The organism is Campylobacter jejuni (assembly GCF_001457695.1).
Classification (GTDB): domain Bacteria; phylum Campylobacterota; class Campylobacteria; order Campylobacterales; family Campylobacteraceae; genus Campylobacter_D; species Campylobacter_D jejuni.
In genome coordinates, this window is sequence record NZ_LN831025.1 from 115,344 (window position 1) to 576,716 (window position 461,373).

A 461,373-nucleotide genomic window follows, 5' to 3' on the forward strand; every position below is an offset into this window, starting at 1 on the left:
TATTTTGAGTATAATATGTACTATGCATTAATCGATTCTTTGGCGGCAGAGCATAGTGCAAGAATGCAAGCTATGGATAATGCAACTAATAACGCAAAGGCAAGGGTGAAACAACTAAATTTAGCTTATAACAAAGCAAGACAAGAATCCATTACCACTGAGCTTATAGAAATTATCAGTGGTGTTGAATCAATGAAATAGTAAATTTTAAGGAGAAGATAAATAATGCAAGGATTTATTTCACAGGTATTAGGTCCGGTTGTTGATGTAGATTTTAACGACTATTTACCTCAAATTAATGAAGCAATTGTTGTAAATTTTGAAAGCGAAGGAAAAAAACATAAACTTGTTTTAGAAGTAGCAGCTCATTTAGGAGATAATAGAGTTAGAACTATTGCTATGGATATGACAGATGGTTTGGTAAGGGGCTTAAAAGCTGAGGCTTTAGGTGCTCCTATTAGTGTTCCTGTTGGTGAGAAAGTTTTAGGAAGAATTTTCAATGTTACTGGAGATTTGATCGATGAAGGTGAAGAAATTTCTTTTGATAAAAAATGGGCAATTCATAGAGATCCGCCAGCTTTTGAAGATCAAAGCACAAAAAGTGAGATTTTTGAAACAGGGATTAAAGTTGTAGATTTGCTTGCTCCTTATGCAAAAGGTGGTAAAGTAGGTCTTTTTGGTGGTGCAGGTGTTGGTAAAACTGTTATTATTATGGAGCTTATTCACAATGTTGCATTTAAGCATAGCGGCTATTCTGTATTTGCAGGTGTGGGTGAGAGAACTCGTGAAGGAAATGACCTTTATAATGAAATGAAAGAAAGTAATGTTTTAGACAAAGTTGCTCTATGTTATGGACAAATGAATGAACCACCAGGAGCAAGAAATCGTATTGCTTTAACAGGTTTAACAATGGCTGAGTATTTTAGAGATGAAATGGGTCTTGATGTGCTTATGTTTATTGATAATATCTTTAGATTTTCACAATCAGGTTCTGAAATGTCAGCACTTTTAGGAAGAATTCCATCAGCTGTGGGTTATCAACCAACCCTAGCAAGTGAAATGGGTAAATTCCAAGAAAGAATTACTTCAACTAAAAAAGGCTCAATCACTTCAGTTCAAGCTGTTTATGTTCCAGCTGATGACTTAACCGACCCAGCTCCAGCAACTGTTTTTGCTCACTTAGATGCTACAACAGTTTTAAATAGAGCTATTGCTGAAAAGGGTATTTATCCTGCAGTTGACCCACTTGATTCAACTTCAAGAATGCTTGATCCAAATATCATTGGAGAAGAACATTATAAAGTTGCTCGTGGTGTTCAATCAGTACTTCAAAAATACAAAGATTTACAAGATATCATTGCCATTTTAGGTATGGATGAGCTTAGTGAAGAGGATAAACTTGTAGTTGAAAGAGCAAGAAAGATTGAAAAATTCTTATCACAACCATTTTTCGTTGCAGAAGTTTTCACAGGTAGCCCAGGAAAATATATAAGCCTTGAAGATACAATAGCAGGATTTAAAGGAATTTTAGAAGGTAAATATGATCATTTGCCAGAAAATGCTTTCTATATGGTTGGAAATATAGATGAAGCTATTGCAAAAGCGGATAAATTAAAAGGTTAATTTATGAACGATTTGATTAATTTCGAGATAGTTACGCCTTTGGGTGTAATCTATCAAGGAGAAGTAAAATCTGTTACTTTACCAGGTAGTGAAGGAGAATTTGGCGTGCTTAAAGGACATGCTGCTTTGGTTTCTTCTTTAAAATCTGGAGTAATTGATATTGAAAAAGCTGATTTAAACCATGAATTAATTGCTATTGATGCTGGACACGCAAAGGTAGATGAAGATAAGATTTGCGTGTTAGCAAAGGGTGCGGTTTGGGTTTGTGGAAGTGATGAAAGTGAGATTGAAAAAAATCTTGCTCAAGCAAAAGATTTGATTAAATCTATGAGTTCTGATAATGCAGCTTTAGCAGCAACTTTTTCAAAACTTGATAATGCAAGGATGCATTAATGAATTTTGAAGCTATATTTCATTTTTTCAATAGTTCAAGTATTATTACTTATATAGTTTTATTATGGCTTTCTTTATATTTTATTTTAGCATTTAGTATTTTGTTTGCTAGATTGACTTATTTGGCTACATGGAGAAATAAGGAAAAAGAAAGTTTAGAAACTTTGCTCTTGGGTGAGAAGGATTTAAGTCGTACTGATTCGATTTTAAGAAAATGCAATGATACAACTTCAAATCATTTAGAAATCTATAAAAATTTAGCAAGTCGCCGCGCTTCTGCTGGACTTACTTGGCTTAGTATTATTGCTTCAACTTCACCTTTTATAGGTCTTTTTGGGACGGTTATTTCTATACTTGAAACTTTTGGTGGGCTTGGAACTCAAAATTCTTTAAGTATCATAGCTCCTAAAATCAGCGAGGCTTTAGTTGCTACAGGTTGTGGTATTTTAGTAGCAATTCCTGCTTATACATTTCATCTCATCATTAAAAGAAAAGCTTTCGAACTTTTAAGCATTATTGATAGCGAGATTAAAGTTATAAGTTCGAGTAAATAAGGTTAAAAATGCCATTTGATGATGAAAAACCTGAGCTTAATATCACACCTTTAGTAGATATTATGCTTGTATTGCTTGCGATTTTAATGGTAACAGCTCCAAGCATTACTTATGAAGAAAAAATTAATCTTCCACAAGGTAGTCAAAAAAATACTAGCGCTCCAACTGTTAAGAGTTTAATTATTAGTATTAATGCAAAAAAAGAAATTTTTTTAAATCAAGAAAAATACGATTTTATAAGTTTTGCTGACAATCTTGCTCAAAGAAAAGCACAATTTAATACCGAAGATCCGGTTTTTATACGCGCTGATAAAAGCTTAAAATATGACGATGTTATTTCAGTCTTAAGAAGTGTAAAAAATTTAGGATTTAATAAAGTTGCTTTACAGACTGAATAATCATGAAAAATTATGGTTTGAGTAATTTAAATTCGTTTTTACTTGCTTTAGCAATATATATTAGTATAGTAATTCTTGTTTTTTTTAGACTTGTAAGCGAGGTTGAACCTGCTATACAATATACCGATATAAAAGATAGTTTTGTAGATATTGAACTTGCTGAACCATCAAAACAAGTTATTACTCAAAGTAACACTCCTAAAGAAATACAAAAACCAACAGAGCAAATTGATATAGAAAAGCTTTTTGCTCAGACTACAAATAAAACAGTTAAAACTGAAGATATTGACCAAAAGGCAAGTAATTTTAATGAGCTTTTTGGAAATATTAAAGAAATACAAGAAGAAAAGACTACAAAAATTCAATCAAGTGCTAAATCAGGAATTTCTAGTGCCCCAAAACCTCAAACTTCCGAACTTGTAAAACAACTTAATGATAGTTTACTTCAAGAAGAAAGTTCAACGCAAGGCGAAAGCACAAAGGCGCAAAAGATTGGAATTTATGATGAATTTTTAGGGAAAGTTGTGCGTATTATCACTCAAAGATGGACTCAGTATTATCCAAATAGTGAAAAAATTTCTGTTAAGGTAAAAATTTTTATTGATGAAAATGGAAAATTTGGCTATACTTCAGTTGAAAAAAGTGGGAATCCTTTATATGATGCTAAAGTGGCTGAATTTTTAGAAAGTCAAAAAGGTAAATTTATTACTTATCCTCCGCAAAATAAAAATATAAGCATTACCATGAATTTAAGAGATGAAGCAAAAGTTAAAAATGATTAGGAGAAAAAAATGAAAAAAATTGTAGCAATTTTTTTAGTCTTTTTAGGAAGTCTTTGGGCAGAAGATCCAGTGATTGATGTTGTTAATTCTGGTGTAGTTTTACCAAAGATTATTGTTAAAGACAATTCAAATTTAAGTGATGAGAATTTAAAGAAAAGCTTTTATAATATCATTGTGAACGATTTGAAAGTAAGTTCAAACTTTGAAGTTGTTGCTAATGCAACTGAGACAAGTAATTATACTTTTGAATACGCTTTAAATAAAAATGGTAACACTTTGAGTTTAAATGTAAAAATAAAAGCTGGCGGTTCTGATAAGTCAGAGCAAACTTATACTTTAAATGGTTTAGAGCAATATCCATTTTTGGCACATAAAAGCGTCAAAGCTTCTGTAAATGCGTTAGGACTTGCACCTGTTGATTGGATGGATCATAAAATTTTGATCGCGAGAAATTCTAGCTCTAAAAAAAGTCAAATTATTATGGCTGATTATACTTTAACTTATCAAAAAGTTATTGTTGATGGCGGGCTTAATTTATTTCCAAAATGGGGAAATAAAGAACAAACTCTATTTTATTATACAGCTTATGATCATGATAAGCCAACTTTATACCGTTATGATTTAAATACCAATAAAGCTAGTAAAATTTTATCAAGCGGCGGTATGGTTGTAGCAAGTGATGTGAGTGTAGATGGAAGTAAACTACTTGTTACCATGGCTCCAAAAGATCAGCCTGATGTTTATTTATATGACTTAAATACTAAAAATCTAACACAATTAACTAATTATTCTGGTATTGATGTTAATGGAAATTTTATTGGCTTAGATGATAGTAAAGTGGTATTTGTAAGCGATCGTTTAGGATATCCTAATATTTTTATGCAAGATTTAAATAGTAATAGTGCTGAACAAGTTGTTTTTCATGGTAGAAACAATTCGGCTGTTTCGACTTATAAAGATTTTTTGGTTTATTCAAGTCGTGAACCAAATCAAGCAGGTGTTTTTAATATTTATTTGATGTCAATTAATAGTGATTATATTCGTCAACTTACAGCAAATGGAAAAAATTTATTTCCAAGATTTTCTAGTGACGGTGGAAGTATAGTATTTATCAAATATTTAGGTGCGCAAAGTGCTTTAGGTGTTATTCGTGTAAATGCAAATAAGACTTTTTATTTTCCTCTTAGGGTTGGAAAAATTCAATCAATTGATTGGTAAAAATTTCAATTTTAGGTTAAAATTAATTAAAAATTAGGTATAATAGTAAGAATTTATTAACTTTGAAAGGTCATAAATGAAAAAAATTCTTTTTACTTCAATTGCAGCTCTTGCAGTTGTTATTAGTGGTTGTAGCACAAAAAGCACTAGTGTAAGCGGTGATAGTAGCGTTGATTCAAATCGTGGTTCAGGTGGAAGTGATGGTTGGGATATTGATTCAAAAATTTCTCAACTTAATGATACTTTAAATAAAGTATATTTTGATTTTGATAAATTCAACATTCGTCCTGATATGCAAAATGTTGTAAGCACAAATGCTAATATCTTTAACACTGAAGTAAGCGGTGTAAGTATTACTGTTGAAGGAAACTGCGATGAGTGGGGAACCGATGAATATAACCAAGCTCTAGGTTTAAAAAGAGCAAAAGCTGTAAAAGAAGCTTTAATTGCTAAAGGTGTAAATGCTGATAGAATTGCTGTTAAAAGCTATGGAGAAACAAATCCTGTGTGTACTGAAAAAACTAAAGCTTGCGATGCGCAAAACAGACGTGCTGAATTTAAATTATCAAGATAATTAATGAAAAAAATATTCACAGTAGCTCTTCTTGGAGCTACTTTACTTTATGCAGAAAGCTCAGCTTTTGGTGCAGGAGATATAACAAGCGATTCTTCTTATGGTTTAACTTCAAATGAAAAATTATTTAAAGAAAAGTTAGATAATTTAAATAATGAAAATATACAAACAAATGCTAGAATTAATGAAATTAACGAAAGAATCGAGGGTTTACAAAGCACTTTAGAAGGTATAAATTCTCAATATGCTAAATCAAATTCTAGATTAAGTCAAGTTGAAGAGAATAATCAAAATATTGAAAATAATTTTACTAGTGAAATTCAAAAATTAAAGGCTTATGTTGAAGAAAGTAGAAAAATTCAAGAAGCTAATAATAAGCAAGTAAAAAAAGTTTTAGCCGAACTTAGTTCTTTAGTAGATGCTATTAATGCAAATTATGTTTCTAAAAACGAATTAAATGATGCAAATTTAAGCGTTAAAACTATTACACCTAGTGTTGTTGTTTCAACTACAGATTCAAATAGTACCATTGAAAACAATAATACTCAAAATACCCAAGATGATAAAGCAAAACAAATTGATGAATCTTGGAAAAAGAAAAAAAATAATGAAATTTTAGAATTAGCGATAAAAGATGTTGATAAAAATGCTTTTGAAGATTCCAAAGCAAAATTAAATTTTCTCATAACAAAGCAGTATAAACCTGCAAGAGCAAATTTTTGGTTAGGGGAGATCGAGTATAAACAAAAAAATTATAACAATGCTATTGTTTATTATAAAAAAAGTTCTTCTTTGAGTACAAAAGGAGATTATTTCCCAAAACTTTTATATCATACTGCTATTTCATTGGATAAAACAGGTGATACAAAAACAGCAAATGGTTTTTATAAAGCTTTAAAAACTAATTATCCAAATTCACCCGAAGCAAAAGCTTCACCTAATAGAAAATAAATTAAGGAGATAAAATGGCTATAGAAAAAAATAGTGTAGTTTCAATGTTTTATGAGTTAAAAGATGCAAATACAAATGAAGTTTTAGAATCAAATTTATATTCTCAACCTATTTCTTTTATTTTAGGCAAAGGTCAGATTTTAGAAAGCTTAGAAGAAGAAGTGATGAAGCTTGATTGCCCTAGCAATGCCGATGTGGTAATTAAAAAAGAAAAAGGTTTAGGCGAATACGATGAAAATGCGGTTCAAACTTTGCCAAAAGAGCAATTTGCAGGTATTGATTTAAAAGTAGGCATGGAGCTTTTTGGCGAAGGTGAAAATGGTGAAACCGTTCGTGTAACTGTAAAAGAAATCGGTGAAAATGATGTGACAATTGATTATAATCACCCTTATGCGGGTCGCGATTTGCTTTTTTCTTTAAATATTATAGATGCTAGAGCTGCGAGCGAAGACGAAATTCTTACAGGTATTATCGCAGGAAGTCATAGTTGTGGTTGTGGAAGCGGGCATGGACACGATCATCATCACGGACATGGACACGGCGGTGGCGGTTGCTGTGGCGGTGGCGGTGGCGGTGGTTGTCATTAATGAATGTTGCGTTTATATTTCCAGGTCAAGGCTCGCAAAGTCTTGGCATGGGAAAAGATTTTTATGAAAACTCTATAAAAGCTAAAGAACTCCTTCAAAACGCAAGTGATTTTTGTAAGATTGATTTTAAACATTTGCTTTTTGAAGAAAACGAAAAACTCAATCAAAGTGAATTTACTCAACCCGCCATCGTTTTAAATTCTTTAATGGCTTATAGTGTTTTACTTGAAAAAAAACCTGATTTAAGTTCGAAATTTGCTTTAGGGCATTCTTTGGGAGAATTTTCAGCCTTAGCTGTCAATGGTGCTTTTGATTTTTTAGAGGCTCTTTCTTTGGTCAATAAAAGAGGGCTTTTTATGCAAGAAGATTGTGCAAAAGTTGAAGCGGGTATGATGGTGGTTTTAGGGCTTGATGATGAAAAGGTTGAAGAGCTTTGCCAAAAAGCACAAAAAGAAAACAAGCAAATTTTCGCTGCAAATTATAACTGCAATGGACAAATCGTTGTAGCAGGTTTAAAACCTGATTTAGCAAGTTATGAAAGTGTATTTAAAGAAGCAGGAGCTAAAAGAGCTATGCTTTTAAATATGAGCGTGGCAAGTCATTGTCCTCTTTTGGAAAATGCTTCAGCTAAGCTTTGTGTGGAGCTTGAAAAGGTATTAAAACCAAATTTTAAAGCCGTAATTTCTAATGTAAATGCTAAAATTTATACAAGCAAAGAAGAAGCCCTTGAACTTTTAAAAGCACAACTTATCTCTCCTGTGCTTTATAAACAAAGCATTAAGGCATGTGAAAATGAAGTAGATTATTTCATAGAATTTGGCGCAAGTGTGCTTAAGGGTTTAAATAAAAAAATCACTTCAAAAGAAACTTATGCTTTAACAAATATGAATGATATTGATGAATTTTTAAAGGTTGTATGATGAAAATAGCAATTTTAGGAGCCATGAGTGAAGAAATCACTCCTTTACTTGAAACACTTAAAGATTATACGAAAATAGAACACGCTAACAATACTTATTATTTTGCAAAGTATAAAAACCATGAACTTGTTTTAGCGTATTCTAAAATCGGCAAGGTAAATTCTACTCTTAGTGCCAGCGTGATGATAGAAAAATTTGGCGCACAAGTGTTGCTTTTTACGGGCGTTGCAGGTGCTTTTAATCCTGAACTTGAAATTGGCGATTTGCTTTATGCAACAAAATTAGCCCAATACGATCTTGATATTACTGCTTTTGGGCATCCTTTGGGTTTTGTTCCAGGTAATGAAATTTTTATCAAAACCGATGAGAAATTAAACAATCTTGCTTTAGAAGTTGCTAAGGAATTAAATATCAAACTGCGTGCAGGTATTATTGCAACGGGTGATGAGTTTATTTGCGATGAAGCAAAAAAAGCAAAAATTAGAGAAATTTTCAATGCGGATGCTTGTGAAATGGAAGGCGCAAGTGTGGCTTTGGTTTGTGATGCTTTAAAGGTGCCTTGTTTTATCTTAAGAGCTATGAGTGATAAAGCAGGGGAAAAGGCTGAATTTGATTTTGATGAGTTTGTGATCAATTCAGCTAAAATTTCAGCCAATTTTGTGCTTAAAATGTGCGAGAAATTATGATAAATCTTAGCAAAAAACTCATACGCCAAGTTGCACAAGCTAATGCTAAATTTGGACTTATTAAAGATGGAGATAGGGTTCTTTTAGGGCTTAGCGGCGGGAAAGATTCTTTGGCTTTAGCCCATCTTTTAAATCGTATGCAAGCTCACGCTCCTTTTAAATTTGAATTTGAAGCGGTAACTTTGAGTTATGGTATGGGCGAGGATTATTCAGGGCTTCATGCACATTGTGAAGAACACGGCATTAAACATAGCGTGCTTGATTCAAATATTTATGAAGTTTCAGGCGATACCATAAGAGAAAATTCAAGTTTTTGTAGTTATTTTTCGAGAATGCGTCGTGGAGCTTTATATACTTACGCTCTTGAAAAAGGTTTTAACAAGCTTGCTATAGCCCATCATTTAGATGATGCAGCAGAAAGCTTTTTTATGAATTTTATTCATAATGGAGCTTTAAGAACCTTAGTGCCTATTTATCAAAGCAAACGCGGTATAACTGTGATACGCCCTTTGATTTTTGTGCGTGAAAGACAGCTTAGAGATAATGCTACGCAAAATGAACTTAGCGTGATAGGAAATGAATTTTGTCCTGGTATGAAACTCAGTGAAAAAAATGTAAAATTTCCACACGCTAGAGAAGAAGCTAAACAGCTTTTAGCAAATTTAGAAAAAGATCATCCTAAGCTTTTTACAAGTTTAAAAACCGCTTTTGCCAATTTACACACGGAGAGTTTTTGGCTTCAAAAGGCATAAAAGCATGAAAAAAGCTTTTGTTTTAGTGGATTATCAAAATGATTTTATTGATGGAAGTTTAGGTTTTGATAAGGCTTTAAAGATCAAAGAAAATATTCTTAAAGCCTTAAATCAAATCGATTTTAATAACACGCATTTGCTTTTAACCTATGATACGCATGATGAGCATTATCTACAAAGTAAAGAAGGTTTAAATTTACCTGTAAAACATTGCATTAAAGAGAGTTTGGGTTGGCAAATGCCAAAGGAATTTGAACCTTTTTTACAAAAAGCTCATAAAATTTTTTATAAAAATACTTTTGGTAGCTTAGAATTAGCTAATTTCATACAAAAAAGTGATTATGAAGAACTTCATTTTGCAGGGCTTGTTTCTCATATTTGTGTGTTTTGTAATATCATTTTAGCTTTTGGTGCTAAGCCTAATGCAAGGATAATTTTACACCAAAATTTAAGTGCAAGTTTTGATAAAAATTTAGAAAAATCTGCTTTTGATCTACTTAGAGCTTATGGTATTGAAATTGTTTAATGCAAGGCTTTATACTCCATACTCAAAAAGTTAAAGATGAGGATTTGATCGTTTATATTTTAAGTCCTAAAATGCTTATTAAGGTTTATCGTTTTTATGGACTTAGACATTCTAGTATTTTAAGCGGTTATAAAATCGATTTTGCTTTAGAAGAAAATCCTAGTTTTTTGCCAAGACTTAAAGATGTGTTGCATTTAGGATTTTTATGGATCATGCAAAGGGATAAAATGCTTATTTGGCAAGAATTTATCCGTCTTTTATATAGACACTTAAAAGATGTAGAAGAGCTTGATAGTTTTTATTTTGATTTACTTCAAGAGTGTGTGAAAAGATTTGAAAAACAAAATCCAAAGCGTGTCATTGTCGATGCTTATTTAAAAATTTTGGAATTTGAAGGAAGATTGCATAAAGATTTTTTTTGTTTTGCCTGTGATGAGAAAATTCAAAATTCCATTACACTGTTAAGGGCTTTTTTACCTTCGCATTCTCAATGCGCTTTAGGATTTGAGTTTGAAGAGAAAAAACTAAAACAATTTTATAGCAGTAAAAATTGTGCGATTTTTGATGATGAAGAAATAGAAAATTTATACCATTTGATTAAGGAAGGTTTATGATATTAAGTGATGAAAAATGTGATTTTTTAGAACCTATAGCAAGTTTTTTAAGCTCTAAGCATGTGGAGCTTGTTTTTGTAGAAAGTAAGGAAATGCAAGAAATTAACTTAGAGCAAAGAAAGCAAGATAAAACCACTGACGTGCTTTCTTTTCCGCTTGAAAATATCGATGAGAGTTTGCCTTTGGGTTCTGTTGTGATCAATGTGGATTTGGCAAAAGAAAAGGCTAAAGAATTAGGGCATAGCTATGAAGAAGAAATAAGCTTGCTTTTTATACATGCTATGCTTCATTTACTAGGCTTTGATCATGAAAATGATAATGGAGAAATGAGAGAAAAAGAGAAAGAACTTATAGAGCATTTTAATTTGCCCAAAAGTTTGATTGTAAGGACTTTAGAAGGTTGAACTAAAATAATAATTTCGGCGTCCAAATCATAGAAATTGGCTCTAAAAAGAAGGATTAGAATAATTAAGATAAAAAGTTTAGCTCTCTAATCAAAAATAATAAATATAGATTTAAATAAAATTAAAATCAAAACAAACTAAAAGGGCTGAAATCAAAATGTAAAGATTTTGGAGTATTTACTTGAAAGGTCTTAGTTCTTTTTTAATTAAAGAATAACCACCTTTATTATATCTATCCAAATAAAAAAAATTGATTTTAATATATAATTTATGATATTATTCAAATAAAGAGTAAAATAGTTAAGAAAAGGAGAATTATATGTTAAAAAATTAACAAGCTCATTGATTTTAGGCTCTTTATTGGCAAGTTCTGCTTTTGCTGGGGATTTTTTAGCTAAAGTTAGTAATGGTGCTTTAAGTGATAATTCTCAAGGGGTTAAAGCTCTTAATTTAGATGAGATGAAGCAAGTTAAGGGTGGAGCTATTTCTCAAGATGGTAGGATAGCACCTCTTTTAGTTTATGGTGGCAGACAACTTGCGATGTGGGGTATAAGATACGCAGCTTGGGGTGCATATCAAGAAAGACATCCTATAAATAGTGGCATTGGAATTCATGGTTGGCGTCCATAAGCTTATGTTAGAAAATCTTTTTGCTCAAATAATAGAAAATTTTATTTACTGCAAGGATAAGGGTTATTTTTGCCTCATTTTTCTTATTATTGGTGCTTTTATTTTGTTTTTTATTTTTTCAAAGCTTTATGGATATTTTTAGGAGCAAATTTAAATCTTTAATTATGAATTTTTCCACACTAGAACTTTGCATAAATATTTTGATAATCTTGCTTTTTCTCTATGTTTTATGCAACCGTTTTTTTATGAGCAAAATAGGATTTTTCTTTTTTATAATTTTATATTTATTGCTACATTTTGTGAATATCGAAAATATATTTTTGTGGCTATTTTTTTCTTTAACCTATTGCATTATTTTATTCATAGTGGTTTTAAAAATATATCACAAAAAGAAACAAAATAAATATTAAGCTACTGGGTTACTTTGCCGATATGATTTGCAAGGAATAAAAATGATAAATAGTCTAAACTCAAATTTAAACTATGATTACAACACTTCAAATTTTAAACAAGATAAAAATATTGACTTTAAAATCAACAAACACGGAGTAGCCGTTATAACAGGAGAAGGTGCTTTGCCTTATCGTGGAAAAAAATTTGAGTATAATCCCAAAATATTCGGACTTGATGAAAGTATTAGCAAAAAAGATATGCAAGAATTTAACAACTTTATGAAGTCAAATGCTTTAAAAGACCCCAATAAAATAGAAAAATCTCCTTTAAAAGATTTTAATCCTGCTTATACAAAATGGGACCCAACTACGGAGAAAATGATGTTAGGTTTTTTTGTTTCTTATTCTAAGATGTTTCATTTGGGCTACGACATCATCAAAAAAGCCGATGAATTTTATAAAGAATTTGACGCACTTATAAGTAAAGATTTAAGCTTAGATGAGTTTAAAACTAAATACATAGATTTTAAGCAAAGACACGATGAATTTGTGAAAGAATACGAAATGGCTATGGGCGATAAAATGTTGCTTTCTAGTGATAATGAAATTATCACTCAACAAAGTGAAAAACCCTTCAAAGCCATTCAAGGCGAAAGCAAAAACAAAGAAACTTACAAAGATGATAGTACAAGAAACGAACTTGTAAAAAAACTATTAGAAGGTAAATTTAGCACTAGTGAAGAATTAGAACTTCTTTTTGGTATGAAATTTAGTGATGATGCAGGAGAATTTAATAAAATCCTTTCTTTAAATTCTGCACCAAAAATTATAGATATTAAGGCTTAAGATTTTTTAAATTATAAAAATCAATCAAGTTAAACTAAAAAATTCTTCTATTTTTTTTCGCATTTCTTCGACATTGTCGATACGATTAACGCTATCTCTAAAGGCTGAAGCGTCTTTATGCCCTTTAGAATACTCGTGTAAATGCTTGCGAAATATACTTATGCCTTGATCTTTGTAGTGTTTTATCATTTCATCAAAATGAGTGAGTATGATTTCTTTTTTGAATTTTTCATCTACACTTTTACCACTTTTGATTTCATGAAATATCCAAGGATTTCCTACGCTTGCACGCCCTATCATGAGTCCATCGCATTTTGTGATTTTATAAACTTCTTTAGCGTTTTGTGCGTTGATATCGCCATTTGCAATCACAGGAATTTTCACGCTCGCTTTAGCGCTGGCAATGGATTCATAATCGGCTTTTCCGCTATAAAGCTGTTTTCTTGTGCGTCCATGAATACTTACAAAATCCACCCCCAAGCTTTCACAAATTTTAGCCATTTTTTCAGGATATTTTTCATTAAATCCTAGTCGAAATTTCACACTTGTAAGGCTTTTTTTATTGTTTTCTTTAATCACTCCTACAAGATTTTTAAAAAGCTCTAAATTTTCTAGCAAAGCACTTCCTGCACATTGTTTAACAACTTTATTGACAGGGCAACCGCAATTAAAATCGATCCCATCTACAAAATCCATTTCATTTAGCATTTGTACTGCTTTTTTTAGCACTTCTTTATCTCCACCTGCAATTTGGACTATATAAGGATTTTCTAATTTAGCTCTTTCTAGCATATGTAGAGTTTTAGAACTTTCATAAACTAAGGCATTAGAACTTATCATTTCACTTATGGTAATATCAGCACCAAATTTTTTTACTACATTACGAAAAGGCAGATCTGAAAAACCTGCCATAGGGGCTAAAAACAAGGGTTTTTTGCTAAAATCTATCATTGTATGAGTTGGTTTAGATCGATTTTGATATTTTTTTCACGCAGGGTTAAAAAGGCTTTAAAATCATTAAATTTCTTATCATCATTGTGAATTTGCTCTCTTAGCTCATCTAAAAGTCCAAATTCAGCTAAAAGATATAAATACGCTCTTAAAGCTTCACTTTTTTCATTTTTAATTTTATTGAAAATTCCTAAAATAGCATCAGGATTTAAAAGTTTGATACTTAGTTTTGCTGCGTTAAGATAGTCTTTTTCGCTTAGTATATTGTGTGAAAGTAAAACTTCATATTCTGCTACACTAAGTTCTAAATTTCCTTCTTTAAAACGCTTGATAAGTGTGAGAATTTCAGAAGGCTTTTTAGGGATTTTTACATTTTTAATTTGCTCATAACTAGCTTTTTCTATAAGAGTGTTAAAAGCAATTTCTTCAAATTCATCTTTGATTTCATTAAGGTTTTTAAGTTTGCTATAGGCGTAATTTGCATCGTTTTTGAGATGATTTTTTTCATTTTGCAAATATAAAGCATTGTTATTTTCAAGTTTAAATTTGCTAAGGTTAAAAAATTCGTTTTTATTTAAACCATCAATAAGATCTAAAATTTCATTGATTTTATTTGAGTGTGGAATTTTTTCATGTGTTTTTATGGTTTTAAAAAGTTGTGCCACAGCTCTAAATTCTTTCGTTTGAAAAGTGGTTTTAAGATCCTTTTCAAGGAGTAAATCTTGAGTATAAGTTTCAAATTTAGCTGCATCTTTAAAAAAATGCTTAAATTTTAAATAACGCAAAAATCCATAAAATGCTATGTGTAAAACGGCTAAAATCATATAAATAAATAAAGGAATAACAAGCCATATCATAATAGGTAGTTCAAAGGTATAAGTGCTGATATTTAGAGTATAGCTTCCTAATTCTAGATGCCAAGCAAAGGCAAAAATAAGTGCTATATAAATAAAACTTGCAAGTAAGAAGAGTTTAATTTTCATGTTTTTTTCCTTGTTCTGCAATTTGACGGCAAGTGATACAATATCTTGCGTGAGGTTTGACTTTTAGTCTTTGAGAGTCGATTTCATCATCGCAAGATTCGCAAATTCCATAAGTGCCGTTTTTGATTTTATCTAAAGAATTTTCGATTTCTATAAGTTCTTCTTTGAGATTGGTGCTGATAGTAAAGTCAATTTGAGAGCCTGTTTCTATGACAGAAAAATCTACACTATCGCTTGGGACGCTATTGTGAAGAGCTTCGATTTCATTTGAATTGCTTTGCAAATTTTCTAAGATGGTTTTTTTTCTTTCTTCTAAAATATTTTTGAAATTTTGTATTTCATTTTTTTTCATTTTAAAACTTTCTATTTGTGATAAGGGTGATTGTTGTTGATGCAAAATGCGCGATAAATTTGTTCTAAAAGTAAGGTTTTAACAAATTGATGTGCTAAAGTAAGTTTGCTTAATGATAGTCTAAAATCCAAACTTTGATTAAATTCTTCTCTTAAACCATAAGCACCGCCTATAAAAAAACTTAATTCATTTTTATCTTGGATGAGTTTTGCAAATTCTAGACTTGTAAGATCTTTCCCTTTTTCATCAAGAGCGATACAATAGCCTTTTTTATAAGGCATAAAAGCTTCTTCATAGCTTTTTTTTGCTTCTATGGCATTTAAATTTTGAGCTAAGGCTATTTTTTTATTAAAAACATTTATTTCTTTTAAAGTGGCGTATTTAGAAATAAGTTTAGAGTATTTCTCGCTCCAAGTTTTAAATTCATCACTTTTTTGAATACAAAAGATATTAACTTGCAAATTATTTTCCACTAAAAAATTTTAGTACATCGCTAAGATATTGTTTTTGTTCTCCTCTTTCAACTATGGCATCTATAAGTCCATGTTCTAACAAGAACTCTGCTTTTTGAAAGCCTTCAGGTAAATCTGCTCCTATGGTTTGTTTGATAACTCTTGCACCAGCAAAACCTACTAAAGCTTCAGGTTCAGCGATGATTAAATCTCCAAGCCAAGCAAAAGAAGCACTTACCCCACCCATAGTAGGATCAGTTAAAATGCTAATATAAGGAAGTTTTTCTTTGCTAAGAAGTTTAAGTGCAGCGCTAGTTTTGCTCATTTGCATTAAAGAATAAGTACTTTCTTGCATTCTAGCTCCACCGCTTGCACTTACGATGACAAGAGGGGTTTTGCTTGTGATGGCTCTTTGTATAGCTCTAACGATTTTTTCTCCTTCAACAGAACCTAAAGATCCGCCCATAAAAGAAAAATCAAATACAACAAGTTGGGTTTTTAAACCATTGATTTCACATTCTCCGCTGATAACAGAACTTTTTCTACCTGTTTTACTTTCACCTTCGCTAAGGCGTTTTTTATAGGATTTGCTATCAACAAATTTTAAAGGATCTATAGCTTCTAAATTTGCATCATACTCAATAAAACTGCCTTCATCGCTTAAAAGTTTAATACGTTCATCAGCTGAAATTCTCATGTGATAATTACATTTAGGACAAACATTAAAACAAGATTCTATTTCTTTATAATACATCAAAGCATGACAACTTTGGCATTTTACCCAGTGATTTGGAGCTTCTTTAATACTAGGTTGTTGTCTTCTTATTTTTGAAAAAATATCTGCAAAATTCATATATTCACCTAATTATTTTTTAAAAATTCCAAGATTATATCAAAAATTTTCTTGTCTTGGCTTAGGAGAAGGAAATTTTCATTTTTTTCTATATATAAATTTTGATGAATTGTTAAAGCAGCTGCTGTATCAAAAATTCGTGTTTTTCCAAGAATTAATACAAAACTAAAATACGAAGCATAAGCGAGACTTAAGGCTGTTGCACCCAAAGAGCGAAATTTTAATTGATTTTTTGTTAAAAAATCGAGAAGTTCTGGATAAAGTGAAATTTTTTCAACTATACCTATTTTAGGAAATAGATTGGGTGTTAAGGGTGAGTATTTTGGATCGGAAAGATTGGATTTAAAAGCTTGATTGTTATTAAAAGCAAAAATTTCTTGACTGACAAGATTGCAAACAAAAGCGCTTTTTGCCTGATCTTTTTCCATAAGAGCTATAGAAGTTCCATAAAATGGTATTTTAGAAACAAAATTTGAACTTCCATCCAAAGGAACAAGAATCATTTGTTTTGGCCTAGCTTTTCCGATCAATCCGCTTTCTTCAGAAAAAATTTGTCCAAAACAACTAAGATATTTTATGAAAATTTGTTCACATTTTAAGTCAAGCTCATAGCCTTGATTTTCATCATAGCCTAATTTAGAGCAAAGTTTAAGATCATTTTGTGGGATATTATTTAGATACTTGTGTATTTGCAAATTTGCATTTAAGCAAGCATCTAAAAATTCTTTCATTAAAAGCGTGTTCCAAGATTAAATTCAAAACTATTAGTATTATCACCTTTTTTATCATTAAGAGGTTTGGCAAATACAAGCTGTAAAGGTCCAATTGGTGTAATCCATTCAATGCCTATACCTGTACTCATTCTTTTTATTTCATCTAAATTTTTACGTCCTATCATACCATAATCAAAAAACACGCTACCACGAAGTTTGATTCTATCAATCAAAGGAAAACTAAGTTCTACAGAATTGGCAAAAGCTATGGTTCCACCTACTTCATCTCCCCATTGATTTTTAGGACTTACCGTTCTGCTTTCAAAACCGCGTATCGATCTAATACCACCTAAATAAATTCTTTGGTTAATTGGTAAATAACCTTCATTCCATACTTTATAAAAACTCGCTTTATAGCGATAAATAAGATCATATCCTATATAGTCTTGCAAACCTTGATAAAAGTTAAATTTAGAGCTTGATGAAATAAATTCTTGATCTCCGCCAAGTCCAGCGTATTCTAAACTAGTTGAAGCAATGATACCTGATCGTGGCAGATAATAATCATCTGTATTGTTAAAGGTGATTGCTGGAGTTATAGAGCTTTTAATACTTTTGCCAAGTTCATATCCTGTTCTTAAAAGAGTTGGACTTAAGTGATATATATCGCTTTGTTCAAGATTATAAGTTAAGCTTACATTATAGTATCTTGCAAATTGGCGTCCAACTGTTATATCAAAGCCGTAATTTTTTTCTGAATAATTATCCCATTCATAGTCATTTGAATAAAGTGTTCCGCCTAGACTATATTGACTATCAAGAACGCGTGGATTTATGAGACTAATCCTTCCTGATAAGGTATCATCGCTTTTATCCACGCTTACAGAGCTTTTTATTCCTGAACCAAAGATATTTGTATCTGATAAAGAAGCATTAAGTAAAATACCATCGCTTGATCCATAGCCAATGCCTCCAGAAATAGCTCCTGTAGAAGCTTCTTTAACATCAACAATCAAATCAATATGTGTATCATCAACTTTTTCTTCTTTGATATTTACATCGTCAAAATAAGAAGTTCTTTTTAAAGCATTTTTTGACTCGCTTAAGTCTGTTCTATTGTATAAATTACCTTCTGTTATATATAATTCTCGGCGTATGACGCGATCTACAGTGCGTGAATTTCCTGAAATAATAACATTTCTTATATAAACTTTATCGTGAGGGATTACTTTAAATACAACGGTGGCTTCTTGAGTTTGATCATTTTTTTGAATATCAGGATAGACTTCTACAAACGCATAACCCAAATCAGCACTTTGTGTTTCTATGGTTTTAACATCTTTTCTAATGTCTTCGATATTGATAGTTTTGCCAGTGCTTGATCTTAAATCTTTTACGGTTTGTGTATTTTGTTTATCATCAAATAAAGGATTTTCTATGCTTATACTTTTAATTTTATAAGGCTTTCCTTCTTTGATAAAATAAGTCAAATTTGCTTGATAAGTATCTGTGTAGGTTTTAAGATAAGGGGAGGATACTTGAACATCTAAATATCCTTTTTTCATATATTCATCAGCAATTCTTGAACTATCGTTACTAAGTTCAAAAACTTTTAATTTTCCATCATTGCGTCCCCACATCCATCCCATAAATTCTTTTTCTTTGTTAACAACAGCAGGTTCTATATCAGAATATGAAAATTTCTTGGCTCCACTTAAATGAACATTATCAATAATGATATTTTCGCCACGATTTACTATAAATTCAAGCTCTAGTCCATCAGTATTTTCTAAAGTCTTTTTTTTGTATTCTATAATAGTATCAAAATAACTTTTTGCTTCATAATAAGCTTTAATGCGTTCAATAGCTTCTTTTATACTTCCTTCATCAAGTAGTGTGCCTCTTTTAATCCCTAAAATACTTTCAACTTGTTTTCTATCATTTGAAGCTATACCTGTGATAGTAATCTTTGCTATAGTTGGTTTTTCGGTAACTATAATTTCCAAAATTCCATTGTTGTTTTCTACCGCGATATTTTCGAAATAATTTTGTTTATAAAGATTAAGAATAGCAGTGTTGATTTTTGCAGGATTTATTTCCTCGCCTATTTTAAGCCCTGTAATATTCATGGCACTTGTATTTGATAAGTGGTTTAATCCGATAAATTTAATATCTTTAATGGTTGCTGCATTGGCTATAGCAACTAAAGCACAAATACTAATAAGATGTTTTTTCATTGATTTTTTTACCTAAAGCTTTATTAAAAGCTGTATAATAGCAAAAAAAATTTAACAAAAAAACTAAGGTAGAAAGTATGAAAATAGCAATTATAGGGCTTGGGCTTATGGGTGGATCTTTAGGGCTTTGTTTGAAAGAAAATAAGCTTATTTCTTGTGTTTATGGTATGGATTTAAGCAAAGAAAATGAAAAAGATGCCCTGCAATTAGGTCTTATTCATGAGCTTATAGAATTTAAAGATTTAGCTTTATGTGATATGATTTTTATCGCAACTCCTGTTAATGCTATTATAGAAATTTTGCAAAAGTTAGTTGATTTGCCTTCTAATGTAACAATTATAGAGCTTGGAAGTACAAAAAGAAAAATTATAGAAAGTTTGCCTAAGAATTTAATCAAACAAACTCTTTTTGCTCATCCTATGACAGGAACTGAAAATTCAGGTCCAAAAGCGGCTTTTAAAGAGCTTTATAAAGATGCAGTTTGTGTTCTTTGTGATAGTGAAATAGCTGATGACTTGCATCAAAAAAGAGCGGTAGAAATTTTTTCTCATTTAGGGATGAAAATTGTTTTTATGGATAGTAAAGCCCATGATCATCATGCTGCTATTATTTCTCATTTGCCTCATGTTATAAGTTTTTCTTTGGCAAATTTTGTAATGAAGGAAGAAGATAAAAGAAATATTGTTCATTTAGCTGGAGGATCTTTTAAAGGTATGAGCAGAATTGCCAAATCATCGCCACAAATGTGGGAAAGTATTTTTTTACAAAATAAAGATAACGTATTAAGTTCTATTGATTTTTTTCAACAAGAATTAGAGAGATGTAAACAAATGATACAATTAGACAAAAATGATGAATTAAGAGAATGGATGAAACAGGCTAATACTCTAAGAGAAATTTTATAAATTTGCTAGATATTTACTGAAAATATAATAGAATTTATACTAAAAACAACAAAAACATTAAAAATTTTTAAGGAAGGTTATGGCAAAAAGAAAAGGCAAAACTTATTTATCTGTTTTAATTTTAGTTTTAATAGCAATTTTGATTTTTTTTATTTCAAGATTAAGTATTTTTGAAAAAAATCCTCCTCAAATTTTAATGCCAGATGTTGTATATACTGATCTTAAAAAACCTATTTTAGTGCATGTTAAAGATGATGAAAGTTCTATCAAAAATGTACAAATTATATTGCATAAAGACGACAATACTAGTACAATGGTTATAGCAGATGAAAAGATTTCTAATTTAAAAGATATTACCTTACAAGTTGCTTTGCCAAAATTTGGTTACAAAGAAAATGTAAAATCTTTTGTTTTGGAGGTGATAGCTAAAGATTCTAGTTTTTGGAATTTTTTTAGTGGTAATGAAGCAAGAAAACAAATTGCGGTATTGGTAGATAATACGGCTCCAAAAATCAATATCATAAGCAATTCTTACCAAATCGAGCAAGGCGGTGCCGGGGCAGTTGTTTTTAAGGCCGATGATGCTAATTTAGATAAGGTGTATATAGAAACAAATAAAGGTAAAATCTTTAAAGTCACACCTTATGTAAAAGAAGGATATTATGCGGCTTTGATTGCTTGGGATGCAAGAGATGAGGAATTTCGTGCATTTGTTATCGCTACGGATAAAGCGGGAAATATTTCAAAAGAATGTATAAGGTATTATTTTGTTAATCGTAAATATCGTGTTTCAAATATCAATCTAACGGATAAATTTTTAGATGGAAAGATTGAGAATTTAGCAAATCAATATGCTCCAAAAGATAATAATCTCAATCGTTATGAAAAATTTAAGTTTGTCAATGAAACTTTAAGAAATAGCAATGAAGAACTTATCCATGAAATCACTTCAAAAGTACCTGAGGAAAAAATTGATAATTTTGATTTGAATTTATTTTTACCTCTTAAAAATGGTATGAAAGTAGCGGATTTTGCTGATCATAGGTATTATTCTTATAATGGGCAATTTGTGAGTGATTCTTATCATATGGGGCTTGATCTAGCAAGCGTAGCACAAGCTCCTATCATAAGCAATAACGCAGGCAAGGTTGTTTTTGCTGCTGAAAATGGAATTTATGGTTTAAATTTAATTATTTATCATGGTTTTGGAGTATATAGTCTTTATGGGCACTGTTTTTCTAAAAATGTTGATTTAGATGAAATGATTAATAAACAAAGCATTATAGGCAAAACAGGAACAAGTGGTTTAGCCTTAGGTGATCATTTGCATTTTGGAGTTTTGGTTCAAGGAGTTGAAACGCGTCCTGAACAATGGCAAGATAAAAAATGGATAGAAAATAATATTTACAATGTTTTAAATGATGGTAAAAAGATAATTTTAGGAAAAAATTAATGAAACAATTAACTTTAGCAAAAACTGTCAAAGGCGTAGGTATAGGACTTCATAAGGGTGAGCCCATAGAAATTACTTTAGAGCCTTTAGAAGCAAATAGTGGTATAGTATTTTTTAGAAGCGATCTTAATGCAAGCTATAAGGCAAGTCCTGAAAATGTGATCAATACTCAAATGGCAACTGTTTTAGGAGATGATCGTGGATTTATTTCTACAATAGAGCATTTAATGAGTGCGATTAATGCTTATGGAATCGATAATGTACGCATAGTTTTAAATGCAAATGAAGCTCCTGTTATGGATGGATCAAGTATTAGTTTTTGTATGATGCTTGATGAAGCAGGGGTAAAAGAACTTGATGTGCCTAAAAAAATTATGGTAATTAAAAAGCCTATAGAAGTAAGAGATGGTAATAAATTTGTGCGTTTAACTCCTACTAAAGAACCCCGTATTAATTACACAATTAAATTTGACAATGCTGTTATAGGTGAACAAAGTTACAATTTTGAATTCAGCAAAAAAAATTATATAGAAAACATAGCAAGGGCTAGAACTTTTGGTTTTTTAAAAGATGTTCAAGCTCTTAGGAGTATGAATTTAGCACTAGGTGGAAGTTTAGAAAATACTATAGTGGTAGATGAAAATCGTATTTTAAATCCTGAGGGTTTGCGTTTCAAAGATGAGTTTGTAAGACATAAAATTTTAGATGCAATTGGAGATTTAACCTTACTTGGATATCGTGTTTTTGGAGATTATACTTCATATGCTGGGAGTCATCATTTAAATCATTTGCTCACTAAAGAAGTTTTAAAAGATAAAGATGCTTATGAAATTGTAAGCCTTGAAAAAACAACCCAAAAAGCTTATGAAAAGGTATTTGCATAAAAACCTCTCTTTTGCTTAATGCTTTATCTAAGCCTTTAATGATCGGAATTTATCAAGATGATAAACTTATAAAAACTTATAAAAGTGAAGAAAAAGCAAGCGAATTTTTACCAAAAATTTTAGATGAATTGCTTAAAGAATATGATTTTACAAGTTTAATCTATGCTAATGGTCCAGGTTCTTATATGGGGATTAAAATTTCTTATGTAAGTTTGAGTACTTTAAGTATAGTAAAAAATATTCCTTTATTTGCGGTGAGTGCTTTTGAATTAAATGGCTATAAACCCATAAGTGCAAATAAAAATTTTTGTTTTGTATATAAAGAAGGTGAAATTTGTTTAGAGCAAAATATCCCAGCAGAGTTTTTTTTACCAAAAAATTTACAAGAGCTTAAACTAAATAATGATAATCTTCCTTTTTATTTTTTAGATGCAATTTAGGATGAAATTTGAAAATTTTAGTTCCCGCTACGAGTGCGAATTTAGGGCCAGGTTTTGATTGTTTAGGACTTAGTTTAAAGCTTTTTAATGAAACTCAAATCCAAAAATCAGGTGTTTTTAGCATTAGTATTGGAGGTGAGGGCAGTGATAATATTTTTCTTAAAAAAAACAATATATTTGTAAATATTTTTTATGAAATTTATGAAAAACTAAGCGGAAAAAAAGATAATTTTCGTTTTATTTTTCAAAATAACATTCCTCTTTCAAGAGGGTTAGGAAGCTCTTCAGCTGTGATTGTTGGAGCTATTGCCAGTGCTTATTATATGAGTGGATTTAAGGTAGAAAAAGAACGTATTTTAGATGAGGCTTTAATTTATGAAAACCATCCAGATAATATCGCTCCAGCTACTCTTGGTGGTTTTGTGTGTTCTTTGGTTGAAAAAAATAAAGTTTATAGTATCAAAAAAGAGATTGATAAAGATTTAGCTGCTGTGGTTGTGATCCCAAATTTGGCAATGAGCACGGAACAATCACGCCAAGCTTTGGCCAAAAATTTAAGTTTTAATGATGCGGTTTTCAACCTTTCTCATGCTTCATTTTTAACCGCTTGTTTTTTGGAGAAAAAATATGAATTTTTAAAATTTGCAAGTCAAGATAAGCTTCATGAAATCAATCGTATGAAAAACTTACCCGAGCTTTTTGAAGTGCAAAAATTTGCCTTAGAAAATAAAGCTTTAATGAGCACACTTTCAGGCTCAGGATCGAGCTTTTTTTCTTTAGCTTTTAAAGATGATGCTTTAGCTTTAGCAAAGAAAATGCAAACAAAATTTAAAGATTTTCGTGTGCAATATTTAGAATTTGATGATAATGGCTTTGAAATTTGCTAAAAAATATAAAAAAAAGATATAATTTTGAAAAAACATATACCAATTAGAATGTGCATAGTGTGTAAAAACCGCTTTGAGCAAAATATGTTATTTAGATTTAAAGTTGTTTTAGGAGATATTGCACCTAAAGCAGAACATGGAAGAAGCGGATATTTATGTCAAAATTGTATTGAGAAAGAAGATAAAATCTTACAAAAAGCATTTTCTAAAATATGTAAAAATTTAAATACTAAAATTACTCAGCAAGGACTTAAGGAGATATTTTTAAATGGCAAAGATTAGAATTCATGAAATCGCAAAAGAATTAGGTTATGATAGTAAGGAAATTATTGAAAAGGCAAATGAATTAGGACTTGGAATTAAAACAGCATCAAATGCTGTAGAACCCGAGATTGCGGCAGCTATTTATGAGTATATACAAACAAGAGAAATTCCAGAAGCTTTTAAGAAAAATATCAAAACTCCTACGGCAAAAAAGCCTAAAAAAGAAAATATAAAAGAACAAGAAAAGCTAAATGAATCTGAAAAAAAAGAACCTAAAAAAGAAGAAAAGCTTAAACAAGAAGTTAAAAAAGAAGAATTAAAAGTTGAAAAAGAAAATGCAAAAGAGGAAGAAAAACAAGAAATTATTGATGCTCATAAGCCACAAAGCCTTGCTAGTGCAACTTTAGCCAAAAGACGCGGACTTGTCATTGTTAAAAAGAAAAAAGACGAAGAAGAAATTCAAGTTAAAAAAGAAGAAGTAAAAAATTCAAATGATATATCTATCAATAATGAAGAGCGCTTAAGTTTAAAAACTATGTTTTCAAATGCTGATGAGAGTTTAAAGAAAAAGAAAAAAGAAAAAAAATCTATTGCTGCGAGTAAAAAAGAAAGTACCGAAAAAATGAATTTTTTAGATGAACATGATTTTGGTGATATTTCTTTAGATGATGAAGATGAGGTAGTGTTACCTGATTTTAGTGTAAAAGAACAAGAAAAACCACAAAATATCAATAAAAAACAACCTAATTTTATAAGACAAGCTGTTGGAAATTCTGCGGGTTTTGGACTTGAAGGTGGAATTCAAAGAAGAAGTCGTAAAAAACCACCTAAAAAGATTGAAAAAAAGGAAGTAGAAGAAGTAAGTAGCGTTGCTATTTCTAAAGAAATTCGTGTGTATGAATTCGCTGATAAGATAGGAAAAAGCACTAGTGAAGTGATTTCAAAACTTTTCATGCTTGGAATGATGACAACAAAAAATGATTTCTTAGATGAAGATGCGATTGAAATTTTGGCTGCTGAATTTGGTATAGAGATCAATATCATTAACGAGGCTGATGAGTTTGATTATGTAAAAGACTATGAAGAAGAGATTGATGAAAAAGATTTAGTGACTAGAGCACCTGTGATTACTATCATGGGGCATGTTGATCATGGTAAAACTTCTTTGTTAGATTATATCAGAAAATCACGCGTTGCAAGTGGAGAAGCAGGGGGTATTACCCAACACGTGGGTGCTTATATGGTAGAAAAAAACGGGCGCAAAATTACTTTTATTGATACTCCAGGTCACGAAGCTTTTACTGCTATGCGTGCAAGGGGTGCAAGTATCACTGATATTGTAATCATCGTTGTAGCTGCAGATGATGGAGTAAAACCACAAACTAAAGAAGCGATAAATCATGCTAAGGCAGCAGGTGTGCCTATTATTATCGCTATTAACAAAATGGATAAAGAAGCGGCAAATCCTGATATGGTAAAAACTCAACTCGCAGAAATGGAAATTATGCCAGTAGAATGGGGCGGATCTTATGAATTTGCAGGAGTTTCGGCTAAAACAGGAATGGGGATTGAAGATTTACTTGAAATTGTGCTTTTACAAGCTGATATTTTAGAACTTAAAGCCAATCCAAAAAGTTTTGCTAAAGCAAGCATTATAGAAAGTTCTGTGCAAAAAGGGCGTGGCGCGGTAGCTACTATCATCGTGCAAAATGGAACACTTACTGTAGGAAGTACTGTGGTTGCAGGCGAGGCTTATGGAAAAGTGCGTGCGATGAGCGATGATCAAGGTAAAGCCTTAAAAGAAATCAAACCAGGTGAATGTGGGGTTATCGTAGGACTTAGTGAAGTAGCAGATGCAGGTGAAATTTTAATCGCAGTAAAAACAGATAAAGAAGCAAGAGAATACGCTAATAAACGCCACGAATACAACCGCCAAAAAGAACTTAGCAAATCCACTAAAGTTAGCATTGATGAGCTTGGAGCTAAGATCAAAGAAGGCAATCTAAAAGCCTTGCCTGTTATTTTAAAAGCTGATGTGCAAGGATCTTTAGAAGCCTTAAAAGCAAGTTTAGAAAAACTTAGAAATGATGAGATTAAAGTGAATATCATTCATAGCGGGGTAGGAGGGATCACACAAAGTGATATAGAGCTTGCAAGTGCGAGTGAAAACTCTATAGTACTAGGTTTTAACATACGCCCAACAGGGGAAGTTAAAGAGCGTGCTAAGGATAAAGGCGTAGAAATTAAAACCTATAATGTGATTTATAATCTTTTAGACGATGTAAAAGCCTTACTTGGTGGTATGATGAGCCCGATTATTTCTGAAGAGCAATTAGGACAAGCAGAGATTAGACAAGTGATCAATGTGCCAAAAATCGGACAAATCGCAGGTTGTATGGTAACTGAAGGGGTGATTAACCGTGGAGCTAAAATTCGCCTTATCCGTGATGGAGTTGTGGTTTATGAAGGAAATGTAAGCTCGCTTAAACGTTTTAAAGATGATGCTAAAGAAGTGGCAAAAGGCTATGAGTGTGGCGTAGGTATAGAAGGGTGTGATGATATGAGAGTGGGTGATTATATAGAAAGCTATAAAGAAGTAGAGGAACAAGCAAGTCTATGAACCCAAGTGAGATTAAAAAACTACGCACTGAAAGTATCTTAAAAGAGCTGATCCCTGAAGCTTTAGCAAATTTAGATGATGAAAATTTGAAAAATTTGTGTGTAGTGGATGTAGAGTGTAAAAAAGGCAGATACGATGCTTTTGTGTATCTTGATAAAATGTTTTTTAATGTTCATGAGCAAGAAAAAATTTTATCTTCTTTAAAAAAGGCAAGTAGAGCTTTGCAAAATTATTGCATGAGCGAGCAGGGCTGGTATAGGTGTCCGAATTTTCATTTTAAATTTGATGATAGGCTTGAGTATCAAAACCATATGGACGCACTTTTTGAAAAAATAAAAAAGGATAAAAATGAATCTTGAAGCCCTTTGCAAAGAAGCAGAACTTAGCTTTTATGATGATGAGCTAGTAAGTGAAAATGGTAAAAAAATTTATAGAATTTATGTGCAAAAAGAAGGCGGGGTAAATCTTGATGATTGTGCAAAGCTTAGTGAAATTTTATCGCCTATTTTTGATGTAGAACCACCTGTAAATGGGGAGTATTTTTTAGAAGTATCTTCACCAGGACTTGAAAGAAAACTTAGCAAGATAGAACATTTTGCAAAAAGTATAGGTGAACTTGTGAAGATCACAACCAATGAAAAAGAAAAATTCGAAGCAAAAATCATTGCTGTAGATGATGAAAATATCACTTTAGAAAATTTAGAAAATAAAGAAAAAACTACTATAAATTTTAATGATATAAAAAAAGCTAGAACTTTCATACAGTGGTAAAAATTTAGATTTTTTTTATATAATTAAAATAAAAACAAAAAATCAAAAGGCATGCAATGTTAGAAAATAAATGTGATTGGAAAATAAGTAAGGCAGATCAAAATGGTAATGTGTATTATTATTTTCCAAAAGATGAAGATGAATTTAAAGAAGCAGTTGTAAAAAATGGCGGTATGAGTGTGTATGTTTATCAAGAAGGTAAATTTATAGATGAATTTCACACAAAAAGTCAAGGTGATAAATGGACTTCTTCTATTCTTAATTATTTAAAAACTATGAGTAAAGATGGAGAAATATTTTATAGATATTATAAAAATTGCAAATTTTTTGCTATACCAAAAAATACATTTTCTAAAGATGATTTTAAAATTATAAAGGATAATATAAATAATAATATATCCTTAAACCAAATTCTTTATGGGTCTCCAGGGACAGGAAAAACTTATCATACTATAGATAAAGCTTTAGAGATTATATCAAAAGAAGAAAAAATACAAATTCCAAGTGAAGATGATAGAATAAATAGAAAAAAAATATTTGATGAGTATGTAAAAAATGGACAAATAGTATTTACTACTTTTCATCAAAGCTATGGATATGAAGAATTTGTAGAAGGTATAAAGCCTATAATAGACAATGATGAAAATTCTCAAGAAGTAAAATATGATGTAAAAGATGGAATTTTTAAAGAACTTTGCGAAAAAGCTTTAGAAAATAGGGATAGTATAAAAAATTTTAATTTTTATATAGATAAATTAAAAGAAAAAGTAAAAATAGATGATAATAATCCAGAAAAATATTTTGAATTACCAAATACTAAATATTCTATTCAATATAGAAATGGAAAAACATTTAGAATTAAATTTGATGATATGAGTAAAAATCATAAAGATTATCCAGTAAGTATAGATAATATAGAAAAATTATATAAAACTTCTAATATAGATGAAATATATAATTCAGCATATGTTAGAGCTATATTAAATTATTTAAAATTGCAGGGTTTAGAAGATTACAAAGAAAAAGATGAAAAAGTAAATTTACCTTATATAATCATCATCGATGAAATCAATCGTGGTAATGTAAGTAAGATTTTTGGTGAGCTTATAACCTTGATAGAAGCTAGCAAAAGGATAGGTGAAAAAGAAGAGTTAAAAGTGACTTTGCCTTATAGTGGCAAAGAATTTGGAGTACCTAAAAATGTTTATATCATAGGTACTATGAATACAGCCGATAGAAGCATAACTTCTCTTGATACAGCTTTAAGAAGAAGATTTGAATTTATTGAGATGATGCCTGATGTGAGCAAATTATCTATAGATTGTGAAGGTATTAATTTACAAGAATTATTAAAAGCTATAAACACTCGTATAGAATATTTACTAGATAGAGAAAAAACCATAGGTCATGCATTTTTTATAAGTGTTGAAAATTTAGAAGATTTAAAAAAGGTTTTTAAAAATAAAATCATCCCACTTTTGCAAGAGTATTTTTACAATGACTATGCTTTGATTGACGCAGTTTTAAATAAAAATGGTATGTTGGAAATTAGTGTTGAAAATAAAGATTATTTAAAAAATATGACAGAATTTATAGAAAGCGATAAGATTGTTTATAAATTTAGTGATAGTAATAATTGGAGTAAAGATACTTTTATAAAAATATATGAATAATGAAAACAAGTAATACTTTTTCCATCATCGAATACCAAGCTTTTTCTAAAGAAGATTTAAAAGAAATTTTCAAAGAAAAGGCCGAAGGGTTTTATAAAGAGCTAGAAGACTTTGCAAAAAATAATGAAAATCTTCTAGGCTTTAAAAACAAAAATTCCTTAAAAGCTAAAAATTATGTCGGCATTATACAGACTAAAAGCGGGGTTTTGGAGATTTTGCCAAAATGCACGAATTTAGATAGTTATAAAAAAGAAGATAGTTCTTCAAATCATGACAAAGAAAAACTAAGAAGATGTTATGAATTAGACAATATTTCTAAAAATAATGATTTTTATGAAAAAGATTTTAAATTTAATCCTAAAAATCTTTTGATAAATATGCTAAAAACCTTAAAAAACTCTCCCTTTAAAAAATCGCAAATTTCATCTTTGCAAAGTTCTAAAATTCCTTTATTTGAAGTGTTTATCACTATGTTTTTAGATGAATTTGATAGCGTGTATAAAAAAGGCTTGATGAGATCTTATCTAAGTTGCGAAGAAAATAGGGCTTTTTTAAAGGGAAAATTACTATTTAACGAGCATATCAAGCAAAATTTGATACACAAAGAAAGATTTTTTACAAGTAGTGATGAATTTGTGTTAGACATAGCACCCAATCGTTTGATAAAATCAACATTAAATTTTTTAAAATCAAAAACAAGTTTGAATAAATTTAGACTTATAAAAGCCATGCAAATGCTTGATGAGGTAGAATTTTCTAAAAATTATGAAAAAGATTTTAGCTATAAAATTTCAAGACATTTTGATTATTATGAAAACTTGCTTTTGTGGTGTAAAATTTTCTTAAAAAATGAAAGTTTTATGCCTTATCATGGTAAAAATGAAGCTTTTACCTTGCTTTTTCCTATGGAGAAAATTTTTGAAGATTATGTAGCTTATATGCTAAAAAAAGTAAATTCAACTCAAGATATTAAAATCCAAAGCAGTGGAAAGTATCTAATCTCAAAAAATGATGAAAATTGTTTCATGTTAAAGCCTGATTTATATATAGAAAATAAAATGATCCTAGATACCAAATGGAAAATTCCAAATGATAGTGAAGATGAGAAAAAACAGGGTATAGCACAAAGCGATTTGTATCAAATGTTTGCTTATGCTTGCAAATTTAAAATTTATGATATTAAACTTGTGTATCCTTTATGTGAGAAAACTCAAGATTTACAAAGAAAAATCGCAGAAAAATTTTTTGTTTTTAAGGCAAGCGAGCATTTGTATTTTAAAGAACAAAGGCAAAAAGATATAAAAGTGCAAGTGTTTTTTGCACCTTTACCTTTTTAAAAATTTCCCTATCAAATGCATTAAAAAACCAAAGCAAGCTACAGCTATGATGCAAGCACCGCTTGAGAGATTAAGATAATAGCTAAGTATAAGTCCTAAAACACAAAAAATCATACTTAAAAAACTTGCCAAAATCATGATAAAGCCAAGTCTTTTAGTAAAATTTTCAGCAATAAAGCTTGGGATACTAAGTAAAGCCATAACCAAAATAAGCCCTACAAGGCGTATAGAAATAACTATACAAAAAGCCATAAGGGCGATTAAAAGATAATGAAAAAAACTTGTATTGATACCACGAACTTTTGCAAATTCCGCATCAAAGCTTAATGCTTCAAATTGTCTATAAAATAAAAAGATCAAAAGTATCACCACGCTATCAACCAAAGCCATAAGCCATAAATCTTGTGTTCCTACAGCCAAAATGCTCCCAAAAAGATAAGCCATTAAATCTGTGTTATAACTAGGGCTTAAATCGATTAAAATAATCCCAACAGCCATTCCAAAAGCCCAGATTACAGCGATAATACTATCACTTCTGTGTTCATAGCGTTTAGCTAAAAAAGCTACTAAAAAAGCCAAAAATAAAGTAAATATTCCCGTGCTTAATAAAATGGGCAAAGAGAAATAAAAAGCTATACCTATACCACCAAAAGCCCCATGTGTTATACCTCCAGCCATAGAAAAAAGGCGATTTATCATCACCAAAGTGCCTATGATCCCACAAGCTATACTGACTAAAATCGCTCCTAGTAAAGCATTTTGAAAAAAGGTGAAATTTAAAATTTCAAGCATTATTTTCCTTTGAAAATTTTAAACAAAAATTTTCTTTTTTAAATTCTGTTTTTTTCAAATTTCTTCTTGTAAATTCTTGTTCGCATAGTTTTTTACTATCGCAATTTTCTTCATCGCAAAAACAAGTATTTAAACTCATTTCTACATCACAAAAATGAGAGTGGTTTTCGTATAAATGTTTTAAAAATGAACTTTTTTCTTTTTCTTTAGTGTTGGTATGTAAGAAAAGTTCTTTGTTTAAATGTGCAATTTTATCGCTATAAGCTAATACAAGGTTGATATCGTGACAAATGAGTAAAATTCCCATGCCTTTTTGGTGCAAAGAGCTTAGAAGTTCAAAAATTTGTATAGCAGACTTGTTATCAACGCTTGCGGTAGGTTCATCTAAAATAAGCATCTTACATTCACTAGCTAAGGCTCTTGCGATAAAAACACGTTGTCTTTGTCCTCCGCTTAGAGAATCAATTGTTTTGTTCCAAAATTTTTCCATTCCTACACTTTTTAAAGCTTGCATAGCTTTTTCTTTATCTTTTTTCCCATAAAAACCAAAAATTTTTTTACTTACAAGTCCCATAAGAACGATTTCAAGTACTCTTGGACAAAAATTAGGATTGGCTAGAGTGTGTTGAGGAACATAGCCTATTTCTTTTCTTTGAAGAGCTTTGAAATGGATTTCATTTTTGGATTTTAAAAGTCCTAAGATAAGTTTTACGAGTGTTGATTTTCCTGCACCATTTGGACCTATGATAGAGAGAAAGTCTTTATTGTCATAGTTAAGATTGATGTTTTTTAAGATGATTTCATTATCATAAGCGTAGTTTAGATTAGAAATTTCAAAAAAAAGCATCAAAAAACCTGATTATAAATTATGAGAAAAGGCATCAGCAGTTTTTAAAAGCTCATTTTCCCAATCATAAGATAAATGATCTATTTTGTAAATTTTTGCATCACATTCTTTAGCAAGTGTTTTTGCTGCATTTTCAGGGAAACCATTTTGAACAAAAATGACTTTTAAATTTTTATCTTTCATTAGAGTGATAAGTTTTTGCAAATCTTTGCTTTTTGGTTCCTTGCCTAAAATTTCTACAGGAATTTGTGTAAGATTATAGCGTTTTGCAAAATATGTCCAAGAAGGATGATAAACTACAAATTCTCTATTTTTTAATTTTTCTAATTTTGAGGCAATTTGTAAATTTAAACTATTTAATTCTGCTAAAAATTTATCTAAATTTTCTTTATATAAATTTTCATTTTGTGGATATTTTTGAATTAAGGTGTCATAAATATTTAAAGCCATAGTTTGGACTAAAATAGGATCTAGCCAAGTATGAGGATCAAAATGCTCATGTTCGTGGTGTTCATGCTCATGAGAGTGTTCGTGTGTATCATGAGTTTGAATCAAAGCTATGTTTTTTTGCATATTTACAACTTGAAGTTTTGGAAAATTTTGTTTAAATTTATCCGTAAAAACTTTTTCAAATTCTAAGCCTATAGTGAAATAAATATCACTTTTTTCAAGTTTTTTCATAGTACTTGGTTTAAATTCAAAATTATGCTCATTGCTATTTGGGGGCAAAATAACATTGACATCTAGAGTATTTGCAGCTATTTTTTTAACAAAAAATGCTTGAGGTGCTATACTGACACTAACTAAATTGCTACTAGTATTTTGTTCTTGCTCTAAATTTTTAGCTTGTGTGAAAGTGTAAAATATCCCTAAAGATAAGATAAATAATATAATTTTTTTCAAAATATTTCCTTTGATATAAATTTTTTTAAATTATAACTTAAATTATAACGATATTAAGCTTAATATTTATAGAATTTTCGAAGCGATATTTATTTAAATAAAAATAATAAATATAAATTAATTTAAATATTTATTAAATTAATTTTTTATAACTTTTAAATTTAAGTAAAAATTTATTTTTTTTTTTTTATAATTCTAAAACTTTATGTAGATATCTCTATAAAATAATATTTAGAAAGGAGCGCTTAAATTATGAAAAGCGTAAAATTGAAGGTTACACTGATTGCAAATTTAATCACGGTAGTGTGTTTGGTAATTTTAGGTGTTATAACATTTATGTTTGTAAAGCAAGAAATTTTTCATGAAGTTGTGAATGCTGAAATAAATTATGTTAAAACGGCTAAAAATTCTATAGAGTCTTTTAAGGCAAGAAATTCTTTAGCTCTTGAAAGTTTGGCTAAAAGCATTTTAAAGCATCCCGTAGAACAGTTGGATAACCAAGATGCTTTAATGCATTATGTTGGAAAAGATTTAAAGAAATTTAGAGATGCTGGAAGATTCTTAGCAGTTTATATCGCTCAACCAAATGGCGAACTTGTTGTAAGCGATCCAGACTCTGATGCTAAAAATTTAGATTTTGGAACTTATGGAAAAGCTGATAATTATGATGCTAGAACAAGAGAATATTATATAGAAGCAGTTAAAACAAATAAACTTTATATTACCCCATCTTATATTGATGTAACTACAAATTTACCTTGCTTTACATATTCTATTCCGCTTTATAAAGATGGTAAATTTATAGGAGTTTTGGCTATAGATGTTCTTGCAGCAGATTTGCAAGCTGAATTTGAAAATTTACCAGGTAGAATTTTTGTATTTGATGAAGAAAATAAAGTATTTGTTTCTACAGATAAAACTCTTTTGCAACAAGGTTATGATATTAGTACTATTGCAAATCTTGCAAAAACCAAGAAAGATTTTGAACCTTTTGAGTATACTAGACTAAAAGATGGTGGTGAAAGATTTGCTGTGTGTGTAAAAGTTTCTGGAATTTATACTGCTTGCGGTGCAAAGCCAATAGAACAAATAGAGGCTCCAGTTATAAAAGCTGCATTTATTCAAGCCATTGTTGTCATTATTGTAGTAGTATTTAGCGTCATCCTCCTTTATTTCATCGTATCAAAATACCTCTCCCCACTTGCAGCTATCCAAACAGGTTTAACTTCATTCTTTGACTTTATCAACCATAAAACAAAAAATGTTTCTACTATAGAAGTAAAAAGCAATGATGAATTTGGACAAATCTCAAATGCTATCAATGAAAACATTCTTGCTACTAAAAGAGGTTTAGAACAAGACAATCAAGCCGTTAAAGAATCAGTTGAAACTGTTCATGTAGTAGAAGGTGGTAATTTAACAGCAAGAATTACTGCTAATCCAAGAAACCCACAATTAATAGAATTAAAAAATGTTCTAAATAGACTTCTTGATGCTTTACAAGCTAGAGTAGGTTCTGATATGAATGAAATTCAAAGAGTATTTAATAGTTATAAATCTCTTGACTTTACCACTGAAGTAAAAGATGCCAATGGAGCTGTAGAGGTAACTACTAATGCACTAGGACAAGAAATCATTAAAATGCTAAAACAAAGTTCAGACTTTGCTAATGCTTTAGCTAATGAAAGTGGAAAATTACAAACTGCTGTTCAAAGCTTAACTACTTCTTCAAATTCTCAAGCAGCTTCTTTAGAAGAAACTGCAGCAGCTTTAGAAGAGATCACTTCTTCTATGCAAAATGTTTCAGTTAAAACTAGTGATGTTATCGCTCAATCTGAAGAGATTAAAAATGTTACAGGTATTATAGGTGATATTGCAGATCAAATCAATCTTTTAGCTTTAAATGCAGCTATTGAAGCAGCTCGTGCTGGAGAACATGGTAGAGGCTTTGCGGTTGTGGCTGATGAAGTTAGAAAACTAGCTGAAAGAACTCAAAAGTCTTTATCAGAAATTGAAGCTAATACTAATTTACTTGTTCAATCTATCAATGATATGGCAGAAAGTATTAAAGAACAAACTGCAGGTATCACTCAAATCAATGATAGTGTAGCTCAAATTGATCAAACTACTAAAGATAATGTTGAAATTGCTAATGAATCAGCTATTATTTCTAGTACAGTAAGTGATATAGCTAATAATATCTTAGAAGATGTTAAGAAGAAGAGGTTTTAAAACTTCAATTTATACCTAGTGAAAAACTAGGTATAAATTTTTCCTTCAATTTAAATTTTTCATCAAAGTTTCTAAAAAGTTTCCAAATATTTTTATACTTCCATTGTTTTAAATTTTAATATGGAGTAAAAACAAATGGAAAGAAGATTGTTTTTAAAAGGTTCAGCTTTAGGTTCTATGGTGGCTTTTTTTGCAAGTTCAAATTTAAGTGCTGCTATGCTTAAGGATAAGGATTTGCTAGGTTTTAAAGCTGTTAGTGCAAGCACGCAAGATAAAGTTATAGTACCACAAGGTTATGAAGCAAAGGTTTTAATTTCTTGGGGTGATCCACTTTTTAGTAAAGCAAAACCTTATGATGAAAGTAAAATCATCGATATGAATGCAGTTAAAAATGCTCATTTGGTTTTTGGAGATAACGATGATGGTATGAGTTTTTTTCCACTTTCAAAAAACAGAGGAATTTTAGCCGTTAATAATGAATATATAAATCCTGAAATCATGTTTAATCATCATGGTAAAAATTTAAGCAAAGAAGATGTTTTATACGAGCAAGCTAGTGTGGGTGTGAGTATCTTAGAAATCGAAAAAAAGGGTGATGATTGGATCGTGGTTTTAGACTCTAAGTATAACCGCAGAATCGATGCAAACACTAAAATGCAAGTAAGTGGAGCAGCTAAAAAAGAAGTTTTAAAAAATGAAAAATTTGTTCATGGAACTTTTGCAAATTGTGCAAATGGACAAACACCTTGGGGAACTTATATCACCTGTGAAGAAAATTTTGACGATTTTTTTGGAAGTTCAGATGAAAATCTAGAATTTAATGATGCCTTTAAGCGCTATGGATTTAACAAAACTAGTCTTTATGGATGGGAAAAATTTGATGAAAGATTCGATTTAGCTAAAAATATCGATGAAGCCAATCGTTTTGGTTGGATAGTGGAAATCAATCCTTTTGATGCAAAAAGCACACCTGTTAAAAGAACTTCTTTAGGGCGTTTTAAACATGAAAATGCAGAAATTATCGTAGAAAAAGATGGTTCTGTTATAGTTTATATGGGTGATGATGAGATGAATGAATTTATTTATAAATTTGTTAGCAAACACAAATACAAAAAAGGTGCTGATACAAGTAAAATTTTAGATGAAGGCACTTTGTATGTAGGACAGTTTAACGGCAATGTGGGAGATTTTAAAGGACAGGGAAAATGGATAGCCTTAGAATATGGCAAAAACGGCCTAGATGAAAAAAATGGTTTTAAGTCTCAAGCTCAAGTACTCATCAATACGCGTCTTGCCGCAAGCATTGTAGGTGCAACTCCCATGGATAGATGTGAATGGATAGCAAGCCATAGACAAAGTGGTTCTAAAGAAGTATTTGCAACACTAACGAACAACAAAAATTGCCAAAAACCTAATGCAGCAAATCCAAGAACTAAAAATGTTTATGGACAAATTTTAAAATGGATGCCAAAAAATTCTCATAAAGACGATGATTTTACTTGGGAAATTTTTGCTCTTGCTGGAAATCCTGATAACCAACAAGGCTTATATAAAGGCTCAAATAATATTACAAGTGAAAATAAATTTAATTCTCCTGATGGACTTAAATTTGATAGAGATGGAAGACTTTGGATACAAACAGATGGATCTTATTCTAATAAAGATGAATACGAAGGCATGGGAAATAACTGCATGCTAGCAGCAAATCCAAAAACAGGGGAAATCAGACGCTTTTTAACAGGACCTATTGCTTGTGAATTAACAGGGATTGCTTTTAGTGAGGATTATACTACAATGTTTGTAGGCATACAACATCCAGGAGAAGGTTTAAAAGGTAGTACTTTTCCTTATGGAAAAACGCCAAGATCGAGTGTAATGATGATAAGAAAACTTGATGGTGGAGTGATAGGAAGCTAAATAAAAATAAAGTTGCTTTTAGCAACTTTATAAAATCTTAATGCAAGCTTTCTATATAAGCCATAGCACTTAATGCAGCTACAGCTCCATCACCTGCAGCACAAATCACTTGCTTAGGTGCATCTTTTCTAAGATCTCCTGCGGCAAAAAGTCCAGCAACACTAGTTTGCATTTTAAGATCAACACTTACTTGCCCACCTTCTTCCATATTGCATAAAAACTTACCATCGTCTTGTTTTAAAATTTCATTTCTTACATTAAGACCAACAAAAGTAAAAATTCCTGGAACATTTAAATCTCTAATACTACCATCTTTTAATTTTACTTTTACCCCAGTAACACCCATTTTATCACCATATACTTCATCTACACTTGCACTAGTAATAAGTTCTATTTTTTCATTTTTCTTAACTTTTTCTACTGTAGATGGAGCCGCTCTAAACTCATCTCTGCGGTGGATAAGATAAACCTTAGAACAAATATTTGCTAGATACAAGGCTTCTTCTAAAGCCGTATCTCCACCACCTAAAACTGCAACTTCTTTATTTTTATAAAAAAATCCATCACAAGTTGCACAAGTACTTACACCTTTTCCAAAAAATTCATCTTCGCCCTTAAAACCTGCTCTTTTTGGAGCTGAGCCTGTGCAAACTATCACAGCTTTAGTAAGTTCTGTTTTACCACCTTCTAATTTGATGGTAAAACTTCCATCACTATTTTTTAAAATTTGTTCTACTCCAACCATTTCATGTTTTAAACCAAAACGCATACATTGTTCATTCCAAGGAGCCATAAAAGAAATTCCATCCATAACTTGGGCTACACCTGGATAATTCTCTATTTCAGAACTTGAGGTAATTTGTCCACCAGGCATACCTTTTTCAAACATTACTACATTCTTAAGACCACCTCTAGTTGCATAAAGTCCGGCACTAAGTCCAGCAGGACCTCCACCTATGATTGCTACATCTAACATTTATATTTCCTTTATATTGAATTTTATTATTAATAATGATATAAAAATTATTCTTAATAGTAGTTAATAAAAATTATTATTTAGTATAAATTTGAAATTTTTAAGAAGAAGGCTAGTTATACTAGCCTTTAGTTTATAGTAAAGAGTTTAGTTTATCACTAATTGCTTGTTTAGATTGTGCACCAACTAGTTGATCTACAACTTCACCATTTTTAAAGAAAATAAGCGTAGGAATAGAGCGAACACCAAATTCAGCTGCTAAATCACCTTGTTCATCTGTATTTACTTTGCAAATTTTAGCTTTACCATCGAAGTCATTTGCAAGTTCATCAATAACCGGAGCAAGCATTCTACAAGGTCCGCACCATGGAGCCCAAAAATCAACTAAAGCTACACCTTCTTTTGCTTGAGCAAAATTATCACTTGTTAATTCAATATATTTTCCCATAATTTTTCCTTTCTTTAATTTTTGTCTAATTGTATTTTATTTTTTTAAATATCAGCTTAAAAACTTATATTTTCGCAAAATTGTATCACATCATTTTTAATGCAAATCAGATCAATCTGAAAATCCGATGAAATTCCATTTTTAAGATGATAAAATTCTATAGTTTTTAAAATTTTTTCAAGTTTTTTTCTATCCAAACGCTCGGAAACTTCATAATCATTTTGAGTAAATTTAACCTCTATAAAATGTAAAATTTCATCTTTTTTGGCTATTATATCGATTTCTCCAAATTTAGAATGGAAATTTCTTTTTAAAATTTCAAAGCCCTGTTTTTTTAAAAATTTACAAGCCTTATCTTCACCTAAAATTCCATCTAAATAAGCTTTTAAACCCATTATTCTATACGCATCATAAAAGGTTTGGTTTTTATAAAATCTTGTTTGCGTAAAATTTCAAGCAAATTTTGTATGCTTTTTTCATAAGTTAAATGCGTAGTAAAAAACAAAGTACTGTAATTTTCATCATTTTTTTTAGGTTTTTGTAAGAAACTATCGATAGAAATATTATTTTCACTCATCAATTGTGTGATTTTAGATAAAACCCCTATTTTATCTTCAACTTTCACCCTTAAATAATATTTTGTATAAATTTCATCTTTGCTTAAAAGCTCGTATTCTAAAGTGTTCACAAAACCAAGCATTGGTGCTTTTACCTGATCTCTTGCTATATCCATAAGATCTGAAATCACAGCACTTGCAGTGGCCTCTCCTCCTGCTCCTGCTCCATAATACAAACTTTCACCCAACAAATCTCCATTAATGCTTATAGCATTCATCACTCCATCAACTTTTGCAAGCATTTTTTCTTTATCTATCATAGTAGGATGCACTCTTAATTCTACTTTATTTTCACGCACCTTAGCTATACCTAAAAGTTTTATAGTAAATTCAAACTCATTAGCAAAATACATATCTTCAGGCGCAATTTCGCTAATACCCTCGATCAAAATATCTTCAGGTTTAGCTTTAAGATTATAAGCGATACTTGATAAAACAAGCAGTTTATGTGCTGCATCTTGCCCTTCTATATCAAAAGTTGGATCAGCTTCTGCATAACCTAAATTTTGAGCTATTTGCAAAGCTTGTTCAAAACTCATATTTTTTTGACTCATAGAACTTAAAATATAATTACTCGTACCATTTAAAATCCCTTTTATAGCCAAAATATTATTTGCACTTAAACCTTCTTTTAAAACCTTTATAATAGGAATTCCTCCAGCCACACTTGCTTCATAACCAAAGGCTAAATTTTTAGCCAAATTTTCAAGTTCATAACGATGATAAGCAAGCATAGCTTTATTTGCAGTAACAACAGCTTTTTTCTTTTTTAAAATTTCACTCACTATTTTAAAAGCTTCATCCACCCCACCCATTAATTCTACAAAAACATCTACATCAGCATTTAAAATTTCTGCAACGCTATGAGTAATTGGAATTAAAGCATTTTTTTTAGGACTTCTAGCAAGAGCGATCACAGGAGTTATGCTTTGACCGCACCTTGCACGAATGAGTTTATTATTTTCTAAAAGAAATTTAACCACAGCACTTCCAACAGTGCCATAACCAAGAATCGCTACTTTCATAACTTACTCTTTTAAATATTTTTTGATATTGCGTGCAGCTTGGCGTATGCGATTTTCATTTTCAATTAAAGCAATTCTTACATACTCATCACCTGCTTCGCCAAAACCTACCCCAGGACTTACTGCAACACTGGCACGCTGTAAAAGTTGCTTTGAAAATTCTAAACTTTTTAAATGTCTTTTGCTTTCAGGGAGTTTTGCCCAAACAAACATACTTGCTCTTGGTTTTTGAAGTTTCCAGCCTGCATTTTCAAAAGCTTCAAGTAAAATGTGCATTCTTTTATCATAAGTTGCACGGATTTCATCCACACAAGTTTGATCTCCATCTAAAGCTATGGTAGCTGCTACTTGAATAGGTGTGTACATACCATAATCAAACCAAGATTTTATTTTTTTAAGCGCACTGACTAAGCGTTTATTTCCTACTACAAAACCCACACGCCAGCCTGCCATATTGTAAGATTTTGAAAGAGTGTAAGTTTCTACCGCTACATCTTTTGCGCCTTCAATTTCCAAAATAGAAGGAGTTTTATAGTCATCATAAGTTAAATCTGCATAAGCAATATCTGAAATAATATAAAATCTTTCTTTTTTTGCCATTGTTATCAATCTTTCATAAAAACTTTTCTCACAAGTTACTGTTGTTGGATTATGCGGGAAATTAACAACGATATATTTTGGACGCGGGATGCTTTCATTTAAAGTTTTATGTAAATTTTCAAAAAATTGATTTTCATCAAGCTCAAATTTTTCATTATAAGCTAAAGACATTTTTGCTACATTACCTCCTGCTATAATAAAAGCTTGAGTATGTATAGGATAAGCAGGAGTTGGCACAATAGCAACATCTCCAGGATTTATAATTGCTCTTGCAAGATTTACAAAACCCTCTTTTGAACCCATGGTAGCTACAACTTCATTTTCAGGATCTAAATTGACATTATATTTTCTTTTATACCAATTGCAAATTGCTAAGCGAAGTTTATAAATCCCCATGGATGTAGAATATCCCGAGGTTTTATCTTTGTTAGCACTTTCACAAAGTTTATCTATAATGTGTTGTGGAGTTTTACCATCGGGATTTCCCATTGAAAAGTCGATGATATCCTCTCCAGCACGTCTTGCTGCCATTTTTATCGCATTTACTTCTGCGAAAACATAATTTGGAAGTCTTTCTATGGTATTAAAACGGATTTCATCAAACATATTTCTTAATCCTTTATTTTTTAAGTGTGATTTTTAAACCCCTGCGTATATTATCTAAACTATACATATCGCTTACAATAGCATATATAGCACCATTTGGAATAAGTTCTGAAAAATGATTATTTTTATTTTCGCTTTTTACTGCTTTAATTAGATTCAGATTTTTATCTAAAAAGAAGATTTTAGGAAACCAATTGTCTAAATCATTTGCATCAATAATCAAATTTGTAGCATTTTTTAAATCAAGCACATAGTCTTTAAGGGGTTTTTCTAATGATTTTGGAGTATTTAAATTAACATTTGTATTGGTTTTTAATACAGCATTGGAAAAATTTAAATCATATTCATAGTCATATGCCCCAATGCGCTTAATATTATCTATATAGACAGAATTTTCTTTTAAGAGATTGTAAAGCGTTCCAGGATCTAAAACATATTGAGATTCTACTTGTATGGTATAGTCAATATTTCCTTCTCTTAAAATCAAATCTGTAGGGATAAAATATATATATCCGGCATCTGTTAAAACATCGGATAAAATTTTAAAAAACATAATTTCATCAGCTTTTGCTTTAAAATTTAGTTTTAGACTTTGAGGATTTGATAGTGTTAAGGCAATTAAAGAATTGGTTTTTAATATTTGAGATATTTTTGCAATATCACAATTTCCATTATTATCTATGTAAGAATTATTTGAGAATAATAATTCTAGTTGAGAATTTTTACTAGGATTGTTTACTAAATTTTTTGCTAATTCAAGACTTGAGATTGCAAAAGATATATTAACCCAAAAAGTAAGAATAATAATTTTTTTTACCATTCTTTACCTTTATTTAATTTTACAAATTCAGCAGCTGAAATACTTGTAATTTTTCCATCTTTAATCAAGAAACGTTTTGAAATTCCTGCAGGAAATTTTTGTTCTTTATTTTCTTGATCAAACATTGTTAAAGCTGCAGCCCCTGTTAAAATTAACTGATCTTTATCTAAAGAAATATTAAAATCTTTTTCTTTAACAAAGCTTGTTTTTTTAAGACTTTTTAAATCTATTAAACCTATCCAAATCTTGGTAGAGGTTTTAAAATGTGCTTCTTTTAAAGAATCAGTTTTTGGTGTATTTGTGTCTTCTTGGATTTGGGTATTTTTTTCTTCATCGAGTAGGGTTGTGTTATTTTCACTGATATTATTTTCTATGCTTATGTTTTTATCATTTTCTTGTAATGAGATGTTTTGGCTTGGTAAAACGCTCTCTGTTTGATTTGTTTCTTGTGCTTTATTGTTGTCTATAACAACAACATTGTTTCCACCTAAAGATTTTAAATTTTCTTGTGCTTGTCCTATGATATCTATAACTGTTGCACTAGTATTATTTTGTTCATCTTTGAAAAAAGTTTTAAGTGTATCAAAATAATAAATTCCACTTCCTATAATCACTAAAACAATAAGAACAATCAAAAAAGGCCAAGTGTTAAAGGATTTTTGACTATAAGCATCTAGTTTTGGGGTTATCATTTTTGATTTTGTTTGTGGAGTAGGATTGTTTTCGTTAAGATAAGCTTCATACTCTTCGTTAAAATCACTAAAGTCGAGTTCGTATTCTCTGCTCAAAATTTTAACAAAACCTTTAACATTAAAACGACTTAAAACAGCAAAATTCTTTTCTACTAAAGCTTCAAGAAAATCAAGTTCAATTTGCGTTTTTGCTGCAACTTCTTTTAAATTTAATTCTTGTATTTTTTTCCAATTAAGCATTTAACATCCTATCACAAAGTATTGCAAAAGCAGCGCTGACATTAAGACTATCAAAATTATTTTTCATCGCAATGCCCACACATTCATCGCATTTTTTTACAATTTTAGAGCTTAAACCAAAACCCTCACTACCCAAAACTAAAACTTTTTTACCATTGCTTATTTTTACACTGTGAATTTCTTTTCCCGAGCCATCACTCGCATAAAAATAAAAACCTACTTGTTTTAGTTCATTTATTACACTTAAAGCATCGTTGCTTATCACAATAGGTAAATCAAGAGCCGCTCCGCTGCTTGTGCGAATTACTCCTTCCATGGCTAATTTTTCACCAATAAAAATTAAAGCCCCAACCCCTAAAGCATAAGCTGTACGCGTGATAGCCCCTATATTTCCTACATCGCTAATTCCATAAAGCATAACAATAAAATCATTTTTTTTGATCTCATTTAAATTCGCAAAAGAACTTTCTTTAATATCTAGCAAAAAACCTTGATGATTTCCACCTTTCGCATAAGCTTGAGCAGTTTTAAAATCAAGTTTTTTGATTTTAAAACCTGATTTTGCGATTTTGGAAAAAGTAGTTTTATCACATTCTTTTGCTAAATAAAGCTCATTGATACAGTCTTTATGATATTCTAAAATATAAAAAAATATTTGCTTCCCATAAACTATCATACTTAAAATTTTACCTAATCTTGACTTAAAAGCAGTTTTTGATAAATTTCTTTTGCATTTTTTCCATTGATCTTTGATAATAATTTTGCTTTTGCTTTTAAAGACAGCTCTAAATCCATAATATCTTTTTCACAAAGAGTATTTTGCAAAAAATTTTGCTCTTTTGATTGCAGTACTACAACCCATTCACCGTTTAAATTAGACTTTTTTAAAATTTCAAAAAGCTCTTTAGCATTGCCTTTAAATTTTTTTTCAAATTTTTTACTGATTTCTTTAATCAAAAAAATTTCTCTTTGGCTATCTAGAATCATAATTTGTTCTACTAAAGATAAAATACGCTTAGGGGATTCGTAAATAATACTTGGATAAGGAAGGTTTAAAATTTTTTCTATGTCTTTTTGTCTTTCTTTACCTTTATTTGCTAAAAAACCAATAAAGATAAATTCTTTTTGACAAAATGCTGAGCTTACAAGAGCAACTAAGGCTGCATTTGCACCTGGTAAAATTTCATAGGTGATATTATTTTCTTGTGCAAATTCTACCAAAGCCTTGCCAGGATCACTAATCCCTGGCATTCCTGCATCGCTTAAATAAGCTACATTTTTTTCAAATATCTTTAAATCAATACTTGCTAAAACTTCTTTTTCATTATGGGAGTGTAAGGCTATAAATTTAGAAATATGTATATCAGTGTGAAATTTGGTATTTAATAACGAAATCAAAGACTTACTTACTCTTGTATCTTCGCAAAACACAAGATCGCAAGTCTTTAAAAGTTCTAAGGCTCTAAAAGAAATATCGCTTAAATTTCCTATGGGAGTAGGAATAAAATAAAGCATAATTATTGCATTGCGTATTTTTTCTTAAATTTTTCTACACGACCTGCAGCATCTACAATTTTTTCACTGCCTGTAAAAAAAGGATGGCAATTTGAACAAATATCTACTCTTAATTCTGCTTTGTTTGACTTTGTTGTAAAAGTATTTCCACAAGCACAACTTACTTTGCATTCTACGTATTCTGGGTGAATTTCTTTTTTCATTAGTTTTCCTTAAAAATTAAAACAATAAACTGTGATTATAAATTATTTAACATAAAAAAGAGATTAATTTAAGAAAAATTAAAGCAAAATTTTTGAAGCTATAGCTATAATAGCTGTTTGACTTTTTAGAATATTAGAGCTTTTAAGAGAGATTTTCCGGTTAAACAATAATCTCTCATCATTGTTAAATCCACCTTCAGGACCTATAAAATATAATTCTTTTTCATCGAAATGACTTTGTTGTTCTCCTTGAAAATCAACCATAATTGCATTTGGAAATTTTTGAACAAATTCTTGAGTGCTTTGGTGGATAATTAAATCCATTTTAGTATTTCTACCGCATTGTTCACAAGAAGAAATAATGATTTTTTCAAATCTTTCTAAATCGATTTTAAAATTTCTTTGTGAAAAATTTGTAAAAACCAAATGTAACTTTTTTACTCCAAGTTCATTTAAGAAAGGTAGAGTTTTTTCTAAAATTTTAATATCTATAATGGCTAAGGCTAAGTTTAATTCACTTTGTTTTATATTTTGTGATTTTTTGTTTAAAAATTTTAAAGTGCAAGAATTTCTTGTTAAATTTGTGATTGTATAGTTGTAAAGAAAATTATCTTGTAAATTTCTAAGATTTAGCTCCGAATTTTCCTTTACTCTTCTTACTTTTAAATGGTTAAAGTTTTCACCTTGAAGTTGTATAAACTCTTCTCCAGCTTGCTTGTTATACAAAAATTGCATTTTATAGATATCTTTCTATTAAAAAAGGCAAAAACAATAAAAAAATTTCAAAAGGTAAAATCAAACAACTAATCCATCTAAAAGTGGCATATTTTCTAAATCTTCTTGCTTTTTTAAAACAAACAAAGTGAAAAATTGCTAAGGCAAAAATTAAGATCCAAGAAAAAATCATTACCCAGATATTGACATTCATTTGAAATTGTTTCATTGCTGATAACAAACAACCTGTAAAAATAATCAAAGCTAAAAATAAATAATAAATTGGTAAAAACAATCGTATTCTGCGAATAAAAATGAATTCGGTTTTAAAATTTCCTTGTGTTAATATAAGATAAAAAAGCATTAAAAAACCGCTCGCATAAAGACTATAAAGATGTAAAGCTAAAAAGAATTCGTAACTTTGATCCATTATTTTCCTTTGTTTATAAAATCAGCTAAATTTTGAATTTGTTCATCGCTTAAAAAACTATGGTTTTTATCTTTTATCGTTTTTATTTTTTGTATAAAAATTTTATTGCCCAAGGTTTTAATGGCTGTGCTGTTTTTGGGTTTTAATTCTCCTTTTTCTCCATGACAAGTGGCGCATTTTTGTTTATATAAAGAGTTGATAATAGTAGGATTGGCTTCATGTTCATCATCTGAACTTTGTGCTTCATCATCTACAGGTAAAGGCAGGTTGGAGTCACTTAATTCTGTTTTTTCATCGTTTTGTTCTATTTGAACTACTTCTTGATCTGTATTTTGAGTCTTGGAAATATTTTTTTCATCATTAGAACAGGCAGATAAAACTAATAAAAAAAAACTTAAGGCAATTAAAATTTTAGCTTTTTGCATTAAATCTCCTTTGGATTTATAAAAATTTCTTCATTTTTTAATTTGTTATAAAAATCTATATCATTCCATTCTGCTTTAATGCCATTGGAAAATTCTATGTCTTGAAGTGAAATTTTTGGCATTAGCTCACTATAGGCATCTTCTCTAAAGCCTTGTGCATAGCCTGTTCTTGTTTCATGAACAATGATGCTTTGTAAAGTCACTCCTTGTTCTCCATTTATCATTTTTGTTTGTTGTAATAAAGCATCTATAAGTATGAAAAATACACGACAAAAATTTTCAGCACTTACATTAACAGGCAGGCAAATCCAACGACTTGAATATTTTTTCATTTCTTCTAAATATTTTGCGTCATCATATTTAAAAAGAGTGATAGCATGATCAAAACTATCAATAATTTGGCGTATATAGGTTTTTAAAAGTCCAAAATCATAGACCATTCCAGCATTATCTAAATATTTGCTTTCAAGTAAAACTTCAACTTTGTAAGAATGTCCATGAATGCTACTTTTACAACGTTTAGAAGAACAAAATCTAACAATGTGTGCGTTTTCAAATTCAAATAATTTTCTTATAATCATACACCCTCTTTATCGTTCCAAAGACGAATATGAATTCTATCAGAATAATTATAACCATTCTTAATACAAAATTCAGCAATTTTTTGAGCATTTTTTTTAAGGTTTTGCTCATTTTCACCCATAGGCATACAAAAAATTTGATTTGGAGCTTCTTTTAGAATTCCATTGATTTCTAAAAATGAATTATCAAGGGTATTAGCATCTAAAACAAATTTATAAAAACTATCTTTTGCGTAATTTTTAAATGCTTTTAAAGCTTTAAAATTTAATCGTTTATCTTTTTTTATCCCACTATTTTGGAGTTTAACGCTTAAAGCAAAAATACATTCTTTGTAAAAAGGATATCTATCAAAATCAATTTCTATACTTCCATTGCTTTCAAAGTGTATTTCAAATTTATTTTTTAATAACATTTGGATAAATTTTATAAATTCAGGATTTTCATAATGGATTAATGGCTCTCCACCTGTGATAACAACTATAGGATTAAAGTCTTGTTTTAATTTTATCACTCTTTTTAAAAGTTCATTAGCATTTAAAGTTTCATAACTTTCTTTAAAATCTTTTGTGAAAACAGCTCTTATCGTGTCACATCCAATGAGAGTTTTATCGTTTTTTGATATTTTTACATTAAAACCTAAACAGTTGAAATTACAACCAGCAAAACGCATAAAAATAGCTAATTTTCCATTATATTTGCCTTCTCCTTGAATGCTTAAGAAACTTTCGACAAGTTGCAAAATTAACCTCCAGTTTGATAAAAAGCACGAGATGAGGTTTCATTATCAACAACACTCCATTTATTTTTTTCTGGTTTATTTCTTAATACTTCTTGTAATATTTCTACAGCGGCTTTAATATCACCTTTTCGAACCGCTTCTTTTATGCTTAATGCTTCATCAAAATAAAGGCAAGGTATTAACAAGCCTTCAGCACTTAAGCGTATGCGATTGCAAGAATCGCAAAATTCATGGCTATGAGGATCTATAATTCCAAATTCATAATCATCTGCCTTGTAAATACTCACAGGTGCTTTTTCATCTTTTTTTATAAGTTGAATTTGATATTTTTGACTCAAAATTTGTATAATTTCATCTCTTTTTAATCCTTGTAATTTACCATAAGCATGAGTATTTTCCATAAATTCTATAAAGCGAATTTGAGCTTTTTTTGATTTTGCAAATTCCAAAAGAGATATCAGTTCATCATCGTTTAAATTTTTAAGAGCTACAGTATTAAGTTTTACTTTCAAATCTAGATTTAAAGCTTCATCAATTCCAGATAAAACACTATCTAATACATCTTTTTGCGCAAGAGTTTTTGCTTTTTTGTGATCTAGGGTATCAAGTGAAATATTAAGTCGTTTAAGTCCAGCATTTTTTAGGTCTTTAGCAAAGTCTTTTAGTAAAAATCCATTTGTAGTTATAGCAAGGTCAATATCGCTTTTATAATCGCTAATCATTTTTATAAAAATACTTAAATCTTTTCTTAATAAAGGTTCTCCACCTGTTATACGGATTTTTTCAATTCCTTCGTCTATAGCTGCTTTAACAAATAAAAAAAGTTCTTCGAAGCTTAATAAATTTTCTTTTGGCTGATAATCGAAAGGAATTTTTGGCATACAATAAAGGCAGCGAAAGTTACATCTTTGTGTAACTGAAATTCTAAGATAATTTATCTTTCTACCGAATTGATCTATAAGCATTTATTTTCCATTCTATTTTATTAATTTCTTAAATTTTAAGACAAGTTCTACATTTCCAATGCCAATGCGTAAATCTTTAGCGATTTGTTCTATGCTTTTTCCTTCTTTGAAAAGATTTTCTATTTTTTGTTCTTCTGTATCGTAATTTGGAGTAAGTTTAGCCATGCTTTGTGCTTTTTGTTCCAAATTTAAAAGACGATTTTGTTGTTCATTTTGAAAATCTTCTATGATATGTTCCATAGTTTTTAGTGTTCTTAAAACAGGAGTGATTTTTGAACTGATTTGTTTATCAAGTTCAATCATAATTTCTTCTTTTAAAAGAGAGGTTTTATAGTCTTCATCCTCTTCGCTATCATCTTTAACTCCTAATTCTTTACGAAAATAATGAAGTTCTTTGGTAATATCTTCTATCACATTTTGAAGTTTTGCTATTTTTGCATTATTTTCTCTTTCTTTGATATTCATATAGGCTAGCATTGCAATTAAAAGCACAATTATAAAAACTAAATAAAGTACATCATCACTCATTCTTGGCCTTTCTTATTTCTTATCATATTTCTTTGAATTTCAACAACAAAAGCATCAAAAGCCATTTTGTCTTCAGGCTTAATTTTGATAATTTTTGCCAATGTTTGACTTTGAGCTTTGATAAAAATAGCTATTTTTTGATTATTTAAATCAAATCTTAAATAATATTCTTTATCTTCTTCTAAAATAGTATCCAAAAAATTTAGATATTCAAAATTTAAAGATTCTATTACCCCTTTTTGCTTAAGTGGTATAAGTTCTTTATTTTTATCTAAAGAATTTTCAAGCCTTAAAATATCTTCTTTTAGACTTAAAAGAAGATCAAAAATAATTTTTTCACCCTCATCAAAATCAATGCGTAAAGCAAGTTTTTTCCATTTTAAAATTTGAGAAATTGCTCCAAGTTTTAGGTATTCTCCAAGAAAACGGTTATTTTCTATTTCACAACATTCTAAATGAGCTTCAAATCCTGCTTTAAAAAGTGTTAATTCCATAATAAATCAATCCAAATAAAAATAAAAAAGATAATACTTAAATAACCATTTAGAGTAAAAAATACTCTATCAATATGAGCAAAATTCTTGTGAACAATTTTATGTTCCAAGGCTAAAATAATACCGCTTATAATTACCCCAATAAGTGCTATTTTTCCAAGTGCTATACCCCAAACTTCCCATACAAAAAGAAGCCAAAATAATACCGCTAAAATATGACAAAAAGCTGATATAAATAAAGTAGCCTTTGAGCCAAATTTAGCAGGAATAGAGTGAAGTCCTACTTTTTTATCATACTCCATATCTTGCAAAGAATAAAGCAGATCAAACCCAGCTGTCCAAAAAGTTACACCTAAACATAAAATAACGCTATAAATGTGAATTTCACCCATAATTATAACACTTCCTGCAATAGGCGCAAGTCCTAAACAAAATCCCAAAACTAAATGCGCTAAAGAACTAAAGCGCTTAAAAGCTGAATAAATAGCCAATACAAAAAGCACAGGAAAAGACAAATAAAAGGCCAAGGTATTAATAAAATAAGAACATGATATAAAAATAAGTGCATTAATAATAATAAAAATCCATACACTTTTTCTACCTATTTTTCCACTGACATTAGGGCGATTTGCACAACGAGGATTATCCTTATCTATATCTTCATCCATTAAACGATTTGTAGCCATGGCAAAATTTCTTGCACTTACCGCACAAATAATACCTAAAATCAATGCCTTAAAACCAAACCAAGCAGTGTCATTTGCAAGTTTTGATGCTACAATCATAGAGGAAAATAAAAAAGGCAAAGCAAAAATAGAATGTTTAAATACTACAAGTTCTAAAATATCTTTAAATTTTATCCAGAATGTGTTCATTTTTCTACTTTAAAATATTTTTTGCTATGATTTTACTAAAATTTTTATAAATTTTAGGATAAATATTAAAATGTTTTTTGAAATAGCATTAATAGGAACAACCGCGAGTGGAAAAACATACATAGCCAATACTTTAGCAAGAGAATTTAATGCTGTTGTTTTAAGTCTTGATAGTCTTTGTGTTTATAAAGAGATTAATATAGCAAGTGCCAAGCCTTCACAAGATGATCTTGCGAGTATAAAATACTTTGGGGTAAATTTATTGAGCGTGAATGAACATTTTAATGTTGAGTTATTCATAAGAGAATATCAAAAAGCAAAAGAATTTGCTTTAGCTAGAAATTTACCTCTAATTATAGTAGGTGGAACTGGATTTTATTTAAAAACTATGATAGATGGTTTAAGTGAAAAAACCTTAGAGTCAAAGAGTTCTTTAAATAACGATGAAATTTATGCTCTTTTATTAAATATTGATCCAAACTATAAAATAGAAAAAAATGATACTTATAGATTAAAAAAATGGCTGGGTATTTATGAACAAACAAGAGAAATTCCTAGTGAATTTTTAAAAAGAACACAAAAAACTGGGGTGCTTAAAGATATAGAAATTTATGAGCTTGCGTGGGATAAAGAAATTTTAAAAAAACGTATTAAAACTAGAACAAAAGAAATGCTTGATAATGGACTTTTAGATGAAGCAAAAATTCTTTTTTCTAAATTTGATCATAAACTTAAAGCATTAAATTCTATAGGTTTGAAAGAGTGTAAAGAATATTTAGATGGAGAAATTTCCTTTAAAGAGCTTGAAAATTTAATCACGATACATACTACACAACTTGCCAAAAGACAAAGAACTTTTAATAAAAAATTTCAAAGTAAAGCCTTGGAATTTGATAAAGCTTTAGCTACTTTAAGAATGAAATTTTCAATCGAAAAATAAATGTTCTATTAGAATTTTTACTCCTAGTATAATTAAAACCAATCCGCCTAAAAGTTCAGCTTTATTTTTAAGATAAATTCCAAATTTATTCCCTATTTTTAGAGCAATGATACATAAAATGAAGGTGATAATACCTATTAAAAATATAGCTAATAATAAATTTACATTTAAAAATGCAAAACTCACACCAACTGCTAGTGCATCGATACTCGTAGCAATTGCTAAAGCTAGCATGGTTTTAAAGCCAAATTGATTGGCATTACTATCGCAATTTTCATTTTCCAATGACTCTTTGATCATTTTTAATCCTATTAAAGAAAGTAAAATAAAAGCTATCCAATGATCAATACTCGCAATAAAAGATGCAAAAGTTATGCCTATAAAATAACCAATAGTTGGCATCAAAGCTTGAAATCCACCAAAATAAATTCCAACAATAAGATAATGTTTTAAATGTAGTTTTTTAACACTAAAACCTTTGCATAGTGATACAGCAAAAGCATCCATTCCTAAAGCACAGGATAAAAAAATAAGACTATAAAAATCCATAATAAATCCTAAAATTTTATAAAAAATTGAAGATGAAATTATAATCAAACAAAGATAAAAATCACATAATTTTGATATATTTAATTAAATTTTAAGAAATAAATATATATAATTCAATTTCATTTTTATTTTTTACTCCTTAAAAGTGGCCCATTCGTCTAGCGGTTAGGACATCGCCCTTTCACGGCGGTAACACGAGTTCGAGTCTCGTATGGGTCACCACTTTTTAATTTTTCTTTTAAAATAACAATTTTTTCATTTTTTCTATTGAAATTTAATAAATATTAATAATTTATTTTGTAGAATACGAATAGCTTTTGATATAAGTCTATTATAGACTTATATCAAGGCTGGGCATTATTGAGCTGGTGTTTGCTCTTTTGTTTTTTTGTGAGTTTTAGCTTCATGTTTTTTATCAGCTTTAGCTTTTGAATGATGAGCTTTTGTATGTGTTTGATTTACATCGCTTGGAGTATTAGCTGCAAAAACATTAGCTGCGAAAGCACCTAGTAATGCTGAGATTAGTACAACTTTTTTCATATTTTCCTCCTTATGAATAATTTTTAGTTGCAAATTAATTGTAATTATTAAAAATCAACAAATAGATATTTTTTGTAAAAATATTTCAAAAAAATATAATTTTTTATATATATTTAAATTATTATTAAAATATATTATAAATGTATCTTATTTTATTTAGGTTAAATAAATAGAAATTTTACCCACTAAGCTTTTAAGATATTTTTACTCTTTTTAATATTATTATGGTAATATTTTCAATATCAAACTAAAAATAAAGGAGAAATTATGTTTGAATTAAGAAAATTACCTTATGATACCAATGCTTTTGGTGATTTTTTGAGTGCTGAAACTTTTAGCTATCATCATGGAAAACATCACAATACTTATGTTACAAATCTAAATAATCTTATTAAAGATACTGAATTTGCAGGTAAAGATCTTGTAAGTATTATCAAAACTTCAAATGGGGGCGTATTTAATAACGCAGCTCAAGTTTATAATCATGATTTTTATTTTGATTGCATTAAGCCAAGTACAGGCTGTGGCTGTGGCGGTTCATGTCAAAGTATAGATGCTAATTTACAAGCGGCACTAGAAAAAGAATTTGGATCTTTAGAAAATTTCAAAGCTGAATTCATCAAAGGTGCTACAGGAGTTTTTGGTTCAGGATGGTTTTGGTTAGTTTATAATACTAAAAATCAAAAACTAGAATTTGTAGGTACTTCAAACGCAGCTACACCAATTACTGAAGATAAAGTTCCTTTACTTGTTGTAGATGTTTGGGAACATGCTTATTATGTAGATCATCGTAATGCACGCCCTGCTTATTTAGAAAAATTCTATGCTCATATTAACTGGGAATTTGTTGCAAAAGCTTACGAATGGGCTTTAAAAGAAGGCATGGGATCAGTTAGCTTTTATGCAAATGAACTTCACTCTGTAAAATAACTTTAATCTTTTTTGTGCTAGAATGGATTTTGACATTAAGTCAACATTCTACACAAAAAGGGACAAAAATGGATAATTCTTTATCTGCATATACTCAAAAATATGACAAAGAAGGTTATGGACTTCAATATCCTGATGGTCATGTTATAAGATTTTACGAGAGAATCTTAAAATACAAACTAAGCAAAACAAGTGGAAAATTACTTGATTTTGGTTGCGGAAATGGAGTGCATTCTAAGTATTTTAAAAATATAACCGGGGGGGGGTATAGAGCCTTATGGCATTGATATAGTTCCTAGTTTAAAAAAAGTTTGGGAAAAAGATCCTTGCTTAGATTCTAAAAATTTTCACATCATATCTCCTAATTCTAGCTTTAAAAAACTCTTCAATACAAAAATGGATTTTATATTTGCAAATCAAAGCTTATATTATCTTACAAAACAAGCTTTTAAAGAAGCTGTGCAAGAATTTTATGAACTATGCAATGAAGGAGCTATTATATTTGCAACCATGATGAGCGATAAAGGCTATAGTATGTATGAAAGAGGAGAACTTATGGATAATGGCTTGCGTGAAGTAAAAGGATGTCCAAGTGGTAGATTGAGTGGTTCTTCATATATACGCTTTACTAAAGACATAGAAGAATTAAAAGAAGATTTTAAACCTTTTAAACCTTTATTTTGGGGAGATTATGAATTAATTAATCTGTATAATTTTGAAGGCAGTGTGGAGCACTTTATTTATATAGGACAAAAGTAAGTGCTCTAGCACTTACTCTCCTAAGCTTGGAGTCATTTCGATAATCTTCCAAGGAAGTCCTTGAGAATTCAGTTCTTCCATAAAAGGCTTAGCGTCAAATTCTTCCATATTAAACACGCCTTTTCCTTGCCAAATCCCTTTAGCGATTAATTTCGTACCTATCATAGCAGGAACACCTGTAGTATAGCTCACAGCTTGTGCACCAGTTTCTTTATAACATTCTTCATGATTGCAAACATTATAAATATAAACTTGCTTGTCTTTTCCATCTTTTTTACCACGAATCACACAACCTATATTGGTATAACCTTTAGTGCGTGGTCCCAAACTTGCAGGATCAGGAAGTAAGGTTTTTAGAAATTCTATAGGAATGATTTCTTTTCCTTGGTGCATCACAGGTTTAATCCCTAACATTCCAACATTTTCAAGACATTTCATATGAGTTAAATAACTTTGTCCAAAGGTCATAAAAAAGCGTATTCTTTTTAAACCTTTGATATTTTTTACCAAACTCTCAAGTTCTTCGTGATAAAGCAAATAGCTATCTTTCACACCTACTTCTGGATAATCCCACTCCATTTTTATTTCCATAGGCTGCGTTTCTATCCACTTGCCATTTTCCCAATAACGCCCTTTAGCAGAAACCTCACGCAGGTTGATTTCAGGGTTAAAATTGGTCGCAAAAGCATAGCCATGATCACCTGCATTGCAGTCTAAAATATCTATATAAGAAATTTCATCAAATAAATTTTGCTGTGCATAAGCACAAAAAACATTAGTTACACCAGGATCAAATCCACTTCCTAAAAGTCCTAAAATTCCTGCTTGTTTAAACTCATCATTTCTCGCCCATTGCTCTTTGTATTCAAATTTAGCTAAATCAGGATGTTCATAATTTGCCGTATCTACATAATCAATTCTTGCTTTTATACAAGCATCCATTAAACTCAAATCTTGATAAGGCAAAGCCACATTGAGTAAAATTTGTGCTTCTGTTTTCTTGATAAGTTCTACAACTGCATTGCTATCATCAGCATCAATTTGTGCCGTTTCAATTTGAACCCCTAAACGCTCTTTGATAAAAGCAGCGATTTCATCACATTTGCTTTTTGTTCTACTAGCTAAAGTGATTTTACTAAAAGTATCAGAATTCATTGCACATTTTACAGTAGTCACACGACTTACCCCACCTGCGCCTATGATTAAAAGATTTTTCATTCCTATCCTTCAAAAATTTTTTTGATTTTATCAAATTTAAACTAAAAATTGATAATATCAAAACTTATTTTCTCTTCTAAATCATAACTTGAACTCACCAAAATAAAAAAAATTATATTTTTATAAAGTAATTTTAGCCTACAAAAAGCCCCTAAAAATTCTTTTTGTAAAATTTTAGCCTCAAAGCGATTTCCTATTTTAAGCTCTGCATAACCAAAAATATAATTTTTTGAAGCTATCCAAGCAAAAAATTCATCTTCTAAATCAAGTTTTTCTTCTATGATATTTAAATCAGGTAAAATTTGCGCACTTTTAAAATCGGGCTTAAAATAAAGCTCTTTAGGATTTGCATGAGCTAAAATTTTTCCTTTTTCTAAAAAAGCGATTTGATCAGACATACAATAAGCATCTTCAATATCATGAGTTACCATAATAGCCGTAATGCCTTGATTTTCTATCATTTTTTTCAATTCTCTTCTTAAATCCTGTTTTAAATTTTGATCCAAATTAGAAAAAGGTTCATCTAAAAGCAAAAGCTGACATCCTCTTGCTATAGCTCTAGCAAAAGCCACTCTTTGCGCTTGCCCTCCTGAAATTTCATCGATTTTTTTATATCTTAAATCTTCAATTTCAAAAGTTTTAAGCAAATGATTTAAAATTTGATTTTTATCTTTTTTATCGTAAAGTGCAAAAAGTATGTTTTTCTCAACATTTAAATGAGGAAATAAAGCATAATTTTGAAACATCAAAGCCACTTCACCTTTGCAAGAAAACAAATCATAAGAACTAGCTTGTTCAAGCTTAGCAATAATCCTTAAAAGCGTGCTTTTTCCACTTCCACTACCTCCTAAAATGCTTAAAAATTCTCCTTCTTTGACATGAAGATTGATATTTTCTAAAGCTTGTATTTTTTCAAAATTTTTAGATAAATTTTTAATTTCTAACATCATCTTTCCTTGTGATTTTATCCATCCAAACAACAACCATTAAAGAAAGAAAAACGATAAACAAGGAAGGCAAAGCTGCATCATAAATTCTTTCATCACTTGCAAACCAGAAAGCTTTAACACTTAAAGTTTCAAAGCCAAAAGGCGCTAAAATTCTACTTAAAGGAAGTTCTTTAATCGTATCAATAAAAACAATAATAAAAGCCAAAAATAAAAAATGTTTCATTAAAGGTGTGTGAATTTTAAAAAATAAAATAAAATAACTCGCTCTTAAATTTAAACTTGCCTCATCAATATTTAGATGAATTTTACTATATCCTCCTTCTAAAGAATAAATTGCACTCGCTAAAAAACGAATTATATAAGCAAAAATAAGAACAAGTAAAGAATTTCCCAATAAACTCATGTGAAAAATTTTATCCAAAAATACAAAAAGCACTATAATGCTAATCCCTAAAGCAGCAGCAGGTATAGAATAACCCAAAGAACTTATTTTTAAAATAAATAAATTAAAAAAATGATTTTTAACTATCCTAGAACTAAACATCAAAAAATAAGCTAAAAAAGTGGTAATTAAAGCAGTGACTAAAGCTAAGATTATAGTTTGAAAACTGATAATATAAAATTGTGATTCAAAAAGCTTATGATCTTTTAACCCCCAATAAACTAGCCAAATAAAAGGTAAAATAAAACCTACAAAAGCAATCATAAAACAATAAATACAGGATAGAATTTGTTTAATAGGATTTAATTTTCTTTTTTTGATAAAAAGAGTTAAATTTTGATTAAAACTATAATGATGTTTATTTTTATAATAATAATCCACATACATAATCAAAAATACAAAAAGCATTAAAATACCCGATAAAACACTAGAAGAATAAGAATCATTCAAATCATACCAGAGTTTAAAAATTCCAGCCGAAAAAGTATCCACTCCCAAATAAGCACTTGCGCCATAATCACTTAAAGTTTCCATTAAAACCAATAAAGCTCCAGAAAAAATGGCAGGCCTTGCGCTCAAAAGTGCCACGCGTGTAAAAATTCTAAATTCAGAATATTTCATGATTTTAGCTACTTCATAAGCCTCTTTGGCTTCACTTTTAAAAGCTGTTTTAGCAAATAAATAAATATAAGGATATAAAGAAATAGCCAAAACAAAAATAACACCATAATGATTGAAAAAATCCATCCTAAAGCCAAAATTTTCATGAAAAAATCCTTGAAAATCCATAATTCCAACATAAACAAAGGCTAAAATATAAGCAGGTATGGCCAAGGGTAAAATGAGTAATTTTTCTAAAATTTTACAGAAATAAAAATCATAATTTGCGATCAAATAAGCAGAACTCACACCCAAAATCAAGCTTAAACACAATACTCCCACGCTAATTATAAAAGTATCTTTGATGAATTTTAAAAATAAATAATCAAAAAAATGACTCAAATTTTCTTTAATAGATGAAAATTGGGTTAAATCACTTGTATTAAAATTTTGAAATAAAATATAAAAAAGTTCAGCAAAAATACCAAAAATAGGCAAAGCAAGAAAAAGGGCAAGTAAAATTGCCCCGAGTTTATAGTATTTTAGGGTTTTATACATTATCTAAAACCGACTTCATCGTAAATTTTAACCGCTTCTTTAATATTTTCTGCTATCTTACTCACAGGGATTTGATCTTCTTTGAAAGTTCCAAAATCTTTTACCGTTTGGCTTAATTCTACATCATTTCTTATAGGAAATTCATAATTACTATCAGTAAGAATTTTTTGAATTTCAGGACTTAACATAAATTCCATAAATTTTTTAGCCGCATCTTGATTTTTACTTGATTTTGTCATAGCAATACCGCTAATGTTAATATGCGTTCCTCTATTGTCTTGATTAGGAAAAATAATACCCAAAGAATTGCCCACTTCTACATCTTTTGGATTTTTAGAATTCTTTAAAAGCCCTATATAATAAGTATTCATAACTGCAAATTTAGCTTCGCCTGCAAATACTTGTCTGGCTTGATCTCTATCTCCACCCTTTGGATTTGTCGCAAGATTTTCAAGCACACCTTTAGCCCATGCTTTAGCCTCTTTATTTCCGTCATTAGCTATAATAGATGCTAAAAGAGTTTTGCTATAAGGAGCTGTAGCACTTCTCATAACAATTTCTCCTTTAAATTCAGCTTTTGCTAAATCTTCATAATTTTTCATTTTGCTAATATCGATATTTGCGTTTTTGTTGTAAGCAATAATTCTTGCTCTTTTTGTAATCGCAAACCACTCTTTATCCTTATCTCTTAAATGAGCAGGTATAAATTCTTCTAAATATTTTGATGAAACAGGGGATAAAAGTCCTAAATTTTTAGCTTCTGTAAGATTTGAAATATCAGCTGTGATGAAAATATCAGCAGGAGAATTACTTCCTTCAAGAGAAAGTCTTTTAATAAGTTCTGAAGCTTTAGCTTGAGTATGATTGACCTTAATACCTGTTTTTTCTTCGAATTTTTTTATGATTTCAAAATCAGCATCATAATGTCTTGCTGAGTAAATATTAAGCTCACTAGCACCTAAAAATGAAACAGCCGTTAAGAACATAAAGAAGATTTTTTTCATATTTTATCCTTTAATTGAGAATTATACTCGGTTTTATTAAGATCTTTAAAATCGGTATGAGAATGTTCAGAGCAAGCAAAAGCAAAGCCAACGCATAGTAAAAATAAAATTATTTTTTTCATAGACATTAATTCCTTTTAGATATTTTGATAAGAAATATTAATATTAAAAAGTAAATATGACGTAATCTTTATATTGTTATATTTCTTTAAAGAATAAAGAGGTTTATTTTTGACACATGTGTTGATAAATTTATGATTTTTAATAAACTCTTGATTAAATAAAGTTGATTAAAATTTTTCTTTTAAAAGGTGGTAGCATGTTTTCTTCATTTTTTGCAAGTAAAAAATGGGTCTTATGGGCTTATTTGGGACTTTTTTTACTGTTATTTTTCTTATATATACAAACAAGCTTAAATGTTGCGATCAATTCATGGTATAGTGATTTTTACAATGTTTTACAAAAGCCAAAAATAGAATTTTTGGATTCTAATTCTACGCAAAAAATAGAAGAAAATCTTGAAAATAATGCCACTTTAATCCAAGAGGCTAATCAAAGAGCTGAGCAAAATTTCCAAAAAGCTAATTTTATCAATAAAGGCGCATTGTATTATTATCAAAATTTATTAGAATATTTTTTCAACTCTAGGGCTATGATTGAAAAGCCAAATTATTCAGCAAATGATTTTTATGCTTTGATTTTAGTTTTTTTAGCTATTGCTATTCCTTATGTTTTAATCGCTACGATTAATATCTATTTTGCTAGTGTCTATGCTTTTAAGTGGCGTGAGGCTATGACTTTTTCTTATTTAAAATTTTGGAAAAATAAAGATGACAATATAGAAGGAAGTTCGCAAAGAATTCAAGAAGATACTTATAATTTTTCTAAAATCGTAGAGAGTTTAGGGCTTAGTTTTATAAAAGCTTTGATGACCCTTGTAGCATTTATTCCGATTTTATGGAGTTTAAGTGATGTTGTGAGTAAAGCTTTATTTGCAAATTTAAGCGAAAATTCTTCTTTTTATTTTTTAAAAAACATTGATGGTTTGCTTGTTTATATTGCACTTTTGATTTCTTTAGGAGGCTTGGTTGTGTCATGGTTTGTAGGTATTAAGCTTCCTGGACTTGAATATAACAATCAAAAAGCTGAAGCAGCTTTTAGAAAAGAGCTTGTTTATGCTGAGGATAATCGCAAAGAATACGCTAAAAATGAGACTATGATAGAGCTTTTTACAGGGCTTAAATTTAACTATAAAAGACTTTTTTTACATTATGGATATTTTAATATTTGGCTCATTTTATTTGAGCAAATGATAGTTATAGTGCCATTTTTAATCATGGCACCAGGGCTTTTTGCTGGAGCTATAGGACTTGGTATTGTAATGCAGATTAACAATGCTTTTGATCAAGTACGAAGCTCTTTTAGTGTTTTTATCAAAAACTGGACAACTGTCACTCAACTTAGAAGTATATATAAGCGTTTAAAAGAATTTGAGAAAAATATTTCTTATAAGTCTTAGTTTTTTCTTATAAAATACAAGAAAAAATTCAAATATTAAATTTACTTTTAATTGTGTATAATAAGGTTTAATAATATTTTATTTCTTAAGGAGCTTCATTGGACCCCAGTCAGGTTTTGGATTTAAACCAAACTTCTACAGCATCTTTTGATGCAGGATATTCTATACTTATGGTTATTGTTGCACTTGCTCTAGTGTTTTTAAATGGTTTTTTTGTTTTGTCTGAATTTAGTATTGTTAAAGTACGTCGTTCCAAGCTTGAAGAGATGGTAAAAGAAAAAAAAGCTGGTGCCAAGAAAGCTTTGGAGGTTACTTCAAGACTTGATACTTATCTTAGTGCTTGTCAATTAGGAATCACTTTAAGTTCTCTAGCTCTTGGTTGGATAGGTGAGCCTGCTATTGCAAAAATGCTAGAAATTCCGCTTATTAATCTTGGTTTTAGCACTGTTATTATCCATACTATAGCTTTTATTATTGCTTTTAGTATTATTACTCTTTTACATGTGGTTTTAGGAGAACTTGTGCCAAAAAGTATAGCTATTGCAGTTGCAGATAAAGCGGTTTTATTTATAGCTAGACCTCTTCATTGGTTTTGGATACTCTTTTTGCCTTGTATTAAAATTTTCGATTTTTTAGCAGCTATAAGTTTGAAACTTTTTGGAATAAAACCTGCTAAAGAAAGCGAGCTAACTCATAGCGAAGAAGAAATTAAAATCATAGCAAGTGAGAGTCAAAAAGGTGGAGTTTTAGATGAATTTGAAACAGAGATCATACGCAATGCTGTTGATTTTTCAGATACTGTTGCTAAAGAGATTATGACTCCTAGAAAAGATATGATTTGTCTAAATAAACAAAAAAGTTACGAAGAAAATATGCAAATCATTTGTGAACATAAACATACTCGCTTTCCTTATATTGACGGTTCTAAAGATACTATTTTAGGGATGATACACATACGAGATATAATACAAAATGAATTAAGCCATAAAAGTCAAAATTTAGATACTTTTGTTAAACCTTTGATTTTGGTTCCTGAAAATATCAGCATTTCAAAAGTACTTGTAATGATGAATAAAGAACGCTCTCATACTGCATTAGTAGTTGATGAGTATGGTGGAACTGCTGGAATTTTAACCATGGAAGATATCATGGAAGAAATTATTGGCGAAATTAAAAGCGAGCATGAAGAAGACAGCTATAAAAAACTTGCTGAAAATATCTATGAATTTCAAGGACGATGCGATATAGAAACTGTTGAAGAAATGCTTGTAATAAACTATGATGAAGACTTAGAACAAGTTACTATAGGTGGATATGTATTTAATCTTTTAGGACGCTTGCCTATAGTAGGAGATCGCATTGAAGATGAACTTTGTTACTATGAAGTTAAAAAAATGGACGGGAATTCTATAGAGCGTGTTAAGGTGGTTAAAAAAACAAATAAAGATGAAGAATAAGCCTCTTTAGGCTTATTTCTTTTTGTAAATTTGGTTTTTAATTTCTATACACTCAAAACCTTTTTTATCTAGTGTAACTATGCGTAAATATCCACCATCATCTATTTTACCCTCGCATAAAAATACTCTTTTGGCTATTTTCATAGGAAGTTTTTCTTTATTTCTGTGTCCAAAGATTTGATAAAGATTGTCCGAGGTGAAATTACAAAATTGATTTGCTATTTTTTGACTGTCTTCATATCCACCTACACCATAAATAAAATCATGGCTTGGTATAAAACTTATTTTTTCAGGTTTGGAGGGTATAAAATTTACTCCTCCATGTGAACAAAATATGAATTTATTTTGGAATTTGTAGTATAAACATTCTTTTAGATGAGGATAGAGTTTTCTAGCATCTCTTGGAGTAAGTTTTTCTTTTCTAAAATCCTTTAAAGTATTTTCATTAAATTCTTTGGAATTTGACAATTCTCCATTAGCCCATTTTATAAGATGTCTTTCGTGATTTCCTTCTAATAAGCATACATTTTCTTTTTCGCAAATTTTTAAAAGAAATTTTATTACTTTGCCATTTTCTATACCTCTGTTGATATAATCTCCCAAAAATATATAAAATTCATCTTCTTTGATTGTTTTAATGTATTCTTTTAAAACACTATAACAACCTTGTAAATCTCCTATATGATGAATTTTTTTATATTTGCTTAAATTTGGCATTTGGTAAAGACATTTTTTCCAGTCGCTCGAGTCTAAAATTGGGTATTTTTTTGGATTTTTTTTGAGTAAATCTTGAGTTTTTTCCAAAAGAGCATAAGGGATGATATATCCATTTTTTTTAGCTTCTAAAAGATTTTTTTCTTGACATTGTTTTAAAGAGCTATCAAAAACAATAACATACATTTTATAGCGATATTGTTTAGCTAAGTCTTTGTAAATTTTTAATGTTTCATTGTAAGCGTTTATGATGCAAAACTCACCTTTTTGCATACGTATTTCTAGAAGTTTGAGTAAAATTTTACTCAAATCTTCATCATTTTTAACATTTAAAATTTTATATTCACTGACTATATTTTTAACGCTTCCTGATAAAAGACGCAAAGCATTTAAATCAAGTGTATAATTTTGAAGTTTATTATTTTTGATAAATTCTTTTTGTCCTGCGTAATAATTCCCTCTTAAAACAAGTAAGATTCGCACATTCTTTGCCTAGATTTTCTTTAAAAATTCAGTTTTTAAAACAATAACGCCAAATTTATCTACTCTAGCCTCAATTTCACCTTCTTTAGAAGTGAGCTTAATATTTTTTATAGTAGTTCCACGTTTTAAAGTTGTACTTGCACCTTTAACCTTAAGATCTTTTATTACACTCACGCTATCACCTGCGTTAAGTTCTGTTCCATTAGCATCTTTAGCCATTTTTTTCCTTTCTTTGATCTAAAATATTTAAAATTTGCACCACTAAAGCAAAAGCCATAGCAGTATAAATATATGCCTTATCAATATGAATATCAAAACTTTCAGCAACTAAAACTACGCCTATTAACACCAAAAAAGCTAAGGCTAAAATTTTAATGCTTGGATATTTTTCAACAAAATCTGCTATAGGTTTAGAAGCAAAAAGCATCACAGCTACTGCGATAATAACAGCGATAATCATGATGGTTACATCTTGAGCAATTCCTACTGCGGTAATAACACTATCAAGCGAAAACACTATGTCAATCACAGCAATTTCAGCTACAACTATCCAAAGTTTATTGCTTGCTTTAAAATGACTTTGACTTTCTTCTTGATGAGAAATTTGCTCTTTAATTTCTTTAATAGACTTTACAATCAAGAAAAGCCCACCTAGTAAAAGAACTAGATCTCTTCCTGAAATTTCATTGCCCAATACACTAAACAAAGGTGTTACAAGTTTCATCACCCAAAAAAGAGATAAAAGAAGTAAAATTCTTGTAATCATTGCAAAAGCTAAACCTAAGATACGTCCTTTATCACGATGTTCAGGGGGTAGTTTGCTTACTAAAATAGCTAAAAAAATGATATTATCTATCCCTAGTACAATTTCAAGAGCACTTAAAGTAGCTAAAGTAATCCAAGCATCAATACTAAATATCCATTCAAACATAAATTTCCTTGAAAATTTTAAAATTTTTTAAAGCGATATTTTATAGTTTTAAAGCAAATACCTTTAATTCTTTAAGAAAAAATTTCAATCACACTTAAGGGTAAAATTTCATGTTCTAGGCTATGAATTTTTTCTTCAAATTCTTCAAAACTCAAATTTCTTTTTTCAAAAGCTTTTTGAGCTATAATCATTCCACCATCAAGTTCTTCACTGACCCAATGCACACTCACACCAGCCACTTTCATATCACTTTCATAACTTTCTTTAATTGCATGTGCTCCTTTAAAAAGGGGTAATAAAGAAGGATGAAGGTTAATTGCCTTAATATTTTTTGTAAAAACAGGACTTAAAATTCTCATAAAACCTGCCAATACAGTAAGATTTGCTCCACTTTCTTTGATTTTTTGTACCAAAATCGTATCAAATTCTTCACGAGTATTATAAGCCTTATGATCAACAATGACAGTATCAAGACCAAATTTTTTTGCCCTTTGTATACCAAAAGCATCTTTTTTGTTACAAAGGCAAAGTACTACTTCATAGGTATTTTCCCCTATGGTTTTTTTATGAAGTTTTTCTAAAATATTTTCTAAATTACCTCCATTTCCACTAAAAAGTACAGCTAATTTTACAAGCATTTTAATCCTTTGATAAGTTTTAAAGCGTCAAAGCTATTTTTATTAAATTTATATTTTTTTGCAACAAGTCCATGAGCTAAAGTAGCATTTTTTGCTGCTTCTAAAGCGCTAAAACCAAAACCTAAATGTGCAGCAATCATTCCACTTAAAACATCTCCACTCCCACCTTTAGCTAAGGCTTGATTTCCTAAATTTACAACAAATAATTTTTCTTTTTGTGCAATAATAGGATTTGCTCCTTTTAAAACAAGAACACAATCATAATTTTGTGAAAATTTTCTAGCATAGAAAAAGCGATTTTTTTGCAATGTTTCTATATCTAAATTCTCATCAAAGCACATTTTATAAAGTTTTATAAATTCTTTTGGATGAGGGGTTATAACAATATCTTTTCTGTTTAAATACCAAAGCAAAGCTTCACTTAAAAAGCAGTTTGCATCCAAGATCAAAGGAGTGTTTTGCAAAATTTCATCTTTTAGAAAATCCAAATTTTCAAGCCCCATACCTAAAGCAATAGCACTTGCATTATTTTCAATTTTTTCTTTTAACATCAAAAGAGGCGAGAAACTTTTTTGTGCTACTAAAGAAACAAGACCTGCTCCAAAATTTAAGGCTCCAAGTCCTGCTAAAGTTCCAGCACTTGCATTGGCAACTATATAAATATGGCCAAAATTTCCTTTATTGGCGTTGATTTTTCTATCTATAGTTTTTAAATCTTTTTTTTCAAGCAAAAAAGCTTGAGAATTAGGGTAAAATTTCTTAGAGCTAATGCCTAAATTGGCTATTTTAATCCTTCCTACAAATTCCTTAGCAAAATCTTCAAGTAAAATTTCCTTTAAAGCTCCCATACAAAATGTAATATCAGCTTTAAAACAAGGATAAAATCCCAAATTTGTAGGTATATCACAAGCTATTTTTAAAGCTTTGCTTTGATTAACTTTTTGAATAATTAAACTTGTTTTTTCATCTAAACAACGATTTGAACCTGTACCTAAAATACAATCAACAATAATATGAAATTTTTTAAAATTGGGTTCTTTTTTACAAAATTTAAAAGCATAATTTTGTAAAATTTGCTCTTGTTTTTTAAAAAGCGTATTTTCTTTAAAGCCTATTTTATAAGCTTTAGCGTGTTTTAAATTTCTTAAAGCCACCAAGCCATCTGAAGCGTTGTTACCCCCGCCTAATAAAAAAAGTGTTTTTACTTTTCTAATCTTGCGTTGAATGCGAATTTTTTTAGCTTCTTTTTTAATCAGCTTAGCTAAATTTAATCCCGCATTTTCCATTAAAATAAGCTCATCTAAGCCTTTATTTATAGCATTTTGTTCTAAAATTTTTATATTATCAATAATAGCTTTCATAATCTTTTTTCACCAAAAAATATATATTTTTTTCTCTTTCTTCTTCAAATTTTTTCATTTTAGGTAAAAATTTCTGGATCAAAGCACGAAAATTCTTAAAACCATAATTTTGCGGATGAAAATCCGAGTATTTGCGGTTCATATTAGTGCGGATTTGTGCATATTCGGCACGCCCTTTTTCATCGATAAGCTGTTCGGTGATATTGATTAAAGCTCTTAAATAATCCTTACTTAAAATATCTTCTTTTTTACTCTCATCTTTATCTAAATAAAAAAATTCACTAAAAGCATTTACATAGGATTTTATAGACTTTTCAAGCCCCATTCCTATAACTTGTTTTTTATTTTCTCTTAATTTTTGAATGAGTGAAGTATAATCACTATCGCTTGAAACAATAACAAAAATATCTATATTTTTTTCATAAAATATGGACATGATTTCAGTGATTAAATACATATCGCTTGAGTTTTTGTTGGCTGCAAAATTAAATTGTTGCATAGCGATTAAAGAATATTCAGCAATTTGCTCTCTCCAACCTTGTATATTTTTTTGAGTCCAATCCCCATAAATGCGTTTAATGATAACCTCTCCATAATCTGAAGCGATATCAAAAATACTTTTAGCGTATTTTGCAGGGATATTTTCTGCATCTATAAAGATAGCTATACTTTTATTTTCCATTTTAATTCCTTGCTCTAAAGCTTAAAGCTTCTAAAATATGGGTTTTGTTAATATTAAGACTTTGTTCTAAATCCGCTATACTTCTTGAAACTTTTAAAATTTTATTAAGCGATCGCAAAGAAAGATTATAACGTGAAATTGCTAAATCTAGCGTATCTTTGGCATCTTTTTCCAATACACAAAAACGACTTAAATCTTCATCTTTTAATTTCCCATTAAATTCTTTTTGCCCCCGTTTTTTACTAAAAATAAAAGCTTGTAAAATTTTTTCACTCATTTCTTTAGAACTTATACTCGTTTTATCATCCTTGCTGATCTCATCCATAGCTACATAAAGATCAATCCTATCCATAATAGGAGCTGAAATGTGATTTTTGTATTTTTTAATCTCATTTTCACTACAAACACAAGAAAGATTTTTAGAAAATAAATTTCCACAAGGACAAGGATTTTGGGCAGCTATAAAGCTAAATTTTGTTTCATAAGTGATTTTAGAATTTACTCTTGAAATATGAATTTTATGATCCTCCAAAGGTTCTCTTAAACTCTCTATGATTTGCTTGTTAAAATGTGGAAATTCATCAAAAAACAATACTCCACCATTTGCAAGTGCGACTTCTCCAATTCTAGCATTTTTTGTTCCTCCGCCAAAAATACTTGCTCTTGTAGAAGTATGATGAGGATGACGAAAAGCACGAATTTTAGTAAATTCACAATCTTTTGAATCTAAAGACATATAAGCATTTTGCGTTAAAATTTCACTTAAACTTTGAGGAGGCATGATATAAACAAGGCGTTTAGCACACATACTTTTACCACTTCCTGGACTTCCTTCAAGTAAGATATTATGCATACCTAAAGCAGCTATCATACAAGCTCTTTTAGCTTTTTCCTGCCCTTTGATATCTTTAAAATCAAGTTTAAAATCCATATTTTGTAAAAAAATTTCATTTTCTATTTGTAAAGGACTTGCGAATAAAGGATGATTGTGAGAAAAACGAAAATTTTCATAATTTTTTTCTTTAAAAAACTCTATTGCTTCATTTAAATTTTCAAGTCCATAAACCTCTAAATTTGGTATCATGGAAGCTTTTTGTGCTATACTTTTTGGAACAACGATTTTAGCTTTTTTAATTTTAGCAGAAAGAAACAAAAGCAAAGAAAAAAGCTCATTTGTGCTTTTAATACTTCCATCAAGTCCTAATTCTCCTACTACAAAAAAGTCATCTAATTCTTCATTTTGCAAAAGGATTAATAAAGCGATAGCCAAATCAAAATGCGACCCCTTTTTTGGGATGCCTGAAGGACTAAGATTAATAGTAATTTTTTTAGCAGGAAAAGCAAAATCACAACTTAAAAGCGTGGCTTTGATGCGTTCGACACTTTCCTTAATCGCTACACTTGCAAGTCCTACTATGCTTAAATTTGGCAAACCTCTTGTAAAAGTGGATTCTACCTCTATAATGTCTAAGCCTTCATGAAAGCTTATGCACTTTAGTTTTTTCATTTCTCTTTTTTATGATTTTTCTTCTTTTTCTTAAATTCTTTATCGAATTTTTGACGCTTAGCAAAAGAAATTTTTTCTATAAATAAATGTCCATTCAAATGATCATTTTCGTGTTGAATAGCCACAGCTAAAAAACCTTTTGCTTCAAGTTTTTTAAATTCTCCAAAGCGATCTTGATATTTAAGCAAGATATGATTATAGCGTTTTACTTCTTCGAAAAAATCTGGCACACTCAAACATCCTTCTGTGCAAGTGATCATTTCTTCATCTAAAGGAATAATTTCAGGATTAATAATCTCTAGTAAATCTTCTTTTTTTTGTTCATCATTTTCATCAAAAATATTTACAAGTAAAACACGCAAAGGAATATCCACTTGAATAGCTGCTAAACCTACTCCATTACTTGCTATCATAGTTTCATACATATCATCAAGCAAGGTGTGAAGTTCTGTATCAAATTTATTTACAATTTCAGAGTTTAAAAAAAGTCTAGGATTAGGATAAGTGATAATTTTTCTAACCATTAAAAAACCTTTGTTTTAAATGATCTTCAAAGAAATCATTTAAAACTTTTTTCCAAAACCTTATCAATCAGCCCATATTCTTTAGCTTCTTGTGCTGACATGAAAAAATCTCTTTCTGTATCTTTTGCTATTTTTGCAACTTTTTGCTTAGTATTTTTTGCCAAAATATCATTAAGTATAGTTTTAAGTCTTAAAATTTCTTTGGCTTGAATTTCAATATCTGTGGCTTGACCTCTAGCTCCACCTAAAGGTTGATGAATCATAATACGTGAATTAGGCAAAGCAAAGCGTTTTCCTTCTGCGCCACAACTAAGCAAAAATGCTCCCATAGAAGCAGCTTGTCCTATACAAATCGTACAAACATCAGGTTTGATATAGTTCATAGTATCATAAATACTAAAACCACTTGTAATTACACCACCTGGAGAATTAATATAAAGATAAATATCTTTTGTAGGATCTTCAGCTTCTAAAAAAAGAAGTTGTGCTACGATAGAAGCAGCAAGTTCATCATGAATTTCGCCACTTAACATAATAATTCTATCTTTTAAAAGACGTGAATAAATATCATAACTTCTTTCACCACGACTAGATTTTTCAATAACATAAGGAATAAACATTATTTATCTTCTTTCTCTTTTTTGCTCGCTTTTTCCGATTTTTCTGTTTTTGGCATAAAAATATCATTAAAAAGTTTTTCTTCAATCAAAGCCATTTTCACAGCAGGTAAAGCTCCTTGTTTTTTATAGCTTTCTAAATGCTCTTTTGGATTCATACCATAGCGATATGCTTCAAAATAAATCGCTTGAATCAATTCTTGATCATTTACCTCAATCTTACGCAATTTTGCAAGCTCATCAATAATAAAAGTAAGTTTTACACTTTTTTGCGCTTCTTCTTTAAAAGAATCACGTTTTTCTTGGTATTTTTCTTTACTTGCTTTAAGCTCTTCAATTTCTTTTTCGCTAAAAGTATTAAAAGCCGCACGCATTTGCATATCAGTTTCTTGTTCTACTATGCCTTTAGGTAAATCAAAATTATATTTTTCAATCAAAGCATCTGCAAATTTACCTTTTAATTCGTCATTTACAAGTTTAAAAAGTTTTTCATTTTTGATTTGCTCTTTTAATTTTTCATCTAAAACTTCAACGCTAGCTTTTTCTTCTCCTGGTAAAAGTTTTTTAAGCATTTCATCATCAAGTTCTGGAATTTTAAGCTCTTGAATCTCATGTAGTTTTACTTTAAATACCGCATCTTTACCCGCTAAATGCGCCGCACCGTATTCTTTAGGGAAAGTTACTTTGATATCTTTTTCTTCACCTATTTTCATTCCCACCATACCATCTTCAAAACCTGGAATAAATTGCTTAGAACCAATTTCTAAAACATAATTTTCAGCTTTACCACCTTCAAAAGCTTTATCATCTACAAAACCTTCAAAATCAAATTTTGCAAAATCACCTTCTTTTAAAGCTCTTTTTGTTTTTATAGCTTCAGGAGTAGTAAAACGCTTTAAAAGTTCATCTTTTTTCTCATCAATTTCTTTTTTACTTACTTTTGGAGTTTGATATTCAGGGATGAGTTTTTCATAACCCTCAAGTTTAATTTCAGGTTTAAAAGAAAGTATTAACTCAGCAATAATTTCTCCATCTTTACGATCAAATTTTTCAAAATATGGCTCACCTACAAGCTCTTTACTTTCTTTTTTAAGTTCTTGTAAAGCATTATTTACAGCGGATTTAAAAAGATTTTGTTCTGCATCTTGAGTGAGTTCTCTTTCATATCTTTTAAGTACAGCACTTACAGGAACTTTTCCTGGTCTAAAACCGTCCATTTTTACACTTTTAGAAGCTTTTTTTGCTAAATTTTCTACTTCACTTTTGATCATTCCTGAAGGAATTTTTACACTAGCAGTCGCATTAACAGAATCTAGTTGCTTTGCCTTTACTTCCATAGTTTTTTTCCTTATAAAATAAAATTTGCTTTCAATGATAGCAAATTTTTCCTTATTGCTTGCATAAAATTTTAAAGTAATTTATGATAAAATTGCAATATTACATTATTATTAAAATATAAAAATATTTTTGGAGAAAAATTTGCAAAAAAAATTTGAAGATTGTGTTAAAACTATGCTTGAAATTATAGGAGAAAATCCAAATCGTGAAGGACTGATTAAAACACCAAATCGTGTTTTTAAAGCTTATGAATTTCTTACTAGTGGTTATACGCAAAATGTCAAAGAAATTTTAAATGACGCTTTATTTGAAAGCTCTAATAATGAAATGGTTTTAGTGCGTGATATGGAATTTTATAGTCTTTGCGAACATCATCTTTTACCTTTTTTTGGGCGTGCTCATGTAGCCTATATTCCTAATAAAAAAGTAGTAGGTTTAAGCAAAATTCCACGCCTTGTAGAGGTGTTTGCAAGAAGACTTCAAATTCAAGAACAACTTACCGAACAAATCGCACAAGCTTTAATGGAAAATGTCGATGCTAAAGGTGTTGGCGTAGTCATAGAAGCAAGACATATGTGTGTTGAAATGCGTGGAGTGCAAAAAGCTAATTCCACCACTACAACTTCAGCTTTGCGTGGAATTTTCTTGAAAAATGAAAAAACTAGAGAAGAATTTTTTTCTCTCATAAACTCTGCTAAACAGGTAAGATTTTAATGAATCTTGAAAAACTACGCTCCAAACTTGGTAAAGAAAATTTAAGTGCTATCTTTGGAGAGATTACAAAAATTTCTGCTACAAGTATAGAAATTCGTGGGCTTAAAACAGGGGTTGGAGATATAGTGAAGTTAGTTTCCAATGAAAATGAAAATTTAAACACTCTAGCTATGGTTGTAGAAATCAAAGAACAATTTAGCTATTTAAGCCCATTTTCTTTTATAGAAGGTTTTAAAATAGGCGATCGTGCTTTTATAAGTGATGCAGGTATGCAAATAGGCGTTAGCGATGAACTTTTAGGCAGGGTAGTAGATCCTTTTATGCGTCCAAAAGATGGTAAAGGAGCTATAGAAGTAAGTAAATATATGCCTATAATGCGTGCACCTATTGATGCGATGAAAAGAGGGCTTATAGAAGAAGTTTTTCCCGTGGGTGTTAAAACCATAGACGCGCTTTTAACTTGTGGTGTAGGACAAAAACTTGGTATTTTTGCAGGAAGTGGGGTAGGAAAATCCACTCTTATGGGAATGATAGTTAAAAATTCCAAAGCTCCTATAAAAGTAGTGGCACTCATAGGAGAAAGGGGGCGTGAAATTCCTGAATTTATACAAAAAAATTTAGGTGGAAAGCTCGATGATACAGTGATTATTGTTGCTACAAGTGATGATAGTGCTTTAATGCGTAAATACGGTGCTTTTTGCGCAATGAGTGTGGCAGAATACTTTAAAGAACAAGGTAAAGATGTACTTTTTATCATGGATAGTGTAACACGTTTTGCTATGGCGCAAAGAGAAATAGGACTAGCTCTTGGAGAACCTCCTACAACCAAAGGTTATCCACCAAGTGTTTTAAGTCTTTTGCCTCAACTCATGGAAAGAACAGGTAAAGAAGAAGGTAAAGGCACTATAACAGCCTTTTTTACCGTTTTAGTAGATGGAGATGATATGAGCGATCCAATCGCCGATCAAAGTCGTTCTATCTTAGATGGACACATTGTTTTAAGTCGTGAATTAACAGACTTTGGAATTTATCCTCCTATTAATATACAAAACTCTGCTTCAAGGGTGATGAGTGACATTATAAGTCCTGAACACAAACTTTGGGCAAGAAAATTTAAGCGTTTAAACTCGCTTTTAAAAGAAAATGAAGTATTGCTTCGCATTGGCGCTTATCAAAAAGGAAGTGATAAAGAACTTGATGAAGCTATTTCTAAAAAAGAATTTATGCAAAAATTCTTAGGACAAAATCCTGAAGAAAGCTTCGAATTTAATCAAACTTTAGAGTTTTTAAGTCAAATTGATACACCAAATACTCCTTTGCCACCAACTCAAAATATAAATGTAGGAAGTGCAAGTGCAACCTTGCCTAATCCTAATTTAAAATAAAATTATTTAATAAAATAATCTCCATCAAAACTGATTAAAGAATATTTCCTTTCATTGCCTATACTTTGAGTTAATTCTTCTATACTTAAAAAACTTAGCGTATCGGCTTCTACATATTCACGCACTTCTTCAGCATTTTTATTTGCACTGATAAGTTCTTCAAAAGTTGGAGTATCTATACCATAAGTATCAGGAAATTTGATCTCAGGACAAGCTATGGCAAGATGGATTTTGCTTGCTCCTGCAGTACGAAGTAAGGAAATTATTTTTTTAGAAGTAGTACCACGCACCAAGCTATCATCAATGACTACGATTTCTTTACTTTCTAAAACTTTACGCATAGGGTTAAGCTTTAATTTTACTTTTAAATTTCTAAGCTCTTGAGTTGGCTCTATAAAAGTTCTTCCTACATAATGATTTCTTACTATTGCCATTTCAAGAGGGATTTGTAAATATTGAGCAAAACCTATAGCTGCACTTACTCCACTATCTGGCACAGGCACGACAAAGTCTGCTTTATAAGCAAATTTTTTAGCTAAAGCTTCGCCCATTTTTTTACGCACTTCATACACGCTTTTGCCTTCTACTATGCTATCAGGTCTAGCAAAATAAATGTATTCAAAAGCACAAATTCTAGGAGTTTGAGAAAAAAGTTCTATGCTTTCAAATTTATCATTTCCTTGAGTAAAAATAAGCATTTCCCCTGGTTTAACATCACGAATAAATTCAGCCTCTATAAGATCAAAAGCACAAGTTTCACTAGCAACTATATAGCCTCCATCTTTTAAACGCCCTAAAGACAAAGGACGCACCCCATGAGGATCTCTTACAACATAAAGTTTATCTTTGCTTGCTAAAACAAAACAATAAGCTCCTATACATTCTTTTAAACTCTCAATAAATCTATCTTTTAGACTTTCTTGCTTGCTTCTTGCGATAAGATGGACAACATTTTCTGTGTCCATATTGGTTTGAAAAATAGCCCCATCTTGAATAAGTCTTGATCTTACCTCTTCTTTATTGACTAAATTTCCATTATGTGCTAAAGCAATATCACCTAAAACTGAAGTAGCTACTATGGGTTGGGCATCGTTTAAACTTGAATTTCCTGCTGTAGAATAGCGATTATGCCCTATAGCGATTTCACCTTCTAAAGTTTTTAGATTATCAGGATTAAAAATTTGACTCACTTCACCTTTAGCTTTAATAGTCTTAATATTTTTACCATTACTCACACTAATACCACTTGCCTCTTGCCCACGGTGTTGCATAGCAAAAAGCGCATAATACGCATAAGTACTAGCATTTTTTGAATTAATAACTCCTACAACTGCACACATTTTAAATTCCTAAAAAATCATTGATTGAATACATTTTTGCTTCTTGCTTACTAAGCCAAATAGCGATTTTAATCGCACCTTTAGCAAAAGTCGCCCTTGAAGTAGCGGTATGATTAAGTTCTAAAAATTCTCCATCTTCATAAAAACCTACTGTATGACGTCCTACTATATCGCCACCCCTTAAACTCATCACGGTAATCTCATCTTTGCTTCTTTCACCTATAATGCCATCTCTTCCACTTACTCTTACTTTTTCAAGTTCTAAATTTCTAGCTTTTGCTACACTTTGAGCTAAAGTCATAGCTGTACCACTTGGTGCATCTTTTTTATGGCGATGATGCATTTCTAAAATTTCTATATCAAAATTTTTTAACATTTGACTAGCTTTACTAGCAAGATAGTTTAAAACCGCAACACCTAAAGACATATTGGTCGCATAAAAAATCGGCATCACTTCACTAGCACTTTGCATCAAATGTAAAATTTTCTCATCAAGCCCTGTTGTACCTATTACCAAAGGTTTAGGCATAGTTCTTGCATAATTTAAAAGCTTATGAGTTCCACTTGGGGAAGAAAAATCAATAATCACATCGCTTTTTTCAAAAAGCTCTTCTAAATTTCCACCCTTATCATAAAGTATCGAAATTTGTGCTTGTGTTTCGCTTTTTAAACATTCTTTAATCTGTTTTCCCATTCGTCCTTTAGCGCCATAAATTCCTATTTTAATCATCTTTTTCCTTGAAAATAAAATATTGATTTTAGCATTTATTTTGTAAATTTTAAATAATAAAATTAAGCTTTATGGTTTTTTAATTTATATAAATTATCTAACAATTTTACTTCTTCTCCTAAGCCCTTGCTATGATAAAATTTTAAATTTTTACTAAGATATTTTTGCTCTACCCAGCCACCAAAATCATGTGGATAAAGATAGTTTTGTTTTTCTTGATGATTGTTGTTAAGATAATTAGGTATTTCTAAAGCTTCATTATTTTTTACATAGTTTAAAGCTTCATTGATAGCTTTGTAGCTTGCATTAGATTTGATTGTGCTTGCTAAATAAACTACGCATTGGGCTAGGATAATTCTTGCTTCAGGATAACCTATATTTTTAACAGCTTCTAGAGTCGAAACCGCTAAATTTAAAGCATTTGGATCGGCATTTCCGATATCTTCACTTGAAAAAATCACCAAACGCCTAGCGATAAAATCCGCACTTTCTCCTGCATCAATAAGTCTTGCAAGATAATAAATAGCTGCATCAACGTCACTTCCGCGTAAACTTTTTATCATTGCACTTGTTAAAATATAATGTGTATCTTTTGAGCTAACACCTTCACTATTTATGGTGTTGCGAAGTTTTTTAAGATTTTCAAGACTGATATGTTTTTCATCTAAAACCAAGACAAATTCAAGCAAATTTAGCATAGCTCTTGCATCAGCACTTTTAAGTAGAAAATCTTTAGCTTCTTTATCAATACTAAATTTCATTTTTTCTTGTACACGCAAGAGTAAAGTTTCAAGTTCCTTTACCCCTAAAGATTTAAATTCAAAAAGCATGGAACGACTTCTTATACCAGAACTTAAAACAAAATAGGGATTTTCAGTGCTTGCGCCGATTAAAATTAAACGGTAATTTTCCATAGGAATTAAAAGCATTTCTTGTTGGGTTTTGCTAAGGCGGTGAATTTCATCAATAAAAATTAAAGGCTTATAAAGACTATTTTTATAATTATCTAAAATTTTTCTTAGTTCTTCGAGTTTAAAATTTCCTCCATCAAATTCATAAAAATCTAAGCCAAATTCTTTGGCTACAACTCTAGCAAAAGTTGTTTTTCCAGAACCTGCTGTTCCAAAAAAAATACTATGAGGAAGTTTTTGTAAAGCAGTAAATTTTTTGAAAATTTCTATAAGCTCATATTGTCCTAAAATATCATCAAAATTTTCAGGGCGAAAGGTCAAAGCTAGGCTCATTAATTTAAATCCATATTTGAAAATTCACTACCATTAATTTTTAGCTGAGGATTGGCTAAGTTATCATAAGATAAATTTAGAAAAAAGTTATTATTTTCTTTTAAAAAATATTGATTTAAACCTCCATAATCTTTTGTCCAAGGAAAAATTTCATCAGGCTCATCTGAACTGATAACTTGTAATTTTGCTTGATAAGAGTTGTTAATATTTAAATTGCCTTGTAGACTGATATTTTGTTTATTTTTTTCAAGAACTAAATTTTGTATTTCTAGATCAAGATTTTTTTGAATAAAATGAGAGATATTGAAATTTGAGTAAAGAAATTTATTTATGGTTATATTAAATTTTGTTTTGTCAAAATTTAAATTCTGACCCAATAAAGATTTAAGATCAATATCAATTTCATTGGATTTTCCTTGTATGTTTAAGTTTATTGTTGAATTTTCTTCATTAAAATTTACTTGATTTTTGCTATAAAAAGAATTGATTTTATTGTTATCTAACATAAGATAATTAAAGTTGATCTCTTGTTGGCTATTGCTAAATAAATTTAACTCATAAAATTGTACAGGATTGTTAAAAAATTGTTCATAATTTAAATTTTGCAATACAAATTTAGTATAAAATTGAGAAAAATTAATCATATCAAAATGTATTTTAATGTTTTTAATTTCTAAATTTTTATTCATTAAAGCTTCAATATATCCGCCGTTTATGATGGTATCTCCGCCTTCATTGCTTAAATTTATATCTTTAATATTTAGAAATATTTTAGAGTTGTTATCGTGTAATTTGAGAGTAAAAGTTCCTAATTTATTGTTTTTTAACACTTCATCTAAAAAATCAAAAGGATTTGTAAAATTTCCTTTTATAATTTTATTTAAGAAAAAATAATTATTAAATTTAAGGTTGATTTTGGTTGAAAGCTGTGTATGAGAGTGATTTAAAGTAAAACTTCCTTTAGAGGTTAAAAAACCTTTTTTGAAGTAAATATCTGTAATTGTATAATCAGGATTGCTGTTTTTAATAAATTTATTAAATAAAAGTTCGTTAGTGTATCCTATATAAAATATATGAATAATAAAACCCAATATAAAACAAAAAACAATAAAAATCCATTTTTTCATTATTTGCCTTAGATGAAAATATAAGTGTTATTTTATAAATTGCTTGTTAAAAAAGAGTTTAAATTTTTATTTAAGAGTGATGAAGTAGTTTGGCAAAGAATGATTTTTATAAATCCCTTGTTAAGGGATTTATATTAATAAGCTTTTTTATAACATTGAATTTCAATTTTTCTAGCTACTGGAATAGCCTGAGTATTTGGTGTAGCAGGTGTTCCATAAGAAATTTTACTTTCTAAAAAATTTCCAACCTGTAAATCTTTAAAAGTTCCATATTTATCTGTTCCAAAAATACCACAATCATCCATTTCTATTTCGGTATTTGGTAGAACTTTTATAGCCATTTGTCCGCCATAAGTAGAGTCAATAAGCAAGGTTTTATTGTTATCATAAATTTGTGCAATAGTACCTTCAAGTTTTAGACTATCTGCAAAAAGCATTGAGCTAGCTAAAAGTGCTGATGCGAATAAAATACTTTTTTTCATAATTATTTCTCCTTAATGTAAAGTGATGACATTATAAAATTTTTAAGTGAAGTGAATGTGAAATTAAAAATTTTGACTTTCATAAATTAATACGCTTTGATTATTTTCAAAAAAAGTTTGTGGAAAAAGATATAAACCTTCGTTAAAAGGAGCTTTGATTAGAGTATATTGAAGATGAAATGGGGTAATGGAGTTAATAGATTGTTCTAAAAAAGTAGTGCAGTAAAAAGCATCTTTATCTGTACTTATGATAAATTTTCTGCCTAAATGTTCCAAAGCTTTAGTAACTATTTTTTGTTTGGTTTTTTCATCAAATTTTAATCTTTTAATAGCAATTTTATGACTCAGTTTTAAAAAATCATCCATAGAGCTTAAGATAACTTGGTTTTTAGCATTTTTGTCATCATCTGTTGTAGCATGTATGAGTATAGTTGGAGAAGTTTTAACTACCATAGCGATATGAGAATAAGGGTTTTGACTTAAATTTTCTATTAAAAAACTTTCACTTCCTATTCCTGCACGAAAGACAAGATCGCCTATTTCAAGAAAAGGTAGATAGGGTTTTTGATGATTTGATTTGAAGGATTGGAATTTATAAAGAAACCCAAAATTCCAATCAATAAAAATAAAATTAAGAAAAAATATAAAATTTTATTTAAGTAAAACAAGCCATTTTCCATCTTTTTTAGCAAGAAAAACATTGCTGCTTTGATTATTATCATTGTTAAATAACACCAAAACTCTGATTTTAGCAGAATCTTCATTGATTGTTTTTTCTTCAATTTGAATATCTTTAACACCACCCATTCTTTTTGCTTTGGCTGCATTTTCAGCAACAACTTGAGTGATTTTACCACTAACAAATGTTTTTTCTTCATCACTTTTAGCTTCGCTAAGATCAATGTAACTCATAACAGATTTAGTATCACCACTGTAAAGATCTTTTGTAAAATTTTTAGCTAAATCTTCAGGATTTGAAGAACCGCAAGCCACTAAAAAAAGGCAACTAAAGCCAAGAAAGAAAGTTTAAAAAATTTCATTTTTTCCTTTGATAGTATAAATTAAAATATTCATAATTATAGCAAAATAATTCAAAATTATTTTTTTATTCTTGTTTATAATGGTTACATTAGAAAATATATTTTTTTCAAAAAGCTATAAATTTAAACACATATAAGTTGGACTTAAAATATCCTATTTTATTATCGAATAAAAATGATACAAAAGGATAGGATATGGAAATTTTTTTAGCTTTATTGGGTTTTTTCTCGTTAGGATTGATAGTTTGGCTTTTGCTAAAAGATTATACTACTCCAGCATTAGCTTTTATAAGTGTAAGTATTAGTGTAGCTTGTATTTTACTTATTCTTGAACGGCTTGGTTTTGGCGTGGGTGTAGCTTTAGGGGTTAAAGGAGGTGTTTTTGATATTAAAACATTGGTCGCTTTTATTAAAGATGGAGTCAAAAGTGTAACGGATACGGCAGCTTTGTTTGTTTTTTCTATACTCTTTTTTTAGTGTTTTAAATGCAAGTGGTTTTTTTACTAAAATTTTAAATGCATTTTTATCAAAAATGAAAGCTAATGTATATCAAGTTTGCATTCTTACTGTTTTTATTGCTGCTGCTGTGCATTTAGATGGTTCAGGTGCTTCTACTTTTCTTATTGTAATACCTGCATTATTACCTATTTATGAGCGTTTAGGTATAAGAAAGACTTCAATGTTATTGATTATTACTTCGGCTATGGGGGTTGTGAATGTTATTCCTTGGGGTGGTCCTACTTTAAGAGCGGCTACTAATATAGGAATGGATGCAAATTTGCTTTGGCACCATATTATACCTATTCAGATTGTAGGTTTGGTATTATCCCTTCTTTTGGCAATTTGGATTGCTAAGATAGAAATAAAAAGAGGTGTAGGTGCAGGTAACTTGTCTGGAATAAATTTAAATATAGAAAAAAGCGAACACCATAATGAAAAATGGTTTTGGTTAAATTTACTTGTAGCTATTGGGGTTATTGGGCTTTTAATTAGCGGTATTATTCCTAGTTATATTTGCTTTATGATAGGACTTGTAATAATTTTACCGCTTAATTATCCTAATTTAAAAACAGCTAAAAAAGTTTTAGATCGTGCAAGTGGTGGTGCAATGCTTATGTATATTACTTTAATTGGTGCTGGGATATTAATAGGCGTATTTGATAAAAGTGGTATTATGGAGAAAATGGGTGTTTTGATTTTAAATTTTGTTCCAGATTATTTAGGTGCTTATATTCCTTTAATGGTAGGGATATTGGCTGTTCCAATGGCAATTATTTTTTGTACAGATTCTTATTTTTATGGAGTGATGCCTATAGTTTTGAGTGTAACTAAGGCTTTTGGCGCTGAACCTTTGACTATAGCTATTATCATGGTGATAGCAAGAAATTGTGCGACATTTATTTCTCCTGTTGTGCCTGCAACTTTGCTAGGTTGTGGTTTAGCAGAGGTTAATATTAAAGATCATATCAAAAGAAGCTTTTTTTATATATGGGGTATAAGTATTATTTGTTTGATTTTTGCTGAGGTAGCTGGGATAATATAATTAAAATAAAAGAACTTTTGATTTTTCAATGATTGGTTCATTGTTTTATGATATTTTTGAGTCAAAAATTTATAAAAATATAAGCGTTTTTTTGTATTATTTTATTTTGCTTTAGAGAAAAATTATAAATTTAAACTTATAAGAATATTTTTTAAGTTGAAAGTAAATTTTAAAACGGAGAAATGATGTACAAAAAACAAAATTTACCAGAACTTACCTTAAGGGGTTTGATTTTGGGAAGTATTTTAACTATTATTTTTACAGCTTCAAATGTATATTTGGGGTTAAAAGTGGGACTTACTTTTTCATCATCAATTCCAGCTGTGGTCATCTCCATGGCGGTTTTGAGTCTTTTTAAGACTTCAAATATTTTAGAAAATAATATGGTTCAAACTCAAGCTTCAGCAGCAGGAACTTTATCATCAGTTATTTTTGTTATCCCAGGGCTTTTTATGTGTGGGTATTGGAGTGAATTTCCACTTTGGCAAACTTTTATGATATGTCTTTGTGGTGGCGGACTTGGAGTGCTTTTTACTATACCATTAAGAAGGACTATGGTGGTTGAAAGTAAACTTGCTTATCCTGAAGGTAGAGCCGCAGCTGAAATTTTAAAAGTAGCCAATAAAGATCAGAGTAATAAAAAAGGAAAACAAGGCATTAAAGAAATAGCATTAGGCTCTTTTATAGCTGCTATTTTTAGTTTATTAAGCAATGGTTTTAAACTCGCTGCAAGTGAGAGTAATTTTGCTTTTATTTGGAATAAAATGGCTTTTGGTTTTTCTATGGGATATTCTTTGGCACTTTTAGGAGCAGGTTATTTAGTTGGTTTAGCAGGTGCTATAGCTCTTTTTGTAGGTATGTTTTTAGCTTGGGGTATTTTTACTCCCTATCTTTCAAATTTTGAATTCGATAGTGTAAAAAATGCCGTAGATTTAGCTTCTAGTGTATGGAGTTCTAAAGTAAGGCTTATAGGAACAGGAGCTATTGCTATAGCAGCGCTTTGGACTTTAATAGAACTTTTAAAACCCGTTATTGAAGGTATTAAAGAAATTGTTAAAAATGTTAAAATTACTAATCAAGAAAAAAATGAAAGAACAAATATAGACCTTTCTTTAAAAAGTATTTTTATACTTTTTGTTTTAATGGTTGTGGGTTTATTTATTACTTTTTATAGTTTTGTTGAAGATGCTAACTTAAGTATTTATTATCAAATGCTATTTTCATTTGTTGGAACTTTAGTTTCTGTTTTAATAGGTTTTTTTGTTGCAGCAGCTTGCGGATATATGGCAGGACTTGTAGGATCTTCTTCTAGTCCTATTTCTGGAATCGGACTTATTGGTGTTATTATTTCTTCTATTGTTTTTTTGGTTTTAGGTGTGGAACTTTTTCAAGATCCTATGCTTTCTAAATTTGCAGTAGCATTAGCTATTTTTACTACTAGTGTTATTTTGGCTACAGCTGCTATTTCGAATGATAATTTACAAGATTTAAAGACAGGACATTTAGTCGGAGCTACTCCTTGGAAGCAACAAGTTGCTTTACTTGTAGGTTGTGTTTTTGGCGCTTTGGCTATAGTTCCTGTTTTAAATTTGCTTTATCAAGCTTATGGTTTTGTCGGAGCAATGCCAAGAGAAGGTATGGATGCTTCATCGGCTTTAGCAGCACCGCAAGCGAATTTAATGAGTACTATCGCTCAAGGAATTTTTCATCACAATATAGAGTGGGGTTATATGGCTTTTGGTGTATTTGTAGGAATTTTAATGATTATTATAGATAAAATTTTAAGAAGAACACAGAAAATGTCTTTGCCGCCTTTAGCCGTTGGAATAGGTATTTACCTTCCGCCTGCTGTAAATATACCTTTAGTTATAGGCGGAATTTTAAAATATATTGTAATGCAATACTTGACTAAAAAATATGCAAAAAATTCTCATAAAGAAGAAAAACTTGCAAGTTGTGAGCAAAGAGGCACGCTTTTTGCTTCAGGGCTTATAGTGGGTGAAAGTATTTTTGGGGTAATTATCGCAGGAATTACTGTATTTTCAGTAAGTATGGGTGGTAGTGAAAATCCTTTAGCTTTAAATTTAGCAAATTTTCATGATAGCGAGCTTTTCGCACTTATCTTTTTTGTGGGAGTTGTATTATATTTTATTAAGCGTATTGTTAAAAAAGATGCTTAATTTTTGGGGTTAAAACCCCATTTAATCCATTCTGATATAATTTTTCTTTTGCAATTATCATTCAAGGATTAAAATGGAAAATTTATATGCTTTAATACTTGGAATTATAGAAGGTCTGACTGAGTTTTTACCTGTTTCTTCAACAGGACATATGATTTTAGGTACGACTATTTTAGGTATTGATATAGATGAGTTTTGGAAAAGTTTTTTGATTATCATCCAGCTTGGTTCTATTTTGGCGGTAATTTTTGTATTTTGGCGTAAATTGTTTCAAGGGCTTGATATTTGGTTAAAACTTGCAGTGGGATTTTTTCCTACTGGAGTTATAGGGCTTTTTGTGGCAAAATACTTAAATGCTTTATTTAATGGTTGGGTTGTGGTTGGAATGCTCATTTTTGGTGGTGTTGTGCTTATTCTTATAGAACTTGCGCACAAAAATAAACAATATCGTATCAATTTCTTAGAAGAAATAAGTTTTAAACAAGCTTTTTGTATAGGTATTTTTCAATCTTTAGCCATGATTCCTGGCACTTCAAGAAGTGGAGCAAGTATTATTGGTGGGCTTTTGTTAGGATTTAATAGAAAAGTGGCTGCTGAATTTAGTTTTTTGCTTGCTATTCCAACGATGATTATTGCTACAGCTTATAGTATTTATAAAGAGCTTGAATTACTGAGTAATGCAAATTCTTTAATTCCTTTAGGCATAGGTTTTATCACTGCTTTTGTTGTTGCGGTTTTAGTTATAAAATTTTTCTTAAAATTTATTTCTAAATTTGACTTTATCCCTTTTGGAATTTATCGCATTATTTTAGGATTTATTTTCTTTTATTTGTATTATAGTGGGATTTTAAATACTGGAAGTGAATTTAAGCTATAAATAAATATTAAATTTATTCTAAGATTTTTTTAAAAATAAGCTGAATTTCAAAAATAATTAAGTCTTAGAAAGTTAAAATTAGAACTTTATAAACACTCACAGGGTAAGTGAGCGACAAAGGGTTAAAAATATGGAAAAAGAAGTTATTGCGTATTTGGACAATGAGACAATAATTGACTCTCAAAGTGTGAAAAATACAAATTTAAAAGAAATTTATTTTGATAATTCTAAAGAAAGTTTAGAGGTAATCCGTCATTCTTGTGCGCATTTAATGGCACAGGCGATTAAGAGTTTGTATCCTGAAGCTAAATTTTTCGTTGGTCCTGTTATAGAAGATGGATTTTATTATGATTTTCGTGTGGAAAGTAAGATTGGCGAAGAAGATTTAGTAAAAATTGAAAAAAAGATGAAAGAACTTGCTGAAGCAAAGATTGAAATTTTAAAATATGAAATCACAAAAAACGAAGCTTTGGCTAAATTTCAAAATGATGATTTAAAACAAGAAGTTTTATTGCGTATTCCTGATGGAGCTGTAAGTATTTATAAACAAGGTGAATTTGAAGATTTGTGTCGTGGTCCTCATGTGCCAAATACGAAATTTTTACGCTTTTTTAAACTCACTCGTGTTGCAGGAGCGTATTTGGGTGGCGATGAAAAAAGAGAAATGCTTACTCGAATTTATGGTACCGCTTTTGCAGATAAGGAAAGTTTAAAAGAGTATTTAACCATTATTGAAGAAGCTAAAAAACGTGATCATAGAAAGCTTGGAACAGAGCTTAAGCTTTTTACTTTTGATGATGAGATCGGAGGAGGTCTTCCTATTTGGTTGAGTAACGGTGCAAGACTTAGATCTAAACTTGAACATATGCTTTATAAGATCCATCGTTTACGTGGTTATGAGCCTGTGCGTGGGCCTGAACTTTTAAAAGCAGATGCATGGAAAATCAGTGGGCATTATGCAAACTATAAAGAAAATATGTATTTTACACAAATTGATGAACAAGAATATGGCATTAAGCCTATGAACTGTGTGGGACATATTAAAATTTATCAAAGTGATGTAAGAAGTTATCGTGATTTGCCTTTGAAATTTTTTGAATACGGCGTGGTACATCGTCATGAAAAAAGTGGGGTTTTGCATGGACTTTTTAGAGTGAGAGAATTCACTCAAGATGATGCACATATTTTTTGTATGCCAAGTCAGATTAAAGAGCAGGTTTTAGAAATTTTAGCTTTTGTGGATAATTTGATGAAATTATTTGATTTTAGCTATGAAATGGAAATTTCAACTAAACCTGAAAAAGCCATAGGTGATGATGAAATTTGGGAAATAGCGACTAAGGCTTTAAAAGAAGCTTTAGATGAACAAGGTTTAAAATACGGCATCGATGAAGGTGGCGGGGCTTTTTATGGGCCAAAGATTGATATTAAAATCACCGATGCTTTAAAAAGAAAGTGGCAATGTGGAACCATACAAGTAGATTTTAACCTGCCAAGTCGTTTTAAACTTGAATACACTGATAGTGATAATGAAAAAAAACAACCTGTAATGTTGCATCGTGCGATTTTAGGTTCTTTTGAAAGATTTATAGGAATTTTAACCGAGCATTGTGCGGGTGAGTTTCCATTTTTTATCGCACCAACTGCGGTGGGTATAGTGCCAATAGGCGAAGCACATATTGCTTACGCAAAAGAAATTCAAAAAGAATTATTAGAGCTTAATATCGATAGCGAGGTGTATGAAAAAAATGAGAGCTTAAGTAAAAAAATTCGTATCGCTGAAAAGCAAAAATTACCTATGATTTTAGTTTTAGGCGATGATGAGGTGGCAAAGCGTAGCGTTGCTTTAAGAGATAGAAGAGCTAAAGAACAAAAAAATCTTAGCTTGGACGAATTTATTAAATTAGTTAAGGAGAAAATGAGTGAGGTACACTTTTGAGTAAAGAAAAAGAAGTATTGCTCAATGAAGAAATAAGAGCGGATGAAATCAGATGTGTTGGCGATGATGGCAAAGTTTATGGTATTATCAGTAGTGATGAAGCTTTAGAAATTGCAAATCGTTTAGGACTTGATCTTGTAATGATAGCTGCAGATGCTAAGCCACCTGTTTGCAAGATCATGGACTATGGTAAATTCCGTTATCAACAAGAGAAAAAACAAAAAGAAGCAAAGAAAAAACAAAAAGTGATTGATATAAAAGAAATCAAACTTTCTGTAAAAATTGCTCAAAATGATATTAATTACAAGGTAAAACATGCTTTAGAATTTTTAGAACAAGGTAAGCATGTGAGATTTCGTGTGTTCTTAAAAGGACGTGAAATGGCAACTCCTGAAGCAGGTGTAGCTTTGCTTGAAAAAATTTGGACTATGATAGAAAATGAAGCTAATCGTGACAAAGAGCCAAATTTTGAAGGTCGTTATGTAAATATGCTTGTAACTCCAAAAAAAGCTTAATCCACTTTTGTGGATAAGGCTTTTAAAGGTTTTAAATTTTGAAAGAAAATCCTTCTTTTTTAAAAGAGCAAATTATAACTTATCTTGGAAATAAAAGAGCGCTTTTAAGTTTTTTAAATAAGGGCTTTAAGGTAGCTAAAAAAGAACTTGGTAAAGATAAATTTAGTTTTTGTGATATATTTAGTGGCTCAGGTGTTGTAAGTCGTTTTGCAAAAGCGCACTCAAATTATATTTTAGCCAATGATTTAGAGGATTATTCAAAACTCATCAATGAGTGTTATCTTGCTAATAAAGACAAAGATTTACTTCAAAATATAAAAAAGTATTATAAAAATTTAATCCAAAATTTAGATTTTCAAAAAGGTTTTATCAGTGAGCTTTATGCTCCAAAAGATGATGATGATATTAAAAAAAATGAAAGGGTTTTTTATACTTTTAAAAATGCTTTATATCTTGATACTATAAGGCAAAAAATCGAAAATGAAATTCCAAAAGAATTGAGGCATTTCTTTATAGCTCCTTTGATTTATGAAGCCAGTGTTCATTCAAATACTAGCGGAGTTTTTAAAGGTTTTTATAAGGGTAAGGATGGCATCGGAAAATTTGGTGGCGAAGGACAAAATGCACTTAAACGCATTAAAGGAGAAATAGAGCTTAAAATGCCTATTTTTTCAAATTTTTCTTGTGAATTTGAAGTGATGCAAAAGGATGCAAACATGCTTGCAAAAGAACTTGATTTTTTTGATGTAGTGTATCTTGACCCCCCTTATAATCAGCACCCTTATAGTTCTAATTATTTTATGCTAAATTTAATTGCAAATTATAAAAAACCTGAAGAAATTTCTAAAATCAGTGGCATTCCAAAGGATTGGAACCGCAGTACTTTTAATAAGTCAAAATTTGCCCAAGATGCTTTATTTGAACTTATTAATGATTTAAAAGCAAGAGTGATTTTACTTTCTTATAATTGTGAAGGTTTTGTAAAAAAAGAAATTTTTTTAAAGCGCTTAAGCACTCTTGGAAAATGCCGGATTTTAGAGCAAAAATATAATACTTTTAGAGCTTCTCGCAATCTTAAAAATCGCAATATCCATCTTCATGAGCAACTTTATATTTTAGTTAAAAATTAGTTTTTCGTGCTAAAATTGCACTTAAAAATGAGGAGGGATTTATGAAACTAAAATTATCTTTTTGTACATTAATGGCATTTGGTTTTTCTAACTATCTTTTTGCTTCAGCTATTGATCCAAAGTTATTTTCAAGAATATCTTGATTTTGCCAGTAATAAAGGCAAATTTCAAGTAGGTCAAATTGGCTTTTAAATTTTAGCAAAAAATCCTAGTCAAAATATCTCTTTTAATGTGCCTATGATTGATTTTTCTACTTCAAATCGTGGAGGAAAATTCCAAGGAGAATTTACCAATATAGGATAATCTTATATAGTCAGTGCTTCTCATATGAGTACAAGTTTAAATACTGGGAAGTAAATAAAGGCTATGTGAAACAAGGTAGTGTTTTACACTTTGGAGGGGTAGCAAATAGAATCGTAAATTTTACTTATAAAAAAGAAAATGTGGATTTTGCTGTTTTAAAAATGAGTAAGATTAGTCTCAATAAAAGTGCAAATTTGAGTAAAGATTTAAATCTTATTGAAAAAAATTCTGGCGATGGTGGAGATATTTATGAATACAAGGATCCATTTTGGGATAGTTGTCAAAGTGGAAAATGTGATTATTCAAAAGGCAAAGGCAAGCTTTTTGATAGTTCGCGTTATGAGTATTTTGTAAGAGAGGGAAGTGGTATTGTAGCTTTAGGTTTTGAAGATACAAATAAAGTACCCATTAAGATTTTTGATTCTAATGAAATCAATTTAGGAGGTTTTGTCAGTTTAGCTCCTAAAAATACTGAAGATAAGCGTTTTAAGTTGCAATTTCTTAATTATACCAATGATAAAAGAAATCCTTTTACAAGTTCTTCAACACCTGGGGATTCTGGAAGTGGAGTTTATGTTTATGATAAGATTGATAAAAAATGGTATTTAGTAGGTGTAGTAAGTACGAGTAATTGTAATGCCCATTTTACTGATGGATATACTTGTTCACAGGTTGATTATGCTTTGATCAATCAAGTAAAGATCCATGAATTTCAAAATACTCATAAAATAGCCATAGGATCTGGAACTTATACACTTAGTAGCGAAGGTTTGATGAAAGATGATAAAAAAATAGAAAATGTAAGTTTGATTTCTGGGACTAATGCGGGTTATGTAAGTTATGAAAATGTTTTTGGTGATAAGGCTAAATATGATGATAGAATCAAAGAAATGCAAAATAGCAAGGATTTGTATTTTTCTCAAAATGGAAGTATAAATTTAAATAGCGATGTGGATTTAGGTGCTAGTGTTTTAAATTTTGAACAAAATTCACACTGGAAAATAACAGGCGATAAATGGCTTATACATGGCGGAATTTACGCTGATAAAGGTTCAAGTGTAGAATATAATGTTAAAACCAAAAAAGATGATTTTCTTTATAAAATGGGCGAAGGAGAGCTTGTTGTCAAAAGTCAAAGTGTGGATGCAGGACTTAGAATGGGTGAAGGCAAGGTAAGTCTTGAGGGTGAAGGTTTGAGTTTTGGTGAAATTTATATGAATGGTGGAACTTTGGATCTATCGGGCTTAACATTAAAATTTGATCAAATTAAAGCTAACTCTAATAATGTTTTTATCACAAGCTCTAAAGCAGGGGCAAATTTAAATTTAGAAAACAAGCAAAATTATCTTTATCATGGCAATATTTTTTCAGATGAGGCCATAACAATTAGTGCTAATACAGATAAAGCTTTGATTTTTGATGGCAATATTTACAATAAAGAAGGTGTTTTTAAGGCAGAAAACGCCAAGTTAAATTTTCAAGGACATCCTAGCATACACGCTTATGTGAGCGAAAAACAAGCTAAAAAACTTCAAGAGCAAGGTTTAAGCGCTTTAACCAAACCTGTAAGTTTTGCACAAGAAGATTGGGAAGATAGGGTTTTTGTTTTAAAAGAGCTTAATTTAGATCAAAGCGAGTTTTATTTAGGGCGTAATGCAAGCTTAAAAGTAGAAAATCTTAATGCTAAAAATTCCAAAATAGAGCTTGGAAGTAAAAATTTGTGGATCGATGAAAAAGATGGGGAAAATATCACTGATAAAGTTCAAGATAGTTTTTATGGAGACGCTGCACAAACAGGAGTTGGTAAAGAAATGGGATTTGAGCAAAATCTTAAAAATACCCAAAATGCTAAGATAGAAAAGGTTTATTTTAGTGGAAATTTAAATCTTGATCATTCTGATGCTACTTTACAAAACATAGTTTTTAGCGGTAATATTAAAGGTGTTGATGATGCACAAAAAAATCTTGTAATCAAAGATTCTTTGTTTGAGTCTAATATACAAATGAGTAATATTCAAGCAGAAAAAAGTGCTATTTATGGGAAAGTTGATACAAACAGATTAAATGCAAATAATACAATATTTAAAATCAATGTGGATTTTGAAAATTCTAAAGCAGATTATATTAATTCTAAGGAAAGCACGCAAGGAGTAAATAATACTTTAGTATTAAATTTTCTTAATAATCCTAGTAAAAAAGAGGGTTTAAATATATTACTAGCTAAAATAAACATTTAACAAAGGAATTTTTTACTATACCAAATGTGGAGCAAGGTTTTAGTACATATACTCCAAATGTTGTTTTTTCTTATAATGAAGAAAATTTTGCCCAGTGGAATTTAGAAAAAATTGATTCTAAAATTAAAGATGAGTATTTTTTTACTAATGATAATACTCAAGCTATTGCAAAAGCTAAATCTATACTTACTCAAGCTACTTTAGGCTCCATGATAGAATGGAATAATATGCATAAAAGAATGGGAGAATTACGCAATAATCCTTATGAAAGTGGTGTATGGTTAAGAACTTTTGGAGGCGGTACGAGCGATGAGTATAATAGTGGAAAATACTTTGAAATTCAAAGCGGATATGATAAATTAAACGAGTATTCGAATTTCGAGCTTTACAGTGGAGTAATGATCAATTATACAAATATGAATTTAAGTGCTACTGATTTGAGTGCGAAATTAAATGGTTATGGAATAGGACAGTATTTTAGCTTCTTGTTTATGAAGGTTTTTATAGTGATTTTGTTTTAAGATATATTTATTATCAAAATGAAGTAAATGCAAATTTTATTCCAGGAAATCAAGGTAGATTAGATGATAATGATGGTTCGCATAATATTATCTTAAGTGCTGAGTTAGGTTATAGAAAAACTTATGATAAAATTTATCTTGAGCCGAGTTTGGAATTTATCAGTGGTTATGTAGAAGCTATGGATCTAAAAGGAGATATTGCTAGTTTAAAACGATCTTTTTATATTCCTTTAGTCGCAAAAACAGCATTTTTCATAGGAAGTCAAAATCAAAATTTAAATTTTAGAACAGGACTTGGTTTATATGCAGATCTGATTAAAACAGGAGATCAAATTTTAGAGGATCAAGCAAGTCAGAGAAGATATGAAGGAAAAAAGATCAAAGAATGTTTATAAATTTAGGAAGTGATTATAAGCTTAATGATAAAACACGCTTTAGTTTCGAATTTGAAAAGACATTTTTTGGCGATTTAAATGTGGATTGGAATGTAAATGCTAATTTAAGATATAGTTTTTAAATAAAAAATAATTTAAAAATTGTATTTTTATTTTAAGTTTTTTTGTTTATAATACTTACTTTTACATTTAAAGGATAAAGATGAAAATAAAAGTTGGGATTTTAGGAGCGAGTGGTTATGCGGGCAATGAGCTTGTACGCATTTTGCTTAATCATCTCAAAGTTGAAATTTCTTATTTAGGTTCGAGTTCTAGCACGGGACAAAATTATCAAGATCTTTATCCGAATACCCCTTTAAATTTATGTTTTGAAAATAAAAATTTAGATGAACTTGAGCTTGATCTTTTGTTTTTGGCTACTCCGCATGAATTTAGTGCTAAGCTTTTAAATAAGAATTTGTTAAAAAAGATGAAAATCATTGATTTAAGTGCGGATTTTCGTCTTAAAAATCCTAAAGATTACGAGCTTTGGTATAAATTCACTCATCCTAATCAAGAGCTTTTGCAAAATGCAGTTTATGGACTTTGCGAGCTTTATAAAGAAGAGATAAAAAAAGCAAGTTTGGTGGCAAATCCAGGTTGCTATACCACCTGTTCTATCTTAAGTCTTTATCCGCTTTTTAAAGAAAAGATTATTGATTTTAACTCAGTTATTATTGATGCAAAAAGCGGAGTAAGTGGAGCAGGAAGAAGTGCAAAGGTGGAAAATCTTTTTTGTGAAGTTAATGAAAATATCAAAGCTTATAATTTAGCTTCGCACCGCCATACTCCTGAAATTGAAGAGCATTTAAGCTATGCGGCCAAAGAGAAAATCACTCTACAATTTACCCCTCATCTTGTGCCTATGCAAAGAGGAATTTTAATCAGTGCTTATGCAAATTTAAAAGAGGACTTGCAAGAACAAGATATACGCGATATTTATACAAAATACTATCAAAACAATAAATTCATAAGGCTTTTACCGCCGCAGTCGCTTCCGCAGACTCGGTGGGTTAAATCAAGCAATTTTGCGGATATAAATTTTAGTATAGATCAACGTACAAAGCGTGTTATTGTGCTTGGTGCTATTGATAATTTAATCAAAGGTGCAGCAGGACAAGCTGTTCAAAATATGAATTTAATGTTTGATTTTGATGAAGATGAAGGACTTAAATTCTTTGCAAATTTGTAAAGGATAGAAATGTTAATACGAGCTATGCAAAAAAGCGATTATGAAGCCGTTTATAAGCTTTGGTGTGAGATAAAAGGCTTTGGGATAAGAAGCATTGATGATAGCAAAGAAAATATAGAAAATTTTTTAGATAGAAACCCAAATCTTAGCGTTGTAGCAGTGATTGATGAAGAAATTGTAGGAAGCATACTTTGCGGGCATGATGGACGCACAGGGGGATTTTATCATGTATGTGTGCATAAAGATCATAGAAAAAAGGGTATAGCACACGAGATGACTAAATTTTGTCTTGAGGCTTTAAAAGCTCAAAAGATTAATAAAATCGCCTTAATCGCTTTTAAAAACAATGATTTAGGCAATGAGTTTTGGAAACATTATGGTTTTACTTTAAGAGAGGATGCGAATTATTACGATCTTTCTTTAAATGAGTATAATCAAACCAGCTTTAATGCTTAAGGAATGATCATGCAAAAATATTTAGAAAAAGCCAATGTCTTAATCGAAGCTTTGCCTTATATACGCAAATTTAATTCCAAGATTATACTTATAAAATACGGCGGATCAGCTATGGAAAATGAAGAGCTAAAGCATTGCGTGATGCAAGATATAGCTCTTTTAAAACTTGTGGGTTTAAATCCTATCATCGTACATGGTGGGGGAAAAGATATTTCTGCTATGTGTGAAAGATTGGGCGTAAAGAGTGAGTTTAAAAACGGTCTTAGGGTTAGTGATAAAGCCACTACTGAAGTAGCCAGTATGGTTTTAAATCATATCAATAAAAATTTAGTCCATAGTTTGCAAAATTTAGGAGTTAAAGCCATAGGGCTTTGTGGTAAAGATGGCGCGCTTTTAGAATGTGTGAAAAAAGATGAAAATTTAGCTTTTGTTGGCACGATACAAAAGGTAAATTCGAAAATTTTAGAAGAGCTTTTGGAAAAAGATTTTTTACCTATCATTGCTCCTATTGGCATGGATGAGAATTTTAATACTTATAATATCAACGCTGATGACGCAGCTTGTGCGATCGCTAAGGCTTTAAGGGCTGAAAAACTTGCTTTTTTAACTGATACTGCAGGGCTTTATGAGGATTTTAATGATAAAAATTCTTTAATTTCTAAAATCAGCCTTGAACAGGCTAAAATTTTAGCTCCTAAAATAGAAGGTGGTATGCATGTAAAATTAAAATCTTGCATTGATGCTTGTGAAAATGGAGTCAAAAAGGTACATATTTTAGATGGGCGTGTGAAACATTCTTTGTTGCTTGAGTTTTTTACCGATGAAGGTATAGGCACTTTGGTGGGTTAAAGGATGAAAATGGATTATAAAGAACAAAGTCATATTATCCCTACCTATAAGCGTTTTGATATAGTTTTAGAAAAAGGGCAGGGGGTTTATCTTTTTGACGATAAGGCTAAAAAATATCTTGATTTTTCAAGTGGCATAGGTGTTTGTGCTTTAGGATATAATCATGCTAAATTTAATGCCAAAATCAAAGCGCAAGTGGATAAGCTTTTGCATACTAGCAATTTATATTATAATGAAAATATAGCTGCTGCAGCTAAAAATTTAGCCAAAGCTAGTGCTTTAGAGCGTGTTTTTTTTACAAATTCTGGTACAGAAAGTATAGAAGGAGCGATGAAAACAGCTAGAAAATACGCCTTTAACAAAGGCATTAAGAGTGGACAATTTATCGCTTTTAAGCATTCTTTTCATGGGCGTACTTTAGGGGCTTTATCGCTTACTGCTAATGAAAAATATCAAAAGCCTTTTAAGCCTTTAATTTCACGGGTTAAATTTGCAAAATATAATGATATTTCAAGCGTTGAAAAACTGGTAAATGAAAAAACTTGTGCCATTATCTTAGAAAGCGTGCAAGGAGAAGGTGGGATAAATCCTGCAAATAAAGATTTTTACAAAGCCTTAAGAAAGCTTTGCGATGAAAAAGATATATTATTAATCGCTGATGAAATTCAATGTGGTATGGGTAGAAGTGGAAAATTTTTTGCCTATGAGCACGCACAAATTTTGCCTGATATCATGACTTCAGCGAAGGCCTTGGGTTGTGGGCTTAGTGTGGGTGCTTTTGTAATAAATCAAAAGGTAGCAAGCAATTCTTTAGAAGCGGGCGATCATGGTAGCACTTATGGGGGAAATCCTTTGGTTTGTGCAGGAGTGAATACAGTTTTTGAAATTTTTAAAGAAGAAAAAATTTTAGAAAATGTCAATAAACTCACGCCTTATTTAGAGCAAAGTTTAGATGAGTTGATCAAAGAATTTGATTTTTGTAAAAAACGCAAAGGTTTAGGGTTTATGCAAGGGCTGAGTCTTGATAAAAGTGTAAAAGTATTCAAGGTCATTCAAAAATGCCAAGAAAATGCACTTTTACTGATAAGTTGTGGAGAGAATGATTTGAGATTTTTACCTCCTTTAATTTTGCAAAAAGAACATATTGATGAAATGAGCGAAAAGTTAAGAAAGGCTCTAAAGAGTTTTTAATAAATTTTGTAAAAAAGTTTATTCTTTTCCATCTACTATAGGCACAAATAAACATTCTTCTAAAATTTCTTTTTGTAAATTTGTGCCATTTTTTCTAAGGCGTGTGATGAATTGTTTGCCATTGTGTAAAATAGGAGCGACTAAAATCCCGTCATCGCTTAATTGATCGAGTAAAATTTCAGGAATTTGTGTCGCATAAGCAGAAAATAAAATCCTATCATAAGGAGCATAATTTTTCCAGCCATTTTGCCCATCATCAAATTTTACATTGATATTAAAAAGTTCTAATTCTCTGAAAGTTTGAGCGGCTTTTTTGGCTAAATTTTCTATGCGTTCTATGGTAAAAACACGCCTTATGACTTTGCTTAAAATCGCAGCTTGATAGCCACTTCCACAACCTATCTCTAAAATACTATCAGCATTTTTAAAATCTAAGGCCATAGTCATTTTAGCTACAGTTAAAGGTGAACTAATCCATTGAGAATTTGCCAAAGGCAAAGCATCAAGGCGATAAGCATGGGCTTTTAAAGGAGAAAAAATTTCACGCGGAATTTGACAAAAAGCATTAAAAAGTTCTTCATTGATAAAAACTTTTTGTGCAATTTCTTCAGCCATATTTTGACATCTTTTTTGTTCAAATGCGTTCATTACTTCTCCTATAAATTTAAATAAAAATTGTAACTAAAAAAGTTGAAATAGAGTTAAACTTAGCTATACTTAAATAAAAAGGAAAAAAATGCTTATAAAATTTAAAAATCATAGTCCCAAACTAGGTCAAAATGTTTTTGTTGCAGAGGGTGCTAAAATCATAGGAGAAATAGAAATAGGAGATGAAAGTGGTATTTGGTTTAATTGTGTTTTAAGAGCCGATTTTAATTTTATAAAAATTGGCAAAAGAACCAATATTCAAGATCTTAGCACGGTGCATGTTTGGCATAGGGAATTTGATGAAAAAGGAAAGTTAAAAGACGCTGGTTTTCCTACGATAATAGGAGATGATGTAACCATAGGACATAATTGCGTTATCCATGCTTGTGTGATAAAAAATCGTGTTTTAGTCGGAATGAATGCTGTTATCATGGACAATGCTTTGATAGAAGAAGATAGCATAGTGGGTGCTGGAAGCGTTGTAACAAAGGGTAAAAAATTTCCGCCACGCTCTTTGATACTTGGAAATCCTGCAAAATTTGTGCGTGAATTAAACGATGAAGAAATAAGCTTTCTAAAACAATCCGCTTTAAATTATGTGGATTTTAAAAACGAGTTTTTAAAAGATCTTCAGTGATATTTTGAAGTTTAGGTGAGAGTTTTACTTCAAATTTCACAAAACGATCAAGATCTAAAAAACTCTCATCGAGTTTTGAAATTTGCTCTTTTGTATAATCTTGAATAGTATTTAAAGATGACTTTTTAAGAAGTCTTTTTTCTTTGTAGACTAATTCTAAAAGTTCTTTGCGTTCTAAATTTTCATCTTGATTTGGGTTTTCGTCAAAAACATAAAGCTCATCAAAAAGGATTTTTTGCGTGTTTTTATCATAAACCCTAAAAAGCTTTTTAAAATGAGGTAGGGTTGATTTTTCGTTATTTTCGCTGATTTTGATTTTAGGTTTTATGTCTTGATCTTCTAAGGCTGCGAGTTTATAAACGCAACTAAAAATAGGGTCACTTGAAGCAGTGATCAATCTTTCGCCTACACCAAAGATATCAATAGGTGCATTTTGTTCTTTGAGTTTTTTAATACTCCATTCATCAAGGGCGTTAGAAACTATGATTTTACATTTTTGAAGTCCTGCTTGATCAAGTTCTTGTCTGATTTTCAAACTCAACTCAAGTAAATTTCCAGAATCTATTCTCACACCGCCTTCTTGAATATCAAATTCTTTAAAAACTTTAATCGCATTTTTAAGTCCGCTATTTAGACAATCATAAGTATCGATCAAAAAAACAGGATTTTTTGGATAAATTTTCACATAAGCTTTAAAAGCTTCAAGTTCATTTTCAAACATTTGCACCCAAGAATGTGCCATAGTTCCATTGATAGGGATATTATAAATTTTTCCTGCTAAAGTACAAGCACTTCCTATGCAACCTCCTATAAAAGCTGCTCTTGCTCCTTTTAAGGCTGCTTCACTTCCTTGTGCTCTGCGTGAACCAAATTCTAAAATTTTACTGTCTTTAGCTGCACGCACGATACGATTGGTTTTGGTAGCAATAAGGCTTTGGTGGTTTAAACTTAAAAGTAAAAAAGTTTCTAAAAGCTGTGCTTCTATAGTTGTAGCTTTAACGCAAAGTAAAGGTTCGTTTGGAAAAATCACTTCTCCTTCACGCATGGCATAAATTTCACCTTTAAATTTAAAGCTGGCTAAAAAATCTAAAAATTCTGTATCAAAAATACCTTGTTTTCTTAAAAATTCTATATCTTCTGCATCAAAACTCAAATTTTCAACAAAGTCTAAAATATCTTCAAGACCTGCAAAAATAGCAAAAGAACCTGAATCTGGAATTTTTCTAAAAAATATATCAAAATAACAAATTTGATCTTTTTTATTGTTTTTGAAATAGCCTTGAGACATTGTAAATTCATAAAAATCACAAAGCAAGGCTAAAGAAGTTTTAGAAGTCATCAAAGCTTATACTACCCTTAGAATAATTCGTTACTTTACTTTCAAAGAAATTGCTCTTTTGATCGTTAAATTTTGAAAAATCATCTACCCATTTAATGGGATGTTTTGCATTGTATAATTTATCTAAATTGATCGCGCTTAATCTTTGATCTACAAGATAATGGATATATTCTTCTATGATATCATCAGTAAAGCCCATGATTTGATTTTGAGTGATGTATTTACCCCATTTGATCTCAAGGTCTCCAGCTTTTTTAAACATATCATAAATTTTATTGATATTTTCATCATGGAACAAATCAGGTCTTTCTTTGCGTACTGAATTGATCATATTTTGAAATAATAAAAGATGTGTGATTTCATCTCTTTGGATAAAGCGGATCATTTGTGCTGAACCTAGCATTTTTCCTGCACGTGCAAGTGCGTAAATAGCAGTAAAACCACTATAAAAATATACTCCTTCTAAAATTTGATTTGCCACCATAGCTAAAAGAAGTTTATTATCATCTACATCGCCTGCTAATTCTTCATAAATGCTTGAAATAAAGTCATTTTTTTCACGCAAAGTTTCATCATGCTTTTCCATTTCATAAATCAAATCTGTATTATCGCAAATCGCTTCTACCATAACAGCGTAAGATTTTGAATGGTTTGCCTCTTCATAAGCTTGGCGTGCTAAAACTGCATTGATTTCAGGAGCTGTGATGTAAGGGTTGATATTGTCTGCTAAATTATTGGTTTGAAAACTATCCATAGAAATAAGCTGACTCCAAACCAAATCATACATTCTTTTTTCACCTGCAGTTAAATTACAGCGATAATCAAGTGCATCTTTAGTTGTATCCACTTCTTTTGGAAACCAAGTATTTGCCTCCATTAAATCCCAAAGTTTTAAAGCCCAAGTATATTTTGCCTTAGTAAAATTTAAAATTCCATGTGGGTTACCATCAAAAACTTTACGATCTCCTAAGGTTTCGTTTGAACTTGGATTGTAAATTCTTTTTCTTTGCATTTTTAACCTTTCTTTATGCTTTAGTAGCTATACAACTTTGAGTTAAAATATCGTGTAAATTTAAACGATCTTTTCTTACAAAACTGACAAATAAACCAAAGAGTAAGCCAAAACTTATAATAAATATCACATATCTTAGTAAAATTCTAAGAAAACTTAGTTTCTTTCCCGTTTTTATATCAATAAGATATAAATCATATGCTTTAAGACCTGGGCTTTGTGCCTTTTTTGTTAAAAAAATAGCTTGAATCAAACCAAATAAAAAAGTACATAAAGTTGTGATAAAATGGTTGTTTAAAAAAGATTCTTTAGAGCCTAATAGAAAATAAAATAAATACAAAATAGGAACATAAATAAGAAAAATATCTATAAGCAAAGCTCTAAATCTTAGCCATCTAGAGCTAATTTTTGCTTTAGTTTTCATTTAATTTCCACGGCTTCCTGGTTTTATAGCTTTACTCCCTTTTTTACAAAGTGGACAATTTGTTTCATCATAAATTTCAAATTCAAAATTTCCTAGAGTAAAGAGTGGTAAATTTTCAGGTAATTTCGCATTATCTTTTCTTGGAGATTTTAAATTTTCTACTGCACAAAAACCACGATTTGCCAATGCTGCAAAACCTACAACAATGCCACCTAAACTTTCAATGATTTTTGCACTCTCTAAAGCACTACCACCTGTAGTAATGATATCTTCACAAATTATAAATTTTTCACCCTTTTTCACCTCAAAACCACGTCTTAAAGTCATTTCTTTATTTACTCTTTCAGTGAAGATAAAACGTTTACTACAAGCTCTCGCAAGCTCATAACCTGCTAAAATTCCACCTAAAGCAGGAGAACAAATGCTATCAAATTCTATCTTATAGCTTGCAATAATCTTTGCAAGTTCGTCACAAAGTTTTGCTGCTAATTTTGGATTCTCTAAAACTTTTGCACTTTGAAGATAAAATTGCGAATGTTTACCTGAACTTAGTAAAAAATGGTCTTCTAAATAAGCACCACAATCTTTATAAATTTGCCCTAAATTCATCGTTAAACCTTTAAAAGTTCACTTTCTTTACTTTTTACACTCTCATCAATTTTTATTGTGTAGGCGTCGGTAAGTTTTTGCACTTCATCATAAGCTTTTTTTGCTTCATCTTCGCTTATTGCCTTATCTTTTTCTAGTTTTTTAACTGCATCGTTGGCATCTTTGCGTATATTTCTTATAGAAACTTTTGCCTTTTCACCCATAGCTTTAGCTTGCTTTACGTTTTCTTCTCTTTGCTCTCTAGTCATCGGAGGGAAAAATAATTTTACACTTTCGCCGTCATTGTTTGGATTTACACCGATATTTGCAGCTGCAATAGCACTTTCTATGGTTTTTAGTAAAGGTTTTTCCCAAGGAGTGATGCTAATAGTTGAAGCATCGCTTGCTAAAACAGTTGCTACTTGATTTAAAGGAGTTTGAGTTCCGTAATAATCCACTGTAATATGATCTAAAATATGGGTATTAACTTTTCCAGTTCTTAAAGTGGTGAAGTCTTTTTTTAAGGCTTCTAAAGATTTTTCACTTTGGGTTTTTTGTTTGTTAAAAATTTCACTTAGCATTATCATTTCCTTTAATTATTTACTTGAATTAACATCGCTTGGAAGTTGTGCTGCACTTGGAGCGATAGAATTTGTGTTTGGGGTAGCAGGCACAATAGGAGCGCTTGGAATAGTAGTGTTGTTGTTTTCTACTTTAATTTTCTCTGCTAGTGAGTCCTTGCTAGCTTTATTGTATAAATAACCAAGACCAATAGTATTTGCAATAAGTAAAATTCCCATGACAAAGGTAAATTTTGCCAAAAATCCAGCCGGTCCTTTGGCACCAAATAAACTTTCATTGCTTCCACTATAAGCTCCAAGTCCTATACTTGAACTTTTTTGAAGTAAAACTGCTATACAAATAACTACAACGATGATAAATTGTAAAATGATTAAAAGAGTGATCATTGAAAATTCCTAAAAGTTAATTTTTAAATGATTATTTTAACTAAATAAAACTTGAAAAGTTTTGAAACTTGAAAAGTTTTTGTGAGAAAAATCCCACAAAAACTTATCTGCTATTGAAGCTTCTTAAGATATTAAGTAAAGATACGAAAAGATTAACAAAATCAAGATAAAGTGCTACTGCACCTTCGATTGGAGTTTCATAATTTCCGCGGATAATATTTTGCGTATCATAAAGAATGTAAAATGAAAATAATATTGCAGCTACTGCTGAAATAGCTAGATTAACTATACTGCTTTGGAAGAAAAGGTTTAGTAAAGATGCTGCTACAATAACGATTAATACTATAAATAAAGCTTTGCCTATAACAGTAAAATCTTTTTTTGTATTCATAGCAAATACGCTAAGTCCTGCAAAAGCAACTGTTGTTAAAGCAAAAGCTTGAGCGATGATAATTCCTCCAGCTGGTAGAGCTAAAACTGAAATAAGCAAAGGTGTAAGTGTTAAACCTGAGCAGAAAGTAAAACCAAAAAGTAAAACAAGATTTAATGGAGCTTCTCTTTTTTTCCATTGCAAAGCAAATAAAAGTCCGATTTCAACAGCAAAAAGGATCCAAAAAGTTACTTGTGATTGTATAAAAAATGATGCTAAAGCAAAAATTCCTACATACGCACCTACTGTTGCAGCTAATAATGAAGCAGCAAAAAGTTGATAAGTTTGTTTAATAAAAATACTTAATTCGCTTGAGCGTGTATTTTCAAATTCTTTTGATCTTGAGTAGTCTCTATCATAAAGACTCATAAAATTCTCCTTGTAAAATTGTTAGATTTTTTAAAATCTTGAGCGAAATCTAACATATTAGATTAAATAAAAAGTTAATTTATATAATATCTTATGCTTAAATGAAATCTTTGCTGAAATTTTGTTATAATTTCAAGATTTTAGTTTCAGGTTGGTTTTATGGAAAATCTTATTAGCGGTGCGATTAAGTTTATGCAAGAAGACTTTAAGGAGCATGAAGAACTTTTTGAAAGTCTAAAAAATAAGCAAAATCCCCATACTCTTTTTATAGGTTGTTCTGATTCTAGAGTAATTCCAAATTTGATCACTAATACGGGTCCAGGTGAGCTTTTTGTAATACGAAATATTGCAAATATAGTTCCACCTTATCGCGTTGGAGAAGATTACTTGGCGACAACTTCAGCAATAGAGTATGCTTTAAATTCATTGCATATTAAAAATATCGTCGTTTGTGGCCATAGTAATTGTGGAGGTTGCAATGCTCTTTATTATTCTGATGAAGAGTTAAATAAAATTCCTAACGTGAAAAAATGGCTTACTATGTTAGATCCGATAAAAAAAGATGTAATGATTTTTGCAAGAGACGATTTGGCTATGCGTTCATGGCTTACAGAAAAATTAAATTTAGTAAATTCTTTGCAAAATATACTTACTTATCCAGGCGTGCAAGAAGCTTTAGATGAAGGAAAAATAGAAGTACATGCTTGGTATTATATTATAGAGACAGGTGAAATTTATGAGTATGATTTTAAAGCAAAAATTTTTACTTTAATACAGGATAGGAAAGTTCAATGAAAAAAATTATTTTTAGTTTATGTTTTTTTATTTTATACCTTGGAGCACAAGAATTTAAATTTATTGATGCGAATATTAGTAAAGAGGATGAAGGAATTTATGCTTTAGTTGAAAAATATGTTGATCTTAACAATCAAATTAAAGAATTTAAGAAAAACAATGATGAAAATTCAAGCACTTTTAATGGTATTTTAAGTGAATTTGAAAAAGACAAAAAGACTATTTTAGCAAAAATACCCGATATGATAGTAGGACAAAAGATTAATGAAGAGGCAGTGGCTAGATTTTTAAAAGCAAAAGAAAAATTACTAGATGTTCAAAAAAAGAATATTAATAAGCCTTATATTTATACAGATGCCACTCTTAATCTAGTTTATTTTAATATTGTGGAAAGTTTTTATTCTTCTTTGTTTGAAGTGGAAAAACTTTTTAAAAATACAGCAAGTAGTGAAGATTTGATTGCTACTGTTGATAAAGCAATGGAAAATTTACAAAATTCTTCTAGTATAAATTTAAACAGTTTTAAAAGCAAAATTACAAATCCAGAAGAATTAGAAAAAATTACCCTAAAAGAAAGATATATCAGTAATGCTGTAGATTCTTATTCTGAAATTCTTAAGTATTTACGCTCAAATGCAGATTTGCTTGAAAGTAATTATATTTTTTCATTACTTGAGCTTCAAGTTTGGATAGATCGTATAAATGAGGCAATTGGAGTAGGTTTCATTAATATCGGAAAAATAGTAATTTCTGCTTTGGTTTTAGCATTTTTTATATCTTTAAGACGTTTTTTTGCAAATATAGTATATTTTTTCCTTGTTCAGCTTTTTTATAGAAATAAAAATGATGTAGATGATATTAAAGTCATTTTTATTGAGAATATTAAAAAACCCGTAGGTTTCTTGTTGATTGTCTATGCTATTTCTCTTTGTCTTACTATAGCAACTTATCCTGCACCTTTGAGTGTAAATTTAAGTAATTTTTTTCATATAGTTTATGCAGTTTTAATTGCATGGCTTATTTTAAGAATGCTTGATGGTTATGGTGTGGTATTGGTTTCTAAACTTGCTCAAAAAAGTGGAAAAAAAGAAGTTGTAAATTTAATTATTAAAATTTTATATTTTGTCATTATTATCATAGCTTTATTATATATTCTTGCTCAACTTGGTTTTAATATTTCGGCTATTATTGCATCTTTGGGAATTGGTGGTTTAGCTGTTGCTTTAGCGGCGAAAGATATCATTGCAAATTTCTTTGCTTCTATACTCTTACTTTTTGATAATAGCTTTAATCAAGGAGATTGGGTAGAGGTTTCAGGCATAGAAGGAACCGTGGTTGAAACAGGACTTAGAAAAACTACTATTAGAACTTTTGATAATTGTCTTGTATTTTTACCAAATTCAACTATTATGGGAGCTAATATCAAAAATTGGAGCAAAAGACGCATGGGTCGCCATGTTAGAATGTATTTGGGTGTTGGTTATGATGCTACTCCTGAAAAACTAGAACAATGTGTAAAAGATCTAAGAGAATTTTTGCATACAAGTGATTTAGTAGCTCACGATGAGGATAGTGCATTAAAATATGGCGATCATACAACAAAATATCGTCAAAATCTTGTATCTATTAATGATTTAGAAGGCTATAAAAATGCTTGTTATGTGGCTTTAAGTGAATTTGCAGATAGTAGTATTAATATAGAGCTTTATTTTTATATCAAAGAAATAGGTGGAAAAGATTTTAGAGAAGCTAGACAAAGTTTAATGCTTGAGTTTATGCGTATAATTGAAAAAAATGGTTTAACCTTTGCTTTCCCAAGTCGTAGTATTTATATAGAAAATTTACCACCCCTTGATTTGCAAGCAAAAGCTATAAAATAGCAAGATTTTATCTTGCTATTTTTTAAACCGGCATAACGCGTATATTTGGACTTAATTCTTCTTGTAAAATTGTTTCAATAGCATAAAGTGTTGCACCACTTCCACTAGAACAACCACTACAAGCACCAAGATAACGAATATAAACATCAATTGCTGCACCTTCAGCCTTTTGTATATCAATCACTTCCAAATCTCCGCCATCATTATGAAGCATAGGGCGAATTTCAGCATCTAAAACACTTTCAACTGCTTTTAATTGTCCCACTACGGTCATTTCATCAAAAGCCACATCACTTTTCATTGTATTTTTGAGTTTTTCTCTATCTATTTCAGCTCTAGTTTCAGCTAAAATATCTACAAGGTAATAATCTCTTTTTTCATGTCCGCCTGGTTTGATACAGGATTTACAAAAAGCACCCGCTTTAGTATATTGTGTGATTTCTTCTACGCTATGCAAATCATTAAGTTTAATCACTTCTTTAATAGTTCCAAGACTTACCCTAGCACACTCGCAAACTATAATTTGATCTTCAAAATCTTCAGGACTTATACCTTTATAATGCGCTGCTGCTTGTTTGATTACATCATAAGCCATAACCGAACAGTGCATTTTTTGAGGTGGAACAGCTGGAGTTTCTGGATTATCACGCATAGCAAATTCCACATCTAAATTTGTGATTTTTACTGCTTCATCTACAGTTTTTCCTATACAAAGATCCACCATAGTATCACTACTTGCTATAGCTGTACCACAACCAAAACTTTTAAATTTTGCATCGATAATTTTATCAGTTTTTTCATCTACAAGCCAAAAAAGTCTTACTGCATCGCCGCAACTTTCTGCACCAAAATCAGCTACGATCAATTTTGCATTGCGTGCTTTAGCATCTTCTTCACTAAATTCTCCCATATGTTGAGGATTATTCATTCTATCTTGAACTTTTTGTGAATACTCATCCCAAATGGATCCACCAATTAAACTATTTTTTCCCATTTTTCATCCTTATTTGTAATTATTTGGATTATAAGCATAAGTACAAGAAATTGCTCTTAATCTCTGTGTTGCATTTTTAATTTGTTTTGCTGCATAATCAATTTCTTCTTCAGTATTAAAACGTGACAAAGAAAGCCTTAAAGCTGTATGTGCTAAATCATGCTCCGCACCGATAGCTTCCATAATAGGATTGCTTTCTAAAGCTTCACTTGCACAGGCTGAGCCCGTACTTGCAGCTATACCATTTTTATTTAAGTCCCAAAGCATTGCTTCGCCTTCAACACCTTTAATACTTGCTAAGATTGTATTAGGCACACGGCGTTCCCTTTTTCCAACCACTGTTGTATCAGGCAAGGCTAAAATTTGATCTTCTAGTTTATCTCTTAAACGGCGTATATGAGAATCTTCAAAATCAAGCATAGTGTTTGCAATACGCAAAGCCTCACCCATAGCCACTATGTAAGGTACATTTAAAGTTCCGCTTCTACGACCACCCATGTGTTCTCCACCGTGTAAAAGTGGGGTAAGTTTAAGTCCTTTTTTTATAAAAAGTCCACCCACACCCTTTGGTCCATGAAATTTATGTGCCGAAAATGAAGCAAAATCAACTCCTACTTGAGTTAAATTAACCTTTATTTTACCTACTGCTTGAGTAGCATCTGTATGAAAAAGAGCACCAAATTCATGTGCAAGTTCTGCCATCGCTTTAATATCAAAAATCATACCTGTTTCATTATTTGCCCACATAACACTTACAAGTGCTGTTTTATCGCTAATCACTTTACGCAAATCTTCTACAGTAGAAACCCCTTCTTCGTTTACAGGAAGTTCTATAACTTTTACTCCAAGACTTTTTAAAAAATAAGCAGCAGCAGTAACAGCAGGGTGTTCTACACTAGAAATAATCACTTCATTGCGTTCTTTATCTAAAATATGATCAAAATACACACCCTTAAGCACCCAGTTAATGCTTTCTGTCGCACAGGAGGTTACAACTATATCATCTAAGTCATTTGCTCCAAGCCCCGTATAAAGTTTATCCAAAGCTTCTCTTAAGGCAGGATGTGTTGCGCTTCCATATTGATGAAGGCTATTTGGATTTCCATACATATCCTTTAAAAAAGGTAGCATCAACTCATAAGCATTAGGATCAAGCATTGTCGTTGCGTTGTTATCTAAATATACTTTCACTTTAAAATCCTTAATTTATCCTTAATTTTAATTAGGATATTTTTTATCTTTATTTGAAAATGGATAATAACAAAAATTTATAAAAATTAGGTTAAAAATTATAACAAAAATAAAATGCTAAAGTAAAATTTTAAAGTGAAATATTTTGTGAATTTTATATAGCAAAAATGAGAAATACTATTTCTTAAATTTTTCTTCGTAATACTTTACTATCTTTGAATCTTCTTTGGCTGTATGTTTAAAGATAAAATCTTGAACAACGAGATTTAATTTTTCGGTCATTATATTTACAAATTTAGCTTCACTGATGATAATTTCTTCAATTTCTAAGATAATTTTTCTATGAATTCTTGTATGATGGTTGATATAAGGATATCCTATTTCTCTCATAAAGGCTTCTTCATCTGAAAAATGTCTATTGATCATTATCAACAACTCTCTTAAGACAATTTTTAATTCTTTTGTTCCAACATGACGTTGGTTCATTAAAGAGAGTTTTTTAGAAATTTCAAAAAGTTCTTTATGTTGATGATCTAAAAGATCATTATTCATTGAAATAATTTTTTCATTATAAGTCATGGTTTTGAGTATTTTTATATTTATATTTTTCGAGAGCGGATTATAATGCTATAATACTTAAAATTTTATTAATTAATTATATAAAAATTATTATTATTAAAGTATTTATAATTTATATATTTTTTAAAAAATTATTTTAAACCATCACAGACATATAAGAGTTTAAAATTTTATTTATATTTGCTTGTTTTTGACGACGATCTAAAAAATTTTCTATAGAGTTAGAACGTAGTTGATTTGCTTCTTCTAATCTTTGCGTATCTTGACTTTGATTTTGATATTGTTTTTTAAGAGCATCAAAATCATTGCGATTTTGATCGATATAAATTTGAAATATTGAACTTGAATTTGCAAATTCTCTTAAATCCATATCTTTTTGGTAGTTAATATATTGTTGAAAAAATACAGATAGTTTGTCTTGAGTGCTTGTTTTTTTATCTACGCCATTAACATAAAGATAAAGATCAAAACTCATCTTTTTTTCATTTTCTTTTTTGATGTAATCTTCTATATCTGTTTCGCCCTTGAGAATTTTTTGTAAATTTTGATGAGAGCTTAGTTCTAAAGTGGCAGGTTTCATAAAAAAGTTAAATTCTTTTTCGTTTTGAGTTTTTATATCATGGTAGATAAAATTCATTAAAAGACCAGATTTTGATACTTCTGCATTTTTAGTTAAATAAGGTTTTAAAATTTCATTAGAAGAAGTATTTTCTATGGCTTTATCAAAATGAAAATTAGTTATTTTATTATCTAACATTAAAGTATTTAAATTTGTGATATTGCTTAATGCCAAATCAATTTCTTCTTGATTGTTGTAAATTCTTGAAATTTGGCTTAAAAATTCTCCATTATCTGTTGAAAAACCTGATGATAGTTTTGAAATAAGATCGCGACTTAAATAAGCATTATCATCTTGTAAAAATTCTGAATTTATAGATTTTAATGAACTATGATAGCTATTTAAAAGATAAGGTAGATCAATTTTATTGTAGTTTAAATTTTCATCTTGTTTTGCGAGTTCTTTTGCTATGCTTCTAACGCTTTTAATGTTGATATTATAAGATTCTGGTATATTTGCAATTTTATTTAAATCTTTATCAAAAAAACCTTCTTCATTGATTCTAAATCCAAATTCACTAGCATAAGTGGTGTTGTTAAAAATATAGCTTAATTGTTCTAAGCTATTTTCATTTCCTTCTTGATCTAAGGCTTTGCTATCTTTAATCAAATTTAGAGCAGAGCTATTCTGCAAAGGATTAGATAAGGTTAAATTTTGATATGGATTTGCCGAATTTATAGTCATTTTAAATCTTTCCAAAATATTGCTGATTTTTTATAAGCAAAAGGTGTGCCAAGTTTTTTAAAAATTAAATTCAGTCAAAAATTAGAAAAAATTTGATAGTATTTAGCTTTTCTTTTAATTTGAAAAATAAAAATTTATCTAAATAAGGAAAGCGTATGCCAAAGATGAAAAGCGTTAAAAGCGCAGTTAAACGCTTCAAAGTAGGTAAAAATAAAATCAAAAGAGGCTCAGCTTTTAGAAGTCATATTTTGACTAAAAAACCTGCAAAAAGAATGCGTGATCTTCGCACAGCTAAATATGTGCATAGCACAAATGTAAAAGCTGTTGAAAAAATGCTAGGAATTTAAGTTTTTGACTAAAAGTCATTCAAACTCCCCTCTGAGATAAAATTTCAAGGGCAAGCTCCAAATTTGGACGCCACTTTATGAAAGGAAATAAAAATGGCAAGAGTAAAAACAGGTGTTGTTAGACGCCGCAGACATAAAAAAGTTTTAAAATTAGTGCGTGGTTTTTATAGTGGACGCCGCAAACATTTTAGAAAAGCAAAAGAACAATTAGAAAGAAGTCTTGTCTATGCTTATCGTGATAGACGTCGTAAAAAAAGAGACTTCCGTCGTCTTTGGATTGTGCGTATCAATGCTGCTTGCAGACTCAATGATTTAAGTTATTCAAGATTTATCAATGGTCTTAAAAAAGCAGGTATTGAACTTGATAGAAAAATTCTAGCAGATTTAGCTATGAATGATGCTGCTGCTTTTGCAAAAATTGCAGAGGCCGCAAAAAAAGCACTTTGATTTTTTAGTGTAAGAATTTCAAGATTTTTGATTCTTGAAATTCTTAATTTTTTAGCATTGATTTAATTTAGCTAGAACATCTTCATAACATTTGAGTTCATTTACATTTTTTTCAAAATCTTCGCTGACATTGCTTCTTTGTTCTAATTTATCTGAAATTTCTTTACCTGAATTTATAAGATTTGAAATGATTTTGGAAAATTCATTAGATTTATCTCTTATAAAATTCATTTCTTGAGTACTAGAATTGGAGCTTTTTGCAATGGATTGTATGGTCTGAATAACTAATTTGATAGCTCCTTCCATTTCACCTAGACCCATTTGGGTATTTTCTGAAAGTTTTCTAACTTCATCAGCTACAACTGCAAATCCACGACCAAGTTTTCCAGCTCTAGCAGCTTCTATACTTGTATTTAAAGATAAAAGGCTAGTTTGTTCAGCAATCTCTGAAATAAGATCTAAAATACTATTTAATTGATCTATATTTTCAAAGAAGATTGTACTTCTTTTTCTAAATTCATTTTTTCTTCGCTTTGGTAAAGGTTGTATTCTAGGTAGTTAGTGAAATTAGTAAAACTTTCACTAATGGTTGTAAGACTTCTTCTTATATTTTCAAGTTTTTCAAAAATTTCTTTAAATATGCTTGTATTTTTATCAATTTCTGATGTATTTTGTTTGAGTTGATTTAAGATTATTTTATTTTAATCTCATTTGTAATTTCTAGTTTTTGAGCTCTTATATTAAGATAATAGTATTTAAAATCGCTGTATTTTTGTATGAAAGTTTTTAAATATCTAGGTTTGAAATCATTAAAATTTTCAACTTCATAAAAAAATATTGCCACTAAACTTTTTGCAATTCCCACTCCATAAATTTCTCCAAAACTAGAAAAACCAACTATAGGAAAATCATTAAAATGGATTTGATTTAAATGTTCTTTGTTGTGAAGCCTTCTTAAGATACAATCGTTAAAAATTGCTCCTAGTGATTTTGGTTTATTAAGAGAAAATTTTTCATAATCTTTTTTATAGCTTCAATAAAATTTGTTTTTTTAAGCAAGCATAATTCTTGAGCGCTTTCTATATCACAATAACTAAATAATGTTTTATCTGGGTTGATTTCCATATGGGGAAATAAGATAGTCTTCTCCAATTTTTAAAGCAAAAGTATATTCTTGCATTTTATTTTTAAGTTCTTCAAAAGTGCAGTTAAAATAATTACATAAAGCTTCAACCGCGTTGATGGATTGAAAGGTTTTTTTATCAATAAATTCATGTATGGTTTTATCATATAAACTTGCATCAAGTATGGTAAAGGTGATATTGCTTTGAGGATTAAAATTTTGAGACTTCATTAAATCAAAACGATATTTTAGGTTTAAATTGAATATGTAAGCTTAAAGCTTGATTTTTTAATATTTCTCCATTATAAAATATAAATGTTCCGCTAAAGTCCATGTTTCCGCTAGATCCACCCCCTACTAAAGCACAAGGATAGGGATTGTGTTTGTATAAAAGTTCTAAAAGAGAACTTTCGCTTTGACTTAAACCATCATAAATTAAATAATGCAAAGTATTTATGCAGTGTGCTTCAAAAGGTACATTTATAGATAAAACTTCTTTTTCTATCAGTTTTTTTCTTTCTGTATAATCTTTTATATTGCTAAAAAGCTTGATTTTGTTTGTGCAAAGATTTTCTATCATATCTTCACTAAAAAGCATCAAACTTATTCCTTGGATATTTTGTTTATAAGGACTGTTTTCAATGTTTGAGTTAGAATCAAGGTTGCATAATAAATCAGTAGCACTGCTTAAGATGATATCACATTGATCATTTATAGAATTTTGAATCTTATTTCCTATGATCGCTAGATTAAGTTGATCGACACAAAGCCTATAATTAATTTTGGCTTGATATTTATTTTTTTTAATTTTTATTCAAGTTCATTTTCTTGAAGATATAGAGCTTCTAAAACTTTTTTACTTTCTTCTTTTTTTGTTGAGCTTTTATTTTTAAAATTAAAAAACATCAATTTAACTCCATTAAAACTATTTTTTAATTACTAGTTAACTAAATCAAGACACCATAAATTCGGCATTTATTTGTAATTTTTATTATACCTTAAGTAATAAAAAAATGCAATAAGTAAATTAAAATTTAGATATAATTCCAAATTATAATAATATTAATTAAGGATAAATCAAATATGATTGGAGATATGAATGAGCTTTTATTAAAAAGCGTTGAAGTATTGCCACCTTTACCTGATACTGTAAGTAAGTTAAGAAAATATGTGAGCGAGGCTAATTTAAATATAGAAACTATGAAAGTTGCTGAAATCATTTCAAGCGATCCGTTGATGACGGCTAAGCTTTTGCAATTAGCAAATTCTCCTTATTATGGTTTTACAAGAGAAATTACAACCATAAATCAAGTGATTACTTTATTAGGCGTTGGTAATATCATCAATATAGTTACGGCTGATTCCATTAGAGATAATTTTAAAATAGATGTTTCACCTTATGGTTTAAATACTCAAAATTTTTTAAAAACATGCAATGAAGAGGCAACTTTTATTACAAATTGGCTTAATGATGAAGATAAAAAACTTTCTCATCTTTTAGTTCCTTGTGCAATGCTTTTAAGGCTTGGTATTGTTATTTTTTCAAATTTTCTTATACAAAATCATAAGGATAAGGATTTTTTAGCTTTTTTAAATAAAAATGAAAATCTTGCTTTAGCGGAGAATGAATTTTTAGGCGTAGATCATATTTCTTTCTTGGGATTTTTGTTACATCGTTGGAATTTTGATGATGTTTTGATTGAAAGTATATGTTTTGTTCGCACTCCTCATGCTGCTCGTGAAGAAGTGAAAAAATCCGCTTATGCTTTAGCAATAACAGATCATCTTTTTGCTCCGCATGATGGCTCTTCTCCATTTAACGCAAAAGCTGCAGTTGCTTTACTTGAAGAGGCAAAAACTCAAGGAATTAATTTTGATTTAAACAATCTTTTATCTAAGCTTCCTAGCAAAGCTAAGGAAAATTTAAACAAAGAAGATTAAAGAGCCTTTTTAAGGCTCTAAATTGTAGTGATGAAAAGTTTAATCTTACCTCCTAATGAATTTTTAGATCACTATATTTTAAACACCGAATTTCATCGTTTTGCTGGAATTTCAAAAAATGCTTATAAATTTTGGAAAAATGTAGAAATAGGTAGATATCAAGGAACAAGAATTATATTTTTGCATAGAAATTGCATTTTAGAAAAACATCAGCAAGCTTTAAGGCAATGTAGTGGTTTAAATGGTTTTGTATTGGCAAGTGCTTTTTGTTCTTTTACTGGATTAGCCCCCTCTCATTTAGTGGAAAAAAATAATTCTTCTATTTACAAACTTTTAGAGCTTAAGGAGATTTGTGGGATTAAATTTGTTAATCTAAAAAAATTTTATGATTTTTTAGGGCTAAATTATCATCAGCATATTTATATAGAAAAATGCCATTTTTTTAGCCCAGCTCCTTTTGAAAAGCGTATTAAAATCACTGAGAGTATGTGCGTTGGGTATTATTAAGATAAGAAAAAATAAATGTACATAGCAAAGCTATAATAGCCAAAAAGAAAACATAAACTCCCAAAGAAAAACGCCAAAAATTACTTAAATTATCTAAGGCAAAACTATGCAAGAAAAAAGCAAGTTGCGGAGTTAAACCTCCAGCTATAGCATAAGCAATATTATATGAAAAAGAAAGTCCTGAAAATTTAATTTTTGCATCAAATACTTCACTCATTATTAAAGGGCAAAAATTCATCACTCCGCTAAAAAAACATACAAGTAAATATAAGCAAGCTACTAGGTTAAAATCAGCATTTTGTCTATATAGAGTATTAAAATAAAGCAAGCTTACAATTCCAAAAAAAACACTAAAAAATACACAAGATTTGATAATGCCTATTTTATCCGCTAAAATTCCACTTATAATACACCCTAGGCAAATAAGTAAAATTCCACCTATTTGAAGATAGGTTTGTATAGAAGTGTTAATTTGAAGTATTTTTGCCATATAGCTAGGCATAAGCAAAATCATTACAACAATGCAACCTGTCAAAACCCAAGTAATCATCATGGAAAGAACAATTCCCATTTTAGCTTTTTTAAACACTTCTTTTAAAGGAAATTTTTCTAAAGCCTTGTCTTTTTTCATTTGTTCAAAAACAGGAGTTTCTCTTAAAAATTTTCTCAAATAAGCAGAAATAATCCCAAAAATTCCACCTAAAAAGAATGGAATTCTCCAAGCCCATTCATGAAGTTCTTCTTGGGTATAAATTTTATTCATAATTAAAAAAACTAAACTACCTAATAAAATTCCACCTACAACTGAAGCGGTTAAAATTCCCAAATAAGTTCTTTTTTGACCTTGTGGTGCGTGTTCGTATACAAAAACCCAAGCTCCAGGAAGTTCTCCACCTATAGCAATGCCTTGACAAATGCGTATAAAAACTAAAAGCACAATACAAAGAAAACCTATGCTTTCATAATTTGGAATAAAAGCTAGAGTAAAAGTTGGAATAACCATTAACAAAATACTAATCATAAACATTCTTTTGCGTCCAAATTTATCTCCAAAATGTGCCAGTATCACACCCCCTAAGGGACGCGCTAAATATCCAGCCGCAAATATTCCATAAGTATTAAACATTTGCCAAAAACTACTTAAATCTTTTGGAAAAAAGTTTGTTGAAATATAATTTGCAAAAAATACAAAAATAATAAAATCATAAAATTCTAAAGTTCCACCTAATGATGAAAGTCCTAAAACTTTTATATCTTTTTGGTTAAGGGTTTTGCTCATTCTTAATCCATCTCATAAAAATCATCATCATTGTTATCATCATCGTATTCATAATCATCATCATCGTAATTATAATTTTTATGATGATTTTGTGGATATTCTTCATCTTCGTTTTCATAATCATCGTAATTTAAATCTTCTTCATCTTCATAAGCCATTGTTTTCTCCTTAAATAAAAATACAAAGCTTATTTTATCTTAAATTTGTTTGGTTTTGCTATAATTTTTATAATTTTTTAAAAGGTGAATTTATGAAATTAAGTCATTTAGATGAAAAAAATCATCCTAAAATGGTAGATGTAAGCGATAAAAATATTACTTCAAGAATAGCCACAGCTAGTGGTATGATATATATGAGTCAAGAAGCTTTTGATGCAATTAAAAACAATACCGCAAAAAAAGGTCCTGTTCTTCAAACAGCTATTATTGCGGCTATAATGGGAGCTAAAAAAACAAGTGAAATTATTCCTATGTGTCATCCTTTGATGCTTTCTAAAGTCGAAACTGATATTATGGAATTTGTTAAAGAATGTGCATTTAAGCTTATTGTAACAGTTAAGTGTGAAGGTAAAACAGGGGTTGAAATGGAAGCTTTAAGTGGAGTTAGTATAGGACTTTTAACTATATATGATATGATCAAGGCTATAGATAAATCAATGAGGATTACGGATATAGTGCTTGAAAGCAAAGAAGGAGGTAAAAGTGGTAAATTTGTGCGATCTTAAAAAAGAACCTCAGATCAATTATCCTACTTTTTGGGATTATAAGGTGATTTTTGAGGTGCATGTTAGGGCAAGTGAAATTTTTCAAGAAATTTTAGGCCAAAGAGAATATAAATTTGAACATTCGAATTCAAGTGCGAGTGGAAAATATCAAAGTTATTTATTAAATGTTTATGTTGATAGCAAAAAAGATCGTTTGGATATATTTGATAAATTAAAAGCTAAAGCAAAATTTGTACTTTAAGAAAGAAGGAAAAATGAAAAATACTTTAATTATTTTTGAAAATTCTTTATCAAATCTCGGTAAAGATGAAGCAAGTGATTTGCTTGAAGACTTGAGTTTTAATCTTGCGTATAAGCAAATTTCACATAATCCTCATGAAACAAAAAAAGTTTTAAATTCTCTTTTGGTTGAATTTTTAACTATTTTGAAAAAACTTGATTTTTTTGATGATGAAAATGTTACAAAGGTTATCAAAGCTTTGGTTAAGGCGAGTATTGTAGATGCTCAAAATTCGCTTTATGAGTATATTAGCGAAGCTGAATTATTAAATAAGCAGATTGAAAATCAAAAGAATTTGATTAAAAATCAAATCAGTGATAATTTTTTTGAATTCGAGAATATTTTACAAGAATGTTCTTTTTGTGATGAATTTAGCGGTGGTTTAAATGATGCTATTTTATTTGATATAGAAATGCTTGGAATTTTAAAAGAAACCGCTGAAAGTGCTTTTTTAACTACATTAGAAAAGGCTGAAGATATAGAACTTACAAGTAGTGAAATAGCTAAAAATCTCGTATATAATGCCATTTGTGAAGCTCATTTTGAAAAAGAAAGAATTTTAAAAATTTCAAGTATTATTTTAAATACCGCTTTTGAAATAGCTAATGAATCTATGGCTTATGCAAAAGATCTTTGTTTAGGCGTGATTAAAGGCACAAGAGATGGTATTGTTTTAGCAATGGAAAAATTTAAAGCTTCATTAACTTATGCAAATTTTGAAGAAGATGTTAGTTTAAAAAGCAAAGAACTAATAGGTATAGAAGATGATTTTATTGCTCTTTTGAAAAAAGAGATTCAACTACAAAATGATCCTTGTAAGAGTATAGTTGAGAATTTGCTAGAACATGAACTTGATAATCTTTTTGCTAAATTTAGACGTCTTGCAGGTGAAAGCAGAGAGCAGCTAATATTAGTTTTAAATGATATTAAGAAAAATCCAAAGATTAATGATTTTAACAAACTTACTCAAAGAAAATTAAATCGTTTTAAACAAGAAATTTTTGAATTAGAAAAAATTGCTAGCGAAAAATACAAAGATTTAAATTCCAAAAAAGCTAAAAAGCTCGGTATAAGACTTTGGGAAAAAGCAAAAAAATTTGTTAAAAAATAATATCCCATTTTTTGGGATATTAAATATCTATTTCTATACCTACAGGTGCGTGATCAGAGCCAAAAATATCATCTCTTATGAAAGCGTTTTTAAGTTTATCTTTTAAACCCTTTGAAATGAAAAAATAATCAATCCTCCAGCCTACATTTCTTTCTCTTGCTTTCATTCTATAGCTCCACCACGAGTATTTTTCTTTGATTTCACCATTAATTTCTCTAAAAGTATCTATAAAACCAAGTTTTAGCAAATCATCAATCCAAGCTCTTTCTATAGGTAAAAAACCTGAAGTGTTGGCATTGGCTTTTGGGTGGGTAAGATCGATTTCTTTATGAGCGGTGTTGACATCACCACAAATGATAATTTCAAATCCATCTTTTAAAAGCTTATTTAAATACACTAAAAAATCTGCATAAAATTTCATTTTAAAATTTAAACGCTCTTCATCTTTTTGACCATTTGGAAAATAGATATTAAAAAGCGCGATATTTTTAAAGCGGTGTTCCAAAACCCTGCCTTCTTCATCATCAAAAAATTCACATTTTTTTACTTCGCTATCAAAATTACAAAGACTCATTACCCCAGAATACCCTGCTCTTTTAGCAGAATTAAAATACATATGTTTAAAAGGATATTCATAAATTTTTTTAGGAAATTTATCTTCATGTGCTTTGATTTCTTGAAAACCTATAAAATCAATTTTTTCTTGTGCTATCCAATCAAGTGCATCTTTATCACAAATAGCTCTTAAGCCATTGACATTCCATGAAAGTAGTTTCATTATTTTCCTTAAAATTTTCATTAAAAGTGTAAATCATAACATAAAAAGATTTAAAACTACAATCCATTTAAAAAAATTCAATAAAATTAAAACCTTAAATTTGAAGGTGGGATTTATATGCTTAGATTAACTTGGTTTCAGTTTACTTTTTTTAATTCTTTGATGATTGTATTATTGAATTTTAATTTATTTTATTTTGTGTATGAAAAAAATACACAAAACTGGCTTATAACTTTTGTTTTTATTGTGGCCTATTTTGCCTTTGTTCATGTGGTTTGCTCTTTACTTTTTATAAAGTTTTTTACTAAATTTTTTTCTATATTATTTATAATATCATCTTTTTTAAGTGTTTACTTTATTAGTTTTTATGGGGTGCTTATAGATTCTGATATGATACAAAATGTTGTTCAAACAGACATTAAAGAAGTAAAAGATTTGTTAAATTTAAAATTAATCTTATTTGTTGTTTTGGCTTTATTATTGGTTTTTTATGTTGTTAAAGTAAAAATTGATTATTATGGTAGTTTTAAATCCCATATAAAAATTAAAATTATCAATATAATATCAGGTTTGATTGTTGTTTGTGCGATTTTAATCCCTTTAAGTAAAACTTTCTTACCTTTTTTTAGAAACTATAATGAAATAAGAATGTATAATACTCCTTTTTATCAAATTTATGCCGTATATCGCTATTATGTTCGTTTTGTGAAAGCTAAGCCAGAATTTAAAACTATAGCTAATGATGCTTATAGAGAAAACAATCACACTAAAAAACTTTTAGTTTTGGTGGTGGGTGAAACCGCTAGAGCGGCAAATTACTCTTTGGGTGGATATACTAAAAATGATACCAATTTTTATACCAAAAAAGATAATGTAGTCTTTTTTGATAATTTTTCATCATGTGGAACAGCAACAGCGGTAAGTTTACCTTGTATGTTTTCTATTTCTAAGCGTAGAGATTATTCAAGTTCAGAATTTCAAGAAAATGCGATGGATGTGCTTTATAAAACAGGTGTAGATGCTGCATGGTTTGATAATAATTCTGGTGGTTGTAAAGGGGTTTGCAATAGATTAGCTTATAAGCAAAAGCTTTCTAGTGATTTGGATGAAAATTTACTCACCCCTTTTAAAGAAAAATTAAATCATTTAAGTGATCAAAATATAATAGTTCTTCATTTGCAAGGTTCTCATGGGCCAACTTATTATAAACGCTATCCAAGCGAATTTAAAAAATTCACTCCAACTTGTGATACTAATGAGCTTTCAAAATGTAATAGCGAAGCTTTAATCAACACTTATGACAATACTTTGCTTTACACAGACTATCTTTTAAGTGAGATTATAAAACTATTAAAAGAGCAAAAAAGCTATGAAAGTTCTTTGTTTTATCTTTCAGATCATGGTGAAAGTTTGGGTGAAAATGGTATTTATCTTCATGGTATGCCTTATGCTATAGCGCCAAGTTATCAAACTTATATTCCTGCTATTTTTTGGAGTAATGATAAAAATTTAATGAATTTAGCTAAAGAGCATAAAGGTTTAAAACTTTCTCAAGATAATCTTTTTAGCACTCTTTTAGGATATTTTGATGTAAAAACAAGTGTTTATGAGCCAGAATATGATTTATTAAATTCTAAACTTAAGGCAAATCCATGAAGCCTAAATATCATTTTTTAAATAATGCAAGATATGCTTTAGAAGGGTTTTTTGCTTTATTTAAAAATGAAATGGCGTTTAGAATTGAACTTTGCATTATTATCCCCGCGGTAGTTTTTAGTTTTTTCTTAAAAGTTAGTTTTTTGGAGCATTTGTTATTGGTAAGTGTCTTAATACTTATCTTAATTGTAGAAGCTTTAAATTCGGCTATTGAAGCTTGTGTTGATTTGATTACAAATGAATGGCATGAAAAGGCAAAAATCGCTAAAGATTGTGCGAGTGCGGCAGTGTTTTTTAGTGTGCTTTTAGCTCTTTTTGTTTGGGGCTTTATTTTATATAATATTTACTTATGAAATTTGAAAATTTAATACGAGAAATTTTAGGAAAAAAGCGTTTTGAATTGTTAAAATTTTTATGTGAAAATGCCGATGAAAATGGTTTTATTATGATTAAAATCAGTGATCTTGAAGAAAAATTACATCAAAGTAAACCTACCATCATCGCTACTTTTAAGTTTTTAGAAGAAAAAAAACTTTTTAAGCGTCTTAAAAATGGATTTTATCAGCTAAATATAGGAGATAAAAATGAAACTTAAAAATCTTTTAGATATGCATTTGCATTTAAGAGATAATCAAATGTTAGAACTTATTGCACCTTTGAGTGCAAGAGATTTTTGTGCAGCTGTGATTATGCCAAATTTAATCCCTCCGCTTTGCAATTTAGAAGATCTAAAAGCTTATAAAATGCGTATCCTTAAGGCTTGTAAAGATGAAAATTTCACTCCTTTAATGACACTTTTTTTTAAAAATTATGATGAGAAATTTCTTAAAAGTGCCAAAGATGAAATTTTTGGTATTAAGCTTTATCCAGCAGGAATTACAACAAATTCAAATGGTGGAGTTTCAAGTTTTGATATAGAGTATTTAAAACCTACTTTAGAGGCTATGAGTGATTTAAATATTCCTTTGCTAGTGCATGGAGAAACAAATGATTTTGTAATGGACAGGGAAAGTAATTTTGCTAAAATTTATGAAAAATTAGCCAAACATTTTCCACGACTTAAGATTGTTATGGAGCATATTACCACTAAAACTTTATGTGAACTTTTAAAAGATTATGAAAATTTATACGCGACAATCACTTTACATCATTTAATCATCACTTTAGATGATGTTATCGGAGGTAAAATGAATCCTCATCTTTTTTGTAAGCCTATAGCCAAGCGTTACGAAGATAAAGAAGCCCTTTGCGAACTTGCTTTTAGTGGTTATGAAAAAGTTATGTTTGGAAGTGATAGTGCGCCTCACCCAAGAGATACTAAAGAGTGTTGCGGTTGTGCTGCAGGTGTATTTAGCGCCCCAGTGATTTTACCTGTTTTAGCTGAATTATTTAAGCAAAATAGCTCAGAAGAAAATTTGCAAAAATTTTTAAGCGATAATGCTTGTAAAATTTATGATTTAAAATTTAAAGAAGATAAAATTTTAACTTTAGAAGAAAAAGAATGGCAAGTGCCAAATGTTTATGAAGATAAATACAATCAAGTCGTGCCTTATATGGCCGGAGAAATTTTGAAATTTCAATTAAAACATTGATTTTCCACCTTAAAGGTGGAAAATTTAAGCTTTATTTACAAGAGCATCTCTGATATCTATAACAAGATAGATTACAAAAAAACTTAAAAATAAAGCAATAAAACTGACTATCAGTGATAATAAACCAGCTAAAAATCCGATGCTAAACATCATAAAAAGAGAATAAAGCAAAGCTACAACAAAACTTATCGCTGCAATTGCATCAAGAATCAAGCGTCCAAATTTGATGATTAAATTTTTAACCATTAAAAACTCCTTTGAAATAATGAGTAAAATTGTAATAAATATCAGCTTAATATTTTTATAAGTTATTTATAATTAAAAGTTTTATTTTAGATTCTATAGTTTCAATAATATCATTTTCAACAAAAGAACTTACAATTTCTTTAGAAGTTGTGATTTTGTTCATACTTAAATGCCATAGAGCATTTTCTATAGCCTCTTCTTTTGTTCTTTGGACTTTGCGTGTTTCATCAAAAACAATCTTATGAAAAAATATATTTTTTTCTAGTAAATAATTTTCTAAATCTTTTTTATAAAAACCTTTAAATTCAGTATTAAAATATTTAAAAATCGGATCTAAAAAATCACTTTTTCTATAATCAGCCCAACCAAGATAAATTTTTATTTTGGCTAGATTTAAGAAATTTGTATAATCTTTTTTATTTTGCAAAGCAGGGGACATACTTAAAAATGCAAGATCAAATTTAACATTAGGATTGTTTTGCATCCAAGTTTCAAAGCTCAAATTTTCGCATTTTATATTGTTAAGATTTAGTTTTTTAGCATCTTCTTGTAAAATTTCAAGCATAGTATTTGCACTATCTAGGGCTAAAATTTCTTTAGCTTCTTTAGCTAAGTGTAAAGTCCAAACCCCAGTTCCACATCCTATGTCTATAATACTTTTATTTTGAAAAGAAATATTTAAATTTTTTAAATATTCAAAAGTTTGCTTTTGTATGGTGTTTAAAGTGTTTTGATATCTTGCGTAAGTTTTGGCCTTTTTATCCCATAAATTCATATATTTTCCTTGATAAAATATATAAAATCATAGCATAAATTTTTAAAATTCAAGCCCTTTTTTTGGGCTTGAATGATTAATTAAAACCTCTTCTTCTTAACATCTTCTAAGATATTATTAGCTATATCACTTACTGTACTAGAAATAATAGCTGATTCATTAGCAATTTCAACATTATCTTTAGTAGTTTGATCAATTTGAGCTACACTATCATTGATTTGAGTGATACCTGCAGTTTGTTCTTTAATACTTTCTGCCATATCATTGATAGATTGAACAAGTAAATTAGTATTAGCTTCAATTTCTGATAAAGACTTTTGAGTTCTTTCAGCTAGTTTTCTAACTTCATCAGCCACAACCGCAAAGCCTCTACCATGTTCTCCAGCACGAGCTGCTTCAATAGCTGCATTTAAAGCTAAAAGATTGATTTGATCTGCAATATCACCTATAATACCTGTAACATTTTTAATCTCTTCAGATTGAGCGATAACATCACTAGTTTTAACTGAAACATTTTGCATAGAAGAAGTGATCTCTTCTAAAGCTGCTGCAGTTTCTTCTAAAGAAGCTGCTTGAGAATTTGAAGAAGTAGTTAAGCTTTGAACAGCAGTTTGTAATTTTCCACTTTCATTAGCTAAAGCATTAGCAAAGTCTGAACTTTGTTTTAGCATTTTAATGATTTCTTGTCCTAGTGCATTAGTAGTTACCTCTACAGCTCCATTGGCATCTTTTACTTCAGTGGTAAAGTCAAGAGATTTATAACTATTAAATACTCTTTGAATTTCATTCATATCAGAACCTACTCTAGCTTGTAAAGCATCAAGAAGTCTATTTAGAACATTTTTTAATTCTATTAATTGTGGGTTTCTTGGATTAGCAGTAATTCTTGCTGTTAAATTACCACCTTCTACTACATGAACAGTTTCAACTGATTCTTTAACGGCTTGATTGTCTTGTTCTAAACCTCTTTTAGTAGCAAGAATGTTTTCATTGATAGCATTTGAGATTTGTCCAAATTCATCATTGCTTTTTACTTCTATAGTAGAAACATTTTTTGTTTTATGGTTGATAAAGTCAAAGAAATTTTGCAGGGAATTAACTATAACTGGAAGTTTAGATCCTACTATATTTTTTACACAAAAATACAGAATAATTAAAATAGCAATTAATACAATAATTGCAATACTAATTAGAATAAAATTCAATTCATATAAAGGTGCAAAAATAGATTTTTTAGGTGCTGTTACAACCATGCTCCAATGACTCGAATCTCCTAAGGTACTAAATGAAGCAACTCCTGCATAGCTTAAATTTCCTCTTAAGTCAACATAATTATCAATAATCAAATCTTTATGATTTTTAACAGCATCAATAATTAATTGCGCGGATGCATCTTGATTAATTTCAGGTAAAGTTTTTAAAATAGCATCTTTGTTCTTATGAATAACAATAACACCTTGATCTGTTATTAAAAATCTTAAATCATCTTTATAAAAATCTAACTTCGGATCAAGTATTGTTTCAGATATTTCTAAAAAATCAAAAGTAAATCCAACTATACCGATAAATTTTCCTTCTTTATTAAATAAGGGCATTCCTAAGTTAATACCTAAAAATTCTGTTCCATCATAATTAAGTCTTGATGGAGATCCTAAAAATATAGTATCAAGATCACCATATCTTGCATTTTTTTTAATTTTTTCTATAATAGGTAGTTGTGAAAAATTGCTCGGAGCGTGTATGCTTTTAATACCGCCTGCCTTCCCTGTGGTTTCATCAAAAAAAATCATTGCTACACTTTTGCCATCAGAGTTTTTAAAATTTTTATCTAAAGATTCAACATGAGTTAGTATAGAAGAATCCTGTAAATAAAGAAAAGCATAAGCTGCATAACCGCTACTATCAAATGTATTTCTTAAAAGACTTTCTATTATACCAGCGTCCACTTGATCATTTTTTGAAAATATTTCATTTAATGAAGTGGCCATTGCTTTTGTTAATACAACCTCTTCATTTAAAATACCTTCCATGTAATTGACATATCTTTTTGAAGACAAAAATATTGAATCTTTAGCTTCTTTTTCCATACTTTTAGAAGTATATATAGATACGGTTAAAACAATTACAACTATGCCTAAGACTATTCCTATTGCTACAGATAAAATAAGCTTAGTACTTAAATTTAGAGAACGAAAATTCATATTTTTCCTTTTTGTGAGCTTTTAAATTTTTACAATAAAATTTCAGAGTTGCTATTCTATTTTATAATATTTTAAAATATTCTTAAAAATTTTAATATTTTTTATCTTTTTATCATATGTTAACTTTTTATAAATATTAAGTATTTAAAATATTAAATTTTAATTAGAAGTAAGAATTATTAATGCAATTTACATTTGAACAAATTTTTATAGCAATACTACTGACTCTTTTTGCAGGTTTTTCTACAGCTATAGGTTCTACAATAGCCTTTTTTTCCAGAAAAGATGATTTAAGAGTGCTTTCTTTAGGACTTGGTTTTTCAGCTGGAGTAATGATATATATTTCTTTCATGGAAATTTTACCTACTGCACTTAAAGATTTTAAAAATCACTATGATTCGCATTGGGCTGAGCTCTTGGGACTAGCTTGTTTTTTTGGTGGAATTTTAATATCTTTATTGATTGATAAATTAATCCCCGAAGATGTCAATCCTCACGAGCCTAAAGAGGATTTAAGCGAGTTAAAAATTTGTCCCTTGCCTCAAAAAGGACAAAATCCTCCGAAATTTCATCCTGGAGAAAAGTTGCATCAGATCAATACTAAAGCTTTAAAACGCACAGGGATTTTTACAGCTTTAGCTATTGCTATACATAATTTCCCAGAAGGTTTTGCTACTTTTATTTCAAGTCTTGATAATCTTACTTTAGGAATTGCTATAGCTATAGCTGTGGCTATACACAATATCCCTGAAGGTTTGGCTGTGAGTTTGCCAATTTACCATGCTACAGGAGATAAGAAAAAAGCTTTTATTTATTCAGCTCTTTCGGGTTTAGCAGAGCCTTTGGGTGCTTTTGTTGGAGCTTTGATTTTATTGCCTTTTATAGGCGATCTTACTTTAGCTATAAGTTTTGCTGTGATTGCAGGAATTATGGTTTTTATATCCCTTGATGAGCTTTTGCCCGCTGCAAAAACTTATGATAAGGCTCATGATAGTTTATATGGACTTATCGCAGGAATGGCAATAATGGCTTTAAGTTTAAATTTGCTTGGACAATAGAAAGCCTTGCGGCTTTCTTAAATTTAGTTCGCACCTTTTGGCGCGCTAAAGGCAGTAAGTTTTGGTAGTTCACCTTTAAATTTTTCTATGTTTACGAGCCCTGTGTGAGAGATATTGCCATTGGCAAGTTTTGAAGTTGGTATATCCATAGTTAAAACATTTGCATTTCCACATTTGCAAAGTCCGTTTTCATTAGGATCATACCAAGCACCTTCGCAAAGTCTTACAACCCCTTGCATGATTTCATCACTTACAACCGCCCCTGCTAAAACTTCACCGCGTTTGTTAAACACACGCACTACATCGCCATTTTTTATACCAAGTTTTTTTGCATCTTTGGAATTGATTAAAATCGGCTCTCTATCTTTTATTGCATAAGTATCTCTTAAGCTTGTGTGGCAAAGTTGAGAGTGCAAGCGATCTCTTGGGTGATTTGTAAGTAAGTGGAAAGGTGCTTCTTTGCTTGCATTTCCAAGCCATTCAATAGGCTCAAACCAAGTAGGATGTGCCTTACAATCATCATAATTATAATTTTTAATCGTTTCTGAGTAAATTTCAATGAGTCCTGAATCTGTACCCAGAGCATTTAAGATAGGATCTTCTATAAATTCTGAAAAACGAGTCCATTCTAAACTTTCAGCTGTTGGTTTAAAAGTGATTGGTTCATTTTTAGCCCAAAATTCTTCAAAACTTGGCATAGGAGTGGCAAAAGCTTCGCCAAAACTTTGAGTTTGTTTTAGGGCACTGTTGTAGTATTCTTTGATGAAATCTTTAGCTTTTTTGCCATTTTCTGTGTAGGCATTAAAGACATCTTTTCCATAAATTTTACAAATATCAGAGAAAATTACATAATCATCTTTGCTTTCACCCACAGGCTCAACTGCTCGTTTCATAGGAGCTATATGCATATTTGAATAATCTCCTGTCATGGTAATATCATCTCTTTCATAAGATGAAGTTACAGGCATAACAATATCTGCCATTTTAGCTGTTGGAGTCCAGTAAATTTCATTTACCACAACGGTGCGTGGTTTTCTCCATGCTTTTACATTAGTGTTGGTATCTTGATGGTGCACTAAAGGATTTCCGCCTACCCAGTAAATAAAATCAATATCAGGATAGGTAAGCTTAGAGCCGTTGTGATCTATGGTTTTTCCAGGGTGAAGTAAAGCATCAGCGATTCTTGCTACAGGGAAAGAATAACTCGCTGCATTTTGAAGCCATTCTGCGCCTTCGTTTGAAGTTTCGCTTTTTACTAAACCTTTAAATTTACCATTTTTCCAAATCCCTAAGCTACCTGCTGTCATACCACCAATAACTCCGCCTTTGCAAGTTGGAACACCACCATTGCTGTAATGGTAGCTTAGTCCAAAACCACCTCCTTTTGTGCCGATTTGTCCTAACATCGCACAAAGAGTAACTAACATCCAGTGAGGTTGTTCGCCATGATGTGCTCTTTGCATACCCCAACCACTCATAATCATAGTAGGATTATCATAAAAAGTTTCAGCTAAATTTTTGATAGTTTTTTCATCGATACCGCAAATTTTACTTGCCCATTTGGTATCTTTTTTCACTCCATCTTCTTTGCCTTCTAAATAGTCTTTAAATTTATCAAAGCCTGTGGTGTAAGTGTCTAAAAACTCGTAATCGACTTTTTTCTTAGCGATTAAATGGCTTGCCATACCCATCATTAAAGCTACATCGGTATTTGGCGTGGAGCTATCCATTTGGCATTTAAAAATTTTGCTGTAGCGGTTTTTACAGGATCTATACAAATTATTTTGATTTTACTGTCTTTAAGTTTTTCAAAGTATGCCAAACCTCTTTGTTCGTTTGAAGTCCAAGCTATGCGTAAAGTAGAAAGTGGATCAGCACCCCAAATCACAACATATTTAGAATCACTTAAGATATTTTCCCATGAGGTTTGTTGTTCATAAACTTCAATCAATCCTACAACATAAGGCATAATCACTTGAGAAGCTCCTGTAGAATAGTCCCCTGTAGCTCCTACAAGTCCACCTGTTACATTTAAAAATCTATAAAGCAAGATGCGTGAGTTTTGCATATTTCCACTTGATTTCCAGCCATAACTTCCACCAAAAATTGCACTTGCACCTTTACTATCTCTTGTTTTTTTAAGCTCTTTGGCGATAAGTTTGACTGCTTCATCATAACTTACGCGGACAAATTCATCTTTACCACGAAGTTCAGGTTTAGGATTGTCAGGATTTTCAAGGTAGGATTTACGCACATAAGGGTATTTCACACGAGATTTATAAACCATATCAGCAGTGTAGTGCTGTAAAGGATTATCCATTTTTGTAACTTTTTCCCAAGGTTCACTTTTTACTATCTTGCCATCTTTGTATAGTGAGTTTTAAAATCCCCAGTGTGCTGCGGTGATCACTTCTCCATTTTTTACAAGTCCAAGACTAACTTTTGAAGCTTCTACAGTTTTTCCTGCACTTAAGCTTGGGATGAGAGGTAAAGCACTTAAGCTCGCTCCAATTTTTAAAAATTTTCTTCTATCTAGCATGCTTTTCTCCTTATTTTGTTTTAAAATCTTTTGCGTTTTTTTGTAAGTATTCTATAACTAGCCATCTGTCTTTTTTATCAATACCTGTTCTATCAGCCATAGAACGGAAAATTGCAGGCCAAGCGTTAGCTGTAAATTCTTTTTCTTTGTGGATAGCGTGGCAAATTTCGCAGTTATTTACAAAAAGCTCTTTGGCTCGATTTAACATTTCTTTATTGTCTTTGACAAATTCTTTTTTATCTGCCAAAATTTAAAGGCTTACCTTATCCCATTTGCCATTTTTTCCAGTTATTCTTTGAGAGAAATTTAATTTTGTATTTTTAGAAAAAGCTGCAACAATAATTCTTTGAGAGTCATTGAAATAAATCACAGAAGGTGCTTTAGGATTTACATAACCATCAATTTTTAGCAAAACCCTGTTATTTTCGCTTTTTAACACTTCAAAAGGATTTGTAGGTAAAAGTCTTCCTATGACTTTAGTATCATCTTTATTAAGATAAAGCGATACAACTTCATCGGTATAGGCGGTATTTTTTGCCCATAAACAATGTCGCTAGGACAACAAAAGAAATGAAAATTTTTTTCATCACTAATTCCTTAATATAAATTTGATGTAAATGTATTTTAATACTATGCAATTTAATTATTACTTAATTGTATAATTTTTACTAAGATTACTTATTTTTAGTGCTTTAATATTATTCTTTATTGATATAATAAATTTGAGTTAATTATATTTTACTTATTGTTTTTTAGAAAAGATAAAACTTCAATTATAAAAAAAGTTTGTTTTGAGCTCAGATTAATACTTCTGAGCCCATTTTGATCTCGTTGAGTTTTAAGGTATAAGCTTTTTATAGCTTTATTTTCCCTCTCATTTTTAACTCTCATTTAGCAAAGTGCTTTTATATTTAAAGATTGATTGACTCCTTATCTTGTATATTAATAAATATTATATTAATAAAATTTAAATTATTATTAATATTTATATAATTTATAGCGAAATTATTGTTTTGTTATGTGAATAATTAATGTATTTTAGAATTTTTACTAATTGATTTCTTAAATCAAATACATTTTAAAGTGTGATAAAATTCAGGATTATTAAAACTTGGAGGAAAAGGAACACTGGCTCTAAATTCTTTATAGGTATTACCTGGGAGTGTGTCTATGATTTCTATAGTATAAGAAACACTTGTATTTTGCATTTTAGCGTTACGGACATTTTTATCATTGAAAATTTCTCCTCCTACTTGTTTTTGGTTTAATATGCTAAGTATCAAATAGCATTTTTTGATTTCAAATTTAGTAAGATTTTGAACTTTTCCACTTACTATAACGCTTTCATGTCTTAGATCTCTTGTGTAGGTTAGTTTGCTAAGATCGGCTTGAGTGGTGAATTGATTGATTGTCAGAAAAATAGAATATATCAAAAGTGCGGTAAAAATAGTAGCTATGGTATAAGAAATCAAAGCCATTTCTTTCTGTTTGACTTTTAGAAAGATTAAAATACAAATCAAGGCAAAGCAAATAAGTAAAATGATAAAAGCTATAATATGAAAAATCGTAAAATGCATTAAAAACACTCCGAAACTAAGCGTATGGTATAGTTATTTTCATAGTTAAAATTTTCAAAAGCAATTCTTTGAACTTGGGTTGCGTTTTTCTTTAGATCTTTAATTTCTCTACTTTTTTGTCTAAAAGGGATAAATTTCTTTTTATATTCTTCTATGATATTATCATTAGGTATTTTATCTGCAAAAATTTTAGCTGTAATTTTACATTCTTTAAAATTATTTTTTGAATTATTTGTAATGTTAAAATCAACAATTAAATCATTTGAGCTTTGTATCATTTTTTGATCTGTAATAGCGGTTTTTCGAGTTCTTACTTCATTGTCTATTAGTTTATACCCATAGATATAAACTAAAAAACAAATAATAATGTCAAACGCGATAATAAAAAGTGCCGCTATAGGTCTATGGCGTAAAAATACACAAAGAAGTAAAACACAAGTGAAGAGAAAAAAAACTAGTAAAATCAGCATATAATCTACTAAATATAAATGAGTAGTGTAAAAAAGCACGATTTCTCTTAGTTTCTCCACTTGTATATCCTTTAGTTCATGTTGGCAGAACTTTGCTTTTTAGCATCTTTAGTATCAACCCAAATGTTTGGCACTGCTCCACCTGGAGTTAAGAAAATTTTAGCATCTTGATTGACTTTTAAAGCTTCATTAAATTCTTTTTGAGTTTCAATTTGTTTTAAATTTAGCAAAGGAGTGTTTAGGCTGTTTGCGATTTCTTTGTTAGAATAAGCTTGTGCATCTGCTTCTATCTTAACAGCCATAGCTTTACCTTTGGCACTGATTATGGTTGCATTTGCTTCCCCTTCAGCTAAGGCAGCTTTTTTTAAGGCTTCTTGATTAGCTCTTTCTACTTCATATTTAGTTCTTTCAGCCTCTTGTTTTGCAATTTGCACGCGTTCGATTTGTTCTTTTACTTTTGAAGGTAAAATAATTTCTCTAAGTTGTACAGCGCGAAGTTCTACAGGTTCATTTGGTTGAGCTTCTATGGTTTTTCTTATACCTTCTTCTATTTGAGTGGCTATTGTATTACGATTAGTAGGAAGTTCTTCGGCTGTGTATTTTCCTACAACACTTCGCACTACATCACGAACAACTGGATCGATAATTTTATTTTCCCAATTTAAGCTCCAAGTAGCTATGGTTTGAGGAACTTGCAAAGGATTTAAACGGTATTGCACTGTAACATCAATAGATACAGGCAATCCACGAGAGTCAAGCACAGAAATGCTATTTTTATTAATAACACCTGAACCTAAAGATAAATTTTCATTACTTCCTTCTATAGAAGCATAGTTGATTTGTCTTACTCTAGTATCGATTATGGTTATTTTTTGTACAAAAGGTAAGAAAAAGTGAAGTCCTGGTTCTAATGGATTTGGGTCATATTTACCTGTTGTTGATTTAATCCCCATTTCCCCAGAATTTATAACCATAAAAGGTTTTGCAACGATTAAAAATAAAACAATAATAATCACCCCATAAACAAACGGAGAGAATTTACCAAAACCTTTAAAATTAAATTCTGGTGCTTTGAAATTGAAATTTTGACGGTTGTTTCCATTATTGTTAGAATTTCCATTTTTTTTGTTGAAATAATCATTCAAATCAGCTGGCATTTATTTCCTTTTTTAAATATAAGTTAGCATAGATGCGTATTTTTCATTGCGTCCATAAACTACATCAAAATAAGCATCTTGAAGTTTTTTAGTTACAGATCCTCTTAAACCATTTCCTATTATTCTTGCATCAATATTGTTAATAGGTGTGATTTCAGCGGCTGTTCCGGTAAAAAATGCTTCATCAGCAGTATAAACTTCATCTCTTGAAATTCTTTGGCGAAGCACGGTGATACCAAGATCATGAGCGATTTTAAGCACTGTATCTTGAGTAATGCTTTTTAAAGAAAAATCATTCGGAGGTGTGATTAAAACCCCATCTTTTACAATAAAGAAACATTCTCCTGTTCCTTCTGCGATAAAACCTTCTTCATCAAGCATTAAAGCTTCTTCATAGCCTGCTTCAATAGCTTCAAATTTTGCAATTTGAGAGTTAAGGTAATTTGCGCTTGCTTTAGCTTTTCCCATGCATGATTTAACACTATTTCTTGCAAAAGACGAAATTTTTACTTTTATGCCTTTTTCTAAACCTTCTTCTCCAAGGTAAGCACCCCATTCCCAAGCTGCAATTCCAACTCTTACAGGAGCTTTTATATGATAAAGTCCCATAACTCCATCTCCTAAGAAAATCAAAGGGCGGATATAGACATTGCTTTTAAAATTGTTTGCTTTTAAGAGTTCAATTTGTGCATTTTCAAGCTCTTTTTGAGAAAAAGGACATTTTAAAAGAGTAATTTTTGCAGACTCTAAAAGTCTTTTGGTGTGATCTTCAAGTCTGAAAATTGCTAAGCCTTTATCTGTTTTATAGGCTCTAGTTCCTTCAAAAACAGCATTACCATAATGCAAAGAATGGGTTAAAAAGTGCAAAGTTGCATCTTTAAAATCAACTAATTTTCCATCCATCCAAATTTTATCTGCTGAGATCATTTTTTTACCTTTTATAGTTGTTTATTTCTTAAAAAATATTATTTTAAGAATAAATCGGGATTTTATCAAAAATATACTAACAATAAGCTTTTATTAAATTAAGGTTTTTTGTTAAAAAAATATTAGGTATTTTTTGAAATAATTATGAAAAATTATCGTTAAAAAAGGAGAAATTATGCCATTGGTAAATATTAAATTAGCAAAGCCGTCTTTAAGCAAGGAGCAAAAAGCAGAACTTATAGCTGATATTACCAAACTTTTAAGCACGAAATATAATAAAAGTAAAGAAAGAGTTGTGGTGGTTTTAGAAGATGTAGAAAATTATGACATAGGCTTTGGCGGAGAAAGCGTTGAAGCTATTAAAGCAAAGGCAAGTAAATGAGTTTAAACATAGGAGATAAAGCGCCTCAGTTTGAGCTTTTAAATCAAGATGGGGTAAAAATAGCATTAAAAGATTTTATTGGCAAAAAGGTGATTTTGTATTTTTATCCAAAAGATAATACCCCAGGTTGCACTACAGAGGCTTGTGATTTTAGTTTAAATTATGATAAATTTGGTGGTAAAAATGCAGTGATTATTGGTATCAGTCCTGATAGCGTGGCAAGTCATGAAAAATTTATCTCTAAATTTGATTTAAAACATATTTTACTTAGCGATAGTGAAAAAGAAGTTGCTAAAGCTTATGGAGCTTGGGGGCTTAAAAAAAATTACGGAAAAGAATACGAAGGTCTTATTCGCTCTACTTTTGTTATCGATGAAACAGGTAAAATTGCTCAAATTTATAGTAATGTTCGTGTAAAAGATCATGTTTTAAAAGTGCTTGAAAGTCTTTAATGCTAGTACATATTTGTTGTAGCGTAGATAGTCATTATTTTATTGAAGAACTTAGAAAAACTTATCCTAATGAAAAAATCATAGGATATTTTTATGATCCAAATATCCATCCTTTAAGCGAATACGAACTAAGATTTTTAGATGTAAAAAGATCTTGTGATAAACTTGGCATCAAGCTTTATAAAGGTGAGTATGAGTATGAAAAATGGCTTAATGCTGTGCGTGGTTATGAAGATGAGCCTGAAAAAGGTGCAAGGTGTGAAATTTGCTTTGATGTAAGAATGGGATCTAGTGTTAAATTTGCTGCTAAAATAGGAGAAAAAAAGCTTACTACTACGCTTTTAACCAGCCCTAAAAAAGATTTAGAACAGTTAAAAAATGCTTTACAAAAAGAATGTGAGCCTTATGGGGTAGAGTTTTTAGCTCCTGATTTTCGTAAAAATGGCGGCACTCAAAGGCAGTTTGCTTTAGCAAAAAAAGAAATGCTCTATCATCAAAATTATTGTGGTTGTATTTATGGACTTAAAAAACAAAAACAAGATAAGAATTTTATTGATGAATTAATGTCTCCTGTAAATAAGCAAATTTTACCTGCAAGTATAGAAGCAAGAATAGCTCTTTATAAAAAAGTAGTTTTATGGGAAAAAAAAGGTATAAAATTTGAAATTTTAAGAGAGAAATTTTTAAATTATCGTCTTTTAAGTGCTTCGATAAAATTAGATAAAAAGCCTGTTAAATCTCATATTTTATTTTATTCGCATTTTAAAAACGCTTATACAAGATTTTCTTTAAATGAAGAAAGCTTAAAACAGAATTTAAAAGAAGGTTTTTATAGAAGTACTAAAGATGAAATGGTTTTTGTGGAATTTTGGCGTTTTAATACATTTTTTAAAAACAAATGGAAAAATTTTGAAGATTTTTTAAAAAGACCTTTGAGTGTGCAAGCAGAAATTAAATGGCGCAATAAATTGTTTGGAACTTATAATCTTAGCCCTATTATCATCCTTGAAAATATTTTACCTTCAAGATATGAAGTGATAGCAAAAAGTGAAATTTATCATGATAATCAAGAGGTGCTTGTAAAAATTTAAGAAATTTATTAAGAAAAACTTTTTTGTTAATATAATTTTTAATGATTTTTTTATATAATAAAATTTTTAATTGTTTTCAAGGTTAATTTAATAATGATAGATGTAATGCAAATTCAAGAAATCTTACCACACCGTTATCCTTTTTTACTAGTAGATAAAATTACAGAATTAAAAGTTAAAGAAGTGGTGCTAGGATATAAAAACATCAGTATAAGTGACCATGTTTTTATGGGACATTTTCCAGGGCATCCTATTTATCCTGGAGTTTTGATTTTAGAAGGTATGGCTCAAACAGGTGGAGTTTTAGCTTTTGAAAGTATGGAAGATAAAGTGGATCCAAAAAGTAAAGTAGTTTATTTCACAGGTATAGATGGAGCAAAATTTAGAAATCCTGTGCGTCCTGGAGATAGGCTTGATTATGAAATGAGCGTGGTTAAAAATCGTGGTAATATGTGGATTTTTAAAGGGCAAGCTTTTGTAGATGGAAATTTAGTTGCAGAGGCCGAGCTTAAAGCTATGATAGTGGATAAATAATGAAAAAAATTCATCCAAGTGCGGTGATTGAAGAGGGTGCACAACTTGGTGACGATGTTGTAATAGAAGCTTATGCCTATGTAAGCAAAGATGCTAAAATAGGTAATGATGTTGTCATCAAACAAGGTGCTCGAATTCTTTCAGATACAACTATAGGTGATCATTCTCGTGTATTTTCTTATGCTATAGTAGGCGATATTCCTCAGGACATATCTTATAAAGAAGAGCAAAAAAGCGGTGTTGTTATAGGAAAAAATGCAACTATTAGAGAATTTGCAACGATAAATTCAGGTACAGCTAAAGGAGATGGTTTTACTCGTATAGGCGATAATGCTTTTATTATGGCTTATTGTCATATTGCTCATGATTGTTTTTTGGGTAATAATATTATTTTAGCTAACAATGCAACTTTAGCAGGACATGTAGAGCTTGGAGATTTTACGGTTGTAGGCGGGCTTACACCTATTCATCAATTTGTCAAAGTAGGTGAGGGTTGTATGATAGCAGGAGCAAGTGCACTTTCTCAGGATATAGTACCGTTTTGTTTAGCAGAAGGAAATCGTGCAAGTATTAGAAGTTTAAATTTAGTAGGTATTCGTCGTCGTTTTGATAAAGATGAAGTAGATAGACTTAGCAGAGCTTTTAAAACTTTATTTAGACAAGGAGATTTAAAAGAAAATGCTAAAAATTTGCTTGAAAATCAAGAAAGTGAAAATGTTAAAAAAATGTGCCATTTTATATTAGAAACAAAGCGCGGAATTCCTGTCTATAGGGGTAAAAATAATGCCTAGAAAATGTAGTTTTTGCAATGAAGTGGAGAATCCACAAAGAAGAATTTTAGCAAATGAAAATGATGATGCTTTTATTTGTGAATATTGCGTTGAAGGTGCTTATAGTATTATTTATGGAGAAGAAAAAGAATTTAAAGAACCTAAACAAAGTCATAATACAGAATTTAAAGATATCACTCCAAAAGAATTAAAAGCTTATTTAGATCGTTATGTCATAGGACAAGATAGAGCTAAAAAAGTTTTTAGTGTTGGAGTATACAATCATTATAAAAGACTTTTTAAAGCCGAACTTCAAGATGATGATACAGAGCTTTTTAAGTCAAATATTTTACTTGTTGGGCCAACAGGAAGTGGAAAAACTTTATTGGCACAAACTTTAGCTAAATTTTTAGATGTACCTATAGCAATTTGTGATGCAACTTCTTTAACTGAAGCAGGATATGTAGGTGAGGATGTGGAAAATATTTTAACACGACTTTTACAAGCTGCAGATGGAGATGTGCAAAGAGCTCAAAAAGGTATAGTTTTTATTGATGAGATTGATAAAATTGCTAGAATGAGTGAAAATCGTTCTATTACTCGTGATGTAAGTGGAGAGGGTGTGCAACAAGCTTTACTTAAGATTATCGAAGGAAGTTTGGTAAATATTCCACCAAAAGGGGGAAGAAAACATCCAAATCAAGAGTTTATACAAATTGACACTTCAAATATTTTATTTGTTTGTGGTGGAGCTTTTGATGGTTTGGAAACTATCTTAAAAAGAAAACTTGGCGATAAAGTTGTGGGCTTTTTTGATGATGCAAAAGAAGAAAATAAAGCTTTACTTGAGAAAATTGAACCCGATGATTTGGTGCATTTTGGTTTGATTCCCGAGCTTATAGGTCGTTTGCATGTGATTGCATCTTTAAATGAGCTTAATGAAGAAGATATGGTAAGAATTTTAACTGAGCCTAAAAATGCCATTATTAAGCAATATCAAAAGCTTTTTGCTATTGATGGGGTAAATTTAAAATTTGAAGAAGATGCTCTAAGAGCTATCGCACAACTTGCATTGGAGAGAAAAACAGGGGCTAGGGGGCTTAGAAGTATTATAGAAGAAATGATGATAGATTTAATGTTTGAGTTACCAGAGTATAAAAACTATGATATTGTAATAACCAAAGAAGTTGTTAAAGACAATGCAAAGGCATTATTAATAAAAAGAAAAATAAGTTAAAAAGGATAGAAATGATATTAGATCAACTTATAGGATTTTTTTCTAGTGATATGGGGATTGATTTAGGAACAGCTAATACGCTAGTTTTGGTAAAAGATAAGGGTATAGTGATAAATGAGCCTTCTGTTGTGGCAGTTGAAAGAGAAAGGTATGGTTCCAAAGCAAAAATTTTAGCCGTAGGTAAAGAAGCTAAAGATATGGTGGGAAAAACTCCAGGCAATATCGAAGCTATTCGTCCTATGAAAGATGGCGTGATTGCAGATTTTGATATGACTGAAAAAATGATCCGCTATTTTATAGAAAAAACACACCGTAGAAAAAGTTTTTTACGCCCTAGAATTATCATTTCTGTTCCTTATGGTTTAACTCAAGTAGAAAGAAAAGCGGTAAGAGAAAGTGCTTTAAGTGCAGGTGCAAGAGAGGTATTTTTGATTGAAGAGCCTATGGCAGCAGCTATTGGTGCAAGTTTACCTATACAAGAGCCTAAAGGAAATTTGGTAGTAGATATAGGGGGTGGAACTACTGAGATTGGAGTGATTTCTTTGGGTGGACTTGTGATTTCGAAGTCTATTCGTACGGCTGGAGATAAGCTTGATATGAGTATAGTTAATTATGTAAAAGAAAAATACAATCTTATCATAGGTGAAAGAACAGGCGAAGAGATCAAAATCACTATAGGTTCAGCAATACAACTTCCAAAAGAGCTTTCTATGGTGGTAAAAGGACGCGATCAAGTAAGTGGACTTTTAAGTCGTATTGAACTTACAAGCGAAGATGTAAGAGAAGCAATGCGTGAGTATTTAAAAGAAATTGCTGATGCTTTAAAAATGGTTCTTGAAATGATGCCGCCTGATTTAGCAAGTGATATAGTAGAAAACGGTGTAGTTTTAACAGGTGGTGGAGCATTGATTCGTGGTCTTGATAAATACTTAAGTGAAATTGTACGTTTGCCAGTTTATATCGCAGATGAACCGCTTTTAGCTGTAGCAAAAGGAACAGGTAAAGCTTTAGAGGAAATTTCATTATTGCAACAATTAACCAATGAAGAATAAGATTTTTTATGTTCTTGTCTTAGCCTTTTTGGTTTTTATATCTTTTTATTATGGAGGACTTATCAAGCAAAATGTTCTCCGTGTTAATGACTTTGTTATAGGTATTTTTTATAATATTAAAGATTATTTGGGAGAAAAAATTTCAGAACACTTTAATCAAGCAAATCAAATTCAGCAATTAAAAGCTAGAAATAAAGAATTAGAAGATATTGCTGTAAAGGTAACTAGTTTTGCAAATCAATTAAATCGTATTTTAGAGGATCAAAATTCTACAAAATATTTACCTCAAGTTTCTTTAACTAGAGTTATTTCTTATGTTCAATTGAATGATTATAAAAAATTATGGTTAGATTGGAGCAAAATTCCCGTTGGTAAAAATCGTGGTTTAATATATCAAGGATATACTGCAGGTATAGCTATTAATAAAAATGGTAGAGCAATGGCTCTTTTACAAGGTGATGATCAGTGTGTTTTTTCTGTTTATATAGGAAAATCCAAAGCTCCAGGTTTAATCCAAGGTGAAGATGGCAGGATTGTGGTTAAATTTATTCCAAAATGGGCAAAAATTAATATCGGAGATGAAATTTTAACAAGTGGACTTGATAATATTTTCTTTTCAGATATACCTGTTGGGATTGTGAATAGAATTGATGATGAAGATATGTATCAAAGTGTAGAAGTAAAGCCTTATGTTAAGATTAGTATTCCTGCTTATTTATATGTAGTAGATAATTTATAAGTCAGGGATTGGACTTTTTAAAAATTTTGTTAAATTATCAAATAAATTTTTATAATTGAATGAGAATTTTATAAAAAATCTTAAATTTCTTTATGTGTTATTTCCTAGATTAAAAGCAGATTAAAATTATATCGATAATTTCAAAGTTTATAAAACTAATTTTTGTTATAATCAGCCCAAATTTATGCTCTTAGGAAAATTTATGCCAAAACGAACAGATGTTAAAAGTATTTTACTTATAGGAAGTGGTCCTATTGTGATAGGACAAGCTTGTGAATTTGATTATTCTGGAACTCAAGCCGCAAAGACTTTAAAAGAATTAGGATATCGTGTAGTATTAATCAACTCAAATCCTGCAACCATCATGACAGATCCCGAATTTGCAGATGCGACTTATATAGAACCCATAACAAAAGAAAGTATTTTAAGTATTATTAAAAAAGAAAAAATCGATGCCATTTTGCCAACTATGGGTGGACAAGTGGCTCTAAATGTAGCTATGGAAGTTTATGAAAGTGGGCTTTTAGGCGATGTGAAGTTTTTAGGTGCAAACCCTGAAGCGATTAAAAAAGGCGAAGATCGTCAAGTTTTTAAAGAATGTATGAAAAAAATCGACATGGATTTACCAAAATCTATGTATGCGTATAATTATGATGAAGCTCTAAAAGCTGTGGATGAAATCGGCTTTCCTTTAATGATCCGTGCTTCTTATACCTTAGGCGGTGCTGGAAGTGGTGTGGTTTACAATATGGATGAATTTAAAGAACTCGCTAATGCTGCTTTAGCACTCTCGCCAATCCATGAAATTCTTATCGAAGAAAGTTTGCTTGGATGGAAAGAGTATGAAATGGAAGTTATCCGTGATAAGAATGATAATTGCATTATCGTGTGTAGTATAGAAAATCTTGATCCTATGGGGGTACATACAGGAGATAGTATCACAGTCGCACCTGCTCTTACTTTAACTGATAAAGAATACCAAGTCATGCGTAATGCCTCTTTTGCCATTTTGCGTGAAATAGGTGTCGATACGGGCGGATCAAATGTGCAATTTGCTGTCAATCCAATAAATGGTAGAATGATAGTTATTGAAATGAATCCAAGGGTTTCAAGATCAAGTGCCCTAGCTTCTAAAGCAACGGGTTATCCTATAGCAAAGGTTGCGACACTTTTGGCAGTAGGATTTAGCTTAGATGAGATAAAAAATGATATTACAGGAACGCCTGCATCTTTTGAACCTGTGATTGATTATATTGTTACAAAAATTCCTCGTTTTACTTTTGAAAAATTCCCAGGAGCCAATACAACTTTAGGCACAGCCATGAAAAGCGTGGGTGAGGTAATGGCTATAGGACGCACTTTTAAAGAAAGTATACAAAAAGCACTTTGTTCTTTGGAAAGAAATTTAAGTGGTTTTGATAGAGTGAAATTTGAAGATAAAAACGATCTTATCTTTAAAATTCGCAACGCTAACGAAAAGCGTTTGCTTTATGTTGCTCAAGCTTTTAGGGAAGGTTTTAGCGTAGAAGAACTTTATGAGCTTTGTAAAATAGATCCTTGGTTTTTAACACAGATTAAAGAAATTGTAGATTTTGAAGAGCAAATTGATATGGATATTTTAAACAATAAAGCTCTTTTGAGAAAAGCAAAAACTATGGGCTTTTCAGATAAAATGATAGCCTTGCTTGTAAATTTGAAAGATAATTTAGAATTAAGCCAAAATGATATTTATTATGCAAGAATGAAGCAAAAAATCATTGCAGAATTTAGTGAAGTGGATACTTGTGCGGGTGAATTTGAAGCCTTAACTCCTTATCTTTATTCAAGTATTAATATAAGTGAACTCACTCAAAGTAAAAACGATGCTAAGGATAAAAAAGAAAAAAAAGTGATGATTATAGGTGGGGGGCCAAACCGCATAGGACAAGGTATAGAATTTGACTATGCTTGCGTACATGCTTCTTTTGCGCTTAAAGATATGGGTATTAAAACCATTATGTATAATTGTAATCCTGAAACCGTTTCGACTGACTACGATACAAGTGATATTTTGTATTTCGAGCCTATTGATTTTGAACATTTAAGAGCGGTGATTGAGCGTGAAAAACCTGATGGAGTGATTGTGCATTTTGGTGGACAAACTCCTTTGAAATTTGCTAAGCGTTTAAGCGCTTTTGGAGCTAAGATTATAGGTACTAGTGCAAGAGTAATTGATATGGCAGAAGATAGAAAGAAATTTGCCGAATTTATTACAAAATTAGGCATTAATCAGCCAAAAAATTCTACCGCAACAAGTGTGGAAGAAGCAGTGCTTAAAGCTAGTGATATAGGATATCCTGTGCTTGTAAGACCAAGTTATGTTTTAGGTGGGCGTGCGATGCGTGTGGTAAATGATGAGGCCGAACTTAGACTCTATATGCAAGAAGCTGTAGATGTGAGCGATAAAAGTCCTGTTTTGATCGATCAGTTTTTAGACAATGCTACAGAAATTGATGTTGATGCGATTTGTGATGGCAAAGATGTTTATGTGGCAGGAATTATGGAGCATATAGAAGAAGCAGGAATTCATTCAGGTGATAGTGCTTGTTCTTTACCACCTTGTAATATTGATGAAAAAATGCAAGAATTTATTGCACAAAAAACCGCAGATATTGCTTTAAATTTAGGAGTTGTAGGGCTTTTAAATATACAATTTGCTTTACATAATAATGAGCTTTATATGATAGAGGTAAATCCTAGAGCTAGTCGTACTGTGCCTTTTGTTAGTAAAGCTACAGGCGTTCCTTTGGCAAAAGTAGCAACGCGTGTGATGTGGCAAGGAAATTTAAAAGAAGCTTTGAAATTTTATGATACTTTCAAAGTGGTAAATTTTGATGCTAAAATTTTACGCCCTAAAACTCCAAAATATATGAGCGTAAAAGAAGCAGTATTTCCATTTGCAAAACTTAGCGGAAGCGATTTAGAATTAGGTCCTGAAATGCGTTCAACGGGTGAAGTTATGGGTATAAGCAAGGATTTTGCAAATTCTTACGCAAAAAGTCAAATCGCATCGTTTAATCATCTTCCAGAGCAAGGCGTGGTATTTATCTCCTTAAAAGATAAGGATAAAAAATATACCAAAAAAATCGCCGCAGAATATGTAAAGCTTGGCTTTAAGCTTATGGCAACAGGGGGAACTTGTAAGGAAATTTTAGAAAGTGGTTTTGAGTGCGAACTTGTACATAAAATTTCAGAAGGACGCCCCAATGTTGAAGATAAATTGAAAAATGGGGAAATTCACTTAGTTATCAATACAAGCGATAGTCACAGTTTTAAAGGTGATACGAAAAAAATTCGTGAAAATATCATTCGTTTTAAAATACCTTATTTTACAAATTTACGATCAGCTTTAGCAGGTGCAAAATCGATTAAAGCTATACAGAATAAAAGCTATTTAGAAATCAAGAGTTTGCAAGAATATTTAAAGGACTAGTATTGATGCAAAACCATCTTAACAGAGAAATAATGATTAATTTAGGAAGTTATTACACTCCTATTTTTCTTGTTAATAATGTTTATAAATTATTGGAAAAATGGGTTGATAACTTAAATGATTATATTTTTTTAGATAGTTCTTGTGGTTATGGTGATTTTTTTATTAAGGATTTGGATTATATTGGTTGCGATATTGATAAAATTGCACTTAGTCAAGTGAAGAATGCAAGAATCATTCATACAAATTCTTTGGTAAATGTAGATAGGAAAAAATTTAATCTTAGCAACGATGATAAACTTATCATTATAGGTAACCCACCCTATAATGATAAAACTTCAATTATTCGTTCAAATATCAAAAAAGAGCTTTTTTATTGTGATAAAACATTGATTTATAGGGATTTGGGAATTTCTTTTTTAAGATCGTATGAAATTTTAAAACCAGAATTTATTTGCATTTTACATCCATTATCATATTTAATTAAAAAGACAAATTTTAATGCTTTGGCTAAATTTAAAAATACTTATAAATTAATTGATGGTTTAATTGTTTCATCTGAAATTTTTACTCCAAAGTCTAACACTTTTTTTCCTATTATCATTGCTTTTTATAAAAGAGACAGCCAAGGTATGAATTATGAATATATAAAAAATTATACTTTTAAAACTATAGAAGGAAATGAATTTATTTTGAAGAATTATGATAGTATTGCTAATTATGTTCCAAAGTATCCTAATCAAAAAGATACAAGAAAGGCTATTGCCTATTTTCATACTTTAAGGGATATTAATGCTTTGAAGCGTAATCAGACTTTTATGTTATATCAAAATTCTAACTCTATTAAAGTTTTTGAAGATAATTTAAAATATTATGTTTATATACATTTTTTTAAAAAATATTCTTATTTATTGCCCTATTATTTTGGGAATTTAGATATATTTATTAATCATCATAATTTTTTAAAAATAGAAGATGAGTTTTTAAATTATTTTTATGAGAAATCTTATAATGAAAATAAAATTAAGGATTATTTTTATAATCTTTTTAACCATAAAGAAGGGATAAAATGAATTTTAAAATTGATTATGAGTTGCCTTTAACTTCTGTTGCAGGAAAAATTAGAATAAAACAAAGAAGTACTTTTAATGATTATGGACTCCCTGTAGCTCCCACAAAAATTAACATCAATGTTAAACATTATGTAGAATGGCAAATAGGATATGATATGGTTGCAGGAAAAAATGATGGAAATTTTATAGGTGCAAATGGAAAAGATAAAAAACTTTATGAACTTAGTGATATTATTTTTCAATTTTTTAAACATAATATCATTTTGAAAGAAAATTTATTTGGCATTAAAAATTTTTTAGAGAATAATGAAGAATTGATAGAAGATAAAATGAAAATTAATAGGACTAATTTTACGCAGAAACAAGTAGCTGGGATTAATTTTTTAGAATCTTATGTTTCTTATCCTTTGTTGGTGTATCAATTTAACAATAATGAGTTTTTAAGTGAAATTATAATAAAAGAAAAACAAAGAGCCATCGGAGTTCAAGGAATGTTGTATTTTTGTTTTCCTGTTCATTTGCTTAAAAATATTAATGGAGAAAGAAATTTTTTAAATAGATGTATTGAAAGTAAGGAAAAGGGATATTTAGAGATTAGTCGAAATAATATAAATATTTTTTTAGAAATGTTGAAAATTTTTGGAATTTTAAGTAACAATCATCGATATGATGTTTTACAAATTATAGAGTTTATTTTAAATAGTAAATGATTTATCTTGCACAAACCGATACTACTGCAGGGTTTTTAAGCAAGGATTTAAAGAAAATAAATGCCTTAAAGAACAGAGATGAAAATCAACCTTGCTTAATCACTTCTGCGAAATTTTGCGAGTTAAAAAGTTTAGCAAGAATTCCAAAATCTTTTAAAAATTTAGTACGTCGTTCTAAAAAAACAACTTTTATTTATCCAAATAATCAGGCCATTCGCATTGTGAAAGAGTGTAAACATGCGAATTTTTTAAGTAAAAATGGCTATTTTTATTCATCTTCGGCAAATAAGCATGGAAAAGAATTTGATGAAGAATGGGCTAGAAGTGTTGCTGATATAATACTTGATGAGAATTTTTTCGAAAATATCCCATCAAAAATATTAAAACTTTCAAAGAATAAAATGATAAAAATACGTTAATTAAAGAGCTTTTAAAATATCTTCAAAAGCAATACAAAATTGCTCTATGCCATCGCTTAATAAATCATTGCAAGCTTTTTCTCGTTCGCTTTGAGAAATGATTTGATTAAGTTCTGTATAAATTTCAAAATTCATTAAAGGTTTTTTAAAATCCATTTTTCCTTTAAATGCCTCTATTGCATCAAGAGGAGCAGTATTAACAGAATTCTCAAAAAGAAGTTCTTTGATATAATAGTCTTTTGGCAGATCATCTCCTTTAACTCCAGTGCTTGCAAACAAGGCGCGAATATTAGGTTCATTTTTTGAGTAGATATTGTTATAAGCTAAATTTGCATTTAAAATTCCAATACGATTTTGCTCTTTGGCTTTAGGATTTAAAAGTCTATCAAAACGACTTACAAAAATACTTATAACAGCTTGTGGTGTTCTAGTATTTTGTTCTTTTAAGGCTATATTGTTTTTTCTAAATTCGAATAAACCTGCATTTAAAGCTTCAAAACATTTTTGACTTTGTTCAAGAGAAAAAATTAAGGTAGCATTGACGCTAATACCATTTTTCATAAGTTCATACATTACTTCATAAGAAGCTTTTGTAGCTGGTATTTTAATCATTACATTTTCTTTGCTAATAGCACTATAAAGTCTTTTAGCTTCGCCTAAACTAAGAGTCGTGTTATCATGAAGTCTTGGATCTATTTCAATACTTATAAATCCATCATTTTTTTGATAAAAAAGAGGAGCTAATTTATCAGCTGCTTTTTGAATATCAGAAATTGCTAATTCTTCATAAATATCTTTTGTTTTTTTTCCTTTTAATTTAAGAATTTTATCTTTATAAATTGGAGAATTTAAAATAGCATTTTTAAAAATAGCAGGATTTGAAGTAGCACCATTAATTCCATGTGATAATAAATTTAAAAATTCATTATCTAAAAAACTATTTTCTATAAAATCACACCAAAGAGAAAAATTTTTCATTATATTACCTTTATTATTTCTTTTAAGTCTTTTATATCTATGCAAATATCAGCTTTGGAACGTAAAATTTCTTTAGCACAAAATGCAATCTTTAATCCACTTTCGTTAAACATTGCCAAATCATTTGCCCCATCGCCAACACACATCACTTCATCTGTTTTCAAATTTAAAAAGCTTTTTAATCGTTGTAGCATCAAGCCTTTTGAATTTGAAAACATCATTTCCCCACCAACTAGCCCTGTTAAAATGTCATTTTTATGATGCAGATAATTTGCAAAACCGAGGTTAATTCCAAGTTTTTGCATAGCAGGATCTATGCCTTCATGAAAACCACCGCTAAAAATAACAATTTGTATGTTTTTAGATTTTAAATATTGGATAAGTTCATGTGCTCCATGCATTAGTGGAAGTGTGCTACTTAATTCTAAAACTTTTTTATAAGACATACCTTTTAAAAGGCTTACTCGTTTTTGAAGACTTTCGAAAAAATCAAGCTCTCCAGCCATGGCATGGCGGGTAATTTCGCTTGTTTGATTACCCTTGCCATGTGCTGTAGCTAAAATATCGATGGTTTCACCATCCATTAAAGTAGCGTCAAAGTCAAAAACACAAAGTTTAATCATTAAAATTCGCGCTTAAGTAAAGCTTCTACTTTGAGTATAGTTAAGATATTTTCATCTCTTTTTCCTATACCATAAATCATACCTTTGTCCTTAACTAAAGTTTCAGGTGGTGGATCGATTCTGTTTCTGTGAATTTTAATTGCTTCAGTTAATCTATCTATAACAAAACCAGCATTTCCTCCAACTCCAGTTCCATTTGTCTCACCTCTTAAAACAATATATCTTGTTTGAGGTGTCATTTTAGAACTTCCTAAATGAAAGCGTTGAGCTAGATCAATGAGCGGCATAACATTACCACGCATATTAAAAACCCCTAGAACATAATCAGGTACACTAGGAACTCTAGTATATTCTATAGGTTTGATGATTTCTTGTATATTAAGAATTGGAATCGCATATTCCTCATCTCCAACTACAAAGCCGACAAGTTGGATGATATCATCTTCTCTTTGATCGACATCAGGACCAGCCATCTGAGTTTGCTGTTTTTGCAAAATTTGCTCTAATTTTTCATTACTCATATTCTTATCCTAGTTTCAAATTTTTTCTAACCACATTTTCCAAGTATTCTGGAGAATAAGGTTTAGTGATATATTCAGTCATACCCACTTCAACACCTCTTAAGCGGTCAGTTTTACTTGTTCTTGAAGTAACTGCTATCAATGGTAGGTTACGATATTTAGAATACTTTCTAATTTCACCAGCTAAGGTATATCCATCCATTCTTGGCATTTCGATATCTATAAGCATTGCATCAATATCATGTTCGCCAGATTTTATAATATTCAATGCTTCAACACCATTTGTTGCTTCAACTAAACTAATTCCTAGTGGTTCTAAAGCTTTTTGCATTAAAGTTCTATCCATTTTAGAATCATCTACAATTAAGACTTTATAGTCACTTGGTTGTTCTTTAGGTTTTTTGGCACTTGATTCTAATTGCGCTTTAATATCAACTTTAATTTCTTTGGCCATATCCATCATAGCACCTACATCAATGATTAATGTCACTCTACCATCACCACGGATTGTAGCTCCTGCTATACCTTGGATATTTTGTAAATAATCACCCATAGATTTAATAACTATTTCTTCTTGTCCTACAAGAGTATCTACTATAATACCAAGCTTGCTTTCTGCTACCCCTATAACAACGACATAAGTTTGATCACCGCTTTCAAGGACTTGTTTAACTCCAAATACATCTGAAAGTCTCACAAGAGAAAGCACTTCATCTCTTAAGCGTAATACATTTTTACCTTCGATAGTATAGATATCATCAATTGGCACTCTAACTGTTTCAAGAACGCTTGCAAGTGGAATTGCATAGAATTCCTCTTGAGTTCCTACAAGTAAAGATTGAATGATTGCCAAGGTAAGAGGAATTTTAAGTTTAAATGAACTTCCTTTACCTAACTCACTATCAATTTCAATTACCCCATTAAGTTTTTCGATGTTGGTTTTAACAACATCCATTCCTACACCACGACCTGAAACATTTGTTACTTTAGCCGCAGTTGAAAAACCAGGCTTGAAAATCAAAGCAAAAGCTTCTTTGTCTGTCATTTGATCTGCTTCTCTTTCGGTAATCAAATTTTTCTCTATAGCTTTTGCTTTTAAGCCATTTGGATCAAGTCCTTTACCGTCATCTGTAATTTCTACAACGATGTGATTGCCCTCATTATAAGCTTTAAGTTGGACTATACCTTTTTCAGGTTTTCCATTCGCTGCACGAGTTGCTGGATCCTCAACACCATGATCACATGAATTTCTAATCATATGCATGATAGGATCGCCAATTTCTTCTACAATAGATTTATCAAGTTCAGTTTCTTCACCTGTAATTTCAAGTTCTATTTGCTTTCCTAATTCACGACTCAAATCACGAACAACTCTTGGGAATTTATTGAAAACTTTTGCTATAGGTTGCATTCTTGTTTTCATTACAGCAAGCTGAACATCAGTTGTAATAATACTTAATTGACTTACAACCTGATTAAGTTCTTCAAGGAATTTTTCTCCTTCATAACGCTCTTCAACATCATCGTAAATTTTAAGCAAACGGTTTTTACCTAAAACAAGCTCCCCAATTAGATTCATTAAGTGATCTAATCTTTTTACCTCCACGCGTATGGTTTGATCCATACTGCTAGCATTGCTACCTGAAGCAGGAACTTTTTTCTCTCCACTTTCCGCAGGTTTATTTGCTGTATTGTTAGTCGGTTTAGGTGCCGCATTTGTTGTTTGTTTCTTTTGTGCACGACGAGCTTGATCTTCAGCTTTTCTAACTTTTAAAAGTCTTTCTATTTCAGCTTCAACTTCAGAATCACTTAATTGATTAACATCTACTTCAGGTTCTGGAGTAGCTATTTCTTGTTTTGGTGCTTCTGGTTCTGTTTGTGGAGTAGATTTTTCATTTGAATCTGTTGCCGCAACAGGAGACTCTCCCTCTGAAATAGCTGTTAATCTTGCGCAAATTGGTTCTATATCCATACCAATAGCAGTATCGTTGCCATTATCACGAATGGAATTAAGCAAAGTTTTCATTCTATCAATAGACTCTAAAACCACATCCATGATATCTGGAGTTATTTTTAACTCGCCATGTCTTGCTTTGTTTAAAACATCTTCCATGTGGTGAGTTAACTTTGTTAAAACATCAAAATTTAAGAAACTTGATGATCCTTTAACCGTATGTGCAACACGGAAAATTCTATTTAATAATTCTAAATCTTCTGGATTTGATTCAAGCTCTACTAAATCATGGTCGATTTGCTCAACAAGCTCAAAAGCTTCAACCAAAAAGTCTTCAAGTATTTCTTGCATATCTTCCATATTTTACCCCTGTTCTTGAGATTGATGTTTTTTAATAACCTTTGCAATTTCATTGAAGAAATCGCTAGCGTTAAATTTGACAAGATAGCCTTCTCCACCAGCTTCTTGAACACCTTTCTCATTCATAAATTCATTTGATAAAGACGAGTTAAAGACTATAGGAATATCTTTAAATCTTGGATCTTCTTTAATGCGTGCAGCAAAGTGGAAACCATCCATTTGTGGCATTTCGACATCGCTTACTATAATTTTTAAAGTATCATTTAAACTTTCACCATAAACTTGGCTTAATTCTTCTAATTTGTTTATGCCCTCTACGCCGTCCTTAGCTTCAACAATTTGAAAGCCCATCTGTTGCATCATTTCTTTGACGCGTTTTCTAGCAGTCATGCTGTCATCAAGTATAAGTGCTGTTCCAGTAAATTTTTCTATTTTTCCAAAATCTATATCTGTTTTTGGAGCGTAAATTCCTAAATCTTCAACAACACTTTCAAGATCTAAAATTAGCAACACTTCATCATTTTCAATGCGTGTTACACCTGTGATTTTACCTTTATCTAAAGCACCTGATCTTGTAGAAAAAGTTGCTGGTTCTATATCTTTCCAGTTTATTCTACGAATTCTTTTTGCTTCGTGAACTATAAAACCAATAAGAATATTGCTAAATTCAGTAATAATAACTCTAGGTTTTAGCATAGTGCTTTCTGGCTCAGTGATTTGCATCCATTTGGCAAGATTGACTACAGGTATAACCACTCCACGAAGATCAAAGATACCTTCGATGTAATCAGGTACACCTGGAAGTTCTGTAAGGCTTGGCATTTTTATAATCTCCCTTACCTTAGAAACATTTACACCATAAATTCCTTCATAGACTTTATCGTGTCCTTGCTTAAAGATACGGAAATCGACAAGCTCCATTTCATTTGAACCCGTTTTCACGATATTTTCATCAAACATTTTGACCCCTCAATTTCTGTTCTCGAAATTTGATTTCTTGCTGATATTCTACTACAAAAAAACTTCTCTCATATGCAAAACTAGCTAAGTTAAGATATTTAATGTTTTCTTTGTTGATTTGATGATTTTGATGATAGTGTCCTTCACATACCCAAAATCCTAAATTTTCATATCTTTCATATCTTTTTTTCGCTAAATTTTCAAAATCTTTTATTTGATAAAAAAGGTTTTTTTTGTTTTGATTTTGAAGAATTTTATTTGAAATAAAATTACAAGTAATAATATTTAAAAAATTCAAAAATATAAGCAAATAATGATTTCTTAATGTTTTAAGAGTAAATTGTAAAAGAGGTGGTAAAAAAATATCTCCGTGAGCTAATTTTATAAAAGCATTATTTAAAACAAGATTATTACTTTTACTTGTATGCAAATTAAGCTTTATGGGCTGCTCTTGTAAGTTAAAAATTTTTACCCTTTTAAAAAAACAAGAAAGATTAAAATCATGATTGCCTTCTAAGTAGATAATTTCAATTTTTAAGGCCAATTCTTCTAAAAGTTCTATGTAAGGTTTAGCAAATTCATGTGTAGCAGAGATTTCGCCTATAAGCAAATCGAAAATATCACCCATAAGTATGAGTTGAGGGGTGGAAATTTTACCTTTCTTTAAGGTTTGTAAAAATTCCCAAAATTCCTTTCTTTGTTCATTTTCATGAGCATCCGCGATTAAAATCGCTCCATTTTGTAGTAAAATTTTTTATCCTTAAAATTTCAAAGGCTCATAATTTATAGAAAGGATTTCAAATTCACTCTCACCTTTTGGCAAACGCACTTTAAAATCATCTCCTTCTTTTTTCCCAAGCATAGCTTTTGCTATTGGAGATGCGATGGAAATATAACCCTTATCTAAATCTCCTTCGCAAATTCCTACTAGAGTATATTTATTTTCTTTTTCTGTATCCAAATCCATGATCACAACACTTGAACCAAATTTCACACTATCGTGTTCATAGCTTGAAGGATCGATCACTTGAGCTCTTGCTAGCAAGTCACTAAGCTCTGCAATACGACTTTCTATCAAAGCTTGTTTTTCTCTTGCAGCATGGTATTCCGCATTTTCTTTCAAATCCCCATGACTCCTTGCTGTATCGATTTCTATTACAACGGCAGGGCGTTGATTGTCTTTTAAATCTTTTAATTCTGCGGCTAACTTATCATAGCCAAATTGACTCATTGGTTCTTTTTGCATGATTTATCCTTTTATATTTCGCTTAGGATTTTTGCTAAATTTTTAGCACTTCCAAATTGTAAATATTCTTTTAAAAAATCAACTTTAGCAAAAAATGCCTTATAATCATATTTATTGTAAGCTTCATATAAATTTAAAACATTGACTTTATTTTGTAAAAATTCAGGATTTAAGGCTTCTTTTCCAGCGAAATCACAAAAAATATTTGCAAGTCCTATGTGTTTTAATTTTACAAAAAGTTTTGCGATAAAAATATCGATAGCCTTTGCCTTATAAGCAAGAACAAAAGGAGTTCCCACTAAAGCTGCTTCTAAAGTAGCTGTTCCACTACAAATAAAGGCAAAATCAGCTTTTTTAAGCACTTTTGGAGTGTTACTTTCTATCTTAAATTCGCTAATATCACCATAAATTTCTAATTTTTCAAGATTAAACGAGGGAACGCAAAGAATTTTTTCACCCTTAAATTTTTGAGAAAGTTCTTTAAAAATAGGCATTAAACGCTTAATTTCACTACGCCTTGAACCTGGTAAAAAGGCTATAGTTTTTTCATCATCTTTTTTTGAAAATGTATGATTAATGTCTTCTTGATTTTTAAATTCTTTTATTTCATCTAAAAGCGGATGGCCTATATAGGTGCTTTTGTTAAAAAACTGATTATCAAAGGGCAAAATAGAAGCTAAAATATCAAAATGACTTTCTATGATAGGTATGCGACCTTTTTTCCACGCCCAAACTTGAGGCAAGATATAATAAATGCGTGGAATTTTACTGCCTGCTTTTTTTAAAGCCTTAGCAAAAGGTATGTTAAAAGCGGGCGAATCTATACATAAAATCCCATTTATTTTTTGAGTAAAACTTAAATTTACAAGTTTTTTTATAGCTTCTTTTGCTTTAAAAATCAAAGGCAAAACTTCTATAAAACCCATAGCACTAAATTCATGCGAACTATACAAGGGCTTGGAATTTAAGGTAAATTCTTGACACAAACTCTCATCATAAATTCCATAAAGTTCAAATTCGCCAAAGTCTTTTTTATAAGCTTTTAAAACTTCTTTTAAATGCAAATTTGCTGAAGGCTCTAAAGCACAAACTAAAAAGGTTTTCATTTTAATAAAAATTCTTTTAAAGAATTTAAATACTCACTTTCTAAATTAAAATATCTATTATCTATTATATAATTTTTATCACCATTTTTATAACCAAAACTATGATTATATGCATAAACTTTAGACTTTTTTGCTGGTAATTTTATATTTTGATTTTTCTCTTGCAATGTTTTTAAGCATTCTGTGTAATGATCAAAGCATTTTAATACACACTCTTCTTTGGCAATATTTTCTATTAAAGTTTCTAAATTTCCTCTATCTTTATTATTTGGAATTAAAAAAATTTCACATTTGTCGAAAAGTTCATCTCCTAATTGCTCTTTAATATTTTCTCTTGCTGCTTCCAAATCATTATCTGCATCAAAAATTATTTTAACCTTTTCAACTTCTCTTATATCATTTTTGTATTTTTTAATATCCTTATTACTTTTAAGTTTTTTGTTTCCACCAACTTCTATAATTTTAAAATTAATAGTCTTTTTAAATCGAGTTGATAAATAATCTAAATAACCTTTTAAAAACTCTTCATCATTTAATCCTTCAACAAAAATTACCATTATTAATCCCTTATTTCATTATTATTTTCTATATTACTTATAAGTTCTTCTTGTGTTAATTTAACACTTTTTATTTGTTTGTTTTTGTTCTCATATATATTAAACACTGATACTTTTTCATTTTTTTCTCTATATAAAATTTCACTTAATTTTTGTAACAATTCCAAATTATGTGTAGTAATGAAAAACTGCACATCATTATTTGTCTTTAAAATGGCATTTAATAATTTTTCAATACCTTCATAATGAAGACCATTTTCTAGCTCATCTATTAAAATATATTTTTTTCCAGATAAAATCGAAGCACGAATAGCAATATACTTTTTAAAACCCTCACCTAAAAGTTTAAAATTTATAGTGTGATTTAAATTTGATTTTTGAGTTACAATTTTTCCATCAATAAAAGAAAGTTCTTCTATATCATCTGAAAATTCTTTGCAAATTCTTTTTAATTCTTCTCTTTTTTGTTTATCTGATAAAATTAAACTAAGATGATTGATTAAATTTTTATCATAAAAACTATTTTGATAAATAAAATCTACACTTAGTGTCATAGAAATTTTTATTTCTTTATTTTTATTTGGTCGCAAATTCATAGTTTGTTGAAATTGAATTTGTCCTGGATTTGGAAAAGTTTTTTTAATATTAAAAGTAGTTTCAACTCCTTGAAAATTTTCATAAATAAAATTAATCTCATTGATGCCACGGCTAGTTTCTGTTATTAAATTATCTTGTTTATCAAAAGGAACATTTGTGTAGCTTATATTTTTATCACAATCAATTTTTAATTTATTTTTATCACTTTCAATCAATGGTTTTTTATTTAAATCATAATCATAAAAAAAGCTTTGAAAAGCATCATCATCTACATGTATTTTTCTGACATCTAAAAGCTGAATAATATCATTTGGATTTTTTAGTAAAAAAGCATACAAAGCTTCTAAAATAGAAGTTTTACCAGTATTTGCTTTGCCTACAAAAAAATTTATTTTTGAAAAATCTTCAAGCTTTAAATCTTTTATGCCTTTAAAATTTTTAATTTCAATACTATTTATCATTTTCTCTCCTTAATACACCATTTTCAAGCGTTCTTTTAAAAAGCTTTCAAGATTTAAATAATCTTCTAAATTTATATCATCATATCCATTAATGTACACATTTTCATTTTGTGTTTTTCTTAAAAATTCTAAAACTTCATCATCGCAATTTACTATATAAAAACAATCTTCGCACTCATAAAGTTTATCTTTTAAAATCATTTTTAAGTCTTTGTCTAAAGTCTTACCATTTAGCAAGGCTAAATTTAAAGCTTTCTCATAAGGGCTTAAATTTTCATGATATTTTAAATTTAAAGTGTTTAATTCATCTTTTGTTAGTTCTGGTTTTTCTACAAGAGAAAATACTTTAAAGCCTAAATCTAAATTTTTATCCACATTTTCTTTTAAAATTTTCTCACCCGCTCTTTTAACTCTTTCTATGGTTATATCGCTAATAACTGGGTTTTCGCTTCCTAGTTCATTTTTACAAAAATCATAAGCGATTTTGCTTTTATTCTCATCAATTTTTTCATCAAGTTGCACTAGAATAAATTTACGATTTCCATTATCTTCCGCGTTGAGTTCCATTACTGCTTGTGCTGTCGTGCCACTACCTGCAAAAAAGTCTAGGATAATATCATCGTTTTTAGTAACATTTTTTATAAATTTTTTAATTAATTTTGAAGGTTTTGAATAGTTAAAAATCGGGAGTTCAAAAATTTTTTTAATCTCTTCTGCAGCATCATTATTTGTATAAACATCCTCTTCTATTTTTTTGCTTAATAAATTTCGCATAGGACGGAAGGGGATGTCTTTGCCAAAATTTTTATAAAATATAGGTTTCATTCCTTTTATAGATTTAATTTCAATTTTTCCACCTTGTTTTATCTCATCATCAATTTTTTGTTGAGACCAGCAAAATCTACCTTTAATTTGAATATCATCTTTAGCAATTCCATTTGTTATCTCTACATCTTTTAAAATTTCTATATTAAATTGTTTTGATCCATACTCACCCCTTTTTAATAAACCATTAAATTTTCCATTTTCAAATATACAAAAATTTTTATCTAAAATTCTTTCACTTACATTAGATGATTTTATAATTAACTCTCTATGACCTTTTGGATCAATAAGTGCATCTCTTGTACCTTCAAAAGTTTCACTTTTTCTATAAATTAAAATATATTCAATTAAATCTACAATATTTTTACCTAAAAATGAAGCATTATCTTTTTTATGCCAAACAATATTTGCCACAAAATTCTCTTCCCCAAAAATCTCATCACAAAGAATCTTTAAATTTGCTTGTTCATTATCATCAATGCTTATAAATATCACTCCATCTTCTCTTAGTAAATCTCTAGCAAGTTTAAGGCGTGGTAGCATAAAGCCAAGCCATGCACTATGACTTCTGTCGCCTTTAGCATTGATAAAGAAATTTAAAATTTCACTTCTGATTTCTTCACCTTCTTCTGTGATTTCTAAAAGTCCAACTTCTATTAAAAGTTTTTTATGCTCTTTTACAAAATCATCATTATAAATAAATTTATCATTTTTAGTATTGTAAGGCGGATCGATATAAATCATTTTTATTTTTTCATAGTAAGCGGATTTTAAAAGTTTTAAGGCATGAAGATTATCCCCTTTTATGATAGCATTTTTAGTGCTTTGGCTATCTTTGCTTAAACTCTTATGAAATTTTAATTCTTTAGTATTTGGAGTATCGTAAAGAGCATTTGCTAAAGCTTTGCCTGTGAAACTTAACTCATAACCTCTAATTTCTTTATTATTTAAGCCTAAAAGCATAGCAATAGCCTTTAAATCGACTTGTCCATCTTTTATGCTTTGTGGGAAATTTAGCTTTAAATACTCTAAAAGTTCATTTTTATTTTCTTTTGTATTGATTAAATTTTCTTTTTTGATTTTATTTATATCAAGCATTATTTTCCTTTAAAACTTCATTGATACAATGAATTAATTTTTGTTTATTTATCCTTGTGTTAAAAATAATTTTTATATTTTCATCTTTTAAATTCTCATCTAATTTTTGAAAAAACACTCTAGCATAATCTATCTTTTTTCTTTCATTTAATGCGATATCGCTTTCTTTATCATAGCCTTTGCTTTCGCATACAAAAAAGATTTTTTTACCCTTTTGATCTTCTAAAAAATAAGCAAAATCAGGTTCATAGTTTTTATAAGGTGTAGGGATGCTAAGTTTTGGTAATTTGGCAAAAACTTTTATCGTTTTAGTTTCGATAATTTCATGATTTTCTTTGATGATTTCTTTTTCTATATTAGAATCATAAATCACACTTTCATAAAGATAATTTTTAGCCGGTTCTTCATCATCTTTGTAACGCCCTAATTTTTGCATAGCGATACTTTCTTTAAATTCACCATTTTCTATCAAATTTTCATAAGAATTTGAAAAAGCATGAAGAGAAAATTCATAATTTATAGAGTGTAATAAACTATGATGAATTTTATCTTTGATGATGTTTTTTAGGCTATTAAAAGCTTTTTTTGGAGAGTTTTCAAATTTAGTTTTATCAAGTTTTTCATAAATTTTTAGCAAAAATACTAAAGGAAATTTTTTATCTTTACTGAAATTTAAAAGCAAATTTTGTATTTCTTGGTAAAGGCTTTTTTTATAATCAATTTCTTCCAAGGTTTTAATTTCTTCAGTGATGATAGAATTTTGCTTAGCGTCAAAAAGTTTTCTTTCATAATACACGCGTTCTTTTTCTATATTTAAAGCATTAAAAGCTAGTATAACTTCATCTATAATATTTTGTTCGTTTATGTTTTGATAAATTATTTGTGCTTTTTTATTAATTTTTTCCCAAAGCTCTTTAAAATCTTTGGCTAAATGCGTTCTTATTTTGACTTTATTATCTTGATTTTTAGCATCGATGATTTGCTTATGCGTGTTGTTTGAATTTTCTTTAAATATATTTAAGAATTTATCAAATTTATCGCCTAAAAGTTCTTTAAACTCTTCATTATCCTTTATACTTTCATATATAGGAGATAAGATTTTATAATTATTTTGTTCTTCGTTAAAAGAAATTAATTTTGATTTTTTTAAAAGATAAATTAAATCACTAGCTAAATCTACATTGAGTAAATTCTCAAGAAAGTTTTTTTCTAGTGTTTGACTATCAAATCTAAAACTAGAATCTAAAACTTCTTTTTGCAAATTTTCTATATAATCAACTTCTCTTGCACTCACTAAAATATCAAGATAATTAATATCATAAAATTGATTGTCATCAAAATCTAAATAATTATGCGTAATTCTCTTACCTTTATCATTGACACAAAGCCTTAAGCCACGCCCCACTTGTTGATGAATGCTAATTTGCGAAGATGAATTTGAAAGTTTGGTTAAAGTAAAAATATTTGGATTATCCCAGCCTTCTTGCAAAGCCCAAACGCTGAAAATAAAACGCAAAGAAGTATCAAAAGAAAGTAATTTTTCTTTTTCTTCTAAAATAAGCTTTACTCCATTAGCTTCTTTTTCATCAGGACTTCCTTTATCACCACTAAAATAGCCTTGATGAACTCTTAAATTTCCTGCTTCATCAAAGTCTTTTTCTAAATATTCTTTGTATCGAACATCTAAATTTAGCTTTAAAATTTCCTTGCGTTTTTCTTTGTAAAGTTCTTCAAAAGTATTTTTAATAAAAGGACTTTCGCCCCTAAAATCTGTGATGTTCGAGATAAAAAACAAACTTAAAGCTTTGATACCTTTTTTAAAAAGTTTTTCTTCCTTTTCAAAATGCAAGTCAATCGCTTTTTTTAAAAGTTCTTTAATTTCATCATTGTTTAAAACATAACTTTCTTTTTTCTCGATAATAGTTTCATCATTAAAATAAGCTTTATTATCCTTTACTTGCGTTAAAATGGCATTATTTAAAAGAGAAAAACTATCTTGTAACTTTATTGTTTCTTCTCTTTCTATGCCATTTAAAGTATAGGTAAAAATTGCTTTTTTATTTTTATACTCTTTAAGAAAAATATTGTTTGTATTTGCTCCTAAAGTATGTACTTTGACTTGTTTTACAAGATATTCTTTAAAAGCAGATATAGAATCAAGACAATAGATCATATTGCTAAGTTCATAATCTTTTTCTTTTGGAAAAGTCGCCCCAAAGCGAAAATAAAGTGAATTTATTTTTGAAAAATATTCATTAAAAGCCTTTCCTTTAAGTAAATGAGGCTCATCAATAATACTAATAGGTTTTAAATCTATGATATTTTCAAAAACGCTTTTGAATTCAGATAAACTTTTAAATAAACTTTCATTTTGTTGATTAAGCAAATTGGTTTTTTTATCAATAGCACTATTCGTTAGAACTAGTATTGAAAGCTCATTTTTATTGCTAATATAGTGATTGATAATAGCATTTTGACTTTTGCTATCTGAATAATAATAAGCCTTTAAATATTTTTGATATTCAGAATAAAAATAAGTTTTCGTAAGTTCTATATTTTGCCTTACGCTTTCTAAAATTGCTTTTCTTGGAACAAAGATAATAAATTTATTTTGTTTATAAATTTTGTGAAGTTCAAAAATTAAATTTAAATAAGTAAAAGTTTTGCCCGTGCCTGTTTCCATTAAAATATCTAAATTTAATTTATCGCTTATATTTTGCATTGGCAAAAAAGTGCTTTTATAGAATTCTTTTAAGCACTCTTTTAAATTATCTTGTCTTTTGAAATCAAAATTCTTTAAAAGTGTGATAATATTATCTATGCACTTAACTTGATACTCTTGTTTTTCAAAAATCATTCACATTTTCCGATAAAATATTTTAAACATTTTATCTTATTTTGGCTTAATTAAAAGAAGTTATGGAAGAATACACGCTAAAAAGCGTGTATGAAGGTTTATTCTCTCCAGCCGTATTTTTTAAAAATTTCTTTAGCTTCCTTAGAACTTAAATAAGCAATAAAATCTTGTGTTTCTTTGCTCGCACCTTCCTTGGCTACCACATTAAAGTTCTATAAACAACCAAGTCTTTTTCTATAGCTACGACAGTTCCTATGTCAGAATTGCTTTTTGATCAGTCAATCCAAGTGATCCAAGCATCGGCTTGATCTTGTGCGAAAAGCTTTCTTGCACTTCCACTATTTGGAACAAAAGCTACGATATTGTTTCTAAAATTTTGTATGGTTTTTATATCTTGGGTTCTGCCTATCATATCTTCCTAAACTCCAGTTCCAGAAGTATTGCTCTTTCGAGCACCTTCAGGCACAACGATTCTTACTTTTTTATTGGCCAAATCTTTTAAACCTTTGATTTTTAAAGGATTGCCTTTTTGAGTAAGTATGATAGCTTCTCTAAAATACAAAGGCTTGATTTTACTCACATTAAAATCTTTTCCAAAATCACTCGCTATAGCTAAAGCCGATTGATCTGAAGCGCCAAATAAAATATCTGCATCTTTTTTAGCCTTTTCAAACCAAGTCGCTTGAGAGTCAAAATTTACATTTACTTTAACGCCTGTTTTTTCGCTATATTTGCTTGCCATATCTTTGTAAGGCAGTGTGTGGGTCACCTCGTCCGTAAAGATTTATATCCGCATTTGCTATACTAAAAGCTAAGGCGCATGCACCAAATAAAGTAATAATTTTTTTAATAGTGTTTCTTTTCATGATAAATTTTTATTGATTGCAGGTGAGATTTTAGAACTATATGTTAATAAATAATAAAAATATTATTAAAATCTAACTTTTGCTTGGTATTTTTACAAGCAAAAGTTATGTTATTGATACTTCTTTTGAGCACTAAGGAGCATGATAAGACCAGCATTCCAACTACCATAGTAATCCACAGCCCAACCTATAAGCCTTTGTTCCAAGTGAAGCGCCGACTATATAACTCATAAAACCACGAAGTCCTACACAAGATCCTACTGCAAAAGCAGGAACGACTTCCATAGTTTGCACACTTGCTAAAAATTGTGGTATATAGACCAAATACCCCGCCATAGCTGCAAAGAAAGTAATCATATAAAGATTATTTGAAGTAAAATATCCAATAATCATAAAGAAAATAATCACTATAGCACCTATAGCAGGAGGCATTCTATAGCCTTTAAAAATTTTATCTGAAATATATCCTGCAAGTAAAGTAGAAGGTATGGCAGCCCATTCAAAAAGCCAAAAGGCAATACCCATTTGTTCTTTATTAAAGCCTTTTGTTTCTAGTAAGTAAATAGGAAGCCAAGAAATAAGCCCAAAACGCACCATATAAACAAAAGTATCCATCCAATCCACATACCAAGCATTTTTATTTTTAAGCACATAACGATAAAAAATTTCAAAACTGCTTAAATTTGGACTTTCTACAGTTTTGATTTCTTCTGTTTTAATCCCTCGCATTTCATTGATTTCAGTAATATCAACCAAACCTTCATTTTTAGACTTCCTTTAACTGCATAAAGCACATAAAGACTAATGATAACTGCACAAACAGCAGGAACATAAAAATGATTCATGTGCCAATATGTTTCATTAAAATCCGCCATACTCACACCCAATAATGCTGCCAAAGCAAAACCTGAAAGTGAAACTATAGGAGCAACTATCTCGCCTCCTATATTATGTGAGATATTCCAAACAGCCGTGTAAATTCCCCGCTCTTTTTTTAGGATACCAGTTTGCAAGAGTGATAAAAGAAGGATCCACTCCCATACCTTGAAAAACCCAAGCGAGATAACAAAACCTACATAAGCGTAAAAAGAATTTGAAAAACCAAGTAAAACATTTACAAGAGCACATAAAATAAGACCTAAAGCCATATATTTTTTTGGGATCAGCTTTATCGCTTATAACGCTCATTGCACCTTTGCTAATCCCGTAAGCTATAAGCATTGAGCCTGTGATTGTTCCGATGTCTGATTTACTGAGATCAAGTTGATTTTGTATAAATGGAGTTGAAAGAGTGATATTATTTCGTACAAGATAATATCCCATATATCCTATAAAACCCCACTTAAACTCCAAGTTCTCATTTTGTAATATCTAGGTAAAATTTCCTCTTTAGGAAATTTAATAGCTTTTGCCTTAGGCTTGAAAAAATCAAACATATTTAAACCCTCCTTACTAACTTTATATTTTTATAGTTTAAATAATATTAATCGATATAAAATAAAAAAATAATTAAAAATAATACGAAATTTATATAATTTAAAATTAAAATTTTTATACTATGAAGCTTTAAAAAAATATGTTAAAATCCAAATTTTATCTTTTGTAAGGAAGACAATGAAAGAAATTCTTATTACTAATGACGATGGCTATGAAAGCGAAGGACTTAAAAAACTCATTAAGATGTTAAAAAAAGAATTTAAAGCCAAGATCACCATAGTAGCTCCCGCTAGTGAAAAATCAGCTTGTTCACACTCCATAACCCTAACCAAACCTTTGCGTTTTGTTAAAGTAGGAAAAAGATTTTACAAACTTGATGATGGCACGCCAGCAGATTGTGTTTATCTTGCACTTCACGCACTTTATAAAACACGCTTGCCCGATCTTGTAATCAGTGGAATAAACAAAGGAGCAAATGTAGGCGAAGATATTACCTATTCAGGAACTTGTGCAGGAGCTATGGAGGCGGTTTTACAAGGAATTCCTGCTATCGCTCTTTCTCAATTTTATAAAAAAAGCGAAAAAGAACTAGACTATAAAAATGCTTTAAAAATTACCAAAAAAATCATTCAAAATATTTTTGATAAAGGTTTTCCTTTGAAAAAAAAAGAATTTTTAAATATCAATTTTCCTGCAAAATCAAAAATCAAAGGTATTAAAATTTGTAAAGCAGGCAAAAGGGTTTATAATTTTAAAGCCCACTCAAATGTCAATCCACGAGGAGTTGAGTATTATTGGCTTGCAGCGGCGAATTTAGACTTTGAAGATGAGAAAAATAGCGATATTGCCTTACTTAAAAAAGGCTACGCTACAATAACCCCTATAATGCTGGATCTTACAGCTTATGAAAGAATGAAAAAAGTTAAAAAATGGTTAAAGGCAAATGATGAATGATAGATTTACACGTATAAAATGGCTAGTTGGAGAAGAAAAATTTCAAAAAATTTCACAAACAAAAGTTTTGGTTTGCGGACTTGGTGGAGTGGGTGGAATTTGCGTTGATGCGCTTTATCGTAGTGGTTTTAAAAACCTTACTTTAATCGATGCGGATAAATTTGAAATCACTAATCAAAATCGCCAAATTCATAGCGAAAATATAGGCGAAGAAAAGGCTAAAGTATTTGAAAGAATTTATAAGGCTAAAGGTATAGTCAGCAAAATCGATGAAGATTTTTTAAAAAATTTTGATTTAAGCGAGTTTGATCTTATCATAGATGCCATTGATGATATCCCTGCAAAAGTAGCTTTGGCTCATCTTATAGATTTTAAAAAACAAATTTTTATCTCTTCAACAGGTGGAGCTAGAAAGCTTGATCCAACACGCATTAAAACTACAAGTATTTTTAAAACTCACGGCGATGCTTTAGCGAAAAAATTTCGTTATGAGCTTAGAAAATCAGGCTTTAATGGAAATTTTGATGTAGTTTTTTCTGATGAAGAAGCACATTGTAAAGATTTAGGTTCTTTTATGGGTGTAACGGCTTCTTTTGGTTTAGCTTTGGCAAGTTTAGCAATGAGAAAAATACTCGATAAGAAGAGTTGAATTTCAAGATTTAATCCCTTGCATAAAACTTTTCAAAGAAAGTGTGAGTAAGCTTTGCGTTAAAGAATACACTCAAGATCAAATCGAAGCTTGGATTAAGATAGATAAGAAAAAATGGGAAGAAAAATTCATAAAAGATTTTATTTATATCTATGAAAAACAAGGAGAAATTGCAAGTTTTATAAGTTTAAAAGAAGATGAGAAAATGCTTGATTTGCTTTTTACTCACCCTAAATTTACAAGACTTGGTTTGGCTAAAGAGTTGCTTGATTTTGTGTTAAAAAAATACTCTTACAAAGAACTTTATGTTTTTGCTTCTTTAAGCGTAAAACCCTTCTTTTTAAAAAATGGCTTTGAGGTTATTAGAGAAAATGAAGTCTCAAAAGAAGGGCAAATTTTAAAAAACTTTTTAATGAGAAAAGGAAATTTATGAAAATTATCTTAATTTTATAAATTTTAGATTTTATTTTTTCAGGAAAAATTAAAAATATTAAAATAAGAGAAGGGTTGCTAGAAAATATCTAGCGATTAGTGGTTAAAATATTATAAAGAACTGTTTAGCGATAAAATGCAATAGTAACTTTAAAGAAAAATAGATATACTATAAAAAAAGGAGGTTTTTTGGATATATGTCTATAATAACTTATGTTTTTTTGGCACTTGCTTTAGTTTTTTTGTCTTTTAATAAAATTAAAATAGCTTATTTATTTTTATAATTAATGTATTTTTTGCTTATTATTTTAAGATAATTAATATCACTTTTATAGTAATTAATATTATTGCATTTGGGTTGGCTTTATATTATAGATATAAAAAATCACTTATTTTAGAATTGATATTATTTGTTTTTTGTATAGGTTTATTTTTACATTTTATACCAGGAATTAATAATATAAAAGTTTTAGATAAGGTTTATGCAAGTGAAAATAGTGCACCATTTACTTTATACTTTAATTTTGATAAACCTATAGGTGTATTTATATTGTTTTTGTTATTGCCTATGTTATTTACAAATAAAAATTATGTAAAAGCTTCATTGCTCAAATGGATTTTATTGATTTTAAGTCCTTTGATTTTATTATTTATACCTTGGTATTTCAATGTTTTAAAATTAGAATTTAGTTTACCTTGGTGGTTACCTTATTTCTTATTTTCTAATATTTTATTAGTAGTTTTGGTCGAAGAAGTATATTTTAGAGGTTATCTTCAGCAAAGACTTTCTCAAATTTTAAATCCAAATTCGGCTTTATTAATAGCAAGTATAGCCTTTGGATTAATTCATTATAGAAGTGGAGTTTTAATGATTGTTTTTGCAAGCTTAGCTGGAATTATATATGGATTGGCTTATAAATATAGTAAAAGTTTATGGATAAGTGTATTATTTCATTGTGGATTAAATTTAATCCATCTAATATTTTTTACTTATCCTTTTTATTTGAAATCATAATTAAGTATGTGTTATTTAAGAATTAAAGGATTAAAAGCTTTTACTGAAAGTATGAGAGTATCGCCTATTTTTATATCTTGATAAGCTTTTAGAAATTCCTCTTCACTAAGAGTGATTTTAATAATATCTTGATTTAAAAGCAAGGTTAAAACGACTAAAATATCACTTTTTTTAATTTCTAGCAAAGTTGTACTCAAACACAATTTTGCACTAATACTTGAATGAGTAAAAAATTCATTTTTAGGAAAATCCTTAATGATTTTTCCATTTTTAAGCTCTAAAATTCTATGACTTAACTTATAAATTTCAGCCAAATCATGACTTACCAATAAAGTACTTATCTTAAAATACTCTAAAATTTTAGCCAATTCATCTTGTAAATTGGCACGCATTTTAAAATCCAAAGCACTCAAAGGCTCATCTAAAAGCAAAATTTTTGGTTCCCTTGCTAAAGCTCTTGCTAAGGCTACTCTTTGTGCTTGTCCTCCGCTTAAATGTTTAGGATAAATTTTAGCCAAATTTTCAAGTCCCATTAAGGCTAAAAGCTCGCTAACCTTTGCCTTAGAACTAGTGGCATAGGCGATATTTTCTTTTACATTCATATTTGGAAAAAGTGCATAATCTTGAAAAACAAAACCAATTTTTCTTTTTTGCAAAGCTAAACTAAAATTTTTTGAAGAATCAAACCAAAGTTCATTATCTACTTCTATACGCCCAAATTCAGGTCTTATAAGTCCTGCTATGATTTTTAAAAGAGTGGTTTTTCCTGCTCCGCTTTCGCCAAAAAGTGCGGTAATTTTTCCTGATTCTATATCTTTTTTAAAATTTAAATCCAGCCTTCCTTTGGCGGTATTCATAGGATGATTGATATCAATTTTTATCATTGAAAACTCATTTTTTTATTGACAAAATAAAGACTAAAAAGCACTAAAAAAGAAAAAATAAACAATATAAAAGCATATTGATGTGCCAAGCTATAGTTTAAGATTTCAAGTTCATCATAAATAGCTATACTAGCTACTAAAGTTTCACCTTGTTTATGTCCTCCTATCATCATCACGACTCCAAATTCACCCACAGTATGAGCAAAACTCATCGCACAAGCACTAAAAATTCCTGCTTTAGAATTAGGTAAAATCACTCTAAAAAGAGTATAAATTTTACCTTTACCTAAACTATAAGAAGCATCGAGTAAATTTGGATTGATCGATGAAAAGGCACTTTGCAAAGGATTTACCATAAAAGGCAAAGAAAAAATCAAAGAAGCAAAAACAAGACCTTCAAAACTAAAAACCAAAGAAAGATTAAAATATTCTTTTAAAACTTGCCCTAAAAAACTATTAGCCGAAAAAGTTACAAGCAAATAAAATCCCAAAACACTAGGAGGTAAAATCAAAGGCAAAGAAATAAAGCTTTGAAGGATTGTTTTAAAAGGAAAACGCACAAAACTTAACAAATAAGCTAAAAAAACACCGATAAAAAAAAGGATAAAAGTCGTGATAAAAGCAAGTTTAAAAGTAAGATAAAGGGTTTGTAAAAAAGCTGGATCAAGCACTATGACTCCTTAATACAATATCATTTGCTTTTACAAAACAAAGCCATTCTTGATTTTCACAAATTTCAAGTTCTAAAGCTTTTTCTTTGGTGATAATACTAGAAAGTTCATTACCTTTAAAATCAAAAAATACCTGATACAAAAGTTCGCCTTTTTTAATTTTTGTAATTTTAGCTAAAAAAGAATTTTCAACACTTAAAAGAGTTTTACTTGTACTAAAACAAAGCTCATGCTCTTTAAAAAGAAGTTCTACACTCGCACCAATTTTTAAATTTTCTAAAGACTTTAATTCAAGCATTAAAATACTAAAAATCACTTCTTTAGAAAGTATTTTAACAATAACTATATCCTCTTGATTTAAAAGCTCACAAATTTGTCCTTTTATAAGGTTCATGGTGTGCTAAATCCGTATTTTTTAAAAATTTCTTTTGCTTTTGAAGAGCCAATAAATTCGCTAAATTCAAAGGCTAATTTTTTATCCTTAGCGTATTTTGTGATGACATAACTTTGCTCTAAAGGGCTAAAATACTTTGCATCAATTATAACAGCCTTACCCTTAGGATGATTGATAGAAGAAACTAAAGAATAAGCTACTATAGCTATATCTGCATTTTTACTATCCACATGTAAAACAGGCACTGAGATATTTTCGCCTAAAACGATTTTATCCTTAAAAAACTCATTTAAATCCAAATTTTCAAGCACTTCTTTAGCCGCTACTCCATAAGGAGCTACTTTAGGATTGGCTATGCTTAGATGCGTGATTTTACCTGCCTTTTCTTTTAAATTTTCAACGCCTCCTTGGAGTAAATTTTCATCCAAACTATACAAAGCCAAAACTCCTAAAACATAAACTTTTGGCTTTATTAAGGCATTTTTATCATCATAAATAGCCTTAGCATATTTAGTATCTGCTGAAAAAAAGAGATCAAATTCTCTTCCTTGTTTTAAAAGCTCATAATATTTTCCAGAAGCACCAAAAACCAATTCTATTTTATCTTCTGGATGTGTTTTCAAAAACTCATCTTTAACTTCACTCATTGCCTTTGAAGCTGAAGAAGCTACAAAAATGCTTAAATTTTGTGCATTTAGATGTAAGGTAAAAAACAAAATTCCAAAAAATACTATAAACTTTTTCATTTAGTTTTCCTTGTGTAAAAATTTAATTTTTGGATTATAACACAAAAAATTCATTTTATATCATTTTTGCATAAAATAAATACAGGATGATAAGTGAGTTTGTTTTGAAATTTTTCTTCAAATTCTTTTAAAAAGCTTTTATTTAAAGGATAAAAACCTAAAGAATTTACCCCGCTTAATTTTAAATGCCTAAAAACATCTAAAGCATTATCAAAACTTAATTTTATGAGTTCTTGGGTAATTTTTACCTCATTAAAATAGATTTTAAAAATTTGCTCTAATTCATTTAAGCTAAAATAATTTAAACCAAAACCTGTACTTTGCTTGATTTCTTTTAAATTTTGTTCTGCAAAAGTAGAAAGAAGTAAAATCCCATTTTGATTTAGCATATCCCTAAGACTTGGTAAAATGCGTTTTAAATCAAGCCATTGCAAAGTTGCATTTGAAACGATAAGATCAAATTTCTCTTTACTTAAATCTTGTTTTGCAATTTCATTCATATCAAAAATTAAAATATTAGAATTTTCTTTAAAATCTAAAATATCGTTTTTTAAATACTCATCAAAAGTAATGAAATTTTGAAGTTTTTTGCTAAATTCACCCCTACCACAACCAAATTCAAACACTTTTTCAAAATGTGAAATTTTTAAATCTTTTAAAATTTCACAAAGTTTTAAACCCATGAAATCTTGCACTTTTGCATGTTTTTCATAATCTTTTGCTTTTAAAAAATTCAAAGCTCATCCCAAGTTTTAAAATGAAAAAAAGCAAAATGCGGTTCATCTAAAAAAATCAAATTTTTAAAACTATTTTTCAAGGCATTTGGCGGAAAAATTTCATCTTCTTTACTTGAATAAACCTTATCCCAAAGCAAATTTTCTTCTTGTTTTGTTAAAGCAAAGTCAAAAAGTTTTTCAAGCTCTATTTTTAAAGCTTTTTCATCTTTAAAAATAAAATCTTTAGTTAAATTTTTGCGTTCTTTAAATAAAGCTTCTTTGAAATTTTCTAATTTGAAATTTCGCAAGGTTTTTCTAAAAATTGCAGGATGAATTCCTTTTAATTTATCTATGCCAAAATTTGTGCCATTTATGGCTATTTTTTGTTTAAAATTAAGCTCTTTTAAAAGTTTATTTGCTACGCAAACTCCCATAGAAAAAGCGATTAAAAAAAGCTCATCAAAAGCTTTGAAATCAAAATTTAAATCAAAATTTTCATAATCATAAAATAAAATCACATTTTTATCGCTTTTTAAATGCGAAAAATGGCTAGGATGTGAAGCAAACCCTCCAAATACCACTATAAGTTTTTTTGAATCAGGATTTTTGCATAAAAATTCATATTTCATAAAAGCTCTATTATCCTTTCAAGTTCCTCTGTATTAAGTCCTGCGTGCAAAGAAAAACGAATTCTGGCTGTATTTTTTGGCACGGTAGGTTCTTTAATCGCAGGAGCAAAAAATCCAGCTTTTTGAAGTTTTTGTGAAATTTCTAAGGCTTTTTTATTTTCACCTAAAAGCAAGCAAATAATATAAGCATCGCCTAAAACGATGTGATTTTTTTCTTGCAATTTACTTTTAAAAAAAGCGCTTAAAAGCTCTAATTTTTCTCTTTCTTTCTTAAAATAAGGCATTTTTTTAAAAATAAATTGCGTCCAAGCTACATTAATAGGTGGCAAGGCTGTAGAATAAATAAAAGCTCTAGCTTTGTTGATGAAAAATTTTTTATATTTTTCCTCGCATATTATACAAGCACCCATGGAAGCAAAGGCTTTTCCAAAGGTAAAAACCAAAAAATCCACTTCATTTTCTAAGGCTAGTTTTTTAACAAGCCCCAAACCCTCTTCATCAAAACAACCCACGCTGTGTGCTTCATCTATATAAAGCTTGATTTTATCATAACGCCTTTTAAGCTCACACAAAGTTTTAAAATCGCTAAAATCTCCATCCATACTAAACAAAGCTTCGCTTAAAACGATGATATTTTCATAATTTTCATAATGTTTTTGGATTAAACTCTCTAAATGATTCATATTTTTATGATGAAAACGAAAAAAATTAGCTCCGCCAAGTCTTAAGCCATCAATCATACTTGCATGAATAAATTTATCGGCTAAAAAAAGCGTCCTAGAAACGCTAGAAAGTGCTGCTATACAAGAGATATTTAGATGATAACCACTATTAAAATGTAAAATTTCCTTATCTTTAAATTTAGTCTTTAAAAAACTTTCTAATTCTTCATAAATTTCAAAATTTCCACTCAAACTTCTTGAACTCGAACTTGAAAAAAACAAATCTTGTTCTTTTAGGGTGTTTAAAAACTCAGCTTTTAACCCTTTAGAAGACGCCAAATAAAGATAATCATTTCCTGCTAAATTTAAAAGTTTTTGATCTTGCTTATAAACAAATTTATTTTCATGTTTTAAAGGCGTTAGAGTTCTTAGATTGTGATTTTGCTCTAGATCTTGCAAAATTTTTTCAAGATTCATTTTTTTCCTGTAAATTTAAAAATTTAAAGTATTATTTTGCCAAAATATTTTTAAAAAAGAAGTTATAATGCAAAATCAAATCTTAAAAAATCTCGATTTAAAACACATTTGGCACCCTTGCACACAAATGAAAGATTACGAAACTCTACCTTTAATCCCTATAAAAAAAGCAAAAGGCATATGGCTTTATGATTTTGATGATAAAGCCTATATGGATTGCGTGAGTTCTTGGTGGGTAAATCTTTTTGGTCATTGTAATGAAAAAATTGCAAATGCCATCAAAAAACAAGTTGATGAGCTTGAGCATGTGATTTTAGCAGGTTTTACACATGAGCCTATCATCAAGCTTTCTACGAGACTTTGTGAAAAAGTAGGGCGTGATTTTAATAAATGTTTTTATGCAGATAATGGCTCAAGTGCCATTGAAGTAGCACTTAAGATGAGTTTTCATTATCATTTAAATAAAGGTTTGAAAAAAAATAAATTTTTATCTTTAAGCAATTCCTATCATGGCGAAACCTTAGGGGCTTTAAGTGTGGGCGATGTTGCACTTTATAAAGATACTTACAAAGCCTTGCTTTTAGAGTGTTTAAGCACTCCTGTGCCACAAGGTAAAGACTATACTAAAGAGCTTGAAATTTTAAAAGATATTTTAGAAAAACACTCGAGTGAAATTTGCGCTTTTATACTTGAACCTTTAGTGCAATGTGCGGGAAATATGCACATGTATGAAGCTAGCTTTATCGATGAAGCGATCAAGCTTTGTCATGCTTTTAATGTGCAAGTGATTTTTGATGAAATTGCAGTGGGTTTTGGACGCACAGGAACTTTGTTTGCTTTACATCAATGCAAACAAAGCCCCGATTTTATCTGTCTTTCAAAGGGAATTACAGGAGGATTTATACCCCTTTCTGTAGTGCTTACAAAGGATGAAATTTATAATGCCTTTTATGCACCCTATAGTGAACAAAAAGCCTTTTTACACTCTCATAGTTATACAGGAAACACTCTAGCTTGTGCAGCAGCTAATGCGGTTTTAGATATCTTTGAAAATGAAAATATTTTAGAAAAAAATCAAATTTTAAGTACCTTTATCCAGCAAGAATTTTCCAAACTTAAAAAATTTGATTTTTTAGGAAATTTTAGAACTTGTGGAATGATCAGTGCTTTTGATATTTTAAGCCATAAACACGAACGCGTGGGACTTTTTGTATTTCAAAAAGCCTTAGAAAAAGGCTTGCTATTAAGACCTTTAGCAAATACTATATATTTTATGCCTCCTTACATCATCACAAAAGAACAAATCATTTATGTAGTAGAGAGTTTAGAGCAGATTTTTAAGGAATTTTAAGCTGTAAAATTTCTTGTATTTGCTCTTTAAAATCTTGATTTAAAATGCTATTTTCATCAAAAAAATTAAGATTAATTATAGGAATTTTTGCATAATTTTTTATAAAATCATCTTGTAAGATATCTTTTTTACCCATCATCACAAGGGCTAAAATATTGATATTTCTTTGCTTTAAAGCTTCCATGCTAAGTAAAATATGATTAATGCTTCCAAGATAGTATTTTGCTACTAAAATCGTAGGGCGTTTAAAAATATTCATAAAATCAATCATAGTATAATTTTCATCCATAGGAGAAAAAAGCCCACCCGCAAGCTCAATAAGTAGGTTCTCACTTTTTGGTAAAATGATATCTAAGGCTTTATAATCAAGTTTTTCTTTGATTTTTCCAAGATGAGGAGAAGCTGGAGTTTGCAAAAAAACACCCTCTTTAAAAACCTTTGTTTTTGGACTAAATTTTGCAATAAACTCGCTATCTGTTGGAATTCCTGCTTGAATGAGTTTAAAATAATCATAGTTAAAATTCGCACAAAAAGCTGCACTAAAATGTGTTTTTCCTACATCAGTATGTATTCCACTCACATAAATTTGCACAAAAAATCCTTAAGAAAGAAATTTTAAACCTACTGTACAAGCAATAATCACAGCGATTAAAAAAAGTTTCAGAAAACTTTTACTTTCTTTATAAAAAAGTACTCCTATCATTACCCCACCAGCAGTTCCAGCTCCTGTCCATATAGCATAAGCAACACTCATAGCGATATTTTGCATACTTAAACTTAAAAAAGTAAAAGAAAATCCAAAACACACTATCAAAGCCAAAAGGTAAAGCTTATTTTTAGTGCTTACAAGTTCTTTCATGATCACCACGCCAAAAATTTCACAAGCAGTAGCTAAAAACAAATAAAACCATTCCATATTTAAGCTTCCTTGCTTATCCATTTAAGGGCTATAATGCTTAAAAGTAAAATCACTATAAGCACAAGTTTAATTATAGAAACAGCCTCGTTAAAAATAAACATTTCATTTAAAACCACCCCAATAGTGCCAATGCCTACAAAAACACTATAAGTAATACTTACTTCAAGTCTTTCACAAGCTTTTAAAAAGCAAGTAAAAGAAATACAAACCCCAATGGCTGTTAAAATATAGTGCCAAATTTCTGTAGAATACTTAAGTCCACTGACCCAAAAACATTCTATAATCCCGCCTAAGATTATTAAAAACCAAGCTATATTGATATTGAATTTTTCATTCACATGAAGCCTTAAATTAACATAATTTGTAAAACAAATTATATCTTAAAGAAATTAAAAGAAGCTATAAATTTACTTTTCCATAAGCCAAAATTAGATATAATCAAAGCTCATTTTTTAAGAAAGGATAAAAGATGTTAGAAGGTATCGTTAGAGAGAGTATCGGTAGAAAAGCTGCTAAAGCTTTAAAAAGAGATGGTTATCTAATCGCAAACATCTATGGAAAAGGATTAGAAAACATCAATGCCGCTTTTAAAGTAAATGAGTTTATTAAGGAAGTTCGTAAAAAAACTACTTTAATTTTTGATGTAAAAGTAGGTTCTCAAACTTTAAGCGTTGTAGTTGTGGATTATCAAAAAGATCCTGTAACTGCAGAACTTAAACATGTGGATTTAAAAGTTGCACAAAAAGGTGTGATTTCTAAATACATGGTTCCAGTTAAAATCACAGGAACAGCTATAGGTCTTAAAAATAAAGGTGTTTTAATCCAATCAAAAAGAAGATTAAAAGTAAAATGTGCAGCTGAAAATTTACCAAATTTCTTCGAACTTGATGTAAGTAAACTTGATGTGGGTGATGCTTTACTTGTTCGTGATATTGTAGTTCCTGCGGGAGTAACTATGATTGATGCTGATAGAGTAGCGGTTGTAGGTGTAGAAAAAGCTAGATGATTTTAGTCGTAGGGCTTGGCAATATAGGCGTAGAGTATGAAAATACCCGTCATAATGTCGGTTTTATGCTAATTGACTTGCTTTTAAAAGAAAGCAATTTTACAAATCTTACAAACTCTAAATTTAAAGGAGAACTTTTTAAAATAGGTTCTTCTTTACTTCTTCTTAAACCTAGCACTTATATGAATAATTCAGGACTTAGTGTAAAAGCAGTGAATGATTTTTATAAATGCGAAAGAATGATAGTTATCCATGATGATATAGATATAAATTTAGGAGCCTTGCGCTTTAAAAAAGGCGGTTCAAGTGGTGGACATAATGGGCTTAAAAGCATAGATACTTTATGTGGAAATGATTATGAAAGAGTGCGTATAGGAGTGGGAAAGGGTGAAAATGTGATTTCCCATGTTTTAGGTAAATTTAAACCCGAAGAAGAAATAACCTTAAGCAAAGTTTTAGAGCATACAAAAAAAGCTTTGCTTGAGCTTATTGAAAATGATGATTTGTCTGCTATATCATCTAAATACGGCCTAAAGGCTTAAGATGTGGATATTTTTTCGTTTTATTTCAGGGATTTATTTAAAAAATTTTTTTATTATATTTTTTTCTTTACTTGGTTTTTATTGCGGTATTGATTTGCTCTTAAATTTTAAAGATCTACCAAAAGCCGCAAATCTTGATTTGCTTTATATTATGTTTTTATCTTTCTCGGCAGTACCTTATGTATTACCCATTTCTTTGATTTTTGCCTTGGTAGTTTCTTTGATTTCCATGATCAGAGCAAATGAATTTGTAAGTCTTTATGCGTTAGGACTGAGCAGAAATTATGTTATTTTATTTCCTTTTTTATGGGCTTTATTTTTTTGTTGTATTTATATAGGATTGAATTTTACTTCTTTTGCTTATGCAAATGATTATAAGAGAAATATTTTAAAAAATGGTACTATTATGAATCAAAGTGGAGAAGTATTTTTGAAATTTAACAATAATTTTGTTTATATTTCAAAGATAAACAATGGACAAAATAGTGCTCAAAATATAAAAATTTTTAATATTAATGATTTAAATTTAAGCTCTTTTGTAAGTGCTAAAAATGCCCATTTTGAAGGTGAAAGTTGGATTTTGCGAGATGGCAATATTACATTATTACCTAAAAATTATGAACTTGCTAATGATGGTTTAAAGATACAAGATTTCTCCGAGCTTAAATCACTTGAGGGTTTTAAACCAAAGATTATAGAAGGGGTTGCTAGTAATAGTGATTATTCAATATCTGACGCACTTGAAAGTTTTGAGCTTTTTAAGGCACAAAATGTCAATACAGATGCTCTTAAAATCAATCTTTATAAATTTGTTTTTACTCCTTTTTTTGCACCATTTTTAATGCTTATTATGTATTATTTTTTTCCTGTAATAGCAAGATTTTTTAATCTTGCTATTGTAACTTTTATAGCTTTTGTAGTGACTTTGATGATTTGGGGAGTCTTGTTTTTGCTTACTAGATTAAGCGAAAATAGTGTGATTGCAAGTGAAATTGGCATTGTAGTGCCTATTATAATTTTGGGTTGTTTAAGTGCTTATATGTATTATAAGCATCGATAAATTAAGCTTTGTGTAGTAAAATTATAAAAATTAAAGGTTAAATATGGATTATAAACAATTAAAGCAAGAATTTAATACTCCTTTTTATATTTACAATTTTGATTTCATAAAAGAGTGTTTTTTAAATCTCAAAGAGGCTTTTAAGGCTAGAAAATCTCAAATTTTTTACGCTGTAAAAGCCAATTCAAATTTAAGTTTGTTGCAAATGCTTGCAAATTTAGATAGTGGATTTGATTGTGTAAGTATAGGCGAGGTAAAGCGTGCCTTAAAAGCAGGAGCAAAAGCTTATAAGATTATTTTTAGTGGAGTAGGAAAAACCAAAGAAGAGTTAAGACAAGCTTTAGAATATGATATTTTATATATTAACCTTGAAAGCGAAGCTGAAATGATGCTTTTAGAAAGTGTGGCTAAAGAACTTAATCTAAAGGCAAGAATCAGTATTCGTGTTAATCCAAATGTTGATGCAAAAACTCATCCTTATATTTCTACAGGATTAAATGAAAATAAATTTGGTGTTGAAATTGATATAGCAAGAAAAATGTATCTTTATGCAAAAAATTCATCTTTTTTAGAGCCTGTTGGAGTACATTTTCATATAGGTTCGCAACTTTTAGATATTTCTCCTATTCATGAAGCAGCAGCCATTGTCGCAAAACTTGTAAGAGAGTTAAAAGCCTTGCAAATCGATCTTAAATTTTTTGATATAGGCGGTGGTTTGGGTGTGGCTTATGAAAAAGATGAGTGCGAACCTGATCTTTATAATTATGCACAAGGTATATTAGCACAACTTCATGGGCTTGATTTAACCGTAGGAATGGAGCCTGGAAGGTATTTAGTTGCTAAAAGTGGAGAATTTGTTTGTTCAGTGCTTTATGAAAAACAAAATAAAACCAAGCGTTTTGTTGTAGTAGATGGAGCGATGAATGATCTTATACGTCCAAGTTTATACGAGGCTTATCATGAAATAATCTTACCTTATAATCAAGCCCAAGAGAGTTTATGTGATGTTGTAGGTGGAATTTGTGAGAGTGGAGACTTTTTTGCTAAAGCAAGGTCTTTACCTAGCACTCAAAGTGGCGATATAATGGTTATTAAAAATACTGGAGCTTATGGTTTTAGCATGAGCAGTAATTACAACACTCGTAATAAAGTTTGCGAATTAGCTCTTGAAGAAGGACAGGTAAGATTGATCCGTCAAAGAGAAAATTTTGAAGATCAAATCGTTTTAGAAGAGAAATTTTTAAAGGCTTAAAATGTTTTTTTTAGATGTTCAAGGGACTTTAATTTCTGATCATGACAAGAGTTTAATCCATGGTGCTAAAGAATTGATCGATTTTTTAAATGCAAAAAATCTTCCTTATCTTATCATTACTAACAATACAAAAAAACTTGATTTTTTAGAAAAATTACAGCAAAAAGGATTGGTTATAAAAGAAAATGCTTATATTGATCCTTTTAGCGTTTTAAAACATATTTTAAGACCTTGTAAAGTTGCGGCTTTTGGTGCAGATGAGTTTGTAAAAAGTCTTGAAAATCTTGGTTTTGAACTCGATTTTGTAAATCCTAGTGCTGTACTTGTAGCTAGTTATGATGATTTTAAATTTAAAGATTTTGCTAGTATGATAGAATTGGCTAGAAGAGAAGTTAGATTTATAGCTATGCACGAAACTAGTATTTATAAAAAAGAAGGTAGGCCTTATCCTGGTGTAGGTAGCATTATGGCTATGCTTAAAAATGCTATTGATTTTGAATACGAGGTTGTGGGTAAGCCTAGCATTGCTTTTTATAAAGAAGCTTTAAATTTGATAAGAAAACAAAATTCAAAAATCGATTTTGAAGATATTAAAATCATTAGTGATGATTTTAGAGGAGACTTGCTTAAGGCAAAAGAACTTGGCATGAAAACCTTGCTGGTTTTAAGCGGAAAGATAAGCGACACAAAAGGGCTTGATACGGATTTGCTTGATGGAGTTTATCCTAGTGTTTTTGAGTTTTTAAAGGAGCTAAAATGCCAAATTTAGAAGAATTTAGAAATAAAATCGATACGGTTGATGATAAAATTTTAGAACTTTTAAATGAAAGAATGACTTATGTTAAAAGTATAGGTGAGCTTAAACAAAGCAGTGGGGGAGCTATTTATCGTCCTGAACGTGAAAGAGCCATTATCAATCGTTTAAAAAATGCAAATTTAGGACTTTTAGATCAAAATGCCATAGAGGCAATCTATCAAGAAATTTTTGCGGTTTCAAGAAATTTAGAAATGCCTCAAATTATAGCTTATTTAGGGCCTGAGGGAACTTATACTTATCAAGCAGCAAGAAGTCGTTTTGGTGCGATGAGTCGTTATATAGCCTTGGCTAATATCGAAGATGTTTTTAAAGAGTTAAGCAACAAAGAAGCAAAATACGGTGTTGTACCTATAGAAAATAATACCGAAGGTGCAGTAGGTATTACTTTAGATTGTCTAGGTAAGTATAATGAGCTTAAAATTTTTGGTGAAATTTATATGGATATTCATCATTCTTTTGTGGGGATTAATGAAAATTTAAAAGAAATCAAACGCATTTATTCGCATCCGCAAGGTTATAATCAATGTCGTAAATTTTTAGAAAGTCATGAACTTAGTGCTATAGAATTTGTTCCTTCAAAATCTACAGCTAATGCGGCTTATTTAGCTTCACAAGATAAATATGCGGCAGCAATTTGCTCTAAAATAGCGGCTAAGCTTTATAATGTGCCTGTACTTTTTGATAAAATAGAAGATAATGCAGCCAATAAAACAAGATTTTTAATTTTAAGTGATATTAAAAATCCTAAAATGCCAAATTGTAAAACTTCTATTTTAGCACACACAGCACATAGACCTGGTGGGCTTAGTTTTTTATTAGAGCAGTTTAAAAAAGAAAATATTAATCTTACTAAGCTTGAATCTCGTCCTGTAAAATCAAAAGAATTTTTACACAGTTTTTACATAGATTTTGAAGGGCATATTGATGATGAAAATGTAAAAAAAGCTTTAAAAGATATACAAGAGATTGTTTGGCTTGGATCTTATTTATCAGGAGAAAAAGATGAAATTTAATGAATTTTTAAATCATTTAAGCAATTATGAACCCGGAAAAGATATAGAAGTTATTGCCAAAGAATATGGCGTTAAAGAAGTGATAAAATTAGCAAGCAATGAAAATCCTTTTGGTACGCCGCCAAAAGCCATAGAGTGTTTAAGACAAAATGCAAACAAAGCTCATCTTTACCCTGATGATAGTATGATAGAACTTAAAAGCACATTGGCTCAAAAATACAAAGTTCAAAATGAAAATATTATCATTGGTGCAGGTAGTGATCAAGTGATTGAATTTGCTATACATGCTAAGTTAAATTCTAAAAATGCTTTTTTACAAGCTGGAGTTACCTTTGCTATGTATGAAATTTATGCCAAACAATGCAGTGCAAAGTGTTATAAAACTCAAAGCATTACTCATAATTTAGATGAGTTTAAAAAACTTTATGAAACGCACAAAGATGAAATTAAACTTATTTTCTTATGCTTACCAAATAATCCTTTAGGCGAGTGTTTGGATGCAAGTGAAGTGACCAAGTTTATTAAAGGTGTGGAGGAGGATTGTTTAGTTGTGATTGATGCAGCTTATAATGAATTTGCAAGTTTTAAAGATAGTAAAAAACATTTAAAACCTTGCGAATTGATTAAAGAATTTAACAATGTACTTTATTTAGGAACTTTTTCTAAACTTTATGGATTAGGAGGCTTACGCATTGGTTATGGTATAGCTAATGCTAATATTATTAGTGCATTTTACAAGCTTCGTGCGCCTTTTAATGTGAGCAATCTTGCTTTAAAAGCAGCAATTGCAGCAATAAATGATGATGAATTTACTAAAAAAACTTTAGAGAATAATTTTTCTCAAATGCAGCTTTATAAAGAATTTGCTAAAAAATATGGTATTAAAATCATTGATAGTTATACAAATTTCATCACTTATTTTTTTGATGAAAAAAATAGTACAGATTTGTCTGAAAAATTGCTTAAAAAGGGTATAATAATAAGAAATTTAAAAAGCTATGGTTTAAATGCTATACGCATTACTATAGGAACATCTTATGAAAATAAAAAATTTTTTACAGAATTTGATAAGATTTTAAGATAGATAAATCAAATAAAAATATGTAAAATTCGCTAAACTAAGGGATGAGAATTAATGGATTTTAAAAATATGCTTCATCAAATTGGGCAACTTTATCAAAATTTAACTCGCAAGCAGCGTATAGTGATTGCTGCATCTATTGTAGTAGTGGTTGGGTTTTTGGTTTTTTTAGCTTTATTTCGTGGAAGTGGTAGTAATGCAAATAATGGATATGCAGTTTTAGTTGAAAATGTAAGCCCAAGTTCTTCTGCTGCAATTGTAGCTAAACTTGAACAAAATAATATTCCCTATAAATTAGAAAGTGAAAATAAAATTTTAGTTCCACAAGATCAGGTTTATCGTCAAAGAATGTTTATTGCAAGTGAAGGTCTTATAAAAGATAGTCGCGTGGGTTTTGAAGCTTTTGATACTCAAGCTTTTGGAGCTACAAATGAAGAGCAAAAGGTAAAATACCAAAGAGCCATAGAAGGCGAACTTGCAAGAACTATTGAGACTTTAGAACCTATTCGTAGCGCTGTTGTACACATAGCATTTCCTAAAGATAGTGTTTTTACTGAAAGGCAAATTCCGCCTACAGCTTCAGTTGTTGTTAATGTTCGCGAAGGCTTAAAGCTTACTAGAAAACAAATTGATGGTATAAAAAATATTGTTTCAGCGGCAGTTCCAAAACTTACTAAAGAAAATGTTAAGATTAGTGATCAAAGTGGTGTGCCTTTAGATGAGCAAGAAGCATATGAAGATGACTTGGTTCGTGCGCAAATTAAATTTAAAAGTGATCAAGAAAAAGCTTTAGAAGATAAGATTATAGAAAATTTAGCTCCTTTTGCAGGTGGTATGGATAAAGTAAAAGTGAGTGTAAATATAGATTTTGATTTTTCCAAGCAAGAATCTCAAAGTGAAATTTATGATCCAAATCCTATAGTGCGTAGTGAGCAAACTTTAAACGAGGAAAGAACAGGTAGAAAAGATCCAGAAATTCAGGGTGTTCCAGGTGCTGTTTCTAATATAGGTCCTGTTGAAGGACTTGACAATAAAGGTCAAATTGACACTTATAAAAAAAATCAAGTTACTACAAATAATGAACTTTCTAAAACTATCACAAATACAAAAAAACAATTTGCAACAGTTTTACGCACTTCAGCAGCTGTCACTATAGATGGAAAATATCAAGATGTGGTTGATGAAAATGGGGATGTGAAAAGCGAATATGTTCCATTGACTAAAGAAGAGCTTGCAAGTGTTGAGAGTATAGTTAAAAATACTATTAATTTTAGCGCTACTAGAGGTGATAGTGTTGTAGTGCAAAATTTACCATTTCATCGTGAGTCGATTAGAGTTGAGAGTAAAGTTAAAACTTTTTACAATCGTTTTGTTGAGCCATTTATTCCACCAGTTAAGTATTTTATTGCAGCGATTTTACTTTTTATTTTTTACAAAAAAGTTATTGCTCCATTTACTCAAAAAATGCTTGAAGATGTCGCAGCGCAAGAAGAAATGCAGCAAGATCCAAATGCTGTTTTAGATGATGCTGAAGATGCTTTGGAGAAATTTAATGCAGCAAGGAAAAAAGTTGAAGAACAACTTGGTTTTGGGGATAATTTTAATGAAGATTCTATTCAATATGAGGTTTTACTTGAAAAATTGCGTGGTTTAGTAAGTGATAAAGGCGAGGAAATTGCAGCACTTTTACAAAACTTAATTCAAAATGATAGTGAATTTGGCGAAAAGGATATGTGATGATAAAGCTAAGTGAAGAACAAAAAATGGTCTACGATGATTTATCGATGCCTGAGAAGGTAGCGATATTTCTTATACAACTTGGCGAAGATGCAACAACTTCTGTGTTTTCACATATGGAAATTGATGTAATTACAGAAATTTCACGTTATATTGCTATGGCTAAAAATGTTGATAGATCGGTAGCTACTGCAGTTTTAGAAGAATTTTACACTCTGCTTCAATCAAATCAATATATTAAAAGTGGTGGTTTGGAATATGCTAAAGAAATACTTTTTCGTACTTTTGGGCCAGAGATTGCAAATAAAATTCTTGAAAAACTCACTAAAAGTATGGAGAATAATCAAAATTTTGCTTATTTGGCGCAAATTAAACCACAGCAACTTGCAGACTTTATTACCAAAGAGCACCCACAAACCATCGCTCTTATTTTGGCACACATGGATTCTATTCATGCGGCAGAAACTTTAGAGTATTTTAGTGATGAATTAAGGGCTGAGGTGGTTATAAGAATGGCAAATCTTGGCGATATTTCTCCAAGTATTATTAAAAGAGTTTCTGCAGTGCTAGAAAGCAAGCTTGAAAGTCTTACCTCTTATAAGGTTGAAGTGGGCGGTCCAAGAGCGGTAGCAGAAGTGCTTAATCGTTTGGGTCAAAAAGCAAGCAAATCAACCATTACTTATATTGAACAAAGTGATGAACGCTTAGCAGAGACTATTAAAGAGCTTATGTTTACTTTCGATGATATACAAAAACTTAGCACTCAAGCTATAAGAGAAATTTTAAAAGTAGCCGATAAGCGTGATTTAATGATAGGTTTAAAAGGTGCAAGTGAAGAGTTAAAGCAAAAATTCTTAGCCAATATGTCTACGCGTGCAAGCGAAGCTTTTCTTGAAGAAATGGGTTTTTTGGGTGCTGTGCGTGTTAAAGATGTTGAAGATGCACAAAGAAAGGTTGTTGAAGTGGTGCAAAAACTTGCAGAACAAGGTCTTGTTCAAACAGGCGATGCGGATGAAATGATAGAGTAGGTGAGAGATGGTTAATCGTAGCAATGTAATTTCTGGTGGGGCTTCTGATCAGCATGTTGTTGAAGGATATCGTTTTAAAGTTATTTCAGAATTTGATAATCATACAGGTGAAAAAAAACATACTCAAACTCCAGATGAAGAAAATGCTAATATATCTTTAAATGACGAAAAACCAGTCGAAGAAAATCAAGCCATTGCCCCTACGCAAGCTATTATGGAAACTCAAATTCCAACATTTCAACCAAGCTTTGTTGAAGATTTGCTTAAAAAAACAGATGAAATGTCAAGCAATATTATTAAACTTCAAATGCAAATAGAAAGCCAAGAGAATGAATTTAATAACCGCTTAAATTCAGAACTTGAAAATGCTAAAGAAAAATTTGCCAAAGAAGGTTATGAGAAAGCAAAAGAAGAATTTCAAAAGGAATTGAGTGATTTTAAAGATAAGTATTTAAAAAGTATAGCCAAACTCGATAATGCTTGCGAAAATCTTGAAAATTTCATAGAAAAAAATGAGAAAGAATTAGCAGATACTGCTATAGATATCGCTAAAGAAGTAATCTTAAAAGAACTTGAACTAAATTCAAGTAAGATAGCTTATGCTTTGGCTAAAGATTTAATCGGCGAGCTTAAGGGTGCTAGTGCAATTGAGCTTAAGGTTAATGCAGAGGATTATGAGTATTTAAAAGAGCAATTTGATCAGAATGCTCACATTAAAATAAGTCTTGATGATGCAATTAGCAAAGGAAGTGTTGTTATTATAAGTGACGCAGGTAATATAGAATCCAATCTTAACTCTCGTCTAACTAAAATTAAAAAAATGGTGAATAATGAGTAAAAAATTTGCCCATACTCAAGAAGAGTTAGAAAAGCTAAGTTTAAAAGAATTAGAAAATTTAGCAGCATCTATGCGTGAAAAAATCATACAAGTTGTGAGTAAAAATGGTGGGCATTTAAGTTCAAATTTGGGTGCTGTAGAACTTAGTATAGCAATGCATTTGGTTTTTGATGTAAAAAAAGATCCTTTTATTTTTGATGTGTCGCATCAGTCTTATACACACAAGCTTTTAAGCGGAAAAGAAGAAATATTTGATACTTTAAGACAAATCAATGGTTTAAGTGGTTATACAAAACCTAGCGAGGGAGATTATTTTGTAGCAGGGCATTCTAGCACCTCTATTTCTTTGGCAGTAGGTGCTTGTAAGGCCATTGCTTTAAAGGGTGAAAAACGCATTCCTGTTGCTTTGATTGGAGATGGTGCTTTAAGTGCGGGTATGGTCTATGAGGCTTTAAATGAATTGGGTGATTCTAAATTTCCTTGCGTAATACTTTTAAATGATAATGAAATGAGTATTTCAAAACCAATTGGAGCAATTTCAAAGTATCTTTCTCAGGCTATGGCAACGCAGTTTTATCAAAGTTTTAAAAAGCGTATTGCTAAAATGTTGGATATATTGCCTGATAGTGCTACTTATATGGCTAAGCGTTTTGAAGAGAGTTTTAAACTTATTACTCCTGGGCTTTTGTTTGAAGAATTAGGGCTTGAATATATAGGGCCTATTGATGGACATAATTTAGGTGAAATTATTTCTGCATTAAAACAAGCAAAAGCTATGCAAAAGCCTTGTGTGATACATGCTCAAACCATAAAGGGTAAAGGCTATGCTTTAGCTGAAGGAAAACATGCTAAATGGCACGGGGTGGGAGCCTTTGATATAGATAGTGGAGAGAGTGTTAAAAAAAGTGATACTAAAAAATCTGCTACTGAAATTTTTTCTAAGAATTTGCTTGATTTAGCCTCAAAATATGAAAATATTGTTGGGGTTACGGCGGCTATGCCAAGTGGAACAGGTCTTGATAAGCTTATAGAAAAATATCCAAATCGTTTTTGGGATGTGGCTATTGCAGAACAGCATGCAGTAACTTCTATGGCCGCTATGGCAAAAGAAGGATTTAAACCTTTTATTGCAATATATAGCACCTTTTTGCAGCGTGCTTATGATCAAGTGATCCATGATTGTGCGATTATGAATTTAAATGTGGTTTTTGCTATGGATAGAGCAGGGATAGTAGGCGAAGATGGGGAGACGCATCAAGGTGTTTTTGATCTTAGTTTTTTAGCTCCTTTGCCAAATTTCACTCTTTTAGCTCCAAGAGATGAACAAATGATGCAAAATATAATGGAGTATGCTTATTTACATCAAGGACCTATTGCTTTTCGTTATCCTAGAGGGAGTTTTATTTTGGATAAAGAATTTAATCCTTGTGAGATAAAACTTGGTAAGGCACAATGGCTTGTAAAAAATAATAGTGAAATTGCTTTTTTAGGTTATGGACAAGGTGTGGCAAAAGCGTGGCAAGTCTTAAGAGCCTTGCAAGAAATGAATAATAATGCTAATTTGATTGATTTAATTTTTGCTAAACCTTTAGATGAAGAGCTTTTGTGTGAGCTTGCTAAAAAAAGTAAAATTTGGTTTATTTTTAGTGAAAATGTTAAAATTGGTGGTATAGAAAGTTTAATTAATAATTTTTTACAAAAATATGATTTGCATGTAAAAGTTGTTAGCTTTGAATATGAAGACAAATTTATTGAACATGGAAAAACAAGTGAGGTGGAAAAAAATCTAGAAAAAGATGTCAATAGTTTGTTGATGAAAGTTTTAAAATTTTATCATTAAATAATAAAAAATATTATTTGATATAAACTTCTTTTAATAAAAATTTTATTATTATTTTTACTTAAAAAAGCAAGGAATAAATAAAATGGAATTACTACAAATGCTTAAAAAACATGAGTTAAAAGCTACTCCGCAAAGACTATGTGTTTTAAAAATTTTAAAAAGACATGAGCATCCTAATATTGATGAATTATATACAGAAATTAAAAAAGAATACCCTTCAATCTCTTTAGCGACGGTTTATAAAAATCTTAATACTTTACAAGAACAAGGTTTAGTTGTTGAAATCAATGTTTTAAATCAAAAAACTTGTTACGATATCTATGAAGAAGAACATATTCATGTTGTTTGCACCAAATGTGGTGGTATAGAGGATTTAAGTTTTAAAGATGCTAAGCTTTATGAATATCAAGAGCATTTAGAAAAAAAGATAAGCAATCTCGTCAATCATCTGTCTGTTTGTGCTTATGTTGATAGTTGCAAAAAGTGTCATTAAGCAAAATAAGGTTAAAATAACCCATATATTTTAAGGGTTATTTTAATGGTTTATGAAATTCAAAAAAACTTTTTACTATCTGATTGCACTCTTTTAGAGAATTTAAAAAAAGATAATATACCTTTTCGAAATTCTAAATTTGAAACTTTTTATACTCAAATAACTTCAAATCATAGTGTTAAATTTCAAAGTTTTTGCAATGAATTTTATAAAATTACAAAATTTAATAATTCAATTTTAGAACAGAATCAAGAAGAGAAAATTTCTAAAAAAAAATTTGAAAAAGCTCGAAAAAAGATTATAGGAAAGAGTATTAAAAAAGAACGCTTCGAATTTAAATTTTGCTCTTTAAAAAGTTATATTGATATTTATGAAGAGCCTAAAATTTGTATTTTAAAAATATTTTTTCCAACTTTGGATAGTTCCAATGAATTTAAAATTCCTAAAGATTTTAAAATTCAAAAAGAATTACATCATGATTTAAATTCTAAACATATCGTTTTATATGGTTTTGAATATCAAAATTTTGATATAGAGAAATGTTTTAAAATTATAGAAAAAAATCAGAATTTTAGCTTGGATTTTCCAAATTATATTAATGCTTATGATGGATTTAGAATTTTTTTATTTTATTTATTTAAAAAATTAAAATTTTATTGGACTTTATCTTTAGAGAGAAAAGATAAGCAAAGTTTATGCGAATTTTTATTTTATTCAAGAAGCTTGTATATAGTTTTATCAAGTATGAATACTATTTTAGATAAAAATTTGAGTAATATTTTGGCTTTAAAGTTTAAAGATATAACGAAAAAAACTCAAGATATTTTAGCAAGTGAAAATTCAAATCAAGATTTATTGCTATTTTTAAGCGATGAAAAAATCCAAGATTTGTTTAATGATTTTGATTTTTTCATAAAGGAAAATTCTTTTTATGAAGGCGATTGCAAAGATAGGTTTTTTAAACAACTTGTTGCGTTAGAACTTAGAAAAAAAATTATTTTATTTAGAAAAAATATACTAAAAAATTTTAACTTAGAGCTTTTTGAAAATAGTTTTTTTGAATTGGCAATGTTTTTAGAATATTTTTATCGTTTTTTAGAGATAAAAAATTTAAACAAACTTTATGAAAAATATTGCAAAGATAGGGATAAAAATATTTTTTCCAAAATAATCAATAATAAAAATAAATTTTGCAAATTGCTTAAAAAATCAAGTAAAAATTTGAAAATTTACAAAGGATAAAAATGCAAAAACAAGAAAAAATTATAGAAATGTTTAATCAAATTGCACCTACTTATGATAAGGCGAATAGAATTTTAAGCTTTGGAGCTGATGTAGCGTGGCGCAAAAAAGCTTGTCAAAGAGTGATGAGTTTGTATTTAAAAAAAGATTTAAAAATCGCTGATATTGCCTGTGGCACAGGGGATATGATAGAGATTTGGCAAGAGAGTGCTTTAAAAATGGAAAAAAATATTTTAAATATTAAAGGTGTTGATCCAAGTAGCGGCATGCTAAATGTTGCAAAAGAAAAATTTCCAAATGTTGAATTTATAGAAGCAGGGGCACAAAATTTACCTTTAGAAAGTCAAAGTTTAGATATTTTAAGTATTAGTTATGGCATTCGCAATGTTGTAGAAAGACAAAAAGCCTTAGGCGAATTTGCTAGAGTACTTCAAAAAGATGGTATTTTGGTAGTTTTGGAATTTACAAAAAGAGAAAAGGGTGGATTTATAGCAGCTTGTAGAGATTTTTATCTTAAAAATATTTTACCAAGTATAGGTGGGATAATCAGTAAAAATAAAAGTGCTTATGAGTATTTGCCAAATTCTATTGAAGGATTTTTAAGTAAGGAAGAGTTTATTTTAGAGCTTAAAAATGCTGGTTTTAAAATGCTTGATTATAAAAGTTTTAGCTTTGGCGTGAGTTCAATGTTTATAGCAAAAAAACTATGACACCAACAGAATTAAATCTTAAAGCAAAGGCTTTATTAGAAACACATTTTGATGATATAGTTTTAAGTGGAGAAATTTCAAAAATTACTTTGCATGGTTCAGGGCATTGGTATTTTGATTTAAAAGATGAAAGATCAAGCATTGCTTGTGCTATGTTTAAAGGAGCTAATTTAAAAGTCGGATTTAAACCCGCAGTGGGGGATTTTTTAGAGCTTTGTGGAAGTGTGAGTTTATATCCTGAAAGTGGTCGTTATCAATTTATCGCTACTAGTATGAAAAAAGCAGGTTTTGGGGATTTGGAAGCACAGTTTTTGGCTTTAAAAGAGCGTTTGCAAAAAGAAGGACTTTTTGATCCACGCTTTAAAAAATCTTTGCCAAAATTTCCTAAAAAAGTAGGCATTATCACTTCAAAAACTTCTGCTGTTTTGCAAGATATGTTAAAACTTATTCATCAAAAAGAATATTTTTTGGCAAAAATTTATATTTTTGATGCTTTAACTCAAGGAAATAATGCTCCTTTTTCTCTTATACAAGCTTTAAAAAAAGCCGATGATATGGATTTAGATGTTCTTATTATAGCACGTGGTGGAGGAAGCAGGGAAGATCTTTTTTGTTTTAGTGATGAAAATTTAGCAAGAGAGATTTTTAAAGCAAAAACTCCTATCATTTCAGCCATAGGACATGAGATTGATTATGTTATTAGTGATTTTGTTGCAGATTTTAGAGCTCCAACGCCCTCAGCTGCTATAGATACTTTGTTTTATTCTAAGTTAGATATAGAACAAAGTTTAGATTTAATGGAAGAAAAATTAATGCAACTTTGGAATCATAAAATACAAAATTATGAAAATTTGCTTTTAAATTTAAGCAAATTTTTCAAATTTAATTCTTTGCCAAAAATAATAGATGAAAAAATAAAACAAAGCCATAATATAGAAAAGCAATTAAATCATTTACTGGCAAATCAAATGCGTTATAATGAATTAAAATTAGATAAATTGCAAAATGCTTATTTGCAACATGAGAATTTTTTTAATAAAAGCAAAAAGTTTATTTGTATCAGAAAAAATGGTAAAATAGCAAATTTAGAAGATCTTAAGAGTGATGATATCGTTATTTTAAGTTCTCAAACTTCTCAAAAAGAAGCAAAAATTTTATAAGGATAGATTATGAGAAAAATCAATTTCAGTGCAGGGCCATCGACTTTACCTTTAGAAATTTTAGAGCAAGCTCAAAAAGAACTCTGTGATTATCAGGGTAGGGGTTATTCTATAATGGAAATTTCTCACCGCACAAAAGTATTTGAAGAAGTGCATTTTGAAGCACAAGAGAAAGCTAAAAAACTTTACGGGTTAAATGATGATTATGAAGTATTATTTTTACAAGGTGGAGCAAGTTTGCAATTTGCTATGATTCCTATGAATTTAGCTTTAAATGGGGTTTGTGAATATGCAAATACAGGAGTTTGGACAAAAAAAGCAATTAAAGAAGCACAAATTTTAGGTGTCAATGTTAAAACAGTAGCAAGTAGCGAGGAAAGTAATTTCGATCATATTCCTAGAGTGGAATTTAGTGATAAAGCTGATTATGCTTATATTTGTTCTAACAATACTATTTACGGCACTCAATATCAAAATTATCCTAAAACTAAAGCTCCTTTGATTGTAGATGCATCGAGTGATTTTTTTTCTAGAAAAGTAGATTTTTCAAATATCGCTCTTTTTTATGGCGGGGTGCAAAAAAATGCTGGAATTTCGGGTTTAAGTTGTATTTTTATCCGTAAAGATATGTTAGAAAGATCTAAAAATAAACAAATTTCTAGTATGTTAAATTATTTGACTCATGCTGAGAATCAGTCCTTGTTTAACACGCCTCCAACCTTTGCTATTTATATGTTTAATCTTGAAATGAATTGGCTTTTAAATCAAGGCGGACTTGATAAAGTACATGAGAAAAATTCTCAAAAAGCTGCTATGCTTTATGAATGTATTGATTTAAGTAATGGATTTTATAAAGGACATGCAGATAAAAAGGATAGATCTTTAATGAATGTGAGTTTTAATATTGCTAAAAATAAAGATTTAGAGCCTCTTTTTGTAAAGGAAGCCGAAGAAGCTGGAATGATAGGACTTAAAGGACATAGAATTTTAGGAGGAATTCGTGCAAGTATTTATAATGCGCTTAATTTGGATCAGGTAAAAACCTTGTGTGAATTTATGAAAGAATTTCAAGGAAAATATGCATGATAAAGCGTTTTGATGAGTGCGATAGAATGTCGCAAATTATTGTTTTTGATAAATATTTTAAGACTGCAGGACAAGTGGCTTTTGAACCTAGCGGAGATATTAAAAAACAAACTAAAGAAGCGCTTGCAGAACTTGATGCTTTGTTTGAAAAAATAGGCACAAACAAAGGAGATTTGATTCAAATTCAAATCTGGTTAGCTAATATGCAAGATTTTGATGCAATGAATGAAATTTATGATGCTTGGATTAAAAATTATCCTAAACATGTTAGAGCTTGTGTAGGAAGTGCTTTAGCAGAGGGTTATTTGGTGGAAATTCAAGCTTTTGGAAAGCTAAGAGAGAATTAAAAATTCTCTCCTCCAAATTTTAAAAGCGCAGATCCCCAAGTAAAACCACCGCCAAAAGCATCTAGTAAGATCAGATTTCCTTTTTTAAGTCGACCTTCTTCATAGGCATCATTCATTGCCATAGGTATAGAAGCAGCTGAAGTATTGCCATATTTTTGTACAGTGATTACACATTTTTCATCGCTTAGATTGAGTTTTTCTTGGACGGCTTTAATGATGCGTAGATTAGCTTGATGAGGAATAAAAAGATCAATTTCTTGTGCTAAAATGTTATTTTTAACTAAAATTTCTACAACATCATTGCTAAGCGTGTTTACTGCTATTTTAAAAACTTCATTGCCTTTCATTTGCATAGAAAGTGTTTGACATAGGCTTGATTTTTGCGATCTTTGAGTCATTAAAAGATCTCCATAATTACCATTGCTTGCAGTATGTACATCAAGGATATGATTTTCATTGTCAAAACTTACAACTCCAGCACCTGCACCATCTCCAAAGAGTATACAAATGCTTCTGTCATTGTAATCCATAATTGAACTTGTTTTTTCAGCTCCTATGATTAAAACATTTTTTTTCAAACCACTTTCTACTAAGGCTTTGGCTTGTTCAAGTAAATAGATAAAACCAGAACAAGCTGCTGAAATATCAAAAGCGCTAATATTTACAAGTCCTAAATTTGAAGCAATTTTACAAGCCGTTGAAGGCATAGTAAAATAATCAGGACTTAAAGTGGCTACAAGAATAGCATCAATATCTTCAGGTTTTAAATTTGCTCTTTCTATGGCTTTTAATGCAGCTTTTGTGCCCAAATCGCTAGTATTTTCATTTTCACTAGCAATGCGTCTTTCTTTAATACCTGTGCGTCTAGTGATCCATTCATCGGTGGTATCTACCATTTTTTCAAGATCAGCATTGCTTAAAATTTTTTCTGGAATATAAGAAGCTATACTTTTAAGACCGGCTTTAAGCATTGTATTTCCCAAGTTCATTTTCTATAAGTTCATTGATATGAGATTGGCTAAAATTTATAGCTTGAAAAATCGCATTTTTAATAGCTCTAGAATCGCTTTTTCCATGACTTATGATCACGCAGCCATTAACTCCAAGAAGGGGTGCTCCGCCATATTCTTGCCAATCTGTGTGTTTTTTTAATTTTTTAAAAGATGGCTTCATAAGTAAAGCACCTATTTTAGAAATAAAAGATTGCTTTACTTCGTTTTTTAGAAGCTGAAAAATAGCTGTTGCCACACCTTCACAAGCCTTTAAGATAACATTTCCATCAAAACCATCGCAGACTAAAACATCTATTTCACCATTGAAAATATCTCTACCTTCAGCATTACCTATAAAATTTGGAATTTTTTTCATAAGCTGATGACTTTCTTTGGTAAGTTCATTGCCTTTGCATTCTTCTTCACCATTAGAAAGTAAAGCAAGGCGTGGTTTTTGAATTTGCATAATTTCTCTAGCATAAACTTTACCCATTATGGCAAATTGAAATAAATTTTCAGCTTTACAATCTGTATTAGCTCCAACATCCAAAAGTAAAGTTTTGTTAACGATATTTGGCATTAAAGTGGCAATAGCAGGTCTTGAAATACCTTTAAGTCTTCCAAGTCTTAAGGTAGCCAAAGACATACTTGCTCCACTATGACCCGCTGAAACTACAGCATCTACTTTTTTTTCTTTTAATAAATTAATAGCTTTATATATGGTTGTTTCTTTATTTTTTAAAGCATCCGTGGCATTTTCATTCATCGAAAAAATTTCATTAGCTTCTTCGTATTGTATATATTGTTCTAATTTTTTTGGTATTAAAGGTTTTAGAATTTTAGAATTTCCCACTAAGATAGCGTTAAAAGGTTTTGCTTCTAGCGCCTTTAAAACGCCTTCTATAATGGGTTTTTCTCCAAAATCACCACCCATTGCATCGATGGCAATGTTAATCATTGATTTTAATATTCCTTAGTTGTTGGATTCGCACGGTGAGGCATTTTGTAGCTTCCATCTTTGTCTTTTACAGGCATAGGAAGACTAACTTTATAGTGAGTTCTGCGTTTAGCTGCACGAGTTTTACTTACTCTTCTCTTTGGTACTGCCATTTTTTCTCCTTTATAAAATTTTAATTAATTATTGCAATTTATGCAATAAAAATAATCACTCAAATAAGCTTCAAGCTCGCTGATAGCAACTTCTATTAAATCAATATGTCCATCGAAAAATTCTATAGTATTGCTCAATTCGTTTGCTTCATCTTTAAAAATACCATCACTTGCAAAAAGTTCTAAATTTTCTTTAATTTCAAGTTCCAACTCAGTTCCGCAACTATCACAAGGTTTATAGATAAAACCTTGCATAATAGCATTTATTTTAACAAGCTTAGGATTTATTTTTACTAAATTTCCCTCAAAAATCATATTTTCAAGATTAAGTTTAAAAGGATATTCCTTTGTATTAATCTTAGAAAAAAGGATTTTCATTTAGCAAATTTCATTTGGTTTAAAGAAAAATTCAATTTCTATTTTCGCATTTTCTAAGCTATCGCTTCCATGAACAGCATTAGCATCAATACTCTCAGCAAAATCAGCTCTAATTGTCCCTGCTTTAGCTTCTTTAGGATTTGTTGCCCCCATTAAATCTCTATTTTTCAATACAGCACCTTCCCCTTCTAGTACAGAAACAACAACAGGACCGCTAATCATAAATTCAACCAAATCTTTAAAAAAAGGTCTTTCTTTATGAATAGCATAAAAATTTTCAGCTTGTTCTTTACTAAGTTGAACTTTTTTCATTGCAGCGATTCTTAATCCATTGCTTTCAAAACGATCTAAAATTTTTCCTATAACACCTTTTTTAACAGCATCAGGTTTAATTATAGATAAAGTTTTTTCCATCTTTGTAATAACTCCTTATTTTAATAAAGCTTAAAATTATACTTAAATTTGTTTAAAGAAAGTTAAATTAAAAGAAAAAGCTAGGAATCTCTAGTTTTTTAATTTTTTAAAATTATGCAAAAACTGGAGTGTCCTCGTTTCTCATATCAGCACCAATATTATCACGACTTGGTTGTCCTGATTCTACAGCACTCCAAACTATACATCCATCTGTTGGGCAAGCACTGGCACAAGCTGGTTGATCATTATGTCCTACGCATTCAACGCATTTGTTTGCATAAACATAATATCTATCTTTACCTTCTGGATTGTTAGCATCATCAACGATAGCACCCACTGGACACTCATCAATACAAGAACCACAAGCAATACATGTATCTGTAATTTTTACAGCCATTTTTTCTCCTTTTTAATATTAAGATTTAAAAGATTTTAGCATAAAATTCTTAAATAAGGTAAATTTTGATAATCAAAAATTTACCTTATTTGATAATAATTATAACTTTCTTAAATTTTTAATATTATTTTAGATATTTAAAAAAAATTAAAGATTTAAACGATATAATTTTGTTATCAATAAAATTTATTATTTAGGAGAAAATATGATAGTTACTAAAAAAGCTTTAGATTTTACTGCTCCAGCGGTATTAGGAAACAATGAAATTGTTCAAGATTTTAATCTTTATAAAAACATAGGTCCAAAAGGAGCGGTAGTATTCTTTTATCCAAAAGATTTTACTTTTGTTTGTCCTTCAGAAATTATAGCTTTTGACAAAAGATATCAAGAATTTAAAAATCGTGGTATTGAAGTAATTGGAATTTCAGGAGATAATGAATTTTCACATTTTGCTTGGAAAAATACTCCAGTAAATCAAGGCGGTATTGGTCAGGTTAAATTTCCGCTTGTTGCTGACTTAACTAAGCAGATTGCTAGAAATTTTGATGTACTTTATGCAGAAGCAGTTGCCCTTCGTGGTTCGTTCTTGCTTGATGCTGATGGAACAGTTCGCCATGCTGTGGTTAATGATTTACCACTAGGTAGAAATATAGATGAAATGTTAAGAATGGTTGATACTATGCTTTTTACAAATGAGCATGGTGAAGTTTGTCCTGCAGGATGGAATAAGGGCGATGAAGGTATGAAAGCTAACCCTAAAGGCGTGGCTGAATATCTTGGCAAAAACGAAGCTAAACTTTAATTTCTTAGTATAAAGCCTCTTTACGAGGCTTTTTCTTCATTTTTATTCTTTAATTGAAATTCATAAATTTTCTACTATAATTTTACACACATATTAAAATTTTTACTTAGGCTAAAATATGGCAGGCGAAGATCAAGAAAAAACAGAAGAACCCACGTCCAAAAAGATAGAAGATGCACGTAAAGAAGGTAATGTTCCAAAGTCTCAAGATGCGGCAGCTATTGTAACTTTGATAATTGGAGTAACTATAACTTTATTTATGATGAGTTTTATGGGCGAGAGAATTGTAAATTTATATAGATACTATCAAAGTTTTATTGGTGTTGAATTTGATTTGCGTATTATTCAAGCCATTATGATTAAAAGCATTTTTGAGGTTTTAATTATTCTTGCGCCTATTGTTTTAAGTATTATGATTGCTGGGGTTTTGGGAAATATTATGCAATTTGGTTTTATTTTTACAACTAAACCTATTATGCCAAATTTAGGAAAAATCAATCCTCTAAAAGGTTTAAAAAACCTTTTTTCATTGAAAAAAATTGTTGAAAGTATAAAAATTATTTTAAAAGTGGGCATTGTTTTTACTATAGCTTTTATAGTTTTACTTAAATTTATGCAAGAGCTTCCAAGAGTTGAGCTTTATACTATGGTTGCACAGCTTACTTGGCTAAGAGACAGAGCTATTGTTTTAGCAGCTATTGTTATAGTTGCTTTTTTAATTATTGCTGTTTTAGATGTTTTTTTGGTGCGTTTTCAGTATTTTAAAGGTTTGCGTATGAGCAAACAAGAAATAAAAGATGAGTATAAACAAATGGAAGGAGATCCTCAGGTTAAAGGTAGAATTCGTAGACTTCAAATGGAAGCTGCGCGTCGTCGTATGGTTCAAGATGTTGCAGGTGCGGATGTGGTGATCACAAACCCAACGCATTATGCCGTAGCTATTCGTTATGATACAAGTAAAGAACAAGCTCCTAGGGTTGTTGCCAAAGGAGTGGATTTTCTCGCTCTTCGCATAAAACAAGTAGCCTATGAAAATAATGTTGTAGTTTATGAAAATCCTCCTTTAGCAAGAGAGCTTTATAAAGCTTGTGATGTTAATGATCTTATTCCTAGGGAAATGTTTAAAGCTGTAGCTGAGGTGCTAGGATTTGTTTATAATACAAATAATAAGAGTCGTTTAGCTGGTCAAGTAAAAAAAGGAAACTAAAACTTTTAAGGTGTTTTAGTTCCTATTTTGTTAATAAGCTCAAGAACCGATTTTTGAGTACTTGTATCTACTGTATCGACTTTAAAATATATTTCTACTCTATTATTTTCTAGAGCTTGTGGATTTCCATTGATGGGATTATTAAGCCCGTAGCTTTTAATGCTAATGTTTTTTAAATTTTCTCCACCTTCTATAAAATATTTTAATACATTTTCCGCTCTTTGGTAGGCGAGTTCATAACTTCTTATAATAGAGTCGCTATTGTCTGTATAGCCTCTAATTTCTATTTTTGCTTGAGGTGGCAAATATGTTGTTAGTTCAGCCGTACGTTTTAAATAATCTTGTATATCAGCTGAAACGATTTGAGCGCTACCTCTTTCAAATTCAACTTTAGATGGAAGGTTAAGAGCAACCTGATTGTCGCTTTGATCTAGAGCCGCTTGAAGACGTTTGATAGTTTCTTGCTGTGTCATAGTCATTTGTTTTAATGATTTGAGTTCATCACTTTCTTCTTTTGCTGCACCTTTGTACTTTTCTTGAGTTTTAGCTTCTTCTTTGACTGTTTGGGTAGAGGTGTAATCAAAAATTTTTACAAATTCTGTTTTTAATGCTTCTACTTTAGCTGGATTTGTTTTAGAAATTGCCCAAAGAGCAATAAAGAGTGCTAAAAGCAAACTTAGAAAGTCTGCATAAGGCACAGCCCATTTTTCACCTGCTGGACATTCTGGGCATTTATGTTTTTTAGCCATTTTTAACCTTTGTCAAATTGTGAAATTCTTGGATCATCGTGACTTAAGAAGTTAAAAAGTTTAGCTTCTAAATCTCTAGGATTAGCACCTTCTGCAATTCCTTTTATAGCTTCAGTAATAACAATTTGCTCTTTTACAAGATCCATTCCATTAGCTTTTAATTTTTTTCCCCAAGGAGCAAAAAGTGCATAAGCGCCAAAAATTCCCGTAACTGTAGCTGTGAAAGCACCTGAAATACCTGCTGCCATTGCTTGAGGATTGTCTAGTAATTTAAGAGCTAAAATAAGTCCAAAAACCGCTCCAACAAGCCCCATGGTAGGACAAGTCTCTCCAAATACTATCCAATATTCTGCACATTCTTTATAATGCTCTTCAAGTTGTTCAGTTTGTATTTCCATGCTTTCATGAATTTCTTCAAAGCTTTTACCATCTACAAGCATCATCATAGCATTTTTTAAAAATTCATTTTCAATCTCACTGGTTCTTGATTCTAACGCTAAAAGACCATCTCGTCTTGCAATAATAGCAAATTCTATTAACTGGGCTATCCTTTCGGGTAAATTTACTCCAGAACCTTTAAAAACAACTTTGAGTTCTTTGTAGGCTGCTTTTACAATTTTTTTATGCGTAGAAGTCATTGCGCAAAATGCAGCTGTTGGCATAACTATGAGAAAGGAAGAAAGATGCACAACATGTAAAGGATTACCACCTTCTAGTATATCTCCTACCGAAATACTAGTAACTGCAAGCACCATTCCTAATATGGTTGAAAGATCCATTAATTATCTCCTTGATTATTTTAAATCGCCCCAATTTTTGGCGATACTTGAACTTGTTTTTAATTTTACTTTTAATTTTACTATATTTTCCATAATATCTCTAGTTTTTTTTACAAAATTTTCACACAAATCGTCTTTTACTTCAAAAATTAATTCATCGTGAATTTGCAAAATAAGCTTTTTGTCTTCATTTAATTCTTTATTGATTTCTAGCATTGCAAGTTTGATTACATCTGCTGCTGAGCCTTGCAAGATTGAATTAATGCTTTCTCTTTCATACATGGCAATTTGCATAGGTTTTGCGTTTTCAAAATCAAAATAACGCTTGCGACCGCTTAAAGTAGTGATAAAACCATTTTGTTTAGCTTCGTTTTTAACTTTTTCAAAATATTTCTTAATGCTAGTAAAATTTTCAAAATATTTTTCTATGTAAGATTTGGCTAAATTAGCTTCTATTTTTAAATTTTGACTTAAGGTTTTATAACCCATACCATAAATAAGTCCAAAATTTATACTTTTTGCAACACTTCTGGTTTCATAATTGCTTTCACCAAAAATCATTATTGCTGTTCTTGCGTGTATATCTTCATCATTGGCAAAAGCATTTAAAAGTTTTTCATCTTCGCTAAAATGTGCAAGCATTCTCAGTTCGATTTGAGAATAATCAAGAGAGATAAAACTAAATCCATCTTTAGCTACAAAGCAAGATTTATAATCTTTTGCATATTGTCCGTGTGCAGGGATGTTTTGCAAATTTGGATCCTTAGATGAAAGACGTCCTGTAGCGGTTCCAGTTTGTAAAAAACTTGAATAAATGCGTGAATTTTTATCTTTTAACGCTAGTTTTAACAAAGGTTCGCAATAAGTGGAATAAAGTTTGGCAAGTTCTCTATAATCTAAAATTTTAGCAATTACAGGATGTTTATCTAAAAGTATATTTAAAACTTTTTCATCGGTAGAATATCCTGTTTTTCCTTTTTTTCCGCTTGGGAGTTTGAGTTTTTCAAAAAGTATATCACCCATTTGTTTAGGTGAATTTAGATTAAATCTATCCTCACAAAGAGTATAAATTTCTTCACTTAAATTTTTGATTTCATTTTCAAATTTTTTCATAAGGATTTCAAGTGCATTTGTATCAAGCTTTATGCCATTTTCTTCCATCATCATAATGATTTTAATGAAATCAAATTCACAGTTTTTAGCAAGTTCTAATAAAGGAGTTTCAAGATTTTTTAAAAAATAAAGATAAAATCTTAAAGTGATATAAGCATCTTCTGCAGCGTATTTACAAGCTTTTTCAAGTTCTACACTTGCAAAATTTTCTCCTTTTTTAACAAGGCTTTCAAAATGCAAGGTTTCGTAATTAAAAAGTCTTAAGGCTAAATCATCCATATTTACTCTTAAAGAAGGATTTTTAAGCCATGCTAAAATCATTGTATCTGCGTATTTTTGAGGTAAATTTAAGTCAAAATTGTTTTGAATGATTTTAAAATCATATTTGAGATTGTGCCCTATAACAAAATGATTAAAGATTACTTCTATAGCTTTTTTGGCACTTTGCAATGAGATTTGCTCACCTACTCCAAGATAATTATGAGTTAAAGGCACGTAAAAGGCTTCATTTTCATTCATGCAAAAACTAAAACCAACAATTTTTGCTTCTTTAGTATCAAGTCCTGTGGTTTCGGTATCAAAAGCAATAATACTTTCTTTATCAAGGGTATTTAAAATTTCAAAAAGTTTGTTTTCATCTTGTACTAAAGTGGCTTTAAAACCTAAATTTTTATCTTTATTATCAGGATTTTGACGCAGTTTTTTAAGCAAAGTATTAAGTTCGTAATGTTCTAAAATTTCAAGTATTTTTAAAAGAGGTTCTTCATCAGGATAAGTGGCTTTTTCTATGAGATTTTGTACTTCTAAATTGTCATACAAAGAAGCTAATTTTTTGCTTAAAAATGCATTTTCCTTACCCTCTAAAAGCAAGTTACGACTTCTTTCGTTACGTACTAGGGTTAAATTTTCATAAATTCCCTCTATGCTACCAAACTCATCAAGCAAGGTTTTAGCTCCTTTTGCACCTATACCTTTAACGCCTGGAATATTATCAGAACTATCCCCACAAAGAGCTAAAAAATCTCTGATTTGATTAGGTTTTACTCCGTATTTTCCTAAACACGCTGCTTCATCATAGTCGTTTTTAGAAATAGGACTGTAAATGCTTGTTTTACCATCTTTTATGAGTTGATAAAGATCTTTATCTTGAGTGATAATACGTACAAAAATATCTCTATTTTCACAAGTTTTTACAAAAGAAGCAATGATATCATCAGCTTCATAACCTTCCCTAGAAACGCTTATGAAACCCATTTTTTCTATCATCTTTATGCAAATTGGAATTTGTTCTAGAAGTTCAGGTGGCGGTGGAGTGCGATTTTGTTTATAGTTTGGATCAATTTCGCTACGAAAAGTTTTTCCTTTGGAATCTAATGCAAAAACAATATAATCACTTTTATATTCATTTTTTAAGCTATAAATAAAATTTGCAAAACCGCTAATCATTCCACTAGCTTGTCCTTGTGAATTTTTAAAACCTTTTAATGCGTAGTAAAGTCTGAAAAAAAATCCAAAAGTATCAATAATAGTTAAAGTTTTCATAATAATTTCTTCTTTTGATAAAATATATTTTTTGGTTATATTATTTCAAAATTTTGCTTAAAATGTCTCGAAATTTAAAGATATTTAAGCGAAAATACTTCAATTTTTAGTCATAATATCGAGTAGAGTAAAAATTTTATATGAATAATGTAAGGAAAATGTAATGACAAATCAGCAAATTGATGGAATTGCAGATAAGAATTTTAACACACCTGAAGGTAGAAAAGTTTTTAAAAAGGCAGTTTTTTCTTGCTGGTTGGGAACTGCTATGGAATATGCAGATTTTGCACTTTATGGTTTAGCAGCTGCAACAATTTTTTCAGAAGTATTTTTTCCTGAGCAAACTCCAGTAATTGCACTTTTGCTTAGTTTTGTAACTTATGGCATAGGTTTTATTGCAAGACCTATTGGGGCTTTGTTTTTTGGTCATTTAGGTGATAAACACGGAAGAAAAAATGTTATGATGGCTACAATAGCTTTAATGGGAATTTCAACTACTCTGATAGATTTTATCCCAAGTTATGCAGTGATTGGTGTTTGGGCGCCTATTTGTTTGGTTGCATTACGTTTTATGCAGGGTTTTGGCGCAGGAGCTGAACTTTCAGGTGGAACAGTTATGCTAGGAGAATATGCTCCTAGCAAGAGAAGAGGGCTTGTTTCTTCTGTGATTGCTTTAGGATCAAATAGTGGAACTTTGCTTGCGTCTTTTGTATGGCTTTTGATGGTACAAATGGATGAAGCAAGTTTTAAAGAATGGGGCTGGAGAGTTCCTTTTATGGGAAGTATTTTAATCGCTCTTTTTGCTGTATATATTCGTTTTCATGTCAAAGAAACCCCTGTTTTTGAAAAGCAAAAAAATGAAATGATGAAATTGCGTCTTAATAACGAAAAGCATATGAAAAAAGATGAAAGAAGTTTTTGGCAAAGAAGTCGTGCTTTTTGGACTATGGTGGGCTTAAGAATAGGCGAAAATGGACCTTCTTATCTTGCGCAAGGTTTTATTGTAGGTTATGTGACTAAAATTTTACTTTTAGACAAATCAGTAGCTACTACAGCAGTGATGATAGCTTCATTGGTGGGTTTTTTTGGTTATTCCTTTGGCGGGTTATTTAAGTGATAAATTTGGAAGATGTATTACTTATAGAATGTTTTGTTTGCTTTTAATGATTTATGCTTTTCCTGCTTTTATGCTTTTAGATAGTAAAAATGAAATTATTGTGATTTTAACTATTATTGTAGGTATGTCTTTAGCATCTTTAGGGATTTTTGGTGTGCAAGCGGCTTGGGGTGTGGAGCTTTTTGGGGTAAAAAACCGTTATACAAAAATGGCTTTTGCTAAGGAGCTAGGTTCTATTCTTTCAGGAGAAACAGCACTTATGGTGGCTTCTGCTTTACTTGCGTATTATGGCACTTGGTGGCCTATCGCGACATATTTTGTATTAACTGCAGGTATAGGTTTTGTGACTACATTTTTTGCGCCAGAAACTAGAGGTAGGGATTTAAATAAAATAGAAGATGCGATATGAGACTTATCTTAGACACGGACATAGGCAATGCTATTGCAGGAGCAAATACTGATGATGGTTTAGCACTTGCTTTGATTTTGTCATCTAAAGAAATCAAATTTGAAATGCTAAGCACAGTTTGCGGTAATGTTCCAAGCCTTGTTGCCTATAGTGTGGCTAAGGATTTATTTAAACGTTTAAATTTAAATATCCCCGTTTATTTGGGAGCGAATGAAGCCCTAAAAGAACCAAGTAAAGCTTGGCGTCAAAGACTTGATGAAAATGTCAAAAATTTTAAACTTGAATATCTTTGGGAAAATATAAAAAGTCCTGAAATTTTAGAAAATATAAATCCTGATGCGATTTTTAAAATGGGTGAGTTGGTGAGTAAAAATCCTAAAGAAATTTCTATTTGTGCGATAGGACCTTTGACAAATATCGCTATGGCTATGAAAATTTTTAAAGATTTTGATATAAATCTTAAAGAGCTTTTTATTATGGGAGGCAGTTTTGATATGCCTTATTACACTAAAGATACAAATTTTGGTTTTGATCCTGAGGCGGCTAGTATAGTGCTAAATTCAAGAGCTAAAATCACACTCGTGCCTTATAATGCAACCATGCAGACTTTATTAACACACGAAGATTTAAAAGAGTTGCAAGGTAAGAATATTTTATGTGACTTTATCGTTGAAACTTTAAGCGTTTGGATTGATTATGCCTCTAAAACACGTGGTGCAAAGGGAACTTGGATACATGATGCTTTAACGATAGCTTACGCATTAGATTTTAGTATTGCAGATTTTGATGAGTGTTATGCTGATGTTATTTGCGATAGTTCTTTGACAAGAGGTATGAGTTGGCGTTGTTTTAAAGAACCAAAAATGAGTATGGGGGTGGATTTAAGCACTAAAAATTGTGTTAAAATTTTAAAAAATGTAGACAATGCAAAGCTTTTAAAACTTATAAAAGAGAGGTTTTTAAAAGGAGTCTGCTATGAAAATTATGAAAGCATAACGACTTAATTTTCCAAGTAAGATAAAAAATATAGTTTTTAAAAAAGAATATTTCGCAAAACCAAGTCCCAAGGCAAAAAGATCTCCCACTAAAGGTAAAAAAGTAAAAAAAGCAAATATACTTCCAAATTTAGCAAAATTAGCATTGAAATTTTCTAATTTTTTTAAGGATTTGCTAAAGTATTTTTCTAAAATTTTTTCTTTTCCAAAATACGCTAAAGCATAAGTACTTAAACTTCCTAAGGTATTACCCAAAGTGGCTACGATAAGTACCAAATTTGGATTAAAATCAAGTTTTATAAAGCCTAAAACAAAGGCTTCGCTTGCTAAGGGTAATAGTGTGCTTGAAAGAAAACACACTATAAAAAGTCCTAAATAACTTATATCATTATATAAAAAATCAAACATAAAATTATGATTTTTGTGTATTTTTAAGCTCTAAGTCTAGATAATATCCTGTGTAAGAACGGGTTTTTTTGTGTTCTTTAGCGACTTTTTCTACACTTCCTGTGCTTATAACTTTTCCACCTTTAACTCCGCCTTCAGGCCCCATATCGATGATATAATCAGCATTTTTAATCACATCCAAATTATGTTCTATTACAAAAACCGAATTTTTAAGATCAACTAAATGTTGTAAAACTAAGATGAGTTTATTGACATCTTCAAAATGCAGTCCTGTTGTAGGCTCATCAAGTATATAAAGGGTTTTTCCTGTATCGCTACGGCTTAATTCTTTAGCAAGTTTGATTCTTTGTGCTTCACCCCCACTTAAGGTGGTGGCATTTTGTCCTAGAGTTAGATAGTCTAAACCCACTTTTACTAGAGTGTCTAATTTTTGCTTGATTTTAGGAACGGCTGTGAAAAATTCACTCGCTTCTAAAACACTCATATTTAAAATTTCGCTGATGTTTTTACCCTTATATTTGATTTCTAGCGTGGCATCGTTATAGCGTTTGCCCCCGCAAGTATCACAAACTACCATAACATCAGGTAAAAAATGCATTTCTATTTTGATTTCTCCATCTCCGCTACATTTCTCACATCTTCCACCTTTGACATTAAAAGAAAAGCGTCCTGCTTTATAACCACGCATTTTGGCTTCTTTGGTGGCGGCAAAAAGATTTCTGATTTCATCCATAGCGCCTGTATAGGTGGCAGGATTTGAACGTGGTGTGCGACCTATAGGACTTTGATCAAGATAAATGACTTTATCAAGTTTTTCAAGTCCTTCTATTTGCACTCCACCAAGTTTTTTAACTTTTTTAGCACGATTTAATTCCTCTTGTGCAAAAGGAAGTAAGGTTTGAAGTATCAAAGAACTTTTTCCAGAACCTGAAACTCCTGTTATAGCGACTAAATTTTGTAAAGGAAATTTTACGCTTAAATCTTGGATATTGTTAATATTTACATTTTTAAGTTCAAGCCATTCTTTTTGTGCTCTGTTTTGAAGTTGTGAAATTTGTTTTTTACCATTCATATAAAGTGCGGTTTCGCTTTTGCTTTTTAAGAGTTCCTTATAGGTTCCACTAAATACAACTTCACCCCCAAATTTTCCTGCTTTTGGGCCAATATCTACAATAAAATCTGCTTCTTCTATGGTCATTTTATCATGCTCTACGACAATTAGGGTATTGCCCTTTTGTTGTAAATTTCTTAAAGTTTTGATGAGTTTTGCAGTATCTCTTTCATGAAGTCCTATGCTAGGCTCATCTAAGACATACATTACCCCGCTTAAACCACTGCCAATTTGTGAAGCTATGCGGATTCTTTGTGCTTCACCTCCACTAATCGTTCTTGCATCGCGCCCTAAGGAAAGATAACCTAGCCCCACATCATACAAGAAAAACAATCTTTCGTTGATTTCTTTTAGGATAGGTTTAGAAATAAGTTTTTGTTGCTCACTTAAATAAGAAAAATTTTTCTCATCTGCAAAAAAGGCCGTACTATCTTCTATGCTCATATCTAAAATTTCACCCAAGCCTTTTTTGGCTACTTTCACGGCTAAACTTTCGGGTTTTAAACGATGCCCACCGCAGTCTTTACAAATTTTTTCACTCATATATTCGGCTAAATCTTTTTCATCTTTTAGCATTTCATAAGCCATTTTAACCACGCCTTCAAAAGTGCGTTTTAGACGATTTCTTTTCCAAAGAAATTCTATAGTTTTGGCATTACCATACAATACAAGACGTTTTTGTTCTTCGTTTAATTGCATAAAAGGTATTTTGATAGGAATTTCATTTTGTTCGCAAAAGGCGATTAGGAATTTATAATAATAACTTTTATTAAAACCATACATGATTTTAACAGCACCGTTTTCGAGGCTTAAATTTTCGTCGATGATTTTTTTCATATCTAAAGTATAACGAATTCCAAGTCCATCGCAAGCTTCACATGCTCCTTTTGGAGAATTAAAAGAAAAACTTAAAGGTTCAAGTGGAACAAAGGAAATTTTACAATCAAAACAAGCTGAATGCTCACTAAAATGATAGTGTTTATTAAGGTTTATTTCCTCATGATTTAAAACTTCTATTTCTATTTCTCCAAAGCTTTCTTGTAAGCCTTTTTCTATATCGCTTGCAAGACGAGAAAGTAAATCTTCTTGAATTTCAAGCCTATCTATGACAAGTTTGATGGTGTGTTTTTTGGTTTTGGCCAGTTCAATTTCTTCATCAAGTCTTACTAAAACTCCATCAATTTGAGCTCTTACATAGCCTTTGTTGCGTAAATTTTCAAGTAAATCTGCATAAGTTCCTTTTTTTTCTCGTATGAGTGGAGCGTAGATGATGATTTTTGCACCTTTTGGAAATTTTAAAATTTCACTGACTATATCACTTGCACTCATAGATGAGATTTTTTGTCCACATTGATGACAATGTTGAATGCCAACTCTTGCGTATAAAAGTCTTAGATAATCATAAATTTCAGTGATGGTTCCTACAGTAGAGCGTGGATTTTTAGAAGTAGTTTTTTGATCTATGGCAATGGCTGGAGTTAAACCTTCGATTTTATCGACATCAGGTTTGCCTACCTTATCTAAAAATTGTCTAGCATAAGCACTTAAACTTTCTATATAACGGCGTTGTCCTTCAGCATAAAGAGTTCCAAAAGCAAGGGTTGATTTTCCACTTCCACTCAGTCCTGTAAAAACAATGAGTTTGTTTTTGGGAATTTCAAGGTGGATATTTTTTAGGTTATTTTCTCTTGCACCAATGATTTTTATGGTATCGTTCATAGTCTTTCCTAAACATTAAATAAATTTAAGATTTTAGCATAATAATATTAAAAGAACTTGGATAAATCCAAGTTAAAAATTTATAAGATTTAGCTTATTAAGTAAAGAGTGGGTGGTTCCAAGTATTGATAAGGCATATACGCAAAGTAAAATTTTTCTATGAGCTGAAATATGCATTTTTTCTATGATTTTAATTCCTATAAAAACTCCAACCATAGAAGCTATACCTACTAGTATTCCTTTATGAATAACTTCAGAGTCTATAACTCCAGAATTTGAAAAAGATATAATACCAGAGACTGAAGCAAAAATAACAAAAAACAAGGATAAAGAAACAACTTTTTTACTATCATAGCCTAAAAAATAAGCTAAAATCGGAGCAATTAAAAGTCCGCCACCAATTCCCAAAGAAATAGCAAAAATACCAGTAAAAGCTCCAGCAATAAATAAAATGACATTCTTTACCCAAACGCTTCTTTGATTTTGCACAATGTTTTCTTTAATTCCAAAAGCATATTTGATAAAAAATATACAACTTACCGCCAAAAATACGCTAGTAAGAGCTACATCACTTAAAGCTTTTAAAAGCATTCCGCTAAAGCTTGCTCCTATGAGCCCTCCAAAACCTATCATAATACTATCTTTAAGATTTAGATTTTTTTTCTTATAATTAATATAAGAGCCAAAAACTGCTGCAAAAATCATTTGCAATACTGAAATTCCGATAGCATGGTGAGCACTTGCTCCAAGTGCGAACATAGAAGGAACGATAATCATACCTCCACCAATGCCAAAAAGTCCAGAAGCAATACCTGAAATGATTCCTATGATTAGATAAGGTAAATCTGTGATTTCCATAGCTTTTCCTAAAAAATATTAAATATTTCAAATACGGAATAATTTTATCTTATTAAGCTAAGTATTATCTTAGTTTTTTATAACAATAGAATATTTTTTTGGTAACTTTAAGCATCGTAAAAATGTTTCAAAATATTATAAAATATAAAGATTTTATAATATTTATTTTAAATTTAAAGCAAAATTTATATTTATTGATTAAAATTAATTTAGACTTTAAAAATTTTCATAAAAGTCTTAATTTTTGAAATATTTTATAAGAAAGGTAAAAGATGAGTGAAAATAATTTTTTTAGTAATTCTTTGATTTTAAAACTTACACACACTCTTTGCTCTTGGCGTTTCTAAACTTCTTTTTATCTAAATTTTTTCTTTAATATTATTTTAATTTATTTTTTAAAAAGGTTTATTATGTTTGTTAAAAATGTAAATTTTTATTACAGACAAATCCTTGAAAAATTTGAAAATTCTTATTTTGCAGAGGATTTGACTAAGGTAATTATAGGGATTGATTGTGATTATTTAGATGCTAATGAATTATCATTTAGCGAGTTTAAGGCAAAATATTATGAAGCTTTAAGCAAGAATAAAATTTGCGACTTTGCTGGATTTTTTGGAGTTTTTAGTGCAAATTTTGTATCTTTGTTTGAAAAAATTCCACTTTCTTCTAAGAAAAATTATGATTTTCCTTTATTTTTATTTGCCAATGCTAAAGCTTATTTGATTTATGAGAAAAATAGCAAGATGTTTTTTAAATTTGGCGCTTCAAAATATTTTGAATATTTAAAAGATGATATTGAGCTAATAAAAACGAAGCAAAAAAATGATTTTGAAATTTTAAACTCTTTAGAAGATGAAAAAAATGATTTTTTAAAAATGTGTGAAAAAGCTAAAGAATATCTTTTAAGTGGAGATATTTTTCAAGTGGTCTTAAGTAAGCAACTTTGTATCAAGCATCAAGTAAATGCTTTTGATTATTATGAGAGTTTAAGTGTTTTAAATCCAAGCGCTTATATGTTTTATTTTCCAAGTAAATATGGTGTTGTTTTGGGTTCTTCTCCAGAGTTTTTATTGAAAATTAAAAAAAGAGAGATTTATTTAGCCCCTATTGCAGGAACTAGAAATTTGGAAAATAACTGTGATCTTTTAGCTTTAGAAAAAGATCTTTTAAGTGATGAAAAAGAACTTAGTGAACATAAGATGCTTGTAGATTTAGCAAGAAATGATGCTTCTAAATTTGGCACTCAAACAAGAGTGGAAAATCTTTTTTCTATTATTAAAAATAAATTTGTAATGCATATAGTGAGTGAAGTGTATGCCAATATGAAAGAAGATGCGAGTATTTTTGATGTGATTGAAGCAGTTTTTCCAGCGGGAACTTTAAGTGGAGCTCCTAAAATAAGAGCTTTAGAGATCATTAGTGAGCTTGAGGATTGCGATCGTGGAGTTTATGGTGGTGCGGTAGGATTTTTAAATTTTAACGAAGACATAACTTTAGCGATTTTAATCCGTTGTGCTTTTTTTACTCAAGATAAGGCTTATTTGGCAAGTGGGGCGGGTATTGTTTTGCAAAGTGAGAGTCAAAAAGAATATGCAGAAATTTGCGCTAAACGCAAGGCGCTTTTGGTAGCTTTTGAAAATTTAAAAAAGGAAAATCAATGATACTTTTAATTGATAATTATGATTCTTTTGTTTTTAATGTTAAAAGCATGTTAGAACAACTCAGCAATGATGAAATTTTAGTAAGAAGAAATGATGAAATTTCGCTGAGTGAAATTAAAAATTTAAATCCTACTCATATTATTTTAAGTCCTGGTCCAAAGCATCCAAGTCAAAGTGGGATTTGTCTTGAAATTTTTAAATCAAGGCTTAATATCCCTGTTTTGGGCATTTGCTTAGGACATCAAGCTTTAGCTTTAGCTTTTGATTCTTTAGTGGTTAAGATGCAAGAGCCTATGCATGCAAAAAATTCTTTGATAAAACAATGCAAGGAAAATGAATTATTTTCTAATTTGCCTTCAAATTTTAGCGTGATGCGTTATCATTCTTTAGAGGTTAAACAGCTTAGTGATGAGCTTGAAATTTTAGCCCTTGATGAAAAGGGTGTGATTATGGCTTTGGGGCATAAAAATTTACCTTATTATGGTGTGCAATTTCACCCTGAAAGCTATTTTAGTGAATATGGCTTACAACTTTTTTCTAATTTTTTAAAACAAGATATAAAAAAATCACAAAAACAAGAAAATCCTTTAAGTTTTTATTTGCAAAAAATGAGTGAAAATCATTTTTTACAAAGCGATGATTTTGAGCAAATTTGTAAGATTATTATGTCTAAAGATTATGAAATTTTGCAAGTGGCGGCTTTATTGATTTTAATTACTGAAAAGTCTTTAAACGAAAAATCTTTAAGTGTTTTTGTAAGACAAATTTTAAGATATTCTCAAACTTTTAGTGATGAGAGTGAGATGATTGATATTTGTGGAACAGGTGGAGATGGATTTAAAAGTATCAATGTTTCTACGACTAGTGCTTTTATTTTAGCAGCTTTAGGGGTAAAAGTAGCCAAACATGGAAATCGTGCTATTTCAAGTTCTAGCGGAAGTACAGATGTGTTAGAAGCTTTAAATATAGCCACTCCAAACACTTTAGAATCAGCTTTAAAACAACTAAACAATCAAGGGCTTAGTTTTTTGCATGCTCCATTTTTTCATCCTTTAGTAGGAGAACTTAAAGAGATCAGATCAAGACTTGGAGTAAGAACGGTTTTTAATGTTTTAGGTCCTTTATTGCACCCTAATTTAAAGTTAAAATATCAACTTATGGGAAATTATCACGCACCTGTGCATAGGCTTTTGATAGAGGTTTTAAAAAATTTAGGACGCAAAAAAGCTTTAGTGGTAAGAGGAAATGATGGTATGGATGAGCTTAGTATTTGCGATGAAAGTAAAATTTATGAACTTTGTGAAGGAGAAATTTTAGAGTATTCTATCTGTCCTGAACAATTTGGTTTTAAAAGAGCTTTTCATAGTGAAATCATAGGGTCTAGTGCATATGAAAACGCTAAGGATTTAAAAGATATTTTAAGTGGTAAAATGCAAGGGGCAAAATTTGATTTAGTAGTTTTAAATGCTATGTTTGCACTTTATATAGCCAATAAAGCAAGTTCGCCTTTAGTGGCTAAAGATATGATTTTAGAAGCCATTTATTCAGGTAAGGTTATAGAATATTTTAAGGAATATCAAGCTTATGCTAAGGCTTAAAATTTGTGGTATTAAAGATGAAAAAAATGCTAAAGATTTAGCTCTTTTAAATATTGATTTTTTTGGACTTATTTTTGCTAAAAGTCCAAGAAGAGTGAGTTTAGAACAAGCAAGAAATTTAAGTGCAATTTTTCATGAAAAAGATAAAAAAGTTGTCGGTGTTTTTGTAGATGAAAATTTGGAACAAATTTTAAGATGTATTAAAGAAGCTAAGCTTGATGGAGTACAAATTTATCGCACTATTACCAAAGAAGAATTTGAAATTTTAAAGGTACAAAATGTTTTTGTATGGCAGGTGATAAGTGTGGAAAATAGTTTAGATTTAAAAAGTGAAATTTTTGCTGATTTAGTGCTTTTTGATGCTAAGGGAATTTTAAAGGGCGGTAATGGAATAAGTTTTAATTGGACTTTATTAAGTTCTTATACTAAAGATTTTGCATTAGCTGGAGGCATAGGTTTGGACAATATTCATAAGGCTGTAAAAACAGGAGCTAAAATTTTAGATCTTAATTCAAAACTTGAAGATGAAAAAGGCTTAAAAGATATCAACAAAATAAAACAAATTTTAAAGGAGCTGAAAAAATGAAAAAAGCATATTATGGGGATTTTGGTGGGCAGTTTTTGCCTGAAAGTGCAATGTTTGCTTTAAATGAGCTAGAAGGTGCTTTTTTGAAATTTTCTAAAGATAAACTCTTTAAAAAAGAATTAAATGAGCTTTTAAAAACTTATGTAGGGCGTCCTACTCCACTTTATTTTGCTAGAAATTTAAGCAAAAAATATCAGCATGAAATTTATTTAAAACGCGAGGATTTAAATCATACCGGAGCACATAAAATCAATAATGCCATCGCTCAAGCCCTTTTAGCAAAAAAAATGGGAAAGAAAAAAATCATAGCAGAAACAGGAGCAGGTCAACACGGACTTGCAACAGCCACTGCAGCAGCACTTCTAGGGCTTGAATGTGAAATTTACATGGGAGCAACCGATGTGCAAAGACAGGCTTTAAATGTTTATAAAATGGAGCTTTTGGGTACTAAAATTCATGCAGTACAAAGTGGGCTTAAAACTCTAAAAGAAGCTACTACTGCGGCTATTCAAGCTTGGGTTGGGGATATTAAAAATATTTTTTATGTGGTTGGAAGTGCGGTAGGTCCTTATCCTTATCCTAAAATGGTAACCCATTTTCAAAGCATTATAGGAAAAGAATGCAAAATGCAACTTCAAAAACTCAATAAAAAAGTAGATTATATTATCGCAGCTGTTGGGGGTGGAAGCAATGCAGCAGGAATATTTTATGATTTTATCAAAGATGAAAATGTTAAACTTATAGGTATTGAAGCAGGGGGGCTTGGCATTGATACGCCTTATCATGCAGCGACTTTAAATAAGGGAAAAACAGGCATTATTCACGGTATGAAAACCAAGGTTTTACAAGATGATTTAGGCAATATCTTGCCTGTACATAGTGTTTCTGCAGGGCTTGATTATCCAGGAATTGGTCCTTTGCATGCTTTTTTATTTGAAAGCAAAAGAGCGCAATATCATGCTATAAGTGATGAAGAATGTATGCAGGCTTTAAAATTACTTTGTAAAGAAGAAGGTATTATTGCAGCGATTGAAAGTTCGCATGCTTTGGCATTTTTAGAAAAACTTTGTCCAACTTTAAAAAAGAAAAGCGTGATAGTAGTAAATCTTTCAGGCAGGGGAGATAAAGATATGCAAATGATTAGAGATTATAAAAAAGGGGTGATTTATGGTTGATTTTAGAAAATTTTATAAAGAAAATGCAAATGTGGCTTATACGGTTTTAGGTTATCCAAATCTTCAAACAAGTGAAGCTTTTTTGCAAAGATTGGATCAAAGCCCTATTGATATTTTAGAACTTGGTGTTGCTTATAGTGATCCTATTGCCGATGGTGAGATTATTGCAGATGCGGCAAAAATAGCTCTTGATCAAGGCGTGGATATTCATAGTGTTTTTGAGCTTTTAGCTAGGATAAAAACTAAAAAAACTTTGGTTTTTATGGTTTATTATAATTTAATTTTTTCTTATGGCTTGGAAAAATTTGTGAAAAAAGCAAAATCTTTAGGGATTTGTGCTTTGATTGTGCCTGAATTGAGTTTTGAAGAAAGTGATGATTTAATTAAAGAGTGTGAAAGATATAATATAGCTTTAATTACACTTGTAAGTGTTACAACCCCTAAAGAAAGGGTTAAAAAGTTAGTAAAACATGCTAAAGGTTTTATTTATTTATTAGCAAGCATAGGTATTACAGGTACGAAAAGTGTCGAAGAAGCAATCTTACAAGATAAAGTAAAAGAAATCAGATCTTTTACAAATTTGCCTATTTTTGTAGGCTTTGGCATTCAAAATAATCAAGATGTAAAAAGAATGAGAAAAGTTGCTGACGGAGTGATTGTGGGAACTAGCATAGTAAAGTGTTTTAAACAAGGAAATTTGGATATAATAATGAAAGATATTGAAGAAATTTTCAAAAAATAAAATTTTAAAACATATTTTTATTTTATATTTACTATAATTTTAAATTAAGTTTTTTATAAAGGTGGTAGTTATGTTAAAGATTCTTGAGTATTCCATCACTCATTTTTGCGAGCATATCTTAAGACTTCGCATTGAAGCAGCTCAAGATATAAGCGGTGAACTTTATGGAGCGAGTATTCCTATCATGGGCAAAAGCGAAGGAGAATGTAATTTTTATTTATTTTTTCCAAAAGAATTTTTAAAAAAAATTGCAGAAATTTTAATTAATGATGAAAAATTTAAAGAAGATGACTGGTGCGATTTAACTAAAGAATGTGCCAATCAGATTATAGGTTATGCTAAAAATTTGTTAAATGATGCCAAGGGTGATGACGAGTATAAACTCGGAATTCCGGAATATTTAGGAAAAGTTGATTTTTCTGAAATAGTTCTAGATGAAGCTTTAACTTATAAATTTGAAAATTGTTATTTTAGAATAGGATATTGCAAATAATGAGCGATGATATAGAGTTTAACATTCATCATGGGCTTTTACAATCTTATGAAGATATCTTAGATATTACAGTAGATTTTGTAAGCGAGCTTGGAACTACAAATATGAGTGTAGCGGAGCTTTTAAAACTTGAAGTAGGTTCGGTTATTGATCTTGAAAAGCCTGCTGGAGAAAGCGTTGAGCTTTATATCAATAAAAGAATTTTTGGCAAAGGCGAGGTTATGGTTTATGAAAAAAATCTCGCTATAAGAATTAATGAAATTTTGGATTCTAAGACTGTGCTTCAATACTTTAAAAAAGAAATTTAAATGAGATTGCTAGTATTATTTTTTTTAATTTTACCTTTATATAGTGTTGAGCTGATTAGTTTTAATATCTACGATAGAAATGATCGAGTAGATTTAATGCTTTCTTTTGATAATGCTTATAATGGCAAGATTTCTCAAAAAAAAGAAAAAAATTTAACTCTTTTAACTTTTGGTGATTTAACGTATTCTAAAGATGAATTAAAAGAACTTAACTCTCAACTTGTAGATAAAATTAGTATTAGTTCTAAAAATAATAATACCTATATTATGCTACAAAACAAACAAAATATTAATTTAGAACTTAGCTCTATCAATGATAAATTTGGAGTAAGGATACGAGCTATAGAGCAAGGAAAAGCAAATATCGAATCTGTACCTACAACTACTGTGAATAATTCTCAAGAATTAATGCCTAAACCAAAAAGTACAAGTTTAGAAGGGTATGATTATACAAATTATATCTTAGTAATGCTAATTTTAGTTATTTTGTTAATAGTGCTTTGGTGGTTTAAAAAGACTATGGTTTATAAAAATAACAATGTTTCTAGAGATTTTACTATGATTTTCCAAAGATTTTTAGATAAAAATAATCAACTTGTTGTTTTTGATCACGCCAATAAACGTTATACAATGATAATAGGTAATTCCAATGTGCTTTTAGAAAGTGTTGAAATTCCAGAGGAACAAACAATAAAACATACAGAAAAAACAGAGAAAAATTTTGATTCTTTTTTTGAAGAGAATAAAAAAAGAATTCAAAATCTTATAGAGCAGCGTCAAAAAGGTAAAAAATCTTAAATTTTTTGATTGATTGCTAATGCTATGGTAGCTGGTTTTGCAATTTTTTTGAGCTCATCTTTGGGTAAATTAAGAATTTTGTTTTCTTGATATATATAAAGAGTATTGTTTGCAAAAGCAAAATCAATCTTATCTTCATTTGTGCTTAAAGTTTTAGCTAGGCACAAAATAAAATTAAGCCATGAAATGGTATGAATATTGGGTAAAAGTTGCTTATAGGGTTCAAGATTATAAGGGTTAACTTTTTTTCCATTAAGCTTAATAATGCTAGCAATTAAAGCTTTTTCTTTATGTGAAAATCCATAATTTAATCCACCTAGTACAAAATGAGCAGAGTGTTCATTAGCAAAATAGAAATTTAAATATTCTCCAATATGGCATAATTTGGCAGCATTTAGTAAAGTATGCTTATAGTTATCGTTAAGTTTATGAAGATTTTTAAGGGTTGTAAAAATTTGCAGAGCAAAATGTGGAGTTTTATTTTTTTGTTTTGATTGTAAAAATTTATCTTGTAAACATTTTAAGCTAGGATTAAAATTTGGTGGAAAAGTGATTTTAGGACGAAGCAAATCTTGCAAATAAACTCCTTCTCTGATTCCAACCCCACTCGTGATAACTTGTTTGGCTTTTATTTTTTCCGCAATCTTTAAAAAAATAAATATACCCTCTTTAATGGTATCAAAACGATCCTTTTTTATGCCAAAATTGATTAAAGAGTCTAAGTTTGAATTAAAAATTTTTAAAATATGTCCTTTTTCTTCATCTAGCATATAGCGAAAATCATGTAAATTTTTCAGTGGATAGGAATTTTTTTGCATGATGGAATTAGATATTGCTCTTAAGCTTCCACCTATTGCAATAAGGTTTTGATTGCAAAATTCTTTAGGAATTTGTTCTAAAATTGGTTTTATAAATTCTTCTAAAGAATCCATTTTTCCAGTATCATAGAACAATTCTTTTAGCCTAACAGTGCCAATATCAAGAGATATGCAAGAAATAATTCTATTATTTTTTATTAAACATAATTCACTAGAACCACCACCTATGTCTAAAGTGGTTCCATCCTTAAAAGGACTTAATAAATTTAAAGCCGCAAGACCACCTAAGTAACTTTCGCTTTTTCCATCTATACAGCGTATATTTAAAGATAGATTATCTTTGATTCTTTTAATGAAATTTTTTGAATTTGGGGCATCTCTTAAGGCTGATGTGCCTACTATAAATATTTTTTTGCACTTATGCTTTAAAGCGCATTGTTTGAAAAAAGCTAAGGCATCTTCGGCTCTTTGCATGGCTTCTTCTTGGAGAATTTTGCCATTATTATAAGCATTTTCTCCAAGTCTTACTTTGCGTTTGTATTCGCAAGTTGTATAAAAACCATATCTAGAAGTTTTTTCAAAAATCACCATTCTAATGGAGTTTGAGCCAAGATCAACAACGGCTGTTTTTTTTGCCATTAAAATTCTCTATCTCTATGTTTGAGTTTTAATTCTTCTATAGTTTCTACATTATCAGGATCAGGAATGATACATTCATATGGGCAAGCAACAATACAGGCAGGCTCTGAAAAATCATTAACGCACTCTGAACAAAGATCAGGGTCTATTACATAAATTGGACTATTTTCATAAATAGCTTCATCAGGACATTCTTCTCTGCAAGCATCACAACATACGCAGTCTTTTGTAATTAAAAGAGACATCATAACCTTTCAAAAATTTAAAAAATAATTTTAGTTTATACAATAACCAAACTTAAATAAAATATAAAAATAGAAATAAAGATAAATTTTTTGCACCGAAGGTGCAAAATTGTTAAGATTTTTTAGGGAAGCAGAAACGGTATCCTCTACGACGAACTGTTTCTATGGTAGATATGTTTAACGGTTTATCCATTTTTTGACGAATTTGATTGATAGCTACTTCAATAACATTTGGAGTTACTAGCTCAGGTTCTTCCCAGATGGCATCTAAAAGTTGTTCTTTGGATACAATTTGATCCGAATGTCTTGCTAAGTGCGTTAAAACTTCAAAAGGTTTTCCTTTAAGTTCTATATCTTGACCTTTATAAGTAATTTTTTCCTCATCTGGATCAATAACTAAGTCTTCAATTTTAATAACATTGGTTCCGCCAAGTCTTAGTCTTGCTTCAATTCTTGCGAGTAGAATATCAAAATCTAAAGGTTTTTTAACAAAATCATCAGCTCCAGCTTTCAAAGCTTTGATTTCTGTTTCTTTGTCTGTTTTTGAAGACATAATCATAACTGAAGTTCTTGGAGATTTATGTTTAATGGTATTGACAAGTTCTGCTCCATCTCCATCAGGTAAAGTCCAGTTTGCTAAAACTAAATCATAATGTCTAATGCCGATAAAGTATTCTCCATCTTTAAAATTTTCAGAAGAATCGGTTTGATAACCAAATTCATTAAGATTGTCTATAATTGTTTTATTTAGGCTAATCTCATCTTCTATAACTAAAATTCTCATTTGTTCTATCCTTATTAAGAAAAATTTAAAGAATTATATCATAGCTTAAGTAAATGTTTAGATATCTTTAAAAAAAAATTAATATTTTTTTTTCAATTTAACCCCAACTGTAGCATTTTTTATTATATGGGGTTTGAAAATTTTTATATTAAGATTGGTTAAATTAGGAAAATCTTTTTTTAAATTTAAGCTTACAAAGTCTAAAGACTCTTCAAGGGTGTAAAATTCTTCTTTTTTATACCATTTTTTAATTTTGGTAATTACCTCTGCATAATTTAAAAATTCATTTGCTTTAGCTTTAAGCTTGATAATAATTTTTTGTTTTTTTCTTCTTTCAAAATCTAATATACCGATGATACACTTAAAGTGAAATTTTATTTTTATATGACTTTGCATTCTTCTTTAAAAATCAATCTTTTAATATTAGGCAGATGTTTATATACTATAATAAAAGCGATAATGAAAACGGGTGCATGTGTATGAATTTCTAAGTCATAATTAAATATAAAAGAACTTACAACAAAAGCAAGTAACGCTGCTAAAGAAGCTAGCGAAGATATTTTAAAAATTTTTCCAATAACTACCCACACAATAAATGCTGTAAGCACTTCCAATGGAAGTAAAACTATCATAGCACCTGCTCCTGTTGCTATGCCTTTCCCTCCTTCAAATAACAAGTAAATTGAAAAACAGTGTCCAAAAATAGCCAAAACTGCTACACTCCAAAGCAAAGCTTGATCATAATGAAGAAATTTCAAGATTAGTAAAGGAATAGCTGCTTTTGCAAAATCTAAAATTATTGTAGCAATGGCAAGTTTTTTTGCTAGTTTGGGATTTTTTTCTTTTACTACTCTTAAAACATTGGTTGCTCCTATACTTTTTGAACCTTCTTTTTTGATATCGGTTTTAGCAAAAAATTTAGCTAGAATCAGTCCAAAAGGGATTGAACCTAAAAGATATATAAAAGCGTAAATTATTAAATTTTCCATAATATCCTTTTCAAATCATCTTAAAATTTTAAGATTTATAACTAAAAATTATATCTTATGAAAATAAATAAACAAAATAATTTTTATAGGATAAAAATAGTATTAATTAATTGTAAATATTTTTTAATAATATTTATTTTTATTTAAGTTCTAAATGATTATTATTTTAATTTATCTTTAATAGGAGTTTATAAATGAAAGTAAAATCATTGCTAATCACATCCTTAGTTGCTTTTTCAAGCTTAAATGCTGCAAGTCTTATAGATGAAGCTAAAAATTCAGGTCTTGTTGCCTTACCAAAAGATCAAAAAGGCGTTGATGAAATTTTAAAACAAAATGGAGTAAAGGCTAGTGAATTTACTCTTGAAAAAGCAGAGCTTGGCAAAAAGCTTTATTTTGAACCACGCCTTTCAAAAAGTGGTATCATTTCTTGTAATACCTGTCATAATGTAGGACTTGGTGGAACAGATGGAATCAGTGCTGCAGTGGGTCATAAATGGACAGCAAATCCTCATCATTTAAATTCACCAACAGTTTATAATGCGGTTTTAAATAATACTCAATTTTGGGATGGTCGTGCAGGAACATTAGCCGATCAAGCTAAAGGTCCAATCCAAGCTGATCCTGAAATGGCAACTCCTGCTAAACTCGCAGTAGAAAAAATTTCATCATTGCCTGAATATGTGAGTGAGTTTAAAAAAATCTATGGTAAAAGCGGTGTAAATTTTGACAATATTGCTGATGCAATTGCAAATTTTGAAAGAACTTTAATCACTCCATCTCGTTTTGATAAATTTTTAGAAGGCGATGAAAAAGCTTTAACAAAAGAAGAGCAAAAAGGTTTAAAACTTTTTATAGATAAAGGTTGTGTAGCTTGTCATAATGGTGTGAATTTAGGTGGCAATATGCAAGCGTTTGAAGTTGCTGGTAAATATAAATTTGCAAATTTAGGCGATTTTAAAGGTGATGCAAATGGCATGGTAAAAACTCCAACTTTAAGAAATGTTGCTGAAACTGCTCCATATTTTCATAATGGTGCGATTTGGAATTTAAAAGATGCTATTAAGGAAATGGGTAGTGTGCAACTTGGCATTAAAATTTCTGATAAAGAAGCAAAAAGTATTGAAACTTTCTTAAAATCTTTAACAGGAACAAAACCAGCAATTGTTTATCCACAACTTCCTATTTCTACTGAAAAAACTCCTAAACCTGAACTATAAGGTTCCAAACAAGCTCTATTTTTAGAGCTTGTTTAAATTTCTTTATCTTAGCTTTGCTATAATTGTCTTTAAATTTTGCTAGAAAGGTTTGCAATGAAACTTTTTGGAACTGATGGAGTTCGTGGAAAAGCGGGTGAATTTTTAGATAGTTTTTTGGCTATGCGTTTAGCAATGGCTGCGGGTATTTATTTTAAAGATAAAAGTATTACTAATAATATCTTAGTAGGAAAAGATACAAGAAGAAGCGGCTATATGATAGAAAATGCTATTGTTTCAGGGCTTACTTCTATAGGATATAATGTTATACAAATTGGTCCTATGCCAACTCCTGCGATTGCATTCTTAACTGAAGATATGCGTTGTGATGCAGGGATTATGATTTCAGCTTCTCACAATCCTTATTATGATAATGGTATTAAATTTTTTAATGCTCATGGAAATAAACTCAGTGAAGATATAGAGAAAAAAATAGAAGAAATTTATTTTGATGATAAGCTTATACAAGCCTCTAAGGTGGATATGGAAAAAATTGGTCAAGCAAAAAGAATTGATGATGTTATAGGAAGGTATATTGTTTCTATTAAAAATTCTTTTCCAAAAGATCTTACTTTAAAGTCTTTGCGTGTGGTTTTAGATGTGGCTCATGGGGCAGCTTATAAGGTAGCACCTACTGTTTTTAAGGAATTAGGTGCTGAAGTTATAGTAATGAGCGATAAACCTAATGGACTTAATATCAATGAAAATTGTGGAGCTTTACATCCTGCAAATTTAGCTGCTGAGGTAAAGCGTTTGCGTGCAGATGTGGGCTTTGCTTTTGATGGTGATGCAGATCGTTTGGTGGTTGTAGATGAAAAAGGCGAAGTGGCTAATGGAGATAGTTTATTAGGGGTTTTAGCACTTTATCTTAAAGAACAAGGTAAATTACAATCAAGTGTTGTAGCCACTATAATGAGTAATGGTGCTTTAAAAGAATTTTTAAATAAACATGGTATAGAACTTGATACTTGTAATGTGGGCGATAAATATGTGCTTGAAAAATTAAAAGCCAATGGTGGAAATTTTGGTGGAGAGCAAAGTGGGCATATTATTTTTAGTGATTATGCAAAAACTGGAGATGGTTTGATAGCTGCTTTGCAATTTAGTGCTTTAATGCTTTCTAAGAAAAAATCTGCAAGCTCTATTTTGGGTCAAGTCAAACCTTATCCTCAGCTTTTAACCAATCTTAAAATTGCAGAAAAAAAAGATTTAGATAAAATTAAAGGTTTAAAAGAATTAAAAAAAGATTTAGAAAATAAAAATATCAATACCTTATTTCGCTATTCTGGAACAGAAAATTTGATAAGACTTTTACTAGAAGCCAAAGATATTAAGCTCTTAGAAAAAGAAATGAAAAATGTTGTGGAGTTTTTTAAGAAAGCTTTAAATGGCTAAAACTTTTAAATTTATTTTTTATTTTTGGGGTGCCTTTGTTTTGGTTTTTGCCCTTGATCAATGGGTAAAATCCTTAACTTTAGCAGGACTTAGATGGCAGAGTGAATACTTAGATTTAACTTATGCTCTAAATACAGGCGTAGCTTTTTCAATGTTGAGTTTTTTAGAACATAATTTAAAATATTTACATCTTGCTTTAATTGTCGTGCTTTTTATTTATCTTTTTTGGCAAAAAACACTTTTAAAAACTCATAGCATAGCTTTTGGAATGATGCTTGGTGCTGGCGTTTCAAATTTATTGGATCGTTTTATACATGGAGGTGTAGTGGATATGTTTTTTTGGCATAAATGGTTTAATTTTGCTATTTTTAATGTTGCAGATGTCATGATAAATATAAGTGTGGCTTTGATTTTAATACAAGAAATATTTAAAAAAAGGAAAAAAGATGACAGAATGGATTAATGATTATTATTTTTGGATTAAATGGGTGCATTATTTGGCATTTGTTTCTTGGATGGCGGGTCTTTTTTATTTACCTCGTCTTTTTGTGTATCATGCTGAACATAAAGACAATAAAGGTTTTGTCGAGATTGTAAAAATTCAAGAAAGAAAGCTTTATTTTTATATACAAACTCCTGCAATGATTGCGACTTTAATCACAGGAAGTTTAATGTTACATGCTCATAAGGAAGTTTTAATGGTAGGTGCGGGTTTTATGCATGTTAAACTTACCTGTGTTACACTTTTGATTATTTTCCATATACATAATTATTATTGTTTAAAAGCTTTAGCAAATGATACTTCTACTAAAAGTGGAAAATATTTTAGAATTTATAATGAATTTCCAACTATAATGTTTATTATTATCGCTTTAATGATGGTTGTTCGTCCCTTTTAGTTTGCCTCCGCTTTAAATTCCATACTAGCGGAGTTAAGCGGATCAATATTTTCTTTCATGATATCGATATAATCTTTATTTTTAAGACGCTTATCATCTCTAAATACTGCACGCACAAGATCCATTCCTGTGTAAAAATCTTTCATTAAAACTACAAAAAGATATTGACCAAATTCAGTTGCGATTAAAGCATTTTGATCTTTTATGATGGCACCACTTGTTTTAAGCCCTAAAAGTTCTACGAAAAGTTCTTTTTCGAGATTGCAATTTAGAGTTTTATTAAATTTATCAATTTGTATTTTCCCTGAAAAAATTTCAGTTAAAAAGACATATTTGATAATTTCTTTTTTATCAAAACAAGCTTTGGCTATATTAGCATTTTGTTTTTCTTGTATAAATTTAGCATAATCATTTAGATTAAATGCATTGATTAAAAGCTCCCCATCTAAAAAGCTAAAAGCCCCGCTGCCCACTCCTAGGTATTCATGATGAGAACTGACATATTCGTCATTAAGCTTGTTTTTTTCTAAAGAAAAACTCCAACCATTGTTTTGGGTATAGTCTTTAAAAAATTCGCGTATGATTTGATAATAAGTAAATTCATTATCTTTAATGCTCACTCCTAGACTTTTAGCGATATTATCTTTGGTAAGATTTGATTTCATTAAAGGATAGGTTGTGATTTGTTGCGGGGCTAAATTCTTAGCAATTTCTAAGTCATTTAAAAGTTGTTTTTCGCTTTGTCCTGGAAGATTGAAAATAAGATCTATACTAAAAATAGGTAAAATTCCTAAAGCTTTTGAAATTTTTTCTTGAAGTTCTTTAGATGAACCAAATTTATTATATCTTGCCACTTTTTTTAAAGTTTCATCATCAAAACTTTGAATCCCGCAACTTAAACGATCAATTATACCTTTAAACATAGAAAGCTTATTTGGATCAATATGATTTGGATCGCTTTCGCATGAAATTTCTTTTATATTAAATAACTTTTTACAAAGTTCTAAGGTTTTTAATAATTCCTCTTCATTAATCAGTGTTGTACCACCACCCACATACATGGAGGTAAAATTAAAACCTTTATCTTTCATGATTTTAATTTCTTCTCTAAGATTTTGAAAATATACTTTGGCTAAATTTTCATCATAATAATATTTATGAAAGCTACAATAAGGACAAAAAGTATGGCAAAAAGGTACATGGGCATAAAGCATATAGCTTTTGTCTTGTTTTGGAATTTTTTCTTTGGGTTGTTTCAAAAGTTCGACATTGAAACCTTTTTGGAGGGATTTTTCCATCATAGTATGAGAGTATTTTAAAGCTAAATTTTGAAATAAATTCATAAGTGGCCTATATATTAAAATATTTAAGACATAACTTTATCAATTTTTAGCTAAAATAGGAGTAAATTTTTTATTTCTTAAATAAAAAATGGGATTAAGTTTTTAAATTATTTAAAAAGGATATAAAATGGATAAAGCCAAAATTGTTCAAAATTTAAATGCTTTGTTTAAACAAAGAGCAGAGTTTTACTCTTATTTTGATGAAAATATTGCCAAAATCAATAATACTGAAGTATTTGATTTTAAGAATGCTAAAAATTTAAATTCAGAAGAGGTATATAAGCAATTTTATCATTTTGATTATGCTATAAGAAAATTATTGCCTGCTATTTACAAGGCTTATGAAATTACAGATGCAGATTTAGACAAAGATTTTTAATTTATTTAGAGAATAGAACAAACTATTCTCTAAAAGACATATCTAAATTTTTTGATTCTTCTTTTATATTTTTACTCGTATCTTCACTTTGCTCAAATCCTCCACCAAATGCTTTGATTACATCTATTATGGAATTGGCATAAGAATATTTAGTATTATTAAAAGCAACGGCAGCATTAAGCCAATTTTGACGTGCTTCTAAATAATCTTGCAAAGACATTTCTCCTATATCATAGCGTTCTTTAGCAATTTCATAGATTCTTTTGTAAGATTGTTCGCTTGCTTGTGCATTATCGTATTGTAAGCGTATAGTTTTTCTAGCTACTAAAGCATAGCGAATTTCTCCAAAAGCAGTAATCAAAGTATTTTGATAATTTACAAAAGCTTCATCTTTATTAAGCTTAGCTAAATTTACATTTTGGTAAATTTCACCCCAATGAAAAATAGGCAGAGTAAAGTTTCCACCTATATTCCAAGTCTTAGAACCTCCTTTAACCAAGGTATCTAAATCCCCACTTTCAAATCCCAATAATCCTGTTAAAGAAAGGCTAGGTAAGAAAGCCGTGCGAGCTACTCCAACAAGATAATTTTGCTGAGTTAATTTTTCTAAAGAAGAGCCAATATCTGGACGTTGAAGCAAGATGGTGCTTGAAATTCCAGTTGGAATGTCAAATTCTTTAAGATTAAAAACTTGATAGCTTTGATTTTTGTAAAGTATGTCATTTAAATCATTTGAAGTTAAAATTTTTAAAGCTTTAAGGTAATTTTCTTTATTTAATTTTGCTTCATTATATTGCAAAGCCATACTTTCTAAGTTGGCTCTTGCTTGAGCAAGTTCATATTCACCTACAGCACCAACTTGAAATTTTTCATCATTAATCCTATAAATTTCTTTTGCAGATTCATAGGCTTCTTTAAGAGCATTTTCATTTTCATAAGCATTTACAAGATTAAAATAAGTTTGAACCGTATTTGAAATAACAGAAAGTCTTGCAGCTTCATAATCATACTCACTTGCTTTAAAGCTTGATTTTGAGGCACGATATGTATCGCGATATTTTCCCCAAAGATCGATTTCATAGCTTAAATTAAGCCCCATTTTAAAATCATTACCGTAACTTACTTCCCCAGTTCGATTGCTTGGAGCATTTATAGCTGTTTTTGCACGACTACCGCTTGCGCTACCATCAAATTTTGGCAACAAACTGCTAAAATCTATACCTAATTGAGCAGCAGCTTGTTCCATGTGTATGAAGGCAAGTTTTAAATCATTATTATTTTTAAGTGCTAAATCAACCACTTTATTTAAATTTTCATCATCAAAATCTTTCCACCAATTTTTTGTGATAGAGCTATTGTTTTCTTTTTCCCAAGATAAGGCTCCAAGCTTATTATCAATGCTATAGTTTGCTTCGGGAATATTTAAATTTGGACTTAAAGAGCAAGCTGAAATCAAAAGAGTAAAACTTGCTATAGCACTAATTGAAATTATTTTATTCATGAACCTTACCTCTTTTTTTATCTAGCCATTCATTAAAATTTTCTAAAAGATAGAAAAATAAAGGCACAAAGAATATCGCTAAAGTTGATGCTGCGATCATTCCACCAATAAGCCCTGTTCCTAAAGAGTGTCTTGAAGCACTTCCTGCTCCTGTTGCGAAAATCATTGGCAAGACCCCAAAAGTAAATGCCAAAGAAGTCATTATGATAGGACGAAAACGAAGTTTTGCTGCTGCAACAGCTGCTTCAAAAACTCCTTTGCCTTTTTTAAAGCGCTCTTCCATTGCAAATTCTACGATTAAGATAGCATTTTTAGCTGAAAGTCCAATCAAGAGCAAAAGTCCTGTTTGAAAATATATGTCATTGCTAAATCCTCTTAAATATACCAATAAAAATGATCCAAATACCGCAAAAGGTACAGCTGTTACAACTGCTAAAGGTATAAGCCATCTTTCATATTGGGCAGCTAGAATTAAAAAGACAAATATCATACCTAAAGCAAAAGCATAACTTGCTGTTCCTTTACTAGAAACTTCTTGATAAGCTGATCCACTCCAAGCTATGGAATAATCATCCCCTAAAGTTTCTTTTGCTACTTGAGCAATCGCTTCTATAGCTTGACCTGAAGTATAACCTGGTGCGGGTTGACCTTGAACTTGTGCCGCTGGGAAAAGGTTGAATCGTTTTACATCATCAGGCCCTGAACTTCTTTGTAAAGTTAAGAAAGAATCAAGTGGTATCATTTTTCCATCATTTGATCTTACAAAAATATTTTTTAATGCATCTTGTGTATTTCTAAAATCACCTTTTGCGCGGATATTTACTTGGAAGTTTTTACCTAGCATAGAAAAATCATTAACATAATAAGTGCCTATAGTTGCATTCATCGTGTTAAAAACATCTTGCATGTTAAGATTGTAGTGTTTTAATTTATCTCTATCAATTATAAGCTTGTATTGAGGGAAAGTTGTATCAAGGGTTGTTCTTACTCTTGATAGTTCTTTTCTTTGGTTGGCCGCAGCAACAAGTTTATTTACATCTTTTTGTATTTCATCATAGCTTTTTCCGCTTTTGTTTTGAACATACATTTCAAAACCGCCTGTGATACTTAATCCAGGTATAGGAGGTAGGCCTATAAATATACTTGAAGCATTGCGATCAAAAGCAAATTTTTTATTAAGCTCCATGGCGATTTCATCAGCACTCACATTTCTATCTTTCCAATCTTTCAAGCCTATAAACATTGCAGCGGCATTTTCTTTGAGTGAACTTGTAAAAAGATCAAATCCTATCATAGCCATTGCATCTTTAACTCCATTAGTTTTTAAAACTTCTTGGCTTATGTGATCAACTTCTGAGATTGTTCTATGGAGTGCTGAAGCCGAAGGAAGGTTGATAATGCCAATCATCAAACCTTGATCTTCTTCAGGAACTAAAGAGCTTGGTACAGCTTTATAGAGATAAAAAATTGCCCCAAGCATAATACAAAAAATTAAAACAAAACGAATGGTTCTTTTTAGAATATATGCTACTCCTGCGCTAAATACAGAGGTACTCCAATCAAAAAAATCATTAAATTTCTTTACAAATTTAAATGGCTCTCCTTCATTACGTCGCAAAAAGAGTGCACATAAAGAAGGTGTTAAGGTAAGAGCAACAAAACCTGATATGGTTACAGATATAGCTAAGGTAAGAGCAAATTGTCTTTGAATTTCTCCAACAAAACCTGATATAAAAGAAACTGGTACAAAAACAGCACAAAGCACAAGAACAATTGAAATAACCGGAGAGCTAACTTCTTGCATCGCTTGGATAGCAGCATCTTTTACGCTTATTTGCTCATTTTCATGTAAAATCCTGTCGATATTTTCCACAACTATAATCGCATCATCTACAACAATCCCTATGGCTAAAATTAAGGCAAAAAGCGTAAGTAAATTAATACTAAAGCCTAAAACATAAAGTCCAGCAAAAGTTCCTAACAATGAAACAGGCACAGCTATCATAGGAATAAGTGTTGCACGGAAATTCTTTAAGAACATATACATAACAATGATAACTAAAATTAGAGCTTCAACAAAAGTTTTAACAACTTCTTTGATTGATTCTATCACAAATTTTGTTGTATCGTAAGGAATTTTATATGTTAAACCTTTTGGGAAATTTTTTGAAAGTTCTTGCATTTTAGCTTGAACAAGTTCTGCTGTATGCAATGCATTTGCTCCTGATTGAAGATTGATCATAATCGGAACTGCATCATTGCCATTTAATCGTCCTTGTGAGCTGTATTGTTGTGACCCTATTTCTACATCAGCTATATCTTTAAGTCTTAAAAATGATCCATCATCATTCGTTCTTAAAATAATGTTTTCAAATTCACTAGGATTTTGTAGTCTTCCTTGCATAGTGATTGAATAAACATAAGGGGATTTTTGGGTTACAGGTTCTTCGCCAATTTTACCAGTTGCGTATTGGGCATTTTGGTCATTAACCGCAGAAATTACATCAGTAGCTGTGATTCCAAATTTATTTAATAAATCAGGCTTGAGCCAAATTCTTAAAGAATAATTACGATTTCCTATAGCATTTGCATCTCCAACTCCTGGAACCCTTTTTAACTCATCTAACACATTTAAAGTGATATAGTTATATACATCTACTGCACTCATTGAACCATCACTTGAATACATAGAAATTGCAGCAAGTGTTGTTGAGGAAGTTTTTCTAACTGTTACTCCAAGTTTTTTAACTGCATCTGGCATTTTTGCAGTTGCGGCTGAAATTCTATTATTAACATCTATGGTGGCTTGATCAGGATCTGTACCGATATCAAAATAGACAGTCAAACTCATAGTTCCTGAAGAACTTGAAGTTGAATCCATGTAAATCATATTATCCGCGCCATTGATTGCATCTTCGATAGTACTTGCAACTGTTGAAGCAATGGTTTGTGCATCAGCTCCTGTGTAAGTTGCACTTACTTTAACTGTAGGAGGAGTTAAAGAAGGATATTGTTCTATAGGTAAATTTGTAAGACCTATAGCTCCAGCTAAAGAAATGATAATTGCAACAACTGAAGCAAAAACAGGTCTTTCGATAAAAAATTTAGAAAACATTATTGTACTCCAATTTCTTTAACTTCGCTACCAACTTGAATTTTTTTAAAGTTATCTAAAATGATTTTATCGCCATTTTGCAATCCTTTGTCAATAATGGCGTATTCATTGTTTTGGTAGCTTATATGTACAGAAGATTTTTCTACTTTTCCATTTTTAACAAGAAGAACATAAACATCATTTTGATCTTGTTTAACAGCTATTTGAGGCACTTTAAAGCCATTTTTTTGTATAAAACCTTCTGAAGTAATTGTTGCAAAAGCACCCGGTAAAAGTGTTGAGTTATTGTTATCAAATACGGCTTTGGCTTTTACTGTTCCACTATTAGCATCTATAACCGAATCAATAAAATAAAGTTTGCCTTGAACGGTTTCTCCATTAAGATTTAAATTTGCATGAATGCTGTCTAAATCCCATTTTCCACTTTGAGTATTGCGGACTAAATTTAGTTTATCTGTATCTGAAATAAAGAAATCTGCGTAAATAGGATTTAAATTTGTAACTCTAACTAGTTCAGTTGTTGAAGCACTTACATAATCTCCTATATTAACTAAAGCATCTCCTATAGTACCATCAAAAGGAGCTTTTATCTCGGTATGATCTAGATCAATTCTTGCATTTGCAAGCTGTGCTCTAGCACTTGCTAGACTAGCTTTTGAATTGTTAAATGTAGCAAGAGAAGAGTCGTATTCTTTTTGAGAGATTGCACTTTTGCTAAAAAGAGCTTTAGAACGATTAAAATCCTTGCTTGCATTTTCGAAAGTTGCCTTAGCCATTAAAGCTTGTCCGTAAGCTGAATCAACACTAGCTTTAAATTTATCTTGTTCTATAATAAATAATGTTTGTCCTTTTTTTACCTTATCTCCAGCTTTAAAAAGTTTATTTACTATTACGCCGCTAACTTGAGGTTTTATAATGACATCATAATCACTGACAAGTTTAGCAGGGTAAGTAAAACTAAGTGGTAAATCTTCAGATTTAGCACTCATGGTTGTTACAGGTTGAGGCGGCATTTGTATTTTTGGTGCTTCTTCTTTGCTGCAAGCAGCGAGTAAAAGCACAACACCTAAAGCTAAAATAGTATTTTTTTGAAATAATTTCATGGTTTTGCCTTGAAAAATTAAATTAAAAATTGTAATATTTATTACAGAAATTTTTGGCTAATTATATCTTAATTTTGGTTAATAAAATTATTTTTAAGCTTTGGATCCATTGATCCCATTTAGAAAAACGTTTACAACAAATTCAACATGTTCTTTTTGTTCTTTTTTATTTTTTAAAGGAGTATTAATTAAAACATTAAGATGATGATAAGGTTCTTTTAACATAGTGCAAAAAAGAACAGCAAGTTTTTCTGCATTTTTTTCATATAAGAATTATTTTGTTGCTTGAAAAAATCCATAAGTATGTTATAGGAAAAATTTTGTTGATTGTTTTCTATCCAATTGGCAAGATGTCTATCTTTGTCATAAACTTGAGAATAGATAATTTTACCAAAAGCTACAGCTTCTGGTTGATTGAAAATTTCTATAAAAGCTAAACCAAAAGAAGTTAAAATTTCTTTTAAAGTGCCATTTTCAATTTCTTGTGTTTTGGAATAAATAAGATGAAAGTGTTTTTTACATATGTCATCTAAAATTTCAAAGAATAGCCCTTCTTTACTTTTAAAACCATCATAAATATTAGAATAAGATCCTCCAGATAATTTAATAATATCACTCAAACTTGTTTCTTGGTATCCTTTTGTTAAAAAAAGCTCTAAGGCCACTGCTTTGATTTTTTCTTGTCTGGCTAAAACTTTTTGTGATGGTATTCTATTTGAGTTCATTTTTATCCTTTATAAGAGTGCTTTTAGGGTATACAAATATACTTTTTCTAAAAACCGAAATTTTTTCATTATCCTTTGCGTAAGCTTTTATATGTAAAGGAAAGATTACATCTTTTTTATCATTATTTGCTAAATTTTTTGTAGCCCTGATAACAACTATTTTTTTGACTTGTTCTCCTGCTTTTAATTTAAAAGGTTTGTTTGGTCTTATGATTTCAATTCCATCATTTATTCCTTCTAAATTTGCTGTAAAATAATATTCATGAGGTTTAGAATCTGTATTTTGAAACAAAAAGGTATAAGCATTTGAAATGACTAATTCACCTTTAACATTTGAAATATTATATAATTCACTACTACGATTGATATTTAAAAGCATGCTTTCTTTTTTGCTTCCCATGATGATTAAAGCCAATAAAGCAATTAAAAGAACTATAAAATATGCTATCGTTCTAAATCTTAAATAATGAACCTTAGAACGCGTTTCAATAGCTTTTGCACTTGTCCAATTGATCAAACTTGGACGATTAAATTTACTTTGTACCTTAGAGCAAGCATCGGCACATTCAAGACAATTAATACATTCAAGTTGCATTCCTTTGCGTATGTCAATATGAGTTGGACAGATGCTAACACAGGCTTCACAACCTATGCATTCTCCCTCAGGCGGTTTTTTATGAAGTTTGGTGTGTCCATCATAGATCAAGCCCCCGCGTTTTTCATCGTAGATCACTTGCATTGTATCATGATCGAACATTACAGATTGTATTCTTGCATAAGGACAGACATAAACACAAAATTTTTCTTGTAAGTAGGTAATATCCAAAGTAAAAAGTAAGCTAGCACAAAATAAAATTCCAAGTAAAAGTAGATGCTCGCCAGGATTTTGAATATAATTGAAAAAATCTTCAGGAGGAATAAAGTACCAAAGTAAATTACTAATAGCAACTAAAGATATAAAATAAAAAATTATTACTCCAAGAAATTTTTTAAAATATTGTCCCTCATATTCTTTTTGTTTGTTATTGATATTTTTGCGAATTTTAAGAAATTTAGTTTGTATGATATCTCTATATATAACTCTAAAAATCGTTTGTGGACAACTCCAAGCACACCAAATTCTTCCACCTAAAGTTGTAATAAAAAAAATAAATAAAAAAAGAAATATAAGAACAAAAGGCATGAGATAAAATTCTTGTGTTGAAAAAGAAATAAAAAATAGGTTTAATTTAGAGTGATCAAAACTTAAAAGAAAAAAATGATTCTCATTAATTCTTATGAAAGGTAGGGCAAATATGATAATACTTGCAATTAAATATACAAAATATCGTTTTTTTGTATAGTTTGTAATGTGTCCTTGCATTTTTAGACCTTAATTATAATTTTTAGCACTTTGTAATTAAGGATTATAACCGATAAAAACTAAAACAATTTTTAAATGCTTTCTAAGTTAGAATTAATAAGAAGTGTTTTATAATTATATTTCACAACAAAAATTTACACAGAAAGGTGGTGAGGACTGTGCCAGGAATCAAGGTGCATCCTAACGAGTCTTTTGATGAAGCGTATCGTAAATTCAAAAAACAAGTAGATAGAAATCTAGTTGTAACTGAAGTAAGAGCAAGAAGATTTTTCGAGCCTATGACTGAAATTCGCAAAAAACAAAAAATTTCAGCACGCAAAAAAATGCTTAAAAGACTTTATATGCTTAGACGCTACGAGTCAAGACTCTAACCCAAAAGCCCGAAAGGGCTTTTTTTATATCTACGAACTTCATTTGGTATTAAAAAGTATTTATTATTTTTTGTTAAAATTTCTAATTTAAATTTTCTGTTTTTAGGATAAACTCTATGAAAAAAATCAAAAAAATCATTCAAATTGGTATGATAGGTGGTTTAGCAGCTGTTGCTGGAGGTGCTTTAGCAGGTTGTGGAAGTAATAATGACAATGCAGATACTTTAAATCAAGCAGCTAATGCTCAAGGAGCTTTTGTAATTATCGAAGAAACAGCTCCAGGGCAGTATAAAATCAAAGATCAATATCCAAGTGATGAAACAAGGGTAGTTTTAAAAGATCTTAATGGTACAGAAAGAATTTTATCCAAAGAAGAAATGGATGCTTTGATTAAAGAAGAAGCAGCTAAAATTGACAATGGAACTTCAAATTTAACTAAAGACAATGGGCAAATCAGTAGTGGGGGATTGAGTTTAGGAGAAACTTTACTCGCAAGTGCTGCAGGTGCTATTTTGGGAAGTTGGATAGGTTCAAAACTTTTCAATAATCAAAATTTTGCTAATCAACAACGCGGTGCTTTTTCAAATCAAAGTGCTTATCAAAGGAGTGTTAATAGTTTTAATAAAGCAGGCACAACAAGCTCTGCTTCAAGTGCTAAAAAATCAGGTTTTTTTGGTGGAGGCTCTAAAGCCACAAGTTCTAGTTCTTCTTTTGGCTCTTAAGGATAAATAATGCAATTACTACAAGTAGACAAACTTCAAAAAGATTATTTGGAAAATATAGGTTTTTCTTGGCATACAGATGAAGATGGAAGTGATTATATTAGCAATAAGTTAGTTTGTGTTAAGGAAAGTGAAGCTAATGCTTATTATGAAGCGGTAAATGAGCTTTATGATATGTTTATTGCTGCAGCGCAAGAAGTGATTGATAATGATCGTTTTGATGAGCTTGGAATTCCTTTTAATCTTATTGATGCGATTAAGATGAGTTGGGAAAATGAGGTTCATTGGCATTTATATGGGCGTTTTGATTTAGCGGGTGGACTTGATGGCAAGCCTATAAAACTTATAGAATTTAATGCTGATACCCCTACTGCTCTTTTTGAAAGTGCGATTTTACAATGGGCACTTTTAAAACAAAATGGAATGGATGAAAGCGCGCAATTTAATAGTATTTATGAAAGTTTGATGGATAATTTTAAAAGACTTATTACTCTTGATGAAAGTGTTGAAGGGTTTGAAGAGCATTATCAAGGATGGAAAATTCTTTTTTCAAGTGTTGCAGGAAGTAAAGAAGAAGAAATCACTACAAAATTACTTTCTCATATAGCCAATGAAGCAGGTTTTCAAACTAATTTTTCCTTTGTAGATGAGGTGGAATTTAGTGAAGAAGGTGTTTTTAAAGAGGGCGAAAATTATGAGTATTGGTTTAAGCTTGTTCCTTGGGAAGATATAGCCATAGAAGAGGGTGAACTTGCCATGCTTTTAACTCAAATTATGCGTAATCAAAGAGCAATTATTTTAAATCCTGCTTATACGCTTTTATTTCAATCTAAGGGAATTTTAAAAATTCTATGGGAACTTTATCCAAATCATCCTTTACTTTTAGAAACAAAAGATACTCCTTTGGAAGGTAAAAACTATGTTAAAAAACCTGTTTTTGGTAGAGAAGGTGCAAATATCAGTATAATTAAAGATGGAAAAACTTTGCATGAAAATATAGGTCCTTACGGGAATAATAAGGCTATTTATCAAGAATATGTAGAGTTTAATTCATGTGAAAATGAATACTATCAAGCAGGTGTTTTCTTTGCTTATGAAGGGTGTGGCTTAGGATTTAGAAAAGGAGGACTTGTACTTGATAATTATTCTAAATTTGTAGGACATATTATAAAGGATTAGAAATGAAAATTGTTTGTTTAGATGCGGCAACTTTAGGGGATTATGATTTAAGTGTTTTTGAAAAATTTGGTTCTTTGCAAATTTATACTACAACAAATAAAGAGCAAACCATAGAGCGTTTAAAAGATGCTAATGTCGCCATGACAAACAAGGTTGTAATTGATAAAGATGTGATTGATACTTGTAAAAATTTAAAACTCATTTTAGAAACTGCTACAGGGGTTAATAATATCGATATTGAGTATGCTAAAGAAAAAGGTATTATTGTAAAAAATGCTGCTGGGTATTCTACTATGAGTGTGGTGCAACATACTTTTGCGTTTATGTTTGCTTTTTTAAATCAAGTGCTTTATTATGACAAATGGAGCAAAGAGGGTAAATGGTGTGAAAGTCCTATTTTTACAGATTATAGTAGAATTTTAAACACCTTAAGCGGTAAAAAACATGGTATTATAGGTTTAGGAACCATAGGTAAAGAAGTGGCAAAAATTTCAAAGGCTTTTGGAGCCGAAATTTATTATTATTCTACGAGTGGAGCTAATAAAAACGCAGATTTTATACATTTGGAATTAAAAGATTTATTGAAAACTTGTGATATTATTAGTATCCACGCACCTTTAAATGAAAAAACTAAAAATTTACTCGCCTTTGAAGAATTAAAGCTTTTAAAAGATAATGCGATTTTGATTAATGTAGGAAGAGGTGGGATTATCAATGAAAATGATTTAGCTAAAATCATAGATGAAAAAAATATTCGTGTAGGGCTTGATGTTTTAGAAATTGAACCTATGATGAAAAATCATCCACTTTTAAGCATTAAAAATAAAGAAAATCTTATTATCACTCCTCATGTTGCGTGGGCGAGCAAGGAGGCTTTAAATGCTTTAATGGATATAGTTTATAATAATTTAAAAGAATGGATAGAAAATGGCAAGTGAACATAGTTTTGATATTTCAGCAGCTTTAGATAAACAAGAGTTAAAAAATGCTTTTGAACAAGCTAAAAAAGAACTTGATAGTCGTTATGACTTAAAAGGAATTAAGTGTGAGATTGATTTAAGCGAAAAAGAGAGTATTTTTAAACTCAGTTCTTCTAGTGAAGGAAAACTTGATGTTTTAAAAGATATAGTGATTTCTAAACTTATCAAAAGAGGAATTAATCCTAATGCTATTAAAGAGCTTTCTCGTGAAAGTGGAGCAATGTTTCGTTTAAATTTGAAAGCAAACGATGCTATTGATAGTGAAAATGCCAAAAAAATCAATAAAGCTATCAAAGATAGCAAACTTAAAGTTAATTCTTCGATTCGTGGTGAAGAAATTCGTGTTGTAGCAAAACAAATTGATGATTTACAAGCTGTGATGAAGCTTGTAAAAGAGCTTGATTTAGAGTTAAATATCAGTTTTAAAAATCTTAAATAAGGTCAAATTTGAAGCATTGTTTAGCTCTGTGTTTTATTTTTTTTCTTTGTGCTTGTAGTGTGAAAAATCAAAATTTTTCGAGTCAAAGCTTGATGGTTTTGATTGCTTCTCCTATGATAAAAATCAATGACGCAGCTTTTTTAAAAAAAGAAAATAATGCTTTAAATTTAGAAGTTTATAAACTAGGGCAAGCTTTTTTTGAACTCAAAATCAAAGATAAAATTTGTATCAATGCAGTGTGTTATGATAAACAAGTGTTTAATCAAAAATTTTTTAAAAATGTATATTATGATGATATTTTAAGTGATATTTTAAAGGCAAATGCTTTATGGCAGGGTAAAAATTTAGAAAAAACTGATTGTGGTTTTGAACAAAATTTAAAAGCAAAAAATTATGAAATTTTTTATCAAGTTTGTGATAATAAAGTAAGTTTTTTTGATAAAATTTCACATACTAAAATTATCTTAACGCATATTCAAAATTGAAGGATAGAGTTTGAAATTTTTTTTACTGGTATTTTGCTTTGTAAATCTAGCTTTAGCGCAAGTTTATAAAGGTGAATTGTATTTTTATCATTTGCAGGATAAAGAAATTTTTGCCATAGTTTATGATAATGCACCTATGACTCCACTTTTTGACAGGGATAAAAATCAAACAAGTTCTAGTTTTTTAATTATTGATGATATAAATGGAAATTTAGAGATTCCGCTCGTTAAGACAAATGATTTTTGGCAGGATGAGCGTAAAAAATATAAAATCAATTCTTCTAAAATGCTTACATATGATAATAAAAATTTTCAAGGAGAAAATTTAGGAACAACTACTTTAGAACTTGTTGAAACGCAAGATGGCATTCGTATAAAGCGTAGTCTTGATTTTATAGGTTTTAATGATGATTTTAAAGAATTTTATCCTGTTCATAAGGGTGTATTTAGTTTTGAACAAATTCGCCAAAAGCCTATTTTTTTACAAGATGGAAAAATTAGTTTTGAAGAATGGTATTATTTTTATGAAGATGGTATGAGCCGTGCTATTTTAGAGTTGAATAATTTTGTTTATGATATTAATGCTCACGCGTTTGTAAAACTAAATGATTTGTATAATACTGAAAATCAAAAATTTCAAAGTCTTTTACATGAGAAGCTTAAAAATACATGTGATGAGTGTTTTGAAGATCTGAAAAATTTACAATTTAATAATAATTTTTTGCTTAATAATGGAAAATTAAAAATTTGTTATCTACCTTTTGAAGGTCATTTTTTAGATGAAAATATTTGCGTAGAATTTAACGAAGATGAGCTTAAGGAATTTAAAAAATAATGGAAAAATTAAAAAATTTTTTAAGTTTGAAAAATATAGAAGATACTCAAATTTATAAAGAGCTTAAGTGTGCTAAAAATGAGGCTTTGATTCTTAGAGAACTTTGTAGAAATTATGTCGTTTCTATTTCTTCTATCAATGCCTTTACTTTATTATCGACAATTTTTGGAAATGATAAGTATCTTTATCTTGATGCTTTGGAGGATTTAAAAAAACTTATCGAAAGAGGTTTTGTAAATCAAAATTCGAGTTTTTTTAAAAGTTTAGAAAATAATAAAACTCAAACATTAACTCTTGCCTTATTGCAAAGTGAGCTTAGTCTAAGTGAATATTTTTTAGAATTTTTAGAAGCAAAACCTCGTTTAAATTTTGAGAAACAAGAGGCTTATGCAGATTATTTAGAATATTTAAAAGATGAATTTGCGCGTATTCAATTATACGAAAGATTAAGTTTTATACAAAAAAGTGCTTATAATAGTGAAATAAAAAATCAAATTAAACTTTATGAAAAACATATCAAAGAAAGACTAAAAAAAAGTAAATTTTATAATGTATTGGCTGATATTTTTAAAGAATACAATCTTGAACATAAAGAACAAATTATTTTTCTAGCACTTTTAAAAGAAGAATACGCCTTAAGTAATGAAAGTTCGATTTCTAGAGAAATGAATTCTTTACTTTCTTTAATCAGTGAAAATGATTTAGAAAGGCATAAAAATAAAAAACTATTGCAAGAAAATGCTCCTCTTTTAAACTTAATCGAGTATGATGAATATTTAAATGCTTTTGGAGATATTTCTAAAAGTTTTTTTATTATCGATGAAATTTTACAAAGAATTATAAATTTTGAACCAAAACAAAGTAAAAAAATCAAAATTGAAAGTGTTTTAAAAGATCAAGATATTTTCGAGCTTATAGAACCAAGCACTGACATCAATGATATTATTATGCCTGAAAATACAAAAGAGCTTTTAGAAAATATTTTAAAACAACAAGATAAAAAAGTCCTAGAAAGACTTCATTCTTGGGGTATAAAGAGTAATAAAAATATAGAAGCTAAAATTATTTTTTATGGTCCTGCTGGTACTGGAAAAACTATGTCAGCTTTAGCTATGGCTAAATCAATGAAAAAATCTGTTCTTAGTTTTGACTGTTCTAAAATTTTGAGCAAATGGGTTGGAGAGAGTGAGCAAAATGTAAGAAAAATTTTTGATACTTATAAAAATATCGTGCAAACTTGTAAACAAAGTCCTATTTTACTTCTCAATGAAGCTGATCAGTTTTTAAGTACGCGTGTAGATGGAAGTAGTGGTAGCGATAAAATGCATAATCAAATGCAAAATATATTCTTAGAGCAAATTGAGCGTTTTAGTGGTGTGATTATCGCTACGACAAATTTTTTAGAAAGCTTAGATAGTGCATTTTCAAGAAGATTTGATTATAAGATAGAATTTAAAAAACCTGATTTTAGAGATAGACTTAAAATTTGGGAAAAATTTCTACCTAAAAAAGCATTATTTGAAAAAGATTTTGATATAAATATTTTATCAAATTATGAATTAAGTGGAGCACAAATTTTAATGGTGGTGAAGAATACAGCTTTGAAAGTAGCTGTATCAAAAGATGGGGTTTTTAAAATGCAAGATTTTATAGAAAGCATACAAAAAGAATTAAATTCAAGTTTTGATAAAAGTAAGATTGTTGGATTTTAACTTTTTTAATGTTTTTGTATAGCGAACTATAAAATAAAACAAAGCTATAATTAAAGCACTCCATTCCCAAAACATAGGAATTTTTGGGGTTAAAAAATAATGATAACTTGCCAAAACTAAGCATAAATATCCTAGTTTTCTGATTTTACTAAGTTTTTTAAAGATTTTAAAAGAACTTAAAAGCATTAAAAATATGATTAAAAATGCGATAAATCCACTTGCTTCTAATAAACGATGTGAAATATCATCGAAAAGCCTTAAAATTTGAGCATTTCTATCAAAAATAAAATAATTTAAAAAGTGCAAAATCGCCCAAAAAGCTGCAAAAATACCTAAAATTTTAGGATAATTTTTTGTTTTTTTAAATTTAAGTAAAGAAAATAAAAGACTTAAATTTAAAAAGATTAAAGCAAATATTCCGGTGTAAATATAGGCTTCTTTTACAAAATCAAAGGCTTTTATGATATGATAAAAGCCATAGATTAAACTTATGATAAAGCTAAAATAAGCAAGAAATTTAAAGTATTTTGTCTGCATTAAAAATTCACTTTCAAGTCCATGTTTTTATATAAACTTGCCACTTCTTTTTCATATCCATTAAACATTAAAGTAGGTTTGGTAAAGAAGTCTCCTAAAGCCCTCTCGTTAGCTTGAGACCATCTAGGATGAGAAACATTAGGATTGACATTGGCATAAAAACCATATTCACTTGGAGCGTAACTTTCCCAAGTGGATTTAGGCTGTTCTTTGGTAAATTCTATTTTAACTATAGATTTAATACTTTTAAAGCCATATTTCCAAGGAACAACAAGGCGTATTGGAGCGCCATTTTGAGGCTTTAAGGCTTTTTTATACATTCCTACTGCAAGCAAGGTAAGAGGATGCATAGCTTCATCCATGCGAAGTCCTTCTATATAAGGATAGTCTATAGTTGGAAATAAAGCGTCTTGATCGGGAAATTGACTCTTATCTAAAAGAGTGGTAAATTTAACAAATTTTGCCTCGCTTGTAGGTTTTGCCATTTCAATCAAACGACGCAATTCAAAGCCTACCCAAGGTACCACCATAGACCAAGTTTCAACACAGCGAAAACGATAAATTCTTTCTTCTAGCGGGAATTTTAAAATATCTTCCATGCTTAAAGTTAAAGGTTTTTCTATTTCTCCACTGATATCGATTTTCCAATTTTGAGTATTGAAATTTTGTGCTAATGATACAGCCTTTTTTTTATCTGTTGAAAATTCATAAAAATTGACATAATTTGTAGCCAGTTCTTCATCGCTGATTTCAAGTTTGTTTGGATTAGTATCGCTTGTGAAATTTAAAGCAGATAGTTTAGAAGCAAGCACGCTTGAACTTATTAAAGCACCTGCTCCAAATTTTAAAAAATCTCTTCTTTTTTTATATAAATTCTCAGGAGTTATAATCATAATTTTTCCTTGTTAAAAATTTTTATTATTAAAACATAACAAGGATAATGATTATTAAATTTCTTGTAGAATTTTTTCGCAAATTTTTCTAGGGTTATTATCTTTATAAATAGGGCGTCCAACTACTATAAAATCGCTTAAATTTTCTCTAGCCATTGTTAAATTAGCGACGCGTTTTTGATCATCATTTTTCTCTCCAAATGGACGAATACCTGGAGTGAGAGTTAGGAAATTTCTTTGAGTGTGTTCTTTGATGATTTTACTTTCAAAAACAGAACATACCATACCATCAAGTCCATTTTCATAGGATATTTTTGAAAAATTAATTACAGCTTCTTCAATTTTTTGTCTATAAATACTAAAGAAATTTTCTTCATCAAAACTCGTAAGAGCAGAAACTGCTAAAACTAAAGGTCTTTTTGAAAATTTGCTAAGCCGTGTCATAACTTCTTGTATGGCTATTTTTCCAGCACTTGCGTGGATATTGATCATATCAACACCAAGTTTTGATACTTCTTCGCAAGCATCTGCCATAGTGTTGGGAATATCATGAATTTTAAGATCAAGAAATATTTTAAAATCATCAACTTTTTTAAGTTCTTCTATGAATTTAAAACCATCTCTTAAATATGCTCTTAAACCTACTTTTAACCATATGTCTAAATTTTTTAATTCTTTGGCAAGTTGTAAGCATTCTTCTTTTGTAGAAAGATCAAGTGCGACACAAAGCTTCATTTTTTAGCCTTTATTAAGGCATCTAAAACTCCATTTATAAATTTTGGAGAATTATCATTAGCAAGTTCTTTAGCAAGTTCTATAGCCTCATTGATGACAATGGCGCTAGGAGTATCGGTAAAAAGTAACTCATAAGCTCCAAGTCTTAGTATAGCTCTTTCTACATGTCCTAAAGCTGTAATTTGATTATCATTTAGAAATGAATTTAAGGTTTCATCAATATTGTTTAAATTATCTAAAATTCCATTATATAAATTTAAAGTAAAATTTTTTTGTTCATTGCGTATTTTTTTTTCATCTAAAATTTCATCTACAAAAACGTTGTTTTGAGAATTTAATTCAAAAGCATAAAGTAAGGAGATGACGCTTTGGCGAACTTGATGACGCGTTGCCATTAAAGCTCCTTGCTTAAATTTAACATCTCAATTATAGTTGTCATAGCTTCAAAGCCTTTATTGCCTGCTTTGCTTCCAGCTCTTTCTATGGCTTGTTCTATTGTGTCTGTAGTTAAAACACCAAAGCTTACAGGGATATTATGATTTAAACTCACATTGGCTATGCCTTTGGTGGTTTCTGCTGAAACATAGTCAAAATGCGGAGTTGAGCCACGAATTACTGCACCTACGCAACAAATTGCATCAAATTTTTTGCTTTCTATAGCTTTTTTTAACGCATACGGAAGTTCAAAAGCACCAGGAACAAGTATAAGGCTTAGATTTTCCTCTTTGCCCCCGTGTCTTAAAAAAGCATCTTTTGCTCCTTCTACAAGGCGATCTGTGATGATATGATTAAATCTTGCATTAATGATAGCAATTTTTGTATTTGAGTCTAAATTTAATTTTCCTTCAATAATATTCATTTGTTTTCCTTTATGATATTTTGTATTTCTAGTAATGTATTAACGCAATTTTTAAGGCGTGTAAGATTAAGCATATTAGGTCCATCGCATAAAGCCTCGCAAGGATTAATATGTGTTTCAAAGAAAAAGCCATCTATGCCTACGGCTGCTGCCGCTCTTGCTAAAGGTTCTACAAATTCGCTTTTCCCTCCGCTACTTCCACCTGCAGCCCCTGGCATTTGTACACTATGGGTAGCATCAAAAATAACTGGAGCAAATTCACGCATGATAACTAAAGAACGCATATCTACTACTAAATTTCCATAGCCAAAGCTAGCCCCTCTTTCGGCTACAAAAACACCATTTCTTTGAGCAGCTTCATAGCCTTCATCTTCTATACCACGGGTTTGTAGAACTTTTTTAACGCTGTATTTGATATCGCTTGGGTTTAAAAATTGTCCTTTTTTGATATTAATTTTTGCCTTAGTTTTTGCTGCGGCTACAAGTAAATCGGTTTGACGACATAAAAAAGCAGGAATTTGCAAGACATCAGCTACTTCACTTACAGGGTTTGCTTGATTGCTTTCGTGTATATCGGTTAAGATTTTCATACCAAATTCATCTTTTACGCTTTGTAAAATTTTTAATCCTTCTTCAAGACCAGGACCTCGAAAAGAATTAATACTTGTGCGATTGGCCTTATCAAAACTTGATTTGAAATAAAATTCTATATTTGGATTTTCATTAAAATTTTTTAACTGTTCAGCAACTTTAAAAATCAAATCTTTGCTTTCTATCACGCAAGGACCAGCAATGAGTATCATTTTTTTCATTTTTTTCCTTTGTTCTTAACTAAAATTAATCCACCAAAAATAATGCCTATTATACCTAAAAAAACCATAGTACTTGGTAAATTATCTCCCAAAATTATCCCAACTATCATACTAAATACTACATCAAGATAACTAACTCCGGCAACCACTCCTGCTTGTTTAGCGATACCATAAGCTTTAGTGACATGAATTTGATAAATGGTGCCTAAAGTTCCCATAATGGCAATGATAAGCCAAGCTGTAAGACTTGGCATCACAAAAGGTGCTAGAATGAAATCTAAATGTAAAGAATCAAGATGCTGTGGTTCAAAAAATTCAGCACTGATCATAGAAATTAAAGGCATTAAGGTTCCTAAAAGGATAAAAGAAAAGGCAATTTGTTCTGTAGTGTAAGATTTTCTAAGTTCTCTTACACTTGTAAGAGCTAAAGCGGCTAAAAATCCACTCGTGATACCTATAACTGAATTTTTTAAATCAAAGCCTGAATGATTTAAATTATGAGCCCAAGGCTGAGCGATTAAAAGCACTCCACCAAATGCTATTAAAATTCCTATCCAGCCTTTGATGCCAATATTTTCTTTAAAAACAACAAAAGCTATTAAAGTAATAAAAATAGGAGCAGTTTTTTGAAAAGCAAAAGCTCCACCTAGTGTAATATTTGAAACATTATAGAAAAACATATATAGTGAAAGCGTGCCTACTACTCCACGAAATACCAAGAGCCAAAAATATCCCCCTTTTTTATGTGCCTTAGATCGTTTTAAAAGATAGACTATGAAAAAAATTCCTATGATATTTCTAAAAAACATAATTTCTATAGAACTCATTTCCTTGCTAAGAATTTTTGCACAAGCTCCCATAAGTGCAAAATCCAAACATGCTAAAATCATGAAATAAATTCCTAAATTATGCTTGATTACTTTTAGCATTTTTTTCCTTGACTAAAATCTGGGTTAATTCTAGTCTTTTTTTGCTTAATATTAAGCCAAATTTTATATAATTTTAAAAATATAATTTTCTAGGAAAAAAATGCAAAGCATCATACTTATAGGTAAGCCAAATGTGGGAAAATCAAGCCTTTTTAATAGAATGGCAAGACAAAGAATAGCTATTACAAGTGATATTTCAGGCACAACTAGAGATACAAATAAAACGCAAATTCATATTCATTCAAAAAAAGCCATGCTTATTGATAGTGGGGGGCTTGATGAAAGTGATGAACTTTTTAAAAATGTGAAAAAAAACACTTTAAAAGTAGCTAAAGAAAGCGATATCATACTTTATCTAGTTGATGGGAAATTAGCGCCTGATGATGAGGATAGACAGTTTTTTTATTCTTTAAAAAAACTTGGAAAACCTATAGCCTTAGTGATTAATAAAGTAGATAATAAAAAAGATGAAGAAAGGGCTTGGGAGTTTGCAAATTTTGGCGTAAAGGAAATCTTTAATCTTTCAGTAACCCATAATGTAGGCTTAGATGAACTTTATGAATGGCTTGAAAAATTTTTACATGAAGAGTTTTTAATCCCCGATGAAGAAGAAAATTTAGAAGATTTTTTAGAGCATTATGAAGAAGGAAAAGAATTTCAATTTAAAGAAGTCGATCAAAATCATATCAGAGTGGGTATTGTAGGGCGTGTAAATGTTGGAAAATCAAGTCTTTTAAATGCTTTGGTTAAACAAGAACGCAGTGTTGTAAGTTCTATTGCAGGAACTACTATAGATCCTGTTAATGAAAGTGTAGTTCATAAAGATAAAGTGATAGAATTTGTTGATACTGCAGGTATTAGAAAAAGGGGTAAAATTCAAGGACTCGAACGCTTTGCCCTAAATCGCACGGAAAAAATTTTATCTCATTCTCAAATAGCACTTTTGGTTTTAGATGCGCATGAGGGCTTTAACGAGCTTGATGAACGCATTGCTGGGCTTGTGGCTAAGCATTATTTAGGTGTGATTATTGTTTTAAATAAATGGGATAAAAGTGAGATGGATTTTGATAAGACTGTAAAAGAATTGCGTCTTGATCGTTTTAAATTTCTAGCTTACGCACCTGTGATTAGCGTATCGGCTTTAAGTGGAAAAAGGGTGCATGTTTTACTAGATAAAATTTTGCAAATTTTTGAGAATTTCACTCAAAAAATCCAAACTTCTAAGCTTAATACTCTGATAGAAAATGCCACAAGAGCACATCCTTTGCCGCATGATTATGGGAAATTGGTTAAAATTTATTATGTAGTACAATATGACTTAGCGCCGCCAAAAATTGCACTTATCATGAATCGTCCCAAGGCTTTGCATTTTAGTTACAAGCGTTATTTGCAAAATCAAATCAGAAAAGAATTTAATTTTGAAGGTGTGCCTTTAGTGATTGCTTCGCGTAAAAAGGGCAGTAAAGAAAATGATGAAAGTTAAAAATATAGTTTTTATAGGATTTATGGGTTCTGGAAAAAGCACTTTAGCAAGAGCTTTAGCTAAGGATTTAGATCTTGTTTTTTTAGATAGTGATTTTTTAATAGAACAAAAATTTAATCAAAAAGTCAGTGAAATTTTTGAACAAAAAGGGGAAAATTTTTTTAGAGAACAAGAGCAAAAAATGGCTGATTTTTTTAGTTCTTGTGAGAAAGCTTGTATTGCTACAGGCGGGGGTTTTGTTAATGTTTCAAATTTAGAAAAAGCAGGTTTTTGTATTTATTTAAAAGCAGATTTTGAATATTTAAAAAAGCGTTTAGACAAAGATGAAATTTCTAAAAGACCTTTATTTTATGATGAAATTAAAGCAAAAAAATTATATAATGAGCGTTTAAGCAAGTATGAACAAAAGGCAAATTTTATTTTAAATATAGAAAATAAAAATATAGATGAGCTTTTAAGCGAGATTAAAAAGGTGATAAAATGAGAGTATTAACAGGCCTTCAGCCAAGTGGCGATTTGCATATAGGTAATTATTTTGGTGCAATTAAGCAAATGGTAGATGCACAAGAAAAAAGCCAAATGTTTATGTTTATTGCTAATTATCATGCCATGACTTCTTCTCAAGATGGAGAAAAACTTAAACAAAATTCCTTAAAAGCTGCTGCGGCTTTTTTAAGCCTTGGTATAGATCCTCAAAAAAGCGTTTTTTGGTTGCAAAGTGATGTTAAGGAAGTTATGGAGCTTTATTGGATTTTATCGCAATTTACTCCTATGGGTTTATTAGAGCGTGCGCATAGTTACAAGGATAAAGTTGCTAAGGGGCTTAGTGCTTCACATGGGCTTTTTTCTTATCCTGTTTTAATGGCAGCTGATATTTTACTTTTTGATACACAAATTGTTCCTGTGGGAAAAGATCAAATCCAACATGTTGAAATCGCACGTGATATTGCTTTAAAAGTTAATAATGAATGGGGTGAAATTTTTACCCTTCCAAAGGCTAAAGTTAATGAAGAAGTAGCTGTAGTTGTAGGCACTGATGGGGCAAAAATGAGTAAATCTTATCAAAATACTATAGATATTTTTAGCAGTGAAAAAACCTTAAAAAAACAAATTTCTTCCATAGTTACAGATAGCACCGCTTTAGAAGATCCAAAAGATCATGAAAACTGCAATATTTTTAAAATCGCAAAGCTTTTTTTAGATGAATCAGGGCAAAAAGAATTACAAATACGCTATGAAAAAGGTGGTGAGGGTTATGGACATTTTAAAATGTATTTAAACGAGCTTGTAAATGCTTATTTTAAAGAAGCAAGAGAAAAATATAATGAGCTTTTAGAAAAGCCTTCGCATTTGAAAGAAATTTTGGATTTTGGTGCGACAAAAGCAAGAAAAATCGCCCAAGAAAAAATGCAAAAAATTTATGAAAAAATCGGACTTTAAGGAGTAGAAAATGCTAGATTTAAAAAATTTGCAAAATAATTTTGATGAAGTGGCTAAAAAGTTAAAAAATAAAAAAGTTGATGAAAATATCTTAAAAAAACTTGCTGAACTTTTTGCAAGTTTAAAAAAAGAAAAAACAGCTTTAGAAGAATTTCAAGCTTTTCAAAATAAATTCAGTAAAGAACTTGCTACAGCCGAAGATAAAGAAAGTTTAAAAGCAAAATTAAGCGAAAATAAAAGTAAAATTAATGAGCAAAGCACTAAAGTAAATGCTTTAGAAAATGAGCTTGAAGAAATCGCTCATGCCATCCCAAATATCCCTGATGAATGTGTGCCTGTGGGTGAAGACGAAGATGAAAATGTGGAGCTTAAAAAAGTTTTAAATCCACCTAGCTTTGATTTTACTCCAAAAGAACATTTTGAATTAGGTGAGAGTTTAAATTGGCTTGATTTTGTGCGTGGGGTAAAAATTTCACAAAGCCGTTTTTGTGTGCTTAAGAACGAAGGAGCTTTATTAAGCCGTGCTTTGGTAAATTATATGATAGATTTTAATAGAAGTCGTGGATTTGAATTTGTTAATGTACCTTTTTTGGTAAATGGTGCTACTATGTTTGGGACAGGTCAGTTGCCAAAATTTAAAGAAGATATGTATAAGGTAGATGATGAGGATTTGTATTTGATCTCAACTTCTGAAATTCCAGTAACCAATCTTTATAGTGGAGAAATTTTAGCTAGTGAAACTTTACCGATAAAAATGACTTGTTATAGTGCTTGTTTTAGAAAAGAAGCAGGCAGTGCAGGGCGTGATACAAGAGGTATTATAAGACAACACCAGTTTGAAAAAGTAGAGCTTGTAAGTATCACTAAACCTGAGCAAAGTGATAGCGTGTTTAATGAAATGCTTGAGTGTGCAAGTGATTTACTCAGTTCTTTAGGTTTAGCGCATAGACATTTGATGCTTTGCACCGGAGATTTGGGTTTTAGTGCGGCAAAAACTGTAGATCTTGAAGTGTGGCTTCCAGGACAAAATAAATATCGTGAGATCAGCTCGGTTTCAAATTGTCGTGATTTTCAAGCAAGACGCGCTAAAATTCGCTATAAAAACGAACAAGGAAAAAATGAACTCGTTCACACTCTTAATGGCTCATCTTTGGCAGTAGGAAGAACCTTGGTAGCGATTATGGAAAATTATCAAGATAAAGAAGGAAAAATTCATATTCCTGATGCTTTGAAAAAATATTTTTAAAGAGTATAGATGGCTGAACAAGAAGATATAATACTAGAAAAACCCGAAGATGGCTTAAATCAACCAAGACTTGATGAGAGTTTAGAGGGATTTAAGGGGCAAGAGGGGCAAGCTCCAGAAGATGAAGAATTTGCATCATTGCCAGAAGAATTACCTCAAGAAAATAGTGATAGTGGTTTTAAATTTACAAGAGAAAGTGCGCCTGAAGATGTATCAACTTTTGAAGAAGTTGAAAGTCAAGAGCCTACGCCTTGGTATAAAGATCGTAAGTTTATGTCTCTTGTGGGTTTATCTTTGGGGATTATTTGCATTTTAGTTTTTACACTTTTTTATTTAACTTTTAGTGAAGGAAAAATTAAACCAGATATTATAGCTTCTAAGCCTTTAGAACAACCTGTTGTTATGCCTGATGAATCATATAAATACAATGATATGCAAAGAATTGATGGTATGATCCAAAAAGCAAATGCTTTATATTTAAAGGGTGAGGTTGAACAGGCTTTAAAAGTTTATGAGCAAGTTGCCGTATATAACGAATCTTTATCTAATTATAATTTAGGCGTTTCTCAAATGAATGAGAATAAATTCCAAGAAGCTTTTGAAAGCTTCAAAAAAGCTATAGCCAATGGAGAAAATCAAAGTGTAGCTGCTATCAATGCTGCTGTTTGTGCTTTAAAGCTTAATGATAAGGAAAAATTTAGATATTATATTGATTTAGCTCAAGTGTATCTTCCAAAAGAAGGAAAATCAAAATTATATGATTATTATTTAAGCTTGATTAATTATTACAAAGGATATTACCCTGAGGCCTTACAAATGTTACAAAGAACAGATGTGGAGCCGTATTCTGATGTTGCAAAGTATTTGTCTGCTAAAATTTATGCAAAAATGGACTTTGATTCCAAGGCTATACAGCAATTAAATTCTCAAGGCAATTTTGAATCCAGTTTATCTTTAGGTCTTTTATACGCTAGAATAGGAGAATATGCTAAAGCTAAAGTCGCTTTAAGCACAGCGATGAAAATTGAAAGAGATTTTAATCAGAGTTTAGCGGCTTTAACATTGGTTGATATTAAAACAGGAAATTATCAAGATATGTTAGCGCGCTTGCAAAATTCTTATGATAACGATAAAGATAGATATAAGATTTTAGATACTTATAAAATTCAAGTTCGTTTAAATAAGGATCTTTTTAATATAGCAGTTGCTCAAAATTCTTTTTCAAAAGATTTGTTAAAAAAACAAAAAGATCAATTCGATTTGCTTTTTTATTTTGCACCTTATCAAGTGTTTGATAGTAAGCAGGCTGCTTTATATATTAAAAAAGCTAATGTTACAGATTTCGTAGATGATAGTACTGATGCGGGAATTTATCTTAATATAAGCAAAGCTCTTTCATCTACCAATGTAAAAATTGCCAATATTATTAACTATGCATTAAATCAGAAGTTACGCCTTGCTAACCAAGAATTTCAAAAACTTATCAAGGATTATCCAGAACATAGTATTTTACATTATAATTTGGCTTTAACTTATGCCCAAATGCAAAATTATGAACTTGCTTATAAGCATTTTTCAAGTTCATATCATCTTAATCCTAAAAATTACTTAGCAGGTGCTTTTGCTATGTTTTGTGCAAAATTAATTGATATTGATACAACTAAACTTTACAATGAAATTCTTGATAATATAGCTGCTGATTCTAATTTTAAAGCTAATATGCAAAAAAGTATGTTATTTTTAGTTAATAATAATTATATTTCTATGCTTCCTTATTTAGATGAAATAAAAAAAGATACGCCTTTGAGTTTGATTTTTGAAGCTATTATTGCTAAAAATAATAACCTTAATAATCAAGTAGATGTGAAAATTGCTAAATTGCGTTCAGAGTTGCCTGAAGATATTTTGGCAAATATTTTGTATTTTAATTCTTTAAATTCAAATTTAAATATTAAAGAATATGCTCAAAATGCTCAAATTCATTTTAAAAATTTAAAACTTGATTATCGTAGTGTTTTTGGTGGACCAAGTATCGCTAGGGAATTTTATGTTAATTTAATGCATATTGCAGGGCTTTTAAATTTAGAAAGACAGAAATTTAAAGAGTTGATTAATGTTTCAGGAGCAAAAGATGAGGGTATTTTACAAACTTTAGCTTATTTGGATATTTTTGCACAGCAATACGAGGAGGCTTATGCACTTTATAATTCTTTGATTGATGATTATGGAGCTAAAGATACTAAAACTTTATTTTTAGCAGCTGTAGCAGCCGTAGGTGCAAATAATCCAAATTCAGCTATAGCACTTTTGCAGCTTTCTAAACTTACAGATAAAAATAATAAAGAAAGTAAAGCAGCTCTTGGTATGTTGTATCAAGAAGTAAAGAACTATGAAGCTGCGATATCTCAGTATAAAACTTTACCTAATAATTTTAAGAGTGAATTTTTTACTTTTGATATTAATAACAACTAAAAATGCTTAGAAATTTCTAAGCATTTTTAGTTAAGCTTGAAGATCTAGAGTTTTTCCGCCTAGTTCATCGATGCGATCGCTAACTTTTTTAAGTGCCGCATCTATTGTATCTTGACTGATTTGAGGAAGTTCTCCACCCCACATTTTTTCTGCTTGCTCAAATCCTTTTTTCATACCTTCAAGACCTTTTTTCAATTTTTCAACATCGTCGCCACCGCCTTTAATAACAAAATCCGCGATGCGATTGGCTGTATTTTCCACTCCAAAAAAACCATCTTCACTTACAAGTTGTTGAAGTTCATCTGTATTCATATCAAGTGGATTTTTGCCATTGTAACCTAAGGATGCAAAATCAATATTTGTAAGTATAGATTTCGCAGTATCTAAATTGGCACCATTTAAAAGACTATCTAGTCCAGCTTGGGCATTGCTCGAACCTATTACAGCATTCATTGTTTGCTGTTGAAACTGAACTAGGTAAATTTGTGTAATGCCCTTTCCACCAAGTGCATTTAATTTTTCAAGGGTATTTTTATCTACATCCTTACTAGAATTAGCACTTTGAACATTTTTGTCTTTTGTGTTTTCCTTAGCATCATCTGCCTTCTTATTGCTAACTTGTGTTTGTGCCATGCTAGCGATATTTGAAAAAGTATTCACTTGCATATTTGCTCCTTTGTGTGAGGCTTTAATTTATATCGACTTTTGACTTAAAAAATTTATAAGGACATTAAATTCCTTATTTTCAAAGGAATTTAATGTTTTATTGTAGATAATAAGTAATTTGCTCTTTATTGAGAATGCGGATAAGATTGCTAGTGCCTTCTACCCCTGTTGGAAAGCCTGCAGTTAGAAGATAGCATTTATCTTCATCCATAAAACCTTTTTCAACGCTTGATCTTACAGAGTCTTTTAATAATTCTGTAAGTTCATTACTTTTGTTAACTAAAATCGCAGGATTAACTCCCCAAACTATGCTTAAAGAGTTTAAGGTTTTTTCAGAATGTCCTACTGCTATGATTTCTATATTTGGACGATATCTCGCAATCTTAATAGCAGATTTTCCGCTACTTGTTAAAGAAAAAATAGCATCAGCGTTAAGATCTGTTGCAAGATGAGCTGAAGAACGCATGATTTTATCTGTATTGTCTAAATCATTAAAATCATTAAATTTGTTATATGGATAGCGTTTTTCTGTTTCTATTATAGTTTGACACATTATATCAACAGCGTTTGCAGGATCTATACCAACGGCACTTTCTTCACTTAGCATTACCGCATCTGTTCCATCTAGAACAGCATTTGCAACATCTGAAATTTCAGCTCTTGTGGCGGTTTTGCTTTTGGCTAATGAAAAAAGCATTTGAGTCGCAGTAATAACAGGCTTAGAGGCATTGTTTGCTTTTTGTATAATTTCTTTTTGGATATTAGGAACTTTATAATAAGGTACCTCAATACCTAAGTCTCCTCTTGCAACCATTACACCATCGCTAGATTTAATAATCTCATCAATATTTTCTACTGCATCAAATTTTTCAATTTTTGCAAAAATAGATATTTTTGCGTTATTTTGTGCTAAAATTTCACGAACTTCATCAATATCGTGCGCATTTTGTACGAAAGATATTGCTAAAAAATCTACTTCATTTTTTATACCCCAAAGTAAATCATTTTTATCTTTTTGTGTAATAACATCAATATTGATTTTAGTATTCGGAAAATTAATACCTTTATTTGAGTTTAAAAAACCATCATTTTCTATAATGGTTTTAATTTTTTGATCATCTATGTTTTCTACTTTAGCACGAATTGATCCATCATATAGATAAATATATTCATCAATTTTTAACATATCTAAAATAGATTTTTGATTAATACTGATTTTATAATGATTTTGAGCAATCTTCTCCCCTAAAATTGTTTCACGATAAAAATCAAGTCTATCACCCTTTTTTAATTCAAATGGTTCTTTAAGTTCACCTGTACGAATTTTAGGACCACTAATGTCTTGTAAAATTCCAATACGAGTATGCAATTCTTTAGCTACTCTTCTTATGGTATCTAAGTTTTTTTTATGATACTCATGTGTTCCATGAGAAAAGTTTAAACGGAAAACATTTACACCATTGATAATCATTTGGCGTAGAATTTCTTCCTTTTCACTTGCTGGACCTACTGTGGCTACAATTTTTGTTTTTTTAAGCATGGTAAACTCCTTTTGAAATTATTGTATCTAAAAATAGAAACAAAATGATTACAATAATTCTGAAGAAAATTTATCTTCGTTAAATTCCATTCCTAGGTAATTACATATAAGCTTTGCATCTCTTTCAGCATTTCCTAAACAACTTGTTGCCCCAGGACTTGGAGTCATATTGAAAATAATACCAGGGGTTTCTGTGATACTTGCTTCACCTAGCATTAATTCTCCTTTAGTTTTATCAATAACTTGTGGTCTTACGCCTCCAAAACCTTTCGCATAATAAATATCGCTTGCTTTAAGACTTGGGACTATTTTTTTGGCATCTTTAACAAATAAGCTTTTATCAATAAAAGGTAGTTCAAAAAGATAATTATAAAAGATGTAATTTCTAATTGTTGCATCTTTAAACATATTAAAAGTTACTTTTAAAACAGTTTTATCAAGTTTTAGTGCTTCAAAAAATTCTGGAACTGATTTTAGACCATGATAACGTTCTAGTTTTGGAATAACAAGTGCAGTAGGTCCAAAGCGAGTGTTCATATCAGCAAGCAAATCAGGATCTCCATGAAGGGCTGCAAATGGAAGTTTAGGATTTTGCACCATATAAACTTTGCCATTTAAAAGTTTTTGTTTGGTTAAATAAAAACTTCCTGCAACAGGCCAACAAGACTTATCCATACCTAAGTTCATTTTATGTGCTAAATGTAAAGAGTGCGCCCCAGCATTGACAACTACGCTTTTGGCATGGTATTCTTGATGATTTGAGGTTTTTAATATAAAAATATCATCTTTTTTTTCTATGTGAATAATTTCTTGATTAAAGGCAACGAAAGTATTTTTATTTTGTTTTTGGGCTTGTTCTATTAGATTTATACTCATTTTCCCAAAATCTACAGTTGTAAAAACCTCGCCGCTTTCAACACCCATGGCACAGATATTTTCAGGTCTATCTTGATTGCAATCTTCTCCTAAAACAACCTTGGGTTCAATTTGTTTGATTTTTGCTTTATCGAAAAATTTTATATAAGGATAAAGTTCTTTAAATTCTTCATAGCGTTTTTTCATATAATCACATTCTATATCTCCAACAGCTAGAGCCATTTTTTGATGAGAAAACATGAAATTATTTTGCGCATTTTGCATGAGTCCATATTTAACTATCATATCAGCTGTTCTTTTTACTTTTCGCGCTTTTTCTAAAGTATAATTGGTTTCAATATCTCCACAATGAATGGTTTGAGAATTACTCGTTCCCTTAGAATTTAATGTTGCAGCTGTATTATATTTTTCTATCAAAGCAATATTTTTAATATTTGTATATCTTGCAAGCTCGTAAAATAATGCTGCTCCCGAAATTCCAGCTCCGATGACAAGCACATCAAATTCTTGTTGACCCATTGTTTTTCCTTTTTTTATTTTAATAAACTTTTTTCTAAATAAAGTTTAATTGAATTTGTTTTACAAAAAGTTAAATTTCATTAAGGTTTGATATCAATGAGAATTTTTGTAACATTTTTAATAAAGTAAATTGGGATTTTCTTTTATAATCTTTTTCATTCCTCGAAAGATTAAAAGTTTATCATAAATTGCGTGATCGAAATAATTTGCTAAAAATTGTCCATCTCCACCAGTGAAATAAAGCTTTTTATTTTGAGCGGCATCTTTTATCAGTAGGTAAATTCCTTTAAAAACACCATAACTTAAAGCATCTATAGTTTTTTGCGGGAATGCATCAAGACTAACTTGAGTGTTAAATTCACTTTTTAATCGTGGTGAAATATGGCTATAAATTTTTTTATAATTTGCAATACCTGGTAAGATAAAACCACCAAGATGTATAGAATTAGAAATAATATCAATTGTAATAGCACTACCTGCATCTACAACAACCCCATCTTCAATAGTATAACAAGCTGCTATGCGATCGATTCCTAATCCTTGATAAATTGTATCAAATAAAAAATAAGGTTCAAGATTGATAAAATTTTTTTGATTTTTTAAATGTTCTTTGAGATGTTCATTGACATTGATATAAAAAATTTTTTGTTCATTTTTAAATTCTAAAAACTGATCTATACTAAGAGTAAAATATTTGTTATCATCTAGGAAATTAGCATTTGAATTCCCAATATCACAGAGCAACATAGATATTAAATCCCTTCATTTCTAGATGATTTTTTGCTTTAGAGCAAAGAGAAGCCATGCTAAAAAAATATTTGTTATTTATGTTAATTTGCTGTGCTAGATTTTCTAAAAATAAAGCATCTTTCATTAAAAATTTTGTTTTTCCTGTATACATAAAAAGAATGTTATTTTGATCTTTAGCACAAATATAACTTTTTTTTCTAGTCAACATACTTAAGTCATAGGGCTTTAAATTTAATTTTAAAGACTTTATTGTTTGTTCTAAAATTTTTATCATAACAAATCTAAAATTTTATCTCCGTAGTAAAATTTACCATTCCCCATGAAAGAAATTTTATCAATAGCTTCTGAAAGTTTAAATACTTGTGCATTATCTAAATTTAGATTCATTTTGATAAGATAGCCTGTTTTTTCAAAAATATATAAATAATTATTGTATATATTACTTTTTACAAAAATAGCAAATTCAAATTTTTTTTCCGCAATTTTTCTTAAGTTATAATCAGTTTTAATAATAGTGCCATCTTTTTCTAGTATAAAAATACCATCATCACTAAGTGCAACATCTTTTATGTCAGCATCAAGATAAAGAGTTCTTGCAGGGCTTACAACAATGATTTTTTTAGCTGTTGCTGCTATAAGTTTATCTCCAATTACACTTAGATGGATTACATTGTTGAAAAAATTTTCTGCTGAAATAACCACATCTTTAATGATTTGAAGATTGTTTCTTGAAAGAATTAAAATTTTGCCATCTAGCGTTGGATATACGATGATATTGTCTAAAAATATAGGATTAGCGGTACGACTGTCTTGAGCTGGAGCTGAGGTTAGGGTTTGGCTGAATTTAATACCCAAAGAACGATTTGCAAGAACTATAGTATTGTTTGCAAGTACAAGGGCTAAATCATCTCCATTAGAAGCTACTCCTACAACACTAGCGTCAAATTGAAAATTATAAATTTCATTATAAGAATTGTCAAAAATTTTTAAATTTCCATTATTATCTGCAGTAAAATATTCCCCATCTTGATAAGCTAGAAGCATATAATTTTTAGGAAGTTTAAACTTGTCCATAGGGATATTATTTTTTAAGATAGCGGTATTATTGCTAAGTTTTGCAGAAACTAGATTCCAATCAACGATTTTACTTTTTAAATTGCTATTATGACTTAAATCTCCATCGGTTTGTTTTGGTTTAAAATATTGTCTTTTGGTGCCACAAGCACATAGAAATATTAAACAAAATAGTGTTAAAAATATTTTTTTCATTGTGTAATGCCTTGATAATGTTTGAGATTTTTAGCTATTTGATTTAAACTTGAATTTTCTTTTATCTGAGAAAGTAAAACATTAGCTTCTTCGATTTTATTTTGCTCTAAAAGTTTGTAAGCTTCTAATAATTTATCATAATTTTTTAAAAATATTGATTTATCTCCTAAAGATAATGCGACAATATTTTTAAGTAAAGTGTTTGTTTGAGTATTATTATAAATTTGTTTTAGTTCATTTTGGAGAGTTGTATTATTAAAATCATTAATATTTTCTTTTAGTAAAAAGATAGTGTAAAGATTAGTATTTTTATTTTTAAGTTGTTCTAAAAGATTTTTATTGCTAGGATCTTGTATTAGATTGGCATAAATTTCATTTGCTTCTTTTGTTTTATAATCGTTTATTTTTGAGATTATAAAATTTCCAGCAAACCAAGCAACTAAAATTATCACAACAGCAGATATATAAAATTTATACTTGCGTATAAATCTCTCTCCTTTAATAAAATTTTCTATAAATTGTTCTTCTGTGTTAAGTTCATTTTTAACAGCTTTTAAATTATCTTTTAGTCCCAAAATTTATCCTTGAAAAAATATTTTTATTTTTGTATAGAAAAATTATGGTATTGTATCATATAAATTGCAAAATATCCTAAACAATTTAAAGCTTTTTATGATATAATTTTCAAAATTTTAACTTTTTTATTAAGGTTTAAGAAATGCAAATAGATGAGAAATTATTAAGCAAGCTTGAAAAATTAAGCGCTTTACAAATAACAAAAAACAGAAATGAAACCATTGTACAGTTAAGTGAAATTGTGAATTTTGTTGAAAAATTAAACGAACTTGATCTAGATTCCCAAGAGATTACTGTGAGTACTATAAAAGGTGGAGCTCCTTTGAGGATTGATGAGATAAGAAAGAGCAATGTTATTGATGAGGTTTTAGATTGTGCTCCAAAAAAACAAGAACATTTTTTTGTTGTTCCTAAAATCATAGAATGATTAACTTAGCATTTAGTGCTTATTTGTAGAATAAATTTAAAACAAAAATCAGAGAGTGATTGAAATGAATTTTTATTGGTTTGATGCTTTTATTTTAGGATTTACCTTGCTTTTAGGGCTTAAGGGTATTATCAATGGTTTGATAAAAGAAATTTTTGGACTTTTGGGTATTATTGGTGGTGTTTTTATTGCTTCAAAATACGCAACTCAAGCAGCTGAATTTATACAAAGTACTTTTTATAAGATAGAAAATCAAAGCTTAGCTGGATTTGCTGGATTTTTGGCCATATTAATTATTTTTTGGATAGTTTGTTTATTGGTGGGTAATTTTCTTTCTAAGTTGATTAAATTAAGTGGCCTAGGTTTTTTAGATCGTATTGGTGGCTTTATATTTGGCGGAGCAAAAATCTTTTTAATTTTTGCAATTTTGGTTTTTTGTGTAGCAAGAATCGATTTTTTAAATGATAAATTAGATAATTTTGCTAAAAATAGCTATACTTTAAATTTACTTAAAGAAACGGGATCTTTTATTATGAATCAACCTTTAACAGAAAATAGTCTAGATCATGCTAGTGAAAAGTTGCAAGATATTGTAAGTGATTTAAACAATACTCAAAAAGGGGAGTGATATGCTGATAGAAAATGTGGAATATGATGTTTTACTTGAGAGATTTAAAAAAATATTAAGACAAGGCGGACTTAAATATACCAAGCAAAGAGAAGTGCTTTTAAAAACTCTTTATCATAGCGATACTCATTACACACCCGAAAGTTTATATATCGAAATCAAACAAGCTGAACCTGATTTAAATGTAGGAATTGCAACTGTTTATCGTACTTTAAATTTGCTTGAAGAAGCAGAAATGGTAACTTCCATTTCTTTTGGTTTAGCAGGTAAAAAATATGAGCTTGCCAATAAACCTCACCATGATCATATGATATGTAAAAATTGCGGAAAAATTATAGAGTTTGAAAATCCTATTATAGAAAGACAGCAAGCCTTGATTGCAAAAGAACATGGTTTTAAACTTACAAGCCATTTGATGCAGCTTTATGGTGTTTGTGGTGATTGTAATAATCAAAAAGCAAAGGTAAAAATATAAATGTTTGATAATATTTTAGAGCAGCAAAGAATAGAAAAAGCTAAAGAGTTAAAAAATTTAGGGATTAATCCTTATCCTCATTTTTTAGAAAAAGAAATGTCTTTAAAGACTTTTAAGGATAAATTTTCTTATATTTTAGAGCAAGTTGAAAAAAGGGATGAAAGTATCAATGCTGTTGTTGCAGGACGTTTGAAACTTTTGCGTATAGCAGGAAAATCGATTTTTGCAAACATTGAAGATGAGGATACAAATTTACAAATTTATTTTAGTAAAGATAGCGTAGGTGAAGAACTTTATACGATTTTAAAAAAGAATTTAGAGGTGGGTGATATTGTTTTGGTTAAAGGTTTTCCTTTTGTAACTAAAACAGGTGAGTTTAGTTTGCATGCAAGTGAAATAAAACTTGCTACAAAAGCTATTGTTCCTTTACCTGAAAAATATCATGGATTAACAGATATTGAGCAAAGATATCGCAAACGTTATGTTGATATGATAATGAATGCCGAAGTTAGAAAAGATTTTTTAGTGCGTTCTAAAGTGGTGAGTTTAATCCGTCATTTTTTTGAAAATAAAGGCTTTTTAGAAGTAGAAACTCCTATGATGCATCCGATTGCAGGTGGAGCAAACGCTAAGCCTTTTGTAACTTTTCACAATTCTTTAGGCGTAGAAAGATTTTTAAGAATTGCTCCAGAACTTTATCTTAAAAGACTTATAGTGGGTGGTTTTGAGGCGGTTTTTGAAATCAATCGTTGTTTTAGAAACGAAGGTATGGATTTAACTCATAATCCCGAATTTACAACTATAGAATTTTATTGGGCCTATCATAATTATAAAGATTTAATGGATTTAACTGAAGAACTTTTTGCTTTACTTTTGGATAAACTTAATTTAGGAAAAACAATAGAATTTGATGGAAAAATGATAGATTTTTCTAAACCTTTTGAAAGAATAACCTATAAAGACGCACTTTGTAAGTATGGTGGTTTAGATAGGGATTTAATTGAAGATAAGGAAAAAATTCTTACTAAATTAAAAGTAGATGGTTTTGAAGCGAATGAAAAGCTTGAACTTGGGCATTTGCAAGCTGAACTTTTTGATAATTATGTGGAAGAAAAATTGATCAATCCTACTTTTGTGATTGATTTTCCTATTTCCATAAGTCCTTTATCAAGACGTAGCGACGGGGATTCTCAGATTGCTGAGAGATTTGAGTTGTTTATTTGTGGAAGAGAATTGGCAAATGGTTTTAATGAGCTTAATGATCCTCTTGATCAATGTGAGAGATTTTTAAAACAAATTGAAGCTAAAAATGCAGGCGATGAAGAGGCTTGCGAAATGGATGAAGATTTTGTAAATGCTTTGGGTTATGGAATGCCTCCAACGGCAGGGCAGGGTATAGGCATAGATAGACTTGTTATGCTTTTGACAAATAAAAAATCTATTCGAGATGTGATATTGTTTCCTGCAATGCGTCCATTAAAATCAGAACTAAAGGAGAAAGAATGAGTTTAGAAATGTTTGATAAAGAAATTTTTGATTTAACAAACAAAGAGTTAGAGCGTCAATGCGAAGGTCTTGAAATGATAGCGAGTGAAAATTTCACTTTACCTGAAGTAATGGAAGTTATGGGAAGTATCTTGACGAACAAATACGCAGAAGGTTATCCGGGTAAAAGATATTATGGTGGTTGTGAATTTGTTGATGAGATTGAAACTCTAGCTATTGAAAGATGTAAAAAACTTTTTAATTGTAAATTTGCTAATGTTCAGCCTAATTCAGGTTCTCAAGCTAATCAAGGTGTTTATGCGGCTTTGATTAATCCAGGTGATAAAATTTTAGGAATGGATTTAAGTCATGGTGGACATTTAACTCATGGTGCAAAAGTAAGTTCTTCGGGTAAAATGTACGAAAGTTGTTTTTACGGCGTAGAACTTGATGGAAGAATTGATTATGAAAAAGTAAGAGAAATTGCTAAAAAAGAAAAACCAAAACTTATAGTTTGTGGAGCTAGTGCTTATGCAAGAGTGATTGATTTTGCTAAATTTAGAGAAATTGCTAATGAAATAGGTGCCTATCTTTTTGCTGATATAGCACATATTGCAGGTCTTGTTGTGGCAGGCGAGCATCCAAGTCCTTTTCCGCACGCTCATGTAGTAAGCTCAACTACACATAAAACTTTGCGTGGTCCAAGAGGTGGTATTATTATGACAAATGATGAAGAGCTTGCTAAAAAAATTAATTCTGCGATTTTTCCAGGTATTCAAGGTGGTCCTTTGATGCATGTAATTGCTGCAAAAGCAGTAGGATTTAAATTTAATCTTAGCGATGAGTGGAAAGTTTATGCAAAACAAGTAAGAACCAATGCTCAAGTTTTAGCTAATGTTTTAATGGATAGAAAATTTAAACTTGTTAGCGATGGAACGGATAATCACCTTATTTTAATGAGTTTTTTAGATCGTGAATTTAGTGGAAAAGATGCAGATTTAGCTCTTGGAAATGCAGGTATTACTGCAAATAAAAATACCGTTCCAGGAGAGATTAGAAGTCCTTTTATCACAAGTGGATTAAGACTTGGAACTCCAGCTCTTACTGCCAGAGGTTTTAAAGAAAAAGAAATGGAAACTGTGTCAAATTATATTGCAGATATTTTAGATGATATTAATAATGAAAAATTACAAGAGAATATTAAACAAGAATTAAAAAAACTTGCAAGTAATTTTATTATTTATGAAAGGGCTATGTTTTGATTTCACCAATGGATATGTCGCTAATTAAAATAATTGGCGATCATTATTATATAAGACGTGATAAAATTGTAAATAAAATTACACATAGAGGTCGCTTGTTTTTTGATAAATTTGAAAGAGTTGATGCTCCTTTAAATTTAAATGTCATGAGAGAACACGCTGCTAAAAAAATTGTTGTCGCTCATGATTTAATAACAAAAGATAATAAAGTAGAAAATATTGTCTTTGATTATAATGGTTTTAATGCTGAAAGATTTTATCACCGTGCACAACTTATCTTAAGAGAAGAAGGTTTTATAAATTTCACAGCCTATAAGACTAAAACTCCAGGACATTTACATCTTTATATTCACAAAGGACACACGGCGTTAAACGAAGGTTATTCTTTAGCGTCTAAACTTTCAATGATGTTTGCAAGTAAAATGCCAATAGAATGGAAGGTGTTTCCTAGCATGGATGTACCTAGGGAATTTAATATTTTAATATTGCCTTATGAGGTTTATCAAAAAGAACGAGAAAGTTCTTGGTCTAAGCATATGTAAGAAAGGACAAATTATGGAAAATCAAAAAAATGAATTTGATGATATTATTTTAGAAAAAAGTAATAAAAGTGAAAAAGTAAAAAAAATTCTTTTACGAGTTATTGCTTTAGTTATTTTGTTTTTAGCTATCATGATAGTTATGAAGCTTATTAATGGTAGTGGTGATGAAAATACGCAAAATCAAAGTGTATTGCCAAGTGAACCTATAGCAACTCAAGACAATAACAATGATACTTCTTTTGAAAGTATGCCAATTACAGATAATACTTCAGCAGAAGATCAGTTTGAGGCATTAAGAAAACAATTTCAAGATGAACAAAATACAACTCAAAATACAACAACCTCTAGTTCAAATAACAATGATACTACAAATTTTGCTATGCCTGATCAAGAAGTTCCAGCAGAACCAACAGCAACTACTTCAGCAAATACCACTCCACAAGCAAGTACTCCCAAACAAGAAGTAAAACAAACTGCAAAACCTAAAGAAGAAGCAAAAAAACAAACAGCTGTAAAAAAAGAAAAAGAAAGTGCAAAACAAACCCCTAAAAAAGAACAAAATGCAAATGATTTATTTAAAAATGTTGATGCTAAACCTGTGCATCCAAGTGGTTTAGCATCGGGTATTTATGTGCAAATTTTCTCAGTAAGTAATTTGGATCAAAAATCAAAAGAACTTGCTTCTGTAAAGCAAAAAGGTTATGATTATAAACTTTATAAAACTACAGTTGGAGGTAAAGAAATTACCAAGGTTTTAATAGGACCATTTGAAAAGGCAGATATTGCAGCAGAACTTGCTAAAATCCGTAAGGATATTGCAAAAGATGCTTTTTCTTTTACTTTAAAATGAAATTTTTAGCAGTTATAGGCGATCCTATTTCTCACTCTAAATCGCCTAGAATGCATAATAATGCCATCAAAGCCTTAGGGCTTGATAGCATTTATACACGCTATCATTTAAGAAATGCTAACTGTTTAAGAGAAGATTTTTTTAAATTAGGACTTAGTGGAGCTAATATTACTTTGCCTTTTAAGGAAAAAGCTTTAGATATTGCTGATGTGAAGGATGATTTTGCTAGAAATATTGGCTCTGCAAATACTTTATGCTTAAAAGAAGATAAAATTTACGCTTATAATACTGATGCTTTAGGTTTTTTAGAAGCTATTAAGGATTTTGATAATATAAAAAAAGCTTTGATTTTGGGTGCTGGAGGTACAGCTTTGGCGCTTGCTTATGCATTAAAACAAAAAGGCGTAGAAGTGTATATAGCTAATCGTAGTAAAGAAAGATTTAAAGATTTTTTAGCTTATCCAACTTATCTTTATAAAAACTTGCAAGATTTTGACTTTGATTTGGTTATAAATTCAACTTCTGCTGGATTAAAAGATGAAAATTTACCTTGTGATAGAGAGCTTTTAGATAGAATTTTACCTAAAGCTAAATTTGCTTTTGAGGTAATTTATGGCAGAGAAACACCTTTTTATAGATTGTGTAAAGAGTATCATTTAAAAATTAAAGATGGACTTGATATGCTTTTATGGCAAGGAGTTTTTGCTTTTGAACTTTTTTTTGAAATACAAGATAAAAGAGAGATGATAAAAAATGCAATGCAACAGGCATTGATTTTAAAGTAGAATGATAGTTATTTTTCTTGTATAAGAAAATCTTATTTTTTGTGTGAGAAAGTTTAATTTTCCCACAAGTTTTATCATTCAAATATTTCTACCCCATCTTGATTTTTACTTTGATTATTTTGATTTGTTGAAGATGGATTTGTAGGAATATTTTTTGTAGGCGTGTTTTCAATTGTATTATTTTGATTAGAATTTGTTTGAGGTAAGCTTTCTTCAAAGGTAGCATCGCCATCAAAACTATTAAAACCACTGTTTGTATTAGGTATAGTTTTGCCTATGTCTGTTGCTTTTGGTAGATTGTTATAAAGTGTATTTAATGTATTTTTATAAAAAGCTAAAAAACTTTTATCAATTTCAAAAGCAGGTTGCTCTAAACCTTTATTGAGTTGAGTTGGTACGGTGGAGATAGTAGTTTTAAACATATTAACCCCATCATCATTTTTAATAGGATAGTTAAGCGCAACTAAAGAATCTAGTTTAGTGCTACTTGAAAGATTGGTTGAATTTTGTGGATTGTGTGCATCTATAAAATCTATTTTACCTTTAAAATTTATACCTAAATTGGATTTTACATAATCTCCACTCATAAAATTGCTTGTTTTTTGTGCATTTTTTTCTTCCGTATAAATACTGATTGAACTTTTAAGAGTGTAGTCTGGATTAGTAGTAACTATTTTATAGCCTTTTAGTTGAGCGATGGTTTTGATCTGCTCTTCTAAATTTTGTTTTAAAAGATCAATTTCTTTTTCTATGCGAATTTTAAGCACTGAATTTTCAAAATAATCAGAATAATTGTTATTTTGTTCTATATTAATAGGCTCAAGAGCAATGCTTACTCCAGAATCAATAGGTTCAACCTTTGTTGGAACTTGGGGTTTAAAATTTGGCATAGAAACATTGACAAAATTACTACTTGTGCCTCCACAAGCTGCTAAAATTAACATACTACTAGCAAGTAAAATATATTTTTTCATTTTTTACCTTTATTTAATGTGTTTGTGTTAATTATAGCAAGTTAAAGTTTTTTTGTTATATTTTTATAAAAGAAAATTAGGAAAGATATATGGAATTTTGGCAGCATATTTATTCAAATTTTAATGTTATAGCTTTTAGCATCTTTGGTTTAAAGGTGCATTGGTATGGCATTATGTATGTTATAGCTTTGCTTTTGGCTTTGCTTTTGGCTAAATTTTTTGTAAGAAAATTTCAACTAGACATTAATGAAAAACATTTGGATAGTTATTTTATATGGGTTGAAATAGGGGTTATTTTAGGTGCAAGACTTGGATATATTTTGATTTATGATGCAAATACTATGTATTATATTACTCATCCTTGGCAAATTTTTAATCCTTATATTAATGGTGAATTTGTAGGTATTCGAGGTATGAGTTATCATGGAGCAATTATAGGATTTTTGATAGCTACTTTATTGTTTTGTAAAAAATATAAAACAAATCCTTGGATTTTTCTTGATTTGGTTGCTTTAAGTGTTCCATTGGCTTATGTTTTTGGTCGCATAGGAAATTTTTTAAATCAAGAGCTTTTTGGTCGCATTACAAATGTGCCTTGGGGAATTTATGTTGATGGAGTATTGCGCCATCCATCGCAACTTTATGAAGCATTTTTAGAAGGTATTGTTGTTTTTATTATAGTTTATTTAGCAAGATTTAAGCAAAGTTTTCAAGGGGAATTGATTCTCGTGTATGCTGGTGCTTATTCATTGGCAAGATTTATATGTGAATTTTATCGCGAGCCTGATTTTGGTATAGGTTTTGTTTTATGGGGTATGAGTATGGGGCAAATTTTAAGTTTTATAATGTTTATAACAGCTTTGTTAGTTTATATTTGTATAAAGTTTAAAAAAGTAAATATTTAATCTATCTTAAAGACTTTTGTAATATAATGAAATGGATTTTTTTTAATTTCTTTTTACAAAGGAGTAAAGATGCGTGAGCTTATCGAAGGTTATTTGGGTAAGAGCATTGAGGGCAAAAAAAGTAAAATGCCTGCGAAATTAGACTTTATCCAAAGTGCCTCAGGGCTTTTTTTAGGTCTTTTTATGTGGGTGCATATGCTTTTTGTTTCTACAATTTTAGTCAGTGAGGATTTTTTTAATTCTGTGGTACATTTTTTAGAATTAAAATTTGTTTACGATAATCCTGTTATGAGTTATCTTACTTCATTTTTAGCCGCCTGTGTTTTAGTGGTTTTTTTCGTCCATGCTTTACTTGCAATGAGAAAATTTCCTATTAATTACCGTCAGTATCAAATACTAAGAACACACAGTAAAAAAATGAATCACAGCGATACTTCGTTATGGTGGGTTCAAGCTTTTACAGGTTTTATTATGTTTTTCTTAGGTTCTGCTCATCTTATTTTTATTGTAACCAATGCAGATAAAATCAGCGGCGATATGTCAGGAGATAGGGTTGTAAGTCATTTTATGTGGCTTTTTTATGCTGTTCTTTTAGTCTGTGTTGAACTTCATGGAAGTATAGGGCTTTATAGACTTTGTGTTAAATGGGGTTGGTTTGAAGGAAAAAATGTAAAAGAAAGTCGTAAAAAGCTTAAAACTGCTAAATGGATAATCAGTATTTTCTTCCTAGTTTTAGGTGTGTTAAGTCTTGTAGCATTTATAAAAATAGGTTATGAAAATTACCAAAATCAAACCCAAACTACTGCGATGATAAAAAACTACAATGGAGCAAATTATGAATATACAATATAGTGATGCTTTAGTAATAGGCGGAGGATTAGCAGGTCTTAGAGCGGCTATTGAAGTAGCAAAGAGTGGCCAAAGTGTAACACTTTTAAGTATTTGTCCAGTGAAGCGTTCTCACTCTGCAGCGGTGCAAGGAGGTATGCAGGCAAGTTTAGCAAATGGGGCGAAAGGTGAGGGTGATAATGAAGATCTTCACTTCGCAGATACAGTAAAAGGAAGTGATTGGGGCTGTGATCAAGAAGTAGCAAGAATGTTTGCTCAAACTGCACCAAAAGCAGTGCGTGAACTTGCGGCTTGGGGTGTGCCTTGGACTAGAGTTACTAAAGGTCCAAGAACTGTTGTAATCAATGCGCAAAAAACTGTGATTGAAGAAAAAGAAGAAGCGCATGGACTTATCAATGCAAGGGATTTTGGTGGAACAAAAAAATGGAGAACTTGTTATATTGCAGATGCAACAGGCCATTGTATGCTTTATGGTGTAGCAAATGAAGCCATTAAACATCAAGTAAAAATCATTGATAGAATGGAAGCAGTAAGAATTATCCACGATGGTAAAAAATGTTTAGGTGTGATTGCTAGAGATTTAACCAACGGACAATTAATCGCTTATATTGCGAGAGGAACTATGATAGCAACAGGGGGTTATGGTAGAATTTATAAACAAACTACAAATGCAGTAATTTGTGAAGGAACAGGTGCGGCTATCGCTCTTGAAACGGGACTTTGCAGACTTTCAAACATGGAAGCAGTGCAATTTCACCCAACTCCTATTGTGCCAAGCGGTATTTTGCTTACCGAAGGTTGTCGTGGTGATGGCGGAATTTTGCGTGATGTGGATGGATATCGTTTTATGCCTGATTATGAACCAGAGAAAAAAGAACTTGCAAGCCGTGATGTGGTAAGTCGTAGAATGATGGAGCATATTCGTAAAGGTAAAGGTGTAAAAAGTCCTTATGGAGATCATTTATGGCTTGATATTTCTATACTAGGTCGTGCGCATGTGGAAAAAAATCTTCGTGATGTGCAAGATATTTGTAAAACTTTTAATGGTATTGATCCGGCAGATGAAGGTCCAAAAGGTTGGGCGCCAGTTCTTCCAATGCAACATTATTCTATGGGTGGAATTAGAACTAAACCAACAGGTGAAAGTCAATGGTTAAACGGACTTTTTGCTTGTGGAGAAGCAGCTTGCTGGGATATGCATGGATTTAATCGTTTAGGTGGAAATTCATGTGCTGAAACTGTTGTAGCAGGCATGATAGTGGGAGATTATTTTGCAGATTATTGTAAAAATAATGGTGAAGTAATTGATACAAATGTAGTAAAAGACTTCTTAACTAAAGAGTATCAATATTTAAAATCTTTAGTAGATAAAGAAGGTAAATATAATGTTTTTGAAATCAAAAACAGAATGAAAGAAATCATGTGGGATAAGGTGGCCATCTTTAGAACAGGTGAAGGTTTGAAAGAAGCAGTAGATGAACTTGAAAAACTTTATAAAGATTCTCAAGACGTTAAAGTACATTGTAAAGAACTTGATTGTGCAAATCCAGAGCTTGAAGAAGCGTATAGAGTGCCAAGAATGTTAAAAATAGCACTTTGTGTAGCTTATGGAGCACTTTTAAGAACAGAAAGTCGTGGGGCGCATTATAGGGAAGATTATCCAAAAAGAGATGATTTAAATTGGATGAAAAGAACTAATACTTTTTGGGTAGAAGGCGAAACTTTGCCACGCATAGAATACGAAGAGCTTGATATTATGAAAATGGAAATTCCACCAGCATTCCGTGGATACGGTGCTAAAGGAAATATTATAGAAAATCCTTTAAGTGAAAAACGCCAAGCTGAAGTGGATGCTATCCGTGAAAAAATGGAAGCTGAAGGCAAAGGTCGTTATGAAATTCAAAACGCTTTAATGCCTTATGAATTGCAAGCTAAATATAAAGCACCAAACCAAAGAATAGGAGTTGATTATGAGTAGAAAATTGACAATAAAGGCATTTAAATACAATCCTTTAAGCAAAATTTCTAAACCACATTTTGTGACTTATGAGCTTGAAGAAACTCCTTTTATGACGGTTTTTGTATGTTTGACTTTGATCCGTGAAAAAATGGATGCAGATCTGAGTTTTGACTTTGTTTGTCGTGCAGGGATTTGCGGATCTTGTGCAATGATGATTAATGGAGTGCCAAAACTTGCTTGTAAAACTTTGACTAAAGATTATCTTGATGGAGTGATAGAGCTTATGCCTATGCCTGCATTTAGACATATTAAAGATTTAAGCGTGAATACAGGCGAGTGGTTTGAAGACATGTGTAAACGTGTTGAAAGCTGGGTGCATAATGAAAAAGAAACTGATATTTCTAAACTTGAAGAACGTATTGAGCCAGAAGTTGCGGATGAAACTTTTGAACTTGATCGTTGTATAGAGTGTGGAATTTGTGTAGCTTCTTGTGCAACTAAACTTATGCGCCCAAATTTCATAGCTGCTACAGGGCTTTTAAGAACAGCTAGATATTTACAAGATCCGCATGACCATAGAAGTGTGGAAGATTTTTATGAATTAGTAGGCGATGATGATGGTGTTTTTGGTTGTATGTCATTGCTTGCTTGTGAAGATAATTGCCCTAAAGAATTACCTTTACAAAGTAAAATCGCTTATATGAGAAGACAACTTGTCGCTCAAAGAAATAAATAAATCTTTCCCCTTTTTAAGGGGAAGATTATGAAAGAATTATTCCAAAAAGTTTGGCAAAATGAACTCCAATTTTTAAATTTTGATGCTAAATTTCAAGATAAAAGCAAACTTGATACGGCCGAGTGTGCGATTATTTTAAGTGTCAATAAAGACAATTATGAAAGATATTTTCTCTTAAAAGAATTTCAAGAGCTTTGCAAAAAAATTGATTTAAGAGTGGATATTTTTAGTATACAAAATGCTCAAATTTGTATTTTAAATCTTTTTAAATCAGGTTTTGTTCCAAAGCAAGATTTGCTTAAAGCTTTGAAAATTTTAGAAAAAATTTCAAAAAATACTGAAATATTTGATTTTATTTCACAAGAAAAAGTTCAAAGTATAGATCAAAAAGCTTTATTTCAAAATGATTTTAAAGAATTAAACGCCATTAATTTGGAGCTTCAAAAGCTAAGTTTTGATGAAAATTTAAAATCGAGACTTCAAAAAACTTTGGAAAAATTTCAAAATTTAGAGTTTAATATAGCCATCACTGGCGTGATGAATGCAGGAAAATCAAGCCTTTTAAATGCTCTTTTAAAAGAAGATTTTTTAGGGGTTTCAAACATACCTGAAACAGCTAATTTAACAGTATTAAGCTATGGTAAGAGTGAAGAAGCAAAGATATATTTTTGGGATAGAAAAGAATGGCAAAATATACTTGAAAGTTCGCACTTTAATGCAGATTTAAAAGAATTTATTGACAAGCTGGATAAGAGTGTAAATATAGAGGATTTTATCAAAGATAAACCTTTAATACAAAATATCGCACTTTGCGAGCTTAAAAATTTCAGTTCAGCTAAAAATAAAATTTCAGCTTTAATTAAAAAAATAGAAATTAAAAGTCATTTAGAATTTTTAAAAAATAATATTTCCATAGTTGATACTCCAGGGCTTGATGATGTTGTAGTTCAAAGAGAAATTGTTACAAATGAGTATCTTAAAGAAAGTGATTTTTTAATTCATTTAATGAATGCTTCTCAAAGTTTGACTCAAAAAGATGCAGACTTTTTGGTGCATTGTCTTTTAAACTCAAGGCTGAGTAAGTTTTTAATTGTTTTAACTAAAGTGGATTTGTTAAGCAAAAAGGATTTAGAAGAAGTCATTGTTTATACCAAGGAAAGCTTAAAATCAAGACTTGTGGATTTAGATGAAAATTTAGTGGAAAAGATTGATTTTTTATGTGTGAGCGCTAAAATGGCAAGTGATTTTTATAAAGGTTTAGCGTCCAAGGAAAGCTTGCAAAAAAGTGGTATGCAAGAATTTGAAAACTATCTTTTTAACGAGCTTTATGCAGGAGAAAAAAGTAAGATTGCCTTAAGAGCTTACAAAAAAGAATTACATTTAGAGCTTAAAAATATTCTAAGCGAATATGAAATGCAAAATCGTCTTATTAAGGAGAATAAACAAGGTGTAAGTGAAGAAAATCAAAAGCTTTTACTTGAACTTCAAAAGCAAAACACCTTATTAAAAGAAGCACAAGATGAAATTTCAAATTCCGTTGTAAAACTTAAAAATATAGATAGTGGCATAGATAATCTTGTTTTACTTTTGGCTAAAAAATTAAAAGAACGCTTGATAGATGAGTTTAAATATTTAAAAAATAATGCACAAAAGCTTAATCTTTCTCGTATTTTAAATATAGTTGATATTACCACAAAAGATGGGATTAATGATATTTTAAGGGAAATTAAATTTGAAAATATCAAAAAAATCGAGGAGCTTAAAACAAATTTATCTTTAAAATATGATTTTTTAAAAGATGATTTTGATAATGGTTTTGAAGGTTTTAAAGATGGAATTTCAAAAAATATAGATAGTATTTTTCAAAGCGAAAAATTTGCACTTTTAAGATTGAAAATTGAAAAATTAAGCAATCTAAAATCAGATTTATATGAGCTTGAAACGAATTTAGATACGGTTATTTTTGATACTTTTAAAGAATTTAAAATGAGCGAAATTTTAAACTCTTTAAATATCAATGGAGCATTTTTTGAGTTTTTAAATGATAAATTAAAACATTATGAAAAAAATCAAAAATCAAAATTAGAAAGTCTTGAAAAAGTTTTACAGAGTCTGAAAAATCAAGATGCTAATATTTTAAATTCTTTTGAAGAAAATTTAGAAAAAATTGAAAAATTAAAACAACTTGAAATGGGGCTTTTAAATGCAGATTAATCTTTTAAATGATTTTATAAAAGCCTATGAAAATACTTATAGTGTGAGCTTTGATGATAGTTTTAAAGGGCGTATTCAAGAGCTTTGCAAAGAACTTAACGAGCCTTTTATGCACGCAAGTTATGCTTTAGAAAATGAATTAAAAGAGCTTGTGTTTTCTTTAGATAAGAATGTTAATATCGCTATTATAGGGCAGTTTTCAAGTGGTAAATCAAGTTTGCTAAATTTGATCTTGAGGTGTGATTGTTTGCCTACGGGTGTTGTTCCTGTTACTTTTAAACCTACTTTTTTACGCTATGCAAAAGAATATTTTTTAAGAGTAGAATTTGAAGATGGAAGTGATATTATCACAAATATAGAAAAATTAGCCTTTTATACGGATCAAAGAAATGAAGTAAAACAAGCAAAAAGTTTGCATATTTTTGCACCCATTCCTTTACTTGAAAAAATCACTCTTGTAGATACTCCAGGTTTAAATGCAAATGAAAATGATACTTTAACAACTCTTGATGAGCTTAAAAATATTCATGGGGCGATTTGGTTAAGTTTGATTGATAATGCAGGCAAAAAAAGTGAAGAAGATGCTATAAAAGCAAATTTAGAACTTTTAGGAGAAAATAGCATTTGTGTATTAAATCAAAAAGATAAATTAAACACAGAAGAGCTAGATAATGTTTTAAATTATGCAAAAAGTGTATTTTTAAAATATTTTGATGAGCTTATTACCATTTCTTGCAAAGAAGCTAAAGATGAGCAAAGCTATGAAAAATCTAATTTTCAATCTTTACTTGATTTTTTAACTCAGCTAGATACAACAGCTTTAAAAGAAAAATTTGTTAAAAGAAAAATTTTAAATTTATGCGAAATTTTAGAAGATGAAAACCAACTTTTTGTAGGTATTTTTGATCGTTTATTAAATCAATTTCAAAGTTATGAAAAGCATTTACTTTTAGCGTATGAAAAATTTTTAAAAGAGATTGAAATTTTAAATCATCAGATTTTAGAACAGCTTAAAAGCATTAGCGAAAGAATTTCTAGTGAAATTTTTGCAAGTGTTAAGGAAAAAGATGCTTATTTTTACAAAGAAAGCAAAGGATTTTTAAAGAAAGATTTATACACAAGATATGATTATAAAGCGCCTTATATTTCAAGCGACGATGCTTTTTTGGCGATGTTTTATAATAGTGATGTGATGAGTAAAGAGTTTAAAAAAATCAAAAATGAACTTTATAAATCTTTTGAAGAAATCAAGATGAAATTAAAAGATTTTATAAACATACTTGAAAGAGAAATTTTGCTTTTTAAAGCAGAATTTTCAAACATACAAAAAGATCACATTTTCCAAAGTGATAAAAATTTTAGTGAATTAAGAGCTTTTTGCAATGCAAGCGATGAGTACTTTTTGAAAGATTTTAAAGAGCTTTTATTTAAAAGTATTTTAGAACTTGATTTATTTTTTGAAAAATTAAATCTTAAGGCTTTTACAAATTATGAAAATGCTACAAAACTAAGCCTTGCATTTTTTAGTCGTAAAATCAATGAAAGCCGTGTTCTTTATGAGCTTGATAGTTCTGAATTTGTACTTTTTTATCCTAAAAAAAGTGAAATTTATGAAAGAGTTTTAAATGAATTAAATGTTTATGAGTTTGAAGCTTTGCTTATTAATAAGCCTATTTTGACAAAAATTGCAAAAAATTTTTTAGAACAAAGTCAAATTTTAATCCAAGAAAAAAGTAAATTTTTAGATCTTAAAAAAGCAGAACTTCGAAAAAGAAGAGTACAGATTTTAAATGTTAGAGAAAGTATAAAGGAAGATTGATGAGAATATTTTTAGCTTTATTTTTATTTTTTAATTCATTACTTGCATTAAGTGAATTAGAAGAAGGTTTAAAACTTTATGAAGCAAATAAATTTGATAAAGCTTATGAAATTTTTAAAAGCCTTTGTGAAAAAGATATTTCTAAAGCTTGTTTTTCTTTAGCTTTTATGTACGAAAGTGCTAAGGGTATGAGTAAGGATTTAAATCAAGCTTATAAATTTTATGATAAAGCTTGCAAATTAGGTTTAGCAAGTGCGTGTTCTAATATGGCTTTGCTTTTGCAAAATCAAGGTTATAAAAATGAAGCTCTTTTGGCTTTTAATAAAGCTTGTACTTTAGGAGAATCGTTAAGTTGTAATAATATAGCTTTATTTTATGAAAAAGAAAAAGATGGACAAATGGCCTCAAGTTTTTATAAAAGATCTTGTGATTTAAAAAATGCAAGAGCTTGTTATCAATTAGGGTCTTTATATGATAAAGGAGAGCTTGTTAAAGCAAGTGTAAAATCTGCCCTTGCTTTTTATTCTAAATCTTGCACTTTAGGTTTTGGTGAGTCTTGTTATTTGTTAGGACGCTATAATCAACTAGAAAAACAAGATTTAACAAAGGCAAAAAGATATTTTGGTATGGCTTGTGATCAAAAACATCAAGAAGCTTGTGCAGCTTATAAAGAACTTAATTCTAAAGATATAGAGCTTTATTAAAAGTTCTATTTTCATTGCTTTCAAAGATATTCTTAAATAAAATTAAGAATAACACAAAATTTATCGCTTTTTAAAGTTAAATTTATATTAATAGGGCTAATATAGTCTTGTTTAAATTATTATCAAGGAGAAGTAATGCAAGACAATATTATTGATCGCAGAAGCTTTTTTAAACTAGGGCTTTTAGGTGGTTCTGTAGTAGCAGCTAGTACTATAGGTGGCGGTGCTGTTTTAAAGGCAGCAGAACTTACGCATTCGCATCAAGCTTCACAAGGAAAATCAAATAAAGTTAGAGGTAGAATGTTTTTTCAAACTCAAACTGAATTTGATACCTTAAGTGCAGCCTGTGAAAGAATTTATCCTAAAGATGAGCAAGGAGAAGGAGCTATAGGTTTAGGTGTGCCTTATTTTATCGATAATCAGCTAGCTAGTGCTTATGGTTATAATGATAGAGAATATATGCAAGGACCTTTCATTGAGGGTAAAGCTGAACAAGGCTATCAAACTCCTATGCAACGCAAAGATATTTTTTTAGAAGGTGTGCATGCTCTTGAAGAAAATGCTCAAAAGCGTTATAAAAAATCTTTTTCTCTGCTTAAAGGTGGAGATCAGGATAAAATTCTAAGCGATTTTGAAAAAGGAAAAATTCAAACTACGGGTTTTAAATCTTCTTATTTTTTCACTCTTTTAAGAGATATGACAGTAGCTGGAGTTTTAGCTGATCCAATTTATGGTGGAAATGATAATAAAAATGGTTGGAGAATGATGCAATATCCAGGCGCACAAATGAGCTATGTGGATAAAATTGCAAGTGATGAATTTTTTAACATTGAACCTATGAGTTTAGCAGATATGGAGAGTTAAAATGGCTGAAGTATTAAAAAAAGTAGATGTGGTAACAGTTGGAGCAGGATGGACTGGAGGTATAGTGGCTGCAGAGCTTACTAAAGCAGGTTTGAATGTACTTAGTTTAGAACGCGGACATATGCAAAGTACTGAAAATTTTAATTTTATCCATGATGAGTGGAGATACGGGATTAATTATGGTTTGATGCAAGATTGCTCGAAAGACACTGTGACTTTTCGCCATGATCCTAGCGGTTTAGCCTTACCTTATCGTAAAATGGGTTCGTTTTTATTGGGTAATAATGTTGGCGGTGCAGGGGTGCATTGGAATGGTTGGACTTTTAGGTTTATGCCTTATGACTTTGAAATTCAAACCCTAAGCAAACAAAGATATGGTAATAAATTAGGTAATGATTATACCTTGCAAGATTGGGGTGTGACTTATAAGGATATGGAGCCTTATTATGATAGATTTGAAAAAACCTGTGGGGTATCAGGTGAGCCAAATCCTTTAGCGGAAAAAATGGGAGCTTTTAGATCCAGTCCTTATCCACAAGAACCTCTTGAAAATACTAAAATGCTTAAACGATTTGAAAGTGCAGCAAAAAGTTCAAATTTACACACTTATCGTTTGCCAGCTTCAAATTCTAAAGGTGGCTATACAAACCCTGATGGTCAAGATTTAGCTCCTTGTCAATACTGTGCGTATTGTGAGCGTTTTGGTTGTGAGTATGGCGCAAAAGCAAGTCCTTTAAACACAGTAATTCCAAAGGCTATGAGCACAGGTAAATACACTATACGCACTTATAGCAATGTAACGCAAATTCTTAAAAAAGACGGAAAAGTAACGGGGGTAAAATTTGTCGATACTAGAACGATGAAAGAGTATATTCAACCTGCTGATATAGTTGTGCTTACAAGTTATATGTTTAACAATGCTAAGCTTTTAATGGTAAGCAACATAGGTGAGCAATACGATCCAAAAACAGGTAAAGGAACTTTAGGTAGAAATTATTGTTATCAAATGAACATGGGTACAACAGCTTTCTTTGATGAGCAATTTAACACCTTCATGGGTTCAGGTGCTTTAGGAACTACGAGTGATGATTTTAACGGAGATAATTTTGATCATTCTAAGGAAAAATTCCTTCATGGAGCTATGATTTATAGCGTTCAGCTTGGAACTCGCCCTATGCAATCAGCCCCACTTCCAGCAGGAGCTCCAACTTGGGGTGCTGAATTTAAAAAAGCATTAAACTATAATTTCACAAGAGCTATTACCGTAGCAGGACAAGGTGCTTCTTTGCCTCATAAGAATAATTATTTAAGTCTTGATCCAACTTATAAAGATGCTTTTGGTATGCCACTTTTACGCTTAACTTATAATTTCACCGATCAAGATAGAGCTTTGCATAAATTTATTACAGATAAAACAGCTGAAGTAGCAAAAAGAATGCAAGGAGTAAAATCAATCAAAAAAGGTGCTTATCTTAAGGATTATAGCGTTGTGCCTTATCAATCTACTCATAACACAGGTGGAACAACAATGGGTGCAGATAGAGAAACTAGTGTGGTTAATACTTATTTACAACACTGGGATGCGGATAATCTTTTTGTTGTAGGAGCAGGAAATTTCCAACACAATAGTGGATATAATCCAACTGATACTGTGGGAGCTTTGGCTTATCGCTGTGCTGAAGGTATTTTAAAATATCATAAAAGTGGAAAAAGCTTAGCTTGATAATAACTTGAGAGTTTTTGAAAACTCTCAAGATTATAAATTTTAATTTTCTTCCGATATAGTATATAATATCAAGGAAGGCAAAAATGATTAATGGTATAAATTCTTATTCAAACTACAATTACACAAATAATACCTCAAATACAAAATCATCTAATGTCATAGCAAATAATAACCTTGTAAGTGATAAATCACAAGCGGTAGATAAAATTTTAGGCTATGGCGTAGATAAAGAGGGCTTTTTTACAAGTGATTTCAACGAAGCAGCAGGTTTGCCAAAAGATTATAAGATTTATGCAGATGGTTTAAATAATTTTGTAAATAACTTTATTAAAAGACAACCTTTTTACTCTCAAATATTGCTAAAACAATAGGAAATGCTTATAACTCTTTTTCTTCTTTTGTTAAAGATAAGGGATTAGGAGAAAGCTTTCAAGAACAGGATTTAAAAAATCTATCCCAAAAAGATGGGGTAAATTATTGGCAAGAATTACAAAGCGATAATGCTTTCATTTGGAAGCTTACTGATGAAAATATAGCAGATTTGGGTTCTAACAAATATCAAATACATGATAACAAAATATCTAAAGGTGGTGCTTTAATTGCGTTTTTTATAAATAATCTTAACACAATTAAAGGACAAACAACCTTATTGGGCAAATTAGCTGGACTTAATAGCGATACGGACAACAATGAAATAAAAGAATTTTTGTCCTTTATGAATAAAAATCCTTTAAAATACTCCTACGAGCAAGATGGCTGGGGCAATCCTATGGGAGATAGTTTATCAATATGGAATTATATAAATAGAGCCAAAAATTTAGGAGATGATAAACTAATAAAAACTATTAAGAATTTAGGAGATGAATACAATAAGCTTATTAATTCTAATATGAGCCTAGAAGAATTTAAAACCAAATATCTTGATTTTAAACAAAGACACGATGAGTTTGTAAAATCACTAGAAGAAGCAGAAAAGGCAAAAGGTGTAGATTATAGCAATCCTTTAAAAAATATAAATAGCAAAGAAACTTCAGAAGAAGGCAAAGAAAAGCCTTTTAAACCTATACAAGCAGAAAGTAAAAACAAAGAAACTTACAAAGATGATAATATAAGAAACGAACTTGTAAAAAAACTATTAGAAGGTAAATTTAGCACTAGTAAAGAATTAGAAATTCTTTTTGGTGTGAAATTTAGTGATGATGATGCAGGAGAATTTAATAAAATTCTTTCTTTAAATTCTGCACCAAAAAGTATAGATATTAAAGCTTGAAAATGCAAAAATTTAAATTATAAAAAGGATAAAAAATGTTAAATATTTTACATGCGAATTCAAGTCATCGTTTCCATAAGGAAATTTTTTATTTAAATTAAGAATTTTAAGATGCGATATTGAATTTAATGTCGTTATTTTGTGAGTTTTGTTGATAAGTTCTAGCAACAAAATTTTTAAAGTCTTTATCAAAATTTGAATTTTTATCGTTGTTTTTTGAATCTTTATCTGTTTTTTCTAAGCTATTTTCTGAATTTTTGTCATCTTTTTCTTTATTTTCTTCTTCTTTTTCTTTGGCTTCTTCGGCTTTAAGCTTCATTGCTTCAGCTCTTGCTTCAAATTCCATTTTTGCAGCATTTGCTGCAACTTTATAGTCTTGTGGGCTAGGATCAGCAGGAGCCATAGCTGCTGCTGCGATTTGTCTTGCATTGGCTATAGTTTCTTCTGGTGTGTTTCCTTTTTGCATGCTGATAGGAACTTCGCCCGCTGTAGCATACATTTGATTATCAGGGCCTCTTGTATAAGTAAAACTTGCAGCACCTGCTAAGCCGCCGCCCGCTGCTTGATGTGCAGCTTCATGAGCCTTTACATTTCTATCGATACTTTGGAGTTCGCGAACTTGAGCTACTTCTTTTTGGCTTAGCTCTACGCCATTAACTATTTGGGTTTGTTCGCCATTTTTTTCTTTATCATCTTTATTTTCGCTAAGATTTTTTTCATCTTTTTGAGTGGAATCAGATTGATTTGTTTTATCAAAAGAAGGTTTGCTAGAGTAGTAATCATAAGAGTTATAACTTGAACTAATTTGCATTTATCCTCCTTTTTGTTTTTTAAATTTTAGGAATTTTAACGCATTTTGACTTAAAAATTTGATAAATTTTGTAAAATAATCATAAATACAATTTCAAAGGAATGTAATGATTTATGAAAATGATTTGATTTATATAGATAAAGAGGAGGCTCAAGTGCCTTGGCTTAAAATTTTTACTAAAGAAATTTATAAAGAATTTAGCGATTGTCCTTTAGAGTTGCAAAAGGAACTTTTTGAAAAAATTTTACTTTGTGAAAAGGCTATGATAGAATTTTACAAACCTGAAAAAATCAATATCGCCTCTTTTGCAAATTATGTGCCAAGGGTGCATTTTCATGTTATGGCAAGATTTAAAGAAGATGCGTTTTTTCCAGAGTGTATGTGGGGGAAACAGCAAAGGGAAGTAATAAAGCTTGATTTGCCTAAATTTGAAGAATTTGTAAAATTTTTAAATAGTAAAATTTTTTAATTTTTATTAATGATTTGTTATGTTTTATCTAATAAAATTTTTATATTGAAAATTACTATAAAAAAGGAAAAAAATGAAAAAAGTTTTATTAAGTTCATTGGTTGCGGTGTCTTTGTTAAGCACAGGTTTGTTTGCTAAAGAATATACTTTAGATAAAGCACATACAGATGTAGGTTTTAAAATCAAACATTTACAAATTAGCAATATAAAAGGAAATTTCAAAGATTATTCTGCGGTGATTGATTTTGATCCTGCGAGTGCTGAATTTAAAAAGCTTGATGCAACTGTAAAAATCGCATCTGTAAATACAGAAAATCAAACAAGAGATAATCACTTACAACAAGATGATTTTTTCAAAGCAAAAAAATATCCTGATATGACTTTTACAATGAAAAAATATGAAAAAATCGATAATGAAAAAGGCAAAATGACAGGAACTTTAACTATAGCTGGAGTTTCTAAAGATATCGTTTTAGATACTGAAATCGGCGGTGTAGCTAAAGGCAAAGATGGAAAAGAAAAAATAGGCTTTTCTTTAAATGGAAAAATCAAACGCTCTGATTTTAAATTTGCAGCAAGTACTTCAACTATTACTTTAAGTGATGATATTAATTTAAATATCGAAGTTGAAGCAAACGAAAAATAATTTTTTAGTCTAAGAGTCTTGCTCTTAGACTTTGTAAATTTTTATCCAAATTTTCTTCACTTTCTTGCCAAATCAATTTAAAATCTGGTTTAAAATTTTCATTTTCTAAATTAAATTCTGTGTTTTTCAAGGTGGATTCTAAAAAAGCAAGATGATTTAAAGCTTGATTTTTATCATTAAAAATTAAAATAAAATCATTGTCTACGATGAAAATTTTTGCTCTAAAGCGTTTTAAAATTTTTGCAATTTGTTTTAAGATGAGTTTGGCATAGCTTTCTTTAGTATCTTTTAGTTCATTAAAATGAAGCAAGGCAATGATATAGTTGTTTTTTCCCTTTGTAAAGCGTGTAAGGCTTTTTTCATTAGGTAGTTTTGTTAAGGTGTCAAAAAAAGCCAATCTATAAGCGTGATTTAAAAGATAAAAACAAAAAACTAAACTTGCAAATTCAAAATACCTTATTCCTGCTCCTTCTTGAAATAAAAACTGAAAATATGCAGCAAAAAATGCGATAATAAGATAATATTCTTTAGTTTTAAAGGTTTTGATAAAAACAAGCATTAATCCGACTAAAAAAAATAAAAATCCTAATTCACTCACAGGCTTAAAAAAATTTAATGTAATAAAATGGAATTCTAAACCAGCGCTATTAAAAGTAGTATTTCTAGGTAAAATGATACTTAAAATACCTATAAAAATAAGGGTTGTAATTGAAGCGATATTTTTTTTATTTAAAATTAAAATATGATGTTTTCCAAGGCAAAATAAGGTAAAAACCATAGGTAAAAACAAAGCTACAAATAAATTAGCTTGAAAAAAACTTGTATAAAAATAAGGCAACTTAGCTCCTAATAGCACTGAAGTCAAAAAGAAAATTCTTGAATTTTTAAAGTAAAAGGATAATACAAGTGCTGAAATTTCAAAAATAAAACTCAATGATATTAAAAAATCTAACAAAAACATTTCAAATCCTTGATTTTAATAAATAGTGATAATTGTATAGAAAAAAGCTTAAAAGTGGATTTTATTTAAATTTAGCAATCTCATCTTGTATAGTTTGTTCTATATGAAGCAATTCTTCATGAGTTTTTTTGCTATTTTCTAAAAGTTCATCAAATTTAAAGCCAAGCATAACAATACGATATAAATTGGGTTTATATTTTCTCCAATTATATAAAGTGCTAACATCAATGTCTAGTTCGTATGCCATATCACGCTTGCTCTTTTTTGTCATTTTTTACCTTAAAAATTTAGCCTTTAAAAAATTTTACATTAAAATTTCTTTATTAAAAACACTTGAAATATTCAATCTTTTATATAAAATATATTTAATATTTCAATATTAATTAAGTTATAGTATGGAATAATTCGAGATATTTTTTAATTTTCAAGAAGTAGTTATGGATTTCAATTCGGTTCTTTTCAGCATTGGCGATAAATTGCCAAAAGATGCAACATCTACCGTGATGCTAAAAGAGAAATTTGATCGCTTAAATGAGGATAAACAAAAAGAAGTAGTAGCACAGCTTTCAATGATAAAGCTAAAAAGTCCCGCTCTAGTATTTTGGGTAGGGATTTTTTTATTTGGTGCTTTTGGAGTGGGTCGTTTTATGATAGGAGATTGGGTTTTAGGGCTTATACGCTTGGGAATTACAATTGTAGCTATGTTTTGCAGTATTTTAATGATTACATATAGTGCTTTAGGGATAATATATGGTTTGTTGTGGCTTGTTAATTGGATTTGGTGGATTGTAGATATGTTTTTAGTAAATTTTGTTTTTGTGGCAAGTGAGGTTTAGAATTCTTAAGCAATAAAGAAAATTGCTTTTAAATATTTTATCTGCTGCTCCAAATATTGCACAGGTTTTTTTAGAGATTACAAGTAATAATGGTGAACTTGGTACAGATGAAGAGAAACTAAAATATTATTTAGGTGAACAAAAAAGGAGGAAATTAATGAAATGTTTTAATGCGAAATTTATGTTTGTTGGAATTTTGGCAGTATTTTTGAGTGCTTGTAGTAGCGGTATTCCAAAATGTAGTGATCAAGATGTACAAAATGTTTTAACTGAGATTATTTTAGAACACAATTTTGGTAGATTTTCTGAGGTTGATCGTAAAAAGTTGAAATTTACTTATAGCGGTTTTATGAGCGATTTAACCGATAAGGAAAGTAAAATACAGTATTGTAAAGCTCAAGTAAAAGCAAATGGAAGCATTGATTCTCGCCCTTACAAATGGGATGCTTGGATCGAGTATTTTGCTAGATATACTGATGATGGTATGGTATATGTAGAAATTACCAGATAACTTTTTAAGGCAAAAATGCCTTAAAAAGTTAATTTTGAGGAGACTGGATATGGACTATAATGTTTTTCTTTTAAATATACAAGATAAAATAAATCAAGAAGATTTTTTCAATTTAAAGCTTAAGTTTGAACAATTACAAAATAAAAAAGAAGCTTTATCAAATTTGGTATTTTTAAGACTTCAAGATCCTATAAAACCTCTAATTATGAGTATGATATGTGGTTTTTTAAGTTTAGGTTGGTTGGCAATCGATAGATTTATGATAAAAGACTATGCATTAGGAATATTGCGTATAATATTATCTTTATTTCCTTGTGTGTTATTTTTGATACTAGGAATTAGCTATGAAAATGATTCTAACTTAGATATTTCTGAAATTTTTTTCGGGTTGTTTGGAATTTTTCTATTATTGGCCATTATTTGGTGGGGAGTAGATTTATTTTTAGTCTATAAAAAAATTAAAAAACAAAATTATAATAAAATTATAGAATTTATTTTTAACTATCAAAAAATTTAATTTTAAAATTAAAAATTCAAGTCTTTTTTTGATACAATTTCTTAAAAATTTTTATAAGTAAAAAATTTAAGGAAAATCATGGTTGAAGTAAAAAATCTTACTATGCGTTTTGCAAATCAGCTTTTATTTGAAAATGTGAATTTAAAGCTTGTTCGAGGACAAAGATATGGACTTATCGGTGCTAATGGTGCAGGAAAATCGACTTTTTTAAAAATTCTTTCAGGAGAAATTGAGTCAAGTAGTGGTGAAATAGTATTTGATGAAGGTTTAAAAATCGCAGTTTTAGGACAAGATCAATTTGCTTTTGAAAACTACACCATCAAAGATGCGGTGATGTGTGCAAATAAGCGTTTGTATGAGGCTTTAAAAGAAAAAGAAAAGCTTTATATGAGCGAGGAATTTACAGATGAGATCAATGAGCGTTTAGGTGAGCTTGAGATAATAACGGCCGAAGAAGATCCAAATTATGATTGTGAAACGCGTTGTGAAAAAATTTTAAGTTCTTTAAAGATTAAAGATTTTGATGCTTTGATGAGCACCTTGCAAAGTGCGGATAAATTTAAAGTCTTACTAGCTCAAGTGTTGTTTTTGGGTGCGGATGTGCTTTTTTTAGATGAGCCTACAAATAACCTTGATTTAGAGGCGATTTCTTGGCTTGAAAATGAACTTTTAAGACATGAAGGAACTTTGGTTGTCATCTCTCATGATAGGCATTTTTTAAATAAAATTTGCACAAGAATTTTGGATGTGGATTTTAAACAAATTCGTGATTTTGCGGGAAATTACGATGATTGGTATATGGCTTCAACGCTTTTGGCAAAACAAGCTGAGCTTAAACGCGATAAAACCTTGAAAGAAAGAGAAGAATTAGAAAATTTTATTCGCCGTTTTAGTGCAAATGCTTCTAAGGCAAAACAAGCCACAAGCCGTGCTAAGGCACTTGAAAAACTAGAACTTGAAGAGATTAAAATTTCAAGCCGTAGAGACCCTAGTATAGTGTTTAGAACCAATCGTGAAATAGGTAATGAAGTTTTAGAATTTAAAGGTATAGGCAAGGCTTATGATAAACAACTATTTTCAAACTTGGAGTTAAAAATAGAAAAAAATGATAAAATCGCTTTGATTGGGGCAAATGGTGTGGGCAAAAGTACTTTGGCAAAAATCATCGCTCATGCTATAAGTCCAGATAGTGGATCTATGCACCTTGGGGCAACTATAGAGCTTGGATATTTTCCTCAAGATACAAGTAATTTAATTTGTGAAAATTTGAAACTTTACGAATGGCTTATGAGTGAAAAATTTAAAGATCTAGATGAAATCCGCAAGTGTTTAGGTAGAATGCTTTTTAGTGGCAGCGATCAAGAAAAAATGGCAGCAAGTTTAAGTGGGGGTGAAAAACATCGTTTAATGCTTTCTCGTTTAATGCTAGAGCGTCCGAATTTCTTGCTTTTAGACGAACCTGATAACCATTTAGATCTTGAAAGTATTATTGCATTGGGTGAAGCTTTGTATAATTTCAAAGGTGTAGTGCTTTGTATCAGCCACGACAGGGAGTTAGTTTCTGCTTTTGCTAATAGAATTTGGCATTTAGAAAATGCTAAGCTTACGGATTTTCGTGGAACTTATCAAGAATTTTTAGGAGAAAATGATGGCTAAATTTAGAATTCAATACAGCGCAGGTTTTGGGCACTATACGCAAAATCACAAGGGTTTTGGGCCTACGATTTATATAGAAGAAGTCGTAGAGTTTGATAATGGCAAGGATTATTTTGATTATATAGATTTTTATAAAACTTATTCAAAGAGCGATGATACTTATTTTCATATCAGTTTTTTAGAAGATAGACCTCTAAGCGATAAAGAGATCACGATTCGCAATGAATACCGCAAAATGCGTGATGAAAACTGTAAAAAAGCCAAGGAAGAATTTATAACCAATAATGAGCTTGATGTGGAGCATTTGCCTACTCATCATGATTGAAAAACATTAATTTTTACATAAAAAAAGGAATACTTTTTGCTTGTATAGTTTTTGCATATTTTGAAAGGAGAAAACTATGCAGGTAAATTATAGAACGATCAGCTCGTATGAATACGATGCTATTAGTGGTCAGTATAAACAGGTTGAAGATTATTCTTCATCTGGAAATTCTGATTTTATGGATATATTAAATAAGGCGGATGAGAAGTCAAGCGGAGATGCTTTAAATTCTAGCAATAGTTTTCAAAGCAATGTGCAAAACTCAAATTCAAATTTAAGTAATTATGCTCAAATGTCAAATGTTTACGCTTATCGTTTTAGACAAAATGAAGGCGAGTTGTCTATGAGAGCTCAAAGTGCTAGCGTTCACAATAATCTTGCACAACAAGGTGCAAATGAACAAAGTAAGAATAATACTTTGTTAAATGATTTATTGAACGCAATTTAATCAAAAGCTCCATTTTGGAGCTTTTGTATTTACTTGCAAGAATTTATAATTTCTCTATTTCAAAAGGTGCAAAATTTTTACAAAAAATTTCAAATTCTTGCTCCTCTTTTTCATTTAATTTGATATGTAATATAGCTTTGCAATCCTTAAAATCTTTTGTGAAATTAAAAGAATAAGTTTTTAAAAAATGTTCAAAACGATTTAAATTTTTTAAATCAATAGCAATGGTTATATTTTTTTTCAATTCAAATGAAAGTAAAGAAGAATTATTGATCACGGCATTTGCCGCATCACTATAGGCTCTTACAAGTCCCCCTGTACCAAGTTTTATACCGCCAAAATATCTTACAGTGATTAAAGCCGCATTGATAAGATCATAGCCCCTTAGAACATTTAAAGTTGGCATTCCAGAAGTTCCTTTAGGCTCTCCATCATCGCTTTTATCTTCTACAATTTGATTAAAATCATTTAAAACACGATAAGCATAGACAAAATGAACAGCTTTTGGATGTTCTTTTTTTAGCGTTTCTATTAAAAATTTAAAATCTTTAAAAGGGCAAAGAAAAGATAAGAAAATAGATTTTTTAATATCGATTTGTGTTTGAAAAATTTGATCAATAGTTTGCATTTTTGCCTTTTTTGTTTAAAATTATACTTATAAAAACTAAAATCAATTTGATGTTAATTTTTAAGATATTTGATATTTATATGATTTGCATTGATATTTTAAGTTTAATTTTGTAAAATTTTCATTATGGAAAAAATCAAAAATTATAAACTTATCATCATTTTACTTAGTCTTGATTTGTTGGCTTTGCTTTATGGAATTTCAACACTGAGTATTAGTGCTGATGAAGCTGATATTTATTTTGGTGAGCAGGGTAAATCACTTATTTTTTCCCATAGTTTGCTTTATTATATATCTCATTTTGGAACTTTTATTTTTGGGCAAAATGATTTTGGTTTAAGGCTTCCTTTTTTATTTTTTCATTTTTTAAGTTGTTTGCTTTTGTATTTGCTAGCTTTAAAATATACTAAAACTAAAATTGATGCTTTTTTTTCTTTATTGTTATTTGTTTTATTGCCGGGTACTGTTGCAAGTGCTTTACTGGTTAATGCCGCATCTTTGGTGATTTTTTTAACCCTTGCTATATTATGTGCTTACGAATATGAAAAAAAATGGCTTTTTTATATATTATTGATTATAGTATTATTTGTTGATAAATCTTTTAATATTTTATTTTTAACTTTTTTCTTTTTTGGGATTTATAAAAGAAATGCTATTTTATTTACCTTATCTCTTGTTTTGTTTGGAGCGAGTATCAGTTTTTATGGTTTTGATACAGGTGGTCGTCCAAGAGGTTATTTTTTAGATACCTTAGGAATTTTTGCTGCATGTTTTTCTCCTTTGGTTTTTGTGTATTTTTTTTATACTATTTATCGTTTGACTTTTCAAAAATATAAAAATTTATTATGGTTTTTAATGAGCGTAACATTTGTATTTTGTTTGTTGCTTTCTTTAAGACAAAAACTTTTTTTAGATGATTTTTTGCCTTTTTGTGTTATTTGCACTCCTTTGCTTATAAAAACTTTAATGCAAAGTTATAGAGTGAGATTGCCAGTTTTTCGATTAAGGCATAAAATCTTTATAGAATGTTCTATAATTTTTTTGATATTTTGTTACTTTTTAATCGTCGCTAATCAATTATTGTATTATTTTATAAACAATCCAAATCGTCATTTTGCCAATAATTATCATTTTGCTAAAGAATTGGCGCTAGAATTAAAAAAACAAGATGTTTTAGAGCTTGCAACAGCCCCAAGTTTGCAAAAAAGATTGCGATTTTATGGAATAAAAAATAGCAATAAGTTTTATTTAAAAGCTTTAAAACAAGCCGATAAGCATGATATGGACAAAAAAATTGTTAAAGTAAAACTTGGAAAATATGAAAAAGTATATCAGATTTTAAACTATGATTAAAGCTTTCAGTTTGTTGGAATTTGTGTTTATAATTCTCATTTTAGGTATAGTTTTTAATTTAGGCAGTCTTTACTTAAAAAAAGACAATCTGCTAGAAGGCGCAATACAAATTCTTAATGATATCCAATATACCCAAAGTTTAGCCATGATGCAAGAAGGTATAAGAGTTGATGAGTTGGCTATCGCAAAAAGAGAGTGGTTTAAAAGTAAGTGGCAGATTTATTTTATAAAATCAGCTGCTACAGGTTATGATCAAACATATACTATTTTCTTGGATAAAAATGGCGATGGAAATGCTAATTTAGGTAAAACTGAAATCAATATAGATAGAGAAATTGCTGTTGATGTAATCAATCATAACAAATTAATGAATTCAGGTCAAAGTGGGGTTATTAGTAAAGATGATGAAAAAACTACACAAAGATTTAATATTACAAAAAGATTCGGAATAGAAAAGGTTGAATTCAAAGGATCTTGTTCGAGATTTACCAGATTAGTATTTGATGAAATGGGCAGAGTGTATTCTCCGTTAAAAAATGCCAATTATGCATATGAAAAAACTTTAGCAAAGAATAATTCAGATTGCATTATACGTTTGTTATCAAAAAAGCATGCTCTTTGTATCGTTATAGATACGCTTAGCGGTTATGCTTATATTCCAGATTTTAAAACACTTAAAGGTCAATTTGTTAATATAAAAAATAAAAATTACGAGTGCTCTAAAATATAGCCCCCATTTTTCAACCCACCAAATACTTAATATAAATACTTACACAAATATTTATACTATTTAATCCTTTATTTAATCCCCTTTTAAGTTTAATTGGTTATACTTTCATTTCCTTTTTTGAAAAAAGGACTTAAAATCTTTTAAATTATAAAGTTTCACTAGCTTAGTAGATTTTATAAATTAACTCTTTTGGTTTTTATCTTATAAACTAAAAGCTTTTTTATAAATCTTGTTTTTTAATTTAAAAACTTTTCTTTTAAAAATGGTTTTTTGTTTTGTTCTTTTAAATTAGTATTGTTATTCAAATCTTATTAGTCAATCTTTGAAATCTAAATAAGTGATCGATTGAGCCAGAAAGATTTAGGCATAAGCAATTATGTAAAATCTATTCAATCTAATAATTAAAAAGATTAAAAACTTTTCTTTTAATCTTTCATAACTTTTTCTTTGAAGAAAAAGATTAAACTATCTATAATTTTTATGGAGAGTTTGATCCTGGCTCAGAGTGAACGCTGGCGGCGTGCCTAATACATGCAAGTCGAACGATGAAGCTTCTAGCTTGCTAGAAGTGGATTAGTGGCGCACGGGTGAGTAAGGTATAGTTAATCTGCCCTACACAAGAGGACAACAGTTGGAAACGACTGCTAATACTCTATACTCCTGCTTAACACAAGTTGAGTAGGGAAAGTTTTTCGGTGTAGGATGAGACTATATAGTATCAGCTAGTTGGTAAGGTAATGGCTTACCAAGGCTATGACGCTTAACTGGTCTGAGAGGATGATCAGTCACACTGGAACTGAGACACGGTCCAGACTCCTACGGGAGGCAGCAGTAGGGAATATTGCGCAATGGGGGAAACCCTGACGCAGCAACGCCGCGTGGAGGATGACACTTTTCGGAGCGTAAACTCCTTTTCTTAGGGAAGAATTCTGACGGTACCTAAGGAATAAGCACCGGCTAACTCCGTGCCAGCAGCCGCGGTAATACGGAGGGTGCAAGCGTTACTCGGAATCACTGGGCGTAAAGGGCGCGTAGGCGGATTATCAAGTCTCTTGTGAAATCTAATGGCTTAACCATTAAACTGCTTGGGAAACTGATAGTCTAGAGTGAGGGAGAGGCAGATGGAATTGGTGGTGTAGGGGTAAAATCCGTAGATATCACCAAGAATACCCATTGCGAAGGCGATCTGCTGGAACTCAACTGACGCTAAGGCGCGAAAGCGTGGGGAGCAAACAGGATTAGATACCCTGGTAGTCCACGCCCTAAACGATGTACACTAGTTGTTGGGGTGCTAGTCATCTCAGTAATGCAGCTAACGCATTAAGTGTACCGCCTGGGGAGTACGGTCGCAAGATTAAAACTCAAAGGAATAGACGGGGACCCGCACAAGCGGTGGAGCATGTGGTTTAATTCGAGGATACGCGAAGAACCTTACCTGGGCTTGATATCCTAAGAACCTTATAGAGATATGAGGGTGCTAGCTTGCTAGAACTTAGAGACAGGTGCTGCACGGCTGTCGTCAGCTCGTGTCGTGAGATGTTGGGTTAAGTCCCGCAACGAGCGCAACCCACGTATTTAGTTGCTAACGGTTCGGCCGAGCACTCTAAATAGACTGCCTTCGTAAGGAGGAGGAAGGTGTGGACGACGTCAAGTCATCATGGCCCTTATGCCCAGGGCGACACACGTGCTACAATGGCATATACAATGAGACGCAATACCGCGAGGTGGAGCAAATCTATAAAATATGTCCCAGTTCGGATTGTTCTCTGCAACTCGAGAGCATGAAGCCGGAATCGCTAGTAATCGTAGATCAGCCATGCTACGGTGAATACGTTCCCGGGTCTTGTACTCACCGCCCGTCACACCATGGGAGTTGATTTCACTCGAAGCCGGAATACTAAACTAGTTACCGTCCACAGTGGAATCAGCGACTGGGGTGAAGTCGTAACAAGGTAACCGTAGGAGAACCTGCGGTTGGATCACCTCCTTTCTAGAGTACAAAGTAATAAGTCTCACAACTATTACTTCAATATATAAACTCAATTGATTCTTGTTTAGATTTCAAAGATTGATGATAAAGCTAATTGTTTATGGGGAATTAGCTCAGCTGGGAGAGCGCCTGCTTTGCACGCAGGAGGTCAGCGGTTCGATCCCGCTATTCTCCACCATCTATTAAGGGCCTATAGCTCAGCTGGTTAGAGTGCACCCCTGATAAGGGTGAGGTCACAAGTTCAAGTCTTGTTAGGCCCACCATAAAAAAGATTTGAATAAAAAAGCTTTAAAATCTAAAGCAAGTATATAAAGTAGATTAAATATAAAATACAAACTCTATACTTAGATTTATTTTTATCTTTAACTATAAAAGAATATACTTTAATAAATATAAATAACATATACATTATGTATTTATATTTATAATGAGATTATTTAATATATATGCTTCCTTTAGGTTTTAAACCTAAATGTTCTTTTTAATTATCATTGTTAAGAGTCACAAGCAAGTTTTAATAAAAACAATTTTACAGGACTTGTTAAAGGATAAAACCTATTTATCTTTTCTTTGGTTTAACTTATATCTTTTAATTATCTTTATTTCTATAATAAAGAGAATATTAGATTTAAGATTTATAAATTAAAGACAAGTTTCAAACTCACAGCTTAGTTGAGACTAAATCATTTAGTTTTATATTAAGTGTTTGAATGCTTTCCGTCTTAAGATAAAGAAGTCTTATCATAAAAACTTTAACAAGGAAGTGATGCGTTTTAGAATCAATAATAAAAGGTAAAAAAAGGTAAGCTACTAAGAGCGAATGGTGGATGCCTTGACTGGTAAAGGCGATGAAGGACGTACTAGACTGCGATAAGCTACGGGGAGCTGTCAAGAAGCTTTGATCCGTAGATTTCCGAATGGGGCAACCCAATGTATAGAGATATACATTACCTATATAGGAGCGAACGAGGGGAATTGAAACATCTTAGTACCCTCAGGAAAAGAAATCAATAGAGATTGCGTCAGTAGCGGCGAGCGAAAGCGCAAGAGGGCAAACCCAGTGCTTGCACTGGGGGTTGTAGGACTGCAATGTGCAAGAGCTGAGTTTAGCAGAACATTCTGGAAAGTATAGCCATAGAGGGTGATAGTCCCGTATGCGAAAAACAAAGCTTAGCTAGCAGTATCCTGAGTAGGGCGGGACACGAGGAATCCTGTCTGAATCCGGGTCGACCACGATCCAACCCTAAATACTAATACCAGATCGATAGTGCACAAGTACCGTGAGGGAAAGGTGAAAAGAACTGAGGTGATCAGAGTGAAATAGAACCTGAAACCATTTGCTTACAATCATTCAGAGCACTATGTAGCAATACAGTGTGATGGACTGCCTTTTGCATAATGAGCCTGCGAGTTGTGGTGTCTGGCAAGGTTAAGCAAACGCGAAGCCGTAGCGAAAGCGAGTCTGAATAGGGCGCTTAGTCAGATGCTGCAGACCCGAAACGAAGTGATCTATCCATGAGCAAGTTGAAGCTAGTGTAAGAACTAGTGGAGGACTGAACCCATAGGCGTTGAAAAGCCCCGGGATGACTTGTGGATAGGGGTGAAAGGCCAATCAAACTTCGTGATAGCTGGTTCTCTCCGAAATATATTTAGGTATAGCGTTGTGTCGTAATATAAGGGGGTAGAGCACTGAATGGGCTAGGGCATACACCAATGTACCAAACCCTATCAAACTCCGAATACCTTATATGTAATCACAGCAGTCAGGCGGCGAGTGATAAAATCCGTCGTCAAGAGGGAAACAACCCAGACTACCAGCTAAGGTCCCTAAATCTTACTTAAGTGGAAAACGATGTGAAGTTACTTAAACAACCAGGAGGTTGGCTTAGAAGCAGCCATCCTTTAAAGAAAGCGTAATAGCTCACTGGTCTAGTGATTTTGCGCGGAAAATATAACGGGGCTAAAGTAAGTACCGAAGCTGTAGACTTAGTTTACTAAGTGGTAGGAGAGCGTTCTATTTGCGTCGAAGGTATACCGGTAAGGAGTGCTGGAGCGAATAGAAGTGAGCATGCAGGCATGAGTAGCGATAATTAATGTGAGAATCATTAACGCCGTAAACCCAAGGTTTCCTACGCGATGCTCGTCATCGTAGGGTTAGTCGGGTCCTAAGTCGAGTCCGAAAGGGGTAGACGATGGCAAATTGGTTAATATTCCAATACCAACATTAGTGTGCGATGGAAGGACGCTTAGGGCTAAGGGGGCTAGCGGATGGAAGTGCTAGTCTAAGGTCGTAGGAGGTTATACAGGAAAATCCGTATAACAATACTCCGAGAACTGAAAGGCTTTTTGAAGTCTTCGGATGGATAGAAGAACCCCTGATGCCGTCGAGCCAAGAAAAGTTTCTAAGTTTAGCTAATGTTGCCCGTACCGTAAACCGACACAGGTGGGTGGGATGAGTATTCTAAGGCGCGTGGAAGAACTCTCTTTAAGGAACTCTGCAAAATAGCACCGTATCTTCGGTATAAGGTGTGGTTAGCTTTGTATTAGGATTTACTCCGAAAGCGAAGAAACTTACAACAAAGAGTCCCTCCCGACTGTTTACCAAAAACACAGCACTCTGCTAACTCGTAAGAGGATGTATAGGGTGTGACGCCTGCCCGGTGCTCGAAGGTTAATTGATGGGGTTAGCATTAGCGAAGCTCTTGATCGAAGCCCGAGTAAACGGCGGCCGTAACTATAACGGTCCTAAGGTAGCGAAATTCCTTGTCGGTTAAATACCGACCTGCATGAATGGCGTAACGAGATGGGAGCTGTCTCAAAGAGGGATCCAGTGAAATTGTAGTGGAGGTGAAAATTCCTCCTACCCGCGGCAAGACGGAAAGACCCCGTGGACCTTTACTACAGCTTGACACTGCTACTTGGATAAGAATGTGCAGGATAGGTGGGAGGCTTTGAGTATATGACGCCAGTTGTATATGAGCCATTGTTGAGATACCACTCTTTCTTATTTGGGTAGCTAACCAGCTTGAGTTATCCTCAAGTGGGACAATGTCTGGTGGGTAGTTTGACTGGGGCGGTCGCCTCCCAAATAATAACGGAGGCTTACAAAGGTTGGCTCAGAACGGTTGGAAATCGTTCGTAGAGTATAAAGGTATAAGCCAGCTTAACTGCAAGACATACAAGTCAAGCAGAGACGAAAGTCGGTCTTAGTGATCCGGTGGTTCTGTGTGGAAGGGCCATCGCTCAAAGGATAAAAGGTACCCCGGGGATAACAGGCTGATCTCCCCCAAGAGCTCACATCGACGGGGAGGTTTGGCACCTCGATGTCGGCTCATCGCATCCTGGGGCTGGAGCAGGTCCCAAGGGTATGGCTGTTCGCCATTTAAAGCGGTACGCGAGCTGGGTTCAGAACGTCGTGAGACAGTTCGGTCCCTATCTGCCGTGGGCGTAAGAAGATTGAAGAGATTTGACCCTAGTACGAGAGGACCGGGTTGAACAAACCACTGGTGTAGCTGTTGTTCTGCCAAGAGCATCGCAGCGTAGCTAAGTTTGGAAAGGATAAACGCTGAAAGCATCTAAGCGTGAAGCCAACTCTAAGATGAATCTTCTCTAAGCTCTCTAGAAGACTACTAGTTTGATAGGCTGGGTGTGTAATGGATGAAAGTCCTTTAGCTGATCAGTACTAATAGAGCGTTTGGCTTATCTTTAATAAAGCATCACTTCCTTGTTAAGGTTTTTAAGAATACTTTAAATATAGATAATATTTAGAGTTTAGTAGAAATCTTTCAAGTAGAGTTTGTATTAGAACTTGCTCTTAACATTGTTTTTTAAGTATTCTATATAAAAACTTATCAAAGATAAAAGATAAGAAAAAAGTAAAGAAATAAAAGATTAGGCTTTATTCTTAAATTCAATCTTTCAAAGAATATTTAAATAACAATGTCCGTGATTATACAGATGTGGAAACGCCTTGCTCCATCCCGAACCAAGAAGCTAAGCACATCGTGGGTGATGATACTACGCCTTACTGGCAGGGGGAAAGTAGCTCATTGCGGACTTGTTAAATATCTTCATTACTTACTTTATACATAAATCCTATGTTTATTTTTATTGTTGTTTTAGATGGTGCTTAGAATCGTGTTTAAAAAAGAGTTTGTTGCTGGTTAGGGTTTTTAGAGAGAATAGGGTGTTTTTAGGGGTTTGGAAGGTAATATTTGTATGAAAAGTAAAATAAATTAAATTTTATTCACGCATTCTTTAAAGATTTTTCCACGCTCTGCGTAAGAGTTAAACTGATCTAAACTTGCACAAGCGGGACTTAAAAGAGCCACTTCATTGATTTTTAAGCGATTTGAAATTTCATTTACAGCTTTAGATAAAACTTCACATTTATAGGCTTTCAAATTCGCTTTTTTTGCATAATCAAGCATTTTTTCAGTACTAATACCTATAGCATAGAGTTCTATATCAAATCCTTTCATAAAATCAAATAAATTACTAAGATCTACACCCTTATCATCTCCCCCTATGATAAGATGAATTTTTTTATCTTTATAGCGACTAAGTGCAGCCATTACAGCACTTTCATTTGTAGCTTTAGTGTCATTTACCCAAAGCCTATTTCGACTGTCTTTAAGCTCTTCGAGTTTATTTTTTTCCATTACAAAGCTATTTAAAAGCTCATAGCTTAAAGTATCAAGTAGAATTTTTTCTATGGCTAAAGCCATGATAGCATCGAGTAAAAAAGGACTTTTAAAGGAAATTTTTTCCGTATCAATGCCAAATTTAGCAGCCAGATCTTTTTCATCTTTATAGCTTATTATATGAGCTTTTGTTGGAGTATTTGCATAAATTTTAGGCAGTATTGCTACATCACATTCATTCATTCTTTTTAAAATGCTTAGCTTATCTTGAACATAATTATCAAAACTTCCATGCCAAGAAAGATGATCAGGACTTATAGGTAAAAGTGCATAAATTTCAGGTTTAGCTTTATGAGTATAGTGTAGGGTGAAAGATGAAGTTTCAAGTATCCAAAGTTTTGCATAAGGATCAAGCTCTGCTAAAGGAGTTCCAACATTTCCACCCATAACAGCACCAATGTGTGATAATAAATGTGTAGCCATTTGTGTGGTGGTGGTTTTGCCATTGGTTCCGCTTATCCAAACGGATTTTGGCATGATATCATAAAAAAAGTCATATTCGCTTTGTAAATTTTTTGCTTTTTGAATGAGTTTGTGCTTTGGTGGAAAACCTGGACTAGGAATTTCAATATCGCTTAAATTATCATCAAAATCATTAGGATTTAAAAGTAAATTTCCTAGTGTATCTTTTTTTGTTTTTGTAAAATGATCATCATAGATATCAAAAGGTCCAAATTTATCTACCAAATTTTCAGCAATAGCATGTGTGGTTTTTCCGTATCCAAAAAGTGAAATTTTCATTATCTTAGCTTTATTGATGCAAGTGCAAATAAATTTGAAAGTAGGGCTATCATCCAAAAACGCACTATAATTTTATTTTCTACCCAGCCAACTTTTTCAAAATGATGATGAATAGGTGCCATTTTAAAGACTCTTTTATTAAAAATTTTAAAACTTCCAACTTGTAAAATTACAGAAACAGTTTCAAGGACAAAAACAAAACCTATGAGTAAAAGTAAAATTTCATTTTTGCTAATGATAGCTAAAAATCCTATAAAGCCACCTAAAGCTAAACTTCCACTATCTCCCATAAAAACTTGTGCAGGATAACAGTTGTACCATAAAAATCCTATTAAAGCACCGATTAGTGCTGCACAAATAATCACTACTTCACCAAGTCCTTGAATTTTTGGCAAAAGTAAATATTCACTATAATTTAAATTTCCACTCAAATATAAGAATATCCCTAAAGTAGATAAAGAAAAAATGCTTGGAACTGTAGCTAAGCCATCAAGTCCATCGGTTAAATTTACAGCATTAGAGCTAGAAATTAAAACCAAAATCCAAAAAGCAATGGCAAAAATTTCCATATCAAAAAGAGGGTGTTTATAAAAAGGTATAAAAAGTTCCGTGCTAAGCTCTGAACTAAAATATAAAGGTAAGATGCAGATAAGTCCAGCGATGATTTGTGCTAAAAGCTTCATTCTTGGACTAAGTCCTGAATGATTATCTTTTTTTAGAACTTTGCCTAAATCATCTATGAGTCCTATCAAACAAAAAAGTATCAAACAAAGTAAAGCACTTATAGCAAAAATATTATCAAATTTGATACAAAATAAACTTGCGATTACTGCAGAACTGATGAAAATAAGCCCACCCATGGTTGGAGTATGACATTTGGTTTTATGAGTTTCTGGGGCGTATTCGTAAATAGGTTGACTAGCATTTTTAGCCTTTGCCCAAGTAATAAATTTAGGCATTAAAAATAAAGACAAACATAAAGCGATAAAAAATGCAAATCCTGCACGCACACTAATATAAGTAAAAAAAGCATAATGACTTAAATCTGAAAGATAATACAAAACCTAGCCTTCTTTTTGGTTTTTAAAAGTTTAATTTTAGTAAAATCTAACCAAAAAAATTCTTATAAAAGAGAGAAAAATGAAGCAAAAATGCGTTTTAATTATTACAGATGGAATAGGGTATAATAAGAATAGTAAGTTTAATGCTTTTGAAGCAGCTAAAAAACCAAGTTATGAAAAGCTTTTTAAGGAAGTTCCAAATTCTTTACTAAAAACGAGTGGTTTGGCTGTAGGTTTGCCAGAAGGACAAATGGGAAATAGTGAAGTAGGGCATATGTGCATAGGAAGTGGGCGTATTATTTATCAAAATTTAGTGCGTATTAATAAAGCCATTGAAAACAAAGAACTTGAAAAAAATGAGAATTTGCAAAAACTTTTAGCAAAATGTAAAAGAGTGCATATTATAGGGCTTTATAGTGATGGCGGAGTGCATTCTATGGATACACATTTTAAAGCCATGCTTGAAATTTGTGCGAAAAATGGCAATGAAGTTTTTGCTCACGCAATCACTGATGGGCGTGATGTAAGTCCAAAAAGTGGCTTAAATTTCATAAAAGATTTAAAAGAATTTTGTGAAAATCTAGGTGTGCATTTTGCTACACTTTGTGGGCGTTTTTATGCTATGGATAGAGATAAGCGTTGGGATAGGGTGAAAGAATATTATGAGTGTTTATTGGGTAAGGCTTATAAGGTGCCAAATTTATTAGAATACCTACAAAAATCTTACGATGAAAATATTACTGATGAGTTTATCAAAGCAGTGCAAAATGAGAATTATAAGGGTATGAGAGAAGAAGATGGCATTATCTTTATCAATTTTAGAAATGATAGAATGAAACAACTCGTTGAAGTGTTAAATTCTAAGGATTTTAAAGAGTTTGAGTGTGAAAAAGTCTTTGAAAATTTACTTACTATGAGTGTTTATGATGATAAATTTAAACTCCCTGTGCTTTTTGAAAAAGAAAAAATTGAAAATACTTTAGCACAAGTGATTTCTAAAGCAGGGCTTAGTCAGCTTCATACCGCAGAAACCGAAAAATATGCCCATGTAACTTTCTTTTTTAATGGCGGAAAAGAAGAGCTTTTGGAAAATGAAACAAGGGTTTTAATCCCAAGCCCCAAGGTAAAAACTTATGATGAAAAACCCCAAATGAGTGCTTTTGAAGTGTGTAATGCAGTGAAAAAAGGTATAGAAAAGGGCGAAGATTTTATAGTGGTAAATTTTGCAAATGGAGATATGGTGGGACATACAGGCGATTTTAATGCTGCTATAAAGGCTGTTGAGGCGGTGGATACTTGTTTGGGCGAGATTGTAGAATGTGCAAAAAAGCATGATTATGCTTTTATCATTACAAGCGATCATGGAAATTGCGAAGCTATGCAAGATGAAAAAGGAAATTTGCTTACCAATCACACTGCTTTTGATGTTTTTGTTTTTGTGCAAGCAAGGGGAGTTTCAAAGATTAAAGTCAATATGGGGCTGAGTAATATAGCTGCAAGCGTGCTTAAAATTTTAGACTTAGAAATTCCAAAAGAAATGAATGAGGCTTTATTTTAGTTTGTTTGCCTTTTTTATAAGAAATTTGTTAAGATTGCAATTTTTAAAATTAAACTTATTAAGGATAGATAATGAAATTTAGTGGAAAAAATGTTTTAATTACTGGAGCAAGTAAGGGTATAGGTGCTTCTATCGCAAAAACTTTGGCGGGTTTTGGACTTAAAGTTTGGATTAATTATCGTTCAAAACCTGAACTTGCAGATGCTTTAAAAGATGAAATTATTGCAAGTGGTGGCGTTGCTGCTGTGATTAAATTTGATGCAAGCAAAGAAGATGAGTTTGAAAATGGTGTAAAAACCATAGTGGAGAGCGATGGAGAGTTAAGTTATCTTGTAAATAACGCAGGCGTTACAAATGATAAACTTGCTTTAAGAATGAAATTAGAGGACTTTAGTGGCATTGTGGATACGAATTTAAGCTCAGCTTTTTTAGGTTGTAGAGAAGCTTTAAAAACCATGAGTAAAAAACGCTTTGGTGCTGTTGTGAATATCGCTTCTATTGTCGGAGAAATGGGTAATGCTGGACAAGTAAATTATTCTGCTAGTAAAGGTGGAATGATAGCTATGACTAAATCTTTTGCTAAAGAAGGAGCAAGTAGAAATTTACGCTTTAACTGTGTAACTCCAGGTTTTATAAAAAGCGATATGACTGAAGTTTTAAGCGATGAAATCAAACAAGTTTATCAAGATAATATCCCTTTAAAACGCTTTGCAGAACCTGAAGAAGTGGCTAATTGTGTAGCGTTTTTACTTAGTGATTATGCCTCTTATGTGACAGGTGATGTGCTTAAGATCAATGGTGGTTTATATATGTAAGGAAAAATGATGGATTTAAAAGAAATAGCACAATTTTTAGATGATAATGCACCGGCATTTTTAGCCACTTTAGGAACTTGTGGAAATCCTAGAGTGCGTCCTATACAAAGTCCATTGCTTATGGGAGATAAAATTTATTTTTGCACAGCAAACACAAAGGGACTTTTTAAACATATAAAAAATTACAATGGTATTGAATTTTGTTCTTGTGCAAAAGATGGGACTTTTTTAAGACTTAGAGCTAATGCGGTTTTTGAACCAAATTTAGAAGTTAAAAAAATGATGTTCGAAAAATACCCTTATCTTGTAAATCTTTATGAAACTCCACAAAATCCAAAATTTGAAGTTTTTTATCTTGATCATCTAAGCGCTAGAATGCAATTTATGAATGGAGAATTTAAGCTTTTTAAGGCTTAATGATTTGATAATTTTATTAACTATATATTAATTAAGATAAATATTATCTTAATTAATATTAACTTTTTGTTATTTTTTTAAGGTATAATCATTCCGTTTAATTTGCAAGGAATAGATTATGATATATTGCAAAAATTTTTTAATATTTATTTTATTATATTCATTTATCTTCTTTGATTACTTATCTTATGCTTTTTTATATTTACTAAATTATAAATTTGTTTTTAATCCATTTTATATTGAAAGGAGAGTTTGTTTTTGGATTTTTGGCATGCGGTTATGTAAGATTGACTTACATTAAAAAATTATTATTAATTTTTTTTAAATAAGGAGAATGATATGGGTGAATTTTCTAGAAGAGATTTTATAAAAACAGCCTGTATTAGTGTAGGAGCTTTAGCTGCAAGTTCAAGTGGGGTTTATGCCTTAGATGATTCATCTAAGATGGATAAAGATACAAATTTACCTTCTTGCGATGTTTTGGTAATTGGATCAGGTGGAGCAGGTTTGCGTGCTGCAGCCGCAGTGAGAAAAGAAAATCCAAAATTAAGCGTTGTAGTAGCTACAAAGATGATGCCATCTCGTAACGCAACTTGTATGGCAGAGGGTGGAATTAACGGAGTTACTGATTTTTCTAATGGAGATTCCTATAAATTACATGCTTATGATACTATTAAAGGCGGAGCTTATTTGGTAGATCAAGACTCGGCTTTAAAATTTTGTGAATTAGCTGGAAAGGCTATTTTTAATATGGATTTTATAGGAACCTTGTTTTCAAGAAATGAGCAAGGTGGAGTAGCTCAGCGTTTAATGGGAGGGGCTTCTAAAAAACGCTGTAACTATTCTGCAGATAAAACAGGTCATATTTTAATGCATTCTTGTTTAGATGATGCTATTAGCAGTGGTGTGAAATTTTTAATGGATCATGAACTTTTGGATATAGGTGTTGTGGATGGAAAATGCGAGGGTGTCGTTTTAAGAGATATACAAAGCGGTGGAATTTATCCTGTGTTATGCAAAGCTTTGGTGATTGCTACAGGGGGATACACAAGGATATTTTATAATAGAACTTCAACTCCTTTTATTGCCACAGGAGATGGCGTGGCAGCTGCTCTTAGAGCAGGACTTGGTTTTGAAGATCCTGAGATGATACAATTTCACCCAACAGGAGTTGCAAATGGTGGAACTCTTATTACAGAAGCGGCGCGCGGTGAAGGGGGATATCTTTTAAATAATCGTGGTGAGCGTTTTATGAAAAATTACCATGAAAAAATGGAGCTTGCACCGCGAGATGTGGTTGCGCGTGCTATAGAAACAGAAATTCGTGAAGGTAGAGGTTATGGCGAGGGACTTGGAGCTTATGTTTTGTGCGATGTACGCCACTTAGGAAAAGAAAAAATTTTAAAAGATTTACCAAAAATTCGTCACACTGCAATGCTTTTTGAAAATATTGATTTAGTAGATACTCCTGTACCTATCCGTCCAACGGCGCATTATTCTATGGGTGGAATTGAAGTGGCTAAATTTGAAGATATGAGTACTAAAATTGCTGGAATTTATGTAGGTGGAGAAGCTTCTTGCATTTCTATACATGGAGCTAATAGACTAGGGGGAAATTCTTTAGCCGATGCAGTTGTAACAGGGCATTTAGCAGGCATTGGTGCGACAAATTATGCTAAAGATGCAAGTTTTGGAAAAGGGGCAAAAACTCATGAACTTGCTCAAAAATGGCAGGTTAGATTTAAAGAAATTACAAATAATGGCGGAAATGGTCAAGAAATGTATGAATTGCGAGAAGAGCTAGGAAGTCAAAATTGGGATAATATGGGGATTTTTAGAACTCAAGAAAAACTCGATCTTCTAGCAAAAAATTTAGAAGATATACAAGCAAGATATGAAAAAATTCGTATTCCAAATCCTAATGAAGTGATGAATACTGCTTTTACAGATTATGTAGAGCTTGGCAATTTGATTTTACTTTCTCGCTGTGCTTGTTTAGCAGCTAGAAATAGACTTGAAAGTCGTGGGGCTCATACTAGAGAAGATTATCCAAAGCGAGATGATAAAAATTTCTTAAAACATAGCATTGTAAATTTAGAAAATGATGAATTAAAACTTAGTTATAAAGATGTCGTGGTAACTGAGTTTTCACTTGATGGAAGGAGAGTACAATGAAAATCATCATAGATCGTTTTAATGGCAAGGAAAAATATGAACAAAGTTATGATATTGATGATAAGGATATACAAGGAAAAACTCTGCTCTCTCTTTTGCTTTTTATTAAAAAAACAAAAGATATTACTTTAAATTTTACCGCCTCTTGTCAATCTGTGATTTGTGGGGCTTGTGCAGTTCGTGTGAATGGGCATTCTTATCTTGCTTGTGATACTAAAATGCAAGATTTGTTAAAAGAATATGATAATCCTTTAAGTATACGCATTTCTCCGCTTGGAAATTTTAGAGTAATTTCTGATTTAATTGTGGATTGGGAGCCTTCTATAGAAAATTTAAGAAAAATTCGTCCTGCCATGGTGGCAAAAAATGAATTTTCAGCGGAAAAGGGCTGTAAACAAAGTCAAGAAGAATTTGATCGTATTAGCAAGCAATGGGATTGTATTTTATGTGGTAGCTGTGCTTCAGAGTGTAATAAATTAGAAGCAGATAGTAGCGATTATATGCAACCTTTTGTTTTTACTCATGCTTGGCGTGCAGCGGCAGACTCTCGAGGTAAGGATCCTATGTTGCATGTAAAACCCAGCGTAATGAATGGACTTTGGCTTTGTGTTCATTGTCAAGAGTGTGCTGATCGTTGTCCAAAGGGTATAAGTTCAGTAAGCGATATAGCAAATTTAAGAGTGATGGCGATTAAAAAAGGTTTAAATGAAGGCTTAGGGCCTGATCATGCTGAAGCTTTTTATAAAGATTTAGTTGAAGGTTCAGGACGCTTGAATGAAATTTATCTTGCTTTGCGTTCTGAGGGTGTTATAGGTTCTATGGGTAAAACAGATATAGCTTTTAAACTTATGCGCGCAGGAAAAATGAATCCTATGCATGTTTTTGGCGAGGATGAAATAGAAGGGCATAAAGATTTGGTTAAAATGATAAAGGCAGCACAAGAAGCTGCTGTTAAGGAGTAAAATATGCAAAAAGAATACGCTTTTTTTCCAGGTTGTGTTTTATCTCAAGCTGCAAAAGAATCTAAAATTTCACTTGAAGCTATTGCACCTATTTTGGGTTGGAAGTTGAATGAAATTAAGGGATGGAGTTGTTGTGGGGCTTCTCAAGCGCAGTGTGTTGATCCTATTGCGACTTTGGTAGCTAATGCAAGAAATATTGCTTTAGCGGAAGAGATGAAAATGCCAATACTTACAACTTGTAGTACTTGTATGCTAACTTTAACTAAAGCAAAAAATACTCTTGATAAGGGTGCAAAAGAACGCATCAATACTTTTTTAGCACAAGGTGGAATGAAATATCAAGGTTCAACGCCTATTACAAGTCTTTTGTGGGAGCTTTATGAGGATTTGGATAATTTAAAAAGTAAGGTGAAAAAGCCGCTTTCAAATTTAAAAGTAGCTTTATTTTATGGTTGCCATAGTTTAAGACCTGAAGATGCTTTCGGTAAAAAAGAAAGTTCAACCAATCCAAAAAGTTTTGAAAGTGTAGTAGAAGTTTTAGGGGCTAAAATAGTTCCTTTTGAAAAACGCCTTGATTGTTGTGGTTTTCATGCTTCTTATCCTGCAGAAAAATCTGTGAAAAAAATGTCTAGTCAAATTGTCAATAATGCAAGTGAAAATCAAGCTGATTGTGTTGTAACACCTTGTCCACTTTGTCAAATGCAGCTTGATATCTATCAAGAAAGATTTCAAGATTATACTAATTCTAAAGCAAGATTGCCTATTATTCATTTATCACAATTAGTAGGACTTGCATTAGGACTTTCTAAAGAAACGGTTGGTTTAGATTATAATATTATTGATGCAAGTAAAATTGCATAAAAACATGGGCAAAAAGCCCATGTTTAAAGATTTAATTCCATTCTTAAAGAATGCTCCCAAAAAGCCACTTCTAAGCGTGTTACAGTATGAAAAATTTCGCTGAGTTTTTGGAATTTTTGTGCACCAACACTTGAAGTATAAGAATTAACAAAATCTTCAAATTCTTTAGCTTCATTTTGAAAATTTTCACTTCCATAGGTCAAAATCCATTCCTTGTAAGGATGATCTTTTAAATTTTCATTTTTTAAACGATTTATAATTTCAGCACCTATTTTTGCATAGCCTATAGCGCAAGCACTAAGAGCAACTAACATATCTAAAAAATCTCCATTTTCACCTACGCTTAACATATAACGCGAATAGGCTATATTGACTAAACTTTCATCTTTTGCATCGAGTTCATCTGCATTAATGCCAAGAGATAAAATTGCACGATGAAGCTCCATTTCTCCTTCAACTATATAATTTTGAAATTTCATAGCAAAACGAAGTTCTTTTGCGGTATTTGAGTTAAGTGCTAATCTTGCATAACATTTTGCGTAATTAAGCAAATAAATATAATCTTGCTTGAGATAAAAAAGAAAATTTTCTTGCTTTAGGCTTTTATCTTCCAATTTTTTAACAAAATCATGATGTAGATAAGCATTCCAAATTTTTTGATTTTCTTTGATTAAATTAGAGAAAAGCATCATTTTTCCTTTATGTTTTAATATTTTATTTTCAAGTATAATGAAAAACTATAAATATTTTAAGCTTTTTATAGTAAAATACGCCTTATTTTAATTTTTTGAAGGAGAACAAATGGCAACATTTGATGATGTAAAAGCAGTAGTAGTAGAGCAATTAAGTATTGATGCAGATGCAGTTAAAATGGAATCAAAAATTATTGAAGATTTAGGTGCTGATTCTTTAGATGTTGTAGAGCTTATTATGGCTTTAGAAGAAAAATTTGAAGTAGAAATTCCAGATAGTGATGCTGAAAAATTAATTAAAATTGAAGATGTTGTAAATTATATTGACAATCTAAAAAAATAATTTTTTTCTTGCAAGGAGCTTATTCTTGAAAAGAGTTGTAGTTACAGGTATTGGTATGATCAATGCCCTTGGTTTAGATAAAGAAAGTTCATTTAAAGCAATTTGCAATGGAGAAAGCGGAGTAAATAAAATTACTCTTTTTGATGCCACAGACTTTCCTGTTCAAATTGCAGCTGAAGTTAAAAATTTTGATCCATTAGAGGTTGTTGATGGCAAAGAAGTAAAAAAAATTGACCGTTTCATACAACTTGGAATTAAAGCAGCAAGAGAAGCAATGCAGGATGCTGGATTTAGTGAAGAATTAGACAAAGAAGAATTTGGCATTGTTTCGGCTGCTGGTATCGGAGGTTTGCCTAACATAGAAAAAAATTCCATTATTTGTTCCGAGCGAGGTCCGCGTAAAATTTCCCCTTTTTTCATACCTTCAGCACTTGTAAATATGTTAGGAGGTTTGATTTCTATAGAGCATGGACTTAAAGGGCCAAATATTTCTTGTGTTACAGCTTGTGCAGCAGGAACTCATGCTATAGGAGAAGCTTATAAAAGTATAGCTTTGGGAAATGCTAAAAAGATGTTAGTCATAGGTGCAGAAGCTGCGATTTGTCCTGTGGGTATAGGTGGTTTTGCTTCAATGAAAGCTTTATCAACTAGAAATGAAGATCCACAGCATGCTTCAAGACCATTTGACAAAGAAAGAGATGGTTTTGTCATGGGAGAAGGTGCTGGAGCTTTAGTTTTTGAGGAATATGAAGAGGCTAAAAAACGCGGTGCTACAATTTATGCTGAATTAATTGGATTTGGAGAAAGTGCAGATGCGCATCATATTACTTCACCAACTTTAGATGGGCCTTTGAGAGCTATGAAAAAAGCTTTAAATATGGCAGGGAATCCAAAGGTAGATTATATCAATGCACATGGAACTTCAACCCCTGTAAATGACAAAAATGAAACAGCAGCAATTAAAGAGCTTTTTGGCAATAATATCCCGCTTATAAGTTCCACCAAAGGACAAACAGGTCATTGCTTGGGTGCTGCAGGTGCAATTGAAGCAGTTGTTAGTGTTATGGCTTTAAGAGATGGGGTAGTTCCACCTACAATCAATCAGCTTGTAAAAGATGATGAATGTGATCTTGATTATGTTCCAAATATATCAAGAAAAGTAGATTTAAAAGTGGTGATGAGTAATTCTTTTGGTTTTGGTGGCACAAATGGCTGTGTTGTATTTAAAAAAGTAGATTAATATGGCTTCTTATTTAGATTTTGAAAAAAATATTCAGCAAATTGATGAGGACATTATCAATGCTCAGATTAAAGGAGATACTGAAGCTGTATCGATTTTAAAGAAAAATCTTGAAAAAGAAATTTCTAAAACTTATAAGAATTTAAGCGATTTTCAACGTTTGCAATTAGCACGCCATCCAGATCGCCCTTATGCTCTTGACTATATTGAACTTATTTTAAATGACGCTCACGAAATACATGGTGATCGTGCCTTTAGAGATGATCCTGCTATTGTTTGTTTTATGGGTTATTTAGGAGAGAAAAAAATAATTGTAATTGGTGAGCAAAAAGGACGTGGAACAAAAGATAAAATCGCTAGAAATTTTGGGATGCCACATCCTGAAGGATATCGTAAAGCCTTAAGAGTAGCAAGACTTGCAGAGAAATTTCAAATTCCTATTTTATTTTTGATAGATACTCCAGGTGCTTATCCTGGAATAGGTGCTGAAGAAAGAGGGCAAAGTGAAGCTATCGCTAGAAATTTATATGAATTAAGTGATTTGAAAATACCGACCATTGCTATAGTTATCGGAGAAGGCGGTAGTGGCGGGGCGTTAGCTATAGGGGTTGCAGATAGACTTGCAATGATGAAAAATTCTGTTTTTTCAGTAATTTCTCCTGAAGGTTGTGCTGCAATACTTTGGAATGATCCTGCAAAAAGTGAAGCTGCAACCAAGGCTATGAAGGTAACGGCTGATGATTTAAAATCTCAAGGTTTAATTGATGATGTTATAGATGAGCCTACAAATGGTGCACATCGTAATAAAGAAGCTGCAGCAGTAGCTATTGCTGATTATGTAAAAAAATCTCTAAATGAACTTGAAAATATTGACGTACGAGAACTTTCTGCAAATCGTATGCAGAAAATTTTAAAGCTTGGAGCCTATCAAGAGGCTTAGGCTTTTACTTCGCTTTTTTAAATAATTTTATTATTTATAATTGTTATCAAAATTAAGTTAATTAAAAGTATTCTTTTTTTATACTTCAAAAATGATTTTAAATATCAAAATAATTATTTTTAAAGGAATTAATTTGACTCAAATTAAAAATATGAAATTTAAAAAAAGTTTACTGTGTTTTTTAATTTTATCTGGAGCTTTGTTAAAAGCAGAAGAAAAATATCAACTTAATGATGTTGTGGTTAGTGCTAGTGGTTTTGAACAAGATTTGGTTGATGCGCCTGCTAGTATTTCTATCATTACAAAAGAAGAGCTTGAAAAAAAGCCAATTAAGGATATAGGGGAGGCTATAGGAGATATTCCAGGTGTAGATGTGACTATGAATAAAACAGGCACTTATGATTTTAGCATACGAGGTTTTGGTAGTTCTTATACTCTAGTTTTAATTGATGGAAAACGTCAAAGTGTTGCAAATGGGTTTTATGATAATGGTTTTAGTGGCAGTGAGTCAGGATATCTACCACCTTTAAACATGATAGAACGTATCGAGGTTATACGTGGTCCAGCTTCTACACTTTATGGCAGTGATGCTGTAGGCGGTGTGATAAATATTATCACTAAGAAAAATCCTGATAAGACTGAGGCAAATATAGAATTTAACACTCTTTTGCAACAGCACTCTAATCACTATGGCAATGCGGGCGGTTTTAATGCTTATGTAGCAACCCCTTTGATTGAAGATACATTATCAATTTCTGCAAGGTTGAAGTATTATGATAAGGCAGCTTCTGATTTAAAATGGCCTACACCGGTTTGGAATAGTAGTCAACAAAGACCTGATAATTATCAAATTGCCAGTCATAGCCCAGGTGCTTTTACTAGCTTGGGTTTTGGTTCTAGGCTTAATTGGACAGTAGATGATAAAAATAATATATATTTTGATATAGAACGATATATTAATGAAATTTCAGTGAATTCTACAAGTAGTAGGGCTATTAAAAGTGAAAGACAACTTTTTAAGGATAATATTGTTTTAAATCATGATGGTAACTATGATTTTGGCTCAACTAACTCATATTTACAATATGGTAGTACTAAGGATAAGGAGTTACATAGTCAAATTTGGGTAGGAGAAGGTAAGGTTGTTTTACCTTGGAATTTAGGTCAATACGGTAATTTAGTAAATACCTTTGGTGCAAGGATTGATTATGAGATGTTAAAAAATGATCAAGCAAGCGCAGGTAGTCAAATAAGAGGTAAAAATCTTGATCAAACCACGGTTGCACTTTATGGGGAAAATGAGTATTTTATAACCGATGATTTGATTTTTACTACAGGTTTGCGTTATATTTATAGCGATTTGTTTGATTCTGAATTTATGCCTAGGGTTTATTTGGTTTATCACTTAAATGATAATATAGCCTTTAAAGGAGGTGTTTCAAAAGGCTATAAAACTGCTGCTGCCAAGCAGTTGACAAATGGATATTATAATTATGCCAATGGTAATGCTTATTTTGGAAACCCTGACTTAAAACCAGAAGAAAGTATAAATTATGAATTGGGTGTTGATTTTAGGGTATTTGATTTTGCGCATTATTCTATCACAGGATTTATTACTGATTTTACAAATCAAATCAGTAGTGAAGATTTAACAGGTATGCAAAATGATATTAATTGTAGCAATGGCATTGTTTGTAAGCGTCCTATTAATCTTGGAAAAACACAGACTAAAGGTATAGAATTTGCATTTAATACCAAAACTTACAATGGCTTTAGCCTAAATTCAAGTTATACTTTTATGGATAATCGCTACAAAGATGGTCAAAAAAATTGGTTTGGTGGTGATAGAATAGAAAATTTACCAAGACATATAGCAATGTTAAAATTAAACTATGAGCGAGGTAAATTTAGTTCTTATATAAAAACACGAGCAAGACTTGATACTATAGCTAAAGCAAAAGGTGGCGGTAATCGTAGTCTGCCATGGCAAAAATATAAGCCTTTTTATATAGTAGATTTAGGGATAAATTATAAAATCAATAAGCAATCTAGTTTAAGTTTTGCAGTACAAAATCTTTTTGATAAAAATTTCTTTGATCCGCAAGTTACAAGATGGGATGGGGCTAATCCTGCTGGATATGCAAATCGCTATCAAGATTATACAGAAGGAAGAAGTTTTTGGTTAAGTTATAAATATGATTTTTAATTTTTTAAGGCTTTAATCACCTTTATATTTTCAAAAAAGCAAAAATAAAGTACAATGTGAAAAATAAATAAAAGGTTTTATTATGGCGTTTAAAAATTTAAAAGAACTTTCTTTTGAAAAATCAAATTATATTAAGCCTAAGAGATTTGCTTATGAAAGTAATGGTAGGCTTTGCACTTGGGATTTTATAGAATCTAAAGATAGTGTTTCAGTGCTTTTGTATCATAAAGAATTAGAAAGTTTTATTTTTGTACGCCAATTTCGTATACCACTTTGGTATCATCAAATGCATGATAAAGATTATGTAAAAGATGATAATATGGGCTATACTATAGAGCTTTGTTCTGGGCTTGTGGATAAAAAATTATCTTTAGAGGAAATAGCAAAAGAAGAATGCATAGAAGAACTAGGATATGCTCCTAAAAATTTAGAAAAAATAGGAGATTTTTATACAGGGTTTGGTTCAGGTGTAAGCAAGCAAAGCTTTTATTTCGCAGAAGTTGATGAAAAAGATAAAATTTCTTCTGGAGGTGGAGTTGATGATGAGGAGATTGAAGCTGTTTATGTTAAGGTGCAGGATTTTGAAAAAAAATGTAAAAATATGATAAGAACGCCTTTGCTTGATTTTGCTTATATGTGGTTTTTAAAGGAGAAGTGGGGAAAATTAAAGATTATTTAGGTTAAACCTTAAAAAGGTTCAACCTAGGATTTTAATGATCTGACTCATCAAGCATTTCTTTAAATACATTGAAAAGATCAAGCGATGCATTTTCAGCAACTTCGCATTTATTAATTATGCTGTGTTGAGTAATATCTTTGCTAATATCTTCTGTATTTGCTATTGTTATAGCATTATTCATATTTTCATGAACTTTTTCATGTGGCTCGTTAATTTTTAAGAAGCTTTTATTTTGCCCAAATCTTTCTTTTCCTGTGCTAGCAAGCCATTTTCCTAAGCGACAAGATGTATGATCGGCTAATTGCTTTCCTGATTTGGAAAAAATTTCTTTATAACCATTTAATTTAAAAGCTATATGATCTAGTTTTGCTAAAGATACGAAAGCTTCTGAAGCGATACCAACTGCATTTGAATTAGTAGAATGCGCTTCATTTACTAAGTGAGTAAATTTTTCGGAAAAACTCATAATATGAGCATTAGAATCTATAGAAATTTTTTCAACTTGCTCACTTTGAGTATACATTTCATTTGCATTTTGCTTTAGAAGGTTGATATTCATTTCAACTTCTGTGGTTGCTTTTTGTGTTTTTTCAGCTAGTTTTCTTACTTCATCGGCAACAACAGCAAAACCACGCCCATGTTCACCTGCACGTGCAGCTTCTATGGCAGCGTTAAGAGCTAAAAGATTGGTTTGATCGGAAACATCTTTAATTAGATTAATTACATTAGTAATTTCATCTACACTTCTATGCAATGTTCCTGCAACATCTCTTGTTTTATTGGCTGATTCTGTAATATCCCCTAAGGAAGCATTGATAGAATTAGCAATATGGTTAAGTTCATCCATTTCAGCAAGAGAAGTTTTAGAATAGCTAGAGATAACTTCTGCCTTATTTACATTTTCTAACATATCGCCTTGAACAATAGTAATATTTTTTAAAACACCAGTTAATAAAACATTTAAAAGATCTGTTTTAAGTTTAGACTCTAAAGCCGCTTGTTCTAATGATGTAATTTTATTTTTTAATTCTAAATTTTCCGATTGAAATTTTTCAATTTTATGTGTAAGATTTTTATTTTCTTCTTCAAGTTTTTGAAGATCAGAATGGTTTATTTTACTTCCAAACATTGTTTTGCCTTATTTTTTATAATTTGCTAGATATTGGCTAAGTTCATCTTTTACATGAAGCTTTTCTTTTTTTAAAGTTGAAATTTCCATGCTGCTAAGAGAAGTTCTACCTTCTTCTGCATCTTTAATCATGTCATCAAGTTCATTATGACGATCAAATAGTTTATCAAAATGAGCATCTTTACCTTTTAGCTCTGACATTAATTCTCTATATTCATGTAGCATAAACTCTCCTTGTATTAGTGAAATTTAAAATTCATTTAACAAGGTATTTTACACTATTAAAAGATATTTTTGGCTTAAAAAATAATAAAATTAATAATAATTTTTAAATGTGTGTTATATAAGTGATTTGTTAAAGTTTATTTTTAAATTGGAAATTTTAAAATTGAGGAATAAATCCTCAAAATTATTTAGAATTTTGTTTTTTTAGGGTTCTTAGAGTAGAAGCTGCAATTCTCATTTTTCTCGTGGTGCCATCTTCTAAAGTTACACGAACTGTTCTGAGATTAGGTAAAAAGCGTCTTTTTGTTTTATTGTTAGCATGGCTGACATTATTACCCACCATTGGACCCTTGCCTGTGATTTGACATACTCTTGCCATTTTCTTGTCCTTATGAAAATTTTTAAATGGAGATTTTATCAAAATTAAGCTTAAAATATTCCATAATTTATAGTTTTTTTAATATATAAGTCGATAAAATATTATTTATCACATTTATATATAGTTTAAGGTTTTGATCATGTATGTAGCTCCAAGTTTATTGTCTGCAAATTTTTTGAAATTAGAAGAAGAAGTTAAAGCTATTGAAGTTGCAGGTGCGGATCTTTTACATATTGATGTAATGGATGGACACTTTGTTCCAAATTTGACTTTTGGACCTTGCGTGATCGAAAAAATTTCAACTATTAGTAAGTTGCCATTAGATGTGCATTTGATGGTTAAAGATGTAAGTAAATTTATAGATCTTTTTATCCCTTTGAAACCAAAATTTATTTCTTTTCATATAGAAAGCGAAGTTCATCCTATAAGACTTTGTGAATATATAAGAAGTCAAGGAATCCATCCTGCTATTGTTTTAAATCCACACACTTCTATTGATTCTATTAAACACATGCTAGAATTTGTAGATATGGTACTTTTAATGAGTGTTAATCCTGGATTTGGTGGACAAAAATTTTTACCTTTGGTACATGAAAAAATCAAAGAATTGCGCCAAATGATTGATAAAAAAAATGCTAAAGTTTTTATAGAGGTTGATGGTGGTGTTAATGGTTTAAATGCTAGCGATTTAGAAGAATCCGGAGCTGATATTTTGGTGGCTGGAAGTTATATTTTTTCTTCCAATGATTATAAAACTGCAATTTCATCTTTAAAGCTTGAATTTTGAGTTTACAGCAAATTGATCAGATTATTTCTATATTAAACAAGCAAAGCAAGCCTTATGATTGGGTGATGCAAGAGTTTGCTAAAGTTGAAGAGTTAAAAAATTTTGAGTTAGATTTAGAAACTTTTGAGCTTTTGGGTTTGGGTTTAACTTTAAATAAAGATAATATTTTTATCCTTAAAACACGCACAACAAAAATTAAAGATGAAATTTTTTGTATAGTAGATATAGAAAGTACTGGCAGTGTAAGTAAGGGGGAAATTTTAGAAATTGGAGCAGTAAAAATTCAAAATTCTAAAGAAATTGGACGCTTTCAAAGTTTTGTTAAAGTAAAAGAAATTCCAGAAAATATAACCGAACTTACGGGTATTACTTATGAGATGGTGGAAAATGCTCCAAGTTTAACAAAGGTTTTAAGTGATTTTAGGCTTTTTTTAAAAGACAGTATTTTTGTAGCACATAATGTGCGTTTTGATTATAGTTTTATTTCTAAGGCTTTAAATGAGTGTGGTTTTGGCATTTTACTTAATCGTCGTATTTGTACTATAGAATTTGCACAATGTTGTATAGAAAGTCCAAAATATAAACTAGAGGTTTTGAAAGAATTTCTGGGCGTGGAAAATACGCATCATAGGGCTTTAGATGATGCTTTGGCAGCTGCTGAAATTTTTAAATATTGCCTTGGAAAACTTCCCTATCATATAAAAACTACAGAAGAACTTATAAATTTTACAAAAACTGCACGCATAAAGCAAAAATAAATATTTAAAGAGTATAATTAAGACATAAATGACGGGAGCTTGTGTAACAGGCTGAGAGTAAGCTAAAAGCTTAGACCGAACCGGATCTGGATAATGCCAGCGTCGGGAAGATTTATAAATTTCAATACTTTAAAAATTTATACTCACCCTTCATTTATCCAAATTTTTTAAAGGATAAATTTATGAAAACTCAAATGAATTATGCCAAAGAAGGTATTTTTACTAAAGAAATGCAGATTGTTGCGCAAAAAGAAAATTTAAGTAAAGATTTTTTGCTTGAAAATATTGCTTGCGGTAAAATTATTATCCCTGCAAATATTAATCATAAAAGTCTTGATCCAAATGGTATAGGTTTTGGACTGCGTACTAAGGTTAATGTAAATTTAGGAGTTTCAAATGATTGCGTTGATTATAGCGAGGAAATGAAAAAAGTAGAGCTTGCTCATAAATTTGGCATAGAAGCGATTATGGACTTAAGCAATTATGGCAAAACAAGTCGTTTTAGAGACGAGCTTGTTAATGTTTCAAAAGCTATGATAGGAACAGTTCCTGTATATGATGCAGTAGGATTTTTAGAAAAAGATTTAAAACAAATTGGTGCTAAAGACTTTTTAGATGTTGTATATCATCATGCTAAAAGTGGGGTTGATTTTATGACAATTCATGCAGGTATTAATTCTCGCGCAGCGCATATTTTTAAACAAAGTAAAAGACTTACAAATATAGTTTCAAGAGGAGGCTCTGTACTTTATGCTTGGATGATGATGAAAGATGCTGAAAATCCTTTTTTTGAGTATTATGATGATTTGCTTGACATTTGTTTAAAATACGATGTAACTTTATCTTTGGGCGATGCTTTGCGTCCTGGCTCTACTCACGATGCAAGTGATGGGGCACAAATTTCAGAACTTATAGAATTATCACTCCTTACTCAAAGGGCTTGGGATGTTGGGATTCAAGTAATGATAGAAGGTCCAGGGCATATGGCTATTAATGAAATAGAGGCAAATATGCAATTAGAAAAGCGTTTATGCAAAGGAGCGCCTTTTTATGTCTTAGGACCTTTGGTAACAGATATTGGCGCAGGGTATGATCATATTAGTGGTGCTATTGGAGGAGCTGTGGCTGCAGCTAGCGGTGCTGATATGCTGTGCTATGTAACACCTGCTGAACACTTAAGACTTCCAAATTTAGAAGATGTTAGAGAGGGTATAGTTGCGACTAAAATTGCAGCTCATGCAGGAGATATAGCTAAACTTCCAAAAGAAAGATCAAGAGATGATGAGATGAGTAAGGCTAGACAAGAGATAGATTGGGAGAAAATGTTTAAACTTGCTATTGATGGAGAAAAGGCTAAAAAAATGTTTAATGAGCGTCGCCCTGATGATTTAAACTCATGTTCCATGTGTGGAAAAATGTGTGCAATGAATACTATGAATCAAATTTTAAAAGGCGAAGATGTGAGTTTAGCTTGAATAAACTTTGAGAGTAAGATCTATAGAGATACCTTGCTCTCCTGCTTTAAGATTAAGTGGATAATCAAGCTTGATTAAGTTATTATAGTTTTTTAGAGCATCAATAAAATCATAAAGCCTTCTAGGATTGTTCATTGTCGCTTTAATGGCTAAGCGGTTTTTTAGATATTTTTCTTGTTTTTCGGGCTTAGTTTCTTGAATTTTTACATTTTGAAAATATTTTTGTAAAAAAATATCAAAATTTCCTATATTAAAATTTTGCTCAAATTGCTCTAAGCTTTTGTTGTTTTCGCTTCTTAGAGTTGATATTTTATCTTCACTAAAGTCAAATTTTGATTTAGCGGCTTTTAAGATAGCAAGTTGTGAGTTTTCTCTAAGATTTGCTTGTTTGTAATTTTTTAATGTCGGTAAAAGTAAAAATAAGATCAAAGCTGTGCAAACGCTTATAAAACTTAACGCGCAAATGATAAGCTTTAATAAATCAATTTCTTCTAGACTTTTATCTTTCATCTGCAACTCCTGGAATTTGTTTGCTAATACTAACAAAACGATACCACCCATTATCTAAGCGATAATAGGTTGTGTAGCTTTGATCAAAGATGCTTTTTAAAGGGGTTTCTAAAAGTAGAGTAAACATTTCTCTTGTAGGAGTGACTCCGATAAGTTTTAAGGAATATTCGTCTTGTTCAACACTTTCAAGAGTAATGTTATCAGTTTTTACAATAATATCAAATAGATTTCTTAAGCTTTCTTTAACAATTTGATTTTGAGTGTTAAAATTTTTCGCTATTTGGCTTTGATCAAATAAAATTTCATAAAGCATTTCATTTTGCTTAGTTTGATTTTGAAGCACTATAACTTGTTGTTTTTCATCATCGATAGAGCTATTGATTAATGCAATTTTTATTGTATATGTAAAATATACTAGTAAGATAAATAATATACTAAAACCAAAAAGTCCTAGCCAAATTTTATCAAAGAGTGTGAAAATAGGTTTTTTTCTTGGCTGTATAAAGCTATAAGTCATTTAACCTCCTTTCGCATCAATTCTATCATAAGATCTAAGGTGTTGATTTGTTTCGTTTTTATCTCTAAAAAAGTTTCACTTTCTAAAAAATCAATAGCACTTATGTTAATATCTGATTCGCTATATAATAAAATACCATTGATAAATACCCCAGCATATTTATCATCATTATAAAATTTTTCAATGCTCGTAATAATATAACGGCAAAGTTCCATATCATTGCTAAATTGATTTAATTCATCAAGATTAAAATTATCATTATTATCCAAAGTTTCAAGATTATTTTCTTGATCAAGTAGATCAAATTTATTATTTAAGGCTTCATTGAAGTTATCTAAGGTAACTTCAGTATCATCGTTGTTGTTTTCAATTTCTTGATTATCTTCTGATGGAAGTTCAAGCTCTAAACCTAATTCTTGCTCAAATATTTTAAAATCACCGTATAAGATAGTATTGCCTTTAGCAACAATAATTGCCAAAAGATGTCCTTGCTTAAATCCATAAAGTAAAATTTGATCATCAGGCTGTTTTTCTTTTTGCATATTGTAGTAAAGAAGAGCAAAAGGGGAATATAAAAAATCTAAACCTCTATATTCTTCAAAAAGCTCACTATAATATTCTACATGTTCGGTAGCCGTATAAACAAGGGCATTATTAAGCAAAATATGCTGTAAGCTGATTTTTCCTATATTAAAGTGCTCACAATCTTGAATATTTGTACTAGGTATTAATCCTTGTTCTTTGGCGTCTAAAAATAAAGCAGTGTGGTAAAATAAGAAATGCTTGCTTAAATTTTTTATGTACTCTAATAAATTTTCACTTTTATCAAAAGTTTTTTCATTGCTACTGATTAGTTTATTTCGTCTGTAAATAGAAGCTTTTACAATATTTTTTTTATCTTCTAAAATAATACTAATAAAAAGTTGTGGAAATATTTTTTTAAGTAAAAATAACATTTCATTCCTTAAATTGATCAGCTAAGCTAATTTTATCAAATTGTTCCATTAGAAATTCTTTAGCTTTTTCTTTATCTAAAGATAAAATATCCAAAGGTTCACTTAGACTATAAGTAATCCTACTAAAAGGTTTTGGCATGATCATCTTATCCCAACTTTTAAATTCCCAAAAACGATTTGCTTCATAGTTTAAAATTCTTATCTTTAGTTCTTTTTTTTGAGCCAAAATGATAGAACCATCTGAAATACTATGATAAGGCCCTCGTGGACCATCGGGCGTGATAACTATATCGTCATTTTGTTCTAAAACTTTAAATGCAGCTCTAAGTGCACTGCTAGCACCCCTTGAAGTGCTTCCTCTTACAGTATCAAGACCGAAAAGCTTGATGATTTTTGCAATTTGCTCTCCATCTTTATGGTGAGAGATCATGACATAGGCTTTTTTATTTTTTTGCCTATAATGTCTAAACGCAAAAGGCATAAGTGCTAATTTTCCATGCCAAAAAAGTATCACACCAGCTTTACGGTCAACTTTTTCACCTTTATAGTGCTTTTTACAGCTTAAAAAAATAAGCCATTGCAAGATGAAAATTATATATGTTAAGCAATGGATTTTAAACGATTTCCCCATATAAAACCATACGCTTTGCATTAGTTATTTTTACTTCTTTAAATTGCCCTAAAAGTTCTTCGCTACCTTCAACTTGAACTAAAAAGTTATTATCTGTTCTTCCAGCAATGCTATTGCCTGCTCTTAATTCTTCAAATAAAACTTTAAAAGTTTTATTTTCTTGTTTTTTTACAATTTTATCTAAAATTTCACTATGACGATTTTGTAAGGTGCTAAGTCTTCTTGAAGCTATTTCTTCATCGATTTGATTAGGCATGGTTGCGGCTTTTGTTAAAGGGCGTTTGGAGTATTTAAAAGAAAAAATTTGTTCAAAACGCACTTTTTCCAAAACATCCACAGTCTCTTCAAAATCTTTTTCACTTTCCCCTGGAAAAGCTACAATAATGTCTGTAGAAATGCTAACATTTGGACAAAGTTCTCTAAGTTTTAAAGCTCTATTTAAATACCATTCTTTAGTATAGCCACGCTTCATAGCTTTTAAAATTTCACTTGAGCCGCTTTGTAAAGGCATATGCATGGATTTGCAAACTTTTGGATTATTGGCAAAAACTTTTAAAAATTTATCATCCATGTGCAAAGGATGTGGACTTGTAAAGCGAATGCGTTCCAAACCTTCTATAGTGCTAAGTTCTTCTAAAAGATCTGAAAAGTCCATTTTTTTATGTTCGTTTCTAAATCTTTTGCCGTAGTTATTGACATTTTGTCCTAGCAAGAAAATCTCTTTAGCACCTTTTTCAACGGCTTTTTGAGCTTCTTTGTAGATGATGTTAAAAGGTATGGAAATTTCATCTCCTCTAGTATGTGGCACTATACAATAAGTGCAGTGTTTGTCACAACCTATGGAGATATTAATATAGGATTTATAAATACTATTTCTAAAATCTGCAAAAGCAAATTCACTTTCATCATAGTCTATATCCACGCCCATAAATTTTGGAGTTTTTATAGCTTGAGTGATTTTGGAAATATTTCTTGCTCCTAGAACAAAATCCACATAAGGAGCACGTTTGAAAATTTCATTTCCCAAATGCGATGCAGTACATCCACAAACTCCTATTTTAGCACCTTCTTTTTTAACTTTTTCAAAGCCACCCACTTCTGAGAAAAGTTTATGCACAGGTTTTTCACGCACTGAACAGGTATTAATAAGAATAAGATCTGCTTCTTTGATGTCTTCTGTTAGTGCGTAGTTTTCTTTTTGTGTTAATTCTGCGATCATATGCTCAGAATCTCTGACATTCATCGCACAACCTAAAGTTTGAATAAAAAGTTTTTTAGCACTCAAAGAATATGTACCTCATACATAAAATCATTATCATCAAGTCCGTATTTTACGGTTCTATGATAAATGCTTACTCCTTTTTTTTCAAAATGATTTACAAGGGCAATGAGTTGTTTGTGTGTATTATCTTTATCAAAATAAAAAAACTTTTGTCCTTCTTTTTCTATAGCCTCTTCGATTTTTTCTAGGCTAATATTTTTAGGTTTTTCATTAATCAAAGTTCTTGCCAATTTTAATTCCATAGCTAAATCCTTAAGAATTTTCATTTTAATCTATAATTTTAGCAAATTTTACTTTTAATTAAACTTATTAAGGATATAATTTTTATCTACATTTTTAAATTTCCCACAAAAAAAGGTTTTATAAAATATGGAAAAGATAGCAGATATTATCGAATCTATTGCTAATGAAAAAAATTTAAACTTAGAGAATGTAAGAGAAAAGGTAGCTACCGCTTTAATCAATACTGCAAAAAGAATTTATGGACAAGAATATGAGTTTTTTGTGGATCCTAAAAATTTAAATCTTTATCAAAAAATTACCATAGTAGCAGATAATGACGAGAGATTGCAAAATAAAAGTGAGAGTTTTATCGCGTTAAGTAAGGCAAAATCAGAAGCTCCAGATGTTGAAATAGGAGATGAATTAACCTATGAATGTTCTTTGGAAAATTTAGGAAGAACTGCGGTAAATACCTTGCATAAAGAACTTGAATATCATATACAAAAATTATTAGAACAAACTATTTTTGAAAAGTATAAAAACAAAGTAGGGCAAATGGTTTTTGGTACAGTTGTTAGAGTGGATAATGAAGAAAATACTTTTATTGAAATAGATGAATTAAGAGCTTTTTTACCGAGAAAAAATCGCATTAAAGGGGAAAAATTTAAAATAGGTGATGTGGTAAAAGCTGTGATACGCCGTGTTTATACAGATAAGGGTATTAAAATCGAGCTTAGTCGTACAAGTCCTAAATTTTTAGAATGTTTACTTGAAGCTGAGGTTCCAGAAATCAAAGATGGTTATGTCAATATTATAGGATGTGCTAGAATTCCAGGTGAAAGAGCAAAAATCATTCTTCAGGCCAATGGAGCAAATATCGATCCTGTAGGTGCTACAGTAGGTGTTAAAGGTGTAAGAATTAATGCAGTAAGCAAAGAGCTTCATAATGAAAATATTGATTGTATAGAATTTACAAATGAGAGTGAAATTTTAATTTCTCGTGCCTTGGCTCCTGCTATTGTAAATTCTGTGAAAATTGAAGATAAAAAAGCTATTGTAAGTTTAAATAGCGAACAAAAAAGTAAAGCTATAGGAAAAAATGGTATTAATATTCGCCTTGCTTCTATGTTAAGTGGTTATGAAATAGAGCTCAATGAATTAAGCTCATCGCAGCTAAATAATGCCATCAGCAATGAAGAAGCAATGAAAAATCTTCAAGATTTGTTTAAAATTTAAAATATTTGTGAATTTTCACAAATATTTTTTATAAAACCACTTCCAATAAAATGCCGCAAAGATAAAAATCATACCCAATAAGCCTGTAATTAGTTCTAAACTCAAGCCTAATTCAAATAAAAAGCCCATAAGCATTGAAATAATAGCGCTAAAACTAAGATAAATCATATCTGTATAAGCGATCACTCTACCATGATATGCTTTGTCAGCATTTTTTTGTATCATAGTGTAGGTGTAAGCCCAAAGTGCTGAGGTAAAAAAACCTGCACCGATTAAACCTAAAAAAGAAATATAAAAATTAAATTGAGTTAAAGCCCAAAGTATAATACCAAAACCTTGGCCAAGATACATGTAAAATAAATTTTTATTATTAATAAATTTACTTAAAACCATAGGTCCTATAGCTAAAGAACAAGCACGTACCGCATTTAAAAACCCTATTACTAAAGCAGCAGATAAAACTTCTTTATATTGATGTTGCGCTAAAAGCGTAACCAAGGTTTCATAAGCAGTTAAACCTATAAAAGCGTGAAGCAAGATAAGATGAAAAATTATCTTATTGTTTAAAACATAGAAAAATCCTTCTTTTATCATGGTAAAAAAGCGACTTTGTGTTTTTTGATGAAAATCAGGAATGCTTAATCTTGCTAAAAAAGAAATGCCTATGAGTATAAGTACACAGTCAAATAAAAAAGCGGTTTTAACTCCTAGAAAATAAATAAAAATTCCCGCACTTGCCATACCTGCTGTATAAGAAATCGCCCAAATGACACTGTGCATTTCATTAGCGAGTTTAAGTTCTTGAGGGGTTAAAATTTTGGCCAATAAACTCATTTCAGCTTGAAAATAAATCGAAGCAACACAAAGTCTTATGAAAATTAAAATAAATAAAAGCCAAAGCATACTAAGACTTGTGACAAAAATAAGACAAAAAATAGAAATTAATTCCATGCTAATCATGCTGAGTAAAAGTTTTTTAGGTTTATTTTTCTCTACTATGACGCCATTAATAGGAGCAAGTAAAACTCCAGGTAAAAAAGCAAGCATAGCACTTGTAGCTGTTGCCCAAGTAGGAGCATTAAGCTCAACCAAAAGGGTAAAAACTCCTGTTTGAGAAAACCATGCTCCAAAATATACTATAAACTGAACCGAAGCTAATATTCTGATATTTTTATTATTTTTTAATAGTTCAATGTAATTCATAAGCGAAACTATACCATAATTTATATTTTAAATGCTATAATTATTTTAATTTATGTAAAAAACAAGGAAAAATTTTGAAAAGACTGGATAAAAAAGAAGCTTTAGATTTATTACACCATGCAAGTTTAACAGAACTTGGAGAAATGGCTTATAAAAGAAAATTAGAACTTCATCCTGAAAAAATCACCACTTTTGTTGTAGATAGAAATATTAATTATACCAATGTTTGTTGTATTGATTGTTCTTTTTGTGCTTTTTATCGCCATCATAAAGAAGATGATGCTTATATTTTAAGCTTTGAAGAGATAGGCAAAAAGATAGAAGAGCTTGAAGCTATCGGGGGAACACAAATTCTTTTTCAAGGCGGGGTGCACCCAAAATTAAAAATAGAATGGTATGAAGAATTAGTTTCTTGGATAAAAGAACATTATCCAAATATCACTGTGCATGGTTTTTCGGCAGTTGAAATCGCTTATATTGCAAAAGCATCTAAAATTTCAATCACTGAAGTGTTAAAAAGATTACAAGCTAAGGGTTTATTTTCTATACCAGGAGCGGGAGCTGAGGTACTAAGTGATAGGGTGCGTGATATCATTGCACCCAATAAATGCGATACAGCTACTTGGTTAGAAGTACATTGCCAAGCTCATAAAATCGGTATGAAAAGTACAGCTACCATGATGTTTGGAACGGTTGAAAATGATGAAGAAATCATCGATCATTTTGAGCATTTGAGAAAATTGCAAGATGAAACAGGTGGTTTTAGAGCTTTTATTTTATGGAGCTTTCAAAGTGATAATACTGCTTTAATCCAAAAACATCCAGAGATTATGAAACAAAGTTCTAACAAGTATTTAAGACTTTTAGCTTTAGCAAGACTTTATTTAGATAATTTTAAAAATTTACAAAGTTCTTGGGTAACTCAAGGCTCACTTATAGGCCAGCTTGCTTTAAAATTTGGGGCCAATGATTTAGGCTCAACTATGATGGAAGAAAATGTAGTAAGTGCTGCAGGAGCAAGTTATAGAATAAATCAAGATGAGATGATAAGGCTGATTAGAAGTTTAGGCGAAAATCCAGCTAAACGCAATACCGCTTATGAAATTTTAGAAAGGTTTTAATGCAGTATTTAGAGAGTAGGGGTGTTAAAATCCCTTTTATTTTTGAAAAAAATTCTGATTTTCCCATTGTTGTTTTAAAGCTTGTTTTTAGAAATTGCGCTAGAAGTTATGATGAAATAGCAGGCTTAGCTAAGATGTTTTCACGTATTTTAAATGAAGGCGTGGATGATAAATTTTTTAAGGATTTAGAATTTAGAGCAATAAATTTAGAGGCAAGTAGTGGTTTTGAAAGCTTGGAAATCAACCTTTCTTGCTTGAAAGAAAATTTTGATTTTGCTTTAAAGAGTTTAGAAAAATTGCTTTTAAAACCAAGAATAGAAGAAAAAACTTTGCAAAAATTAAAAATCAATGCCTTAGGTGAGCTCGCGAGTAAAAATAGTGATTTTGATTATTTAGCAAAAAATTTACTCAATGCTCAAATTTTTAAATGTAAAGAATTTCAAAGTCCAAATGATGGAGATGAAAAAAGTATAGAAACTTTGTCTTTAAAAGATTTGCAAAATTTTTATAAAAATTTTATCCATCTTAGTGATTTGGTTGTGATTTTAGGAGGAGATTTAGAAGAAAAACAAGCCAAGGCAGATCTTTTAAAACTCTTATCAAAACTTCAAATAGGTAAGAAAAATACTCCAAAAAAATATGAGTTAAGCAAAAACATCAAAGATGAAATTTTGCTACGCCCAGAAAGTGAACAAGCTTATATTTATTTTGCTACACCTTTTTTTGCTGATTTTAAAGATAAGGATTTATATCTTGCAAAAATTGCATTATTTGTTCTAGGGCAAGGAGGATTTGGTTCAAGGATTATGGAAGAAATTCGTGTTAAAAGAGGTCTTGCATACTCAGCTTATGCTATGCTTGATATGAATATGTCTTTTTCTAGAGTTTTTGGATATTTACAAACTAAAAATGAAAGCACTAAAGAAGCTAAAAAAATCGTAAAAGAGCTTTTTGAAGATTTTATAAAAAATGGCATGACTCAAAATGAACTTGATCAAGCTAAAAATTTTCTCATAGGATCAACTCCTTTGCGTTATGAAAGCTTAAGCAAGCGTTTATCTATGTCTTTTAACGAATTTTATCAAGGTTTAAAATTAGGATATTATAAAGAAGAGTTAAAACTTATGGAAAAGGTTAAACTTGAAACCATAAATGCTTATATTAAAAAACATCAAGAGCTTTTAAATATAAGTTTTGCAAGCATACAAAATGAAAATTAAAGAAAGTGATTATGAATTTTTTAAAAAATTAAAAATTAGAAGTGCTATTGATTTAGCGCTTCTTTTACCTAAAAAAATTGAAAATTTAAATCCAAGTAAAAATCCCAAAGAAAATGAAATTTGCACCCAAAAAATCACTATAAAAAGCGTTAGTTCAAGAAAAAATCAACTTTTTGGTTTAGGTTTTTGTGAAGAATGGCAAGAAAATATTTCTTTTGTATTTTTTCATCCTAGAGCTTGGCATTTTGGGATTTGTAAGGTAGGAAAAGAGCTTATTTTTAATGCTAAACTCTCGCGTTTTAATCACACTTGGCAATTTAACAATCCTAAAATTTTAACTTCTTTTGAGGGTTTTAGTCCAAAGTATCAAATTTTAGGCTTAAAAGATACAAAAATTGCTGCTTTTATACATAAATATCTTAACTATGAAAATTTAAAAGAAAGTGGCATAGAGGATAAATATATACATTTTCTTTTAAATTTGCATGCTTATGATGAAAAAAGTTTTTTTATGTTTGAAAATTTGCAAAATTTTAGCAAAGATTTAAAATATATAGAAATATATAATTTTTTAAAGCGTTTAAAAGCTAAAAAAACGCATTTTAAAGCTCATCAAATCAATGTTTTTAATATAGCCAATTGGCTTAAAGATTTGCCTTTTTCTCTTACTAAAGATCAGCTTAACGCTTTAAAAGATATAGAAAAAGATTTGCATTCAAAAGAAGCTAAAAGGCGTGTGATTATGGGTGATGTGGGGTGTGGCAAAACCTTGGTTTTGCTTGGTGCGGCTTTGATGGTTTATCCTAAACAGGCTATTTTAATGGCACCTACTAGTATTTTAGCGTATCAGCTTTATGAAGAGGCTAAGAAATTTTTACCTGATTTTATGAATATTTTGTTTATTAAAGGGGGCAAAAAAGAAAAAGATTTAGAACAAAATATCCAAAAAGCAAATCTTGTTATAGGCACTCATGCTTTAATTCATTTAGAAAGTCATAATGCCGTGCTTGTAATGATAGATGAACAACATCGTTTTGGATCAGCTCAGCGTGAAAAAATTCATTCTTTAAATAAACAAGAATTTATTCCTCATTTTATACAGTTTTCGGCTACGCCTATTCCAAGAACTTTAAGCATGATACAATCTGAACTTTTAAATTTTAGTTTTATTAAGCAGATGCCTTTTAAAAAAGATATTACAACTTATTGTATACAAAATGAAGGCTTTTCTAAGCTTAGCGAGAAGATCAAGGAAGAAATTTCTAAAAATCATCAAATTGTCATTATTTATCCTTTAGTGAGTGCTAGTGATAATATTCCTTATCTTTCTTTAGAGCAGGCCAAAGAATATTGGCAGAATCACTATAAAAAAGTTTTTGTAACTCATGGAAAAGATAAACAAAAAGATGAAATTTTAGAGCGTTTTAGAGATGAGGGAAATATTTTACTAAGCACTACAGTGGTGGAAGTGGGCATTTCTTTACCAAGATTGAGCATGATAGTGATTGTGGGGGCGGAACGTTTAGGACTTGCTACCTTGCATCAACTTCGTGGCCGTGTAGGTCGTGTAGGGCTTAAAAGTACTTGCTATCTTTATACTAAGCTTAAAGAAATTCCAAGTCGTTTAAAAGAATTTGCTAGCACTTTAGATGGGTTTAAAATAGCAGAACTTGATCTTAAAAATCGTTTGAGTGGAGATTTGCTTGATGGTTTTATGCAACATGGAAATGAGTTTAAATTTTTTGATTTTTCCAAGGATGAGGAGATTTTACAAAAGGTAAAAAAAGATTTGGCAAAAAAATTGCCAAATTAATGTCCACCGTACTTATAAAGCATATTTTGAAAATGTGAAGCTATCATTTGTGCACGCTGTAAAATAACTGTTTTCATTTCCTCATTATAAACTATATTTAAACTTTCTTCAAAAAGTTTTAGCCAAACTTCAAAAAATTCTTGAGGAAAAGGAGGTAGATCTAGATGCTTTTTTAAGGGTTGCCCATTATAATCACCTTCGCCTAAAAGCATGCCTGCCCAAAAATTTCCTATTTTTGCTTTATGATCTTTCCATTCTTCATCACTTGTTCCGATAGCATTGTTAAAAATAGAACCTAAATCTTTATCTTTTCTAATTTTTTCATAAAATATTTCCATGAGTTTTGCTATGCTTTCTTGATTAATTGTTTCAAATTTCATATAAGCCTTTCTTAAATGTTAATTTTATGGCGTTAATATAGCAAAAATAAGATAAATTAAATTTAACATAAGTTAAGAATGGAAAATGTATATAATGAAAGATTATTTAGAACTTTTATCTAGTGTAGGAAAATTAAAAAAATTTCAAAAAAATAGTATTTTATTTTATGAGGGCGAAGAGGCTAAAAAATTTTTTATTTTACTCAAGGGAAAAATACGCATTTATAAAAGTACAGCAAGTGATAAAGAAATTACTTTGCATTATTTTAATCCTCCAAATTTTATAGCAGAAATGCCTGCTTTTAAAAAATTAAATTATCCTGCTAATGCTATATTTGAGGAAGATGGAGAAATTTTGGAAATTGATTTTATTAATTTTCAAAATTTATGCAGTGAAAATAAAGAATTCAATTTTTTACTTATCAGTTCACTTTTTGATAAAATTAAAATTTTAGAAAAGAAATTATCTCAAAATGCATTAGATTTAAGGACGAGATTATTAAAGTATCTTTTGGAAAATGAAAAAAATTTAGATACAATTTCACAAAAACAAATTGCAATTGATTTAAATGTTAGAGCACAATCTTTATCTCGAGTGTTAAAAGAACTTAAAATTTCAGAACTTATTGATACAAAAAAAGGTAGAATTGAAATTTTAAATAAAGATATGATCATGAAAGAACTTTGGTAAAAATTTAAGGTAGAGAATGGATTTTGATTTTATATTAGTTCAAGCTCCTGCTTTTTTAACGGCTGCTTGGCTTACGATAAAACTAAGCTTTTTTGGAATTATTTTTTCTTTGATAATAGGCTTGTTTTGCATTTTAATGAGTTATTTTAAAATAAAAATTTTAGAAAATATTTGCAAGCTTTATATAGAGTTTTCAAGAAATACGCCTTTATTAATTCAACTTTTTTTCTTATATTATGCTTTACCTAAATTTAATATACATTTAGAGCAAATTCCACCGCTCAATTTAATTTGTTTAAGTGTAGAAGAAACTTTAAGACCTTCTTTTGCTTGTACTATAGTAGGACTTAGTTTTTTAGGGGGTTCTTATATGGCTGAAAGTTTAAGAGCGGGATTTGAAGCCATAAGAAAACAGCAGTTTGAAGCGGGACTTTCTTTGGGTTTTTCAAAATTTGGAAATTTGCGTTATGTGATTTTGCCGCAAGCTTTGGCTATTTCTATGCCAAGTATTAGTGCTAATATTATATTTTTAATCAAAGAAACTTCAGTGGTTAGTATTATTGCCTTGCCAGATTTGGTGAATTTAATGAAGAGTTTAAATTCCTTAACCTATAAGACAGATGAGCTATTGTTTTTGTTGTTTATGGGATATTTGTGCATTATTTTGCCTTTGTCTTTTATTTTGCTAAAGTTTGAAAAAAGGTTGCTTCATGCTTGAACTTTTAAATACCGATACGCTTTTAAGACTCTGGCAAGGGCTTTTTGTCACTCTTGAAATTTCATTTATCAGCATTATTATTACTTCGATAGGTGGGTTGTTTTTGGGAATTTTAATGAGTTTTAAAAATACCTATATCTATGCTTTTTGTCGTTTAGGTTTAGAATTTGTACGTGTTATGCCACTTTTAGTATGGCTTTTTGTGGTGTATTTTGGTTTTCCTAGATGGTTTGGGTGGGATTTGAGTTCTGTAAGTGCAGCTATTATTGTTTTTAGCATTTGGGGTTGTTTTGAGATGATGGATTTGGTGCGTGTTTCCTTGCAGAGTATTCCAAAACATCAGTATGAAAGTGCATCATCTTTAGGTTTAAATACGGTGCAAAGTTTTGTTTATATTATTATTCCACAAGCTATGCGTCGTTTAACTCCTATGAGTATGAATTTACTTACTCGCATGATTAAAAGCACAACCTTTGCTTATTTAATCGGCGCGGTAGAGCTTGTCAAGATAGGGCAACAAATTATAGAATTTCATAATAGAAATGATTTTGCACCTTTTATTATTTATGGTTTGATTTTTTTTATCTTTTTTATACTTTGTTATCCTATCACTTTATATTCAAGAAAATTAGAGAAAAAATGGAGCTAAAATGAGCATACTAAAAATAGAAAATTTACAAAAGTATTATGGTTCGCATTACGCCTTAAAAGATATTAATTTAGAAGTTAAGGCTAAAGAAGTTGTGGTGATTTTAGGTCCTAGCGGATGTGGAAAATCTACGCTTTTGCGTTGTATTAATGGGCTTGAAGAGATTGCAAGTGGTAATATTTATATTGATAATGAGAAAATAGATAAAGATTTTAAAGAATGGCCAAGAATGCGTCAAAAAGTTGGTATGGTTTTTCAATCTTATGAGCTTTTTGAGCATTTAAGTGTTGAAGAAAATATACTTTTAGGACCTATGAAAGTGCAAAAAAGAAAGAAAGATGAGGTTTTAAAAGAGGCTAAAATTTGGCTTGAAAAGGTGGGACTTTTACATAAAATTCATGCTTATCCAAGAGAGCTTAGCGGAGGACAAAAACAAAGAATTGCTATAGTAAGAAGTTTATGCATGAATCCTGAGTTAATGCTTTTTGATGAGGTTACAGCAGCACTGGATCCTGAGATTGTTAGAGAAGTTTTAGAAGTGATGTTAAATCTTGCAAAAGAGGGTATGACTATGCTTATTGTTACTCATGAAATGGGTTTTGCTAAAGCTGTAGCAGATAAAATTATTTTTATGGATGAAGGAAAAATCATCGAAGAAAATGATCCTAAAAGTTTTTTTGAAAATCCAAAAAGCGAAAGAGCAAAGAAATTTTTAAATTTGTTTGATTATCATAAATAGATAAAAATAATATTGGTTTATGATAATAAACTTTGCAAGACTAAAATTTTATAGAAAAACTAAAAAAAGTCTTGACAAAAATTTTTTTTTGAGTTATAATCTCACTTTTATTTTTGCTGGTTTAGCTCAGTTGGTAGAGCAGCTGCCTTGTAAGCAGCAGGTCGGGGGTTCAAGTCCCTTAACCAGCTCCATTTATTTTAGCAGTGTTTGACCAGAATATTGAAAAAGCAATATTTTTATGGTGAGTTACTCAAGTGGCCAACGAGGGCAGACTGTAAATCTGCTGGCTTTCGCCTTCCGTGGTTCGAATCCACGACTCACCACCATGCTTTGCGGGAGTAGCTCAGTTGGCTAGAGCATCAGCCTTCCAAGCTGAGGGTCGCGGGTTCGAGTCCCGTTTCCCGCTCCAATAATTTAAAAGAACTGGGAGCTGTATTTTAAAACCTTTAACTTACAGTATATATCCCATTTAAGAGTTTTTGTTGTCTATTATTATGTATAATTTTTCTGAGCGCTCGTATGGCTCAGAGGTAGAGCACTCCCTTGGTAAGGGAGAGGTCGCGGGTTCAATTCCCGCTATGAGCTCCATGAATTGAAAAAATTATATAGATATAAGACTTGCTTTGCTCAATTTATTTTTTATACGGAGGAAAAAAATGGCTAAAGAAAAATTTTCACGTAATAAGCCACACGTAAATATTGGTACTATTGGTCACGTTGACCATGGTAAAACTACTTTAACAGCTGCTATTTCTGCTGTTCTTTCTAGAAGAGGTTTAGCAGAGCTTAAAGATTATGATAATATCGATAATGCTCCAGAAGAAAAAGAGCGTGGTATTACTATTGCTACTTCTCATATTGAATATGAAACAGACAATCGTCACTATGCACATGTTGACTGCCCAGGTCACGCAGATTATGTTAAAAACATGATTACAGGTGCTGCACAAATGGATGGAGCGATCTTGGTTGTTTCTGCTGCAGATGGCCCTATGCCACAAACTAGAGAGCATATTCTTCTTTCTCGTCAAGTAGGCGTTCCATATATTGTTGTTTTTATGAATAAAGCAGATATGGTTGATGATGCTGAACTTTTAGAGTTAGTTGAAATGGAAATTAGAGAATTATTAAGCTCTTATGATTTCCCAGGCGATGATACACCTATTATTTCTGGTTCTGCTTTAAAAGCTCTTGAAGAAGCCAAAGCTGGACAAGATGGTGAATGGTCGGCAAAAATTATGGATCTTATGGCTGCAGTTGATAGCTATATTCCAACTCCAACTCGTGATACTGAAAAAGACTTCTTGATGCCAATTGAAGACGTTTTCTCAATTTCAGGTCGTGGTACTGTTGTTACAGGTAGAATTGAAAAAGGTGTTGTAAAAGTGGGTGATACTATCGAAATCGTTGGTATTAAAGATACTCAAACAACAACTGTAACAGGTGTTGAAATGTTCAGAAAAGAAATGGATCAAGGCGAAGCAGGAGATAACGTAGGTGTTCTTCTTCGTGGTACTAAAAAAGAAGAAGTTATCCGTGGTATGGTTCTTGCTAAACCAAAATCAATTACTCCACACACTGACTTCGAAGCTGAAGTTTATATCTTAAATAAAGATGAAGGTGGTAGACATACTCCATTCTTTAACAACTATAGACCACAGTTTTATGTAAGAACAACTGATGTTACAGGTTCGATTAAATTAGCTGATGGTGTTGAAATGGTTATGCCAGGTGAAAATGTGAGAATTACTGTAAGCTTGATCGCTCCAGTAGCACTTGAAGAAGGAACTCGTTTTGCTATTCGTGAAGGTGGTAAAACTGTTGGTTCAGGTGTTGTTTCTAAAATTATTAAATAATTTAATAAAGCCAAGTTAAAAGCTTGGCTTTAATTTTTTAAGGAAAATTGAAATGAGAATTAAAGTTGGTTTAAAGTGTGAAGAATGTGGTGATATTAATTATAGCACCTATAAAAATAGTAAAAATACTACTGAAAAATTAGAATTAAAAAAATATTGCCCAAGATTAAAAAAACATACACTTCACAAAGAAGTTAAGTTAAAAAGTTAAGCTTGCGCCCTTAGGGCAATAGCTCCAACGGTAGAGCACCGGATTCCAAATCCGATGGTTGGGGGTTCGAATCCCTCTTGCCCTGCCATAATTAAGGTTTAAATAAATGGAAAAATTAATAACTTATTTTAAATTATCAAAAGCCGAATTAAGGAAAGTAATTTTTCCTTTAAAAGAACAGGTAAGAAATGCCTATATTACAGTTTTTGTTGTTGTTGCGGTGATTTCTTTGTTTTTGGCGTTAGTGGATTGGTTTATGTCCTCTATTGTTTCTGCAATCGTGTAAGGAGAGTAAATGAGTACTCATAAATGGTATGCAATTCAAACTTATGCTGGCAGTGAAATGGCAGTTAAAAGAGCCATTGAAAATTTAGTAAAAGATAACGGAATTGAAGAACAACTTAAAGAAATTGTTGTTCCAACTGAAGATGTTATTGAATTTAAGAATGGAAAGGAGAAGATTAGCGAAAGAAGTTTGTATTCAGGATATGTTTTTGCACTTCTTGATTTAAATACAGAGCTTTGGCATCGCATTCAATCTCTTCCAAAGGTTGGTCGTTTTATTGGAGAATCCAAAAAGCCAACCCCTTTAACAGAAAAAGATATTAATTTGATTTTGGAAAAAGTTCACAATCGTGCAGCGCCTAAACCAAAGATTTCTTTTGAAGAAGGGGAAAATGTGAGAATCACAGAAGGGCCATTTGCAAACTTTACTGCAATTGTAGAAGAATATGATATGGTTCGTGGTTTATTAAAATTAAATGTTTCTATTTTTGGACGCTCAACTCCAGTGGAGATCTTATATTCTCAAGTTGAGAAAATAATTTAATTTATATCAAGTAAGGAGATTTGTTATGGCTAAAAAAGTCGTAGGCGAAATTAAATTGCAAATTGCTGCCACAAAAGCAAACCCATCACCACCTGTTGGTCCTGCTTTGGGTCAGCAAGGTGTTAATATTATGGAGTTTTGTAAGGCTTTTAATGAAAGAACAAAAGATATGGCAGGTTTTAATATCCCTGTTGTTATCACTGTTTATGCAGATAAAAGTTTTACTTTTATTACAAAACAACCACCAGCTACGGATTTGATCAAAAAAGCAGCTGGAATTTCTAAAGGTACGGATAATCCACTTAAAAATAAAGTAGGCAAGTTAACTCGTGCTCAAGTTTTAGAAATAGTAGATAAGAAAATTGCAGATTTAAATACTAAAGATAGAGATCAAGCTGCTAAAATTATTGCAGGTTCAGCTCGTTCTATGGGTGTTGAAATCGTAGATTAATCCTTTCACCGCCAAGGTAAAAGGCGGTAGCACTTTAAAATGCGGAGAAAATAAATGGCTAAGATAGCAAAAAGATTAAAAGAATTATCACAAAAAATTGATTCAAATAAAGAGTATGCTTTAAGCGATGCAATTGATACAATAAAGACTTTAAAGTCTGCTAAATTTGATGAGACTGTAGAAATTGCTTTAAAACTTAATGTTGATCCAAGACATGCAGATCAAATGGTAAGAGGATCTGTTGTTTTACCTGCTGGAACGGGTAAAAAAGTTCGTGTTGCTGTAATTGCAAAAGACGCAAAAGCTGATGAAGCGAAAAATGCTGGTGCAGATATTGTGGGTAGCGATGATTTAGTAGAAGAAATTCAAAAAGGTAATATGAATTTTGATGTTTTGATTGCTACTCCAAATTTAATGGGACTTGTTGGTAAAGTTGGTAGGATTTTAGGGCCAAAAGGTTTAATGCCAAATCCTAAAACCGGAACAGTGACTATGGATGTTGCTCAAGCAGTTAATAATGCAAAAAGTGGTCAGGTAAATTTCCGTGTTGATAAGCAAGGAAATATCCATGCAGGTCTTGGTAAAGTAAGTTTTTCCAAAGAACAATTATGGGATAATGTTAGCACTTTTATAAAGGCAATTAACAAACACAAACCTGCCGCAGCTAAAGGTAGATATATTAAAAATGCGGCTTTATCTTTGACAATGAGCCCTTCTGTAAAGCTTGAAACACAAGAATTGCTTGATATGAAATAAGAGTTGCTTTTTTGCAACTCTTTTGTTCTAAAATAAACATTTGAAAAAATTTTTGATTTTTTGAGATGTTTATTTTAGATTGAAGATAGTCGAGGCGTAAGCTTAATTGGATTTCCACTCTACTTGAAATCTCAATCGGAAAGGAGAAAATGTGACTAGAAGCGAAAAAGTTGAGATTATTGCTAAACTTGAAGAAGGTTTTAAAGCTAGTGAAGCTATTGTAGTTTGTAATTACAGAGGTCTTAGCACAAAAAAACTAGAAGAGCTTAGAAATAATGCAAGAGAAAACAATGTAAAAGTTCAAATTGTTAAAAATACTTTGGCTAACATTGCTCTTAACAATTCCGGTAAAACAGGTCTAGTTCTTAAAGATACAAATATTTATCTTTGGGGCGAAGATCAGCTAAGTGTTTCAAAAGTAGCTGCTAAATTTGAAGAAAATAACGATAAATTTGAAATCAAAACAGCTCATATTGAAGGCGAAGTTGCAGATGTTGCTAAGGTTAAAGCTCTTGCTAAAATGCCTTCACGCAATGAGTTGCTTGCTATGCTTTTGCAAGTTTGGAATGCGCCAATTACCAATTTCACAATAGGTTTAAATGCGCTTAAAAATAAAAAAGAATCTGAATAAATTAAATAAAAGGATAAAAAATGGCAATTTCTAAAGAAGATGTATTAGAATATATTTCAAATTTAAGTGTTCTTGAGTTATCAGAACTTGTAAAAGAATTTGAAGAAAAATTTGGTGTGTCTGCTGCTCCTGTAATGGTAGCTGGTGGTGCTGCAGCTGGTGGTGCTGCAGCTGCTGCTGAAGAAAAAACTGAATTTGATATCGTTTTAACTGATGGCGGTGCTAAAAAGATTGAAGTTATTAAAATCGTTCGTGCTCTTACAGGCCTTGGTCTTAAAGAAGCAAAAGATGCAGTTGAGCAAACTCCTTCAACTCTAAAAGAGGGTGTGGCTAAAGCTGAAGCTGAGGAAGCTAAAAAACAACTTGAAGAAGCTGGTGCTAAAGTAGAACTTAAGTAATTTTAAGCTTTAAAGTTAGAAGAAGATTTGCCAAGGCAAGTCTTCTTTTTTTTATTTTTACCTAATTTTTAGGTCTTCTTTTTTAAATTTACAAAATTTACCATGAGGTATGTGCGATATGTTAGATAATAAATTAGGAAATCGTTTAAGAGTAGACTTCTCAAACATTTCAAAACAAATAGAAATCCCAAATCTTCTACAATTACAAAAAAAGAGTTTTGATTATTTTTTAAATCTTGATAATGGTGAAAGTGGTATAGAAAAAGTTTTTAAATCAATTTTTCCTATTCATGATCCGCAAAATAGATTGAGTCTTGAATATGTTAGTAGTGAAATAGGCAAGCCAAAATATACCATTCGCGAATGCATGGAAAGAGGTTTGACTTATTCTGTAAATTTAAAAATGAAAATCCGTCTTACTCTGCATGAAAAAGATGAAAAAACAGGGGAAAAAGTTGGCGTAAGAGATATTAAAGAACAAGAAATTTATATCCGCGAAATTCCTTTAATGACAGATCGTGTATCTTTTATCATTAATGGGGTTGAGAGGGTGGTTGTAAATCAATTACATAGAAGCCCTGGTGTTATTTTTAAAGAAGAAGAAAGCTCAACGGTTGCAAATAAGCTTGTTTATACAGCACAAATTATTCCTGATCGTGGTTCGTGGCTTTATTTTGAATACGATGCCAAAGATGTTTTGTATGTAAGAATCAACAAGCGTAGAAAAGTTCCTGTAACTATGCTTTTTAGAGCTTTAGGGTATAAAAAACAAGATATTATTAAGTTGTTTTATCCTATTCAGACTATACATGTGAAAAAAGATAAATTTTTAACAGAATTTAATCCAAATGATTTTATGGATAGAATAGAATATGATATTAAAGATGAAAAAGGAAAAATCGTTCATCAAGCTGGAAAAAGACTTACAAAGAAAAAAGCAGAACAGCTTATTAAAGACGGTTTAAAATGGATAGAATATCCTGTAGAAATTTTACTTAATCGTTATTTAGCAAATCCTATTAGTGATAAAGAAAGTGGAGAGGTTTTATTTGATTCTTTAACTTTGTTAGATGAGAGTAAGCTTGCTAAGATTAAAGAGCAAAAAAGTTTTGATATAGCAAATGATTTGGCTAATGGCGTTGATACAGCGATTATTAACTCCTTTGCTCAAGATGGAGAAACTCTAAAACTTCTTAAACAAAGTGAAAATATCGATGATGAAAATGATTTAGCTGCGATTAGAATTTACAAAGTTATGCGCCCAGGTGAACCTGTGGTAAAAGATGCAGCGAAGGCTTTTGTAAATGATTTATTCTTCAATCCTGAAAGATACGATCTTACTAAGGTAGGTCGTATGAAAATGAACCATAAGTTAGGTCTTGAAGTGCCTGAGTATGTTACTGTTTTGACTAATGAAGATATTATTAAAACTGCAAAATATTTAATTAAAGTAAAAAATGGTAAAGGACATATTGATGATAGAGATCATTTAGGAAATCGTCGTATCCGTTCTATAGGTGAACTTTTAGCCAATGAACTTCATTTAGGTCTTGCAAAAATGCAAAAGGCGATCAGAGATAAATTTACTTCTTTAAATGCGGATCTTGATAAAGTAATGCCTTATGATTTAATCAATCCTAAAATGATTACTACAACTATCATTGAATTTTTTACAGGAGGTCAGCTTTCGCAATTTATGGATCAAACTAACCCTTTAAGTGAGGTTACTCATAAGCGTCGTTTGTCAGCGCTTGGTGAAGGTGGGCTTGTAAAAGAAAGAGCAGGTTTTGAAGTGCGTGATGTTCACGCGACGCATTATGGTAGAATTTGTCCAGTTGAAACACCTGAAGGTCAAAATATTGGTTTGATTAATACTCTTTCTACCTATGCAAAAGTAAATGAACTTGGTTTTGTTGAAGCACCATACAGAAAAGTTGTAAATGGTAAAGTGACTAATGAAGTCGTTTATCTTACAGCGACACAAGAAGAAGGCTTGTTTATCGCACCAGCTTCAACTAAGGTTGATGCTAAAGGCAATATAGTAGAAGAATTTGTTGAGGCTAGACAAGATGGTGAAACTATACTTGCAAGACGCGAAGAAGTGCAACTAATTGACCTTTGTTCAGGTATGGTTGTTGGGGTTGCAGCTTCTTTGATTCCGTTTTTAGAGCACGATGATGCAAATAGAGCGCTAATGGGTTCAAACATGCAACGTCAAGCTGTGCCACTTCTTACTGCTTCAGCTCCGATAGTAGGAACAGGTATGGAACAAATTATTGCGCGTGATGCTTGGGAGGCTGTTAAAGCAAAGCGTGGCGGTGTGGTTGAGAAAGTGGATAATAAAAGCATTTTCATTTTAGGTGAAGATGATAAAGGTCCATTTATTGACCATTACACTATGGAGAAAAATTTAAGAACCAATCAAAATACAAATTATATTCAACATCCTATTGTTAAAAAAGGTGATATAGTAAAAGCAGGACAAATTATCGCAGATGGTCCTTCTATGGATCAAGGCGAACTTGCTATAGGTAAAAATGCTTTAATCGCTTTTATGCCTTGGAATGGTTATAACTATGAGGATGCTATAGTTGTAAGTGAGAGAATTATTCGTGAAGATACCTTTACAAGTGTGCACATTTATGAAAAAGAAATTGAAGCAAGAGAACTAAAAGACGGTATAGAAGAAATTACCAAAGATATCCCAAATGTAAAAGAAGAAGATGTTGCACATCTTGATGAGAGCGGTATTGCAAAAATTGGTACCCATATCAAACCAGGTATGATTTTGGTGGGTAAGGTTTCTCCAAAAGGTGAGGTTAAACCAACTCCTGAAGAAAGACTTTTAAGAGCTATTTTTGGAGAAAAAGCAGGACATGTTGTGAATAAATCACTTTATGCAACCGCTTCTTTAGAGGGTGTTGTTGTGGATGTTAAAATTTTCACTAAAAAAGGCTATGAAAAAGATGATCGTGCAATAAAATCTTATGATAAAGAAAAAATGGCTTTAGAAAAAGAACATCATGATAGACTTTTGATGATGGATAGAGAAGAAATGCTTCGTGTTTGTGCTCTTCTTTCCAAAGCCCCTTTAAATAGTGATCAAAAAATTGGAGATAAAAATTATAAAAAAGGACAAACCGCAGATATTAGCGAACTTGAAAAAATCAATCGTTTTACTTTAACAACTTTGATTAAAGCTTATTCTAAAGAGATTCAAAAAGAATACGATGATTTAAAAAATCATTTCCAAAATGAGAAGAAAAAATTAAAAGCAGAACACGATGAAAAGCTTGAAATTTTAGAAAAAGATGATATTTTACCAAGTGGGGTAATTAAGCTTGTTAAAGTTTATATTGCTACAAAGAGAAAGCTTAAAGTCGGTGATAAAATGGCAGGACGTCACGGAAATAAAGGTATAGTTTCAACTATAGTTCCTGAAGTGGATATGCCTTATTTACCAAATGGTAAAAGTGTGGATATTGCACTTAATCCACTTGGCGTTCCAAGTCGTATGAATATAGGTCAAATTTTAGAAAGCCATTTGGGTTTAATTGGACTTAGACTCGGAGATCAGATTCAAGAAATTTTTGACAGAAAGCAAAAAGATTTTCTTAAAGAATTAAGAGCAAAAATGCTTGAAATTTGTTCTATTCCAAGACTTGCAAGCGAAAAAGAATTTATTAAAAGCTTAAGTGATGAAGAGCTTTTAAACTATGCTAGAGACTGGAGTAAAGGAGTTAAATTTGCTACTCCTGTTTTTGAAGGTGTAAATATAGAAGAATTTAGCAAGCTTTTTGAAATGGCCAAGATAGATATGGACGGCAAAACAGAACTTTATGATGGACGCACGGGTGAGAAAATCGCAGAGCGTGTTCATGTAGGATGTATGTATATGCTAAAACTCCACCACTTGGTTGATGAGAAAGTTCACGCAAGAAGTACAGGACCTTATAGTCTAGTTACCCAGCAGCCTGTGGGTGGTAAAGCACTCTTTGGGGGACAAAGATTTGGGGAGATGGAAGTTTGGGCACTTGAAGCTTATGGAGCGGCTCATACTTTAAGAGAAATGTTAACTATCAAATCAGATGATGTGGAAGGTAGATTTAGTGCTTATAAAGCATTGACAAAAGGTGAAAATGTTCCAGCAACGGGAATTCCTGAAACATTTTTTGTATTAACCAATGAGCTTAAATCTCTTGCTTTAGATGTTGAGATTTTTGATAAGGATGAAGATAATGAGTAAATTTAAAGTAATAGAAATCAAAGAAGATGCAAGACCTAGGGATTTTGAAGCGTTTCAACTAAGACTTGCAAGTCCTGAAAAAATCAAATCATGGTCTTATGGAGAAGTAAAAAAACCAGAAACTATCAATTATAGAACCTTAAAGCCTGAAAGAGATGGGCTTTTTTGTGCAAAGATTTTTGGACCTATAAGAGATTATGAATGTCTTTGTGGCAAGTATAAAAAAATGCGTTTTAAAGGCGTTAAATGTGAAAAATGTGGTGTTGAAGTAGCAAATTCAAAAGTGCGTCGTTCTAGAATGGGACATATCGAGCTTGTAACTCCTGTGGCCCATATTTGGTATGTTAATTCTCTTCCGAGTCGTATAGGAACGCTTTTGGGTGTTAAGATGAAAGATCTTGAGCGTGTGCTTTATTATGAAGCTTATATCGTTGAAAATCCAGGCGATGCTTTCTATGATAATGAAAGCGCCAAAAAAGTAGAATATTGTGATGTTTTAAATGAAGAGCAATATCAAAATTTAATGCAACGCTATGAAAATAGTGGCTTTAAAGCAAGAATGGGTGGAGAAGTTGTTCGTGATTTACTTGCAAATTTAGATCTTGTGGCACTTTTAAATCAGCTTAAAGAAGAAATGGCGGCTACAAATTCAGAGGCTAAGAAAAAAACCATCATTAAACGCTTAAAAGTAGTAGAAAATTTCTTAAATTCAAATTTAAACGCCAATACCGATAGTGATGAAGCCGTACCAAATCGTCCTGAATGGATGATGATTACAAATCTTCCAGTTTTACCGCCAGATTTGCGTCCTTTAGTGGCTTTAGATGGTGGAAAATTTGCAGTTTCTGATGTGAATGACTTATATCGTCGTGTTATCAATAGAAATACACGTCTTAAAAAACTTATGGAACTTGATGCACCTGAAATCATTATCAGAAATGAAAAAAGAATGCTTCAAGAGGCTGTTGATGCACTTTTTGACAACGGTCGTCGTGCTAATGCTGTAAAAGGAGCAAATAAACGCCCATTAAAATCTTTAAGTGAAATTATTAAAGGTAAACAGGGACGTTTCAGACAAAACTTACTTGGTAAAAGGGTTGATTTTTCAGGTCGTAGCGTTATTGTTGTGGGTCCAAAACTTAGAATGGATCAATGTGGTTTACCTAAAAAAATGGCTTTAGAGCTCTTTAAGCCACATCTTTTAGCTAAGCTTGAAGAAAAAGGTTATGCAACCACAGTAAAACAAGCTAAAAAAATGATAGAAAATAAAACTAATGAAGTTTGGGAATGTTTAGAAGAGGTAGTAAAAGGGCATCCTGTTATGCTAAACCGTGCGCCTACTTTACATAAACTTTCTATTCAAGCTTTTCATCCTGTTTTAGTGGAAGGTAAGGCTATACAACTTCATCCTTTAGTTTGCGCAGCATTTAACGCAGACTTTGATGGGGATCAAATGGCGGTGCATGTGCCACTTTCTCAAGAGGCCATTGCGGAATGTAAGGTACTTATGCTTTCATCAATGAATATTCTTTTGCCAGCAAGCGGTAAGTCTGTAACCGTTCCATCGCAAGATATGGTTTTAGGAATTTATTATCTTTCATTGGAAAAAGCCGGTGCTAAAGGTTCGCATAAAATTTGTACAGGCATTGATGAAGTGATGATGGCACTTGAAAGCAAGTGTTTGGATATTCATGCGAGTATACAAACTATGGTAGATGGTAGAAAGATTACCACTACAGCAGGAAGATTGATTATTAAATCCATTTTACCTGATTTTGTGCCTGAAAATAGCTGGAATAAAGTCTTGAAGAAAAAAGACATTGCTGTGCTTGTGGATTATGTTTATAAACAAGGTGGTTTAGAGATTACAGCAAGTTTCTTGGATAGACTTAAAAATTTAGGTTTTGAGTATGCAACTAAAGCAGGTATTTCAATTTCGATTGCAGATATTATTGTTCCTAATGACAAGCAAAAAGCTATTGATGAAGCAAAAAAACAAGTAAGAGAAATTCAAAATTCTTATAATCTTGGTTTGATTACTTCAGGGGAAAGATACAATAAAATCATTGATATTTGGAAAAGTACAAACAATGTCCTTTCAAAAGAGATGATGAAGCTTGTAGAAAAAGATAAAGAAGGTTTTAACTCTATTTATATGATGGCAGATTCTGGTGCTAGGGGTAGTGCGGCTCAAATTTCTCAGCTTGCTGCGATGAGAGGACTTATGACTAAACCTGATGGTTCTATTATCGAAACTCCTATTATTTCGAATTTCCGTGAAGGGCTAAATGTTCTTGAATACTTTATTTCAACTCACGGTGCTAGAAAAGGTCTTGCAGATACCGCTCTTAAAACAGCAAATGCGGGTTATTTGACAAGAAAACTTATCGATGTTGCGCAAAATGTAAAAATTACCATTGAAGATTGTGGAACACATGAGGGTGTTGAAATCAATGAAATTACCGCAGATAGCTCTATTATAGAAACTTTAGAAGAAAGAATTTTAGGCAGGGTTTTAGCTGAAGATGTGATCGATCCTATTACAAATTCTGTGCTTTTTGCAGAAGGAACTTTAATGGATGAGGAAAAAGCAAAAATTCTTGGAGAAAGCGGTATAAAAAGTGTCAATATCCGCACTCCTATTACCTGCAAAGCTAAAAAAGGAATTTGTGCAAAATGTTATGGTATCAATCTTGGTGAAGGTAAATTAGTAAAACCAGGCGAAGCAGTAGGAATTATTTCCGCTCAATCTATCGGCGAACCAGGAACGCAGTTAACTCTAAGAACTTTCCACAGCGGGGGAACTGCAAGTACAGATTTACAAGATAGACAAGTAAGCGCACAAAAAGAAGGTTTTATAAGATTTTATAATCTTAAAACTTATAAAAACAAAGAAGGTAAAAATATCGTAGCAAATCGTAGAAATGCGGCGATTTTACTTGTGGAGCCAAAAATCAAAACTCCATTTAAAGGTGTGATTAATATAGAAAATATTCATGAAGATGTGATTGTTTCTATTAAAGATAAAAAACAAGAAGTAAAATACATACTAAGAAAATACGATCTTGCTAAACCAAATGAATTAGCAGGTGTAAGTGGCAGTATAGATGGAAAACTTTATTTGCCATATCAAAGCGGTATGCAAGTAGAAGAAAGTGAAAGTATCGTAGAAGTGATTAAAGAGGGTTGGAATGTGCCAAATCGTATTCCTTTTGCGAGTGAAATTTTAGTAGAAGATGGTGAGCCTGTAGTGCAAAATATCAAAGCAGGCGAAAAAGGAACGCTTAAATTTTATATCCTTAAAGGCGATGGTTTAGATAGAGTAAAAAATGTTAAAAAAGGCGATATTGTTAAAGAAAAAGGATTCTTTGTAGTGATTGCTGATGAAAATGATAGAGAAGCAAAAAGACACTATATCCCAAGAGAATCTAAGATAGAATTTAACGATAGTGAAAAAATTGATGATGCAAATACTATCATCGCAAGTGCTCCTAAAAAAGAAAGAAAAGTGATTGCAGAATGGGATGCTTATAATAATACTATCATTGCAGAAATTGATGGTGTTATAAGCTTTGAGGATATTGAAGCAGGTTATAGTGCTGATGAGCAAATTGATGAAGCTACAGGTAAGCGTTCTTTAGTGATTAATGAGTATTTGCCAAGCGGAGTTAGACCGACTTTGGTAATTGCAGGAAAAGGTGATAAGGCTGTGCGTTATCAGCTTGAACCAAAAACCGTTATTTTTGTTCATGATGGTGATAAAATCGCTCAAGCAGATATTTTAGCAAAAACTCCAAAAGCTGCAGCTAAATCAAAAGATATTACAGGAGGTCTTCCAAGAGTTTCTGAACTTTTTGAAGCAAGAAAACCAAAAAATGCGGCTGTGATTGCAGAAATTGATGGTGTTGTTCATTTTGATAAACCTTTGCGTTCTAAAGAAAGAATCATTATTCAAGCAGAAGATGGTACAAGTGCTGAGTATTTAATCGATAAATCAAAACATATTCAAGTAAGAGATGGCGAGTTTATCCATGCAGGTGAAAAACTTACAGATGGAGTTGTTTCAAGTCATGATGTGCTTAAAATTTTGGGTGAAAAAGCCTTGCATTATTATTTGATTTCTGAAATTCAACAAGTTTATCGCGGACAAGGTGTTGTGATTTCTGATAAACATATAGAAGTTATCGTTTCTCAAATGCTAAGACAAGTAAAAGTTGTAGATAGTGGACATACGAAATTTATCGAGGGTGATTTGGTTTCAAGACGTAAATTCCGTGAAGAAAACGAAAGAATCATTAGAATGGGTGGAGAACCTGCTATTGCTGAGCCTGTGCTTTTAGGTGTAACAAGAGCAGCGATTGGAAGTGATAGTGTGATTTCTGCGGCTTCATTCCAAGAAACTACCAAAGTTTTAACCGAAGCAAGCATAGCGGGTAAATTTGACTACTTAGAAGATTTAAAAGAAAATGTTATTTTAGGTAGAATGATTCCTGTTGGAACAGGGCTTTATGGCGAACAAAATTTAAAACTTAAAGAACAAGAATAAAACTCTATTTTATAGCCCTTCGGGGCTATATTTCTTCATTTTCAATCTTTTTAACTAAAATATAAGCAAAATTTAGATATCATCCAAAGTTTATTACATTTTTAAAGAAAGGAATTATTGTGCCTACCATAAATCAATTGGTTAGAAAAGAGCGCAAAAAAGTTTTAGAAAAATCTAAATCTCCAGCGCTTAAAAATTGTCCACAAAGAAGGGGAGTTTGCACTAGGGTTTATACTACAACACCTAAAAAACCAAACTCAGCGTTAAGAAAAGTTGCCAAAGTAAGACTTACTAGTGGCTTTGAAGTGATCAGCTATATCGGCGGTGAAGGTCATAACTTACAAGAACACAGCATTGTTTTAGTGCGTGGTGGTAGGGTAAAAGACTTACCAGGGGTTAAATATCACATCGTTCGTGGTGCTCTTGATACAGCAGGTGTTGCAAAAAGAACAGTTTCTCGTTCTAAATATGGTGCTAAACGCCCTAAAGCAGGCGCTGCAAAATAATCATTCATACAGACAAATCCGTTAGATTTGATTTTGTTTGAGTAAAATTTAAAATTTGAAGGAAAAATAATGAGAAGAAGAAAAGCTCCGGTAAGAGAAGTCTTGCCTGATCCGATTTATGGTAATAAAGTAATCACAAAATTTATTAATTCTTTAATGTATGATGGTAAAAAAAGCACAGCTACAACAATTATGTATGGTGCTTTGGAAGCTATTGATAAAAAAGGTGGTGAGAAAAAAGGTATTGATATTTTTAATGATGCGATTGAAAATATTAAGCCTTTATTAGAAGTGAAATCTCGTCGTGTAGGTGGTGCAACCTATCAAGTTCCAGTTGAAGTTCGTCCTGCTAGACAACAAGCTTTGGCGATTCGTTGGATTATTTCTTTTGCAAGAAAAAGAAGTGAAAGAACTATGATAGACAAACTTGCAGCTGAGCTTTTAGATGCAGCAAATAGCAAAGGTGCTTCATTTAAGAAGAAAGAAGATACTTATAAAATGGCTGAAGCAAATAAAGCATTTGCTCACTATCGTTGGTAAGAAGGAGTGTGTATGTCAAGAAGTACTCCTTTAAAAAAAGTTAGAAATATCGGTATTGCTGCTCACATCGATGCGGGTAAAACGACTACATCTGAAAGAATTCTTTTCTTTACTGGTATGAGTCATAAAATCGGTGAAGTTCATGATGGTGCTGCAACTATGGACTGGATGGAACAAGAGAAAGAGCGTGGGATTACTATCACTTCTGCGGCTACAACTTGTTTTTGGAAAGATCATCAAATCAATCTTATTGACACTCCAGGCCACGTGGATTTTACAATTGAAGTTGAAAGATCTATGCGTGTTCTTGATGGTGCTGTTGCGGTATTTTGTTCAGTGGGTGGGGTGCAGCCTCAAAGTGAAACAGTTTGGAGACAAGCAAATAAATATGGTGTTCCAAGAATAGTATTTGTAAATAAAATGGATAGAATCGGTGCAAATTTCTACAATGTAGAAGATCAAATTCGCAACCGTTTAAAAGCTAATCCAGTTCCACTTCAAATTCCAATTGGTGCTGAGGATAATTTTAAAGGCGTAATCGATCTTGTAACTATGAAAGCTTTAGTTTGGGAAGATGATACTAAGCCAACGGATTATGTAGAAAAAGAAATTCCAGCTGAACTTAAAGAAAAGGCAGAAGAATATCGCACAAAAATGATAGAAGCAGTTTCTGAAACTTCAGATGAGTTGATGGAAAAATATTTAGGCGGAGAAGAATTAAGCCTTGAAGAGATTAAAACAGGGATTAAAGCAGGATGTTTAAGTCTTTCTATCGTTCCTATGCTTTGCGGTACAGCGTTTAAAAATAAAGGGGTTCAACCTTTGCTTGATGCTGTTGTGGCTTATTTACCAGCTCCTGATGAAGTGGCAAATATCAAGGGTGAATATGAAGATGGCACAGAAGTTTCTGTAAAATCAACTGATGATGGCGAGTTTGCAGGACTTGCATTTAAAATCATGACAGATCCATTTGTAGGACAACTTACTTTCGTGCGTGTTTATCGCGGTTGTTTAGAAAGCGGTTCTTATGCGTATAACTCAACTAAAGATAAAAAAGAAAGAATTGGTCGTTTGTTAAAAATGCACTCTAACAAAAGAGAAGAGATTAAAGTGCTTTACGCAGGCGAAATTGGTGCTGTTGTAGGACTTAAAGATACTTTAACAGGGGATACTCTTGCAAGTGAAAAAGATAAGGTAATCCTTGAAAGAATGGATTTTCCAGATCCAGTTATTTCTGTTGCAGTTGAGCCAAAAACTAAAGCTGATCAAGAAAAAATGTCTATTGCTTTAAATAAATTAGCACAAGAAGATCCAAGTTTTAGAGTTTCTACAGATGAAGAAAGTGGTCAAACTATCATTTCAGGTATGGGTGAGTTACACCTTGAAATTATCGTTGATAGAATGCTTCGTGAATTTAAAGTTGAAGCTGAAGTAGGTCAACCACAAGTTGCTTATCGCGAAACTATTAGAAAAACTGTTGAACAAGAATACAAATACGCTAAACAATCAGGTGGTCGTGGTCAGTATGGACATGTATTCTTACGCCTTGAACCACTTGAGCCAGGTAGTGGATATGAATTTGTTAATGATATCAAAGGTGGGGTAATTCCAAAAGAATACATTCCTGCAGTTGATAAAGGTGTTCAAGAAGCATTACAAAATGGTGTTTTAGCAGGTTATCCTGTGGAAGATGTTAAAGTAACTGTTTATGATGGAAGTTATCACGAGGTGGATTCATCTGAGATGGCGTTTAAACTTGCTGCTTCTATGGGCTTTAAAGAAGGTGCTAGAAAAGCAGGCGCTGTGATCTTAGAGCCTATGATGAAAGTTGAAGTAGAAACTCCTGAAGATTATATGGGTGATGTTATTGGAGATCTTAACAAACGCCGTGGTCAAGTAAATAGCATGGATGAGCGTGGTGGAAATAAAATCATCACAGCATTTTGTCCTTTGGCTGAAATGTTTGGTTATTCTACTGATCTTAGAAGTCAAACTCAAGGTCGTGCGACTTATTCTATGGAATTTGATCACTATGATGAAGTTCCTAAAAATGTTGCGGATGAAATCATCAAAAAAAGAAACGGTTAAATTTTTAGCGGGATTTTTCCCGCTTTCTGTCCTCGTAGCTCAGCAGGATAGAGCGCAAAATTCCTAATTTTGAGGCCGTGAGTTCGAATCTCGCCGTGGACACCATTTTATGAGGTGTTATTATGATAAAAATTGCTTTTTTTATAACTTTTGTAATTTCTTTTTTGACAGCACAAAGCCCAGTAAATTTTAAAGAAGATAATAATATAACAAAAGAACAAAATATATTTAAAGAACAACCTCCAAAACGCATTAAAATTCCAACGCATTAAAATATATGTCAGATTTGATTACGCTAGCACAATTATCACAAGGGTATCGTTACAATAGTGATTCTTTAATTTTAGCTAATTTTATTTTAAAACAAGGAATTAAAGGCGCTGTTTTTGATGTAGGTGCGGGCTGTGGTATCATAGGTATTTTACTTAAAAAAAATATTGCAAATTTAAGTTTATCTTTGATTGATATTCAAAAAGAAAATATAGAATTGATTGAAAAAAATTTAAAATCCAACCAAATACAAGGTGATATTTTTTATGATGATTTCAATCAATTTCAAAGCATAAAAAAATTTGACTTCATAGTTTGCAATCCTCCATTTTATAGACAAGGAGCTTACAAGAGTGAAGATCAGCATAAAGCTATAAGTAAATTTCAGGAATTTTTACCCTTGCATAGCTTTTTAACTAAAGCAAATTCTATGCTTAAGCCAAATGGTACTTTGTATTTTTGCTATGAAGCTTTAGCTTTGGATGAAATTTGTTTTATTTTAAAAGATATGAAAATAAAAATAACAAAGCTTTGCTTTATACATACACATCAAAACAAAAAAGCAAGACTTGTTTTGATACAGGTAAAAAAAGGTTCAAAATCGCCTTGTGAGATTTTACCTCCTTTTTTTGTATATGAAAATGAAATTTTAAGCAAACAAATGCAAGAAATTCACTTAAGATTTAGGTTAAAAAGTTATGATATTTGATAAAAATTTTTCTTATGCTTTTGATGAAAATGCTTGTGAGAAATGCGGTGGAAAGTGTTGCACTGGAGAAAGTGGCAATATTTTTGCGAGCAAGGAAGAATTAGAAGCATTAAGAAAGCATTTAAAATTAGAAAGCAAAGAATTTGCTGAAAAATACTTGAGAAAAGTGGGCTTTAAAATGAGTTTTAAGGAAGTCGAATTTGAAGATGGCTTTGCTTGCATCTTTTTTGATACTCAAAAAAGAAATTGCAGTATCTACGATTTTCGTCCAAAACAATGCAGAACTTTTCCATTTTGGGAATATTTTAAAACACATCAAAAGGAATTAGAAAAAGAATGTATAGGTATTTGCTATTTGTCTTAGCAGCCTTTTTTTTGGCAGCTTGTGGAAGTTTAAAAATCAATGTTGTTTATCCTGATTATACAAAATATAAAAGCAATGATTTTGATTTAAGGGTTATGAAGGCTTATAATTATGAGTATTATAAACAATACAAAGAAGCCAGAGATGAATTTTTAAGTCTTTATCAAGATTATAATAATACTAATTTTTTAGAAAATGCATTTTTACTTACTTTAGCAAACAATCTTGACAAGCAAGCAGAGTTAAATAATCTAGCAAAGCCTTATTTAAATCAAAATGACAATCTTAAGCGACTTAGTGCTCTTTATGCTTTAAATTCAAATGATATCAATAATGCTCAAAAACTTATGAAAGAGCTTTTAACAAAAAAGGATAGTGATCCTAGAAATTTAGAGCTTTACGGGGATATTTTGGTTAAAAAAAATGATTTAAAAAATGCTATAAAATATTATAGATCTGCTTATAATCAAGTTCAAAATGAAGAAATTTTATTTAAACTCATAGGAATTTATGCGATTTTAAATGATACTTTAAATATTAAAAATGTTTTAGAATTTTCAAGAAAAACCAATGGTTGCACTCTCAAAACTTGCGTCTTGCTTGCTAAAATTTATTTTGATGAAACAAATATCGAAGCTTTAAAAAGTATATATAAAGAGCTTTATCAACTTACCAAAAATAAAAGTTTTGCATTGGCTTTGGTTGAGCTTTTAAATTCTCAAGGCAAAACAGAAGAAGCTTTAAAAATTTCTTTGCAGTATGATTTAGATGATGATATTAAACTCGCTTTGTATCAGAATTTAAAACGCTTTGATGATGCTAAAAAAATGAGTTTAGCTCTTTATCATAAAACAAAAAATAAAGAATATCTTCTACGAGCGGCAGTTTTTGAATTTGAAGCTGCAAATGAAGCTAAAAAAATCACTCCAAAAGCAATTGATTCTGTAAAAGAAAAATTCGAACAAGCTATCGATAAAGATAGCAATGCTTTGTATTTAAACTACTATGGATATTTGCTTATAGATTATGATTTAGATGTTAAAAAAGGCATAGAGCTTGTGAAACTTGCCTTAGAAAAAGATCCGCAGAATTTGTATTATTTAGATTCTTTAGCTTGGGGGTATTATAAACTAGACGATTGTAAGCAAGCATGGGAAATTTTAAAACAAACATTAGATGATAAAGAATTTGCAAATTCTGATGAGAGCAAAGCTCATATAAAAGCGATAAAGGCGTGTATAAAACCATGATATTGGATAAAATTTTTGAAAAAACAAAAGAAGATTTAAAAGAACGCAAACTAAAACTTCCTTATGATATGCTAGGGCGTTCTTTAGCTTCAAATCCTTTCTTTCCAAAAGATGTGATTAAGGCTTTAAAAAGAGTAGAAAAAGAAGTTAAAATCATAGCAGAAGTAAAAAAAGCAAGTCCTAGCAAAGGGGTTATTAGAGAAGACTTTGATCCTTTGAGTATCGCTTTAAATTATGAGAAGAACAAAGCTGCGGCGATTTCTGTTTTGACTGAGCCACATTTTTTTAAAGGTTCTTTAGAATACTTAAGTCTTATACGCCGTTATACACAAATTCCTTTGCTTAGAAAAGATTTTATCTTTGATGAGTATCAAATTTTAGAAGCTTTGGTTTATGGGGCGGATTTTGTATTGCTGATCGCTAAAATGCTAAGCATGAAAGAGCTTAAAAAACTGCTTGAGTTTGCAAGACATTTAGGTCTTGAGGCTTTGGTTGAAATTCATGATACGGAGGATTTGAGCAAGGCTATTTTTGCAGGAGCGGATATCATTGGTATCAATCATCGTAATTTAGAGGATTTTACTATGGATATGAGTTTGTGCGAAAAACTTATCCCAAAAATCCCAAATTCAAAAATCATCATCGCAGAAAGTGGTTTAGAAAATAAAGAATTTTTAGGGTATTTGCAAAATTTAGGCGTTGATGCTTTTTTAATCGGCGAATATTTTATGCGTGAGGAAGATGAAGGAAAGGCTTTAAAAGCTTTGCTTTAAGGAGGGAATATGCAGTATTTGTATGCACCATGGCGGAGTGAGTATTTTGAAAAAGAAAAAAGCGTCTGTCCATTTTGTGATTGTGCTAATAAGATCAAAAGCGATGAAGAATTAGGCGTGATTTTTAGAGCAAAGCATTGTTTTGGAGTGATGAACCGCTATCCTTATTCTGCTGGGCATTTTATGGTGATTCCTTATGTACATGAAGAGCATATAGAAAATTTAAGCGATGAAATTTGGCAAGAAATAAGCCATTTTGTGCGTTTGGGGGTAAAAATTTTAAAAGAGCAAATCCATGCAAATGGGGTGAATATCGGTATGAATTTAAGCAAAGATGCGGGAGCTGGCATAGCTTTTCATTGTCATTATCATCTAGTGCCACGCTGGGCAGGAGATACAAATTTTATCACAACCATAGGAGAAACTAGGGTTTGTGGCACTAATATCGAGCAAGTTTATCAAAAACTTGTTTTGGCTTTTAAAAATGCTCAGTGAAGTTGAATTTACAGAATTTCAAAAAGAAAATTTCTCTCTTTTAATCGATGTAAGAAGCCCTAGAGAATTTTTGCATTCTCATTTGATAGGAGCTTTAAATTTTTATGCACTCAATGATGAAGAATATCAAGAAATAGGAATGATTTATAAGAAAAATCAAGCTTTAGCCAAGGCTAGGGGTGCGAGTTATATTTGTCAAAATACCGCTAAGCATATATTAGAAATCACCCAAAATTTTCGCATAGGAGAAAAGGTGGGGATTTATTGTTCTCGTGGGGGTTTGCGTTCAAAATCTATCGCAGTGATTTTAAGTGAGCTTGGCTTTAGAGTGGTGCGTTTAAAAGGTGGCTTTAAAGCTTATAGAACTTTTGTAACGCATTATTTTGAAAATGAAATAAATTTTGATTTTTTTACTCTTTGCGGCAATACAGGCTGTGGAAAAACAGAGCTTTTAGAACAACTCCCACAAGCTATAAATTTGGAAAAAATAGCAAATCATTTAGGCTCGTCTTTTGGTGATATTTTAGGAAAACAACCTACGCAAAAAGCTTTTGAAGCAGAACTTTTTCACAATATGCAAAATTTAGAAAATTTTGCTTTCATAGAAAGCGAAAGTCGCAAAATAGGGGATATCATCTTACCTTTGAAATTTTATGAAAAAATGCAAAAGGCTTTTAAAATTTATTGTTTTTGTTCTTTGGAAAATCGCGTTAAAAGAATACAAAAAATTTATCAAGAAAAAATGACTCCTTTAAAATTTCAACAATGTGTGCAAAAAATCAGCCCTTATATCAGCTTAAATTTACGCCAAGATTTGCTTCAAGGTTATGAGAGAAAAGAATGGCAAAAGCTTATTGTTATGCTTTTGGAGTATTATGATAAAACTTATAAAAAACCAGATAAGATTGATCTTGAGTTAAATACTGATGATATTTTAAAAGCTAAAGAAGAGCTTTTAGATCATTTTAAAGTGCAATTACTTTTTTTTAATATTAGATAATTTTATTAAATAATCAAATTTTTTCTTCATCATCTTATAATAATCCTTTTTTATCTTTGTTGTTTTTTAGCTTGGCTCAAATTTTTATTTTAATGCTGGTAAATTTGAATTATAGAGAAGTAAAATATTTTTTTAAAATCCCTATTTATAGTAACTTAAGATAAAAAATAAACTTTGATAAAAAAATATATAAAATATTTCTTAAATTTATATTTTTTTAAATCATTTTAAATATAATTATCTCGCAATTATATTTTGTAAGAAAGGGTAAATAAATGAATGCGATAAATTCAAGTTTTATTGTGTTGTGTACTTTGCTAGTTTTGCTTATGACTCCAGCTTTAGCAATGTTTTATTCGGGTATGGTAAGAAGTAAAAATACTCTCAATACCATAATGAATTGCTTTATTGTTTTTGGCGTCATTACTTTACAATGGGTAGTGCTTGGATTTAGCTTTTCTTTTGGTAAAGATGAAGGACTTGGGCTTGTAGGAAATTTCGAGAATTTTCTCTTAGAGGGTATTAGCGGATATAATGCTTCAGGTGTTCCAAATATTCTTTTTGTAATTTTTCAAATGATGTTTGCACTTATTGCATCTGCCATCATAACAGGCTCTTTGGTTGGAAGAATTAAACTGGGTGTTTTGGTGATATTTTTACTTTTTTGGAGTACTTTAGTTTATGATGTGTTAGCACATATGATTTGGAGTAGCGAGGGGTTTTTGCTTAAAAGAGGAAGCCTTGATTTTGCTGGGGGTGGTGTTGTGCATATTAGCTCTGGGGTTGCTGGACTTGTAGGAGCTTTGATAGTGGGTGCTAGAAAAAGTGATGATGAGGATAAAAACGCGCATTCTATTCCTTATGCTTTCTTAGGTGCGATTTTGCTTTTTATAGGATGGTTGGGTTTTAATGCTGGAAGTGCTGGCGAAATGAATGATATTGCTATCAATGCTTTTATAGTAAGTATTATATCAGCAGCTTGTGGCTTTTTATCCTGGGTAGTGCTTGAGTGGCTCATCCATAAAAAACCGACTATTTTAGGTGGGCTTAGTGGGCTTGTAGCAGGGCTTGTAGGGATTACTCCAGCTTGCGGTTATGTAGATATTTATGCTTCTCTTGTTATAGGGGCTTTGTCTTCTGTATTTTGTTATTTTGGTTTGAGTTTTATTAAATACAAACTCAAATGGGATGATTCTTTAGATGCTTTTTCTTTGCACGGAATCGGAGGTGTTTGGGGAGGAATCGCTACAGGGCTTTTTGCAAGTGCTAAAGTAAATCCTAATGTGATTGCCCAAAATGCACTTGGCGAGGGATTTTTTATCAGTGGAAGTTTAGAGCTTTTAAAAGAGCAAATTCTTGCTATTATGATTTGTATGATTTTTTCAGCTCTCATAAGCTTTATTATTTTTAAGATCATTTCTTGTTTTACAGACTTAAGAGTGAAAGAAGAAGTAGAACAAAAAGGCTTAGATGTGAGTTTGCACGGAGAAAAAGCTTATATTTTGGTTTAGTCAGCTAAATTTTTACCAAAAAGTCCTTGTTAATCTTTAAAAAAATGATAGACAAGGGTCTCAAATTCATTCTTAGTTAAGATCAGATAAATACTTTAAAATAAATTCCATAAATTCATCACTATCATTAGGGCAACTTATCAAATCATAATCACATTTTGCTAAATGTTTATACTCCATACCTAGTTCAAAAATCGTTTCAGAACAATCTATACAAAAAGAAATAGGATAAATCAAAGCTTTATCGTTTAAATTTGCCAAAACATCGCTTGTATTTGGTTCAAGCCATTTTACAGGGCCTAGTTTAGATTGATAAGCTAAAATAAATTCATCAAAATGATCTTTTAGCCTTTCTTTTAAAATTTCTACATGATCATTTACATGCTTTTCATATAAATCACCTTTGTCAATAATGCTTTGTGGTAAAGAATGCGCTGAAAAAATCAAAATTTTGGCATCAAATTTACTTTTTTTATCCAAAATGTGCGAAACTATCATCTCATTATAAAGCTCATTTTTGTAAAAAATATCTATAGTTTTTACTTTTGCTTGAATTTTTTGCTTTGAAATTTCATTTTGCAGAACTTCTAAAGATGAAGTTACTGTGGTGTAAGAATGGTGCGGATAAAGTGGAAAAAGAATGATTTCATCACTTTCATTTAAAGTGTATTTTTGCAAAATTTCTGTGGCAAAAGGAGGCACATAAAGATTTACAAAATCAAATTTAAATTCATCTTGTTTTAAATTAAGTTTGTTACACAGGCTTTGAGTAAGTTCATTTAAAGGGGATTTTCCACCCATTTTTCTATAGTTTTCTTGCATGGCTTTAACGCGAGCCTTTGTTATGATCCATGCTACAAATTTTCTTAAAAATCGATTTTTGATTCCTAAAATATAAGGATCATTAAACATATTTTTTAAAAAAACTTCACAATCTTGTAAATTCGTAGCTCCGCCCATATTTAAAAATAAAACTAATTTCACGCAAACCTTTCTAAAATTTCTTGAACTTTGTAAGCATCGCTCGTACTGGCTAGATGATTGGGTTGATTATCGATAAGTTTTAACAAAGCTTCGTGTTCTGAAAAAAGTGGACTTTGTTGAGTAAGTTCTATAAAATTTCCATCTTTTAATAAAGAAAAATCATTTAAATTGGCTTCATAAAAATGATTTTTAGTAATAAGATGAATTTTTCTTAGTTTTTGTGTACTATTCCAACTTTGATGTATGCTAGCAATACATTTTTCAAGCCCACATAGAATAATGCTTTCACTTTCTCTTGTTTGATCTTGGGTGTATTTTTTGAGCAAATTGGTTTTTGTTATTTCTTGTTTGCTTAAAAAACAAAGCAAATCAAGATCATGTACAGCCAAATCTTGCAAAATCCCTACATCGCTGATTCTTTGTGGGTAGGGTGAAAATCTTTGTATGTTAATGCTGATAATTTCTTCATTTTCGAGCTCTTTTTTTAGGGCTAAAACCGCAGGATTAAATCTTTCGCAAAAACCTACGCCTACTTTTACGCTGTATTCTTTAGCTAAATTTGAAATTTCGTCTATTTCTTTTAAATTTAGAGCTAAAGGCTTTTCGATTAAAACGCATTTGCATTGTTTAAAAACTTTTTTTGCTATTGCTAAATGTGAATTTGTAGGTGTTGCTATGATGATAATATCATTATTTTGATTTAAAAATTTATCCAAATCATCATGAAAAATATCATCAAAAATATTTAGATTTGGATTTTTACAAAGATCAAAAAGTGTATTAAGCTTAAAATGAGAATTTTTACTAAGTTCATTTAAGTGGTTTTGCCCCATTTTTCCAAGGCCTATAATACCTATTTTCATGGAATTAATCTTTAAAAATACAAATAACTTGCTCTTGCTCTTCTTCACTTAAAAAAGGTGAAAAAGGCAAAGATAAGATGTGTTCGCTTGCATATTCTGAATTTTTAAGTTCTAAATTTGAAAACTCACTAAAGCAAGGTTGTTTATGCAAAGGGGTTGGATAATGTATAGCATAAGGTATATTAGCTTTTTCAAATTTTTGCAATACACTAGCTCTATCTTCAACCAAAACGCTGTATTGCGCATAAGCGCTAAAAGCATTTGGATCAATTTGCGGAATTTGACAGTTTTTTAAATTTGCATTATAAGTTTGTGCTAATTTTTGTCTTTTGTCTAATTCTTTTTCTAGGTATTTTAACTTAACATTTAAAATCGCCGCTTGTAAAGTATCAAGGCGTCCATTTATACCTATAAATTCATGTTTATAACGCTGAGTTTGTCCGTGATTGAGTAAAATTCTTATTTTTTTAGCAATTTCATCATCATGGCAAAAAATAGCCCCGCCATCGCCGTAAGCTCCCAAAGGTTTCGAAGGAAAAAAGCTCGTGCATGAAATTTTAGCTATAGAGCAGGATTTTTCTCCTTTGAAACTTGCGCCAAAACTTTGTGCACCATCTTCAATCAAAGTGATATCTTTATTTTTTAAAATTTCTTCTAAAGTTCTTAAATCACTCATTTGTCCAAACATACTTACTGCTATAACAGCTTTAGTTTTTGGGGTTATTGCTTTTTGTACTGCTTCAAAATCAAGATTGTAATTTGATAAATTTATATCTACAAAAACAGGTTTTGCACCTACTAAAGCCACAACTTCAGCTGTTGCTATGAAAGTAAAACTAGGCACTATAACTTCATCATCTTTGCCAATATCTAAGGCTCTTAAGGCAAGATATAAAGCACTAGTTCCACTTGAACAACCTATAGCATGTTTAATATTTACAAAATGAGCTAAATTTTGCCCAAATTCATTAAGCTTTGCACCGCCTATAAAAGAAGAGCTTGATAAAACGCTTTCAATTTCAGCATTGATTTCATCTTTGTATGCGAGATATTGAGCTTGAAGATTAATAAAATTCATAAAACACCTTGAAATTAATGATATAAAATTAAAATTTTATTGTATTTTAGTTTTACTTAATTTAAAGTAATTTTGGTATGATATGCTTTTATAAAAATTTCTTAGGAAAATTCATGGATATTAGAAAAGCTTATTTGGATTTTTTTGCATCAAAAAGACATGAGATCACCCCATCAAGCCCTTTAGTTCCTGATGATGCAACTTTACTTTTTACTAACGCGGGTATGGTGCCTTTTAAAAGTATATTTACAGGAGAAATTCCACGCCCAAACCCTCCACGCAAAACAAGCTGTCAAACCTGCATAAGAGCGGGTGGAAAGCACAATGACTTAGATAATGTAGGATATACCGCACGCCATCATACTTTTTTTGAAATGCTTGGGAATTTTAGTTTTGGAGATTATTTTAAAGAACAAGCCATAACTTATGCTTGGGAATTTGTAACTGAAGTTTTAAAACTACCTAAAGACAGACTTTATGTAACCGTGCATGAAAACGATGATGAAGCTTTTAATCTATGGCAAAAACACATTCAAAAAGAAAGAATTTACAAATTTGGCGATAAAGATAATTTCTGGCAAATGGGCGATACTGGTCCTTGTGGTCCTTGTAGTGAGATTTTTTATGACCAAGGAGAAGAGCATTTTAACTCAAGCGAAGATTATATGGGTGGAGATGGAGATAGATTTTTAGAAATCTGGAATCTTGTTTTTATGCAATACGAAAGAAGTGCTGATGGAGTGCTTAGCCCACTACCAAAGCCAAGCATTGATACGGGAATGGGACTTGAAAGGGTAACAGCGATTAAAGAAGGTAAATTCAGCAATTTTGATAGCTCGCTTTTTATGCCAATCATCAATGAAATTTCAAAACTTTGTAATAAAACTTATATTTATGAAAGCGGAGCAAGTTTTAGAGTCATAGCTGATCATATAAGATCAAGTGTATTTTTGCTTGCACAAGGGGTAAGTTTTGATAAAGAAGGTAGAGGTTATGTTTTGCGTCGTATTTTGCGTCGTGCTTTAAGACATGGATATTTGCTAGGTTTTAAACAAGCTTTTATGTATAAACTAGTTGATATTGTATGCGATTTAATGGGTGGACATTATACCTATCTTAATGAGAAAAAAGACTTTATAAAAGAACAAATTCGCCTTGAAGAAGAAAGATTTTTAAGCACTATAGAAAATGGGATTGAAATTTTTAATGAAGAGCTTAAAAACACTAAAGAAATTTTTAGCGGAGAAGTAGCCTTTAAGCTTTATGATACTTATGGTTTTCCGCTTGATTTAACGGCTGATATGCTAAGAGAAAAAAATCTTAAAGTTGATGAAGAAAAATTTGAACTTTTAATGAATGAGCAAAAAGCACGCGCTAAAGCTTCTTGGAAAGGAAGTGGAGATAAAACTGCAAGCGGAGATTTTAAAAACTTGCTTGAAAAATTTGGAGAAAATCATTTCGTAGGTTATGAAAAAGCAGAATGCGAAAGTAAAATTTTAGCCCTTTTAGATGAAGATTTTAAAGAAGTTTCCACCCTTAAAGATGCGGGTTGGGTGATGCTTGAAAACACACCTTTTTATGCAACAAGTGGGGGGCAAAGTGCTGATAGTGGATTTATAGCCAAGCGTGAAGTTTTAGATACGCAAAAGTTTTTTAATCTCAATCTTAGCTTTGTAAAAGCAGGCGAAGAACTAAAAGTTGGCGATATAGTTCATGCAAGAATCGATATAGAAAAAAGAGAGCAAATCGCACGCCACCACTCAGCCACTCATCTTTTACACCATGCTTTAAGAGAAATTTTAGGTTCTCATGTAAGTCAAGCAGGATCTTTGGTTGAAAGCAATAAACTAAGATTTGATTTTACTCATCATAAAGCTTTAAGCAAAGAAGAGCTAGAAAGCATTGAAAAAAGAGTCAATGAAATGATTATAAACTCAAGCGAAGCTATCTTAGAAAATATGCCTTTAGAAGAAGCTAAAAAAAGCGGTGCTATAGCATTGTTTAATGAAAAATACCAAGGCAATGTGCGTGTTTTAACTCTAGGTGAAAGCAAGGAACTTTGCGGGGGAACTCATGTTAAAAATACTGCTCAAATAGGAAGTTTTTACATAGTTAAAGAAAGCGGTGTGAGTGCTGGAGTTAGACGCATTGAAGCTGTGGTTTCTAAAGCGGCTTTAGAATTTGTAAAAAATCAACTTGAAGAACTTTCTAAAGCAAAAGATGAGCTTAAAAATAATGATATTTTAAACGGGGTTAAAAAGCTTAAAAATGAAATTTTAAGTTTAAAAAATGAGCTTAAAAATTCAAGTAAAACCGAGCTTGATTCTAAAAATATCCAAGGTGTTGAAATTTGCGTAAAGCGTGTAGATAATGGCGATATTAAAGCTATGATTGATGATTTTAAAAACAAATTTGCTAAAGCGGTGATTTTACTTATCCAAGTAAAAGATGAAAAAATCACTTTAGCAGCTGGCGTTAAAGATGTGCCTTTAAAAGCAGGAGCTTTAGTTAAAGAAGCGGCGCAAATTTTAGGTGGAAATGGTGGCGGAAGAGATGATTTTGCTACTGCAGGTGGAAAAGATTTAAGCAAAATCAATGAAGCTTTAAAACAAAGCTTAGAAACGATAGAAAAAGCACTTTAATGTTAATTCTTGCTTCAAGTTCCATTTCAAGAGCTAACTTGCTTAAAACCGCAAAGATTGATTTTAAGCAAGTTAGTTTTGATTATGATGAAAATTTAAATAAAAATATTTCACCTTTTTTATATGTTCAAAAAATAGTTCTTGAAAAAGAAAGACAATTTTTAAGTACTTTAGGCAAAGATTTTCAAAACCAAAATTTGCTTTTTGCAGATAGTATAGTTTGTATAGATGAAAAAATTCTTACCAAAGCAAAGGATAAAAAAGAAGCTTATGAAATGCTTGCCTTACAAAATGGAAAGTATGCAAGTATTTTATCGGCTTTTTTGCTTGTAAAACCTGAAAAAAGAGTTTTTTCTCTTTCAAAAACTACGCTTTATTTTAAAAATTTTGATGAAAATGCTTTAAGAGATTATGTAGAAAATGATCTTTATAAAGGCAAGGCGGGTTGTATTATGTGTGAGGGTTTTCATCAAAATTTCATCACCCAACAAGTAGGAAATCTAAGCACTGCTTTAGGGCTTGATATCCAAACTTTAAAGGCTTATTTATGAAAATATTAAAATATATTTTTTCATTTTTTACTCTTTTGTTTATAGCTGGATTTATTTATGTGGCTTATCTTTTCACAAGTGCTGATACTGAGGGTTATACTTTCAAAGAATACAAACCTCCTCTTACAACACAAATTTACGATAGAAATGGCAAGCTTGTGGCTAATATTTTTGAACAGCATCGTTTTTATGCTCCTTATGAAGAGCTTCCTCCACGCCTTATAGAGGCTTTGGTTGCTATAGAAGATACAAGCTTTTTTGAACATAATGGAGTTAATATCGATGCCATTTTTAGAGCTGCTGTAAAAATCATAAAAAGCGGTGGAAAAACCATGGAAGGAGCTTCCACTCTTACCCAGCAATTTATTAAAAACACGGAATTAACCCCAGAAAGAACTATTATGCGTAAAATTCGCGAAGCTTTGCTTGCTTATAAAATGGAAACCATTTTAACTAAAGAGCAAATTTTAGAAAGGTATTTAAATTTTATCTTTTTTGGACATGGGTATTATGGAGTAAAAACCGCAGCTTTGGGGTATTTTCATAAAAATTTAAATGAACTAAGCCTTAAAGAGATTGCTATGCTAGTAGGTATGCCAAAAGCACCTAGCAGTTATGATCCTACAAAGCATTTAGATCTTTCCATCTCAAGAGCAAATAATGTTATTTCAAGAATGTATAATCTAGGTTGGATTTCAAAAGCAGATTATGATACAGCCATCAAAGAAATTCCGCAAGTTTATGATGATACGCTTACTCAAAATGCTGCTCCTTATGTCGTAGATGAAGTGATTAAACAATTAAGCCCTAATATTAAAGACTTAAAAACAGGTGGATATAAAATCATTTTAAATATAGACTTAGATGTTCAAAATATGGCACAGAATGCTTTGAAATTTGGTTATGATGAGATAGTAAAACGCGATAAAGATGCAAATTTAAGCACTTTAAACGGAGCTATGGTCGTGGTAAATCATCAAAGTGGTGATGTTTTAGCTTTGGTAGGTGGGGTTGATTATGAAAAAAGTAATTATAACCGTGCTACTCAAAGTATGCGTCAACCTGGAAGCTCTTTTAAACCTTTTGTGTATCAAGTGGCGATTAATTTAGGATATTCGCCTATGAGTGAAATTGCTGATATTTCTAGAATTTTTGAAGGTGGAGCGGGTAATAATGAGGATTGGAAACCTAAAAATGAAGGGGGTAAATTTTTAGGTTTAATTACCTTAAAAGAAGCTTTAACAAGATCAAGAAATTTAGCTACCATTAATCTCGCACTTGATATGGGGCTTGATGTTCTTTACTCTAAACTAATGGAATTTGGATTTAAAGATATACCGCCTAATTTATCAATCGTATTGGGAAGTTTTGGTATTTCTCCTTTGGAGTATTCGAAATTTTATACCATGTTTGGGAACTATGGTATGATTAAAGATCCTCAAAGTATCAGACAAGTTCAGGATAAAACCGGTAAAACCATCATGGAATTTAACTCAAATGAGCGTAAAGTCAGCGATGAAGCGCAAAGTTTTCTGGTTTTAGATATGATGAGAAATGTTGTTGAAAAAGGCACAGGGCGTAATGCAAGAGTAAAAGATATAGAAATAGCAGGAAAAACAGGAACAACGAATAAAAGTGTTGATGCTTGGTTTTGTGGATTTACGCCTGAAATAGAAGCAATCATTTGGTATGGAAATGATAACAACAAGCCTATGCGTTATACAGAAGGTGGAGCTAGAACGGCTGCTCCTGTGTTTAGAGAATTTTTAACTCAATATATAGAAAAATTCCCTGATACAACTAGAAAATTTAGCATTCCTAATGGAGTTTATCGCGGAAATTATAAAGGAGAAAGTGCTTATTATACCACCAAATCACCATTACCAAAAGCAAATATGAAATTTAATGAAAGCGAGATTATATTTTGAAAGTAGAAAGATCTACTTTCAAAATGATTAAGCTTTTTTGATGATTATTTCATCATCTTTTGTATCAATGATAATGCTATCATTTTCATGAAGTTCATCAGCAAGTATCATATCGCTTAATTTATCTTCTATAAGATCATAAATAGCTCTTCTTAAAGGTCTAGCACCAAAATCAGGGTCAAAACCATCTTTAGCGATTAAAAGGGCTGCATTTTCGCTTAAACTTGCTTTTATTCCCTTGTTTTCTAAGCTCATTTGTAAATCTTTAAATAAAAGCTTGACTATTTCATAAGCTTCATCTTTTCCAAGTGGATTAAAGGTGATAATATCATCTAAACGGTTTAAAAACTCAGGTTTAAAGAAATTTTTTAACTCATTTTTTACCGCATCTTCTTGTTCTTTTCCGCTTAAATTCATAATAGCACTTGAGGCGATATTAGAAGTTAAAATGATAATGGTATTTTTAAAATCCACTGTTACACCTTTGCTATCGGTTGCTCTACCATCATCTAAAATCCCTAAAAGCACATTAAATACATCTTTATGTGCTTTTTCAACTTCATCAAACAAAAGCACGCTATAAGGTTTTCTTCGCACAGCTTCAGTAAGCTCTCCACCTTCTTCATGTCCTATGTATCCTGGAGGTGCACCTAAGAGTCTTGAAACACTATGTTTTTCCATAAATTCACTCATATCAAAGCGAATCATTGCTTTTTCATCGTCAAATAAAAATTTCGCCAAAGCTTTAGCTGATTGTGTTTTTCCTACCCCTGTTGGCCCTAAAAATAAAAAGCTTCCTATAGGTTTATTGTCCGCATTAAGCCCTGCTTTGTTGCGTTTAATGGCTCTAGCTAAAGCACTTAAGGCCTTATCTTGCCCTATGACACTTTCTTTTAAATGTTTTTCCACTTCTAAGAATTTTTGTTTTTCGGAAGTTAGCATTTTTTGCACGCTAATACCCGTCCATTTGCTTAAAATTCCAGCAACCAAATCCTCATCTACTTGATTTTTAAGCAAAACTCCATTTTCACTCATTTTTTTCCATTTATCTTCTAAAATTTCTACTTCTTTTTCAAGACTTGGAATTTTTCCATACTCTAGCTCGGCTGCTTTTTGAAATTCACCTCTAGCTTTAGCTAAAGAAGCTTCATTTTTAAGTAGATCAATTTCTTTTTTCTTAGTGCTTATACCATCAAAAACACTTTTTTCATTTTCAAACTGTGAATTTAGGGCATTTTGTTTTTCTTTTAAATTGGCTAGTTCTTTTGCGATTTCATCAAGTCTTTTTTGATTTTTCTCATCATTTTCCATTTTTAAAGCTTCATTTTCAACTTCTAAAGTTTCTATATCTTTACGTACTTTTCTTAAAGAACTTGGTTCGCTTTCAATTTGCATTTTTAGTTCAGCTGCAGCTTCATCGATTAAATCAATAGCCTTATCAGGTAAAAAACGATCCGCTATATAACGCTTTGAAAGTTTAGCTGCAGCTACTAAAGCACTATCATTTATGGTTACATTATGATGAATTTCAAGCTTTTCTTTTATACCCCTTAACATAGCCAAAGCCTCATTAACACTTGGCTCACCTACATTTACAGGTTGAAAACGGCGTTGCAAGGCTGCATCTTTTTCAAAATATTTACGATATTCTTTTAAAGTAGTTGCTCCTATGGTATGCAGTTCTCCTCTTGCAAGAGCGGGTTTTAAAATATTTGCCGCATCCATACTGCCTTCACTAGCTCCAGCTCCTACTATAGTGTGAATTTCATCGATAAAAAGAATGATGTTTTCACTTTTTATCACTTCATTAACCACAGCTTTTAATCTATCTTCGAATTCTCCTCTGTATTTTGCACCTGCAATTAAAGCACTCATATCAAGAGCGATAACTTTTTTATTTTGCAAAGATTTTGGAACATCTTTTTTGATAATTCTTTGTGCTAAAGCTTCTACTATAGCTGTTTTTCCTACGCCTGGTTCACCTAAAAGTATAGGGTTATTTTTGGTTTTGCGTATTAAAATTTGCATCAAACGTTCGATTTCTTCTTCTCTGCCTATAACAGGATCAAGTTTACCCTCGCTTGCTTTTAAGGTTAAATCTATACCAAATTTATTTAAGCTGTCTAAGGTTTCATCGCTTGTTTTGCTATCGATTTTGCGTCCCGCTCTTAGACTTTCAAGCTCTTTTTGAAATTCTCTTAAATCTAAAAATTGCGCTAAAATTTCTTTAATAGGACTTTTTTGACTTTCACTTATAAGCCAAGTATCCACACTTAAATAACTATCTCCATTAGCACTCATCAATCCTTTAGCATTTTCTAATGAATTTATAAGTTCATTGGAAAAGCGTATATTTTCACGGTTTGCATTTGAACTCGTTGCAAGTTTTGAAATTCTGCTTTTAATTTCAAGTTCTAAGGCTTCTTTAGAAATATTTAATTTATTTAAAATTTGATTTAAAATACTTGCATTATCTACGCTTAAAGCCCATAAAAGATGTAAAGGTACAACTTCATTATTTTTAGAATGTATAGCTAAAGATGCTGCACTTTCAAGGTTTGAAAGCATATTATCAGTTAAAAAATCTTGTATATTTGCCATGTTTTATCCTTTATTTGGTTTATATACTTGCTATTATATAACTTTAGTCATATAATGTCAAGTTAATTGAGTAAAATTTTTTAAATAATAGGACAAATGACTAATTTTAGATTATTTCATAAACATATCTATAGCCTTGTTTAACTCTTCTATGCTTTGAATATCATTTTCTTCTACAGCATGTACCATACAATGAGCTAAATGTTCTTTTAAAACTACTTTTGCAGTATTGTTAACTTCGGCTTTTACAGCAGCAAGCTGGATTAAAATTTCACTACAGTCTTTGTCATTTTCAACCATTCTTTTAATAGCGCTTAAATGCCCTATGGTTCTACTTAGACGATTGCAAACTGCTTTAAGATGTTTTTGAGAATGTGTATAAGTATGTTTTTCTTGGCACATTGTATTAACTTTCTTTTTGGAATTTTTAGTCTATTTTAACATATTTTTAAGAATTTAAATTTATTTACGAAGTTTTAAGTAATTTTTATTAAAATTTACTCTTTAAACTAAAACTCAATGATGGAGCTTATTTTGAAAACAAAACGATTTTTTGCGGGTCTTGCAGGCTTTGCCACTACTTTTATTTTATGTCTATTTTTAACAAGTCATTTACAAGCTAAAGTTGATCAAAAAGAAGAGCAGGTTCAAAAACGCCTAGAAGCTTTAGATAAGCTTACAAAAACTCTTGCTATAGTAGAGCAATACTATGTGGATGATCAAAATATCAGCGATTTGGTGGATAAATCTTTATCAGGACTTTTAAGCAATCTTGATGCGCATTCTTCTTTTTTAAATGAAAAAGATTTTAATGATATGAAAATTCAAACCAATGGCGAATTTGGTGGCCTTGGTATAACCGTAGGTATGAAAGATGGCGCTTTAACAGTTGTTTCTCCTATAGAAGGAACACCAGCAGATAAAGCAGGGATAAAATCAGGAGATATTATTTTAAAAATTAATGATGAGGCCACTTTGGGAATTAATCTCAATGATGCTGTAGATAAAATGCGTGGTAAGCCAAAAACTCAAATCACTTTAACCATTTTTAGAAAAGGTGCAACAAAACCTTTTGATGTTACACTTACAAGAGAAATTATTAAGATAGAAAGTGTTTATGCAAAAATGATAGAAAATGAAAACATTCTTTATCTTAGGGTTACAAATTTTGATAAAAATGTTGTAGATGTGGCAAGTAAAGAACTTAAAAAATATCCTAATGTTAAAGGAGTTATTTTAGATCTTAGAAATAATCCTGGTGGACTTTTAAATCAAGCCATAGGACTTGTAAATTTATTTGTAGATAAAGGTGTTATTGTTTCTCAAAAAGGACGCATCGCAAGTGAAAATCAAGAATATAAAGCCGATCCTAAAAACAAAATTTCTAATGCTTCTTTGGTTGTGCTTGTAAATGGTGGAAGTGCTAGTGCAAGTGAAATTGTAAGTGGAGCTTTACAAGATCTTAAACGCGGTGTTATTGTGGGTGAAAATACTTTTGGAAAAGGTAGTGTTCAGCAAATCATACCTATTAATAAAACTGAAGCTTTAAGGCTTACTATTGCAAGATATTATCTTCCAAGCGGGCGTACTATTCAAGCAGTGGGTGTAAAACCTGATATTGAAGTTTTTCCAGGTAAAGTAAATACTCAAGAAGATGGTTTTTCTATAAAAGAAAGCGACTTAAAACAACATTTAGAAAGTGAGCTTGAAAAAATAGATAAAAATAAAAAAGAAGATAAGCAAGAAAATAAAGACAATAAAAATCTAATCAGTCAAAAACAAATCAATGATGATGCACAGTTAAATTCAGCTATTGATACTATTAAAATTTTAAATATCAAACAAGGACGATAAAATGACAAAAAAAGAAATGCTCTACGAAGGAAAAGGTAAAAAACTTTTCAAAACTGATGATGAAAATTTACTAATTAGTGAGTTTAAAGATGATTTAACCGCTTTTAATGCAGAAAAAAGAGGCAATGAAAGTGGAAAAGGTGCATTAAACTGTAGAATCAGTACTGAAATTTTTCATTTGCTCGAAAAAAATGGGATTAAAACCCATTTGGTAGAAACTATAAGTGATACAGAACAAGTGGTTAAAAAATGTAAAATTGTTCCTATTGAAGTTATAGTACGCAATGTTGCAACAGGTTCTCTTACAAAAAGACTGGGCATTAAAGATGGCACTGTGCTACCTTTTGCTTTGGTAGAATTTTGTCTTAAAGATGATGCCTTAGGCGATCCTTTTATCAATGATGAGCATTGTTTGATTTTAAATTTAGTGCAAAATGAAGCTCAAATTAGTGAAATTAAAAATATGGCTAGAAAGATTAACTCTATTTTAACTCCATTTTTTGACAATAAAAATTTAAGGCTGATTGACTTTAAAATCGAACTGGGTTTAACTAAAGATAATGAACTTGTTTTAGCCGATGAAATAAGCCCTGATAGTTGTAGATTTTGGGATAAATTTAGTAATGAAAAATTAGACAAAGATAGATTTCGTCAAGATCTAGGTAATGTAAAAATGGCTTATGAAGAAGTTTTAAAAAGAATATTAAATTAAGGAAAAATATGGAAGTTATTGTAAATATTTCTTTAAAAAATGGAGTTTTAGATCCACAAGGCAAAGCGGTGGAAAAAGCTTTGCATTCTTTAAATTTTAATAGTGTTAAAGAAGTAAAAATAGCAAAACAAATCAAAATTTCTCTTGATGAAAAAGATGAAAAATTAGCCAAAGAGCAAGTAAAAAAAATGTGTGAAGAGTTGTTGGTAAATGGCGTCATTGAAGATTATGAGCTTATAATTGAGAAAGAGTAAAATGAAAGTTGCTATTATTAGATTTCTAGGGACAAATTGTGAATTTGATACAGCTTATGCCTTTGAGAAACTTGGAGTAAAAACGCAGATTGTTTGGCATGAAGAAAAAGAATTTGATGCAGATTTAGTTGTTTTGCCAGGCGGATTTTCTTATGGAGATTATCTAAGATGTGCAGCTATTGCAAAACTTGCTCCTGCTATGCAAGGTGTTTTTAATCATGCAAAAAAGGGAGGATATATCTTAGGTATTTGTAATGGTTTTCAAATTTTACTTGAAAGCGGTCTTTTAAAAGGTGCAATGAAGCATAACAACAATCTTAGTTTTATCTCAAAAAACCAAAATTTAAGAGTAGTTTCTAATGATAATGCCTTTTTGAAAAATTTCAAAAAAGATGAAATTATTAATTTACCAATTGCCCATGGAGAGGGAAATTATTACGCTGATGAGGCTACTTTAAAAGAATTGCAAGATAAAGATCTTATTACTTTAAAATACGAGCCAAATCCAAATGGTTCTGTATTTGATATAGCAGGAATTTGCGATGAAAACAAAAAAATCTTTGGACTCATGCCACATCCTGAGCGTGCTTGTGAAAAAATTCTAGGCAATGATGCAGGTTTGAAAATGCTTAAAGGCTTTTTATTTTGAAAATTTTATTAACTTTAATTTTTAGTGTTGTTGTATTGTTTGGTAGGGGTGAAATTTCTGTATTTAGCGGCCAAGATGAAAATATGCAAAAAGAATTACAAAAATTACCCCAAGAAGAACAAAAAATTTATCAAAATATTCCGCCAAGTGATGAAAACAATGACTTTGAAAGCAATGTAGATGATCCTTTTGTAGCTAAAGGGAGTTTGGTTCTTACAAATGATGAATATCCAAGTAGGGTATATGTTGGAGAAGTTTTTCCTATTACGATCTATGCTCGCACTACGGAAAATACAAAATTTGATTTTAACATAAGCATAGAAAAAACTAACTTATCTTTTTTAAATCCAGATGCAAAATGGGAATTTATCAATAACGAATATAAAACAACTTTATGGTTTGAAGCCAAAAATTCAAATGCTAGTTTGAGTAAAATTTCTATCAAACTTCTTAGAAATAATGAAGCTTTTCAAGAGGCTGATATCAATCTTAATCCTATCAAATTTGAAAATACTTTATCCAATAAAGATTTTTCACACCTTGTGGCAAGTTCTTTGGAAATTAAAAAAATTAAAGCGAGTTATTTTGATGATGCTAATATCATTATGATGGTAGAACTAAACGCAACCAATACAAATCTTAAAAGCTTTTTTATAGAAGGAATTCAAAAGCAAGGTATTGAAAATTTAAAAGGGGATTTTAATGCTTCTAGTGCTTTTTATTATGCTATTTTGCCATTAAGTAAAACAAATTTTGAATTTTCGTATTTCAATAAGGACAGTAAAAAGCTTGAAAATATAAATTTAAAACTAAAAATTAGTGACGATGAGATCAGCACTCAGAGTGATTTAAATCCTGTAAATAAAGACTTAAATATTTATAAACAATATACCTTATGGTTTTTAGCGGTTTTATTTGGAGCTTTATTTGTATGGAGAAAAAATTACATTATTCTGGCTTTGGCAGTTGTTTGTTTTGCACTTAGTTTTCTTGTAGATACCAATACTCAAAATGCAATTATCAAGGCTGGTTCTAGGGCTAAAATTTTACCTACAGAGCCTTCAACTTATTTTTATACGGCAAATGCAGATGAAAAAGTAGAAGTTTTAGGCAAAAGACAAAATTATATTAAAGTACTGTTTTCTGATGGAAAAATAGGTTGGGTTAATAAAGATGATTTACAAAAAAATTAAAGCTCTTTATTTTTGGATTTTTTTTGTTTTAAGCGTTGCTTTGGTGGTTTTTTGTTTTTGCTTTACAAAATCTCAAAACACACTTTGGAAAATCCGCAAAATTTGGGCTAAATTTCAAAGATATACTATCTCTTATAAACAAGAAATCATTGGCACTTTTAATCCGCAAGCTCAGATGATTTTAATGAATCATCAAAGTGCTTTAGATATCATCGCTTTAGAAGAATTATATCCTAAAAATTTATGCTGGATTGCCAAAAAAGAATTAGGAGAAATTCCTATTTTCAAAGTTGCTATGAAAAAACCAAAACTTCTTTGTATAGATAGAAAAAATCCGCGTGATTTGGTACGAGTTTTAAAAGAAGCAAAAGAAAGAATTAGTGAAGATAGGGTTTTGGCTATTTTTCCAGAAGGAACTAGATCTAAAAATGAAAAAATGCTTAAATTTCAAAGTGGAGCAAAAATTTTAAGTGAAAAATTAAATCTTAAAGTTCAACCCATTTTAATTGTGGATTCTGCAAAAATTTTAGACACAAAAAGTTTTAGTGCAAGCAGCGGAGTGCTTAAAATCATTTGTATGGATTTAGTCGATACAAATGATGACAAATGGCTTGAAAACACTAGAAAAAAAATGCAAGAATTACTCGATCAAGAAAGAGCTAAGCTTTGCTAAATACCCTTTTAGTTGTTGGTTTTGGGGGATTTATAGGAGCAATCTTAAGAATGCTTTCTATTAATTTAGTGAATAAATTTTTTCCTTATTCTATCAGCCTTGGAACTCTTTTTGTTAATGTTTTGGGTTCTTTTATCATAGGACTTTTGTTTTCTTATGCCCAAAATAAAGGTTTATCTCCTTTGCTTAAAAGCTTTATAAGTACAGGTTTTTTAGGAGCTTTTACAACTTTTTCTACTTTTTCTTATCAAAATTTACTTCTTTTGCAAAGTGGAAATTATCTTCATTTTGCGTTAAATATTATCTTAAATGTCTTTCTTTGCTTATTTGCTACATGGCTTGGTTTTATAATTTTCAAATAAATCTTTAAATTTACTTTAGAATTTGTATTTTTTGCTAAAATACCACTTTAAAAAATTACAAAGGAGATTAAAATGCAATTTCAAACCGAAGTAAATCAGCTTTTACAGCTTATGATACACTCTTTATACTCTAATAAAGAAATTTTTTTAAGAGAACTTATTTCAAACGCAAGCGACGCTTTAGATAAGCTTAATTTTTTAAGCGTAAGTGATGATAAATATAAAAGCTTAAAATTCGAACCTAAAATTGAAATCAAAATTGACAAAGATAAAAAAACTTTAAGCATTAGTGATAATGGCATAGGTATGGATAAAGATGATCTTATCAATAACCTTGGAACCATAGCAAAAAGCGGCACTAAAAGTTTTTTAGAAAATTTAAGCGGTGATGCTAAAAAAGATTCTCAACTCATAGGACAATTTGGAGTAGGTTTTTATTCTGCTTTTATGGTGGCTAGTAAAATCGAAGTTTTAAGTAAAAAAGCTTTAGATGATAAAGCTTATCTTTGGAGTTCCGATGCAAATGGTTATGAGATTGATGACGCAAACAAAGAAGAACAAGGCACAAGCATTACTTTATACTTAAAAGATGATGAGTTTGCTAATACTTATAAAATTGAAAGCATTATAGAAAAATATTCTAATCACATTCAATTTCCAATTTTCATGGAAAAAGAAGAATTTACTCCTGCTAAAGAAGGCGAAGAAGAAGGAAAAACTGAACTTAAAATTTCTCAAATCAATAAAGCCAATGCTTTATGGAGAATGCAAAAATCAAGCCTTAAAGCAGAAGATTATGAAAGATTTTATGAGCAAAATTTTCATGATTCAAACAAACCTTTACTTTATCTTCACACTAAAAGTGAAGGAAAATTAGAATACAATTCTTTATTTTTCATACCACAAAATGCACCTTTTGATTTATTCCGTGTGGATTATCAAAGTGGCTTAAAACTTTATGTAAAACGCGTATTTATCAGCGATGACGATAAAGAACTTTTACCAACTTATTTGCGTTTTGTGCGTGGGATTATCGATGTAGAAGATTTACCACTTAATGTAAGCCGTGAAATTTTACAAGAAAATCAAATTTTAAAAGGTGTCAAAGAAGCTAGTGTTAAAAAGATTTTAGGTGAACTTGAAAAACTTAAAAACAATGATAAAGAAAAATACTTATCTTTCTTTAAAACCTTTGGTAAGGTATTAAAAGAAGGACTTTATGGTTTTGGCGGAGAAAAAGACAGTCTTTTAAAACTCATGCTTTATAAAAGCACCAAAGGTGAAAATTTACGCTCTTTAGAAGAGTATAAAAATGACCTTCAAGGCGAGCAAAAGGAAATTTTTTATATAGCAGGAAATAATGAAAGTTTATTAAGAACCTCTCCTTTACTTGAAGAGTATAAACAAAAAAATATAGAAGTTTTACTCATGGATGATGAGATTGATTCTTTGGTAACTCCTATGCTAGAATTTGAAGGTTTAAAATTTGTAGCCATCAATCAAGTAGAAGATAAAAATGAACTAAGTGATGAAGAAAAAAATACTTTTGCTCCACTTGTAGCTAAATTTAAAGAACTTTTAAAAGATCAAGTTGAAGATGTAAGACTAACCAGTCGTTTAAAAGATAGTCCAAGTTGTATAGTTTATGATAAAAATAAACCTGATTTTGCTATGCAACAACTCTTAAAACAAATGGGTCAAGAGCAAAATTTCAAACCTATTTTAGAAATCAATCCAAAACATGCTATTTTTACAGGTCTTAAAAACAACGAAAGTTTTAGTGCAGATATAGCAACACTAGTTTTAAATATGGCAAAACTAAGCGAAGGTATGGGAGTGGATAATCCTGCTGAATTTAATGCAAGCCTTACAAAAATCATCAACAAGGCTTTTTCATGATAGAAAATATCCCTGCAAGTCTTTGGACAAAGCAAGATTTAAACGCATATCAAATTTTTGATGTGCGTACTCCTTTGGAATGGGAAGAAGGTATTTTACCTAATGCACAATGTGTGGCTTTATATGATAATCAAGGGCTTTTAAATGCTAAATTTTTAGATGAATTTCAAAGTAAAAGAGATGAAAATAAAAAACTTGCTTTTATTTGTCGTAGTGGTCATAGAAGCATGGTTGCAGCTGAATTTATAGCTGAAAAATTGGGACTTGAAAGCATCAATTTAGATGGCGGAATGCTAGCCCTTAAGGGTTATTAATGCTAGGAATTTATTTACTCATAGCAGCTTTGTCTTTTTTAGCTCTTTATTTTGCTGTTAAAAAGCTTACTTTAAATATAGACGAGCAAACCCTTTTAGAGCCTATTAAAATGGATATTTATCCGAAATTTTGCGATTTAATCGATGAAAAAATCAGAGAATTTAAAGAAAATGTCCAAAATGCTAATTTAGCATTAAAAAATTCTGATCAAAAAGATGAATTTTTAGAAAAACTTGGGGATTTAAGCAGAGAGTTGACTTTCATACAAACCATGAATTTAAGCAATAAAAACGATAGTATCTGGCAAAATGAACTTTTTTCTTTTTTAAAGGAATTAGAAAATTTATTGCTTGAGTATCTAGAAAAAGGCGAAGAAGAAGCTGAAAATTTAAGAGAATTTCTGATGAATGAATTTGAAAAACTAAAAGGTTAGGCATTGCAAGAGGAAAGAAATTCTTTAAAATATTTTAAATTTATTTCATGGAGTATTTTTACTTTAGTTCTGATTTTTATTTTAATTCGTTATGACGAGCTTGCCAATCTTTTAGCAGGAGTGGCAATACTTCTTATTGGAATGACTAATTTAGGTATAGGTTTTAAAGCTTTTAGCGGTGGTTTGCTTGAAAAAATTTTAGCGAAGTCAACTGATACAAAGATAAAAAGTATACTTTTTGGTACTTTAAGTACTTTAATTATGCAATCTTCAACTTTAGTTTCTATTATTACGATTTCTTTTTTGAGTGCAGGGCTTATTTCTTTGGGTGCGGGCATAGGGATTATTTTTGGAGCAAATTTAGGAAATACGGCAAGTTCTTGGCTGATTGTTGGTTTGACAAATATTAAAATTTCAATGTTGGCTATCCCACTTTTGATTATTGGAGTATTATTTTTCTTTCAAAAAGATAGTGTTTTAAAAGGTTTGGGTAATATTTTTATTGGTATAGGATTTTTCTTTTTGGGTGTGGATTATATTAAAAGTGGTTTTGAAAATTTTAAACATATAATTGATCTTTCTCGTTTTGATTTTGCTGGTTTTAAAGGAGTTTTTGTTTTTTTAGGATTAGGTGCTTTGCTTACAGGAGTTATACAATCAAGCACAGCTACAATGGCTATTATTGTTGCTGCTTTACTTGCTGGACAAATCAGTTTGGAAAATTCTTTAGCAGCAACTTTAGGTACTAGTGTTGGAGGAGTTGTAACGGCTGTTTTAGCTTCTTTAAGTACCAATATTGAAGGAAAGAAATTAGCGTTTGCAAATTGTATTTTTAATTTTGGTATAGCTTTTTTAATAGTGCTTATTTTTCCTTATTTTATACATTTTCTTAATTTTTTATCCATTGTATTAAACATAGAAGATATAGCTTTGAAAGTAGCATTATTTCACACTTTGTTTAATTTAATTGGCGTTGTGCTTTTTACATTCTTTACTCCTCAAATTGTTCTTTTTTTAAATAAGATAGTAAAAGCTCCTAAAGATAAGAATAAAGACAAGCCTTTATATCTTGATAGTAGTTTGGTTAAGTTTAGTGACACAGCCATCGAAGCTTTAAGGAAAGAAAGCGAGCATCTTTATAACAATACCTATGCAATTGTTGCTCATGCAATAGGTTTTAGTCGTAAAGATATACAAAGTGATAAAAGTTTTAAAGAAATTTTAGAAAATAAAAAGTGGTTTAGTAAAAATGTGGATTTGGATTATTTGTATCAAACTAGGATAAAGGTTCTTTTTGAAGCTATTATAGATTTTTCAACTAAAGCACAAGTTTATATTAACGATGAAACAAAGAATCATAAAATTTTTACCTTTAAGATGGCAGCTAAAAATTTAGCCGAAACAACTAAAAATTTAAAAATTATCCAAGCAAATATTAAGAAATATTCTAGTTCTTCTAATGAATTTTTGGCTTTAGAGTACAATAAAATTAGATCGAATTTAGGAGAGCTTTTAAGAAGTATCGAAGAGCTTAGAGTGGTTGAAGATCGTGAAAAGCTTTATTTGATTATTAAAAATCTTCAAAAAGGAAAAGAAATTTTAAAAGAAATTGATACTTTAACCTTGAGCAATGTTGAACATCTTATTTCAGTAAGAAAAATCACAACAGCTGAAGGAATTTCAATACTTAATGATACAACTTTTGCTGCTAAGATTGCTGAAGAACTTATAGGTGCTGTTGAGGTGATATTTTCTAAAGATATATCAAACTAGTTGTTTGTGCTAGTTTGGTTATTGTCTTGTATAGGCGTTAGAAATTCTTCATTGATTAAAATATCAACAACATCTTTAAACATAGGCAAAGCACTTTGTGCAGCATAATAACTATAAGGTTTAGTAGGATGTCTTACGAGAACTCCTATGGTATAGGCGTGATTTAAATCATTTGCAAAGCCAAAAAAGGAAGCATTGTAGCGATTTGAGGTATAACCTTGTCTTTCGGCTATTCTTGCTGTTCCTGTTTTACCTCCTGCAATAATACCTTGTGTAATTGCCTTTTTTCCTGTTCCTTTTTCTATAACATTTATAAGAACATTTTGCATCGTTTTAGCGGCTTCGCTAGAAAGAATTTTTTCTTTTTTTACATCATCATCAAGATTTGTAAAGCGTCCATTTTGATAGAATTTTTCAGCTAAACGTGGTGTGATATAAAACCCATCATTGTTGAAAACATTATAAGCTGCAAGGAGTTGTATAAAGGTTGTTTTAAGTCCATAACCATAACTTAAAACAGATTTTTCTATATCTCTTAAGCGCTTAGGATTTGGAATTTCTCCTTTTTGTTCATAGGGTAGATCAATACCACTTTTTTCGCCAAATTTAAATATTTTAAGTCCTGATACGATTTCTATATTGTTAAGCCTTTTAGCAATTTGTATCATGCCTATATTTGAAGAATATCTTATAACTTCCTCCATAGTCATTTTGTCCATTTTGTGATCGTCTTTGATGGTGAAACGTCCTAGCTTGTAAGAACCGCCATAAGTATTAATCACTTCATCCATTTTTATTTTACCAAGTCTTAAGGCTGTTGTAAAGATAAAAGGTTTGATAACAGAACCTGCTTCATAGCCGTATTCTATAGCGCTTGCATTAAGAACCGATAGATCTTTTCCACGATTTTGTGGGTTATAGCGCCTTGAGCTTGCTAAAGCTAAAATTCTTCCTGTTTTGCTTTCCATTACCCCAACGATGATTTCATTGGCTTTTAAATCCTCATTTCTTTGATCTATAGCTTTCTCTATACTTTTTTGCAGTTTTAAAGAAAGATTTAAATATAAATCACAACCATTAATCTTTTTTTGCTGTAGTGAATTTAGATTTAAAATAATATTTCCACCTATATCTTTAAGTCCTTGAATTTTTTCATTTTGAACAGGGTTTAGACATTCATCGTAGTATTTTTCTAAACCTTTAACTCCTATATTTTTTAAAATTCCACTTTCTGGATCTAATATCATTTTGGTATAACCGATAATAGGAGTAAAAGAATCTTTTGACATGTAAATTCTATCTTCTTCATGTTCGATGATATTTAATCCTCTTGTTTCAACTCTTCCAGAGTTATTTGTAAAAGCTTTGAAAAAACCTTGTATATAAAGTTTTTTAGCAAGATCTTTAAGGTAGCTTGCTTGCTTGGAGTCTAAGTTTTGTAAAAGAACAAAATTATAAGAGCGTTTTTTTTGATTTTGCATTCTTTTTTTAATATCTGCTACTTGATCGTTACTTATCCCACTATAAATTTGAAAAAGCTTTAAAAATAGATCAAATTTATCTTTGTTAATGCTTCTAAGATCAATTTCAGCGCGATAAATTTGTTTAGAACTTGTGATAGTAAAATTATCTTTGGTTATAATCGATCCTCTTAGAGCAAGAGCGTATTGATCTTTTTCAGTGTTAGGTATATGACGTTTTGATGTAAGAAAAAAAGTAGAGCTGATAAAAATAATCATAAACAAAAGTGCCATGCAGTAGGCAAAGGCAACTTTTGAAACCCTATTTTTTTTATATTCTTGCATTAGGGTTTAAATTTGAGTTCTTGTGATTTCTTTATAAGCACTGATCGCTTTATTTCTTACTTCTAGCATAAATTTCATGCTGCTTTCAGCTTTAGTGATAGCTATAGCTGCTTGATGTAAATCTTTTACTTGTCCTGTGGCAATGTCTGTCATTGCAGCTTCTCCACTTTCTTGTGCTTTGTTTAAATCATTGATTTCATTTTTAAGCATCTTGGCAAATTCATCACCAATTCCTGTGGAATTTTGACTTTTGTTGGTATTTGAAATATTATTATTTAATCTTAAATCATTAATATTGTTCATTTTTTATTATCCTCTTAATAAATCAATCGCACTTTGAGCTATAGTTTTTGCACTTGTAAAAGCACTTACATTGGCTTGATAAGCTCTTGTAGCTTCAATCAAATCTGCCATTTCAATGACAGGGTTTACATTTGGATACGCTACATAACCTTCAGTATTTGCATCAGGATGGCTTGGATCATACTTCATACGAAAGTCTTTGTCATCTCTGACCACTTTATCCACTACAACACTTTGAATAGCAGGTTTAGCTTCTTCTGGCGAACTTGGATCATTTAAAGGATTTTCATATTTTAAAAAATTATTATCTTTGTTAATTTGCTCATTTAAAAGCTTATCAAAATCTGTTGCTTTAAAGATCACTTCGCGTCTTCTATAAGGCCCACCTTCAGCTGTTCTTGTAGTATTTGCATTAGCTATATTAGAGCTAATAACATTCATTCTAAAACGTTGAGCACTTAAACCATAACCACTAATATCAAAATTACTTAAGTATGCCATAATTTACCTTTAACTTAATTTAGAGCTTGCATCAAGTATAGAACTAAAGATATTGCTTTGTCTTCTTAAAACTCCATCAAGAGCTGTTATCATAACTGTATTTTTACTCATTTCTGTGGTTTCTACATCTAGATCAACAGTATTTGCATCATTTCTTGCTAAATGTCCGTCTCTTAAGTAAATAGTAGATTTACTAGGATCTGGAAATTTCCAAGGTTTTTGATGTCCTTCTTCGGTTATGGCTAATTGCAATTCTTTATTATCATTTTTTTTAAAAATTTCATTTGCACGATTTACCAAAGCTGTTTCAAATTCAATATCTCTTGCTTTATAAAAAGGAGTATCAACATTTGCAAGATTGGCATTGATGAGTTGATTTCTTAGATTTCTACCCGCTAAAGCACCAGTGACTAGTTCTTTTGATTTAAATGGGTTAATCATTTTTTATCCTTTTTATAATTTTTAATATTAACAAGCAAATACTGTTCCAATTTAACTATTTTGTATAAAAATATCAAAATTATTTTCCTTTTTGTAAATTTATGGCTTTATTGTGATCATCTATATTTGTGCTAAAAATATGAACTCCAGTATTTTTATCACGCACAAAATATAAATAATCTGTCTTTAAAGGAAAGATAGCTGCACGAATAGCGGCTAAAGAAACATTGCAAACCGCTTCTTTAGGCAATCCTGTAAATTTATAGGTATTATAAGAGCTATTATCTTGTCTTATTTTTTGTGGGGTAACTTTTACATGGGAGTAAATTCCATAATTTAAAGTTCCATCCATTTGAAGCTTCATACCTTTTTTAAGTCGATTGTAAATTACGCTTGCAACTATAGGCATTTCATTGTCATTAGCAGCTTCTTTTTGTATTACAGAAGCGATGATGATATATTGGTGCCATTTTTTTGGATTATAATCACCAAAAATTTTCTCAGAAGTTTTTTTATTGGAAATTTCAGCATGGTTTAAAAGCATTTGAATGAGTAGATTTTCTGTAATGCCTTTTGGGATTTTATAAGTTTCTGGTAAAAAAACTCCTTCATCATAAGGAGCTTGAGCTTGAAATTCTTTTAAAAGCATATTTTTATCAAGTTCAAGTTGTTTGGCTGCTTGTTCTAAAAAGATTACGCTTGTTTCTCCTGGGATAAGAGTAATGGTTTGAAGTGCTGCTTTAGCAATAGTGAGTTTATGTAGAAATTCAGCCCTATTTAAATCTTTTGTACCTATGTTGATCCAGCCTGATTGAGGATGTCCTAAAAAAAATAAAATATATTTATCAATACTACTCATCTGATATTTATTTTGCTTTAAATATGTTATAATTTGAGAAATTGAACCTTGGGGAATAAATACCACAGAATTGCTTTTTAAAGGCTGAGTTAGATAATAAAAAATCCCCAAAATAAATATCAAAAAGAAGTTGCGTATGAAAAAGAAAATTTTATATATTGTTATATTTTTTGTTGTGCTTATATTAGCTTTGTTTATAGTGCTTAAAAATGGGATTGTCATCTCTAGTATCCAATTTGATTTTTTAAAATTGGAACAATTATATATTAAATTAGATAAAAAATTAATTGTACGAGCAAAAAATATCACTATAAATGAGACTCAAAATTCCGAAATTTCATCACAAACTCACTCTTCTGATAATGCTTCAACAGAGATTTTAAAAATAACAAAAAATTTAAAATATCTATATACTTTTGTTGAAGAGATTGATATACAAAATTTAAATATAAAAGATAATCATGTGCGTATTTTATTTAAAGACAATGAATTTTTTATAGATAATGATTTATTATTTTTAAAATTAACATTACAGCGTCAAAATAAAGAACTTATAGCTGATATTAAAAAACTTTTATTAAAAGATTATGATTTAAATATTGATGGAAATTTAAGTATCAATACTAAGAGCGAGTTTTATTATTTTCAAGGTAGAGCAAGTGGAGAATTGCTTGACTTTAACGCAAGTATCTCTTACAAAGATAAAAATTTAGCTTATAAAATAGAAGATTTAAACATTAGAAATATTACGGAAATTTTTAAAAGAGTTAATAAAAGAATAGAACTTCCGCAGAGTTTAAATCTTTGGGTAGCATATAGGGCTAAGGGAGAATTTTATCATTTAGATTATTTGCAGGGCTTTATAGATTTTGCTAAAGATAATTATTATTTAGACAATATTAGCGCATCAGGTTATGTTAATAATGTTAAAGTTCGTTTGGATGATAAAATGAATGCTATTGAAATTCCAAAACTCGATTTAAATTTAAACAAACAAAAGCTTGATTTTGTCTTTAATAAAGCTTTCTATAATGGTGCTGATTTAAGTTCTAGTAAGGTTTATCTATATGATTTGTTTGATGAAAAAAAAGCTGGGATTTATTTGCGCATTAAGTCTGATAATCTAAAATTTGACGAAAAACTTGCTAAAGCTTTAGAGGATTATCATTTTTCATTACCTTTTTATCAAAAAAGCGGAAAAATTAAAAGTGATTTAGAGTTTAAAATTGATTTTCATGATAAGGGTGAAATTTCTTATAGTGGTATTTTAGCTTTAGAGAATGCTAGTATTTCTTTAGCTGATTTTAATATTACAAAAGCATTTGTAAAATTAAATCAAAATGATTTAAATATAGAAAATGCTAGTGTTAAAAATGGCTTTTTAGAGGCTGATTTTAATGCTAAATTTGACTTACAAAAACAGCAAGGAAATTTCAATACTCAGATTTCAAGGCTTTATTTTGACAACGGGGAGCTTTTAGATTTAAAAAATCAAAATGTAGAAGTAAAATTAGATTATTCGCAAAATATTAACATTAGCATTCCTCAGTGGAATTTGATTTTAAATTTTAAAGATGGACTTGAGGCTAATCTTAATAATCCTAAGATTTTATTTTCATTTTCTCCATTACTTAAAAAGTTTGGGTTTATCGATGCTAAAAATGTTTATTATAAAACTTTAAATTTTGAAGATTTTAATGCAAGCGTTAATGATGCTTATTTTAAAAATAATTTACTTATCAACGGTCAAACTCCTTATGAAAATGATAGCTTTGATATTGTAAAAAATAAAGGCGTTATGGAAATTCATACTCAAAGCAATACAGCAAGTGCTAAAATAAGTTCTGATAATAAAGAAATTCATTTGAAAAATTTAAGTTATATTTATAGAAAAGATTCCAACTCTTCAAATTCAACATTTGATATTTCTACTAATACCCAAAATATTAGTTTTGGTGGAGCAAATGTAGCTTTAATTTTGCCAGATTCTAATAAAACTTTGGCTTTTGATAGGGTAGAGGCTGATTTAAAAGGCAATGCTTTGGATTTTAAAGGTTTTAGAGGAAATGCAAAATTTGATCTTTATTATTCTTCTAATGATTTAAATTTAAACGTTAGCAATATTGATGATAATTATTTAAATGAGTTTTTACAAAAACAAGCTGTTCAAGATGGAGTGTTTAACTTAAGTATAAAAGGAAGTGGATTGGAGTATTTTGATGGACAGATCGATTTTAAAAATACTTATGTGAAGGATTTAAGAGGTATAAATCAGCTTATTTCCTTTATCGATACTGTACCAAGTTTATTGATGTTTAAATCTCCAACTTTTAATCAAAAAGGTTTAAGCCTACATGATGGAAAGATTATTTTTAATAGAAAAAAAGATCTTTTAAGTGTTTCAGCTATTAATTTAAATGGCGATAGTGTAGATATATATGGTTTAGGATCAGCAAATTTAAGATTAAATACAGTGGATTTTAGTTTAGAGCTTAAAACTTTAAAATCAGCTTCAGAAGCTATATCCAAGGTTCCAATTTTAAATTATGTAATTTTAGGTAAAAATCAAGAAATTAGCACAAACTTAAAAATAGATGGAAGTATAGATGATCCTAAATTTCATACCGAAATTTTAACAGATACTCTAAAAGCCCCTTTTAATCTTATTAAAAATATCATACAACTTCCTGCTAATTTACTTAATTAAAAATATTTAAAGTTTGTTTGAAAACTAAAACAAACTTTAAACTTACTCTTGCATTTTTTTTTATTTGTAATATACTTAAAAATGAAAATAAAAATAAGTATTTTAAAGGACTAAAAATGCAAATTACTTATACCTTAACAGATGAGTCCCCAGCTCTTGCGACTTATTCGTTTTTGCCTATAGTGAAAGCTTTTTTAAGTAGGGCACATATAGGAGTAAAAACCTCGGATATTTCTTTATCTGGAAGGATTTTAGCTACTTTTAGTGAGTATTTAAAAGAGGAGCAAAGATGTGAAGATGCTTTAGAGCTTTTAGGCGAGCTTGTCAAAAGATCGGATGCAAATCTTATTAAAACCCCAAATATTTCAGCTTCTATTCCTCAGCTTAAGGCGGCGATTAAAGAATTGCAAGATAAGGGTTATATGTTACCAAATTACCCAGATGAGCCAAAAAATGATGAAGAATTGCAAATTAAAACAAAATATCAAAAAGTTTTAGGTTCAGCGGTTAATCCTGTATTAAGACAAGGAAATTCAGATCGTCGTTCAACAAAAGCGGTAAAAGACTATGCAAAAAACAATCCTTATCGTGTGGTTGAGTTTAATCCAAACTCAAAAACTCGTGTTTCTTACATGAAAGAAGGGGATTTTTTCTCTAATGAAAAAGCGGTTTTAATCGATCAAGATTGTGTGGCTAATATAGAATTTACAAGCGTTGATGGTAAAAATGAAATTTTAAAAGAGGGCTTAAAACTTGAAAAAAATGAAATTTTAGACGCTACTTTTATGGATGTGCAAAAACTTCAGGAATTTTATGCAAAAGAAATTAAAGCAAGCAAAGATGATGATGTGCTTTTTTCTTTGCATTTAAAAGCTACAATGATGAAAGTAAGTGATCCTATACTTTTTGGTTATGCGGTAAAAGTATTTTTTAAAGAATTATTTATCGAGTTTCAAGATGAATTTGAAAAATTAGGCATTAATCCAAATAATGGTTTAAGTGAGCTTTTAAGTAAGATCGAAAATTCAAGCAAAAAAGATGAAATTCTAAAAAAATACAATGAAATTTTAGCTAAATCTGCTGATATTTCTATGGTAAATTCCGATAAAGGCATTACAAATCTTCATGTTCCAAGCGATGTTATTGTGGATGCTTCTATGCCTGCAATGCTTAAAAATGGCGCAAGATTGTGGGATAAGGAAGGCAGGGAAAAAGATACAAATGCCGTAATTCCTGATCAAACTTACGCGACTATTTATGAGGCGGTTATTGAAGATTTACATAAAAATGGCACTTTAAATCCTTCAAAGCTTGGCAGTGTATCTAATGTAGGTTTAATGGCTAAAAAGGCTCAAGAATATGGATCGCACGATAAAACCTTTGTGGCTAAAGAAGAAGGAACTTTTAAAATAGTTTCTAACGGTAAAGTTTTATTAGAACATAAGGTTAGAAAAGGCGATATTTATAGAGCTAATCAGGCTAAATTTGATGCAGTGTTAAATTGGATTGATTTAGGTATAGAAAGATCAGAACTTAGTGGAGCCGAAGCTATTTTTTGGTTAGATAGCAAAAGAGCTAGTAATAAAATCATGATAACTTTGGTGCAAAATCGTTTAAAAGAAAAGGGTAAAAATATAGCCATTTTAACTCCAAAAGAAGCTTGTTTAAGAAGTTTAGAGTTAATCCGAGAAGGTAAAGATGTTATTTCTATCACGGGTAATGTTTTAAGGGATTATTTAACCGATCTTTTTCCTATTTTAGAGCTTGGAACAAGTGCAAAAATGCTTTCTGTTGTGCCTATGTTAAAGGGTGGAGCTATGTTTGAAACAGGAGCAGGGGGTTCAGCACCTAAACAAGTAGAACAATTAGTCGAAGAAAATCATCTGCGTTGGGATAGTTTGGGTGAATTTTTGGCTTTGCAAGCAAGTTTGGAATTTTATGCAAATAAGTGTAGCAATCATAAAGCTAAGGTTTTAGCAGAATGTCTTGATGAGGCTATAGGCGAATGGCTTGAAAATAATAAAGCTCCATCAAGAAAAGTTAAAGAAGATGACAATAGAACAAGTCATTTTTATTTAGCAATGTATTTTGCAAATCATTTAGCAAGACAGGCAAGTGATATGGAGCTTCAAAGCTTTTTTAAAGATATTGCCCTAGAGCTTTCTTCTAATGAAGAAAAAATCAGAGCCGAATTTAACGATGCACAAGGTGTGAAAGTGGATTTGGGTGGGTATTATAAATTTGATGATGAAAAAGCAAATCAAATCATGCGTCCAAGTGTAACTTTTAATGCTATTTTAGAAAAAATAGGACAAAAATGAAAATCACTGTTATAGGGGCTGGTAATGTAGGCTCAAGCGTAGCTTATGCTTTGATTTTAAGAGAGATAGCAAATGAAATTGTTTTAGTAGATATCAATGAGAATTTGCTTTATGCAAAAGAACTAGAGCTTACTCAAAGCATAGCTGCTTTAAATTTAAATATAAATTTACTTTGCACTAAAGATTATACTCATACTAAAAATTCAGATATAGTGCTTTTTAGTGCAGGTTTTGCTAGAAAAGATGGGCAAAGTAGAGAAGAATTGCTTCAGTTAAATACAAGCATTATGCTTGATTGTGCTAAGAAAATCAAAGATTTTACAGAAGATCCGCTTTTTATTATTTTAACTAATCCTGTGGATTTTCTACTTAATACTCTTTATGAAAGCGGGATTTTTTCATCAAAGAAAATTATAGCCATGGCAGGAGTTTTAGATAATGCAAGATTTAAATACGAGCTTGCCAAAAAACTTAATGTCAAAATGTCAAGCGTGGATACAAGACTTATTGGTTTTCATAATGATGATATGGTTTTGGTAAAATCTTACGCAAGTGTTAAAAATAAAAATATAAGCGAATTTTTAAATGAAGAAGAATTTGAGGATTTGGAAAATGAAGTTAAAACAGGTGGAGCTAAAGTAATCAAACATCTTAAAACTTCAGCTTATTTAGCCCCTGCTAGTGCTTGTATAAGAATGCTTGAGTCTATAAGAAGTGGCGAGTTTTTACCTATGAGTGTGATTTTACATGGAGAATTTGGAGTGCAAAATAAAGCCTTGGGAGTTATGGCAAGATTAGGACTTGAAGGTGTGATTGAAATCATGAAAATGGATCTTAGTTTGCAAGAAAAAGACAAATTAGAAAAATCTTTAATCAAATATCAATATAAAGGAGAATAAATGAACATACATGAGTATCAAGCAAAAGCAATTTTTGTAGACAATGGCATCCCTACCTTAAAGGGAAAAGTTGCATTTAGCGTAGATGAAGCTGTGGCTAATGCTAAAGAATTAGGCGGTAGTGTTTGGGCAGTTAAAGCTCAAATTCATGCAGGAGGCCGTGGTCTTGGTGGTGGTGTTAAAATCGCTAAGAATTTAGATGAGGTAAAAGATTATGCAAGTAAAATTTTAGGAATGAATTTAGTAACTCATCAAACAGGACCTGAAGGCAAACTTGTGCAAAAACTTTATATAGAAAGTGGTGCTAATATAGTAAAAGAGTATTATTTGGCTATTTTGTTTAATAGAATGGCAGAGCAAATTACCATTATCGCTTCAAGTGAAGGAGGGATGGATATAGAAAAAGTAGCCAAAGAAAGTCCTGAAAAAATTGCAAAAGTAGGTATTGATCCACAAATTGGATTTAAAATGTTTCATGGACTTGAAGTAGCGAGAGTTTTGGGACTTGATAAAGATGAAGGCAAAAAACTCATTTCTATGATAGCTAAACTTTATAAGCTTTACATGGATAAAGATATGAATATGCTTGAAATCAATCCTTTAATTAAAACTGCAGAAGGGGATTTTTATGCCCTTGATGCAAAATGCAGTTTTGATGATAGTGCACTTTATCGTCATCCTGAAATTGCTGAACTTAGAGATATTACTGAAGAAAATCCTGCTGAAAGAGAAGCGGCTGAATTTGGCTTAAGCTATGTGAAATTAGATGGAGATGTAGCTTGTATGGTAAATGGTGCGGGTCTAGCAATGGCAACTATGGATATTATTAATTATAGTGGTGCAAAACCTGCAAATTTCTTAGATGTAGGTGGGGGAGCTTCTCCAGAAACTGTTGCAAAGGCTTTTGAAATTATTTTAAGAGATAAAAATGTAAAAGTTATATTTATCAATATCTTTGGTGGTATTGTTCGTTGTGATAGGATAGCAAATGGAATTTTAGAAGCTACTAAGAATGTTGAGGTAAATATTCCAATTGTAGTGCGTCTTGATGGCACTAACGCAGCAGAAGCAAAGACAATTTTAGATAATTCAAATCTTAAAAATATCAAAGCAGCAACCAATCTTAAAAACGGTGCAGAGCTTGTAAAAAGTTTAGTAGGATAAGGATGGAAAATGAGTATATTGGTTAATAAAAATACAAAAGTAATAGTTCAAGGTTTTACAGGTAAAGAAGCAACTTTTCACGCTGAGCAATGCATGGCTTATGGTACAAATATAGTTGGAGGTGTCACCCCTCATAAAGGCGGACAAACTCATTTAGGTAAACCAGTTTTTGATACCGTTGCAGATGCGGTTAAAGCAACAAAGGCTGATGTGAGCTTGATCTTTGTCCCTGCTTTTGCTGTGGGTGATAGCGTGATTGAAGCAGCTGATGCGGGTATTAAGCTTGCAGTTGTAATCACCGAGCATACGCCTGTAAAGGATATGATGTTTGCTAAGCAATATGCTAATAAAAAGGGTATGAAAATCATTGGACCAAATTGTCCAGGTATTATCACTTCTGAAGAATGTAAGTTAGGTATTATGCCAGGTTTTATTTTTAAAAAAGGTTGCGTGGGGCTTATTTCAAAAAGTGGAACTTTAACTTATGAAGCTGCTAATCAGGTAGTTCAAGGTGGTTATGGAATTTCTACTGCAGTAGGAATTGGTGGTGATCCTATCATAGGTCTTGCTTATAAAGAACTTTTAAGTGAATTCCAAAAAGATGATGAAACTAAAGCTATTGTAATGATAGGTGAAATTGGTGGTAGTTTGGAAGTGGAAGCGGCTAAATTTATTAAAGAAAATATTAGCAAACCTGTGGTAGCATTCATTGCAGGTGCAACTGCTCCTAAAGGCAAAAGAATGGGGCATGCAGGTGCCATAGTAGGAAGTGCTGATGAAAGTGCTGCAGCTAAAAAAGAAGCTTTAAAAAGCTATGGAATTCATGTGGTGGATTCTCCGGCTTTAATTGGTGAAGAAATTCAAAAAATATTAGGTTAATAAAGGAAAAAAACATGAGTATGACAGCTCCAAAAGATACCCCTGTTTGGGTAGATGAGCATAGATGTAAAGCGTGTAATATTTGTGTTAGCTATTGCCCCGCTGGGGTTTTAGCTATGCGCGATGATGTGCATGCGGTTTTAGGACAAATGATAGAGGTGGTACACCCTGAATCCTGTATAGGCTGTACCGAGTGTGAGACACATTGCCCTGATTTTGCTATTATGGTGGCAAAAAGAGATGAATTTAAATTTGCCAAACTTACTGCTGAGGCTAAAGATAGAGCTGTAGCCGTAAAAAATAACAAATACAAAAAATTAGCATAGGAAAAATAATGAGAGAAGTTATAGCAACAGGTAATGTTTTAATCGCCAAAGCTGCGATTGATTGTGGATGTAAATTTTTTGGAGGTTATCCTATTACTCCTAGTAGTGAGATAGCTCATGAATTAAGCCATATGCTTCCTGCAAATGATGGAACTTTTATACAAATGGAAGATGAAATTTCAGGTATTAGCGTGGCTATTGGTGCGGCAATGAGTGGAGTAAAATCCATGACTGCAAGTAGCGGTCCTGGAATTTCTTTAAAAGCAGAGCAAATAGGACTTGCATTTATTGCTGAAATTCCACTTGTGATTGTAAATGTTATGAGAGGTGGTCCTTCAACAGGTCTTCCAACTCGTGTAGCACAAGGAGATTTGTTTCAAGCTAAAGCACCAACTCATGGGGATTTTGCAAGTATTGCTATTGCTCCTGCAAGTCTTGAAGAAGCTTATACAGAAACCATTAGAGCGTTTAATTTAGCTGAAAAATATATGACTCCAGTATTTTTACTTATGGATGAAACTGTAGGGCACATGAATGGTAAAGCGGTTTTACCTGATTTAAAAGATATTAAAGTATATAACCGTAAAAAATTTGAAGGCGATAAAAAGGATTATAAACCTTATGCAGCAGGAGAAAATGAGCCTGCAACTTTAAATCCTTTCTTTACAGGTTATCGTTATCATGTTACAGGACTTCATCATGGAGATATAGGTTTTCCAACTGAAGATGGAGTTATAGTGAAAAAAAATATGGAAAGACTCATAGGTAAAATAAAAAACAATCAAGAAGATATTTGTACTTATGAAGAGTATATGCTTGATGATGCTGAATTTTTAATCATTGCTTATGGAAGCGTGAGTCGTTCAGCAAAAGAAGCTATACAAAGATTAAGAGAGCAAGGGATTAAAGTGGGGCTTTTCCGTCCGATTACTCTTTATCCAGTGGCTGAGAAAAAAATCGCTGAAGTTGTAAGCAAATTTAAAAAAGTAATGGTAAGCGAGCTTAATATGGGACAATATCTTGAAGAGATTGAAAGAGTAACTTCGCGTCGCGATTTTATTAGCTTGCACCGTGCAAATGGTCGTCCTATCACTCCAAGTGAAATTATTGCTAAGGTAAAGGAGAATATATAAATGGCTTTTAATTATGATGAATATCTAAGAGTAGATAAAATGCCTACTCAGTGGTGCTGGGGATGTGGTGATGGCGTTGTTTTAAAATGTATTATCCGTGCGATAGAAAAACTTGGTTGGAATATGGATGATGTTTGTCTTGTTTCAGGTATAGGTTGTAGTGGTAGAATGAGTTCTTATGTAAATTGCAATACAGTTCATACAACTCATGGTAGAGCCATAGCTTATGCAACGGGTATTAAATTAGCCAATCCTAGTAAACATGTTATTGTGGTAAGTGGAGATGGGGATACTTTAGCAATTGGTGGAAATCATACTATACATGGTTGTCGCAGAAATATTGATTTAACCCACATTGTGATCAATAATTTTATCTATGGACTTACGAATTCCCAAACAAGCCCAACCACCCCAAAAGGTTTTTATACAGTAACAGCTCAATTTGGAAATATTGACCCTAATTTTGATGCGTGTGAATTAACTAAAGCCGCAGGAGCTTCTTTTGTGGCAAGGGGCAATGTGATAGAAGCTAATAAGCTTGAAAATTTAATTTACAAAGCTTTAGCACACAAGGGCTATAGTTTTGTAGATGTTTTTTCAAATTGTCATATTAATCTAGGTAGAAAAAACAAAATGGGTGAAGCTGTGGCTATGCTTGATTGGATTAAAAATCGTGTTGTGGATAAAGCTAAATTTGAAAGCATGGATTTTGAAGAAAGAAAAGATAAGTTTCCAACAGGAATTTTACATGAAGATAATTCTCAGCCAGAATATTGTCATGCTTATGAAGAAGTGCGTCGTGCGGCTAAAGAAAAAAGAATGGTGGATTTAGGAGCTTTAAAATGAAATATCAATTAAGATTTGGCGGTGAAGGCGGACAAGGTGTTATCACCGCAGGAGAAATTTTAGCAGAAGCAGCCATTAAAGAAGGTCGTCAAGCTTTTAAGGCTTCTACTTACACTTCACAAGTGCGTGGTGGCCCTACTAAGGTGGATATTATCATTGATGATAAAGAAATTTTATTTCCTTATGCTGTAGAAGGGGAAGTAGATTTTATGCTTTCGACTGCAGATAAGGGTTATAAAGGTTTTCGTGGGGGTGTAAAAGAAGGAGGTATTATAGTTGTAGAGCCAAATTTAGTACATCCTGAAAGTGAAGATTATAAAAAATGGCAAATTTTTGAAATCCCTATTATTACCATAGCTAAAGATGAGGTAGGAAATGTGGCTACTCAATCAGTTGTTGCACTTGCAATTGCTGCTTATATGAGTAAATGTATAGATTTAGATGTTTTAAAAGAAACTATGCTTCATATGGTTCCTGCAAAAACTCGTGATGCAAATGCTAAAGCTTTTGATCTGGGTGTAAAATACGCCACTCAAGCAAAACCACATTCATAATAAATTCCGCATCATGCGGAATTTAACTTCTAAAATTTTACACATTGCAAATAAAATTTAAATTTTAATTATTTTAATTTAGCTACTTTTAACGATTAAAATTTTATAATCAAAAACTTATATTTTCAAGGAAAATTAATGGATTTTTTTGATGAAATGTTTAATAAAACTCCAAAAGAAAAATTTATAGAAATTATACAAAATGGAAATTTAGGAGCCTTAGAAAAAGTTTTTGAGGAATTTTTTGCTGATCATATTGCTATGGTGGAACTTTTGGAAAAACAAGGTCTAACAGAAATGGATGTAAAAAATTTCATATTAGAAAATGGTGATTTTATAGAAGAAAGGCAAAATGATATTTATATAGAATTGGGCACAAAAATTTTAGGACACGAAGGCTAAAATTGTTTAAAATAAGCCCTTGTTTAATTTATATTTTTTTTATTTTTAGTAATGTTTTAGCATCTGAACCAACTTTTGATTATACTTATAAATTTATACTTAAAAAAGATGAGAGAGCTAGTGTGCAGATTAAAGAAATAGGCTATGAAGATAAGGTACAAAATTTTGATTTTTATTGGACTTTGTTTGATAATACTAATATCATCGTACATTCGAAATTTCGCAAATATCCGCGTCAATTTGTGATGAGTTTAAGAAGAAATTTAGATTGGGTAACTCAAACTTTAATACCTGATTATACTAATCCACATATTGATAGAGCAAGACTTATTTTAGAATTTAGTGGTTATAATAAAGGTTTGGCAACTTTTACGGTTTATATAGAAGATAAGGAATCTCGCTTAATGGTAGAATTTTTAGATCCGAGAAAAAAAGCTTTACAAAATCCACCGCAAAATAATCAGGTTGTTCCTATGATTAATTTTAACGAACCTCAGGTAAAACCATTAACAAGCAAAGAAAATAATAATAGCAATTAACAAGGAAAAGATAGTGCAAAAAATAGATGAATTAATAAAACAGTTTTTACAAGAGCTTGGCTATGAACCTATTTTAAATATGCTTTCAAATGTAAAATCAGGAAAGAAATTACGCTCTAAATTATTATTAGCTATCGCAGATGAGAGTGAGATTGCTTTTAAAATTTGTGCGGCTATAGAATTGATACATCTTGCTAGTTTGTTACATGATGATATTATCGATGAGAGTGAATTAAGGCGTGGAGCAAGATCTGTTAATGCTGAATTTGGTACAAAAAATGCTCTTATGTTGGGCGATATTTTGTATTCAAAAGCCTTTTATGAATTAAGCAAAATGGATGCTAGATTTGCAAGTATTATTTCAGATGCTGTTGTAAAGCTTGCTATAGGCGAACTTATGGATGTTGATTTGGGAGAGAAATTTAATATCAATAAAGAAGCTTATTTGAAAATGATCTATAATAAAACAGCTGTTTTGATTGAAGCAAGTGCGAGATGCGGAGCTATTTTGGCTGGATTATATGAAAAAGATTTTGCAGAATATGGTAAAAATTTAGGACTTGCTTTTCAGATGATTGATGATATTTTAGATATTAAGAGTGATGAAAAAATTCTTGGAAAACCTGCTATGAATGATTTTAAAGAGGGTAAGACTACCTTACCTTATATTTATCTTTATGAAAATTTGCAAGAACAAGATAGGATATATTTGCAGACTTTATTTAAAAAAGATTTAAATGAAAATGAAAAAGAGTGGCTAAAAACTAAATTTGAAGAACAAAAAGCTTTAGAAAAAGCTATTTTAGAAGCTAAAACTTATGCAAAAAAGGCTAGTAAAGCGATTGAAAAATATGATAATAACAAGCTTAATGATATTATTAAAGCTATGATAGATAGGGAATTTTAATGTATTATTGTATATCTTTTACTCATAAAAATACAGATATTGCCTTAAGGGAAAAGTTAAGCTTTTTCAATGAAGCTAAAAAAAGTGAGTTTTTAAAAATCATTAGCACTCATGAAAATATTGAAGAATGTTTGGTTATAAGTACTTGCAATCGTGTTGAAATTGTTGCTTTTGTAAAAATGGCTTGTGCGGAGTTTATTGTTAAATCTTTGGCTTTGCTTTGTGATGTGGATAAAGATATTTTACTTGAAAAAGCTGATATTTTTGAAGATAGTGGAGCAATCCATCATCTTTTTTCCGTAGCAAGTTCTTTGGATAGTTTGGTGGTTGGAGAAACTCAGATAGCAGGGCAATTAAAAGATGCCTTTGCTTTTGCAGTAAAAAATAATTTTTGCGGAGTACATCTTTCAAGAGCAGTACATAGTGCTTTTAAATGTGCTGCTAAGGTACGCAATGAAACTCAAATTTCTAAAAATCCTATCTCTGTAGCTAGTGTTGCCGTGGCAAAAGCAAAAGAACTTGCAGATTTAACGCAAAAAAAAGCTGTTGTTATTGGAGCTGGAGAGATGGGAGAACTTGCGGCAAAACATTTAATTGCTGCGGGTGCTAAAGTGATTATTTTAAATCGTGATTTACAAAAAGCTAAAGATTTGTGTGAGAGACTTGGTGTTTTAAGCGAATATGATAGTTTAGAAAATTTAAAAAAATATTTAAATCAATACGAGTTTTTTTTCTCAGCTACTAATGCACCAAATGCTATTATTACAAATTCTCTAATAGAAGAACTTCCTTATAAAAGGTATTTTTTTGATATTGCAGTTCCAAGGGATATTGATATCAATGAAAATGAAAATATATCTGTTTTTGCCGTAGATGATCTTGAGATTGTGGTTCAAAAAAATTTAGCACTAAGAGAACAAGAAGCTCGTATGGCTTATGGGATAATAGGTCGTGAAACAAGTGAATTTTTTAGGTATTTAAACGATTTGGCTTTGATGCCTATTATCAAAGCCATACGCTTGCAAGCTAAAGAATATGCAGATAAACAACTTGAAATTGCGTTAAAAAAAGGATATTTGAAAAAATCTGATAAAGAAGAGGCTAGAAAGTTGATTCATCAAGTTTTTAAGGCTTTTTTACACACACCTACTGTGAATTTGAAACATTTACAAGGTAAAATGCAAAGCGATACAGTGATTAATGCTATGCGTTATGTTTTTGATTTACAAAATAATCTTGAAGGTTTAAATCAATATAAATGTGAATTTGATATGGAGAATAATGATGAGATTTACTAAATTTTATGCACCAAGTTTAAAAGAAGCACCAAAAGATGCGAGTTTGCCTAGTCATATTTTTTTAACGCGTGCGGGTTTTGTAGAACAAATTGGCAGTGGACTTTATAATTTCTTGCCTTTGGGAAAAAGAGTTTTAGATAAGATTAAAAATATAGTTAAAGAAGAAATGGATAAGGCTGGAGCACAAGAAGTAAATCTTAGTTTTATCACTCCTGCAAGTTTGTGGCAAGAAAGTGGGCGTTATAATGTTTTTGGAAAAGAACTTTTGCGTTTTAAAGACAGAAAAGAAAATGAATTTGTTTTAGGTCCAACACATGAAGAAGCTATGCTTTCTTTGGTAAAAAACAAAATCACAAGCTATAAACAACTTCCTTTGCATTTATATCAAATTGGACTTAAATTTCGTGATGAAGCAAGGCCTAGATTTGGGCTTTTAAGATGTCGTGAATTTCTAATGAAAGATGGATACAGTTTTCATGCTAATGAAGAAGATTTAGGGCGTGAGTTTGAGCTTATGTATAAAACTTATTCTCAAATTTTACAAAGAATGGGGCTTGATTTTAGAGCAGTTGAAGCTGATAGTGGGGCTATTGGTGGAAGTGGTTCTAAGGAATTTATGGTTTTAGCAAAAAATGGAGAAGATGATATTTTAATTTGTGAAAATTGTGATTATGCGGCTAATGTTGAAGCTGCAAAAAGAGCTAAAAAAACTTGTCAAGATGAGCGTCCTGAAGCAAATTATGCGAGTAAATTTCACACTCCAAATATTAAAACTATAGATTCTTTAGCACAATTTTTTAAAATCAATGCTTTTTATACGATTAAAGCAGTGGTAAAAAAAGCTATTTACGAAAATGAAAGCAAATTAGTTGTGTTTTTTATAAGAGGAAGTGATGATTTACAAGAAATCAAGGCTCAAAATGCTTGTAGTGCCCTTGAACTAGTCGATGCGAGCGAAGAAGAATTAGAAAAAGCTGGTTTGGTAGCTGGTTTTATAGGTTTTGTGGGATTAAAAGATGTAGATTTTTATATAGATTTTGAGCTTGAAAACGAAAAGCAGATGATTATGGGTGCGAATGAAAAAGATTATCATTTAATCGGCATTGATGTTGTAAATTTAAACAAAGATCGTTTTAAAGATTTGATTGAAGTTAAGGAAGGGGATTGCTGTGCTAAATGTGGAGCAAAATTAAAACAAAGCAAAGGTATAGAAGTAGGGCATATTTTTAAACTCGGACAAAAATATTCTAAAGCGATGAATGCAAATTTTTTAGATGAAAATGGCAAAAGCCAGCCTTTTTACATGGGATGTTACGGTATAGGTGTTTCACGCTTATTGGCTGTAGCTATTGAAGCAAATCATGATGAAAAAGGATGTATTTGGAATAAAACTTTAGCTCCTTTTGTGCTTGAAATTATTATTTCAAATCTCAAAGATGAAAAGGCTTTAGAATTTGCTAATAAGCTTTATGAGGATTTAACTAATCTTGGATTAGAAGTATTGCTTGATGATAGAAATGAGCGTTTTGGGGTTAAAATGAATGATTTTGAACTTATGGGTTTTCCTTATGCATTAGTTATTGGTAAAGGATTAGAAAATAATGAAATAGAGTTTATCCAAAGAGAAGGTTTGATAAAAGAACTTATAAAAACTGATGAACTTATGGAAATTCTTAAAAAGAAAGTGTTATGAATTATAAATTAAGTTTAAGCCCTTTATTTGTACTTGAAATTATTGCAAGTATACTTTTTATAGTGTTTTTTGGTTTTGGTAATTTTTTATTTTTCATACTTTTGAGTATGATTTTTGGTGCGGTTTTATTGGGAATTTTTTGGAAAAATATGCTTGAATTTCAAATGGGCGGCTTAAAGGATATGTTAACACAATTTTCTTTTGTTATTGCAGGGTTTTTACTTATTTTTCCAGGGATTATTACAAGTGTTTTTGGAATTTTTGTATTTTTCTTTGGTATTGCTTTGAAATTAATAACTAAATCAAAATATCAATACACCAAGCAAGAGTATCAAAATTCTAATGAAGAAATTATTGATGTTGAAATTATAGAGGATAGAAAATGAAGCTTATTATCGCAACAAGAAAAAGTCAATTAGCTCTTTGGCAAAGTGAGCATGTAGCCCAAATTTTAAAAAATACACATCAAATTGAAGTGCTTTTAGAAGGTTTTAAAACAAAAGGCGATGTTTTGCTGGATTCTCCTTTGGCAAAAATTGGTGGTAAAGGACTTTTTACAAAAGAACTTGAAGAAAGTATGTTAAGAAAAGAAGCACACTTAGCGGTGCATAGTTTAAAAGATGTGCCTAGTTTTTTTCCTCAAGGTTTAGTTTTGGCGGCGGTAAGTAAAAGAGAGCAAAGCAATGATGCTATGCTAAGTCAAAATTATAAAGATTTTCTTTCTTTGCCAAAAGGTGCAAAAATAGGCACTACTAGTCTTAGACGCAAGATGCAGCTTTTATTGTTAAGACCTGATTTAGAAATTGTTTCTTTGCGTGGTAATGTTAATTCTCGTATAGAGAAATTAAAAAATAATAAATTTGATGCGATTATTTTAGCTATGGCGGGAATTAAACGCTTAAACTTAGATAAGCAAGTGAATTTTGTTTATGAATTTAGTAAAGATGAGCTTATTCCTGCAGCTTCTCAAGGAGCTTTAGGTATAGAAAGTATAAATGATGAAAAAATTTTAAAACTTTTAAAATGTTTAAATGATGAAAATGCTTTGATTGAAACAAGCATTGAAAGAGAATTTATTGCTACTTTAGAAGGGGGTTGTCAAGTTCCTATAGGTATTAACGCAGAGCTTTTAGGAGATGAAATTTGTGTGCGTGCGGTACTTGGACTACCCGATGGAAGTGAAATTTTAAAAGATAAAAGAATGATTAAAAAGAATGATTTTAAAGGTTTTGGGGAGAGTTTGGCTAAGGAGTTTATTGCTAAAGGTGCTAAAGAACTTTTAAAAAAAGCTGAGAGTATGATATGAAAGAATTTATTCAAATTTTAAAAGAAAATGATCTTTTAAGGGTAATTGAAGAGCCTGTAGATGTAGATCTTGAAATCGCTCATTTAGCTTATATAGAAGCTAAAAAAGGAGAAAAAGGTAAGGCTTTATTATTTAAAAATCCTATAGATAAAAAATTAAATAAACAATATAAATTTCCTGTTTTGATGAATACTTTTTGCAATGAAAAGGCTTTAAATTTAGCTTTTGGGCGTGATTATGAAGAGGTGGCTGAAGAAATTTCAAAACTCACCAAGCTTCATATTCCTACGAGTTTTAAAGCAAAAATGGATTTTTTTATGAATTTGTTAAGTTTTAAAAATGTTCCTCCTAAAAGACTGAAAAAAAATAAAGCCTTGTATGATTATGAAATTTTAAACTCCCTTGAAGAACTTCCCATGCTAAAAACTTGGGAAGATGATGCGGGTAAATTTATTACCATGGGGCAAGTTTATACACAAAATTTAGATAAAACTCAAAATAATCTTGGAATGTATCGTTTGCAAATGAGTGATAAAAATGAACTTTTAATGCATTGGCAAATTCATAAAGATGGAGCAAATTTTTATCACGAATACAAAAATGCTGGTTTTAAAAAAATGCCTGTAAGTATAGCCATAGGTGGAGATCCGCTTTATATTTGGTGTTCTCAAGCACCTTTACCTAAGGGAATTTTTGAACTTTTGCTTTATGGTTTTATTAAAAAAACTCCTGTAAAACTTACTCCTTGTGAAAATGGTATTTTTGTGCCTTATGATAGTGATGTAGTTATTGAAGGTTATGTGGATTTAGAAGAGTTTAAAATCGAAGGTCCTTTTGGAGATCATACGGGTTTTTATACTCCTGCTGAACTTTTTCCTGTGATGAAAGTAGAAAAAATTTATGCTAAAAAAGATGCGATCTATCAAGCAACGGTTGTAGGGAAACCTCCTTTAGAAGATAAGATCATGGGGCTTGGTACTGAAAGAATTTTTTTACCCTTGCTTCAAACTTCGGTGCCTGATTTACTTGATTATAATATGCCTGAAAATGGAGTCTTTCATAATCTTATCTTAGCAAAAATCGATGTAAAATATCCTGCTCATGCACAACAAATTATGCATGCATTTTGGGGAGTAGGGCAAATGAGTTTTGTTAAACATGCAATTTTTGTAGATAAAAATGCACCTTCTTTGAAAGATTATGATGCTTTAATTCCTTATATTTTAAATCGTTTTGATGCGGAAAAAATTTTAATTTCAGAAGGAATTTGTGATCAATTAGATCATGCTTCGCCTAATTCTTGTTTTGGGGGTAAAGCAGGACTTGATGCTTGTGAAGAAATACAAGTTGAAGAGCTTGAAATTTTAGAAGATGAAAAATTACTAGAACTTTTTAAAACTAAGGTAGAACTTTTAAATTTAAAGCAATTTTATAAAGAAAGTAAAAGTCCTATAGTTTGTATTTTGCTTGATAAAAAAGAAAAAATCGAACAAAGTTTTGACAAACTTTTAGAATTTAAAAAACATTTTAGGATTTTAGTATTTTTAGATGCTGAAAATAAGCTTGAAAATTCTTATATGCTTGTTTGGCGTGTGGTAAATAATATAGATGCTAAAAGAGATATTTTTATCAAAGAAGAAAGACTTGGAGTAGATGCAAGTGCTAAAGGTGAAGCTGAGGGTTATTTAAGAGCTTGGCCTAAGCAAACAGATTGCACTAAAAGCGTGATAGAAGATTTGATCTTGCGTAATATTTTAGAAAATAATCCAGATCTTTTTAATAAATTTGAAATTTTTTAAGATAATTGAGATTTATTTTAAAATTTTGGCACAGTTTTTGCTTATTATTTTTTATTATTGAAAAATAAAATTTTCTTTATAGGTGTTCATAAATTTATAAATTTGTCGATATAAGCTTTTAACTAGCAATAGGAAATTTTAAAAAGGATTTTAAAATGGAAATATCGAAGGCAAATGGGCAAATGGATACAGCTTTGGCAAACATTAGCCAAAGAACAAGTGAGACACAGGCTAGTTTAAACATTCAAACCGATAGAAGTCAAAGCCAAGGAGGCGATGATGGACAGCAACGAGGTGTGAGTGAAAAGTTAGCTGATATTGCAAAAAAGTTAAATGAGCAAATGGATTCTCTAGATACCAATGTTCGTTTTGGTTATAGTGATAAAATCGGTTCTATGTATATTAGCGTGACTGAAAAAAGTACTGGAAGGGAAATCCGTCAAATTCCTAGCGAAGAAGCTATGAGATTAGCTGAGTATTTTAGGGATGTGATAGGAATGATATTTGATAAGGAGAGTTAAAAATGGCATTTGGTAGTCTATCTAGTTTAGGATTTGGTTCTGGGGTTTTAACTCAAGATACTATAGATAAATTAAAAGAAGCAGAGCAAAAAGCTCGTATTGATCCTTATACTAAAAAAATTGAAGAAAATACAACCAAACAAAAAGATTTAACAGAAATCAAAACTAAATTACTAAGTTTTCAGACGGCTGTTTCATCATTAGCTGATGCTACGGTTTTTGCGAAAAGAAAAGTTGTAGGAAGTATTAGCGATAATCCTCCAGCAAGTCTTACGGTTAATTCGGGTGTTGCTTTACAAAGCATGAATATCAATGTTACTCAACTTGCACAAAAAGATGTGTATCAAAGTCAAGGATTGGCAAATGACGGTGGTTTTGTTAATGCACAATTAAATGGAACTGCCGATCTTACTTTTTTTTCAAATGGCAAAGAATATACTGTTACGGTAGATAAAAACACAACCTATAGAGATTTAGCTGATAAAATTAATGAAGCTAGTGGAGGAGAGATTGTCGCTAAGATTGTAAACACAGGAGAGAAAGGCACTCCTTACCGCTTAACTTTAACCAGTAAAGAAACAGGCGAAGACAGTGCGATAAGTTTCTATGCAGGAAAAAAAGATGCGCAGGGTCAGTATAAAAGTGATTTAGAGGCAGAAAAAATATTCAAAAGTCTTGGATGGGAATTAGATACAACGAGTTCTATTGATCCAGCTAAGGATAAAAAAGGTTATGGTATTAAGGATGCTTCTTTGCATATCCAAACTGCGCAAAATGCAGAATTCACACTTGATGGTATTAAGATGTTTAGATCAAGTAATACTGTTACCGATCTTGGTGTAGGAATGACTTTAACTTTAAATAAAACAGGTGAAATTAATTTTGATGTACAGCAAGATTTTGAAGGTGTGACAAAAGCCATGCAAGATTTGGTGGATGCTTATAATGATTTAGTAACCAATCTTAATGCTGCAACTGACTATAATAGTGAAACTGGAACAAAAGGAACTTTACAAGGCATCAGTGAAGTAAATTCAATACGCTCAAGCATTCTTGCTGATTTGTTTGATTCTCAAGTTGTTGATGGAACTACTGAAGATGCAAATGGTAATAAAGTAAACACTAAGGTTATGCTTTCTATGCAGGATTTTGGCTTAAGTTTAAATGATGCAGGCACTTTGAGTTTTGATTCTTCTAAATTTGAAAAAAAAGTTAAAGAAGATCCAGACTCTGCTGAAAGTTTTTTTTCAAATATTACTAAATACGAAGACATTAATCACACAGGAGAGGTAATTAAGACAGGAAGTTTAAGTAAATATCTTAATTCCAATGGAGGTAGTGCTAATGGTTTAGATTTTAAACCAGGAGATTTTACCATAGTTTTTAATAATCAAACATATGATTTATCTAAAAATTCTGATGGTACTAATTTTAAATTAACAGGAAAAACAGAGGAAGAATTGCTTCAAAATTTAGCTAATCATATAAACAGCAAAGGTATTGAAGGTTTAAAAGTTAAGGTTGAATCTTATGATCAAAACAATGTTAAAGGGTTTAAGTTGAATTTTAGCGGAGATGGTAGCTCAGATTTTTCAATCAAAGGAGATGCTAACATTCTCAAGGAATTAGGTTTGTCTGATGTAAATATAAGCTCTAAGCCTATAGAAGGTAAAGGTATTTTTTCAAAATTAAAAGCCACGTTGCAAGAGATGACTGGAAAAGATGGTTCAATTACAAAATATGATGAGAGTTTGACAAATGATATTAAATCATTAAATACCTCTAAAGACTCAACTCAGGTTATGATTGATACAAGATATGATACAATGGCGAATCAATGGTTGCAATATGAGAGTATTTTAAATAAACTCAATCAACAGCTAAATACTGTAACTAATATGATTAATGCGGCAAACAATTCTAATAATTAAGGATAAAAAAGATGCAAAATAATTTAGCCTATAATGCTTATTCTCAAAATCAAGTGGGGATAGAGTCTCCGCAAAAACTTATTGAAATGCTTTATGAGGGAATTTTGCGTTTTTGTGCAAGAGCTAAAGTAGCCATAAGAAATGAAGATATAGAACAAAGAGTGTATTTTGTAAAAAGAACCACGGCTATTTTTATAGAGCTTATTAATACTTTAAACTATGAAAAAGGCGGAGAAGTGGCACATTATTTAAGCGGGCTTTATACAAGAGAAATTCAACTTTTATCTTTGGCAAATTTAGAAAATAACGAAGATAGAATCAATGAAGTTATAAATGTAACCAAAGGTTTACTAGAAGCTTGGAGAGAAGTGCATAACAATGAAACAGTGGCTCAGTGATTTTAAACTTGCATTAATCCAAGAAGATGTCAATAAACTTGAAAATTTACTTGATGAACTTGATATGAAAGCTTTTATTAAAAATTTAGCCAAAGAATCGCCTTCAGAAGATTTTTTAAAAGAAAATGCAAATGATGTATTTCATCAAGTTCAAGCTCTTTTGCAAGAAGCTGTTATACTGATTGAACAAAAGAAAAAAACAAAAGCTGTTGAAATTCAAAAATTTCAAAAAGCGTTGATATATTTTAAATCTTAAAAAGCATAGCGATAAGCCGAGTTCTGTCTTGAATGCTCATTTATCTAGTTTTGTTTTTGCAAACAAAATCAAGCGAAGGGTTAAAACAAAGACGCTAACCATCCCTTCTTGCTGCACATTGGGTTTACATAGCCGAAATTGTTACCAAAATCGCTGGTGGGCTTTTACCCCGCCGTTTCACCTTTTCCACTTGCGTGGTAGTTTTCTTTCTGTTGCACTATCCCTTAGGTTACCCTAGCCATCTGTTAGATGGAATGTTTGTCTTTAGCAGCTCGGACTTTCCTCTCCTAAAAAGAAGCGAGCATTTACTATGCTTTAAATTTAGATTTTAACGTAATTTTACTTATTTTTTCATCAAATAAAATAATTTTATTGTGATATCAATCAAAATTTGATAAAATTATTTTTTATTTTTTAACAAAGGAAATTTATGGCATCTTATTCAATGGGTGATTTAAAAAAGGGACTTAAAATAGAAATCGATGGAATTCCTTTTAAAATAGTTGAGTATCAGCATGTAAAACCAGGCAAAGGTCCTGCTTTTGTGCGTATTAAAATCAAATCTTTTATTGATGGTAAAGTACTTGAAAAAACTTTCCATGCAGGTGATAAATGTGAAGCTCCAAATTTAGAAGATAAAACTATGCAGTATCTTTATGATGATGGTGAAAATTGCCAATTTATGGATACACAAACATATGAACAAGTAGCTATCAGTGATGATGATGTAGGTGAGGCAAAAAAATGGATGCTTGATGGTATGATGGTAGATGTGCTTTTCCATAATGGTAAAGCTATCGGCGTAGAAGTTCCACAAGTTGTTGAACTTAAAATCATTGAAACAGCTCCAAATTTCAAAGGTGATACTCAAGGATCAAATAAAAAACCGGCTACATTAGAAACAGGTGCAGTAGTGCAAATTCCTTTTCATGTGTTAGAAGGTGAAGTTATACGCGTTGATACTGTGCGTGGTGAGTATATAGAAAGAGCGAACAAATAATATAAAAAAAGCTTTTGGACTATTCCAAGGCTTTTTTAAATTTATATAAAATTTATTTTGTTACTTAATTTCTCATTCCATTCTTAAAAATATTTTTTTAAACTTTTCTTCAATTTAAAATTTCTATTATATTTATAATTTATATTGAGGAGATGGTTTATGGAATGGTTACTTCTTGCTTCTATACCTTTGATTGTTTTAGGTTTTGCTTTAAAGATTAACCCTTTTTTAGTGGTAACTTCAGTTGGAATTTATGCTGGACTTGTTTCAGGTTTTGATTTTGTTAAGGTTGTTAGTGATATAGGAAAATCTTTTGTAGATAATCGCTATGTTGCTATAATTTGGCTTATTTTGCCTTTGCTTGCTGTTTTAGAACACAAAGGCTTAAGAGAGCAGGCTAAAAATTTAATATCTAAAATAAAAGTTGCCAGTACAGGACGAATTTTAATGTATTATTTTGTTTTTAGACAAGTTACTGCAGCTTTAGGGCTTTTATCTTTAGGCGGACATGCACAGATGATAAGACCTTTAATAGCCCCCCGCCCTATGGCAGAAGCTGCAGCTAAGCTTAAATTTAAAAACTTAACACATAAAGATAGTCAAAAAATCAAAGCTTTTTCTGCGGGAACGGATAATGTTGCTGTATTTTTTGGAGAGGATATTTTTATAGCCGTGCATTCTATTTTATTTATTAAAGCTTTTTATGAGAGCAATGGTATTATTGTTGAGCCATTGCATTTATCAGTTTGGGCTATACCAACTGGAATTTTGGCTTTAATTATCCATTGTTCTAGACTTTATTTATTTGATAAAAGATTAGAAAAAACTTATAAAGGGTTGAGTGATGATAAGTCTTGATTTGCTTTATTATATTGTAGGAATTTTATTTTTAGTTTTTGGAATTTTAAGTTTTTCTAATCAAGCTAAAGATATAAAATCAAGAATAAGCGGCGGGGTATTCTGGATAAGTTATAGTTTTACTTTTTTACTAGCAGGAGTTTTGCCTCATTTTGTGATGGGTTGTATAGTGATTTTACTAGCACTTATAGCAGGGTTTAATTTATTAAAACCAGCAAAGATTGAAGTTAGCAAAGAAGAAAAAGAATACGAGATAAAACATGCAAATATTTATAAAAATAAACTTTTTATTCCTGCTTTAATGGTTCCTTTGATTACACTTATTGGGACTTTTTTTATTTCCCCATTTGAGTTTTTTTGAAAATAAAAATGCTACATTGATGGCTTTGATTATAGGTATAATTATTTCTTCAGTGCTTGCTTGTTTTATGTTCAAGGCTTCTCCTAAAAGAGCCGTTAAAGATGCAGCGCATACTATGGATCACATTAGTTGGGCGGCACTTTTACCACAAATTTTGGCTACACTTGGAGTAGTTTTTGTTTCTACAGGAATGGGTGATCAAGTATCTAAACTTTTATCTAGTTATATTAGTTTAGATAATGCTTTTATTGCGGTCGCTGTGTATTGTATCGCTATGACACTTTTTTTACTATAGTAATGGGTAATGCTTTTGCAGCTTTTCCTGTGATTACTGCAGCTATTGCTTTGCCGATTTTAATCATACAAATGCATGCAAATCCTGCTATTATAGGTGCGATTGGAATGCTTAGTGGATTTTGCGGAACTTTAATGACTCCTATGGCTGCAAATTTTAATATAGTTCCTGCAGCGCTTTTGAATTTAGATGATAAAAATGGCGTAATTAAAGCCCAGTTTATGTCAGGACTTGTTTTGCTTGTAGCTAATATCTTTTTAATGTATTTTCTAGCTTTTAGATTTTAAGGAGAAAAAATGGAAAAATTTATAAAACAATTTAGCTTTATTGCATTAGAAAATATTTTTAGAGAATTACCAAATAAAATTACACATTCTTTTAATGATATCAATGATATTAAACCGCCAAAACTTATGTATCCTATATTTTACGGTTCTTATGATTGGCATTCTAGCGTGCATTCTCACTGGCTTTTGGTAAAAATTTTAAAAGATTTTTCTCATTTTGCTCCAAAGGATGAAATCATCAAAGCTTTAGATTCTCAATTTAGCAGAGAAAAAGCAGAAGGAGAGCTTAAGTATCTTCAAAACCCTACGCACAAAGGTTTTGAAAGGCCTTATGGATGGGGATTGTTGTTAAAACTGGCTTTGGAGATAAATTTACTTGCTAAGGAAAATGACAAAGCTGAAATTTGGGCTAAAAATTTAGAAGGCATAGCTGATTTTTTTGTTAAAGAATTTAAGGAGTTTTTGCCTAAGATGGATTATCCTATACGAGTTGGAACTCATTTTAATAGCTCTTTTGCTTTGTATTTTGCTTTAGAATATGCAAGATTTAAAAAAGATCAAGAATTGGAGTATTGCATCATCCAAAGTGCTAAAAAGTGGTTTTTAAATGATAAAAATATGCAAGCTTTAGAGCCTTGTGGAGATGAGTTTTTATCTCCTGTTTTGATGGAAGCGGTGCTTTTAAGTGCTGTTTTACCTAAAAATGATTTTGTAAAATTTTTTAAAGCATATTTGCCAAATTTAGAAGCAAAAAAGCCTGCAACTTTATTTACCCCTGTGAGTGTGAGTGATAGGAGCGATGGTAAAATAGCGCATTTAGATGGGCTAAATTTAAGTCGTGCTTGGTGTTTTAAAATACTTTCAAATTTTTGCGATGAAAATTTAAAAATTCTTTTAAGAAATAATGCTACAGAGCATTTTGATAAAGCCATAGCTCATATAGAAGATGATTATCTTGGGTCGCATTGGCTAGGAAGCTTTGCTTTGCTTGCTATGGATGTGGATATTTTATAAAAATTTCATAAGATGAGTAAATTTGTTACTAAATAGATATTTTTTAAATTTAGATTTTGTTTTTATGCTTTGAAAAATATATTTTTTGATATTATAAGCCCTATAATATTTTAAAGGAAATATATGAAATTTTAAAAGAACATTTTCCACTTAGCCATTTTGTTTTTGGAAGCGATTGGCCACATACAAATTTTGAAGCAAATGTTAATTTTTCATCGGTTCTAACAGCTTTTAATGAAATTGTCGTATCTAAAAAAGAACAAGAGCAAATTTTAGAAAATAATGCTTGTGCTTTATTTGGCTTTTAAGCTTTTTGTTTTATCCTAAAGATGTATTTTGCAATGCGTTCAAAATACACTCTTAGATAAGGTTTATAAATCACAAAACCACCTAAAAGTCCTAAAATACTTCCCATTACCACATCAATTAAACGAGTGAGTATCAATGTATCTGCATTTTCACTCATAAAATTAGCCGCTTCTGAAAGATAAGTAGCATAAGGAGTAAAGAAAATCATAGCTAAAGCATAGTTTCGATTGACTAAAAATTGTCCTATAAAAAACAAAGACATAATAAGTAAAACAAGCTCTATATCGTGAAATTGTTTAGATAAAAGCCACCATGCAAAACATACCCCTAAGGCTGTTCCTATGATGCGTTGAATTTGTTTAATCCATATAGAATTTAAAGTTACCCCTTGCATAATAGCTGTGCAAGAAATGGCTATCCAATAACTTCTTTCAAGTTCTAAAAAAGTTCCTAAAAATATAGAAAAAGCCACAAAAGAACCCATGATTAAAGAATCCACAAAAATTGCATCAAAACCTATGTATTCTCTAGGTGGAATTTCGCTAGGTAAAGCATTTTTAAATCCATAAATCACAACGATAGAATATAAAAAAGCCATTAAATTAGCTACCATTGCTCCAAGAAAAACAAGACCCACTAAAAAGATAAAATCTTTGGCTTCAAAAGGAGAATAAGCGCCTAAAACACAAGAAAATACAAAGAAAAAATATCCAGGTGCACCAATATTATAATATCTAATTAAAACAGAACTTCCCATGGCCACAAGCCCTATAGGGATGAAGGCAAAAACTGAGGGCAAAAAATGGGTTAAAATTCCTAAGAAAAAACTAGAAACTATGCCAAAAGAACAGCACATCACAACAGCCATTCTGTGATATAAAGGAGTGTTTGGAACATATAAAAAAGATAAAGCTCCTATCATGGAAATGAGTCCATAGTTTAATTTTCCAAAAAATACACTAAGCCCTAAAACTATACCCACGCCTAAAGCCGCAAAAAAAGGCATTTGCCAAACTTGTTCGCTTGAATTTAATTTAGCAATTTCTTTAAAGTGTTGCTTTAGCATTTCTATTTTATTCACTCTCGAATTTGTCCTTCCCCACTGATTATATATTTATAAGTGCAAATATCTTCAACTCCCATAGGACCTCTTGCATGCAATTTGCTGGTTGAAATTCCAACTTCTCCACCAAAGCCAAATTCTCCTCCATCGCTAAAACGCGTTGAAGCATTAACATAAATACAAGATGAGTTTATAAGGCGTTGAAATTTAGCGATATTTGAAGCATCATTTGAGATAATGGTTTCAGAATGCAAGGAGCTGTGTTTATTGATATGTTCTATAGCTTCATCGCAATCTTTTACTAATTTTACACTTAAAGCAAAATCAAGCCATTCTGTATCAAAGGTATTTTTATTTGCTTTAAAAACTTCTAAATTTGAGTTGTTAAAATAAGCCAAAGCATTTTCATGGGCGTGAATTTTTACCTTAAATTTTTCAAATTCAGGGATTAAAAGACTTATAAAATTTTTAGCAATTTTTTCATGGATTAAAAGCGTTTCTAAAGCGTTACAAACACTTACTCTTTGACACTTTGCATTAAGGATTATTTTTAAAGCCATATCTAAGTTAGCACTTTGATCTACAAAAGCATGACACAAGCCTTTATTTTGCTTAATGAGAGGAATTTTGGTATTGTTTGCAATTTCTTGTATCATATTTGAACTTCCGCGAGGTATGATCACATCGATTAAATCATCAAAAGCTAGAATTTGCAAGATCTCATCTCTTTGGGTAAACATAGCAAAACAATCTTGCAAATCAAATTCCTTAAGGACTTTATTAACAAGAGTAAATATAGCCTCATTTGTAAATTTTGCTTCACTTCCACCTTTAAATACACAAGCATTGGAACTTTTTATCATTAAAGCTGCGATTTCAGTGCTAAGACTAGGCCTTGCTTCGTAAATAACACAAATAAGTCCTAAAGGAATGCTCATCTTTTGTATGCTCAAACCCGCATAATTTTTCCAGCCTTTAGAAATTTTGCCTATAGGATCTTCGATGTAAGCGATTTTTTCTAGGCCTTCACAAAGAGCTAAAATGCGTTTTTCATCTAACAAAAGCCTATCTTTCATTGCTCCGCTTTTTGTGAAATTTGCCATATCTTTTTTATTTGCTTCTAGGATAATTTTGAAATTTTCTCTTAAAATTTGAGCTAATTTTAGAATAATTTTTTCTTTATCTTTGGGTGTTAAGTTAAGTAGTTTTTGAGAATTTTTCTTAATATTTTCAAGTAAATTTCGCATTTTTAATCCTTTATTTACAAAAAACTTGATAAATTATACAAAAAAATTTAGAATTGAAAGGTAAATATAAATGAAAAAAATAGATTTAATTGTAGTAGGTGCAGGTCCAACAGGGATAGGCTGTGCAGTTGAAGCCAAGCTTAAAAACAAAGAAGTTTTGATACTAGAAAAATCAAATAACATTTGTCAAACTTTAATGCAATTTTATAAGGATGGCAAAAGAGTAGATAAAGCTTATAAGGGATGCGAAGGAACTAATCACGGACATGTTCCTTTTGAAGATGGCACCAAAGAAAGCACTATAGAAACTTTTCAAAACGCTTTAAAAGAGCACAATATAGAAGTTGAATTTGGTTCTGAAGTTGAGAGCGTTAAAAATGAAAATGGAGTTTTTTTAGTAAGCACAGCTAAAGGTGTTTATGAGTGTAAAAACATTATTGTTGCTATAGGTAGAATGGGTAAGCCTAATAAACCTGATTACAAACTTCCTATAACTTTAACAAAAATCATTAATTTTAATGCCAATTCAGTTTTAGCAAATGAAAAAATTCTTGTTGTAGGTGGTGGAAATTCAGCAGCAGAATACGCTGTGGATTTGGCTAATTCAAATCAAGTTAGCCTTTGTTATCGTAAAAAAGAATTCACAAGATTAAATGATATAAATCTTAAAGATATTCACGAAGCTGGAAATTCGGGTAAGGTAGAGTTAAAACTAGGAATTGACATTAATGAAGTAGAAGATGATAATGGCAAGGCTAAGGTAAATTTTACCGATAGTACAAGCGATATTTATGATAGAATCATTTATGCTATTGGTGGTTCTACTCCACTTGATTTTTTACAAAAATGTGGGATTAATGTTGACGATAAAGGTGTGCCTTTAATGGATGAAAATAAACAAAGCAATGTTAAAGGCATCTTTGTAGCAGGAGATATTACTACTAAAAATGGAGCAAGTATAGTTACAGGGTTAAATGACGCTGTGAAAATTCTTTCTGTACTTTAAAATTTAGCCTTTGGGCTAAATTTTTATTTTAGTTTAATCTAGAAAATTCATATGCAAAATAAAATAAATATTAATAAACTTATTGCGAAATTACTTTATTTAAATTCTTACATATTAGGACTTTTGGCATTTTATTAGCGGTTTAAAATATTTTTAATTTTAAATATTTTAAGGATTATTATGTCAAGTATTTTTAGCACCTTAAGCCCTTTTAGGCTTTTTGTAAAATGTGCCGTGCCAAATGTTATAAGCATGGCTTTTATTTCTTTTTATTATATAGTTGATGGAATTTTTGTTGGAAAATATCTAGGAAGTGATGCTTTAGCGGCACTAGCCTTGATTATTCCCTTTATCATGATGTCTTTTGCTTTGGCTGATATGATAGCCATAGGATCAGCAGTGCAAATTTCTATGCATTTAGGTTTAGGCAAGAAGAATTTAGCTAGAAAGATATTTAGCTCAAGTATGTTGATTATTTTTATAATCTCTTGTTTTATTGGAATTTTGGAGTATTTTTTAGGACCTGTTTTGATTGATTTTTTAAATGTTAGCGATGAGATTAAAACGATGGCTAAAGAATGTATGTTTGTTTTTGCTTTGTTTGCACCTTTTACTATGCTTTCTTTTGCTTTGGATAATTATTTAAGAATTTGCGGAAAAACTGCTTATAGTATGGTAATGAATGTGATTATAGCATTAAGCAATATAGTGCTTGATTATATTTTTATAGTTGAGTTGGGTTTGGGTTTATTTTCAGCTGCTCTTGCAACTTGTTTGGGACTTGTTTTAGGTGGTATTTTTGGAATTTTTCCTTTCTTGTTTCAAAATTTAGAGCTTAAAATTTCAAGCCTATATATGAATTTAAAAATTTTTAAAAATATTCTTTATAACGGAAGCAGTGAGTTTTTTGGCAATATTTCAGGATCTTTATATAGTATTTTTGCAAATTTTGTTTTATTAAAAATTTCTGATACTCAAGCCGTGGCAGCTTTTTCTATAGTTTTATATATTGATAGTTTTATTATAATGCTTATTATTGCTATGGGTGATGCAATGCAGCCTGCACTTAGTTACAACTATGCTAAAAAAGATTTTTCAAGAATTAAAGCTATTGTAAAAGTGGCATTTTTTGCAGGGGGATTTTTATCTTTATTCTCTATAGTGCTTATATTGATATTTGGAGAAAATTTAATCACGCTTTTTACAAAAGAAAACAATCAAGAATTTAAAACTTTTGCTTATACAGCTTTGACGCTTTTTGCTTTTAATTATTTTTTTGCATGGTTTAATGTTCTAAGTGGTTCTTTTTTGACAGCTTTTAATAAGGCAAGCTTTTCTTTGGTTTTAAGTTTGGCACAAAATTTATTTATACCTTTGTTTTTTCTTTTGCTTTTATCTTATTTTATAGGTTTAAATGGAGTATGGCTAAGTCCATTTTTTGCTGAATTTTGTGTTTTGATTTTAGCTTGGATTTTTCTTAAAAGAATTTTTAAAGATCTATCTTTATAGGAGATAGATCTTTTTTAAATTTTATCAAAGGAGCTTTTTTATAATTTTTAGAATTTATATCCTATACCAGTTAGGACAATTTGATAGGTTTCATCATAAAATCCTATATCACTATTTCTTTTTTCTATGCCATAATTTGCAAAACCATAAAGTCCGTTATAACCCAAAAATTGATTTTTAACAACTTTTAGATTAAGCTTAACTATATTACCATCTTGTTTTTTGTGGAAGATAGGATCAGTTCCTACTGCTTCATATTTGCTAAGATTTAAATTTGGAGTGAAGATATAATCATTAGCAAAAGCCAAATTTGTTCCTATACTAAAACCATATCTTGAATAGCTTTGAGCTTTTCCGTCTGCATCATTGTAATCATAATTTAACCCTAGGTTTAATAAGCTATAACTATAGTTTAATTCAAATTCGTGATAATACCCCTCCCTTTTTAAAGAGCTTTGTGCGATAGTGTCTTTATCATATTTGTTTTTTCTAAATAAATATGAAGTGGTAAATTTCCCAAAATCACTTTCATAAAGTTGAGAGATTTTAAAACCATATCTATTAACATCAGTTTCTTCTCTATTTCCTATTGCATAAGGATTTGCATAAGCTTTTTCTCTTAAAGAGGAAATCACAGAAAAAGAAGTGCTAAAACGCTCTAAATAAGCTCTTTCGTAGCCTAAAGCTATACCGCTGATATCTCTTCCATTGTAGTTTTTAATAAAAATTCTATCATTATTTATAAGGTTGCCATAGTAAAGTTCTACACCGATAAAAGGAATGAAAGAGGAGTCTGAATTATCAGCATTGTGACTGCTTAGATAATCACTGTTTGCCAAGGTTGAAATATTACTTTTAATATCCCTTGCACCTACACCTATGCTTAAATTTCCACTAAAACCTTCTTGAAATTCTACAGCCGTAGCTGATTGGGTTAATAAAATGGAGGCTAAAACACAGGAAAATAAATATTTTTTCAAATGTTCTCCTTGAAATGTTTGTTGTTTGTAATTAAATTACATTTATAATTGTAACTAATATTATTTTAAATATTTATAAAAAAATTAAGTTTTATAATTTAAGTTTTTTTAGATAGAATTTTTAGAATTAATTTATATTTATAAGGAAATTTAGTGCAGCAAGAGTATTATGACTTGGATTTAGAACGAGCTATTTTAAGTAGTTGTATTATGAGTGAAGAAGCTTATGCTAATATAGCAGGCGATATTAGCCCAAAAGATTTTAGTCTTAAAGCTCACCAAGATATTTTTAAAGCGGTTATAGCTTGTAGTAATAACAAAGAGCCCATTTCTGTAAGTTTTTTAAGAAAACATAAAAAAATAGATGAGCAAATTTTAGCAGAAATTCTTGCCACTCCTTCTATGATAGATTTGCCTGCTTATGTAAATGAACTTCGCGAAAAGTCCGTAAAAAGACAACTCTTGAGTTTTGCACATCTTTTACCAACTCGTATCAATGAAGATCGTGCTGTAAGTGAAATCGCAGATGAAATTGGTAAAGAAATTTTTAGCATTACAAATCGTGTGAATTCTAGAGATATTAAAGATGTTGATATGGTAATATCAGAACTTTTTGAAGAATTTAAAAAGCAAAAAACTTTAGAAAATAAAGGTATTATAGGGCTTGATACAGGTTTTGAAGGTCTAAATAAAATGACAAAAGGCTTTAAAGGGGGTGAACTTATAATAATCGCCGCGCGTCCAGGTATGGGAAAGACAACTCTTTGTTTAAATTTCATTGATAAGGTTTTAAGACAAAAAAAAGGCGTGGCTTTATTTTCTCTTGAAATGCCTGCAACTCAAATCATGCAAAGAATGCTATCTTCTAAAACTTCTATTCCTTTGCAAAAAATTTTAACTGCAGATTTAAACGATGATGAATGGGAGCGTTTAGGAGATGCTTGCAATGATTATAGTCAAAAGAAATTATATATTTACGATAGTGGTTATGCAACTATTGCTGATGTAAGGGCTATTTTAAGGCGTTTAAAATCTCAAGATGAAAGTATAGGACTTTGTGTGATTGACTATATAGGGCTTATGATGAGTAATTCAAATTTTAATGATAGACATTTGCAAGTTAGTGAAATTTCAAGAGGACTTAAGCTTTTGGCTAGGGAGCTTGATATGCCTATTATCGCACTTTCACAACTTAATCGTGGCTTAGAGCAAAGGGCAAATAAGCGTCCTTTGATGAGTGATTTGCGAGAAAGTGGAGCTATAGAGCAAGATGCGGATGCTATTTTGTTTGTATATCGCGATGAGGTTTATAGAGAACAAGAAGAAAAAGAAAGAGAGAATAAAGCTAAAGCTGAAGGTAAAGCTTATCAAAGGCTTTTTATACCAAATCCTATGCAAGAAAATGCTGAAATTATTGTTGGAAAAAATAGAAATGGGCCTGTTGGAACTATAGAAGTTGTATTTTTAAAAGAAAAATCTTGTTTTGTAGATAAACCTATAGGCTATGAAACTACTGAATTTACAGGCTAGCTTTAATAAAATAAGTTTTTAATATTTTAAAGTTATTTTTTACGACACAACCTGTCGCAAGGGTGTTTTATACTTTCTTTGTTATTTTAAAACAAGGAGAGAAAATGTTAAAACAAATCGCATTTGGTAGTATAGCTCTTACAGCTACAGGATATGGCATAAAAAAATTATACGAAAAATTATCCAAGCCAGAAAGAAAATTTGATACACATGCTATTGTTCCAAGCTGTAAGGATGTAATCAATACCGAAGAATACAAACTCAAAAGAAAGCTTGAAATCGAACAAAAGAAAAATCAAATTCAAGAATTTCTTTGCGAATGTATGGAGTGTTATAGCGGCTTTTCAAAATATTTTAATTCTAAGGAATTTTTAGAATTTGAGCAAAATTTTACCTCTAAAAATAATCACAAAACAGAATTTCTTTTGTCGTCTTATAAAGATCAAATGATAAAAGTGATCGACTATGCTAAAAAATTTAAATGCTTGAGTGCTTTTTTGGAAACACAAAGCGAAAAAAATGACTTAGCGGTTGTAAAAATGATAAGTGAAAGTATGGAGAGAAAAACACAGAGATTTTATCTGCAAACAAAATTTCAAACTTTTCCTCAGTATATTTTTCCTTCTGTGTGGAGTTCTCCTATGTGGGATAAACAATGGGAATAATACTTGGAATTTTAAGCCTTATAGCTGGCTTTGTTGCTATAGTGTTGATGTGTGGTTTGTATTTTATAGCGTTTATGGTTTTTGTTGGCATAGCGATACTTATTTTTCTTTCTATGCAACCTTATCCTTATAATATAATATTTTGTGCTATATATTTAATCACAATTTTAGCACTAGTGCTATGCCGTAAAACTTAAAAATTTCACTTCCCCCTTGACTGGGGGGGGGGATTTGATAAAATACAAAGTTAAAAATTTTAAAAACAAGGAGAAAATATGGCAAATAATGAGTTTAATTTCAACAATGGATCTTTTTTTAACGAGATAATGACAAAGTTTGAAAAAATCAAAAAAGAAGAACAAGAAAATAATAAGTTAAATGTTTTAATACTTGGAAAAACAGGTGCAGGAAAAAGTACTTTAATTAATACCGTATTTGGTGAAAAAGTAGCCAAAACAGGTAGCGGCTCTCCAATCACTGCTAATTTAAACAAATATGAAAAAGATGGACTTTGTATATATGATAGTAAAGGTCTTGAAATAAAAGATGACAAAGGTATTGATAACTTAAAACAATTTATCGAAGATCAAAAAGCAAAAGAACCTTCAGATCAAATTCATTTGGTATGGTTTTGTATTTGTGAAGCAAATCGAAGAATAGAACCACAAGAAAAAGAATTAATAAAATTTTTAAAATCTGAAAAATTTTGTACAATATTGGTTATCACTAAAGCTCAACAAGATAAAGATGAAAATGGTTGTAGTTTTAAGGATATTGTTAAAAAAGAGCTTGAATTAGATGATGAAAAAATAGAAAGAGTAAGAGCTATAGCAATTGAAGATGATGAAGGAAATGTTAAAAAACTTTTAGGTATTAAAGAGTTAGTCAATAAAACTTATTGTTTTTTAAATGAAGGACAAAAAAATGCTTTTGCAAGAAAACAACAATATGATAAAGATTTAAAAAGAGAAGCTTGCAAAGAAAAGGCTCAAGATAAGATTAAATATTATGCAGGATTATCTTCAACTGTAGCATTATCTCCTATACCTTTTTCTGACTTTCCTCTTATTGCAACCAATCAATGTGCTATGATTTATCATATTAGTATGATTTACGAGCTTAATTTAAGCAGTAAAGATGATGCTTTAAAAATTTTAACAGCTTTACTTGCTACAGGTGTTACAGGATTTGCAGTCAAAACGCTTGCTACAGGTCTTATGAAATTTATTCCTGGTGTCAATTTTATAGGTGGAGCTATTAACGCAACAGTAGCCTACAACGCCACTAAAAAAATCGGAGAATTTTATATAGATTATTTAGATGAACATTTTGAAGATATACAAAATGGAAAAAAACTTGATTTTGAATTTAAAAATTTATCAATAGAAAAATAAGCAATAAATCATGATTAAGCCTATTCCAAAATTTCAAAAATGTATAAAATGTGGCAAAAGTTTTTTAGCTAAACCTAAAAGCGATGCTTTAAATACTTTAGATTTTATATGTAGTGATTGCAAAGGCGAAAAAAGTGGATTTTTAAGTTCTTTGTTTGAAATTTTTAAACCAAAACACTAATCAAGGAAAAGAAATGTTTTCTAAGATTTTCTCATCTCTTAGTCTTGCAAATGCGTTTAAAGGCTTTTTATTTAAACGCATTTCAAGCCCTATGCAAAGTGCTCGTATTATCAGTATGGTTTTGGATATAAAAAATGCTTTTAATGACAGCAAAGATCAAGCAAGTAGTATTTGCAAAACTTTGGATTTGATAGTAAATTTTAAAAAAGAACACCCGCAGGATTTTAACGAGTTGTTTGAAATTTTAAAAGATCTCATACAAGAATACGAGCAAAATCCTAATGAAATCAAGCAAAATCTCAAAGAAATCCTAAAATAAGGCAAAGCATGAACCACCTTTTAATCCTTTATAACCCCTACTATCAAGAAGATGTCATCAAGCAACATTTAAGTATTTTACAAGAAAAATCCCAAGTTGCCTTTGGCAAAATCAAATCAAAACTCAACGATCAAGAAAAGCAAAATTTCTTAGAAGAAATTTACCAAAGTACAAATGAAGAAAATTTCTTGCAACTTTTTTTAAGCGATTATGCTAATTTATTTGTCGCTAAGGTGGTAAAAATTTCTAAAAATGTCGATGAAAGTTTGATTCCTAGTTATTATAAAGAAAAAAATTTAGAAGTGGAAAACTTTTTTATCATCAGTGATTTAAGAGAATTGGTCAGGGAAGATTTTAGTCTTTTAAGAGATAAATTTTTAGCCAATTTCATCACCCCAAACGATCACACCTATGCCATTTATGGCAATAATTACACCTATCCTTTGCCTGTGAGATTAAAAGAAGAGTGTTCTTATTTTTTAGGAGATGAAAAGCATTATCTAAGCGTGTATAAAAGCAAAGAATACCTAGCCATGCAAGAAAATTTCATACGCTTTGTTTTTGGCAAAAGGATTTTTTATCTCTTGCACCCTGATAGCATAAGCAATATCATTCATGCAGAATTAGAGCTTTTACAAAGCGAAAACGATCTTTTAAATGATTTTACAAGCATTGTAGTCAAATACTCCAAAACCTTAGAATATGAAATTTACGCTTTTGCCAAAAAAGTTCTTTTAAAAGCTTGCATGAAAGATCCTAGCCTTTATGATTTAACTTATAATGTCCAAGGCAAATCTTTTATACTTAAAGATTTTTTTACCCAAAAACCCAATCTTGGAAGTATTAAATTTCTACTCAGACATGAAAATATCCAATATCATTTAGGAAAAAGTTTAACTCAATTTATCAATTATCTTTTTTCAAAAAGTCTTACTATCATTCAAGAAATCCGTAATGAAGCCGTTCATGCAAAAGCCCCAAGTTTAAATGAAGTCAAAAAACTTAGAAATGAAATTTTAGGCATAGAAGGCGTAAGTTTGTTAAAAAGCATTTTAACTCACAAGGAAATTTCATGAAAGAATACGACAAATTAAGCATACGCTTGGTGCAGATTTTATCAAAATTTAACAATGGAGAAAGTCTAAGTGCCCAAGAGCTTGCACAAGAGTTTAATGTCGATACAAGAACCATACAAAGAGATCTTAACGAAAGACTTACTTTTATGCCTATTAAAAAAGAAAATGGAAGATATGTTTTAGAAAGCTTTGCTTTGGGAAAATTAAGCTTTAAAGACATACAGAATTTCGCCACCTTAAGCGGCATTGCTGAGCTTTATCCAAAACTCGATCAAGGCTTTATAGTCGATCTTTTAAGCCATAGGGTAAATAAAGTTTTGATGGTAAAAAACGAAGGTTTTCAAAAGGTGGATTATGAGCTTTTTAAAGATCTTAGTGTAGCTATACTCAAACACAATGTATTGAATTTTTTCTACAAGGAAAAAGAACGCCAAATCAAACCTTACAAACTCGTAAATTACAAAGGAATTTGGTATCTTTTAGGAGATGAAAACGATAAATTAAAACATTTTAATTTAGATAAAATTTCAAAACTTCGCACTAAAAATGAAAATTTTATTCCCAATGAAAAACTTCAAGAACAAATCCAAAATGATCCTAATATCTGGCTTGGAGAAAGCAAAGAAGTGATTTTAAAGCTTGATAAAAATGCTAAGGAATATTTTTTTAGAAAAGAAATACTAAGTAATTATCAAATCATTGATGAAGATGAAACAAGCTATACTTTAAGCACTCAAGTTTCCTATGAAGATGAAATTTTACATTTGGTTAAACAGTGGATCCCCTATATAAAAATTCTAGCTCCTATAGAACTGAAAACACGGCTGGAGAATATTTTAAAAAGTTATTTAAACAATCTATCTAAATAAAATTTATTTTAAATCCATAACTGGTTGCGAAGGGGAGATTTGAACTCCCGACCTTCGGGTTATGAGCCCGACGAGCTAACCACTGCTCTACTTCGCGGCATATAAGATCTTTGAAATATAAAATAAGAAGTGGATGGGGTAAAGGGATTCGAACCCCTGAATGACAGGACCAAAACCTGTTGCCTTACCGCTTGGCGATACCCCAATAAATATTTTTTAAAAGTGTGATTATAATGAATTTTAATTTATTTGTCAAGCAATTTAAGTTATAATTTTAAAAATTTTAAGGAAATAAAAATGAAATTTGTTAGCGTAGAACAAGCGATTAAGGATTTACAAGCAGGAAAAATGCTTGTTATGGTAGATGCAGAAGATAGAGAAAATGAAGGCGATTTAATCTTTCCTGCGCAATTTAGCACTCAAGAAAAAGTAAATTTCATGATAAAAGAAGCTCGTGGTGTGGTTTGTGTAGCCTTAGATGAAACTTTGGCAAAAAAATTTGAACTTCCTTTAATGGTGCCTAAAAATACTTCAAATCACGAAACTGCTTTTACTATAACCGTAGATGCAAAAGATGCTACAACGGGAGTTAGCGCCTATGAAAGAAATATGACTATACAAATTTTTGCCGATGATAATGCTAAAGCGAGTGATTTTGTAAGACCAGGGCATATCAATCCTTTAATCGCAAAAAAAGGTGGGGTTTTAGAACGCACAGGTCATACAGAAGGCACGGTTGATCTTTGTAAATTAGCAGGATTAAAAGGTGCTTGTGTGATTTGTGAAATTGTAAAAGATAATGGAGATATGGCAAGAAGAGAAGATCTAGAAATTTTTTGCCAAAAACATGATTTAAACATGATAGCCGTAAGCGATCTTATAGAATATCGCCTAAAACATGAAAGCCTTATTAAGCTTGAAGAAAAAAGTCAAAGTGTTTTAGCAGGCTTTAAAGCAGAAAAATTTATCTTTAGTGATCATAATCAAACCCAACACATAGCTTTTTGCTTTAAAGATATCAAAAAATGTGAAAATGTTAAATTTCATATCAGTGGTAGTGATTTTGAGCTTTTAACTTCAGATAAATTTTCAAAACTTTTAGAGCAAATCAAATTTCTTAGTGAAAATGGTGGCGTTATAGTTTTCATGCAAGGAGAAAAATCCAGTACTACTCAATACAAAAACTATGGCATAGGAGCACAGATTTTAAGATATTTTGGTATAGAAGAAATTAAACTTTTATCTCAAAGTTGTGATAAAGACTATATAGGCTTAGAAGGTTTTGGTTTAAACCTTAAAGCTTGTAATTTTAACTAAAAAGGAAAAAAATGACTTTAAAAGAACAAATTTTAAACGATATCAAAGAGGCAATGAAACAAAAAGATGATTTTAAAAGAGATAGTTTAAGAACTCTAAATGCAGCTTTTAAGCAAATAGAAGTGGATGAAAGAATAGAATTAGATAATGAAAGAATTTATAAAATCATTGCAAGTGAAATCAAAAAACGCAAAGACGCAATCGAACTTTATCTTAAGGCAAATCGTGAAGATTTAGCACAAAAAGAACAAAATGAAATAAGTCTTTTTGAAATTTATCTGCCTAAACAACTAAGTGATGAGGAGTTAACTTTAGCCTTAAAACAACTTATAGAAGAATTGGGTGTAAGTTCACTAAAAGAACAAGGTTTGGTAATGAAAGAAGCTAAAATAAAATTAGGTGCGAGTGTTGATGGTAAAAGACTTAATTTAGCACTTAAAGAGCTTTTGCAATAATTTTTTGGAGTGTTATTATGAAAGAGTTAAGCGGTTCAGCAATGATTTGCGAGGCTTTAAAAGAAGAAAATGTTAAAATTGTTTTTGGTTATCCTGGAGGCGCTGCGCTTAATATTTATGATGAAATTTACAATCAAAAGTATTTTAAACATATTTTAGTGCGTCATGAACAAGCGGCTTTGCATGCTGCTGATGCTTACGCAAGAATGAGTGGAGAAGTGGGTGTAGCCATAGTTACAAGTGGACCAGGTTTTACAAATACTATTACAGGCTTAGCTACGGCTTATAGTGATTCTATCCCTTTGGTGTTGATTTCAGGACAGGTGGCAAATTCTCTTATTGGTACAGATGCTTTTCAAGAAATTGATGCAGTAGGCATTTCAAGACCTTGCGTGAAGCATAATTATTTAGTTACTTGCATAGAAGAGTTTCCACGCATTTTAAAAGAGGCTTTTTATATAGCAAGAAGTGGTAGACCTGGGCCTGTGCATATAGATGTACCAAAAGATGTAAGTGCAACTTTGGGACTTTGGGAATATCCTAAAGAAATTTCTATGAAAACTTATAAGCCCGTTTATAAGGGTAACTCAAAGCAAATTAAAAAATTTGCAGAGCTTTTAAAAGAAGCAAAAAGACCTTTATTTTACTTGGGTGGAGGTTGTATCAGTTCTAATGCAAGTGAGCAAATCAGAGAGCTTGTAAAATTTACAAAAATTCCAGCAGTTGAAACCTTGATGGCGCTTGGAACTTTAAGAAGTGATGATATTTTTAATCTTAAAATGGCAGGCATGCATGGAAGCTATGCTGCTAATATGGCTTTAAGTGAGTGTGATTTGCTTGTGAGTGTAGGAGCGAGATTTGATGATAGGATTACAGGAAAAACAAGTGAATTTGCTAAACATGCGACTATAGTTCATGTTGATATTGATCCTAGTTCTATTTCAAAGATTATCAATGTGCATTATCCTATAGTAGGAGATATTAAAGAAGTTCTTAAAGAGCTTTTAGAAGAGCTTAAAAAGGAAAATTTCAACACAACTTTTAAAGAATGGCACGAAACTTTAAAGCGTTATAATGAACTTTATCCGCTTTCTTATGAAGATAGCAATGAGATTTTAAAACCGCAATGGGTGATTGAAGAATGTGCGAAAATGGCTCCAGATGCAAGGATTATTACTGATGTGGGTCAGCATCAAATGTGGGTAGCGCAGTTTTATCCTTTTAATTATCCAAGACAACTTGCAACAAGCGGAGGGCAAGGAACTATGGGATATTCTTTACCTGCTGCTTTGGGTGCAAAACTTGCTGTGGGTGAAGAAGTGGTGATTAATTTCGTAGGCGATGGATCGGTTTTAATGAATATCCAAGAGCTTATGACTGCTTATGAGTATGGTATAAAAACTATAAATATTATTTTAAATAATGCCTTTTTAGGTATGGTAAGACAATGGCAAAGTATGTTTTATAAAGAGCATTTTTCACAAACTGATTTAAGCACTCAGCCTGATTTTATCAAAATAGCTCAAGGTTTTGGTTGTGAAGGTTATGAAATTTCAAATAAAGAAGAATTCATTCAAGCTTTTAGCCAAGCTTTAAAAAGTGATAAAACCTCTCTTTTAAATGTAAAAATTGATCGCTTTGAAGATGTTTTACCTATGGTGCCTGCAGGAGGTGCGATTTATAATATGATTTTACCAAAGGCAAAGGATAGACAATGAGAAGGGTTTTATCGGTAATTGTTTTAAATGAGCATGGGGTTTTATCTCGTATAGTAGGACTTTTTTCAGGAAGAGGTTATAATATTGACTCGCTTACAGTAGCACCTTTGGAAAATAAAGAATTTTCTCGTATTAATATAGTCACCTCAGGAAATGAAAGAACTTTTGAGCAGATAGTCAAACAACTTCATAAGCTCATTCCTACTTATAAAGTGATAGAAAGTGAAGAATTTATTGACAAAGAAATGGCTTTAGTGAAAATTCCTTTAAATGAAAATTTAGGTGGACTTGATGCCGTTTTGAAAGCTTATAATGGTACTATTGCAAATAGCAATGAGAATTTTTTGTTTTTAATGGTTGCTGATGATGCAAATCGCATTGATAATTTTTTAAAAACAATTAAAAAATACAATCCTAGTGATATAGTTCGCAGTGGATCTGTTTTGATGGAGATTAAATGAAATTAAGTGAAATAGCAGAATTTTTAAGCTTGGAATATAAAGGCGAGGATATAGAAATCAGTGCTTTAAATTCTTTATTGAAAGCAAATTTTACAGAGCTTACTTATTGTGATGGTGAGAAAAATACCAAAGATATACCTCACACAGGAGCTGCTGCTATTTTAGTATCTAAAGAATATGAAAATTTAGTACCTAAAGATACTAAAGCTTTGATTACTCAAAGTCCACATTTGAGTTTTGCTTTTTTAAGCAAGCTTTTTGCTAAACCTTTGATAAGCACAGCTAAAGAAAAAGTACAAAATATCGCAAAAAGTGCAAGAATCATGCCTAATGTTTATATAGGTGATAATGTAAATATCGGTGAAAATGTAATCATTATGGCGGGAGCTTATATAGGCGATAATGTCAGCATTGGTGATGAGAGTATTATCCATCCTAATGTAGTGATTTATAATGATACTAAAATCGGTAAAAAATGTCATTTGCTTGCCAATTGTGTAATAGGAAGCGATGGCTTTGGTTATGCGCACAATAAAAACGGCGAACATTATAAAATTTATCATAATGGCAATGTGGTTTTAGAAGATTTTGTAGAAGTGGGGGCTTGTACAACTATAGATAGAGCAGTTTTTGATAGTACTATTATCAAAGCAGGTACTAAGGTAGACAATCTAGTTCAAATCGGACATAATTGCAATATAGGTCAAAATTGTATCATTGTGGCACAAACTGGAATTTCAGGTTCAAGTGAGTTAGGACGCAATGTTATTATGGGTGGTCAAAGTGCAACGAGTGGACATTTAAAAATAGGCGATTTTAGTACTATAGCTGCAAGAGGCGGTGTGAGTAAAAATTTAGAAGGCGGGCGTGTTTATGGAGGTTTTCCTATCATGCTTCAAAAAGATTGGCTAAAACTTCAAGCTAAAATAGCAATAAATTTTAAAGAAAAATCACAAGATTAACATCGCATCGCCATAAGAGTAAAAGCGATATTTTTCTTTTATGGCGAGTTCATAAAGTTTTAAACACTGTTCTCTACCGATAAAAGCTGAAACTAGCATGATAAGAGTAGATTTTGGTAAATGAAAATTGGTTAAAAGATGATTTTGTCTTATAGGTGGATTTTGCGGGTGTAAAAAAAGATCACAAAAACCATTTTTTGTTTTAGTTCTTGCATAATATTCTATGGTTCTTGTTACCGTTGTTCCTACGCCTAAAATAGCTTGTTTAGAATCTATAATTTCACATGCTTGCTGCGGAATATTAAAAAATTCGCTATGCATTTTATGCTCTTGTATATTTTCGCATTCCACGCTTTTAAAGGTTCCAGCTCCTACATGTAAGGTTAAATGATAAATTTCGTGTTTTTTTCTTAAATTTTCAAGCATAGTCTCACTAAAATGTAAACTTGCAGTCGGAGCAGCCACTGCGCCTAAATTTTTTGCAAAGATACTTTGATAATCTTTCAAATCACTTTTTTCATCCTCCCTTTTAATATAAGGAGGCAAGGGTATATGTCCTATCTTGTCAAGCAGGTTGTAAAGATTTGAGGTGTCTAAGGTTTTATCATTTTGAAAAAATTGAACTTTTCGAAGACCATCATTTAAAAGTTCTACAACGCGTACTTTTAAATCATCTTTAAAATATAAGATTTCATCTTTTTTAACACGCCCTTTAATTTGAGCTAGAAAAAGCGGATTGTGAGAATTTAAAAAAGGTTGATGCAAGAAAAGCTCTATTTTTCCTCCGCTTGCTTTATTGCCATAAATTCTTGCTTTAATAACTTTGGTATCATTGAAAAAAATCGCGCAGTTGGGTAAAAAGTCTTGTAAATTTTTAAAAGTAGTATGAAAAATTTCTTTGTTTTTGTGATCAAAAACCAAAAGCCTAGCATCTTCTTTTGGATTTGTAGGATAGTTGGCTATGAGTTCATTAGCTAGAGTGTAATCATAGCTTGAAAGAAGTAAGTCTTTATTCATCACTTTCTTTATCTTTTGGAGCAGGATTTACCTTTTGAACAATTAAAATAGAAAGTCCATAAAGTCCGCAAAGTGGTCCTGCCATTAAAAATTGAGATAAAACATCAGGTGGAGTCATAAAGGCTGAAAAAACAAAAATAACTAAAACAGCTATGCGAAAATGGCGTTTTAAAAAACTATCATCTATAAGTCCGATTTTAGCAAAGAAAAAGGCAATTACAGGCATTTCAAAAGCTAAGCCAAAAGCCACAACAACTTTCGTAAAAAAATCTACATAAGTTCCTATGGTAATCACAGGATTAAAATCTTCATTTAAACCAAAATTAATTAAAAATTTAAAAGCCAAAGGCACTACAACAAAATAGCAAAAACAAGCCCCCAAGGCAAACATAATGCTTGCAAAGCTAACAAAAGGCACCACAAGGCGTTTTTCATTATCATAAAGTCCTGGAGCTACAAATTTCCAAAATTGCCAAAAAATTACAGGTAGAGAAAAGATAAAGGCTGCAAAAAAACTAACCTTCATTGCGGTAAATAAGGCTTCTTGTACTTCAATTACATTCACATGTTTGGCTACTTCGGGTAAAACAGCTATAAGTGGAGCTTTTAAAATATCTAAGATATAGCTTCGTAGAGCAAAACATACAATAAACATAACTACAATGCAAGCAACGCTTATAAAAAGGCGTTTTCTAAGTTCTATTAAATGAGGTCTTAATTCTTCAAACATTTATTTTTCCGTTTTATCTTGTGTTTCTAATTTGCTAAGATTTGGTTTTTCCTCTGTATTTAAATTTTGTCCGCTAAGGTTATTTTTTACTTTATCATCTCTGCTATCAAAGGTTAAATCTACCTTTGTTTTATCTAAAATATCTCTTTTAAGGTCATCAAATTCTTCAAAACTGAGTTTTTTGCGTATATTTTCATTAGTGCTTGAAAATTCATCTTTGTATTTCTTAGCTTCTTCTTTTAAGTCATTGATGCGTATTTCTTTTTCTATGCTTGATTTTGCATCATCTATGTTGCGTTTTACAGCCTTTAGAATTTTTGCTATTTGTACTATAGCTTCTGGAAGTTTATCAGGCCCTAAGACTAAAATCGCTACAACTAAAATAACTATAATTTCACCAAAACTCATTAATCGTTACTCTTTGATTTGATATTTTAAATAAATATTTTACTTAAAAAACTTAAATTTAAGATGAGAGATATAAAGCAAGTTCGTCGCTAATGAGAAAATTAGGATTAAAATATCTTTTATTTTTGTAAAAGAGTTTTTTTTCTTTTAATAATATATTTATTTTGTCTTTTTGCCATTGATTGAGTTTTGTTTCATCAATCCCTACTATACTTCTAAGTCCTAAAAATAGGTGTTCTAAATTCAAGTCTTTAGAGCTTAGTTGCTCTATAGATCTAAAAGTGGGATTTTCTATGTAATTTTTTAAATTTTTTGCTGTATAAAAACGCTTATTTTCATAAAATCCTACCGCACTTAATCCACAAGCTAGGTAGTTTTTTCCTTGCCAATAAGCAAGATTATGTTTGCAAATTTGGGCTTTGGTTTTTGAAAAATTGCTGATTTCATATTGAAAAAAGTCAAGCTCTAGAAGTTGTTTGATAAAAAATTTCATTAAATTAGGAGCATTTTTTTTGAAATGTTCTTTTTTGGCAAAGGCTGTGTTTGATTCTATGGTTAAATTATAAGCACTAAGGTGTGTGATTAAAGCCTTGATTTGTTTTAAGTGTAAGAGTTCAAATTCAAGCATTTTTTTATTGTCTAATTTTGTATCATAAATAAGATCTAAATTGATATTTTTAAAACCTACTTTATTTGCATTTTCTAATGCTTTGATAATCATTTCTTGATTGTGAATTCTTCCAAGAAAGTGAAGTTTTTTAGGATGAAAACTTTGAGCTCCAAAAGAAATGCGATTAACTCCTAGATTTTTCATATTTTTAAGCCAATTTAATGTTGCTGAGTTGGGATTAGCTTCGCATGAAATTTCTACATTTTTATCTAGTAAGGGATATAAAATTTTAAAAATATCTTCATAATTATACGCATCGACACAACTTGGTGTTCCTCCGCCTATGAATAAGGTTTTAATTTGATTTGATTGAATGTTAAATTGTTTTAATTGAAAAACAATATCTTCTTTTAAAGCCTGAAAATAGGCTTTTTCATAATCATTTTTTTTCAAACTTGTAAAAGCGCAATAATTACATTTGCTTTCACAAAATGGAATATGGATATAAAAATGCATAAAAACCCTAAAATATTTTATTAATTTTTTAATGTATTTTAATAAAAATTTGATTTGATTTAGGTTAAAATTATATCCTTGAGATTTAAGGAAAAATATTGTGGAAAACGAGAAAAATTATAGACCAAATGTTGCAGCTATTGTTTTATCAAGTTCTTATCCTTTCGAGTGTAAGATTTTTATAGCTAAAAGAAGTGATATGGATAATATTTGGCAATTTCCACAAGGAGGCATTGATAAAGGCGAAAGTGTCAAAAACGCTTTATTTAGAGAATTAAAAGAAGAAATAGGCACTGATGAGGTTGAAATCATTGCTGAGTATCCAGAATGGTTGAGTTATGATTTTCCGAGTAAAATTGTTAAAAAAATGTATCCTTATGATGGGCAGATTCAAAAATATTTTTTAGTGCGTTTAAAGCACGGTGCTACAATCAATATCAATACCAAGCATCCTGAATTTGATGATTATCAATTTGTGAGTGTTAAACAAATTTTTGAAATGATTAATCATTTCAAAAAAAATATTTATGTTAAAGTGATCAAATATTTTGAAGAGAAAGGTTATATCTAAAATGCTTATAGTTCAAAAATATGGTGGAACAAGCGTTGGAACACTTGAGCGTATCGAAGCAGTAGCCAATAGGGTTATCCAAAGTGTGCAACAGGGTGATCAACTTGTTGTTGTAGTATCTGCAATGAGTGGGGTGACAAATACTCTTATCGAGCAAGCTGAATATTTTAGTAAAACTCCTAATGGTAAAGATATGGATATGCTTTTAAGCAGTGGAGAGCGTGTAAGCTGTGCTTTACTTTCTATTGCTTTAAATGAAAAGGGTTATCCTGCTATATCATTTTCTGGGAGAAAAGCGGGAATTATTACAGATAGTGTTTTTACAAAGGCAAGAATTCATCATATTGATACAAAAGCGATAAAATCAGAACTTCAAAATGGTAAAATAGTCGTTATAGCAGGTTTTCAAGGTGTAGATGAGGAAGGTAATGTAACTACCTTAGGGCGTGGTGGAAGCGACTTAAGTGCTGTGGCGGTAGCAGGTGCCTTAAATGCGGATTTGTGTGAAATTTATACCGATGTTAATGGGGTTTATACAACAGATCCAAGAATTGAACCAAAGGCAAAGAAATTGGATAAAATTTCTTATGAAGAAATGCTTGAACTTGCAAGTTTGGGTGCAAAAGTTTTGCAAAATCGCTCTGTAGAGCTTGCAAAAAAATTAAATGTTAACTTAGTAACTAGAAGTAGTTTTAACAATAACGAAGGAACAATGATAACAAAGGAAGATGGAATGGAACAAGCTTTAGTAAGTGGTATTGCTTTGGATAAAAATCAAGCAAGAGTGACTTTAAGAAATGTAGAAGATAAGCCTGGAATCGCAGCTGAAATTTTTTCTGTTTTGGCAAATGAAAATATTAATGTAGATATGATTATACAAAATGTTGGAGTTGATGGCACTACAAATTTGGGTTTTACAGTTCCTCAAAATGAACTTGAATTAGCCAAAAATGCTATGCAAAAAATTTTAAGCTCAAAAACAACTATAGAAAGTGATAGTGCTGTAGTAAAAGTTTCTATAGTCGGCGTAGGCATGAAATCACATTCAGGAGTGGCAAGTAAAGCTTTTAAAGCTTTAGCTGATGAGGGGATTAATATCGGTATGATTTCTACTAGTGAAATTAAAATTTCAATGATAGTTCATGAAAAATACGGAGAACTTGCAGTTAGAGCACTACATGAGTGCTACGGACTTGATAAATAAATGAGTGATTTTTTAAGTTTTACTCTTGAAAATATTCGCAATGGCGGAGCTTTTATGGCATGGTTGGAGTCGCGTCGTTTAGAATGGGCTCCTTTGATGGCTGCAAGACTTAAATATCTTTTAGAGGGACGCACTTTTGTCTTAATGTGCGATGAACAAAGATCTTGGTATGAAGAGTATTTTTTAAAAAATATAAATTCAAAAGCCGCTCGTCCTATGCTTCCTTTTGTGTCGTTAAATTCTTTATGCAAGAAGAAAGTACAAAGTTCAGAAGATATAGCTTTACTTAATGACTTGCTTGACATTTCTTTTCCTAATGGTTATGTGTATTTTTATATAGGAAGTGCTTCTGATAATAAATCTTTAATCGCTAAATCAAGAGATGATAGTTTATTGTGGCTTTTTGATGAGCAGTTACAAGATAGTTTTTATTTAAATTCTAAAGATAAAGACTTGGATATCAAGCTTATTAGTTTATATCAACTTTTTGATGTAAGTTTGGATGCAATATTATTTTCCAAGGTGCAATTAGGATAAATATTTTGTTTATTAGTAAGATTATTATCAGCGAAGATTTTTTAGGTATTAAAGAAGAAATGATTAATAATTTTGGTATTAAAAAATTAAGATTTTTTATGCCACAAAATGAATTTTTACTTGATGATGCAAGAGCGGTTGAAAAAGAAAGCTATATTGCAGAAACTGAAGAAAAAATTATTGTTTTAATGGCGGATTCTTATAGGATAGAAGCACAAAATTTTTTACTTAAACTTCTTGAAGAACCTCCAAAAAATATTAAATTTCTTATTGTGGTACCTTCTAAAAATTTACTTTTACCTACCATAAAATCGCGTCTTATTTGCGAAAAAAGAAAAGTTGAAAAGGAAGTTAAAAAACTTGATTTAGATCTTAAAAGAATGGATTTAAGAATGCTTTTTGATTTTTTGCAAAAAAATGAAAATTTGGATAAAAATGAACTTATGGATCAAATCGCATTACTTGCTAAAGAATGTGTGAAATATAAAGATTTTAATGCTGAAGAATTAGAGTTTTTTTATGAAGGCTATGAGCTTGCAAAATTAAATTCTAAAAGTGGGGTACTTTTGGCTACTCTTTTGTTAAATTACTATACAAAGAAATAAAATGAAATTTTTTAAAATCAATCCAAATACCGATTTTAATTTGCTTTGTTCTTTCATAAATCCCCATAAAATGGGACAAAAGATTATGAGTGAAAAAACAAAAATTCATTTTATTTTTATCAAAGATATTTCCACTCCTGCAGCAAATATTTTAAAACAAGATGCTTTAAGAATAGGAGCTGAACTTATTACTCATAAAGAAGTAATTACTGCAAAAATCACTCATTCAAATGCACTTTTAATGGCAAGTAAAGAGCAAATTCAAAAGCTTATTGCTAAAGAAAAACTTCAAGATTTTGGACTTAAAAATTTGGCTCTTTTTTTACAAAAAGATTTTTTAAAACCAAAAAAAGCTGAGCTTATGGCAGTGATTAATGTCAATGAAGACAGTTTTAATGCAAAAAGTCGTGTGAGTGAAGAAGACTTTGAAAAAAGGCTTAATGACTTTCTTGCTTTAAAGCCTGCGTATATCGATATAGGTGCGGTTAGTTCAAGACCTGGGAGTGAGTATTGTGGCAAGGAAGAGGAATTTAAAAGACTGAAAAAAGTACTTGACTTAATTTATGAGAAAAATTATTACGAACAAGCAATTTTTAGTTTAGATAGTTTTGATGAATATTGTCTAGAATATGCTTTAAATAAGGGTTTTAAACTCATTAATGATATTACAAGTTTAAGAAATCTTAATCTAGCTAAACTTGCAAGTAAATATGAGGCAAAATATTGCTTAATGCACATGCAAAACAATCCAAATAACATGCAAGATAATCCTTCTTATGAAGATTTGCTTGATGAGATGACTTTGTTTTTTAAAGAAAAACTTGAACTTTTAGAAAGTTTTGGAGTAAAAGAAAGTATTTTAGATGTAGGTATTGGTTTTGGAAAGAGTGCGGGGCATAATATGATTTTAATCAAACACTTAGAGCATTTTTTGCAATTTAATAAGCCTTTGCTTATAGGTGCGAGTCGCAAAAGTGTGATTAATGCGTATTTTCAAAGCGAGATTAAAGATCGTTTAGCAGGAACTTTGTATTTGCATTTAAAGGCTTTTGAAAATGGTGCCAGTATTATAAGAGTGCATGATTTATATGAACACAAACAACTTTTTGCTTTAGCGCAGGCAATGGATAATATAGGAGTTTAGATGAAAAAAGAAGAGTATTTAGAAAAAGTTGCTTTAGCAAATTTGTGGATGAGGGCATATTATGAAAAAGATGAACCCTTGGCTAGCGATGAAGAATACGATGCTTTAATTAGAGAATTAAGAGTTTTTGAAGAACAAAACAAAGATGAAATTTCAAAAGACTCTCCAACACAAAAAATAGCTCCTACCATACAAAGCGAGTTTAAAAAAATAGCTCATTTAAAGCGTATGTGGTCGATGGAAGATGTATTTGATGAGAGTGAGCTTAGGGCTTGGGCAAAACGCGCAAAATGTGAAAAAAACTTTTTTATAGAGCCTAAATTTGATGGAGCGAGTTTAAATTTGCTTTATGAAAATGGTAAATTAGTAAGCGGTGCCACTAGGGGCGATGGCGAAGTGGGTGAGGATATAACGCTTAATGTTTTTGAGATAGAAAATATACCTAAAAATATAGCCTATAAAGAAAGGATAGAAATTCGTGGAGAAGTGGTGATTTTAAAAGATGATTTTGAGAAAATCAACGAAAAAAGAGCCCTTTTAAATCAAAGTTTATTTGCCAATCCACGCAATGCTGCAAGCGGGAGTTTAAGGCAGCTTGATACAAGCATCACTAAAGAAAGAAATTTGAAATTTTATCCTTGGGGAGTAGGGGAAAATACCTTAAATTTCACCAAACACAGCGAGGTGATGCAATTTATCAGAGAGCTTGGTTTTTTAAAAGATGATTTTGTAAGACTTTGCGCTAATTTAGATGAGGTTTTAAAAGCTTATGATGAGCTTTTAGCTTTAAGAGAGAAAAAGCCTATGATGATGGATGGAATGGTGGTAAGAGTTGATGATCTTGCACTTTGTGAAGAATTAGGCTATACGGTAAAATTTCCAAAATTTATGGCAGCTTTTAAATTTCCTGCACTTGAAAAAACCACGCGTTTAATAGGGGTAAATTTACAAGTGGGAAGAAGTGGGGTAATCACCCCTGTGGCGGTTTTAGAACCTGTAAATTTAGATGGGGTTGTAGTAAAATCAGCCACACTTCATAATTTTGATGAGATTGCAAGACTTGATGTTAAAATCAATGATTTTGTAAGCGTGATAAGAAGTGGCGATGTTATCCCTAAAATTACTAAGGTTTTTAAAGAGCGTAGAGAAGGTTTAGAGATGGAAATTTCACGCCCTAAGCTTTGTCCTACTTGCCAAAGTGAGCTTTTGGATGAAGGAACTTTAATAAAATGTCAAAATATAGACTGTGAAGATAGACTTGTCAATTCTATCATTCATTTTGTTTCTAAAAAATGTCTTAATATCGACGGGCTTGGAGAAAATATAGTAGAGCTTTTATACAAGTACAAAAAAATCACTACACTTGAGAGTATTTTTCATTTAAAATTTAGTGATTTTGAAGGTTTGGAAGGCTTTAAGGAAAAGAAAATTAACAATCTTTTAAATGCCATAGAGCAAGCCAGAGAATGTGAGCTTTTTCGTTTTATCACAGCTTTAGGGATAGAGCATATTGGCGAGGTTGCGGCTAAAAAATTAAGCTTAAGTTTTGGTAAAGAGTGGCACAAGCAAAGCTTTGAAGCTTATGCTAATTTAGAAGGTTTTGGAGAGCAAATGGCTTTAAGTCTTTGCGAATTTACGCGTGTTAATCATACAAGAATTGATGAGTTTTACAAGCTTTTAAATTTGAAAATAGAAAAACTTGAAATCAAAAGCGATGGTGTAATTTTTGGTAAAACTTTTGTAATTACAGGTGCTCTTTCACGCCCAAGAGATGAGTTTAAGGCTTTGATAGAAAAGCTTGGGGGTAAGGTAAGCGGCTCGGTTTCTAAAAAGACTGATTATGTGCTTTTTGGAGAAGAGGCAGGTTCTAAGCTTAGTAAGGCTAAAGAGCTTGAAGTAAAATGTATAGATGAAAGTGCTTTTAATGAGCTTGTTAAAGAATAGTTCTTATATTTTAACGCTTTTAAGCCTTTTTGGCTTTTTGCTAACTTGGCAAAGGAATGCTTTTTCTTTATTTTTTTTAATTCCTATTTTTTTAACACTTTTTTGGGAATTCTTTTTATTTTTAAAGCTTAGAAAAAATATTATAAAAGAAGCTACTTTGATTAAGGGAAGTTTGTTTTATCGTATTAGTATGGGGGATTTTTATCTTTATATTTTTAGTTTTTTCTTGGCGATTTTTGGACTTATTTCTTTATTTTTAAATTTTTTAAATCTTGAAAAAATTGATTTTGTTTTTATATTTATAATTTTGCCTTTATTGATGATATTTTTAAAAAAAGAATTACATTTGCAATTTGTAGATAATGCTTATAATGACTTTAGAATAGTTGTTATCGCTAGTTTTTTTACTGCTTTATTTTATGCATTTTATGGGCTTTTTTTTACTTACAATGAACTTTTAAATTTAGAACTTTTTTCTAGGAAAATCATTGCCTATAAGAGTGCTTCTTTTGTTTATTTTGATTTTTTATCTGAATTTTTGCATTTTGTTTCAAATTTAAAATTTTTTATTTTTTCTTATTTTGGATATTTGGGATTTAGGGCTTTAAATTTTATTTTTGATTTTTTTAATTTTTTTATGTTTTGTTCTCTTTTGGCTTTTGTTTTTAATTTTGTTTTGAAAATAAAGATAAAAATAATTGTTTTATTTTTGTGTTTTATCATGGTTTTAGGAAGTTATTTTTTAAAAGAGCAAAGAAATAATACCTTAAAATCCGAACAAGAACAAATACTTTTATGGATGAATAATTTTGATTTTTTAAAAGATAATAACTTAAGTTTAATTCAAAAAGAAAAAGATCTTTTTGAAAAAGATCTTAAAGATCTTAGAGAAATTTTTAAAAAAAATGCTTTTGAAATAGGCATTTGGTGGTTTTCTAAAGAAAAAGAAGACTTGGAAAAAAGAATAAATGAGAGTTTAAAATGAGATTTGATTTTTTTGTTTCAAAGCGTTTAAATATCAGTAGAAATAAAGCTTTAGAGCTTATAGAAAATGAAGAGATTTTACTTAATGGTAAAAGTTTTAAAGCTTCTTTTGATGTGAAAAATTTTTTAGAAAATTTAAAAAAAACGCAAGATTTAAATCTTGAAGATATACTTTTAGCCAATGAGTTAAAATTGGATCTTTTAAGTGAAATTTATGTTTCAAGAGCAGCTTTGAAATTAAAAAATTTTTTAGAAGAAAATGATATTGAAATAAAACATAAAAATTGTCTTGATATAGGATCTAGCACGGGTGGTTTTGTGCAAATTTTACTTGAAAATCAGGCTTTAAAAATCACTGCTCTTGATGTGGGTAGTAATCAACTCCATTCAAGTTTAAGAGTAAATGAAAAAATTATCTTGCATGAAAATACAGATCTTAGAACCTTTAAAAGTGAAGAAAAATTTGAACTTGTTACTTGTGATGTGAGTTTTATTTCTCTTATTAATTTACTTTATTATATTGATAATTTAGCTTTAAAGGAAATTATTTTACTTTTTAAACCTCAGTTTGAAGTGGGAAAAAATATCAAAAGAGATAAAAAAGGTGTTTTAAAAGATGATAAGGCAATCTTAAAGGCAAGAATGGATTTTGAAAAAGCATGTGCTAAATTGGGTTGGCTTTTAAAAAATACGCAAAAATCAAGCATTAAAGGAAAGGAAGGTAATGTTGAATATTTTTACTACTATATCAAAAATTAATATTACCTCTTTAGCCATAGGTTGTTTTGATGGTATGCATTTAGGACATCTAAAACTTGTAAAATGTTTAGATGAGAATGGGGCTTTATTAGTTATTAATAAATTTAAGGGTCAATTTCTTTGTTCAAATCGTCAAAAAGAAGAAATTTCAGGAAAAAAAGTTATAGAAGTGGATTTTGAAAGTATAAAATCTTTAGATGGTAGAGATTTTTTAAGCTTTTTGAAAAAAGAATTTGTCAATTTAAAATTTATAGTGGTGGGATATGATTTTTCTTTTGGGAAAAATAGAGCTTATAATGCTAAAGATATTGAGTCTTTAAGTGGGATAAAAACTATAATAGTTGATGAATTTAGCATAGACGGAATAGGTGTTCATGCAAGTTTAGTTAAGGATTTTTTATCAAAAGCAAATTTGCAAAAAGCAAAAGAATTTTTAGGAAGAGATTATAGTATCAAAGGGAAGATGATTAAAGGACAAGGTTTGGGCTCTAAAGAACTTTTTGCGACTATAAATTTAGATTGTGAAGGTTATTTTTTACCTCAAAATGGTGTTTATGCTACTTTGTTAAAAAGTCAAAAAAAAACTTATAAAAGTGTGAGTTTTTTAGGTGTAAGATCAAGCGATGAAAATTTTGCTATAGAAAGTCATATTTTAGAAGAATTAGGTGAAAATTTCACACAAGGGGAGTTTTTCGAACTCGAGTTTATATCTTTTCTAAGAGAGAATCAAAAATTTCAAGATCTAAAAAAACTTAAAAATCAAATTGCTAAAGACATAGAGCAAGCTAGAGAATTATTAAGGAAAAATGATGAAAGATGAACTTTTTAAACAAAACCCTAAAAAACAATTTGAATTTGATAAAAGCGTGGCTAGTGTTTTTGACGATATGATCAATCGTTCTGTGCCATTTTATGGAGAAAATTTAGAACTTTGTGGCAATTTATTGGCTAAAATTTTACCTACAAATGCAAGTGTTTGTGATTTGGGCTGCTCAAGTGCTAATTTTTTGATTTTTTTGGCAAATTTAAGAAAGGATTTTAAACTTTTTGGCGTGGATAATTCTGCTTCTATGCTTGAAGTTGCAAAGTCAAAAGCTAAAGCTTATGGGCTTGATATAAGTTTTTTTGAAGCTAATTTATGCGAATTTGATTTTTTTGTTTGTGATGTTTTTGTGGCAAATTATACCATGCAGTTTATTCGCCCTCCTAAAAGACAAGAATTGCTTGATAAAATTTATAAAAATTTAAATTCTAAAGGCATTTTGATTATGAGTGAAAAAATCCTTTATGAAGATGCTTTTTTGTCTAAAAATATCATAGAACTTTATGCAGATTATAAAGAAAAACAAGGTTATTCTAAATTTGAAATTGCAGCTAAAAGAGAGGCTTTAGAAAATGTTTTAATTCCTTATAGTCAAAAAGAAAATTTAAATATGCTAGAAAAGGCAGGTTTTAAGAAAACAGAAAGTATTTTTAAATGGGCTAATTTTGAAACTTTCATAGCTTTTAAGGATTAGAAATATTTTCTTCTTCTCATTCATCTTTTGGAAAACCTACCTTATACGCATTAACACAATCTTGACTGATGATAGCTTTGTGTCTGCATTCTAAACTTCTTTTTTTCGCTTCTTCAGGGTGATTTTGATAATATTCTACACTTTTGGTTTGTTCGCATGCTGTAAAAAATATACCAATAAGGCCTAAAAAAAGAGTTATTTTCATGGTAATTTTTCCTGTGTTATATTAACATCATCGCTAAAGATAAAACTTTGATTGTTTTCTGTTGTTTTGGAAGGATAAATTTCAGAAGGTGTTTTTGTTATAGGTGGTATTATAATACTTTCATTATTTTCTGAACTTTGGTTAATATCTTTTGTGGTTTTTTCTTTTTTTAAATCATTTTGTTTTAAAGCTTCTAATATCTGATTATCAGATTTTTTTGGTGTGTTTGGACTGTATTTACTCTCTTCATTTGTTGGCTTAACACCAACTTTTAATGCATTAATACAATCTTCGCTAAGAGTTCCGCTTTCTTTGCATTCTTTCGCTTTTTCTTTTGCTTCACTAGGATGATTTTTGTAGTAATTTTCTGTTTTGCTATTGCAAGCTGTTATATTAATAACTATTAAAATTGCAAGTAAAATACTTAGTCTTCGCATTTATCAATCTCCTAAAATTTTTTAATATCTTAGCAAACTTGTATAAAGCAACGATAAATTATTTTTCTTCATTGTAAGAAAAAATAGGTAAAGACCATTGATATTTGATAGCTAAAAGCCTTGCAAAAACTCCTATAAAAAGAGTTAAAAGTGTGCAAACTAGGGCATTAAGCTCAAGCCAAATTATTAGAGAATAATAGATTGCTCCTGCAATTATGGCAATTCCTGCATAAATTTCTTTTTGAAACACCAAGGGGATTCTCATACATAAAATATCTCTTAAAATTCCACCAAAAACACCGGTAATTACAGCAGCAGCAACGGCTATGATAAAGCCATGGTTTTGATCTATGGCTATTTGAGCTCCAAGTATGCTAAAAACAACAAGTCCTATAGCATCAAGAGTTAGAAATAAAGTTTCAAGTTTGGTTACTACGCGCGGAATTTTTGTGGCTACAAGGGCACAAAAACAGATTAAAATAATATATTCAGGATGTTTAACCCAAGTTAAAGGATAATGTCCTAAAAGCACATCTCGTATGCTTCCACCTCCAATTGCTGTTACGAGAGCAATAAAAATAACTCCAAAAAGATCCATTCTATGGCGTCCTGCAGCTAAAGCCCCTGTCATTCCTTCTGCGGAAATACCTATAATGTAAAGAGTGGTTATCGTAAGAGCATTTATCTCCATAATTTATACCTTAAAATTTATCACAATTTATTTGATACTGTTTAATATTTTCATCATTTACTTCATGGTTTGGTACTTGATAGCATTCTTTAAATTTCGGAGTTTTAATAATTTTCACATAAAAACTTGGTATAGCAATACGGTTTTTAATGTATTGTGGTTCTTTATTGTAAAGTACTAAATTTAAAACTTCGATACTTTGGAATTTGAAAGCCAAATTTCTTTCTCTTTGCTCGATTTCATTCCAAATTTTATTATTTATTTGTGCATTTTGCGGAGTAATATTACTCATTAAAAATACTGAATTTTGAGCAGCTTTACTAAAGCTAAAAGAAGCATTAGGTGCAGTGTGTCCTCGTGTGTAACCACTGTTTTTATAATCACTCCAAGTAGTGCGGTATTTTTTAGGTATATTTGTATCATCTTCAAAGCGAGGGCGTTTTTTGATTTGTTTATCTTTTAAATTTGAAGCTTCTACTTTATAAGCAACGGCTTTTGTGCCTTTGAGTTTATAATCATAGCAATTTAGATAAAAAAACTTATCTAAGATTTGCGAGCAATTTATATTGTTAAAATAAGAAGAAAAATCAGCACTAGGTTTGTAAGGTTCTAAGGCAAAAATATTAAGAGATATAGCGAGCAAAAAGATGAAAATTTTCATTTAAGTTCCTTATCTTTACTTTTGCAAAGATGATTTAAAAAACATTCTTTACATAAAGGTTTTTTAGCTTTACAGGTGTAGCGTCCAAAAAGAACCATGGCTTGATGAAGATAGTTAAGATTGTCTTTAAATATGCCTGTTAAATCTTCTTCTGTAGCTTCTGGAGTTTTTGCCTTGCTAAGTCCTAAGCGGTGAGAAACTCTAAAAACATGAGTATCTACAGCCATGAAATTTGCTCCGCACCATTCTATTAAAACTACATGAGCGGTTTTTTGTCCTACGCCTGCTAAGGATTTTAAATTTTGTTCATCAAGGGGAATTTCTCCGTCAAAATTTTCACAAACTGCTTTTGCCATTTTTATAAGATTTTGTGCTTTATTATTAAAAAATGAACAAGTTTGTATATAGGTTTTAAGACTTGATAAATTTGCATTTGCAAGGGATTTGATATCAGGATAAGCTTTAAAAAGATCAGGAGTGATGAGATTAACTCTTTTATCAGTGCATTGGGCTGAAAGCATTACGCAGACTAAAAGCTCATATAAATTTGAAAATTTAAGCTCTGTTACAGGCTTGTCAAAATGTTTTAAAAAAAGTTCTTTGATTTCTAAATTTCTTTTCATTTTTTAATTTTAGTTAATTAGCTTTAAACCAAGTTTAGATATAATTGATTTTATATACATTTTATTAAAAAGGAAACCTAATGAGAAAATTTTCTTTAGTCGCAGCAGCTTTGATTGTAGGTGTAGCTTTAAATGTAAATGCAGCTACAGTAGCCACTGTTAATGGCAAGAGTATTAGTGATACAGAAGTAAGTGAATTTTTTGCCCCTATGCTTAGAGGACAGGATTTTAAAACTTTGCCGGATAATCAAAAAAAAGCTCTTATTCAGCAATATATTATGCAAGATTTAATTTTGCAAGATGCTAAAAAACAAAATTTAGAAAAAGATCCTTTATACACAAAAGAACTTGATCGTGCAAAAGATGCAATACTTGTTAATGTTTATCAAGAGAAAATTTTAAATACTATTAAAATTGATGCGGCTAAAGTTAAAGCTTTTTATGATCAAAATAAAGACAAATATGTAAAACCTGCGAGAGTGCAAGCAAAACATATCTTAGTAGCGACAGAAAAAGAAGCTAAGGATATTATTAACGAACTTAAAGGTTTAAAAGGTAAAGAACTAGATGCTAAATTTAGTGAGCTTGCTAAAGAGAAATCAATTGATCCAGGTTCAAAAAACCAAGGTGGTGAGCTTGGTTGGTTTGATCAATCGACTATGGTAAAGCCTTTTACAGATGCTGCTTTTGCACTTAAAAATGGCACTATTACTACAACTCCAGTAAAAACGAATTTTGGCTATCATGTAATCTTAAAAGAAAATTCGCAGGCTAAAGGTCAAATCAAATTTGATGAAGTAAAACAAGGTATTGAAAACGGACTTAAATTTGAAGAATTTAAAAAAGTTATCAATCAAAAAGGCCAAGATCTTTTAAATAGTGCTAAAGTGGAATATAAATAATGGGTGTTTTAGACATTGTAAAAGCAGGGGTGATTAGCGGAGATGAGCTTAATAAAGTTTATGACTATGCTAAAGCAGAGGGTTTTGCTATCCCTGCTGTTAATGTTGTAGGAACTGATTCTATTAATGCAGTTTTAGAAGCTGCAAAAAAAGTTAACTCTCCAGTTATTATCCAGTTTTCAAATGGTGGGGCAAAATTTTATGCAGGAAAAAATTGTCCTAATGGAGAAGTTTTAGGTGCAATTAGTGGAGCTAAACATGTGCATTTACTTGCTAAAGCTTATGGTGTACCTGTGATTTTACACACTGATCATGCTGCAAGAAAACTTTTGCCTTGGATTGATGGGCTTATTGAGGCAAATGCACAATATAAAAAAACCCATGGACAAGCTTTATTTAGTTCTCATATGCTTGATCTTAGCGAAGAAAGTTTAGAAGAAAATCTTAGCACTTGTGAAGTTTATCTTCAAAAACTTGATACTTTAGGTGTCGCGCTTGAAATAGAACTAGGTTGTACAGGTGGCGAAGAAGATGGAGTGGATAATACAGGTATTGATAATTCCAAGCTTTATACCCAACCAGAAGATGTAGCACTTGCATATGAAAGACTTGGAAAGATTAGTGATAAATTTTCGATCGCAGCAAGTTTTGGAAATGTACATGGAGTTTACAAGCCAGGAAATGTTAGCTTACAACCTGAAATTTTAAAAAATTCTCAAAAATTTGTCAAAGATAAATTTGCTTTAAAAAATGATAAACCTATAAATTTTGTATTTCACGGCGGTAGCGGTAGCGAGCTAAAAGATATTAAAAATGCAGTAAGCTATGGCGTAATTAAGATGAATATTGACACAGATACCCAGTGGGCTTTTTGGGATGGGGTGCGTGAATATGAACTTAAAAATAGGGCTTATTTGCAAGGACAAATTGGAAATCCAGAAGGTGATGACAAACCAAATAAAAAATACTATGATCCGCGTGTTTGGTTAAGAAGTGGCGAAGAGAGTATGATAAAACGTCTTGAAATCGCTTTTGAAGATTTAAATTGTATTAATAAAAACTAAGCATTTTAAAGGCTTAGTTTTATTTTGTTTTAAAAATTTTTATCAAATTAAGTAGCAATCTTTAAAATAAAATTTTTAATGAGGTATTGGTTTCATGGATATTAAATCAGATGAAATTTCAGAACTTGTTTTGCCTGAAGGCAAAGATGCAAGAGGTTCTTTGGTTTATTTTAAAATTATTTTTATTCCAGCTTTTCTTTATATTTTGATTTTATTGGGTTATTTTAATGTAATTGACTTTAAGGTTGAATTGCATACGGTTATTATGACAGGTGTGATTTTTTTTACAGCATTGATTTTTGCTAGACATAGTGCTGAGTATGCGTATAGTATTTTTGAACAACAAAAAGATGAATTTAAACAGGCTTTAAAAAGATATATTATGAGGCATTTTCTTGCCATAGGGAAAGACACGAAATCAAATGCCAATTTTGATGACTTTGCTTATGCATATATTAAAGGTGCAAGAAATGAGAATTTTGCTAGTATAGGTTCGGCAATTTTTCCAATGATGGGAATTTTAGGAACTTTTATCAGCATAGCTTTTTCAATGCCAAATTTTAGCTCTAGTGATACAGCCGCTTTAGAACAAGAAATTGCAGATTTGTTAAGTGGAGTAGGAACTGCTTTTTATGTTTCAATTTATGGAATTTTTCTTGCATTATGGTGGATGTTTTTTGAAAAATATGGTAAAAGCAAAATAGATCGTTTGCTAAATCGTCAAAAAAATGCTACAAGTGGATTTTTTTGGACAAAAGAAGAGCTTGATCAAAGATATTTAACTGAGAGTTTGCAACATTTTGAAAAAATTGGCGCAATTTTTAAACAAGTTAGTAATGATGATTTTTTTGCAGAGCTTGATCATGCTATTGATAGAAAATTTGGTATTTTCCAAGATATGCTAAATGTAGAAGAAAAGGCTATTAGATTAAGTAGTGAACACATCAAACAAACCATGGGTGAGCTTAGTAAAGCACAAAGAGATCAACGCGATCTCGGAAAGCTTTATAGCGAAATGTTAAATGGTATAGGTTTGCTCAATCAAAATTTAAAAGAAATCAATACAAGAATGTCAGAACAATATAATCGCTTGCTCGATATCAGTAGTGATAAAATTCATCATCTTGATAAGACGCTAAGTGCATTCGATGAAAAAGTAGAGCGTTTTGGTAAAAATTTTGAACTTTATGAAAAAGCAATGTTGGAAAGTCAAGAAAAGGTTTTTGAGGGATTTAAAGCAAGCTTGTTTGAAGGTATGCATAAATTTAAAGAAGTATACGAAGAAGAAAAAAGTATCGATGCTAAAATCAAAATGATGGATGAGCTTAAAAAAGAAATGAAAGCACTTGATGAAGAAACAAGTCAAATGATGAGCAAGCTTTCTGGGGATGAAAATCAGAATAAAGAAAATGAAACCAAACAAATAGAAGATTTTTCAGAGTCTAAGACTGAAGAAAATCAAGATGAAATTCAAGCAGAAATATCTAAGCAAGAAAGCAATGATGAGTTAAAAAATGAAGATAAAGAAAATAAATGAAAAATGAGTCAAAAGAAGATAGCAATTTTTGGATAGCTTATGCTGATTTAATGGCAGGATTGCTGTTTGTTTTTATTTTGCTAATAGGTGCTATTGTTGTAAAATATGTTTTAACTCAAAGTGATTTAAAAGAAATCAAAGACAATCTCAATAAACAAGAGGCACGCTTAGAGGAGAGCAAAGAAGAGCTTAGAAATAAAGAAGCCATAGTGTTTAAACTAAGTTCTGATTTAAACAATGCTTCTAGTGCTTTAAATCTTGCTAATTCTCAAAAAGCAGAATTAGAGGCTAATATTACAAATTACAAGCAGTTAAGCAAAGATTTAAACTCAACTTTAGATAATAAAGATAAGCAAATTTTGATTTTACTAGGTCAACTAGAGAAAAAAGATGAAGAGCTTAAAAATTTACAAGAAGATTTTCAAAAAGCTAAAGAAAAGGTGCGAAATCTTGGTTTGATTCGTGAAAATTTAAGCAAGGAATTACAAAGTAAGCTTGATAATAATATCACTATAGATGAAAAGACAGGATCTATTTCTTTGCCTGCTGAAGTACTTTTTGATAAAGATTCTTATGTGTTAAAAAATGAGGCAAAGGCAAGTTTGAGAAAAATCTTAAGCGAATATTTTGATGCTATTCTTGAAGATCCAAAAATTTTTTCTAACATTGAAAATATCATTATTGAAGGACATACTGATAGTGATGGATCTTATATTTATAATTTAGATTTGTCGCAAAAAAGAGCTTATGAGGTGATGAATTTTATCTATACTTTTTATAAGAGTGATAAGCTTCAAAAGCTTTTAATGGCAAGTGGACGTTCTTTTTCAGATCCTGTGTTTGTCAACGGAGTTGAAGATAAGGATAAGAGTCGTCGCATAGAAATAAAATTTAGCATTAAAAATGATAATGCTTTAAAAGATGTAGAAAAATTCTTTGAATTTCATTAAAACAATTAGTCCTATACAAAAAATCAATTTTAACGGATTTGAATTTTATATTAAAAGAGATGATTTATTAGGAGAAATTAATGGAAATAAAGCTAGGAAACTTGCTTTTTATATCCATCAAAGATATCCTAAAAATCAATCTTTTGTAAGTTATGGAGGAAGCCAAAGTAATGCTTTGGCGGCATTAAGTATTTTTGCTAAACAAAGATCATATAAGCTTGTTTTTGCTTGTGAAAAAATTTCTACTTTTCTTAAGAATAATCCTTGTGGAAACTATGCTTTAGCTTTAGAAAATGGTGTTGATTTTGTAGAAAATATCCATTCTTTATCTTTAAAGCAATTTGCTTTGTCTTTGTGTAAAAAAGATGATATTTTTATAGAACAAGGCATAGCTAATTTAGAAGCTCAATATGGCTATATGGAACTTGCTCAAGAAATTCAAATGCAAAGTCAAAGTTTAAAGCTTGATTTTGATATTTTTTTACCTTCGGGCACAGGCACTTCGGCAGCTTTTTTGGCAAAGTATTCTAAATTTAAAGTATTTACTTGCGCTTGTGTAGGTGATATTAAATATCTTAAAAAACAAATTTTAACATTAGATCCAAGCTATGATTTTTCAAATTTAGAATTTTTAACAAGTGATAAAAAATATCACTTTGCTAGACCGTATAAAGAATTTTATGAGCTTTATATGAATTTAAAGTTAAAGTGCAATATAGAATTTGACTTGTTGTATGATATTTTAGGATTAAGTATAGCATTAAAACAAGAGTGGAAAAAACCATTGCTTTATATACATCAAGGTGGAATTTTAGGAAATTCCACTATGCTAGAGAGATATAAATTTAAAAAACTAGTTTAAAATTCCATAGATAAAAATGATTAAAATAATCAAAGGCACTATATATTTTACATAATAAAACCAAATTCCAAACCATGAACTTTTAAGTGTATTGTTATTGCTAAGTTCTTTTAGACTTTCTTGTTTACCTAAAATCCAACCTACATAAATGCAGCAAAAAAATGCAGTTAAAACAAACAAAATATTTCCACTAATGAAATCAAAACTATCAAAAATGTTTTTTCCTTTGATGATAACAATATCACGCCAAGGCCCATAAGTTAGAATACAGGGAAGATTGCCAAGTATGAAGATAAACCCTAGAGTTAGGTTAATAGAAAGATTTTTAGAATATTTAAATTTTTCTTCTAATACGCTAATAATAACTTGATAAATTGGCAAGCTTGTGGTTAAAGCTGCAATCAAGAGTAAGATAAAAAATAAAATACACACAATGGTGCCAAAATGGATATGAGAAAATGCTATAGGTAAAGTTTCAAAAACCAAAGAAGGCCCGCTATCTGGAGCAAGTCCCGCTGAGAAAAGTGCTGGAAAAATCATAAAACCAGCCAAAACAGCTATGATAGTATTTAAAACCCCTGTATAAATAGCGGTTTTTGCCATATTTTCATTTTTATGAAGATGAGATGAAAGTGTTATCATTACCCCAAAACCTAGGGATAAAGCAAAAAAGACTTGTCCTAAAACATCGATTAAAAGTTTTGGTGATAAAATTTTACTAAAATCAGGTTCAAGATAAAATTTAACTCCAGCCATAGCTCCATCAAGGGTTAAATTGCGTCCTACAACAATAATAAGACAGATAAATAATAAAGGCATTAAAAATTTTACGGATTTTTCTATACCATCTATAATGCCTCTTTTTAAAATAATATAATTAATAATTACAAAAACAGTGGTAAAAATACCAACTCCTAAAGGATTGAAGGCTATTTTGTCGTTAAAAAACTGATGAGTAAATTCTTTGCTTACTACATTGGCAAGACTAAAATTCCCTAGGGTTAATTCCCAAATATAAACTAAAACCCATCCTCCAAGTACCATGTAGTAAGCCATTATGCCAAAGCTTCCTAAAAGTCCCATATATCCAATACTTTGCCATTTTTGTTTGAAAGCATCTACGCTATTTGTCATCGCTTTTCTGCCTATGATATTTTCAACTAAAATAACAGGAATGCCTATGATGATCATAGCTATACAAAAAACTAATACATAAGCACCGCCACCATTTTCTCCTACAAGATAGGGAAAACGCCAAGTTGCTCCAAATCCTATGGTTGCTCCAGCAACTGTTAGAATATAAGTTAGTGTGCTACTCCATGTTTGTCTTTGCATGATTATCCTTTCGAAAAAGAATTATTTTACCTAAAAATAACTTTAAAAACTTATAAGCTATCCATATAGCTTATATCGTAAGTATTTTTTAAGCGTTTGTGTATCGTTTCGTGCCAATTTTGAGATATGAGAGAGTTTAATTTTTCTAATTTATTTAATAAATTCGGATTTTGCTTAAGAATTTGATGCGGGGAGTAAAAAAGTTGATTGAGTTCAAATACACTAAGTGAAGTAGAATTTTTTTCTAAAATTTTAATGTTTTCATGCTTTCGTATTTGTCCAACTTGTAAAACTTTATAATACCATCCACTCAAGCCCGTTTTAAAAATTTCATGTGTAAAATTTGGATTATTGTGAATTTTAGAAATTTTTACACAAGGTTTTCTAGGTTCGCTTACTTGCAGTATTGCATTTGAAATTTGATGTATATCACCTATGCAAACATTTTGTTCGCAAAGCCCATCGATGCTCAAATTTTCACCCATTGAGCCAAAATTTAGCTTTTTATTAAGAAATCTTTCCCATATAGGATAGTTTTGACAAGAATTGGCAAAAATAGCCTTATGGTAGCCTCCATGATGAATTTTATCAGCTATTTGATCATCTAAAATACCTAGAAAATCAATTTGTGTTTCTTCTAGGTAAGTGTCTTTAATAAATGCACTTTGGAAATTTTTATAGTTTTTAATTTTCCCTATTTGCAAACTTTGAATTTTCATGGTTCTAGTTTTTTTAATAAATCATCAGCACTGATAAAACCTGTGATTTTTAATTTTTCTTTTCCATTTTCAAAGAAAATTAAAACAGGTGGGCCAAAAACATTAAATTCTTTCATGGTTTTAATTTGTTCATTATTATTTTCACTTACATCAACTTTGATAAGTTTGTAATTTTGCATTTTTTGTATGATTCTTTCATCACTAAAGGTTAATTCATCTAAAAGTTTGCAATTTTCACACCAAGATGCAGTAAAATCAAGCATTATGGGCTTTGTATTTGTTTGTATTTCTTGCTTTAATTGTTCAAAATTGTTGATATAATCATAGCTTAAAGCAGGTTTTGAGGCAGATATAGTATTGAAATTTAAGGGATTTAAGAAATTTTTAGCCCCAAAAAGTCCCCCTAGGAAAATACTTAGAGAATAAGCTAAAATAAGAATTAAAATGCTTTTTTTAATTTTAGAAATTATTGTAAAACTTTTTTCAAAAATTCCCATAAAAACACTAAAAAATACACCTAAAATTCCATAGGCAATTAAAATGTAATTTTCTTCAATAATTCTAGAAAGTATCCAAATGGCCATAGCCAACATAACAAAACCAAAGAAAATTTTTACTTTTTCCATCCAAAAACCAGGTTTAATAAAACCTAATCCTAAGCCTATGAAAAGCAAAGGTATACCCATGCCAAAACTCATGGTAAAAAGTGCACTACCACCTAATAAAGCATTGCCTGTATTGGCTATATAAATTAAAGCACCTGCTAAAGGAGCTGCTACGCAAGGACCTACTATTAAAGCAGATAAAAATCCCATGATGGCTATGCCTAAAACTCCTTTCCCTTTTTCGCTTTTTTTATGTATAAAGGTTTGAAATCTTAATGGCAATTCAAAACGAAAAGCTCCAAACATAGCAAAAGCAAAAGCTATGAAAATTAGAGCAAAAAGAATTAAAATAATAGGTTTTTGTAAAATTCCTTGAATGCTTGCTCCTAGAAAACTTGCTATAACTCCAGCAATAGCATAGGCTAAAGACATGAAAAAAACATAGATAAAAGAGAGAAAAAAACTATATTTTTTTGAAAATTTAGCATTACTTTTTGCTACGATAAGAGAAGATAAAATCGGAATCATAGGTAAAATACAAGGTGTTAAGGAGAGTAAAAGTCCATAGCCAAAAAAACTTAGCAAAATCCAAAAAAAGTTATCTGTTGCTAAAAAATTTGCTATAGAGCTTTCTTCAGATTCAATTTTAGTTTTTTTATCTGTTTTTTGAGCTTTGTAAGGTTTTGAAATTTCAAAAGCATCTTTTTTAGAAATGAGATCAAAGTACCAAGTTTGAGGATTATAACACAAGCCTTGTTCAGAACAGCCTTGAAATTCGAGTTTGATTAAATTTGTGGTATTTTTTGCAAAGCGCTCTAGTAATAAATTTGGCAAAGCTAAATTTAATTTTTGATAATAAACATTTTCATTACCTCTTGTAGAACTTTGAGGTAGATTAATCAAAGAACTTATATCTTTTTCGTTTATATATAATTTAAGTTTATTAGAATAAAGATAAATATCTTTTCCAAGTTCAATATCAATTGAGATAGAGTTATTATAAGAGTTTGATTTTACATTAAAAGCTTCATTTAAAGACAATATAGAAGCAAAACATAAACAAAAACTTAATAAAATAATACCAAAAATACGCATAAATTTCCTAAAAACTTATTTTTTCCTTTATTTTTAGCTTCAATTATAATTTATTATGGTAAATTTGCTTTAAATACTTTATAAAGGTTTGAAAATGCAAGAAAATAATTCTCCAAAAACGCAAGCGGCTGTTAAAAAGAATGAAATTTATGTTTCTGTTAAAAGAAAGAAAAGTACAATAGAATATGAAAAAGATTTAAAGAATTTGCAAATTGAGCTTTTGAAATTTCAAAATCATGTTAAAGCCAAGGGTTTAAAGGTTCTTATACTTATAGAAGGGCGTGATGCGGCTGGAAAAGGTGGAGCGATTAAACGTTTGATTGAGCATTTAAATCCGCGTGGCTGCCGCGTTGTGGCTCTTGAAAAACCTAGTGATGTGGAAAAAACACAGTGGTATTTTCAGCGTTATATAGCACATTTGCCCTCGGCCGGTGAGATTGTGATTTTTGACAGATCTTGGTATAATCGTGCAGGAGTAGAACCGGTTATGGGTTTTTGTACACCGCAACAACATAAAGATTTTTTAAGAGAAGTGCCTTTGTTTGAAAATATGATTTCAAATAGTGATATTATTTTTTTTAAATTTTATTTTTCAGTATCAAAAGATGAGCAAAAAAAACGTTTTGAAAAACGCCGAAGCGATCCGCTTAAACAATATAAATTATCTCCTGTGGATCAAAAATCGCAAGAATTATGGGATAAATATACTTTAGCTAAATACTCTATGCTTTTAGCATCTAATACTCCAACTTGTCCTTGGACTATTATTTCTTCTGATGATAAGAAAAAAGCAAGATTAAATTTATTGCGTTTTATACTTTCTAAGGTAGAATATCCAAATAAAAAAACTGGAGATTTTTCCAAAATTGATGCAAAATTAGTGCGTAGTGGAGAAGAAGAAATACGAAAAATGGAGGCGAATTTGGAAAAACTTGATAGTAAAAAAGCAGATGAGAAAATAAAAGATTTAGATTAAGGAAAAGAATGCAAAAGCTGGTTGAAAATTTAGCACTAAAGTACTATGATAAAGTAGTTGATTTAAGACATCAAATTCATATGCATCCTGAGCTTGAATTTGAAGAAGAAAATACAGCTCATTTAGTGTGTAAAATTTTAGATGAGTTTGGCATTAAATATCAAAAAAATATTGCAAAAACAGGAATTTTAGCTATTATAGAAGGAAAAAAGAAGGGTCAGAAAAAACCAAAATGCGTTCTTTTAAGAGCGGATATGGATGCTTTGCCTGTGCAGGAAAAAACTAATCTAAGCTATGCTTCAAAAATTGATGGTAAGATGCATGCATGTGGACATGATGGACATACAGCAGGGCTTTTGGGAGCTGCTTTGATATTAAATGAGCTTAAAGATGAATTTTGTGGCACGATTAAATTTATGTTTCAGCCCGCAGAAGAGGGAAGCGGTGGAGCTAAACCTATGATAGAATCAGGTGTATTGGAAAATCCTTATGTTGATGCGGTTTTTGGTTGTCATTTATGGGGGTCTTTGCTTGAAAATACTGCTCAAATTGTAAGTGGCGAAATGATGGCTGGAACGGATATTTTTGATTTGGAATTTATTGGCAGAGGAGGACATGGAGCTCATCCGCACACTTGTATAGATCCTATAATTATGGCAACGCAATTTGTAAATAATATACAAAGTGTTGTTTCTAGGCGTTTAGCCCCTTATGAAGCAGGGGTGATTACCGTAGGTCAAATTTGTGCAGGAACTACTTATAATGTTATTCCTGCAAATGCTTATTTAAAAGGAACCGTGCGTTTTTTAAATGATAAAACACAAGATATTTTAAAAAGTTCTTTAGAAGAAGTGGCTGCTGCTACAGCAAAATCTAATGGTGGAGATTATAAGCTTAAATATACTAAAGAATTTCCTCCATTGATTAATGATGAAAAAGCTGCTTTGATAGCAAGAAAAGCTTTTACAAAGGTCTTAGGAGAAGAAAATATTATTGTTTCTTCTAAACCTGACATGGGGGCTGAAGATTTTGCTTTTTTAACACGAGAAAGAATGGGGGCTTATGTGTTTGTTGGAATTTCAAAGGATTTAAATCATCCAGCTTTGCACCATAGTTCTACTTTTTGTTGGGATGATGAAAATTTAAAAGTCTTAATGCAGGGTGATGTGATGATGGCTTTAGAATTTTTAAATTTATAAAATAGAATTAAAAATTCACAAAAAATTCACAAAAAAATGAGTAAAATTTAATCTTGATTTTTCTTTAGGATTTGTTATTATGAAAAAGAAAGTTATTTTAATCATTTTAATTGCAATACTTGGAAGTGTTGGGGCTTATTTTATTTTTTTTAATAATGATGAAAAAATCAGCTATTTAACTCAAAAAATACAAAAAAAAGATATATCTCAAACCATAGAGGCAGTAGGAAAGGTATATGCCAGAGATCAAGTCGATGTAGGTGCTCAAGTTAGCGGACAAATTATAAAACTTTATGTTGATGTGGGAACCCATGTAAAGCAAGGTGATTTGATCGCTCAAATTGACAAAGATAAACAACAAAACGATTTAGATATTACAAAAGCTCAGCTTGAAAGCGCTAAGGCTAATTTAGAGAGTAAAAAAGTTGCCCTTGAGATTGCGAATAAGCAATATCAAAGAGAGCAAAAACTTTATGCAGCTAAAGCAAGTTCTCTTGAAAATTTAGAAACTCAAAAAAATAATTATTATACTTTAAAAGCCAATGTTGCAGAGCTTAATGCTCAAGTAGTTCAGCTTGAAATCACTCTTAAAAATGCACAAAAAGATTTAGGTTATACAACCATTACTGCTCCTATGGATGGTGTTGTGATTAATGTAGCTGTAGATGAAGGACAAACAGTTAATGCTAATCAAAATACTCCTACTATAGTCCGTATAGCTAATTTAGATGAAATGGAAGTAAGAATGGAAATAGCAGAGGCTGATGTGAGTAAGATAAAAGTAGGAACAGAGCTTGATTTTTCTTTGCTTAATGATCCTCAAAAAACTTATCATGCTACTATTGCAAGTATAGATCCAGCTGATACTGAAGTGAGTGATTCTAGTACAAGCTCAAGCTCATCAAGTTCGAGTTCTTCAAGCTCAAGCTCATCAAATGCTATTTATTATTACGCAAAATTTTATGTAGCCAATAAAGATGATTTTTTGCGTATTGGTATGAGTATACAAAATGAAATTGTTGTAGCAAGTGCAAAGGCTGTTTTAGCAGTGCCAACTTATGCAATTAAAAGTGATCCAAAAGGCTATTATGTTGAAATTTTAGAAAATCAAAAAGCTGTTAAAAAATATGTCAAACTTGGCATTAAAGATTCTATCAATACTCAAATTTTAGAAGGTGTAAATGAAAATGAAGAATTGATAGTAAGCTCAAGTGCTGATGGCTTAGCTCCTAAAATGAAGTTGAGATTTTAATGATTTTTCTTAAAAATATTTGCAAGAATATAGGCGAAAATGCCATTTTAAAAAATGTAAGTTTAAGTATAGAAAAAGGTGAATTTGTTGCCATTATAGGACAAAGTGGAAGTGGTAAAACTTCACTTTTAAATATCATAGGAACATTAGATACACCAAGTAGTGGAACTTATATTTTTGATGAATATGAAGTCACTAAACTTAATAATGATGAAAAAGCAAGATTAAGGCGTGAAAAAATAGGCTTTATATTTCAAAGATATAATCTTTTAAGCTTGCTTAGTGCTAAAGAAAATGTTTCTTTACCTGCAGTTTATGCGGGAAAAAATTTACAAGAAAGAAGTCAAAATGCTAAAAAACTCTTAAATGATTTAGAATTAGCTCACAAGTTAGATTCTAAGCCCAATGAATTAAGCGGAGGGCAGCAACAACGCGTTTCTATAGCAAGAGCTTTAATCAATGGCGGAGAGCTTATTTTGGCTGATGAGCCAACGGGAGCTTTGGATAGTAAAAGCGGTATTATGGTGCTTGAAATTTTACAAAAACTTAACGCGCAAGGTCATACTATAGTCTTAGTAACTCACGATCCAAAAATTGCAGCACAAGCTAAAAGGGTTATAGAGATTAAAGATGGAGAAATTTTAAGCGATACTAAAAAGGAAAAAGCTCAAGAAAAACTTATTTTAAAAACAATGCCCAAAGAGAAAAAAACACTTACTTTGCTTAAAAATCAAGCCTTTGAATGTTTTAAGATAGCTTATTCTTCCATACTTGCACACAAACTTCGTTCTATTTTAACTATGCTTGGAATCATCATAGGTATTGCTTCTGTAGTTTGTGTTGTAGCTTTAGGATTAGGCTCTCAAGCTAAGGTGCTTGAGTCCATTGCAAGACTTGGGACAAATACTATTGAAATTCGCCCTGGAAAAGGATTTGGGGATTTGCGTTCGGGTAAAACAAGGCTTAATTTTAGTGATTTAGAAACGCTAAGATCCCTAGAATATTTAGAAGCAGTTGATGCTCATTCAAATACTTCAGGTGTGGCAACTTATACCAATATTTCTTTAAGCGCAAGAGCTGAAGGAGTGGGGGTAAATAATTTTGCCATAGAAGGTTTAAGGATAGATGCGGGAAGAATTTTAAATAATGATGATGTAAAAAATAGCACCAATGTTGCTGTGTTGGATTTTAATGCTAAAAAAAATCTTTTTCCTGATGAAAAAAGTGAAAATATTTTAGGTCGTGTAGTGCTTTTTAATTCTCAACCTTTTAAGATCATAGGAGTTTTGCAAAAAGATACAGACAAGCCTATAGAAGACAATGTAGTGCGTCTTTATATACCCTATACAACACTGATGAATAAGCTTACAGGAGATAGAAATTTGCGTGAAATTATAGTTAAGGTTAAAGATGATGTGAGCTCAACTTTGGCTGAAAATGCTATTATAAGAATTTTAGAAATTAAACGCGGACAAAAGGATTTTTTTACTTTTAATTCTGATACCTTTAAGCAAGCTATTACAGCAAATAAACGCACTACAACCATAGTTACAGCTTGTGTGGCTGTGATTGCTTTGATTGTTGGGGGTATAGGAGTGATGAATATCATGCTTGTTTCTGTAAGTGAAAGAACAAGAGAAATAGGCATACGCATGGCTATAGGGGCTAGAAGAGAAGATATTATGATGCAGTTTTTAATCGAAGCGGTTATGATTTGTACTATAGGGGCGATTTTAGGTGTGATTTTATCGATTTTTGTTATTTTTGCTTTTAATACTTTAAGTTCGGATTTTCCTATGATTTTAAATGCCTATTCTGTGCTTTTGGGACTTTTAAGTTCTATGTTTATCGGTGTGGTTTTTGGTTTTTTCCCTGCAAGAAATGCAGCAAATTTAAATCCTATTAGTGCATTATCAAAGGAATAAAATGAAAATAATATTTAGCATTTTTTTAGCATTTTTCTTGAGTGCTTGTGGTGCAAAACTTAGCTTGCCTAAAGAAGTTGATTTAACTCAAGAACAAATGAAAGATTTAAATCTCACTTATGATTGGTATAAATCCTACGATAATGCAAAATTAAATGAATTTCTAAATTTTGTTTTATTGAATAATAGTGATATTAATATTGCTAGAAAAACTTTGTTTTCAGCTTTGGCTAGAGCCGATTTGATTGATTATGATTTATATCCGACTTTAAGTGGAAATTTGGGTTTTGGTGGAGATAAAGATTTAAATTCAGGCAAACAAAGTAAAAATTTCAATAATTCTTTAAATTTAAGCTATGAGCTTGATATTTATGGAAAATTAAGAGATAGTGCAAGTGCGAGTGAATTTAGTGCAAAAGCAAGTGCTTATGATCTTGAAAATTTAAAAATAAGCATGATCAATACAGCTTTAAATGATGTTTTTGAGCTGGCTTATTTTAACGATGTAGATAAATTGCTTCGAGCTTATCTTTCAAATTTAGAACAAATGAAAGAGCTTTATAACTATAAATACAAGCTTGGAAAAATAGAAGAATTAGATCTTTTAAACATAGAACAAAGCTTATTAAGAGCTAAACAAAATTTATTAAGCAATGATCAAAATCGTAATTTACTCATAAAAAATTTACAAGATTTATTGGCAAGGCAAGAAGGTTTTGCTTACATAGAGTATTTTAAAACTTTATCTTTAAATGATTTTAAAACCTTAAGTCCTGATTTTAATATACCTTTAAAAGCTTTAGCGTACCGTGCAGATGTGAGATCTAAACTCAATAGCTTAAAATCAGCCTTTAAGGATTATTCTTCTATACAAAAATCTATTTTGCCTAGTATTTCTTTAGGTGGAGCATTAAGTGGGAGTGATAAAAAAATTGATGATAGTTTTAAATTTGAAATTTTAAGTGGCAATGTTAAGATTTCTTTACCTTTCTTAGATTATGGTAGAGTAAAGCAAAATATCAAAATTTCACAATTTACTTATGAGCAACTTTTAATTTCTTATGAGCAAGCCTTGCAAAGTGCGATGAATGAATTTGCATTGAATTATAAAGATTATCAAAGCGACACCTTGCTTTTGCAAAATTTGCAAAATATTAACATTAAACAAGAGCTTATCACTAAGGCGTATTATGAAAAATATATTTTAGGAAAAAGTGAATTAAAAGATTATTTGGATGCAAACAATGCTTTAAATTCTACCCAGCAAGAATTTTTAAGAGCTAGATTTAATCTTTTAAAAACCATTAATTCTTACTATCAAATCACAGCTTTAAGTTTTAATGATGAAAACTTAGAATTTCCTAAGTATTAAATTTAATAATCGATAATATTTTTTAAATCCCCGAGTAACTTTTTAGCTATCAGCTCATAGCCTTTTATAGTAAGATGTACATCATTGAGCGAAAGCTTTTGTTCTATCCATTTGTTTTTTCCTCCACTATCTTGCATAAACTGATGCATATCAAAAATAAGAGTTTTTTCTTCTTTAGCAACTTCATATAATGCTTTGCGTATGGTAAAAAAATCAGGAGCAAGCTTGTAGTTTTTACCTTGTTTTTGAACTACAGTTGGTGGAGAGATTAGCATGATAACAGCGTTTTTATTGTAAGTTTTTAAAATGTTAATCCATTTTTTTAAATTATTTTTGAATTTTTGTTTTTCAAACCCTTTAAAGAGTGCATCATTAGAACCATAGGCAAGAATAATTAAATCATTGTGTAAAAGCCCTAGTTCTTTTTTTACAACTGTTTGATTCCAAGAGAGCCATAAATCACTTTTGGCACCATTGATTGCAATGGTATCTAAGAAAACATTATTATCTTTATTTGCGATGAAATATCCTCCTAGCTCAGCATCTTTTTGTAAGGCTGAAATTTGCAAAGGAAGATCAAGTTCTAGTTCTTTATAAGACCATTTATTAATTTGTGTAGTTCTTAACTCGTAGCTTTGGTTTTTTGCATCTTTGATGCTAAAAGCATTGGTATTTTGCTTGGCTTTAAATAAAAATCCTATTTTGAAATTTTTTTTATCTAAGGTTGTATCAAGGTTGATTTTTGCACCTTTGATTTTTGCTTTGGCTATTATCCCACCTAGTGGAAAATTATGTCCAGCATTAGCAGGATTTCTTGAGTTTAAAATTTCAAAGTTTTTATAAGAATAAACAAGATTAAGATTTTGTTGATATTTGGGCTGTAGAGGATAGGCAAAACCTATAGAGTTAGAGCGGATTAAATATCCTCTTATGACACGCGGAAAGAAATCAGCCGCCATATGAGAATCTCCATAAATTCTAATTCCTATGTTTTGATTTTTTTCTATTTTTTTTTCTAGATTTTTAAGATCTTTTTTTGATACATAACTTGTTAAAGCAGAGTGATTTTTGTTTTGATTGAGTATGGAATCTATTGTGTCATTTGTATTTAAATTTTGTGCATAAGAGCTAGTAAAAATAATAAAAAACAATAAGATAATTTTAAATTTATTTACTAGCATTTTCTTCCTTAAGTTTTATGTGTTCTAATAAAAGTTTAGACATTTCTCTTGTGCCATTTGGAGTAAAATGAACCCCATCATCTGTTCTTACTTTTATACTTCTATTGTTTTCATCTTTTATATAAGCTGAGTACTCATCATTGACACTAAAAAATAGCTTAGTGTTGATAAAAATTTCTTTATTTTTAAGAATTTCATCGCTGTAAATTTTATTGAGTACTTGTATTTTTTTGTTCAAATCTTCTTTTTTTACAGGAGGGATTTCAAACCAAAAAACTTTGGCTTTATGTTTTTTAGCGATTTTAATGATTTCATCTACACGACTTGTGTAAATATCTATCCAAGAAGGGGAGCCAAAACGATGGTAATTTCCTCCTTTTTTAATATCCCAAGGATCATTAGCACCAAGAAGAACAACAAGATATTTAATATTTGAGTTTTTAACAAAAGCTTCATTGGTTGCTTTTGACCAATCAAAATAGGATTTATAAGAAAGGCCTGTATTTTGTTTACTAAGATCGGTTACCTTAAGATTTAAATTTCTTAAATCTCTATTTAAGGCTATTGCAACACCTTGCATTAAAGAATCTCCGATAAATAAAAACTCATCTCCATTTTGTAGCTCTAATTTGGTATTGTCGATAAAACTAATATTTGCATCTTGGATTAAGGTTAGATTTGTTTCTTTATGAGAAGTGTTTTCATCATTTTCTAAAGTGTTTAGAATTTTATCTATTTTACTTAAGTTTTCATCTGTTGATTTACTTTCTTGATTTGTAGTTTCTTCATTGGTTTGAGGCAAGGGTTCGTTGCTTAAAATTGCACGAATTTGTTCTAATTTAATTTTGAAGTCATTGGCTTCTTTTAAAAGATCATTATGAGGATAGAATGCAAAATGATATTTTTGTTCTATATAAGAGCTAATACTCTGATTCATAACTACAACAACCAAGCCAAGCACTATAATCAAAATGAAGAAAAATCTAACTACACTCATCTAAAAACTCGAATAAATAAAATCAGGAATTCCATCTGGCATAAAAGCAAAAACCAAAAGTAAAATAAAAGCTATGATAAAAGGTTTTAGTAAAAATGGAGTAAGATTTAAAATCTTAATGCAATATTCTTTAAAATTAATAAATAAAGGATAGATCATAAAAAGAACCCCAAAAGCAACCAACATATAAATATCGTTATAAGATGGAATTTGGAAGAAATTATAATAACAAGCTTTAAAATATTCTATTGCATCTTCTAGATTTTTGCTATAATAAAAGAAAATCCAAGTAAAACATACAAATTGAAAGGTTAAAAATCTTCCTAAAGCTGGAATTTTTTGTAAACTAAATTTGCTTAAAGCTAGCAAATGTATAAAAACTATGCCAATGCCATGCAATAAACCCCAAACAATAAAAGCAAGTGTATTGCCATGCCACATACCTGAAAGTATAAAAGCGATGAGTATGTTAACTATAGTGCGTGGCATTCCTTTTCTATTGCCCCCTAAAGGTATGTAGATATAATCTCTTATAAAAGTTGAAAGACTGATATGCCATCTAGCCCAAAAATCTTTTAGGTTTTTTGCAAGATAAGGCATGTTAAAGTTAGGCGGAAGGGTAAAACCTAGCATTAAAGCAAAAGCACAAACTAAGTCAACATATCCGCTAAAATCGCAGTATATTTGAATCGCATAGGCGTAAATTGCGCTTAAAAGTTGTATGAAATTATAAGATTGTGGAAAGTCTAAAATACTTTTAGCATAAATTCCAAGGTAATTGGCTATTAAAACTTTTTTAACTATACCAAAAACAAGTAAGATGATGATTAAATTTGCATGTTTAAATTCGCGTTTTTGATAAGCTTGTTTAAAGAAAAAAGAACTTCGCATAATGGGCCCTGAAAGTAGTGTTGGAAAAAATGATAAGAAGGTTGCTAAATTTAAAAAACTTTCTAAACGGCGTTTTTGATAAACTTCTACAAGATAAGTAATAGAAGTAAAGGTATAAAAACTAATTCCTATTGGTAATACTAAATCAATATTTAAAAATTCTAAACCGAAAAAATTTAATATCTCATCTACACTTCCTTTGATGCTAGGAAAGTATTTAAAAAAACATAAATTTAAAATAATAAAAGCCATACAAGTAGCGAAAATATAACGCTTGCGACGCACAAAAATTAGCAAGGCAAAATAGTGTATAAAAAAGGTATATATAAATAAAACCAAGGCGAAATAAGGATTGATTAAAATATAAATAATATAAGAGAAAATTAAAATTAAAATATTTTGTATTTTGTAATCATTTTTAAAAGTCCAATAAATAGCAAAAAAAGCTATCATTAAAATACTAAATTCTAGAGAAAAATAAGTCATACCTTCAATCCAAAGCGAGATTTGCCCATAGTAGGGCAAAGATTATTTTTTTCTGCTTAATGCAATATTTTTGATGTATTGATCAGCTAAATAAAGTCCATTTCCGTGTTCTCCGATTAACTTAATCTTGTCAACTATACCGCGGAAAAGTGCTTCTTCTTCGTGTTGTTCGCTTACATACCATTGTAAGAAATTAAAAGTAGAATAATCTTTATGTGTTAGCATGTGTTCAACTAAAGTATTGATTGATTTTGTGATAAATTGCTCATGTTCATAGGTTTTTTCAAAAACATCAAGTAAAGATTTGAAATTTTGTTCAGGCTGTTTTACTTCTTGAAGCTCTACATGAGAATCTGTCTCATTAAGATAAGTGATAAGCTTTTTAGCATGATCACTTTCTTCGCTTGCATGTGCAAACAAGAAGGCTCCAGCTCCATCAAGACTGTTTTCATAGCACCAAGAACTCATACTAAGATATAAGTTTGCTGCATACATTTCTTTGTTTATTTGTTCATTGAGTAATTTTACAACTTCTTTAGAAAGCATTCTTATCTCCTTATTAAAATTTAAAATGTTTTATAATGATATATTATTTTTTTAAAAACAAGCTAAATTTTTTGATAGTTAAAAATTATATTTAAGAAAAATACAAAATAAAAAATGTTTCCAAAATGTTTCCAAGTTTTTTTAAACTTCCATTACTTTTTTAAAGTTAAGGAGAAAAAATGAAAAAAATTCTATCTTTAAGTGTGGCAAGTCTTGCACTTTGTGGTGCTTTAAATGCAGCAGATTTAAAAATCGCAGGTTCATCGACTGTGTATCCTTTTACTTCTTTTGTAGCTGAAGAATATGCTTCGATTAAAAATACAAAAACTCCTATAGTAGAGAGCTTGGGAACAGGGGGTGGATTTAAGGTATTTTGTGAAGGAACTACTGATATTTCTAATGCTTCAAGACCTATGAAATTAAGCGAATTTGAAACTTGCAAAAAAGCAGGGGTAACTGATATAGTAGGGATTATGATAGGTTATGATGGTATAGTTTTAGCTCAAAATAAAACCAATGCTCCATTAAATATCACAAAAAAAGAACTTTTCTTAGCATTAGCAAAAGAAATTCCACAAAATGGAAAACTTATACCAAATCCTTATACAAACTGGAATCAAATCAATAAAAATTTACCAAATCGTAAAATTAGTGTTTATGGTCCACCATCAAGTTCAGGAACAAGAGATACTATAGAAGAGCTTGTAATGAGTGATGTGTCTAAAAAAATTCCTGAGTATAAAGGCGAGTATAAAACCATACGCCAAGATGGTGCTTATATCCCAAGTGGCGAAAATGACAATCTAATCGTTTCAAAACTTACTATTGATAAAGATGCTTTTGGAATTTTTGGTTATAGCTTTTTGGTGAGCAATTCAGACAAAATCAATGCTGCTAATATCGATGGTGTTACGCCAAGCGAAGAAAGCATCGCAGATGAAAAATACGAACTTGCAAGAAGTTTGTTTATTTATATCAATGCTAAGAAAAATCCAAAAGAAGCCTTTGAATTTGCAAAAATTTATATGAGTGATGATTTGGCAAAAAGTGGTGGAGAGCTTGAAAAAATAGGACTTGTTCCTTTAAGTGATGATAAATTAAAAGCTTCTCAAAAACATGTAGAAGATAGAAAAATTTTAAATGATGAGCTTGTAAAAGCTGGAAAAGTTTTTTAAGGAAAAACTTTGCTAAAAGAAAAAATAATCAAATTTGCACTTTTTTTATGTGCTTTTGTAAGCGTGATAGTAAGCTTTGCTATCATGCTTACAATTTTAATTGAAGCTTTAAAATTCTTTCAAAAAGAAAGTGTTGTTACCTTTTTATTCTCAAGTCAGTGGGCAGCTGATGCAGCTTTTATGAATGCAGATGGCGCGAGCAAACAAGGTGTTTTTGGAGCACTATCGCTTTTTTGGGGAACTTTTTATATTTCATTGATTGCTATGCTAACGGCTTTACCTTTAGGGGTTATGTGTGCTATATATTTAGGTGTTTTTGCTGGCAAAAAATCTAAAAATTACTTAAAACCTATTTTAGAAATCATTGCAGGGATTCCTACTGTTGTTTTTGGATTTTTTGCGGCTATAGTTGTAGCGCCTTTTATAGTGTGGTTTTTTTCTTTATTTGGCATACAAGCAAGTTTTCAAAGTGCTTTAGGCGCAGGTTTTATCATGGGGATCATGATAGTACCTATAGTGGCTTCTTTATCTCAAGATTGCATTGAAGCAGTAAGCGAGAAAAGGATTAATGGCGCTTATGCTTTAGGTATGACAAAAAAAGAAGTGGTTTTTGCTGTGATTTTACCTGAGGCTATTCCTGGTATAGTTGCAGCTTGTCTTTTAGGACTTTCAAGAGCCTTAGGCGAAACTATGATAGTGGTGATGGCAGCTTCTTTGCGTCCAAATTTAACTTTAAATTTTTTAGAAGATATGACAACGGTAACGGTAAAAATCGTAGAAGCTTTAAGTGGAGATCAAGCTTTTGATAGTTCTTTGGCTTTAAGTGCTTTTTCTTTAGGTTTGGTGCTTTTTGTCATCACTTTAATCATCAATATGTTTAGCGTTTATCTTATCAATCGCTTTCACAAAAGGAAAAATTTATGAAAAAACTTTTTAAAAAAAGACAAAAAGCTTCAAAGTCTTTTAAAAGACTTTGTAAAATGGGGCTTTATATTAATTTAATTTTTCTTTGTATCTTTTTAGGAAGTGTGGCTTATCTTGGATTTCCTGCTTTTAAGCAAACCTATATTTTTGTAGAGGCTAATAGAAATTCTCCTTCTTATGATCTTTTATCTCGCGCAGAACAAAGAAAAATAAGAACAGGACAAATCGCTGAAAAATCTTGGCTTTTGGTAAATTCAGAAGTAGATCAATATATGAAGCAAAAATATAATCGCCTTAGTGAAAAACAAAGAACTTTAGTCGATGATCTTGTGCAAAAAGGCGAGATAGAGCTTAAATTTAATAGCAATTTCTTTTTAAATGGGGACTCAAAATCTCCTGAAAATTCAGGAATTTTATCTTCAGTTATAGGGACTTTGCTTGTTATGCTTGTTTGTATGGTTGTGAGTGTTCCTATAGGCGTTGCAGCGGCAATTTACTTAGAAGAATTTGCACCACAAAATATCCTTACACATTTTATAGAAGTGTGTATTAACAACCTTGCAAGTATTCCTAGTATCTTGTTTGGACTTTTAGGACTTGGAGTGTTTATCAATCTTTTTGGAATGCCTCGTTCAAGTGCTTTAGTGGGTGGGCTTACTTTGGCGATCATGAGTTTGCCTATTATCATTGTTTCAACCAAAGCGGCCTTAAAAAGTGTGGATATCAATATGAAAAATGCTGCTTATGCCTTAGGTATGACAAAGGTTCAAATGGTAAAAGGTATTATGTTACCTTTGGCTATGCCTATGATTTTAACAGGTTCTATTTTGACTTTAGCAGGGGCTATAGGCGAGACTGCGCCTTTGATGATTATCGGTATGATAGCCTTTATCCCTGATGTAGCAAGTTCGATTTTTGATCCAACTAGCGTTTTACCTGCTCAAATTTACTCATGGTCGGCTATGCCAGAGCGTGCATTTTTAGAAAGAACCGCAGCGGGTATTATTGTGCTTTTAGGACTTTTAGTCGTGTTAAATCTTAGTGCGATATTATTAAGAAAATATTTTCAAGGAAAATTAAAGTGATAGCAAAAACAACAAATTTAAATTTATTTTATGGAAAAAAACAAGCTTTGTTTGATATCAATATGCAAATAGAACAAAACAAAATTACTGCACTCATCGGTGCTTCTGGATGTGGTAAATCCACTTTTTTGCGTTGTTTTAACAGAATGAATGATAAAATCGCAAAAATCGATGGTTTAGTGGAAATTGAAGGAAAAGATGTTAAAAATCAAGATGTAGTAGCTTTGCGTAAAAATGTAGGCATGGTTTTTCAACAACCTAATGTTTTCGTAAAAAGCATTTATGAAAATATCTCTTATGCACCAAAACTTCATGGTATGATTAAAAACAAAGATGAAGAAGAAGCTTTAGTGGTGGATTGTTTACAAAAAGTAGGGCTTTTTGAAGAGGTTAAAGATAAATTAAAGCAAAATGCCCTAGCTCTTTCAGGCGGACAACAACAACGCCTTTGTATCGCAAGAGCTTTAGCAATAAAACCTAAGCTCTTGCTTTTAGATGAGCCAACTTCCGCGCTTGATCCTATTAGCTCAGGTGTTATAGAAGAGCTTTTAAAAGAATTAAGCCATAATCTTTCTATGATCATGGTTACGCATAATATGCAACAAGGCAAACGCGTAGCTGATTATACAGCATTTTTTCATCTAGGCGAGCTTATAGAATTTGGTGAAAGTAAAGAATTTTTTGAAAATCCAAAACAAGAAAAAACCAAGGCTTACTTAAGCGGTGCTTTCGGGTGAGATTTATTTTTTGGAAATTTGATGATATAATTAATTAAAAATTTCCAAAAAAAGGTTTAATATGATTATAAACCAAATTTATTCTATAGATTCTTGTGATGATGTAGAATTAAATATCAAAAGGGAAAGTAAATTAGAATTTAGATTAACTTATGATGATAGTAAAGAAATAGAAGCTATAATCTGCATTATTCCAGGCGGTGCTGAAGATATGAATAGTTATATTTATATTGATGATTATTTGACTAGAAATTATAAAGTCGCTGTTATTAATATTAACTATCATTGCATAGGAAATAGACCTCATTTGGGTTCCAGTTTTTATTTGGATGATATAGATAAATTCATTTTAGATACTAGTTTAAAGGCTATAAATTTAAAATGTATAAATGTTTATGATATAAATTCTTATGAAAATCTAAATAATGCTTTTATAAGAATAGATCAAGAAATTCAAAAATTAAAATTAAATCAACAATTACATCAAAACTATAAGTTAAAAACACATGTAAGTTTTTTACCATTTAAAAATGAATATCAAAATTTTGGTATAATGCAAGCTATGGATATTTTAAATGCTATTTTTTATATAAAAGAAAATTCTCCATTTAAACTAATGGGGGGGGGTATTAGAACGATTTTGTTTGGAAATTCATATGGCGGATATTTAGCAAATTTATGTGCAAAAATAGCTCCTTGGAGTATTGATTTTATATTAGATAATTCTTCTTTTGTTAATTTGTTTGGAAATATTTTTAGACTTATAGGTTTTGGAAAAGAAATCGATTTTACTAGATATCATGGAACATATGATGATACTTTATTTAAAAATATATTTTTATATTTAAGTGATAAAACTTATTGGAATAATAATAAATTTTCAAAAAATTATTTTTCAAATGCTAGAAAAATCATAAGAGAACCATTAAACAAAGAACATCTAATAATACAAAGCTTATACCCAAATCCAAAATATATTTTATATCATAGTATTTTTGATGAAAGATCTCCTTTTAAAAATAAGGAAAATTTTGTACATATTTTAAAAGAATTAAATTTTAAAGTAGAATTTTTTGCTATTTCACAAGTTGATAATAAGTTTATTAAAAATTTAAATCATGGAATGGGATTGAGCACAAAATTATTTTTTAAAAAACATTTATTGCAAATATTAAAAGAACCTTTGCAAGATAAAATTTGCAAGAAGGAAGTCTCATATAAATGTGATGAGCTAGTGTATACTTTCAAAGAAGAAAATCATCAAATTATTTTAAATATAACAAATTGAGTATATTAAATATTTATATTTAAAAAAGTAATTTTTAAGTAGAATTGTTTTTTAAAAGAAATATTTAAAAAAAGAGATAAGATAATATCATGGCAAAAAAACAACTCTCCTTAACAAGACTTAGTTTTCCTATATTTTGGGATTTGCTTTCTAAGTATTTAACCGTGATTATCAATACTGCTATGGTGTCGCATTATTCTAATTTTCTTGTGGGTGCTATGGGAGCTGGAAATCAAATTTTAGATCTTTTTATCACTATTTTTTCATTTTTAAGCGTGGGTTGTAGCGTGGTGATCGCACAAGCAATCGGTGCAAAAGATCATGTTTTAGCAAGAAAAGTGATCCATCAAAGTTTGTTTTTAAATGCACTTTTAGGCTTTGTATGCGGTGTGCTTATTTTATGGCACGGGGAGTATTTGCTTTATCTTTTAAAAATCCCACAAGAATTGCTCAAAGATAGCGAAATTTACTTACATATGCTTGCAATTTGTTTGTTTTTTGATGCCATAGGTATTGTTTTAGCGGCTATTGTAAGGGTTTATAATATGGCTTATTGGGTCATGCTTATAGGCTTTTTGATGGATATAGTGGTGATTTGTGGAAATTATTATGTTTTGCATCATACAAAATCAGAACTTTTTGGAGTAGGGCTTAGCAATATTTTTGCTCGTATTGTTGCTATAGTGGCTTTACTTGTGATACTTTTTTATAAACTTAAAATTCATCTTAAAATCAAAGAAATGATAAAACTTGAAAAAGAGGTATTAAAAAAGGTTTTAAATATAGGTGGATTTTCAGCAGGGGAAAATCTTTTGTGGATAGTCCAATACACTATAGCTTTTGCTTTTGTAGCAAGTTTAGGCGAGGCGAGTTTGAGTGTGCAAACGATTTATTTTCAAATTTCAATGCTTATCATGCTTATAGGACAAGCTACGAGCATAGCTAATGAAATCATAGTAGGTAAATTAGTCGGTGCTAGATATGAAAATATAGCCTATAAACACGCTTGGCGTGCTTTATATTTTAGTGTAATAGCGAGTGCTTTAGTGGCACTTTTGAACTATCTTTGTCAAGATTTTACTATGCAAATTTTAGGGCTTAAAGAAGAGTTAAAAAATTTAATGATACCTTTATTTGCTCTTTCAATCTTTCTTGAAATTTCACGAACTTTTAATATAGTTATGGTAAATTCCTTGCGCGCAAGTGGCGATGCTAAGTTTCCATTTTTTAGCGGACTTGTTTTTGTGATGGGGGTATCTTTACCTGTGGGTTATGTGCTTTGTTTTCATTTTAATCTTGGAATTTTAGGGGTTTGGATAGGATTTTGTGCGGATGAATTTTTGCGTGGAATGGTAAATTCATACAGATGGAAAAGTAAAAAATGGCAAGGCAAAGCTCTAGTTTAAAATCATTTATTTATAAAGATGAGTGCTATTTTTATTCTAAAAAACGCATAAAAACTTTAAGATTAAGGCTCAATGAAAGGGGTGAATTTGTTCTTAGCATTCCTTATTTTTGCACCTTTAAAAGTGTTTATGAGTTTTTAGATAAATCAAGTTCTTGGATGAATGAGGCAAAAAAAAGATTTGAAAAAAAAGCCTTAAAGGATGATGAGTTAATTTTTTTAGCTAAAAAATATAAAATTATTTTTGATGAAAATGTCAAAAAAGCTTATTTTGATAAAGATAAAATAATTTGTCAAAATAAAGCAAAATTAGATTTATTTTTAAGACAAAATGCTAAAAAGATTTTTACTTTTTATCTTAAAAAATGGAGTAAAAAAACAGGTTTATTTTACACGCATTTAAGCATTAAAAATATGAAAACGCGTTGGGGTTCATGTAATCACAATAAAGCTTATGTTAATTTAAATTTAAAACTCATTCAAAAGAGTTTAAATGCTATTGAATATGTGGTTTTGCATGAAATATGCCACTTAAAATTCCCCAATCACAGCAAAGAATTTTACGATTTTATTGAGTATTTTATGAGTGATTTTAGGCAAAGAGAGAAAGAATTTTTAAGTTAAAAATGTTATATTTATAGTTTATTTTTCAAAAAAGGCATAATATGACTTTGGATTTTGATTTTATTTATAATGCGGATAATGATATTTTTGAATATTTATTGCGTTTTTATGCGAAAAATTACAATTATATCCTTAGTAAAGAAGAAAATACTTATCATTTTTCTATCGATGCAGATGAAGAAAATTTAAAGACTTTTTGCGATTCTTTGAATTTCATGAGTCATAGCGTTTTTTTGAAAAAATTTGATGTAAAAGCGGGGCATGGTTTTAGCCCTTGTATACCAGAAGATAAAGAATTTTCGAAATTTTCTTATATTACGCATTTAAATTCTAATGCTTATCAAGAAAAAAAACTTTTAAACAAAAATGAATGGGGTGTGTTTTGTGAGTGTGAATTTTCAAGCAATTTATCAGAATTTGAAAAAATCAATGAAGAAAATTTCAATACTTTTTTAAAACTTGCCTTTGATTTGTTAAGTCAAGAAAAAAAGATTTATTTAAAAGATAAAAATGGCATTTATGAATTTTCTTTGTTTAAGAACGAATTTATAGGAGATTTTTTACTTCCTTGTGATATTAAGGCTATAAATTCAGTTTTTGTTTGTTCAAATGAAAATTTAAAACTTCTTGCAAGTTTGGAAAAACCTTTGATGAAGCTAAGGCTTAATGCTATGTTTAGAAAAAATCACAATCTTGATTTTAATGATTTTAAAATCAGACTTGCTAGGGATTTGTTTTGTTTTGCTTTAGGTTTGAAACTTTTTGAAAATGAATATAAATTTTTAAGTGTAAAAAAGATAGAAGAATATCAAAAAGATTTTTATATCAGTGCTTTAGATGAGCAAGTGGTGGTTTTAGAGGGTTTTGAATTTATCAATGCTAAGGCAAGAGAGCTTATTTTTTCTAAAGAAGATAAAAATATGGCAAGAATTTCTTATCTTATAAGCCGTTATAAAGAAAAGGTTTTTATTTTAGAGCTTAGCAAGGATTATGAAGATATTTTACTTATCAACAAAGAGCTTAATTTACTTAAACTTTGCTTACCAAAACACAGCAAAGAACTTTATGAAGAGATTAAAAAAGATGAAATTGGAGCAAGGCTTTTAGAAAATTTTAGCAAGGAATTTCCTCTTTTAGATGAAAGTTTTGAACTTCAAAATAATTTTTATTCCTTGCTTGGCTTAGTAGGCAGAGTGCTAAATTTAGGTAAAAATTTACAAGAGAGTGCTAGCGAGCTTTTAAAAATCGCTGATGAGTCAAAAATGCCTCGTGGAGTAAAGATTGATTATCGTTTGAAAGAAGATAAAAGTTTTGATTATACAAGAACTTTAAGATCTACTATGAGTTTTATGTTAGCAGGTGTAGATAGTGCTAATATCGCTTATGGAGCGGTTGAGAGTTTGGCTTATTTCTTGCGTGATACTTATGATGAATTAAGAGAGAAAAAGCAAAGTGACTTAGCGCTTATAAGTGGCTCTTTGTTTGAACATAAATCTTTACTTAAAAATACTTTAAAACATCTTAAAAATTGTCAGTTAAGCGATGTGCCACTTAGGATATAAGATCAAAATTTCAGGTCTAGTTCAAGGGGTGGGTTTTCGCCCCTTAGTTTATGAACTAGCTTTGAAATCAAAGCTTTTTGGAGAGGTAAGAAATGATGGTTTTGGGGTAGAAATTATTCTTGCTTGCACTCAAAAAGAATGTCAAAATTTCATAGAAAATTTAAAAAATCATCTCCCGCCTTTAGCAAGAATAGATCAGCTTATAATCACGCAAATTTCTATTTCAAACTATGAAAATTTTAGCATCACTCCTTCTTTAGAGAATGCAAAAAGCACGCCTATGTTAAGTGATTTTGCACTTTGTAAGGAGTGTAAAAAAGAATTTTTTGATGAAAAAAATCCACGCTTTTTGTATCCCTTTATCACTTGCACACATTGTGGGCCACGCTTTAGTATTATAAAAAGTCTTCCTTATGATAGAACCCATACTTCCATGCAAGAATTATTGATGTGTGAGTTTTGTAAAAGCGAATACGAAGATCCTAAAAATAGGCGTTTTCATGCCCAGCCCATCAGTTGTCCTAAGTGTAAAATCAATGTTTTTCTTAAAAATCCAAAGGGTGAAATTTTAGCCAAAGATCAAGAAGCTTTTATACAAAGTGCGAAGTTTTTAAAGGAAGGTAAAATTTTAGCCATTAAAGGCATGGGCGGTTTTCATCTCATGTGTGATGCGTTTAATGAAGAAGCTTTAAAAACTCTAAGACTTAGAAAAAATCGCCCCAAAAAACCCTTTGCTTTGATGTGTAAAGATTTACAAAGTGCTAAAGAACTTGCCTTTATAGATGAAAAAGAAGAAGCTTTACTTGGTGGGGTTTTGGCTCCTATTGTGATTTTAAAGGCAAAAAAAGCCTTTTCTTTAATCGCTCCTGATGTAGATAAAATCGGCATTATGCTAGCTTATACGCCTTTACATCTTTTGCTTTTTGAGTATTTTAAAGGAAGCCTTGTAGCAACAAGTGCGAATTTAAGCGGAGAAAGTATCATTAAAGATGAGTTTAATTTGCGTCAAAAACTTGATAAAGTTTTTGATTTTTATTTGGATTATGATAGGGAAATTATCAATGCAAGTGATGATAGCATCGCTCAAGTGGTAAATGGCAAAACTATGTTTTTGCGTACTTCAAGGGGTTTAAATCCCTTTTATTTGGAAAGAAATTTTAATAAAAAAGGCACTTTTTTAGCTTTGGGTGCGGAACTTAAAAATGAATTTGTGATTTTTTATGAAAATAAACTTTTAATTTCTCCTTATATAGGGGATTTGAAAAGTCTTGATGTGCATGAGAGATTTTTTAAACTTTTAGAATTTTTTAAACAAAATTATGATTTGAAATTTGATGCGATTTTGTGCGATAAACACCCGCATTTTAGCTATGCAAAAGAATTTGAAGAAAGGATTAAAATTTCTCATCATTATGCGCATTTTTGTGCGGCTTATTTTGAATACGAAGAAAATTTTGCAAAAGATGAAAAGGCTTTAGCTTTTATTTGTGATGGAACAGGTTATGGCGAAGATGGCAAAATTTGGGGTGGAGAAGTTTTTGTAGGAAATTTAAAAGAATATGAAAGAATTGCACATTTTGAAAATTTCACTCTTATAAATAGTGATATTAAAAATATACAAAATTTGGCTCTAAGTCTTATTTTTCATTATGATTTAGAAGATAAGGCTAAGGAGTTTTTAGCAAAAATTCCAAAAATCAAACTTGAAAATCTTAAAAAAATTTATTCTCAATCTAACTTACAAACAAGCTCTTTAGGACGCATTATCGATGCTTTTGGAAGTATTGTTTTTAACTTAGAAAAAAGTTCTTATGAAGCCCAAGTTGGCTTAATGTGTGAAGCTTTTTATGATAAAAATCTTGATTTTTCTTATAAGCTTTTTATAGAAAAAGGGCAGGCTAATTTTAAAAATTTAATCCTAGGGGCTTTACAAGATGAAAAAACTAAGGCAATTACAGGTATGTTTAATGCCTTAGCAAATTTTATCATAGATTTTAGCAAAGATTATGATTTAAAAGTGCTTTTAAGTGGAGGAGTTTTTCAAAACAAAACCTTGCTTGAAATTTTAAAAGCTAAAAATTTTGATTTTTTTGTACCTTTAAAATATCCTTGCAATGATAGCTCCATAGCCTTAGGACAAATGGTACATTTTTTAAATTTAGAAAAATAAAGCAAATATTCTAAAAACTCATAATTTTTTAATGCTTTTAAGGTTAAAATGAAACAAAAAATATAAAGGAAAGAAAATGTGTAAAGATTGCGGCTGTTCTATAAATTCAAGCCATACGCATGATCATCATCATGATCACCACCATGAAAATCCAAGCTTAAAAGAAAGTAAAACCATAGAAGTGATTTCTAAAATTTTAAGCAAAAATGATGAAGAAGCTAAGCACAATAGGGCACATTTTAATGAAACCAACACGCTTTGTATCAATTTAATGAGTTCTCCAGGTAGTGGAAAAACTACGCTTTTAGAAAGCACGATCAAGGCTTTGAAAAATGAGCTTAAAATCGCTGTGATTGAAGGGGATTTGGAAACCAATAATGACGCTATAAGAGTAAAAAATGCTGGAGCTTTAGCGTATCAAATCACTACAGGGCAAAGCTGTCATTTGGACGCTTTTATGGTGCATGAGGCTTTGCATCATTTAGCCATTGATGATGTGGATTTGCTTTTTATAGAAAATGTTGGAAATTTAGTCTGTCCTGCAAGTTATGATTTAGGAGAGCATTTAAATGTGGTTTTGCTTTCGGTAACTGAAGGAAGTGATAAACCGCAAAAATACCCTGTGATGTTTAAAAAGGCTGATATAGTTTTAATCACAAAGGCAGATTTAGCTCATCATTTTGATTTTGATGTTAAAGAGGCGACTAGGTTGATTAAAGAATTAAATCCTAGAGCAGATATTATCACCCTTGATGCAAAAAATGACACCAATATGGAGCTTTGGTATAAGGTGCTTAAACTTAAAAAGGAGCTTTTTTAATGTGTTTGTCTATACCTTCTGAAATTTTAGAAATCGATGAGTTAAACAATGCTTTAGTGCAAACTTTAGGCGTGAAAAGAAAAGTTAATTTGGATTTTATTGATGAGCCTTTAAAACAAGGCGATTATGTCTTAATCCATGTAGGCGTTGCCATGGAAAAAATCGACAAAGAAGCTGCACTAGAAAGCATTAAAACCTATCAAGAAATAGTAGAAAAAATGAATAGTGGAGAGATAAAAAGTGATGAGGGGGATTTAGGTTTAAATGAATTTCATCGATGAATTTAGAGATAAAAAAAGCATTTTAGCTTTAAAAAAACTCATAGAACAAGAACTTAAAAATCCTATCAACATCATGGAAATTTGCGGTGGGCATACGCATAGTATTATGAAATATGCCCTGCCTTCTATTTTGCCAAAGGAAATTAACTTTATCCATGGGCCAGGATGTCCTGTTTGTGTTATGCCAAGAGTTCGCATTGATACAGCTATTAAGCTAGCCTCCATGAAAGATACGATTTTTTGTACCTTAGGGGATCTTTTAAGGGTGCCTGGAAGTGAAATTTCTTTACTGGATTTAAGAGCTAAAGGGGCTGATGTTAGAGCGCTTTATTCTCCGCTTGAAGTTTTGGAAATCGCTAAGCAAAATTTAAACAAAAATATCATCTTTTTTGCTATAGGTTTTGAAACCACTACGCCTATGAGTGCTTTACTTCTTCAAAAGCTTATAGAAGAAAAAATAAATAATGTCTTTTTTCATATCAATCATATCACGGTTCCAGCACCTGTGGAAGCGATCATGAATGATGAAAATGTAAAAATCAATGCTTTTTTAGGCCCTTCTCATGTGAGTGTGATAACAGGTTATGGTATTTATGAGCCTTTAGCAGCAAAGTTTAAAACCCCTATAGCGGTGAGTGGTTTTGAGCCAGTTGATATTTTAGAAAGTGTGTTAAATATCATAAAACAAAGCAATGAAGGCACTTTTAAAGTGTATAATCAATACAAAAGAGCCGTAAGCAAAGAAGGCAATGTTAAAGCACAAAATTTAGTAAAAAAATACTTTAGGGTGTGTGATTTTGAATTTCGTGGCTTAGGACTTATTAAAGATGGAGGCTTGGAGTTAAAAGAAGAATTTAGCGCTTACGATGCGAGTAAAAAATTTGATTGTGCGGTGCAAAGTAAAAATGAAAGCAAAGCCTGTATTTGTGGGCAAATTTTAAGAGGTTTGGCCAAGCCTTATGATTGTAAAGTTTTTGGTAAGGCTTGTACGCCAAGAAGTCCTATAGGAAGTTGTATGGTTTCTGGAGAGGGTGCTTGTGCGGCGTATTATAAATACTCAAAGGTGAATGCATGAAAAATATTTCCTTAGCCCACGGAGGTGGCGGAGAAGAGATGAACGAGCTTTTAACTAAGCTTTTTAAGATCTTTGATAATGAAATTTTAAACGCAAATAATGATGCAGCGATTTTGGGAAATTTGGCTTTAAGCACGGATTCTTTTGTTTTAAGTCCGATTTTTTTAGATGAAGAGGTCAATATAGGCAAACTTTGTGTTTGTGGTTCTATTAACGATGTTTTGATGGTGGGTGCTAAGCCAAAATATCTAAGTTTAGGGCTTATCTTAGAAGAAGGTTTTGAGTTAGAAAAATTAGAACGCATTTTAAAAAGCATTAAAGAAGAATGTGAAAAATGCGGAGTTATGTTAGTTTGTGGCGATACTAAAGTCGTTCCTAAGGGTAAGGCAGATGAAATTTATATCAACACTACAGCCTTAGGTGAAATTATTTCTAAAAAAGAAAGTAAAAATATCAAAGCAGGGCTTAGCATACTTCTTTCAGGCGATATAGGAAGGCATGGAGCTAGTGTTTTAATCAAAAGAAATGAGTTAGAAGCTGATATTAAAAGTGATTGTAAGGCTTTGGATAAAGAGGTTTTAGAGCTTTTAGAAAAAGATATAAAGGTTGTAGCTATGAGAGATGCTACTCGTGGGGGACTTAGTGCGGTTTTAAATGAGTGGGCAAAGCAAAGTGGAAATGATCTTTTGATCTTTGAAGAAAAAATCATCATTCAAGATGAGGTTTTAGGACTTTGTGAGCTTTTTGGTTATGAAGCTTATGAACTTGCAAATGAAGGCACTTTTATACTTTGTGTGGAAAAAGAAGATGAGTTAAAAGCCTTAGAAATTCTAAAAAAATACAATGTAAATGCGAGTATTATAGGAGAAGTTTTAGAAGAGAAAAAAGCACGCGTGATCTTACAAAACGCTTATGGGGCAAAACGCTTTTTAGAAAGCCCTAAAGGCGAACTTTTACCAAGAATTTGCTAATGCACGAATTAAGTATAGTAGAATCTTTAATCGAACTTTGTGAAGAAAATGCCTTAAACAATAAGGCTTGCAATGTACAAGAAATTTA

General features: G+C 30.6%; 464 protein-coding genes, 11 tRNA genes, 3 rRNA genes, 1 other RNA gene, 20 pseudogenes and 1 riboswitch (2 of these 500 running past the window's edge). Of the genes and pseudogenes, 303 read left to right on the plus strand and 196 right to left on the minus strand.

What is annotated here, in order from left to right; all coding sequences use genetic code 11:
* The 16 genes from atpG to ybeY form a co-directional block, all read left to right on the plus strand.
* On the plus strand, positions 1 to 201 hold the final stretch of the coding sequence (atpG, locus tag AT682_RS00545) for an ATP synthase F1 subunit gamma (RefSeq protein WP_002883047.1). It extends 684 nt beyond the left edge of the window; only the last 201 of its 885 coding nucleotides appear in the window; its start codon lies beyond the left edge, outside the window; its stop codon occupies positions 199 to 201.
* Between the two features lie 24 nt (positions 202 to 225).
* Positions 226 to 1,623, plus strand: coding sequence for a F0F1 ATP synthase subunit beta (gene atpD / locus AT682_RS00550; protein WP_002852005.1), 1,398 nt, complete (start codon positions 226 to 228; stop codon positions 1,621 to 1,623).
* A 3-nt stretch (positions 1,624 to 1,626) separates the two neighbouring features.
* On the plus strand, positions 1,627 to 2,016 hold the full coding sequence (gene atpC / locus AT682_RS00555) for an ATP synthase F1 subunit epsilon (protein WP_002851752.1): 390 nt from the start codon (positions 1,627 to 1,629) through the stop codon (positions 2,014 to 2,016).
* Positions 2,016 to 2,570, plus strand: coding sequence for a MotA/TolQ/ExbB proton channel family protein (locus AT682_RS00560; RefSeq protein WP_002854361.1), 555 nt, complete (start codon positions 2,016 to 2,018; stop codon positions 2,568 to 2,570). The genes atpC and AT682_RS00560 overlap by 1 nt, the downstream gene beginning before the upstream one ends.
* An 8-nt stretch (positions 2,571 to 2,578) precedes the next feature.
* Positions 2,579 to 2,968 carry an ExbD/TolR family protein gene (locus AT682_RS00565; protein WP_002866730.1) on the plus strand — a complete coding sequence of 130 codons (390 nt, stop codon included), beginning with the start codon at positions 2,579 to 2,581 and terminating at the stop codon, positions 2,966 to 2,968.
* 2 nt (positions 2,969 to 2,970) lie between these two features.
* On the plus strand, positions 2,971 to 3,750 hold the full coding sequence (locus AT682_RS00570; RefSeq protein ID WP_002883045.1) for a TonB C-terminal domain-containing protein: 780 nt from the start codon (positions 2,971 to 2,973) through the stop codon (positions 3,748 to 3,750).
* Between the two features lie 9 nt (positions 3,751 to 3,759).
* Complete coding sequence (gene tolB / locus AT682_RS00575) at positions 3,760 to 4,968, plus strand: Tol-Pal system protein TolB (RefSeq protein WP_002883044.1); 1,209 nt, start codon at positions 3,760 to 3,762, stop codon at positions 4,966 to 4,968.
* Positions 4,969 to 5,044: 76 nt separating this feature from the next.
* Positions 5,045 to 5,542: a peptidoglycan-associated lipoprotein Pal gene (gene pal / locus AT682_RS00580; protein WP_002851617.1), complete on the plus strand. Its 498-nt coding sequence runs from the start codon at positions 5,045 to 5,047 to the stop codon at positions 5,540 to 5,542.
* Positions 5,543 to 5,545: 3 nt separating this feature from the next.
* Positions 5,546 to 6,493: a tetratricopeptide repeat protein gene (locus tag AT682_RS00585; protein WP_002883043.1), complete on the plus strand. Its 948-nt coding sequence runs from the start codon at positions 5,546 to 5,548 to the stop codon at positions 6,491 to 6,493.
* Positions 6,494 to 6,507: 14 nt separating this feature from the next.
* Positions 6,508 to 7,080 (plus strand): FKBP-type peptidyl-prolyl cis-trans isomerase, encoded by a 573-nt coding sequence (gene slyD / locus AT682_RS00590; RefSeq protein ID WP_016818259.1) that lies wholly within the window; start codon positions 6,508 to 6,510, stop codon positions 7,078 to 7,080.
* Positions 7,081 to 7,127: 47 nt separating this feature from the next.
* On the plus strand, positions 7,128 to 8,000 hold the full coding sequence (gene fabD / locus AT682_RS00595) for an ACP S-malonyltransferase (protein WP_236017588.1): 873 nt from the start codon (positions 7,128 to 7,130) through the stop codon (positions 7,998 to 8,000).
* The gene (gene pfs, locus AT682_RS00600; protein WP_002860591.1) at positions 7,997 to 8,686 is read left to right on the plus strand and encodes an aminodeoxyfutalosine nucleosidase; all 690 of its coding nucleotides are present in this window, start codon (positions 7,997 to 7,999) and stop codon (positions 8,684 to 8,686) included. The genes fabD and pfs overlap by 4 nt, the downstream gene beginning before the upstream one ends.
* Positions 8,683 to 9,438 carry a PP-loop family protein gene (locus AT682_RS00605; protein WP_002883444.1) on the plus strand — a complete coding sequence of 252 codons (756 nt, stop codon included), beginning with the start codon at positions 8,683 to 8,685 and terminating at the stop codon, positions 9,436 to 9,438. Before pfs ends, AT682_RS00605 begins: the two co-directional genes overlap by 4 nt.
* Before the next feature lie 4 nt (positions 9,439 to 9,442).
* The gene (locus AT682_RS00610) at positions 9,443 to 9,964 is read left to right on the plus strand and encodes a cysteine hydrolase family protein (protein WP_002883443.1); all 522 of its coding nucleotides are present in this window, start codon (positions 9,443 to 9,445) and stop codon (positions 9,962 to 9,964) included.
* Positions 9,964 to 10,578, plus strand: a complete 615-nt coding sequence (gene recO, locus AT682_RS00615) for a recombination protein RecO (protein WP_002883441.1) — start codon at positions 9,964 to 9,966, stop codon at positions 10,576 to 10,578. The genes AT682_RS00610 and recO overlap by 1 nt, the downstream gene beginning before the upstream one ends.
* Entirely contained in the window at positions 10,575 to 10,982 is a 408-nt protein-coding gene (ybeY, locus tag AT682_RS00620; RefSeq protein WP_002883438.1) for an rRNA maturation RNase YbeY, read from the plus strand. The genes recO and ybeY overlap by 4 nt, the downstream gene beginning before the upstream one ends.
* Before the next feature lie 127 nt (positions 10,983 to 11,109).
* Here the strand turns inward: ybeY and AT682_RS09135 are convergent.
* Positions 11,110 to 11,255 (minus strand): annotated as a pseudogene (locus AT682_RS09135) (peptidase C39); the annotation flags it as partial.
* Between the two features lie 87 nt (positions 11,256 to 11,342).
* Here AT682_RS09135 and AT682_RS00625 point away from each other — a divergent pair.
* Positions 11,343 to 11,612: a hypothetical protein gene (locus tag AT682_RS00625; RefSeq protein WP_002883585.1), complete on the plus strand. Its 270-nt coding sequence runs from the start codon at positions 11,343 to 11,345 to the stop codon at positions 11,610 to 11,612.
* A gap of 452 nt (positions 11,613 to 12,064) precedes the next feature.
* Entirely contained in the window at positions 12,065 to 12,850 is a 786-nt protein-coding gene (locus AT682_RS00630; RefSeq protein WP_016818257.1) for a Cj0814-related protein, read from the plus strand.
* A gap of 24 nt (positions 12,851 to 12,874) precedes the next feature.
* Here AT682_RS00630 and AT682_RS00635 read toward each other — a convergent pair whose 3' ends face one another.
* The 7 genes from AT682_RS00635 to bamA are packed head-to-tail and all read right to left on the minus strand — an operon-like array spanning position 12,875 to position 19,391.
* Complete coding sequence (locus AT682_RS00635; protein WP_002882991.1) at positions 12,875 to 13,801, minus strand: tRNA dihydrouridine synthase; 927 nt, start codon at positions 13,799 to 13,801, stop codon at positions 12,875 to 12,877.
* Positions 13,798 to 14,784, minus strand: a complete 987-nt coding sequence (locus AT682_RS00640; RefSeq protein WP_002857470.1) for a hypothetical protein — start codon at positions 14,782 to 14,784, stop codon at positions 13,798 to 13,800. Before AT682_RS00640 ends, AT682_RS00635 begins: the two co-directional genes overlap by 4 nt.
* A complete protein-coding gene (gene dksA / locus AT682_RS00645) occupies positions 14,774 to 15,136 on the minus strand; it encodes a molecular chaperone DnaK suppressor DksA (protein ID WP_002857406.1) in 363 nt (120 codons plus the stop codon). The genes AT682_RS00640 and dksA overlap by 11 nt, the downstream gene beginning before the upstream one ends.
* An 11-nt stretch (positions 15,137 to 15,147) precedes the next feature.
* Positions 15,148 to 15,597, minus strand: coding sequence for a 23S rRNA (pseudouridine(1915)-N(3))-methyltransferase RlmH (locus tag AT682_RS00650; RefSeq protein WP_025998312.1), 450 nt, complete (start codon positions 15,595 to 15,597; stop codon positions 15,148 to 15,150).
* Between the two features lies 1 nt (position 15,598).
* A complete protein-coding gene (accD, locus tag AT682_RS00655) occupies positions 15,599 to 16,441 on the minus strand; it encodes an acetyl-CoA carboxylase, carboxyltransferase subunit beta (protein ID WP_002857277.1) in 843 nt (280 codons plus the stop codon).
* A gap of 8 nt (positions 16,442 to 16,449) precedes the next feature.
* Positions 16,450 to 17,172, minus strand: a complete 723-nt coding sequence (locus AT682_RS00660; protein ID WP_002882993.1) for an inositol monophosphatase family protein — start codon at positions 17,170 to 17,172, stop codon at positions 16,450 to 16,452.
* Complete coding sequence (bamA, locus tag AT682_RS00665; RefSeq protein ID WP_002882994.1) at positions 17,172 to 19,391, minus strand: outer membrane protein assembly factor BamA; 2,220 nt, start codon at positions 19,389 to 19,391, stop codon at positions 17,172 to 17,174. Before bamA ends, AT682_RS00660 begins: the two co-directional genes overlap by 1 nt.
* A gap of 77 nt (positions 19,392 to 19,468) precedes the next feature.
* Here bamA and tyrA point away from each other — a divergent pair, with 77 nt between their 5' ends.
* The 11 genes and pseudogenes from tyrA (at position 19,469) to AT682_RS00720 (ending at position 30,625) form a co-directional block, all read left to right on the plus strand.
* Complete coding sequence (gene tyrA, locus AT682_RS00670) at positions 19,469 to 20,296, plus strand: prephenate dehydrogenase (RefSeq protein ID WP_002854548.1); 828 nt, start codon at positions 19,469 to 19,471, stop codon at positions 20,294 to 20,296.
* A gap of 79 nt (positions 20,297 to 20,375) precedes the next feature.
* On the plus strand, positions 20,376 to 21,749 hold the full coding sequence (gene pgp6 / locus AT682_RS00675) for a peptidoglycan metallopeptidase Pgp6 (RefSeq protein ID WP_002882995.1): 1,374 nt from the start codon (positions 20,376 to 20,378) through the stop codon (positions 21,747 to 21,749).
* Positions 21,749 to 22,633 (plus strand): UDP-3-O-acyl-N-acetylglucosamine deacetylase, encoded by an 885-nt coding sequence (gene lpxC / locus AT682_RS00680; protein WP_002854588.1) that lies wholly within the window; start codon positions 21,749 to 21,751, stop codon positions 22,631 to 22,633. Before pgp6 ends, lpxC begins: the two co-directional genes overlap by 1 nt.
* A 38-nt stretch (positions 22,634 to 22,671) precedes the next feature.
* On the plus strand, positions 22,672 to 23,073 hold the full coding sequence (locus AT682_RS00685; RefSeq protein ID WP_002851789.1) for a tRNA threonylcarbamoyladenosine biosynthesis protein TsaB: 402 nt from the start codon (positions 22,672 to 22,674) through the stop codon (positions 23,071 to 23,073).
* Between the two features lie 8 nt (positions 23,074 to 23,081).
* A complete protein-coding gene (gene thrB, locus AT682_RS00690) occupies positions 23,082 to 23,960 on the plus strand; it encodes a homoserine kinase (RefSeq protein WP_002857455.1) in 879 nt (292 codons plus the stop codon).
* A 24-nt stretch (positions 23,961 to 23,984) separates the two neighbouring features.
* Positions 23,985 to 24,242, plus strand: a complete 258-nt coding sequence (locus tag AT682_RS00695) for a DUF448 domain-containing protein (protein ID WP_002882996.1) — start codon at positions 23,985 to 23,987, stop codon at positions 24,240 to 24,242.
* A complete protein-coding gene (gene infB, locus AT682_RS00700; protein ID WP_002882997.1) occupies positions 24,229 to 26,844 on the plus strand; it encodes a translation initiation factor IF-2 in 2,616 nt (871 codons plus the stop codon). The genes AT682_RS00695 and infB overlap by 14 nt, the downstream gene beginning before the upstream one ends.
* Positions 26,841 to 27,203 carry a 30S ribosome-binding factor RbfA gene (gene rbfA / locus AT682_RS00705; RefSeq protein WP_002778650.1) on the plus strand — a complete coding sequence of 121 codons (363 nt, stop codon included), beginning with the start codon at positions 26,841 to 26,843 and terminating at the stop codon, positions 27,201 to 27,203. Before infB ends, rbfA begins: the two co-directional genes overlap by 4 nt.
* Positions 27,193 to 27,615: a ribosome maturation factor RimP gene (gene rimP / locus AT682_RS00710; protein WP_002882998.1), complete on the plus strand. Its 423-nt coding sequence runs from the start codon at positions 27,193 to 27,195 to the stop codon at positions 27,613 to 27,615. The genes rbfA and rimP overlap by 11 nt, the downstream gene beginning before the upstream one ends.
* A 395-nt stretch (positions 27,616 to 28,010) precedes the next feature.
* Positions 28,011 to 29,288: pseudogene (locus AT682_RS00715) on the plus strand (McrB family protein); the annotation flags it as partial.
* Positions 29,288 to 30,625 carry an McrC family protein gene (locus tag AT682_RS00720; protein WP_002883000.1) on the plus strand — a complete coding sequence of 446 codons (1,338 nt, stop codon included), beginning with the start codon at positions 29,288 to 29,290 and terminating at the stop codon, positions 30,623 to 30,625. The pseudogene AT682_RS00715 and the gene AT682_RS00720, both read left to right, overlap by 1 nt.
* Here the strand turns inward: AT682_RS00720 and AT682_RS00725 are convergent.
* From AT682_RS00725 to AT682_RS00735, 3 genes are read right to left on the minus strand one after another with little or no spacing between them, the layout of a single operon-like run.
* Complete coding sequence (locus tag AT682_RS00725; RefSeq protein ID WP_002883001.1) at positions 30,614 to 31,417, minus strand: metal ABC transporter permease; 804 nt, start codon at positions 31,415 to 31,417, stop codon at positions 30,614 to 30,616. The genes AT682_RS00720 and AT682_RS00725 overlap by 12 nt on opposite strands.
* Positions 31,410 to 32,264, minus strand: a complete 855-nt coding sequence (locus AT682_RS00730) for an ABC transporter ATP-binding protein (RefSeq protein WP_002883002.1) — start codon at positions 32,262 to 32,264, stop codon at positions 31,410 to 31,412. Before AT682_RS00730 ends, AT682_RS00725 begins: the two co-directional genes overlap by 8 nt.
* 12 nt (positions 32,265 to 32,276) lie before the next feature.
* Positions 32,277 to 33,167 carry a metal ABC transporter solute-binding protein, Zn/Mn family gene (locus AT682_RS00735; protein WP_002883003.1) on the minus strand — a complete coding sequence of 297 codons (891 nt, stop codon included), beginning with the start codon at positions 33,165 to 33,167 and terminating at the stop codon, positions 32,277 to 32,279.
* Between the two features lie 252 nt (positions 33,168 to 33,419).
* Here AT682_RS00735 and AT682_RS00740 point away from each other — a divergent pair, with 252 nt between their 5' ends.
* Together AT682_RS00740 and AT682_RS00745 are read left to right on the plus strand one after the other, a co-directional pair.
* Positions 33,420 to 35,399: a methyl-accepting chemotaxis protein gene (locus AT682_RS00740; protein ID WP_058207847.1), complete on the plus strand. Its 1,980-nt coding sequence runs from the start codon at positions 33,420 to 33,422 to the stop codon at positions 35,397 to 35,399.
* 135 nt (positions 35,400 to 35,534) lie between these two features.
* Positions 35,535 to 37,316: a PhoX family protein gene (locus AT682_RS00745; protein WP_002882159.1), complete on the plus strand. Its 1,782-nt coding sequence runs from the start codon at positions 35,535 to 35,537 to the stop codon at positions 37,314 to 37,316.
* Positions 37,317 to 37,353: 37 nt separating this feature from the next.
* On the opposite strand, the gene trxB is transcribed toward AT682_RS00745, so the two are convergent.
* The 19 genes from trxB to mqnP all read right to left on the minus strand — a co-directional run bounded on the left by trxB (position 37,354) and on the right by mqnP (position 50,810).
* Entirely contained in the window at positions 37,354 to 38,292 is a 939-nt protein-coding gene (gene trxB, locus AT682_RS00750; RefSeq protein ID WP_002857228.1) for a thioredoxin-disulfide reductase, read from the minus strand.
* 133 nt (positions 38,293 to 38,425) lie between these two features.
* Positions 38,426 to 38,740 carry a thioredoxin gene (gene trxA, locus AT682_RS00755; protein WP_002778629.1) on the minus strand — a complete coding sequence of 105 codons (315 nt, stop codon included), beginning with the start codon at positions 38,738 to 38,740 and terminating at the stop codon, positions 38,426 to 38,428.
* 56 nt (positions 38,741 to 38,796) lie between these two features.
* Complete coding sequence (locus AT682_RS00760; protein WP_002882158.1) at positions 38,797 to 39,135, minus strand: YraN family protein; 339 nt, start codon at positions 39,133 to 39,135, stop codon at positions 38,797 to 38,799.
* Positions 39,135 to 40,382, minus strand: a complete 1,248-nt coding sequence (gene hom, locus AT682_RS00765; protein WP_002882156.1) for a homoserine dehydrogenase — start codon at positions 40,380 to 40,382, stop codon at positions 39,135 to 39,137. Before hom ends, AT682_RS00760 begins: the two co-directional genes overlap by 1 nt.
* Before the next feature lie 3 nt (positions 40,383 to 40,385).
* Positions 40,386 to 41,588, minus strand: a complete 1,203-nt coding sequence (locus tag AT682_RS00770) for an LL-diaminopimelate aminotransferase (protein WP_002882154.1) — start codon at positions 41,586 to 41,588, stop codon at positions 40,386 to 40,388.
* A gap of 13 nt (positions 41,589 to 41,601) precedes the next feature.
* Entirely contained in the window at positions 41,602 to 42,408 is an 807-nt protein-coding gene (locus AT682_RS00775) for a hypothetical protein (RefSeq protein ID WP_002882153.1), read from the minus strand.
* Positions 42,402 to 43,340 carry a helix-turn-helix domain-containing protein gene (locus tag AT682_RS00780; RefSeq protein WP_002868439.1) on the minus strand — a complete coding sequence of 313 codons (939 nt, stop codon included), beginning with the start codon at positions 43,338 to 43,340 and terminating at the stop codon, positions 42,402 to 42,404. Before AT682_RS00780 ends, AT682_RS00775 begins: the two co-directional genes overlap by 7 nt.
* Positions 43,333 to 44,016, minus strand: a complete 684-nt coding sequence (gene rlmB, locus AT682_RS00785; protein WP_002866330.1) for a 23S rRNA (guanosine(2251)-2'-O)-methyltransferase RlmB — start codon at positions 44,014 to 44,016, stop codon at positions 43,333 to 43,335. The genes AT682_RS00780 and rlmB overlap by 8 nt, the downstream gene beginning before the upstream one ends.
* A 14-nt stretch (positions 44,017 to 44,030) precedes the next feature.
* Positions 44,031 to 44,855, minus strand: coding sequence for a 16S rRNA (cytidine(1402)-2'-O)-methyltransferase (rsmI, locus tag AT682_RS00790; protein WP_002882152.1), 825 nt, complete (start codon positions 44,853 to 44,855; stop codon positions 44,031 to 44,033).
* Positions 44,856 to 44,857: 2 nt separating this feature from the next.
* On the minus strand, positions 44,858 to 45,058 hold the full coding sequence (rpmE, locus tag AT682_RS00795) for a 50S ribosomal protein L31 (RefSeq protein WP_002851603.1): 201 nt from the start codon (positions 45,056 to 45,058) through the stop codon (positions 44,858 to 44,860).
* Between the two features lie 78 nt (positions 45,059 to 45,136).
* On the minus strand, positions 45,137 to 45,793 hold the full coding sequence (locus AT682_RS00800) for a 16S rRNA (uracil(1498)-N(3))-methyltransferase (RefSeq protein WP_002851903.1): 657 nt from the start codon (positions 45,791 to 45,793) through the stop codon (positions 45,137 to 45,139).
* A 1-nt stretch (position 45,794) separates the two neighbouring features.
* Entirely contained in the window at positions 45,795 to 46,202 is a 408-nt protein-coding gene (locus AT682_RS00805; RefSeq protein ID WP_002851635.1) for a membrane protein, read from the minus strand.
* Positions 46,202 to 46,627, minus strand: coding sequence for a c-type cytochrome (locus AT682_RS00810; RefSeq protein WP_002860979.1), 426 nt, complete (start codon positions 46,625 to 46,627; stop codon positions 46,202 to 46,204). The genes AT682_RS00805 and AT682_RS00810 overlap by 1 nt, the downstream gene beginning before the upstream one ends.
* Positions 46,627 to 47,208, minus strand: coding sequence for a 6-pyruvoyl trahydropterin synthase family protein (locus AT682_RS00815; protein ID WP_002882151.1), 582 nt, complete (start codon positions 47,206 to 47,208; stop codon positions 46,627 to 46,629). Before AT682_RS00815 ends, AT682_RS00810 begins: the two co-directional genes overlap by 1 nt.
* Entirely contained in the window at positions 47,205 to 47,948 is a 744-nt protein-coding gene (locus AT682_RS00820) for a 7-carboxy-7-deazaguanine synthase QueE (RefSeq protein ID WP_002882150.1), read from the minus strand. Before AT682_RS00820 ends, AT682_RS00815 begins: the two co-directional genes overlap by 4 nt.
* Positions 47,949 to 47,950: 2 nt before the next feature.
* Positions 47,951 to 48,913: a GTP 3',8-cyclase MoaA gene (gene moaA / locus AT682_RS00825; protein WP_002868437.1), complete on the minus strand. Its 963-nt coding sequence runs from the start codon at positions 48,911 to 48,913 to the stop codon at positions 47,951 to 47,953.
* Positions 48,914 to 48,925: 12 nt separating this feature from the next.
* A complete protein-coding gene (locus AT682_RS00830; protein ID WP_002882149.1) occupies positions 48,926 to 49,441 on the minus strand; it encodes a DUF6115 domain-containing protein in 516 nt (171 codons plus the stop codon).
* A complete protein-coding gene (locus tag AT682_RS00835; RefSeq protein WP_002854663.1) occupies positions 49,438 to 49,935 on the minus strand; it encodes a hypothetical protein in 498 nt (165 codons plus the stop codon). The genes AT682_RS00830 and AT682_RS00835 overlap by 4 nt, the downstream gene beginning before the upstream one ends.
* Positions 49,926 to 50,810, minus strand: a complete 885-nt coding sequence (gene mqnP, locus AT682_RS00840; RefSeq protein ID WP_002882147.1) for a menaquinone biosynthesis prenyltransferase MqnP — start codon at positions 50,808 to 50,810, stop codon at positions 49,926 to 49,928. Before mqnP ends, AT682_RS00835 begins: the two co-directional genes overlap by 10 nt.
* Before the next feature lie 70 nt (positions 50,811 to 50,880).
* Here mqnP and miaA point away from each other — a divergent pair, with 70 nt between their 5' ends.
* On the plus strand, positions 50,881 to 51,750 hold the full coding sequence (miaA, locus tag AT682_RS00845; RefSeq protein ID WP_002851982.1) for a tRNA (adenosine(37)-N6)-dimethylallyltransferase MiaA: 870 nt from the start codon (positions 50,881 to 50,883) through the stop codon (positions 51,748 to 51,750).
* Here the strand turns inward: miaA and AT682_RS00850 are convergent.
* Positions 51,736 to 52,299, minus strand: a complete 564-nt coding sequence (locus AT682_RS00850) for a manganese efflux pump MntP (RefSeq protein WP_002851996.1) — start codon at positions 52,297 to 52,299, stop codon at positions 51,736 to 51,738. The two genes, miaA and AT682_RS00850, sit on opposite strands and share 15 nt — an antisense overlap.
* 147 nt (positions 52,300 to 52,446) lie before the next feature.
* Here AT682_RS00850 and AT682_RS00855 point away from each other — a divergent pair.
* Positions 52,447 to 52,521 (plus strand) — tRNA-Glu (locus AT682_RS00855).
* A 135-nt stretch (positions 52,522 to 52,656) separates the two neighbouring features.
* Here AT682_RS00855 and AT682_RS00860 read toward each other — a convergent pair.
* The gene (locus tag AT682_RS00860) at positions 52,657 to 52,839 is read right to left on the minus strand and encodes a hypothetical protein (RefSeq protein ID WP_002851904.1); all 183 of its coding nucleotides are present in this window, start codon (positions 52,837 to 52,839) and stop codon (positions 52,657 to 52,659) included.
* Positions 52,840 to 53,106: 267 nt separating this feature from the next.
* On the opposite strand from AT682_RS00860, the gene sodB reads away from it, so the two are divergent.
* The 3 genes from sodB (at position 53,107) to AT682_RS09705 (ending at position 54,528) form a co-directional block, all read left to right on the plus strand.
* Positions 53,107 to 53,769: a superoxide dismutase [Fe] gene (sodB, locus tag AT682_RS00865; protein ID WP_002882146.1), complete on the plus strand. Its 663-nt coding sequence runs from the start codon at positions 53,107 to 53,109 to the stop codon at positions 53,767 to 53,769.
* Between the two features lie 68 nt (positions 53,770 to 53,837).
* On the plus strand, positions 53,838 to 54,056 hold the full coding sequence (locus AT682_RS09700) for a class I SAM-dependent methyltransferase (RefSeq protein WP_002857297.1): 219 nt from the start codon (positions 53,838 to 53,840) through the stop codon (positions 54,054 to 54,056).
* A gap of 109 nt (positions 54,057 to 54,165) precedes the next feature.
* On the plus strand, positions 54,166 to 54,528 hold the full coding sequence (locus AT682_RS09705) for a hypothetical protein (protein ID WP_002870694.1): 363 nt from the start codon (positions 54,166 to 54,168) through the stop codon (positions 54,526 to 54,528).
* Between the two features lie 12 nt (positions 54,529 to 54,540).
* On the opposite strand, the gene AT682_RS00880 is transcribed toward AT682_RS09705, so the two are convergent.
* From AT682_RS00880 to AT682_RS00900, 5 genes are read right to left on the minus strand one after another with little or no spacing between them, the layout of a single operon-like run.
* Entirely contained in the window at positions 54,541 to 55,746 is a 1,206-nt protein-coding gene (locus AT682_RS00880) for a saccharopine dehydrogenase family protein (RefSeq protein WP_002869054.1), read from the minus strand.
* Positions 55,747 to 55,787: 41 nt separating this feature from the next.
* Positions 55,788 to 56,696 carry an ABC transporter ATP-binding protein gene (gene cfbpC / locus AT682_RS00885; RefSeq protein ID WP_079269907.1) on the minus strand — a complete coding sequence of 303 codons (909 nt, stop codon included), beginning with the start codon at positions 56,694 to 56,696 and terminating at the stop codon, positions 55,788 to 55,790.
* Positions 56,680 to 58,296 (minus strand): ABC transporter permease, encoded by a 1,617-nt coding sequence (gene cfbpB, locus AT682_RS00890; protein ID WP_002882255.1) that lies wholly within the window; start codon positions 58,294 to 58,296, stop codon positions 56,680 to 56,682. The genes cfbpC and cfbpB overlap by 17 nt, the downstream gene beginning before the upstream one ends.
* Positions 58,296 to 59,300: a Fe(3+) ABC transporter substrate-binding protein gene (cfbpA, locus tag AT682_RS00895; RefSeq protein WP_002872902.1), complete on the minus strand. Its 1,005-nt coding sequence runs from the start codon at positions 59,298 to 59,300 to the stop codon at positions 58,296 to 58,298. The genes cfbpB and cfbpA overlap by 1 nt, the downstream gene beginning before the upstream one ends.
* Complete coding sequence (locus AT682_RS00900; protein WP_002859376.1) at positions 59,297 to 59,428, minus strand: lipoprotein; 132 nt, start codon at positions 59,426 to 59,428, stop codon at positions 59,297 to 59,299. Before AT682_RS00900 ends, cfbpA begins: the two co-directional genes overlap by 4 nt.
* Before the next feature lie 191 nt (positions 59,429 to 59,619).
* Between AT682_RS00900 and AT682_RS00905 the strand changes: the two genes are divergently transcribed.
* Entirely contained in the window at positions 59,620 to 60,819 is a 1,200-nt protein-coding gene (locus AT682_RS00905) for a putative transporter (protein ID WP_002882256.1), read from the plus strand.
* A 98-nt stretch (positions 60,820 to 60,917) separates the two neighbouring features.
* Complete coding sequence (locus tag AT682_RS00910) at positions 60,918 to 62,276, plus strand: hemolysin family protein (RefSeq protein ID WP_002882257.1); 1,359 nt, start codon at positions 60,918 to 60,920, stop codon at positions 62,274 to 62,276.
* A 12-nt stretch (positions 62,277 to 62,288) separates the two neighbouring features.
* Here AT682_RS00910 and AT682_RS00915 read toward each other — a convergent pair whose 3' ends face one another.
* From AT682_RS00915 to tig, 10 genes are all read right to left on the minus strand, one after another.
* Positions 62,289 to 63,473 (minus strand): metallophosphoesterase, encoded by a 1,185-nt coding sequence (locus AT682_RS00915; RefSeq protein ID WP_002882258.1) that lies wholly within the window; start codon positions 63,471 to 63,473, stop codon positions 62,289 to 62,291.
* A gap of 9 nt (positions 63,474 to 63,482) precedes the next feature.
* The gene (locus AT682_RS00920) at positions 63,483 to 63,692 is read right to left on the minus strand and encodes an alkylphosphonate utilization protein (RefSeq protein ID WP_002857271.1); all 210 of its coding nucleotides are present in this window, start codon (positions 63,690 to 63,692) and stop codon (positions 63,483 to 63,485) included.
* Positions 63,685 to 64,404 (minus strand): TerC family protein, encoded by a 720-nt coding sequence (locus AT682_RS00925; protein ID WP_002851673.1) that lies wholly within the window; start codon positions 64,402 to 64,404, stop codon positions 63,685 to 63,687. Before AT682_RS00925 ends, AT682_RS00920 begins: the two co-directional genes overlap by 8 nt.
* 71 nt (positions 64,405 to 64,475) lie before the next feature.
* Positions 64,476 to 65,042 (minus strand): phosphoribosylglycinamide formyltransferase, encoded by a 567-nt coding sequence (gene purN / locus AT682_RS00930; protein ID WP_002869059.1) that lies wholly within the window; start codon positions 65,040 to 65,042, stop codon positions 64,476 to 64,478.
* Positions 65,033 to 66,403 (minus strand): bifunctional ADP-dependent NAD(P)H-hydrate dehydratase/NAD(P)H-hydrate epimerase, encoded by a 1,371-nt coding sequence (locus tag AT682_RS00935; protein ID WP_002854658.1) that lies wholly within the window; start codon positions 66,401 to 66,403, stop codon positions 65,033 to 65,035. Before AT682_RS00935 ends, purN begins: the two co-directional genes overlap by 10 nt.
* On the minus strand, positions 66,387 to 67,085 hold the full coding sequence (locus AT682_RS00940) for an NYN domain-containing protein (protein WP_002826913.1): 699 nt from the start codon (positions 67,083 to 67,085) through the stop codon (positions 66,387 to 66,389). Before AT682_RS00940 ends, AT682_RS00935 begins: the two co-directional genes overlap by 17 nt.
* 1 nt (position 67,086) lies before the next feature.
* Positions 67,087 to 68,592 (minus strand): YifB family Mg chelatase-like AAA ATPase, encoded by a 1,506-nt coding sequence (locus tag AT682_RS00945; RefSeq protein WP_002882259.1) that lies wholly within the window; start codon positions 68,590 to 68,592, stop codon positions 67,087 to 67,089.
* Positions 68,589 to 69,116 (minus strand): peptide deformylase, encoded by a 528-nt coding sequence (gene def / locus AT682_RS00950; RefSeq protein ID WP_002882260.1) that lies wholly within the window; start codon positions 69,114 to 69,116, stop codon positions 68,589 to 68,591. The genes AT682_RS00945 and def overlap by 4 nt, the downstream gene beginning before the upstream one ends.
* 35 nt (positions 69,117 to 69,151) lie before the next feature.
* Entirely contained in the window at positions 69,152 to 69,736 is a 585-nt protein-coding gene (gene clpP / locus AT682_RS00955) for an ATP-dependent Clp endopeptidase proteolytic subunit ClpP (protein ID WP_002806309.1), read from the minus strand.
* Positions 69,736 to 71,070, minus strand: a complete 1,335-nt coding sequence (gene tig, locus AT682_RS00960; protein WP_002882261.1) for a trigger factor — start codon at positions 71,068 to 71,070, stop codon at positions 69,736 to 69,738. The genes clpP and tig overlap by 1 nt, the downstream gene beginning before the upstream one ends.
* Positions 71,071 to 71,212: 142 nt before the next feature.
* Between tig and folE the strand changes: the two genes are divergently transcribed.
* Both folE and fliI read left to right on the plus strand, forming a co-directional pair.
* A complete protein-coding gene (folE, locus tag AT682_RS00965) occupies positions 71,213 to 71,785 on the plus strand; it encodes a GTP cyclohydrolase I FolE (protein ID WP_002882262.1) in 573 nt (190 codons plus the stop codon).
* Entirely contained in the window at positions 71,785 to 73,170 is a 1,386-nt protein-coding gene (gene fliI, locus AT682_RS00970; protein ID WP_002866351.1) for a flagellar protein export ATPase FliI, read from the plus strand. The genes folE and fliI overlap by 1 nt, the downstream gene beginning before the upstream one ends.
* Before the next feature lie 2 nt (positions 73,171 to 73,172).
* On the opposite strand, the gene purF is transcribed toward fliI, so the two are convergent.
* From purF to AT682_RS01005, 7 genes and pseudogenes are all read right to left on the minus strand, one after another.
* The gene (gene purF / locus AT682_RS00975) at positions 73,173 to 74,510 is read right to left on the minus strand and encodes an amidophosphoribosyltransferase (protein WP_002882263.1); all 1,338 of its coding nucleotides are present in this window, start codon (positions 74,508 to 74,510) and stop codon (positions 73,173 to 73,175) included.
* Between the two features lies 1 nt (position 74,511).
* On the minus strand, positions 74,512 to 75,240 hold the full coding sequence (gene dapB, locus AT682_RS00980) for a 4-hydroxy-tetrahydrodipicolinate reductase (protein ID WP_002882264.1): 729 nt from the start codon (positions 75,238 to 75,240) through the stop codon (positions 74,512 to 74,514).
* Between the two features lie 62 nt (positions 75,241 to 75,302).
* Positions 75,303 to 76,484, minus strand: coding sequence for a replication-associated recombination protein A (locus AT682_RS00985; RefSeq protein ID WP_002882265.1), 1,182 nt, complete (start codon positions 76,482 to 76,484; stop codon positions 75,303 to 75,305).
* Entirely contained in the window at positions 76,484 to 77,611 is a 1,128-nt protein-coding gene (locus tag AT682_RS00990; RefSeq protein ID WP_002882266.1) for a hypothetical protein, read from the minus strand. Before AT682_RS00990 ends, AT682_RS00985 begins: the two co-directional genes overlap by 1 nt.
* 134 nt (positions 77,612 to 77,745) lie before the next feature.
* Positions 77,746 to 78,093 carry a hypothetical protein gene (locus AT682_RS00995; protein WP_002882267.1) on the minus strand — a complete coding sequence of 116 codons (348 nt, stop codon included), beginning with the start codon at positions 78,091 to 78,093 and terminating at the stop codon, positions 77,746 to 77,748.
* Between the two features lie 63 nt (positions 78,094 to 78,156).
* Positions 78,157 to 78,761 (minus strand): annotated as a pseudogene (locus AT682_RS01000) (YiiX/YebB-like N1pC/P60 family cysteine hydrolase).
* A complete protein-coding gene (locus AT682_RS01005) occupies positions 78,745 to 79,086 on the minus strand; it encodes a DUF4878 domain-containing protein (RefSeq protein WP_002882269.1) in 342 nt (113 codons plus the stop codon). Before AT682_RS01005 ends, AT682_RS01000 begins: the two are co-directional and overlap by 17 nt.
* 242 nt (positions 79,087 to 79,328) lie before the next feature.
* Between AT682_RS01005 and AT682_RS01010 the strand changes: the two are divergent.
* The 11 genes and pseudogenes from AT682_RS01010 to argD all read left to right on the plus strand — a co-directional run bounded on the left by AT682_RS01010 (position 79,329) and on the right by argD (position 94,500).
* Positions 79,329 to 80,676: pseudogene (locus tag AT682_RS01010) on the plus strand (CitMHS family transporter).
* Between the two features lie 182 nt (positions 80,677 to 80,858).
* Entirely contained in the window at positions 80,859 to 82,856 is a 1,998-nt protein-coding gene (locus AT682_RS01015; RefSeq protein WP_079263848.1) for an OPT family oligopeptide transporter, read from the plus strand.
* 73 nt (positions 82,857 to 82,929) lie between these two features.
* Positions 82,930 to 83,733 carry an undecaprenyl-diphosphate phosphatase gene (gene uppP, locus AT682_RS01020; RefSeq protein WP_002882271.1) on the plus strand — a complete coding sequence of 268 codons (804 nt, stop codon included), beginning with the start codon at positions 82,930 to 82,932 and terminating at the stop codon, positions 83,731 to 83,733.
* Between the two features lie 130 nt (positions 83,734 to 83,863).
* Positions 83,864 to 85,672 (plus strand): threonine--tRNA ligase, encoded by a 1,809-nt coding sequence (gene thrS / locus AT682_RS01025; RefSeq protein WP_002882272.1) that lies wholly within the window; start codon positions 83,864 to 83,866, stop codon positions 85,670 to 85,672.
* On the plus strand, positions 85,669 to 86,187 hold the full coding sequence (gene infC / locus AT682_RS01030) for a translation initiation factor IF-3 (RefSeq protein ID WP_002851726.1): 519 nt from the start codon (positions 85,669 to 85,671) through the stop codon (positions 86,185 to 86,187). Before thrS ends, infC begins: the two co-directional genes overlap by 4 nt.
* A 38-nt stretch (positions 86,188 to 86,225) precedes the next feature.
* Positions 86,226 to 87,317 (plus strand): DNA adenine methylase, encoded by a 1,092-nt coding sequence (locus tag AT682_RS01035; RefSeq protein ID WP_002869494.1) that lies wholly within the window; start codon positions 86,226 to 86,228, stop codon positions 87,315 to 87,317.
* 41 nt (positions 87,318 to 87,358) lie between these two features.
* A pseudogene (gene vvfC / locus AT682_RS09655) lies at positions 87,359 to 90,895 on the plus strand (autotransporter serine protease VvfC).
* A gap of 80 nt (positions 90,896 to 90,975) precedes the next feature.
* The gene (argC, locus tag AT682_RS01060; protein ID WP_002882277.1) at positions 90,976 to 92,004 is read left to right on the plus strand and encodes an N-acetyl-gamma-glutamyl-phosphate reductase; all 1,029 of its coding nucleotides are present in this window, start codon (positions 90,976 to 90,978) and stop codon (positions 92,002 to 92,004) included.
* A 9-nt stretch (positions 92,005 to 92,013) separates the two neighbouring features.
* A complete protein-coding gene (locus AT682_RS01065; protein WP_002860626.1) occupies positions 92,014 to 92,460 on the plus strand; it encodes a GNAT family N-acetyltransferase in 447 nt (148 codons plus the stop codon).
* Between the two features lie 3 nt (positions 92,461 to 92,463).
* Positions 92,464 to 93,309, plus strand: a complete 846-nt coding sequence (argB, locus tag AT682_RS01070) for an acetylglutamate kinase (RefSeq protein WP_079263849.1) — start codon at positions 92,464 to 92,466, stop codon at positions 93,307 to 93,309.
* A gap of 3 nt (positions 93,310 to 93,312) precedes the next feature.
* Positions 93,313 to 94,500 (plus strand): aspartate aminotransferase family protein, encoded by a 1,188-nt coding sequence (gene argD / locus AT682_RS01075; protein ID WP_079263850.1) that lies wholly within the window; start codon positions 93,313 to 93,315, stop codon positions 94,498 to 94,500.
* 18 nt (positions 94,501 to 94,518) lie between these two features.
* Here argD and pcm read toward each other — a convergent pair whose 3' ends face one another.
* Positions 94,519 to 95,148: a protein-L-isoaspartate(D-aspartate) O-methyltransferase gene (gene pcm, locus AT682_RS01080; RefSeq protein ID WP_002851780.1), complete on the minus strand. Its 630-nt coding sequence runs from the start codon at positions 95,146 to 95,148 to the stop codon at positions 94,519 to 94,521.
* An 88-nt stretch (positions 95,149 to 95,236) separates the two neighbouring features.
* On the opposite strand from pcm, the gene AT682_RS01085 reads away from it, so the two are divergent.
* On the plus strand, positions 95,237 to 95,785 hold the full coding sequence (locus tag AT682_RS01085; RefSeq protein WP_002882281.1) for a gamma carbonic anhydrase family protein: 549 nt from the start codon (positions 95,237 to 95,239) through the stop codon (positions 95,783 to 95,785).
* Here the strand turns inward: AT682_RS01085 and AT682_RS01090 are convergent.
* The 7 genes from AT682_RS01090 to AT682_RS01120 all read right to left on the minus strand — a co-directional run bounded on the left by AT682_RS01090 (position 95,754) and on the right by AT682_RS01120 (position 100,915).
* Entirely contained in the window at positions 95,754 to 97,127 is a 1,374-nt protein-coding gene (locus tag AT682_RS01090) for a nicotinate phosphoribosyltransferase (RefSeq protein WP_079263851.1), read from the minus strand. The two genes, AT682_RS01085 and AT682_RS01090, sit on opposite strands and share 32 nt — an antisense overlap.
* Positions 97,114 to 98,136 (minus strand): ribonucleotide-diphosphate reductase subunit beta, encoded by a 1,023-nt coding sequence (nrdB, locus tag AT682_RS01095; protein ID WP_002851758.1) that lies wholly within the window; start codon positions 98,134 to 98,136, stop codon positions 97,114 to 97,116. Before nrdB ends, AT682_RS01090 begins: the two co-directional genes overlap by 14 nt.
* A gap of 13 nt (positions 98,137 to 98,149) precedes the next feature.
* Positions 98,150 to 98,560 (minus strand): RDD family protein, encoded by a 411-nt coding sequence (locus tag AT682_RS01100; protein ID WP_002872938.1) that lies wholly within the window; start codon positions 98,558 to 98,560, stop codon positions 98,150 to 98,152.
* Positions 98,561 to 99,169, minus strand: a complete 609-nt coding sequence (gene pyrE / locus AT682_RS01105) for an orotate phosphoribosyltransferase (protein ID WP_002857434.1) — start codon at positions 99,167 to 99,169, stop codon at positions 98,561 to 98,563.
* A 2-nt stretch (positions 99,170 to 99,171) separates the two neighbouring features.
* On the minus strand, positions 99,172 to 99,735 hold the full coding sequence (gene frr, locus AT682_RS01110; protein WP_079254734.1) for a ribosome recycling factor: 564 nt from the start codon (positions 99,733 to 99,735) through the stop codon (positions 99,172 to 99,174).
* Positions 99,736 to 99,744: 9 nt separating this feature from the next.
* Entirely contained in the window at positions 99,745 to 100,116 is a 372-nt protein-coding gene (gene secG, locus AT682_RS01115) for a preprotein translocase subunit SecG (RefSeq protein ID WP_002882283.1), read from the minus strand.
* A gap of 103 nt (positions 100,117 to 100,219) precedes the next feature.
* The gene (locus AT682_RS01120) at positions 100,220 to 100,915 is read right to left on the minus strand and encodes a Bax inhibitor-1/YccA family protein (protein WP_002882284.1); all 696 of its coding nucleotides are present in this window, start codon (positions 100,913 to 100,915) and stop codon (positions 100,220 to 100,222) included.
* Positions 100,916 to 101,074: 159 nt separating this feature from the next.
* Here AT682_RS01120 and cynT point away from each other — a divergent pair, with 159 nt between their 5' ends.
* Together cynT and AT682_RS01130 are read left to right on the plus strand one after the other, a co-directional pair.
* A complete protein-coding gene (cynT, locus tag AT682_RS01125) occupies positions 101,075 to 101,710 on the plus strand; it encodes a carbonic anhydrase (protein WP_002851887.1) in 636 nt (211 codons plus the stop codon).
* A complete protein-coding gene (locus AT682_RS01130) occupies positions 101,707 to 103,590 on the plus strand; it encodes a mechanosensitive ion channel family protein (protein WP_002882285.1) in 1,884 nt (627 codons plus the stop codon). The genes cynT and AT682_RS01130 overlap by 4 nt, the downstream gene beginning before the upstream one ends.
* Positions 103,591 to 103,612: 22 nt before the next feature.
* Here AT682_RS01130 and AT682_RS01135 read toward each other — a convergent pair whose 3' ends face one another.
* The 4 genes from AT682_RS01135 to AT682_RS01150 form a co-directional block, all read right to left on the minus strand.
* Positions 103,613 to 104,584 carry an iron-sulfur cluster assembly scaffold protein NifU gene (locus AT682_RS01135; RefSeq protein WP_002840050.1) on the minus strand — a complete coding sequence of 324 codons (972 nt, stop codon included), beginning with the start codon at positions 104,582 to 104,584 and terminating at the stop codon, positions 103,613 to 103,615.
* A gap of 9 nt (positions 104,585 to 104,593) precedes the next feature.
* Positions 104,594 to 105,775 (minus strand): NifS family cysteine desulfurase, encoded by a 1,182-nt coding sequence (iscS, locus tag AT682_RS01140; protein ID WP_002882286.1) that lies wholly within the window; start codon positions 105,773 to 105,775, stop codon positions 104,594 to 104,596.
* Positions 105,776 to 105,952: 177 nt separating this feature from the next.
* Positions 105,953 to 106,354 carry a bacteriohemerythrin gene (locus AT682_RS01145; RefSeq protein ID WP_009881923.1) on the minus strand — a complete coding sequence of 134 codons (402 nt, stop codon included), beginning with the start codon at positions 106,352 to 106,354 and terminating at the stop codon, positions 105,953 to 105,955.
* 136 nt (positions 106,355 to 106,490) lie between these two features.
* Positions 106,491 to 107,657 (minus strand): Cj0814-related protein, encoded by a 1,167-nt coding sequence (locus AT682_RS01150; RefSeq protein ID WP_002882716.1) that lies wholly within the window; start codon positions 107,655 to 107,657, stop codon positions 106,491 to 106,493.
* A 155-nt stretch (positions 107,658 to 107,812) separates the two neighbouring features.
* Between AT682_RS01150 and rpmI the strand changes: the two genes are divergently transcribed.
* A complete protein-coding gene (rpmI, locus tag AT682_RS01155) occupies positions 107,813 to 108,004 on the plus strand; it encodes a 50S ribosomal protein L35 (protein WP_002777995.1) in 192 nt (63 codons plus the stop codon).
* Between the two features lie 93 nt (positions 108,005 to 108,097).
* A complete protein-coding gene (gene rplT / locus AT682_RS01160) occupies positions 108,098 to 108,451 on the plus strand; it encodes a 50S ribosomal protein L20 (RefSeq protein ID WP_002882715.1) in 354 nt (117 codons plus the stop codon).
* A gap of 51 nt (positions 108,452 to 108,502) precedes the next feature.
* Here rplT and AT682_RS09710 read toward each other — a convergent pair.
* From AT682_RS09710 to AT682_RS10035, 4 genes and pseudogenes are all read right to left on the minus strand, one after another.
* A pseudogene (locus AT682_RS09710) lies at positions 108,503 to 108,886 on the minus strand (methyl-accepting chemotaxis protein); the annotation flags it as partial.
* A 256-nt stretch (positions 108,887 to 109,142) separates the two neighbouring features.
* Positions 109,143 to 109,295, minus strand: coding sequence for a hypothetical protein (locus AT682_RS09715; protein WP_167561446.1), 153 nt, complete (start codon positions 109,293 to 109,295; stop codon positions 109,143 to 109,145).
* A gap of 261 nt (positions 109,296 to 109,556) precedes the next feature.
* Complete coding sequence (locus AT682_RS09720; protein WP_016818214.1) at positions 109,557 to 109,805, minus strand: hypothetical protein; 249 nt, start codon at positions 109,803 to 109,805, stop codon at positions 109,557 to 109,559.
* A 4-nt stretch (positions 109,806 to 109,809) separates the two neighbouring features.
* Positions 109,810 to 110,175: an FIST N-terminal domain-containing protein gene (locus AT682_RS10035; protein WP_016818213.1), complete on the minus strand. Its 366-nt coding sequence runs from the start codon at positions 110,173 to 110,175 to the stop codon at positions 109,810 to 109,812.
* Between the two features lie 482 nt (positions 110,176 to 110,657).
* Here AT682_RS10035 and cheP point away from each other — a divergent pair, with 482 nt between their 5' ends.
* Together cheP and cheQ are read left to right on the plus strand one after the other, a co-directional pair.
* Positions 110,658 to 111,515: a cheVAW transcriptional regulator CheP gene (cheP, locus tag AT682_RS01185; RefSeq protein WP_002882708.1), complete on the plus strand. Its 858-nt coding sequence runs from the start codon at positions 110,658 to 110,660 to the stop codon at positions 111,513 to 111,515.
* Between the two features lie 27 nt (positions 111,516 to 111,542).
* Positions 111,543 to 112,022 (plus strand): cheVAW transcriptional regulator CheQ, encoded by a 480-nt coding sequence (cheQ, locus tag AT682_RS01190; protein WP_079263800.1) that lies wholly within the window; start codon positions 111,543 to 111,545, stop codon positions 112,020 to 112,022.
* Here cheQ and AT682_RS01195 read toward each other — a convergent pair.
* Complete coding sequence (locus tag AT682_RS01195) at positions 111,991 to 113,301, minus strand: MFS transporter (protein ID WP_016818212.1); 1,311 nt, start codon at positions 113,299 to 113,301, stop codon at positions 111,991 to 111,993. The two genes, cheQ and AT682_RS01195, sit on opposite strands and share 32 nt — an antisense overlap.
* 2 nt (positions 113,302 to 113,303) lie before the next feature.
* Positions 113,304 to 113,459: a highly acidic protein gene (locus AT682_RS01200; RefSeq protein WP_002851965.1), complete on the minus strand. Its 156-nt coding sequence runs from the start codon at positions 113,457 to 113,459 to the stop codon at positions 113,304 to 113,306.
* Positions 113,460 to 113,551: 92 nt separating this feature from the next.
* On the opposite strand from AT682_RS01200, the gene moaC reads away from it, so the two are divergent.
* Genes moaC through AT682_RS01215 form a run of 3 tightly spaced genes read left to right on the plus strand, consistent with a single transcriptional unit; the run spans position 113,552 to position 115,416 of the window.
* Positions 113,552 to 114,025, plus strand: a complete 474-nt coding sequence (moaC, locus tag AT682_RS01205) for a cyclic pyranopterin monophosphate synthase MoaC (RefSeq protein ID WP_002883368.1) — start codon at positions 113,552 to 113,554, stop codon at positions 114,023 to 114,025.
* The gene (locus AT682_RS01210; protein ID WP_002869152.1) at positions 114,003 to 114,266 is read left to right on the plus strand and encodes an HP0495 family protein; all 264 of its coding nucleotides are present in this window, start codon (positions 114,003 to 114,005) and stop codon (positions 114,264 to 114,266) included. The genes moaC and AT682_RS01210 overlap by 23 nt, the downstream gene beginning before the upstream one ends.
* Entirely contained in the window at positions 114,256 to 115,416 is a 1,161-nt protein-coding gene (locus AT682_RS01215) for a hypothetical protein (protein WP_072228454.1), read from the plus strand. Before AT682_RS01210 ends, AT682_RS01215 begins: the two co-directional genes overlap by 11 nt.
* Positions 115,417 to 115,435: 19 nt before the next feature.
* Here AT682_RS01215 and exoA read toward each other — a convergent pair whose 3' ends face one another.
* The gene (gene exoA / locus AT682_RS01220) at positions 115,436 to 116,194 is read right to left on the minus strand and encodes an exodeoxyribonuclease III (RefSeq protein ID WP_002883366.1); all 759 of its coding nucleotides are present in this window, start codon (positions 116,192 to 116,194) and stop codon (positions 115,436 to 115,438) included.
* A gap of 117 nt (positions 116,195 to 116,311) precedes the next feature.
* Here exoA and eptC point away from each other — a divergent pair, with 117 nt between their 5' ends.
* Genes eptC through pyrC form a run of 4 tightly spaced genes read left to right on the plus strand, consistent with a single transcriptional unit; the run spans position 116,312 to position 119,442 of the window.
* Positions 116,312 to 117,850 (plus strand): lipid A/FlgG phosphoethanolamine transferase EptC, encoded by a 1,539-nt coding sequence (gene eptC, locus AT682_RS01225; RefSeq protein ID WP_002883365.1) that lies wholly within the window; start codon positions 116,312 to 116,314, stop codon positions 117,848 to 117,850.
* Positions 117,847 to 118,203, plus strand: coding sequence for a diacylglycerol kinase (dgkA, locus tag AT682_RS01230; RefSeq protein ID WP_002883363.1), 357 nt, complete (start codon positions 117,847 to 117,849; stop codon positions 118,201 to 118,203). Before eptC ends, dgkA begins: the two co-directional genes overlap by 4 nt.
* The gene (locus AT682_RS01235) at positions 118,200 to 118,445 is read left to right on the plus strand and encodes a replication/maintenance protein RepL (RefSeq protein WP_002851854.1); all 246 of its coding nucleotides are present in this window, start codon (positions 118,200 to 118,202) and stop codon (positions 118,443 to 118,445) included. The genes dgkA and AT682_RS01235 overlap by 4 nt, the downstream gene beginning before the upstream one ends.
* Entirely contained in the window at positions 118,435 to 119,442 is a 1,008-nt protein-coding gene (gene pyrC / locus AT682_RS01240) for a dihydroorotase (protein WP_002883361.1), read from the plus strand. Before AT682_RS01235 ends, pyrC begins: the two co-directional genes overlap by 11 nt.
* 31 nt (positions 119,443 to 119,473) lie before the next feature.
* Here pyrC and AT682_RS01245 read toward each other — a convergent pair.
* The 3 genes and pseudogenes from AT682_RS01245 to AT682_RS01255 all read right to left on the minus strand — a co-directional run bounded on the left by AT682_RS01245 (position 119,474) and on the right by AT682_RS01255 (position 122,664).
* Positions 119,474 to 119,688: pseudogene (locus tag AT682_RS01245) on the minus strand (hypothetical protein).
* A 55-nt stretch (positions 119,689 to 119,743) separates the two neighbouring features.
* Positions 119,744 to 120,463, minus strand: a complete 720-nt coding sequence (locus tag AT682_RS01250; protein ID WP_002883360.1) for a class I SAM-dependent methyltransferase — start codon at positions 120,461 to 120,463, stop codon at positions 119,744 to 119,746.
* Between the two features lie 80 nt (positions 120,464 to 120,543).
* Positions 120,544 to 122,664 (minus strand): methyl-accepting chemotaxis protein, encoded by a 2,121-nt coding sequence (locus tag AT682_RS01255; protein WP_058207848.1) that lies wholly within the window; start codon positions 122,662 to 122,664, stop codon positions 120,544 to 120,546.
* 182 nt (positions 122,665 to 122,846) lie between these two features.
* On the opposite strand from AT682_RS01255, the gene zupT reads away from it, so the two are divergent.
* Complete coding sequence (gene zupT / locus AT682_RS01260) at positions 122,847 to 123,722, plus strand: zinc transporter ZupT (protein ID WP_002858653.1); 876 nt, start codon at positions 122,847 to 122,849, stop codon at positions 123,720 to 123,722.
* Positions 123,723 to 123,745: 23 nt separating this feature from the next.
* Here the strand turns inward: zupT and AT682_RS01265 are convergent.
* The 6 genes and pseudogenes from AT682_RS01265 to ilvE form a co-directional block, all read right to left on the minus strand.
* Positions 123,746 to 126,261, minus strand: a pseudogene (locus tag AT682_RS01265) (molybdopterin guanine dinucleotide-containing S/N-oxide reductase).
* A gap of 10 nt (positions 126,262 to 126,271) precedes the next feature.
* Positions 126,272 to 126,848 (minus strand): annotated as a pseudogene (locus AT682_RS01270) (cytochrome c3 family protein).
* 480 nt (positions 126,849 to 127,328) lie between these two features.
* Entirely contained in the window at positions 127,329 to 127,838 is a 510-nt protein-coding gene (locus tag AT682_RS01275) for a DUF2393 family protein (RefSeq protein ID WP_002882459.1), read from the minus strand.
* Entirely contained in the window at positions 127,838 to 128,368 is a 531-nt protein-coding gene (locus AT682_RS01280; RefSeq protein ID WP_002851753.1) for a DUF2393 domain-containing protein, read from the minus strand. Before AT682_RS01280 ends, AT682_RS01275 begins: the two co-directional genes overlap by 1 nt.
* Positions 128,369 to 128,379: 11 nt before the next feature.
* A complete protein-coding gene (locus AT682_RS01285; RefSeq protein WP_002882458.1) occupies positions 128,380 to 129,465 on the minus strand; it encodes a prohibitin family protein in 1,086 nt (361 codons plus the stop codon).
* Positions 129,466 to 129,477: 12 nt separating this feature from the next.
* On the minus strand, positions 129,478 to 130,392 hold the full coding sequence (gene ilvE / locus AT682_RS01290) for a branched-chain-amino-acid transaminase (protein WP_002882457.1): 915 nt from the start codon (positions 130,390 to 130,392) through the stop codon (positions 129,478 to 129,480).
* Between the two features lie 175 nt (positions 130,393 to 130,567).
* Here ilvE and AT682_RS01295 point away from each other — a divergent pair, with 175 nt between their 5' ends.
* The 12 genes from AT682_RS01295 (at position 130,568) to AT682_RS01350 (ending at position 142,323) form a co-directional block, all read left to right on the plus strand.
* The gene (locus AT682_RS01295; protein ID WP_002860331.1) at positions 130,568 to 130,774 is read left to right on the plus strand and encodes a 4-oxalocrotonate tautomerase family protein; all 207 of its coding nucleotides are present in this window, start codon (positions 130,568 to 130,570) and stop codon (positions 130,772 to 130,774) included.
* The gene (bcp, locus tag AT682_RS01300; protein ID WP_002882456.1) at positions 130,771 to 131,226 is read left to right on the plus strand and encodes a thioredoxin-dependent thiol peroxidase; all 456 of its coding nucleotides are present in this window, start codon (positions 130,771 to 130,773) and stop codon (positions 131,224 to 131,226) included. The genes AT682_RS01295 and bcp overlap by 4 nt, the downstream gene beginning before the upstream one ends.
* Positions 131,226 to 132,317 (plus strand): epoxyqueuosine reductase QueH, encoded by a 1,092-nt coding sequence (locus AT682_RS01305; RefSeq protein ID WP_002882455.1) that lies wholly within the window; start codon positions 131,226 to 131,228, stop codon positions 132,315 to 132,317. Before bcp ends, AT682_RS01305 begins: the two co-directional genes overlap by 1 nt.
* Positions 132,318 to 132,410: 93 nt before the next feature.
* Positions 132,411 to 132,851, plus strand: coding sequence for a 3-hydroxyacyl-ACP dehydratase FabZ (gene fabZ, locus AT682_RS01310; RefSeq protein WP_002857452.1), 441 nt, complete (start codon positions 132,411 to 132,413; stop codon positions 132,849 to 132,851).
* Positions 132,851 to 133,642 (plus strand): acyl-ACP--UDP-N-acetylglucosamine O-acyltransferase, encoded by a 792-nt coding sequence (lpxA, locus tag AT682_RS01315; RefSeq protein WP_002882454.1) that lies wholly within the window; start codon positions 132,851 to 132,853, stop codon positions 133,640 to 133,642. The genes fabZ and lpxA overlap by 1 nt, the downstream gene beginning before the upstream one ends.
* Positions 133,635 to 134,858 (plus strand): ATP-dependent Clp protease ATP-binding subunit ClpX, encoded by a 1,224-nt coding sequence (clpX, locus tag AT682_RS01320; protein WP_002882453.1) that lies wholly within the window; start codon positions 133,635 to 133,637, stop codon positions 134,856 to 134,858. The genes lpxA and clpX overlap by 8 nt, the downstream gene beginning before the upstream one ends.
* Before the next feature lie 11 nt (positions 134,859 to 134,869).
* Complete coding sequence (gene mreB, locus AT682_RS01325; RefSeq protein ID WP_002851700.1) at positions 134,870 to 135,910, plus strand: rod shape-determining protein; 1,041 nt, start codon at positions 134,870 to 134,872, stop codon at positions 135,908 to 135,910.
* Positions 135,900 to 136,649, plus strand: a complete 750-nt coding sequence (mreC, locus tag AT682_RS01330) for a rod shape-determining protein MreC (protein WP_002882452.1) — start codon at positions 135,900 to 135,902, stop codon at positions 136,647 to 136,649. Before mreB ends, mreC begins: the two co-directional genes overlap by 11 nt.
* 202 nt (positions 136,650 to 136,851) lie before the next feature.
* Positions 136,852 to 140,121, plus strand: a complete 3,270-nt coding sequence (carB, locus tag AT682_RS01335; RefSeq protein ID WP_002882451.1) for a carbamoyl-phosphate synthase large subunit — start codon at positions 136,852 to 136,854, stop codon at positions 140,119 to 140,121.
* 5 nt (positions 140,122 to 140,126) lie between these two features.
* Complete coding sequence (locus tag AT682_RS01340) at positions 140,127 to 141,194, plus strand: DNA methyltransferase family protein (protein WP_002830207.1); 1,068 nt, start codon at positions 140,127 to 140,129, stop codon at positions 141,192 to 141,194.
* Positions 141,191 to 141,904, plus strand: coding sequence for a R.Pab1 family restriction endonuclease (locus AT682_RS01345; RefSeq protein WP_002845699.1), 714 nt, complete (start codon positions 141,191 to 141,193; stop codon positions 141,902 to 141,904). The genes AT682_RS01340 and AT682_RS01345 overlap by 4 nt, the downstream gene beginning before the upstream one ends.
* A complete protein-coding gene (locus tag AT682_RS01350; protein ID WP_002882450.1) occupies positions 141,901 to 142,323 on the plus strand; it encodes a hypothetical protein in 423 nt (140 codons plus the stop codon). Before AT682_RS01345 ends, AT682_RS01350 begins: the two co-directional genes overlap by 4 nt.
* On the opposite strand, the gene tal is transcribed toward AT682_RS01350, so the two are convergent.
* The 15 genes and pseudogenes from tal to AT682_RS09730 all read right to left on the minus strand — a co-directional run bounded on the left by tal (position 142,324) and on the right by AT682_RS09730 (position 158,655).
* Positions 142,324 to 143,301: a transaldolase gene (gene tal / locus AT682_RS01355; protein WP_002854543.1), complete on the minus strand. Its 978-nt coding sequence runs from the start codon at positions 143,299 to 143,301 to the stop codon at positions 142,324 to 142,326.
* Positions 143,301 to 143,924, minus strand: a complete 624-nt coding sequence (gene serB, locus AT682_RS01360) for a phosphoserine phosphatase SerB (protein WP_002868733.1) — start codon at positions 143,922 to 143,924, stop codon at positions 143,301 to 143,303. The genes tal and serB overlap by 1 nt, the downstream gene beginning before the upstream one ends.
* Positions 143,924 to 144,445, minus strand: coding sequence for a chemotaxis protein CheW (cheW, locus tag AT682_RS01365; RefSeq protein WP_002826355.1), 522 nt, complete (start codon positions 144,443 to 144,445; stop codon positions 143,924 to 143,926). The genes serB and cheW overlap by 1 nt, the downstream gene beginning before the upstream one ends.
* A gap of 4 nt (positions 144,446 to 144,449) precedes the next feature.
* Complete coding sequence (gene cheA / locus AT682_RS01370) at positions 144,450 to 146,759, minus strand: hybrid sensor histidine kinase/response regulator (RefSeq protein ID WP_002854228.1); 2,310 nt, start codon at positions 146,757 to 146,759, stop codon at positions 144,450 to 144,452.
* 3 nt (positions 146,760 to 146,762) lie between these two features.
* Positions 146,763 to 147,719 carry a chemotaxis protein gene (gene cheV / locus AT682_RS01375; protein ID WP_002868735.1) on the minus strand — a complete coding sequence of 319 codons (957 nt, stop codon included), beginning with the start codon at positions 147,717 to 147,719 and terminating at the stop codon, positions 146,763 to 146,765.
* Positions 147,712 to 148,470, minus strand: coding sequence for a UDP-2,3-diacylglucosamine diphosphatase (locus tag AT682_RS01380; protein WP_329610713.1), 759 nt, complete (start codon positions 148,468 to 148,470; stop codon positions 147,712 to 147,714). The genes cheV and AT682_RS01380 overlap by 8 nt, the downstream gene beginning before the upstream one ends.
* Positions 148,471 to 148,479: 9 nt before the next feature.
* Complete coding sequence (gene greA, locus AT682_RS01385) at positions 148,480 to 148,965, minus strand: transcription elongation factor GreA (protein ID WP_002868737.1); 486 nt, start codon at positions 148,963 to 148,965, stop codon at positions 148,480 to 148,482.
* An 11-nt stretch (positions 148,966 to 148,976) separates the two neighbouring features.
* Complete coding sequence (gene lpxB, locus AT682_RS01390; protein WP_002868738.1) at positions 148,977 to 150,071, minus strand: lipid-A-disaccharide synthase; 1,095 nt, start codon at positions 150,069 to 150,071, stop codon at positions 148,977 to 148,979.
* On the minus strand, positions 150,068 to 150,628 hold the full coding sequence (locus AT682_RS01395) for a DUF3226 domain-containing protein (protein ID WP_002868739.1): 561 nt from the start codon (positions 150,626 to 150,628) through the stop codon (positions 150,068 to 150,070). Before AT682_RS01395 ends, lpxB begins: the two co-directional genes overlap by 4 nt.
* Before the next feature lie 2 nt (positions 150,629 to 150,630).
* Positions 150,631 to 151,686, minus strand: coding sequence for an AAA family ATPase (locus AT682_RS01400; protein ID WP_002868740.1), 1,056 nt, complete (start codon positions 151,684 to 151,686; stop codon positions 150,631 to 150,633).
* Positions 151,687 to 151,695: 9 nt separating this feature from the next.
* Positions 151,696 to 153,609: a site-specific DNA-methyltransferase gene (locus AT682_RS01405; RefSeq protein WP_002882448.1), complete on the minus strand. Its 1,914-nt coding sequence runs from the start codon at positions 153,607 to 153,609 to the stop codon at positions 151,696 to 151,698.
* Positions 153,602 to 156,466: a restriction endonuclease gene (locus AT682_RS01410; RefSeq protein ID WP_002882447.1), complete on the minus strand. Its 2,865-nt coding sequence runs from the start codon at positions 156,464 to 156,466 to the stop codon at positions 153,602 to 153,604. Before AT682_RS01410 ends, AT682_RS01405 begins: the two co-directional genes overlap by 8 nt.
* Before the next feature lie 98 nt (positions 156,467 to 156,564).
* Positions 156,565 to 157,317, minus strand: a pseudogene (gene peb3 / locus AT682_RS01415) (AcfC family glycoprotein adhesin PEB3).
* Positions 157,318 to 157,494: 177 nt separating this feature from the next.
* Positions 157,495 to 158,088 carry an MFS transporter gene (locus AT682_RS09725; protein WP_050552831.1) on the minus strand — a complete coding sequence of 198 codons (594 nt, stop codon included), beginning with the start codon at positions 158,086 to 158,088 and terminating at the stop codon, positions 157,495 to 157,497.
* 192 nt (positions 158,089 to 158,280) lie between these two features.
* Positions 158,281 to 158,655, minus strand: a complete 375-nt coding sequence (locus AT682_RS09730) for an MFS transporter (protein ID WP_079263860.1) — start codon at positions 158,653 to 158,655, stop codon at positions 158,281 to 158,283.
* Between the two features lie 291 nt (positions 158,656 to 158,946).
* Here AT682_RS09730 and surE point away from each other — a divergent pair, with 291 nt between their 5' ends.
* The 4 genes from surE to AT682_RS01445 all read left to right on the plus strand — a co-directional run bounded on the left by surE (position 158,947) and on the right by AT682_RS01445 (position 161,819).
* Positions 158,947 to 159,723, plus strand: coding sequence for a 5'/3'-nucleotidase SurE (gene surE / locus AT682_RS01430; RefSeq protein WP_002883837.1), 777 nt, complete (start codon positions 158,947 to 158,949; stop codon positions 159,721 to 159,723).
* Positions 159,713 to 160,372 carry a tRNA threonylcarbamoyladenosine dehydratase gene (locus tag AT682_RS01435; protein WP_079263900.1) on the plus strand — a complete coding sequence of 220 codons (660 nt, stop codon included), beginning with the start codon at positions 159,713 to 159,715 and terminating at the stop codon, positions 160,370 to 160,372. The genes surE and AT682_RS01435 overlap by 11 nt, the downstream gene beginning before the upstream one ends.
* Positions 160,359 to 160,805, plus strand: coding sequence for a GNAT family N-acetyltransferase (locus AT682_RS01440; protein WP_032595398.1), 447 nt, complete (start codon positions 160,359 to 160,361; stop codon positions 160,803 to 160,805). Before AT682_RS01435 ends, AT682_RS01440 begins: the two co-directional genes overlap by 14 nt.
* 357 nt (positions 160,806 to 161,162) lie before the next feature.
* The gene (locus AT682_RS01445; protein WP_002883300.1) at positions 161,163 to 161,819 is read left to right on the plus strand and encodes a CPBP family intramembrane glutamic endopeptidase; all 657 of its coding nucleotides are present in this window, start codon (positions 161,163 to 161,165) and stop codon (positions 161,817 to 161,819) included.
* An 11-nt stretch (positions 161,820 to 161,830) separates the two neighbouring features.
* Here AT682_RS01445 and modC read toward each other — a convergent pair whose 3' ends face one another.
* The 7 genes from modC to bioF are packed head-to-tail and all read right to left on the minus strand — an operon-like array spanning position 161,831 to position 166,998.
* Positions 161,831 to 162,703, minus strand: a complete 873-nt coding sequence (gene modC, locus AT682_RS01450; protein ID WP_002883299.1) for a sulfate/molybdate ABC transporter ATP-binding protein — start codon at positions 162,701 to 162,703, stop codon at positions 161,831 to 161,833.
* Positions 162,700 to 163,374: a molybdate ABC transporter permease subunit gene (gene modB, locus AT682_RS01455; protein ID WP_002883298.1), complete on the minus strand. Its 675-nt coding sequence runs from the start codon at positions 163,372 to 163,374 to the stop codon at positions 162,700 to 162,702. The genes modC and modB overlap by 4 nt, the downstream gene beginning before the upstream one ends.
* The gene (locus AT682_RS01460) at positions 163,367 to 163,768 is read right to left on the minus strand and encodes a TOBE domain-containing protein (protein WP_002883292.1); all 402 of its coding nucleotides are present in this window, start codon (positions 163,766 to 163,768) and stop codon (positions 163,367 to 163,369) included. Before AT682_RS01460 ends, modB begins: the two co-directional genes overlap by 8 nt.
* Entirely contained in the window at positions 163,765 to 164,514 is a 750-nt protein-coding gene (gene modA / locus AT682_RS01465) for a molybdate ABC transporter substrate-binding protein (RefSeq protein ID WP_002883291.1), read from the minus strand. The genes AT682_RS01460 and modA overlap by 4 nt, the downstream gene beginning before the upstream one ends.
* Before the next feature lie 50 nt (positions 164,515 to 164,564).
* Entirely contained in the window at positions 164,565 to 165,251 is a 687-nt protein-coding gene (bioC, locus tag AT682_RS01470) for a malonyl-ACP O-methyltransferase BioC (protein ID WP_002883289.1), read from the minus strand.
* Positions 165,248 to 165,859: a pimeloyl-ACP methyl esterase BioG family protein gene (locus tag AT682_RS01475; protein WP_002883288.1), complete on the minus strand. Its 612-nt coding sequence runs from the start codon at positions 165,857 to 165,859 to the stop codon at positions 165,248 to 165,250. The genes bioC and AT682_RS01475 overlap by 4 nt, the downstream gene beginning before the upstream one ends.
* Positions 165,856 to 166,998 carry an aminotransferase class I/II-fold pyridoxal phosphate-dependent enzyme gene (bioF, locus tag AT682_RS01480; RefSeq protein WP_002883287.1) on the minus strand — a complete coding sequence of 381 codons (1,143 nt, stop codon included), beginning with the start codon at positions 166,996 to 166,998 and terminating at the stop codon, positions 165,856 to 165,858. The genes AT682_RS01475 and bioF overlap by 4 nt, the downstream gene beginning before the upstream one ends.
* Positions 166,999 to 167,065: 67 nt before the next feature.
* On the opposite strand from bioF, the gene bioA reads away from it, so the two are divergent.
* Positions 167,066 to 168,349, plus strand: coding sequence for an adenosylmethionine--8-amino-7-oxononanoate transaminase (bioA, locus tag AT682_RS01485; protein WP_002883286.1), 1,284 nt, complete (start codon positions 167,066 to 167,068; stop codon positions 168,347 to 168,349).
* Here the strand turns inward: bioA and bioD are convergent.
* Genes bioD through AT682_RS01500 form a run of 3 tightly spaced genes read right to left on the minus strand, consistent with a single transcriptional unit; the run spans position 168,336 to position 169,606 of the window.
* Complete coding sequence (gene bioD, locus AT682_RS01490) at positions 168,336 to 168,941, minus strand: dethiobiotin synthase (protein WP_002883283.1); 606 nt, start codon at positions 168,939 to 168,941, stop codon at positions 168,336 to 168,338. The genes bioA and bioD overlap by 14 nt on opposite strands.
* A 9-nt stretch (positions 168,942 to 168,950) precedes the next feature.
* Complete coding sequence (locus AT682_RS01495; protein ID WP_002794052.1) at positions 168,951 to 169,265, minus strand: DMT family transporter; 315 nt, start codon at positions 169,263 to 169,265, stop codon at positions 168,951 to 168,953.
* Positions 169,266 to 169,267: 2 nt separating this feature from the next.
* Positions 169,268 to 169,606: a DMT family transporter gene (locus AT682_RS01500; protein ID WP_002857302.1), complete on the minus strand. Its 339-nt coding sequence runs from the start codon at positions 169,604 to 169,606 to the stop codon at positions 169,268 to 169,270.
* A 131-nt stretch (positions 169,607 to 169,737) separates the two neighbouring features.
* Here AT682_RS01500 and rplY point away from each other — a divergent pair, with 131 nt between their 5' ends.
* The 17 genes from rplY to AT682_RS01585 all read left to right on the plus strand — a co-directional run bounded on the left by rplY (position 169,738) and on the right by AT682_RS01585 (position 186,523).
* Positions 169,738 to 170,274: a 50S ribosomal protein L25/general stress protein Ctc gene (rplY, locus tag AT682_RS01505; protein ID WP_002791314.1), complete on the plus strand. Its 537-nt coding sequence runs from the start codon at positions 169,738 to 169,740 to the stop codon at positions 170,272 to 170,274.
* Positions 170,271 to 170,816 (plus strand): aminoacyl-tRNA hydrolase, encoded by a 546-nt coding sequence (gene pth / locus AT682_RS01510; protein WP_002883282.1) that lies wholly within the window; start codon positions 170,271 to 170,273, stop codon positions 170,814 to 170,816. Before rplY ends, pth begins: the two co-directional genes overlap by 4 nt.
* 1 nt (position 170,817) lies before the next feature.
* A complete protein-coding gene (locus AT682_RS01515; protein ID WP_002883281.1) occupies positions 170,818 to 171,876 on the plus strand; it encodes an LptF/LptG family permease in 1,059 nt (352 codons plus the stop codon).
* A 43-nt stretch (positions 171,877 to 171,919) separates the two neighbouring features.
* Positions 171,920 to 173,128 carry a diaminopimelate decarboxylase gene (lysA, locus tag AT682_RS01520; protein WP_002883280.1) on the plus strand — a complete coding sequence of 403 codons (1,209 nt, stop codon included), beginning with the start codon at positions 171,920 to 171,922 and terminating at the stop codon, positions 173,126 to 173,128.
* A 1-nt stretch (position 173,129) separates the two neighbouring features.
* Positions 173,130 to 173,897, plus strand: coding sequence for an HAD-IIA family hydrolase (locus AT682_RS01525; protein WP_002883279.1), 768 nt, complete (start codon positions 173,130 to 173,132; stop codon positions 173,895 to 173,897).
* Positions 173,885 to 174,958 (plus strand): prephenate dehydratase, encoded by a 1,074-nt coding sequence (gene pheA, locus AT682_RS01530; protein ID WP_002883276.1) that lies wholly within the window; start codon positions 173,885 to 173,887, stop codon positions 174,956 to 174,958. The genes AT682_RS01525 and pheA overlap by 13 nt, the downstream gene beginning before the upstream one ends.
* A complete protein-coding gene (gene hisC / locus AT682_RS01535) occupies positions 174,948 to 176,042 on the plus strand; it encodes a histidinol-phosphate transaminase (RefSeq protein WP_002883275.1) in 1,095 nt (364 codons plus the stop codon). The genes pheA and hisC overlap by 11 nt, the downstream gene beginning before the upstream one ends.
* Before the next feature lie 51 nt (positions 176,043 to 176,093).
* Positions 176,094 to 177,776 (plus strand): flagellar basal-body MS-ring/collar protein FliF, encoded by a 1,683-nt coding sequence (fliF, locus tag AT682_RS01540; RefSeq protein WP_002854706.1) that lies wholly within the window; start codon positions 176,094 to 176,096, stop codon positions 177,774 to 177,776.
* Positions 177,776 to 178,804 (plus strand): flagellar motor switch protein FliG, encoded by a 1,029-nt coding sequence (fliG, locus tag AT682_RS01545; RefSeq protein ID WP_002854670.1) that lies wholly within the window; start codon positions 177,776 to 177,778, stop codon positions 178,802 to 178,804. Before fliF ends, fliG begins: the two co-directional genes overlap by 1 nt.
* Before the next feature lie 7 nt (positions 178,805 to 178,811).
* On the plus strand, positions 178,812 to 179,642 hold the full coding sequence (gene fliH, locus AT682_RS01550; protein ID WP_002860310.1) for a flagellar assembly protein FliH: 831 nt from the start codon (positions 178,812 to 178,814) through the stop codon (positions 179,640 to 179,642).
* Positions 179,635 to 181,482, plus strand: a complete 1,848-nt coding sequence (gene dxs, locus AT682_RS01555) for a 1-deoxy-D-xylulose-5-phosphate synthase (RefSeq protein ID WP_002883274.1) — start codon at positions 179,635 to 179,637, stop codon at positions 181,480 to 181,482. The genes fliH and dxs overlap by 8 nt, the downstream gene beginning before the upstream one ends.
* Before the next feature lie 85 nt (positions 181,483 to 181,567).
* Positions 181,568 to 181,978 carry a peroxide-responsive transcriptional repressor PerR gene (gene perR / locus AT682_RS01560; protein WP_004307040.1) on the plus strand — a complete coding sequence of 137 codons (411 nt, stop codon included), beginning with the start codon at positions 181,568 to 181,570 and terminating at the stop codon, positions 181,976 to 181,978.
* Between the two features lie 45 nt (positions 181,979 to 182,023).
* Entirely contained in the window at positions 182,024 to 183,220 is a 1,197-nt protein-coding gene (locus AT682_RS01565) for a hypothetical protein (RefSeq protein WP_004307037.1), read from the plus strand.
* Positions 183,221 to 183,222: 2 nt separating this feature from the next.
* The gene (ubiE, locus tag AT682_RS01570; protein ID WP_002883319.1) at positions 183,223 to 183,930 is read left to right on the plus strand and encodes a bifunctional demethylmenaquinone methyltransferase/2-methoxy-6-polyprenyl-1,4-benzoquinol methylase UbiE; all 708 of its coding nucleotides are present in this window, start codon (positions 183,223 to 183,225) and stop codon (positions 183,928 to 183,930) included.
* Positions 183,927 to 185,090 carry an exodeoxyribonuclease VII large subunit gene (gene xseA, locus AT682_RS01575; RefSeq protein ID WP_002883318.1) on the plus strand — a complete coding sequence of 388 codons (1,164 nt, stop codon included), beginning with the start codon at positions 183,927 to 183,929 and terminating at the stop codon, positions 185,088 to 185,090. The genes ubiE and xseA overlap by 4 nt, the downstream gene beginning before the upstream one ends.
* A gap of 9 nt (positions 185,091 to 185,099) precedes the next feature.
* Positions 185,100 to 186,176 (plus strand): phosphoserine transaminase, encoded by a 1,077-nt coding sequence (gene serC, locus AT682_RS01580; RefSeq protein WP_002883317.1) that lies wholly within the window; start codon positions 185,100 to 185,102, stop codon positions 186,174 to 186,176.
* The gene (locus tag AT682_RS01585) at positions 186,173 to 186,523 is read left to right on the plus strand and encodes a RidA family protein (protein ID WP_002883316.1); all 351 of its coding nucleotides are present in this window, start codon (positions 186,173 to 186,175) and stop codon (positions 186,521 to 186,523) included. The genes serC and AT682_RS01585 overlap by 4 nt, the downstream gene beginning before the upstream one ends.
* Here AT682_RS01585 and fabH read toward each other — a convergent pair.
* The 6 genes from fabH to fdxA form a co-directional block, all read right to left on the minus strand.
* Positions 186,520 to 187,494 (minus strand): beta-ketoacyl-ACP synthase III, encoded by a 975-nt coding sequence (fabH, locus tag AT682_RS01590; protein ID WP_002883315.1) that lies wholly within the window; start codon positions 187,492 to 187,494, stop codon positions 186,520 to 186,522. The genes AT682_RS01585 and fabH overlap by 4 nt on opposite strands.
* Positions 187,487 to 188,473: a phosphate acyltransferase PlsX gene (gene plsX, locus AT682_RS01595; RefSeq protein WP_002883314.1), complete on the minus strand. Its 987-nt coding sequence runs from the start codon at positions 188,471 to 188,473 to the stop codon at positions 187,487 to 187,489. The genes fabH and plsX overlap by 8 nt, the downstream gene beginning before the upstream one ends.
* A gap of 5 nt (positions 188,474 to 188,478) precedes the next feature.
* Positions 188,479 to 188,625, minus strand: coding sequence for a 50S ribosomal protein L32 (rpmF, locus tag AT682_RS01600; RefSeq protein WP_002862578.1), 147 nt, complete (start codon positions 188,623 to 188,625; stop codon positions 188,479 to 188,481).
* Positions 188,626 to 188,649: 24 nt separating this feature from the next.
* Entirely contained in the window at positions 188,650 to 189,003 is a 354-nt protein-coding gene (locus AT682_RS01605) for a hypothetical protein (protein WP_002883311.1), read from the minus strand.
* On the minus strand, positions 189,004 to 189,417 hold the full coding sequence (gene ndk, locus AT682_RS01610) for a nucleoside-diphosphate kinase (protein ID WP_002883309.1): 414 nt from the start codon (positions 189,415 to 189,417) through the stop codon (positions 189,004 to 189,006).
* Positions 189,418 to 189,529: 112 nt separating this feature from the next.
* Positions 189,530 to 189,814 carry a DUF362 domain-containing protein gene (fdxA, locus tag AT682_RS01615; protein ID WP_002883308.1) on the minus strand — a complete coding sequence of 95 codons (285 nt, stop codon included), beginning with the start codon at positions 189,812 to 189,814 and terminating at the stop codon, positions 189,530 to 189,532.
* A gap of 205 nt (positions 189,815 to 190,019) precedes the next feature.
* On the opposite strand from fdxA, the gene ahpC reads away from it, so the two are divergent.
* Together ahpC and flhB are read left to right on the plus strand one after the other, a co-directional pair.
* Complete coding sequence (gene ahpC, locus AT682_RS01620; RefSeq protein ID WP_002854219.1) at positions 190,020 to 190,616, plus strand: peroxiredoxin; 597 nt, start codon at positions 190,020 to 190,022, stop codon at positions 190,614 to 190,616.
* Positions 190,617 to 190,734: 118 nt separating this feature from the next.
* Positions 190,735 to 191,823, plus strand: a complete 1,089-nt coding sequence (gene flhB / locus AT682_RS01625) for a flagellar biosynthesis protein FlhB (protein ID WP_002857279.1) — start codon at positions 190,735 to 190,737, stop codon at positions 191,821 to 191,823.
* Between the two features lie 5 nt (positions 191,824 to 191,828).
* On the opposite strand, the gene motB is transcribed toward flhB, so the two are convergent.
* The 3 genes from motB to polA are packed head-to-tail and all read right to left on the minus strand — an operon-like array spanning position 191,829 to position 196,006.
* The gene (gene motB, locus AT682_RS01630; protein WP_002883330.1) at positions 191,829 to 192,572 is read right to left on the minus strand and encodes a flagellar motor protein MotB; all 744 of its coding nucleotides are present in this window, start codon (positions 192,570 to 192,572) and stop codon (positions 191,829 to 191,831) included.
* A 2-nt stretch (positions 192,573 to 192,574) separates the two neighbouring features.
* Positions 192,575 to 193,351 carry a flagellar motor stator protein MotA gene (gene motA / locus AT682_RS01635; RefSeq protein ID WP_002858693.1) on the minus strand — a complete coding sequence of 259 codons (777 nt, stop codon included), beginning with the start codon at positions 193,349 to 193,351 and terminating at the stop codon, positions 192,575 to 192,577.
* Between the two features lie 15 nt (positions 193,352 to 193,366).
* Positions 193,367 to 196,006, minus strand: coding sequence for a DNA polymerase I (polA, locus tag AT682_RS01640; RefSeq protein ID WP_002883331.1), 2,640 nt, complete (start codon positions 196,004 to 196,006; stop codon positions 193,367 to 193,369).
* A 163-nt stretch (positions 196,007 to 196,169) separates the two neighbouring features.
* On the opposite strand from polA, the pseudogene AT682_RS01645 reads away from it, so the two are divergent.
* Positions 196,170 to 197,532: pseudogene (locus AT682_RS01645) on the plus strand (MFS transporter).
* The gene (locus AT682_RS01650; protein ID WP_002883332.1) at positions 197,529 to 198,536 is read left to right on the plus strand and encodes a nucleoside hydrolase; all 1,008 of its coding nucleotides are present in this window, start codon (positions 197,529 to 197,531) and stop codon (positions 198,534 to 198,536) included. The pseudogene AT682_RS01645 and the gene AT682_RS01650 overlap by 4 nt, the downstream one beginning before the upstream one ends.
* On the opposite strand, the gene AT682_RS01655 is transcribed toward AT682_RS01650, so the two are convergent.
* The 3 genes from AT682_RS01655 to AT682_RS01665 form a co-directional block, all read right to left on the minus strand.
* The gene (locus AT682_RS01655) at positions 198,492 to 198,935 is read right to left on the minus strand and encodes a YqaA family protein (RefSeq protein WP_002883333.1); all 444 of its coding nucleotides are present in this window, start codon (positions 198,933 to 198,935) and stop codon (positions 198,492 to 198,494) included. The two genes, AT682_RS01650 and AT682_RS01655, sit on opposite strands and share 45 nt — an antisense overlap.
* A gap of 4 nt (positions 198,936 to 198,939) precedes the next feature.
* Positions 198,940 to 201,765 (minus strand): excinuclease ABC subunit UvrA, encoded by a 2,826-nt coding sequence (uvrA, locus tag AT682_RS01660; protein WP_002883334.1) that lies wholly within the window; start codon positions 201,763 to 201,765, stop codon positions 198,940 to 198,942.
* 72 nt (positions 201,766 to 201,837) lie between these two features.
* Positions 201,838 to 202,623, minus strand: coding sequence for a sulfite exporter TauE/SafE family protein (locus AT682_RS01665; protein ID WP_002883336.1), 786 nt, complete (start codon positions 202,621 to 202,623; stop codon positions 201,838 to 201,840).
* A 122-nt stretch (positions 202,624 to 202,745) separates the two neighbouring features.
* On the opposite strand from AT682_RS01665, the gene AT682_RS01670 reads away from it, so the two are divergent.
* From AT682_RS01670 to AT682_RS01710, 9 genes are all read left to right on the plus strand, one after another.
* On the plus strand, positions 202,746 to 202,871 hold the full coding sequence (locus AT682_RS01670) for a hypothetical protein (RefSeq protein ID WP_002854718.1): 126 nt from the start codon (positions 202,746 to 202,748) through the stop codon (positions 202,869 to 202,871).
* Positions 202,872 to 203,033: 162 nt separating this feature from the next.
* A complete protein-coding gene (gene trpE, locus AT682_RS01675; protein ID WP_004306668.1) occupies positions 203,034 to 204,284 on the plus strand; it encodes an anthranilate synthase component I family protein in 1,251 nt (416 codons plus the stop codon).
* Positions 204,281 to 205,882: an anthranilate phosphoribosyltransferase gene (trpD, locus tag AT682_RS01680; RefSeq protein ID WP_004306666.1), complete on the plus strand. Its 1,602-nt coding sequence runs from the start codon at positions 204,281 to 204,283 to the stop codon at positions 205,880 to 205,882. The genes trpE and trpD overlap by 4 nt, the downstream gene beginning before the upstream one ends.
* Complete coding sequence (gene trpF / locus AT682_RS01685) at positions 205,869 to 206,468, plus strand: phosphoribosylanthranilate isomerase (protein ID WP_004306664.1); 600 nt, start codon at positions 205,869 to 205,871, stop codon at positions 206,466 to 206,468. The genes trpD and trpF overlap by 14 nt, the downstream gene beginning before the upstream one ends.
* Positions 206,465 to 207,643 (plus strand): tryptophan synthase subunit beta, encoded by a 1,179-nt coding sequence (trpB, locus tag AT682_RS01690; protein WP_004306663.1) that lies wholly within the window; start codon positions 206,465 to 206,467, stop codon positions 207,641 to 207,643. The genes trpF and trpB overlap by 4 nt, the downstream gene beginning before the upstream one ends.
* Positions 207,636 to 208,385, plus strand: coding sequence for a tryptophan synthase subunit alpha (gene trpA / locus AT682_RS01695; protein WP_004306661.1), 750 nt, complete (start codon positions 207,636 to 207,638; stop codon positions 208,383 to 208,385). Before trpB ends, trpA begins: the two co-directional genes overlap by 8 nt.
* A gap of 70 nt (positions 208,386 to 208,455) precedes the next feature.
* Complete coding sequence (locus AT682_RS01700; protein WP_002854524.1) at positions 208,456 to 208,878, plus strand: chemotaxis protein CheX; 423 nt, start codon at positions 208,456 to 208,458, stop codon at positions 208,876 to 208,878.
* Positions 208,878 to 209,186 (plus strand): flagellar motor switch protein FliN, encoded by a 309-nt coding sequence (fliN, locus tag AT682_RS01705; protein ID WP_002824739.1) that lies wholly within the window; start codon positions 208,878 to 208,880, stop codon positions 209,184 to 209,186. The genes AT682_RS01700 and fliN overlap by 1 nt, the downstream gene beginning before the upstream one ends.
* Entirely contained in the window at positions 209,187 to 209,984 is a 798-nt protein-coding gene (locus AT682_RS01710; protein ID WP_004306659.1) for a hypothetical protein, read from the plus strand.
* Here the strand turns inward: AT682_RS01710 and AT682_RS01715 are convergent.
* From AT682_RS01715 to plsY, 5 genes are all read right to left on the minus strand, one after another.
* Positions 209,981 to 211,441 (minus strand): Ppx/GppA phosphatase family protein, encoded by a 1,461-nt coding sequence (locus tag AT682_RS01715; RefSeq protein ID WP_002866641.1) that lies wholly within the window; start codon positions 211,439 to 211,441, stop codon positions 209,981 to 209,983. The two genes, AT682_RS01710 and AT682_RS01715, sit on opposite strands and share 4 nt — an antisense overlap.
* A complete protein-coding gene (fdxB, locus tag AT682_RS01720; protein ID WP_002854647.1) occupies positions 211,441 to 211,686 on the minus strand; it encodes a YfhL family 4Fe-4S dicluster ferredoxin in 246 nt (81 codons plus the stop codon). The genes AT682_RS01715 and fdxB overlap by 1 nt, the downstream gene beginning before the upstream one ends.
* Positions 211,687 to 211,798: 112 nt before the next feature.
* Positions 211,799 to 212,470, minus strand: coding sequence for a homeostatic response regulator transcription factor HsrA (gene hsrA / locus AT682_RS01725; protein ID WP_002857553.1), 672 nt, complete (start codon positions 212,468 to 212,470; stop codon positions 211,799 to 211,801).
* Between the two features lie 78 nt (positions 212,471 to 212,548).
* A complete protein-coding gene (gene folB, locus AT682_RS01730) occupies positions 212,549 to 212,866 on the minus strand; it encodes a dihydroneopterin aldolase (RefSeq protein WP_002857609.1) in 318 nt (105 codons plus the stop codon).
* Positions 212,851 to 213,459: a glycerol-3-phosphate 1-O-acyltransferase PlsY gene (gene plsY, locus AT682_RS01735; RefSeq protein WP_002921511.1), complete on the minus strand. Its 609-nt coding sequence runs from the start codon at positions 213,457 to 213,459 to the stop codon at positions 212,851 to 212,853. The genes folB and plsY overlap by 16 nt, the downstream gene beginning before the upstream one ends.
* A gap of 194 nt (positions 213,460 to 213,653) precedes the next feature.
* Between plsY and AT682_RS01740 the strand changes: the two genes are divergently transcribed.
* The 4 genes from AT682_RS01740 to hemJ all read left to right on the plus strand — a co-directional run bounded on the left by AT682_RS01740 (position 213,654) and on the right by hemJ (position 217,009).
* Positions 213,654 to 214,679 carry a cytochrome-c peroxidase gene (locus tag AT682_RS01740; RefSeq protein WP_002920097.1) on the plus strand — a complete coding sequence of 342 codons (1,026 nt, stop codon included), beginning with the start codon at positions 213,654 to 213,656 and terminating at the stop codon, positions 214,677 to 214,679.
* Positions 214,680 to 214,772: 93 nt separating this feature from the next.
* A complete protein-coding gene (gene glmM, locus AT682_RS01745; RefSeq protein ID WP_002920102.1) occupies positions 214,773 to 216,110 on the plus strand; it encodes a phosphoglucosamine mutase in 1,338 nt (445 codons plus the stop codon).
* Positions 216,103 to 216,573: a signal peptidase II gene (gene lspA, locus AT682_RS01750; RefSeq protein WP_002857354.1), complete on the plus strand. Its 471-nt coding sequence runs from the start codon at positions 216,103 to 216,105 to the stop codon at positions 216,571 to 216,573. Before glmM ends, lspA begins: the two co-directional genes overlap by 8 nt.
* Positions 216,557 to 217,009: a protoporphyrinogen oxidase HemJ gene (gene hemJ, locus AT682_RS01755; protein WP_002894543.1), complete on the plus strand. Its 453-nt coding sequence runs from the start codon at positions 216,557 to 216,559 to the stop codon at positions 217,007 to 217,009. Before lspA ends, hemJ begins: the two co-directional genes overlap by 17 nt.
* On the opposite strand, the gene hemN is transcribed toward hemJ, so the two are convergent.
* Complete coding sequence (hemN, locus tag AT682_RS01760) at positions 217,006 to 218,352, minus strand: coproporphyrinogen III oxidase family protein (RefSeq protein WP_002920104.1); 1,347 nt, start codon at positions 218,350 to 218,352, stop codon at positions 217,006 to 217,008. The genes hemJ and hemN overlap by 4 nt on opposite strands.
* A 127-nt stretch (positions 218,353 to 218,479) precedes the next feature.
* On the opposite strand from hemN, the gene cmeU reads away from it, so the two are divergent.
* Positions 218,480 to 218,731 (plus strand): CmeU family protein, encoded by a 252-nt coding sequence (gene cmeU, locus AT682_RS01765; protein ID WP_002920105.1) that lies wholly within the window; start codon positions 218,480 to 218,482, stop codon positions 218,729 to 218,731.
* 22 nt (positions 218,732 to 218,753) lie between these two features.
* Here the strand turns inward: cmeU and cmeC are convergent, their stop codons facing one another.
* The 5 genes and pseudogenes from cmeC to ccoG all read right to left on the minus strand — a co-directional run bounded on the left by cmeC (position 218,754) and on the right by ccoG (position 226,538).
* Positions 218,754 to 220,232: a multidrug efflux transporter outer membrane subunit CmeC gene (gene cmeC / locus AT682_RS01770; RefSeq protein ID WP_002920106.1), complete on the minus strand. Its 1,479-nt coding sequence runs from the start codon at positions 220,230 to 220,232 to the stop codon at positions 218,754 to 218,756.
* Entirely contained in the window at positions 220,225 to 223,347 is a 3,123-nt protein-coding gene (cmeB, locus tag AT682_RS01775; protein WP_004306650.1) for a multidrug efflux RND transporter permease subunit CmeB, read from the minus strand. Before cmeB ends, cmeC begins: the two co-directional genes overlap by 8 nt.
* A complete protein-coding gene (gene cmeA / locus AT682_RS01780) occupies positions 223,347 to 224,450 on the minus strand; it encodes a multidrug efflux RND transporter periplasmic adaptor subunit CmeA (protein WP_002854728.1) in 1,104 nt (367 codons plus the stop codon). The genes cmeB and cmeA overlap by 1 nt, the downstream gene beginning before the upstream one ends.
* Before the next feature lie 93 nt (positions 224,451 to 224,543).
* Positions 224,544 to 225,175 (minus strand): annotated as a pseudogene (gene cmeR / locus AT682_RS01785) (multidrug efflux system transcriptional regulator CmeR).
* Complete coding sequence (gene ccoG / locus AT682_RS01790; protein WP_004306647.1) at positions 225,162 to 226,538, minus strand: cytochrome c oxidase accessory protein CcoG; 1,377 nt, start codon at positions 226,536 to 226,538, stop codon at positions 225,162 to 225,164. Before ccoG ends, cmeR begins: the two are co-directional and overlap by 14 nt.
* Positions 226,539 to 226,696: 158 nt before the next feature.
* Here ccoG and rpsU point away from each other — a divergent pair, with 158 nt between their 5' ends.
* From rpsU to AT682_RS01835, 8 genes are all read left to right on the plus strand, one after another.
* On the plus strand, positions 226,697 to 226,909 hold the full coding sequence (rpsU, locus tag AT682_RS01795) for a 30S ribosomal protein S21 (protein WP_002780697.1): 213 nt from the start codon (positions 226,697 to 226,699) through the stop codon (positions 226,907 to 226,909).
* A 116-nt stretch (positions 226,910 to 227,025) separates the two neighbouring features.
* The gene (locus AT682_RS01805; RefSeq protein WP_002854351.1) at positions 227,026 to 227,631 is read left to right on the plus strand and encodes a UPF0323 family lipoprotein; all 606 of its coding nucleotides are present in this window, start codon (positions 227,026 to 227,028) and stop codon (positions 227,629 to 227,631) included.
* A 9-nt stretch (positions 227,632 to 227,640) separates the two neighbouring features.
* Entirely contained in the window at positions 227,641 to 228,810 is a 1,170-nt protein-coding gene (locus AT682_RS01810) for a glutathionylspermidine synthase family protein (protein ID WP_002920112.1), read from the plus strand.
* 2 nt (positions 228,811 to 228,812) lie between these two features.
* On the plus strand, positions 228,813 to 229,748 hold the full coding sequence (locus AT682_RS01815) for a D-2-hydroxyacid dehydrogenase (protein ID WP_002920117.1): 936 nt from the start codon (positions 228,813 to 228,815) through the stop codon (positions 229,746 to 229,748).
* Entirely contained in the window at positions 229,738 to 230,229 is a 492-nt protein-coding gene (locus AT682_RS01820; protein ID WP_002854188.1) for a YajQ family cyclic di-GMP-binding protein, read from the plus strand. Before AT682_RS01815 ends, AT682_RS01820 begins: the two co-directional genes overlap by 11 nt.
* A gap of 8 nt (positions 230,230 to 230,237) precedes the next feature.
* Entirely contained in the window at positions 230,238 to 230,714 is a 477-nt protein-coding gene (locus tag AT682_RS01825; protein ID WP_002920121.1) for a hypothetical protein, read from the plus strand.
* Between the two features lie 10 nt (positions 230,715 to 230,724).
* On the plus strand, positions 230,725 to 231,549 hold the full coding sequence (locus AT682_RS01830) for a hypothetical protein (RefSeq protein WP_002920123.1): 825 nt from the start codon (positions 230,725 to 230,727) through the stop codon (positions 231,547 to 231,549).
* Positions 231,549 to 233,261: an ATP-binding protein gene (locus AT682_RS01835; protein WP_004306639.1), complete on the plus strand. Its 1,713-nt coding sequence runs from the start codon at positions 231,549 to 231,551 to the stop codon at positions 233,259 to 233,261. Before AT682_RS01830 ends, AT682_RS01835 begins: the two co-directional genes overlap by 1 nt.
* Here the strand turns inward: AT682_RS01835 and AT682_RS01840 are convergent.
* The 7 genes and pseudogenes from AT682_RS01840 to AT682_RS01870 all read right to left on the minus strand — a co-directional run bounded on the left by AT682_RS01840 (position 233,226) and on the right by AT682_RS01870 (position 238,026).
* The gene (locus AT682_RS01840; protein ID WP_002857273.1) at positions 233,226 to 233,798 is read right to left on the minus strand and encodes a protein-methionine-sulfoxide reductase heme-binding subunit MsrQ; all 573 of its coding nucleotides are present in this window, start codon (positions 233,796 to 233,798) and stop codon (positions 233,226 to 233,228) included. The two genes, AT682_RS01835 and AT682_RS01840, sit on opposite strands and share 36 nt — an antisense overlap.
* Positions 233,798 to 234,691 (minus strand): protein-methionine-sulfoxide reductase catalytic subunit MsrP, encoded by an 894-nt coding sequence (gene msrP / locus AT682_RS01845; protein ID WP_004306636.1) that lies wholly within the window; start codon positions 234,689 to 234,691, stop codon positions 233,798 to 233,800. Before msrP ends, AT682_RS01840 begins: the two co-directional genes overlap by 1 nt.
* 57 nt (positions 234,692 to 234,748) lie before the next feature.
* Positions 234,749 to 235,426, minus strand: a pseudogene (gene pyrF, locus AT682_RS01850) (orotidine-5'-phosphate decarboxylase); the annotation flags it as partial.
* Complete coding sequence (gene nusB / locus AT682_RS01855; protein WP_002824771.1) at positions 235,423 to 235,821, minus strand: transcription antitermination factor NusB; 399 nt, start codon at positions 235,819 to 235,821, stop codon at positions 235,423 to 235,425. The pseudogene pyrF and the gene nusB, both read right to left, overlap by 4 nt.
* Positions 235,821 to 236,285 carry a 6,7-dimethyl-8-ribityllumazine synthase gene (gene ribH, locus AT682_RS01860; protein WP_004306631.1) on the minus strand — a complete coding sequence of 155 codons (465 nt, stop codon included), beginning with the start codon at positions 236,283 to 236,285 and terminating at the stop codon, positions 235,821 to 235,823. The genes nusB and ribH overlap by 1 nt, the downstream gene beginning before the upstream one ends.
* Positions 236,282 to 237,097, minus strand: coding sequence for a 3-deoxy-8-phosphooctulonate synthase (kdsA, locus tag AT682_RS01865; protein WP_002858652.1), 816 nt, complete (start codon positions 237,095 to 237,097; stop codon positions 236,282 to 236,284). Before kdsA ends, ribH begins: the two co-directional genes overlap by 4 nt.
* Positions 237,094 to 238,026 (minus strand): DMT family transporter, encoded by a 933-nt coding sequence (locus AT682_RS01870; protein ID WP_004306629.1) that lies wholly within the window; start codon positions 238,024 to 238,026, stop codon positions 237,094 to 237,096. The genes kdsA and AT682_RS01870 overlap by 4 nt, the downstream gene beginning before the upstream one ends.
* 100 nt (positions 238,027 to 238,126) lie before the next feature.
* Here AT682_RS01870 and der point away from each other — a divergent pair, with 100 nt between their 5' ends.
* The 5 genes from der to pflB are packed head-to-tail and all read left to right on the plus strand — an operon-like array spanning position 238,127 to position 244,667.
* The gene (der, locus tag AT682_RS01875; protein WP_004306626.1) at positions 238,127 to 239,509 is read left to right on the plus strand and encodes a ribosome biogenesis GTPase Der; all 1,383 of its coding nucleotides are present in this window, start codon (positions 238,127 to 238,129) and stop codon (positions 239,507 to 239,509) included.
* Entirely contained in the window at positions 239,496 to 239,993 is a 498-nt protein-coding gene (gene aroK, locus AT682_RS01880; RefSeq protein WP_079263872.1) for a shikimate kinase, read from the plus strand. The genes der and aroK overlap by 14 nt, the downstream gene beginning before the upstream one ends.
* Positions 239,990 to 240,949: a tryptophan--tRNA ligase gene (gene trpS / locus AT682_RS01885; RefSeq protein ID WP_002920165.1), complete on the plus strand. Its 960-nt coding sequence runs from the start codon at positions 239,990 to 239,992 to the stop codon at positions 240,947 to 240,949. The genes aroK and trpS overlap by 4 nt, the downstream gene beginning before the upstream one ends.
* 10 nt (positions 240,950 to 240,959) lie before the next feature.
* On the plus strand, positions 240,960 to 242,195 hold the full coding sequence (gene serS / locus AT682_RS01890; protein ID WP_002882722.1) for a serine--tRNA ligase: 1,236 nt from the start codon (positions 240,960 to 240,962) through the stop codon (positions 242,193 to 242,195).
* A gap of 9 nt (positions 242,196 to 242,204) precedes the next feature.
* On the plus strand, positions 242,205 to 244,667 hold the full coding sequence (pflB, locus tag AT682_RS01895; protein WP_002882721.1) for a motility protein PflB: 2,463 nt from the start codon (positions 242,205 to 242,207) through the stop codon (positions 244,665 to 244,667).
* Positions 244,668 to 244,697: 30 nt separating this feature from the next.
* Here the strand turns inward: pflB and AT682_RS01900 are convergent, their stop codons facing one another.
* The 7 genes from AT682_RS01900 to AT682_RS01930 all read right to left on the minus strand — a co-directional run bounded on the left by AT682_RS01900 (position 244,698) and on the right by AT682_RS01930 (position 250,862).
* On the minus strand, positions 244,698 to 245,333 hold the full coding sequence (locus AT682_RS01900; protein ID WP_002883242.1) for a hypothetical protein: 636 nt from the start codon (positions 245,331 to 245,333) through the stop codon (positions 244,698 to 244,700).
* Positions 245,334 to 245,430: 97 nt separating this feature from the next.
* Complete coding sequence (gene pyk, locus AT682_RS01905) at positions 245,431 to 246,873, minus strand: pyruvate kinase (RefSeq protein ID WP_016818227.1); 1,443 nt, start codon at positions 246,871 to 246,873, stop codon at positions 245,431 to 245,433.
* Positions 246,874 to 246,921: 48 nt separating this feature from the next.
* Positions 246,922 to 248,268: an FAD-dependent oxidoreductase gene (gene mqo, locus AT682_RS01910; protein WP_002882176.1), complete on the minus strand. Its 1,347-nt coding sequence runs from the start codon at positions 248,266 to 248,268 to the stop codon at positions 246,922 to 246,924.
* A gap of 117 nt (positions 248,269 to 248,385) precedes the next feature.
* On the minus strand, positions 248,386 to 249,015 hold the full coding sequence (locus AT682_RS01915; RefSeq protein ID WP_002882173.1) for a type III pantothenate kinase: 630 nt from the start codon (positions 249,013 to 249,015) through the stop codon (positions 248,386 to 248,388).
* Positions 249,002 to 249,292, minus strand: a complete 291-nt coding sequence (locus AT682_RS01920) for a hypothetical protein (protein WP_002859475.1) — start codon at positions 249,290 to 249,292, stop codon at positions 249,002 to 249,004. Before AT682_RS01920 ends, AT682_RS01915 begins: the two co-directional genes overlap by 14 nt.
* A complete protein-coding gene (locus AT682_RS01925; RefSeq protein ID WP_002882172.1) occupies positions 249,289 to 250,287 on the minus strand; it encodes a hypothetical protein in 999 nt (332 codons plus the stop codon). The genes AT682_RS01920 and AT682_RS01925 overlap by 4 nt, the downstream gene beginning before the upstream one ends.
* A complete protein-coding gene (locus tag AT682_RS01930; RefSeq protein ID WP_002882171.1) occupies positions 250,284 to 250,862 on the minus strand; it encodes a YfgM family protein in 579 nt (192 codons plus the stop codon). The genes AT682_RS01925 and AT682_RS01930 overlap by 4 nt, the downstream gene beginning before the upstream one ends.
* A gap of 143 nt (positions 250,863 to 251,005) precedes the next feature.
* Between AT682_RS01930 and gatC the strand changes: the two genes are divergently transcribed.
* From gatC to aroE, 8 genes are all read left to right on the plus strand, one after another.
* Positions 251,006 to 251,290, plus strand: coding sequence for an Asp-tRNA(Asn)/Glu-tRNA(Gln) amidotransferase subunit GatC (gene gatC / locus AT682_RS01935; protein WP_002882170.1), 285 nt, complete (start codon positions 251,006 to 251,008; stop codon positions 251,288 to 251,290).
* A 64-nt stretch (positions 251,291 to 251,354) separates the two neighbouring features.
* Complete coding sequence (locus AT682_RS01940; RefSeq protein ID WP_002882168.1) at positions 251,355 to 251,918, plus strand: CvpA family protein; 564 nt, start codon at positions 251,355 to 251,357, stop codon at positions 251,916 to 251,918.
* Position 251,919: 1 nt separating this feature from the next.
* Complete coding sequence (gene fur / locus AT682_RS01945; RefSeq protein ID WP_002882167.1) at positions 251,920 to 252,393, plus strand: Fur family transcriptional regulator; 474 nt, start codon at positions 251,920 to 251,922, stop codon at positions 252,391 to 252,393.
* Positions 252,394 to 253,899, plus strand: a complete 1,506-nt coding sequence (lysS, locus tag AT682_RS01950; RefSeq protein WP_002882165.1) for a lysine--tRNA ligase — start codon at positions 252,394 to 252,396, stop codon at positions 253,897 to 253,899.
* Positions 253,896 to 255,140, plus strand: a complete 1,245-nt coding sequence (gene glyA / locus AT682_RS01955) for a serine hydroxymethyltransferase (RefSeq protein WP_002882164.1) — start codon at positions 253,896 to 253,898, stop codon at positions 255,138 to 255,140. The genes lysS and glyA overlap by 4 nt, the downstream gene beginning before the upstream one ends.
* On the plus strand, positions 255,137 to 255,682 hold the full coding sequence (locus AT682_RS01960; RefSeq protein WP_002882163.1) for a DUF1882 domain-containing protein: 546 nt from the start codon (positions 255,137 to 255,139) through the stop codon (positions 255,680 to 255,682). The genes glyA and AT682_RS01960 overlap by 4 nt, the downstream gene beginning before the upstream one ends.
* Positions 255,683 to 255,695: 13 nt before the next feature.
* A complete protein-coding gene (locus tag AT682_RS01965; protein WP_002882162.1) occupies positions 255,696 to 256,532 on the plus strand; it encodes an SPOR domain-containing protein in 837 nt (278 codons plus the stop codon).
* Complete coding sequence (gene aroE, locus AT682_RS01970) at positions 256,529 to 257,317, plus strand: shikimate dehydrogenase (RefSeq protein ID WP_002858718.1); 789 nt, start codon at positions 256,529 to 256,531, stop codon at positions 257,315 to 257,317. Before AT682_RS01965 ends, aroE begins: the two co-directional genes overlap by 4 nt.
* A 74-nt stretch (positions 257,318 to 257,391) precedes the next feature.
* On the opposite strand, the gene AT682_RS01975 is transcribed toward aroE, so the two are convergent.
* Complete coding sequence (locus AT682_RS01975) at positions 257,392 to 258,291, minus strand: membrane lipoprotein lipid attachment site-containing protein (RefSeq protein ID WP_002882161.1); 900 nt, start codon at positions 258,289 to 258,291, stop codon at positions 257,392 to 257,394.
* An 89-nt stretch (positions 258,292 to 258,380) separates the two neighbouring features.
* Here AT682_RS01975 and lgt point away from each other — a divergent pair, with 89 nt between their 5' ends.
* From lgt to AT682_RS10040, 10 genes and pseudogenes are all read left to right on the plus strand, one after another.
* Entirely contained in the window at positions 258,381 to 259,196 is an 816-nt protein-coding gene (gene lgt, locus AT682_RS01980) for a prolipoprotein diacylglyceryl transferase (protein ID WP_002854600.1), read from the plus strand.
* A 69-nt stretch (positions 259,197 to 259,265) separates the two neighbouring features.
* Positions 259,266 to 260,048: a fumarate reductase cytochrome b subunit gene (gene frdC, locus AT682_RS01985; protein ID WP_002883473.1), complete on the plus strand. Its 783-nt coding sequence runs from the start codon at positions 259,266 to 259,268 to the stop codon at positions 260,046 to 260,048.
* On the plus strand, positions 260,032 to 262,023 hold the full coding sequence (gene frdA / locus AT682_RS01990) for a fumarate reductase flavoprotein subunit (RefSeq protein WP_002861159.1): 1,992 nt from the start codon (positions 260,032 to 260,034) through the stop codon (positions 262,021 to 262,023). The genes frdC and frdA overlap by 17 nt, the downstream gene beginning before the upstream one ends.
* Entirely contained in the window at positions 262,016 to 262,741 is a 726-nt protein-coding gene (gene frdB, locus AT682_RS01995; protein WP_002883472.1) for a fumarate reductase iron-sulfur subunit, read from the plus strand. Before frdA ends, frdB begins: the two co-directional genes overlap by 8 nt.
* 27 nt (positions 262,742 to 262,768) lie before the next feature.
* The gene (locus AT682_RS02000) at positions 262,769 to 264,955 is read left to right on the plus strand and encodes a dynamin family protein (protein ID WP_002883471.1); all 2,187 of its coding nucleotides are present in this window, start codon (positions 262,769 to 262,771) and stop codon (positions 264,953 to 264,955) included.
* Entirely contained in the window at positions 264,945 to 266,774 is a 1,830-nt protein-coding gene (locus tag AT682_RS02005) for a dynamin family protein (protein WP_002883470.1), read from the plus strand. Before AT682_RS02000 ends, AT682_RS02005 begins: the two co-directional genes overlap by 11 nt.
* The gene (locus AT682_RS02010; RefSeq protein ID WP_002860264.1) at positions 266,774 to 267,478 is read left to right on the plus strand and encodes a tetratricopeptide repeat protein; all 705 of its coding nucleotides are present in this window, start codon (positions 266,774 to 266,776) and stop codon (positions 267,476 to 267,478) included. The genes AT682_RS02005 and AT682_RS02010 overlap by 1 nt, the downstream gene beginning before the upstream one ends.
* 135 nt (positions 267,479 to 267,613) lie before the next feature.
* The gene (locus AT682_RS02015) at positions 267,614 to 268,342 is read left to right on the plus strand and encodes a gluconate 2-dehydrogenase subunit 3 family protein (RefSeq protein ID WP_002855611.1); all 729 of its coding nucleotides are present in this window, start codon (positions 267,614 to 267,616) and stop codon (positions 268,340 to 268,342) included.
* 1 nt (position 268,343) lies between these two features.
* On the plus strand, positions 268,344 to 270,065 hold the full coding sequence (locus AT682_RS02020) for a GMC family oxidoreductase (RefSeq protein ID WP_002883469.1): 1,722 nt from the start codon (positions 268,344 to 268,346) through the stop codon (positions 270,063 to 270,065).
* A gap of 86 nt (positions 270,066 to 270,151) precedes the next feature.
* Positions 270,152 to 271,338, plus strand: a pseudogene (locus AT682_RS10040) (Cj0814 family flagellar-dependent secreted protein).
* A 106-nt stretch (positions 271,339 to 271,444) separates the two neighbouring features.
* Here AT682_RS10040 and AT682_RS02030 read toward each other — a convergent pair.
* A complete protein-coding gene (locus tag AT682_RS02030) occupies positions 271,445 to 272,149 on the minus strand; it encodes a putative metalloprotease CJM1_0395 family protein (protein WP_002882509.1) in 705 nt (234 codons plus the stop codon).
* A gap of 106 nt (positions 272,150 to 272,255) precedes the next feature.
* Between AT682_RS02030 and AT682_RS02035 the strand changes: the two genes are divergently transcribed.
* Both AT682_RS02035 and AT682_RS02040 read left to right on the plus strand, forming a co-directional pair.
* Positions 272,256 to 272,618 (plus strand): HIT family protein, encoded by a 363-nt coding sequence (locus tag AT682_RS02035; protein ID WP_002882508.1) that lies wholly within the window; start codon positions 272,256 to 272,258, stop codon positions 272,616 to 272,618.
* A 73-nt stretch (positions 272,619 to 272,691) separates the two neighbouring features.
* Positions 272,692 to 273,264, plus strand: a complete 573-nt coding sequence (locus AT682_RS02040) for a YceI family protein (RefSeq protein WP_002882507.1) — start codon at positions 272,692 to 272,694, stop codon at positions 273,262 to 273,264.
* 4 nt (positions 273,265 to 273,268) lie between these two features.
* Here the strand turns inward: AT682_RS02040 and AT682_RS02045 are convergent, their stop codons facing one another.
* The gene (locus AT682_RS02045; protein ID WP_002780738.1) at positions 273,269 to 274,225 is read right to left on the minus strand and encodes a nucleotidyl cyclase domain-containing protein; all 957 of its coding nucleotides are present in this window, start codon (positions 274,223 to 274,225) and stop codon (positions 273,269 to 273,271) included.
* A gap of 61 nt (positions 274,226 to 274,286) precedes the next feature.
* A complete protein-coding gene (locus AT682_RS02050; protein WP_002778401.1) occupies positions 274,287 to 274,496 on the minus strand; it encodes a transcriptional regulator in 210 nt (69 codons plus the stop codon).
* A 166-nt stretch (positions 274,497 to 274,662) separates the two neighbouring features.
* Here AT682_RS02050 and AT682_RS02055 point away from each other — a divergent pair, with 166 nt between their 5' ends.
* The 6 genes from AT682_RS02055 (at position 274,663) to AT682_RS02080 (ending at position 278,518) form a co-directional block, all read left to right on the plus strand.
* The gene (locus AT682_RS02055; RefSeq protein ID WP_002780740.1) at positions 274,663 to 275,061 is read left to right on the plus strand and encodes a hypothetical protein; all 399 of its coding nucleotides are present in this window, start codon (positions 274,663 to 274,665) and stop codon (positions 275,059 to 275,061) included.
* A 157-nt stretch (positions 275,062 to 275,218) separates the two neighbouring features.
* Positions 275,219 to 275,572: a hypothetical protein gene (locus AT682_RS02060; RefSeq protein WP_025998298.1), complete on the plus strand. Its 354-nt coding sequence runs from the start codon at positions 275,219 to 275,221 to the stop codon at positions 275,570 to 275,572.
* Between the two features lie 49 nt (positions 275,573 to 275,621).
* Entirely contained in the window at positions 275,622 to 276,089 is a 468-nt protein-coding gene (locus AT682_RS02065) for a hypothetical protein (RefSeq protein ID WP_002780744.1), read from the plus strand.
* Between the two features lie 78 nt (positions 276,090 to 276,167).
* On the plus strand, positions 276,168 to 277,745 hold the full coding sequence (locus tag AT682_RS02070) for an ABC-F family ATP-binding cassette domain-containing protein (protein ID WP_004306432.1): 1,578 nt from the start codon (positions 276,168 to 276,170) through the stop codon (positions 277,743 to 277,745).
* Positions 277,735 to 278,070: a hypothetical protein gene (locus tag AT682_RS02075; RefSeq protein ID WP_079263863.1), complete on the plus strand. Its 336-nt coding sequence runs from the start codon at positions 277,735 to 277,737 to the stop codon at positions 278,068 to 278,070. The genes AT682_RS02070 and AT682_RS02075 overlap by 11 nt, the downstream gene beginning before the upstream one ends.
* A gap of 76 nt (positions 278,071 to 278,146) precedes the next feature.
* Complete coding sequence (locus AT682_RS02080) at positions 278,147 to 278,518, plus strand: hypothetical protein (RefSeq protein ID WP_004306428.1); 372 nt, start codon at positions 278,147 to 278,149, stop codon at positions 278,516 to 278,518.
* A 43-nt stretch (positions 278,519 to 278,561) separates the two neighbouring features.
* Here AT682_RS02080 and AT682_RS02085 read toward each other — a convergent pair whose 3' ends face one another.
* Positions 278,562 to 279,146 carry an IMPACT family protein gene (locus AT682_RS02085; protein ID WP_002881678.1) on the minus strand — a complete coding sequence of 195 codons (585 nt, stop codon included), beginning with the start codon at positions 279,144 to 279,146 and terminating at the stop codon, positions 278,562 to 278,564.
* Positions 279,147 to 279,272: 126 nt separating this feature from the next.
* On the opposite strand from AT682_RS02085, the gene AT682_RS02090 reads away from it, so the two are divergent.
* The 7 genes from AT682_RS02090 (at position 279,273) to rrf (ending at position 287,277) form a co-directional block, all read left to right on the plus strand.
* Positions 279,273 to 280,499, plus strand: coding sequence for a hypothetical protein (locus tag AT682_RS02090; protein WP_004306426.1), 1,227 nt, complete (start codon positions 279,273 to 279,275; stop codon positions 280,497 to 280,499).
* Positions 280,492 to 281,229, plus strand: a complete 738-nt coding sequence (locus AT682_RS02095) for a hypothetical protein (protein WP_004306424.1) — start codon at positions 280,492 to 280,494, stop codon at positions 281,227 to 281,229. The genes AT682_RS02090 and AT682_RS02095 overlap by 8 nt, the downstream gene beginning before the upstream one ends.
* Before the next feature lie 477 nt (positions 281,230 to 281,706).
* Positions 281,707 to 283,219, plus strand: a 16S ribosomal RNA gene (locus AT682_RS02100).
* Between the two features lie 102 nt (positions 283,220 to 283,321).
* Positions 283,322 to 283,397 (plus strand) — tRNA-Ala (locus AT682_RS02105).
* A gap of 8 nt (positions 283,398 to 283,405) precedes the next feature.
* Positions 283,406 to 283,482, plus strand: a tRNA-Ile gene (locus tag AT682_RS02110).
* A gap of 537 nt (positions 283,483 to 284,019) precedes the next feature.
* Positions 284,020 to 286,926: ribosomal RNA gene (locus AT682_RS02115) — 23S ribosomal RNA — on the plus strand.
* Between the two features lie 234 nt (positions 286,927 to 287,160).
* Positions 287,161 to 287,277: ribosomal RNA gene (rrf, locus tag AT682_RS02120) — 5S ribosomal RNA — on the plus strand.
* Together the 16S, 23S and 5S rRNA genes with 2 tRNA genes alongside form the textbook arrangement of a ribosomal RNA operon.
* Before the next feature lie 177 nt (positions 287,278 to 287,454).
* On the opposite strand, the gene murD is transcribed toward rrf, so the two are convergent.
* Both murD and mraY read right to left on the minus strand, forming a co-directional pair.
* Entirely contained in the window at positions 287,455 to 288,663 is a 1,209-nt protein-coding gene (gene murD, locus AT682_RS02125; protein ID WP_002882374.1) for a UDP-N-acetylmuramoyl-L-alanine--D-glutamate ligase, read from the minus strand.
* Positions 288,663 to 289,724, minus strand: coding sequence for a phospho-N-acetylmuramoyl-pentapeptide-transferase (gene mraY / locus AT682_RS02130; protein WP_002882375.1), 1,062 nt, complete (start codon positions 289,722 to 289,724; stop codon positions 288,663 to 288,665). The genes murD and mraY overlap by 1 nt, the downstream gene beginning before the upstream one ends.
* A 79-nt stretch (positions 289,725 to 289,803) precedes the next feature.
* On the opposite strand from mraY, the gene gpmI reads away from it, so the two are divergent.
* The 7 genes from gpmI (at position 289,804) to sdhE (ending at position 296,512) form a co-directional block, all read left to right on the plus strand.
* On the plus strand, positions 289,804 to 291,282 hold the full coding sequence (gene gpmI, locus AT682_RS02135) for a 2,3-bisphosphoglycerate-independent phosphoglycerate mutase (protein WP_002882377.1): 1,479 nt from the start codon (positions 289,804 to 289,806) through the stop codon (positions 291,280 to 291,282).
* Positions 291,266 to 291,364, plus strand: coding sequence for a hypothetical protein (locus tag AT682_RS09980; protein WP_002869268.1), 99 nt, complete (start codon positions 291,266 to 291,268; stop codon positions 291,362 to 291,364). Before gpmI ends, AT682_RS09980 begins: the two co-directional genes overlap by 17 nt.
* Positions 291,354 to 292,097 carry a 3-oxoacyl-ACP reductase FabG gene (fabG, locus tag AT682_RS02145; RefSeq protein ID WP_002882378.1) on the plus strand — a complete coding sequence of 248 codons (744 nt, stop codon included), beginning with the start codon at positions 291,354 to 291,356 and terminating at the stop codon, positions 292,095 to 292,097. Before AT682_RS09980 ends, fabG begins: the two co-directional genes overlap by 11 nt.
* Positions 292,098 to 292,103: 6 nt before the next feature.
* Positions 292,104 to 292,514: a pyridoxamine 5'-phosphate oxidase family protein gene (locus tag AT682_RS02150; RefSeq protein ID WP_079263854.1), complete on the plus strand. Its 411-nt coding sequence runs from the start codon at positions 292,104 to 292,106 to the stop codon at positions 292,512 to 292,514.
* Between the two features lie 339 nt (positions 292,515 to 292,853).
* Positions 292,854 to 294,689: an 8-methylmenaquinol:fumarate reductase flavoprotein subunit gene (gene sdhA / locus AT682_RS02155; RefSeq protein WP_002882380.1), complete on the plus strand. Its 1,836-nt coding sequence runs from the start codon at positions 292,854 to 292,856 to the stop codon at positions 294,687 to 294,689.
* Entirely contained in the window at positions 294,686 to 295,651 is a 966-nt protein-coding gene (gene sdhB, locus AT682_RS02160; RefSeq protein ID WP_002882381.1) for an 8-methylmenaquinol:fumarate reductase iron-sulfur subunit, read from the plus strand. The genes sdhA and sdhB overlap by 4 nt, the downstream gene beginning before the upstream one ends.
* 3 nt (positions 295,652 to 295,654) lie before the next feature.
* The gene (sdhE, locus tag AT682_RS02165) at positions 295,655 to 296,512 is read left to right on the plus strand and encodes an 8-methylmenaquinol:fumarate reductase membrane anchor subunit (RefSeq protein ID WP_002859883.1); all 858 of its coding nucleotides are present in this window, start codon (positions 295,655 to 295,657) and stop codon (positions 296,510 to 296,512) included.
* A gap of 23 nt (positions 296,513 to 296,535) precedes the next feature.
* On the opposite strand, the gene tenA is transcribed toward sdhE, so the two are convergent.
* Complete coding sequence (tenA, locus tag AT682_RS02170; RefSeq protein WP_079263855.1) at positions 296,536 to 297,204, minus strand: thiaminase II; 669 nt, start codon at positions 297,202 to 297,204, stop codon at positions 296,536 to 296,538.
* Positions 297,205 to 297,313: 109 nt separating this feature from the next.
* Here tenA and acpP point away from each other — a divergent pair, with 109 nt between their 5' ends.
* The 5 genes from acpP to AT682_RS02195 all read left to right on the plus strand — a co-directional run bounded on the left by acpP (position 297,314) and on the right by AT682_RS02195 (position 302,612).
* A complete protein-coding gene (acpP, locus tag AT682_RS02175; protein ID WP_002854831.1) occupies positions 297,314 to 297,547 on the plus strand; it encodes an acyl carrier protein in 234 nt (77 codons plus the stop codon).
* Between the two features lie 25 nt (positions 297,548 to 297,572).
* The gene (gene fabF / locus AT682_RS02180; protein WP_002882383.1) at positions 297,573 to 298,787 is read left to right on the plus strand and encodes a beta-ketoacyl-ACP synthase II; all 1,215 of its coding nucleotides are present in this window, start codon (positions 297,573 to 297,575) and stop codon (positions 298,785 to 298,787) included.
* 1 nt (position 298,788) lies between these two features.
* Positions 298,789 to 299,727 carry an acetyl-CoA carboxylase carboxyltransferase subunit alpha gene (accA, locus tag AT682_RS02185; RefSeq protein WP_002854780.1) on the plus strand — a complete coding sequence of 313 codons (939 nt, stop codon included), beginning with the start codon at positions 298,789 to 298,791 and terminating at the stop codon, positions 299,725 to 299,727.
* 151 nt (positions 299,728 to 299,878) lie between these two features.
* The gene (locus AT682_RS02190; protein WP_032595297.1) at positions 299,879 to 301,933 is read left to right on the plus strand and encodes a TonB-dependent receptor domain-containing protein; all 2,055 of its coding nucleotides are present in this window, start codon (positions 299,879 to 299,881) and stop codon (positions 301,931 to 301,933) included.
* An 82-nt stretch (positions 301,934 to 302,015) separates the two neighbouring features.
* Positions 302,016 to 302,612, plus strand: a complete 597-nt coding sequence (locus tag AT682_RS02195) for an NUDIX domain-containing protein (protein WP_002871176.1) — start codon at positions 302,016 to 302,018, stop codon at positions 302,610 to 302,612.
* Positions 302,613 to 302,643: 31 nt separating this feature from the next.
* On the opposite strand, the gene AT682_RS10045 is transcribed toward AT682_RS02195, so the two are convergent.
* From AT682_RS10045 to rpmB, 4 genes and pseudogenes are all read right to left on the minus strand, one after another.
* Complete coding sequence (locus AT682_RS10045) at positions 302,644 to 303,078, minus strand: CZB domain-containing protein (RefSeq protein WP_370651196.1); 435 nt, start codon at positions 303,076 to 303,078, stop codon at positions 302,644 to 302,646.
* A 3-nt stretch (positions 303,079 to 303,081) separates the two neighbouring features.
* A pseudogene (locus AT682_RS10050) lies at positions 303,082 to 303,330 on the minus strand (methyl-accepting chemotaxis protein); the annotation flags it as partial.
* 420 nt (positions 303,331 to 303,750) lie between these two features.
* A complete protein-coding gene (locus AT682_RS02205; protein WP_002855201.1) occupies positions 303,751 to 303,966 on the minus strand; it encodes an HP1242/YdcH family protein in 216 nt (71 codons plus the stop codon).
* A 184-nt stretch (positions 303,967 to 304,150) separates the two neighbouring features.
* Positions 304,151 to 304,345: a 50S ribosomal protein L28 gene (rpmB, locus tag AT682_RS02210; protein ID WP_002854974.1), complete on the minus strand. Its 195-nt coding sequence runs from the start codon at positions 304,343 to 304,345 to the stop codon at positions 304,151 to 304,153.
* 139 nt (positions 304,346 to 304,484) lie between these two features.
* On the opposite strand from rpmB, the gene rpe reads away from it, so the two are divergent.
* From rpe to thiC, 3 genes are all read left to right on the plus strand, one after another.
* On the plus strand, positions 304,485 to 305,132 hold the full coding sequence (rpe, locus tag AT682_RS02215; RefSeq protein WP_002855094.1) for a ribulose-phosphate 3-epimerase: 648 nt from the start codon (positions 304,485 to 304,487) through the stop codon (positions 305,130 to 305,132).
* Positions 305,129 to 305,890 carry a 3'-5' exonuclease gene (dnaQ, locus tag AT682_RS02220; RefSeq protein WP_002882386.1) on the plus strand — a complete coding sequence of 254 codons (762 nt, stop codon included), beginning with the start codon at positions 305,129 to 305,131 and terminating at the stop codon, positions 305,888 to 305,890. Before rpe ends, dnaQ begins: the two co-directional genes overlap by 4 nt.
* Positions 305,891 to 305,911: 21 nt before the next feature.
* Positions 305,912 to 306,016: riboswitch (TPP riboswitch) on the plus strand.
* Between the two features lie 56 nt (positions 306,017 to 306,072).
* Positions 306,073 to 307,365, plus strand: coding sequence for a phosphomethylpyrimidine synthase ThiC (gene thiC, locus AT682_RS02225; protein ID WP_002882387.1), 1,293 nt, complete (start codon positions 306,073 to 306,075; stop codon positions 307,363 to 307,365).
* Here the strand turns inward: thiC and AT682_RS02230 are convergent.
* The 6 genes from AT682_RS02230 to AT682_RS02255 are packed head-to-tail and all read right to left on the minus strand — an operon-like array spanning position 307,357 to position 311,503.
* Positions 307,357 to 307,875, minus strand: coding sequence for a hypothetical protein (locus AT682_RS02230; RefSeq protein WP_002868197.1), 519 nt, complete (start codon positions 307,873 to 307,875; stop codon positions 307,357 to 307,359). The genes thiC and AT682_RS02230 overlap by 9 nt on opposite strands.
* Positions 307,865 to 308,392, minus strand: coding sequence for a hypothetical protein (locus tag AT682_RS02235; RefSeq protein WP_002858498.1), 528 nt, complete (start codon positions 308,390 to 308,392; stop codon positions 307,865 to 307,867). The genes AT682_RS02230 and AT682_RS02235 overlap by 11 nt, the downstream gene beginning before the upstream one ends.
* Positions 308,389 to 309,348: a DUF8341 domain-containing protein gene (locus tag AT682_RS02240; RefSeq protein WP_002882388.1), complete on the minus strand. Its 960-nt coding sequence runs from the start codon at positions 309,346 to 309,348 to the stop codon at positions 308,389 to 308,391. The genes AT682_RS02235 and AT682_RS02240 overlap by 4 nt, the downstream gene beginning before the upstream one ends.
* Before the next feature lies 1 nt (position 309,349).
* Entirely contained in the window at positions 309,350 to 309,979 is a 630-nt protein-coding gene (locus tag AT682_RS02245; protein ID WP_002868794.1) for a lysophospholipid acyltransferase family protein, read from the minus strand.
* Entirely contained in the window at positions 309,963 to 311,264 is a 1,302-nt protein-coding gene (miaB, locus tag AT682_RS02250; RefSeq protein ID WP_002882390.1) for a tRNA (N6-isopentenyl adenosine(37)-C2)-methylthiotransferase MiaB, read from the minus strand. Before miaB ends, AT682_RS02245 begins: the two co-directional genes overlap by 17 nt.
* The gene (locus AT682_RS02255; RefSeq protein WP_002851103.1) at positions 311,261 to 311,503 is read right to left on the minus strand and encodes an HP0268 family nuclease; all 243 of its coding nucleotides are present in this window, start codon (positions 311,501 to 311,503) and stop codon (positions 311,261 to 311,263) included. The genes miaB and AT682_RS02255 overlap by 4 nt, the downstream gene beginning before the upstream one ends.
* A 127-nt stretch (positions 311,504 to 311,630) precedes the next feature.
* Between AT682_RS02255 and nusA the strand changes: the two genes are divergently transcribed.
* Complete coding sequence (gene nusA, locus AT682_RS02260) at positions 311,631 to 312,719, plus strand: transcription termination factor NusA (RefSeq protein WP_002859895.1); 1,089 nt, start codon at positions 311,631 to 311,633, stop codon at positions 312,717 to 312,719.
* A 15-nt stretch (positions 312,720 to 312,734) separates the two neighbouring features.
* Here the strand turns inward: nusA and AT682_RS02265 are convergent, their stop codons facing one another.
* The gene (locus AT682_RS02265; protein ID WP_002882391.1) at positions 312,735 to 313,922 is read right to left on the minus strand and encodes an MFS transporter; all 1,188 of its coding nucleotides are present in this window, start codon (positions 313,920 to 313,922) and stop codon (positions 312,735 to 312,737) included.
* A 74-nt stretch (positions 313,923 to 313,996) separates the two neighbouring features.
* Between AT682_RS02265 and AT682_RS02270 the strand changes: the two genes are divergently transcribed.
* Genes AT682_RS02270 through recG form a run of 3 tightly spaced genes read left to right on the plus strand, consistent with a single transcriptional unit; the run spans position 313,997 to position 318,076 of the window.
* Complete coding sequence (locus AT682_RS02270) at positions 313,997 to 315,043, plus strand: dehypoxanthine futalosine cyclase (RefSeq protein ID WP_002882392.1); 1,047 nt, start codon at positions 313,997 to 313,999, stop codon at positions 315,041 to 315,043.
* The gene (locus AT682_RS02275) at positions 315,043 to 316,263 is read left to right on the plus strand and encodes a M16 family metallopeptidase (protein ID WP_002882394.1); all 1,221 of its coding nucleotides are present in this window, start codon (positions 315,043 to 315,045) and stop codon (positions 316,261 to 316,263) included. The genes AT682_RS02270 and AT682_RS02275 overlap by 1 nt, the downstream gene beginning before the upstream one ends.
* A complete protein-coding gene (recG, locus tag AT682_RS02280) occupies positions 316,253 to 318,076 on the plus strand; it encodes an ATP-dependent DNA helicase RecG (RefSeq protein WP_002882396.1) in 1,824 nt (607 codons plus the stop codon). The genes AT682_RS02275 and recG overlap by 11 nt, the downstream gene beginning before the upstream one ends.
* Here recG and ctb read toward each other — a convergent pair.
* Positions 318,073 to 318,456 (minus strand): truncated hemoglobin Ctb, encoded by a 384-nt coding sequence (gene ctb, locus AT682_RS02285; protein ID WP_002882397.1) that lies wholly within the window; start codon positions 318,454 to 318,456, stop codon positions 318,073 to 318,075. The genes recG and ctb overlap by 4 nt on opposite strands.
* 94 nt (positions 318,457 to 318,550) lie before the next feature.
* Here ctb and nssR point away from each other — a divergent pair, with 94 nt between their 5' ends.
* From nssR to AT682_RS02440, 31 genes and pseudogenes are all read left to right on the plus strand, one after another.
* Positions 318,551 to 319,147 (plus strand): nitrosative stress-sensitive transcriptional regulator NssR, encoded by a 597-nt coding sequence (gene nssR, locus AT682_RS02290; protein WP_002868789.1) that lies wholly within the window; start codon positions 318,551 to 318,553, stop codon positions 319,145 to 319,147.
* Between the two features lie 16 nt (positions 319,148 to 319,163).
* A complete protein-coding gene (locus tag AT682_RS02295) occupies positions 319,164 to 319,865 on the plus strand; it encodes an amino acid ABC transporter permease (RefSeq protein ID WP_002882399.1) in 702 nt (233 codons plus the stop codon).
* Positions 319,858 to 320,514 (plus strand): amino acid ABC transporter permease, encoded by a 657-nt coding sequence (locus AT682_RS02300; protein ID WP_002882400.1) that lies wholly within the window; start codon positions 319,858 to 319,860, stop codon positions 320,512 to 320,514. The genes AT682_RS02295 and AT682_RS02300 overlap by 8 nt, the downstream gene beginning before the upstream one ends.
* Before the next feature lies 1 nt (position 320,515).
* Positions 320,516 to 321,276: pseudogene (locus AT682_RS02305) on the plus strand (amino acid ABC transporter ATP-binding protein).
* Positions 321,277 to 321,368: 92 nt separating this feature from the next.
* Positions 321,369 to 321,444: transfer RNA gene (locus tag AT682_RS02310), tRNA-Thr, on the plus strand.
* 49 nt (positions 321,445 to 321,493) lie between these two features.
* Positions 321,494 to 321,579, plus strand: a tRNA-Tyr gene (locus AT682_RS02315).
* 6 nt (positions 321,580 to 321,585) lie between these two features.
* Positions 321,586 to 321,662, plus strand: a tRNA-Gly gene (locus AT682_RS02320).
* 104 nt (positions 321,663 to 321,766) lie between these two features.
* Positions 321,767 to 321,841, plus strand: a tRNA-Thr gene (locus AT682_RS02325).
* Between the two features lie 68 nt (positions 321,842 to 321,909).
* The gene (gene tuf / locus AT682_RS02330; RefSeq protein ID WP_002855271.1) at positions 321,910 to 323,109 is read left to right on the plus strand and encodes an elongation factor Tu; all 1,200 of its coding nucleotides are present in this window, start codon (positions 321,910 to 321,912) and stop codon (positions 323,107 to 323,109) included.
* Between the two features lie 52 nt (positions 323,110 to 323,161).
* On the plus strand, positions 323,162 to 323,320 hold the full coding sequence (rpmG, locus tag AT682_RS02335) for a 50S ribosomal protein L33 (RefSeq protein ID WP_002793551.1): 159 nt from the start codon (positions 323,162 to 323,164) through the stop codon (positions 323,318 to 323,320).
* A gap of 12 nt (positions 323,321 to 323,332) precedes the next feature.
* Positions 323,333 to 323,408: transfer RNA gene (locus AT682_RS02340), tRNA-Trp, on the plus strand.
* 18 nt (positions 323,409 to 323,426) lie between these two features.
* Positions 323,427 to 323,606 (plus strand): preprotein translocase subunit SecE, encoded by a 180-nt coding sequence (gene secE, locus AT682_RS02345; protein WP_002859033.1) that lies wholly within the window; start codon positions 323,427 to 323,429, stop codon positions 323,604 to 323,606.
* A 9-nt stretch (positions 323,607 to 323,615) separates the two neighbouring features.
* On the plus strand, positions 323,616 to 324,149 hold the full coding sequence (nusG, locus tag AT682_RS02350; protein WP_002851098.1) for a transcription termination/antitermination protein NusG: 534 nt from the start codon (positions 323,616 to 323,618) through the stop codon (positions 324,147 to 324,149).
* 25 nt (positions 324,150 to 324,174) lie between these two features.
* Positions 324,175 to 324,600 carry a 50S ribosomal protein L11 gene (rplK, locus tag AT682_RS02355; protein WP_002779452.1) on the plus strand — a complete coding sequence of 142 codons (426 nt, stop codon included), beginning with the start codon at positions 324,175 to 324,177 and terminating at the stop codon, positions 324,598 to 324,600.
* Between the two features lie 54 nt (positions 324,601 to 324,654).
* Positions 324,655 to 325,356, plus strand: a complete 702-nt coding sequence (gene rplA, locus AT682_RS02360) for a 50S ribosomal protein L1 (protein ID WP_002882403.1) — start codon at positions 324,655 to 324,657, stop codon at positions 325,354 to 325,356.
* 151 nt (positions 325,357 to 325,507) lie between these two features.
* A complete protein-coding gene (rplJ, locus tag AT682_RS02365; RefSeq protein WP_002858610.1) occupies positions 325,508 to 325,987 on the plus strand; it encodes a 50S ribosomal protein L10 in 480 nt (159 codons plus the stop codon).
* A 20-nt stretch (positions 325,988 to 326,007) separates the two neighbouring features.
* Positions 326,008 to 326,385 (plus strand): 50S ribosomal protein L7/L12, encoded by a 378-nt coding sequence (rplL, locus tag AT682_RS02370; protein WP_002854820.1) that lies wholly within the window; start codon positions 326,008 to 326,010, stop codon positions 326,383 to 326,385.
* Positions 326,386 to 326,503: 118 nt separating this feature from the next.
* Positions 326,504 to 330,631, plus strand: coding sequence for a DNA-directed RNA polymerase subunit beta (gene rpoB, locus AT682_RS02375; RefSeq protein WP_002882404.1), 4,128 nt, complete (start codon positions 326,504 to 326,506; stop codon positions 330,629 to 330,631).
* Positions 330,624 to 335,177, plus strand: coding sequence for a DNA-directed RNA polymerase subunit beta' (rpoC, locus tag AT682_RS02380; RefSeq protein ID WP_002882405.1), 4,554 nt, complete (start codon positions 330,624 to 330,626; stop codon positions 335,175 to 335,177). The genes rpoB and rpoC overlap by 8 nt, the downstream gene beginning before the upstream one ends.
* Before the next feature lie 119 nt (positions 335,178 to 335,296).
* Positions 335,297 to 335,683 carry a 30S ribosomal protein S12 gene (gene rpsL / locus AT682_RS02385; RefSeq protein ID WP_002782934.1) on the plus strand — a complete coding sequence of 129 codons (387 nt, stop codon included), beginning with the start codon at positions 335,297 to 335,299 and terminating at the stop codon, positions 335,681 to 335,683.
* A 69-nt stretch (positions 335,684 to 335,752) separates the two neighbouring features.
* Positions 335,753 to 336,223 carry a 30S ribosomal protein S7 gene (rpsG, locus tag AT682_RS02390; protein ID WP_002779471.1) on the plus strand — a complete coding sequence of 157 codons (471 nt, stop codon included), beginning with the start codon at positions 335,753 to 335,755 and terminating at the stop codon, positions 336,221 to 336,223.
* A 12-nt stretch (positions 336,224 to 336,235) separates the two neighbouring features.
* Positions 336,236 to 338,311, plus strand: coding sequence for an elongation factor G (gene fusA / locus AT682_RS02395; protein WP_002779472.1), 2,076 nt, complete (start codon positions 336,236 to 336,238; stop codon positions 338,309 to 338,311).
* A gap of 28 nt (positions 338,312 to 338,339) precedes the next feature.
* Positions 338,340 to 338,416: transfer RNA gene (locus AT682_RS02400), tRNA-Arg, on the plus strand.
* 17 nt (positions 338,417 to 338,433) lie between these two features.
* A complete protein-coding gene (locus AT682_RS02405; RefSeq protein WP_002857548.1) occupies positions 338,434 to 338,583 on the plus strand; it encodes a hypothetical protein in 150 nt (49 codons plus the stop codon).
* A 5-nt stretch (positions 338,584 to 338,588) separates the two neighbouring features.
* The gene (locus tag AT682_RS02410) at positions 338,589 to 339,290 is read left to right on the plus strand and encodes a tRNA1(Val) (adenine(37)-N6)-methyltransferase (protein ID WP_002882406.1); all 702 of its coding nucleotides are present in this window, start codon (positions 338,589 to 338,591) and stop codon (positions 339,288 to 339,290) included.
* Positions 339,280 to 339,654, plus strand: a complete 375-nt coding sequence (locus AT682_RS02415; protein ID WP_002857358.1) for a YkgJ family cysteine cluster protein — start codon at positions 339,280 to 339,282, stop codon at positions 339,652 to 339,654. The genes AT682_RS02410 and AT682_RS02415 overlap by 11 nt, the downstream gene beginning before the upstream one ends.
* Positions 339,627 to 340,904, plus strand: a complete 1,278-nt coding sequence (locus AT682_RS02420; protein WP_002882407.1) for a tetratricopeptide repeat protein — start codon at positions 339,627 to 339,629, stop codon at positions 340,902 to 340,904. The genes AT682_RS02415 and AT682_RS02420 overlap by 28 nt, the downstream gene beginning before the upstream one ends.
* A complete protein-coding gene (trpC, locus tag AT682_RS02425) occupies positions 340,901 to 341,677 on the plus strand; it encodes an indole-3-glycerol phosphate synthase TrpC (RefSeq protein WP_002882408.1) in 777 nt (258 codons plus the stop codon). Before AT682_RS02420 ends, trpC begins: the two co-directional genes overlap by 4 nt.
* A gap of 9 nt (positions 341,678 to 341,686) precedes the next feature.
* Complete coding sequence (locus AT682_RS02430) at positions 341,687 to 342,172, plus strand: HIT family protein (protein ID WP_002882409.1); 486 nt, start codon at positions 341,687 to 341,689, stop codon at positions 342,170 to 342,172.
* A complete protein-coding gene (gene mnmH / locus AT682_RS02435) occupies positions 342,162 to 343,172 on the plus strand; it encodes a tRNA 2-selenouridine(34) synthase MnmH (protein WP_025998320.1) in 1,011 nt (336 codons plus the stop codon). The genes AT682_RS02430 and mnmH overlap by 11 nt, the downstream gene beginning before the upstream one ends.
* A 275-nt stretch (positions 343,173 to 343,447) precedes the next feature.
* Positions 343,448 to 344,683 carry an ammonium transporter gene (locus AT682_RS02440; RefSeq protein WP_002882411.1) on the plus strand — a complete coding sequence of 412 codons (1,236 nt, stop codon included), beginning with the start codon at positions 343,448 to 343,450 and terminating at the stop codon, positions 344,681 to 344,683.
* Between the two features lie 72 nt (positions 344,684 to 344,755).
* On the opposite strand, the gene hemH is transcribed toward AT682_RS02440, so the two are convergent.
* Genes hemH through AT682_RS02455 form a run of 3 tightly spaced genes read right to left on the minus strand, consistent with a single transcriptional unit; the run spans position 344,756 to position 347,608 of the window.
* Complete coding sequence (hemH, locus tag AT682_RS02445) at positions 344,756 to 345,667, minus strand: ferrochelatase (protein WP_002882412.1); 912 nt, start codon at positions 345,665 to 345,667, stop codon at positions 344,756 to 344,758.
* Positions 345,664 to 346,530, minus strand: coding sequence for a Gfo/Idh/MocA family protein (locus tag AT682_RS02450; RefSeq protein ID WP_002882413.1), 867 nt, complete (start codon positions 346,528 to 346,530; stop codon positions 345,664 to 345,666). Before AT682_RS02450 ends, hemH begins: the two co-directional genes overlap by 4 nt.
* Positions 346,531 to 346,534: 4 nt before the next feature.
* Positions 346,535 to 347,608: a DegT/DnrJ/EryC1/StrS family aminotransferase gene (locus AT682_RS02455; protein WP_002882414.1), complete on the minus strand. Its 1,074-nt coding sequence runs from the start codon at positions 347,606 to 347,608 to the stop codon at positions 346,535 to 346,537.
* Between the two features lie 113 nt (positions 347,609 to 347,721).
* Here AT682_RS02455 and alaS point away from each other — a divergent pair, with 113 nt between their 5' ends.
* The 3 genes from alaS to pbpA are packed head-to-tail and all read left to right on the plus strand — an operon-like array spanning position 347,722 to position 352,729.
* The gene (gene alaS, locus AT682_RS02460) at positions 347,722 to 350,250 is read left to right on the plus strand and encodes an alanine--tRNA ligase (protein ID WP_002882415.1); all 2,529 of its coding nucleotides are present in this window, start codon (positions 347,722 to 347,724) and stop codon (positions 350,248 to 350,250) included.
* Positions 350,250 to 350,801: a septum formation inhibitor Maf gene (gene maf, locus AT682_RS02465; protein WP_002882416.1), complete on the plus strand. Its 552-nt coding sequence runs from the start codon at positions 350,250 to 350,252 to the stop codon at positions 350,799 to 350,801. The genes alaS and maf overlap by 1 nt, the downstream gene beginning before the upstream one ends.
* Entirely contained in the window at positions 350,798 to 352,729 is a 1,932-nt protein-coding gene (gene pbpA / locus AT682_RS02470) for a penicillin-binding protein 1A (protein WP_016818290.1), read from the plus strand. The genes maf and pbpA overlap by 4 nt, the downstream gene beginning before the upstream one ends.
* A 27-nt stretch (positions 352,730 to 352,756) precedes the next feature.
* Here the strand turns inward: pbpA and clpB are convergent, their stop codons facing one another.
* Positions 352,757 to 355,330, minus strand: a complete 2,574-nt coding sequence (gene clpB / locus AT682_RS02475) for an ATP-dependent Clp protease ATP-binding subunit (protein WP_016818289.1) — start codon at positions 355,328 to 355,330, stop codon at positions 352,757 to 352,759.
* Between the two features lie 111 nt (positions 355,331 to 355,441).
* Entirely contained in the window at positions 355,442 to 355,732 is a 291-nt protein-coding gene (locus tag AT682_RS02480) for a metal-sensing transcriptional repressor (RefSeq protein ID WP_002872629.1), read from the minus strand.
* A 117-nt stretch (positions 355,733 to 355,849) separates the two neighbouring features.
* Here AT682_RS02480 and AT682_RS02485 point away from each other — a divergent pair, with 117 nt between their 5' ends.
* The 11 genes and pseudogenes from AT682_RS02485 to AT682_RS02535 all read left to right on the plus strand — a co-directional run bounded on the left by AT682_RS02485 (position 355,850) and on the right by AT682_RS02535 (position 365,447).
* Entirely contained in the window at positions 355,850 to 357,184 is a 1,335-nt protein-coding gene (locus AT682_RS02485) for a S41 family peptidase (RefSeq protein WP_002872630.1), read from the plus strand.
* A gap of 1 nt (position 357,185) precedes the next feature.
* Positions 357,186 to 357,896, plus strand: coding sequence for a phosphoribosylaminoimidazolesuccinocarboxamide synthase (purC, locus tag AT682_RS02490; protein WP_002867669.1), 711 nt, complete (start codon positions 357,186 to 357,188; stop codon positions 357,894 to 357,896).
* Between the two features lie 8 nt (positions 357,897 to 357,904).
* Positions 357,905 to 358,150: a phosphoribosylformylglycinamidine synthase subunit PurS gene (purS, locus tag AT682_RS02495; protein WP_002872631.1), complete on the plus strand. Its 246-nt coding sequence runs from the start codon at positions 357,905 to 357,907 to the stop codon at positions 358,148 to 358,150.
* 1 nt (position 358,151) lies between these two features.
* Positions 358,152 to 358,824, plus strand: a pseudogene (purQ, locus tag AT682_RS02500) (phosphoribosylformylglycinamidine synthase I).
* The gene (locus tag AT682_RS02505) at positions 358,796 to 359,992 is read left to right on the plus strand and encodes an SH3 domain-containing protein (RefSeq protein ID WP_002882470.1); all 1,197 of its coding nucleotides are present in this window, start codon (positions 358,796 to 358,798) and stop codon (positions 359,990 to 359,992) included. Before purQ ends, AT682_RS02505 begins: the two are co-directional and overlap by 29 nt.
* Positions 359,973 to 360,665, plus strand: coding sequence for a lysophospholipid acyltransferase family protein (gene plsC / locus AT682_RS02510; protein WP_002882469.1), 693 nt, complete (start codon positions 359,973 to 359,975; stop codon positions 360,663 to 360,665). The genes AT682_RS02505 and plsC overlap by 20 nt, the downstream gene beginning before the upstream one ends.
* On the plus strand, positions 360,659 to 361,027 hold the full coding sequence (crcB, locus tag AT682_RS02515) for a fluoride efflux transporter CrcB (protein ID WP_002882468.1): 369 nt from the start codon (positions 360,659 to 360,661) through the stop codon (positions 361,025 to 361,027). The genes plsC and crcB overlap by 7 nt, the downstream gene beginning before the upstream one ends.
* A gap of 72 nt (positions 361,028 to 361,099) precedes the next feature.
* On the plus strand, positions 361,100 to 362,926 hold the full coding sequence (htpG, locus tag AT682_RS02520; RefSeq protein ID WP_002882467.1) for a molecular chaperone HtpG: 1,827 nt from the start codon (positions 361,100 to 361,102) through the stop codon (positions 362,924 to 362,926).
* Positions 362,923 to 363,240 carry a rhodanese-like domain-containing protein gene (locus AT682_RS02525; RefSeq protein ID WP_002872637.1) on the plus strand — a complete coding sequence of 106 codons (318 nt, stop codon included), beginning with the start codon at positions 362,923 to 362,925 and terminating at the stop codon, positions 363,238 to 363,240. Before htpG ends, AT682_RS02525 begins: the two co-directional genes overlap by 4 nt.
* Positions 363,240 to 363,674, plus strand: a complete 435-nt coding sequence (locus tag AT682_RS02530; RefSeq protein WP_002866410.1) for a hypothetical protein — start codon at positions 363,240 to 363,242, stop codon at positions 363,672 to 363,674. Before AT682_RS02525 ends, AT682_RS02530 begins: the two co-directional genes overlap by 1 nt.
* A 3-nt stretch (positions 363,675 to 363,677) precedes the next feature.
* On the plus strand, positions 363,678 to 365,447 hold the full coding sequence (locus AT682_RS02535; RefSeq protein ID WP_016818288.1) for a Na/Pi cotransporter family protein: 1,770 nt from the start codon (positions 363,678 to 363,680) through the stop codon (positions 365,445 to 365,447).
* On the opposite strand, the gene pbpB is transcribed toward AT682_RS02535, so the two are convergent.
* From pbpB to mltG, 5 genes are all read right to left on the minus strand, one after another.
* Positions 365,444 to 367,252: a peptidoglycan D,D-transpeptidase FtsI family protein gene (gene pbpB, locus AT682_RS02540; protein WP_004306856.1), complete on the minus strand. Its 1,809-nt coding sequence runs from the start codon at positions 367,250 to 367,252 to the stop codon at positions 365,444 to 365,446. The two genes, AT682_RS02535 and pbpB, sit on opposite strands and share 4 nt — an antisense overlap.
* Before the next feature lie 6 nt (positions 367,253 to 367,258).
* Complete coding sequence (fliE, locus tag AT682_RS02545; RefSeq protein WP_002851122.1) at positions 367,259 to 367,555, minus strand: flagellar hook-basal body complex protein FliE; 297 nt, start codon at positions 367,553 to 367,555, stop codon at positions 367,259 to 367,261.
* A gap of 6 nt (positions 367,556 to 367,561) precedes the next feature.
* Positions 367,562 to 368,056, minus strand: coding sequence for a flagellar basal body rod protein FlgC (gene flgC, locus AT682_RS02550; protein WP_004306854.1), 495 nt, complete (start codon positions 368,054 to 368,056; stop codon positions 367,562 to 367,564).
* 9 nt (positions 368,057 to 368,065) lie between these two features.
* Positions 368,066 to 368,497: a flagellar basal body rod protein FlgB gene (flgB, locus tag AT682_RS02555; RefSeq protein ID WP_002861254.1), complete on the minus strand. Its 432-nt coding sequence runs from the start codon at positions 368,495 to 368,497 to the stop codon at positions 368,066 to 368,068.
* Positions 368,498 to 368,576: 79 nt separating this feature from the next.
* On the minus strand, positions 368,577 to 369,578 hold the full coding sequence (mltG, locus tag AT682_RS02560) for an endolytic transglycosylase MltG (RefSeq protein WP_032595341.1): 1,002 nt from the start codon (positions 369,576 to 369,578) through the stop codon (positions 368,577 to 368,579).
* Between mltG and AT682_RS02565 the strand changes: the two genes are divergently transcribed.
* From AT682_RS02565 to AT682_RS02665, 21 genes are all read left to right on the plus strand, one after another.
* On the plus strand, positions 369,493 to 372,063 hold the full coding sequence (locus AT682_RS02565; protein WP_004306851.1) for a DUF3971 domain-containing protein: 2,571 nt from the start codon (positions 369,493 to 369,495) through the stop codon (positions 372,061 to 372,063). The genes mltG and AT682_RS02565 overlap by 86 nt on opposite strands.
* A 116-nt stretch (positions 372,064 to 372,179) precedes the next feature.
* The gene (gene icd, locus AT682_RS02570; RefSeq protein WP_004306849.1) at positions 372,180 to 374,384 is read left to right on the plus strand and encodes an NADP-dependent isocitrate dehydrogenase; all 2,205 of its coding nucleotides are present in this window, start codon (positions 372,180 to 372,182) and stop codon (positions 374,382 to 374,384) included.
* On the plus strand, positions 374,381 to 375,283 hold the full coding sequence (mdh, locus tag AT682_RS02575) for a malate dehydrogenase (protein WP_004306848.1): 903 nt from the start codon (positions 374,381 to 374,383) through the stop codon (positions 375,281 to 375,283). Before icd ends, mdh begins: the two co-directional genes overlap by 4 nt.
* Positions 375,284 to 376,447 (plus strand): ADP-forming succinate--CoA ligase subunit beta, encoded by a 1,164-nt coding sequence (gene sucC / locus AT682_RS02580; protein WP_002859928.1) that lies wholly within the window; start codon positions 375,284 to 375,286, stop codon positions 376,445 to 376,447. It abuts the gene before it with no gap.
* Between the two features lie 9 nt (positions 376,448 to 376,456).
* Positions 376,457 to 377,326 carry a succinate--CoA ligase subunit alpha gene (gene sucD / locus AT682_RS02585; RefSeq protein WP_002855278.1) on the plus strand — a complete coding sequence of 290 codons (870 nt, stop codon included), beginning with the start codon at positions 376,457 to 376,459 and terminating at the stop codon, positions 377,324 to 377,326.
* A gap of 14 nt (positions 377,327 to 377,340) precedes the next feature.
* On the plus strand, positions 377,341 to 377,652 hold the full coding sequence (gene oorD / locus AT682_RS02590; protein WP_002854819.1) for a 4Fe-4S binding protein: 312 nt from the start codon (positions 377,341 to 377,343) through the stop codon (positions 377,650 to 377,652).
* 8 nt (positions 377,653 to 377,660) lie between these two features.
* The gene (gene oorA, locus AT682_RS02595; protein WP_002858560.1) at positions 377,661 to 378,785 is read left to right on the plus strand and encodes a 2-oxoglutarate synthase subunit alpha; all 1,125 of its coding nucleotides are present in this window, start codon (positions 377,661 to 377,663) and stop codon (positions 378,783 to 378,785) included.
* On the plus strand, positions 378,786 to 379,631 hold the full coding sequence (oorB, locus tag AT682_RS02600) for a 2-oxoglutarate ferredoxin oxidoreductase subunit beta (RefSeq protein ID WP_002854895.1): 846 nt from the start codon (positions 378,786 to 378,788) through the stop codon (positions 379,629 to 379,631).
* Positions 379,628 to 380,185 (plus strand): 2-oxoglutarate:acceptor oxidoreductase subunit OorC, encoded by a 558-nt coding sequence (gene oorC, locus AT682_RS02605; protein WP_002864641.1) that lies wholly within the window; start codon positions 379,628 to 379,630, stop codon positions 380,183 to 380,185. Before oorB ends, oorC begins: the two co-directional genes overlap by 4 nt.
* A 138-nt stretch (positions 380,186 to 380,323) precedes the next feature.
* A complete protein-coding gene (locus AT682_RS02610; RefSeq protein ID WP_004306844.1) occupies positions 380,324 to 380,587 on the plus strand; it encodes a DUF2018 family protein in 264 nt (87 codons plus the stop codon).
* 2 nt (positions 380,588 to 380,589) lie between these two features.
* Positions 380,590 to 381,126: a hypothetical protein gene (locus AT682_RS02615; RefSeq protein ID WP_004306843.1), complete on the plus strand. Its 537-nt coding sequence runs from the start codon at positions 380,590 to 380,592 to the stop codon at positions 381,124 to 381,126.
* Between the two features lie 13 nt (positions 381,127 to 381,139).
* On the plus strand, positions 381,140 to 382,033 hold the full coding sequence (locus AT682_RS02620; protein ID WP_002861263.1) for a hexaprenyl-diphosphate synthase: 894 nt from the start codon (positions 381,140 to 381,142) through the stop codon (positions 382,031 to 382,033).
* Entirely contained in the window at positions 382,033 to 383,331 is a 1,299-nt protein-coding gene (hemA, locus tag AT682_RS02625) for a glutamyl-tRNA reductase (protein ID WP_002874862.1), read from the plus strand. Before AT682_RS02620 ends, hemA begins: the two co-directional genes overlap by 1 nt.
* Positions 383,315 to 385,024, plus strand: coding sequence for a proline--tRNA ligase (proS, locus tag AT682_RS02630; RefSeq protein ID WP_016818286.1), 1,710 nt, complete (start codon positions 383,315 to 383,317; stop codon positions 385,022 to 385,024). The genes hemA and proS overlap by 17 nt, the downstream gene beginning before the upstream one ends.
* Complete coding sequence (gene fxsA, locus AT682_RS02635) at positions 385,021 to 385,410, plus strand: FxsA family membrane protein (RefSeq protein ID WP_002868065.1); 390 nt, start codon at positions 385,021 to 385,023, stop codon at positions 385,408 to 385,410. The genes proS and fxsA overlap by 4 nt, the downstream gene beginning before the upstream one ends.
* On the plus strand, positions 385,407 to 386,330 hold the full coding sequence (gene hemC / locus AT682_RS02640; RefSeq protein WP_002874860.1) for a hydroxymethylbilane synthase: 924 nt from the start codon (positions 385,407 to 385,409) through the stop codon (positions 386,328 to 386,330). The genes fxsA and hemC overlap by 4 nt, the downstream gene beginning before the upstream one ends.
* The gene (gene ubiD / locus AT682_RS02645) at positions 386,327 to 388,129 is read left to right on the plus strand and encodes a menaquinone biosynthesis decarboxylase (protein ID WP_004306840.1); all 1,803 of its coding nucleotides are present in this window, start codon (positions 386,327 to 386,329) and stop codon (positions 388,127 to 388,129) included. Before hemC ends, ubiD begins: the two co-directional genes overlap by 4 nt.
* Before the next feature lie 155 nt (positions 388,130 to 388,284).
* A complete protein-coding gene (flaG, locus tag AT682_RS02650; RefSeq protein ID WP_002804769.1) occupies positions 388,285 to 388,650 on the plus strand; it encodes a flagella length regulator FlaG in 366 nt (121 codons plus the stop codon).
* Positions 388,651 to 388,652: 2 nt separating this feature from the next.
* A complete protein-coding gene (fliD, locus tag AT682_RS02655) occupies positions 388,653 to 390,581 on the plus strand; it encodes a flagellar filament capping protein FliD (protein ID WP_004306838.1) in 1,929 nt (642 codons plus the stop codon).
* Positions 390,582 to 390,592: 11 nt separating this feature from the next.
* The gene (fliS, locus tag AT682_RS02660) at positions 390,593 to 390,979 is read left to right on the plus strand and encodes a flagellar export chaperone FliS (RefSeq protein WP_002776169.1); all 387 of its coding nucleotides are present in this window, start codon (positions 390,593 to 390,595) and stop codon (positions 390,977 to 390,979) included.
* A complete protein-coding gene (locus AT682_RS02665) occupies positions 390,960 to 391,235 on the plus strand; it encodes a hypothetical protein (RefSeq protein WP_004306836.1) in 276 nt (91 codons plus the stop codon). Before fliS ends, AT682_RS02665 begins: the two co-directional genes overlap by 20 nt.
* On the opposite strand, the gene rnpB is transcribed toward AT682_RS02665, so the two are convergent.
* Positions 391,232 to 391,552: RNase P RNA component class A (gene rnpB / locus AT682_RS09100), an RNA gene on the minus strand. The two genes, AT682_RS02665 and rnpB, sit on opposite strands and share 4 nt — an antisense overlap.
* 113 nt (positions 391,553 to 391,665) lie before the next feature.
* Between rnpB and efp the strand changes: the two genes are divergently transcribed.
* The 5 genes and pseudogenes from efp to AT682_RS09150 all read left to right on the plus strand — a co-directional run.
* Positions 391,666 to 392,235, plus strand: coding sequence for an elongation factor P (gene efp, locus AT682_RS02670; protein ID WP_002855210.1), 570 nt, complete (start codon positions 391,666 to 391,668; stop codon positions 392,233 to 392,235).
* Between the two features lie 159 nt (positions 392,236 to 392,394).
* The gene (locus AT682_RS02675) at positions 392,395 to 393,093 is read left to right on the plus strand and encodes a DUF969 domain-containing protein (RefSeq protein ID WP_004306835.1); all 699 of its coding nucleotides are present in this window, start codon (positions 392,395 to 392,397) and stop codon (positions 393,091 to 393,093) included.
* Positions 393,080 to 394,036: pseudogene (locus tag AT682_RS02680) on the plus strand (DUF979 domain-containing protein). The gene AT682_RS02675 and the pseudogene AT682_RS02680 overlap by 14 nt, the downstream one beginning before the upstream one ends.
* Before the next feature lie 9 nt (positions 394,037 to 394,045).
* Positions 394,046 to 395,050, plus strand: a complete 1,005-nt coding sequence (locus tag AT682_RS02685) for a DUF2891 domain-containing protein (RefSeq protein WP_004306833.1) — start codon at positions 394,046 to 394,048, stop codon at positions 395,048 to 395,050.
* A 113-nt stretch (positions 395,051 to 395,163) separates the two neighbouring features.
* Positions 395,164 to 395,358 (plus strand): annotated as a pseudogene (locus AT682_RS09150) (amidohydrolase family protein); the annotation flags it as partial.
* Here the strand turns inward: AT682_RS09150 and AT682_RS02690 are convergent.
* Together AT682_RS02690 and proA are read right to left on the minus strand one after the other, a co-directional pair.
* Positions 395,355 to 396,440, minus strand: a complete 1,086-nt coding sequence (locus tag AT682_RS02690) for an FUSC family protein (RefSeq protein ID WP_016818285.1) — start codon at positions 396,438 to 396,440, stop codon at positions 395,355 to 395,357. The pseudogene AT682_RS09150 and the gene AT682_RS02690 overlap by 4 nt on opposite strands.
* Positions 396,437 to 397,669: a glutamate-5-semialdehyde dehydrogenase gene (gene proA / locus AT682_RS02695; protein ID WP_004306828.1), complete on the minus strand. Its 1,233-nt coding sequence runs from the start codon at positions 397,667 to 397,669 to the stop codon at positions 396,437 to 396,439. The genes AT682_RS02690 and proA overlap by 4 nt, the downstream gene beginning before the upstream one ends.
* A 70-nt stretch (positions 397,670 to 397,739) precedes the next feature.
* On the opposite strand from proA, the gene AT682_RS02700 reads away from it, so the two are divergent.
* A complete protein-coding gene (locus AT682_RS02700; protein WP_004306826.1) occupies positions 397,740 to 398,675 on the plus strand; it encodes an NAD(P)-binding domain-containing protein in 936 nt (311 codons plus the stop codon).
* A gap of 180 nt (positions 398,676 to 398,855) precedes the next feature.
* The gene (locus AT682_RS02705; RefSeq protein WP_004306824.1) at positions 398,856 to 400,184 is read left to right on the plus strand and encodes an MATE family efflux transporter; all 1,329 of its coding nucleotides are present in this window, start codon (positions 398,856 to 398,858) and stop codon (positions 400,182 to 400,184) included.
* Between the two features lie 47 nt (positions 400,185 to 400,231).
* On the opposite strand, the gene AT682_RS02710 is transcribed toward AT682_RS02705, so the two are convergent.
* On the minus strand, positions 400,232 to 401,164 hold the full coding sequence (locus AT682_RS02710; protein ID WP_004306822.1) for a DUF2860 family protein: 933 nt from the start codon (positions 401,162 to 401,164) through the stop codon (positions 400,232 to 400,234).
* Positions 401,165 to 401,317: 153 nt separating this feature from the next.
* Between AT682_RS02710 and dnaB the strand changes: the two genes are divergently transcribed.
* The 8 genes from dnaB to AT682_RS02745 all read left to right on the plus strand — a co-directional run bounded on the left by dnaB (position 401,318) and on the right by AT682_RS02745 (position 407,198).
* On the plus strand, positions 401,318 to 402,694 hold the full coding sequence (gene dnaB / locus AT682_RS02715; RefSeq protein WP_002882884.1) for a replicative DNA helicase: 1,377 nt from the start codon (positions 401,318 to 401,320) through the stop codon (positions 402,692 to 402,694).
* 62 nt (positions 402,695 to 402,756) lie between these two features.
* Entirely contained in the window at positions 402,757 to 403,359 is a 603-nt protein-coding gene (locus AT682_RS02720) for a hypothetical protein (protein ID WP_079263879.1), read from the plus strand.
* On the plus strand, positions 403,350 to 403,556 hold the full coding sequence (locus AT682_RS02725) for a hypothetical protein (protein ID WP_002882881.1): 207 nt from the start codon (positions 403,350 to 403,352) through the stop codon (positions 403,554 to 403,556). The genes AT682_RS02720 and AT682_RS02725 overlap by 10 nt, the downstream gene beginning before the upstream one ends.
* A gap of 78 nt (positions 403,557 to 403,634) precedes the next feature.
* Entirely contained in the window at positions 403,635 to 404,753 is a 1,119-nt protein-coding gene (locus AT682_RS02730; protein ID WP_002882879.1) for a YcjF family protein, read from the plus strand.
* Positions 404,754 to 404,763: 10 nt separating this feature from the next.
* Complete coding sequence (locus AT682_RS09490) at positions 404,764 to 404,934, plus strand: hypothetical protein (RefSeq protein ID WP_002859946.1); 171 nt, start codon at positions 404,764 to 404,766, stop codon at positions 404,932 to 404,934.
* A gap of 13 nt (positions 404,935 to 404,947) precedes the next feature.
* The gene (locus AT682_RS02735) at positions 404,948 to 405,253 is read left to right on the plus strand and encodes a hypothetical protein (protein WP_002866447.1); all 306 of its coding nucleotides are present in this window, start codon (positions 404,948 to 404,950) and stop codon (positions 405,251 to 405,253) included.
* Between the two features lie 8 nt (positions 405,254 to 405,261).
* Positions 405,262 to 406,329, plus strand: coding sequence for an HP0729 family protein (locus tag AT682_RS02740; protein WP_002882878.1), 1,068 nt, complete (start codon positions 405,262 to 405,264; stop codon positions 406,327 to 406,329).
* The gene (locus AT682_RS02745; protein ID WP_002882876.1) at positions 406,326 to 407,198 is read left to right on the plus strand and encodes a helix-turn-helix transcriptional regulator; all 873 of its coding nucleotides are present in this window, start codon (positions 406,326 to 406,328) and stop codon (positions 407,196 to 407,198) included. The genes AT682_RS02740 and AT682_RS02745 overlap by 4 nt, the downstream gene beginning before the upstream one ends.
* Positions 407,199 to 407,219: 21 nt before the next feature.
* On the opposite strand, the gene AT682_RS02750 is transcribed toward AT682_RS02745, so the two are convergent.
* Together AT682_RS02750 and AT682_RS02755 are read right to left on the minus strand one after the other, a co-directional pair.
* Positions 407,220 to 407,295, minus strand: a tRNA-Met gene (locus AT682_RS02750).
* Between the two features lie 33 nt (positions 407,296 to 407,328).
* A tRNA-Gln gene (locus AT682_RS02755) sits at positions 407,329 to 407,403 on the minus strand.
* A gap of 92 nt (positions 407,404 to 407,495) precedes the next feature.
* On the opposite strand from AT682_RS02755, the gene AT682_RS02760 reads away from it, so the two are divergent.
* The 5 genes from AT682_RS02760 to lpxD are packed head-to-tail and all read left to right on the plus strand — an operon-like array spanning position 407,496 to position 412,111.
* Positions 407,496 to 408,515: a bifunctional 3,4-dihydroxy-2-butanone 4-phosphate synthase/GTP cyclohydrolase II gene (locus tag AT682_RS02760; RefSeq protein ID WP_002852104.1), complete on the plus strand. Its 1,020-nt coding sequence runs from the start codon at positions 407,496 to 407,498 to the stop codon at positions 408,513 to 408,515.
* Between the two features lie 11 nt (positions 408,516 to 408,526).
* Positions 408,527 to 408,970, plus strand: a complete 444-nt coding sequence (locus tag AT682_RS02765; RefSeq protein WP_002852081.1) for a GatB/YqeY domain-containing protein — start codon at positions 408,527 to 408,529, stop codon at positions 408,968 to 408,970.
* A 17-nt stretch (positions 408,971 to 408,987) separates the two neighbouring features.
* Entirely contained in the window at positions 408,988 to 410,688 is a 1,701-nt protein-coding gene (gene ilvI, locus AT682_RS02770) for an acetolactate synthase large subunit (protein ID WP_002882872.1), read from the plus strand.
* Positions 410,685 to 411,149 (plus strand): acetolactate synthase small subunit, encoded by a 465-nt coding sequence (gene ilvN, locus AT682_RS02775; RefSeq protein ID WP_002852211.1) that lies wholly within the window; start codon positions 410,685 to 410,687, stop codon positions 411,147 to 411,149. Before ilvI ends, ilvN begins: the two co-directional genes overlap by 4 nt.
* A complete protein-coding gene (gene lpxD / locus AT682_RS02780; protein WP_002852180.1) occupies positions 411,146 to 412,111 on the plus strand; it encodes a UDP-3-O-(3-hydroxymyristoyl)glucosamine N-acyltransferase in 966 nt (321 codons plus the stop codon). Before ilvN ends, lpxD begins: the two co-directional genes overlap by 4 nt.
* Here lpxD and queA read toward each other — a convergent pair.
* The 4 genes and pseudogenes from queA to hemW all read right to left on the minus strand — a co-directional run bounded on the left by queA (position 412,100) and on the right by hemW (position 415,392).
* Positions 412,100 to 413,128: a tRNA preQ1(34) S-adenosylmethionine ribosyltransferase-isomerase QueA gene (gene queA, locus AT682_RS02785; protein ID WP_002882869.1), complete on the minus strand. Its 1,029-nt coding sequence runs from the start codon at positions 413,126 to 413,128 to the stop codon at positions 412,100 to 412,102. The two genes, lpxD and queA, sit on opposite strands and share 12 nt — an antisense overlap.
* Positions 413,121 to 413,858 (minus strand): twin-arginine translocase subunit TatC, encoded by a 738-nt coding sequence (gene tatC, locus AT682_RS02790; RefSeq protein ID WP_002856930.1) that lies wholly within the window; start codon positions 413,856 to 413,858, stop codon positions 413,121 to 413,123. Before tatC ends, queA begins: the two co-directional genes overlap by 8 nt.
* Positions 413,851 to 414,266: pseudogene (gene tatB / locus AT682_RS02795) on the minus strand (Sec-independent protein translocase protein TatB). Before tatB ends, tatC begins: the two are co-directional and overlap by 8 nt.
* Before the next feature lie 58 nt (positions 414,267 to 414,324).
* A complete protein-coding gene (gene hemW / locus AT682_RS02800) occupies positions 414,325 to 415,392 on the minus strand; it encodes a radical SAM family heme chaperone HemW (RefSeq protein WP_002870118.1) in 1,068 nt (355 codons plus the stop codon).
* Between the two features lie 100 nt (positions 415,393 to 415,492).
* Here hemW and nudH point away from each other — a divergent pair, with 100 nt between their 5' ends.
* Genes nudH through cmoA form a run of 10 tightly spaced genes read left to right on the plus strand, consistent with a single transcriptional unit; the run spans position 415,493 to position 424,657 of the window.
* Positions 415,493 to 415,963: an RNA pyrophosphohydrolase gene (nudH, locus tag AT682_RS02805; protein WP_002854797.1), complete on the plus strand. Its 471-nt coding sequence runs from the start codon at positions 415,493 to 415,495 to the stop codon at positions 415,961 to 415,963.
* A 1-nt stretch (position 415,964) separates the two neighbouring features.
* Positions 415,965 to 417,167, plus strand: coding sequence for an aspartate kinase (lysC, locus tag AT682_RS02810; RefSeq protein ID WP_002882813.1), 1,203 nt, complete (start codon positions 415,965 to 415,967; stop codon positions 417,165 to 417,167).
* Positions 417,168 to 417,704, plus strand: coding sequence for a HobA family DNA replication regulator (locus AT682_RS02815; protein WP_002861289.1), 537 nt, complete (start codon positions 417,168 to 417,170; stop codon positions 417,702 to 417,704).
* Positions 417,705 to 417,709: 5 nt separating this feature from the next.
* The gene (locus AT682_RS02820; protein WP_002867699.1) at positions 417,710 to 418,309 is read left to right on the plus strand and encodes a DNA polymerase III subunit delta'; all 600 of its coding nucleotides are present in this window, start codon (positions 417,710 to 417,712) and stop codon (positions 418,307 to 418,309) included.
* A gap of 1 nt (position 418,310) precedes the next feature.
* Positions 418,311 to 419,453, plus strand: a complete 1,143-nt coding sequence (gene folP / locus AT682_RS02825; RefSeq protein WP_002870074.1) for a dihydropteroate synthase — start codon at positions 418,311 to 418,313, stop codon at positions 419,451 to 419,453.
* Complete coding sequence (gene ligA, locus AT682_RS02830; protein ID WP_002882815.1) at positions 419,454 to 421,397, plus strand: NAD-dependent DNA ligase LigA; 1,944 nt, start codon at positions 419,454 to 419,456, stop codon at positions 421,395 to 421,397. It begins immediately after the preceding gene.
* Complete coding sequence (locus tag AT682_RS02835; protein ID WP_079263877.1) at positions 421,378 to 422,382, plus strand: hypothetical protein; 1,005 nt, start codon at positions 421,378 to 421,380, stop codon at positions 422,380 to 422,382. Before ligA ends, AT682_RS02835 begins: the two co-directional genes overlap by 20 nt.
* Complete coding sequence (tlyA, locus tag AT682_RS02840; RefSeq protein ID WP_002931934.1) at positions 422,379 to 423,140, plus strand: 23S rRNA (cytidine-2'-O)-methyltransferase TlyA; 762 nt, start codon at positions 422,379 to 422,381, stop codon at positions 423,138 to 423,140. The genes AT682_RS02835 and tlyA overlap by 4 nt, the downstream gene beginning before the upstream one ends.
* Positions 423,106 to 423,960: a bifunctional riboflavin kinase/FAD synthetase gene (gene ribF / locus AT682_RS02845; RefSeq protein ID WP_032585920.1), complete on the plus strand. Its 855-nt coding sequence runs from the start codon at positions 423,106 to 423,108 to the stop codon at positions 423,958 to 423,960. Before tlyA ends, ribF begins: the two co-directional genes overlap by 35 nt.
* A complete protein-coding gene (gene cmoA, locus AT682_RS02850; RefSeq protein ID WP_079263875.1) occupies positions 423,947 to 424,657 on the plus strand; it encodes a carboxy-S-adenosyl-L-methionine synthase CmoA in 711 nt (236 codons plus the stop codon). Before ribF ends, cmoA begins: the two co-directional genes overlap by 14 nt.
* A 16-nt stretch (positions 424,658 to 424,673) precedes the next feature.
* Here the strand turns inward: cmoA and AT682_RS02855 are convergent, their stop codons facing one another.
* From AT682_RS02855 to nth, 5 genes are read right to left on the minus strand one after another with little or no spacing between them, the layout of a single operon-like run.
* Positions 424,674 to 424,868: an EexN family lipoprotein gene (locus AT682_RS02855; RefSeq protein WP_079263876.1), complete on the minus strand. Its 195-nt coding sequence runs from the start codon at positions 424,866 to 424,868 to the stop codon at positions 424,674 to 424,676.
* The gene (locus tag AT682_RS02860; protein ID WP_004306720.1) at positions 424,859 to 425,299 is read right to left on the minus strand and encodes an EexN family lipoprotein; all 441 of its coding nucleotides are present in this window, start codon (positions 425,297 to 425,299) and stop codon (positions 424,859 to 424,861) included. Before AT682_RS02860 ends, AT682_RS02855 begins: the two co-directional genes overlap by 10 nt.
* A 58-nt stretch (positions 425,300 to 425,357) precedes the next feature.
* On the minus strand, positions 425,358 to 425,990 hold the full coding sequence (locus AT682_RS02865; protein WP_004306723.1) for a trimeric intracellular cation channel family protein: 633 nt from the start codon (positions 425,988 to 425,990) through the stop codon (positions 425,358 to 425,360).
* A 10-nt stretch (positions 425,991 to 426,000) separates the two neighbouring features.
* Positions 426,001 to 426,651 (minus strand): DNA/RNA non-specific endonuclease, encoded by a 651-nt coding sequence (locus tag AT682_RS02870; protein WP_004306726.1) that lies wholly within the window; start codon positions 426,649 to 426,651, stop codon positions 426,001 to 426,003.
* Positions 426,648 to 427,274, minus strand: a complete 627-nt coding sequence (gene nth / locus AT682_RS02875) for an endonuclease III (protein ID WP_004306729.1) — start codon at positions 427,272 to 427,274, stop codon at positions 426,648 to 426,650. The genes AT682_RS02870 and nth overlap by 4 nt, the downstream gene beginning before the upstream one ends.
* An 80-nt stretch (positions 427,275 to 427,354) precedes the next feature.
* On the opposite strand from nth, the gene peb4 reads away from it, so the two are divergent.
* From peb4 to AT682_RS02900, 5 genes are all read left to right on the plus strand, one after another.
* The gene (gene peb4 / locus AT682_RS02880; protein WP_004306734.1) at positions 427,355 to 428,176 is read left to right on the plus strand and encodes a peptidylprolyl isomerase PEB4; all 822 of its coding nucleotides are present in this window, start codon (positions 427,355 to 427,357) and stop codon (positions 428,174 to 428,176) included.
* Complete coding sequence (gene fbaA, locus AT682_RS02885) at positions 428,176 to 429,240, plus strand: class II fructose-bisphosphate aldolase (RefSeq protein ID WP_004306738.1); 1,065 nt, start codon at positions 428,176 to 428,178, stop codon at positions 429,238 to 429,240. Before peb4 ends, fbaA begins: the two co-directional genes overlap by 1 nt.
* 94 nt (positions 429,241 to 429,334) lie before the next feature.
* The gene (locus tag AT682_RS02890) at positions 429,335 to 430,777 is read left to right on the plus strand and encodes a MotA/TolQ/ExbB proton channel family protein (protein ID WP_004306741.1); all 1,443 of its coding nucleotides are present in this window, start codon (positions 429,335 to 429,337) and stop codon (positions 430,775 to 430,777) included.
* Positions 430,774 to 431,727: an OmpA family protein gene (locus AT682_RS02895; protein ID WP_002908263.1), complete on the plus strand. Its 954-nt coding sequence runs from the start codon at positions 430,774 to 430,776 to the stop codon at positions 431,725 to 431,727. Before AT682_RS02890 ends, AT682_RS02895 begins: the two co-directional genes overlap by 4 nt.
* Positions 431,714 to 432,589 carry a 1-aminocyclopropane-1-carboxylate deaminase/D-cysteine desulfhydrase gene (locus AT682_RS02900; RefSeq protein WP_002859104.1) on the plus strand — a complete coding sequence of 292 codons (876 nt, stop codon included), beginning with the start codon at positions 431,714 to 431,716 and terminating at the stop codon, positions 432,587 to 432,589. The genes AT682_RS02895 and AT682_RS02900 overlap by 14 nt, the downstream gene beginning before the upstream one ends.
* Here the strand turns inward: AT682_RS02900 and AT682_RS02905 are convergent.
* Genes AT682_RS02905 through dsbD form a run of 3 tightly spaced genes read right to left on the minus strand, consistent with a single transcriptional unit; the run spans position 432,581 to position 436,343 of the window.
* Positions 432,581 to 433,924: a sodium-dependent transporter gene (locus AT682_RS02905; protein ID WP_004306748.1), complete on the minus strand. Its 1,344-nt coding sequence runs from the start codon at positions 433,922 to 433,924 to the stop codon at positions 432,581 to 432,583. The two genes, AT682_RS02900 and AT682_RS02905, sit on opposite strands and share 9 nt — an antisense overlap.
* Before the next feature lie 50 nt (positions 433,925 to 433,974).
* Positions 433,975 to 434,643: an MOSC domain-containing protein gene (locus AT682_RS02910; RefSeq protein WP_004306753.1), complete on the minus strand. Its 669-nt coding sequence runs from the start codon at positions 434,641 to 434,643 to the stop codon at positions 433,975 to 433,977.
* Positions 434,640 to 436,343 carry a protein-disulfide reductase DsbD gene (gene dsbD / locus AT682_RS02915; RefSeq protein ID WP_004306757.1) on the minus strand — a complete coding sequence of 568 codons (1,704 nt, stop codon included), beginning with the start codon at positions 436,341 to 436,343 and terminating at the stop codon, positions 434,640 to 434,642. The genes AT682_RS02910 and dsbD overlap by 4 nt, the downstream gene beginning before the upstream one ends.
* A gap of 94 nt (positions 436,344 to 436,437) precedes the next feature.
* Here dsbD and ppk2 point away from each other — a divergent pair, with 94 nt between their 5' ends.
* The 5 genes from ppk2 (at position 436,438) to AT682_RS02940 (ending at position 443,067) form a co-directional block, all read left to right on the plus strand.
* The gene (gene ppk2 / locus AT682_RS02920) at positions 436,438 to 437,319 is read left to right on the plus strand and encodes a polyphosphate kinase 2 (protein ID WP_002871378.1); all 882 of its coding nucleotides are present in this window, start codon (positions 436,438 to 436,440) and stop codon (positions 437,317 to 437,319) included.
* Between the two features lie 8 nt (positions 437,320 to 437,327).
* Positions 437,328 to 438,518 (plus strand): M20 metallopeptidase family protein, encoded by a 1,191-nt coding sequence (locus AT682_RS02925; protein ID WP_004306759.1) that lies wholly within the window; start codon positions 437,328 to 437,330, stop codon positions 438,516 to 438,518.
* A gap of 79 nt (positions 438,519 to 438,597) precedes the next feature.
* On the plus strand, positions 438,598 to 439,770 hold the full coding sequence (locus tag AT682_RS02930; RefSeq protein WP_004306762.1) for an efflux RND transporter periplasmic adaptor subunit: 1,173 nt from the start codon (positions 438,598 to 438,600) through the stop codon (positions 439,768 to 439,770).
* On the plus strand, positions 439,770 to 441,695 hold the full coding sequence (locus tag AT682_RS02935) for an ABC transporter permease (RefSeq protein WP_004306764.1): 1,926 nt from the start codon (positions 439,770 to 439,772) through the stop codon (positions 441,693 to 441,695). Before AT682_RS02930 ends, AT682_RS02935 begins: the two co-directional genes overlap by 1 nt.
* Before the next feature lies 1 nt (position 441,696).
* A complete protein-coding gene (locus tag AT682_RS02940; protein WP_004306768.1) occupies positions 441,697 to 443,067 on the plus strand; it encodes a TolC family protein in 1,371 nt (456 codons plus the stop codon).
* 2 nt (positions 443,068 to 443,069) lie between these two features.
* On the opposite strand, the gene AT682_RS02945 is transcribed toward AT682_RS02940, so the two are convergent.
* From AT682_RS02945 to ctf, 4 genes are read right to left on the minus strand one after another with little or no spacing between them, the layout of a single operon-like run.
* Positions 443,070 to 444,248: an SGNH/GDSL hydrolase family protein gene (locus AT682_RS02945; RefSeq protein ID WP_004306771.1), complete on the minus strand. Its 1,179-nt coding sequence runs from the start codon at positions 444,246 to 444,248 to the stop codon at positions 443,070 to 443,072.
* The gene (locus tag AT682_RS02950; protein WP_004306774.1) at positions 444,235 to 445,245 is read right to left on the minus strand and encodes an SGNH/GDSL hydrolase family protein; all 1,011 of its coding nucleotides are present in this window, start codon (positions 445,243 to 445,245) and stop codon (positions 444,235 to 444,237) included. The genes AT682_RS02945 and AT682_RS02950 overlap by 14 nt, the downstream gene beginning before the upstream one ends.
* Positions 445,246 to 446,622 (minus strand): MBOAT family O-acyltransferase, encoded by a 1,377-nt coding sequence (locus tag AT682_RS02955; protein WP_004306777.1) that lies wholly within the window; start codon positions 446,620 to 446,622, stop codon positions 445,246 to 445,248.
* A gap of 42 nt (positions 446,623 to 446,664) precedes the next feature.
* On the minus strand, positions 446,665 to 447,168 hold the full coding sequence (ctf, locus tag AT682_RS02960; RefSeq protein WP_002852256.1) for a non-heme ferritin: 504 nt from the start codon (positions 447,166 to 447,168) through the stop codon (positions 446,665 to 446,667).
* 179 nt (positions 447,169 to 447,347) lie between these two features.
* Here ctf and pstS point away from each other — a divergent pair, with 179 nt between their 5' ends.
* The 14 genes from pstS to hypA all read left to right on the plus strand — a co-directional run.
* Positions 447,348 to 448,343: a substrate-binding domain-containing protein gene (pstS, locus tag AT682_RS02965; protein WP_002825033.1), complete on the plus strand. Its 996-nt coding sequence runs from the start codon at positions 447,348 to 447,350 to the stop codon at positions 448,341 to 448,343.
* A 9-nt stretch (positions 448,344 to 448,352) separates the two neighbouring features.
* Positions 448,353 to 449,267 carry a phosphate ABC transporter permease subunit PstC gene (gene pstC, locus AT682_RS02970; protein ID WP_004306782.1) on the plus strand — a complete coding sequence of 305 codons (915 nt, stop codon included), beginning with the start codon at positions 448,353 to 448,355 and terminating at the stop codon, positions 449,265 to 449,267.
* On the plus strand, positions 449,264 to 450,352 hold the full coding sequence (gene pstA / locus AT682_RS02975; RefSeq protein ID WP_004306785.1) for a phosphate ABC transporter permease PstA: 1,089 nt from the start codon (positions 449,264 to 449,266) through the stop codon (positions 450,350 to 450,352). The genes pstC and pstA overlap by 4 nt, the downstream gene beginning before the upstream one ends.
* Positions 450,349 to 451,089: a phosphate ABC transporter ATP-binding protein PstB gene (pstB, locus tag AT682_RS02980; RefSeq protein WP_002776307.1), complete on the plus strand. Its 741-nt coding sequence runs from the start codon at positions 450,349 to 450,351 to the stop codon at positions 451,087 to 451,089. Before pstA ends, pstB begins: the two co-directional genes overlap by 4 nt.
* A gap of 61 nt (positions 451,090 to 451,150) precedes the next feature.
* Positions 451,151 to 452,377 (plus strand): DUF2920 family protein, encoded by a 1,227-nt coding sequence (locus tag AT682_RS02985; protein ID WP_016818281.1) that lies wholly within the window; start codon positions 451,151 to 451,153, stop codon positions 452,375 to 452,377.
* Between the two features lie 89 nt (positions 452,378 to 452,466).
* Entirely contained in the window at positions 452,467 to 453,783 is a 1,317-nt protein-coding gene (locus tag AT682_RS02990) for an MATE family efflux transporter (protein WP_002882542.1), read from the plus strand.
* Complete coding sequence (locus AT682_RS02995) at positions 453,759 to 454,406, plus strand: M48 family metallopeptidase (protein ID WP_002882543.1); 648 nt, start codon at positions 453,759 to 453,761, stop codon at positions 454,404 to 454,406. Before AT682_RS02990 ends, AT682_RS02995 begins: the two co-directional genes overlap by 25 nt.
* Positions 454,407 to 454,447: 41 nt before the next feature.
* Positions 454,448 to 455,968 (plus strand): hypothetical protein, encoded by a 1,521-nt coding sequence (locus AT682_RS03000; RefSeq protein WP_002882544.1) that lies wholly within the window; start codon positions 454,448 to 454,450, stop codon positions 455,966 to 455,968.
* Complete coding sequence (gene hypF, locus AT682_RS03005) at positions 455,949 to 458,138, plus strand: carbamoyltransferase HypF (protein ID WP_002882545.1); 2,190 nt, start codon at positions 455,949 to 455,951, stop codon at positions 458,136 to 458,138. Before AT682_RS03000 ends, hypF begins: the two co-directional genes overlap by 20 nt.
* 76 nt (positions 458,139 to 458,214) lie before the next feature.
* A complete protein-coding gene (gene hypB, locus AT682_RS03010) occupies positions 458,215 to 458,958 on the plus strand; it encodes a hydrogenase nickel incorporation protein HypB (RefSeq protein WP_002854933.1) in 744 nt (247 codons plus the stop codon).
* On the plus strand, positions 458,958 to 459,239 hold the full coding sequence (hypC, locus tag AT682_RS03015) for a HypC/HybG/HupF family hydrogenase formation chaperone (protein WP_002882546.1): 282 nt from the start codon (positions 458,958 to 458,960) through the stop codon (positions 459,237 to 459,239). Before hypB ends, hypC begins: the two co-directional genes overlap by 1 nt.
* Positions 459,223 to 460,314, plus strand: a complete 1,092-nt coding sequence (gene hypD, locus AT682_RS03020; RefSeq protein ID WP_002882547.1) for a hydrogenase formation protein HypD — start codon at positions 459,223 to 459,225, stop codon at positions 460,312 to 460,314. The genes hypC and hypD overlap by 17 nt, the downstream gene beginning before the upstream one ends.
* Positions 460,311 to 461,285 (plus strand): hydrogenase expression/formation protein HypE, encoded by a 975-nt coding sequence (gene hypE / locus AT682_RS03025; protein ID WP_002806719.1) that lies wholly within the window; start codon positions 460,311 to 460,313, stop codon positions 461,283 to 461,285. The genes hypD and hypE overlap by 4 nt, the downstream gene beginning before the upstream one ends.
* Positions 461,285 to 461,373, plus strand: the 5' portion of a protein-coding gene (gene hypA / locus AT682_RS03030; protein ID WP_002776349.1) for a hydrogenase maturation nickel metallochaperone HypA. 256 nt of this gene lie beyond the right edge of the window; 89 of the gene's 345 nt are visible here — the first part of the coding sequence; it begins with the start codon at positions 461,285 to 461,287; its stop codon lies off the right edge, out of view. Before hypE ends, hypA begins: the two co-directional genes overlap by 1 nt.

What these genes read in the sequence shown, in the direction of transcription:
- atpD (WP_002852005.1), top strand. Translation starts at nt 226, where the DNA reads ATGCAAGGATTTATTTCACAGGTATTAGGTCCGGTTGTTGATGTAGAT.
- atpC (WP_002851752.1), top strand. Translation starts at nt 1,627, where the DNA reads ATGAACGATTTGATTAATTTCGAGATAGTTACGCCTTTGGGTGTAATC.
- AT682_RS00560 (WP_002854361.1), top strand. Translation starts at nt 2,016, where the DNA reads ATGAATTTTGAAGCTATATTTCATTTTTTCAATAGTTCAAGTATTATT.
- AT682_RS00565 (WP_002866730.1), top strand. Translation starts at nt 2,579, where the DNA reads ATGCCATTTGATGATGAAAAACCTGAGCTTAATATCACACCTTTAGTA.
- AT682_RS00570 (WP_002883045.1), top strand. Translation starts at nt 2,971, where the DNA reads ATGAAAAATTATGGTTTGAGTAATTTAAATTCGTTTTTACTTGCTTTA.
- tolB (WP_002883044.1), top strand. Translation starts at nt 3,760, where the DNA reads ATGAAAAAAATTGTAGCAATTTTTTTAGTCTTTTTAGGAAGTCTTTGG.
- pal (WP_002851617.1), top strand. Translation starts at nt 5,045, where the DNA reads ATGAAAAAAATTCTTTTTACTTCAATTGCAGCTCTTGCAGTTGTTATT.
- AT682_RS00585 (WP_002883043.1), top strand. Translation starts at nt 5,546, where the DNA reads ATGAAAAAAATATTCACAGTAGCTCTTCTTGGAGCTACTTTACTTTAT.
- slyD (WP_016818259.1), top strand. Translation starts at nt 6,508, where the DNA reads ATGGCTATAGAAAAAAATAGTGTAGTTTCAATGTTTTATGAGTTAAAA.
- fabD (WP_236017588.1), top strand. Translation starts at nt 7,128, where the DNA reads ATGGGAAAAGATTTTTATGAAAACTCTATAAAAGCTAAAGAACTCCTT.
- pfs (WP_002860591.1), top strand. Translation starts at nt 7,997, where the DNA reads ATGATGAAAATAGCAATTTTAGGAGCCATGAGTGAAGAAATCACTCCT.
- AT682_RS00605 (WP_002883444.1), top strand. Translation starts at nt 8,683, where the DNA reads ATGATAAATCTTAGCAAAAAACTCATACGCCAAGTTGCACAAGCTAAT.
- AT682_RS00610 (WP_002883443.1), top strand. Translation starts at nt 9,443, where the DNA reads ATGAAAAAAGCTTTTGTTTTAGTGGATTATCAAAATGATTTTATTGAT.
- recO (WP_002883441.1), top strand. Translation starts at nt 9,964, where the DNA reads ATGCAAGGCTTTATACTCCATACTCAAAAAGTTAAAGATGAGGATTTG.
- ybeY (WP_002883438.1), top strand. Translation starts at nt 10,575, where the DNA reads ATGATATTAAGTGATGAAAAATGTGATTTTTTAGAACCTATAGCAAGT.
- AT682_RS00630 (WP_016818257.1), top strand. Translation starts at nt 12,065, where the DNA reads ATGATAAATAGTCTAAACTCAAATTTAAACTATGATTACAACACTTCA.
- AT682_RS00635 (WP_002882991.1), bottom strand. Translation starts at nt 13,801, where the DNA reads ATGATAGATTTTAGCAAAAAACCCTTGTTTTTAGCCCCTATGGCAGGT.
- AT682_RS00640 (WP_002857470.1), bottom strand. Translation starts at nt 14,784, where the DNA reads ATGAAAATTAAACTCTTCTTACTTGCAAGTTTTATTTATATAGCACTT.
- dksA (WP_002857406.1), bottom strand. Translation starts at nt 15,136, where the DNA reads ATGAAAAAAAATGAAATACAAAATTTCAAAAATATTTTAGAAGAAAGA.
- accD (WP_002857277.1), bottom strand. Translation starts at nt 16,441, where the DNA reads ATGAATTTTGCAGATATTTTTTCAAAAATAAGAAGACAACAACCTAGT.
- AT682_RS00660 (WP_002882993.1), bottom strand. Translation starts at nt 17,172, where the DNA reads ATGAAAGAATTTTTAGATGCTTGCTTAAATGCAAATTTGCAAATACAC.
- bamA (WP_002882994.1), bottom strand. Translation starts at nt 19,391, where the DNA reads ATGAAAAAACATCTTATTAGTATTTGTGCTTTAGTTGCTATAGCCAAT.
- tyrA (WP_002854548.1), top strand. Translation starts at nt 19,469, where the DNA reads ATGAAAATAGCAATTATAGGGCTTGGGCTTATGGGTGGATCTTTAGGG.
- pgp6 (WP_002882995.1), top strand. Translation starts at nt 20,376, where the DNA reads ATGGCAAAAAGAAAAGGCAAAACTTATTTATCTGTTTTAATTTTAGTT.
- lpxC (WP_002854588.1), top strand. Translation starts at nt 21,749, where the DNA reads ATGAAACAATTAACTTTAGCAAAAACTGTCAAAGGCGTAGGTATAGGA.
- AT682_RS00685 (WP_002851789.1), top strand. Translation starts at nt 22,672, where the DNA reads ATGATCGGAATTTATCAAGATGATAAACTTATAAAAACTTATAAAAGT.
- infB (WP_002882997.1), top strand. Translation starts at nt 24,229, where the DNA reads ATGGCAAAGATTAGAATTCATGAAATCGCAAAAGAATTAGGTTATGAT.
- rbfA (WP_002778650.1), top strand. Translation starts at nt 26,841, where the DNA reads ATGAACCCAAGTGAGATTAAAAAACTACGCACTGAAAGTATCTTAAAA.
- rimP (WP_002882998.1), top strand. Translation starts at nt 27,193, where the DNA reads ATGAATCTTGAAGCCCTTTGCAAAGAAGCAGAACTTAGCTTTTATGAT.
- AT682_RS00720 (WP_002883000.1), top strand. Translation starts at nt 29,288, where the DNA reads ATGAAAACAAGTAATACTTTTTCCATCATCGAATACCAAGCTTTTTCT.
- AT682_RS00725 (WP_002883001.1), bottom strand. Translation starts at nt 31,417, where the DNA reads ATGCTTGAAATTTTAAATTTCACCTTTTTTCAAAATGCTTTACTAGGA.
- AT682_RS00730 (WP_002883002.1), bottom strand. Translation starts at nt 32,264, where the DNA reads ATGCTTTTTTTTGAAATTTCTAATCTAAACTACGCTTATGATAATGAA.
- AT682_RS00740 (WP_058207847.1), top strand. Translation starts at nt 33,420, where the DNA reads ATGAAAAGCGTAAAATTGAAGGTTACACTGATTGCAAATTTAATCACG.
- AT682_RS00745 (WP_002882159.1), top strand. Translation starts at nt 35,535, where the DNA reads ATGGAAAGAAGATTGTTTTTAAAAGGTTCAGCTTTAGGTTCTATGGTG.
- trxB (WP_002857228.1), bottom strand. Translation starts at nt 38,292, where the DNA reads ATGTTAGATGTAGCAATCATAGGTGGAGGTCCTGCTGGACTTAGTGCC.
- trxA (WP_002778629.1), bottom strand. Translation starts at nt 38,740, where the DNA reads ATGGGAAAATATATTGAATTAACAAGTGATAATTTTGCTCAAGCAAAA.
- AT682_RS00760 (WP_002882158.1), bottom strand. Translation starts at nt 39,135, where the DNA reads ATGGGTTTAAAAGCTTATTTAGATGGAATTTTAGGTGAAGATAAGGCT.
- hom (WP_002882156.1), bottom strand. Translation starts at nt 40,382, where the DNA reads ATGAAAGTAGCGATTCTTGGTTATGGCACTGTTGGAAGTGCTGTGGTT.
- AT682_RS00770 (WP_002882154.1), bottom strand. Translation starts at nt 41,588, where the DNA reads ATGTTTGATGAAATCCGTTTTAATACCATAGAAAGACTTCCAAATTAT.
- AT682_RS00775 (WP_002882153.1), bottom strand. Translation starts at nt 42,408, where the DNA reads ATGGTAAAAAAAATTATTATTCTTACTTTTTGGGTTAATATATCTTTT.
- AT682_RS00780 (WP_002868439.1), bottom strand. Translation starts at nt 43,340, where the DNA reads ATGCTTAATTGGAAAAAAATACAAGAATTAAATTTAAAAGAAGTTGCA.
- rlmB (WP_002866330.1), bottom strand. Translation starts at nt 44,016, where the DNA reads ATGATAGTTTATGGGAAGCAAATATTTTTTTATATTTTAGAATATCAT.
- rsmI (WP_002882152.1), bottom strand. Translation starts at nt 44,855, where the DNA reads ATGCTTTATTTTATTCCTACTCCCATAGGAAATTTAAGCGATATTTCT.
- rpmE (WP_002851603.1), bottom strand. Translation starts at nt 45,058, where the DNA reads ATGAAAAAAGAAATTCACCCAGAATACGTAGAATGCAAAGTAAGTTGT.
- AT682_RS00800 (WP_002851903.1), bottom strand. Translation starts at nt 45,793, where the DNA reads ATGCAATTTTTGTATAACAAGCAAGCTGGAGAAGAGTTTATACAACTT.
- AT682_RS00805 (WP_002851635.1), bottom strand. Translation starts at nt 46,202, where the DNA reads ATGGATCAAAGTTACGAATTCTTTTTAGCTTTACATCTTTATAGTCTT.
- AT682_RS00810 (WP_002860979.1), bottom strand. Translation starts at nt 46,627, where the DNA reads ATGCAAAAAGCTAAAATTTTAATTGCCTTAAGTTTTTTTTTATTAGTT.
- AT682_RS00815 (WP_002882151.1), bottom strand. Translation starts at nt 47,208, where the DNA reads ATGATTATAAGAAAATTATTTGAATTTGAAAACGCACACATTGTTAGA.
- moaA (WP_002868437.1), bottom strand. Translation starts at nt 48,913, where the DNA reads ATGCTTATAGATCAATTCGGTAGAAAGATAAATTATCTTAGAATTTCA.
- AT682_RS00830 (WP_002882149.1), bottom strand. Translation starts at nt 49,441, where the DNA reads ATGAGTGATGATGTACTTTATTTAGTTTTTATAATTGTGCTTTTAATT.
- AT682_RS00835 (WP_002854663.1), bottom strand. Translation starts at nt 49,935, where the DNA reads ATGGAATTAACACTTTTTAAAGCAGGATTTGAAGCTCATTTAGAATGT.
- mqnP (WP_002882147.1), bottom strand. Translation starts at nt 50,810, where the DNA reads ATGAACACATTCTGGATAAAATTTAAAGATATTTTAGAACTTGTAGTA.
- miaA (WP_002851982.1), top strand. Translation starts at nt 50,881, where the DNA reads ATGTTTTTTGAAATAGCATTAATAGGAACAACCGCGAGTGGAAAAACA.
- AT682_RS00850 (WP_002851996.1), bottom strand. Translation starts at nt 52,299, where the DNA reads ATGGATTTTTATAGTCTTATTTTTTTATCCTGTGCTTTAGGAATGGAT.
- AT682_RS00860 (WP_002851904.1), bottom strand. Translation starts at nt 52,839, where the DNA reads ATGAAAAAAGTTGTACTAATCTCAGCATTACTAGGTGCTTTCGCAGCT.
- sodB (WP_002882146.1), top strand. Translation starts at nt 53,107, where the DNA reads ATGTTTGAATTAAGAAAATTACCTTATGATACCAATGCTTTTGGTGAT.
- AT682_RS09700 (WP_002857297.1), top strand. Translation starts at nt 53,838, where the DNA reads ATGGATAATTCTTTATCTGCATATACTCAAAAATATGACAAAGAAGGT.
- AT682_RS09705 (WP_002870694.1), top strand. Translation starts at nt 54,166, where the DNA reads ATGGATTTTATATTTGCAAATCAAAGCTTATATTATCTTACAAAACAA.
- AT682_RS00880 (WP_002869054.1), bottom strand. Translation starts at nt 55,746, where the DNA reads ATGAAAAATCTTTTAATCATAGGCGCAGGTGGGGTAAGTCGTGTGACT.
- cfbpC (WP_079269907.1), bottom strand. Translation starts at nt 56,696, where the DNA reads ATGATGTTAGAAATTAAAAATTTATCTAAAAATTTTGAAAAAATACAA.
- cfbpB (WP_002882255.1), bottom strand. Translation starts at nt 58,296, where the DNA reads ATGTATAAAACCCTAAAATACTATAAACTCGGGGCAATTTTACTTGCC.
- cfbpA (WP_002872902.1), bottom strand. Translation starts at nt 59,300, where the DNA reads ATGAAAAAAATCTTCTTTATGTTCTTAACGGCTGTTTCATTTTTAGGT.
- AT682_RS00900 (WP_002859376.1), bottom strand. Translation starts at nt 59,428, where the DNA reads ATGTCTATGAAAAAAATAATTTTATTTTTACTATGCGTTGGCTTTGCT.
- AT682_RS00905 (WP_002882256.1), top strand. Translation starts at nt 59,620, where the DNA reads ATGTTTTCTTCATTTTTTGCAAGTAAAAAATGGGTCTTATGGGCTTAT.
- AT682_RS00920 (WP_002857271.1), bottom strand. Translation starts at nt 63,692, where the DNA reads ATGGCTAAAGATGCTAATGGAACAGAACTTAACGCAGGTGATAGCGTG.
- AT682_RS00925 (WP_002851673.1), bottom strand. Translation starts at nt 64,404, where the DNA reads ATGTTTGAATGGATATTTAGTATTGATGCTTGGATTACTTTAGCTACT.
- purN (WP_002869059.1), bottom strand. Translation starts at nt 65,042, where the DNA reads ATGCTTGTAAAATTAGCTGTACTTTTTAGTGGAAATGGAGGTAATTTA.
- AT682_RS00935 (WP_002854658.1), bottom strand. Translation starts at nt 66,403, where the DNA reads ATGAAAGCTATTATTGATAATATAAAAATTTTAGAACAAAATGCTATA.
- AT682_RS00940 (WP_002826913.1), bottom strand. Translation starts at nt 67,085, where the DNA reads ATGGAAAATAAAAGTATAGCTATCTTTATAGATGCAGAAAATATCCCT.
- AT682_RS00945 (WP_002882259.1), bottom strand. Translation starts at nt 68,592, where the DNA reads ATGAAAAAACTAAAGTGCATAAGCTTTCATGAAGGCTTAGACATTATA.
- def (WP_002882260.1), bottom strand. Translation starts at nt 69,116, where the DNA reads ATGGTTAGAAAAATTATCACTTATCCTAATCCTAGACTTTTTTTAAAC.
- clpP (WP_002806309.1), bottom strand. Translation starts at nt 69,736, where the DNA reads ATGTTTATTCCTTATGTTATTGAAAAATCTAGTCGTGGTGAAAGAAGT.
- tig (WP_002882261.1), bottom strand. Translation starts at nt 71,070, where the DNA reads ATGGAAGTAAAGGCAAAGCAACTAGATTCTGTTAATGCGACTGCTAGT.
- fliI (WP_002866351.1), top strand. Translation starts at nt 71,785, where the DNA reads ATGAATCTTGAAAAACTACGCTCCAAACTTGGTAAAGAAAATTTAAGT.
- purF (WP_002882263.1), bottom strand. Translation starts at nt 74,510, where the DNA reads ATGTGTGCAGTTGTAGGAGTTATTAATTCAAAAAATGCTAGTACTTAT.
- dapB (WP_002882264.1), bottom strand. Translation starts at nt 75,240, where the DNA reads ATGATTAAAATAGGAATTTATGGCGCTAAAGGACGAATGGGAAAACAG.
- AT682_RS00985 (WP_002882265.1), bottom strand. Translation starts at nt 76,484, where the DNA reads ATGAGCCTAGCTTTGACCTTTCGCCCTGAAAATTTTGATGATATTTTA.
- AT682_RS00990 (WP_002882266.1), bottom strand. Translation starts at nt 77,611, where the DNA reads ATGAAAAAATGGATTTTTATTGTTTTTTGTTTTATATTGGGTTTTATT.
- AT682_RS00995 (WP_002882267.1), bottom strand. Translation starts at nt 78,093, where the DNA reads ATGAAAAAAAGTATTTTATTCGCATCAGCACTTTTAGCTAGCTCAATG.
- AT682_RS01015 (WP_079263848.1), top strand. Translation starts at nt 80,859, where the DNA reads ATGATGTACAAAAAACAAAATTTACCAGAACTTACCTTAAGGGGTTTG.
- uppP (WP_002882271.1), top strand. Translation starts at nt 82,930, where the DNA reads ATGGAAAATTTATATGCTTTAATACTTGGAATTATAGAAGGTCTGACT.
- thrS (WP_002882272.1), top strand. Translation starts at nt 83,864, where the DNA reads ATGGAAAAAGAAGTTATTGCGTATTTGGACAATGAGACAATAATTGAC.
- argC (WP_002882277.1), top strand. Translation starts at nt 90,976, where the DNA reads ATGAAAATAAAAGTTGGGATTTTAGGAGCGAGTGGTTATGCGGGCAAT.
- AT682_RS01065 (WP_002860626.1), top strand. Translation starts at nt 92,014, where the DNA reads ATGTTAATACGAGCTATGCAAAAAAGCGATTATGAAGCCGTTTATAAG.
- argB (WP_079263849.1), top strand. Translation starts at nt 92,464, where the DNA reads ATGATCATGCAAAAATATTTAGAAAAAGCCAATGTCTTAATCGAAGCT.
- argD (WP_079263850.1), top strand. Translation starts at nt 93,313, where the DNA reads ATGAAAATGGATTATAAAGAACAAAGTCATATTATCCCTACCTATAAG.
- pcm (WP_002851780.1), bottom strand. Translation starts at nt 95,148, where the DNA reads ATGAACGCATTTGAACAAAAAAGATGTCAAAATATGGCTGAAGAAATT.
- AT682_RS01085 (WP_002882281.1), top strand. Translation starts at nt 95,237, where the DNA reads ATGCTTATAAAATTTAAAAATCATAGTCCCAAACTAGGTCAAAATGTT.
- nrdB (WP_002851758.1), bottom strand. Translation starts at nt 98,136, where the DNA reads ATGCAAAGAAAAAGAATTTACAATCCAAGTTCAAACGAAACCTTAGGA.
- AT682_RS01100 (WP_002872938.1), bottom strand. Translation starts at nt 98,560, where the DNA reads ATGAAAACTAAAGCAAAAATTAGCTCTAGATGGCTAAGATTTAGAGCT.
- pyrE (WP_002857434.1), bottom strand. Translation starts at nt 99,169, where the DNA reads ATGAATTTAGGGCAAATTTATAAAGATTGTGGTGCTTATTTAGAAGAC.
- frr (WP_079254734.1), bottom strand. Translation starts at nt 99,735, where the DNA reads ATGATAATGCTAAGTGAAATTTTTAACAAACAAAAAACCCAAAGTGAA.
- secG (WP_002882283.1), bottom strand. Translation starts at nt 100,116, where the DNA reads ATGATCACTCTTTTAATCATTTTACAATTTATCATCGTTGTAGTTATT.
- AT682_RS01120 (WP_002882284.1), bottom strand. Translation starts at nt 100,915, where the DNA reads ATGAGTCTTTATGATAGAGACTACTCAAGATCAAAAGAATTTGAAAAT.
- cynT (WP_002851887.1), top strand. Translation starts at nt 101,075, where the DNA reads ATGGAAAATCTTATTAGCGGTGCGATTAAGTTTATGCAAGAAGACTTT.
- AT682_RS01130 (WP_002882285.1), top strand. Translation starts at nt 101,707, where the DNA reads ATGAAAAAAATTATTTTTAGTTTATGTTTTTTTATTTTATACCTTGGA.
- AT682_RS01135 (WP_002840050.1), bottom strand. Translation starts at nt 104,584, where the DNA reads ATGGGAAAAAATAGTTTAATTGGTGGATCCATTTGGGATGAGTATTCA.
- AT682_RS01145 (WP_009881923.1), bottom strand. Translation starts at nt 106,354, where the DNA reads ATGACTTATAATGAAAAAATTATTTCAATGAATAATGATCTTTTAGAT.
- AT682_RS01150 (WP_002882716.1), bottom strand. Translation starts at nt 107,657, where the DNA reads ATGACTATAAATTCGGCAAATCCATATCAAAATTTAACCTTATCTAAT.
- rpmI (WP_002777995.1), top strand. Translation starts at nt 107,813, where the DNA reads ATGCCAAAGATGAAAAGCGTTAAAAGCGCAGTTAAACGCTTCAAAGTA.
- rplT (WP_002882715.1), top strand. Translation starts at nt 108,098, where the DNA reads ATGGCAAGAGTAAAAACAGGTGTTGTTAGACGCCGCAGACATAAAAAA.
- AT682_RS09720 (WP_016818214.1), bottom strand. Translation starts at nt 109,805, where the DNA reads ATGAAGTCTCAAAATTTTAATCCTCAAAGCAATATCACCTTTACCATA.
- cheP (WP_002882708.1), top strand. Translation starts at nt 110,658, where the DNA reads ATGATTGGAGATATGAATGAGCTTTTATTAAAAAGCGTTGAAGTATTG.
- AT682_RS01195 (WP_016818212.1), bottom strand. Translation starts at nt 113,301, where the DNA reads ATGAGCAAAACCCTTAACCAAAAAGATATAAAAGTTTTAGGACTTTCA.
- AT682_RS01200 (WP_002851965.1), bottom strand. Translation starts at nt 113,459, where the DNA reads ATGGCTTATGAAGATGAAGAAGATTTAAATTACGATGATTATGAAAAC.
- moaC (WP_002883368.1), top strand. Translation starts at nt 113,552, where the DNA reads ATGAAATTAAGTCATTTAGATGAAAAAAATCATCCTAAAATGGTAGAT.
- exoA (WP_002883366.1), bottom strand. Translation starts at nt 116,194, where the DNA reads ATGAAACTACTTTCATGGAATGTCAATGGCTTAAGAGCTATTTGTGAT.
- eptC (WP_002883365.1), top strand. Translation starts at nt 116,312, where the DNA reads ATGCTTAGATTAACTTGGTTTCAGTTTACTTTTTTTAATTCTTTGATG.
- dgkA (WP_002883363.1), top strand. Translation starts at nt 117,847, where the DNA reads ATGAAGCCTAAATATCATTTTTTAAATAATGCAAGATATGCTTTAGAA.
- AT682_RS01235 (WP_002851854.1), top strand. Translation starts at nt 118,200, where the DNA reads ATGAAATTTGAAAATTTAATACGAGAAATTTTAGGAAAAAAGCGTTTT.
- pyrC (WP_002883361.1), top strand. Translation starts at nt 118,435, where the DNA reads ATGAAACTTAAAAATCTTTTAGATATGCATTTGCATTTAAGAGATAAT.
- AT682_RS01250 (WP_002883360.1), bottom strand. Translation starts at nt 120,463, where the DNA reads ATGAATTTATGGGATAAAAAGGCCAAAACTTACGCAAGATATCAAAAC.
- AT682_RS01255 (WP_058207848.1), bottom strand. Translation starts at nt 122,664, where the DNA reads ATGAATTTTCGTTCTCTAAATTTAAGTACTAAGCTTATTTTATCTGTA.
- zupT (WP_002858653.1), top strand. Translation starts at nt 122,847, where the DNA reads ATGCAATTTACATTTGAACAAATTTTTATAGCAATACTACTGACTCTT.
- AT682_RS01275 (WP_002882459.1), bottom strand. Translation starts at nt 127,838, where the DNA reads ATGCATTTTACGATTTTTCATATTATAGCTTTTATCATTTTACTTATT.
- AT682_RS01285 (WP_002882458.1), bottom strand. Translation starts at nt 129,465, where the DNA reads ATGCCAGCTGATTTGAATGATTATTTCAACAAAAAAAATGGAAATTCT.
- ilvE (WP_002882457.1), bottom strand. Translation starts at nt 130,392, where the DNA reads ATGATCTCAGCAGATAAAATTTGGATGGATGGAAAATTAGTTGATTTT.
- AT682_RS01295 (WP_002860331.1), top strand. Translation starts at nt 130,568, where the DNA reads ATGCCATTGGTAAATATTAAATTAGCAAAGCCGTCTTTAAGCAAGGAG.
- bcp (WP_002882456.1), top strand. Translation starts at nt 130,771, where the DNA reads ATGAGTTTAAACATAGGAGATAAAGCGCCTCAGTTTGAGCTTTTAAAT.
- AT682_RS01305 (WP_002882455.1), top strand. Translation starts at nt 131,226, where the DNA reads ATGCTAGTACATATTTGTTGTAGCGTAGATAGTCATTATTTTATTGAA.
- fabZ (WP_002857452.1), top strand. Translation starts at nt 132,411, where the DNA reads ATGATAGATGTAATGCAAATTCAAGAAATCTTACCACACCGTTATCCT.
- lpxA (WP_002882454.1), top strand. Translation starts at nt 132,851, where the DNA reads ATGAAAAAAATTCATCCAAGTGCGGTGATTGAAGAGGGTGCACAACTT.
- clpX (WP_002882453.1), top strand. Translation starts at nt 133,635, where the DNA reads ATGCCTAGAAAATGTAGTTTTTGCAATGAAGTGGAGAATCCACAAAGA.
- mreB (WP_002851700.1), top strand. Translation starts at nt 134,870, where the DNA reads ATGATATTAGATCAACTTATAGGATTTTTTTCTAGTGATATGGGGATT.
- mreC (WP_002882452.1), top strand. Translation starts at nt 135,900, where the DNA reads ATGAAGAATAAGATTTTTTATGTTCTTGTCTTAGCCTTTTTGGTTTTT.
- carB (WP_002882451.1), top strand. Translation starts at nt 136,852, where the DNA reads ATGCCAAAACGAACAGATGTTAAAAGTATTTTACTTATAGGAAGTGGT.
- AT682_RS01340 (WP_002830207.1), top strand. Translation starts at nt 140,127, where the DNA reads ATGCAAAACCATCTTAACAGAGAAATAATGATTAATTTAGGAAGTTAT.
- AT682_RS01345 (WP_002845699.1), top strand. Translation starts at nt 141,191, where the DNA reads ATGAATTTTAAAATTGATTATGAGTTGCCTTTAACTTCTGTTGCAGGA.
- AT682_RS01350 (WP_002882450.1), top strand. Translation starts at nt 141,901, where the DNA reads ATGATTTATCTTGCACAAACCGATACTACTGCAGGGTTTTTAAGCAAG.
- tal (WP_002854543.1), bottom strand. Translation starts at nt 143,301, where the DNA reads ATGAAAAATTTTTCTCTTTGGTGTGATTTTATAGAAAATAGTTTTTTA.
- serB (WP_002868733.1), bottom strand. Translation starts at nt 143,924, where the DNA reads ATGATTAAACTTTGTGTTTTTGACTTTGACGCTACTTTAATGGATGGT.
- cheW (WP_002826355.1), bottom strand. Translation starts at nt 144,445, where the DNA reads ATGAGTAATGAAAAATTAGAGCAAATTTTGCAAAAACAGCAAACTCAG.
- cheA (WP_002854228.1), bottom strand. Translation starts at nt 146,759, where the DNA reads ATGGAAGATATGCAAGAAATACTTGAAGACTTTTTGGTTGAAGCTTTT.
- cheV (WP_002868735.1), bottom strand. Translation starts at nt 147,719, where the DNA reads ATGTTTGATGAAAATATCGTGAAAACGGGTTCAAATGAAATGGAGCTT.
- greA (WP_002868737.1), bottom strand. Translation starts at nt 148,965, where the DNA reads ATGCAAAAAGAACCAATGAGTCAATTTGGCTATGATAAGTTAGCCGCA.
- lpxB (WP_002868738.1), bottom strand. Translation starts at nt 150,071, where the DNA reads ATGAAAACCTTTTTAGTTTGTGCTTTAGAGCCTTCAGCAAATTTGCAT.
- AT682_RS01395 (WP_002868739.1), bottom strand. Translation starts at nt 150,628, where the DNA reads ATGGTAATTTTTGTTGAAGGATTAAATGATGAAGAGTTTTTAAAAGGT.
- AT682_RS01400 (WP_002868740.1), bottom strand. Translation starts at nt 151,686, where the DNA reads ATGATAAATAGTATTGAAATTAAAAATTTTAAAGGCATAAAAGATTTA.
- AT682_RS01405 (WP_002882448.1), bottom strand. Translation starts at nt 153,609, where the DNA reads ATGCTTGATATAAATAAAATCAAAAAAGAAAATTTAATCAATACAAAA.
- AT682_RS01410 (WP_002882447.1), bottom strand. Translation starts at nt 156,466, where the DNA reads ATGATTTTTGAAAAACAAGAGTATCAAGTTAAGTGCATAGATAATATT.
- AT682_RS09730 (WP_079263860.1), bottom strand. Translation starts at nt 158,655, where the DNA reads ATGGGATATTATCTTGTACGAAATAATATCACTCTTTCAACTCCATTT.
- surE (WP_002883837.1), top strand. Translation starts at nt 158,947, where the DNA reads ATGAAAGAAATTCTTATTACTAATGACGATGGCTATGAAAGCGAAGGA.
- AT682_RS01435 (WP_079263900.1), top strand. Translation starts at nt 159,713, where the DNA reads ATGATGAATGATAGATTTACACGTATAAAATGGCTAGTTGGAGAAGAA.
- modC (WP_002883299.1), bottom strand. Translation starts at nt 162,703, where the DNA reads ATGATAAAAATTGATATCAATCATCCTATGAATACCGCCAAAGGAAGG.
- AT682_RS01460 (WP_002883292.1), bottom strand. Translation starts at nt 163,768, where the DNA reads ATGAACCTTATAAAAGGACAAATTTGTGAGCTTTTAAATCAAGAGGAT.
- modA (WP_002883291.1), bottom strand. Translation starts at nt 164,514, where the DNA reads ATGAAAAAGTTTATAGTATTTTTTGGAATTTTGTTTTTTACCTTACAT.
- AT682_RS01475 (WP_002883288.1), bottom strand. Translation starts at nt 165,859, where the DNA reads ATGAAATATGAATTTTTATGCAAAAATCCTGATTCAAAAAAACTTATA.
- bioF (WP_002883287.1), bottom strand. Translation starts at nt 166,998, where the DNA reads ATGAATCTTGAAAAAATTTTGCAAGATCTAGAGCAAAATCACAATCTA.
- bioA (WP_002883286.1), top strand. Translation starts at nt 167,066, where the DNA reads ATGCAAAATCAAATCTTAAAAAATCTCGATTTAAAACACATTTGGCAC.
- AT682_RS01495 (WP_002794052.1), bottom strand. Translation starts at nt 169,265, where the DNA reads ATGGAATGGTTTTATTTGTTTTTAGCTACTGCTTGTGAAATTTTTGGC.
- rplY (WP_002791314.1), top strand. Translation starts at nt 169,738, where the DNA reads ATGTTAGAAGGTATCGTTAGAGAGAGTATCGGTAGAAAAGCTGCTAAA.
- pth (WP_002883282.1), top strand. Translation starts at nt 170,271, where the DNA reads ATGATTTTAGTCGTAGGGCTTGGCAATATAGGCGTAGAGTATGAAAAT.
- AT682_RS01515 (WP_002883281.1), top strand. Translation starts at nt 170,818, where the DNA reads ATGTGGATATTTTTTCGTTTTATTTCAGGGATTTATTTAAAAAATTTT.
- lysA (WP_002883280.1), top strand. Translation starts at nt 171,920, where the DNA reads ATGGATTATAAACAATTAAAGCAAGAATTTAATACTCCTTTTTATATT.
- AT682_RS01525 (WP_002883279.1), top strand. Translation starts at nt 173,130, where the DNA reads ATGTTTTTTTTAGATGTTCAAGGGACTTTAATTTCTGATCATGACAAG.
- pheA (WP_002883276.1), top strand. Translation starts at nt 173,885, where the DNA reads ATGCCAAATTTAGAAGAATTTAGAAATAAAATCGATACGGTTGATGAT.
- hisC (WP_002883275.1), top strand. Translation starts at nt 174,948, where the DNA reads ATGAAATTTAATGAATTTTTAAATCATTTAAGCAATTATGAACCCGGA.
- fliF (WP_002854706.1), top strand. Translation starts at nt 176,094, where the DNA reads ATGGATTTTAAAAATATGCTTCATCAAATTGGGCAACTTTATCAAAAT.
- fliG (WP_002854670.1), top strand. Translation starts at nt 177,776, where the DNA reads ATGATAAAGCTAAGTGAAGAACAAAAAATGGTCTACGATGATTTATCG.
- fliH (WP_002860310.1), top strand. Translation starts at nt 178,812, where the DNA reads ATGGTTAATCGTAGCAATGTAATTTCTGGTGGGGCTTCTGATCAGCAT.
- dxs (WP_002883274.1), top strand. Translation starts at nt 179,635, where the DNA reads ATGAGTAAAAAATTTGCCCATACTCAAGAAGAGTTAGAAAAGCTAAGT.
- perR (WP_004307040.1), top strand. Translation starts at nt 181,568, where the DNA reads ATGGAATTACTACAAATGCTTAAAAAACATGAGTTAAAAGCTACTCCG.
- AT682_RS01565 (WP_004307037.1), top strand. Translation starts at nt 182,024, where the DNA reads ATGGTTTATGAAATTCAAAAAAACTTTTTACTATCTGATTGCACTCTT.
- ubiE (WP_002883319.1), top strand. Translation starts at nt 183,223, where the DNA reads ATGCAAAAACAAGAAAAAATTATAGAAATGTTTAATCAAATTGCACCT.
- xseA (WP_002883318.1), top strand. Translation starts at nt 183,927, where the DNA reads ATGACACCAACAGAATTAAATCTTAAAGCAAAGGCTTTATTAGAAACA.
- serC (WP_002883317.1), top strand. Translation starts at nt 185,100, where the DNA reads ATGAGAAAAATCAATTTCAGTGCAGGGCCATCGACTTTACCTTTAGAA.
- AT682_RS01585 (WP_002883316.1), top strand. Translation starts at nt 186,173, where the DNA reads ATGATAAAGCGTTTTGATGAGTGCGATAGAATGTCGCAAATTATTGTT.
- fabH (WP_002883315.1), bottom strand. Translation starts at nt 187,494, where the DNA reads ATGCTTAAAGCCGGTCTTAAAAGTATAGCTTCTTATATTCCAGAAAAA.
- plsX (WP_002883314.1), bottom strand. Translation starts at nt 188,473, where the DNA reads ATGATTAACATTGCCATCGATGCAATGGGTGGTGATTTTGGAGAAAAA.
- rpmF (WP_002862578.1), bottom strand. Translation starts at nt 188,625, where the DNA reads ATGGCAGTACCAAAGAGAAGAGTAAGTAAAACTCGTGCAGCTAAACGC.
- AT682_RS01605 (WP_002883311.1), bottom strand. Translation starts at nt 189,003, where the DNA reads ATGAAAATCCTTTTTTCTAAGATTAATACAAAGGAATATCCTTTTAAA.
- ndk (WP_002883309.1), bottom strand. Translation starts at nt 189,417, where the DNA reads ATGGAAAAAACTTTATCTATAATTAAACCTGATGCTGTTAAAAAAGGT.
- fdxA (WP_002883308.1), bottom strand. Translation starts at nt 189,814, where the DNA reads ATGGCTGTAAAAATTACAGATACATGTATTGCTTGTGGTTCTTGTATT.
- ahpC (WP_002854219.1), top strand. Translation starts at nt 190,020, where the DNA reads ATGATAGTTACTAAAAAAGCTTTAGATTTTACTGCTCCAGCGGTATTA.
- flhB (WP_002857279.1), top strand. Translation starts at nt 190,735, where the DNA reads ATGGCAGGCGAAGATCAAGAAAAAACAGAAGAACCCACGTCCAAAAAG.
- motB (WP_002883330.1), bottom strand. Translation starts at nt 192,572, where the DNA reads ATGGCTAAAAAACATAAATGCCCAGAATGTCCAGCAGGTGAAAAATGG.
- motA (WP_002858693.1), bottom strand. Translation starts at nt 193,351, where the DNA reads ATGGATCTTTCAACCATATTAGGAATGGTGCTTGCAGTTACTAGTATT.
- polA (WP_002883331.1), bottom strand. Translation starts at nt 196,006, where the DNA reads ATGAAAACTTTAACTATTATTGATACTTTTGGATTTTTTTTCAGACTT.
- AT682_RS01650 (WP_002883332.1), top strand. Translation starts at nt 197,529, where the DNA reads ATGAGACTTATCTTAGACACGGACATAGGCAATGCTATTGCAGGAGCA.
- AT682_RS01655 (WP_002883333.1), bottom strand. Translation starts at nt 198,935, where the DNA reads ATGTTTGATTTTTTATATAATGATATAAGTTATTTAGGACTTTTTATA.
- uvrA (WP_002883334.1), bottom strand. Translation starts at nt 201,765, where the DNA reads ATGAACGATACCATAAAAATCATTGGTGCAAGAGAAAATAACCTAAAA.
- AT682_RS01665 (WP_002883336.1), bottom strand. Translation starts at nt 202,623, where the DNA reads ATGGAAATCACAGATTTACCTTATCTAATCATAGGAATCATTTCAGGT.
- AT682_RS01670 (WP_002854718.1), top strand. Translation starts at nt 202,746, where the DNA reads ATGTTTCAAAATATTATAAAATATAAAGATTTTATAATATTTATTTTA.
- trpE (WP_004306668.1), top strand. Translation starts at nt 203,034, where the DNA reads ATGTTTGTTAAAAATGTAAATTTTTATTACAGACAAATCCTTGAAAAA.
- trpD (WP_004306666.1), top strand. Translation starts at nt 204,281, where the DNA reads ATGATACTTTTAATTGATAATTATGATTCTTTTGTTTTTAATGTTAAA.
- trpF (WP_004306664.1), top strand. Translation starts at nt 205,869, where the DNA reads ATGCTAAGGCTTAAAATTTGTGGTATTAAAGATGAAAAAAATGCTAAA.
- trpB (WP_004306663.1), top strand. Translation starts at nt 206,465, where the DNA reads ATGAAAAAAGCATATTATGGGGATTTTGGTGGGCAGTTTTTGCCTGAA.
- trpA (WP_004306661.1), top strand. Translation starts at nt 207,636, where the DNA reads ATGGTTGATTTTAGAAAATTTTATAAAGAAAATGCAAATGTGGCTTAT.
- AT682_RS01700 (WP_002854524.1), top strand. Translation starts at nt 208,456, where the DNA reads ATGTTAAAGATTCTTGAGTATTCCATCACTCATTTTTGCGAGCATATC.
- fliN (WP_002824739.1), top strand. Translation starts at nt 208,878, where the DNA reads ATGAGCGATGATATAGAGTTTAACATTCATCATGGGCTTTTACAATCT.
- AT682_RS01710 (WP_004306659.1), top strand. Translation starts at nt 209,187, where the DNA reads ATGAGATTGCTAGTATTATTTTTTTTAATTTTACCTTTATATAGTGTT.
- AT682_RS01715 (WP_002866641.1), bottom strand. Translation starts at nt 211,441, where the DNA reads ATGGCAAAAAAAACAGCCGTTGTTGATCTTGGCTCAAACTCCATTAGA.
- fdxB (WP_002854647.1), bottom strand. Translation starts at nt 211,686, where the DNA reads ATGTCTCTTTTAATTACAAAAGACTGCGTATGTTGTGATGCTTGCAGA.
- hsrA (WP_002857553.1), bottom strand. Translation starts at nt 212,470, where the DNA reads ATGAGAATTTTAGTTATAGAAGATGAGATTAGCCTAAATAAAACAATT.
- folB (WP_002857609.1), bottom strand. Translation starts at nt 212,866, where the DNA reads ATGCAAAGTCATATAAAAATAAAATTTCACTTTAAGTGTATCATCGGT.
- plsY (WP_002921511.1), bottom strand. Translation starts at nt 213,459, where the DNA reads ATGGAAAATTTAATAATTTACGCTTTTATATATCTTTTAGGTTCAATC.
- AT682_RS01740 (WP_002920097.1), top strand. Translation starts at nt 213,654, where the DNA reads ATGAAAGTAAAATCATTGCTAATCACATCCTTAGTTGCTTTTTCAAGC.
- glmM (WP_002920102.1), top strand. Translation starts at nt 214,773, where the DNA reads ATGAAACTTTTTGGAACTGATGGAGTTCGTGGAAAAGCGGGTGAATTT.
- lspA (WP_002857354.1), top strand. Translation starts at nt 216,103, where the DNA reads ATGGCTAAAACTTTTAAATTTATTTTTTATTTTTGGGGTGCCTTTGTT.
- hemJ (WP_002894543.1), top strand. Translation starts at nt 216,557, where the DNA reads ATGACAGAATGGATTAATGATTATTATTTTTGGATTAAATGGGTGCAT.
- hemN (WP_002920104.1), bottom strand. Translation starts at nt 218,352, where the DNA reads ATGAATTTATTTCAAAATTTAGCTTTAAAATACTCTCATACTATGATG.
- cmeU (WP_002920105.1), top strand. Translation starts at nt 218,480, where the DNA reads ATGGATAAAGCCAAAATTGTTCAAAATTTAAATGCTTTGTTTAAACAA.
- cmeC (WP_002920106.1), bottom strand. Translation starts at nt 220,232, where the DNA reads ATGAATAAAATAATTTCAATTAGTGCTATAGCAAGTTTTACTCTTTTG.
- cmeB (WP_004306650.1), bottom strand. Translation starts at nt 223,347, where the DNA reads ATGTTTTCTAAATTTTTTATCGAAAGACCTGTTTTTGCTTCAGTTGTT.
- cmeA (WP_002854728.1), bottom strand. Translation starts at nt 224,450, where the DNA reads ATGAAATTATTTCAAAAAAATACTATTTTAGCTTTAGGTGTTGTGCTT.
- ccoG (WP_004306647.1), bottom strand. Translation starts at nt 226,538, where the DNA reads ATGCAAGGACACATTACAAACTATACAAAAAAACGATATTTTGTATAT.
- AT682_RS01805 (WP_002854351.1), top strand. Translation starts at nt 227,026, where the DNA reads ATGAAAAAAATCAAAAAAATCATTCAAATTGGTATGATAGGTGGTTTA.
- AT682_RS01810 (WP_002920112.1), top strand. Translation starts at nt 227,641, where the DNA reads ATGCAATTACTACAAGTAGACAAACTTCAAAAAGATTATTTGGAAAAT.
- AT682_RS01815 (WP_002920117.1), top strand. Translation starts at nt 228,813, where the DNA reads ATGAAAATTGTTTGTTTAGATGCGGCAACTTTAGGGGATTATGATTTA.
- AT682_RS01820 (WP_002854188.1), top strand. Translation starts at nt 229,738, where the DNA reads ATGGCAAGTGAACATAGTTTTGATATTTCAGCAGCTTTAGATAAACAA.
- AT682_RS01835 (WP_004306639.1), top strand. Translation starts at nt 231,549, where the DNA reads ATGGAAAAATTAAAAAATTTTTTAAGTTTGAAAAATATAGAAGATACT.
- AT682_RS01840 (WP_002857273.1), bottom strand. Translation starts at nt 233,798, where the DNA reads ATGCAGACAAAATACTTTAAATTTCTTGCTTATTTTAGCTTTATCATA.
- msrP (WP_004306636.1), bottom strand. Translation starts at nt 234,691, where the DNA reads ATGATTATAACTCCTGAGAATTTATATAAAAAAAGAAGAGATTTTTTA.
- nusB (WP_002824771.1), bottom strand. Translation starts at nt 235,821, where the DNA reads ATGGCAACGCGTCATCAAGTTCGCCAAAGCGTCATCTCCTTACTTTAT.
- ribH (WP_004306631.1), bottom strand. Translation starts at nt 236,285, where the DNA reads ATGAATATTATTGAAGGAAAATTAAATTTAGACTCAAATACAAAAATT.
- kdsA (WP_002858652.1), bottom strand. Translation starts at nt 237,097, where the DNA reads ATGAAAAAAATGATACTCATTGCTGGTCCTTGCGTGATAGAAAGCAAA.
- AT682_RS01870 (WP_004306629.1), bottom strand. Translation starts at nt 238,026, where the DNA reads ATGCTAAAAGTAATCAAGCATAATTTAGGAATTTATTTCATGATTTTA.
- der (WP_004306626.1), top strand. Translation starts at nt 238,127, where the DNA reads ATGCAAAGCATCATACTTATAGGTAAGCCAAATGTGGGAAAATCAAGC.
- aroK (WP_079263872.1), top strand. Translation starts at nt 239,496, where the DNA reads ATGATGAAAGTTAAAAATATAGTTTTTATAGGATTTATGGGTTCTGGA.
- trpS (WP_002920165.1), top strand. Translation starts at nt 239,990, where the DNA reads ATGAGAGTATTAACAGGCCTTCAGCCAAGTGGCGATTTGCATATAGGT.
- serS (WP_002882722.1), top strand. Translation starts at nt 240,960, where the DNA reads ATGCTAGATTTAAAAAATTTGCAAAATAATTTTGATGAAGTGGCTAAA.
- pflB (WP_002882721.1), top strand. Translation starts at nt 242,205, where the DNA reads ATGGCTGAACAAGAAGATATAATACTAGAAAAACCCGAAGATGGCTTA.
- AT682_RS01900 (WP_002883242.1), bottom strand. Translation starts at nt 245,333, where the DNA reads ATGCAAGTGAATACTTTTTCAAATATCGCTAGCATGGCACAAACACAA.
- pyk (WP_016818227.1), bottom strand. Translation starts at nt 246,873, where the DNA reads ATGCTTAAAAAAACAAAAATTGTAGCCACAGTAGGTCCAGCAAGTGAA.
- mqo (WP_002882176.1), bottom strand. Translation starts at nt 248,268, where the DNA reads ATGGGTCAACAAGAATTTGATGTGCTTGTCATCGGAGCTGGAATTTCG.
- AT682_RS01915 (WP_002882173.1), bottom strand. Translation starts at nt 249,015, where the DNA reads ATGTTGCTCTGTGATATTGGGAATTCAAATGCTAATTTCCTAGATGAT.
- AT682_RS01920 (WP_002859475.1), bottom strand. Translation starts at nt 249,292, where the DNA reads ATGATAAAAATTTTAGAACAAACAATAAAGTCTTTAAAATTAAATTTA.
- AT682_RS01925 (WP_002882172.1), bottom strand. Translation starts at nt 250,287, where the DNA reads ATGAAAAAAATATTTTTAACACTATTTTGTTTAATATTTCTATGTGCT.
- gatC (WP_002882170.1), top strand. Translation starts at nt 251,006, where the DNA reads ATGCAAATAGATGAGAAATTATTAAGCAAGCTTGAAAAATTAAGCGCT.
- AT682_RS01940 (WP_002882168.1), top strand. Translation starts at nt 251,355, where the DNA reads ATGAATTTTTATTGGTTTGATGCTTTTATTTTAGGATTTACCTTGCTT.
- fur (WP_002882167.1), top strand. Translation starts at nt 251,920, where the DNA reads ATGCTGATAGAAAATGTGGAATATGATGTTTTACTTGAGAGATTTAAA.
- lysS (WP_002882165.1), top strand. Translation starts at nt 252,394, where the DNA reads ATGTTTGATAATATTTTAGAGCAGCAAAGAATAGAAAAAGCTAAAGAG.
- glyA (WP_002882164.1), top strand. Translation starts at nt 253,896, where the DNA reads ATGAGTTTAGAAATGTTTGATAAAGAAATTTTTGATTTAACAAACAAA.
- AT682_RS01965 (WP_002882162.1), top strand. Translation starts at nt 255,696, where the DNA reads ATGGAAAATCAAAAAAATGAATTTGATGATATTATTTTAGAAAAAAGT.
- aroE (WP_002858718.1), top strand. Translation starts at nt 256,529, where the DNA reads ATGAAATTTTTAGCAGTTATAGGCGATCCTATTTCTCACTCTAAATCG.
- AT682_RS01975 (WP_002882161.1), bottom strand. Translation starts at nt 258,291, where the DNA reads ATGAAAAAATATATTTTACTTGCTAGTAGTATGTTAATTTTAGCAGCT.
- lgt (WP_002854600.1), top strand. Translation starts at nt 258,381, where the DNA reads ATGGAATTTTGGCAGCATATTTATTCAAATTTTAATGTTATAGCTTTT.
- frdC (WP_002883473.1), top strand. Translation starts at nt 259,266, where the DNA reads ATGCGTGAGCTTATCGAAGGTTATTTGGGTAAGAGCATTGAGGGCAAA.
- frdA (WP_002861159.1), top strand. Translation starts at nt 260,032, where the DNA reads ATGAATATACAATATAGTGATGCTTTAGTAATAGGCGGAGGATTAGCA.
- frdB (WP_002883472.1), top strand. Translation starts at nt 262,016, where the DNA reads ATGAGTAGAAAATTGACAATAAAGGCATTTAAATACAATCCTTTAAGC.
- AT682_RS02000 (WP_002883471.1), top strand. Translation starts at nt 262,769, where the DNA reads ATGAAAGAATTATTCCAAAAAGTTTGGCAAAATGAACTCCAATTTTTA.
- AT682_RS02005 (WP_002883470.1), top strand. Translation starts at nt 264,945, where the DNA reads ATGCAGATTAATCTTTTAAATGATTTTATAAAAGCCTATGAAAATACT.
- AT682_RS02010 (WP_002860264.1), top strand. Translation starts at nt 266,774, where the DNA reads ATGAGAATATTTTTAGCTTTATTTTTATTTTTTAATTCATTACTTGCA.
- AT682_RS02015 (WP_002855611.1), top strand. Translation starts at nt 267,614, where the DNA reads ATGCAAGACAATATTATTGATCGCAGAAGCTTTTTTAAACTAGGGCTT.
- AT682_RS02020 (WP_002883469.1), top strand. Translation starts at nt 268,344, where the DNA reads ATGGCTGAAGTATTAAAAAAAGTAGATGTGGTAACAGTTGGAGCAGGA.
- AT682_RS02030 (WP_002882509.1), bottom strand. Translation starts at nt 272,149, where the DNA reads ATGCAAATTAGTTCAAGTTATAACTCTTATGATTACTACTCTAGCAAA.
- AT682_RS02035 (WP_002882508.1), top strand. Translation starts at nt 272,256, where the DNA reads ATGATTTATGAAAATGATTTGATTTATATAGATAAAGAGGAGGCTCAA.
- AT682_RS02040 (WP_002882507.1), top strand. Translation starts at nt 272,692, where the DNA reads ATGAAAAAAGTTTTATTAAGTTCATTGGTTGCGGTGTCTTTGTTAAGC.
- AT682_RS02045 (WP_002780738.1), bottom strand. Translation starts at nt 274,225, where the DNA reads ATGTTTTTGTTAGATTTTTTAATATCATTGAGTTTTATTTTTGAAATT.
- AT682_RS02050 (WP_002778401.1), bottom strand. Translation starts at nt 274,496, where the DNA reads ATGACAAAAAAGAGCAAGCGTGATATGGCATACGAACTAGACATTGAT.
- AT682_RS02055 (WP_002780740.1), top strand. Translation starts at nt 274,663, where the DNA reads ATGGATTTCAATTCGGTTCTTTTCAGCATTGGCGATAAATTGCCAAAA.
- AT682_RS02060 (WP_025998298.1), top strand. Translation starts at nt 275,219, where the DNA reads ATGAAATGTTTTAATGCGAAATTTATGTTTGTTGGAATTTTGGCAGTA.
- AT682_RS02065 (WP_002780744.1), top strand. Translation starts at nt 275,622, where the DNA reads ATGGACTATAATGTTTTTCTTTTAAATATACAAGATAAAATAAATCAA.
- AT682_RS02070 (WP_004306432.1), top strand. Translation starts at nt 276,168, where the DNA reads ATGGTTGAAGTAAAAAATCTTACTATGCGTTTTGCAAATCAGCTTTTA.
- AT682_RS02075 (WP_079263863.1), top strand. Translation starts at nt 277,735, where the DNA reads ATGATGGCTAAATTTAGAATTCAATACAGCGCAGGTTTTGGGCACTAT.
- AT682_RS02080 (WP_004306428.1), top strand. Translation starts at nt 278,147, where the DNA reads ATGCAGGTAAATTATAGAACGATCAGCTCGTATGAATACGATGCTATT.
- AT682_RS02085 (WP_002881678.1), bottom strand. Translation starts at nt 279,146, where the DNA reads ATGCAAACTATTGATCAAATTTTTCAAACACAAATCGATATTAAAAAA.
- AT682_RS02090 (WP_004306426.1), top strand. Translation starts at nt 279,273, where the DNA reads ATGGAAAAAATCAAAAATTATAAACTTATCATCATTTTACTTAGTCTT.
- AT682_RS02095 (WP_004306424.1), top strand. Translation starts at nt 280,492, where the DNA reads ATGATTAAAGCTTTCAGTTTGTTGGAATTTGTGTTTATAATTCTCATT.
- murD (WP_002882374.1), bottom strand. Translation starts at nt 288,663, where the DNA reads ATGAAAATTTCACTTTTTGGATACGGAAAAACCACACATGCTATTGCT.
- gpmI (WP_002882377.1), top strand. Translation starts at nt 289,804, where the DNA reads ATGAAGCAAAAATGCGTTTTAATTATTACAGATGGAATAGGGTATAAT.
- AT682_RS09980 (WP_002869268.1), top strand. Translation starts at nt 291,266, where the DNA reads ATGAGGCTTTATTTTAGTTTGTTTGCCTTTTTTATAAGAAATTTGTTA.
- fabG (WP_002882378.1), top strand. Translation starts at nt 291,354, where the DNA reads ATGAAATTTAGTGGAAAAAATGTTTTAATTACTGGAGCAAGTAAGGGT.
- AT682_RS02150 (WP_079263854.1), top strand. Translation starts at nt 292,104, where the DNA reads ATGATGGATTTAAAAGAAATAGCACAATTTTTAGATGATAATGCACCG.
- sdhA (WP_002882380.1), top strand. Translation starts at nt 292,854, where the DNA reads ATGGGTGAATTTTCTAGAAGAGATTTTATAAAAACAGCCTGTATTAGT.
- sdhB (WP_002882381.1), top strand. Translation starts at nt 294,686, where the DNA reads ATGAAAATCATCATAGATCGTTTTAATGGCAAGGAAAAATATGAACAA.
- sdhE (WP_002859883.1), top strand. Translation starts at nt 295,655, where the DNA reads ATGCAAAAAGAATACGCTTTTTTTCCAGGTTGTGTTTTATCTCAAGCT.
- tenA (WP_079263855.1), bottom strand. Translation starts at nt 297,204, where the DNA reads ATGATGCTTTTCTCTAATTTAATCAAAGAAAATCAAAAAATTTGGAAT.
- acpP (WP_002854831.1), top strand. Translation starts at nt 297,314, where the DNA reads ATGGCAACATTTGATGATGTAAAAGCAGTAGTAGTAGAGCAATTAAGT.
- accA (WP_002854780.1), top strand. Translation starts at nt 298,789, where the DNA reads ATGGCTTCTTATTTAGATTTTGAAAAAAATATTCAGCAAATTGATGAG.
- AT682_RS02190 (WP_032595297.1), top strand. Translation starts at nt 299,879, where the DNA reads ATGAAATTTAAAAAAAGTTTACTGTGTTTTTTAATTTTATCTGGAGCT.
- AT682_RS02195 (WP_002871176.1), top strand. Translation starts at nt 302,016, where the DNA reads ATGGCGTTTAAAAATTTAAAAGAACTTTCTTTTGAAAAATCAAATTAT.
- AT682_RS10045 (WP_370651196.1), bottom strand. Translation starts at nt 303,078, where the DNA reads ATGAGTTTTTCCGAAAAATTTACTCACTTAGTAAATGAAGCGCATTCT.
- AT682_RS02205 (WP_002855201.1), bottom strand. Translation starts at nt 303,966, where the DNA reads ATGCTACATGAATATAGAGAATTAATGTCAGAGCTAAAAGGTAAAGAT.
- rpmB (WP_002854974.1), bottom strand. Translation starts at nt 304,345, where the DNA reads ATGGCAAGAGTATGTCAAATCACAGGCAAGGGTCCAATGGTGGGTAAT.
- rpe (WP_002855094.1), top strand. Translation starts at nt 304,485, where the DNA reads ATGTATGTAGCTCCAAGTTTATTGTCTGCAAATTTTTTGAAATTAGAA.
- thiC (WP_002882387.1), top strand. Translation starts at nt 306,073, where the DNA reads ATGAAAACTCAAATGAATTATGCCAAAGAAGGTATTTTTACTAAAGAA.
- AT682_RS02230 (WP_002868197.1), bottom strand. Translation starts at nt 307,875, where the DNA reads ATGAAAGATAAAAGTCTAGAAGAAATTGATTTATTAAAGCTTATCATT.
- AT682_RS02235 (WP_002858498.1), bottom strand. Translation starts at nt 308,392, where the DNA reads ATGACTTATAGCTTTATACAGCCAAGAAAAAAACCTATTTTCACACTC.
- AT682_RS02240 (WP_002882388.1), bottom strand. Translation starts at nt 309,348, where the DNA reads ATGTTATTTTTACTTAAAAAAATATTTCCACAACTTTTTATTAGTATT.
- AT682_RS02245 (WP_002868794.1), bottom strand. Translation starts at nt 309,979, where the DNA reads ATGGGGAAATCGTTTAAAATCCATTGCTTAACATATATAATTTTCATC.
- AT682_RS02255 (WP_002851103.1), bottom strand. Translation starts at nt 311,503, where the DNA reads ATGGAATTAAAATTGGCAAGAACTTTGATTAATGAAAAACCTAAAAAT.
- nusA (WP_002859895.1), top strand. Translation starts at nt 311,631, where the DNA reads ATGGAAAAGATAGCAGATATTATCGAATCTATTGCTAATGAAAAAAAT.
- AT682_RS02265 (WP_002882391.1), bottom strand. Translation starts at nt 313,922, where the DNA reads ATGAATTACATTGAACTATTAAAAAATAATAAAAATATCAGAATATTA.
- AT682_RS02275 (WP_002882394.1), top strand. Translation starts at nt 315,043, where the DNA reads ATGCAGTATTTAGAGAGTAGGGGTGTTAAAATCCCTTTTATTTTTGAA.
- recG (WP_002882396.1), top strand. Translation starts at nt 316,253, where the DNA reads ATGAAAATTAAAGAAAGTGATTATGAATTTTTTAAAAAATTAAAAATT.
- ctb (WP_002882397.1), bottom strand. Translation starts at nt 318,456, where the DNA reads ATGAAATTTGAAACAATTAATCAAGAAAGCATAGCAAAACTCATGGAA.
- nssR (WP_002868789.1), top strand. Translation starts at nt 318,551, where the DNA reads ATGAAAGATTATTTAGAACTTTTATCTAGTGTAGGAAAATTAAAAAAA.
- AT682_RS02295 (WP_002882399.1), top strand. Translation starts at nt 319,164, where the DNA reads ATGGATTTTGATTTTATATTAGTTCAAGCTCCTGCTTTTTTAACGGCT.
- AT682_RS02300 (WP_002882400.1), top strand. Translation starts at nt 319,858, where the DNA reads ATGCTTGAACTTTTAAATACCGATACGCTTTTAAGACTCTGGCAAGGG.
- tuf (WP_002855271.1), top strand. Translation starts at nt 321,910, where the DNA reads ATGGCTAAAGAAAAATTTTCACGTAATAAGCCACACGTAAATATTGGT.
- rpmG (WP_002793551.1), top strand. Translation starts at nt 323,162, where the DNA reads ATGAGAATTAAAGTTGGTTTAAAGTGTGAAGAATGTGGTGATATTAAT.
- secE (WP_002859033.1), top strand. Translation starts at nt 323,427, where the DNA reads ATGGAAAAATTAATAACTTATTTTAAATTATCAAAAGCCGAATTAAGG.
- nusG (WP_002851098.1), top strand. Translation starts at nt 323,616, where the DNA reads ATGAGTACTCATAAATGGTATGCAATTCAAACTTATGCTGGCAGTGAA.
- rplK (WP_002779452.1), top strand. Translation starts at nt 324,175, where the DNA reads ATGGCTAAAAAAGTCGTAGGCGAAATTAAATTGCAAATTGCTGCCACA.
- rplA (WP_002882403.1), top strand. Translation starts at nt 324,655, where the DNA reads ATGGCTAAGATAGCAAAAAGATTAAAAGAATTATCACAAAAAATTGAT.
- rplL (WP_002854820.1), top strand. Translation starts at nt 326,008, where the DNA reads ATGGCAATTTCTAAAGAAGATGTATTAGAATATATTTCAAATTTAAGT.
- rpoB (WP_002882404.1), top strand. Translation starts at nt 326,504, where the DNA reads ATGTTAGATAATAAATTAGGAAATCGTTTAAGAGTAGACTTCTCAAAC.
- rpoC (WP_002882405.1), top strand. Translation starts at nt 330,624, where the DNA reads ATGAGTAAATTTAAAGTAATAGAAATCAAAGAAGATGCAAGACCTAGG.
- rpsG (WP_002779471.1), top strand. Translation starts at nt 335,753, where the DNA reads ATGAGAAGAAGAAAAGCTCCGGTAAGAGAAGTCTTGCCTGATCCGATT.
- fusA (WP_002779472.1), top strand. Translation starts at nt 336,236, where the DNA reads ATGTCAAGAAGTACTCCTTTAAAAAAAGTTAGAAATATCGGTATTGCT.
- AT682_RS02405 (WP_002857548.1), top strand. Translation starts at nt 338,434, where the DNA reads ATGATAAAAATTGCTTTTTTTATAACTTTTGTAATTTCTTTTTTGACA.
- AT682_RS02410 (WP_002882406.1), top strand. Translation starts at nt 338,589, where the DNA reads ATGTCAGATTTGATTACGCTAGCACAATTATCACAAGGGTATCGTTAC.
- AT682_RS02415 (WP_002857358.1), top strand. Translation starts at nt 339,280, where the DNA reads ATGATATTTGATAAAAATTTTTCTTATGCTTTTGATGAAAATGCTTGT.
- AT682_RS02420 (WP_002882407.1), top strand. Translation starts at nt 339,627, where the DNA reads ATGTATAGGTATTTGCTATTTGTCTTAGCAGCCTTTTTTTTGGCAGCT.
- trpC (WP_002882408.1), top strand. Translation starts at nt 340,901, where the DNA reads ATGATATTGGATAAAATTTTTGAAAAAACAAAAGAAGATTTAAAAGAA.
- AT682_RS02430 (WP_002882409.1), top strand. Translation starts at nt 341,687, where the DNA reads ATGCAGTATTTGTATGCACCATGGCGGAGTGAGTATTTTGAAAAAGAA.
- mnmH (WP_025998320.1), top strand. Translation starts at nt 342,162, where the DNA reads ATGCTCAGTGAAGTTGAATTTACAGAATTTCAAAAAGAAAATTTCTCT.
- AT682_RS02440 (WP_002882411.1), top strand. Translation starts at nt 343,448, where the DNA reads ATGAATGCGATAAATTCAAGTTTTATTGTGTTGTGTACTTTGCTAGTT.
- AT682_RS02450 (WP_002882413.1), bottom strand. Translation starts at nt 346,530, where the DNA reads ATGAAAATAGGTATTATAGGCCTTGGAAAAATGGGGCAAAACCACTTA.
- AT682_RS02455 (WP_002882414.1), bottom strand. Translation starts at nt 347,608, where the DNA reads ATGAATTTTATTAATCTTCAAGCTCAATATCTCGCATACAAAGATGAA.
- alaS (WP_002882415.1), top strand. Translation starts at nt 347,722, where the DNA reads ATGGATATTAGAAAAGCTTATTTGGATTTTTTTGCATCAAAAAGACAT.
- maf (WP_002882416.1), top strand. Translation starts at nt 350,250, where the DNA reads ATGTTAATTCTTGCTTCAAGTTCCATTTCAAGAGCTAACTTGCTTAAA.
- pbpA (WP_016818290.1), top strand. Translation starts at nt 350,798, where the DNA reads ATGAAAATATTAAAATATATTTTTTCATTTTTTACTCTTTTGTTTATA.
- clpB (WP_016818289.1), bottom strand. Translation starts at nt 355,330, where the DNA reads ATGGCAAATATACAAGATTTTTTAACTGATAATATGCTTTCAAACCTT.
- AT682_RS02480 (WP_002872629.1), bottom strand. Translation starts at nt 355,732, where the DNA reads ATGTGCCAAGAAAAACATACTTATACACATTCTCAAAAACATCTTAAA.
- AT682_RS02485 (WP_002872630.1), top strand. Translation starts at nt 355,850, where the DNA reads ATGATGGAGCTTATTTTGAAAACAAAACGATTTTTTGCGGGTCTTGCA.
- purC (WP_002867669.1), top strand. Translation starts at nt 357,186, where the DNA reads ATGACAAAAAAAGAAATGCTCTACGAAGGAAAAGGTAAAAAACTTTTC.
- purS (WP_002872631.1), top strand. Translation starts at nt 357,905, where the DNA reads ATGGAAGTTATTGTAAATATTTCTTTAAAAAATGGAGTTTTAGATCCA.
- plsC (WP_002882469.1), top strand. Translation starts at nt 359,973, where the DNA reads ATGATTTACAAAAAAATTAAAGCTCTTTATTTTTGGATTTTTTTTGTT.
- htpG (WP_002882467.1), top strand. Translation starts at nt 361,100, where the DNA reads ATGCAATTTCAAACCGAAGTAAATCAGCTTTTACAGCTTATGATACAC.
- AT682_RS02525 (WP_002872637.1), top strand. Translation starts at nt 362,923, where the DNA reads ATGATAGAAAATATCCCTGCAAGTCTTTGGACAAAGCAAGATTTAAAC.
- AT682_RS02530 (WP_002866410.1), top strand. Translation starts at nt 363,240, where the DNA reads ATGCTAGGAATTTATTTACTCATAGCAGCTTTGTCTTTTTTAGCTCTT.
- pbpB (WP_004306856.1), bottom strand. Translation starts at nt 367,252, where the DNA reads ATGCAAGAATATAAAAAAAATAGGGTTTCAAAAGTTGCCTTTGCCTAC.
- fliE (WP_002851122.1), bottom strand. Translation starts at nt 367,555, where the DNA reads ATGAACAATATTAATGATTTAAGATTAAATAATAATATTTCAAATACC.
- flgC (WP_004306854.1), bottom strand. Translation starts at nt 368,056, where the DNA reads ATGGCATACTTAAGTAATTTTGATATTAGTGGTTATGGTTTAAGTGCT.
- flgB (WP_002861254.1), bottom strand. Translation starts at nt 368,497, where the DNA reads ATGATTAACCCATTTAAATCAAAAGAACTAGTCACTGGTGCTTTAGCG.
- AT682_RS02565 (WP_004306851.1), top strand. Translation starts at nt 369,493, where the DNA reads ATGAAAAAGAAAATTTTATATATTGTTATATTTTTTGTTGTGCTTATA.
- mltG (WP_032595341.1), bottom strand. Translation starts at nt 369,578, where the DNA reads ATGACAATCCCATTTTTAAGCACTATAAACAAAGCTAATATAAGCACA.
- icd (WP_004306849.1), top strand. Translation starts at nt 372,180, where the DNA reads ATGCAAATTACTTATACCTTAACAGATGAGTCCCCAGCTCTTGCGACT.
- mdh (WP_004306848.1), top strand. Translation starts at nt 374,381, where the DNA reads ATGAAAATCACTGTTATAGGGGCTGGTAATGTAGGCTCAAGCGTAGCT.
- sucC (WP_002859928.1), top strand. Translation starts at nt 375,284, where the DNA reads ATGAACATACATGAGTATCAAGCAAAAGCAATTTTTGTAGACAATGGC.
- sucD (WP_002855278.1), top strand. Translation starts at nt 376,457, where the DNA reads ATGAGTATATTGGTTAATAAAAATACAAAAGTAATAGTTCAAGGTTTT.
- oorD (WP_002854819.1), top strand. Translation starts at nt 377,341, where the DNA reads ATGAGTATGACAGCTCCAAAAGATACCCCTGTTTGGGTAGATGAGCAT.
- oorA (WP_002858560.1), top strand. Translation starts at nt 377,661, where the DNA reads ATGAGAGAAGTTATAGCAACAGGTAATGTTTTAATCGCCAAAGCTGCG.
- oorB (WP_002854895.1), top strand. Translation starts at nt 378,786, where the DNA reads ATGGCTTTTAATTATGATGAATATCTAAGAGTAGATAAAATGCCTACT.
- oorC (WP_002864641.1), top strand. Translation starts at nt 379,628, where the DNA reads ATGAAATATCAATTAAGATTTGGCGGTGAAGGCGGACAAGGTGTTATC.
- AT682_RS02610 (WP_004306844.1), top strand. Translation starts at nt 380,324, where the DNA reads ATGGATTTTTTTGATGAAATGTTTAATAAAACTCCAAAAGAAAAATTT.
- hemA (WP_002874862.1), top strand. Translation starts at nt 382,033, where the DNA reads ATGTATTATTGTATATCTTTTACTCATAAAAATACAGATATTGCCTTA.
- proS (WP_016818286.1), top strand. Translation starts at nt 383,315, where the DNA reads ATGATGAGATTTACTAAATTTTATGCACCAAGTTTAAAAGAAGCACCA.
- fxsA (WP_002868065.1), top strand. Translation starts at nt 385,021, where the DNA reads ATGAATTATAAATTAAGTTTAAGCCCTTTATTTGTACTTGAAATTATT.
- hemC (WP_002874860.1), top strand. Translation starts at nt 385,407, where the DNA reads ATGAAGCTTATTATCGCAACAAGAAAAAGTCAATTAGCTCTTTGGCAA.
- ubiD (WP_004306840.1), top strand. Translation starts at nt 386,327, where the DNA reads ATGAAAGAATTTATTCAAATTTTAAAAGAAAATGATCTTTTAAGGGTA.
- flaG (WP_002804769.1), top strand. Translation starts at nt 388,285, where the DNA reads ATGGAAATATCGAAGGCAAATGGGCAAATGGATACAGCTTTGGCAAAC.
- fliD (WP_004306838.1), top strand. Translation starts at nt 388,653, where the DNA reads ATGGCATTTGGTAGTCTATCTAGTTTAGGATTTGGTTCTGGGGTTTTA.
- fliS (WP_002776169.1), top strand. Translation starts at nt 390,593, where the DNA reads ATGCAAAATAATTTAGCCTATAATGCTTATTCTCAAAATCAAGTGGGG.
- AT682_RS02665 (WP_004306836.1), top strand. Translation starts at nt 390,960, where the DNA reads ATGAAACAGTGGCTCAGTGATTTTAAACTTGCATTAATCCAAGAAGAT.
- efp (WP_002855210.1), top strand. Translation starts at nt 391,666, where the DNA reads ATGGCATCTTATTCAATGGGTGATTTAAAAAAGGGACTTAAAATAGAA.
- AT682_RS02675 (WP_004306835.1), top strand. Translation starts at nt 392,395, where the DNA reads ATGGAATGGTTACTTCTTGCTTCTATACCTTTGATTGTTTTAGGTTTT.
- AT682_RS02685 (WP_004306833.1), top strand. Translation starts at nt 394,046, where the DNA reads ATGGAAAAATTTATAAAACAATTTAGCTTTATTGCATTAGAAAATATT.
- proA (WP_004306828.1), bottom strand. Translation starts at nt 397,669, where the DNA reads ATGCGAAATTTACTTGAAAATATTAAGAAAAATTCTCAAAAACTACTT.
- AT682_RS02700 (WP_004306826.1), top strand. Translation starts at nt 397,740, where the DNA reads ATGAAAAAAATAGATTTAATTGTAGTAGGTGCAGGTCCAACAGGGATA.
- AT682_RS02705 (WP_004306824.1), top strand. Translation starts at nt 398,856, where the DNA reads ATGTCAAGTATTTTTAGCACCTTAAGCCCTTTTAGGCTTTTTGTAAAA.
- AT682_RS02725 (WP_002882881.1), top strand. Translation starts at nt 403,350, where the DNA reads ATGGGAATAATACTTGGAATTTTAAGCCTTATAGCTGGCTTTGTTGCT.
- AT682_RS02730 (WP_002882879.1), top strand. Translation starts at nt 403,635, where the DNA reads ATGGCAAATAATGAGTTTAATTTCAACAATGGATCTTTTTTTAACGAG.
- AT682_RS09490 (WP_002859946.1), top strand. Translation starts at nt 404,764, where the DNA reads ATGATTAAGCCTATTCCAAAATTTCAAAAATGTATAAAATGTGGCAAA.
- AT682_RS02735 (WP_002866447.1), top strand. Translation starts at nt 404,948, where the DNA reads ATGTTTTCTAAGATTTTCTCATCTCTTAGTCTTGCAAATGCGTTTAAA.
- AT682_RS02740 (WP_002882878.1), top strand. Translation starts at nt 405,262, where the DNA reads ATGAACCACCTTTTAATCCTTTATAACCCCTACTATCAAGAAGATGTC.
- AT682_RS02745 (WP_002882876.1), top strand. Translation starts at nt 406,326, where the DNA reads ATGAAAGAATACGACAAATTAAGCATACGCTTGGTGCAGATTTTATCA.
- AT682_RS02760 (WP_002852104.1), top strand. Translation starts at nt 407,496, where the DNA reads ATGAAATTTGTTAGCGTAGAACAAGCGATTAAGGATTTACAAGCAGGA.
- AT682_RS02765 (WP_002852081.1), top strand. Translation starts at nt 408,527, where the DNA reads ATGACTTTAAAAGAACAAATTTTAAACGATATCAAAGAGGCAATGAAA.
- ilvI (WP_002882872.1), top strand. Translation starts at nt 408,988, where the DNA reads ATGAAAGAGTTAAGCGGTTCAGCAATGATTTGCGAGGCTTTAAAAGAA.
- ilvN (WP_002852211.1), top strand. Translation starts at nt 410,685, where the DNA reads ATGAGAAGGGTTTTATCGGTAATTGTTTTAAATGAGCATGGGGTTTTA.
- lpxD (WP_002852180.1), top strand. Translation starts at nt 411,146, where the DNA reads ATGAAATTAAGTGAAATAGCAGAATTTTTAAGCTTGGAATATAAAGGC.
- queA (WP_002882869.1), bottom strand. Translation starts at nt 413,128, where the DNA reads ATGAATAAAGACTTACTTCTTTCAAGCTATGATTACACTCTAGCTAAT.
- tatC (WP_002856930.1), bottom strand. Translation starts at nt 413,858, where the DNA reads ATGTTTGAAGAATTAAGACCTCATTTAATAGAACTTAGAAAACGCCTT.
- hemW (WP_002870118.1), bottom strand. Translation starts at nt 415,392, where the DNA reads ATGCATTTTTATATCCATATTCCATTTTGTGAAAGCAAATGTAATTAT.
- lysC (WP_002882813.1), top strand. Translation starts at nt 415,965, where the DNA reads ATGCTTATAGTTCAAAAATATGGTGGAACAAGCGTTGGAACACTTGAG.
- AT682_RS02815 (WP_002861289.1), top strand. Translation starts at nt 417,168, where the DNA reads ATGAGTGATTTTTTAAGTTTTACTCTTGAAAATATTCGCAATGGCGGA.
- folP (WP_002870074.1), top strand. Translation starts at nt 418,311, where the DNA reads ATGAAATTTTTTAAAATCAATCCAAATACCGATTTTAATTTGCTTTGT.
- ligA (WP_002882815.1), top strand. Translation starts at nt 419,454, where the DNA reads ATGAAAAAAGAAGAGTATTTAGAAAAAGTTGCTTTAGCAAATTTGTGG.
- AT682_RS02835 (WP_079263877.1), top strand. Translation starts at nt 421,378, where the DNA reads ATGAGCTTGTTAAAGAATAGTTCTTATATTTTAACGCTTTTAAGCCTT.
- tlyA (WP_002931934.1), top strand. Translation starts at nt 422,379, where the DNA reads ATGAGATTTGATTTTTTTGTTTCAAAGCGTTTAAATATCAGTAGAAAT.
- ribF (WP_032585920.1), top strand. Translation starts at nt 423,106, where the DNA reads ATGTTGAATATTTTTACTACTATATCAAAAATTAATATTACCTCTTTA.
- cmoA (WP_079263875.1), top strand. Translation starts at nt 423,947, where the DNA reads ATGATGAAAGATGAACTTTTTAAACAAAACCCTAAAAAACAATTTGAA.
- AT682_RS02860 (WP_004306720.1), bottom strand. Translation starts at nt 425,299, where the DNA reads ATGCGAAGACTAAGTATTTTACTTGCAATTTTAATAGTTATTAATATA.
- AT682_RS02865 (WP_004306723.1), bottom strand. Translation starts at nt 425,990, where the DNA reads ATGGAGATAAATGCTCTTACGATAACCACTCTTTACATTATAGGTATT.
- AT682_RS02870 (WP_004306726.1), bottom strand. Translation starts at nt 426,651, where the DNA reads ATGAAAATTTTCATCTTTTTGCTCGCTATATCTCTTAATATTTTTGCC.
- nth (WP_004306729.1), bottom strand. Translation starts at nt 427,274, where the DNA reads ATGAAAAGAAATTTAGAAATCAAAGAACTTTTTTTAAAACATTTTGAC.
- peb4 (WP_004306734.1), top strand. Translation starts at nt 427,355, where the DNA reads ATGAGAAAATTTTCTTTAGTCGCAGCAGCTTTGATTGTAGGTGTAGCT.
- fbaA (WP_004306738.1), top strand. Translation starts at nt 428,176, where the DNA reads ATGGGTGTTTTAGACATTGTAAAAGCAGGGGTGATTAGCGGAGATGAG.
- AT682_RS02890 (WP_004306741.1), top strand. Translation starts at nt 429,335, where the DNA reads ATGGATATTAAATCAGATGAAATTTCAGAACTTGTTTTGCCTGAAGGC.
- AT682_RS02895 (WP_002908263.1), top strand. Translation starts at nt 430,774, where the DNA reads ATGAAAAATGAGTCAAAAGAAGATAGCAATTTTTGGATAGCTTATGCT.
- AT682_RS02905 (WP_004306748.1), bottom strand. Translation starts at nt 433,924, where the DNA reads ATGCAAAGACAAACATGGAGTAGCACACTAACTTATATTCTAACAGTT.
- AT682_RS02910 (WP_004306753.1), bottom strand. Translation starts at nt 434,643, where the DNA reads ATGAAAATTCAAAGTTTGCAAATAGGGAAAATTAAAAACTATAAAAAT.
- dsbD (WP_004306757.1), bottom strand. Translation starts at nt 436,343, where the DNA reads ATGCGTATTTTTGGTATTATTTTATTAAGTTTTTGTTTATGTTTTGCT.
- ppk2 (WP_002871378.1), top strand. Translation starts at nt 436,438, where the DNA reads ATGCAAGAAAATAATTCTCCAAAAACGCAAGCGGCTGTTAAAAAGAAT.
- AT682_RS02925 (WP_004306759.1), top strand. Translation starts at nt 437,328, where the DNA reads ATGCAAAAGCTGGTTGAAAATTTAGCACTAAAGTACTATGATAAAGTA.
- AT682_RS02930 (WP_004306762.1), top strand. Translation starts at nt 438,598, where the DNA reads ATGAAAAAGAAAGTTATTTTAATCATTTTAATTGCAATACTTGGAAGT.
- AT682_RS02935 (WP_004306764.1), top strand. Translation starts at nt 439,770, where the DNA reads ATGATTTTTCTTAAAAATATTTGCAAGAATATAGGCGAAAATGCCATT.
- AT682_RS02940 (WP_004306768.1), top strand. Translation starts at nt 441,697, where the DNA reads ATGAAAATAATATTTAGCATTTTTTTAGCATTTTTCTTGAGTGCTTGT.
- AT682_RS02945 (WP_004306771.1), bottom strand. Translation starts at nt 444,248, where the DNA reads ATGCTAGTAAATAAATTTAAAATTATCTTATTGTTTTTTATTATTTTT.
- AT682_RS02950 (WP_004306774.1), bottom strand. Translation starts at nt 445,245, where the DNA reads ATGAGTGTAGTTAGATTTTTCTTCATTTTGATTATAGTGCTTGGCTTG.
- AT682_RS02955 (WP_004306777.1), bottom strand. Translation starts at nt 446,622, where the DNA reads ATGACTTATTTTTCTCTAGAATTTAGTATTTTAATGATAGCTTTTTTT.
- ctf (WP_002852256.1), bottom strand. Translation starts at nt 447,168, where the DNA reads ATGCTTTCTAAAGAAGTTGTAAAATTACTCAATGAACAAATAAACAAA.
- pstS (WP_002825033.1), top strand. Translation starts at nt 447,348, where the DNA reads ATGAAAAAAATTCTATCTTTAAGTGTGGCAAGTCTTGCACTTTGTGGT.
- pstA (WP_004306785.1), top strand. Translation starts at nt 449,264, where the DNA reads ATGAAAAAACTTTTTAAAAAAAGACAAAAAGCTTCAAAGTCTTTTAAA.
- AT682_RS02985 (WP_016818281.1), top strand. Translation starts at nt 451,151, where the DNA reads ATGATTATAAACCAAATTTATTCTATAGATTCTTGTGATGATGTAGAA.
- AT682_RS02990 (WP_002882542.1), top strand. Translation starts at nt 452,467, where the DNA reads ATGGCAAAAAAACAACTCTCCTTAACAAGACTTAGTTTTCCTATATTT.
- AT682_RS02995 (WP_002882543.1), top strand. Translation starts at nt 453,759, where the DNA reads ATGGCAAGGCAAAGCTCTAGTTTAAAATCATTTATTTATAAAGATGAG.
- AT682_RS03000 (WP_002882544.1), top strand. Translation starts at nt 454,448, where the DNA reads ATGACTTTGGATTTTGATTTTATTTATAATGCGGATAATGATATTTTT.
- hypF (WP_002882545.1), top strand. Translation starts at nt 455,949, where the DNA reads ATGTGCCACTTAGGATATAAGATCAAAATTTCAGGTCTAGTTCAAGGG.
- hypB (WP_002854933.1), top strand. Translation starts at nt 458,215, where the DNA reads ATGTGTAAAGATTGCGGCTGTTCTATAAATTCAAGCCATACGCATGAT.
- hypC (WP_002882546.1), top strand. Translation starts at nt 458,958, where the DNA reads ATGTGTTTGTCTATACCTTCTGAAATTTTAGAAATCGATGAGTTAAAC.
- hypD (WP_002882547.1), top strand. Translation starts at nt 459,223, where the DNA reads ATGAATTTCATCGATGAATTTAGAGATAAAAAAAGCATTTTAGCTTTA.
- hypE (WP_002806719.1), top strand. Translation starts at nt 460,311, where the DNA reads ATGAAAAATATTTCCTTAGCCCACGGAGGTGGCGGAGAAGAGATGAAC.